The 366071-nt window shown below is 70.4% G+C and carries 330 protein-coding genes, 15 tRNA genes, 1 other RNA gene, 11 pseudogenes and 1 riboswitch (1 of these 358 only partly in view); of the genes and pseudogenes, 179 read left to right on the top strand and 178 right to left on the bottom strand.

What is annotated here, in order from left to right; all coding sequences use genetic code 11:
- Positions 1-404: 404 nt before the first annotated feature.
- On the top strand, positions 405-596 hold the full coding sequence (locus ACIBVL_RS14185) for a DUF6274 family protein (RefSeq protein ID WP_399097076.1): 192 nt from the start codon (positions 405-407) through the stop codon (positions 594-596).
- A gap of 462 nt (positions 597-1058) precedes the next feature.
- Here ACIBVL_RS14185 and bldC read toward each other — a convergent pair whose 3' ends face one another.
- A complete protein-coding gene (gene bldC, locus ACIBVL_RS14180) occupies positions 1059-1265 on the bottom strand; it encodes a developmental transcriptional regulator BldC (protein WP_003949541.1) in 207 nt (68 codons plus the stop codon).
- 598 nt (positions 1266-1863) lie between these two features.
- Positions 1864-2706 (bottom strand): hypothetical protein, encoded by an 843-nt coding sequence (locus ACIBVL_RS14175; protein ID WP_399097073.1) that lies wholly within the window; start codon positions 2704-2706, stop codon positions 1864-1866.
- 234 nt (positions 2707-2940) lie between these two features.
- Here ACIBVL_RS14175 and ACIBVL_RS14170 point away from each other — a divergent pair, with 234 nt between their 5' ends.
- On the top strand, positions 2941-4035 hold the full coding sequence (locus tag ACIBVL_RS14170) for a Leu/Phe/Val dehydrogenase (protein WP_399097070.1): 1095 nt from the start codon (positions 2941-2943) through the stop codon (positions 4033-4035).
- 310 nt (positions 4036-4345) lie between these two features.
- On the top strand, positions 4346-4603 hold the full coding sequence (locus tag ACIBVL_RS14165) for a DUF3073 domain-containing protein (RefSeq protein WP_399097067.1): 258 nt from the start codon (positions 4346-4348) through the stop codon (positions 4601-4603).
- 68 nt (positions 4604-4671) lie between these two features.
- Here ACIBVL_RS14165 and purM read toward each other — a convergent pair whose 3' ends face one another.
- The 6 genes from purM to purS form a co-directional block, all read right to left on the bottom strand.
- Positions 4672-5754, bottom strand: a complete 1083-nt coding sequence (gene purM / locus ACIBVL_RS14160; protein ID WP_399097064.1) for a phosphoribosylformylglycinamidine cyclo-ligase — start codon at positions 5752-5754, stop codon at positions 4672-4674.
- 45 nt (positions 5755-5799) lie between these two features.
- The gene (gene purF / locus ACIBVL_RS14155; RefSeq protein ID WP_399097061.1) at positions 5800-7329 is read right to left on the bottom strand and encodes an amidophosphoribosyltransferase; all 1530 of its coding nucleotides are present in this window, start codon (positions 7327-7329) and stop codon (positions 5800-5802) included.
- Between the two features lie 220 nt (positions 7330-7549).
- Entirely contained in the window at positions 7550-8347 is a 798-nt protein-coding gene (locus ACIBVL_RS14150) for a sterol carrier family protein (RefSeq protein WP_399097058.1), read from the bottom strand.
- A gap of 172 nt (positions 8348-8519) precedes the next feature.
- Entirely contained in the window at positions 8520-10778 is a 2259-nt protein-coding gene (gene purL, locus ACIBVL_RS14145; protein WP_399097055.1) for a phosphoribosylformylglycinamidine synthase subunit PurL, read from the bottom strand.
- Positions 10775-11455 carry a phosphoribosylformylglycinamidine synthase subunit PurQ gene (purQ, locus tag ACIBVL_RS14140; protein WP_399097052.1) on the bottom strand — a complete coding sequence of 227 codons (681 nt, stop codon included), beginning with the start codon at positions 11453-11455 and terminating at the stop codon, positions 10775-10777. The genes purL and purQ overlap by 4 nt, the downstream gene beginning before the upstream one ends.
- Positions 11452-11715, bottom strand: a complete 264-nt coding sequence (gene purS, locus ACIBVL_RS14135) for a phosphoribosylformylglycinamidine synthase subunit PurS (protein WP_003999970.1) — start codon at positions 11713-11715, stop codon at positions 11452-11454. The genes purQ and purS overlap by 4 nt, the downstream gene beginning before the upstream one ends.
- Before the next feature lie 309 nt (positions 11716-12024).
- Here purS and ACIBVL_RS14130 point away from each other — a divergent pair, with 309 nt between their 5' ends.
- From ACIBVL_RS14130 to ACIBVL_RS14095, 8 genes are all read left to right on the top strand, one after another.
- Positions 12025-12342, top strand: coding sequence for an Lsr2 family protein (locus ACIBVL_RS14130; RefSeq protein ID WP_399097048.1), 318 nt, complete (start codon positions 12025-12027; stop codon positions 12340-12342).
- Positions 12343-12481: 139 nt separating this feature from the next.
- A tRNA-Gly gene (locus ACIBVL_RS14125) sits at positions 12482-12553 on the top strand.
- An 80-nt stretch (positions 12554-12633) separates the two neighbouring features.
- A tRNA-Gly gene (locus ACIBVL_RS14120) sits at positions 12634-12706 on the top strand.
- Positions 12707-12861: 155 nt separating this feature from the next.
- Entirely contained in the window at positions 12862-13833 is a 972-nt protein-coding gene (locus ACIBVL_RS14115; RefSeq protein ID WP_399097045.1) for an ABC transporter ATP-binding protein, read from the top strand.
- Between the two features lie 32 nt (positions 13834-13865).
- Positions 13866-14609: an ABC transporter permease gene (locus ACIBVL_RS14110; protein ID WP_399097256.1), complete on the top strand. Its 744-nt coding sequence runs from the start codon at positions 13866-13868 to the stop codon at positions 14607-14609.
- 30 nt (positions 14610-14639) lie between these two features.
- Positions 14640-15878 (top strand): sensor histidine kinase, encoded by a 1239-nt coding sequence (locus ACIBVL_RS14105; RefSeq protein WP_399097042.1) that lies wholly within the window; start codon positions 14640-14642, stop codon positions 15876-15878.
- Positions 15875-16483 carry a response regulator gene (locus tag ACIBVL_RS14100; protein ID WP_399097039.1) on the top strand — a complete coding sequence of 203 codons (609 nt, stop codon included), beginning with the start codon at positions 15875-15877 and terminating at the stop codon, positions 16481-16483. Before ACIBVL_RS14105 ends, ACIBVL_RS14100 begins: the two co-directional genes overlap by 4 nt.
- A 23-nt stretch (positions 16484-16506) precedes the next feature.
- Positions 16507-16579 (top strand) — tRNA-Gly (locus ACIBVL_RS14095).
- Positions 16580-16625: 46 nt separating this feature from the next.
- Here ACIBVL_RS14095 and ACIBVL_RS14090 read toward each other — a convergent pair.
- The 6 genes from ACIBVL_RS14090 to ffs all read right to left on the bottom strand — a co-directional run bounded on the left by ACIBVL_RS14090 (position 16626) and on the right by ffs (position 25466).
- Entirely contained in the window at positions 16626-17525 is a 900-nt protein-coding gene (locus ACIBVL_RS14090; protein WP_399097036.1) for a phosphoribosylaminoimidazolesuccinocarboxamide synthase, read from the bottom strand.
- A 93-nt stretch (positions 17526-17618) separates the two neighbouring features.
- Entirely contained in the window at positions 17619-19124 is a 1506-nt protein-coding gene (locus ACIBVL_RS14085; RefSeq protein WP_399097033.1) for a N,N-dimethylformamidase beta subunit family domain-containing protein, read from the bottom strand.
- A gap of 196 nt (positions 19125-19320) precedes the next feature.
- Positions 19321-21192: a hypothetical protein gene (locus tag ACIBVL_RS14080; protein WP_399097253.1), complete on the bottom strand. Its 1872-nt coding sequence runs from the start codon at positions 21190-21192 to the stop codon at positions 19321-19323.
- Between the two features lie 309 nt (positions 21193-21501).
- On the bottom strand, positions 21502-22755 hold the full coding sequence (gene purD / locus ACIBVL_RS14075; protein WP_399097030.1) for a phosphoribosylamine--glycine ligase: 1254 nt from the start codon (positions 22753-22755) through the stop codon (positions 21502-21504).
- Between the two features lie 130 nt (positions 22756-22885).
- A complete protein-coding gene (locus ACIBVL_RS14070; RefSeq protein WP_399097027.1) occupies positions 22886-25240 on the bottom strand; it encodes a DNA polymerase III subunit gamma and tau in 2355 nt (784 codons plus the stop codon).
- Positions 25241-25367: 127 nt separating this feature from the next.
- An RNA gene (gene ffs / locus ACIBVL_RS14065) (signal recognition particle sRNA small type) lies at positions 25368-25466 on the bottom strand.
- A gap of 72 nt (positions 25467-25538) precedes the next feature.
- Here ffs and ACIBVL_RS14060 point away from each other — a divergent pair.
- Positions 25539-25626: transfer RNA gene (locus ACIBVL_RS14060), tRNA-Ser, on the top strand.
- 79 nt (positions 25627-25705) lie between these two features.
- Here the strand turns inward: ACIBVL_RS14060 and ACIBVL_RS14055 are convergent.
- The 10 genes and pseudogenes from ACIBVL_RS14055 to ACIBVL_RS14010 form a co-directional block, all read right to left on the bottom strand.
- Positions 25706-26944: a tyrosine-type recombinase/integrase gene (locus ACIBVL_RS14055; RefSeq protein WP_399097024.1), complete on the bottom strand. Its 1239-nt coding sequence runs from the start codon at positions 26942-26944 to the stop codon at positions 25706-25708.
- Positions 26945-26957: 13 nt separating this feature from the next.
- On the bottom strand, positions 26958-27164 hold the full coding sequence (locus tag ACIBVL_RS14050; protein WP_399097021.1) for an excisionase family DNA-binding protein: 207 nt from the start codon (positions 27162-27164) through the stop codon (positions 26958-26960).
- Entirely contained in the window at positions 27157-28353 is a 1197-nt protein-coding gene (locus tag ACIBVL_RS14045; RefSeq protein ID WP_399097250.1) for a replication initiator, read from the bottom strand. Before ACIBVL_RS14045 ends, ACIBVL_RS14050 begins: the two co-directional genes overlap by 8 nt.
- A gap of 205 nt (positions 28354-28558) precedes the next feature.
- Positions 28559-28849 (bottom strand): SpdD protein, encoded by a 291-nt coding sequence (locus tag ACIBVL_RS14040; protein WP_399097018.1) that lies wholly within the window; start codon positions 28847-28849, stop codon positions 28559-28561.
- A gap of 21 nt (positions 28850-28870) precedes the next feature.
- Positions 28871-29026, bottom strand: a complete 156-nt coding sequence (locus ACIBVL_RS14035; protein ID WP_399097016.1) for a hypothetical protein — start codon at positions 29024-29026, stop codon at positions 28871-28873.
- Between the two features lie 16 nt (positions 29027-29042).
- Entirely contained in the window at positions 29043-29222 is a 180-nt protein-coding gene (locus tag ACIBVL_RS14030) for a mobile element transfer protein (RefSeq protein WP_142265456.1), read from the bottom strand.
- A 15-nt stretch (positions 29223-29237) separates the two neighbouring features.
- On the bottom strand, positions 29238-29924 hold the full coding sequence (locus ACIBVL_RS14025) for a DUF2637 domain-containing protein (protein WP_399097012.1): 687 nt from the start codon (positions 29922-29924) through the stop codon (positions 29238-29240).
- Between the two features lie 23 nt (positions 29925-29947).
- Complete coding sequence (locus tag ACIBVL_RS14020; protein WP_399097009.1) at positions 29948-30160, bottom strand: hypothetical protein; 213 nt, start codon at positions 30158-30160, stop codon at positions 29948-29950.
- 84 nt (positions 30161-30244) lie between these two features.
- Positions 30245-31613: pseudogene (locus ACIBVL_RS14015) on the bottom strand (FtsK/SpoIIIE domain-containing protein).
- Between the two features lie 5 nt (positions 31614-31618).
- Positions 31619-31900 (bottom strand): hypothetical protein, encoded by a 282-nt coding sequence (locus tag ACIBVL_RS14010; protein ID WP_399097006.1) that lies wholly within the window; start codon positions 31898-31900, stop codon positions 31619-31621.
- A gap of 151 nt (positions 31901-32051) precedes the next feature.
- Here ACIBVL_RS14010 and ACIBVL_RS14005 point away from each other — a divergent pair, with 151 nt between their 5' ends.
- Positions 32052-32762: a hypothetical protein gene (locus tag ACIBVL_RS14005; protein ID WP_399097003.1), complete on the top strand. Its 711-nt coding sequence runs from the start codon at positions 32052-32054 to the stop codon at positions 32760-32762.
- Positions 32763-32811: 49 nt separating this feature from the next.
- On the opposite strand, the gene ACIBVL_RS14000 is transcribed toward ACIBVL_RS14005, so the two are convergent.
- The 5 genes from ACIBVL_RS14000 to ACIBVL_RS13980 all read right to left on the bottom strand — a co-directional run bounded on the left by ACIBVL_RS14000 (position 32812) and on the right by ACIBVL_RS13980 (position 37065).
- Complete coding sequence (locus ACIBVL_RS14000; protein ID WP_399097000.1) at positions 32812-33636, bottom strand: integrase; 825 nt, start codon at positions 33634-33636, stop codon at positions 32812-32814.
- Entirely contained in the window at positions 33633-34484 is an 852-nt protein-coding gene (locus tag ACIBVL_RS13995; protein WP_399096998.1) for a sigma factor-like helix-turn-helix DNA-binding protein, read from the bottom strand. Before ACIBVL_RS13995 ends, ACIBVL_RS14000 begins: the two co-directional genes overlap by 4 nt.
- A 175-nt stretch (positions 34485-34659) precedes the next feature.
- Positions 34660-35058 carry an ATP-binding protein gene (locus ACIBVL_RS13990; protein WP_399096995.1) on the bottom strand — a complete coding sequence of 133 codons (399 nt, stop codon included), beginning with the start codon at positions 35056-35058 and terminating at the stop codon, positions 34660-34662.
- Between the two features lie 92 nt (positions 35059-35150).
- A complete protein-coding gene (locus tag ACIBVL_RS13985; protein ID WP_399096992.1) occupies positions 35151-36002 on the bottom strand; it encodes a helix-turn-helix domain-containing protein in 852 nt (283 codons plus the stop codon).
- Between the two features lie 580 nt (positions 36003-36582).
- Positions 36583-37065 carry a hypothetical protein gene (locus tag ACIBVL_RS13980; protein WP_399096989.1) on the bottom strand — a complete coding sequence of 161 codons (483 nt, stop codon included), beginning with the start codon at positions 37063-37065 and terminating at the stop codon, positions 36583-36585.
- A gap of 265 nt (positions 37066-37330) precedes the next feature.
- Here ACIBVL_RS13980 and ACIBVL_RS13975 point away from each other — a divergent pair, with 265 nt between their 5' ends.
- Together ACIBVL_RS13975 and ACIBVL_RS13970 are read left to right on the top strand one after the other, a co-directional pair.
- Positions 37331-37900: a hypothetical protein gene (locus ACIBVL_RS13975; RefSeq protein WP_392816126.1), complete on the top strand. Its 570-nt coding sequence runs from the start codon at positions 37331-37333 to the stop codon at positions 37898-37900.
- 846 nt (positions 37901-38746) lie between these two features.
- A complete protein-coding gene (locus ACIBVL_RS13970) occupies positions 38747-39040 on the top strand; it encodes a hypothetical protein (protein ID WP_399096986.1) in 294 nt (97 codons plus the stop codon).
- A gap of 851 nt (positions 39041-39891) precedes the next feature.
- Here ACIBVL_RS13970 and ACIBVL_RS13965 read toward each other — a convergent pair.
- A complete protein-coding gene (locus ACIBVL_RS13965; protein WP_399096983.1) occupies positions 39892-40311 on the bottom strand; it encodes a hypothetical protein in 420 nt (139 codons plus the stop codon).
- A 435-nt stretch (positions 40312-40746) separates the two neighbouring features.
- Positions 40747-41043: pseudogene (locus ACIBVL_RS13960) on the bottom strand (tyrosine-type recombinase/integrase); the annotation flags it as partial.
- Positions 41044-41052: 9 nt separating this feature from the next.
- Here ACIBVL_RS13960 and ACIBVL_RS13955 point away from each other — a divergent pair.
- Both ACIBVL_RS13955 and ACIBVL_RS13950 read left to right on the top strand, forming a co-directional pair.
- Positions 41053-41529 (top strand): annotated as a pseudogene (locus tag ACIBVL_RS13955) (tyrosine-type recombinase/integrase); the annotation flags it as partial.
- A gap of 326 nt (positions 41530-41855) precedes the next feature.
- Positions 41856-42662, top strand: coding sequence for a hypothetical protein (locus ACIBVL_RS13950; protein WP_399096980.1), 807 nt, complete (start codon positions 41856-41858; stop codon positions 42660-42662).
- Between the two features lie 187 nt (positions 42663-42849).
- Here ACIBVL_RS13950 and ACIBVL_RS13945 read toward each other — a convergent pair whose 3' ends face one another.
- Both ACIBVL_RS13945 and ACIBVL_RS13940 read right to left on the bottom strand, forming a co-directional pair.
- Positions 42850-43311, bottom strand: coding sequence for an endonuclease domain-containing protein (locus tag ACIBVL_RS13945; protein ID WP_399096977.1), 462 nt, complete (start codon positions 43309-43311; stop codon positions 42850-42852).
- A gap of 2086 nt (positions 43312-45397) precedes the next feature.
- Positions 45398-48697: a S8 family serine peptidase gene (locus ACIBVL_RS13940; RefSeq protein ID WP_399096974.1), complete on the bottom strand. Its 3300-nt coding sequence runs from the start codon at positions 48695-48697 to the stop codon at positions 45398-45400.
- A gap of 144 nt (positions 48698-48841) precedes the next feature.
- On the opposite strand from ACIBVL_RS13940, the gene ACIBVL_RS13935 reads away from it, so the two are divergent.
- The 3 genes and pseudogenes from ACIBVL_RS13935 (at position 48842) to ACIBVL_RS13925 (ending at position 51783) form a co-directional block, all read left to right on the top strand.
- The gene (locus ACIBVL_RS13935) at positions 48842-49804 is read left to right on the top strand and encodes a LysR family transcriptional regulator (protein ID WP_399096970.1); all 963 of its coding nucleotides are present in this window, start codon (positions 48842-48844) and stop codon (positions 49802-49804) included.
- 163 nt (positions 49805-49967) lie between these two features.
- A pseudogene (locus tag ACIBVL_RS13930) lies at positions 49968-50123 on the top strand (VapC toxin family PIN domain ribonuclease); the annotation flags it as partial.
- A 238-nt stretch (positions 50124-50361) separates the two neighbouring features.
- Positions 50362-51783, top strand: coding sequence for an ATP-binding protein (locus ACIBVL_RS13925; RefSeq protein ID WP_399096967.1), 1422 nt, complete (start codon positions 50362-50364; stop codon positions 51781-51783).
- A gap of 117 nt (positions 51784-51900) precedes the next feature.
- Here ACIBVL_RS13925 and ACIBVL_RS13920 read toward each other — a convergent pair whose 3' ends face one another.
- The 10 genes from ACIBVL_RS13920 to ACIBVL_RS13875 all read right to left on the bottom strand — a co-directional run bounded on the left by ACIBVL_RS13920 (position 51901) and on the right by ACIBVL_RS13875 (position 65457).
- Positions 51901-52125 carry a hypothetical protein gene (locus ACIBVL_RS13920; protein WP_399096964.1) on the bottom strand — a complete coding sequence of 75 codons (225 nt, stop codon included), beginning with the start codon at positions 52123-52125 and terminating at the stop codon, positions 51901-51903.
- 771 nt (positions 52126-52896) lie between these two features.
- Complete coding sequence (locus ACIBVL_RS13915; RefSeq protein ID WP_399096961.1) at positions 52897-53256, bottom strand: hypothetical protein; 360 nt, start codon at positions 53254-53256, stop codon at positions 52897-52899.
- Between the two features lie 57 nt (positions 53257-53313).
- Positions 53314-54201 carry a glycine betaine ABC transporter substrate-binding protein gene (locus ACIBVL_RS13910; protein WP_399096958.1) on the bottom strand — a complete coding sequence of 296 codons (888 nt, stop codon included), beginning with the start codon at positions 54199-54201 and terminating at the stop codon, positions 53314-53316.
- Positions 54202-54223: 22 nt separating this feature from the next.
- Complete coding sequence (locus ACIBVL_RS13905) at positions 54224-54877, bottom strand: hypothetical protein (RefSeq protein ID WP_399096955.1); 654 nt, start codon at positions 54875-54877, stop codon at positions 54224-54226.
- Between the two features lie 54 nt (positions 54878-54931).
- Positions 54932-59047 carry a hypothetical protein gene (locus tag ACIBVL_RS13900; protein ID WP_399096952.1) on the bottom strand — a complete coding sequence of 1372 codons (4116 nt, stop codon included), beginning with the start codon at positions 59045-59047 and terminating at the stop codon, positions 54932-54934.
- A gap of 189 nt (positions 59048-59236) precedes the next feature.
- The gene (locus ACIBVL_RS13895) at positions 59237-61150 is read right to left on the bottom strand and encodes a copper resistance CopC/CopD family protein (RefSeq protein ID WP_399097247.1); all 1914 of its coding nucleotides are present in this window, start codon (positions 61148-61150) and stop codon (positions 59237-59239) included.
- A gap of 134 nt (positions 61151-61284) precedes the next feature.
- Positions 61285-62040, bottom strand: coding sequence for an SDR family NAD(P)-dependent oxidoreductase (locus ACIBVL_RS13890; protein WP_399096949.1), 756 nt, complete (start codon positions 62038-62040; stop codon positions 61285-61287).
- Complete coding sequence (locus ACIBVL_RS13885; RefSeq protein ID WP_399096946.1) at positions 62037-62516, bottom strand: cupin domain-containing protein; 480 nt, start codon at positions 62514-62516, stop codon at positions 62037-62039. The genes ACIBVL_RS13890 and ACIBVL_RS13885 overlap by 4 nt, the downstream gene beginning before the upstream one ends.
- 78 nt (positions 62517-62594) lie before the next feature.
- Positions 62595-63194 (bottom strand): GNAT family N-acetyltransferase, encoded by a 600-nt coding sequence (locus ACIBVL_RS13880; RefSeq protein WP_399096943.1) that lies wholly within the window; start codon positions 63192-63194, stop codon positions 62595-62597.
- Complete coding sequence (locus ACIBVL_RS13875; RefSeq protein WP_399096940.1) at positions 63187-65457, bottom strand: penicillin acylase family protein; 2271 nt, start codon at positions 65455-65457, stop codon at positions 63187-63189. The genes ACIBVL_RS13880 and ACIBVL_RS13875 overlap by 8 nt, the downstream gene beginning before the upstream one ends.
- An 89-nt stretch (positions 65458-65546) precedes the next feature.
- Between ACIBVL_RS13875 and ACIBVL_RS13870 the strand changes: the two genes are divergently transcribed.
- The 6 genes from ACIBVL_RS13870 (at position 65547) to ACIBVL_RS13845 (ending at position 69491) form a co-directional block, all read left to right on the top strand.
- Complete coding sequence (locus tag ACIBVL_RS13870) at positions 65547-66257, top strand: siderophore-interacting protein (protein ID WP_399096937.1); 711 nt, start codon at positions 65547-65549, stop codon at positions 66255-66257.
- A gap of 24 nt (positions 66258-66281) precedes the next feature.
- The gene (locus ACIBVL_RS13865) at positions 66282-66866 is read left to right on the top strand and encodes an HhH-GPD-type base excision DNA repair protein (protein ID WP_399096934.1); all 585 of its coding nucleotides are present in this window, start codon (positions 66282-66284) and stop codon (positions 66864-66866) included.
- Positions 66867-66921: 55 nt separating this feature from the next.
- Positions 66922-67587, top strand: coding sequence for an HdeD family acid-resistance protein (locus tag ACIBVL_RS13860; RefSeq protein WP_399096931.1), 666 nt, complete (start codon positions 66922-66924; stop codon positions 67585-67587).
- A gap of 77 nt (positions 67588-67664) precedes the next feature.
- The gene (locus ACIBVL_RS13855; protein ID WP_399096928.1) at positions 67665-67976 is read left to right on the top strand and encodes a hypothetical protein; all 312 of its coding nucleotides are present in this window, start codon (positions 67665-67667) and stop codon (positions 67974-67976) included.
- A 456-nt stretch (positions 67977-68432) separates the two neighbouring features.
- Entirely contained in the window at positions 68433-68729 is a 297-nt protein-coding gene (locus ACIBVL_RS13850) for a type II toxin-antitoxin system VapB family antitoxin (RefSeq protein WP_004943146.1), read from the top strand.
- A 135-nt stretch (positions 68730-68864) separates the two neighbouring features.
- A complete protein-coding gene (locus ACIBVL_RS13845; protein ID WP_399097244.1) occupies positions 68865-69491 on the top strand; it encodes a LytR C-terminal domain-containing protein in 627 nt (208 codons plus the stop codon).
- Positions 69492-69532: 41 nt separating this feature from the next.
- On the opposite strand, the gene upp is transcribed toward ACIBVL_RS13845, so the two are convergent.
- Positions 69533-70168: a uracil phosphoribosyltransferase gene (gene upp / locus ACIBVL_RS13840; RefSeq protein ID WP_399096925.1), complete on the bottom strand. Its 636-nt coding sequence runs from the start codon at positions 70166-70168 to the stop codon at positions 69533-69535.
- A gap of 154 nt (positions 70169-70322) precedes the next feature.
- Between upp and ACIBVL_RS13835 the strand changes: the two genes are divergently transcribed.
- From ACIBVL_RS13835 to ACIBVL_RS13820, 4 genes are all read left to right on the top strand, one after another.
- The gene (locus ACIBVL_RS13835) at positions 70323-70517 is read left to right on the top strand and encodes a hypothetical protein (RefSeq protein ID WP_399096922.1); all 195 of its coding nucleotides are present in this window, start codon (positions 70323-70325) and stop codon (positions 70515-70517) included.
- Between the two features lie 431 nt (positions 70518-70948).
- The gene (locus ACIBVL_RS13830) at positions 70949-71482 is read left to right on the top strand and encodes a hypothetical protein (protein ID WP_399096920.1); all 534 of its coding nucleotides are present in this window, start codon (positions 70949-70951) and stop codon (positions 71480-71482) included.
- 50 nt (positions 71483-71532) lie between these two features.
- Positions 71533-71964 carry a tRNA adenosine(34) deaminase TadA gene (tadA, locus tag ACIBVL_RS13825; RefSeq protein ID WP_399097241.1) on the top strand — a complete coding sequence of 144 codons (432 nt, stop codon included), beginning with the start codon at positions 71533-71535 and terminating at the stop codon, positions 71962-71964.
- A 57-nt stretch (positions 71965-72021) separates the two neighbouring features.
- Positions 72022-72106: transfer RNA gene (locus ACIBVL_RS13820), tRNA-Ser, on the top strand.
- On the opposite strand, the gene ACIBVL_RS13815 is transcribed toward ACIBVL_RS13820, so the two are convergent.
- Positions 72101-72355 (bottom strand): hypothetical protein, encoded by a 255-nt coding sequence (locus ACIBVL_RS13815; RefSeq protein WP_399096917.1) that lies wholly within the window; start codon positions 72353-72355, stop codon positions 72101-72103. The genes ACIBVL_RS13820 and ACIBVL_RS13815 overlap by 6 nt on opposite strands.
- A gap of 199 nt (positions 72356-72554) precedes the next feature.
- On the opposite strand from ACIBVL_RS13815, the gene ACIBVL_RS13810 reads away from it, so the two are divergent.
- From ACIBVL_RS13810 to ACIBVL_RS13790, 5 genes are all read left to right on the top strand, one after another.
- Positions 72555-72731 carry a hypothetical protein gene (locus tag ACIBVL_RS13810; RefSeq protein WP_399096914.1) on the top strand — a complete coding sequence of 59 codons (177 nt, stop codon included), beginning with the start codon at positions 72555-72557 and terminating at the stop codon, positions 72729-72731.
- A 47-nt stretch (positions 72732-72778) separates the two neighbouring features.
- On the top strand, positions 72779-73072 hold the full coding sequence (locus ACIBVL_RS13805) for a Dabb family protein (RefSeq protein ID WP_399096911.1): 294 nt from the start codon (positions 72779-72781) through the stop codon (positions 73070-73072).
- Between the two features lie 182 nt (positions 73073-73254).
- Complete coding sequence (locus ACIBVL_RS13800; protein WP_399096908.1) at positions 73255-74088, top strand: RNA polymerase sigma factor SigF; 834 nt, start codon at positions 73255-73257, stop codon at positions 74086-74088.
- Between the two features lie 391 nt (positions 74089-74479).
- On the top strand, positions 74480-75382 hold the full coding sequence (locus ACIBVL_RS13795; protein WP_399096905.1) for an RNA polymerase sigma factor SigF: 903 nt from the start codon (positions 74480-74482) through the stop codon (positions 75380-75382).
- A 53-nt stretch (positions 75383-75435) separates the two neighbouring features.
- A complete protein-coding gene (locus tag ACIBVL_RS13790; protein ID WP_399096902.1) occupies positions 75436-76176 on the top strand; it encodes a hypothetical protein in 741 nt (246 codons plus the stop codon).
- A 4-nt stretch (positions 76177-76180) separates the two neighbouring features.
- Here ACIBVL_RS13790 and ACIBVL_RS13785 read toward each other — a convergent pair whose 3' ends face one another.
- A complete protein-coding gene (locus tag ACIBVL_RS13785) occupies positions 76181-76381 on the bottom strand; it encodes a hypothetical protein (RefSeq protein WP_399096899.1) in 201 nt (66 codons plus the stop codon).
- Positions 76382-76611: 230 nt separating this feature from the next.
- Here ACIBVL_RS13785 and ACIBVL_RS13780 point away from each other — a divergent pair, with 230 nt between their 5' ends.
- The 4 genes from ACIBVL_RS13780 to ACIBVL_RS13765 all read left to right on the top strand — a co-directional run bounded on the left by ACIBVL_RS13780 (position 76612) and on the right by ACIBVL_RS13765 (position 81278).
- Positions 76612-77106, top strand: a complete 495-nt coding sequence (locus ACIBVL_RS13780; protein WP_399096896.1) for a MarR family winged helix-turn-helix transcriptional regulator — start codon at positions 76612-76614, stop codon at positions 77104-77106.
- A gap of 13 nt (positions 77107-77119) precedes the next feature.
- The gene (locus ACIBVL_RS13775) at positions 77120-79630 is read left to right on the top strand and encodes an MFS transporter (RefSeq protein ID WP_399096893.1); all 2511 of its coding nucleotides are present in this window, start codon (positions 77120-77122) and stop codon (positions 79628-79630) included.
- A 73-nt stretch (positions 79631-79703) separates the two neighbouring features.
- Positions 79704-80528 carry a YceI family protein gene (locus ACIBVL_RS13770; protein ID WP_399096890.1) on the top strand — a complete coding sequence of 275 codons (825 nt, stop codon included), beginning with the start codon at positions 79704-79706 and terminating at the stop codon, positions 80526-80528.
- Positions 80529-80804: 276 nt separating this feature from the next.
- Positions 80805-81278 (top strand): PPOX class F420-dependent oxidoreductase, encoded by a 474-nt coding sequence (locus tag ACIBVL_RS13765; protein WP_399096887.1) that lies wholly within the window; start codon positions 80805-80807, stop codon positions 81276-81278.
- Between the two features lie 42 nt (positions 81279-81320).
- Here the strand turns inward: ACIBVL_RS13765 and ACIBVL_RS13760 are convergent, their stop codons facing one another.
- From ACIBVL_RS13760 to ACIBVL_RS13725, 8 genes are all read right to left on the bottom strand, one after another.
- Complete coding sequence (locus ACIBVL_RS13760; RefSeq protein ID WP_399096884.1) at positions 81321-82082, bottom strand: TetR/AcrR family transcriptional regulator; 762 nt, start codon at positions 82080-82082, stop codon at positions 81321-81323.
- Positions 82083-82316: 234 nt separating this feature from the next.
- The gene (locus ACIBVL_RS13755) at positions 82317-83711 is read right to left on the bottom strand and encodes an MFS transporter (protein ID WP_399096881.1); all 1395 of its coding nucleotides are present in this window, start codon (positions 83709-83711) and stop codon (positions 82317-82319) included.
- A gap of 119 nt (positions 83712-83830) precedes the next feature.
- A complete protein-coding gene (locus ACIBVL_RS13750; RefSeq protein WP_399096878.1) occupies positions 83831-86020 on the bottom strand; it encodes an ArnT family glycosyltransferase in 2190 nt (729 codons plus the stop codon).
- Positions 86017-87549: a glycosyltransferase gene (locus tag ACIBVL_RS13745; RefSeq protein WP_399096875.1), complete on the bottom strand. Its 1533-nt coding sequence runs from the start codon at positions 87547-87549 to the stop codon at positions 86017-86019. Before ACIBVL_RS13745 ends, ACIBVL_RS13750 begins: the two co-directional genes overlap by 4 nt.
- Positions 87550-87563: 14 nt before the next feature.
- Positions 87564-89183: an ATP-binding protein gene (locus ACIBVL_RS13740; RefSeq protein WP_399096872.1), complete on the bottom strand. Its 1620-nt coding sequence runs from the start codon at positions 89181-89183 to the stop codon at positions 87564-87566.
- Positions 89180-89920: a response regulator transcription factor gene (locus ACIBVL_RS13735; protein WP_062701118.1), complete on the bottom strand. Its 741-nt coding sequence runs from the start codon at positions 89918-89920 to the stop codon at positions 89180-89182. Before ACIBVL_RS13735 ends, ACIBVL_RS13740 begins: the two co-directional genes overlap by 4 nt.
- Positions 89921-90068: 148 nt before the next feature.
- Positions 90069-90953 (bottom strand): DUF2797 domain-containing protein, encoded by an 885-nt coding sequence (locus ACIBVL_RS13730; protein ID WP_399096869.1) that lies wholly within the window; start codon positions 90951-90953, stop codon positions 90069-90071.
- A 102-nt stretch (positions 90954-91055) separates the two neighbouring features.
- The gene (locus tag ACIBVL_RS13725) at positions 91056-91418 is read right to left on the bottom strand and encodes an HGxxPAAW family protein (protein WP_399096866.1); all 363 of its coding nucleotides are present in this window, start codon (positions 91416-91418) and stop codon (positions 91056-91058) included.
- A gap of 172 nt (positions 91419-91590) precedes the next feature.
- Here ACIBVL_RS13725 and ACIBVL_RS13720 point away from each other — a divergent pair, with 172 nt between their 5' ends.
- Entirely contained in the window at positions 91591-92082 is a 492-nt protein-coding gene (locus tag ACIBVL_RS13720; protein WP_399096863.1) for a MarR family winged helix-turn-helix transcriptional regulator, read from the top strand.
- Between the two features lie 30 nt (positions 92083-92112).
- On the opposite strand, the gene ACIBVL_RS13715 is transcribed toward ACIBVL_RS13720, so the two are convergent.
- Entirely contained in the window at positions 92113-92661 is a 549-nt protein-coding gene (locus tag ACIBVL_RS13715) for a YciI family protein (protein WP_399096860.1), read from the bottom strand.
- An 84-nt stretch (positions 92662-92745) separates the two neighbouring features.
- Here ACIBVL_RS13715 and ACIBVL_RS13710 point away from each other — a divergent pair, with 84 nt between their 5' ends.
- The 6 genes from ACIBVL_RS13710 to ACIBVL_RS13685 all read left to right on the top strand — a co-directional run bounded on the left by ACIBVL_RS13710 (position 92746) and on the right by ACIBVL_RS13685 (position 95833).
- A complete protein-coding gene (locus ACIBVL_RS13710; protein WP_399096857.1) occupies positions 92746-93138 on the top strand; it encodes a hypothetical protein in 393 nt (130 codons plus the stop codon).
- Positions 93139-93255: 117 nt separating this feature from the next.
- Complete coding sequence (locus ACIBVL_RS13705) at positions 93256-93666, top strand: VOC family protein (RefSeq protein WP_399096854.1); 411 nt, start codon at positions 93256-93258, stop codon at positions 93664-93666.
- Positions 93667-93694: 28 nt separating this feature from the next.
- A complete protein-coding gene (locus tag ACIBVL_RS13700) occupies positions 93695-94159 on the top strand; it encodes a helix-turn-helix transcriptional regulator (protein ID WP_399096851.1) in 465 nt (154 codons plus the stop codon).
- A 56-nt stretch (positions 94160-94215) separates the two neighbouring features.
- Positions 94216-94668, top strand: a complete 453-nt coding sequence (locus ACIBVL_RS13695) for a pyridoxamine 5'-phosphate oxidase family protein (protein WP_399096848.1) — start codon at positions 94216-94218, stop codon at positions 94666-94668.
- A 52-nt stretch (positions 94669-94720) separates the two neighbouring features.
- A complete protein-coding gene (locus ACIBVL_RS13690) occupies positions 94721-95167 on the top strand; it encodes an iron chaperone (RefSeq protein ID WP_399096845.1) in 447 nt (148 codons plus the stop codon).
- 57 nt (positions 95168-95224) lie between these two features.
- Positions 95225-95833: a DJ-1/PfpI family protein gene (locus ACIBVL_RS13685; protein WP_399096842.1), complete on the top strand. Its 609-nt coding sequence runs from the start codon at positions 95225-95227 to the stop codon at positions 95831-95833.
- A gap of 206 nt (positions 95834-96039) precedes the next feature.
- On the opposite strand, the gene ACIBVL_RS13680 is transcribed toward ACIBVL_RS13685, so the two are convergent.
- Positions 96040-96951, bottom strand: coding sequence for an aldo/keto reductase (locus ACIBVL_RS13680; protein WP_399096839.1), 912 nt, complete (start codon positions 96949-96951; stop codon positions 96040-96042).
- A gap of 351 nt (positions 96952-97302) precedes the next feature.
- Positions 97303-98121 carry a hypothetical protein gene (locus tag ACIBVL_RS13675; RefSeq protein WP_399096837.1) on the bottom strand — a complete coding sequence of 273 codons (819 nt, stop codon included), beginning with the start codon at positions 98119-98121 and terminating at the stop codon, positions 97303-97305.
- A 164-nt stretch (positions 98122-98285) separates the two neighbouring features.
- Between ACIBVL_RS13675 and ACIBVL_RS13670 the strand changes: the two are divergent.
- Positions 98286-98384, top strand: a pseudogene (locus tag ACIBVL_RS13670) (IS5/IS1182 family transposase); the annotation flags it as partial.
- Between the two features lie 108 nt (positions 98385-98492).
- Here ACIBVL_RS13670 and ACIBVL_RS13665 read toward each other — a convergent pair.
- Together ACIBVL_RS13665 and ACIBVL_RS13660 are read right to left on the bottom strand one after the other, a co-directional pair.
- A complete protein-coding gene (locus tag ACIBVL_RS13665) occupies positions 98493-98789 on the bottom strand; it encodes a hypothetical protein (RefSeq protein WP_399096834.1) in 297 nt (98 codons plus the stop codon).
- A gap of 260 nt (positions 98790-99049) precedes the next feature.
- Positions 99050-99321: pseudogene (locus ACIBVL_RS13660) on the bottom strand (NUDIX hydrolase); the annotation flags it as partial.
- A 52-nt stretch (positions 99322-99373) separates the two neighbouring features.
- Here ACIBVL_RS13660 and ACIBVL_RS13655 point away from each other — a divergent pair.
- Positions 99374-99514, top strand: a pseudogene (locus ACIBVL_RS13655) (protein kinase); the annotation flags it as partial.
- 123 nt (positions 99515-99637) lie between these two features.
- Here ACIBVL_RS13655 and ACIBVL_RS13650 read toward each other — a convergent pair.
- Both ACIBVL_RS13650 and ACIBVL_RS13645 read right to left on the bottom strand, forming a co-directional pair.
- Positions 99638-99710, bottom strand: a tRNA-Arg gene (locus ACIBVL_RS13650).
- 214 nt (positions 99711-99924) lie between these two features.
- Positions 99925-100015 (bottom strand) — tRNA-Ser (locus ACIBVL_RS13645).
- A 159-nt stretch (positions 100016-100174) separates the two neighbouring features.
- On the opposite strand from ACIBVL_RS13645, the gene ACIBVL_RS13640 reads away from it, so the two are divergent.
- A complete protein-coding gene (locus tag ACIBVL_RS13640) occupies positions 100175-100693 on the top strand; it encodes an SSI family serine proteinase inhibitor (protein WP_399096831.1) in 519 nt (172 codons plus the stop codon).
- Positions 100694-101136: 443 nt separating this feature from the next.
- Positions 101137-105582, top strand: coding sequence for a PAS domain-containing protein (locus ACIBVL_RS13635; RefSeq protein WP_399096828.1), 4446 nt, complete (start codon positions 101137-101139; stop codon positions 105580-105582).
- A gap of 98 nt (positions 105583-105680) precedes the next feature.
- Here ACIBVL_RS13635 and ACIBVL_RS13630 read toward each other — a convergent pair.
- Positions 105681-106025, bottom strand: a pseudogene (locus ACIBVL_RS13630) (SDR family NAD(P)-dependent oxidoreductase); the annotation flags it as partial.
- An 86-nt stretch (positions 106026-106111) separates the two neighbouring features.
- Between ACIBVL_RS13630 and ACIBVL_RS13625 the strand changes: the two are divergent.
- Positions 106112-107002 (top strand): helix-turn-helix transcriptional regulator, encoded by an 891-nt coding sequence (locus ACIBVL_RS13625; RefSeq protein WP_399096824.1) that lies wholly within the window; start codon positions 106112-106114, stop codon positions 107000-107002.
- Between the two features lie 94 nt (positions 107003-107096).
- Here the strand turns inward: ACIBVL_RS13625 and ACIBVL_RS13620 are convergent, their stop codons facing one another.
- The 5 genes from ACIBVL_RS13620 to ACIBVL_RS13600 form a co-directional block, all read right to left on the bottom strand.
- On the bottom strand, positions 107097-108776 hold the full coding sequence (locus ACIBVL_RS13620) for a long-chain fatty acid--CoA ligase (protein ID WP_399096821.1): 1680 nt from the start codon (positions 108774-108776) through the stop codon (positions 107097-107099).
- 142 nt (positions 108777-108918) lie between these two features.
- Entirely contained in the window at positions 108919-109467 is a 549-nt protein-coding gene (locus tag ACIBVL_RS13615; protein WP_399096819.1) for a SigE family RNA polymerase sigma factor, read from the bottom strand.
- 226 nt (positions 109468-109693) lie between these two features.
- A complete protein-coding gene (locus ACIBVL_RS13610; RefSeq protein ID WP_399096816.1) occupies positions 109694-110863 on the bottom strand; it encodes a lipid-transfer protein in 1170 nt (389 codons plus the stop codon).
- Positions 110860-111252, bottom strand: coding sequence for a MaoC family dehydratase (locus tag ACIBVL_RS13605; RefSeq protein ID WP_399096813.1), 393 nt, complete (start codon positions 111250-111252; stop codon positions 110860-110862). The genes ACIBVL_RS13610 and ACIBVL_RS13605 overlap by 4 nt, the downstream gene beginning before the upstream one ends.
- On the bottom strand, positions 111249-112175 hold the full coding sequence (locus ACIBVL_RS13600) for a bifunctional MaoC family dehydratase N-terminal/OB-fold nucleic acid binding domain-containing protein (RefSeq protein WP_399096810.1): 927 nt from the start codon (positions 112173-112175) through the stop codon (positions 111249-111251). Before ACIBVL_RS13600 ends, ACIBVL_RS13605 begins: the two co-directional genes overlap by 4 nt.
- A 290-nt stretch (positions 112176-112465) precedes the next feature.
- Between ACIBVL_RS13600 and ACIBVL_RS13595 the strand changes: the two genes are divergently transcribed.
- Positions 112466-113383, top strand: a complete 918-nt coding sequence (locus ACIBVL_RS13595) for a bifunctional DNA primase/polymerase (RefSeq protein ID WP_399096806.1) — start codon at positions 112466-112468, stop codon at positions 113381-113383.
- Here the strand turns inward: ACIBVL_RS13595 and ACIBVL_RS13590 are convergent.
- Positions 113373-113993, bottom strand: a complete 621-nt coding sequence (locus ACIBVL_RS13590; protein ID WP_399096803.1) for a hypothetical protein — start codon at positions 113991-113993, stop codon at positions 113373-113375. The two genes, ACIBVL_RS13595 and ACIBVL_RS13590, sit on opposite strands and share 11 nt — an antisense overlap.
- Positions 113994-114364: 371 nt before the next feature.
- Here ACIBVL_RS13590 and ACIBVL_RS13585 point away from each other — a divergent pair, with 371 nt between their 5' ends.
- The 3 genes from ACIBVL_RS13585 (at position 114365) to ACIBVL_RS13575 (ending at position 118919) form a co-directional block, all read left to right on the top strand.
- Positions 114365-114967, top strand: a complete 603-nt coding sequence (locus ACIBVL_RS13585; protein ID WP_399096800.1) for a hypothetical protein — start codon at positions 114365-114367, stop codon at positions 114965-114967.
- A 197-nt stretch (positions 114968-115164) separates the two neighbouring features.
- The gene (locus ACIBVL_RS13580; protein ID WP_399096796.1) at positions 115165-116046 is read left to right on the top strand and encodes an SDR family oxidoreductase; all 882 of its coding nucleotides are present in this window, start codon (positions 115165-115167) and stop codon (positions 116044-116046) included.
- A gap of 833 nt (positions 116047-116879) precedes the next feature.
- Entirely contained in the window at positions 116880-118919 is a 2040-nt protein-coding gene (locus ACIBVL_RS13575; protein ID WP_399097238.1) for a TerD family protein, read from the top strand.
- 195 nt (positions 118920-119114) lie between these two features.
- Here ACIBVL_RS13575 and ACIBVL_RS13570 read toward each other — a convergent pair whose 3' ends face one another.
- Both ACIBVL_RS13570 and ACIBVL_RS13565 read right to left on the bottom strand, forming a co-directional pair.
- Positions 119115-119504, bottom strand: a complete 390-nt coding sequence (locus ACIBVL_RS13570; RefSeq protein ID WP_399096793.1) for a hypothetical protein — start codon at positions 119502-119504, stop codon at positions 119115-119117.
- A gap of 229 nt (positions 119505-119733) precedes the next feature.
- Positions 119734-120188, bottom strand: a pseudogene (locus ACIBVL_RS13565) (tyrosine-type recombinase/integrase); the annotation flags it as partial.
- Positions 120189-120299: 111 nt separating this feature from the next.
- Here ACIBVL_RS13565 and ACIBVL_RS13560 point away from each other — a divergent pair.
- Together ACIBVL_RS13560 and ACIBVL_RS13555 are read left to right on the top strand one after the other, a co-directional pair.
- A complete protein-coding gene (locus ACIBVL_RS13560; RefSeq protein ID WP_399096790.1) occupies positions 120300-120578 on the top strand; it encodes a hypothetical protein in 279 nt (92 codons plus the stop codon).
- 161 nt (positions 120579-120739) lie between these two features.
- Positions 120740-121078 carry a YciI family protein gene (locus ACIBVL_RS13555; RefSeq protein ID WP_399096787.1) on the top strand — a complete coding sequence of 113 codons (339 nt, stop codon included), beginning with the start codon at positions 120740-120742 and terminating at the stop codon, positions 121076-121078.
- Between the two features lie 138 nt (positions 121079-121216).
- On the opposite strand, the gene ACIBVL_RS13550 is transcribed toward ACIBVL_RS13555, so the two are convergent.
- From ACIBVL_RS13550 to ACIBVL_RS13540, 3 genes are all read right to left on the bottom strand, one after another.
- Positions 121217-121296: transfer RNA gene (locus ACIBVL_RS13550), tRNA-Ser, on the bottom strand.
- A 91-nt stretch (positions 121297-121387) separates the two neighbouring features.
- A complete protein-coding gene (locus ACIBVL_RS13545) occupies positions 121388-121957 on the bottom strand; it encodes a GNAT family N-acetyltransferase (RefSeq protein WP_399096784.1) in 570 nt (189 codons plus the stop codon).
- The gene (locus tag ACIBVL_RS13540; RefSeq protein WP_399096781.1) at positions 121954-122721 is read right to left on the bottom strand and encodes a GntR family transcriptional regulator; all 768 of its coding nucleotides are present in this window, start codon (positions 122719-122721) and stop codon (positions 121954-121956) included. The genes ACIBVL_RS13545 and ACIBVL_RS13540 overlap by 4 nt, the downstream gene beginning before the upstream one ends.
- A 472-nt stretch (positions 122722-123193) precedes the next feature.
- On the opposite strand from ACIBVL_RS13540, the gene ACIBVL_RS13535 reads away from it, so the two are divergent.
- The 13 genes from ACIBVL_RS13535 (at position 123194) to ACIBVL_RS13475 (ending at position 132702) form a co-directional block, all read left to right on the top strand.
- Positions 123194-123463, top strand: coding sequence for a DUF6284 family protein (locus tag ACIBVL_RS13535; RefSeq protein WP_399096778.1), 270 nt, complete (start codon positions 123194-123196; stop codon positions 123461-123463).
- Entirely contained in the window at positions 123460-124314 is an 855-nt protein-coding gene (locus ACIBVL_RS13530) for a protein spdB (protein ID WP_399096775.1), read from the top strand. Before ACIBVL_RS13535 ends, ACIBVL_RS13530 begins: the two co-directional genes overlap by 4 nt.
- Positions 124314-124661, top strand: a complete 348-nt coding sequence (locus tag ACIBVL_RS13525) for an RRQRL motif-containing zinc-binding protein (protein WP_399097235.1) — start codon at positions 124314-124316, stop codon at positions 124659-124661. Before ACIBVL_RS13530 ends, ACIBVL_RS13525 begins: the two co-directional genes overlap by 1 nt.
- Positions 124662-124663: 2 nt before the next feature.
- On the top strand, positions 124664-124981 hold the full coding sequence (locus ACIBVL_RS13520) for a hypothetical protein (protein ID WP_399096772.1): 318 nt from the start codon (positions 124664-124666) through the stop codon (positions 124979-124981).
- Between the two features lie 2 nt (positions 124982-124983).
- Positions 124984-125292, top strand: coding sequence for a hypothetical protein (locus tag ACIBVL_RS13515; RefSeq protein WP_399096769.1), 309 nt, complete (start codon positions 124984-124986; stop codon positions 125290-125292).
- A 91-nt stretch (positions 125293-125383) separates the two neighbouring features.
- The gene (locus ACIBVL_RS13510; protein WP_399096766.1) at positions 125384-127501 is read left to right on the top strand and encodes an FtsK/SpoIIIE domain-containing protein; all 2118 of its coding nucleotides are present in this window, start codon (positions 125384-125386) and stop codon (positions 127499-127501) included.
- A 204-nt stretch (positions 127502-127705) separates the two neighbouring features.
- Complete coding sequence (locus ACIBVL_RS13505) at positions 127706-128170, top strand: hypothetical protein (protein WP_399096763.1); 465 nt, start codon at positions 127706-127708, stop codon at positions 128168-128170.
- A gap of 13 nt (positions 128171-128183) precedes the next feature.
- Positions 128184-128366: a hypothetical protein gene (locus ACIBVL_RS13500; RefSeq protein WP_399096761.1), complete on the top strand. Its 183-nt coding sequence runs from the start codon at positions 128184-128186 to the stop codon at positions 128364-128366.
- 86 nt (positions 128367-128452) lie between these two features.
- Positions 128453-129358: a bifunctional DNA primase/polymerase gene (locus ACIBVL_RS13495; protein ID WP_399096758.1), complete on the top strand. Its 906-nt coding sequence runs from the start codon at positions 128453-128455 to the stop codon at positions 129356-129358.
- Positions 129355-129747, top strand: a complete 393-nt coding sequence (locus ACIBVL_RS13490; protein ID WP_399096755.1) for a hypothetical protein — start codon at positions 129355-129357, stop codon at positions 129745-129747. The genes ACIBVL_RS13495 and ACIBVL_RS13490 overlap by 4 nt, the downstream gene beginning before the upstream one ends.
- Positions 129744-130892 carry a DUF3631 domain-containing protein gene (locus ACIBVL_RS13485; protein WP_399096753.1) on the top strand — a complete coding sequence of 383 codons (1149 nt, stop codon included), beginning with the start codon at positions 129744-129746 and terminating at the stop codon, positions 130890-130892. The genes ACIBVL_RS13490 and ACIBVL_RS13485 overlap by 4 nt, the downstream gene beginning before the upstream one ends.
- 184 nt (positions 130893-131076) lie before the next feature.
- A complete protein-coding gene (locus tag ACIBVL_RS13480; protein WP_399096750.1) occupies positions 131077-131262 on the top strand; it encodes a helix-turn-helix transcriptional regulator in 186 nt (61 codons plus the stop codon).
- A gap of 63 nt (positions 131263-131325) precedes the next feature.
- Positions 131326-132702 (top strand): tyrosine-type recombinase/integrase, encoded by a 1377-nt coding sequence (locus tag ACIBVL_RS13475; protein ID WP_399096747.1) that lies wholly within the window; start codon positions 131326-131328, stop codon positions 132700-132702.
- Between the two features lie 135 nt (positions 132703-132837).
- Here ACIBVL_RS13475 and ACIBVL_RS13470 read toward each other — a convergent pair.
- Together ACIBVL_RS13470 and ACIBVL_RS13465 are read right to left on the bottom strand one after the other, a co-directional pair.
- Positions 132838-132924, bottom strand: a tRNA-Ser gene (locus tag ACIBVL_RS13470).
- A gap of 67 nt (positions 132925-132991) precedes the next feature.
- Positions 132992-134539 (bottom strand): trypsin-like peptidase domain-containing protein, encoded by a 1548-nt coding sequence (locus tag ACIBVL_RS13465; RefSeq protein ID WP_399096744.1) that lies wholly within the window; start codon positions 134537-134539, stop codon positions 132992-132994.
- A 257-nt stretch (positions 134540-134796) separates the two neighbouring features.
- Between ACIBVL_RS13465 and ACIBVL_RS13460 the strand changes: the two genes are divergently transcribed.
- From ACIBVL_RS13460 to ACIBVL_RS13450, 3 genes are all read left to right on the top strand, one after another.
- On the top strand, positions 134797-135633 hold the full coding sequence (locus tag ACIBVL_RS13460) for a glycerophosphodiester phosphodiesterase (protein WP_399096741.1): 837 nt from the start codon (positions 134797-134799) through the stop codon (positions 135631-135633).
- 248 nt (positions 135634-135881) lie between these two features.
- A complete protein-coding gene (locus tag ACIBVL_RS13455; protein WP_399096738.1) occupies positions 135882-136520 on the top strand; it encodes an ATP-binding protein in 639 nt (212 codons plus the stop codon).
- Between the two features lie 243 nt (positions 136521-136763).
- Complete coding sequence (locus ACIBVL_RS13450; RefSeq protein ID WP_399096735.1) at positions 136764-137729, top strand: DUF5926 family protein; 966 nt, start codon at positions 136764-136766, stop codon at positions 137727-137729.
- Between the two features lie 276 nt (positions 137730-138005).
- On the opposite strand, the gene ACIBVL_RS13445 is transcribed toward ACIBVL_RS13450, so the two are convergent.
- Together ACIBVL_RS13445 and ACIBVL_RS13440 are read right to left on the bottom strand one after the other, a co-directional pair.
- Positions 138006-138593 (bottom strand): hypothetical protein, encoded by a 588-nt coding sequence (locus ACIBVL_RS13445; protein WP_399096732.1) that lies wholly within the window; start codon positions 138591-138593, stop codon positions 138006-138008.
- Between the two features lie 56 nt (positions 138594-138649).
- The gene (locus ACIBVL_RS13440) at positions 138650-139315 is read right to left on the bottom strand and encodes a bifunctional DNA primase/polymerase (protein ID WP_399096729.1); all 666 of its coding nucleotides are present in this window, start codon (positions 139313-139315) and stop codon (positions 138650-138652) included.
- 513 nt (positions 139316-139828) lie between these two features.
- Here ACIBVL_RS13440 and ACIBVL_RS13435 point away from each other — a divergent pair.
- From ACIBVL_RS13435 to ACIBVL_RS13420, 4 genes are all read left to right on the top strand, one after another.
- Positions 139829-141346 (top strand): PP2C family protein-serine/threonine phosphatase, encoded by a 1518-nt coding sequence (locus tag ACIBVL_RS13435; RefSeq protein ID WP_399096726.1) that lies wholly within the window; start codon positions 139829-139831, stop codon positions 141344-141346.
- Between the two features lie 81 nt (positions 141347-141427).
- Entirely contained in the window at positions 141428-142891 is a 1464-nt protein-coding gene (locus ACIBVL_RS13430) for an aminopeptidase P family protein (protein WP_399096723.1), read from the top strand.
- A 62-nt stretch (positions 142892-142953) separates the two neighbouring features.
- Positions 142954-144327: a PLP-dependent aminotransferase family protein gene (locus tag ACIBVL_RS13425; protein ID WP_399096719.1), complete on the top strand. Its 1374-nt coding sequence runs from the start codon at positions 142954-142956 to the stop codon at positions 144325-144327.
- A gap of 67 nt (positions 144328-144394) precedes the next feature.
- A complete protein-coding gene (locus ACIBVL_RS13420) occupies positions 144395-145612 on the top strand; it encodes an MFS transporter (RefSeq protein ID WP_399096716.1) in 1218 nt (405 codons plus the stop codon).
- Here ACIBVL_RS13420 and ACIBVL_RS13415 read toward each other — a convergent pair.
- The 3 genes from ACIBVL_RS13415 to ACIBVL_RS13405 form a co-directional block, all read right to left on the bottom strand.
- Positions 145587-146420: a triphosphoribosyl-dephospho-CoA synthase gene (locus ACIBVL_RS13415; RefSeq protein ID WP_399096713.1), complete on the bottom strand. Its 834-nt coding sequence runs from the start codon at positions 146418-146420 to the stop codon at positions 145587-145589. The genes ACIBVL_RS13420 and ACIBVL_RS13415 overlap by 26 nt on opposite strands.
- A 9-nt stretch (positions 146421-146429) precedes the next feature.
- Positions 146430-147428, bottom strand: a complete 999-nt coding sequence (locus tag ACIBVL_RS13410) for an intradiol ring-cleavage dioxygenase (protein WP_399096710.1) — start codon at positions 147426-147428, stop codon at positions 146430-146432.
- A gap of 110 nt (positions 147429-147538) precedes the next feature.
- Entirely contained in the window at positions 147539-147994 is a 456-nt protein-coding gene (locus tag ACIBVL_RS13405; protein WP_399096707.1) for an ATP-binding protein, read from the bottom strand.
- A 253-nt stretch (positions 147995-148247) separates the two neighbouring features.
- Between ACIBVL_RS13405 and ACIBVL_RS13400 the strand changes: the two genes are divergently transcribed.
- From ACIBVL_RS13400 to ACIBVL_RS13360, 9 genes are all read left to right on the top strand, one after another.
- Positions 148248-149087, top strand: coding sequence for a hypothetical protein (locus tag ACIBVL_RS13400; protein ID WP_399096704.1), 840 nt, complete (start codon positions 148248-148250; stop codon positions 149085-149087).
- Between the two features lie 121 nt (positions 149088-149208).
- Entirely contained in the window at positions 149209-149952 is a 744-nt protein-coding gene (locus tag ACIBVL_RS13395) for a YcnI family protein (RefSeq protein ID WP_399096701.1), read from the top strand.
- 101 nt (positions 149953-150053) lie between these two features.
- The gene (locus ACIBVL_RS13390; RefSeq protein WP_399096698.1) at positions 150054-150707 is read left to right on the top strand and encodes an SCO family protein; all 654 of its coding nucleotides are present in this window, start codon (positions 150054-150056) and stop codon (positions 150705-150707) included.
- Positions 150704-151174, top strand: coding sequence for a copper chaperone PCu(A)C (locus ACIBVL_RS13385; RefSeq protein WP_399096695.1), 471 nt, complete (start codon positions 150704-150706; stop codon positions 151172-151174). The genes ACIBVL_RS13390 and ACIBVL_RS13385 overlap by 4 nt, the downstream gene beginning before the upstream one ends.
- Before the next feature lie 13 nt (positions 151175-151187).
- On the top strand, positions 151188-153080 hold the full coding sequence (locus ACIBVL_RS13380; RefSeq protein WP_399096692.1) for a copper resistance CopC/CopD family protein: 1893 nt from the start codon (positions 151188-151190) through the stop codon (positions 153078-153080).
- Positions 153081-153088: 8 nt separating this feature from the next.
- Complete coding sequence (gene efeB / locus ACIBVL_RS13375; RefSeq protein WP_399096688.1) at positions 153089-154381, top strand: iron uptake transporter deferrochelatase/peroxidase subunit; 1293 nt, start codon at positions 153089-153091, stop codon at positions 154379-154381.
- A 123-nt stretch (positions 154382-154504) separates the two neighbouring features.
- Positions 154505-155437 carry a prephenate dehydratase gene (pheA, locus tag ACIBVL_RS13370; protein ID WP_399096685.1) on the top strand — a complete coding sequence of 311 codons (933 nt, stop codon included), beginning with the start codon at positions 154505-154507 and terminating at the stop codon, positions 155435-155437.
- Positions 155438-155997: 560 nt separating this feature from the next.
- On the top strand, positions 155998-157275 hold the full coding sequence (gene serS / locus ACIBVL_RS13365; protein WP_399096682.1) for a serine--tRNA ligase: 1278 nt from the start codon (positions 155998-156000) through the stop codon (positions 157273-157275).
- A complete protein-coding gene (locus ACIBVL_RS13360; protein WP_399096679.1) occupies positions 157272-158090 on the top strand; it encodes an HAD family hydrolase in 819 nt (272 codons plus the stop codon). Before serS ends, ACIBVL_RS13360 begins: the two co-directional genes overlap by 4 nt.
- A gap of 69 nt (positions 158091-158159) precedes the next feature.
- Here the strand turns inward: ACIBVL_RS13360 and ACIBVL_RS13355 are convergent.
- From ACIBVL_RS13355 to ACIBVL_RS13330, 6 genes are all read right to left on the bottom strand, one after another.
- A tRNA-Ser gene (locus ACIBVL_RS13355) sits at positions 158160-158246 on the bottom strand.
- Positions 158247-158485: 239 nt separating this feature from the next.
- Positions 158486-158728 (bottom strand): hypothetical protein, encoded by a 243-nt coding sequence (locus tag ACIBVL_RS13350; protein ID WP_399096676.1) that lies wholly within the window; start codon positions 158726-158728, stop codon positions 158486-158488.
- Between the two features lie 123 nt (positions 158729-158851).
- On the bottom strand, positions 158852-159571 hold the full coding sequence (locus ACIBVL_RS13345; RefSeq protein ID WP_399096673.1) for an ABC transporter permease subunit: 720 nt from the start codon (positions 159569-159571) through the stop codon (positions 158852-158854).
- A gap of 10 nt (positions 159572-159581) precedes the next feature.
- Positions 159582-160493: an ABC transporter ATP-binding protein gene (locus tag ACIBVL_RS13340; RefSeq protein ID WP_399096670.1), complete on the bottom strand. Its 912-nt coding sequence runs from the start codon at positions 160491-160493 to the stop codon at positions 159582-159584.
- A complete protein-coding gene (locus ACIBVL_RS13335) occupies positions 160490-161398 on the bottom strand; it encodes an ABC transporter permease (RefSeq protein ID WP_399096667.1) in 909 nt (302 codons plus the stop codon). The genes ACIBVL_RS13340 and ACIBVL_RS13335 overlap by 4 nt, the downstream gene beginning before the upstream one ends.
- The gene (locus tag ACIBVL_RS13330; RefSeq protein WP_399097232.1) at positions 161388-162353 is read right to left on the bottom strand and encodes an ABC transporter ATP-binding protein; all 966 of its coding nucleotides are present in this window, start codon (positions 162351-162353) and stop codon (positions 161388-161390) included. Before ACIBVL_RS13330 ends, ACIBVL_RS13335 begins: the two co-directional genes overlap by 11 nt.
- 221 nt (positions 162354-162574) lie before the next feature.
- Here ACIBVL_RS13330 and ACIBVL_RS13325 point away from each other — a divergent pair, with 221 nt between their 5' ends.
- The 5 genes from ACIBVL_RS13325 (at position 162575) to ACIBVL_RS13305 (ending at position 167451) form a co-directional block, all read left to right on the top strand.
- Positions 162575-164335, top strand: coding sequence for an SDR family oxidoreductase (locus ACIBVL_RS13325; RefSeq protein WP_399096664.1), 1761 nt, complete (start codon positions 162575-162577; stop codon positions 164333-164335).
- A 187-nt stretch (positions 164336-164522) separates the two neighbouring features.
- Positions 164523-165071: an RNA 2'-phosphotransferase gene (locus tag ACIBVL_RS13320; RefSeq protein ID WP_399096661.1), complete on the top strand. Its 549-nt coding sequence runs from the start codon at positions 164523-164525 to the stop codon at positions 165069-165071.
- An 18-nt stretch (positions 165072-165089) separates the two neighbouring features.
- Positions 165090-165533 carry a hypothetical protein gene (locus ACIBVL_RS13315; RefSeq protein ID WP_399096659.1) on the top strand — a complete coding sequence of 148 codons (444 nt, stop codon included), beginning with the start codon at positions 165090-165092 and terminating at the stop codon, positions 165531-165533.
- 42 nt (positions 165534-165575) lie between these two features.
- Complete coding sequence (locus tag ACIBVL_RS13310) at positions 165576-166478, top strand: LLM class flavin-dependent oxidoreductase (protein ID WP_399096656.1); 903 nt, start codon at positions 165576-165578, stop codon at positions 166476-166478.
- Between the two features lie 67 nt (positions 166479-166545).
- Positions 166546-167451, top strand: coding sequence for a Cof-type HAD-IIB family hydrolase (locus ACIBVL_RS13305; protein ID WP_399096653.1), 906 nt, complete (start codon positions 166546-166548; stop codon positions 167449-167451).
- Here the strand turns inward: ACIBVL_RS13305 and ACIBVL_RS13300 are convergent.
- From ACIBVL_RS13300 to hisC, 5 genes are all read right to left on the bottom strand, one after another.
- Positions 167448-168503, bottom strand: a complete 1056-nt coding sequence (locus tag ACIBVL_RS13300; protein WP_399096650.1) for a peptidoglycan DD-metalloendopeptidase family protein — start codon at positions 168501-168503, stop codon at positions 167448-167450. The two genes, ACIBVL_RS13305 and ACIBVL_RS13300, sit on opposite strands and share 4 nt — an antisense overlap.
- 92 nt (positions 168504-168595) lie before the next feature.
- Positions 168596-172096, bottom strand: coding sequence for a thiol reductant ABC exporter subunit CydD (cydD, locus tag ACIBVL_RS13295; protein WP_399096647.1), 3501 nt, complete (start codon positions 172094-172096; stop codon positions 168596-168598).
- Positions 172097-172108: 12 nt separating this feature from the next.
- Positions 172109-173113, bottom strand: coding sequence for a cytochrome d ubiquinol oxidase subunit II (cydB, locus tag ACIBVL_RS13290; protein ID WP_399096644.1), 1005 nt, complete (start codon positions 173111-173113; stop codon positions 172109-172111).
- Between the two features lie 20 nt (positions 173114-173133).
- A complete protein-coding gene (locus ACIBVL_RS13285; protein ID WP_399096641.1) occupies positions 173134-174642 on the bottom strand; it encodes a cytochrome ubiquinol oxidase subunit I in 1509 nt (502 codons plus the stop codon).
- Between the two features lie 220 nt (positions 174643-174862).
- Entirely contained in the window at positions 174863-175942 is a 1080-nt protein-coding gene (gene hisC / locus ACIBVL_RS13280; RefSeq protein WP_399096638.1) for a histidinol-phosphate transaminase, read from the bottom strand.
- A 456-nt stretch (positions 175943-176398) separates the two neighbouring features.
- On the opposite strand from hisC, the gene ACIBVL_RS13275 reads away from it, so the two are divergent.
- The 3 genes from ACIBVL_RS13275 (at position 176399) to ACIBVL_RS13265 (ending at position 180109) form a co-directional block, all read left to right on the top strand.
- On the top strand, positions 176399-177511 hold the full coding sequence (locus tag ACIBVL_RS13275) for a LacI family DNA-binding transcriptional regulator (RefSeq protein WP_399096635.1): 1113 nt from the start codon (positions 176399-176401) through the stop codon (positions 177509-177511).
- 445 nt (positions 177512-177956) lie between these two features.
- Positions 177957-179039 (top strand): metallophosphoesterase, encoded by a 1083-nt coding sequence (locus ACIBVL_RS13270; protein ID WP_399096632.1) that lies wholly within the window; start codon positions 177957-177959, stop codon positions 179037-179039.
- Between the two features lie 191 nt (positions 179040-179230).
- Positions 179231-180109, top strand: coding sequence for a hypothetical protein (locus ACIBVL_RS13265; protein WP_399096629.1), 879 nt, complete (start codon positions 179231-179233; stop codon positions 180107-180109).
- 71 nt (positions 180110-180180) lie between these two features.
- Here ACIBVL_RS13265 and ACIBVL_RS13260 read toward each other — a convergent pair whose 3' ends face one another.
- Complete coding sequence (locus tag ACIBVL_RS13260; RefSeq protein WP_399096626.1) at positions 180181-181686, bottom strand: VWA domain-containing protein; 1506 nt, start codon at positions 181684-181686, stop codon at positions 180181-180183.
- 81 nt (positions 181687-181767) lie between these two features.
- The gene (gene thiC / locus ACIBVL_RS13255) at positions 181768-183600 is read right to left on the bottom strand and encodes a phosphomethylpyrimidine synthase ThiC (RefSeq protein WP_399096623.1); all 1833 of its coding nucleotides are present in this window, start codon (positions 183598-183600) and stop codon (positions 181768-181770) included.
- Positions 183593-183781, bottom strand: a riboswitch (TPP riboswitch). (Overlaps the previous gene by 8 nt.)
- Before the next feature lie 380 nt (positions 183782-184161).
- Between thiC and ACIBVL_RS13250 the strand changes: the two genes are divergently transcribed.
- Positions 184162-185733: a YibE/F family protein gene (locus ACIBVL_RS13250; protein ID WP_399096620.1), complete on the top strand. Its 1572-nt coding sequence runs from the start codon at positions 184162-184164 to the stop codon at positions 185731-185733.
- Between the two features lie 171 nt (positions 185734-185904).
- On the opposite strand, the gene ACIBVL_RS13245 is transcribed toward ACIBVL_RS13250, so the two are convergent.
- The 4 genes from ACIBVL_RS13245 to ACIBVL_RS13230 all read right to left on the bottom strand — a co-directional run bounded on the left by ACIBVL_RS13245 (position 185905) and on the right by ACIBVL_RS13230 (position 188258).
- Complete coding sequence (locus tag ACIBVL_RS13245) at positions 185905-186351, bottom strand: SsgA family sporulation/cell division regulator (RefSeq protein ID WP_399096617.1); 447 nt, start codon at positions 186349-186351, stop codon at positions 185905-185907.
- 100 nt (positions 186352-186451) lie between these two features.
- Positions 186452-187216 (bottom strand): IclR family transcriptional regulator, encoded by a 765-nt coding sequence (locus ACIBVL_RS13240; RefSeq protein WP_399096614.1) that lies wholly within the window; start codon positions 187214-187216, stop codon positions 186452-186454.
- Between the two features lie 357 nt (positions 187217-187573).
- Entirely contained in the window at positions 187574-187786 is a 213-nt protein-coding gene (locus ACIBVL_RS13235; protein ID WP_399096611.1) for a DUF5326 family protein, read from the bottom strand.
- Between the two features lie 154 nt (positions 187787-187940).
- Entirely contained in the window at positions 187941-188258 is a 318-nt protein-coding gene (locus ACIBVL_RS13230) for a cupin domain-containing protein (protein ID WP_399097229.1), read from the bottom strand.
- 58 nt (positions 188259-188316) lie between these two features.
- Between ACIBVL_RS13230 and ACIBVL_RS13225 the strand changes: the two genes are divergently transcribed.
- From ACIBVL_RS13225 to ACIBVL_RS13205, 5 genes are all read left to right on the top strand, one after another.
- Positions 188317-188694, top strand: a complete 378-nt coding sequence (locus tag ACIBVL_RS13225; RefSeq protein WP_399096608.1) for a phage holin family protein — start codon at positions 188317-188319, stop codon at positions 188692-188694.
- Positions 188695-188701: 7 nt separating this feature from the next.
- Positions 188702-189193: a low molecular weight protein-tyrosine-phosphatase gene (locus ACIBVL_RS13220; RefSeq protein ID WP_399096605.1), complete on the top strand. Its 492-nt coding sequence runs from the start codon at positions 188702-188704 to the stop codon at positions 189191-189193.
- A complete protein-coding gene (locus ACIBVL_RS13215) occupies positions 189190-190347 on the top strand; it encodes a cystathionine gamma-lyase (RefSeq protein WP_399096602.1) in 1158 nt (385 codons plus the stop codon). Before ACIBVL_RS13220 ends, ACIBVL_RS13215 begins: the two co-directional genes overlap by 4 nt.
- 228 nt (positions 190348-190575) lie before the next feature.
- Positions 190576-191481 carry a LysR family transcriptional regulator gene (locus ACIBVL_RS13210; RefSeq protein ID WP_399096599.1) on the top strand — a complete coding sequence of 302 codons (906 nt, stop codon included), beginning with the start codon at positions 190576-190578 and terminating at the stop codon, positions 191479-191481.
- 100 nt (positions 191482-191581) lie between these two features.
- Positions 191582-192064 carry an NUDIX domain-containing protein gene (locus ACIBVL_RS13205; RefSeq protein ID WP_399096596.1) on the top strand — a complete coding sequence of 161 codons (483 nt, stop codon included), beginning with the start codon at positions 191582-191584 and terminating at the stop codon, positions 192062-192064.
- 22 nt (positions 192065-192086) lie between these two features.
- Here the strand turns inward: ACIBVL_RS13205 and ACIBVL_RS13200 are convergent, their stop codons facing one another.
- Both ACIBVL_RS13200 and ACIBVL_RS13195 read right to left on the bottom strand, forming a co-directional pair.
- Positions 192087-193640 carry a globin domain-containing protein gene (locus ACIBVL_RS13200; protein WP_399096593.1) on the bottom strand — a complete coding sequence of 518 codons (1554 nt, stop codon included), beginning with the start codon at positions 193638-193640 and terminating at the stop codon, positions 192087-192089.
- 429 nt (positions 193641-194069) lie between these two features.
- A complete protein-coding gene (locus ACIBVL_RS13195) occupies positions 194070-194702 on the bottom strand; it encodes an HAD family hydrolase (protein ID WP_399096590.1) in 633 nt (210 codons plus the stop codon).
- Positions 194703-194917: 215 nt separating this feature from the next.
- On the opposite strand from ACIBVL_RS13195, the gene ACIBVL_RS13190 reads away from it, so the two are divergent.
- From ACIBVL_RS13190 to ACIBVL_RS13180, 3 genes are all read left to right on the top strand, one after another.
- On the top strand, positions 194918-195784 hold the full coding sequence (locus ACIBVL_RS13190) for a GNAT family N-acetyltransferase (protein ID WP_399096587.1): 867 nt from the start codon (positions 194918-194920) through the stop codon (positions 195782-195784).
- Between the two features lie 341 nt (positions 195785-196125).
- The gene (locus ACIBVL_RS13185; protein WP_399096584.1) at positions 196126-196590 is read left to right on the top strand and encodes a MarR family winged helix-turn-helix transcriptional regulator; all 465 of its coding nucleotides are present in this window, start codon (positions 196126-196128) and stop codon (positions 196588-196590) included.
- A gap of 9 nt (positions 196591-196599) precedes the next feature.
- A complete protein-coding gene (locus ACIBVL_RS13180) occupies positions 196600-197052 on the top strand; it encodes a GNAT family N-acetyltransferase (RefSeq protein ID WP_399096581.1) in 453 nt (150 codons plus the stop codon).
- A gap of 55 nt (positions 197053-197107) precedes the next feature.
- On the opposite strand, the gene ACIBVL_RS13175 is transcribed toward ACIBVL_RS13180, so the two are convergent.
- The 3 genes from ACIBVL_RS13175 to dnaB all read right to left on the bottom strand — a co-directional run bounded on the left by ACIBVL_RS13175 (position 197108) and on the right by dnaB (position 200497).
- Positions 197108-198493, bottom strand: coding sequence for a serine hydrolase domain-containing protein (locus tag ACIBVL_RS13175; protein ID WP_399096578.1), 1386 nt, complete (start codon positions 198491-198493; stop codon positions 197108-197110).
- A gap of 224 nt (positions 198494-198717) precedes the next feature.
- On the bottom strand, positions 198718-198858 hold the full coding sequence (locus ACIBVL_RS13170; protein WP_399096575.1) for a zinc-binding dehydrogenase: 141 nt from the start codon (positions 198856-198858) through the stop codon (positions 198718-198720).
- 163 nt (positions 198859-199021) lie between these two features.
- Positions 199022-200497 carry a replicative DNA helicase gene (gene dnaB, locus ACIBVL_RS13165; RefSeq protein WP_399096572.1) on the bottom strand — a complete coding sequence of 492 codons (1476 nt, stop codon included), beginning with the start codon at positions 200495-200497 and terminating at the stop codon, positions 199022-199024.
- A 460-nt stretch (positions 200498-200957) separates the two neighbouring features.
- Here dnaB and ACIBVL_RS13160 point away from each other — a divergent pair, with 460 nt between their 5' ends.
- On the top strand, positions 200958-202295 hold the full coding sequence (locus ACIBVL_RS13160; RefSeq protein ID WP_399096569.1) for an MATE family efflux transporter: 1338 nt from the start codon (positions 200958-200960) through the stop codon (positions 202293-202295).
- A gap of 172 nt (positions 202296-202467) precedes the next feature.
- On the opposite strand, the gene rplI is transcribed toward ACIBVL_RS13160, so the two are convergent.
- The 4 genes from rplI to rpsF form a co-directional block, all read right to left on the bottom strand.
- On the bottom strand, positions 202468-202914 hold the full coding sequence (gene rplI / locus ACIBVL_RS13155) for a 50S ribosomal protein L9 (RefSeq protein WP_399096566.1): 447 nt from the start codon (positions 202912-202914) through the stop codon (positions 202468-202470).
- Positions 202915-202932: 18 nt separating this feature from the next.
- Positions 202933-203169 carry a 30S ribosomal protein S18 gene (rpsR, locus tag ACIBVL_RS13150; protein ID WP_003949403.1) on the bottom strand — a complete coding sequence of 79 codons (237 nt, stop codon included), beginning with the start codon at positions 203167-203169 and terminating at the stop codon, positions 202933-202935.
- A gap of 81 nt (positions 203170-203250) precedes the next feature.
- A complete protein-coding gene (locus ACIBVL_RS13145; protein ID WP_399096563.1) occupies positions 203251-203841 on the bottom strand; it encodes a single-stranded DNA-binding protein in 591 nt (196 codons plus the stop codon).
- 80 nt (positions 203842-203921) lie between these two features.
- Positions 203922-204212 carry a 30S ribosomal protein S6 gene (rpsF, locus tag ACIBVL_RS13140; RefSeq protein WP_005482942.1) on the bottom strand — a complete coding sequence of 97 codons (291 nt, stop codon included), beginning with the start codon at positions 204210-204212 and terminating at the stop codon, positions 203922-203924.
- A 287-nt stretch (positions 204213-204499) separates the two neighbouring features.
- On the opposite strand from rpsF, the gene ACIBVL_RS13135 reads away from it, so the two are divergent.
- The 3 genes from ACIBVL_RS13135 (at position 204500) to ACIBVL_RS13125 (ending at position 207244) form a co-directional block, all read left to right on the top strand.
- Complete coding sequence (locus ACIBVL_RS13135; protein ID WP_399096560.1) at positions 204500-204814, top strand: hypothetical protein; 315 nt, start codon at positions 204500-204502, stop codon at positions 204812-204814.
- Between the two features lie 203 nt (positions 204815-205017).
- Complete coding sequence (gene femX / locus ACIBVL_RS13130; protein WP_399096557.1) at positions 205018-206139, top strand: peptidoglycan bridge formation glycyltransferase FemX; 1122 nt, start codon at positions 205018-205020, stop codon at positions 206137-206139.
- A 73-nt stretch (positions 206140-206212) separates the two neighbouring features.
- Entirely contained in the window at positions 206213-207244 is a 1032-nt protein-coding gene (locus tag ACIBVL_RS13125; RefSeq protein ID WP_399096554.1) for an alanine racemase, read from the top strand.
- A 103-nt stretch (positions 207245-207347) separates the two neighbouring features.
- On the opposite strand, the gene ACIBVL_RS13120 is transcribed toward ACIBVL_RS13125, so the two are convergent.
- Positions 207348-208847 carry a glycosyltransferase family 87 protein gene (locus tag ACIBVL_RS13120; RefSeq protein ID WP_399096551.1) on the bottom strand — a complete coding sequence of 500 codons (1500 nt, stop codon included), beginning with the start codon at positions 208845-208847 and terminating at the stop codon, positions 207348-207350.
- Positions 208848-208978: 131 nt separating this feature from the next.
- A complete protein-coding gene (locus tag ACIBVL_RS13115; protein WP_399096547.1) occupies positions 208979-211648 on the bottom strand; it encodes a transglycosylase domain-containing protein in 2670 nt (889 codons plus the stop codon).
- A gap of 362 nt (positions 211649-212010) precedes the next feature.
- On the opposite strand from ACIBVL_RS13115, the gene ACIBVL_RS13110 reads away from it, so the two are divergent.
- The 4 genes from ACIBVL_RS13110 (at position 212011) to ACIBVL_RS13095 (ending at position 215784) form a co-directional block, all read left to right on the top strand.
- On the top strand, positions 212011-212691 hold the full coding sequence (locus ACIBVL_RS13110) for a PadR family transcriptional regulator (protein ID WP_399096544.1): 681 nt from the start codon (positions 212011-212013) through the stop codon (positions 212689-212691).
- 44 nt (positions 212692-212735) lie between these two features.
- The gene (locus ACIBVL_RS13105; protein WP_399096541.1) at positions 212736-213818 is read left to right on the top strand and encodes an inositol-3-phosphate synthase; all 1083 of its coding nucleotides are present in this window, start codon (positions 212736-212738) and stop codon (positions 213816-213818) included.
- Positions 213819-213911: 93 nt separating this feature from the next.
- Positions 213912-215174, top strand: a complete 1263-nt coding sequence (locus tag ACIBVL_RS13100; protein WP_399096538.1) for an MFS transporter — start codon at positions 213912-213914, stop codon at positions 215172-215174.
- Between the two features lie 115 nt (positions 215175-215289).
- A complete protein-coding gene (locus tag ACIBVL_RS13095) occupies positions 215290-215784 on the top strand; it encodes a hypothetical protein (protein ID WP_399096535.1) in 495 nt (164 codons plus the stop codon).
- 102 nt (positions 215785-215886) lie between these two features.
- Here ACIBVL_RS13095 and ACIBVL_RS13090 read toward each other — a convergent pair whose 3' ends face one another.
- On the bottom strand, positions 215887-217329 hold the full coding sequence (locus ACIBVL_RS13090) for a CCA tRNA nucleotidyltransferase (protein WP_399096533.1): 1443 nt from the start codon (positions 217327-217329) through the stop codon (positions 215887-215889).
- Between the two features lie 258 nt (positions 217330-217587).
- Between ACIBVL_RS13090 and ACIBVL_RS13085 the strand changes: the two genes are divergently transcribed.
- The 7 genes from ACIBVL_RS13085 to trxA all read left to right on the top strand — a co-directional run bounded on the left by ACIBVL_RS13085 (position 217588) and on the right by trxA (position 227359).
- Entirely contained in the window at positions 217588-219981 is a 2394-nt protein-coding gene (locus ACIBVL_RS13085) for a DUF6049 family protein (RefSeq protein ID WP_399096530.1), read from the top strand.
- Positions 219982-220025: 44 nt separating this feature from the next.
- The gene (gene murJ / locus ACIBVL_RS13080; RefSeq protein WP_399096527.1) at positions 220026-222311 is read left to right on the top strand and encodes a murein biosynthesis integral membrane protein MurJ; all 2286 of its coding nucleotides are present in this window, start codon (positions 220026-220028) and stop codon (positions 222309-222311) included.
- Positions 222312-222448: 137 nt separating this feature from the next.
- Entirely contained in the window at positions 222449-224164 is a 1716-nt protein-coding gene (locus ACIBVL_RS13075) for a protein kinase family protein (RefSeq protein WP_399096524.1), read from the top strand.
- 26 nt (positions 224165-224190) lie between these two features.
- Positions 224191-224916, top strand: coding sequence for an RNA polymerase sigma factor SigM (gene sigM, locus ACIBVL_RS13070; RefSeq protein WP_399096521.1), 726 nt, complete (start codon positions 224191-224193; stop codon positions 224914-224916).
- Positions 224913-225848, top strand: a complete 936-nt coding sequence (locus ACIBVL_RS13065) for an anti-sigma factor family protein (RefSeq protein WP_399096518.1) — start codon at positions 224913-224915, stop codon at positions 225846-225848. Before sigM ends, ACIBVL_RS13065 begins: the two co-directional genes overlap by 4 nt.
- A 166-nt stretch (positions 225849-226014) precedes the next feature.
- Positions 226015-226983 (top strand): thioredoxin-disulfide reductase, encoded by a 969-nt coding sequence (gene trxB / locus ACIBVL_RS13060; RefSeq protein WP_399096515.1) that lies wholly within the window; start codon positions 226015-226017, stop codon positions 226981-226983.
- 43 nt (positions 226984-227026) lie between these two features.
- Positions 227027-227359: a thioredoxin gene (gene trxA / locus ACIBVL_RS13055; protein WP_399096512.1), complete on the top strand. Its 333-nt coding sequence runs from the start codon at positions 227027-227029 to the stop codon at positions 227357-227359.
- A 91-nt stretch (positions 227360-227450) separates the two neighbouring features.
- Here the strand turns inward: trxA and ACIBVL_RS13050 are convergent, their stop codons facing one another.
- The 9 genes from ACIBVL_RS13050 to rpmH all read right to left on the bottom strand — a co-directional run bounded on the left by ACIBVL_RS13050 (position 227451) and on the right by rpmH (position 234359).
- Complete coding sequence (locus tag ACIBVL_RS13050; RefSeq protein WP_399096509.1) at positions 227451-228068, bottom strand: GNAT family N-acetyltransferase; 618 nt, start codon at positions 228066-228068, stop codon at positions 227451-227453.
- A gap of 313 nt (positions 228069-228381) precedes the next feature.
- Entirely contained in the window at positions 228382-229485 is a 1104-nt protein-coding gene (locus tag ACIBVL_RS13045) for a ParB/RepB/Spo0J family partition protein (protein WP_399096506.1), read from the bottom strand.
- Positions 229482-230555, bottom strand: coding sequence for an AAA family ATPase (locus tag ACIBVL_RS13040; protein WP_399097226.1), 1074 nt, complete (start codon positions 230553-230555; stop codon positions 229482-229484). Before ACIBVL_RS13040 ends, ACIBVL_RS13045 begins: the two co-directional genes overlap by 4 nt.
- Positions 230556-230839: 284 nt before the next feature.
- Entirely contained in the window at positions 230840-231556 is a 717-nt protein-coding gene (gene rsmG, locus ACIBVL_RS13035; RefSeq protein WP_399096503.1) for a 16S rRNA (guanine(527)-N(7))-methyltransferase RsmG, read from the bottom strand.
- Between the two features lie 119 nt (positions 231557-231675).
- Complete coding sequence (locus ACIBVL_RS13030) at positions 231676-232188, bottom strand: protein jag (RefSeq protein WP_399096500.1); 513 nt, start codon at positions 232186-232188, stop codon at positions 231676-231678.
- 15 nt (positions 232189-232203) lie between these two features.
- Complete coding sequence (gene yidC / locus ACIBVL_RS13025; protein WP_399096497.1) at positions 232204-233475, bottom strand: membrane protein insertase YidC; 1272 nt, start codon at positions 233473-233475, stop codon at positions 232204-232206.
- Between the two features lie 3 nt (positions 233476-233478).
- On the bottom strand, positions 233479-233832 hold the full coding sequence (gene yidD / locus ACIBVL_RS13020; protein WP_399096494.1) for a membrane protein insertion efficiency factor YidD: 354 nt from the start codon (positions 233830-233832) through the stop codon (positions 233479-233481).
- Positions 233829-234200, bottom strand: a complete 372-nt coding sequence (gene rnpA, locus ACIBVL_RS13015) for a ribonuclease P protein component (RefSeq protein ID WP_399096491.1) — start codon at positions 234198-234200, stop codon at positions 233829-233831. Before rnpA ends, yidD begins: the two co-directional genes overlap by 4 nt.
- A gap of 21 nt (positions 234201-234221) precedes the next feature.
- Positions 234222-234359 (bottom strand): 50S ribosomal protein L34, encoded by a 138-nt coding sequence (rpmH, locus tag ACIBVL_RS13010; protein ID WP_003956500.1) that lies wholly within the window; start codon positions 234357-234359, stop codon positions 234222-234224.
- Between the two features lie 381 nt (positions 234360-234740).
- On the opposite strand from rpmH, the gene dnaA reads away from it, so the two are divergent.
- From dnaA to ACIBVL_RS12965, 9 genes are all read left to right on the top strand, one after another.
- A complete protein-coding gene (gene dnaA / locus ACIBVL_RS13005; RefSeq protein WP_399096488.1) occupies positions 234741-236684 on the top strand; it encodes a chromosomal replication initiator protein DnaA in 1944 nt (647 codons plus the stop codon).
- A gap of 901 nt (positions 236685-237585) precedes the next feature.
- Positions 237586-238716, top strand: coding sequence for a DNA polymerase III subunit beta (gene dnaN, locus ACIBVL_RS13000; RefSeq protein ID WP_399096485.1), 1131 nt, complete (start codon positions 237586-237588; stop codon positions 238714-238716).
- A 197-nt stretch (positions 238717-238913) separates the two neighbouring features.
- Positions 238914-239789 (top strand): phosphogluconate dehydrogenase (NAD(+)-dependent, decarboxylating), encoded by an 876-nt coding sequence (gnd, locus tag ACIBVL_RS12995; protein WP_399096482.1) that lies wholly within the window; start codon positions 238914-238916, stop codon positions 239787-239789.
- A gap of 41 nt (positions 239790-239830) precedes the next feature.
- Positions 239831-240955, top strand: a complete 1125-nt coding sequence (recF, locus tag ACIBVL_RS12990; RefSeq protein ID WP_399096479.1) for a DNA replication/repair protein RecF — start codon at positions 239831-239833, stop codon at positions 240953-240955.
- Positions 240952-241482: a DUF721 domain-containing protein gene (locus ACIBVL_RS12985; RefSeq protein WP_399096476.1), complete on the top strand. Its 531-nt coding sequence runs from the start codon at positions 240952-240954 to the stop codon at positions 241480-241482. Before recF ends, ACIBVL_RS12985 begins: the two co-directional genes overlap by 4 nt.
- Positions 241483-241957: 475 nt before the next feature.
- Positions 241958-244042 carry a DNA topoisomerase (ATP-hydrolyzing) subunit B gene (gene gyrB, locus ACIBVL_RS12980; RefSeq protein WP_399096473.1) on the top strand — a complete coding sequence of 695 codons (2085 nt, stop codon included), beginning with the start codon at positions 241958-241960 and terminating at the stop codon, positions 244040-244042.
- Positions 244043-244084: 42 nt separating this feature from the next.
- Positions 244085-246679 (top strand): DNA gyrase subunit A, encoded by a 2595-nt coding sequence (gene gyrA, locus ACIBVL_RS12975; RefSeq protein ID WP_399096470.1) that lies wholly within the window; start codon positions 244085-244087, stop codon positions 246677-246679.
- Between the two features lie 19 nt (positions 246680-246698).
- Positions 246699-247481 carry a DUF3566 domain-containing protein gene (locus tag ACIBVL_RS12970; protein WP_399096467.1) on the top strand — a complete coding sequence of 261 codons (783 nt, stop codon included), beginning with the start codon at positions 246699-246701 and terminating at the stop codon, positions 247479-247481.
- An 88-nt stretch (positions 247482-247569) separates the two neighbouring features.
- Positions 247570-247646: transfer RNA gene (locus ACIBVL_RS12965), tRNA-Ile, on the top strand.
- Positions 247647-247724: 78 nt separating this feature from the next.
- Here the strand turns inward: ACIBVL_RS12965 and ACIBVL_RS12960 are convergent.
- From ACIBVL_RS12960 to ACIBVL_RS12915, 10 genes and pseudogenes are all read right to left on the bottom strand, one after another.
- Positions 247725-248882: a tyrosine-type recombinase/integrase gene (locus ACIBVL_RS12960; protein WP_399096464.1), complete on the bottom strand. Its 1158-nt coding sequence runs from the start codon at positions 248880-248882 to the stop codon at positions 247725-247727.
- On the bottom strand, positions 248882-249070 hold the full coding sequence (locus ACIBVL_RS12955; RefSeq protein WP_351761975.1) for a helix-turn-helix domain-containing protein: 189 nt from the start codon (positions 249068-249070) through the stop codon (positions 248882-248884). The genes ACIBVL_RS12960 and ACIBVL_RS12955 overlap by 1 nt, the downstream gene beginning before the upstream one ends.
- Positions 249067-250369 (bottom strand): annotated as a pseudogene (locus tag ACIBVL_RS12950) (replication initiator). Before ACIBVL_RS12950 ends, ACIBVL_RS12955 begins: the two are co-directional and overlap by 4 nt.
- 159 nt (positions 250370-250528) lie before the next feature.
- On the bottom strand, positions 250529-250777 hold the full coding sequence (locus ACIBVL_RS12945; protein WP_340385349.1) for a SpdD protein: 249 nt from the start codon (positions 250775-250777) through the stop codon (positions 250529-250531).
- Positions 250778-250801: 24 nt separating this feature from the next.
- Positions 250802-250996: a hypothetical protein gene (locus ACIBVL_RS12940; RefSeq protein ID WP_399096459.1), complete on the bottom strand. Its 195-nt coding sequence runs from the start codon at positions 250994-250996 to the stop codon at positions 250802-250804.
- Positions 250997-251012: 16 nt separating this feature from the next.
- Positions 251013-251204 (bottom strand): mobile element transfer protein, encoded by a 192-nt coding sequence (locus tag ACIBVL_RS12935; protein WP_037684465.1) that lies wholly within the window; start codon positions 251202-251204, stop codon positions 251013-251015.
- 11 nt (positions 251205-251215) lie between these two features.
- Positions 251216-251842, bottom strand: a complete 627-nt coding sequence (locus ACIBVL_RS12930; protein WP_399096455.1) for a DUF2637 domain-containing protein — start codon at positions 251840-251842, stop codon at positions 251216-251218.
- A gap of 84 nt (positions 251843-251926) precedes the next feature.
- Entirely contained in the window at positions 251927-253303 is a 1377-nt protein-coding gene (locus tag ACIBVL_RS12925) for an FtsK/SpoIIIE domain-containing protein (protein ID WP_399096452.1), read from the bottom strand.
- Positions 253303-253659 carry a hypothetical protein gene (locus ACIBVL_RS12920; RefSeq protein WP_399096449.1) on the bottom strand — a complete coding sequence of 119 codons (357 nt, stop codon included), beginning with the start codon at positions 253657-253659 and terminating at the stop codon, positions 253303-253305. The genes ACIBVL_RS12925 and ACIBVL_RS12920 overlap by 1 nt, the downstream gene beginning before the upstream one ends.
- A gap of 170 nt (positions 253660-253829) precedes the next feature.
- Positions 253830-254621, bottom strand: coding sequence for a GntR family transcriptional regulator (locus tag ACIBVL_RS12915; protein WP_399096446.1), 792 nt, complete (start codon positions 254619-254621; stop codon positions 253830-253832).
- Between the two features lie 107 nt (positions 254622-254728).
- Between ACIBVL_RS12915 and ACIBVL_RS12910 the strand changes: the two genes are divergently transcribed.
- From ACIBVL_RS12910 to ACIBVL_RS12895, 4 genes are all read left to right on the top strand, one after another.
- On the top strand, positions 254729-255136 hold the full coding sequence (locus tag ACIBVL_RS12910; RefSeq protein ID WP_399097223.1) for an NUDIX hydrolase: 408 nt from the start codon (positions 254729-254731) through the stop codon (positions 255134-255136).
- A 46-nt stretch (positions 255137-255182) separates the two neighbouring features.
- On the top strand, positions 255183-255611 hold the full coding sequence (locus ACIBVL_RS12905) for an ATP-binding protein (protein WP_399096443.1): 429 nt from the start codon (positions 255183-255185) through the stop codon (positions 255609-255611).
- On the top strand, positions 255605-255979 hold the full coding sequence (locus tag ACIBVL_RS12900) for a hypothetical protein (RefSeq protein ID WP_399096440.1): 375 nt from the start codon (positions 255605-255607) through the stop codon (positions 255977-255979). The genes ACIBVL_RS12905 and ACIBVL_RS12900 overlap by 7 nt, the downstream gene beginning before the upstream one ends.
- A 506-nt stretch (positions 255980-256485) precedes the next feature.
- Positions 256486-257211 (top strand): hypothetical protein, encoded by a 726-nt coding sequence (locus tag ACIBVL_RS12895; RefSeq protein ID WP_399096437.1) that lies wholly within the window; start codon positions 256486-256488, stop codon positions 257209-257211.
- 1233 nt (positions 257212-258444) lie between these two features.
- Here the strand turns inward: ACIBVL_RS12895 and ACIBVL_RS12890 are convergent.
- Entirely contained in the window at positions 258445-258972 is a 528-nt protein-coding gene (locus tag ACIBVL_RS12890; protein WP_399096435.1) for an MSMEG_6728 family protein, read from the bottom strand.
- Positions 258973-259173: 201 nt separating this feature from the next.
- Here ACIBVL_RS12890 and ACIBVL_RS12885 point away from each other — a divergent pair, with 201 nt between their 5' ends.
- Positions 259174-259449: a hypothetical protein gene (locus ACIBVL_RS12885; protein WP_399096432.1), complete on the top strand. Its 276-nt coding sequence runs from the start codon at positions 259174-259176 to the stop codon at positions 259447-259449.
- Between the two features lie 149 nt (positions 259450-259598).
- Here ACIBVL_RS12885 and ACIBVL_RS12880 read toward each other — a convergent pair whose 3' ends face one another.
- The gene (locus ACIBVL_RS12880; protein WP_399096429.1) at positions 259599-263621 is read right to left on the bottom strand and encodes an AAA family ATPase; all 4023 of its coding nucleotides are present in this window, start codon (positions 263619-263621) and stop codon (positions 259599-259601) included.
- 664 nt (positions 263622-264285) lie between these two features.
- Between ACIBVL_RS12880 and ACIBVL_RS12875 the strand changes: the two genes are divergently transcribed.
- Positions 264286-264777 carry a hypothetical protein gene (locus ACIBVL_RS12875; RefSeq protein ID WP_399096426.1) on the top strand — a complete coding sequence of 164 codons (492 nt, stop codon included), beginning with the start codon at positions 264286-264288 and terminating at the stop codon, positions 264775-264777.
- Here ACIBVL_RS12875 and ACIBVL_RS12870 read toward each other — a convergent pair.
- From ACIBVL_RS12870 to ACIBVL_RS12860, 3 genes are all read right to left on the bottom strand, one after another.
- Positions 264759-265529 (bottom strand): glycosyltransferase family 2 protein, encoded by a 771-nt coding sequence (locus ACIBVL_RS12870; protein ID WP_399096423.1) that lies wholly within the window; start codon positions 265527-265529, stop codon positions 264759-264761. The two genes, ACIBVL_RS12875 and ACIBVL_RS12870, sit on opposite strands and share 19 nt — an antisense overlap.
- A gap of 12 nt (positions 265530-265541) precedes the next feature.
- Positions 265542-266138 carry a UTRA domain-containing protein gene (locus ACIBVL_RS12865; RefSeq protein WP_399096420.1) on the bottom strand — a complete coding sequence of 199 codons (597 nt, stop codon included), beginning with the start codon at positions 266136-266138 and terminating at the stop codon, positions 265542-265544.
- Between the two features lie 160 nt (positions 266139-266298).
- Positions 266299-266712 carry a DUF6344 domain-containing protein gene (locus tag ACIBVL_RS12860; RefSeq protein ID WP_399096417.1) on the bottom strand — a complete coding sequence of 138 codons (414 nt, stop codon included), beginning with the start codon at positions 266710-266712 and terminating at the stop codon, positions 266299-266301.
- Positions 266713-266968: 256 nt separating this feature from the next.
- Between ACIBVL_RS12860 and ACIBVL_RS12855 the strand changes: the two genes are divergently transcribed.
- Both ACIBVL_RS12855 and ACIBVL_RS12850 read left to right on the top strand, forming a co-directional pair.
- The gene (locus ACIBVL_RS12855) at positions 266969-267097 is read left to right on the top strand and encodes a DLW-39 family protein (RefSeq protein WP_003999697.1); all 129 of its coding nucleotides are present in this window, start codon (positions 266969-266971) and stop codon (positions 267095-267097) included.
- Between the two features lie 211 nt (positions 267098-267308).
- Complete coding sequence (locus tag ACIBVL_RS12850; protein ID WP_399096414.1) at positions 267309-268649, top strand: hypothetical protein; 1341 nt, start codon at positions 267309-267311, stop codon at positions 268647-268649.
- Here ACIBVL_RS12850 and ACIBVL_RS12845 read toward each other — a convergent pair.
- Complete coding sequence (locus ACIBVL_RS12845) at positions 268613-270439, bottom strand: protein kinase (protein ID WP_399096411.1); 1827 nt, start codon at positions 270437-270439, stop codon at positions 268613-268615. The two genes, ACIBVL_RS12850 and ACIBVL_RS12845, sit on opposite strands and share 37 nt — an antisense overlap.
- A gap of 253 nt (positions 270440-270692) precedes the next feature.
- Entirely contained in the window at positions 270693-271241 is a 549-nt protein-coding gene (locus ACIBVL_RS12840) for a helix-turn-helix domain-containing protein (protein WP_399096408.1), read from the bottom strand.
- A 179-nt stretch (positions 271242-271420) separates the two neighbouring features.
- On the opposite strand from ACIBVL_RS12840, the gene ACIBVL_RS12835 reads away from it, so the two are divergent.
- Positions 271421-271493 (top strand) — tRNA-Ala (locus tag ACIBVL_RS12835).
- An 824-nt stretch (positions 271494-272317) separates the two neighbouring features.
- On the opposite strand, the gene ACIBVL_RS12830 is transcribed toward ACIBVL_RS12835, so the two are convergent.
- A complete protein-coding gene (locus tag ACIBVL_RS12830; RefSeq protein WP_399096405.1) occupies positions 272318-273043 on the bottom strand; it encodes a DUF5324 family protein in 726 nt (241 codons plus the stop codon).
- Between the two features lie 232 nt (positions 273044-273275).
- Here ACIBVL_RS12830 and ACIBVL_RS12825 point away from each other — a divergent pair, with 232 nt between their 5' ends.
- Positions 273276-273803 (top strand): peptidylprolyl isomerase, encoded by a 528-nt coding sequence (locus tag ACIBVL_RS12825; RefSeq protein ID WP_399096402.1) that lies wholly within the window; start codon positions 273276-273278, stop codon positions 273801-273803.
- A gap of 166 nt (positions 273804-273969) precedes the next feature.
- Complete coding sequence (locus tag ACIBVL_RS12820; RefSeq protein WP_399096399.1) at positions 273970-274863, top strand: rhomboid family intramembrane serine protease; 894 nt, start codon at positions 273970-273972, stop codon at positions 274861-274863.
- Between the two features lie 257 nt (positions 274864-275120).
- Here ACIBVL_RS12820 and crgA read toward each other — a convergent pair whose 3' ends face one another.
- A complete protein-coding gene (gene crgA, locus ACIBVL_RS12815) occupies positions 275121-275375 on the bottom strand; it encodes a cell division protein CrgA (protein WP_093778975.1) in 255 nt (84 codons plus the stop codon).
- Between the two features lie 140 nt (positions 275376-275515).
- Here crgA and ACIBVL_RS12810 point away from each other — a divergent pair, with 140 nt between their 5' ends.
- The 6 genes from ACIBVL_RS12810 to ACIBVL_RS12785 are packed head-to-tail and all read left to right on the top strand — an operon-like array spanning position 275516 to position 279703.
- Positions 275516-276295, top strand: coding sequence for a DUF881 domain-containing protein (locus ACIBVL_RS12810; protein WP_399096395.1), 780 nt, complete (start codon positions 275516-275518; stop codon positions 276293-276295).
- A 16-nt stretch (positions 276296-276311) separates the two neighbouring features.
- Positions 276312-276986, top strand: a complete 675-nt coding sequence (locus tag ACIBVL_RS12805) for a class E sortase (protein WP_399096392.1) — start codon at positions 276312-276314, stop codon at positions 276984-276986.
- A gap of 16 nt (positions 276987-277002) precedes the next feature.
- Positions 277003-277200, top strand: a complete 198-nt coding sequence (locus ACIBVL_RS12800) for a hypothetical protein (protein ID WP_399097262.1) — start codon at positions 277003-277005, stop codon at positions 277198-277200.
- The gene (locus ACIBVL_RS12795; protein ID WP_399096389.1) at positions 277197-277835 is read left to right on the top strand and encodes an aminodeoxychorismate/anthranilate synthase component II; all 639 of its coding nucleotides are present in this window, start codon (positions 277197-277199) and stop codon (positions 277833-277835) included. Before ACIBVL_RS12800 ends, ACIBVL_RS12795 begins: the two co-directional genes overlap by 4 nt.
- Entirely contained in the window at positions 277832-278899 is a 1068-nt protein-coding gene (locus ACIBVL_RS12790; RefSeq protein WP_399096386.1) for a class E sortase, read from the top strand. The genes ACIBVL_RS12795 and ACIBVL_RS12790 overlap by 4 nt, the downstream gene beginning before the upstream one ends.
- Positions 278900-278947: 48 nt before the next feature.
- The gene (locus tag ACIBVL_RS12785) at positions 278948-279703 is read left to right on the top strand and encodes a class E sortase (RefSeq protein WP_399096383.1); all 756 of its coding nucleotides are present in this window, start codon (positions 278948-278950) and stop codon (positions 279701-279703) included.
- A 77-nt stretch (positions 279704-279780) separates the two neighbouring features.
- On the opposite strand, the gene pknB is transcribed toward ACIBVL_RS12785, so the two are convergent.
- From pknB to ACIBVL_RS12755, 6 genes are all read right to left on the bottom strand, one after another.
- Entirely contained in the window at positions 279781-281763 is a 1983-nt protein-coding gene (pknB, locus tag ACIBVL_RS12780) for a Stk1 family PASTA domain-containing Ser/Thr kinase (protein WP_399096380.1), read from the bottom strand.
- A gap of 169 nt (positions 281764-281932) precedes the next feature.
- Positions 281933-283402, bottom strand: a complete 1470-nt coding sequence (locus ACIBVL_RS12775; protein ID WP_399096377.1) for a peptidoglycan D,D-transpeptidase FtsI family protein — start codon at positions 283400-283402, stop codon at positions 281933-281935.
- Positions 283399-284838: an FtsW/RodA/SpoVE family cell cycle protein gene (locus tag ACIBVL_RS12770; protein ID WP_399096374.1), complete on the bottom strand. Its 1440-nt coding sequence runs from the start codon at positions 284836-284838 to the stop codon at positions 283399-283401. Before ACIBVL_RS12770 ends, ACIBVL_RS12775 begins: the two co-directional genes overlap by 4 nt.
- A 27-nt stretch (positions 284839-284865) precedes the next feature.
- Positions 284866-286407 (bottom strand): Stp1/IreP family PP2C-type Ser/Thr phosphatase, encoded by a 1542-nt coding sequence (locus ACIBVL_RS12765; RefSeq protein ID WP_399096370.1) that lies wholly within the window; start codon positions 286405-286407, stop codon positions 284866-284868.
- A gap of 140 nt (positions 286408-286547) precedes the next feature.
- On the bottom strand, positions 286548-287066 hold the full coding sequence (locus tag ACIBVL_RS12760; protein WP_399096366.1) for an FHA domain-containing protein: 519 nt from the start codon (positions 287064-287066) through the stop codon (positions 286548-286550).
- 10 nt (positions 287067-287076) lie between these two features.
- The gene (locus ACIBVL_RS12755) at positions 287077-287949 is read right to left on the bottom strand and encodes an FhaA domain-containing protein (protein WP_399096363.1); all 873 of its coding nucleotides are present in this window, start codon (positions 287947-287949) and stop codon (positions 287077-287079) included.
- A 430-nt stretch (positions 287950-288379) separates the two neighbouring features.
- Between ACIBVL_RS12755 and ACIBVL_RS12750 the strand changes: the two genes are divergently transcribed.
- The 4 genes from ACIBVL_RS12750 to ACIBVL_RS12735 all read left to right on the top strand — a co-directional run bounded on the left by ACIBVL_RS12750 (position 288380) and on the right by ACIBVL_RS12735 (position 291428).
- Positions 288380-288466, top strand: a tRNA-Leu gene (locus ACIBVL_RS12750).
- Positions 288467-288787: 321 nt separating this feature from the next.
- Positions 288788-290221 (top strand): DUF2252 domain-containing protein, encoded by a 1434-nt coding sequence (locus ACIBVL_RS12745; RefSeq protein ID WP_399096360.1) that lies wholly within the window; start codon positions 288788-288790, stop codon positions 290219-290221.
- A gap of 51 nt (positions 290222-290272) precedes the next feature.
- Positions 290273-291070: a J domain-containing protein gene (locus tag ACIBVL_RS12740; RefSeq protein ID WP_399096357.1), complete on the top strand. Its 798-nt coding sequence runs from the start codon at positions 290273-290275 to the stop codon at positions 291068-291070.
- 28 nt (positions 291071-291098) lie between these two features.
- Positions 291099-291428 (top strand): rhodanese-like domain-containing protein, encoded by a 330-nt coding sequence (locus tag ACIBVL_RS12735; protein ID WP_399097220.1) that lies wholly within the window; start codon positions 291099-291101, stop codon positions 291426-291428.
- Between the two features lie 5 nt (positions 291429-291433).
- Here the strand turns inward: ACIBVL_RS12735 and ACIBVL_RS12730 are convergent, their stop codons facing one another.
- The 6 genes from ACIBVL_RS12730 to paaA all read right to left on the bottom strand — a co-directional run bounded on the left by ACIBVL_RS12730 (position 291434) and on the right by paaA (position 296262).
- Positions 291434-292573 (bottom strand): acyl-CoA dehydrogenase family protein, encoded by a 1140-nt coding sequence (locus tag ACIBVL_RS12730; protein WP_399096354.1) that lies wholly within the window; start codon positions 292571-292573, stop codon positions 291434-291436.
- Between the two features lie 90 nt (positions 292574-292663).
- Positions 292664-293725, bottom strand: coding sequence for a 2Fe-2S iron-sulfur cluster-binding protein (locus tag ACIBVL_RS12725; protein WP_399096351.1), 1062 nt, complete (start codon positions 293723-293725; stop codon positions 292664-292666).
- On the bottom strand, positions 293725-294258 hold the full coding sequence (gene paaD, locus ACIBVL_RS12720; protein ID WP_399096348.1) for a 1,2-phenylacetyl-CoA epoxidase subunit PaaD: 534 nt from the start codon (positions 294256-294258) through the stop codon (positions 293725-293727). Before paaD ends, ACIBVL_RS12725 begins: the two co-directional genes overlap by 1 nt.
- Complete coding sequence (gene paaC, locus ACIBVL_RS12715; RefSeq protein WP_399096345.1) at positions 294252-294971, bottom strand: 1,2-phenylacetyl-CoA epoxidase subunit PaaC; 720 nt, start codon at positions 294969-294971, stop codon at positions 294252-294254. The genes paaD and paaC overlap by 7 nt, the downstream gene beginning before the upstream one ends.
- Positions 294968-295255, bottom strand: a complete 288-nt coding sequence (gene paaB, locus ACIBVL_RS12710; RefSeq protein WP_328781588.1) for a 1,2-phenylacetyl-CoA epoxidase subunit PaaB — start codon at positions 295253-295255, stop codon at positions 294968-294970. The genes paaC and paaB overlap by 4 nt, the downstream gene beginning before the upstream one ends.
- Positions 295252-296262, bottom strand: coding sequence for a 1,2-phenylacetyl-CoA epoxidase subunit PaaA (gene paaA / locus ACIBVL_RS12705; RefSeq protein WP_399096340.1), 1011 nt, complete (start codon positions 296260-296262; stop codon positions 295252-295254). The genes paaB and paaA overlap by 4 nt, the downstream gene beginning before the upstream one ends.
- A gap of 208 nt (positions 296263-296470) precedes the next feature.
- Between paaA and ACIBVL_RS12700 the strand changes: the two genes are divergently transcribed.
- The 3 genes from ACIBVL_RS12700 to ACIBVL_RS12690 are packed head-to-tail and all read left to right on the top strand — an operon-like array spanning position 296471 to position 299186.
- The gene (locus tag ACIBVL_RS12700) at positions 296471-297232 is read left to right on the top strand and encodes a DUF5819 family protein (RefSeq protein WP_399096337.1); all 762 of its coding nucleotides are present in this window, start codon (positions 296471-296473) and stop codon (positions 297230-297232) included.
- The gene (locus ACIBVL_RS12695; RefSeq protein WP_399096334.1) at positions 297229-298440 is read left to right on the top strand and encodes an HTTM domain-containing protein; all 1212 of its coding nucleotides are present in this window, start codon (positions 297229-297231) and stop codon (positions 298438-298440) included. Before ACIBVL_RS12700 ends, ACIBVL_RS12695 begins: the two co-directional genes overlap by 4 nt.
- Positions 298437-299186: a TrmH family RNA methyltransferase gene (locus tag ACIBVL_RS12690; protein ID WP_399096331.1), complete on the top strand. Its 750-nt coding sequence runs from the start codon at positions 298437-298439 to the stop codon at positions 299184-299186. The genes ACIBVL_RS12695 and ACIBVL_RS12690 overlap by 4 nt, the downstream gene beginning before the upstream one ends.
- 43 nt (positions 299187-299229) lie before the next feature.
- Here the strand turns inward: ACIBVL_RS12690 and paaN are convergent, their stop codons facing one another.
- Positions 299230-300924 carry a phenylacetic acid degradation protein PaaN gene (paaN, locus tag ACIBVL_RS12685; RefSeq protein WP_399096328.1) on the bottom strand — a complete coding sequence of 565 codons (1695 nt, stop codon included), beginning with the start codon at positions 300922-300924 and terminating at the stop codon, positions 299230-299232.
- A gap of 161 nt (positions 300925-301085) precedes the next feature.
- Between paaN and ACIBVL_RS12680 the strand changes: the two genes are divergently transcribed.
- Positions 301086-302600 carry a 3-hydroxyacyl-CoA dehydrogenase gene (locus ACIBVL_RS12680; protein WP_399096325.1) on the top strand — a complete coding sequence of 505 codons (1515 nt, stop codon included), beginning with the start codon at positions 301086-301088 and terminating at the stop codon, positions 302598-302600.
- A complete protein-coding gene (locus tag ACIBVL_RS12675) occupies positions 302597-303187 on the top strand; it encodes a TetR/AcrR family transcriptional regulator (RefSeq protein ID WP_399096322.1) in 591 nt (196 codons plus the stop codon). The genes ACIBVL_RS12680 and ACIBVL_RS12675 overlap by 4 nt, the downstream gene beginning before the upstream one ends.
- Positions 303188-303189: 2 nt before the next feature.
- On the opposite strand, the gene ACIBVL_RS12670 is transcribed toward ACIBVL_RS12675, so the two are convergent.
- Positions 303190-303711 carry an Lrp/AsnC family transcriptional regulator gene (locus ACIBVL_RS12670; RefSeq protein WP_399097218.1) on the bottom strand — a complete coding sequence of 174 codons (522 nt, stop codon included), beginning with the start codon at positions 303709-303711 and terminating at the stop codon, positions 303190-303192.
- Positions 303712-303900: 189 nt separating this feature from the next.
- Here ACIBVL_RS12670 and pdhA (ACIBVL_RS12665) point away from each other — a divergent pair, with 189 nt between their 5' ends.
- Genes pdhA (ACIBVL_RS12665) through ACIBVL_RS12645 form a run of 5 tightly spaced genes read left to right on the top strand, consistent with a single transcriptional unit; the run spans position 303901 to position 309768 of the window.
- The gene (gene pdhA / locus ACIBVL_RS12665) at positions 303901-305034 is read left to right on the top strand and encodes a pyruvate dehydrogenase (acetyl-transferring) E1 component subunit alpha (RefSeq protein ID WP_399096319.1); all 1134 of its coding nucleotides are present in this window, start codon (positions 303901-303903) and stop codon (positions 305032-305034) included.
- 1 nt (position 305035) lies between these two features.
- The gene (locus tag ACIBVL_RS12660) at positions 305036-306040 is read left to right on the top strand and encodes an alpha-ketoacid dehydrogenase subunit beta (protein WP_399096316.1); all 1005 of its coding nucleotides are present in this window, start codon (positions 305036-305038) and stop codon (positions 306038-306040) included.
- Complete coding sequence (locus ACIBVL_RS12655; protein ID WP_399096313.1) at positions 306040-307389, top strand: dihydrolipoamide acetyltransferase family protein; 1350 nt, start codon at positions 306040-306042, stop codon at positions 307387-307389. The genes ACIBVL_RS12660 and ACIBVL_RS12655 overlap by 1 nt, the downstream gene beginning before the upstream one ends.
- 52 nt (positions 307390-307441) lie before the next feature.
- Positions 307442-308353: an NTP transferase domain-containing protein gene (locus ACIBVL_RS12650; protein WP_399096310.1), complete on the top strand. Its 912-nt coding sequence runs from the start codon at positions 307442-307444 to the stop codon at positions 308351-308353.
- Positions 308350-309768 (top strand): molybdopterin molybdotransferase MoeA, encoded by a 1419-nt coding sequence (locus ACIBVL_RS12645; protein WP_399096307.1) that lies wholly within the window; start codon positions 308350-308352, stop codon positions 309766-309768. Before ACIBVL_RS12650 ends, ACIBVL_RS12645 begins: the two co-directional genes overlap by 4 nt.
- A gap of 54 nt (positions 309769-309822) precedes the next feature.
- Here the strand turns inward: ACIBVL_RS12645 and ACIBVL_RS12640 are convergent, their stop codons facing one another.
- A complete protein-coding gene (locus ACIBVL_RS12640; protein WP_399096304.1) occupies positions 309823-310944 on the bottom strand; it encodes a potassium channel family protein in 1122 nt (373 codons plus the stop codon).
- A 118-nt stretch (positions 310945-311062) separates the two neighbouring features.
- On the opposite strand from ACIBVL_RS12640, the pseudogene ACIBVL_RS12635 reads away from it, so the two are divergent.
- Positions 311063-311779 (top strand): annotated as a pseudogene (locus ACIBVL_RS12635) (potassium channel family protein); the annotation flags it as partial.
- 10 nt (positions 311780-311789) lie between these two features.
- Positions 311790-312770 (top strand): NAD(P)H-quinone oxidoreductase, encoded by a 981-nt coding sequence (locus ACIBVL_RS12630; RefSeq protein WP_399096301.1) that lies wholly within the window; start codon positions 311790-311792, stop codon positions 312768-312770.
- A gap of 17 nt (positions 312771-312787) precedes the next feature.
- On the opposite strand, the gene ACIBVL_RS12625 is transcribed toward ACIBVL_RS12630, so the two are convergent.
- Positions 312788-313330, bottom strand: a complete 543-nt coding sequence (locus ACIBVL_RS12625; protein WP_399096298.1) for a hypothetical protein — start codon at positions 313328-313330, stop codon at positions 312788-312790.
- Positions 313331-313546: 216 nt separating this feature from the next.
- Between ACIBVL_RS12625 and ACIBVL_RS12620 the strand changes: the two genes are divergently transcribed.
- Positions 313547-314083 carry a bacterial proteasome activator family protein gene (locus ACIBVL_RS12620; RefSeq protein ID WP_399096295.1) on the top strand — a complete coding sequence of 179 codons (537 nt, stop codon included), beginning with the start codon at positions 313547-313549 and terminating at the stop codon, positions 314081-314083.
- A gap of 119 nt (positions 314084-314202) precedes the next feature.
- Here ACIBVL_RS12620 and ACIBVL_RS12615 read toward each other — a convergent pair whose 3' ends face one another.
- Entirely contained in the window at positions 314203-315837 is a 1635-nt protein-coding gene (locus ACIBVL_RS12615) for a protein kinase (RefSeq protein ID WP_399096292.1), read from the bottom strand.
- Between the two features lie 371 nt (positions 315838-316208).
- Between ACIBVL_RS12615 and ACIBVL_RS12610 the strand changes: the two genes are divergently transcribed.
- A complete protein-coding gene (locus tag ACIBVL_RS12610) occupies positions 316209-317813 on the top strand; it encodes a protein kinase (protein WP_399097215.1) in 1605 nt (534 codons plus the stop codon).
- Between the two features lie 16 nt (positions 317814-317829).
- Here ACIBVL_RS12610 and ACIBVL_RS12605 read toward each other — a convergent pair whose 3' ends face one another.
- Positions 317830-318045 (bottom strand): hypothetical protein, encoded by a 216-nt coding sequence (locus tag ACIBVL_RS12605; protein ID WP_399096289.1) that lies wholly within the window; start codon positions 318043-318045, stop codon positions 317830-317832.
- A gap of 349 nt (positions 318046-318394) precedes the next feature.
- Here ACIBVL_RS12605 and pdhA (ACIBVL_RS12600) point away from each other — a divergent pair, with 349 nt between their 5' ends.
- From pdhA (ACIBVL_RS12600) to ACIBVL_RS12590, 3 genes are read left to right on the top strand one after another with little or no spacing between them, the layout of a single operon-like run.
- Positions 318395-319585 (top strand): pyruvate dehydrogenase (acetyl-transferring) E1 component subunit alpha, encoded by a 1191-nt coding sequence (pdhA, locus tag ACIBVL_RS12600; RefSeq protein ID WP_399096286.1) that lies wholly within the window; start codon positions 318395-318397, stop codon positions 319583-319585.
- A 1-nt stretch (position 319586) separates the two neighbouring features.
- Positions 319587-320576 carry an alpha-ketoacid dehydrogenase subunit beta gene (locus tag ACIBVL_RS12595; RefSeq protein ID WP_399096283.1) on the top strand — a complete coding sequence of 330 codons (990 nt, stop codon included), beginning with the start codon at positions 319587-319589 and terminating at the stop codon, positions 320574-320576.
- A gap of 10 nt (positions 320577-320586) precedes the next feature.
- Positions 320587-322011, top strand: a complete 1425-nt coding sequence (locus ACIBVL_RS12590) for a dihydrolipoamide acetyltransferase family protein (RefSeq protein WP_399096280.1) — start codon at positions 320587-320589, stop codon at positions 322009-322011.
- A 65-nt stretch (positions 322012-322076) separates the two neighbouring features.
- Here the strand turns inward: ACIBVL_RS12590 and ACIBVL_RS12585 are convergent, their stop codons facing one another.
- From ACIBVL_RS12585 to ACIBVL_RS12565, 5 genes are all read right to left on the bottom strand, one after another.
- On the bottom strand, positions 322077-324380 hold the full coding sequence (locus ACIBVL_RS12585; RefSeq protein WP_399096277.1) for a hypothetical protein: 2304 nt from the start codon (positions 324378-324380) through the stop codon (positions 322077-322079).
- A gap of 3 nt (positions 324381-324383) precedes the next feature.
- Positions 324384-324456: transfer RNA gene (locus ACIBVL_RS12580), tRNA-Pro, on the bottom strand.
- A 5-nt stretch (positions 324457-324461) separates the two neighbouring features.
- A tRNA-Cys gene (locus ACIBVL_RS12575) sits at positions 324462-324534 on the bottom strand.
- Between the two features lie 126 nt (positions 324535-324660).
- Entirely contained in the window at positions 324661-325974 is a 1314-nt protein-coding gene (locus ACIBVL_RS12570) for a nitrate/nitrite transporter (RefSeq protein ID WP_399096274.1), read from the bottom strand.
- Positions 325971-326657 carry a GntR family transcriptional regulator gene (locus tag ACIBVL_RS12565; RefSeq protein ID WP_399096270.1) on the bottom strand — a complete coding sequence of 229 codons (687 nt, stop codon included), beginning with the start codon at positions 326655-326657 and terminating at the stop codon, positions 325971-325973. Before ACIBVL_RS12565 ends, ACIBVL_RS12570 begins: the two co-directional genes overlap by 4 nt.
- A gap of 219 nt (positions 326658-326876) precedes the next feature.
- Between ACIBVL_RS12565 and ACIBVL_RS12560 the strand changes: the two genes are divergently transcribed.
- Positions 326877-327755 (top strand): D-alanyl-D-alanine carboxypeptidase family protein, encoded by an 879-nt coding sequence (locus ACIBVL_RS12560; protein WP_399097212.1) that lies wholly within the window; start codon positions 326877-326879, stop codon positions 327753-327755.
- A gap of 74 nt (positions 327756-327829) precedes the next feature.
- On the opposite strand, the gene ACIBVL_RS12555 is transcribed toward ACIBVL_RS12560, so the two are convergent.
- Positions 327830-328654, bottom strand: a complete 825-nt coding sequence (locus ACIBVL_RS12555; protein ID WP_399096267.1) for a maleylpyruvate isomerase family mycothiol-dependent enzyme — start codon at positions 328652-328654, stop codon at positions 327830-327832.
- A 201-nt stretch (positions 328655-328855) separates the two neighbouring features.
- On the opposite strand from ACIBVL_RS12555, the gene ACIBVL_RS12550 reads away from it, so the two are divergent.
- Positions 328856-329653 carry a carbon-nitrogen family hydrolase gene (locus ACIBVL_RS12550; protein WP_399096264.1) on the top strand — a complete coding sequence of 266 codons (798 nt, stop codon included), beginning with the start codon at positions 328856-328858 and terminating at the stop codon, positions 329651-329653.
- Positions 329654-329692: 39 nt separating this feature from the next.
- On the opposite strand, the gene ACIBVL_RS12545 is transcribed toward ACIBVL_RS12550, so the two are convergent.
- Positions 329693-330103: an SsgA family sporulation/cell division regulator gene (locus ACIBVL_RS12545; protein WP_399096261.1), complete on the bottom strand. Its 411-nt coding sequence runs from the start codon at positions 330101-330103 to the stop codon at positions 329693-329695.
- 194 nt (positions 330104-330297) lie between these two features.
- Between ACIBVL_RS12545 and ACIBVL_RS12540 the strand changes: the two genes are divergently transcribed.
- On the top strand, positions 330298-331842 hold the full coding sequence (locus ACIBVL_RS12540; RefSeq protein WP_399096258.1) for a sigma-70 family RNA polymerase sigma factor: 1545 nt from the start codon (positions 330298-330300) through the stop codon (positions 331840-331842).
- Positions 331843-332015: 173 nt separating this feature from the next.
- Here the strand turns inward: ACIBVL_RS12540 and ACIBVL_RS12535 are convergent, their stop codons facing one another.
- Positions 332016-332519: an LURP-one-related/scramblase family protein gene (locus ACIBVL_RS12535; RefSeq protein WP_399096255.1), complete on the bottom strand. Its 504-nt coding sequence runs from the start codon at positions 332517-332519 to the stop codon at positions 332016-332018.
- A gap of 248 nt (positions 332520-332767) precedes the next feature.
- Here ACIBVL_RS12535 and ACIBVL_RS12530 point away from each other — a divergent pair, with 248 nt between their 5' ends.
- Both ACIBVL_RS12530 and ACIBVL_RS12525 read left to right on the top strand, forming a co-directional pair.
- Positions 332768-332989, top strand: a complete 222-nt coding sequence (locus ACIBVL_RS12530) for a CarD family transcriptional regulator (protein WP_399097210.1) — start codon at positions 332768-332770, stop codon at positions 332987-332989.
- A 283-nt stretch (positions 332990-333272) separates the two neighbouring features.
- Entirely contained in the window at positions 333273-335093 is a 1821-nt protein-coding gene (locus ACIBVL_RS12525; RefSeq protein WP_399096252.1) for an NHL domain-containing thioredoxin family protein, read from the top strand.
- Positions 335094-335102: 9 nt separating this feature from the next.
- On the opposite strand, the gene ACIBVL_RS12520 is transcribed toward ACIBVL_RS12525, so the two are convergent.
- From ACIBVL_RS12520 to ACIBVL_RS12500, 5 genes are all read right to left on the bottom strand, one after another.
- The gene (locus ACIBVL_RS12520; protein WP_399096249.1) at positions 335103-335267 is read right to left on the bottom strand and encodes a hypothetical protein; all 165 of its coding nucleotides are present in this window, start codon (positions 335265-335267) and stop codon (positions 335103-335105) included.
- A 62-nt stretch (positions 335268-335329) separates the two neighbouring features.
- Positions 335330-336361 carry a glycosyltransferase gene (locus ACIBVL_RS12515; RefSeq protein WP_399097207.1) on the bottom strand — a complete coding sequence of 344 codons (1032 nt, stop codon included), beginning with the start codon at positions 336359-336361 and terminating at the stop codon, positions 335330-335332.
- 280 nt (positions 336362-336641) lie between these two features.
- Positions 336642-336893, bottom strand: coding sequence for a DUF6458 family protein (locus tag ACIBVL_RS12510; protein ID WP_399096246.1), 252 nt, complete (start codon positions 336891-336893; stop codon positions 336642-336644).
- A gap of 105 nt (positions 336894-336998) precedes the next feature.
- Complete coding sequence (locus tag ACIBVL_RS12505) at positions 336999-338297, bottom strand: M18 family aminopeptidase (RefSeq protein ID WP_399096243.1); 1299 nt, start codon at positions 338295-338297, stop codon at positions 336999-337001.
- A 147-nt stretch (positions 338298-338444) separates the two neighbouring features.
- Positions 338445-340271: an acyl-CoA dehydrogenase gene (locus tag ACIBVL_RS12500; protein WP_399097204.1), complete on the bottom strand. Its 1827-nt coding sequence runs from the start codon at positions 340269-340271 to the stop codon at positions 338445-338447.
- 186 nt (positions 340272-340457) lie between these two features.
- Between ACIBVL_RS12500 and ACIBVL_RS12495 the strand changes: the two genes are divergently transcribed.
- The 3 genes from ACIBVL_RS12495 (at position 340458) to ACIBVL_RS12485 (ending at position 344146) form a co-directional block, all read left to right on the top strand.
- Entirely contained in the window at positions 340458-340931 is a 474-nt protein-coding gene (locus ACIBVL_RS12495; protein WP_399096240.1) for an SseB family protein, read from the top strand.
- Between the two features lie 168 nt (positions 340932-341099).
- Positions 341100-343043, top strand: coding sequence for a YncE family protein (locus ACIBVL_RS12490; protein WP_399096237.1), 1944 nt, complete (start codon positions 341100-341102; stop codon positions 343041-343043).
- A 122-nt stretch (positions 343044-343165) separates the two neighbouring features.
- Positions 343166-344146: a pirin family protein gene (locus ACIBVL_RS12485; RefSeq protein ID WP_399096234.1), complete on the top strand. Its 981-nt coding sequence runs from the start codon at positions 343166-343168 to the stop codon at positions 344144-344146.
- 53 nt (positions 344147-344199) lie between these two features.
- Here the strand turns inward: ACIBVL_RS12485 and ACIBVL_RS12480 are convergent, their stop codons facing one another.
- On the bottom strand, positions 344200-344379 hold the full coding sequence (locus tag ACIBVL_RS12480; protein ID WP_399096231.1) for a DUF397 domain-containing protein: 180 nt from the start codon (positions 344377-344379) through the stop codon (positions 344200-344202).
- A gap of 3 nt (positions 344380-344382) precedes the next feature.
- Positions 344383-345240: a helix-turn-helix domain-containing protein gene (locus ACIBVL_RS12475; RefSeq protein ID WP_399096228.1), complete on the bottom strand. Its 858-nt coding sequence runs from the start codon at positions 345238-345240 to the stop codon at positions 344383-344385.
- A 178-nt stretch (positions 345241-345418) separates the two neighbouring features.
- Here ACIBVL_RS12475 and ACIBVL_RS12470 point away from each other — a divergent pair, with 178 nt between their 5' ends.
- On the top strand, positions 345419-345847 hold the full coding sequence (locus ACIBVL_RS12470) for an ATP-binding protein (protein WP_399096225.1): 429 nt from the start codon (positions 345419-345421) through the stop codon (positions 345845-345847).
- A gap of 260 nt (positions 345848-346107) precedes the next feature.
- On the opposite strand, the gene ACIBVL_RS12465 is transcribed toward ACIBVL_RS12470, so the two are convergent.
- On the bottom strand, positions 346108-346482 hold the full coding sequence (locus ACIBVL_RS12465; protein ID WP_399096222.1) for a hypothetical protein: 375 nt from the start codon (positions 346480-346482) through the stop codon (positions 346108-346110).
- Between the two features lie 426 nt (positions 346483-346908).
- Positions 346909-348672 carry an aspartate--tRNA ligase gene (aspS, locus tag ACIBVL_RS12460; protein ID WP_399096219.1) on the bottom strand — a complete coding sequence of 588 codons (1764 nt, stop codon included), beginning with the start codon at positions 348670-348672 and terminating at the stop codon, positions 346909-346911.
- 144 nt (positions 348673-348816) lie between these two features.
- Between aspS and ACIBVL_RS12455 the strand changes: the two genes are divergently transcribed.
- On the top strand, positions 348817-350964 hold the full coding sequence (locus ACIBVL_RS12455; RefSeq protein ID WP_399096216.1) for a SpoIIE family protein phosphatase: 2148 nt from the start codon (positions 348817-348819) through the stop codon (positions 350962-350964).
- Here the strand turns inward: ACIBVL_RS12455 and ACIBVL_RS12450 are convergent.
- Complete coding sequence (locus tag ACIBVL_RS12450) at positions 350913-351980, bottom strand: AI-2E family transporter (protein ID WP_399096213.1); 1068 nt, start codon at positions 351978-351980, stop codon at positions 350913-350915. The genes ACIBVL_RS12455 and ACIBVL_RS12450 overlap by 52 nt on opposite strands.
- A 74-nt stretch (positions 351981-352054) precedes the next feature.
- Complete coding sequence (locus tag ACIBVL_RS12445; protein ID WP_399096210.1) at positions 352055-355108, bottom strand: FG-GAP repeat domain-containing protein; 3054 nt, start codon at positions 355106-355108, stop codon at positions 352055-352057.
- A gap of 198 nt (positions 355109-355306) precedes the next feature.
- Here ACIBVL_RS12445 and ACIBVL_RS12440 point away from each other — a divergent pair, with 198 nt between their 5' ends.
- From ACIBVL_RS12440 to ACIBVL_RS12430, 3 genes are read left to right on the top strand one after another with little or no spacing between them, the layout of a single operon-like run.
- On the top strand, positions 355307-355888 hold the full coding sequence (locus tag ACIBVL_RS12440; protein WP_399096207.1) for a DUF4956 domain-containing protein: 582 nt from the start codon (positions 355307-355309) through the stop codon (positions 355886-355888).
- On the top strand, positions 355885-356676 hold the full coding sequence (locus ACIBVL_RS12435; RefSeq protein WP_399096204.1) for a VTC domain-containing protein: 792 nt from the start codon (positions 355885-355887) through the stop codon (positions 356674-356676). The genes ACIBVL_RS12440 and ACIBVL_RS12435 overlap by 4 nt, the downstream gene beginning before the upstream one ends.
- Positions 356673-358499: a carbohydrate-binding domain-containing protein gene (locus ACIBVL_RS12430; RefSeq protein WP_399096201.1), complete on the top strand. Its 1827-nt coding sequence runs from the start codon at positions 356673-356675 to the stop codon at positions 358497-358499. Before ACIBVL_RS12435 ends, ACIBVL_RS12430 begins: the two co-directional genes overlap by 4 nt.
- Before the next feature lie 38 nt (positions 358500-358537).
- Here ACIBVL_RS12430 and ACIBVL_RS12425 read toward each other — a convergent pair whose 3' ends face one another.
- Positions 358538-361000, bottom strand: a complete 2463-nt coding sequence (locus ACIBVL_RS12425) for an FG-GAP-like repeat-containing protein (protein ID WP_399096198.1) — start codon at positions 360998-361000, stop codon at positions 358538-358540.
- Positions 361001-361193: 193 nt separating this feature from the next.
- Between ACIBVL_RS12425 and ACIBVL_RS12420 the strand changes: the two genes are divergently transcribed.
- On the top strand, positions 361194-362537 hold the full coding sequence (locus ACIBVL_RS12420) for a polysaccharide lyase family 1 protein (RefSeq protein WP_399096195.1): 1344 nt from the start codon (positions 361194-361196) through the stop codon (positions 362535-362537).
- 97 nt (positions 362538-362634) lie between these two features.
- Here ACIBVL_RS12420 and ACIBVL_RS12415 read toward each other — a convergent pair whose 3' ends face one another.
- The 3 genes from ACIBVL_RS12415 to ACIBVL_RS12405 all read right to left on the bottom strand — a co-directional run.
- Complete coding sequence (locus tag ACIBVL_RS12415; protein ID WP_399096192.1) at positions 362635-363111, bottom strand: hypothetical protein; 477 nt, start codon at positions 363109-363111, stop codon at positions 362635-362637.
- An 80-nt stretch (positions 363112-363191) separates the two neighbouring features.
- Complete coding sequence (gene metG / locus ACIBVL_RS12410; RefSeq protein WP_399096189.1) at positions 363192-364910, bottom strand: methionine--tRNA ligase; 1719 nt, start codon at positions 364908-364910, stop codon at positions 363192-363194.
- 135 nt (positions 364911-365045) lie between these two features.
- Positions 365046-366071 carry the 3' portion of a VWA domain-containing protein gene (locus tag ACIBVL_RS12405; protein WP_399096186.1) on the bottom strand. Its footprint extends 756 nt past the window's final position, so 1026 of the gene's 1782 nt are visible here — the last part of the coding sequence; the start codon falls outside the window, past its right edge; its stop codon occupies positions 365046-365048.

Here is a 366071-nt window from a genome sequence, read left to right as displayed (position 1 = left end):
CACCCCGCACCCACCGCTCACCACCCCGTCAAGCCAGAGGCCGCGCCCGCGGCGCAGCCGCAGTCGGGGACAGCAAATCCCGTCAGGACCACAGTGGACTAAGGGCCCGCATCCCACCAAGGGGTGCGGGCTCTTTCCATGCCCGCACCCCACACCCCGCACCCACCGCTCACCACCCCGTCAAGCCAGAGGCCGCGCCCGCGGCGCAGCCGCAGTCGGGGACAGCAAATCCCGTCAGGACCACAGTGAGAGAAGCCCGGATCCTCGGATCCGGGCTTCTTCGTGCGCCTGCAGCCCGTGCCGACCGGTGGCCGCATACCCGCCCCCTCTCTTGACGGCGTCACATTCCCTCGGTACCCCAGAACTCAGGGCACGTTCCCGCGTGGCCCTCCTGGAGGTGGCGTATGGCGGCATCGGCTAGGCACGAGACGCGGGCGTTGCTCCGCGCGCACCTGTCGGCCGCGTCGTCGTATCGGCACCTGACCCGCCACTGTCCGATCTGCCACCGCTTGCTGCGGCTGGCGATGGACGGCGCTCCACGGGGTACACAGCCCCCCGAGGAGTCCGTGGCGGACGAGAGCCCCTCGACGGCGTGACCGGACCCGGCTGACCAACGGCGATGCCGGCGAGCGCACTTGCTTTATCGCAGCCGGGAGGGCGGCAACAAGGCCAGTGGCATGTGACGGGTGTCACGGCATAAGTTTTGGAACCCGGCCCTCTTACCGACCTCCTACAACTGGTCAATTTAATATGTGCAATTGCACCACTGGGGAGGATGTCCGCAGGGATGTCCGGAGGGTGCCCCAGGAACCCACGCACAGCCTCCCCAGAGTCCGACAGGCTCGCTCACAGAGCGACCTCATACGGCCCGCCGAGCGACCTCGAGCGGCCCCAAGCGCACAAAAAAGATCGCGCTGGACCCGGCGGAGTCCAGCGCGATCGACGACGTTCCCGATGGGCGAGGGACCTGTTGGGGCAGGACCCACGTCGCTTTGTAGCTAGGTTTCGGGCGTCCGAACAGGTTGGGGGACCTGACGTGTTGCCCGGTTATTCACTTGTCAGGCCTCGCTGCGCTGCTGCGGAATACCTGCCAGCAGGGCGCGGACCTCGGCCTCGCGGTAACGGCGGTGTCCGCCGAGCGTACGGATCGACGTGAGCTTGCCGGCCTTCGCCCACCGCGTGACCGTCTTGGGGTCGACGCGGAACATGGTGGCGACCTCAGCCGGGGTCAGCAGCGGCTCAGCATCAGGGGTGCGAGCGGTCATGAGCGGCCTCCTCGGGAGAACCGAACCTTCTCGGTTCTTTCCTCTAAATTCTGCACCTTGACCCGCGTTGCCCGAAATGGCGGACGCGAGTCGAGTCGGTTATAGGACGAACGGCTTGTCCTCGGCACTACAACTACACCATCTGTCCAGCCGCGTCGGCCAAACCGATGGAATTGCCCCCCAGGTGTTCATCGGCGACGGAAGCCGATGGACCATGCCATAGCGGACAGTCACGTCACTGTGACGATCAGTCACAGGGGCGCTCAGGAGTCACCAGACCCCCCAAAGCGTGCAATGCTGAGATTCCCCCCACCATGGAGCATAAGTAGGCGGATGGAGTCCTCCCCGGACTCCTTGTCCTATTTTGGCACGAGGAGGGGCAAGCCGCGCAAGGGCCGTGTACGTGCGGTCCGTCACCCTTACGACAAAAGCCCGGATCGGGGACCTACGTCCCGTCAGTTCCGTGAAGTGCGGTTGACCGTACGCTGTTCGACCCATTTCGGCCGTGACGCAGGTCACATTATGAAAGCGCTGTCATCTCTGTCACATCGTCAGTTCACAGAAGCCACGAGTCTGTGAACCGGCCGAGGGGGTCCCGTCAGTTGGCCGAGCGCCGGTCCCGGACCGTCCGCCACCGCTCCACGAGCCGCGCGTACGCCTCACCCGCCGCCGCCCCGTCACCGGCCCGCAGCGCCTGGATGCCCGCGGCCACGTCGGCCGCCGAGTGGTCGTCCTCCAGGTGGCCGGCCGGGAGGGTGTGGACGAGGCCGCCGTAGTCCAGTTCCACCAGCGAACGCGGATGGAACTCCTCCAGCCAGCGCCCCACGTCCAGCAGGCCGTCGATCAGGGGACCCTCGTCCATGGCCTCCTTGAGCGCCCGCAGCCCCCGGGCCACCCGGCGCCGCGCCTGCACCATCGGCGTGCGGTAGCGCAGCAGGGGCGCCACCTCGGCGGTCCCCTTCTCGTAGGTCCGCTCCTCGTCGGAGACCAGCACGAACCAGTCCATCGGCACCTGCCAGGTCGCCGAGCGGATCCAGGGGCGCGCGTCGGGATTGCGCTCCCGCCAGCGCTCGTAGTCCTTCGCCGCCTGCAGCCGTACCACCTCGGGGAGGACCGCCTCCAGGACCGGCCGGGGCAGCTCGTCGTCCAGCTCGGCCAGTGCCTGCCAGCCGCGCAGCCGGGTGCGCCACGGGCACACGTGCAGCACGCCGTCCAGCTCCAGCACGAACGCGTCGCTGCTCTCGTGCACCGGCACGGGGACCGGCGGAGTAGGCAGCAGATCGGCCAGGGAGCGGCGCAGCTCGTCCTGGTAGGAGGGGCGGTCGGGCCGGCGGGCGTAGCGCGCCCAGTGGGTGCGCTCGGGCTCCGGGAAGGCGGCCAGCGGCTCGTACACGCGCAGGTACGACGCGTAGGGAACGATCACCGAGGACACCTTGGGCACGCCTGCTCCCTCCCCCGCCACCCGGCCGGGAAACCTGATCGGCCCGCACCCGGACGCAGGGCGTACCGGCGCGGGAAAACGCTGCAAATCGTCGCATGGGTGTACTCCGGGAGGAGGTGATCCCGAGCAGTGCGCGTTCGGCGGACCGGGCAGGCTCTACGCTCGTCCCACAGGCCCCGCCACCCCTTGGGCGCCTGCGTCCGACCCGCCGCCAGTTACCCAGGAGTCACCACCGTGACCGACGTAGACAACGGCGTCCTGCACACCCTGTTCCACTCCGAACAGGGCGGTCATGAGCAAGTCGTGCTCTGCCAGGACCGTGCCAGCGGCCTCAAGGCCGTCATCGCCCTCCACTCCACCGCGCTGGGCCCCGCGCTCGGCGGTACTCGCTTCTATCCGTACGCGACCGAGGCGGAGGCCGTCGCCGACGCCCTGAACCTCGCGCGCGGGATGTCGTACAAGAACGCCATGGCCGGGCTCGACCACGGCGGCGGGAAGGCCGTGATCATCGGGGATCCCGACCTGATCAAGACCGAACAGCTGCTGCTCGCCTACGGCCGTTTCGTGGCCTCGCTCGGCGGCCGGTACGTCACCGCCTGCGACGTCGGCACGTACGTCGCCGACATGGACGTCGTGGCCCGTGAGTGCCGCTGGACGACCGGCCGGTCCCCGGAGAGCGGAGGCGCGGGCGACTCGTCCGTGCTGACCGCCTTCGGCGTCTACCAGGGCATGCGGGCCTCCGCGCAGCACCAGTGGGGCGACCCGTCGCTGCGCGGCCGCAGGGTCGGCGTCGCGGGCGTCGGCAAGGTCGGCCACCACCTGGTGGAGCACCTGCGGAACGAGGGCGCCGAGGTGGTCGTCACCGACGTGCGCGAGGACGCCGTCCGCCGCATCCTCGACCGTCACCCCCGGGGCGTCACGGCCGTCGCGGACACCGCGGCACTGATCCGGGTCGAGGGGCTCGACATCTACGCCCCGTGCGCGCTCGGCGGGGCGCTCGACGACGACTCCGTGCCCGTGCTGACGGCGAAGGTCGTGTGCGGCGCGGCCAACAACCAGCTGGCCCATCCGGGCGTCGAGAAGGACATCGCCGATCGCGGGATCCTCTACGCGCCGGACTACGTGGTGAACGCCGGCGGGGTCATCCAGGTCGCCGACGAGCTTCACGGGTTCGACTTCCAGCGGTGCAAGGCGAAGGCGGCGAAGATCTTCGACACCACGCTCGCGATCTTCGCACGTGCGAAGGAAGACGGGATTCCGCCGGCCGCGGCGGCCGACCGGATCGCCGAGCAGCGGATGCACGAGGCGGCCCAGACGCACGGATGGTGAGGTTCCGGTAAGGGGTTGTCGGGGCCTCCCCGAGGGTTTGGTCGGTACCGCCGGGTGGAAAGTTAGAGAGAACTCTCACTCTTCCCGGCGGGTCGGCCGCCAATAAGTGGTTAAAATCGCCACTGACCAGCGAGGACGGGGCGTCTCACAGGTTCTGCGCACACGCGCGTGCTACGGGCGACGTACCGTACGGGCGTGGGCTCAGGTACCGTGGGAGCCCTACGGCGGGCTCTCCGAGGAGAGACCGTTCTGGATCATGAACGCGTGTCAACCTGGGGCCAGCGAGCCCCGTCGTTGAGGGGGTCGAGCCATGGGGCGCGGCCGGGCCAAGGCCAAGCAAGCGAAGGTCGCCCGCCAGCTGAAGTACAACAGCGGCGGGACGGATCTCTCACGCCTGGCCGAAGAGCTGGGCGCATCGCCATCGAACATGCCGCCGAATGGGGAACCATTCGAGGACGATGACGATGAGCAAGACGACGACCCGTACGCACGGTACGCCGACTTGTACGGGGACGATGACGACGAGGACGAAGACTCCTCGCACCAACAACACCGTCGCGGCGCTTGACCTTGCTTTGAGCACTCACCCGGTCGGTGGCTTCGGTCACCGACCGGGTGTTGTGCTGCCTGCGGGGATCAGCTCGCGTAGTCGCCGACCAGTTCGGCTCCGGTGGTGTGCTCGCCGCGCTCGGTGATCTCGCCGGCGACCCAGGCCTCGACGCCTCGGTCGGCCAGGGTCGCCAGGGCGACGTCCGCCGACTCCTCCGGCACGACCGCGATCATGCCGACGCCCATGTTCAGGGTCTTCTCCAGCTCCAGGCGCTCGACCGAGCCGGTCCTGCCGACGAGGTCGAAGACCGGGGCCGGGGTCCAGGTGGAGCGGTCGACGATCGCGTGCAGTCCGTCGGGGATGACCCGGGCCAGGTTGGCCGCGAGTCCACCGCCGGTGATGTGCGAGAAGGCGTGCACGTCCGTCGTGCGCGTGAGAGCCAGGCAGTCCAGCGAGTAGATCTTGGTGGGCTCCAGGAGCTCCTCGCCGAGGGTGCGGCCGAAATCGTCGATCCGCGTGTCGAGGGAGAGACCCGCCTCGTTCAGCAGGACGTGCCGGACCAGCGAGTACCCGTTCGAGTGAAGGCCGGAGGCCGCCATGGCGATCACCGCATCACCCGTGCGGATACGATCCGCGCCGAGCAGCCGGTCGGCCTCCACCACGCCCGTACCGGCGCCGGCGACGTCGAAGTCGTCCTCGCCGAGCAGGCCCGGGTGTTCGGCCGTCTCACCGCCGACCAGGGCGCAGCCGGCCAGCACACAGCCTTCGGCGATCCCCTTGACGACGGCGGCGACACGCTCGGGGTGGACCTTGCCGACGCAGATGTAGTCGGTCATGAACAGCGGCTCGGCACCGCACACCACGATGTCGTCCATGACCATGGCGACCAGGTCGTGGCCGATGGTGTCGTACACGCCGAGCCGGCGCGCGATGTCGACCTTCGTGCCGACGCCGTCCGTGGCGGAGGCGAGGAGCGGGCGCTCGTAGCGCTTGAGGGCCGAGGCGTCGAAGAGGCCGGCGAAACCGCCGAGGCCGCCGAGGACCTCGGGGCGCTGGGTCTTCTTCACCCACTCCTTCATCAGCTCGACGGCGCGGTCGCCCGCTTCGATGTCGACACCCGCTGTCTTGTAGGAAGCAGCTGCGTAGCTGGCACCAGTTGTCTCAGGCATGGCTAGTGAGAACCTTCGTGTCGTACGGCAGGTGTTACGGGCCGCTTACGGGCGGCGGATCGCGTCGGCGGCGGCCGTGGCGGCCGGGCCGGCGGCCAGCTCCGTCTCCAGCAGCTGCTTGCCGAGCAGCTCGGGGTCGGGGAGCTCCATCGGGTACTCGCCGTCGAAGCAGGCGCGGCAGAGGTTCGGCTTGGCGATGGTGGTCGCCTCGATCATGCCGTCGAGGGAGATGTACGCCAGGGAGTCGGCGCCCAGGGAGGTGCCGATCTCGTCGATGGTCATGCCGTTGGCGATGAGCTCGGCGCGGGTGGCGAAGTCGATGCCGAAGAAGCAGGGCCACTTCACGGGCGGCGAGGAGATCCGGATGTGGACCTCGGCGGCCCCGGCCTCGCGGAGCATCCGCACCAGTGCCCGCTGGGTGTTGCCGCGCACGATCGAGTCGTCGACGACGACCAGGCGCTTGCCCTTGATGACTTCCTTCAGCGGGTTCAGCTTCAGACGGATGCCGAGCTGGCGGATGGTCTGCGAGGGCTGGATGAAGGTACGGCCGACGTAGGCGTTCTTCACCAGACCCGCGCCGAAGGGGATGCCCGAGGCCTCCGCGTAGCCGATGGCGGCCGGGGTGCCGGACTCCGGGGTCGCTATGACCAGGTCGGCCTCGACGGGGGCTTCCTTGGCCAGTTTCCGGCCCATCTCCACGCGGGAGAGGTACACGTTCCGGCCGGCGATGTCGGTGTCGGGGCGGGCCAGGTACACGTACTCGAAGACACAGCCCTTGGGCTTCGCGTCCGCGAATCGAGACGTACGGAGGCCGTTCTCGTCGATGGCCACGAACTCGCCCGGCTCGATCTCGCGGACGAAGCTGGCGCCGCAGATGTCGAGGGCGGCGGACTCGGAGGCGACGACCCAGCCCCGCTCGAGGCGGCCGAGGACCAGCGGGCGGATGCCCTGGGGGTCACGGCCCGCGTAGAGGGTGTGCTCGTCCATGAAGACGAGCGAGAAGGCGCCCTTGACCTGCGGGAGGATCTGGTGGGCGGCCTCTTCGATGGTCAGCGGCTTGCCGTCCTCGTCGACCTGGGCCGCGAGCAGCGCGGTGAGCAGGTCGGTGTCGTTGGTCGCCGCGACGCGCGGGGTGCGGCCGCCTTCCTGCTTGGGCAGGTCGGCGACCATCTCGGCGAGCTGGGCGGTGTTGACGAGGTTGCCGTTGTGGCCGAGCGCGATCGAGCCGTGCGCGGTGGCGCGGAACGTCGGCTGGGCGTTCTCCCACACGGAGGCACCGGTGGTCGAGTAGCGGGCGTGTCCGACCGCGATATGACCCTGGAGCGAACCGAGCGAGGTCTCGTCGAAGACCTGGGAGACGAGGCCCATGTCCTTGAAGACGAGGATCTGGGAGCCGTTGCTCACCGCGATTCCCGCGGATTCCTGGCCCCGATGCTGGAGGGCGTACAGCCCGAAGTATGTGAGCTTGGCGACCTCTTCACCGGGAGCCCAGACTCCGAAGACGCCGCAAGCGTCCTGGGGGCCCTTCTCGCCGGGGAGCAGATCATGACTGAGTCGACCGTCACCACGTGGCACACCACCGAGTGTAGGCGAGATCGACCACTGGTCCGAATTGGGGATACCTTCCAGTAACTGGATCTTCGTTGCGCCGACACACCCATGATCAACTTGTTTGGGCAGGTCAGACCGTCTATAGGCCGATCCGGCGGCGGTTCGGCACGCAACCGGGACGGGTCGGCGCGGTCGCGTTCCGTATGCATGAGTGAGGTGTCGCACATCATTCGGTGCGCCCCGGTCAGGACATCAGCGGCAGGAGCGCTCCCAGGTCGGCCCGCTCGCCGCTCGCGCTCACCTGCGCCGCCTCCACGGCCTCCTTCCAGGTCAGCCGCCCGGTCGCGAGCCGGATCCAGGTGAGCGGGTCGGTCTCGACGACGTTGGGCGGGGTGCCACGGGTGTGCCTCGGACCCTCGACGCACTGCACGACGGCGTACGGCGGGACACGCACCTCCGTGGCGCCGCCGGGGGCCCGGACGGCGAGAGCGTCGGCGAGGAGCCGGGTGGTGGCGGCGAGTGCCTGACGGTCCACGGCGACGGCGAGGCCGGGGACGGCCGCGTTGAGGTCGTCGGTGTGGACGACGAGTTCGACGGCGCGGGTGACGAGGTAGTCGGCCAACGGCAGGGCGCCCGCGTTGGTCTGCAGCAGCCGCGTCCAGGGATGGGTGTCCAGCTGCTCGACGAGGTCCCGCTCGATGTCGGCGAGGTAGAGGCCGAGGTCCGGGTGCTGCTCGGCGGCCCGCCGGGTGAAGTCGTCGATGGCCGAGGAATTGGCGGAGGCCGCGAACGGCCAGTCGAGGAGCACGGCGTCCTGCCGTGGCGGCTCCGGCAGGGCGAGGGAACGCCCGATGGCGGTGAGCGCCGTCCCGATGTGCGCGACCAGCTCCCGTACGGTCCACTCCCCGAGCCGTGTCGGCAGCGCCAGCTGCCCGGGGGTGAGGCCGGCCACCGCCTCCCGTACGTTCCCGAGCTGGGCCAGCACCGCGGCGCGGGTCCTGGCGGGGTCATAGGTACGTGTGCGCTTCTTGGCCGGAGGCATGGGCGCGAGACTAGCCGTGCTCGGGCTGCTGCCGCCCGCGCGCCCCGGGGTCTCCAGGAGACGACGGGAAGGGCGGTGGTGGGGCGGGCGGACGGCGAAGGCCCCGGCGTCCGGGGCCTTCCCCGTCGTGGCCCGGACTCCTCTGGTCGGAGGGGGCCGGGCCGGAGGCGTCCTACGCGAGCAGCGCCGGGATGGTGTCCTCGTGGGCCCTGCGCAGCTCCTCCAGGGAGAGGGCGAACTCGCCCTGGACGTCCACCGTGTCCCCGTCGACGACACCGATGCGGGTGACCGGGAGGCCCCGGGCGCCACACATGTCGTTGAAGCGGACCTCCTCCGAGCGGGGGACGGCGACGACGGCGCGGCCGGCCGACTCGGAGAGGAGGAAGGTGAAGGCGTCGAGTCCGTCCGGTACGACCAGACGCGCACCCTTCCCGCCGAGCAGCGCCGACTCCACGACCGCCTGGATCAGACCGCCGTCGGACAGGTCGTGCGCGGAGTCGATCATGCCGTCGCGGGAGGCGGAGATCAGGATCTCGGCCAGCAGGCGCTCGCGCTCCAGGTCGACCTTCGGGGGCAGGCCGCCGAGGTGGTCGTGGACGACCTGCGACCAGGCCGAGCCGCCGAACTCCTCACGGGTGTCGCCGAGGAGGTACAGCAGCTGGCCCTCCTCCTGGAAGGCGACCGGTGTGCGGCGGGCGACGTCGTCGATGACGCCGAGGACCGCGACCACCGGGGTCGGGTGGATGGCGGCCTCGCCGGTCTGGTTGTAGAGCGAGACGTTGCCGCCGGTCACCGGGGTGCCGAGCTGCAGGCAGGCGTCGGCGAGACCGCGGACGGCCTCGGCGAACTGCCACATGACGGCCGGGTCCTCGGGCGAGCCGAAGTTCAGGCAGTCGGAGACGGCGAGCGGCTTGGCGCCGGTGGTGGCGACGTTGCGGTACGCCTCGGCGAGCGCGAGCTGGGCGCCGTGGTACGGGTCGAGCTTGGCGTACCGGCCGTTGCCGTCGGTCGCGATGGCGACACCGAGGCCGGACTCCTCGTCGACGCGGATCATGCCGGAGTCCTCGGGCTGGGCGAGGACCGTGTTGCCCTGGACGAAGTGGTCGTACTGGGACGTGATCCACTTCTTCGACGCCTGGTTGGGCGAGCTCACGAGCTGGAGGACCTGGTCCTTGAGCTCCTCGCTCGTCTGCGGGCGCGGCAGCCTGTTGGCGTCGTCGGCCTGGAGGGCGTCCTGCCAGTCCGGGCGGGCGTACGGGCGCTCGTAGACCGGGCCGTCGTGCGCGACCGTGCGCGGGTCGACGTCGACGATCTTGCCGCCGTGCCAGAAGATCTCCAGGCGGTCGCCGTCGGTCACCTCACCGATGACGGTGGCGATGACGTCCCACTTGTCGCAGATCTCCAGGAAGCGGTCGACCTTCTCCGGCTCGACGACCGCGCACATGCGTTCCTGCGACTCGCTCATGAGGATTTCCTCGGGCGAGAGGGTCGAGTCGCGCAGCGGGACGTCGTCCAGGGTGACGCGCATGCCGCCGGAGCCGTTGGAGGCGAGCTCCGAGGTGGCGCAGGACAGACCGGCGGCGCCGAGGTCCTGGATGCCGACGACCAGCTTCTCCTTGAACGCCTCCAGGGTGCACTCGATGAGGAGCTTCTCCTGGAAGGGGTCGCCGACCTGCACGGCCGGGCGCTTGGACGGCTTGGCGTCGTCGAAGGTCTCGGAGGCGAGGATCGACGCGCCGCCGATGCCGTCGCCGCCCGTGCGGGCCCCGTACAGGATGACCTTGTTGCCCGCGCCGGACGCCTTCGCGAGGTGGATGTCCTCGTGCCGCATCACACCGATGGCACCGGCGTTGACCAGCGGGTTGCCCTGGTAGCAGGCGTCGAAGACGACCTCGCCGCCGATGTTCGGCAGGCCCAGGCAGTTGCCGTAGCCGCCGATGCCCGCGACGACGCCCGGCAGGACGCGCTTGGTGTCCGGGTGGTCCGCCGCACCGAAACGGAGCGGGTCCACGACCGCGACCGGCCGGGCGCCCATCGCGATGATGTCGCGGACGATGCCGCCGACACCGGTGGCCGCGCCCTGGTAGGGCTCCACGTACGACGGGTGGTTGTGCGACTCGACCTTGAAGGTCACGGCGTACCCCTGGCCGACGTCGACGACACCGGCGTTCTCGCCGATGCCGACGAGCAGCGCGTCGGACTGCGGGGCCTTCTCGCCGAATTGGCGCAGGTGCACCTTCGACGACTTGTACGAGCAGTGCTCGGACCACATGACGGAGTACATGGCGAGCTCGGCACCGGTGGGCCGGCGGCCGAGGATCTCGACGACCCTCTCGTACTCGTCCTTCTTCAGACCGAGTTCGGCCCAGGGCAGCTCGACGTCGGGGGTCGCGGCCGCGTGCTCGACCGTGTCCAGAGGCGTCCGGCTCATGCGTTGACCAGCTTCTTGAGGATCGAGGTGAAGAACGGGAGGCCGTCGGTGCGGCCCGACCCGATGAGGGGCTCGACGGCGTGCTCCGGGTGCGGCATGAGGCCTACGACGTTCCCGGCCTCGTTGGTGATGCCGGCGATGTCCCGCAGCGAGCCGTTCGGGTTGAAGTCCAGGTACCGGAAGGCGACGCGGCCCTCCGCCTCCAGCTTGTCGAGCGTGTACTCGTCGGCGACGTACCGGCCGTCCATGTTCTTCAGCGGGATGTGGATCTCCTGGCCGGCCGAGTAGTCGGTGGTCCAGGCGGTCTCCGCGTTCTCCACCCGCAGCTTCTGGTCGCGGCAGATGAAGTGGAGGTGGTCGTTGCCGAGCATCGCGCCCGGGAGGAGGTGGGCCTCGGTGAGGATCTGGAAGCCGTTGCAGATTCCGAGGACCGGGAGGCCGGCCTTCGCCTGCTCGATGAGGGGTTCCATCACCGGCGAGAAGCGCGCGATCGCTCCGGCGCGCAGATAGTCGCCGTAGGAGAAACCACCGCACAGCACCACGGCGTCGACCTGATGGAGGTCCTTGTCCTTGTGCCAGAGGGCGACCGGTTCCGCGCCCGCGAGGCGGATCGCGCGCTGAGTGTCCCGGTCGTCGAGGCTGCCCGGGAAAGTGACGACGCCAATACGAGCGGTCACTTCACGGCCTCCGCGACTTCCTCCACCTTGACGGTGAAGTCCTCGATCACGGTGTTGGCGAGGAAGGATTCCGCAAGATCGTGGATGCGGGCCAGGGCCGCCTCGTCGACCGGACCATCAACTTCCAGTTCGAATCGCTTTCCCTGACGTACGTCGGAGATGCCTTCGAAACCCAGCCGCGGCAGTGCGCGCTGCACCGCCTGGCCCTGGGGGTCGAGGATCTCCGGCTTGAGCATGACGTCGACTACGACGCGTGCCACTGGCACTCCCGGTGTGTGGTGCTGAGCAGGTTCCTTCAGACTACCCGCACAAAATTTCTACGCGGGTAGAGTTGTAGGAAGCTACGTGACAGCCGTCACGATCCGGTATCAGAGGGCGACGTTCACGAAAAGTTACGGGAAAGATCCCCGATCGGCCCCGGATACCTATTGCGCCCGGACACGCGGACAGATTTAGTCGGGCTTCACAATGCATTGCCGCGCACTGTACAAATGAATTGGAAATAGTCGAGACTCGGCACGACACCGCAGCTGAGCTGTATGTGGTGCCGGACGAAGGGACCGATATTCGTGGCGCAGAAGGTCGTGGTCACTCTCTTTGACGACATCGACGGCTCGGAAGCGGCGGAAACGATCGCCTTCGGACTCGACGGCAAGTCGTACGAGATCGACCTGAATGAAGCCAATGCCAAGAAACTGCGTAAGGCGCTCGAGCCCTACGTGGAGGCCGGCCGCAAGCGGTCGCGGTCCGGCAAGGCGTACAAGCAGACGGAGGTCGCCCCCGATCCGGCGGCCGTCCGCGCCTGGGCCCAGGCGAACAAGATGGAGGTGCCGGCGCGCGGCCGCATCCCCAAGAAGGTGTACGAGGCGTTCGCCGAGGCGCAGTGAACCGTGCCGTTCTCCGGCCGTCCCCGGGGTGCCTCAGCGGGCCCTGGGGACAACCGACTTGCGCTACCCCCCTGATGGTCGGCTAATGTCTGGAGCACGCCGCCGGGCGGGGCCGAAAAGCCCAGCTCACGGAGGCCACGCGGGTGTAGTTCAGTAGCAGAACATCCCCCTTCCAGGGGGAAGGCGCAGTGTGCGATCCCTGTCACCCGCTCTGCATCGCCGTCCCGACCACAGCCGTGGATCAGGTAGGCTGGTGCTCGCGCCGATCGGTGAAAGCCGGTCGGAGGCAATGCGGACGTAGCTCAGTTGGTAGAGCGCAACCTTGCCAAGGTTGAGGTCGCGAGTTCGAGCCTCGTCGTCCGCTCGGGAATGAGACCCCGGTCCACTGGACCGGGGTCTTTTCGTGTGCCCTGCCCCGGGTGGTCTTTGCCGCGCCCCGGAGGCGCTTCTGACATTTGTCATGGGAAGTGATGACACCTCGCACTGCCGTCGGCGCCGGTCCGCCGGGAGCCTTGAGGCATGGACACGAATGAACACGTGATTGAGGTCACCGACCTCCGGCGTGTGTACGGGGGCGGGTTCGAGGCGGTCCGTGGCATCTCCTTCCACGTCGACCGCGGTGAGATCTTCGCGCTGCTCGGTACCAACGGCGCCGGCAAGACGTCGACCGTCGAACTGCTGGAGGGCCTCGCGCGCCCCGACGGCGGTCGGATCAGGGTCCTCGGCCACGATCCCCACACCGAGCGGGCCGCCGTCCGGCCGCGCACCGGAGTGATGCTGCAGGAGGGCGGCTTCCCCTCCGAACTGACCACAGCCGAGACCGCGCGGATGTGGGCGGGCTGCGTGAGCGGCGCCCGTCCGGTCGCGGAGGCGCTGAACCTGGTCGGGCTCGCCGGACGGGCGGACGTACGGGTCAAGCAGCTGTCCGGGGGCGAGCGGCGCCGCCTCGACCTGGCCCTCGCCCTCCTCGGCGACCCCGAGGTGCTGTTCCTCGACGAGCCGACGACCGGCCTGGACGCCGAGGGCCGCCGCGACACCTGGGACCTGGTCCGCGCGCTGCGCGACTCCGGTACGACCGTGCTGCTGACCACGCATTACCTGGAGGAGGCCGAGCAGCTCGCCGACCGGCTGGCCATCCTGCACGAGGGGCGCATCGCAGCCGCCGGGACACCCGGCGAGGTGACCGCGGGCCGGCCCTCCCGGATCACCTTCGAGCTGCCCGAGGGGTACTTCGTCGGCGATCTGCCTCCGCTGGGCGAGTTGGGCGTGTGCGGTCACGAGGTCGACGGGCGCGTGGTCAGGCTGCGTACCCGGGAGTTGCAGCGGGCGGCCACCGGGCTGCTGGTGTGGGCCGAGGGGGCCGGGGTCGAACTGCGGGGGCTGGACGTGCGGTCGGCCTCGCTGGAGGAGGCGTTCCTGGGGATCGCGCGGGCGGCGTCGGGGGATTCGGAAGGCTCGCGGGGTTCGGCTGTCGAGGGGGTCGCGGCGTGAGCGGGGGGACAGTGACGACACCGACGAGCCGGATGGGGGCCCTCGCGCGGGCCGAACTGACCCTGCTGGGGCGCAGCAAGAGCACGCTCGTGGCGGCGGTGCTGGTACCGCTCGTGCTGCCGGTCAGTCTCGCGTCGGTGGTCGAGGACATGGACGTGGAGGACGTCGGTCTCACCACCGGACTGGTGCTGCTGCCCGCGGCGATCGGCTTCTCCCTGCTGTTCGGGGTGTACTCGGCGCTGGCCGCCATCTACACCGCCCGACGCGAGGAGCTGGTGCTGAAGCGGCTGCGCACGGGCGAGTTGCGGGACGCCGAGATCCTGTGCGGCTCCGCGCTGCCGGTCCTGGTGACGGGGCTGGTGCAGTCCCTGGTGCTGGTGGCGGGCTCGACGGTCCTGTTGGACATACCCGTGCCGAAGGCGCCCCATCTCGCCGTGCTGGGGCTGCTGTCGGGCCTGGTGATGTGCGCGGCGCTGGCGGCGGTCACGGCGACCGTCACCCGGACCGTGGAGAGCGCGCAGGTCACCACGATGCCGATGGTGCTGGTCTCGATGATCGGCTCCGGAGTGACCGTACCGCTGGAGCTGCTGCCCGACAGGGTCGCCTCGGTCTGCGAACTGCTGCCGCTCTCACCGGTCATCGTCCTGATCCGCGGCGGCTGGACGGGCGATCTCTCGGCCTACGAGGCCCTGGGCGCGCTGTCCACAGCGCTGGCCTGGACGGTACTGGCGGTGTTTGCTGTACGGCGATGGTTCCGGTGGGAGCCCCGGCGCTGACCAGCCGGGGGGAACGGGGGAGGCACGGGCATGCGCATGCCTGGGGGCTGGTGGCGGCGGAAGAGCACGCCGGCGAAGGTCGAGACGTACACGCGGTGGTCGTTCCACTTCTTCGCGCTGACCGAGGTGGCGGGGGTCGGGTTGCCGGCCCTCGGCGCGCTGGGACCGGGTCTCGGTGGGGCGCTGCTCGCCCTCGTGACGCTGCACGCCGCGGTCTGCATGCTGACGGTGTCCCGGGCTCTGGACTGGACCCGGGGACGGCGTGCGCAGCCCGTGCGGCTGCTGTGGTCGCTCGCCGCCCTCACCGCGGCGATCGCCGTCTCGGCCGTCGGGGTCGCCGAGCGCGGGCCGGAGCGCGACGGCGTCGCCGCGACCGCGGGCGCGGTCTTCGGAGTCGTCCTGGTCGTCGGGGCCGGCGTCATCACGCTCGGCGTGCGCGAACGACGGCGCGTGTACGCCGTCGTGGGCGGCTTCGCCGTCGGCGCGGGAGCGATCTCGTTCCCGCTGGGCGTACCCACCTCGGCCGTCGCGCTCACCATGGCGGCCGTCTTCTTCGGTTCCGGCCTGCTCGCTTTCACGGCGACCTTCTCCGTCTGGCTGCTCAACGCCGTCTACGAACTCGACGAGGCCCGCGAGACCCGGGCCCGGCTCGCCGTCGCCGAGGAGCGGCTGCGGTTCGGGCGGGACCTGCACGACGTGATGGGGCGCAACCTGGCAGTGATAGCCCTGAAGAGCGAACTGGCCGTACAACTGGCCCGGCGCGGGCGGCCGGAGGCCGTGGAGCAGATGATCGAGGTGCAGCGGATAGCGCGGGAGTCGCAGCGGGAGGTGCGGGATGTCGTACGGGGATACCGGGAGGCGGACCTGGAAGTCGAACTCGCAGGTGCGCAGGGGGTGTTGACGGCCACCGGGATCGCCTGCGAGGTGCGGGGGGAGGCCGGCGCGCTGCCCGCCGAGGTGCAGTCGGCGCTCGGGTGGGTGGTGCGTGAGACGACGACGAACGTACTGCGGCATGGGGACGCCGTGCGGTGTTCGGTGGGGCTGCGGGTGGCAGAGGGGCGGGTGGTGCTGACGGTGGAGAACGACGGGGCGGTGGCCGAGGGGACACATGGCGGCGGGTCGGGCCTGGCCGGGCTGCGGGAGCGGTTGCGGCAGGTGGACGGCACCCTCGAGGCCGGGTTCGCGGGGGCCGGGCTGTTCCGGGTGGTGGCGGAGGTGCCGCTGGTCCGGGACGACCTGGCGGCTGTCGGGCAGGGGGTCTCCTCGTGACGGTGCGGGTGCTGCTCGCCGACGACGAGCATCTGATCCGGGGTGCGCTGGCCGCACTGCTCTCCCTGGAGGACGATCTGCTGATCGTCGCCGAGGCGGCGACCGGGCCGGAGGCGCTGACGATGGCGCGGGCGCACGAACCCGACGTGGCCGTCCTGGATCTCCAGATGCCGGGGGCGGACGGTGTGAAGGTCGCCACATCCCTGCGGACGGAACTGCCTGGCTGCCGGGTGCTGATCGTCACCAGTCACGGCCGGCCGGGGCATCTGAAGCGGGCGCTTGCGGCGGGTGTGCGCGGTTTCGTCCCGAAGACGGTGAGCGCACAGCGGCTCGCGGAGATCATCCGTACCGTGCACTCCGGAAACCGCTACGTCGACCCGGAGTTGGCCGCCGACGCGATCGCCGCCGGGGATTCCCCGCTGACCTCCCGGGAGGCCGAGGTGCTCGAACTCGCCGCGGACGGAGCGCCCGTCACGGAGATCGCCGAGCGGGCCGCGCTGTCGCCCGGGACCGTACGGAACTATCTGTCGTCGGCCCTGACCAAGCTCGGGGCGGAGAACCGCCACGCGGCGGTGCGTCTCGCACGCGAGCGGGGTTGGGTATAGTTGGCCTCGCGCCACGGCGCAGTGCGGACGTAGCTCAGTTGGTAGAGCGCAACCTTGCCAAGGTTGAGGTCGCGAGTTCGAGCCTCGTCGTCCGCTCGGTGTGAAGGCCCCGGTCCACTGGACCGGGGCCTTCGTCGTGCGGTCAGCTCCAGCTGGTGCCGGTCAGACGCTCGTACGCCTCGATGTACTTGGCGCGGGTCGCGTCGACGATCTGCTCGGGCAGCGGGGGCGGGGGCTGCTCGCTCTTGCGGTCCCAGCCCGACTCGGGCGAGGTGAGCCAGTCGCGGACGAACTGCTTGTCGTACGACGGCTGGGCGCGGCCCGGCTGCCACTGGTCGGCCGGCCAGAAGCGGGAGGAGTCCGGGGTGAGGACCTCGTCGGCGACGACGAGCGTGTCACCGTCGAAGCCGAACTCGAACTTGGTGTCCGCGAGGATGATGCCGCGGTCGCGGGCGATGGACCGGGCGCGGCCGTAGATGGCGAGGGTCGCCTGGCGGAGCTGGGCGGCGGTGTCGGCGCCGACCTGGCGGGCGACCTCCTCGTAGGAGACGTTCTCGTCGTGCTCGCCGACGGCGGCCTTGGTGGCCGGGGTGAAGATCGGGCCGGGCAGTTCGCTGCCGTCGACCAGGCCCTCGGGGAGGGCGAGGCCGCAGACCGTGCGGGATTCCCTGTACTCGACGAGACCGGAGCCGGTGAGGTAGCCGCGGGCCACGCACTCGACCGGGACCATCTGCAGGGACTTGCAGACCAGGGTGCGGCCGGCCCAGTCGGCGGGGGCGCCGGGGGGCAGTTCCGTGCTGAGGACGTGGTTGGGGATCAGGTCGGCGAGCTGGTCGAACCACCACAGGGAGAGCTGGGTGAGGACGCGGCCCTTGTCGGGGATCTCGGTCGGCAGCACCCAGTCGAAGGCGGACGTACGGTCGCTGGCGACCATCACGAGATCGCCCGCCTCGTTCTGGTACAGCTCGCGCACCTTGCCGGTGTGCAGATGCACCAGGCCCGGCACCTGGAGGGGCTCGGGCTTTTCTACGAATCCGGACACGGTTCCTCCCCGTGGTTCTGTCCTGGTGGCTTGATTGTCCCGTACAACGGGATTGATCTAGGACAGAGGGTCGGGCCGGCCGGCGGGGGCGTCTCAGTCGCGCTTGCAGATGCGGTCCAGGAGATTGGCGGTGGCGCGCTGGACACGGGGGTCGACGTGGCCGGGGCGGTCCAGGGCCGGGGACCAGGCGAAGGTGCCGGAGGCGAAGACCAGGGCGCCGGAGGGGGCGCGGTAGAGAGAGGTCTCCTGGTGGCGCAGGACGCCCTCGCTGTCGGTGTACGGGGAGTGGGCGAGGAGGATGCGCTCCTCGTGGGGCGGTAACGGCGCGCGCGGGAAGTAGCGGTCGGCCTCGCCCGCGACCAGGCCGTCGATGCCCTCGCCCTCGTGGGCTCCGGTGGCCTCCCACAGCCAGTGGTCGGCGTTGCGGACGATCAGTGGATGCGGGTCGGGGACCCGGCCCGCGTACTGGATGCCGACCAGCTGCTGCTCGGCGCGGTCGATCTCCCGCCAGAGGACGGACTTGCCGGGGCCCTTGCGTTTGCGGCAGGTGAGCAGCCTGCCGGGCACTCCGGACGGGGACGGGCCCAGCTCCACCTGCCAGTACAGGGTGTTGGCTGAGAGGAAGACCAGGGAGGTGCCGCTGTCGCGGGCGAGCTCGACCGTGCGGCGCATGTTCGTCGACCAGTACTCGTCGTGGCCGGGGAAGACGAGGCCGCGGTAGCGGGTGGGGTCGACCTGGCCGACGTGCAGGTCGCGGGCCTCGGCGTAGGCGAGGTCGTAGCCGTAGCGCTCGGCCCAGCGGATGAAGTCGTAGGCGTGGCCGACGTGCAGGGGGAGGCCCGCGCCCGCGTACGGCCGGTCGAAGGAGACCGTGGTCGCGGCGTCGGACTCGCCGAGGAGACGGCCCTTCTCGTCCCAGGCGTGGTAGAGGCTGGCGCCGGTGCGGCCGTCCTCGGGGTAGAGGTTGTAGGCCTGCCAGGTGATGTCGGGCAACAGCAGGAGCAGGTCGGCGGGGTGCTGGTCGCGGACCGTGAAGGGGACGTGGGAGCGGTAGCCGTCGGCGGTGGTGAGGACGGCGACGTACGCGCCGACGTTCCAGTACGACGGGACCTGCAGGCGCCAGGAGAGCCACCAGTGGTGGCAGGAGACCGTGCGGTCGGCCGTCAGCGGCGGGGGCTGGACGATGCCGGAGAGGCGGGGGCTGGTGGTGATCTTGGCGGCGCCGTCGCCGTCGTAGTGGCCGATGCGGTAGATGTCGACGCTGAACTCCTGGGGCGGGTCGACCGTGATGTGGAAGTCGACGGCCTCGCCGGGGGCGACCGCCCCGGTGGAGGTGAAGCCCTTGATCTGCCGGCGGACGTCGTCGGCGGAGCGGGGGACGCCGGAGGCGGGGGCGGTGCGGGGGGCGGGTACCCGGGGGGCGCCCGCCTTCGGCGCGGGAGCCGGGTCGACGTACCAGGGGACGACCTGGCCGCTGTCGTCGAAGTACGTCTCGCTGCCGCGCAGCCAGGGGACGGGGCCCTGGCCGAAGGGGTCCGTCACGGCGTGCGCCAGCGCTCCCGACTCCCATCGACGGATGTGCTCCGGTGCCGGTGCCATGGTGCTCCCCTCCCTGCTGCCCCGCGCTCGACCATCTGTCCTATGTCGCACGCCCATGCCATGGGCGCTATCGGTCCCAGCACATCACATAACGCGCGCAGACAGTCACTATTCGTTGCGAATTGGCCGAAAGTGGAATCAGGGGGTCCGTTCCGGGCGGGATCGGCTCGGGCCGGGCGCCGACGCCGTTCGCGGGTCAGCCGAGCCGTACGGGCTTCTCCGGGCGTATGCCCAGCTTCACCAGCCAGGCCCGCAGCGGGGCCGCGTCGCCGTCCTCGACGAGGCTGAGGACGCGGGACCCCAGGTCGGACACCCGCTCGCCGTCGACCAGGAGGGTGGGGCCGTCGAGCCAGTCGAGGCCGGGTGTCGCGCCGACCGTGTCCATCGCGGCGCAGCACACCATCGCCGTGACATGGTCGGCGAGGAGCTCGCGGTCCGTGCGCGGGGGCTGGAGCGGGAAGAGCGGGAGCGCGCCGTCGTCCCAGAGGGGACCGTCCGGGCCGCCCTGCCCGCCGGGCACGGCAGGCGTTGCCGCGGCCTCCTCCTCCCGGGCCACCTCCGAACCGAGCCGCGCGGCGAGGGCCCTGCTGCGCGGACTGGGGGCGTGGAGCTCGTCCGGGCCGTCCTCCTCCCCCTCGGGTGGGGCGGGGGGTACGGCCTGGGGTTCGGGGGGAGGGGGTGGGTTGCGGAGACAGGTGTCCCCTGGGGAGGTGACTCCTTCCCCTGTTTCCCCCCCGTCTGTTTCGCCCCCGTCCCGCGCAAGCGCCGCGTCCCTCGGGTCTCCCTGGGCCGTCAAGTGGTCCAGTACCCGGGCCAGGGTGGGACCGACGGGGTGCGGGACGGTGGGGTGCGGGGGCGGGGGGTGGGCGGTGAGGGCGTCCAGGACGCGGTGGAGGCGGGCCGCGTCCGTGCGCCATTTGCGGTCCACGACCTCGTCCGGGTACTCCTGCCAGGCCACGGGGGACCAGTCGGGGCCGGGCTCGGCGGGGCCGCCGTGGAAGAGGCGGGCGGCGAGCAGGGAGGCGGCCTCGTCGATGGCGCCGGGCTCTTCCAGCAGGTCACAGGCGGGGCGCTCGCCGAGGCGGGAGGCGAAACCCTCGGCGAGACGGTCCCGGCGGGAGAGTTCCGTCAGCGCGGCCACGACCCCCGCGTCCAGCCGGGCGGGCCAGCGGCCCATCCGCCACGCGGGCAGGGCGACCCGGGTCAGCAGCCGGTCCCAGCCCGCGTATGCGAGGCCCACCTGTTCCTGGGCGACGATCCGCAGACCGTAGTCCACCGCCTGTGCACGCTCGGCGGCCGCCGCGGCCACGCCCCGCTCCATCTCGGCGGCATGCGCCTGGCAGCTGCGCAGCATCAGCCGGGAGGCCCAGCCGATGCCCGCGCAGACCAGTCGGACGCCGGGACAGCGCCCGCGGTCGGCGGAGACGGCCACCGCGGCGTCCAGCCCCCGCACGAAGCGCCGGGCCGCCGCTATGTCGGGGTGCGCCGAAGGGCCCGTACCGGCGACGACCGGGGCGAGGACGGCGCGCAGCTCGCCCACGCGCATCCACCACAGGAAGGGGGAGCCGATGACGAGGACGGGCGCGGTCGCCGTACGACGGTGGAGGTGCCGGCCGGAGCCCGCACCGGCTATCTCGTCACCCGCCCGGGGCGTGGGCGGTCCGTGGGCCGGATGGGTGCGGTCCTCCAGCCAGCTGTCGCAGTCCGGGGTGAGCGCTATCGCGGAGGGCGCGGGGACGTCGAGGCGGTCGGCTAGATCACGCACCAGCCGGTACAGATCGGGCGCGGCCTCCTCGGCGATACCGACGGTGGGACTCACGGCGGGGCGGGCGCGGGCGACGACCAGGCCGACGGCACCGGCGGCGAGCAGCACGACGAACGCGACCACCGAGACCACCCAGCGGGCCGTGTCCCATCCCGGGCCCAGGAGATGCCCAGCGGAACCTCCGGCGAGCAGGATCACGGCGGCGGCCGCGGGCAGCAGCGCGACGGCGAGCGCCCGGCTGCGGATGCGCAGCACGGCCAGCGCCCGGGCCCGCGCGGCCTGCGCACCCACCTCCACACCCATACCGGTCACGACGGGTTCACCCCCTCCCCCCTCTCGTGCTCCTGGCTCGCCTGCTCTTGCTCACTCCCCCACTGTGGCACCCGCCACTGACATCGCAATGCCGGTGGGCCAAGTGCCGGAAAGCTTGCGCCGCACCCTAGTTGGCACTCCGGCCCCCGTCAGCCGGATAGCTCAGCGCTCACTCGATGGAATGGCTTAGGGGAAAGGTGGATGACGATGGGCAACGATCAGGCCCCGGGTTTCAGGGAAGTCCGCGAGGGATTCCCGTGGCGCCCGGGGCCTGGAGGACGGTGGCTGTCGACGGGCGTGCTACGCGCCCGTCGCCGCCTTCGCGGCGATGTCCCGGCGGTGCTGGGAACCGTCGAGACCGATACGCGTGACGGCCCTGTAGGCCCGTTCGCGGGCCTGGGTGAGGTCGGTGCCGGTGGCGGTGACGGACAGGACGCGGCCGCCCGCGCTCACGACCGCCTCGCCGTCCCGCTTGGTCCCGGCGTGCAGGACGTACGCGTGCGGGGCGTCCTCGGCGGCCACCTCGTCGAGGCCGGTGATCGGGTCGCCGGTGCGCGGGGTGCCGGGGTAGTTGTGCGAGGCGACGACCACGGTGACGGCCGCTTCGTCACTCCAGCGCAGGGGCTCCAGATCGACGAGGTTGCCGGTCGCGGCGGCACGCAGCACACCGGCGAGCGGGGTCTTCAGCCGGGCCAGGACGACCTGTGTCTCCGGGTCGCCGAAACGGGCGTTGAACTCGATGACCCGCACACCCCGGCTGGTGATCGCGAGACCCGCGTAGAGCAGCCCGGAGAAGGGCGTGCCGCGACGGCGCATCTCGTCCACGGTGGGCTGGAGAACCGTCTCCATGACCTCGTCGACCAGCTTGGGATCGGCCCACGGCAGCGGCGAGTACGCGCCCATGCCGCCGGTGTTCGGGCCCTCGTCGCCATCGAGCGCGCGCTTGAAGTCCTGGGCGGGCTGGAGCGGGACGACCGTCACGCCGTCGGTGATCGCGAAGAGGGAGACCTCCGGACCGTCGAGGAACTCCTCGATGACCACCCGCTCGCAGGCGGCGGCGTGCGCGGTGGCGGCGGCCAGGTCGTCGGTGACGACAACGCCCTTGCCGGCGGCGAGACCGTCGTCCTTGACGACGTACGGCGCACCGAACGCGTCGAGAGCCTCGGCGACCTCCTCGGCGGTCGTGCAGACGTACGAGCGGGCGGTGGGCACCCCGGCGGCCGCCATCACGTCCTTCGCGAACGCCTTCGACCCCTCCAGCCGCGCGGCCTCCTTGGACGGCCCGAAGACCGGGATCCCGGCCTCCCGCACCGCGTCGGCGACCCCGGCCACCAGCGGCGCCTCCGGGCCTACGACGACCAGCTCGGCGTCGAGCTGCCGCGCCAGCGCGGATACGGCCCCGCCGTCCAGGGCGTCGACCTGGTGCAGCTCGGCGACCTCGGCGATGCCGGCGTTGCCGGGGGCGCAGTGCAGCGCGGTGACGGCGGGGTCGAGGGACAGTGAGCGGCACAGGGCGTGTTCGCGGGCGCCGCTGCCGATGACGAGGACGTTCACGGGGCCAGCCTAACGGGAGCCGGTGCTGTGCATTTGTGCGGGCTGCTGAAGCTCGGGAGGCCGGGTGTTCATAGGTTCCTCCGAACGGAGCCTCGTGCTGCGGCGGCCCGGCGCTCGGGGAAGCGGCCGCTTACTCGTTGGTGAACTCCTCCACCACCGTCGCCCCCAGCTCGCGCACGATCAGTTCGTGGCCGGAGAGGGCCGACTCGTTCAGGTCGGGGTCGTCGTCCTCGGGGATGTCGTCCTCGGGAGCGACCGGTTCCGGAGCGGCAGGGCGGGTCGGGGCCGGCGCGGGGGCGGCGGGGGACGGTGCCGGGGCCGAGGCGGGGGCGGATGCGGAGGGGGGCCGGGCCGGGGTGCTGGGGGCGGCGGAGGGCTGGGTGGCCGGGGCGCCGCCGCCGTAACCGCCGCCGGAGGCGCCGTACGCCGCGGGGCCGCCGGTGTTGCCGTATCCGCCCTGGGGGCCGCCGCCGAAGCCGCCGGTGGGCGCGGGTGCCGAGCCGCCGCCGGACGGGTCGACGACCGCGTCGATCTTCCACTGGACGTTGAACTGCTCCCCCAGTGCCTGCCGCAGCACCTCCTCGCTGCCGCTGCTCGCGAAGTTGTCGCGGGCACCGGCGTTGACGAATCCGAGCTGGAGCGTGGTGCCGTCGAAGCCGGCGACGTGCGCGTTCTGGCTGAGGAGGATCCAGGTGAAGCGGCGACGGTTCTTGACCGCCTCCAGGATGTTGGGCCAGAGCATGCGGGGGTCGGGGCCGCCCGCGGGGGGTGCGTAGGAGGTGGGGGCGGAGGCCGCCGGGGCAGGAGTGGCGGAGGGGGTGGGCGCGAAGGAAGAGGCCGGGGCAGAGGCGGGCGCCGATGTTGCCGGGGGACGTGCCGCTCCCCCACCCGCCGGTGTGGGCGTGGGCCAGCCGCCGGGCCGACGCCCGCTGCCCGCGGCGGTGGGTGTGGGCCAGGCGCCCGGGGCGGGGGCCGGGGTGGCTGGGGGCTGGGCAGGGGGAGCCGGGGCAGGGGGCGGCGCCGGGGCCGGGGAGGAGGGCTGCGCGGGACCGGCGTCGGCGGCTGCAGGGGCCTGCGCCGGGGGCACGGAGGGCGGAGCCTCCGCGGCGGCCGCCGCTCCTGCGCCGACGCCCACACCTACGCCCGCCCCCGGACCGGAACCCGGGCCCGGGCCCGCGGGACCAGCCCCGCCCCGCACCGCGGCCCGGGCGGCGGCGGCTCCGCCTCCGGGCGGGATGGGGGCGCCGCCGACCGCGCCGCCATGCGCCTCCGGCGCGGGCACGTACGCCATCGCGGGCATCCCCTGGGCGCCGCCCGCGGAGAAGTTCACGCCGCGCTCGATGCGGTCGAGGCGGGCCATGACGGAGCGCTCGTCGCCGTAGGCGGCGGGCAGCAGCACGCGGGCGCAGATCAGCTCGAGCTGGAGACGGGGCGAGGTGGCGCCGCGCATCTCGGTGAGCCCCTCGTTGACGAGGTCGGCGGCACGGCTGAGCTCGGCGGCGCCGAAGACGCCGGCCTGGGCCTGCATCCGCTCGATGACGTCGACCGGGGCGTCGATGAGCCCCTTCTCCGCCGCGTCCGGAACGGCGGCGAGGATCACGAGGTCCCGCAAGCGCTCCAGGAGGTCGGCGACGAACCGCCGCGGATCGTTGCCCCCCTCGATGATCCGGTCGACGACCTCGAAGGCGGCGGCCCCGTCCCCCGTGGCAAACGCTTCGACCACGGAGTCGAGCAGGGAGCCGTCGGTGTACCCGAGCAGGGACGTGGCCATGGCATACGTCACACCGGCGTCGGTCGCGCCGGCGAGCAACTGGTCCATGACGGACATCGAGTCACGCACGGATCCGGCGCCGGACCGCACGACGAGCGGGAGGACCCCGTCCTCGACGGGGATGTTCTCCTTCTGGCACACCTCACCGAGGTAGTCCCTCAGAGTCCCCGGGGGCACGAGCCGGAAGGGGTAGTGATGGGTCCGCGACCGGATGGTGCCGATGACCTTCTCGGGCTCGGTGGTGGCGAAGATGAACTTCAGATGCTCCGGAGGCTCCTCGACGACCTTGAGGAGGGCGTTGAAACCGGCCGACGTGACCATGTGGGCCTCGTCGATGATGTAGATCTTGTACCGGCTGCGGGCGGGTCCGAAGAAGGCCTTCTCCCGCAGGTCACGGGCGTCGTCCACACCACCGTGGGAAGCCGCGTCGATCTCGATGACGTCGATCGAACCCGGCCCGTTCCTCGCCAGGTCCTTGCATGACTCGCACTCGCCGCACGGGGTCGGCGTCGGCCCCTTCTCGCAGTTCAGGCAACGGGCCAGGATGCGCGCGCTGGTGGTCTTCCCGCAGCCGCGCGGCCCGCTGAACAGGTACGCGTGATTGACCCGGTTGTTCCGCAGCGCCTGCTGCAGCGGGTCAGTCACATGCTCCTGCCCGATGACCTCGGCGAACGACTCCGGGCGATAGCGGCGGTACAGCGCGAGAGACGACACGCATACGAGGTTATAGGCGCCCACCGACAACCGGCCCCCGGCAGGAAGGGGGCCGCGAACGGCCGGGGACCGACTGCGACACACCGCCACGGGCCGCGACAGCCCGCGACCGACCGGGACCGCCCGAAACGCAAGCGCCCCCCACGCACCCGCCAGAGCCGACCTACCCTTGCTGCCTTCCGGCCCTGGGGGAGTTCAGTCAGATAGCGCCGCGTGAGGGGCTGCCCAAACAGTACCCGATGCCGACGGCCGGGAACGAGTTCGCGAGCACTCCTCTCGGTCATGTAATGTTTCCGGCGGAGGATTCGCCTAGAGGCCTAGGGCGCACGCTTGGAAAGCGTGTTGGGGGCAACCCCTCACGAGTTCGAATCTCGTATCCTCCGCCAGTGCCTCACCGGGCACGATGTCGAAGGGCCCCACCGCTTGCGGTGGGGCCCTTCGTCGTTGTCCGTCTCAGTTTCCGTCTCAGTTGGCTTTCGGGAGCTCCCAGAGAGCGTCGCCGACTTGCTGCGCGACTTTCCGGAGCATGGTCCCCGTCACATGCATGTACCGAGCGCGCATCCGGGCCGCTCCCCCGGGCTCCCAACCCATGATGGAGTCGATCACGACGTCAGGGACGCCGAGGATCAAGAGGACGGTCGCGGCGGTGTGTCGAGCGTCATGGAGACGGCCGTTACGGACGCCTGCGTCCCGAAGAAGCCGCTTCCAGACGTGAAAGTCGGTGTTGGGGCTGAGCGGACCACCGACCGGCGAGGCGAAGACATACCCCTTGCCCTCCCAGTCCGCACCGGCCGCGATCCGCTCCCGCTCCTGGGCTTCCTGGTGCTGGCGGAAGATCTTGATCAGCGGATCGGGCAGGCCGATGGTGCGCCGCCCGGCTCGCGACTTGGTGGACTTGTGCTCACGGCGGGTCTGCTCGCGACTGGGGCAGTAGCCCGCCTTCCGGCCGCATGGGTTGGCAGCGCAGCCGTGCGCGTATTTGGGGCGGAGCCGGTTCTTACGGATGCGGACGTACCCCGCGTCCAGATCGACGTCTTCCCAGTGCAGGCCGAGCGCCTCACCCTGGCGGAGACCGAGCGCCAGGGCGACGACCCAGCGCGCACTGTTGCGGAGCTTGGCCGCCTCGACGAGGAGGCTCTGCACCTCCTCGATCGTGTACGGCTCGATGTCCTCCTCTTCGAGGCGGGGAGCTTTGGCGATCTCGGCCGCGTTCGTGACGGCGTGCCCGCGCCGGACGGCTTCACCGAGGGCGACCCGGATCGTCCGGTGGGCGTGGTGGGCGGTGCCGGCCGAGCTCCCGGACGCCTGCATCTTCCGGTAGAAGCGTTCGAGGTGCTCCGGCTCCAGGCGGTCGAGCTTGTGGGCGCCCAGGCCGGGGACGAGGTGAACGCGTACATCGACCTCGTACCCGTCGTACGTGTTCTCTGAGACGTACGGCTTGGCGATGTTCTCGACCCAGTGCTCAAGCCAGGCTTGGACCGTCCAGGTCTGTCCCGGCTTCCTGAGCTTCTTGTCGTCCCGGGCCCGCTCCATCTCGCGGACAGCCTTGGTGACCTCTGCCTTGGTCTTGCGTTCGATGTGGCGGCGGTCCGGCTTGCCGTCATCCCGGACGCCGACCGTCACTCGTCCGTGCCACTTGCCGTCCTTGCCCAGGTAGATCGACGAAGCGCCGTTGGGCTGACGGGTGCGGTTCTTCTCTGCCATGTCGTCTCCCCTCTCAGGCCGCGTGGGCGGGTCGGTGGCGGAGTTTGGCCACGTAGGCGGGTACGGCGTCGGCGGGGACCCTGCGGAGCCGACCGACCGTGACGGACTCGATCTCTCCGGCGAGGACGAGACGGAAGCACGTCGCACGGCCGATACGGAGCCGCCGGGCCGCCTCCTCGACGGTCAGGAGCGCCAAGGAGGGGTCGAAGGGCTCAGCCATGGGTGGGTTCTCCTTCCGTGTCGGTCGCGTCGGGTCGTCGTGAGGTGGCGAGCCAGGTTTCTGCGGCGGTCAGGCCGGTGCCGGCGAAGCGCCAGTGGGAGAGGACGAGGACGGTGTCCGGGTCGGGCAGCGAGTGACCAACTGCGGCGGCGCGTTCGCGGGTGATTGCTTCGTTGTGGTCGGCGCGTTCTTGGCGGAGGGCGCCGAGGGTGACGGAGTACGCACGGGACTTGGTGGAGAAGTGGCCGCGGAAGCCGAGCATGTGAGCCCACTTGCGCAGGCGCAGGTCTTCGAGTTCCGGCAGGGCGCCGAGGTGCCAGCAGGTGAAAATCAATTGACGGGCGTGGTCGGTGACTTCGGCGCCGATGAGGTCAGTGACGGGGTTGCGGATCGGGCGATCGAGGGTGCCGGTCGCGCTTTCGGCGCCCTTGGTGGCGTACTTGGCGATGTAGGCGGCGACAGCGCGGCTGGTCAGGTTGGTGGGGCCGGTGAAGTCGGCGGAGTGGATGGGGCGGATGTCGAGCTGTTCGCCGAAGCGGAAGGTGTAAGTGCGGCCGTCGAGGACCGGGCCGGGGGTCTCGGCGAGGCGGGCCGCCGAGCGGATCGCGTCGGTAAGGAGTTCGGTGGTCGCCCAGGCGGGTGGGGTGTCTTCTGCTCCGTCCGGGCCGTCGAGGCGGATGACGGCGTGGAAGTGGACGGCACCGCGCCGCTGGTACTCGGCGACTTTGGCGTACGAGACCTTTAGGCGGTGGCGGAGTTCTGAGCGGCCGATTCCTGCGCGGGAGGCGAGCTGTTGGCGGAGGTAGGTGGTGAAGCGGGCCCACAGGGCACCGGCGTGTGCGTTCCAGAGGACGGCGGCGCGGTAGTCGTAGCGGTTGGGGTCCAGGGGTGTTCCCAGGGCGGGGTCGTCTTCCGGGTGGTGGCGTCCGCAGCGGCAGCGACCGCTGCCGGGCCGGTTGTGGACGGGGCCGAAGGATGGGGCGGTGAAGGTCGCGAAGACGCGGGGGTGTTGGGAGACCGCCGGGCCGATCCCCTTGCCGCCGCTCAGGCCGGCCGTGACGAGGTGGAAGGTGTCTTTGCGGTAGACCTCGGCGCAGGTGGCGCACCTTGTGGCGCGGCGGTTGTTGCAGCGGATGAGGAGCTGTCCTGCGGGAAGGTCGCGGTCGGCGACCTCACCGGGCGCTCGCAGCCGCCGAGCCGTTGGATCTGGTGTGCGTAGGTGCTGAGGTCGCCGTACTGGGCGAGGGCGGCCAGTTGGCGGAGGGCTCCGGTCGAAGCCGTGGGGCGCATGTGCGGGTGTCTCCTTGGTGGGACGAGGAGTTGTCGGGCACAGGCCCCGGCTTGTCCAGGGGGCTAGACAGTGTGGGCAAGCCGGGGCTGTGGAGTTGATGAGGTCAGCGGCGGTCGCTCTTGAGGATGGAGCGGATGGTGACCGCGCAGACGGCCACGGACGCGGCGGTGATCGCGACGGCGAGGAGCATGGAGACCAGGACCGCGCCGACGACGAGCACCAGGGCGCCGCCACCGGCGACGAGGGCGAGTGTGCTGCCGGGGGTGAGCTGGACGGTCGGCCGGTTGGAGGCCAGGGCGGACGGAGCAGGGGCAACGGCCGGGACGTAGGGCGTCGGGGTGTAGACGGTCGGAGCCGGGGTGGTGTCCTGCGGGGGGTACTTCGGGGTGAACACGTGGGTGATCCCTTCTGGCGGTCAGTCGAGGAGGGTGGCGACGGCGGGGGCGAGGAAGCTGTTGGCGACGAGGTAGCCGCCGAGGAGGAGCAGGGCGACCAGCCGCCACGGCGGGCGGGCGAGCTGGATGCCGAGGACGGCGACGACGAGTACGGCGAACCAGAGCGGGACATCCATGGCGGTGATCTGCTTCTCAGGCCTTGCAGCGGTGGGTGCGTGCGGCGAGTTCGGCGGCGGCGCGGCTGTCGTACTCGGCGGAGAAGTCGCAGTTGGGTGCGGTGCAGGCGGCGAGATGGCGGTTGCGGCCGCGGGCGAGGTACGAGGCGACCTGTACGGGGCCGATGCGGCGGACGTTGCGGAAGCGCGGGTTCACGGTGGTCGTCCCTTCTCAGAGGTGGGCGGCGACGGATTGCGTCATGGACGGGGGCAGGCCGAGCCGGGTGCGGACGGTGTCGGGGTTGGCGGGGTGGCCTGTCTTGGCGCGGTGTTCCTCCGCCAGGGCCTGGACGCGGTCGACGAGTGCCGGCGGGAGAGAGATGGCGGGAGCAGGACGCGGGGCTTTGACCGGCGCGGCGGATTCCTGGGCGGGTTCGGCAGCCGTGGAAGGGGCCGGAAGCCCCTCACGCTGGGGCTCGTCGACCACAGCGGGGGCCGGGGTCGGTTCGGGGTCCGTCTCCGGCGTCGCCGATGTGTCCGAGGTGCGGGGCGTGTGAGCCAGCAGCGTTCCGCCGAAGAAGGCGACAGCGGGCCATCCGGCCACCACGACGCGGAGGAGCGGGGGAACGTCCTCCAGGTCGAGGAGTCCGGCGGTGGCGACGTTCGCGCCGAGGGAGGCGGCCAGCGCGACCAGGAACCACAGCCGCGGTCCACCGGCGGGGCGTCCGGCGCGCTGCTGTTCGCGCATCCGGCGCCAGGCCGCGACCAACAGCAGGTCGACGCTGACGGGGTAGGCCCACGCCTTCCAGCCGCCCTGTCCAGCTGCCTCCGCCAGGTCGTGGAGGTGGGAGAAGGACAGGGCGCCCGCGATGACGGCTTGGATGATCACGGCGTCTAAGCGGGCCAGGTGGGCACGCATCGGCACGTCTCCTTCCTGCGCGATCAGTCGGCGGACTTGAGTGAGTCGGCACGCTCACGGGCGAGGCGAGCCACCTCGGCGGCCTCGGCGTCGCCGGGTGTGTGGGTGGCAATGCGCTCCAGCAGGCCTGCCTTACGGGCCATGAGTGCGGCGTACTCGTCGGAGGTGCGGTTCTGACGGAGTGCGGCCAGGTCGGCGATGAGCGCGCTGACCTCGGCGATGGAGGGGCGGGACATAGGGGCGTCCTTCCGGTTTCGGGCATGGGAGGGGTAGGGACTTGGCGTGAGGCGGTCACGCCGACCGTGGGGAAGGGGGAAGGGCTACTCGGTCACCGGGCGAGCGGTGGGCACGGCAGGGGCGGGAGCGGCTGACCCTGCGGATTCGACGGCGACGGCGGGCCGGAAGGAGTCGAGGCGGGGCAGTTCCGGCGCGAGGGCGGCGGTGGCGCGGCAGATGGCCGCAGCCTCGTCAAGGGTGACGTGGGGCGAGCGGGCACGGGACCAGCCGCCGGAGGAGTCGCCGACGATCGCCACGCCGGGCCGGTCGGCGGGGATGGAGGTGGCGGCGAGGGCGGCTTCCGGGGAGATGTCGGCGAGCGCCATGTTGGCGGAGGTCTCGTCGTTGACGCGGTGGCAGACGCGGCCGGTGAGCTGGGCGCGGAGCATGGTGGCGCCCTTGCCGAGTTCGGAGCCGAAGCGCTGGCCGCAGACCTCCAGGTAGATGCCGGCCGCGCGGCCGAGCTGGGCGATGCGGATGAGCTTGGTGACCATGGCGTCACGGCGTTTCTCGTCGTCCCTGCTGGCGGCGAGGAAGAGTTCGGCGACCTCGTCGACGACGACCACGATCGGCACCGGCCGTACCTTCTCCGGCAGGCCCCATACGTCCGAGGTGAGGACCGCGTCCGGACCGGCGCCGGAGGCCAGGCCGATGAGGCGGAACCGTGCCTCCATCTCCTCCAGCAGAGCGTCAAGGAGGTCGTTCGCCCGGTCCGGGGTGTCTGCGAGCGCCGACAACCGGGGCGCGAACGGCGCCAGTTCGACACCCCATTTGCAGTCGATGCCGACGAGGACGACCGGTTGCCGTGCCAGGCCGCACAGCAGGTTACGCAGGTACACGGACTTGCCGGACTGCGTGGCGCCCAGGATCAGGTCGTGGGGCACGGCACGGAAGTCCCGTACCTGCCAGTGCCCGCCATCCCGAAGCGCCAGCGGGAGAGAGCAGACCGCCGTTCTTCTTCCACCGCCGCGGGGGCCGCACCTCCGCAAGCACATCCCAGCCGATCAGCCGCAGTTCGAGCCGCCCCGGCTTGGTCGGGCGGATGTGCACGGCGTGAGCGGCCCAGGCGTGCCGCAACCGGTCGGCCGATGCGATGAAGTCCTCCGGCGCCTGCCCAGGCGCCAGCCGCAGCCGCATCACGAGACCGGACCCGGTCGGCACCGGCAGCGACCGACGAGGCGGAACGGGCGCGGCTTCCCGCCCGATCAGCCGGGCCGTGGCCCGACGGACGGCCGAAGCCGGAACCGTCAGACCACAGGCATCCATGGTGGATCGGTAGGTAGTGACGACGCGCAGTGCGACGAGCGGATAGCCCACCAGCCACCAGAACGCCACCGGCAGGCGACGGCGAAGGACCAGCAGCGCGGCGAGGCCGACCAGGCCCAGCACCAGCATCCACACGGTGTCGGTCATGACGATCAGCCCTGTACCGGCGCGGGGGCGTCGACCATGACGGCGTCTGCCCGGTAGGCGATGCCGTGGCGCATCCGCCCGCCGAACTCGCTCTCCCAGGGCCGGGCGACGAGGCCGGACAGGATGACCGGGGCGCCCATCACCAGGCCCTCACCGATGCCCGGCTCCGGAACGGTCACCTTGATCATGTCCGAACCGCCCTGGGCGATGAACACCAGCTCCAGGACCATGAGCCGGTTGTTGGTCACCGGGTCGACGGCGATCTCTCCGGTCTGACGGTCCCGCACCTTGGTCTCGGGCAGCTTCGTAAGGTCTTGTCGCGTGCCGAGGGGCCAGGGCGACGCTTCCCCCGCGAGCGGACCGCAGGAAGGCCCTCTATCGGGCCAATCTCGTGCGGGGGTGCGCCAACATGCACTCCACCTTGGCCACCATGAATGGATGGAGCAGCCAGGTATTGACCCGCGGCACGGGGAGACGCTCGACGACGTCCAGGCCAGGATCGGAAAGCGCCTGGACGATGTCGCCAAGATCCTTGCTGGTGCCCTCGTCACAGTGGCCGGCGTCATGACTGCGCTGGGGTTGACGAGCGATGTCGTTTTCGTCGCACTCAACAATGAGTCGTGGCCTATCTTCGTGGCTGCGCTCAGCGCCATCCTCGCCATCGTTTGCAGCATCGTTGCCTTGCTCATCCATCCGACACGGCGAGGCAACGTGTGGGAGACCGTTGTCCTGGGGCTCGGTGTCATCTTCTACATGGTGGCCTTGAGCGTGGCGGTCGTCGGCGCGGCCCAGGCAGCGAGCGGTAACGGGCGTCCTACGCTGATCAATGTCAAGCTCGAAGGGCCGGAATCCGATCGAAGGCTGACCTTCGACGTCCACGCGGACGGTGTTGACCGATGGGCGAGCGTCAACGCGTACGTCACCGTAGTAGACGCAAAAATGACTCGTCTCCCCGGCTTCCCCGACCTCTACAGTGTCAGCCTCAGACCCGACAACAAGGGCGACATCGACCACCAGATCAGCATGTCGGTCGCGGCTCCACGAAATGCCTGGGGAATCGAGATCATCGCCGTGACTGTCGGCGGGAACGGGGACTGCGAAAGCCGATCGCCGCATGGCCCCACGTGCGCGGTGGTCCAGCTGTCCTAACCGTCCGAAGACAGACGTAGAAATCAGGCCCGGCAGCTCCAGAGAGTGGTCACAACGGCAGCACCCAGTGCAGGGCAGTTGCGTCATCCCGCGCCTTGCCCCGTGGCCAGCGACGACCGTCGAGGTCGCCTGCCTCAACTTCCCGTACACGCCGGATCAGTTCGTCGGGCCCGGACTCCCCGAGAATGGCCAACATGTCTGGCCAGGTGGCGAGTTCGAAGGAGTCGACGAGTCGCGTTGCGCCGTCACTGAGCAATGTCACGGACGTCAGCGAGTCCAACGGTACGGACCCAGTGAGGGCGTGTTCAGCGGCTTGCGGATCGGGGCCGGCGATCCAGAAGCCGCCCGGCCGGTTACGCAATCCTGTCAGGGCGTCGCGGTACTCAGCCAGAGCAACCGTGTGTTCGGGTGAGCCAGTGGGCAGCACGTCGACCGGTGCGCGAAGCCGCTTGCCGACCTCGTCCAACCGCCGGTCTGTGACGGCAGTTGTCTTCCCGTCCGGGTCGGCCAGCAGGAGCGTCGAGTCACCGAGTACGAGGTACTCCAAAGCTCCCGCGTTGACCCGAGCAGCAACGACCGTGCTGGTCGGACTGGCCCGATAGGTCAGGTTGCAGGTGTCCTCGTGCAGAGAGCGGACAACCCGGATCGAGTCGGCCAAGCACTCGGAGAGCGGCCGCGCGGGTTGCGCGGCAATGGTGCTCAGCAGCAGCCCGCCCAGGGTCGTGGAGAACCATGCGACGCCGTGCTTACATCCGGTCTGCGCCCCGGCCACGCTGGCCCCGTCGAGGAGGACGGCCGCGCCCGGAGCAGCGGCGGCGAAGTCCTCGTTTCCCCGTCCTGGTTCGGCCGACTGTGTGCCTAGGGCGACGTTCATGCCGTCGTCTCCTCGTCGTGCAGATAGAGAGGACAGAGCAATTCGACGGATTGCGGCTCGTCGGTCTCCGGGTCGTACTCGACGCTCACCAGCGTGGAGAAGTGACGATCGCCCACCTGTCCCCAGAGCGTGTTCAGGTCGGAGGTGAGCAGATGGACGACGCCGAGGGAGCCTGCCGTGTGAATTCCGGCGATGGCGAGCACCGAGCCGTTGCCGTCCGGGCGGGGCAGTCGGCCGAGGTAGCCGACGTCGTGCGGGCGGTACGGTTCGGTGTGCGCTCCCGCGCCGTACGACGTCCCGGTACGCCGGTCCACCAGCGCCCACGGCTCACCCTCCGGGTGCTCCCAGCTAAGCACCGGATCCTGGGCGTACAGGTCACTCATGGCCTGGGACATGTTGGGCCCGCAGACGACGACCAGGCCGTCCCGGTCGAGGTCGATCTCACCGCTCACCTGCACGTGACCGGAGCTGACGTCGAGCCCGTACGACTTGGCCAGCTCTTCGAGCCGCTTGCCGGAGTTCACGTCGGCCATGGCGACGACCGGACGCTTCTTCTCGGCGTCCCAGCGCAGCGGCGTGACGATCGTGACGGCGCCCGCGCCGAGGAACGCACCCTCGGGCGCCGGACCGGTGTGCCGGATCTGATGAATCCGCCCGCGGCTCAGACCGGCCTTCTCCGCGATCTGCGCATACGACAGCCCTTGCGCATGCAGGTCCTGGACCACGCGGCGACGAAGCCGGGCGAGCTCAGTCACCTCCTGCTGCGCTTCGGCCAACCTGGTCGTGACCTCACGCAGGAGCAGGTACGGATCATCGATCGCCATGATCCGCTGCAACTCGTCCGACATGACCAAACCTCCTAGAAGTACCCAGGAGTCTAGGGCCCTAGACGGAACGGGCGGGAGCCGCCGTCCCGAATGAACACCGATCACGTAGAACCCGGCCCGCCGCCGAGGTACACCGCGAGGACTCACCCCGCACTACCCAGAAGGCAAGCACGGCCCACCGCCTCGCAGGGAACTATCACGCGCTCACCCGCGCCAGCTCTGCCCAGATACAGCGCCCGTAGGGCCGGTCCTGCACGCCCCAGTCCTTGGCACAGGCCGTGATCAGCAGCAGCCCACGGCCACCTTCATCTACTGAGGCGTTCACGCTGCGGACCAGCGGCTCTTCGTCTCCGCCGCTGTCGATCACCTCGATGCGTACGACGTCGTCACTGAATCCGACGGTCACGCGAAACCAGCCGCCGTAACGGCCGCTCCGTGTGTGCCGGACTGCGTTCGTCGCCAACTCGCTGACGATCAGCGCGGCGTCTTCAACCGGGCCTGGTCCCTCGTCCTCAAGCAGGGCAGCGACGAAGTCGCGAGCCTCGGCCACCTTCCGGGGAAGGCCGGGAAACTGGCGGCTCCACTGTTGGGGCATGCGAATACTCCTCGTCTAGGGGGCTAGACAACACAGCGAGCAGAGTATTCCCGTACATGCCTGCGAACCAGGCATCTAGAGGAATTATTCCTCTAATGAGTGGCGAAGTCCGCCATGACACGGAACTCGTGCATGACGCGGATCAAGTGCTCTCGCATCTCGATCCCGAAGACCGCGGCTTCCTCGAAGCGGCTGAAGGTCTCCTCGTACGCGGCGACCTCTGCGGAGTCGTCCACGACCCGCTCACCCCGGAAGGTCTCGACGACAACCGACCGGTCGTCGCACAGGGTGAACCCGTGACGTGGCATGACCGGCACCGAGCGACGCCAAGGGATGATCCCGAGGCGAGCGGTGCTCAGGCTGTCGACCGCCAGGAGCCGGTCGAACTGGGCGAGCATCAGCTCCGCGCTCCCCGGCCAGGTGCGCAAGACGGCTTCCGTCAGCACGAACACTGACTCCCGGCCAGGCTCGTACAGCACGCCCTGACGCTCCACACGGGCAGCAACAGCACGACCGACCGCCTCAGGCGACGAGTTCGGTGCGCTCTCGAAGACGTGCCGGGCGTACTCGGCGGTCTGGAGCATGGCCGGCAAGACGATGCACTGGAACGAGCGGACCAGCCGAGCGGACCGCACCGCTTCGTCTAGAACTGTCCCGGCGAGGGCATTGTCGTCGGGCACCTCGATAGTCTCCGGTGCCTCTTCCACGGCGACCAGGAGTTCACGCACCTCATGGATGGTGGCGTCGTCGAGTTCGAGTGCGCGCATCAGCCGACCCAGGACGTCAGCGCTGGGAACCATCCTGCCGTTCTCCACCTTGGACACGGTTGGTTGCCCCACCCTGGCCCGCTGCGCCAACACAGCACCCGTCAGACCGGCCTCCGCACGAAGCGCCCGAAGGCGTGCCCCGAGCTCCTTCATGCGCTCTTGCCGTTCGCTCCCCATAGCCAGCGTTCTACACCACGACGGTGCCGGAACCGGGCGCGAGACCCTAGATGATCATGAACTGCCCGAGTCATGATTCAAACTTTCTCTACTGGTTCAAGCCCCGGCTGCGCTCCGCTCCGCCGGGCGCGCTTCCCGGCTCTGGCTGCGCCCGCGCTCCTGCCTTCGGCCCGCTCGGCGCTGCCGCCGCCGACGCGCGCCCACACGTGGATAGGGCCGGGTGGCCATGAGTCGATCACCGCATAGCGCGGCACCGTCAAGACGATGCCTCCGGCGGGGGATCGGCCGGCACCGGGATGGAGGGGGCGCCGTTTCCGCCCGCGGGTCCGTAGTGGCGTGCGCGGGGTGCTCCCATCCCGTCCGCCGTCGCCCCAGGCAGAGCCGAGCAGACGCGGCCCATGGCGTCCAGGTCGTTCGTACAGTGGCGCGCTCCACGTGGACGCCATGAACCACGCCTGCTCCACGGTGTGTGGGTCGACGGCGGACGGGATGGGAGCTGGGGTGAGTGGTGGGTAACGAATGGTGGTGAAAGTTCGGCTCGAAGGACGGGCGCACGAGCCCGCCCCAAGATTCCGCCGAACTAAGACCACCGCTTGATGATCTTTGCTGGACGCTCCGGGGCCGCCCACACCTGGATACGGATCTTCTCAGTGGTCTCGGAGCTCTCGTCAGAGTCGACATCGGCCTGAGCCGCCCGAGCCAAGTTGCTCCGGGACACGCGGACGCGGTTCCAGCCTCTCGGGACCTCGAACGTTGCCGCATCGGGGGCGTAGTCAGTGCAGCCCAGAACCATCAGGCGGCCCAACGACACATCGAGGCTGGCCTCAACGACGTGATCGAATTCCGAGCTGTCATCACTCGGCTCCTGAGGCAGGACGACGACAGTAACGGATACGTTGACATTGACCGACGTGCCGATGCCCAGCGCATCTGATGCAACCGCGAGGTGATCCACAATGGCCTGGTCAGTCCACGCGTCGCTTAGATCACCGTCTGAATCCGCATCGGATACGTGTATCTGGAAGTAGTCGGCGAAAAGGGTGAGCTCTGTCGTTGTCGTCATGGCGGCACAGTGCCATGCAGCACTGACAGCCGGAGATGCGGTAGCCGTCCACGGCCGCACCCTGGGCGAATCTGTCAAGTCCGCCCACGGTGGCTGACACCAACGCCTGACACCAACAGCCCCGAACAGCAGCGGTTGGCGTCGGACACCAGCGGATGGTCAGCCCAGGAGCACGGCATGTTGACCAACGTCACCAAAGCCCCATGATCGACCTGATAAGGATGAGGCCAGAGGTCCAAGTACGCGATGTCCGGGGGATGCGCGCATGACGGAGTACACGTGGCCGAACGGTGTGGGGGATCCGACGCCCGAGGACATACGACGGGCCTGGCCGGCAACCGTGACCGCGCTGCCAGTGGGCGCCGCCGTGACCGGCAAGGTCATCGGCCGACAGCCATTCGGCGTGTTCGTAGAGATCGACGGGGTGCCCGACGCGGTGGGCCTGGCGGAGATCTTCGGTTCACCGCCCGGAACCGTTCCTCCCCCACTGGGGTTCGCTATCAGTGGGAGCGTTGTCGATCACGCGGAGCGCAACTTCCAAGTCAGGCTCAGACTCGATGACTGGGGAGACGAGCGCGAGCCCCTCCCACTGGAGCCTAACGAGCGCCTTGGCGACCGCGAAGCCCTAAGCGGCTTTCTGAGGCGTCTTCGGCAGGACTATGAAGCGAGCGGCGACCAATGGGAGAACCGGACGCTGGGCAGCTTCCTGGAGGCTCTGGAAGCGTGGGTGGCCGATGCCCCAGGGTGGTACGCGAACCACGGCCAGGAGCTCCCGCCCGAGGGCGACTGGGCGTTCATGGCACGGGCCCTCAGCGCAGCGCGGTTCTACGAGTGACGCCGTGCCCCTTGCGTGCCCGATGAGGAAGCGGCCAACGGGAAACAGCGGGGAGTCTCGGCGAGCGGCCCGGGAACCCGCAGGTCAGCGTTACACCAGGTCAGGCCGGGGCCGCGTACGCGATCTTCCAAGCTGGTGCTCCAGGATCCTGAGCGCGGCGGCGCTAGCTTCGGGACAAGCAGACATACGCGCGCCGCCCCGTCTGAGACGCTGGGCAGATGCTCACTGAAGACGAAGCACGAGGGCTCGTTCTGGCGGAGCTCGCGCAGACCGAAAGAGCGACACGCCTGGAGCTCGCCATCTCCAGGGTTGAACCCGTGTCTTTCGGGTGGGTGTTCTACTGGTGCGCGCGACAGGACATCGGTCGTCCCGCCGGCTAACGGCCAACGCTCGGCGGGAACGGCCCTTTCTTGGGGGATCGGGAGCACGAGCGGCTTATCCGAGCTGCGACTAGCAGGCCCGTACCCCTACAGATCGCGGACTATGAGCGTCGGCTGCGGCGTGAGGCTCATGTCCAGAACGCGGCGGCGAAGCGTGCTGTACAGCAAGGAAGTACAGCAACCGCGGCAACCGTAGCCGTCCGCCACCAGCCTCCGACGGCCGACTGACCTGCCGAGCAGACCTCAGCGACCGCCCCGCCCGTAGTTCGCATCGAGGTGTGTCCCCAAGCCTCTCCACACCACCCGCGCGGGCATGCACATGGCGATGGCGGGAGCACGGGAAGCGCTTGATCTCGGGCCACAGCACTTGGCATGCGAGCGACATTTGGGCGAGTTAGCATGAGATTATGCTCTCGACGAGTTAATTACTGCTCAAGCGGGAAGACGGAGTCACACCATGTACATGATGCGCGAAGTCTACCAAGCTGAACGCGGGAAAGCGCCGGAGATCGTGGCGGCGTTCGAAACCCTCACCAAGGTGTTTGAAGAGGCCGGGTACACGAACCGGCGAATTTACGTCGATTACGCCGGTCCCATGGATACAGTCGTCTGCCAATGGGAATTCGATAGCCTCGACCAGTACTTCACCTTGGAGCGATCTTTCTTCGTGAATCCAGACGAGAACGCGCAGTCACTGATCGACACGTTTAACAACAACGCGGCATCCGGCTACAAGGAGATCTACGAGGTCATCCAGTAGCGGATCACCTGAGCGCCAGAAGGCACCGTCATCCGGCTGACGCCGTGGACTATCTGTGGACAGAGAAGCGCTCAGCGCTACGGCATGGGCCCATGACCCTCAAGAGCCAAGCGCCCTCCGGAGCCGTGTGCGCAGGTGCAAATTCGATCAGGCCACGCCCCTCCTTCTCCAGCGACTTTTGTGATCTTCGCGTTGGCTGCTGCCTCGTGGCCAGCCGCTAGCATCGGCCCATGACGTCACATCAGGCGAATGCCGCGTAGGTCCCCGCGCGAGCTGAGGGCCATGGTGCCCGGGCAAAGCGATGCCGCGGTGAGCACACTGCTCATCAGCGCGTGTCCTGGGCCGCCAACGTGTGCTGCCGTTCACACGTACCTCTTCGTCGACGGCCTCGACGTAGTCGCGCGCAGCGACAGCAGAATGGCCGGCCTCGATCCAAGTCGACTACTCCGCCCAGGCGGACCGCTCTATCCGACCGATATGCCATGCGCGGTGGATGTGGCAACCCAGGAGCAACCCGAGCCAGGGCCGGACAGGCTGACCATTCGGGTCCGACTCCGGGGCGAGACAGTCATCTGGTCCGACCTGATGTACCCAGGCCCCGATGACAGGCCAGTCGAGGAGGTTCGCTTCCGCCTGGAGCAGTACCTGGGCGAGGTCGGGCGGGCATACGCGGCTGTGACGGGCCATCTCAAGTCAGTAGCTCCGGACGAAGAGGTCGTGCCAGACCCGTGCCAGATCGTACGGGGAACACCGGGGAACCAGCCGACCTCGCACCATGCGCCAAGACCGCTGAGCCGCAGGTCAGCCACGGAGTAAGCCCCCAATGCCCTTAGCTTCCCAAGCTGAGGTCGCTACCTGGCAACAGATCGTTGCACAAGCTGAGTCCGGAGGCGGCGGCTCAGCCAGACATACGCAACCATGGCCAACGAGCCGCGCGCCATGAAGTCGGCCCACAATGGAAGAATTTGGGCGGCGCTGCCAGCCCCCCGGGCTCCCCACAGAAGAACGGTCGTGAGCACACTCGCCACCACCAGGACGAGCACGTAACTGACGCTGGCCGTACGGTTCCGACCAAGCCAAGTACCCAGCAGTCCCGAGGGGATCTGCACCACCACGTGGAAGCTCACGCAGCCGAACACGACAGCCAGGAAGATCATGAAAGGCGGCACGACCGCCGAAGGATCATTGGCCGGGGCTGCCCCGTAGGCGTCCAGAACCCAGACCGGTGGCACAAGGAAGGTGAGCAGCAGCAGCGCTCCGCTCAGATGCATAGCGGCGAGGTGTACTGCCGCTCGGCGGAGCACCGTCTTCGTACGCCTCGTTGTAGACGTTGACTCGCGATCTCCTGCCCTCACGATCCCCCCTCGACATCTCGTGCATGATGCCTCGCCCCGACACCGCGACACAGTACGTCGTACCACTCCTGCCACACCCACCCGTCTCACTTTCCGTCTCATTCAGCGCCGTTCACGGCCGTTCAGACGGGACCGAAGCCGGTAGCCACTCCTACGACCGACCGCCCATGAACGCAGGTGAACGCCCCCGCACGCAGCCCCACACCCCACCACCACAGTTGGAAAGCGTGTTGGGGGCAACCCCTCACGAGTTCGAATCTCGTATCCTCCGCCAGTGCCTCACCGGGCACGATGTCGAAGGGGCCTGCTGTTCGCAGCGGGCCCCTTCGACGTGTCTCAGCGCTCGTTGTCCTAGTTTTTGTCCACAGCCGGTGATTCCGGGGTTCCCCAGATCGCATCGGCGATCTTCCGGGCGACGTCCTTCAACATGACGTCGAGCACATGCAGGTACCTCGCCCGCATCCGTGCGGAGGTCCCCGGCTCCCATCCCATGATCTGGTCAATGACCCGGTCCGGGACACCGAGCAGCATGAGCACCGTGGCGGCCGTGTGCCGGGCGTCGTGAAGCCGGCCGTCCCGAACCCGTGCGTCCTCCAGTAGCCGCTTCCAGTCGTGGTAGTCCGTCTTCGGGCTCAACGGGCCACCCACGGCTACTAGGTGGCCGTTCGCGTCCACCTTGTGCCCGGTGTCGGCAAGCACCGCCTTGACCGCTTGGAGCCCGAGCACCTGGAAAGCCTGTACCGCCGGATGCAGAAGAACGGGGCCCGCAAGGCCGGCACGGCTCACCAGGCGCACCGCACCGCCCGGACCGCGCTCGGTGAGGCGGTGCGACGCGGCCACGAGGCCAAGAACGCTGCCGCTCTGGCGAAACCGCCACGAATGGAAGAGGACGAAACAGAGGTTGAGCCCTACTCCGTAGACGAGGTTCAGCGGTTGCTGCTGGAAGCCAACAAGCGCGGAACAGCGCCCGATGGATGCTCGCCCTCGCCCTCGGTCTGCGGCAGGGCGAGAAGCTCGGTCTGCGCTGGTCTGATGTCGACCTGGACAACGAGTACCTCAAGCTGCGCCGCAACCGTCTGCGTCCCAGGTACAAGCACGGGTGCCCGGAAGCCTCGCCGTGCGGTCGGGCGGCGGCGTTCGTCGTCGTAGCCGCCGGGGCCCACGGGTCACGGCCGCCGTTGCGGCGGCGGCGCAGCCACCGGGGTCGGCGCGGGAGCGGCAGCAGGGTCGGCGATCTACTTCGGCAAGGACGGCCGTTGGCACGCCCGCGTTCCGATGGGCTACAAGGACGACGGAACGCCGTACCGCCGGCACCCACCTGACGCGCCCGACGCGCAAAGAACGGAAAAGGTTCGCACCCGCCGGTTCTCCACCCTGATTTCGTGCCGTTACGACCCGAAGACGCTCGAAGTGCTGGAGAGTCGACGCGTCACCCCGCTGTATCGACACGAAGGCTGATCATGCGCGTCGCGATTGACACCCAGCCTGGTGGAGCGGCCCCCAACGAAGATTGGGCGGCCGGCACACCGACTCTCGCCGTTGTGCTGGACGGGCTCAGCACGGCGGGCCTGGACACCGGATGCCGTCACGGCGTGCCCTGGTACGTGGCGCATCTCGGCAGTCAGCTAGTCGCCGGACTGGCAGACCCGGGCACATCGCTGACAAGCGGTTTGGCGGGTGCTCTCGAACGGGTGGCGGCGTTGCATCCTGAATGCGACCTCGGCAACCCTGGAACGCCATCGGCCACGGTGGCGATCATCCGTGAGCGACAAGGTTTTCTTGACCACCTGGTGCTGGCGGACTCGCCCATCGTGTTCGAAGGTGCCCGGGGCTTCACGGTGCTCACTGACCTGCGGGTGGACGATGTCCTTCCCGAGCTACGGGCGGAAGTCGAGCGGTACGAGACCCGTACCGCGGAGCATCGGGAAGCGCTCCGCCGGCTCGTCACCGCACAGCGACAGACCCGGAACACGCCCACCGGCTATTGGGTCGCTGCTTCCAACACAGAAGCGGCAGCCCACGCCTTTGTCGGCAGCACCCCCACCGAGGACGTACGTGCCGCCGCCGTCCTCTCCGACGGCGTATCGCGCCTGGTCAGAGAGTACGGCACGGCCACCTGGTCGGAAGTCTTCACAACGCTTCGCGGCGGCGGACCACAAGAGCTGATCGCCACCGTCCGAAAGGTCGAAGCCACCGACCCGGCCGGGCGACGGTGGCCGCGCTACAAGTCCGGCGACGACGCTTCTGTTGTCTTCTGCCAGTGGTGATAGCCCTGTCGAGACTCGGATCCACCCATCTCGACCCGCCACCTGTTGTGGCTACTTCCACTGCACTGACGGCCCCCACCGTCATGAATTCTGCTCTCCTGAAAGCCACCAACGTGCCCGCTGCGCGTGGCCCGGAGATTCCGGGCCACCACTGCCCTTTCGGTCCTATACACCGCTCACTACGGGATCACTTGTCGTTGGTACCTGACTTGAGCGCACGGAGCCGCCTCATTGGCGGATTAGCTATATATCGTTCAAATTCCGGTATAGATATCGACGAGTCGGGCGGCAGTGCCTCATACCAAGCAAGGCCCCGGACATTGCAAGACTCACAAAGCAAACCTCTGACGCACCCTCCGCAAGCCTTCTCGTAGGTGCCACAGCAACTGTGGTCATGATCGATATGCCACGCCGCTAGCCCCTTGCCTTTATTGACTGACTGGGATTTGCATATGGCACAGGCGTATCCTTGAAAGTCTTCCAATTCCTTAAGCTGGTCAATCGTTATCCCGTATTTCCGCAGCCTGACAATCTGCGCATTGCAAGGCTTGCAATACGCCCGCCTAGTCCCTTTCCCTGCGGGAGAAAATTCGGATAGCGGGCACTCCTTCCCGCACGCAATACATACAAGAGCCCCCCGGGCGACCATCTCTTTGTATGCACTGGTCCCCCGCCTTGGACGCAGCCGTCGAAGCTCCTCCCCGCGCTTCCACTGCTGATAATGCCCGGTGCATAGCCCTCTGCCAATTGCAGGTTTGTCGCATTCCTCAAAATTGCATCTTGGGGCACGCTCTCGGCGTTCCTGACGGTAGCTCTGGAGTGCGTGTTTTTCGCAAAGACCGCGACTCCTATGCGGGCGGTCACATTCCGGAATTGAGCATCCGACATGCCCCCTAAACAACACGGGACGGAGTGATGAAAGCTCCCCACGGGTGCGCCACTGTTGATAATGAGCCGCACACAGGCCGCGGGTCGTGGAGGGGTTACCGCAGCCTTCGAAATAGCATTCCGGCTTCACCGGGGATACGAGCTGAGTGTAATGCTCACTGCACATACCTTTCACACTATGGGGCGCGGAGCATTCATCAATTTTACATACACCTATAGACGTGAGCGCCTTTCCGCGTCGCCGTTGTAGCATGTGTCCTTTACATAGGCCCTTCGAGTCGTGAGGCTCGACACATCCATCAAACTCGCATAGTCCGTGAGGTGATACATACCGCGCCTTCAGCGGGCGCAATTCTTTTCCTCTCCTGCGCTGCTCGGTATGTCCCGAGCACATTTCTCCAAATCTGCGCGGCTTTTCACATTTCCACTCGTCACCCGACGCCACGCATGCGGCACCAGGTTGGAGGCGAACACGTAGGGGCCTCAACGGTTCATTGCGCAATGACTGTCTATAGTGCGGCTCGCACATCCCTACAGACGACACAATCCTGTAGTATTTCGAATTTCGTGAGCAGACCCAGTCGTCGCCGGAGGCAGCACATCGCTCGACTTCGTACATCTCCACGGAAGGCATCCTAGGGCCGCAGGGAATCGCGTGAGCAGGATTACGGAAATCGGCACCAGAGTTGGGCCAACCTTGGAAAATGCAGCATCTTTACCAGTGGAGGCAAATCGGCGGGCTTACATGTGGCAGGCGAGCGCTCCCCCACCTGCGCTCCGGGACCCAGGTCGCGCTAGTCTCCTCGGTCTCGTTCAGCACTGTCCTTGTCCTGGTCTTTGTCCAGTGCGCCGACGGCCACCACCGTTCACCGCCGTACACGCACCCCGTCTGACCTGCCGCGCGAACCTCCACGAACGCCCCGAACGGCCACGCGGACAGCTGGAAGGTGGGTTGGGACTCGCGAGTTCCTCGCTGAAGCGCGTCACTACGGCCTCTTTTAGCGCCCGCTTCCAGCGTAAGAGGGGAGTTTAGTTGTCTATGGGTCCAGCGACTGCGTCGGCGAAAGGGGAGTGGCTCCTCGACTGCAACCTTCGCTGGTCAAGACGTCATCCTTGCTGATCGCGGCTATCAGGGCACACGGATACGTGCAAGGTCCCGCGCCAAGGCAGGTCGGAACTCAGAAACGCCTCGCAACGTACGTCGTTGGGTTGCCGGGGGGTGCCGGCAGCCTTTTCAGGGCCTTCTTGAAGAACATGAGTTCCTCGTGGCCTGAATCATCGCCCAGTTCTAGCTAGTACTAGCGAGGCTAGATGTCTCAACAGCCTCAGCCGCGCCCCCTGTCGTCCTCGAAGGGCGCCAGGACTACACCGGCCACGGGCACGCGGGGGACGGATCGAACCGCCTGCTCAGAAGGTCTGACAACGGCGCTCGTTGTCCTGGTCTTTGTCCAGCGCGCTGACGGCCGCCACCGTTCACCGCCGTACGCGCACCCCGCCTGACCTGCCCCGTGAACCCCCACGGACGCCCCCGTACGGCCACGCGGACAGTTGGAAAGCGTGTTGGGGGCAACCCCTCACGAGTTCGAATCTCGTATCCTCCGCAGCCGCCTGAACAGGCGAAACGAAGAGTCGGACCGCTCATTGCGGTCCGACTCTTCGGCGTGCCCTGGTTACTGTTTCGGTTGCATTTATAGGCGACATTTAGGACACGCCATCAAGCAGGGGAGACGCACGCTCACGCCCTATGGGGCGACCGGCGCAGACTGTGCGGAGCCACAGCATCTGACGGGATACCGTCCTGATGGACGCGCTGGGCTGAGCCGCCCTCCAGCAACCGCATCAGCCCCTCACCCCACCCGGTACCCTCGGATCACGCGGTACTCCACCGCTCCCCCATCCGCGAACTCCGCACTCGCCCGCAGCGACACATACCCCCCGGACACGGGCCGTCCAGGCAGCGGCATCACCCACGCGTCCCGCCCGGTCTTCGCCAAGCGCGCCTTCCGCCAGCTCTTCCCGTCGTCGTAGGACACCTCCACCGACACCGACCGCACCGCCGAAGCAGCCGCCCCCGGCTGTCGTACCAGCCGCATCGGGACGACCGGCAGCCCGCCTGTGTTGTTCTGGTCGACGACCGGCGCGAAGTCGAACGCCGAGAGGCCGAGCGCCGTCTCTCCGCCGCTCACCTCGCCCGAGCGGAAGGTCCAGGAGCCGCTGATGCTCGTACCTAGCCCGAAGCCCCCGCCTGCCGCGCTGCGTTCGGCGGAGTACTCCAGGCGGTAGGTCGCCTCGGCCGCCGGGACCGTGCCCGAGGCGTCCGTCCACGGGTAGTCCAGCTCCACGAGTTTCTGGTCGCCGTGGTAGAAGGCGACCCTGCTCGTGTCGTACGCCGAGTAGCCGGTGTGGCCGGCCTGGTCGCCTGCCATCGGGACGTTGAAGGACAGCCGGTTGCCGTCCCGGGCGACGGTCGTCGTGCGGCTGAAGCGCGGGCCGGGTACCGCCTTCTGCCACTCCGTCGTGTAGCGCTTGCCGGGCTTGTAGGTCTCGTAGTCCGTCAGGAACTGCGTCTGGAAGGTGCCGTCGGGCGCGTACTGGTTGTAGCGCGTCTCCCACATCGTGTCGTCGGCCTTGTAGTAGACGGTCCGGGGGCGACCCGGGGTGTCGAACCAGATGGCACCCGCCGACAGCGCGCTGCCGCCCTCCGGCGGGAAGCCGAAGTTGTGCGTGAACGCCCTCGACTGGCCTCCCGAGGTCACCGAGTAGTACTGGTGCTTCACCGTCGCCAGTTCGCTCTGCCGCACCACGTGGCGGAAGTTCGTCGGCAGGTGCCCCCGCTCGAACCACACCAGGACGTACTCGTACGGCGAGTCGTCGTACGTGCCCTCCGCGTTCTTCTTCGCCCAGAAGCCGCGTACGTCCGCCACCAGCGTGCCCTCGCCCGGGCCCACGTCGTCACCCAGCGCGACTGTGAACAGCTTGTCGTAGGAGTCTGCGATGGCCCGCATGCCGAAGCCCAACCCGTTGGTGAGTTCGCGGCGGAAGCCGACCGCCGCCAGGCGCAGACTCGCGTCCTTGCGCGGGAGGGTCGCCGAGACCGGTGTGGCCTTGCGCGCGTCGAGGACGATCTCGCTGTCGCCGGTCACCGTGAGGGTGGGGCGGACCAGCAGGGTCGTACTGCCGTCCGACGGTGTGACGACCGACGCGTTCACCGTGTAGCGGCCTGCCGGGAGGGCCACCGTGCCCGAGCCCGAGGGGTCGTACACGAAGCGGTAGACCGAGCCGTCGAGGCTTGTGATGTCGGTCCAGTAGCTTGCGGCCGGGTTGCCCGCGCGGTCGATGACCTTGACGTTCAGGTTGTGGGTGGGTGTGGCCTTGGTGATGGTCAGGGGTACGCGGACCGAGGTTCTGGTGGTCGTGTCCGTGCCCACCAGCGCGCCCTGGAACACCCCCGTACCGCTCTGTACGCGCGTGTCGGCCGTGACCGTCACCTCGACCGATTCGCCCGCCGGCACGGTCGCGTGCTCCGGGCTGACCGTGAACATGCCTGCCGGGGCGGGCGAGCCGTCCGGTCCGCTCACCTGCGCCGCCAGGTCCAGGTTCACCGGCTCCGTGCCGTCGTTGCGGTACGTCACCGTCCTGACGACCGGTGTGTCGTCGTCCGCCGGGGCGGCCTGGGTGCCCAGGGGCAGGGCCGTCGGTGTGGCGAGGACCGACTGGTGGACGGCTCTGGACACGTCGACCCGGCCCGCGCCCTGCGCGTTGACGTTCGCGCCGGGAGTCGCCATCGCCGATGCCATCAGTGCCGCCTTCAGCTCGGCCGCCCGCCAGTTCGGGTGCTGTCCGGCGAGCAGGGCAGCCGCTCCGGCCACGTGCGGGGTGGCCATGGAGGTGCCGGAGACGGCGGTGTAGCCGGGCTCGACCTCGATGTAGTCGCTGCCCGCGTGCGCGGCACGGGCGGCGACGATGTCCACGCCGGGTGCGGTGATCTCCGGCTTGATCGCGCCGTCCTCGCGCGGGCCCCGGCTGGAAAAGGACGCCATGACGTCCTGCTTGTCGACGGCGCCCACGGAGAGCGCGGCGTCCGCCGTGGCCGGGGAGTCGACCGAGCCGTCCGCGCCGCCGTCGTTGCCCGCGGCCACCACGAAGAGGGCGCCGGTCTTCGCCGTCAGCGTGTTCACGGCCTCTTCCAACACGTCCAGGCCGGGGGTGTCGTCACCGGCGAGGCTCATGTTGATCACCCTGGCGCGCGGGGCGGCCCACTCCATTCCGGCCAGGATCGACGACTCGGCGCAGTCGCGGTCGCTGCACACCTTCCCGACGATCAGCGAGGCCCCGGGCGCGACTCCCTTGTACTTGGCGCCGCCGCCCGCGACCGTCGACGCCACGTGCGTGCCGTGACCGACGTTGTCGTCGGCGTCGGGCGCGTCCGTGAAGTTCACGGCCTCCGTGACCCGTGCGGCCAGGTCGGGGTGCGTCGCGTCGATCCCGGTGTCGAGGACCGCGACGGTCACGCCGTGCCCGTCGTATCCCGCCTGCCACGCCGTCGGCGCACCGATCTGCGGCACACTCCGGTCCAGGGCGACCTGCCGTTTCCCGTCCAGCCACAGCTTCGCGACACCGCTCGCGGCGCGCAGTCCGGTCGTACGGCTGCCCGCGGTCACCCCTTCCCAGAAGGTGCCCGCCGTCTCCTTGCCCACGGCCACCGCCGCTCCGTCGACGGCGCGCAGGGCGCGGGTCACCCGGGCTCCGTCCGCGGCGCGCAGACTGCGGCTGCCGAGCGTCGCGTCGGTGTACGTCACGATCACGGGCAGTTCGGCCGTACTGGCGTCGTCGTACCCGGCCGCGACCAGTCCCGTCACGTCGAACAGCCGCTCGTCCACCTGTCCGCCGGTGACCAGGCGCAGTGCGTCGTTCGGTACGACGTATTGGTGGCCGTCGCGCTCGAACTGCTGGAAGCCCGTCGCCTCGCGGCCCGGTCCGGGCTCGATGGCCACACCGGCGCCCGACAGATCCACGCGGTCGCCGGTGACGAGGGTGACGCGATGGGTAGTGGCATCCTGCGGTCCGGTTCCGCGGGTCCAGGTGGGAACGGCGACGGTGTCGGATGCGGCGGAGGCCGGCGTGGCCGCCGCAACTCCCTGGACCAATAAGGCAGTTATCAGTGTGCCGGCCAGTTTTCGAGACATGCGGGACATACGACCTCCCCTGTGCCGGTGGTGACTCCGGTTGCGGTCGACTGTCCCGTCGGAGGCGATCTTCCGGATACTCCCAACGGCCCATAACATCGCGCTATGGATCTGGAGGTCCGCCACTTACGCGTCCTGAACGCGATCGCCGACGCCGGCTCCATCACCCGTGCCGCGGCGGTCCTCGGCTTCACCCAGCCCGCCCTGACCGCCCAACTCCAGCGCATCGAGCGCATGTTGGGCGGTTCGCTGTTCGTACGGGACGGCAGCGGCTCCCGGCCCACGGCGTTCGGCGCGATGGTGCTGGCGCACGCGCACGGCATCCTCACGGCACACGAGGACCTCATGCGTGACGTACGGCAGCGGGGCCCCGAGGACTCCGACCTGACCGCCCTGCGGCTCGGCTCGGTCCCCGGCCCGCTCACCGCCGTACTCGTGACCACCGCGCGGCACCTGCTCCCCCGGGCCGAGATCACCCTGCACACCTGCGACACGGAGGAGGAGCAGCTCGAACTGCTCGCCACTGGCCGACTCGACTTCGGCCTGGTCGTGGACTACCCGGAGTACGAGCTGACGTTGCGCCCCGGGCTCAGCGACGCCCTCCTCGCCGTGGACCCCGTCTTCGTGCTGATCTCCGAACGGCACCCGCTCGCCGCCCGCCCCGACATCCCTCTCTCCGCCCTCTCCGGCGAGGCCTGGTTCGTCGGAGAGAACAAGGACGTACGGATGCGGGCGCAGTTCCGGGTCGCCTGCCGACGGGCCGGGTTCGTCCCGCGCCGGGTGCAGCGGCTGAGCGCGAGCGTGGTGTTCCCGCTGGTCGGGCAGGGGCACGGGGTCGCTCTCGCGCACCCGCTGGTGACCGAGCGCGAGGGTGTCGTCGTACGGCCGCTGGCCGGGGACCCGATGGGTGTGCGGCAACGGCTGGTGTGGGCGGCCGGCAGTCCCCTCGCCGAGCATGCGCCGGTGCTGCACGACGCGCTCACGAAGGCGTACTGGGCGGAGGTGCGGCGGGCGGGGGACTACTGGGAGTGGCTGGAGGGGAGGGGTCTGCTGCCCCCGCCCCTCTGACCCTCTGGCCCCGGCGGGGTGCCGTTCGCGACGGACACCGAGGAGATCGTCGCCGGATACGCGAAGCACCTGTCGTACAGCGACGTCCGCCAGCCTCGCCGATGCCCTCGACACCGGTGCGGCCATCACGGTGGAGTACATCGCCAGGGAAGCTCTCATCAAACAGGGAATGCATCGCAGCGCGGGTGCGGTGGATCTCGCCGTCGCCGCGACGGCCGAGCTGCAAGGGCTCACCCTCCTGCACCGCGACCACGACTTGGCCTGCATCGCGGCAGTGATCGGCCAGGCTCTCCAGTGGTACGGCCCGGAGAGCGGCAAACAGGCGGGCGATGGTTGCAGTTCTGGTTGCGTTCACCTCCGTACAGCACCGTTCAGGAGCCCCACCCACCACAACCGCACCGTCCCCGTCGCCGGAGCGGCGGCCGGGGTGCCGACGAGGGCGGGGAGCGCGGCGAGCCGCTGAAGGCCCCGCCGACGCCTCCCGAACCAGTGCCGGGGCAGATGGTATCGATGGCGATAGTATCTCTGCCGATACTATCGCCATCAGGAGTTTTGCCATGCGTCGTTTCATCGGGCGGGACCGCGAGCTGAGCGTGCTCGGCAACGCCTTGCAGGGGGTTCGCGATGCCGTCGGGTCGGCGAAACCGGGGCAGTGCATCCTCATGCGGGGAAGACGACGGGTCGGCAAGTCCAGCCTCGTCGAGGAGTTCCTCCGGCGTACCGGGACGCCGTACCTCTTCTTCACCGCGGCGGGTGGCACAGCGCAGGACGAATTGTCGGAGCTGCTCGACGCCGTCGCCAGATCCACCCTGCCGGAGCGGGGACTGTTCTCGGAGGAGACCCCGGCGCAGTGGAACGCGGCATTCAGGCTGCTTGCGGAGATCCTGCCCGACGACAGCCCGAGCGTGGTCGTCATCGACGAGGTTCCGTACCTCATGGACCGTGTCGACGCCTTCGAGGGCATGCTGCAACGGGCATGGGACCGCCTGCTCAGCCGCAAGCCGGTCGTTCTCCTCCTGGTCGGGTCCGACCTGTCGATGATGGAGGCGCTGAACAGCTACGACCGCCCCTTCCACCAGCGGGGCCGCGAGATGGTCGTTGGGCCCCTGAACCCGGCCGACATCGGCGAGATGCTCGACCTGCCTCCGGCGGCCTCGTTCGACGCCGCTCTGATCACCGGCGGTCTTCCACTGATCTGCGCCGAGTGGCGGCCCGGAGCTGATGTCTGGGAGTTCCTCCGCGACTCGCTGGACAACCCGATCTCGGCGCTGCTCGTCTCCGCCGAACGCTCACTTGCGGCGGAGTTTCCTCCGCAGGCGATGAGCAGGGAGGTCCTGCGGGCCATCGGATCCGGGGAGCGAACCTTCACCAACATCGCTCGCGCGGCGGGCGGCATCGCCCACACCACTCTCACCCGAGCCACTGACGTCCTGACCGAGAAAAGGGTCGTGGCCGCCGAGCTGCCGCTCTCGCTGAGGCCGTCGAAGGAACGCCGCTACCGGGTGGCCGACCCCTACCTGCGCTTCTGGCTCGCGTTTCTGGATCCGCACATGGCGGAGATCGAGCGGATGCGGGGGGACCTCACCCTGAGCCGGATCAAGGAGCAGTGGACGAGCTGGCGGGGCCGCGCGATCGAGCCCCTGGTCCGGGAATCCCTCGCCCGCCTCCTCCCGGACGGGCCCCTGCCCGCCGCCCCGGCGATCGGCGGGTACTGGACCCGCGGCAACGACATCGAAATCGACTTGGTGGGCGCCGACCGGCAGCCGGTGGCCAAGCAGTTGCTCTTTCTCGGCTCGGTCAAGTGGCTGGAGAACTCCGCGTTCGACAGCCACGACCTGGCCGCACTGCAGAAGCACCGGGCAGCGATCACCGACGAGCCGGTACCGCTCGTGGCGGTCTCCCGCAACGGGGTCGGTTGTTCCGGCCTTCAGGCGGTGTACGGCCCCGAGGCACTGCTCGGCGCTTGGCGCAGGGCATGAGCAGGAACTGAGCTCCATTCCGCCGCAGGTCAGGACACGGCTATCGATCCCGAACCCCCCAGACGAAGACGCCCGGTGTCCGACGCGCTGCCTGCGTGAGGTTCGCCCAGCCGTGGATCAGGTGTCCGTCTCCGGGCCCCAGTGCTCCGGCCCCACGCCGCGCCAGTCGATCCATGGCGCCTCTGCGACTTCCGCCGGGTCGATCTCCAGTCCGGCTCGGCGGAGGAACTCGGTGAGGTCCACCACGTTGTGCGCCAGGCCGAGGATCTCGCCGTCCACGCGCACACGCCGGCCGCCCGAAGGCGACGGTGGATGCACGATCACACGGATCGGTCCGAACATGCCTTCAGGATCATCCGGGATGTACGGCCCCGCACTCCGGCCCGTCATTCGAGGATCCCCAGCCCGGTGTCGGGGCGGCAGCAGGCGCACGCCCCCGGTTGCGCGTCCGTCGACGCCGAGCGTGCCTCCCGCGGCCAGGCGGAGACCGCCGCTCGCTCATGAAGCCGGTCGTGTCGCACGGTCCCCGTCTCTTCCTCAGCGAGCTGTGGTTCGTTCATGTGTTCGATTCAAGCATCAAGCCGGGTACCCCGTCGATGTGACTGCAGCGATAGTTGGCCAGTCGCAGTGGTACCTGGCCCCGGAGGCGCCGTGGTGACCCGTTCGCCCCTGACGGTTCAGCCATCGGACTCGCCACGGCACCGTGCGGGGCGACGGCCGCCGGATCGACGTGCTGGTCGCGAACGTCGGGACCGCCGAAGTCGCCAGGCTCGAAGACATCACCGACGAGCACTTCGACGGGACCATATTCAGCCACCCATCAGTTGCCCGGGCAGAGGTTCGCCGAGCCGCGAGTGCGGCTCACGGCGGGCGCGGTGAGGAGTCGAGCACCACGAGACGGCCCCAGCTCCAGGTCAGTCGTCATCCGCACCCGGCGCCGACGCCGGAACAGCCGCCGGACCGGACCGGAGCATGGCCCGGTAGAGGTCGTCATGCTCGGGCGGGGCGGGCAGCGGGCCGCGGGCCGGGGCCTCGAAGTGCGACCGAGGAGAAGGCATGACGGAGGGCGGTCCCCCGCCGGGAGTGGGCTCGGCGGGGGACCGGTTTCGTGCGCTACGACAGCCGCAGCGTCGTCCGGTCGCTGTTGGTGCGCGGGACGTACGCCTGCTTCCACGTCCAGGCGGCGTCACCGCGCTTGTAGTGGAGCTCGACCGACGCGTTCTTCTTCCACCAGTAGTTCCAGCCGGTGGCGCAGGTGTGCGCGTTGGCCGTCCAGACCGGGGAGTCGTCCCAGTCGTTGAACTGGTTGTAGCCCTTCACCCAGAACCTGATCTGCACGGGGGAGTCGTTGCAGAGCTCGATCTGGGTGGCCGCGACGCCGTCGGCGTGGGCCGTCGCGGGGATCGCCAGGGTGCCGAGGACGGCACTCACGGCGAGGGCGGCCAGGGTGGCCTTGCGGCGGAGAGCGTGCATGGGAGGGGCACCGGCCTTTCGTTCAGGGGTGTGGGGTGGGGTTGGGTGGGGTGGGGTTCAGCCGAGCAGGCCCTCGGAGCGCAGCCAGTTCCTGGCGGCCCGGGCGGGGGTCTCGCCGGCGGCCACCGAGGAGGTGAGCGCGGCCAGTTGTCCCGTCGTCAGCTCGGAGTTGACACGGGCCAGCGCCTTGCGGGCGGCGAGGCCCGCGTAGGGGGCGGCGGCCAGGGGGAAGACGTGCTCGGGCGGGACGACCTCGTCGGGGTCGCTGAGGACGACCAGATGATCGCGGGCGATGACGGGGTCCGTGCCGCGCAGGACCAGGACGTCGGCGGTCGCCGATGTGTCGGCGGGGGTGAGTGTGACGCCGTAGGCCTTCTTCAGCGTGCCGGCGGTCGGGGCGTCCGGGTCGCCGGAGGCGGAACCGCCCAGGGTGAGGCGGCCGCCGGTCCCGCCGAGGTCGGTGAGGCCGCTCAGCCCGTGGCGCCGGGCGGTGGCCCGGGTGACGGCGAGGACGACACCGCGCTCGGCGGCGGCCGGCGGCAGCGCGACGATGCCCGGGGGCAGCGCCATGCTGAGCGTCGCCGCCATGTCGCCCGGCATCGTCTGGCCGCCCGGCAGCGCCCGCAGCAGGGTGCTCTCGTAGGCCGGCGCGAGGCCGATCTCGCCCTCGACCACGGCACGGGCGGTGTCGACGGGCGAGGCGTAGACGGTGGTCGCCGTCCTCACCTCGACCCCCGCGGCGGTGAGGAGTTCGCCGTAGAGGGCCGCCATGACCCGGCTCTCGGCGGAGCTGTCGGTGCCGATCACCGCCGGGCCCTGGGCGTCCGCGTACACGCTGGTCGTGCCCTGGCCGTTCGGCTCGGTCCCGCAGGCGGAGAGCGCGAGGAGCGAGCAGAGGGTGAGGGCGAGGACGAGGGCGCGCAGTGGGGGATGCAGGGATGACATCACGGGATGGACCGCCCCGCGCTCAGCGGCAGTGCGCGTTCCACTCGCCGGAAGTCATCTTCGCGTCCCTGAAGTTGACGTAACCGGCCTTGGGGTTGTCCTTGTTGAAACCGGACGACTTGTAGTTGTTGACGTACCAGATGTAGTGACCGTAGTAGCGCTTCGGGAAGTGGAGCTCGTACCAGCCCTCGGCCTGCTGCTTGGCGGTGCCGCGCTCGATCCAGCCCTTGGAGCCGGCCGGGATGTTGAGCGTGTTGCTCTCGGTGTCGGTGTGCGACACCTCCCAGGAGTGGCCGTAGCTGACCTGGACGGACGCCTCGTAGACCTTCCAGAACCCGACGGTCGCGGTGATGGCGACGCCGACCGAGTTGGTGGCGCCGGTGGTGTCCGCCCAGTCGATGCGGTGCTGGTTGGTCTGGCTGCCGCAGTTGTACGCGGTGGTGCCGACCTGGTGCTTCGGGCCGGTGTACGTCCAGTAGCTCGTCGGGTGGAACTCGCAGAGGTCGACCGACCTCGTGCCGCACTGCTCCAGCAACTGCCGGGTGGTGGGGCTGTCGGCGGCGAACGCGGACTGCGGGGCGGCCAGCGCCGTGGCGCCGAGGGTGAGGGCGGCGACCGCCCCGGCCGTGCGGGAGAAGCGCGGGGCGGAACCGTTCTTGCGACGCGCGAATTCCATCGAGAACTCCCTGGGGGAATGCGAAACGCTGGATGGGGGGTGTTTCGCCGGCCCTCATGGGGTGGGAGGGCCGGCGCGGTCACCGCCGCGCACCGCGCCATACCGGGGGGTGGATGGGCGGTGCGGCGGACCGTTCAGCGAACACACTCGGGGGTGCGGAATTGTTGAGCAATGCAGGTCAGGGGGGTAAACAACCGACGTGCGAGGGGCGCGAGCCGCCGACCGGCGGTCCGGGGCGGCGGCCCGGGTTCGCGGGGGTGCCGCATTGCCCGCCGGGGTGGAGGCCGCCCGTGTGAGAGCCGCAGGAGCGGAGGAGGCCGGTGTGGGGGCGGCCGGTGTGGGGGCGGCCGGTGTGGGGGCCACGGGAACGGGGGCCGCCGGGGAGGAGGCCGCGGGAGCGGGTGGCTGTGGGCAGAGGCGGCGGTAGGGCACCTCGGGGAGGTAGGTGTGCCATTCCGAGCGGGTGAGGGTCGTACCAGCGCGGGCGCAGAGCTGGGCGACGACCCGCGCGGGATCGATGGCGTACGTCTGGACGGGGACGTGGACGCCGCCGGCGTGCACCGATCTCCCGTCGGCGCTGAAGGCGAGCGAACTGATCGCGTCGCCGGGGGTGTTGAGGCTGCCGCCGAGGGGCTGGCGGGTCGCGGTGTCCCAGAGCCGGAGCGCGCCCGAGCCGTATCCCACGGCCAGGGTGCGGCCGTCGGGGCTGAAGGCGAGGGCGGTGACCCGGGCGCAGGGGGCGCAGTCGGCCGCGGCGGGGACCGCCGGGAGGACGGCGGCGCGGTGCCGTACCGAGGTGCCCTCCCATACGGAGACGGTGCCGAAGGCGCCGCCGGTCGCCAGATGGCTGCCGTCGGCACTGAGCGCGAGGACGGCGGGGCGGTCCCCGTCGGCGAACGGCACCTCGGCGTCCGACCCGAAGGGCAGGGCGGCGGGCCGGCCGGAGAACCCCGAGCTCAATGCCCCCTTCAGCGCCGAGGCCAGGGCGGCCGGCTCGGCGGTGCGGGTGCCGCGGGCGGTGTCCCACACCTCTCCGGCGAGCGGGCGGGTGGCCGTCGGCCGGTGGGAGACCAGCAGGTCGCGGCCGTGGGGCGTCAACGCGATCGACCGGACCGCGGAGCCGAGGCGGAGCGCGGCCCGTTGCCGGTGACCCGGCACGTCCCAGACGACGAAGGGGGCCGCGCCCCGGACGCCGTAGGCGAAGGCCTTGCCGTCGGGGCTGAACGTCATCAGGGGTCGGTCGGCCCCCGACACCCGCACCGGCGGTGGTTGGGCCACGACGTGGCCGGTGCGGGTGTCGCGCAGTTGGAAGCGGTAGCCGTCGGCGGTGCGTTCGGCGCCGGCCAGGAGGCGGCCGTCCGGGCTCAGGAGCCGCAGGGCGGCCGGTCGGGCCGGCCAGCGGGCGGTGAGCGGGGCCGTGAGGTCGAGGGAGTGGACGGTGCCGGCGGACAGATAGCGGAGGGTGGGGGTGACCGGATCCCAGGCCAGGGCGGTGACGGGCGCGTCGGTCGGCGAGCGGCGGAACACCGGGACGGGCGGGGTTTCCGGGGCGGGAGCCGTCTCCGGGTCGTAGGCCGCATCCGGGTCGTAGGCCGCATCCGGGTCGTAGGCCGCATCCGGGACCGCCGGAGCCGCCGGGTCCCCCGGAGCCGCGGGCGCCGCCGGAGCCGCCCGGGTGGGCAGGCGCCAGACGCCGACGTCCGTTCGGCCCGCTGCCGCCAGGAACGTTCCGTCGAGGGTGAAGGCCAGGTGCTGGACGTCGTCCGGGGCGGTGAGGTGGGCGAGTTGTCTTCCCGAGCCGGTGTCCCAGACGCGGATGCCGGTGTCCAGGACGGCGGCGAGGCGGTGGCCGTCCGGGCTGAAGGTCACCGTCGTGGGTGAGCAGTCGGGAGAGCCGGCCGTCCCCCATCCCCCGGGCAGCGCGCGCCGCCCGGCGGTGTCCCACAGCGTGAGCGGGTCCCCGGTCCGGCAGGCGGCCACCAGGCGGTCGTCCCCGCCGGGGATCAGCCGGGTGCCGGGAGCCGTGCCGCGCTCGAAGAGGACGTGGTCGTCGGCGAGTGAGCGCAGTTGTGTGCCGCTCCCGCCGACGACGACGTAACTGTGCCCGCCGGTCCCGAAGCCGAGGACCGGACCGGAGGCGGCCGGAAGGTAGCCGGAGGACAGCCGCCACAGGCGCTGCCCGGTGGCGTCGGCCAGGGCGAGGGTGCGGCCGTCGGGGCCGACCGCCGTGACCGGGAGGTCCGGCAGCCGTCCGGAACCGGTGCGGCGGTGGGTCGTGACGTCCCAGGCGGTCCACCGGCCGGCGCCGGCACTGAGCAGGGTGCGCCCGGAGTCGGTGAGGAAGACCGGTGTGCCGTCGCCCCGCACCGGCGCGGTGAAGGCGTCGCGTTCGGGTGCGGCCAGGGCGTCGAGCAGGGCCGCGCGGCTCTCGGGCAGCGGGGCGAGCCGCCAGGCGGCGATGCTGAGCAGGGCGCTCGTGCGGGGGTCGGTCGGCTTCGCGCGGCCCGCGAGGGCGGCGGCCTGGCGGGCGACGGCCCGGGTGTGTTCCCGCTCGGCCGTGGCGCTCTGCTCCCAGGCGGCCCGACCGGTGGTCAGCGCTCCGGCCACGACGACGGAGAGGGCGACGACCAGGCCGCGGGTCAGCCGGCGCATCCGGGCGGCGGTCCAGCGTCCCATGGCGTGGTCGACGCGGGAGGCGCTGAGGAAGGCCCGTTCCGTGGCGGTGAGATCGTCGTCGTGGCGGTCGCGGGTGAACAACGCGTCGGCCACGGCGAGCCGGACGCCCCGGTACAGGGTGCCGGGGTCTCGGTCGTGCTCCTGCCAGATCCGTGCGGCCTCGCCGAGATGGCGGTGCTGGCGCAGCCGCTCGCGGTTCTCCTCGATCCACCCCTGTAACCGGGGCCAGCCGGTGATCAGGGCCTCGTGGGCGAGTTCGACGTGCTCCTCGTCGAGGGTGACCAGCCGGGCCCGTTCCAGTCGTGGCAGCACCGTGGGCACCTCGGGGTCCGGCCACTCGCGCAAGTCCGCGCGGCGGACCGGGCGGCGGGTGTCGGGGGTGCCGTCGCCCGGGCTGACCAGGGCCAGTAAGAGCCGTCGGGCGGTCTCGGCCTGGGCCGGGGAGAGCCGTCCGTACACCTCCTCGGCCGCCGCGGCGATCGCCCCGTGGACCCCGCCGGTCGCCTCGTATCCGGCGAGCGTGAGCACGCCGCCGCGCCGGCGCCGCCAGGTCTCCCGCAGTGCGTGCGAGAGCATCGGCAGCGCGCCGGGCCGGTCGGCGACCTCCTCGACGATTCGTGCGGTGAGTTCGCGCTCCACCCTGAGGCCCGCCGCGGCGGCCGGTCTGACCACTGCTTCCCGCAATTCCGTCCGGGACATCGGCCGGACGATCAGGCTGTGGTGGCGCAGCGCCTCGGCGAGTTCGGGGTGTTCGGTGCAGCGGCCGTAGAAGTTCTGGCCCACCGCGACGATCACCCGCAGTCCGGCGGAGGCCTCCCGGGCGGCCAGGAGCCGGTCGACGAACCGCCAGCGGTCCGCCCGGTTCCGGCACAGCGTGAAGATCTCCTCCAACTGGTCTACGACGACCCACCGTTCGGGCCCGTCCCGGCCGGGGGCGAGTAACGCGTCATGGGTGGCGAAGGGCCGGGCGCCCGGGGTGATCAGCCGGAGGCGCGCGTCGCAGCCCTTCTCCCGCACCACGGTCTCCAGCCGGGGCATCAGCCCGGCCCGCAGCAGCGAGGACTTGCCGCTGCCGGACGCGCCGAGCAGCACGGCGAACCGGTGCTCCCGCACCAGCCGCAGGGTGTCCTCCACCAGCCGCTCCCGGCCGAAGAACAGCTCCCGGTCGCCGGGCTCGAACCGGGCGAGGCCCTGGTACGGCGACTCCCCCTCCCGGCCTTCGCACGCCACCGTCTCGTCGGCCGCCGCCTGCCAGCGCCGTTCCCATACGTCCGGATCGGCGCCGCAGGCCTGCGCGTAGGCGCGCACCACGGCCGAGGACGGCAGCCGCTCGCCGGAGGCGGCACGGGAGAGGGCGGTCACGGAGAAGCGGGCCCGCTGGGCCATCACACGGTACGAGGGGGAGCCGGCCTCCCCGCGCAGTGCCCGCAGCTCGTGCGCGAAGCGCTGTACGGGCCCGGCGTCCGGATCCACCGGCCGCTCAGGCCTCCCCACGCCGCCACCTCGCCTGTGCCGAAAGGAAAAGGAGGGTTCTCTGGGGCACGGGCAATCGCAGGCGCACGGGCGGTCGCTTTCACAAGGCGGCGGACGACCGGAGAGCGGGCCCCTCTCACGGAAACTTGAGGGTTAAAGTACGGGGGCGGCCCCCGCACAGCAACCGCTTCCACCCTTTCTCCACACGCCTCAGCGCTCGATGAGCACGTCCTTCGTCTCGCTCACCTGGTCGATGTCCGACACCCGGATCGTCGCCTTCATCTCCCAGGTGCCCGGGATGGGCAGGTCGAGGTCGTCGGAGGCCCAGTAGCCGCCGCGGTCGGTGACTTTGGCGTCGAGGGGGCCGATGTCCTGGCTGGGCAGCGTGAAGGACAGCCGCAGTTCGGGGATGGTGACGAAACCGCCGTCGGGGCCGTAGACCACGGCCTGCACCGAGTTGCCGCCGACCCGGCCCGGGTCGAGGGTGACCTGCACCTTGCCGCGCAGTCCGGGCTTGCCGAGGTCGAAGGGGATCGTCGTGACGGAGGCGACGGGCAGTCCGGCCGACTGCTGCGTGGTCGCCGCCTCGGCCGCCGCCCGGCCCGGCAGGGTGCCCGTCAGGATCGTCGTGAGCACGAGTACGACGACGGAGACGGCGACCTCCAGAAGCACCGACCGCCGCAGCGCACGGCTGTGGGCGGCCTCGGCGGGGGTCAGACGCCGACCGGCGGCAGGAGTGCCGGGTGGCTCGGCGGGCAGGGGCGCGCCCGTGGACTCGGAGGAGCCGCCCGCGTCCGCGAGGGAGGCGTCGCCGGCGTCCGCGCCGGAAGCGTTGCCCGGGTCCGCGCCGGAGGGGTCCGGGGAGGACTCCTTCTCGGCCGGTCGGCCGCCCACCCGCGCCGGCTCCAGCACCTTGGCTTCCTTCTCCGCGGCCGTGTCCACCGTCACCGTCTCCTTCGCCCTCTCCCTCGTCACGTTCCCCTGGCCGGTCACGGTGGCTCTCGACCACGCGCCCGCCGCCAGCAGCAGGGCCACCGCGGCCAGCTTCGCGAGCAGGATGCGTCCGTACGTCGTCCCGGTCAGCGCCGAGACCGAGCCGAGGCCGCGCCACGACTGGTAGACGCCGGTCACGACCAGGACGATCACCGCGACCCCGGCCAGCCGGGAGAAGCGGATGACCACACGCGAGGGCACGGACGCGCGGGGCAGCAGGGTGAGCAGGGCCACGAGGCCGCCCAGCCACACCGTCATCGCCAGCACGTGCAGCACCGAGGAGGTCATCGCCAGCGGCACCTGGATGCCGGCCGAGGCGTGTTCGGCGGCCGCCCAGGTCAGCGCGAGGCCCACCGCGAGGACCGCGCCCGCCGCCAGGGCCGCGCGGGACGGCTCCGGGCGCCTTCGCTGTCGTAGGAGAACGGCCGCCGCCGCGGCCACCAGCAGCAGGCGCGCCACCAGGGCCAGGCCCGGGCGGCCGTCCAGGGTGCGGGTCAGGCCGGAGGGGTCCAGGGCGTCGGCCGGGCCGGTGCCGGCCTCGTAGGGGGCGCGGAGGAAGAACAGGAACACCGTCGAGCCGGCCAGGGCCCAGCCCCCGATCAGCAGCGGCCTGCGCAGCGGGCGGGTGTCCGGCGGACGGCAGACCACGACGAAGGCCGCCGTGCCGACGAGGAGTGCCGCCGCGACGTACGCGAGGTAGCGGCCGATGTTGTAGAGCCCGTCGGTCGCCGGGTCCTCGGTGGCGTCGGACGGCAGCACCGCCATGGTCGGGGAGGCCTTGCCCACGGAGAAGGTGAAGGCGCCCGACACCGGGTGGCTGTCGGCCGACACCACCCGCCAGGCCACCGTGAAGGTGCCGGTGCCGAGCTTCTTCGGCACGGCGACCCGCACCGTGTCCGCACGGCCCTCCGCGTGCCCCGACTCGCCCAGCTTCACCCGCTGGTTGTCGGGGTCGAGGAGGCGGAAGGAGTCGTCGAGCAGGCCTACCGACTCGGTGAAGGTGAGGGTGATGCTTCGAGGGGAGGTCTTGACGACGCTTCCGTCGGCGGGATCGGTGGAGCGGAGGGCCGCGTGCGCCGAGGCCGGTCCGCCCCCGAGGAGGAGCAGGACCAGCACGGTGCCCAGCAGCACCAGCCCCTGAAGCCGCCTTCGCCCACTGCCGTGTCGTCCGCCATCGCGCCCTTCGCTCACGTCACCTGCTCCGTCTTGCCGAGACCCGAGAATCGTGTGCTCGCGGTTACGTACGCATGCACACGGCATCCGGTTCACCACGTCGGCCGCGCCGACACCCCGCCGTCCACCACCAGGTCGTGGCCGGTCACCCAGGACGCCAGCGGCGAGGCCAGGAACACACAGGCGTCGCCGACGTCCTCCGGTCGGCCCAGCCGGCCGACCGCGACCGCCTCCCGCCACCGCCGCACCCCCTCCGGCCACGCCTCGGCCAGCCCTTGACGATTGATCAGACCCGGCGAGACGGTGTTGACCCGGATGCCGTACGGCCCGTACTCCTGCGCGGCCGCACGGGCGTGCATCACGACCGCCGCCTTCGAGGCGGAGTAGTGGGCGTGGGCCGGTGCGGGCATCCGCGCCTCGACCGACGCGATGTGGGTGACGGTCCCGCCGCCCTGCCCCCGCATCACCTCCGCCGCCGCCTGCGTACAGGCGAACACGCTGGTCAGATTGGTGTCCACGACCGCCCGCCAGTCGTCCGCCGTCATCCCGGGCAGGTCCTGCACGGGCTGCACGCCCGCGTTGTTCACCAGCGCGTCCAGCCGTCCGCCGCCCCACTCGGCGGCCTCGGCGACCAGCCTGCGGCACTCGTCCTCGACGGTGAGATCGGCGCCCGGCAGGAGGACGGCCCGGTCGCCGATCTCCGCCGCGAGTGCCCCTGCCGCCGCCACCGCCGTACGGCAGTGCAGGGCCACCGCCGCACCCTCCTGCGCGAACCGCAGCGCGATGCCACGGCCGATCCCGCCGCCCGCACCCGTGATCAGGGCCACCTGGCCCGCCAGCAACGTCATGGACGGCACAGTCCCGCGATCTGTGCGGCCCGCTCCGGATAACGCGCCGTCAGCGCGTCCGCGTCCCCGTGTTCGTAATCCCCGTAGGTGAAGCCGGGGGCCATCGTGCAGCCGAAGAAGGTCCAGGCGCCCCGGGTCCGCGCGCCCATCCAGGTGTGCGCGGGGACCGTGAGCTGCGGTTGCTGCCCGCCGAGGACGTCCGGGCCGAGCACGGCCGTACGGGAGCTGCCGTCGGGGGCGAGGAGCAGCAGCTCCAGCGGGTCGCCGAGGTGGAAGTGCCAGATCTCGTCGGTGGGCAGGCGGTGCAGGGCGGAGTAGTCGTCGGCGGTGAGCAGGACGAGGATCGCGGTGCCGGCGGGGCGGCCGTCGGGTCCCTCGGCCCCCGCCCAGGTACGGCGGAACAGACCGCCCTCGCGGGGGATGGGCTCCAGCCCGTAGTGCGCGACGAGGTCTTCCGGAGTGAGCGGGGGTGTCATCCGGCGAAGGCTACGGGAGGACGGCCGGGGCGACGGGTGCGGGAGGACGGCCAGGAGACACGGCTGGAGGCGGGACGGCTACGGGAAGGCCGGGAAGGCCGCCTCGCGGCGCAGGAAGGCCAGTTGCGCCTTCTTCTCCGGCAGGTACACGTCCGGCAGGTCGATCTCCGGCAGCGTGACCAGGGGCCCGGCCTCGAAGCCCTGCCGCAGGAAGCGGGCGATCGCCTTCTCGTTGCGGACGTCCGGGTCCACCACGACCCGCCGCCGGTCCAGGCCGAGCAGCACGTACGAGGCGAAGGCCCGCATCAGCGCCGCCGACCAGCCCGGCCGGGCGCCCCGCGCCCCGGCGGCCGCGATGAGCACGTGCACGCCGATGTCTCCGGGTTCGACGTCGTAGCACTCGCTGACCCGGTCCTCGGCGGGCTCGTAGGTCTGCAGGAGCGCGACCGGGGCGCCGTCCAGCTCGACGAGGAAGGCGTGGTGGGTGTCGAGGGTGGCCATGTGGGTGTAGATCTCGGCGACCTGGTCCCGTGTCAGACCGTTCATGCCCCAGAACACGGCCCGTTCCTCTCGCACCCAGCCGTGGACGACGTCCGCGTCGCCCTCGGCGTCGAGGGGACGGATGCCGACGGTGCCGAAGCCGTCGGCGTGCTGTTCGTGGACGTACCGCTCAGACATCGCTCTCCTTCGTCAGCTGTGCCCAGTCGGTGCGGACAGGGGCCAGTTCGCCCTTGAGCCACAGGGGCAGCTGGTCGTGGTGGTGGGGGCTGTCGGGGTGGCCGGAGGCGCCGTGCGGGACGACCCACAGGCTGTTCTCGCGGCGGGCCAGGTCCCAGACGTAGCGGGCCGCCGGGCCGCGGGCGGCGAGGTCGGTCCAGCCGGGCACGGCCGTGGTGCACAGCACGCAGTCGTGGTCGCCCGAGAGGGCGGGGGCCTCGTACGAGGGGTCGGGCAGGGCCCGCCAAGGGGCGAGGCGGTGGGTGTCGCCCCAGCGGGCGGACGGCTGCCCGGCGATCTCCTCGACGGCCTCCCGGACCAGCGCCGCGCGGTCGATGCCGTACAGCTCCTCGGCGCGCAGGAGGTGTTCGAGGGCGAAGCCGACGCGCGGGAGGAGGGCCAGCCAGGGGAGGAGAACCTCGGGGTAGGCGGGCGGGGTGGTCAGGGCGGCGAAGGCCGGGTGGGCGGCGAGCCGGCGGACCAGGGCGCCGCGCAGTGCCGCGTACCGGGCGGCCTCCTCGCTGTCGGCGTCCATACGGCGGTTCCAGCGCAGGAGGCGGTGGCGGAGCGCGGCGGCCGGGGCGGTGAGGTCGTCGAGGGCCGCCAGGTGGTCGAGGAGCGGCGCGGCGGACGCGAGGTACGTGTCGGTGTGGATGGCCGGCATGTCGGACGCGGACCAGGTGTCCTTCCCGCCGAGCAGGGCGCGGATGCGGTCGGCGCGGTGCGGCGGGGCGAACTCGACGCCCAGCGGGGCGGCCGGGCCGCGCTGGTTGGCCATGACCGCGACACCGTCCGTGAGGCCGGCGCGGGGCATCTCGTGCCAGCCGGTCCACTCGTGGCCGGGCTCCCAGGCGGGCACCAGCCGAACACCGTTGGCCTCGGCCCGCACGGGCACTCGCCCCGCGACCCGGTGCAGCACACCGCCCTCGGTGTCGGCGGCCTGAACGACGTTGACCGGCTCGGCCCACACCTCGAGAGCAGCGTCCACATCGGCGACCCGGCGTGCCCGCAGCAGCGGGAGAAGCGCGCTGAAGCCCAGGTCTTCGGTGACGCGGGGTGGGTAGCGGAGAGCCAGGGCGAGGGGGATGGCGGGGGTTGCAGGGGTGGCAGGGGTGGCAGGGGACGTCGGGCTGACAGGGGGTGAGGGGACCACGGGGGGCTCGGGGACAGCGGGAGCTACGGGGACAGCAGGGGTGCCGGCGTCCTGGGGTCCCGCGGGGCGGTCACCGGCGCCCGGGTCGGTCCGCTCATCGGCCTCCGCCACCCCGCCGTCCAGCTCCTCCGGAACCACCCCGCCGTCCAGCCCCTCCGGGCCGCCCGCGATCACCGGGCCCCGGGTGGTCTCGATCACCTCGATCTCGACCGGGGTCTCCCCGGCCACCTCGACGGTCTCCGTGTGGCGGGTGGCGCGGCGCCAGACGCCGTCCGGGTCGAGGGCCTCGATGCCGGCGCCCGTGCGGCGCAGGCGTTCGCGGTAGAGGTCCTGGTAGTCGGCCATGGCGTTGGTGATGGCCCAGGCGGCCGTGCCGGTGTGGCCGAAGTGTGCGATGCCGGGGATGCCGGGCACGGCCAGCCCGACCACGTCGAACTCGTCGCAGGCGAGGCGGATCTGCTGGTAGACGCCGGGGTCCTCGATGAATCGGTGCGGATCGCCGGCGATGACCGCCTGTCCGGTGACGGTCCGGGCCCCGCTCACCAGCCAGCCGTTGCTTCCGGAGGTGCCGGGGCCGTCGGCGGCGAACAGGCCGACCGCTTCGGGACCCAGGTGCCGGACGGCCTCCTCGCGCCACAGCTTGGCGGGGAAACCGGCGAACAGGATGTGCACGGAGAGCCAGACGGCGAGCGGGGTCCAGGGCTCCCAGCGGCCGGGGGCGAGACCGACCCGGGTGAACTCGGGGGCCACGGCGGTCACCTGGAGCCCTTCGTTGACTCCGTCCACGTACGCCCGTACCCACTCGGCCGTCTCCGGGTCCTCCCGTTCCAGCCGGTCGAAGCAGCGGCGGGCGGTGTCGGCGAGGCGGACGCGGCGGGCGAAGACGTCCCAGGCCAGGGCCTGAGGGCCGAGGAACGACGCCGAGGTGCCCTGGGCGCGGTGCCGCTCGACCTCCAGCTGCCAGGCCCGGTCGCGGGCCGTGACCACGCCCTGTGCGCGGGCGAGTTCCCGCGCGTCGGCCGCGCGCAGATGCGGGACGCCCCACGCGTCTCTGTGGATCTCGGTCGTCACCCTGTGGCCCTTCTGTGGCACTCGTGAGCTTTAGGTTAGCCTTACCTAATCAATCGGTGCAGGAATCGTACGCGAGGGGTGAACAGGCCATGGCGCAGGGGCGGGGCTGGGAGGGCGCGGTCCTCAGACTGATGCGGGCGAAGGACTTCACGCTGACCGTGACCGGTGCCGAGGACGTCACCCCGCGCTTCCGCCGGCTGCGCCTCACCGACGGCGGGCTGCTCGCCGCGACCGGAGTCCACCCGACGATGTGGGTACGGCTGTGGTTCGACAACGCCGGCAAGCCGCACCAGCGGGCGTACACGCTGGTCGACCCCGATCCGGCCACCGGCACCTTCGCGCTGGAGTTCGCCCTGCACGAGGGAGCGGCGAGCGACTGGGCGCGGACGGCGAAGCCCGGCGACACCGTCGAGGCGACCGTCCAGGGCACCGGCTTCGAGCGGCCGTCCCCCGCCCCGTCCCACGTCCTCGCGATCGGCGACCCGGCCTCCCTGCCCGCGATCAACTCCCTGCTGGACTCCTTGCCCGGGGCTCCGGCGACCGTGTGGTTCGAGGGCGCGGCGGACGGACTGCCGTTCCGTACCGACCCGGCCCGGCACGAGGTACGGCACGCTCCGCGCGCGGAGCTGGTCGAGCGGGTGCGGGCCGAGCTGCCCGCCGTCCTGAGGGCCACCCCTGACCCGTACGTCTGGATCGCCTGCGACACCCGGACCACGCGCACCCTCGCCGCGTACGTCCGCAACGAGCTGGGCGTTCCCAAGAAGCGCACCCACGCGCTGGGGTACTGGCGCGCGAGCTGAGGGGCGACGCGGGATCATCGACGCATGGACGTCACCCTTCACCTCGCCCAGGACCCCGAGGCCGACGAGTTGCTCGGACGCTCTCCGCTGGCCGCGCTGACCGGCATGCTGCTGGACCAGCAGGTCCCGATGGAGTGGGCGTTCAAGGGCCCGCGCACGATCGCCGACCGCCTCGGCGCCGAGGATCTGGACGCGCACGAGATCGCCGCCCGGGACCCGGAGGCCTTCGCGGCGCTGCTCTCCGAGAAGCCGGCCGTGCACCGCTACCCGGGCTCCATGGCCAAGCGCATCCAGCAGCTGTGCCAGTACCTCGTCGAGCACTACGACGGTGACCCCGAGGCCCTCTGGAAGGACGCCGGCACCGGCAAGGAGCTGCTGAGGCGGCTGCAGGAGCTGCCCGGGTTCGGCAAGCAGAAGGCTCAGATCTTCCTGGCCCTGCTGGGCAAACAGCTCGGCGTGCGGCCGGAGGGCTGGCGGGAGGCGGCCGGGGCCTACGGCGAGCCGAAGTCCTTCCGGTCCGTCGCGGACATCACCGGCCCGGAGTCGCTGGCGAAGGTGCGGGCGCACAAGCAGGAGATGAAGGCGGCGGCGAAGGCGGCCAAGCAGTAGTTCATGTGGCCCGTCCCGGGTGGCGGGCCCGCGGGTGCCGGTTTGAGCTGGGACCATGACCGAGCCACCGACCGGTTCCCCCCGGGGCCCGGAGTACGACGACCGCAGGGTCCACGCCCACCACGTCCCGCAGCGCGCGCACGAACCCGAACCGCCGTTCGAAGGGCCCCTGCACGCCCTGTCCCGCGCCGCCTGGCAGGTCGTCCTGGTCACCGGGATCGCCTCCTCGGTCCTGGGCGTTCTGGTCCTGGTCTGGCCGGGCACCTCGCTGTTCGCGGCCGGCGTCCTCTTCGGCCTCTACCTGGTCATCAGCGGCGTCTTCCAGCTGGCCGCGGCCTTCGGCACCCACAAGGCGACCTCGCTGCGGGTGCTCGGCTTCGTCAGCGGCGCGCTGTCGCTGCTGCTGGGCCTGTTCTGCTTCCGCGGCCCGATGCAGTCGATCCTGCTGCTCGCCCTGTGGATCGGCATCGGCTGGCTGATCCGGGGCGTCACCCAGATCCTGGCCGCCGTCCACGACAGCACCGTGCCCGCCCGGGGCTGGCAGATCTTCCTCGGGATCGTCACCTTCGTCGCCGGGATCGTCCTGATCGACTCCCCCTTCGAGTCGGTCGCCGTGCTCACCCTGGTCGGCGGCATCTGGCTGGTGGCGGTCGGCGTGGTCGAGACCGTCACCGCGCTGCGCATCCGCGCCCGGGCCCGCGGGATTCCGCACACCGTGTGACGGAACCCTCCGCCGAACGGGCGTATCCGGCCCCCACCATGCTGAAACACGGGCGTGTCGCGGGGAGATGACCTCCCATGAGCACCGCACGCCGTCCCGCCCGCAGCCGCACCTTGCTGCGGGCGCTCGTGCTGCTGCTCGCCCTGCTGGTACCGGGCACCCCCGCCGAGGTCACCGCGGCGCCCGTCGCCGCCGGCGAGATCGTCGAGTTCGACACCCTCGACACGGCGCTCCGACCGGCCCCCTGCACCCCGCGCCCCGCCGCACCGCCACGCCCCGCGGCCCGCCCGGCGCCGGCGCCCGGCGAACCGGCGCAGTGGTCGCGGCCCGTGGCGCCCACACCTCCGTACGCCCTGCTCACCCTGCGCACCGTGGTCCTGCGCTGCTGACCGGCCCCCGCCTCAGGTCCGTCAGCACTTCGCAAGGAGCACAGCCATGCCCACCGACCCGTACGCGGTTCTGCGCGCCCTGCTGCGCGCGGAGGCCGCACGCACCGCACCGAAACCGCAGATGCCTCAGACGCCTCGGATGCCCCGGACGCCTCAGAGATCTCAGGTGACGCCACAGCAGCCGCAGCAGACCCCGGAGAAACGGGACCGCTGACCGCCGGCGGAGGCGGGGCCCGGTGGGTGACCACGGCCCCGCCTCCGCCAGGCCGTGTGCTCGAACACCGAATCTCCGTCCACAGCCTGTGCATACAGCTCGCGAGAACCCACCGACCCCTTTCGAGCGACTCGTCGACAAACCCACTCGCTCCCGTTTTGCCCTGTTCATCACGGCTTTTCCGGCCTCGCACTCCGCCACCATGGCTGCGCCCGGAAGGTGTGGGCCGGTAGGCTTTCCGTGTGATCTTCAAGCGCATCGGAAACGGCCGGCCGTACCCCGACCACGGCCGGGAAAGCACCCGGCAGTGGGCGGACGTCGCGCCGCGCCCGGTCCGCCTCGATCAGCTGGTGACCACCAAGCAGCAGCTCGACCTGGAAACCCTGCTCGCGGAGGACTCGACCTTCTACGGCGACCTCTTCGCGCACGTCGTGAAGTGGCAGGGCGACCTCTACCTGGAGGACGGGCTGCACCGCGCGGTGCGGGCGGCGCTCCAGCAGCGCCAGGTGCTGCACGCACGCGTGCTCGAGCTGGACTGACGCGCCCCCGCCGACGGCGGGGTTGGCCCTTTCGGGTTGTTTCTCGTCCCCCGAGCGATGTCGGATGATCGTTTATTAGTCACGACCGCCCGGGCGCACTACGCTGCGCCCATGAGCATGCTGACTCCCCCCGGCATGGGCGGCAAATACCGGATCACGGGAGACAAGTACCCCCGCATGCGCCCCCATCGGCGACGCGGCAGGCTGGTCGTCGTGGTCGTCGCCTGCGGCGCCGTGCTGGGCGTGGCGGGCTGGGGCACCCTGCAGCTCATCGACGTCTTCACCGGGGGCGGAGGGACGGCCTCCGCGGCCGGCTCCAAGGCGCCCTGCACGGTGAAGTCGGCCAAGGCGAGCCCCTCGGCCTCCGCCTCCCCGGCCGCGCTGCCGAAGCCCGCGCAGATCACCGTGAACGTCCTCAACGCCACCACCCGCAGCGGCCTCGCCAAGACCACCGCGGACCAGCTGAAGAAGCGCGGCTTCAAGATCGGCGAGGTGGGCAACGCGCCCAAGGAGTACGACAAGAAGGTCGACGGCATCGCGGTACTGCTCGGCCCCGCCTCCTCCTTGAACACCTCGCTGCCGGTCCTCGCCACCCAGCTCACCGGCGCCGAGCGGCGCACCGACGCGGCCCGCAAGGGCACCGAGGTCGACCTCGTCATCGGCACCGGCTTCAAGGCGCTCAGCAGCGAGGCGGACGCGGCCAAGGCCCTGACGGCCCTGACCGCGCCGAAGCCGACGGCCACCACGAAGAAGGGCTGCTGAGCCCCCGTAAGGACTACTCCGCGGCGTGACCCGGCAGGGGATTACTCCGCGGCGCCGTACAGCCGGTCGCCCGCGTCGCCCAGGCCCGGCACGATGTAGCCGTGCTCGTTGAGGTGGTCGTCGACGGCCGCCGTCACCACCGTCACCGGCGTGCCCGCGAGTTCGCGCTCCATGATCTCCACGCCCTCGGGGGCGGCCAGCAGCACCACCGCGGTCACGTCGTCGGCGCCGCGCCTGATCAGCTCGCGGATCGCCGCGACCAGCGTGCCGCCCGTGGCCAGCATCGGGTCCAGGACGTACACCTGACGGCCGGAGAGGTCCTCCGGCATACGCGTGGCGTACGTGGACGCCTCCAGCGTCTTCTCGTTGCGGATCATGCCCAGGAAGCCCACCTCGGCGGTCGGCAGCAGCCGGACCATGCCGTCGAGCATGCCGAGGCCGGCGCGCAGGATCGGCACGACCAGCGGGCGCGGGTGGGAGAGCTTCACACCGGTGGTCCCGGCGACCGGCGTGGTGATGTCCACCTGCTCGGTGCGCACGTCACGGGTGGCCTCGTAGGCGAGCAGGGTGACCAGTTCGTCGGCCAGACGGCGGAAGGTCGCGGAGTCCGTGCGCTGGTCGCGGAGCGTGGTGAGCTTGTGTGCGACCAGGGGGTGGTCGACGACGTGGAGACGCATGTCCACAACAGTAACCGGGCCCCACCCACCCGGCGCCCCGCCCTCGGTGGGCCTCTGCCCGGGGCGCGGCGGTCCGCGGGTCTCTGGGCCGTTCGTTGGCATCAAACCGCCCGGCAGAGGGAAAGTGGTGGAGACGGACCTGGGTGGTGAGCCTATGCCTGACCTGCCGGAGCGCGACGCGCCGCAGACGGACGCGCCACGGGAGACCCAAACAGAGCGCCGTCGGCGCCGCGACCGCTTCCTGCGCGAGCTGGCCGAGGCACGCGAACTGCGCGACCGGGTCCAGCCCCGCCGCGCCAAGTCCGCCCGCCTGCGCCGCGCCATGCGCATGCGCACATTCCGGTGGTAGGCGAACGGTCCGCCAGTGACACCACGGCACTGGGCGTGTCTTTGGGGTCGGCCCGACTCGCAGCGGCGGCGCCGGACCGACGTCGGTGAGACCCCGCGGCCCCGGGCCGATCCCAAAGACACGCCCAAGGGGACTTTCGGGGAAGATCGCCACCGTTGCGGGTGGCGGTGCGGGGTGGGCGTGCGTGGGAGCACGGGAAAGCCGCGTACGATCCGCAGTGGCCGCAACGAGTGTGCTGGTGAGTTGCGTGCGGACGTGTTCGCGGACGTGCGATCAAAACCACCGGACACAGGGAGCCGAAGACGTCCCCTGAACGCCTTGTTTCTGCCACGATTCCGAGTGGGTGGGGCTCGGAGCACAGCTCTCTCCGCCCGTAACCTCCGCCGGGGGGACCCCCAACCGGCACGCCTAAGACCAGTGGGAGAGTCACGGTGTACTTCGCCGCACTGCTCGCGCGCACCGAAGACGGGTGGGAAGCGAGCGACACAGAGCTCGACGATGTGGAAACCCTGTCGGATCTGGCCGACCTGGCCCGGGAAGCCTCTCCCGACGAGGACACGGTGCTCGTGCTCATCGAGCAGGAGGACTCGTGGTTCGGTGTCGTCCGCATCGATGGTGAGGAAGACCCTCGTATCTACGTCTCCGACGCCGCTGCCGCCGCCCGCAGTTCCTACGGCGAGCTCCTGCTCACCGACGAACTGCTCGGAAGGGAGCCGGGTGACGACGACCCGGACCTGGACGCCCTCGACCTCGACGGCACCGAGGACGGTGAGGACGATGACGACGACGAGGCCGACGGCGCCGCCGGTTCCGCCGAGGCTGTGCCGCACGGCCCGGTCGGTGACCCCGGGATCCTCGACGACCTCGGCGTCAGCGAGAAGGAGCTGAAGTCGCTGTCCGAGGACGCGCTCACCGAGATCGCCGACGCCCTGGGCGCCTCGGAGGTCCTGGAGACCGTCCGCTGACCGCAGCACAGGTGCCGTCGGACCCCGTCCGCGATCCGTGGCGGGCCGCGATGCGGCTCGCCCTGGACGAGGCGCGGCTGGCCGTCCGAGGCGGGGACGTCCCGGTCGGCGCCGTCGTGCTGGCTCCGGACGGCACGACGGTCCTCGCGGCCGGCCACAACGAACGCGAGGCAGGCGGCGATCCGACGGCCCACGCGGAGGTGCTCGCCATCCGGCGGGCGGCCGCGAAGCTCGGGGAGTGGCGGCTGACCGGCTGCACGCTCGTCGTCACGCTCGAGCCCTGCACGATGTGCGCGGGCGCGATCGTCCAGTCACGGCTGGACCGGGTCGTCTACGGCGCCCGCGACGACAAGGCGGGCGCGGCCGGCTCCCTCTGGGACGTCGTCCGCGACCGGCGCCTCAACCACCGGCCCGAGGTCGTCGAGGGCGTCCTCGCCGACGACTGCGCCGGGCTCCTCACGGAGTTCTTCCGCCCCCGCTGACGACCTCCCCGAATACCGATTTCAAACCACGCCCCCGGGTGCTGTAAGGTCTCCCTCGGTAGCGTGTCCGAGCGGCCGAAGGAGCTCGCCTCGAAAGCGAGTGTGGCGCAAGTCACCGAGGGTTCAAATCCCTCCGCTACCGCGCTTGAGCGAAGGGCTCGGTCTTCTCGATCGGGCCCTTCGTCGTGTTCGGTATCGGCTTCCTGCCCAGGTACGCCCAGGCGACGGCGGCGAGGACCGAGCCGTTGAGCAGGATGAGCAGCCACAGCAGCTTCGGCACGAACCGGACGCGGTCGGCGGGCGTGCGGATGCATTCGATCAGGGCGAACAGCCATATGGCGACCGCCAGGACCATCAGAGCGGCGACCGGCAGATCCATCATTCCCAGCATTCGTCTTCCCCCTTGCCTCGGGCCCGGCCTCGGACCGGCGTTCACCCCCTCATCGGACGAGGCCCCCCGATCGGTTCACTCGGGGGCGATCGGATTTCCCGGACGCGCCGCAGCCCCGTAAAAGCGGTACGTAAATCACACTTACGGTTACACTCGCCGCCGACAACAGGGCCCTAGCGGCACCGACAGGGGAGGCCAGGTGGCGGTGAACGCCAAGAAGATCGCCGTCTACGTACTCGTGGTCTTCGCGCTCTATGTGATCATCACGGACCCTTCCAAGGCCGCGGACTACGTCCAGATAGGCTTCGAGGGCATATCGGACGCCGCCAAGTCCATCGGCGACTTCTTCACCTGGCTCGCCAACGGGGCCCAGTAGCGACTGGCCCCGTAGCGACGGGCCCAGTCGTACGCATCGGAGTGCCCATGATCCGCCACCTGGTCCTGTTCAAGCTGAACGAGGGCGTCGAGCGCGACGACCCCCGGGTCGTGAAGGGCGAGGCGGCCTTCCGGGCGCTCGGTGACCAGATCGAGGAGCTGGCCTTCTGGGAGCTGGGCTGGAACATCAGCGAGCGGCCCATCGCCTACGACTTCGCGATCAACTCGGCGGTCGAGGACGCGGACGCCCTGAAGCGGTACCTGGAGCACCCCGCGCACCAGGCCGGCGTCGCACTGTGGCGGGAGTTCGCCACCTGGATCGTCGCCGACTACGCGTTCTAGTCCGCACCGCCGTCGGACGTCGGAGCCCTCCGCCGGAACGGCGGGGGGCTTTCATGCTCCTTATGCCCCAACTTCTCCCCCAACACGGTGTTATGGGGTGCTTGCACACAGTGCACATGTCTTGTGATGCTATGACCGCTTTTGATGGATGAGTGGACCGATGTTGGTGACCTGACGAAGAGGTGGCGTTGACGGTGTCGGCCAGTACTGCGCCGCCTCAGGAAGAGGCACCCGCCCCGAGCCCCGAGCGGCGCCGCGGCGCCGACACCCGGGCGCTCACCCAGGTGCTCTTCGCCGAGCTGAAGGAGCTGCAGCCGGGCACCCCGGAGCACAACCGGGTACGCGGGGCGCTGATCGAGGCCAACCTCCCGCTCGTGCGCTACGCGGCCGCCCGCTTCCGCTCCCGCAACGAGCCGATGGAGGACGTCGTCCAGGTCGGCACCATCGGACTGATCAACGCCATCGACCGCTTCGACCCGGACCGCGGGGTGCAGTTCCCGACCTTCGCGATGCCCACGGTCGTCGGCGAGATCAAGCGCTACTTCCGGGACAACGTCCGCACGGTCCACGTACCGCGCCGGCTGCACGAGCTGTGGGTGCAGGTCAACAGCGCCACCGAGGACCTGACGACCTCCTTCGGCCGCACCCCCACCACCGCCGAGATCGCCGAGCGGCTGCGCATCGGCGAGGACGAGGTCCTGTCCTGCATCGAGGCGGGACGGTCGTACCACGCGACCTCCCTGGAGGCCGCCCAGGAGGGCGACGGCCTGCCGGGCCTGCTGGACCGCCTGGGCTACGAGGACCCGGCCCTGGACGGCGTCGAACACCGCGACCTGGTCCGCCACCTCCTGGTCCAACTCCCCGAACGCGAACAGAGAATCCTTCTCCTGCGCTACTACAGCAATCTCACGCAGTCCCAGATCAGCGCCGAACTCGGCGTCTCCCAGATGCACGTTTCCCGGCTACTCGCGCGTAGCTTCCAGCGGCTCCGTTCCGCGAACCGGATCGAGGCATAGCGGCGGGGAGCACAAAGCCGTGCGGAGCGAAGGACCGCGGGAGCACAGCCGTATGCACGGGCGCACTCGCCCGGCGCACGCATAGGGCGCACGGCTCTGGTTACGTAATCCGATAGGGGATCGCAAGCAGGAGCGAGAAGTCACCGGTCCGAGCGAATCGCTCACCAGGGCACTTCCCGACATATCTGCGCTGAAAAAGCGTCACACCCCCTCTTTCCAGGGCCGATTCGTTACAGAGATGTCGACATGTCACTACAGCGTGTTGCCGACATGTGACATTCTGCGGGAAGCGCGTTTGCCGGGGCTTCGGCGCCGGTATTCAGGTGAAGGCTGACGTTCTCCTCGACGGGGAGCGTCCGCCGCGACCGTCCCGCGACCCAAAGGGGGTGGCATGTCCGCAGAACAGGGCAGCTCGAAGGTGCTCACGCTCACGAAGAGCGACGCCGAGCCCGTCGTGCCCGTCGAGCCCGATGTGCTCGACGACGTCACGGCACTCGAGGCCGCTCCGGCCCCGGCCCTCCCGTCCTCCGGTGCCATCGACACCCGCACCTTGTCCCGCTCCCTGTTCCTGCGACTGGCCGCACTCGACGAGAACAGCCCGGAGCGGGTCTACGTCCGGGACACCCTCATCGAGCTCAACCTCCCTCTCGTGCGCTACGCGGCGGCCCGCTTCCGCTCGCGCAACGAGCCGATGGAGGACATCGTCCAGGTCGGCACGATCGGCCTGATCAAGGCGATCGACCGCTTCGACTGCGAACGGGGCGTGGAGTTCCCGACCTTCGCGATGCCGACGGTCGTGGGTGAGATCAAGCGCTTCTTCCGCGACACCTCGTGGTCCGTACGCGTCCCGCGCCGGCTCCAGGAGCTGCGGCTGGCCCTCACCAAGGCCAGCGACGAGCTCTCCCAGAAGCTGGACCGGTCGCCGACGGTCGCCGAACTGGCCGCGGTCCTCGGCGTGTCCGAGGAGGACGTGGTCGACGGCCTGGCGGTCGGCAACGCCTACACGGCCTCGTCCCTGGACTCTCCCGCCCCGGAGGACGACGGCGGCGAGGGCTCCCTGGCCGACCGCCTCGGCTACGAGGACACGGCCCTGGAGGGCGTGGAGTACCGGGAGTCGCTGAAGCCCCTGCTCGCGAAGCTGCCGCCGCGCGAGCGCCGCATCATCATGCTGCGCTTCTTCGCCAACATGACCCAGTCCCAGATCGGCGAGGAGGTGGGCATCTCCCAGATGCACGTCTCCCGCCTGCTGACCCGGACCCTCGCCCAGCTGCGGGAGGGTCTGATCTCGGACTGACCACCGACGCCATGAGGCTTTCTTCCTGACGCTCCGTCAGCCACACTGGCGCGATGCGCGCGATACGGGAAGGGACTGAACGGTCGCCCGGCCGTCGGCGCGCCCTGTGGGGCGTGTCGGCGGCCGCCGTCGTGGTGGCGGGAGCGGCGGGGCTGCTCGGGGCGTGCGGAGGCGGGTCGCACGGCGGCGACTATGTCGCGGTCGGCGCCGCGGGTGAGGGCTCGCCGGGGGCGGGCCCGACAGGAGGCGTGCGGCTGGTGCCGCTGGACGGCCCGACCGGGGTGGACTCCCCCGGGGGCGGCGGTACTCCTGCGGGCAGATCCGAGAACGAGGAGGGTGCGGCGGCATCCAAGCCGCCGGCGGACGCGCCGGCGGGGGCCAGGCCGGACGCACCAGGGGGGTCCACCCCCACGCCGCCACGGGCCTCCGGGGGATCGACACCCGCGCCTGAGCCTTCTGCCTCTCCCCCGTCCCCCGCTCCCCCGTCCCCGGCCGTCCTGACCGCGGGCGAACCCGTCCGGGTGCCCACGGACCGGCGCTGGTGCGAGAAGGTGACGCTCGCCTTCCGCAACTCCGGCGGCGCACCGGTGCGTTCGGGCACGGTCACGTTCGGGACGCACGTCATCGACACCCTCGGCATCGACTGGGCGACGCTCGAATCGACCGAGCCGCTGCCCGCGCCGATCGCCCCCGGCGTCCGCGAGGAGAAGACCTGGACGGTCTGCGTCGACTCCTGGCGCGTCCCGCTGGGCATGCGGGTCGAGACGCGGGACGTGTCCGTCCGGTGGGAGTGAGCGGTTACTTCAGCGCCAGCCAGGCGACCGCCGCCACGATCGCCACGGCGGCGACGATGCCGATGATGAGACCGATTCGGGGGCCGGCCGGCGCGGGCGCCTGACGGGAGGCGGCCTGGGGGGCGCCCTCGTCGACGAACGCGCGGAACATCTGGGTGCTGCCGGCGGGGTCGTAGTTGCCCTGCGGGCCCTGGGTGTTAGCCATGGGCCGAGACACTAGCGAAAACGGGGGCGGCGGCCCAAGTGGGGGTCCTGTAAGGCGCCCGCGCCGGGTCACTGTCAGCGGCCTGCCCCATCAGGGGTCTCACCTGGACGTTTACTCCTGCAATACTTGCCTTTGCCAACTTTTTGCGGGTTTCACCCCGGTCTTTATTTGCCTGCAGCAACCAACTGGTTCTATGGTTGCCCTAAGCAACAAAGCAGGAAGGAGGGGTGATGGCCGCGCAGACGCAGTACGAGGAACTGGCGCGTCAGCTCAGCGCCCTGGGAGCCGTGAAGCGGGACCTCGGGCGGATCCTCCCGTTCGACTGCTCCGCCGGCTCGGCCGCTGTCCTCGCGCTCCTCGGCCGTCACGGAGACATGCGCATGAGCAACCTCTCCGAGCTGCTCGCCGTCGACATGTCGGTGACCAGCCGGCACGCCGCGCACCTGGCCGAGCGCGGCTGGATCGAACGCTCCCCCGACCCGGCGGACAAGCGCTCCCGCATCCTGCGCCTCACCCCCGAGGGCAGCGCGGTGCTCGGAGAACTCTCCCGGCGCAGCGCCGCCCTGCTGGCGGAGCGCCTGAGCGACTGGACCGACGACGAGGTGGGTGAGCTCATCCGGCTGATGAGCCGGCTGCGTGCCGACTTCGGCGACTGCCGGGCCACTCCGCACCGGCGGCCTCCACCACCTCACCTGCCTCACCAGACCACCCGTACACCCGCATAAGAGAAGGAAGTCCATGGCAACGACCACACCAGCCGGTGTGCGGGCCCACGCGAAGCACGGCGGAGGGTCCGCCGACGCCGCTCCCATGACCCATCGGCAGATCATGGAGGCGCTCTCCGGGCTGCTGCTCGGCATGTTCGTGGCGATCCTGTCGTCCACGATCGTCTCGAACGCCCTCCCGGAGATCATCGGCGACCTCGGGGGCGGCCAGTCCGCCTACACCTGGGTCGTGACCGCCACCCTGCTGGCGATGACGGCGACCACGCCCCTGTGGGGCAAGCTCGCCGACCTCTACAACAAGAAGGCGCTCGTCCAGATAGCGCTGGTCATCTATGTGCTGGGCTCGGCGGCGGCCGGCCTCTCGCAGAACCCCGGCATGCTGATCGCCTGCCGTGTCGTCCAGGGCGTCGGCGTCGGCGGTCTGTCCGCCCTCGCCCAGATCGTCATGGCCGCGATGATCTCGCCGAGGGAGCGCGGCCGCTACTCCGGCTACCTCGGCGCGACCTTCGCCGTCGCGACCGTCGGCGGTCCGCTGCTCGGCGGTGTCATCACCGACACCTCCTGGCTGGGCTGGCGCTGGTGCTTCTACGTCGGTGTGCCCTTCGCCGTCATCGCGCTGATCGTGCTGCAGAAGACCCTGCACCTGCCGGTCGTGAAGCGGGACGTGAAGGTCGACTGGGCCGGCGCGTTCTTCATCTCGGCCGCGGTCTCCCTGCTGCTGGTCTGGGTCACCTTCGCCGGTGACAAGTACGACTGGCTGTCCTGGCAGACGTACACGATGGTCGCGGGTTCGATCGCCCTCGGGCTGGTCTTCGTGCTCGTCGAGTCGAAGGCGACCGAGCCGATCATCCCGCTGCGGCTGTTCCGCAACCGCACCATCACCCTGTCGTCGATCGCCTCCATGTTCGTCGGTGTGGCGATGTTCTCCGGGACCGTGTTCTTCGCGCAGTACTTCCAGCTGGCCCGGGACAAGTCGCCGACGATGTCCGGCGTCATGACCATCCCGATGATCGGCGGGCTGTTCGTCTCCTCCACCGTCTCCGGGCAGTTCATCACCCGTACCGGAAAGTGGAAGGCCTGGCTGGTCAGCGGCGGTGTGCTCATCACGGCGGGTCTCGGGCTGCTGGGCACCGTCCGCTACGACACGGAGTACTGGAAGACCGCGGTCTTCATGGCCCTGCTGGGCCTCGGCGTCGGCATGATGATGCAGAACCTGGTGCTGTCCACGCAGAACCAGGTCGACCCCCAGGACCTCGGCTCGGCCAGCTCCACCGTCACCTTCTTCCGCTCCCTCGGCGGTGCGATGGGCGTCTCGGCGCTGGGCGCCGTCATGGCCAACCGCATCACGGACTACGCCCAGGACGGCATCGCCGGCCTCGGCCCGAAGTACGCCGCGCTGGCGTCCGGTTCCAGCTCCTCCAGCGAGATCCCGGACATGGACAAGCTGCCCGCGCCACTGCGCACGGTCATGGAGAGCGCGTACGGCCACGGCATCGCGGACGTCTTCCTGATCGCGTCCGGCCTGGCCCTGCTCGCCTTCCTGATCACGCTGTTCATCAAGGAGGTCCCGCTGCGGACCAAGGGCGCGCTGGCACAGGCGGCGGACGCGGAGCCGACCCCGGCCCAGGCGGAGGCCCCGGCCGCGGCCCCCGTCGAGGAGAAGGTCCCCAGCTGGGCGGTCACCGCCGCCACCGAGGCCGGCCCCGAGGGCACCCGGCGGCTCTCCGCCGTCGCCACCGTCGAAGCCCCCCAGGCGTCCTCGGGCGGCGTCCCGGTGCACGGCTTCGTCCGCGGCACGGAGAGCACGCCCGTCCCGCAGGCCGCCGTGACCCTGATCTCCCTGTCCGGACGGCAGCTGGGCCGGTCGGTCGCACAGGCCGACGGTGCCTACGCGCTGGACGCGCCCGGGACGGGGTCGTACGTCCTGATCGCCTCCGCGGACGGGTTCCAGCCGCAGGCGTCCACGATCGTCGTGAACGGCGAGCCGCTCGCGTACGACATCCTGCTCAGCGGGACCAGTGGGCTCAGCGGGTTCGTGCGGGCCGCCGAGTCGGGTGAGGGCGTCAAGGACGCGATGGTCGTCGTCACCGATGTGCGGGGCGATCTGCTGGCCACCGGGACCACCGGTGAGCAGGGCGAGTTCGGCTTCGCCGAGCTGGTCCCGGGCGCGGTGACGGTCGCGGTGAACGCCGCCGGGTTCCGGCCGCGGGCGCTGCCCGTGGAGATCGGCGGGACGGGCGTCACCCGGGTGGAGGTCGTGCTCGACGCGGGCGCGCAGCTGCGGGGTGTCGTACGGGCGCCGCACGGCCCGCTGGCCGACGCGCGGGTGACGCTCGTGGACGCGGCCGGGAACGTCGTCGGCACGGCGACGACCGGCACGGACGGTGCCTACGCCTTCGCGGACCTCGACGGCGGCGAGTACACGGTCATCGCGACCGGCTACCCGCCGGTGGCCACCGCGCTGACGGTCGCCGGGGCCGGCGTCGAGGGCCACGACATCGAGCTCGCCCACCCCGGCGAGTAGTCACTGCAAGGCTCCGGCCCGGTGCGGGGGTTCGTCCCGTGCCGGGCCGGTACCGGTCGAGGAGTTGGACGAGATGGGACTGACCGCCAGGATCCGTACGCGGGACGGATGGGCCGTGTCGCACGCGGTGGTCACGGTGACCGACATGACGGGCACGCAGGTGCTGCGGGCGGAGGCGGACGACGAGGGTGTCGTACGGGACGCGACGGGGCTCGCGCCCGGGCCGTACACCGTCATCGTGACGGCCGTCGGGTACGCGCCCACCGCGTCCACCGCGATCGTGACGGCGAGCGGGCGCACGGACGTCGGCACGGTGACGCTGGCCCGTCAGGGCGGCGGGACCGAATTGCCGCCGCCGGGTCCGTGGACGGTCGACCCGGCGCACTCCACCGTCGGCGCGGTCGCCCAGCACCTGGGCATCTCCAGTGTGCGCGGCCGGTTCACCGACTTCTCGGCGGCGGTCGAGATCGCCCCGGACGACGTCACCAAGTCGCGGGTGGAGGCGGTGATCCGGGCCGCCTCCATCGACACCGGCAACGGCATGCGCGACACGCATCTGCGCTCGGCGGACTTCCTGGACGTGGAGACGTATCCGGAGATCACCTACCGCTCGACCGGCCTGACGGTGGCAGGCCCGGACCGCTGGACGGTCCACGGCGACCTCACCATGCGCGGCGTCGTACGGCCCGTCGACCTGGATCTCGCCTACCTCGGCACCGGAGCCGACCCCTGGGGCGGCACCCGGGCCGCCTTCCGGGCGACGACGGGACTCCACCGCGAGGACTTCGCCATGAACTACAACCAGGTCGTCCAGGCGGGCATCGCCGCCATCGGTACGACACTGAGGGTGGAGCTGGAGGTCCAGGCGGTGCAGGGCGAGTCCCTCCCGCCGGCATAGGCACAACGGGATCAGGCAGGGCCGGCTCCCTGCTCCTAGGGCGTGGGGGGGGTGGGGGGGGGGGGGGGCGGGGGGGGGCGGGGGGGGGGGGGGGGGGGCGGCCCCCGCCCCCCGGGGGGGGGGGGGGGGGGGGGCCCCCCCCCCCCCCCCCCCGACCGTGCCCCCCCGGGTTGGGGGCGGGGGCGCCCCCCGCCCCGTGGGGGGTGTGTTTAACCCCCGGCGGCCGGGGCGGGGCCTGGCAGGCGGGACTTTCACCACACGCCCTAGGCTGACGTCATGGCACCGAACATCGCGACCAACACCGACGTCTCGCTCGACGAGTTGCTGGACTTCGTACGCCCCCGTCACCGCGCGATCCTGCTGACCCGGCGGACCGACGGCAGCCCCCAGGCGTCGCCGCTGACCTGCGGGGTCGACGACTCGGGCCGGATCGTCGTCTCCACCTACCCCGAGCGCGCCAAGACGCGCAACGCCAAGCGGGACGAACGGGTCAGCGTCCTGGTCCTGAGCGACGACTGGAACGGACCCTGGGTCCAGATCGACGGCACGGCCGAGGTCATCGACGCACCCGACTCCGTCGAGCCGCTGGTGGAGTACTACCGCAACATCGCCGGCGAGCACCCCGACTGGGACGAATACCGGGCGGCCATGCTCAAGCAGGGCAAGTCGATCATCCGCGTCACACCCGAACGCTGGGGCCCGGTGGCCACCGGCGGCTTCCCGGCTCGCCTGGTCTCCAGCGAAGGCTAGTGCTGTGACCGCGGATCGTGCCGGACAGGTCCTGACCCCGTCCTAACCCCGTTCCACCATCGCCTCGATGCCCGCGATCAGCAGGTCCAGGGCGAAGGCGAAGTCGCGGTTCATCATCTCCGCGACCGTGTCGCCGCCGCGAGCCGCCATCAGACTCTTGGACTGCTCGATGAGCTCCGCGGTCTGCGGGGCCTCCGCGACCGCGCTCATGGCGTCACGGAAGTACTCGTCCGGGGTCAGCCCCGTGTCCGCGACCCGGCTGAAGAAGTGGCCCTCGATGGTGCCGTAGCCGTACACGAACTGCAACACGGCCGAGATCGCGCCGGTGATGCCGTGCGCAGGCAGGCCGGTGCGCAGGACGACCTGCTGGACCGTGCGGGCGAAGCGCAGGGAGTGGGGGCCGATATTGAGGTAACGGCCGGCGAGCGGCGAGATCCAGGGGTGCCGTACCAGCAGCGTGCGGTACACCGTGGCCAGTGCGCGCAGCTGTTCCCGCCAGTCGGCGCCCTCGGCCGCCGGATCGGGCAGCTCCAGCCCGCCGTAGACCGCGTCGAGGGCGAGTTCGAGCAGCTCGTCCTTGGTGTCGACGTACCAGTACACGGACATCGCGGTCACATTGAGCTCGGCCGCCAGCCGCCGCATGGAGAACTTGTCCAGCCCCTCCGCGTCGAGCAGCCGCACGGTGACCGCGATGATGCGGTCGCGGTCGAGCCCGGAGGGCTGGCCTCCGCCGCGACCGCGCCGGCGTGCCTTGCCCTCCAGCCACACACTGCTGTGTGCGGCGTCCTTGGCATTCTCGGCCACGGCAAGGCACCTCCCTGAGTCTCCGGCAACCAGGACCGTCCGGCCCGATCATGCCGCAGACGCGGGGTGCGGCACTCCCAGCCGCGCAGCCGGGTCCTGGGACCGATGCTAGGGCGTCCTTCGAGAGTCCCGTCCGGCCCGAGGGGCGCGTGGCTGTGTCGAGGTGCGGCTCCGCCGCGAGTGCGACCAGCCACATCGGGCCTGCACACGCGCACCCACAGGCGCCCCTTCTCCTCAGGCGACCGAGACCCGCTCCGCCCGCCGCAGCAGCCCCGCCGCCACCATGCCCCCGCCCAGCACAGCCACGGCCCCCACCAGCTGCCCCGCTCCGAGCCCCGCCGACAACGACTTGCCCGAGGCGACGGAACTGCTGAGCACCGCCCCCAGCACGGCAACGCCCAGCCCGTTCCCGAACTCCGCCAGGGTCCCGTTGATCCCCGCGCCGACCCCCGCCTTCGCCGGCGGTATCGAACTCATGATCGCGTGCGCCATCGCCGGATTGGCGACCGCGCAGCCCACGCCGATGAGCACCAGCCCGACCGCGGTCCCGGCGTACGCGTCCCCGGTCATCGCGATCGACACCAGGCCGCCCGCCATCAGCACCATGCTCGCCAGGACCGCCACCGGCGCCCCCAGCCTCGCCGTCAGCCGGGCGGCCACCCCGGTGAAGTTGAGCAGGACGACGGTCAGCGCGAGCGGCGCGGTTCGCAGGCCCGCCTCCAGGGGGCCGTATCCGAGGACGAACTGGAGGTTCTGGGTGAGCAGGAAGAGGGCGCCGCCCATGCCGAAGGTGATCAGGACCGCCCCGCCGACCGCGCCCATGAACCGGTAGTCGCGGAAGAAGCCCAGGTCGAGCATGGGGTACGGGATCCTCGTCTCCCAGTAGGCGAACAGGGTGAGAACGACGGCCGCGACGACCGCGCTCACCAGCACCCGCGCCGACGTCCAGCCGTGCGTCGGGCCGGAGATGATCGCGAAGACCAGCGAGGCCATGCCGATGGTGGACAGGAGCGCGCCGAGCAGGTCGGGGCGGTCGCCCTGTGGGTTCTTGGACTCGGGGACCAGGGCGATCACGGCCACCAGGCCCAGCGCCGCCACCGGCAGGTTGATCAGGAAGACGGCGCCCCACCAGAAGTGATTGAGCATGAAACCGCCGATCAGCGGGCCGGTGGCGAAGCCGAGCGCGCTCACCGCGGCCCAGATGCCGATCGCCTTCGGCTGATCCTCGGCCGTGAAGATCTGCATCACCACGGCGAGGGTGGTGGTGAGCAGCAGCGCGCCGCCCACGCCCATGCCCGCACGTGCCGCGATCAGCTGCGTGGGGGTGGAGGCGAGCCCGGCCACCACCGAGCCGATGCCGAACAGGGCGAGTCCGGTGGCCAGCAGTTTCTTGCGGCCGTAGCGGTCGGCGGCGCTGCCCGCGGTGAGCAGCAGCCCGGACTGGACGAGCGAGTACGCGTTGATCATCCACTGGATGTCGGAGGTCTTGGCCCCCAGCTCACGGGTGAGGGAGGGGATCGCGACGTTCAGGATCGTGTTGTCGAGCAGCACGGTGAGCTGCGCCAGGCAGATCACACCGAGGATCAGCCAGCGTTGGCCATGGCCCTGGGGGGACGGGGGCGTCTTCATGCTGTACACCGTAGAAGGTGTCCCGTACGGCGTACAACGGAGTTGTACGCCGGCACGGGGAAGGGCGGTGGCATCAAGCCACCGCCCTTCCTCTCACCTGCGCGGTGCCGGTGTCGGCCTCAGCCGCTCGCCTTCTGCGTGAGGTCGTAGAAGGTGGCCGAACCGACCGTCACCTTCTTGAAGTTGGCCTCGACCCAGGAGGTGATCTGCGAGGACGTACCGCTGCTGCTGCCGCCCATGCCGCCGCCGGATCCGCCGCTGATGAAGTAGTGGACCTTGCCTTCCTCCACGTACTTCTGGAACTGGGCCAGCGTCGGGGACGGGTCGGTGCCGTTGAAGCCGCCGATCGCCATCACCGCGTCTCCGGTGGCGAGCTGGTAGCTGGCGGCGTTCTGGGCTCCGATCGCGGCCGCGGCCCAGGTGTACTTGTCGCTGTCGGCCTCCAGCAGCTTCTTGGCCTCGTCGGTGACGCTCGCGCCGTTCAGCAGGCCGCCGACGCCACCGCCGCCGCCCATGCCGCCGTCACCGGTCTGGCCCCCGGGGCCGCCCTGCCGGCCCTGTCCCTGGCCCTGGTTCTGGGTGTTGCCGTTGCCGTTCTGGCCCGGCATGCCGCCACCCATCTGGCCGCCGCCGGGGAAGCCGTTGGTGTTGCCGTTGCCCTGTTGGTTCTGGGTGTTGCCGTTGCCGTTCTGACCCGGCATGCCGCCGCCGAAGCCACCCCGGCCACCGCGCCCGCCCATCATGGACGCGCCCGCCGGGCCCGCCGTGACGATGGAGCCGGTGTGGCCCGTCTGCAGGGTGCTGAGGGTGTACGCGGTCGGACCGGCGAGGGAGGCCACCAGGCCGACGGAGGCCGCCGCGAGGGCGAGCTGACGGTTGATCCGGCCCGCGAAGACGAGGCCGAGCGCGGCGGCCAGGCCGCCGATCAGGACCAGCCACTTCAGCCAGGGCAGGTAGTCCGAGGTGCGGTTGAGCAGGACGTACGACCAGGAAGCCGCCGCCACGACCGAGGCCGCGAGGGTGATGGAGGCCCACAGTTCGGACCGCTTCTCCCACAGCAGGCCTGCGCCCATGCCGATCACGGCCGCCATGTAGGGGGCGAGTGCGACGGTGTAGTACTGGTGGAAGATGCCCGCCATGTAGCTGAAGACGACCATGGTGATCAGCAGCGAGCCGCCCCAGACGAGGAACAGACCGCGGGTGACCGAGGTGCGACGGAACGTGCGGGTGGCGACCAGACCGGCGACCAGCAGGATCAGCGCGGCCGGCAGCAGCCAGGAGATCTGGCCGCCGATCTCGGAGTTGAACATCCGGTCCCAGCCGGTCTCGCCCCACTGCCCGGTGCCGCCGTTGCCGCCACCGCCGACGCTGCCGGTCTCCTCGCCGTTGAGGCGGCCGAGACCGTTGTAGCCGAAGGTCAGCTCCAGGAAGGAGTTGTTCTGCGAGCCGCCGATGTACGGGCGGGAGGACGCGGGCCACAACTCGACGATCGCGACCCACCAGCCACCGGAGACGACCAGCGCCGCGGTCGCGGCCGCCAGCTGTCCGAAGCGCTTCCTCACCGACACCGGCGCGCAGACCGCGTAGACGAGCGCGAGCGGCGGCAGGATCAGGAAGGCCTGCAGGGTCTTGGCGAGGAACGCGAAGCCGATCGCGACACCGGCCCACACCAGCCACTTCGTACGGCCGTCCTCCAGCGCCCGGGCCACCAGGTAGCAGGCCACGGCCATCAGCAGGGCCAGCATCGCGTCCGGGTTGTTGAACCGGAACATCAGCGCGGCGACGGGGGTGAGCGCGAGCACGGCGCCCGCGATCAGGCCGGCCGCGGCGCTGAACCGGCGGCGCACGGAGGCGTAGACGACGGCGACCGTGCCGACGCCCATCAGCACCTCGGGGGCGAGGATCGCCCACGAGCTCAGACCGAAGATCCGGACCGACAGCGCCATCGGCCACAGGGAGGCCGGGGGCTTGTCGACGGTGATGGCGTTGCCCGCGTCCAGCGAGCCGAAGAAGAAGGCCTTCCAGCTCTGGCTGCCTGCCTGGACGGCCGCGGAGTAGAAGGAGTTGGCGTAGCCGGAGGCGCTGAGGTTGTACAGGTACAGGAGGAGGGTGGCGAGCAGCAGGCCGAGGAAGGCCGGGCGGGCCCAGCGGGGGTCCTCGGGGCGTCCGCGCCAGAGTCTGCGGTGCAGGGGCTGCTTCGGCTCACCCGACTCGGGGGCCGGGACGACCGGTCCCGGCTGCTCCGTCGTCGGGGGGGCCGTGGGGGGCGGGCCCCAGGTGGCTGCCGGTTGGTCGAGGTGGGTGGTCATCGGGCGTCCCCCGGGTCGGTGTCGTGGGGGCGCACCGACTGCATTCGCATGGTGGCGTCCCTCCAGGTGCCGTCCGCGGCTTCGCCGGCGCGGAACTGGGCCGTGGTGGTGGTGCTGGTGCTTGTGGTGCTGGTGGTGTTGTTCGGGTGGATGAGCTGGCGCTGCGGCAGCGGCGCGTACGCCGGTGCGGTGGGGTGGGCCGGATACGCCGGGTGGTGCACCGGCTGGTTCACCGGGTGGTTCACCGGGTGGTGGGAGGCGACCACGGTCGTCGTCGGGTCGTCGGCCTCCCGCCGGTCCGAGAACACCCACGCGCGGAAGAGCAGGAAGCGCAGGATCGTGGCCGCGAGGTTGGCGGCGACGAGGACCGCGAGTTCGGTGGAGTGCGCGGGGTCGGTCGTCGCCGCGTTCAGGGCGACGAGCGAGCCGCTGGTCAGCGCGAGGCCGATACCGAAGACGACCAGGCCCTGCGCCTGGTGCTTGACGGCACCGCTCCGGCCGCGGACCCCGAAGGTCAGGCGCCGGTTGGCGGCGGTGTTGGCGACCGCCGACACCAGCAGCGCGAGCGCGTTGGCGATCTGCGAACCGCCGAACTGGCGGAACGCGCTGTAGAGCAGCAGGTAGAAGAGGGTGGACAGACCGCCCACCACGCAGAATCCGACGAGCTGGCGGGCCAGGCCCTTGGGCACGTCCTGGATGTCCCGGTCGCGCGGGTCGTCGCCGAAGGGGCGGGTGAGCCGGTCCAGCGAGAGGGAGCCGGTGGCCAGGGCCTTGCCGACGCGCCAGACGCCCTTGAGGTCCTCGGTCGCCGTCTTGACGATGTGCACGGTGGAGTCCGGGTCGTCGACCCAGTCGACCGGCACCTCGTGGATCCGCAGGCCCGCCCGCTCGGCGAGCACCAGCATCTCCGTGTCGAAGAACCAGCCGGTGTCCTCCACCAGGGGCAGCAGGACCTGCGCGACGTCACGCCGGATCGCCTTGAACCCGCACTGGGCGTCCGAGAAGCGGGCCTGGAGCGAGCCGCGCAGGATCAGGTTGTAGGCGCGGCTGATGAACTCCCGCTTCGGCCCGCGCACCACGCGGGAGGAGCGGGCGAGCCGGGAGCCGATCGCCAGATCGGAGTGGCCGGAGATCAGCGGGGCGACCAGCGGCAGCAGCGCGTTGAGGTCGGTGGACAGGTCCACGTCCATGTACGCGAGGATCGGGGCGTCCGAGGCCGACCAGACGGTCCGCAGCGCACGGCCGCGGCCCTTCTGCTCGAGCCGGAAGTTCCTCACCTCCGGGATCCGCGCCTCCAGCCGCCGCGCCACCTCGGCGGTGGTGTCCGTCGACGCGTTGTCCGCGATCGTGATGCGGAAGGTGTACGGGAACGTACGCGTCAGATGGTCGTGCAGTCTCTGGACGCACGGCTGGAGGTCCTTCTCCTCGTTGTAGACGGGGATCACTACGTCCAGGACAGGCGTACCGGCTGTGGCGGCCGGGAGGTGCTCCCGCGCCGGCAGGGTGCCGGGAGAAGAGTCGGTTCGCATGCCAACGACTCTCGTCAAGCGCCCTGTTGCACCCATGTGGTGGCACTGTGGTCAAGCTGTGAGTCCAGTTGCCAGTTCGTTTCGGGGGCGGGCTGGGGGACGGCTGGGGCGAGGGCGGGCAGATGCACCGTGAAGACGGTCTGCCCGGGCACGCTGTCCACGGTCACGGCACCGCCGTGCGCGGTCGCCACGGCCTGCACGATGGCGAGGCCGAGGCCGGTGGAGCCGGTGGACCGGGAGCGCGCCGAGTCGCCTCGCGCGAACCGTTCGAAGACGTGCGGAAGCAGATCGGGCGGAATGCCCTGCCCGTTGTCCTGGACGTCCACACACAGCCACGGTCCGCGTCGCTGCACGCGTGCGGTGACGGTCGTACCGGGCGGGGTGTGCGTACGGGCGTTGGCCAGCAGATTGACGAGCACCTGCTGCAGTCGCGCCGAGTCGGCGGACACGAGCGCGGGCTCGTCGGGAAGTTCGAGACGCCATACGTGGTCGCGTCCGGCGGCCCGGGCGTCGCTGATGGTGTCGATGACCAGCGGTACGAGGTCGGTCTGCTCGAACTGCAGCGGCCGGCCCGCGTCGAGCCGGGCGAGGAGCAGCAGATCCTCGACGAGGAGGGTCATCCGGCCGGCCTCGGACTCGATACGGCCGAGGGCGTGCCTGGTGTCGGGGCCGACCTCCTCGCGTCCGCGGCGGGTGAGTTCGGCGTAGCCCCTGATGGAGGCCAGCGGGGTCCTGAGCTCGTGACTGGCGTCGGCGACGAACTGCCTGACCCGCATCTCGCTCTCCTGGCGGGCGTGCAGGGCGCCGTGGACGTGGTTCAGCATCCGGTTCAGCGCGGCACCGACCTGGCCGACCTCGGTGTGCGGGTCGGTCTCCGACTCGGGCACGCGTTCGCTGAGGTTGACCTCGCCGGTGTGCAGGGGGAGCTCGGAGACCCGGGTGGCGGTGGCGGCGACCTTGCGCAGGGGGCGGGTGGCCACGCCGACCATGACGGTCCCGGCGAGACCGGCCGCGACGAGGCCGGCGACGGTGAGGCTGATCTCGACGAGGATGAGGGTGTTGATGGTGTTGTCGACGTCCGTCGTGGGGATGCCGACGTAGTAGGCGGAGCTGTCGTTGCTCGCGTACTTGACGCGGTAGGAACCCAGGCCGGGAATCTCCACCGTGTGCATCTTGCCGTCCTGGGAGACGGAGTTGAGCGCCTTCTCCTGGGCGTCCGTGAGCTCCTTGGTGCTCAGCGAGAAGTCGTCGCTGGACTTCACGCCGCGCCTGGATTCGGTGATGCTCCGGTTCACGACCTTGGCCGCGATCGTGCTGTCCGACTGCGGGCCCCTGACGACATCGTCGAGCACGTTCGTCTGCGTCTTGCCCTGCTGGCTGGGCGTCGTGGTGCTGCCCTTGGGCTGACCGAGCGGTCCGCCGAAGCCGCGGGGTGCCACGCGCGCCGCGACCTCACCCAGCCGGCCGTTCAGCTGCCCGTACAGATGGTCCCGCAAAACCAGGGTGGTGACGGTGCCGATCACCGCGCAGACCACGGCGATCAAGGTCACGGACACGACGACGAGCCGGGTCCGCAGGGTGCGCGGCTTTCCCGCTCGTCGCTTCTGCGGACGTGGCCGTCGTCGCCCGCTCATGACGCGGCGGGCTTGATCAGGTAACCGGCCCCACGCCTGGTGTGGATCATCGGCTCACGGCCGGCGTCTATCTTGCGCCGCAGGTAGGAGATGTACAGCTCGACGACGTTGGCCTGGCCGCCGAAGTCGTACGACCACACCCGGTCCAGGATCTGCGCCTTGCTGAGCACCCGGCGCGGATTGCGCATCAGGAAGCGCAGCAGCTCGAACTCGGTGGCGGTGAGGTGGATGTTCTCCCCGGCCCGCGAGACCTCGTGGCTGTCCTCGTCGAGGGTGAGGTCACCGACGACGAGTACGGAGTCGGAGCGCCGGTCGGCGGCGCCGGACCGCCGGATGAGCCCCCGCAGCCGGGCCACGACCTCTTCGAGGCTGAACGGCTTGGTGACGTAGTCGTCGCCACCCGCGGTGAGGCCGGCGATACGGTCCTCGACGGCGTCCTTGGCGGTCAGGAACAGCACCGGAACGTCCGGCAGCTCACGCCGCAGCCGCCCCAGCACGGTCAGCCCGTCCATGTCCGGCAGCATCATGTCGAGAACGACGGCGTCGGGCCGGAACTCCCGCGCGGTCTGGATGGCACCCGTGCCGTCCCCGGCGCTGCGGATCTGCCATCCCTCGTAGCGCAGGGCCATGGACAGCAGTTCGGTGATCGACAGTTCGTCGTCCACCACAAGCACTCGGACGGGGCTCCCGTCCGGCCTCAGCAGTTCGGTGCGCCCCTGGGGCGAGGTCGTGGTCATGGGCAACACCTTGTCGGTGTCCTCTTAGAGCTCTCTTTCGACAACCTGTGATTTCCCTGAGAAACTCACAGGAGCCTCTCAGGCAATGCCTGGCAACCGCTGACGCCGAGTTGACCCCGGACGGGGCGCCGCAGGTCACGCGCCCCGCTCAGAACAGGCCGTCCTGAAGAGATCTCTCCGCCCTGAACTCCCTCACCGGGAACCGGACTTCCCCACCGCCCGCCGAGGTGACCGGAACCAGCTCCCACCCCCTCATCAACCGCGTGTCCAGCACGACCACGGCCCCTTCGCCGGTCGCCAGGTGCAGGTCGGGCCCGGCGGCCGCCACCAACTCCCCGCTCACCGCGCCCCCGGCGACGAGCTCCTTCACTTCTCCGTGGGCGGCGGGCGCCGCGTCGAGCCCGAACACCCGGAGATGGTCGACGGATCGGAAGGGCGCCCGGGTCAGGGATTCCGGCCAGCCACCCAGTTGGACGGCTCGCCCGTGCAACTCCCGGAGCTCAGCGACCCGTTCCTCCTCCTCTGTCGGCAAGGCGGCCCGCACCGCCCGCTTCTCGCCGTACGGAATCCGGTCCGGCACCCGCAGAGCCGCCCGCAACAGTTCCTCGGTCCGCCGGGCGGCCATCAGCGGTCCGCCGCCCAGCCAGCTGAAACAGACCGCCCCCTGCTCCAGCAGCCGCGCCGGCCCCCGCTCGACGGCCGTGATCCCGACCTTGACGAGCCCGGGCCCGAACCACGCCAGGTACACGTGATAGGGCCGCGGATCGTCCGCGAAGGTGTCCGCGGCGACGGAGTGCGCCCGATCCAGCCGCGCACACTCCTCACACCGCGCCCCGGTACTCCTCCCCGTCACCCGGGCGCGCACCGGACACGGACACCCGCGAGCCCCGGCACACTCCCGCACGCCCCCCTCCGCGACCCCGAAGGCCACCCGTTTCCCCCAGGCCAGCGGGCTGCGACGCCCCCCGTCCCAGACCAGCACGGGACCCTCCGCCGACCATCGGAGCCCAGCGCACTTCCATACCTGTGCCATCACTCGCGAGGGTAGGGGCTGCCACTGACAACGCCATCGACCTGCCGGAGGGGGAGTCGACGAGCACTACGAGGACTACCGAGGCCTACGGGCTTACGAGGCTTACGAGGACGCGGTCTCGGGCGCGACGTCCGTCGGCACGGCCGGCGCCGCGTCCCGCCGCCCCCGCCCCCGCCCCGCGAGCCGGCATCCGACGCACTCCGGATGACCGCCCCGGGCCCCGGTGTCCCGCACCCGCATCCCCCACTCCGCCCGCGGCCGCACCCCCGGCGGCTTGCCCCAACCCGCCAGATGCAGCGCCCAGGTGACCAGCACACTCACGGCCACGACAGCGAGCCCGCCCCCCAGCAGGGCGGGGGAGACCGCACACACGCCGACGCCTGTGACGGCGGTACCCACGGCCGCGATCCCGAAGCCGGTCCAGCCGGCGACCGTATGCCCCTCGTCGTACAGATGCCCCGCCATCCGATTCCCTCACAGTCTAAGAGATTGAGATTCTTAATCTCTTACAAGGTAAGAGAAACCGAAAGCAGATAACAAGGACCCAGCACGAACCCACTGGCCCCCTCTGAACCCGCTGCTCCCCTGGGGAGCCTCGGGAGCCACGGGGAACCGACTGAAGAGGAACCAGCCCGCGATGTCAGCCACTCCGTCCCGCCCCACGGCGACCCCCGCCCAAGCGATCTCGGCCATGGACGACCTCATCGCGGTGAGCATGATCGGCCAACAGGAGATGGCCCAGCGCCTCGGCCTGAACGTCACCGACCTGACCTGCTTCGCCTACGTCCTCCAGGCCGGCGAGGACCTCCTCACCGCGGGCGACCTCGCGACCCGCGTCCACGTCACCACGGGCGCGGTCACCGGCATCCTCAACCGCCTGGAACGCGCCGGCTACGTCACCCGCCGCGCCGACCCCCAGGACCGCCGCAGGGTCCGGGTGGCCGCCGTCCCCTCCGCCGTCGCCCGCGCGTACGCCCTCTACCAGCCGTACTACGACCGCCTGAACGCCCTCTTCGCGGACTACTCCCCCGAGGAGGTCGCGGTCCTGACGGACTGGTTCACCCGAGCGACCACACTCGCGAACGCCTACCGCGAGGAACTCCGCGAGCAGGACGGCACCCCCGGCTGACCCCCCTCCCGGTGACCCGGCCGGTCCTGACTACCGCCGCCCGCCGAACTCCCACTCGTGCACCTCGATCCCGGCGTACCACTCGGGTTCCAGCAGGGCGCGCGCCGCGTCCGGCCCTTCGGCCCGCACCAACGCCGCCGTGCCCACCCACACGGCACCGTCGTCGGACAGCAACGGCCCGTACGCGATGAGCCCGTCGCGGTCGTCCGGCACATCGAGGTCCGCGGCACGTCCCGACCCGAAGCCGAGCACCAGATACCGACCGCCACCACTGCGGCCACCGGGGAACTCCCACATGGTGCGCCCCAGCACATTGCGCCACCGCCGCAGCAGCACGTCCCGGTACACCCCGGCCTGGTGGTTGGGCTCGTCGAACGCGAACGCGCGGGCGGCGGCGGAATCCGGCAGATCCACGATGTGCACGCTGCCACTGGGCGTCTCGCCGTCCTCGGCGAAGGTCGGCCCACGGGCGATCATCTCCTTCGCGTACCGGTCCATGTAGGACCAGTGCTCCTCCATCAGCTCGCCGCGCAGCGCCATGGAACCGGCCCGATCCCGGTGGTAACAGAAGAACTCCATACCGGCAGTGTCACAGCAGGCTAGCCTCCTGTCGGCTGATTGACTGCCGGTACTGCTGTCCAGCGCACGGAATGGAGACGTCGCATGCAGATCGCGGGCGTCGAGGTGTACGTGAATCACCCGGTACTGCACCTGGGCGCGACGGACTGGCCCCCGGTCCTGGAACTGGGTGACGCGCCCGCGGCGAGCTGCGACACCCATGTCGCCGTACGCGTCCGGCCCCAGTCCGGCCTCATCCGCGTACGCCTCTTCCAGGACCACGGCGACCCGGTGTCGGCCGACCCGGCCTTCACCACCGTGTTCGACGGCCGACTCCGCCTGGACGACGGCCGCCTGGCCATCGGTGACGTCGAGGGCCACACCCGCTTCGTCCGCCGGCTCGGGGACCGGGGCACCTGGCAGGTCCGGATCGCGGTGGACACCCCGGGCCGCGACGCCCGCGCCATCGACGTGACGGTCGCCCGCACGGGCACATAGCCGGAACAGGTCGACCTCGCCTTGCCGCCGCGCCGCGGGCGAACGATCACCGCGGGCCGCCGCACCGATCAGGAATCGAGAAGCGCCGGTCACCGGGCCGCGGCTAGCGTGAAGGCCATGGACATCAGCATCCACACGACCTTCCTCCCGCATGACGACCCGGACGCCGCCCTGGCCTTCTACCGCGACACCCTCGGCTTCGAGGTCCGCAGCGACGTCGGCCAGGGCAAGATGCGCTGGATCACCGTCGGCCCCGTCGGTCGGCCCGACACATCCATCCTGCTGGCGCCGCCGGCCGCCGACCCCGGCGTCACCGAGGACGAGCGCCGCACCATCGTCGAGATGATGGCCAAGGGCACCTACGGCTGGATCCTGCTGGCCACCCACGACCTCGACGGCACCTTCGAGAAGCTGCAGGCCGGCGACGCGGAGGTCGTCCAGGAGCCGACCGAGCAGCCGTACGGCATCCGCGACTGCGCCTTCCGCGATCCCGCGGGCAATCTGATCCGCATCCAGGAACTCCGCTGACCCGTTCGTCCAAGAGAAGGGGGTTCTCATGTGTCGTCCCGCGTGGAAGCAGGCCCTCACAGCGGCCCAGCGTCTGAGCGACCTCGCGCGACTGCGGCGCGTCCGCGACCGGATCGACCGGGAGTACGCGCGGCCGCTGAACGTCGAGGCGCTCGCCCGCGGCGCGAACATGTCGGCGGGGCACCTCAGCCGCCGGTTCCGGCTCGCCTACGGCGAATCGCCGTACGCCTATCTGATGACGCGTCGCATCGAGCGCGCGATGGCGCTGCTGCGCCGTGGCGACCTCAGCGTCACCGAGGTCTGCTTCCTGGTGGGCTGCGCGTCGCTGGGCACCTTCAGCACCCGTTTCACCGAACTGGTCGGCATGCCGCCGGGCGCCTACCGCCGACAGGCGGCGGACGCCACGGCGGGGCTGCCGTCGTGCGTGGCCAAACAGATGACCAGGCCGGTCAGGAACCAGGAAGCACCGAACGCCGAGCCCCAACCAGCGTGACAAGATCGCCGGAAGTGCAACGATCCCGAAAGAAGCACGACGGATCTGGAGACAGCATGACATCCGCACCGCCACGTGGGCTCGAGGAGAGGCTGCGGGACACGCGCGCGAGACTGGAGAACGACGTCGATCTCTGGGTCGCGACGCCGGGCTCCCCGGGCGTCCATCTCATCCCGCTCTCCTACCTCTGGGACGGCTCCGCGTTCCTCATCTCGACGCCGCGCGCCTCGGTCACCGGCCGCAATCTGCTGGCGGACGGCCAGGTACGACTCGCGCTCGGGCCGACCCGCGACGTCGTCATCGTCGACGGCGCGGCCGAACCGGTGGACATCGCCGACCTCGCCCCGGAGACAGCCGACGCGTTCGCGTCCAGAACGGGCTTCGACCCCCGCCAGCTCGACGAGCCCTACCAGTACTTCCTGATCCGCCCCAGGCGCATCCAGGCCTGGCGGGAGGCGAACGAACTGCAGGGCCGCACCCTCATGCGCGCCGGCCGTTGGCTGGCCTGAACACGCTCAGAACCCCCGGACCCGCTCAGACCCCTCGGAGAGGAGACCCGCGATGAACGCGGCCGACAAGACGTACGACGGTTTCACGGACGAGGAACGGGACGCGATGAAGGAGCGCGCCAAGGAACTGAAGGCATCCGCGCGCCGCGGCACCCGCTCCTCCAAGGCCGACGGGGAGAGCGAGGTGCTCGCGAAGATCGCCGAGATGCCCGAAGCGGACCGCGCCCTCGCCGAGCGGCTCCATTCCCTCGTCAAGGCCGCCGCCCCGGCCCTGTCACCGAAGCTCTGGTACGGAATGCCCGCGTATGCCAAGGCCGGCAAGGTCGTCTGCTTCTTCCAGAGCGCCCAGAAGTTCAAGACGAGATACGCCACCCTCGGCTTCAGCGACCAGGCAGCCCTCGACGAGGACACCATGTGGCCGACCGCCTACGCCCTCACCCGGCTGACCCCGACCGACGAGGAACGGATCAGCACGCTGCTCAAGAAGGCAGTGAGCTGAGGCCTGGGCCGGCGATCCGATGCCGTACTCGAAGGAATGGTGAGGGAAGCAGTGGTGATGCAGGTAGCCGTGGTCACCTTCGACGGGTTCAACGAGCTCGACAGCTTCATCGCTGCCGCGCTGATCAACCGGTGCCGTAAGGACGGCCTGGAAGCCTTCATCACGACGCCGGCGCCGGTGGTCACGTCGATGAACGGTGTCGAGGTGACCGGCCAGCGCCCGATGGAGTTCGTGACCGAAGCCGACGTCGTGCTGATCGGCAGCGGGGTGAAGACGCGTGAGGTGGTCGCCGACGACCGGCTGGTCTCCGGCCTGCGGCTCGACCCGTCGCGACAGTTGATCGGCGCACAGTGCTCCGGCGCGCTGGTGCTGGCCCGCCTCGGCCTGCTGAACGGCATGCCCGCCTGCACGGACCTGAAGAGCCGCCCCTTTGTCGAAGCCCGTGGCATCACCGTGCTGGACAGGCCCTTCCACGCCGAGGGAAACATCGCCACGGCCGGCGGTTGCCTGTCGTCCCAGTACCTCGCCACCTGGGTGATCACCCGAACGCTCGGCGAGGACACCGCACGCGACGTCCTCGACTACGTCGCTCCGGTCGGCGAGAACCAGCAGACCGTCGACCGCGCCCTGCGCGCCGTCCACACGGGCCGGGCCGCGCTGCGCTGACAGCCACAAGACGGATCGCGCCGGCGCCGTGTGCGATTGCTTGCCGTACCGGCCGGCGCGGCTCCGGTGAGCGGGTGCGGGTGGGCCGGCCAGACCGACCTCACTCCCGTCGGCGAGGAACGCGACGCGTTCCTCACGGCCCGCCGCTCGCATCGCCGTCGCAGGACACGGTCTTGGCGGACCGCGTCGCGTGGTTGGCCCTCGGACTACGACGCGCCGCCGGTTGCCGCGAGTGCGAGGAGCGCCATCTCCTCCTCCGAGAGCCGCAGCGCACCGGCCGCGACGTTCTGCGCGAGGTGCCCGGGATCGCCGGTCCCGGGGATGGCCAGTACATGTGGCCCCTGCTGCAAGGTCCAGGCCAGACGGACCTGTGCGACGGAAACCCCGTGTGCGCGGGCGACGGCACGCACCTCCTCGCTGTCCTGGGCCGCCGGACCCGCCTCGCGCCCGGAACCGGCGATCGCGAAGAAGGGGACGAAGGCGATGCCGAGTTCGCCGCAGAGGCGCAGAAGAGCCCGTTGTTCGCTCGATGCGCCAATTCCGTAGGGGTTCTGCACGCAGACGACAGGGGCGATGGCGCGGGCCTCCGTCAATTGCTCGGAAGTGACGTGGGAGAGGCCCAGGTGCCGGATCAATCCCTCGTCACGTAGTTCGGCCAACGCGCCGAAGTGATCGCCGACCGAGCCCGTCCGCCGGCTCGGTGGCACGCGCAGGTTCACCACGTCCAGGTGGTCTCGACCGAGTTGCCGCAGGTTCTCCTCCACCTGCCCACGCAACTGCGTGGGTGTGGCCCACCACCACGCGCCCGAGGAGTCGCGGCCCGGCCAGACCTTGGTCGTGATGACAAGGTCCTCCGGGTACGGTGCCAGCGCTCGGTTGATCAGCTCGTTCGCGGAACGCGTCGCCGAGAAGTAGAACGCGGCGGTGTCGATGTGGTTCACCCCCAGCTCAACAGCTCGCCGAAGCAGGGCGATCGACTGCTCGCGGTCACGCGGTGCGCCGCGGTCGAAGGGCGCGGTACCGGTCAGACGCATCGCACCGAACCCGAGGCGGTTGACGATCAAATCACCGAGTCGCCAGGTACCAGCGGCTGCGACAGCGTTCGTTCGCTGACTCATGGAAAGGGTCTCCTCCTACGGGCTGGGGCGGGAACCGATGGTCGGGCACGCGAGGCTTCGAAGCGGTTCCACCACTGCCGGGACTCGCTTGCCCGGACATGAAAAAAAGCCTCCCCGGCGGATCGCAGTCCGCACCGAGAAGGCTCGTGTGTGTCGTCAATTCAGCATGTCAGCGAGACCTCTCACCGCCGGTTCCCGATCCGGTACCGGGCCACCGGACGTGCATGTGGACGGCGTGGGGTGTCGCGCGCCTGAGGCCAGTGGACTGGCCACTCGGCATTGGGATTGCAGGGCGCTCGGTGGTGGTCAGCACTGGTCAGTGCTGCTGCCCAGCTTCGGCTGCCCCGCATCTCACAAGAACCCGTCCCTGCTGTCGTCTTGGGGGCCACGACGCCTTTCCTGCCACTGAGCCCTTTTCTCCCTCGTGAACTCGATGAGCTGCGTTCGGAATGCGAAGGCTCCGAGAAGTGCAGTGATGGCGCCGCCGACGACAACGCCAAATGCCGCGAGGAAACCCTTCATGGATTCAAATCGGTGCGACATGGTGTCCTCAACGTGCAGGGACACTGTGATGGGTGGCGTCAGCACTGCGAGAGCGCGATCCGAGTTTCCTTGATAGGTCACAACCGTCAATAGAAGTTCGTAAACTCCGGGCTCGTTTATGGAGATCCTCCAAGCCCACCTGGCCATGTCTCCTGGCTCTGCGATAACCTGCTTCGTTTGAGCGTCGGAAAGTGACTCGATTTTTACGCTCGAGCTTCCGGATGAGAGGCTCGCACTTTGCACACCGCCGACTTGGAAGTTCCGCCGCTGCGGAGGGGGCCATGGCGTTGCCTGAGCATGATCCGGGGGCCAGGTCGATGACTCGTTTTCACCTATCGCGGTCAATTCGACTTCGTATGCGAAGGAGTCTCCCACCTTCGCAACGACGTCGGTCCCGTAGGTGAGTTCACCGCTGAACAGCTTTTTGCGGTCGTCCACAATACTTGCCTGAAATTCCGCTTGGCCGTCGCCATCGGGGCCCACCGTCGCAGGCGAGCAACTGGCACCGAACGGGATGATCGCCACAATGGCGACGAGGATGAATAGGAGCGCTCCACATCCAGAGATCGCACAGCCATTCTCAACTTGCTCAGAACGTCTGACTCCAGGACGCCTCTGCTCCCCCATGAATCCCCCCGAAGGCTTCCGGCAGCCCGAACACTGTACGACCACCGTCCCGCGACGAGTGATTCTCCCGCGGCGGACAGCTCTGCGCCAGAGTTCCAGCGCATAGGCGTGTCCGACGAGTCGCAGTGCTCTATGCCGGCTTGCCCCCGACCATGGGGAGCTCGGCCGACCGCGCCTACTCGTCCCGGGCCACGCGCGAGCACCTGCGAAGCCGCGGGATCAGAGCTGTGATCCCCCACCGAACCGGGCGAGGTGGTCCTCGGGCAGCCAGTCGCGCAGCTCAGAGGGCTGCAGGGTGCAGCAGCACTTGCTCTCGATCGCATGGTCCAAACGGCCTGTACAGCAAGGGTTGGCGACAGCCTCCTTGAGAATCAGGTGCCGGAGTTGTCGACGAACCCCACGACATCGAGATACTCGATTTTGAGCGGGACACCATACATCCCCGTCACCTTGTCGACGATCTCCTCCGTGAAGAAGGCGCGGCCTTTCTCCTCGTCATCCCACAGGTAGAAGTTCCTTGCCTGAACGCCGTCTTCGTCGAGCATGAAGCTCTTGAAGCGAAGGCCGGCCATACCTTCGAACGGTCCTCGGAGTTCACCGGCAATCCTTGCGACAGTTGAACGATCGAACTTGTCGGTCTGCGTGAAAGTCACGAGCACGCCGATCATCGGGCCTCCTATCGATCAAGTGATGCTATCGGCGGATCCTAGTACACGCGGCCAGGAAATTCTGTTCCTCATGCCGCGAGTCGGAGATGCGGCTCACGGTCGGCAATGCGGGCCAGGAACGCGTCGAGCTTTGCATGGTGAACGCCTGCTCGAGCGGGCGGGTGATTCGGCGGTGCAAGGACACCTGCCTTCCCCCGCGCCCCGGCGGCCGGGCAACAGCCCTGCCTTCCCGAGCGATTGCCGATCCGGAAGAAACGGCCCAGATCCTCCGCCTGGACGAATCGCAACCCCGTGGATTCGTGAGGGATCGCCAGTTGTCCGCCGATCACTCGGGCGGTGAGACAGACATTGAAGGTTCGACGCACTTGTCGGTCATCTCCGTGCCGCCGCCAGGCAGCGCCCAGAGATGCTTGTCTCGTCGGCGCTGCAGAAGAAAGCGTCCCTCGTCGTCAGTGGCCACCGCGGACGCCGCGACGACCAAGCTGTTGGGCTTGGGGGCGTCTGGATCGCCGTAGTACTCGGTGCGTGCCATGGTCATCTTCTCGGTCTGGCGTCGCCGTCGCCCACACCGCAGTGCTCCGCTCATGCCCAACGCGCAACGCCTGGCCGTCAACCGGCGGGGCTCCACGGTGTGGGAGGTTTTCAGCCCTCGGGGCCACAACGCCGTGAAGCTCGGCTATCCGGTGGAGGCCACAGCCGACTGGCCCGCACAGCCCTGGACCGCACCGACTGTGGAAACCCTCCCGTTCCGTGGCTGTCTCGTCCACTACGAGGCCCCGGAGATCGCCCGCAGCGTACGCCCCTGAAACGCCGAAGGCCCCGGAGTGATCCGGAGCCTTCGACCTGTGTGCACTCGGCAGGATTCGAACCTGCAACCTTCTGATCCGTAGTCAGATGCTCTATCCGTTAAGCTACGAGTGCTTGTTATTCGGTTTTTCTGGCCTTCGCTCCCGGCCCTTCCGGCCCGCTCGCGGCGACAGGAAGAACATTACATGACTGCCGCCGTCATGTGAAATCCGTTTGCCATACCCCTTGTGACCTGCGGAAATGGCTCCAGAGGCCGCTCGGGCGGTCGCCCGGAACGGGGAACGACGAAGCCCCGGGCCGTGAACGGACCGGGGCTTCGGTGATCGAGCGGAGGCGGAGGGATTTGAACCCTCGATGGGCTTTAAGACCCAAACCGCATTAGCAGTGCGGCGCCATAGACCGGACTAGGCGACGCCTCCAGCACATCCCTCTCGCGTGTGTGCGAGTGGGTGCGTGCAGATGATGACACAGTCGAGCGTGCTGTCACCAATCGACGTCCACGGTACTAGGCACTCCGGCCACAGAGCAAAGGGCTTCCCGGTGCGGAACGTCGCCCGCGGCATCGCGTTAGTCGGGTCATGTCGCAGGTCACCCAGTCCAGAACCGCTCGCCGACTCGGCGCCGCCTTCGCCGTCGCCGTCGCCGCTCTCTGCACCGCGCTCCCCACTCCCGGCTTCGCCGCCCCCGCCCGAGACGTCCTCGCGCCCCCGCCCCTGCGGGAGGAGGACCAGGCCGGCGGAGATCATCTCGTCGTCACCGTCCGACGGGCGGGTGGACGGGTGGATGGGACGTTCGAGGTGTGGTGTCATCCCGGTGGCGGCACTCACCCGAACGTGTCGGGGGCGTGTCGGGCGGTGGACCGGAGGACCCGGTGGGGGCGGGACGCCTTCGCGCCGGCGCCGAGCGGCGGGGTGTGCACCCTGCGGTACGGGGGACCGGCCACCGCCCATGTCACCGGCCGCTGGGCCGGGCGGCCCGTCGACGCGACGTACGCCCGCAGCGACGGGTGCGAGATCGAGCGGTGGGATCGGATGGTTCCGCTGCTGCCGGATCTTCGGCCGGACCTTCGCCCCGCCGCGACGCCGCAGGGCGTCTGAGGCCGCCGCACCGCAGGGGCCGGGGCCGCCACCTCACCGCAGGGGTCCGGGGCCGCCGCACCGTGGAGACGTCTGTAGCCGCCACGCCGCAGGGGCTCGGGCCGCGACGCCGTAGAGGGCTGGGGCCGCCTCCGCAGAGGCCCGCGACCGCGACGCCGCGGCGCGTCCCGGGCGGTCGACCGGGTTCCGGTAGGAGGCCGGGCTCCCGGCACGGGGGCTTCGCGCACAGGCGCCGCACGGCGGATTCACCCGTCTCGTAAAACTCCCGCGAAGGTCATGCGTACGGTCACACGTTCTGTGTCACTTCGTGGTGCGACCTCCCTCTCATCCGGGGCCTTTCGGCGGACCCCAGCCCTTAGACTCCCTCGCGTGACACGCTGCGGGCCGGTTGGCAAGATGGCCCGAGCGGTCGGCAAGGTGCGGTAACAGGGAGGAAGCGACTCGTGAGCAGCAGGCCATCCCGAGGCGCTGCTCGCCTCGCAGCCATACTCGACGCGCTCCCCGACGCGTTGGTCCTGGTCAACGCCAATGGGACAGTCGTCAACGCGAACACCATCGCGCTCGAGGCCTTCGAGACTCCGGGTACGGCTCTGGTGGGGCGAGGGCTGCTCGATCTGTTGCCGCAGTTCGACTCGAAGCTGATTCCGGGGTCGATGCGGCGGCCCGACCACATGGATCCGCGGGGGCGGACCAAGCCCACCCGGATGGTCGCCCGGCGGACCGACGGGTCCGAGTTCCCCGTCGAGGTGACCAGCGCGAACCTCGAGAACGGCCAGCAGGCCTACGACGGGTACGGCTACGGCGCCGACGAGCTGCTGATGCTCGTCGTACGGGATCTGACCGGGACCGTCGACACCGAGGCCGAGCTGGCGCGCTCGCAGCGGCAGACCGAGATGATTCTGCGGGCCGCGTCCGAGGGGGTCGTGGGGACCGACACCGACGGGCGGATCGTGCTCGTCAACCCGGCCGCCGCCCAGATACTGGGTTACCGGGCCAGTGACCTCGGCGGCAAGGAGCTGCACACCCTCGTCGTGCACTCGCGCGCCGACGGCTCGCCCTTCCCGTACGACGAGTCGCCGCTCGCCGACACCCTGCGCTCCGGACGCAAGCACCGGGTGCGCGGGCAGGTGCTGTGGTCGAAGGGCGGCGAGAAGGTCTCCGTCGACCTGACCACCGCTCCCGTCCGGGACGGTGACCAGCTCGTCGGTGCCGTGATGACCTTCACCGACCGGCGGCCGTACGACGCGCTCGCCGAGGAGAAGGAAGCCGTCGAGAAGCGGCACGAGGACGAGCTGGAGCGGCTCTCCGAGGAGCACGCCTCCGACCTCACGGCGCTGCGCCAGCAGCACGTCACCGAGCTCGAGGAGCTGCGCGAGCAGCACACGGAGGAGGTCGCCGCCGCCGAGGAGCGCTACGCGGCCCTCGGCGAGCGGGAGAAGGACCGTTACGACGCGCTCGCCGGCCGGTACGACCAGCTGCTCACCCTTCTCGGGACGTCCCTGCGCGGGCCCCTGGACGAGCTGCGCCGTGAGCTGGCCGCGCTCGCCGCGGACGACGCCGGGCAGCTGTGGCCCGAGGCCAACCAGGTGCTGCACCACCTGTCCGCCGGCTACTCGCGCATCACCACCCTCATCGACAACGTCCTCGGCTACCAGCGGCTCGACACCGGCACCGAGGCGATCATCCGTACGAAGGTGATGCTCGACGCCGTCGTCGCCGCCGGTGTCGACGGGGCCGTGGAGCTGATCGGGCCGGGGCGGGTGCAGTTCGCCGTGCACGCGCCGCCCATCGAGGCCGAGGTCGACGCACGGCTCCTCGCGACCGCGCTCGCCCATCTCGTCGCCGACGTCGCGGGCGTCGACGCCACCGGCAACGCGCCCGTCTCCGCGGGCGGGTACATGGACAACACCGTGGTTGTCGCTGCCGCCCAGCGTGGGGAGGTCGTGCGGATCGAGGTGCGCGGGCCGTACGCCGGCGGAGACCCGGTGCACGAGCCGATCGTGCGCGGGATCGTGCGCGCCCACGGGGGCGTCCTGCAGACGCACGAGGTGCCGGGCATGAGCGGCAGTGCCTACGTCCTTGAAGTCCCCCTCGGGGGTGGGGCGGGGGCCGTCGCCCCTCCGGCGCCCGCCGCGCTGCCGGCCGTACCGAGCACCCCGGACGGCGGTGAGGGCGCCGAGCAGGCTCCCGGCCGTCGACGGGCCCGCCGGTCCTCCGTGGACGCCTTCCTGGAAGGTGAGGTCCCGGGCGCGGCGGAGGGCTCAGAGGCGGAGAGCTCCGCTCCCACCGGGCGACGGCGCCGGCGCGGCCCGGCCGCCGACGGGACACCGGGCGAGATGCCGGAGGTGGCCGAAGAGAGCCCCGGCGGCACCGGGCGACGGCGGGGACGTCCCGCGGAGGACGCGGGTGCCGGCGCCGGCGTGGCCGAGGGTGCCGTCGTGACCGCCGCCGAGCATGCGGCGGGGACCGCGGCCGTGGGGACCGGACTGGGCGGCACGGTTCCGCCGCAGGGCGTCCCCGCGCCGCCCGGCGGACGGCGTGCCCGGCGCGCCGGCGACGGGCAGCAGAACGCCCTGTCCCCCGCCCCTCCCGACGGCGGACAGCAGAACGCCCTGCCGCCCGCCCTGCCCGCGGTCGCCGGGGCGCCCGCCGAGGACGGGCAGCCCACCGGGCGCCGTCGGCGTGCGCTGGCCGCCGCGTCCGAGCGCGCCGCCGCGCAGGAGGCGGGGCCCCGCACGGTGTTCGCCCTGCCGCCGGCGGAGGCGGACCGGACGGCGGACGCCACGGGCGTGCCCGGGCAGGCGGAGGAAGTCGGGCCCGCCCCGGCCCCCGTTCCCGCCCCGGCTCCCGTTCCCGGTCAGGCTCCGGCGGCCCAGATTCCCGCCCAGGGCTCGTCCGAGGACGCACTGATCGACCACGGTCGGCACGACGCCGTCCCGCACGACCAGGCCGACGACCACACCCCGCCCCAGCCGCACCCCACCACCGCGCCCACCGGGCGCCGCCGCCGGGCCGTGGGCCAGCCGACGGAGGCGGCGGGCGCGGGGATGCCAGGAGTGCCGGGAATGCCCGGAATGCCGGGAGGTGTTCCGGCGCCAGGCGCGGGGGCCGCCGCGGCCGTTCCCGCCCAGGCTCAGATTCCGGGGCAGGCGCTCCCTCAGGCCGCCCAGGCTCAGGCACAGGTGCCGGCCCAGGCTCAGGACATCGCCGGGCAGCCGGCACCGGCCCATGGTGTGCAGCCCGGCGCCGCTCAGCCCGTCCCCGGCCAGCCGATCACCCCCCAGCAGGCCCTCGCTCAGCCGACCCCCGGTCAGCCCGTCCCGGCCCAGCCGATCCCCTCGCAGGCAGCCCCCGCCCAGCCGGTCCCGCCCCAGGCCCAGCCGGTCCCGCAGGGCCGGCCCGCGAACGCCACCCCCGCGCAGGGCCGGCCGCTCCCCGCCGAAGCCGTCCCCGGCCCCGCCCCGGCCGCCGTACCGAAACAGGCCGCCCCCACCCCCACCCCCAGCACGGGCACCCCCCTCCCGCCCGAAGCCCCCACGCCTCACGCGGCCCCCGTCGCGCAGCCCCTGCCCGCCGAGGCCGCGCCTCCGCTCCCCGTGGACCCGAACTCGACGCAGGGCCGGGCGATCAGTGTGCGGACGCTGGGTCAGGGTGTCCCCTTCACCCGGCAGGCCGCGCAGGTGCAGCAGGCCCAGTCCGCCGCGCAGGCCACGGCCACGCCCACCCCGCACACGCCGGGCGGTTCCGGCCGGCGCCGCAAGCTGGGCACGCCCCCCGACCCGGCCGCCCGCCCGGAGCAGACGGCTCGTCAGCACCCGTCGGCGGAGCAGCCCGTCGCGGGCCAGGCATCCTTGCCCCCGCAACCCTCGCCGACGGCTCAGTCGCTGCCCCCGCAGCCTTCCCTCTCGGGTCAGGCACCGCCGCCGCAGTCCTCCCTCGCGGGTCAGGCGCCGCCGCAGCCCTCGCCCGCCGCTCAGGCGCTGCCGCCGCAGCCGTCCCTCGCCGGTCAGTCACGGCTCGCTCCGGGAGCCACCGAGGGTGCCGGGCGGTCGTACGCGATCGGAGCGCCGGACGAGAACGCCGCCGAGGGGCCCGAGCCGCTGGACGGTCCCGGTGGCGCCGTCGAGGTGGCGGATCCGCCGCGGCCGATGCCGATGGACGACGAGCTGCCGCCGGAGCCGTTGGACAACCCGCGTCGGCTGCTGGTGTGGCCCGCGCCCGATGTGAGCACCCAGCAGGCGCTCAGCGACCGTGGCTACCGGCCCGTCATCGTGCACTCGCGTGAAGAGGTCGACGCGCAGATCGCCGCCTTCCCGGCCGCGCTGTTCGTGGACCCGCTGACCGGGCCGATCACCCGTACCGCGCTGCAGTCGCTGCGGCAGGCGGCCGTCGCCGCGGAGGTTCCGGTCCTCGTCACGGCCGGGCTCGGACAGGCGACGCGCGAGGCGGCGTACGGCGCCGACCCCGCCGTACTGCTGAAGGCCCTGGCGCCCCGGGACAGTGAGCAGCATCCGCCGCGGGTGCTGCTCATCGAGGAGCACGCGGAGATCGCGCTGGCGCTGACCGCGACGCTGGAGCGGCGTGGGATGCAGGTGGCGCGGGCGGCGAGCGACGCGGACGCCGTGACGCTCGCGGGGCAGCTGCGGCCGAACCTGGTGGTGATGGATCTGATGCAGGTCCACCGGCGACAGGCGGGCATCCTGGACTGGCTGCGGGCGAACGGCCAGCTCAACCGCACCCCGCTGGTCGTCTACACCGCCGCCGTCGACCAGGCGGACCTGCCGCGTCTCGCGTCGGGGGAGACGGTGCTCTTCCTCGCCGAGCGGTCCACCAGTGCCGAGGTGCAGAGCAGGATCGTGGACCTGCTGTCCCGCATCGGCACCAATTAGGCCCCGGCTGGCGCTGGGCTGGAGCACGACCGGCTTCGTGCACGAGTCGTGACGTCAGCTGTGCACGGGTTGGGAGAGGCACCGTCGACGTACCACGCCTCGCCCGGCGTGGTGTCGAGCGGGCCGGGCTGCTGGAGCGCCGCGCCGTTGTTGAAGGCGCCGTCGAGCCGTCCGTGCAGCTCCTCGACGCGGTCGACCGCCGCGCGGATGCTCGCACGGTCGGCGAGGTCCAGGGTGACGGCGTCGGCGACGCCTCCGTCGGCGCGGACCTCGGTGACGATGCGGTCGAGGGCGGGTGCGCTGCGGGCGGCGAGCACGACGGCGGCGCCCTCGGAGGCGAAGAGCCGGGCCGCGGCCGCCCCGATGCCGCGGCTGGCGCCGGTGATGAACACGACCTTGCCGGTGAGCAGGCCGACGGGCGAGATGTCGATGTCGTTCGTCATGACGACAGCGTGAGACCCGCCTCCAGGCCGGATACAGGCACAGGCGGTACCAGGATCCGCCGCCGCGCGGCGTGCAGACTTGGGTCATGGACAAACAGGAACTCGGGGCGTTCCTCCGCAGCCGTCGCGAGCGGCTGCGGCCGGAGGACGTCGGCCTTCCCTCCGGACCGCGACGCCGGACACCGGGTCTGCGCCGTGAGGAGGCCGCGGTCCTCGCGCACATCTCCACGGAGTACTACGTCCGGCTCGAGCAGGGCAGGGCGCCGCGGCCCTCGGGCGAGGTCCTGGCCGGGATCGCGGGTGCGCTGCGGCTCACCGACGCCGAGTCCGACCACCTCCACGTCCTCGCGGGCACCGCGCCGACCCGGGCCCGGCTGCACCGGCGCGACGTCCGCCCAAGCATCCGCGCGCTCCTCGAGCGGCTTCCGCAGACGGCCGCTCTGGTCGTGTCCGCCGCGTTCGAGGTGCTCGCCTGGAACGACCTCGCGGCCGCGCTCATGGAGGACTTCGCCGGGCTCGCCCCCGAGGACCGCAATCTCGCGCGCCGGGCATTCCTCGGGCCGACGCGGCCCGGCACGACGCTGTACGGGGTCTCGGACGCGGCCGAGTTCCGGCACCACGTCGTCATGGAGCTCCGCGCCACCCTCGCCCGCTACCCGACGGATACCGCGGTGACCGGCCTCGTCGACGAGCTCCGCGACGCCAGCCCCGACTTCGCCCGGCTCTGGGAGCGGCACGACGTACAGGCCGCGGCGATGCTCACGAAGACCTTCCGCCATCCGGTCGTCGGGGACATCACCGTCGACTGCGACACGCTCACGCTCACGGACCGCGACCAGCACCTCGTGCTCTACAGCGCGCCGCCGGGATCCCCTGCCGCCGAGGCCCTGGCTCTGCTGAACGTCCTGGGAGCCGAGGCTGCTCCAACCGCCGCCACACCACGGCCGTACGGCGGTGATCAGGCCCTACGACGGTGAAGACGGCGTACGCCGGGCAGGTGCCGCGAGGTGACCTGCCCGGCGTACTCAGGTGAACGGTACTCAGAGCGACGGCGCCCGGAGCGGACCGTCCTCAGAGCTGCGTGACCTCCAGCGAGCCCTCCGCGTACTGCCTGCGCAGCACCTTCTTGTCGAACTTGCCCACGCTGGTCTTCGGGACCGCCTCCACGATCGTCCAGCGCTCCGGGAGCTGCCACTTGGCGATCTTCCCCTCCTCGGCGAGGAAGGCGCGCAGGGTCTCGAAGTCGGCGGCGGCGCCCTCCTTGAGGACGACCGTGGCCAGCGGGCGCTCGCCCCACCTGTCGTCGGGGACGGCGACGACGGCTGCCTCGGCGACGTCCGGGTGGGACATCAGCGCGTTCTCCAGCTCGACCGAGGAGATCCACTCGCCGCCGGACTTGATGACGTCCTTGGCGCGGTCGGTGAGGGTGAGGAAGCCGTTGGGGGAGATGGTGCCGACGTCACCCGTCTTCAGCCAGCCGTCCTCGCTGAACTTGTCGGCGGGGCGGAGGGGTTCGGCGTCGGGGCCGTTGTAGTAGGCGCCGGCGATCCAGGGGCCGCGCACCTCCAGTTCACCGGCCGACTCGCCGTCCCAGGGGAGGCGTTCGCCGCCGGGGCCGGTGAGGCGGGCCTCGACGCCTGCCGGGAAGCGGCCCTGGGTGAGGCGGTAGGCGAACTCCTCGTCCGTGCCGACGACCTGGGCCGGCGGGCGGGCGATGGTGCCGAGCGGGGAGGTCTCGGTCATGCCCCAGGCGTGGCAGACGCGCATGCCCAGGTCGTCGAAGGCCGACATCAGGGAGGGCGGGCAGGCGGAGCCGCCGATGGTGACCTGGGTGAGGGAGCTGACGTCTCGCGGCTTGGCGGTCAGCTCGGCGAGGAGGCCCTGCCAGATGGTGGGGACGGCGGCCGCGTGGGTCGGCTTCTCGGACTCGATCATCTCGGCGAGCGGGGCGGGCTGCAGGAAGCGGTCCGGCATCAGCATGTTCACGCCGGTCATGAAGGTGGCGTGCGGCAGGCCCCAGGCGTTGACGTGGAACTGGGGGACCACGATCAGTGAGGTGTCCTGGTCGGTGAGCCCCATCGACTGGGCCATGTTGACCTGCATGGAGTGCAGGTAGATGGAGCGGTGGCTGTAGACCACGCCCTTGGGGTCGCCGGTGGTGCCGGAGGTGTAGCACATGGCGGCGGCGGCGCGTTCGTCCAGCTCGGGCCAGTCGTAGTCGGTGGGCTTTCCGGCGATCAGGTCCTCGTACTCGTGGATCTGCGGGCGGGCGTCCGCGAGGAGGGAGCGGTCGCCGGGGCCGGAGACGATCACGTGCTCGACCGTCTTCAGGTGCGGGAGCAAGGGCGCGAGCAGCGGGAGCAGGGAGCCGTTGACGATGACGACCCGGTCGGCCGCGTGGGCGACGATCCAGACCAGTTGCTCGGCGGGGAGGCGGAGGTTGAGGGTGTGCAGGACCGCGCCCATGGACGGAATCGCGAAGTATGCCTCGACGTGCTCGGAGTTGTTCCACATGAGAGTGGCCGTGCGCTCGCCGCCCTCGACTCCGAGGTCCTCGCGCAGGGCGTGGGCCAACTGGGCCGCGCGGGCGCCGATCTCGGCGAAGGAACGGCGGTGCGGCTCGCCCTCGCCCGTCCAGGTGGTCACCCGCGACGAACCGTGGATCGTCGTCCCATGGGTCAGGATCCTCGAGATCAGCAGCGGTACGTCCTGCATGGTGCTCAGCACGGCGTCCTCCCAGAGCGGCGTCATTGCCTGCGCGGTGTCAACGGTTGGCCTGATTCTGCGCACATACCGCGCGGTATGTCACTAGGGAGAGCCGATCGATTGTCACTGGGGGGAGACGATCGATCGGACGGCGGCGACGCCACGGTCGGAGCAGGACCTCCCGCCGCTATCGGACAAGCCCCAGCTCAGCGTCTTCCCGCAGCTTGCCCAGGGCCCGGGAGACCGCCGACTTCACCGTGCCCACGGAGACGCCGAGCACGTCGGCCGTCTGGGCCTCGCTGAGGTCCTCGTAGTACCTGAGGACTACCATCGCCCGCTGCCGGTCGGGCAGCTTCATGATCGCCCGCCACATCGCGTCGTGCAGCGCCTGCCGCTCGGCCTGGTCGTCCTCGCCGAGCGCCGGCTCCGGCTCCGGCAGCTCGTCGCAGACGTACTCGTCGACCTTGCGTTTGCGCCACTGCGAGGTGCGCGTGTTCACCAGGGCGCGGCGGACATAGCCGTCGAGCGCCCGGTGGTCCTCGATCCGCTCCCATGCGACGTACGTCTTGGTGAGCGCGGTCTGCAGCAGGTCCTCGGCGTCACTCTGGTTCGCCGTCAGCGACCGGGCGGTACGCAGCAGCACCGGCTGACGGGCTCTGACGTACGACGCGAAGGACGGGTACGGAGAAGGCCGCCTCATGCCGTTCGAAGCGCTGGTGCAGACGGGTGTGGTCATGGCTCCACGCTAGAAGCGGACCACCGTCGGGCGGATCGCCCGCAGGTCCCGAAGGCGGGTCCGCCTCAGGTTGTAGGGGTGGTGCCGGCTCCACCTCCTGAAGGTGGACGAGAGGAGGGCGACTACTACGGGACGCCCCCTGGGGGACACCGGAGGAGCTCCGCCGGGCGCCGGAGGAGTTCCGCCCGGGCGCCGGACGGATTTCAGCCGGGACGCCGGACGGATTTCAGCCGTCGGCGGTCAGGACCAGGCCGGAGGTCGGCACGCCCGTCCCCGCCGTCACGAGGGTCCGCCGCGCGTCCGGCACCTGGTTGACGGAGGTGCCGCGCAGTTGCCGTACGGCTTCCGCGATGCCGTTCATCCCGTGGAGGTACGCCTCCCCGAGCTGCCCGCCGTGGGTGTTGAGCGTCAGCCGGTCCGCCGCGACGAAGGCGGCCGCCTCGCCGGGGGCGCAGAAGCCGAACTCCTCCAGCTGCATCAGCACGAACGGCGTGAAGTGGTCGTACACGATCCCCACGTCGATGTCGGCGGGCGCGAGCCCGGAGGTGCGCCAGAGCTGGCGGGCGACCACGGCCATCTCGGGCAGGCCGGTCAGGTCGTCGCGGTAGAAGCTGGTCATCTGCTCCTGGGACCGCCCGGCGCCCTGCGCGGCCGCCGCCACCACGGCGGGCGGATGCGGCAGGTCGCGGGCCCGCTCCACCGAGGTGACGACGAGCGCCTGGCCGCCGTCCGTCTCCTGGCAGCAGTCCAGCAGCCTGAGCGGCTCGGCGATCCAGCGGGAGCCCGCGTGGTCGGCGAGGGTGATCGGGCGGTCGTGGAAGTACGCCGCCGGGTTCGCCGCCGCGTGCCGGCGGGCCGTGACCGCGACCGGCCCGAAGGCCTCCTCCGGGGTGAGCCCGTAGGTGTGCAGGTACCGCTGCGCCGCCATCGCCACCCAGGAGGCCGGGGTGAGCAGCCCGAAGGGGAGGGACCAGCCGAGCGCGGTCCCTTCGGCCGTGGGTTCGCGGTGGGTGACCCCCGAGCCGAAGCGGCGGCCCGAACGCTCGTTGAAGGCGCGGTAGCAGACCACCACCTCGGCCACCCCCGAGGCGATCGCGAGCGCCGCCTGCTGCACGGTCGCGCAGGCCGCCCCGCCGCCGTAGTGGATCCGGGAGAAGAAGGACAGCTCCCCCATCCCGCAGGCCTGCGCCACGGTGATCTCCGGGCTGGTGTCCATCGTGAACGTCACCAGACCGTCGACGTCGGCGGGCGTGAGCCCCGCGTCGTCGAGCGCCGCCCGGACCGCCTCCGCCGCCAGCCGCAGCTCGCTGCGCCCGGAGTCCTTGGAGAACTCCGTGGCCCCGATCCCCGCGATCGCGGCCCGTCCTCCGAGGTCGTCACGCGTGCGTACGCTCACGTCGTCCTCCTCACCGTGACGGTGACCGTTCCGCTGACGTGCCGGCCGATGCCGTTGTCGCCGGTGATCCGCACCACGGCCGTGTCCCCGTCCCGGACCTCTTCGACCACCCCCCGCAACACCATGGTGTCGCCGGGGTAGTTGGGCGCCCCGAGCCGGATGGCGACCTTGCGGAGCACCGCCGTGGAGCCGAAGTGGTCGGTGACGTAGCGGCCGACCAGGCCGTTGGTGGTGAGGATGTTCATGAAGATGTCCGGGGAGCCCTTGGCGCGGGCCGCCTCCGGGTCGTGGTGCACCTCCTGGTAGTCGCGCGAGGCCAGCGCGCCCGCGACGATCAGGGTCCGGGTCACCTCGATCTCGAGCGGCGGCAGCACTTCCCCCGCCTTCACCCCGTCACCCCCCGGAACACCGGCAGTGTCAACTCGTCGTCGTACCGCCGGAACTCGAGCCGCACCGGCATCCCGATCCGCACCTTGTCGTACGGCACCCCGACCACGTTGCTCACCATCCGGACCCCCTCGGCGAGTTCGATCAGCCCGACCGCGTACGGCCCCGCCGCGTCAGCGGGCTGATCGGATTCCGTGAAGGCCGGGAAGGGCGGGTGGTGCATGACGACGTACGAGAAGACGCTCCCCTCGCCCCTCGCCTCGACGGTGTCCCACTCCGGACTGCCGCAGGCATGACAGCCGGGCAGCCACGGGAAGCGGAGGGTGGCGCAGGCGGTGCAGCGCTGGAGGAGGAGACGGTGGTCGCGTACGCCCTCCCAGAAGCCGGCGTTGTCGCGGTTGACGACGGGCCGGGGGCGGCGCTCCCGCGGCTTGGGCGGGCGGCGGGCGGGGGCGTACTTGAGGATGCGGAAGCGGTGGGTGCCGACGAGGTCGGGGCCGGACCTGACGTCGGTCCGGGTGGTGACGAAGTACCCGGTGCCCAGCTTGGTGGTCTTCCGCTCCGACACCGACTCGATCACCGTGTCGAAGGTGACCTCGTCGCCGGGGCGCAGAGGGCGGCCGTACTCCTGCTCGCAGTCGGTGGCGACGACCGCCGTGCAGCCCGCCTCGTCGAGCAGGGCGAGCAGTTCCTCGTAGGGCCGGGCGCGGCCGGCGTGGCCGCCGAGGCCGCCCATGGTCCACGCCTGGAGCATGGTGGGCGGGGCGATCGCGTCGGGCCCCGTGTAGGCGGGGTTGCCGTCGCCCATGGCCTCGCACCAGTGCCGGATCATGGGCGCGTTGACGGGGTCCCGGCCGGTGCCGGAGACGGCGGCGGGACGGCCTTCGTAGGCCTTCAGGCGTGGGTGGAGCCCGTCGTCGTCCACGGATCGTCGCTCCCTTCGGGACAGCTGCCGCGACAGGTTTCTGACTGTCCGTCAGATAGCGGGAGCTGTCAAGGTCACACGGACACGCCTGCGGTGAAGGGTTACGGCGGCGCTCCGGCGACGTTCCGACAGCTTTGGCCGCTTTGGCTGCTCTGGTCGCCTTCGTCGTCTTGATCTCCTTCGTCGCCTGGCCGCTTTTCTCGCCCATCACCCCGGCTCGGCGCGTCGCACGGCTCCGAGCCGGGGGAGACCCTCTTCCCATTTTCGAACACCAGTACGACACTGGAGGCATGGCCACCACCGACCGGCACAGCACCCGGAACCCGGACCGGCCCCCGGACCGCCACCCCCGGCAGGCCTCCACGCTGGCCCTCGCCCACGCCCTGTCGGCCGCCGAACGCGGCCTCGCCGTCCTTCCCCTGTCGCGGACGAAACTCCCCGCCCTGCGCTCCCCGCACCGTCCCGAGGACCCCCCGTGCCACGGCACATGCGGCCGCTTCGGCCACGGTGTGTACGACGCCTCCACCGACCCCGCCCGCATCCGCGAACTCTTCGCCGCCGCCCCGTGGGCCACCGGCTACGGCATCGCCTGCGGCCTGCCCCCGCACCACCTCATCGGCGTCGACCTGGACACCAAGTCGGACACGGACTCCACCGGCGCCCTACGCGAACTGGCCCTGCGCCACCTCTTCACCATCCCGCCCACGATCGTCGTCCGCACCCCCTCCGGCGGCCGCCACCTCTGGCTCACCGGCCCACCGGACGTCGTCGTCCCCAACTCCGCGGGCCGTCTCGCCCCCGGCATCGACATCCGGGGCGCCGGCGGCTACCTCGTCGGCCCCGGCTCCCGCACCGCCCACGGCGTCTACGCCACGGCGCCCGGCACGGCCCACCTCGCACCGGCCCCCTGCCCCCGTCCCCTCCTGCGCCTGCTGCTGCCCCCGCCCCGCACGCCGGGGCCGGGAGCGAGGGCTGGGGCCGGGCCGGGTGGCGCGCACGGCCGGGGCCTGGTCCAGTTCGTCCTCGCGGCCCACGAGGGCCAGCGCAACACCCGGCTGTTCTGGGCGGCCTGCCGCGCCTACGAGGACGGCATCGGCGAGGCACTCGCCGACGCGCTCGTCGCGGCCGCGATCCGCACCGGGCTGACGGAACGCGAGGCCCGCTCGACGATCGCGTCGGCGGCCCGCATGGCCCGCCCTACGGCGTGAAGACCTGCTCCAGCCGGTGGATGGCACCGTCGTCACCGGTCTCGTACCGGAACACCAGGCCGGAGTCGGGGTGCGCGTCGACCCAGTCGATCAGCTCCTGCACACCGATGCGCTGGTTCTCGGTGCTGTCCGTGATCGGCGTGACGGCGGTGACGTACGCCGCCTGGTCCATGGCCCAGCGGCTCTCCTCGCCGGTGACGACGAAGGGCGCCCCGTCCGTGTCCTTCCCCGGGCAGCCCCAGACACCGTGCTGAATGACCAGGTTCACCTTGTCGGTGATGCCGTCGATCTCCTCGACGCGGTAGAGCGCGAGCTCGTCGGGGTCCACCTCGTCGGGGGTGGGGGGTTTGTCTGCGCAGGTGGGGGTGGTGGGGGCTGAGGCGGCCTTGGCGGGTGCGGTGGTGGCGGGCGCGGCGGTGACGCCGGGTCCGGCGGGCTTGGCGGGGGCACCGGTGCCGGCGGAGGGGGAGGGGGAGGCGTGGGTCGGCGAAGCCGCGGTGGTGGCCTCCGCCGCCGCGTCGGACGCGCCCCCCTCGCACCCGGTGAGCACGGCGGTCAGCGTGACGGCCGCCAGCGCGACGACGACGGGTCTGAGTCGATTGGCCTTCATGTGGGACATCCCCCCTGGTCACGGCGCGACCCAGGCGGCCACACCCCGGAGCGGGACGCTAACAACGACCCTTCTCACCCGACACCCCAGCAAGCCCTTACGTCACACAGCCGAGACAAAGCCGTGGCTCAGTGAGGACGGTGGTGACGAGACTTGCGACGGCGCTGGTTCGGCAGGCCCGTCGGGCACACGGGCGAGGGTCCCGAAGCGACCGAGGCGATGACTCGCGTGTCACTGGAGGCACTGCGCTCCTTCCGGGGGCGGCTGCCCGCCCCGCGGTTGCTCGACGTCGAGGAGTTGCGCTCGGTGAAAGCCCCGGTCCGCTGCTGAATCAGGTGCCGACATGGCCACCTTCGCGTTAGCGTGCGCCGGTGATCAGTGAAGAGGGAACGCGTCTGGGCGCGGAGGCTGCACGTCGCCTGGCACAAACAGGTCTCTACGAGTTCGAGCCGGGACTGACGGACTCCGAGTTCGCGCGCATCGAGCGCGAGCACGGCTTCGAGTTCGCGGACGATCACCGTGCGTTCCTTGCAGCCGGCCTTCCGGTCAATGTTCCGCCCGAGGAGGGGCAGACCTGGTCCAAGCCTTGGCCGGAGTGGCGCAGCGAGGACCCTGCCGGGTTGCGCGAGCGGCTCAACTGGCCGGTCGAGGGAGTCCTGTTCGACGTCGAGAACAACAGGTTCTGGTACGAGGCCTGGGGTGAACGTCCGTCCGATGCCGTGGCCGCCCTGGCCACAGCTCGGCTCCGTCTTGCAGATGTGCCGATGCTCGTACCGGTGTATGGCCACCGATACCTTCCCGCCGGCCGAGGGAGTTTCGGACATCCGGTGCTCTCGATGTGGCAGACCGACGTCATCTATTACGGGCTGGACCTGGTCGACTACATGCACCGGGAGTTCGACGAGGCGCGCGGCGACGTCGAGGAGGGGTGGAACCCGAGAGCGACGGTCCCCTTCTGGCGGGACCTTCTCTGACCCGGGGGCTCGTGGACGACAACGAGTGCCCTCAGCTTGGGAAGCTCGGGTCTTCTGGGGCGACTCCCCTGTCGTTCCCTCAGGATCTGGCACGCGAACGGCACCGCGGTCGCCTCGCGCCGGGGGTAGGCGATACCAGGACCCGACCCAACGGCGAGCCGGCCCATCACCGCTTCCCTCCGCTACCTTGGGCGACCATGAGGGTCCTGGTTATCGGTGGCAGTGGCTATCTCGGAACCGAACTGGTCCGCCAGGCCATCGCGGCGGGGCACGAAACGGCCGCGACGTTCGCCTCCCAACCCGGCAGGTCCTCGGGTGCCGCCTGGCATCGGCTCGACGTGCGGGACCCTGTGCGTGTCGCCAGGTTGATTGCCGACGTCGCCCCCTCGGTCGTCATCAACGCGTCCAGCGGCCTGTCCGACTGGGCGGTCACCGCCGACGGCGCGGTCCGCGTGGCGCTGGCTGCCGCCGAGCAAGGCTGCCGTCTGGCCCACGTCTCCAGCGACGCGGTGTTCTCCGGCGCGCACGTCCGCTACGACGAGAGCAGCCTGCCGGACCCGGTCACCCCCTATGGCGCCGCAAAGGCCGCCGCTGAGACGGCGGTGCGACTGCTGATGCCGGGTGCCGTCGTCGCTCGTACCTCGCTGATCCTCGGACGCGGGCAGTCCGGGCACGAACGCACGGTGCATGATCTGGCGGCCGGCACCCGCGACGGGGTCCTGTTCACCGACGACATCCGCTGCCCCGTACATGTCGAAGACCTGGCCGCTGCCCTCTGGGAGATTGTCGCGCAGCCCGACGCGGCCGGGGTGTTCCACCTCGCCGGGACGGATGCCCTGAGCCGTTACGACCTCGGTGTGCTCATCGCCCGGCATCAGGGACTTGATGGTGCGCAGCTTCCCGCCGGGCGACGAGCCGACACCAACCTGCTCGGAGCCCTCGACGTTCGCCTCGACAGCCGCGCAACGCAGCAGCGGTTGCGAACGAGGCTCCGCGGCGCCCACGAGTTCCTCCGCGCAGACGGCCGCAGCACCCGAAATTCCGGGGTAGGCGCAGCCCAGGGACCGGAGAGCGGCTGAGGCCAGGCCGCAGCGCTGATAGCACTCGTAGGAGTGAGACGACTCCACCCAGCCGATCTCGCAGAGATCGCAGACCACGTACTCGACCTCGAAAGCCAGGTCGGCTCAGAAGTAGGCCGCTCGGATGCGCCATCCTCTCCGCTCGTAGTAGCCGGCAGGAGGGTCGACCCAAGGCCTCGGCGGGATCGGCGGCCGGGTCCAAGTGGTAGGACTCTGAGATGCCCATCGGCGGAGCCGGTCGCGTCAGGTCGGTGTGTCAGGCCACTCTCGTGCCCAATGCGCTTCGTCAGCGAGCGGTGCCAGGGCACGGATCGCGGTTTCCTTCTCCACCATGCGGCTCTCCTCCCGGGCTGGGTGCCGTGGGTCAAAGGCCGGTCACGCGGGACTGGCGTGCCCCACTGGCGTGTGACAGCTTCGCGTAGCCCCACACACTTTCCAACTGTGGTGGTGGTCCAGCGTGGCTCATGCCGGGGCGTTCACCTGCGTTCATGGGCGGTTGACTGTCGGTGCCGGGACGGCTTCGGGTCTCGTCTGAACGACCGCGAACGCAGGTGAATGAGACGGAAAGTGAGACGGCGGGACTATGTCAGCAGGTCCGTGAATGTTCCTTGATCCACTTCTGGCGCGCGTGCCCTCAGTCGGGATGACGGGGCTTGTGGTGCCGCTCTGTCGACTCTTGGTTCTCGCCGCTTGTTGTCTCCGGGACGCTCCCCCGGTCTCGTTATCGGGTACTACAGTCTCTCGTTGTGCCGTACGTCACATGATGGCGGTGCGGGGTTGGTGGCCTGGGCGAAGGTGGTCAAGTGCCCAAGTTGCGAGATCTGGGGGGCTTCATGCACGAGATGGTCAAGGGCTCGAACGTGGCGTTGGCAGCCCTGAGTGAGAACGCCGGTTCGGTGATCGTGAGCTTGAGCTGGGTCAGCCCGACCGGTGAAGGCGATGCGGACGTGTCCGTCCTGCTGCTGGATGCGCACGGCAAGGTGCGCAGTGACAGTGACTTCTACTTCTACAACAACCCGGTTGCCGCTGACGGCAGTGTGCAACTGCTGGGGAAGACGCCGACGGAGAGCGGTGATGAGGACCGGATCAGTTTCGACCTGACCGCGGTCCCGTCCGGCATCGACCGGATCGTCGTGGCGGCGAGCCGCTACGAGGGGGCTGGCTTCGGGGAGTTGGAAGACCTGAGGGTGACATTGGCCGACGGGGGCGGGGAGAGCCTCGTCAGGTTCGCCATCGATGACGCCGGCACGGTGAGCGCGATCATCTTCGGCGAGTTGTACCGGCGTGGGGAAGAGTGGAAGTTCCGGGCTGTCGGACAGGGCTACGACACCGGGCTGGCTGGCCTGGCTACGGACTTCGGTGTCGACATCGATGATGACGCGGGCGCAGAGGAAGCGCTGAAGGACGCAGAGAGCAGCGAGCAGGCTGATACGGCGGCTCCGGCTCCGGCCTCTGAGCAGGAACCACAGGTAACGCCAGGCCTTGTTCCGGCTCCCCGTCCGCCTGGCGACGAGGTAGGGCCGAAGAAGGCGGCACGGCCTCGCACCGCGAAGAAGAAGGTCACCGTGCCCGCGGTGTCCAGGAAGTCTCTGGCGGACAATGACTCTTGGAAGCAGGCGAGGCTATTTCCGGTTTCGGTGCTCAAGAGCGACCGAGACCGGGAAATGCGCGCTACGTCGGTACTGCTGTCAGTGATGGCGCAGGTGCCGGAGTTCGGCCGGAGACTCACGGCGGCGTTCGGAGCACCGGCGGGCCGCATGGAGACGTTCACTGAGGTCTCACTGCCGCACGGCGATACACCGCGACGCCCCGACGGGGTGATCCGGGTCGAGCGGGCCGGCAAACTGTGGACCGCGCTGGTGGAGACCAAGACCAACGGCAACGGCCTCAAGCCCGAGCAGGTGCAGGCATACGTGGACATCGCCGCACGCCGTGGCTACGAGGCCGTGGTCACGCTGTCGAACGATGTCGCGCTGGAAGGCAGCCCGCTCGTCGACGTCAAGATCGACGGTCGGCGCAAGCACAAGGTTGCTCTCTGGCACCTGTCCTGGGCCGAAGTCGCCCACCAGGCACAAATGTTGATCAGGCACGAGGGCGTCGGAGACAAGACGCATGCCTGGCTGCTCCAGGAACTGCTGTACTACCTGCGCCATGAGAACTCCGGCTGCCACGGCTTCCAGAACATGGGGTCGGCCTGGGTTCCCGTACGCAACGGTATCGACGACGAGACTCTGTGCCAGGGCGACTCGCGCGCCCTTGACGTGGTCGAGAGCTGGGAGCGGCTCGTTCGCCAGATCTGCCTCAGCCTCGGTGGCGAACTCGGACAGAAGGTACTGCCCGTCCAGCGCGCCAAGCGTGGAGCCGATCCGAAAGCCCGCCGCAGCCGCCTGGCCGATCAGCTCTGCCTCACTGGCAGACTTCAGGCTGAGCTCCGGATCGAGGGCGCACCCGGAATTCTGGCGATCAGTGCCGACCTACGCACGGCCAGGCTCCGCACCTCCATCGAGATCCCCGCACCCGAGCAGGGCTACCCACTGACCTGGGCCAAACGCCTCATCCGCCGCCTGGCCGATGCCCCGGCAGACCTCCACATCGAAACCCTGGTCGACGGAGAGACCGGCGGGCCACGGGGGACGCTGGAACGGCTCCGCCCGGAGCCGGCGGACATGCTCCCGAAGAACAACGACACCCAGATCACCGGCTTCCGCCTGTCCCTGCTCAAAGGCATGGGGAGCAGCCGAGGGAACGCCGAATCCAGCTTCATCCGCAGCGTCGACGACGCTGTGCACCGCTTCTACACCACCGTAGTAGTCCACCTGGACCGTCAGACGCCCCGGCAAGCATCGTTGAAGGAACGTGCCGGAACGGGATGACGCCCGACCGTGGCCAGCCTGCCCGCGGCCACGGCTCGTGGGCAGGCTGGCCACGGGGCTCGTGCCAATTTCAAGATCTCTAGTTGGTGCGGCGGGCGGTTCGCTCCGCCGCAGGTCAGACGGGTACGAGCCCCCGGCGGAGCCGTCGTCGTCCGCGCCGCCCGCCACGTGCCCCAGGCTCGTGACCGTGCCCCCTCAACCACCAGTCAGAACGGGAACAATCACTGCTGCGACAGCCGACAGCAGGCCGCCTACAGCGAGAGCGCCATTGAACTTCTCCTTGGCCGTTGGAAAAACGGAGCGGCTCACGTCCCCGACCTTGCTGCGCAGGACGATCATCTTGAGCTTCTGCCACCGGTGCTGGCGTTTCGAGCACCCCATCAGCACGCCATAGGCGTTGTTACGGCAGTAGGTCCGCCCGTCTCGGTTGACCGCTCCGCACCAGACTGGCACCTGGAAGGCGGCATAGGCCGAGACGGCAACCGATAGAGCCACGATCACCGGGAACGCCCATTGCTGGCTCCAAGCAACGACCAAAGCCGCGGCCACCATGTAACCCCAGTACAGACGCACCACTTTCCCCATGGACACGCAGCGTAGCGACGCATATGCACATCGCATAGATGTGAATTGGTCACGCGCCTATGCGAGTCAGGCATCGTGGGCGATCAGGAAGCAGAGGGCACCAAATGACGATCATGTACCGCACAGAGCGATGCCCCGGACCGTACTGCTGGCCAGGGGCATCACAACTGCAGACATCTCACCGCGGCTTGTGCGCTTCGGGAGGGTCATTCCCTTCTTGCCCGCCGAGCTATGCGTCGGCCGCTTCGGCGACCTGGTCATCACGACCGGCGAGCGGCCGGGCGTAGTGCCGGGTCGTGACGCTCGCGTTCGAGTGGCCGAGTCGGTGAGCGGCGGTCGTCACGCCATACCGGTCGGCGACCCAGTCCCGTGCAAGGCGCGCAGATCATGCGGGGTCACGTCGGTCAGCCCGGCCGCCGACACGGCAGGGTCCAAGTACGCCTTGCGGCAATGGTGTAGCGCAGGGGCTTCCCCGCGGGCGTGGTGAACAGGAGCGCGTCATCCCCGCCGGGCAGGGTCTCCAGGTGCCGACCGAGCCGCTTCACGAGCGCCAATGCGAAGCACCCTCTTCTGATGCGACTTCGGCGTGTCTAACACCAAGGTGCCGTTTGCTTCGGCCAGGTTTTCGTCGACCAGGACAAAGCCGCCGGACACGTCAACATCCACGCGCCGCGTCCCGGCCGCCATCGCCCTCGCCCGCCACCGTGGATGTCCTGTGGGCCCTCCACCCTAAAATGGGCCAACGGGCCCCGCCACCGGCGATAGTCTGCGGACCCATCCCAGACAGGCGGTCCAATGAGCTTCGACGCAGAACGATCAGCGCGCATCGCAGCCATGCAGGAAACCGCCCGGCCCGTCTGGGAGGCGACCGGCGACAGTGACGCACTCCAGCAGTTCCTCAAAGACAACGGGTGCCACGGCGTGGAAGCCGTGTTCGTGACCATGGGACTCTTGAACTGCGATCTTGCCGGAGCTCAGCGAGCCTTCTTCAACGCCCCATGCCGCGACGCCGACCGCCGGTTCCACAACCACGCCCTGTACCTGCTCGAAGAGGCCGCCGACACCGACGCCTGACAACACCGGCGACAAACAGAGCCCCTTGAATCGGCCATTAAGACTCCGCCGACCTCTCGTAAAACCGGGCGAGACGACCGATGAGAACCTGACACGCAGTCCGTCTAACCGGGAGCAGCGACGAGGCGGCCGGGTGGCCGCTGAACAAGGAGGCGAACTCGATGGCGCGGTACCTGATCTCGTTCGACGACGGATCGATGAACTTCCCCGAGGAGGACTTCCCGGCGGTCGGCGAGGCATCCCACCGGGTGGTCCAGGAGGCCAAGGACGCAGGTGTCTGGATCTTCGGTGCCGGAGTGGACCGTCAGCAGGCGAGCATCGTGGCCACCGACGGCACGGTCACGGACGGACCGTTCCCCGAGACCAAGGCGGTCGTCGGCGGCTTCTCGATCATCGAGGTCCCGTCGCGCGAGGACGCGCTGATGTGGGCTGCGAAGATCGCCGAGGCGTGCCGGTGCGCACAGGAGGTGCGCGAGATCATGTACGACCCGGAGAGCTGAGCCACCGATCCGGACCAAAAGGTCGTGCCCCATCCGTGCCCGACCCACCGGGGAACTGCGGTGAGCAAGGGTGCCAAGCGGGCACCTCGCAATACGACGGCCCCTGACCAAATGACCTGGTCAGGGGCCGTTCGCCTGCGGAGACGGTGGGATTTGAACCCACGGTGACATCGCTGCCACGACGGTTTTCAAGACCATCCGGCTTCACTCAGCCATCCACGCTCTGACCTGCGTCTACGACACATTGCGCCCTGCTGGTCGAGCGATGTTGGCCAGAGGATGGCCACAGGGGTGCAGGGCGGGAGTTCCTCAGGCTGCGAACGGGAGTCGCTCCGGGGCGGGCGTACGGTCCGTGAATCCGTGGTCTGCCGGCCGTGCGGCTCGCTGCGCAAGCCACCCGGAGACACGTGGTCCGCCGTTCACCGCACTGCCCTCCCGGACTGTGCGGACGTACGTGAAGCCCTGGGCGAGGTAGTACCGCTGGAGTGCCTCGTTCGTCGTCCACGCGTCCAGCCGAACCCACTGGGCGCCCGCCCGGTACGCTCGTTCGCCTGCCCAGTCGAGCAACCGGCCGCCGAGGTTCTGTCCGGCGTACTCCCGCGCGACAGTGAGCTTGTTGACGAACATCGCCGGTTCGGCCAGTTCCTCGTCAGCCCACAACCCGTCCTCGGCGTCCGGAGTCAGGGTGATGGTGCCGGCAGTGGTGTGCCCGTCGCGGAGCATGAACACGGTGCCCGCTTCGATCGTGGCCAGCAGCTTGTCAGCCGGGTACGGACGGCTCCACTGATCAGATCCGAGACCGCGCAGCCAAGCTGCGGCCTCCTCACGGAAGGCCAACAGCTTGGATACGTCGTGCGGCTCTGCGGGGGTGATGATCACGTGTCTTCGCTCCGGGCGGCTAGGTTGCCGATCTCGTAGTTCATCCGGTTCAGGTCGCCCCGGAACGTCGTGATGGTGCACCGGATGGGACGGTCCGCCGAGTAACCCGTTCGCGTCCAGAGCATCACCGGAACACCCGCTCCGATCTCCAAGAGCCGCGCCTCCTCCGGGGTGGGCATTCGGGCCGCGATCTCGTCGAAGTACCCAACCTGCTCAATGCCTTGAGCAGCCAGGTACCGCGTTGTGCCCTCTTCGATGTCTCCAGGCTCAGCAAGTCGCGGCGACGCGTCGACCAGCCACGACGGATAGTAGGTGGCCTGCGTGGACCAAGGAACGTCGTCCACGTAGCGATGACAAAACCGCAATACCGTCTTCGTACTCGGTTCAATCTTGAGGCGCTCAGCGATTTCCTGCGACGCCGGCAGCATCTCGACACGAAACGTCTGGTGCGGTCGCCGCCCCGCGTTCGTCACGTCCGTGTTGTACGCATCGCCGTTCTGCGGGAACGTCAGGTTCTCGAAGCGAGACGCGTTGAGTTCGAACACCTCGTGCGACTTGACCTCGTAGCCAAGTCCCTGACTGGACGAGATCAACCCCTCACTGACCAGCAGACTCAGGCCATTGCGGATGGTGTTCCGGGACGCGTCGAAACGCTGCTGTAGGTCGTTCTCCGAAGGCAACCGCGATCCAGGCGCGTGGGTGCCGTTGACGATCTCGCGGCGCAGGATGTCGGCCACCTGCCGGTACTTCGGCTGCTGCTTCATGACCCCATCATGACGCACTCGCGCAACTTGTTGGTACATGCAGCCCCTAACCCCTTGACGCATCACTGTCCGTCGGTGCAGCATCACTGCATCAGCTTGTACCAACAAGCTGAGCAGGTGGTGCAACACCTCCAAGTGTGCCTGCCTGCCCTGACTACGCCCGGAGGAAAGCCCCAGCTCAGGCAGGGGTGAGTACGAAGGCAGCGTCTGTTCTTTGACAACTCCACACAGGGAACTGCCGGTAACCCGTGGTCCGCCTGCCCGAAGGGGTCGGAAACAAGGCGGAGAAGACCGGCGTGCCCCGTACGGCAACCCGACCGGTTCGAGTCCGGTCCGGGGCACTTCGGCCGCTGCTCAGCGGCCGCTACCGCGCATGCCGCGCGGACTTTGTCAGCCAACGGCGCGCACCCCCGGAGTAGCCGCTCCGGGGGTGCTGTCCGGGCCGTTTCACCTGCTAGGGAGACCACGACCCATGGAACACATCGTCACTGTTCAGGACGTTGTTACCGCGTTCGCCGACTGGATCGAGCCGACGGACGCGGAGCTGGACGCGATTGAGCAGGAGTCCTCGCTGATCCTGGCGGAGGTCGTCTTGCTGGACGCGCAGATCAAGGCCATGGACCACCCCGTGAACGAGGTGGACTCGCGGCGCATCCGCCGGGCCCGCAACCGGGTGCTCGCCGCTCGCCGCGATCTGACCAACCGCACGGCCGGCGCGATCGTGCCCGGCGGTGCGGCGTGAAGGCCAAGACCGTACTGCCCGCCGTCGCCATGACGGCCGTATCGATGGTGCTCACCCTCGCCGTGGTGGTGATGTGGCTGGGCACCGCGATGCCGTGGATCGTCGCCCTGGTCGTCGGACTCGGCATCGACGGGGGATGGCTCGCCACCCTCGCCTACGAGCGCCGCCTTGCCGCGCAGGGTGACCACAGCCCGACCGTGACCGCTGTGGGCTGGTTCTTCGGCATGGTCGCCACGGGCGTGCTGGTCGCTCACGCCCTGCTGGCGGAGGAGTCCGCCGGCGCGTGGCTTGCCGTGGCGTGGCTCCCGGTCGCCGCGAAGGCTCTGTGGCTGGTCCACGGACTGTGGGAACGCACCGCTCTCACCCCCGGTGCCCTCGGTGCCATCCGGGGCATCCAGCAGGAGGCCCGCGACGAAGCGGCCGTGGCCCGCGCCCGGCTGCGCGCCGAAGCGGCCACCGAGGAGACGCGGCTGACGGCCGTGACGCAGGCCGGTGCCCGCGTCGCACGCGTCCAGGCCAAGACCGCTGCCACCCTCGCCGGGGCGTGGTCGGAGCTGGAGACGGCGCGGCGGGGCGAGGACACCGGCAGGGCGCTGACCAGCGTGACGGCCCGCGTCACGCCCGACGTCACACCCACATGGGAGCTGCCCGTGTGGGGGCCGACAGAGCCCGTTCCCGCGCTGGAGGCGGGCCCCGCGCTCACAGACGCTCAGCTTGACGCGCTGGTGGACGAGATCCGGCACAGCGAGACCCCCGCTCTGTCCTACCGCGAAATGGCAGTCCGCTTCCGCACCTCTGGGCACTCCGCCTCTGAGGTCCGCCTGCGGGCCGCGTGGAAGCGCGTCGTCTGATGGGGGCGCTGCCGGTCTACCGGTGGCGCCTCGCCCCGGACGGCTACGCCACCCGCCGACAGCTCCGGGCGCGCGGCCTGCGCCCCGGCGGTCAGGACGTGGCCGCACAGCTCGAACGGCCGCGCCGCCGCCGGCCGCCGCTGGTGGCCTACCTCTACCGGGTCGACCTGGCCAAGCCGGTACGGCCCATGACCCCCGCGCGGTGGGCGGCTCTGGCCAAGGCCAACACTGCCCGCCGCACCTGCCCGCACTGCCGATGCGATGCCGGATACGTCATCCCGCCGTCGCTCGGCACGTGCGTGCCCTGCGCCTACCCCGAACCCTCCGACTCCTTGAGGAGTGCCTGACCATGGGCAAGCCCGACACCCGCAGCATCGACCGCGAGATAGCCAAGACGAACCGCAAGCTGGAAGCGGTCCGCCGGGGCGAGATGTGGGCCCTGAACAGCAGCGAGCGGCGCGCCGTCCTCGGTGCGCTCGCCGGGGGCTCGTACCGGGTCCTGCGCGGCAGGAGCACGACCCGGCAGGAGAACCGGCTGGAGTCCGTCTCGGAGCAGGCGGTCACCCGGCTGACGGCCGAGATCACCGCGCTGCACATCGAGCGTCAGCGCATCGTGCGCGAGTACGCCGCCGCCAAGGCAGCGAAGAAGTCCTCCGGGTGGTGGTGAGCATGCCGCCCACCGGCCGCCGTTGCCCCGCCGCGCACCCGGAAGACCCCACGCCCTGTGTCGGCCCGGTCGCGGTGACCGTGCTGGACCGCTTCAACGCGGGCGCGGACGGCTGTGAGCATCACGGCGCCCGCCTGCTCGCCTCCCTCGACGGTGGACGCGTCTACGCCCTCCCGCACGCCGCCCCCGGTACCGCCATCCGCGTGTTCAAGGCGGCCGACGGTATCCGCCCGTTCTGCTGGCTCGACGGCCCCCGCACCGAGCCATCCCAGCTCAGCCACGCAGAGAACCGCGCCCGCCGCGCCCGCTGAACCCTCGCCCGCCCCGCCCGCCCCGATTGCCGGGCGGGGCGCCCCCACTCGACTTCCCGCCCCCTCCGGGGCAGTCAGGAGTGCTCCCGCCATGGGTGACACCATCGTCCACCTGCACAAGAACACCGACCCGTCCCCCCAATCCGCCACCGTGACCACCCTGACCGTGGTCCCCGACCCCGCCCCGTCGGCGCCCGTGCCGCTGTGGGTCCGCTCCGGGCGCGCCATAAGGCAGGCGGTCACGCACGAGAACACCAAGACGGCCGCCCGCGCCGTCGCCCGGCACGGCCTGTACGTCGTCGGTGGGGCGAGGATCGTGGGCCGCCGCACGTGGGATGGCAAGACCGCCGCCCGCTACGAGCGGTTCATGCGAGCGGCTGAAGCCGCGGGGAACATGGACGCGGCGATGGAGTGGGAGGAGCGGGCCCAGCGCTACCGCGACGCCCGCCACCGCCGCCGCATGGACCTGCTCCACTCCCCGGTCGACGCGGCCAAGGGCGCCCTGGTCACCACCGGCATGGGCATCGGCTCTCTCGTCGCTCTCGGGGTCGTCATGGCCATCGCCACGAAGGACGTGACGGACGTCGTCACCCCGCTCATGGCCACCGTGGACTTCATCAACCTGCTCATGACGATCGTTCAGGTGGTGTGGGGGCCGGCCGTGTCCCTCGGGCCATTCCTCGCCCTGCTTGCGCTGTGGGCGGTCGGCAGCAAGCAGCAGGCCGCCCCGGCATGGGTCATGCCGGACCGGGTCCGCAACGGTGAGGGTGAGCCGATCACCCCGTCCATCGTGGTCAAGGCCCTGCGCGACCTCGGTATCCCGGCCATGCGCAACGCCATCAAGGAAATGGGGGACGCCGGCGCGTCCATGCTCTCCCCCATCGTGATCGCTGGATGCGGGGTGGAAGTCGACGTCACCCTCCCGTCCGGGGTGTCCACGAACGAGATCCAGCAGCGTCGCCGCAAGCTCGCTGAGAACCTGTCCCGGCACGAGCACGAGGTGTTCATCACCATCCCCACCGCCGCCCGCACGGTGCGGCTGTGGGTCGCCGACTCCGGAGCGCTCGACGAGCCGATCGGCCCGTCGCCGCTGGTCACCGACGAGACCCTGACCGGCGACTACGCCAAGGGCCGCGCCCCGTGGGGTCAGGACCTGCGCGGGGACGCCGCATCCATCAGCCTGTATCAGCGGCACTTCCTGATCACGGGTCTGTCCAACCAGGGCAAGACCGCCGCGCTGCGTGCGCTCGCGCTGTGGCTGGCGCTGGACCGGTCGGTGCAGTTCCTGATGGGTGACCTCAAGGGCGCCGGCGACTGGGCCATGTTCGACGGACTGGCCACCGTGCTCATCCAGGGCCCCACTGATGAGCACGTGATCGAGGTGACCGAAATGGTGGAGAGCGCGGTCGACGAGATGAACCGCCGCCTCCAGGCCCCGCCCGGAACGCAGTTCCCGCCGCTGATCGTGCTGGTCGACGAGGCGCAGGTGGCGTTCATGTGCCCGGCCGTGGACGACGAGAAGCGCCCCTACGGCGGGTCCAAGGCCAAGTCCCGGTACTTCACCGCCGTCCGCAAGATCCACAACCAGGGCCGTGCGGTCAACGTGCTGATGTGGCAGGGAACCCAGGACCCCACCGACCAGAACCTCCCCAAGCTCGTCCGCGAGGGTGCCCACACGCGTGCGTCGCTCGCCCTGGGCACCGAGTCGCAGGCCCGCATGGCGCTGGGGGACAAGGCCGTCGACGGCGGGGCGGCCCCGAACCTGCTGCGCCCCGGCCTGGACAAGGGAACCGTGGTCGTCGCCTCCGACGGCATTGAGATCCCTGCCGGGCAGGCGTCCATCACGGTCCGCACGCACTACATCAGCACCGACGACGCGCACGCGATCGCCGACCGGGCGAAGGCGCTGCGTGACGGGGTCACCACCCTGCACGCCATCGAGCGGGGCGCCGAGCGTGACCCGCTCGCCGACATCGCCGCCGCCCTCGGTGACGCGGCGCGGGTGCCGACCACCGACGTCCTCAAGCGGCTCGCCGCGCTGAACGAGGACGCCTACGGCACCTGGACGAACGGCGACCTCAAGCGCGTCCTGGACGCCCACGGCGCGGAGCCCTACAAGTCCGACGGCCGCATGGTCGTCGCCCGTGACCGCGTCCTGCGCGCACTCGCCAACCGCGACGGCGACGGTTCCGCTTCCGCCGCCGAATAGAGGGAAGCGCACCCTCCCCGAGCCAGGGAGGCAGGGAGAACTCCCTGAAAGGCTCCCTGACCCGCCTCCCTGGCCCTGACCTGCGCGAATGATCAGTCAGGGAGTCAGGGAGGCCCGCAGGTCAGCACCCCCAAAACCCCCTCCACCCGCCACCCCTCAGGGGGTGGTTCCGCCTCCCTGAACCGTCACCGGAAGGGATTCCGCATGTACCCCGAACACACCGACCACGCGCCCGCCTTACGGGCCCCGGAAGTCCACCAGCCCACCCCCATCACCCCCGCCGTGCCGTACCCGGCGTCGCTCATTCCCGTCCAGCCGCATGCCGTGCCGACGGTTGCGAGCGTTGTCCTCCCGGACGGCCGTGTCGTCACCGGCTACGCCATCCCCACCGCGCAGCCCGAACCCATCGTCACCAAGCCGGCCGTCTCGCGTGCGGCGGTGAACGTCGCCCTCGGAGGCGTCGGATTCCTCGCCGTCTGCGGCGGACTGCTGCTGCTCACCACGTTCATCACCGCACTGACCGCGCTCATCACCCAGCTCATCACCCTTGCCGCCGTCATCTTCGGCGGATGGATCGCCGTACAGGTCTTCAGCGCGAACCGCCATGGCGCGGGGACGACGGTCAACATCCACAAAGCCATCTTCAAGCGCAACCACTTCCACGGCTGACAAAGGAGCCGACATGCCCACGCCTTCAGTCAGCACGTTCACTGAGACCGCCGCTCTGTACGCCGTGCTCTGCGAGGACGACACGGAGGCCCGCCGCATCGTGCTCGACATGTTCCCCGCCGAACGAGCCAAGTTCGCTGAGCAGCTCGACACCCTCCGCGCGATGCTCACCGACCGCTTCGGCAACGACCTGTAGCTACGCCAAGGGCGACCCCCCATTCCGCCAAGAACCGGGGTCGCCCTTGTCACCCAGCACCCTCAACAGGACTGGAGACATCCAGCATGACCCATGACGCCCGTTCCATGCTGCTACGCGCAGCGCTGGACGCCGCCGAACGTGGCTGGCACGTCTTCCCCCTGCGCCCCGGCACCAAGCGCCCCGCCCTGCACGGGGAAGCGTCCTGCCCCGGCACGGGCCCCTGCGCGAGCGGTCATCTGAAGTGGGAGCAACGCGCCACGACCGACCCCGACCGCATCTGCGGCACCTGGACGCGCGGACCGTTCAATGTCGGCATCGCCACCGGGCCCTCCCGGCTGCTGGTCGTCGACCTGGACGTGCCCAAGGACAAGGGCAGTTCGGACGCGCCTGACGGCGCGGCAATCTTTCGAGCGCTCTGCGAGCGCGCCGGCCACGCCGTCCCCGCCACCTACCGCACCCGGACCGCGAGCGGCGGCGAACACCTGTACTTCACCGCCCCGACCGGCCTCCGTCTGACCAACACGGCAGGAACCATCGCCCCGTTGGTCGACACCCGCGCATGGGGCGGCTACGTCGTCGCCGCCGGATCCCACACCCCCACCGGAGCCTACGAAGCTCTCTGCGGCCCTGAGACGGCCCCTCTACCCGTCTGGCTCCAAAGCATCCTGCGACCGACCCCCAAGCCGTCTCAGACCCCCTCAGAGGCCGTTACGGGGCAATCCCGTCGATATGCGGATGTAGCACTCGCCAACGAGACGCGGAACGTCACTACGGCTCAAGTCGGGGCGCGGGAAGGGACGTTGTTCCGTGCGGCGCGCGCCCTGGGCCGGTTCGTCGCGTGGGGCGACCTCCCCCGGCACGTGGTCGAGCAGGCTCTTCAGGAGGCGGGAGAGGCGGCCGGCCTCACCGTGTCCGAGTGCCGCTCCACCCTCCGCAGCGCCCTCAACTGGTCCATCACCCACAACCAGCGCAGCGGGAGGGCTGCATGAGCACGCCTCCCCTCCCCTCCCTGAAGAGCATCACCCCCAACCCGACCGGTCCGAACGCCGCTCCACAGTCTGTGGACACACCGGCCGTGGGCGCGCCGAAGGTCGCCGCCCGCAAGGGCGTCCTAGCTGCTGTTGGCACTGACCCGACACCCGACCGACCCGGGATCCGGATCTATGCCCCGCCGGTCTACCGCCACCCCAACGACGGCGCCCGCTGGTCCAAGCGCTACGGCGACACCCCCACCGCCGCCTACGCCTGCCCCTGCGGCCACACCGCAACCGCCACCGGCCAACAAGCCGTGGCCAACCTGGTCACCGACTACGCCGCACACAAGCACTTCTGCACCGGCACCCCCGCCACGCTCCTCGAACGGAGGACCGCCGCATGACCGAGCCCACCATCGACGGCGCCGCCCTGCTCCACGAGGTGGAAGCCTTCCACCGCCGCTTCAACGTCTTCCCCACCGAAGCGGCCTACGTCGCCGTGGCGCTGTGGGACGCCCACGCCCACCTGCTCGACTGCTTCGACTCCACCCCCCGTCTGGCGTTCCTGTCCCCGGAACCGGGGTCGGGGAAGTCGCGGGCGCTGGAGATCGTGGAAACCCTCGTGCCGCAGCCCATGACCGCCGTCAATGCCTCCGCTGCCGCCCTGTTCCGGTCGGTGTCCAACCCCAACGGCCGGCCGACGATCCTGTTCGACGAGATTGACACGATCTTCGGCCCGAAGGCGGGGGACAACGAGGAACTGCGTGGCTTCCTGAACGCCGGGCACCGCCGGACCGGGGTCACCTACCGGTGCATCGGCGACGGCGGCAACCAGACCGTTCAGGCGTTCCCGTCGTACGCCGGGGTCGCGGTTGCGGGACTCGGCAACCTGCCCGACACGATCATGACCCGGTCTGTGGTCATCCGCATGCGCCGCCGGGCCCGCAACGAGCACATCGAACCCTTCCGGGCCCGTGTCCATGAGGCCGAGGGACACAGGCTGCGTGACCGGCTGGCCCAGTGGGCGGAGCAGGCCCGGGGGTTCGTCATGGGTGCCTGGCCTGACATGCCTGACGGGGTCACCGACCGGCCGGCGGACGTGTGGGAACCCCTGCTCGCCATCGCTGACGCGGCTGGCGACGACTGGCCCGAGAGGGCCCGCGCCGCGTGCGTGACACTGGTGACCGCCTCCAAGGCCAACGACAAGGGCAGTCTGGGGATCCGGCTGCTGACCGACCTGCGTGACCACGTCATGGTCGGCATCGACCGCCTTCCCACCATCGCGATCCTGGACCGGCTCAACGCCCTGGATGACGCCCCATGGGCCGACCTGCACGGTAAGCCGCTCGACAACCGGCGGCTGTCACGGATGCTCGCCGAGTACATGACGGGCGAGAACGAGCCCATCGCCTCCCGCAACATCAAGACCGCCGGGAGCGTCCTCAAGGGCTACTACGCCGCAGATCTCCGGGACGCGTGGGCCCGCTACTGCCCCCCACCCCCGGAAAGTCCGCTACCTCCGCTACCCGGCACGGAAAACCTGGCCTGACCAGCACTAACGCGGTAGCGGCTACTGGCCTGGGTTGCCGCTACCGCGCCGCTACCCATCCGCTACCGCTACCCCTTCCCGCTACCTCCCACAGGGCTCTGACCTGCGAGGTAGCGGCGGTAGCGGAAGTAGCGGACTTCCCAGAAGGCCCCTGGACGCCTCTCCCCAAGAAGGAGTCATTGCCTTGGCTGGCACCGAGAAGCTCAAGCTCGCCGAAGTCCTCAAAGAGATCAAGATGAGCCGCGCCGCGTTCTACCGCATGCGCGCCCGTGGCAAGGCCCCGAAGCTCATCAAGCTGTCCAACGGACAGCTCCGGTGCCGCCGCAGCGACTTGGACGCATGGTGGGCCGAGCACGAGATCGCAGCCTGACCATTGACCGACCGAAGGGGACCCCGCCGTATGGCGGGGTCCCCTTCCCCGTGAAGGAGCACAATGCACAGCTACAACGTGCGCATTTGGAGCGTCCGGAGGCGGCCGAGTAAGGCTGCTCCGTTCCAACTCCGATGGCAGGTCGACGGAACGGAGTATCAGGAGAAGTTCACGACCAAGACGCTCGCCGACGCCCGCCGCGCGGAGCTGCTGACCGCAGCCCGCAAGGGCGAGCCATTCGACACCGAGACCGGACTTCCGGTGTCGGAGGTGCGCGAGCGGAACCGTACGAGCTGGTACGCCCACGCCCGCTCACACGCGGCGCGGAAGTGGCCGACTGCGGCGGCGAAGCACCGTGCAAGCATCGCGGAGAGCCTGACCATTGCCACGATGGCTCTGTGCCCGACGGGGAAGGGACGCCCGGCGGACGACGTCTTGCGCCGTGCGCTCTACCAGTGGGGATTCAACGCAGGGCGCCACGACCAGGAACCGCCGGAAGCGGAAGCCAAGGCCTTGGCATGGGCGGAGCGCAACGCGCCGGCCGTGGTCGACCTGGACAGTGCGAAGCGCGTACGCATCGTGCTGGAGCACTTGGCCAAGCGGCAGGACGGCAAGCCGGCCGCCGCCAACACGTTCCGGCGCCGCCGCGCGGTGCTGAGCAACTGCCTGCGCCTCGCCGTGGAACACGAGCTGCTGCCTGGCAACCCCCTGCACCGCGTGCACTGGGAGACCCCCAAGGCGGTAGAAGAGCTGGATGTGCGCAGCGTCGCCACACCGGCGCAAGCGCGGGCACTGCTGGACGCGGTCCGCGCTCAGGGCCCGCGCGGCGCCCACCTGGTCGCGTTCTTCGCGTGCATGTACTACGCGGCTATGCGCCCTGAGGAGGTGTCCATGCTGAGCGCCGAACAGTGCGACCTTCCCGAGGAAGGCTGGGGGCGGCTCATGCTTGCCGGCGCCCGGCCGCAGGTCGGATCGGCCTGGACGGACGACGGCAAGCCGTACGAGGAAAGGCAGCTCAAGCACCGGGCCCGCCGCGCGGTCCGACCGGTGCCCATCCCCCCGGTACTGGTCGCCATCCTGCGCGCTCACCTCGAAGAGTTCGGGACCACGACCGAGGGACGGCTGTTCAGCGCCGTACGGGGCGGGCCGGTCCGGTCGCAGGAGTACGGCGCGGTGTGGAAAGAGGCTCGAAGGAAGGCGCTCACCGCTGCGCAGGTAGCCTCTCCACTGGCCGCCATCCCGTACGACCTGCGGCACGCCTGTGTGTCGTTCTGGCTCCGCTCCGGGGTGAGCCTCGCCGAAACTGCCCGCCGTGCCGGGCAGAGCGTTGCCGTACTCCAGCGCTACTACGCCAAGGTTCTGGACGGCGAGGAAGCGAGGATGAACGCCCTGATCGAGCAGGGGTTGGCGGAGCAGGAGAGCGGGTCCGAAGGGCCGTAAATCCTGGCCGCAGGTTGGCCGCACGCGCTGGTCAGAGGTGGGATACCGCCGAATCAGGGTGAGACAAGGTCACGCAGAAGGGGTGCCGCTCCGGAGAGTGGCACCCCTTCTGACCTGCAACGCTTCTTACCTGCGCGGAGACGGTGGGATTTGAACCCACGGTGACATCGCTGCCACGACGGTTTTCAAGACCGTTCCCTTAGGCCGCTCGGGCACGTCTCCCCGCGCCGTCGGTCGATGATCGGCGGCGCGGGGACAAGAGTAACGGGTGGGCGCGGGCGTGTGGGGGTCAGTTGTCGCCCGTGCGGGAGCCCAGGGTGAGTTCGACGGTGTGGGTCTTGCCGTCGCGCTCGTAGGTGATCGTGACCTTGTCGCCGGGCTGGTGGGTCCAGATCTCGCCGATCAGGGTGGGGCCGGAGTCGATCACCGAGTCGTCGAGCTTGGTGATGACGTCTCCGGGCTTGAGGCCGGCCTTGTCGGCGGGGCCGCCCGACTCGACCGCGGAGGAGCCCTGTTCGGTGATCTTCGCGCCGTTCGTGGAGTCCTCCAGGGAGACGGACGCGCCGATCTTGGCGTACACCGGCTTGCCGGTCTTGATCAGCTGCTGGGCGACGTACTTGGCCTGGTTGATCGGGATGGCGAAGCCGAGGCCGATCGAGCCGGACTGGGAGGTGCCGCCCAGGCCGCCGCTGCCGGTGGACTGGATCGCGGAGTTGATGCCGATCACATTGCCCTGGGCGTCGAGGAGCGGTCCGCCGGAGTTGCCGGGGTTGATCGACGCGTCGGTCTGCAGGGCGCTCATGTAGGAGGAGGAGCTGCCGCTGCCGTCCGAGGAGGCCACCGGGCGGTTCTTCGCGCTGATGATGCCCGTCGTGACCGTGTTGGAGAGGCCGAAGGGGGCGCCGATCGCGATCGTCGAGTCGCCCACCGCCACCTTGTCCGAGTCGCCCAGGGTGAGCGGCTTGAGGTCCGAGGGGGCGCTCTTGAGCTTGATGACGGCCACGTCGTAGCCCTGGGCGTGGCCGACGACCTCGGCGTCGTACTTCTTGCCGTCGGGGAAGGTGGCCGTCAGCTTGCCGCCGTCGACCGCGTCCGCGACGACGTGGTTGTTGGTGACGATGTGGCCCTGGGTGTCGAAGACGAAGCCGGTGCCGGTGCCGCCCTCGCCGCTGCTGGACTCGGCCTGGATGGTGACCGTGCTGGGCAGGGCCCCGCGGGCGACCGCCGCGACGGTGCCGGCGGCCCGCTTGACGTCGCCTCCGCCGACGGAGGCGGAGACGGTGGTCGAGCCGTTGTTGTCGTCGTTCTTCGCGAGGGTGTAGCCGAGGCCGCCGCCCAGGCCGCCCGCGACCAGCGCGGCGACGATGACCGCCGCGACGAGCCCGCCGCGGCCGCGGCCCTGCTTGGGAGCGGGCTGCTGGTACGAGGCGCCCCAGCCGGTCCCCCCGGCGGCTCCCGCGTCGCCGTACGCGTGCGTGCCCGCGGCGGCGCCCCCGTCGGCGTAGAGGGGGGTGGTCGGCGGGTTCTGCCAGCCGTCGGGTGCGGCGGCGGCCGGGCCTCCGGCCTGAGGAGCGGTCGGGGCGGGCCAGTCGCCCTCCGCCGCGGCCGGGGCCCCGTGCGGGGCGGTGGGCGGCGGCCAGTCGCCGACCGGAGCGGCCGGGGACGCGGGCGGGGTCTGCGGCAGAGGGGTGGTGTGCGCGCCGGCGTCGGGCGCGGGTGCCTCGTGGGCGGGTGCCTCGGGGGCGGTGGCCGAGGGAGACTCCACCGGCACGGGGGGTGCGGACGGCGCCGGGGGAACCGGGGTGCCCTCGTTGGTGCCCTCGTTCTCGGTGTTCACAGCTTCTCTCCTCGATCCACGGCTGTTGTCGTCGGTCGCACTAGGTCACGCCTGTTCACGCTTGTCGTCGACCCCGCGCGGCGGTAGCTGTGCGTGTGCTTTTGTACTGCTCAGCTTTTCCCACGGGCCGTCAGAGCACCATAAGCGGTGCCTGTGGGTTCATGGCCATCCTTTATAAGGGACTTTTGGTGCAGTACGTGCGCATCCGCGGAACATCTCAGACTGTTCTCAGATGGCAGCGGTGGCACCATGACGCGGTGACCCACGCACGGCAGCACCACATTCAAGTCGTCGCTCACCGCGGGGCCTCCGAGGAGGCCCCCGAGCACACCCTGGCCGCGTACAAGAAAGCGATCGAGGACGGTGCGGACGCCCTCGAGTGCGATGTACGGCTGACTGCGGACGGGCATCTCGTCTGCGTGCACGACAGACGTGTCAACCGTACGTCCAACGGGCGCGGTGCCGTCTCCGCCCTGGAGCTCGCCGATCTCGCGGCGCTGGACTTCGGCTCCTGGAAGACGCGGGAGGCGCGCGAGGCCTGGCAGGCGCGCGTGGAGGACCCCGACTGGGAGGTCCGGCCGGAGGACCGCGAGGAGACGTCCGTACTGACTCTGGAGCGGCTGCTGGAGCTGGTCTCCGACGCGGGGCGCCGGGTGGAACTGGCCATCGAGACCAAGCATCCGACGCGTTGGGCGGGGCAGGTGGAGGAGCGGCTGCTGACGCTCCTGAAGCGGTTCGGTCTGGACTCGCCGGCCTCGGCGGCCGAGTCGCCGGTGCGGATCATGAGCTTCTCGGCGCGTTCGCTGCATCGCGTGCACGTGGCGGCGCCGACGCTGCCGACGGTCTATCTGATGCAGTTCGGCTCGCCCCGGCTGCGCGACGGGCGGCTGCCCGTCGGGGTCGGGATCGCGGGGCCGTCGATCAGGATCCTGCGCAACCACCCGACCTATGTGGAGCGCCTGAAGCGCAACGGCCATCGCGTGCACGTGTGGACGGTGAACGAACCGGAGGACGTCGACCTCTGCGCCCGGCTGGGCGTCGACGCGATCATCACCAATCGCCCGCGCGCGGTGCTGGACCGACTGGGGCGGTAGACGGCAGGCACAGAAAAGCGGGCAGGAGCGGAAAAACGGCGACCACAGAGCAAACGGCGACCACAAAGCCGCACGGACGGACGTGCCGCGGATCACCCCACAGGCCCCTCACACCTCACACATACCTCACGTCCCCTTGACCCCACGCCAACCCTCCCGCATCCTCCAAATCGGCCACTCCGTCGAATTTCAGCCATGCGCTTACAGGGAGTGCTCCGGCGCGTTCGCTCCGCGTTCGATCGTGGCGAATGCGTCTGGGTCCATGGATTGGCCGGTTTCCGGTACAGGCCAATGGGGCATCCACACCGTGGCGTGGGGCGAAGGAGGTCTCGGGGGTGGCGTTGGTGGTGGCACAGGAGGTGCCCACGTCGTCGAGCATGGCCGTACCCCATGGCCCTGCGGGCGTGGGGGAGGCGAGACACCGCATGCGCGATCAGTTGCGCAGAGGCGGGGTGTCGGAAGCGGTCGTCGACGATGCCGTACTGATCCTTTCCGAACTTTTGAGCAATGCGTGCAAGCACGGCAGGCCCTTGGGCGACGCCTTGGCCGGAGACGGTGACGTCCGGGCCGCGTGGCGCGTCGAGCCGGGCGGCCGGCTGGTCGTCGAGGTGACCGACGGCGGCGGTCCGACCCGCCCGGCACCGGCCACCCCCTCCGTCACCGCGCACGGCGGCCGCGGGCTGAACATCATCAGCGCCCTCGCCGACGACTGGGGCGTCCGGGACGACGCCTGCGGCGAGGTGACGGTGTGGGTGCTCGTCCACGCGGACGTGTACGACCCCGACGCCGGCCGCCGTCGCGACGACTTCGCCTCCCGGGTCGCGGCCCCATCGGTGTCCTCGATGCCGGGACTGAGCTTCGCGGACGCGTTCGACGACATGGACTGACCCACCGGTTCGAAGGCGAGGGGGACTTGGGCGGTCTCAACCCGGGGGACGCTGTCCGACCGAACGCCTCGCGCGACGCAGCCCCCTCACGTCGGAACCCCACTCATCGCCGGCGCCCCCTCACCCGACCGGGGTGCCCGGCGCTCCACAAGGACACCCGTTGTCCACAGGTTCCCGTGGTCGCGCGTACGAACGGCTAGGCTCCCGCCCGTACCAGACGAGCCGTACCCGGGAGACACCCAGATGGCCAAGAAGCGACCCCAGACGAAGGCCGGCCGGCCGCAGCTCACCGAAGGGGAGATCCCGGTCGTCGGCGCCAGGGAGCCCTGCCCCTGCGGCAGCGGCCGCCGCTACAAGGCCTGCCACGGCCGGGCCGCCGCGCATGCCGTGACCGAGTTGGTGCAGCGCCCCTTCGACGGCCTGCCGGGCGAGTGCGACTGGGTGGCGCTGCGCGAGCTGGTGCCGGCCGCCACGGTCGAGCTGACGCTGAAGGACGGTCTGCCCGAGGGCGTCCCGTCGGTCACGCTCGCCACGGTCCTGCCGATGGCCTGGCCCGCCCTGCGCCGCGACGACGGTTCGGTGCTGCTCGGCCTGCAGAACGACACGCCGTCCGGCGACATCAGCCGGGACCTGGCGGACACCCTGCAGCGGGCCCTGGAGGCCAAGCCGGGTACTCCGGTGCAGGCCCGCCGTGCCCCGGCGGACGGTCCGCGAATGCAGGATCTGCTCGACCCCGAAGGCGTGTTCGAGCCAGTTGTGCACGACGGTTTCGAGTTCTGGGTGCCGGACCCGGAGAACGCCACGCCGGAGGTGTCCGCCTCCCTGGAGCGGGCCAACGCGGCGGCGATCCCGACCGTGAAGCTGACCGGTGTGGACGCCGCCTACTGGTGCGAGACACCGGACAAGAACCATCTGCGCTGGGTCATGCCGCACCCGGAGGAGCGGCTTCTGGACGCTCTCGCGCGGCTGCACGCGGCGGGCGGTTCCAGCCTCGGGGAGGGCACGCGTCTGGTGGGCTCGTTCCGGGCGCACGGCCTGACGGTGCCGGTCTGGGACCTGCCGAGCGGGGTCTCGGCGGACGACGTGGAGAAGCCGGCCGCCGAGTTCGCGGAGCGTCTTGCGACCGCTCTGGCCTCGGACGCCCCGCTCACCGCCGACGAGCGTCGCGCCCGCGGCGGGCTCACCAACCGCCAGGTGACGCTCAGCTGAGACACGGGCGCGGAACAGGATCGGCTGACCGACCGGCCGGCCGATCCGGCCCGGCGGATTGCGTGACTCCGCTCACAACTCCCGTCCGCACAAGGTGAGTCGGCGCCAGAAACCGCCGATCAGCGGATGTCCGAAAGCCCGATGAAAACACGAGATCGAATTTGCTTGGAGCCGATCTCTTGTTACCGTTCCAATTGCCCGGTTGCTGGTGCATCCCCCGTCGCCAGCAACCGGGTCTTCTCATGCCCGGGCAACCCGGCGGACCAGGGCCGTATGTCAACTGCCGCCGTTGGTAGCGGAGTTGCTCCCGGAGCGCAGCAGCAGCGGTCCCGCACCGGGCGCCCCGGTGAAGGTCGAGAACTCGGCGATCGCGGTGTACGCGCCCAGTCCCCCCCGGGTCCGCTCACGGGGCGTCTCACAGGTTCCCGGCTCGTCCTCGGCGCCCACGGCGCAGCGCATCTGCACCGTGCGCTCCCCCGGCCCCATGAGGCTCAGGACGGCGCCCAGGGCGCGTCCGGTGGCGTTGCGGTAGTAGGTGCGCGCCCAGGTGTCCTCGCCCTGGGTCAGCACACAGGTCTGCGCCTCGGCGCCTTCGGGGGAGGTGAGCCCGGGACCGCAGCGGGCGGCGGTGGCGAGGCCGAGGCCGAGCAGCTGCGGGGAGGCGGAGGGGACGGCGTGGGGCGCCTTGGGGTCCGTACCGTCGCCATTGCCGTGGCCGTCGCCATTGCCGTGGCCGTCGGCCGGCATCAGAGAGTCCACGACAGAGCGCCCTTCGTCTCCGACGGGCCCTGCGGACGCCATGGCCAGGGGCAGGGCGACCGCGCCGGCCACGGCTCCGCCCAGGGCGAGGAGACGAAGGTTCATGCAACGGAAGATAAGGGGCGAACGCCGGTGTCCCAGCCGGCGCGCGCCCGACACCCTTACAACTCGGGCGCGCTCACACCCGTACGAGTGAGGGCCTCGACGGCGGCGTCCACCACGGCCTCGACGTCGGGCACCCAGGGGGAGGCCGAGCCCGGCAGCGGGGCGCGTTCCCACCGGATGTCGCCGCGGCCGGTCTCGGAGGGGGGCAGGGCGAGGTAGCCGCCCTCGCCGTGGAAGCGCAGGGAGCCGGGGACGAAGTCCTTGGCGTACAGCAGTTCGCCCAACTGCTCCATGGAGTACGGCCGTACGAGGATCGCCCAGCGGGTGGGCGAGGCGACCACCGGGCCGAGCCGCATGCCCTGGCGGTCCAGCGCCACGAGCGCGCGGGAGGCCGCGAGGGCGGGGAGGCTGACCGCGCAGGGCGCCTGGCCCCCGGTGGCCAGGATGATCGGCGAGGCCGGCCGGTTGGCCCACCACCAGCGCACCATGCGGGCGTCGGTGGTGGCCGCGAGGAGGCCGGGGTCGAAGGGATGAGCGCCGGGCATCGCGCACTCCGGGTCGGGGCAGCCGCAGCGGGAGGTGCTCCGCTGATCGGCCGTCGCTCCCGGGAGGACGGGCCACTGCCATTCCGTCGCGAAGGTCAGGGCCGAGTCGATCAACTCAGGCCCCTTGTCGCTGGACTGGGACAGAAGCCTGCGTCGCTTTCCGAGGATCTCGCGCATGAGCGCTCGTTCCTTTCCGTTGCACCGCTGGCAACACCGTGGGCCACATCACATAATGTGTCGATCACTTCACTGTGCGTACCTGTTGGCGCATCACACCCCTGTCCGTGACAAGGGGAACCCCTGGGGCCGAGTACTGGTCGCTTCCGCGGCCACTCCGCCGACTTGCGTCCATCAAAAGGCTGGGCGTGGCGTGGGGTGGCGAAGTCTGGCGTTTTGCCGCCCGCCGTATTTCTCTCCGCCTCCGCCACGGGAGGATGGGGCACGGTCGTCGGTGGCTATGACGCCCGGGTCGGTCACCAGGTTCCGGGTGGCTCCCGACGACCTCTGGTCCTTACCGAGTACGTACCCATCACGACCGCTGTGACGCTCCGTGGAGCAAGCCCAGTCGACCGCAAACAACCGTAACCCGAGTTAGTTTTAAGCCATTTTTGTTATTGCACAAGGGGGTCGGAAGAACCGCGCCCGATTCCCCCCAAAGGCCCCACGGACACCACTAATCCCAGCAGGACAATGCTGGACATCCCCTCACGAGTGCGTGTACATGTGGAGACACTGCTAGCGGCGCAGATTGACATGGGGGTTTGCGATGCTTTTGAGCAATACGCTCCGGTCCGAGAGCCGGATGCCATGAACGCCCCTCACGCTCCGAAAGTGGCTGGAATCGATTCATCAGTTCCCTCGCCCGCACACACTGTCGCGCCCGCGCCCGTCTCCCCGGGCACCCCGTCGGTCGCCGCGGCCACCTCAGGCCCGGGAGCCCTGCTGACCGACCGGCTCGCCGGCTGGGTCTCGGACCTCACGACCCTGCACGAACTGACCGAACGCCTGGCCCGCACGGGCACCCTGTCCGACGCCCTGACCGAACTGCTGCGCGCCGGAGCCACCCTGGTGGGCGCCCGGCGCGGTCTCGTGGTGCTGGAACCGGCCGACGGTCTCGGCCCGGACAGCACGATCGGCCTCGGCCTCGGACGCGCGGATCTCGGCCACATCGAGACCGTGCCGCGCAGCGCCATCTCCTACGGTCGCATCCTGGACGGGCTGCCCGGCGGCGAGGGCGAGATCGCCGAGCCCGACCTGTTCGCCGGGGACGGCATGGACCCCCGCCACCGCGAGGTCGCCGCCCGTCTCGGCTATGCCGCCAGCTACGCGCTGCCCCTGGTCGCCGAAGGCGCCGAGGGCCGCCTGGGCGCGGCCGTCTGGCTGTACGACGAACCCGCCGAGCCGGGTGAACGCCGGCGGCACCTGGTCGGCCTGTACGTCCGCACCGCCGCCGAGCATCTGACCCGGCTGCTGGAGGTCGAGCGCACCCGCGCGTCCATGACGACGATGGCCGAGGAACTGCTGCCGTCCCGGCTGCCGAGGGTGGCCGGCGTCCAGCTGGCCGCCCGGCACCGTACCGGCCCGCGCGGGGGCGGCGACTGGTACGACGCCCTGCCGCTGCCGGACGCGGCCCTCGGTCTCGCGGTCGGGTCGGTCACCGGGTCCGGGCCGAGCGCGATCGCCGCGATGGGACGACTGCGCGCCAGCCTGCGGGCGTACGCCGTGATGGAGGGCGAGGACCCGGTCGCCGTCCTGTCCGACCTGGAGCTGCTGCTGCGGCTGACCGAGCCCGCCCGCTCCGCGACCGCCCTGTTCGCCTACTGCGAGCCCGCCCTGCGCAAGATCACACTGGCCGGTGCCGGACACTGCCCGCCGCTGCTGCTGGGCGAGCGGCGCACCGAGTTCGTGGAGACCTCCGTCTCCGCGCCGCTGGGCATGCTGGCCTGCTGGGAGGCCCCGAGCGTGGAGCTGGAGCCCGAGCCCGGCGAGACGGTTCTGCTCTACACCGACGGCCTGCTGCACCGCACCGGCGACCCCGTCGACCGCGCCTTCGCCCGCCTGCACGCGGCCGCCGCCGGGGTGCCGCGGCCGCTGCGCCAGGATCCCGGCGCGATCGCCGACCACGTGCTGCGCACGGTCCTGCCGGACGGGCTGGCCGAGCAGGACAGCGAGGAGGACGTGGCACTGCTGGCGGCGCGGTTCGAGTGACCCACGACGACAGGACTTCTCCCCTGGGCCCCCTTACGTACGACCGTACGATGGAGGGGGTCCAGTTCCGTATCGAGGAGGATGACCGTGGCCGACGAGCTCCCGGAGACCCCGGAAGAGAGCGCAGAAGAGCCGATCAAGCAGCGCAAGAACGGCCTGTACCCGGGCGTGTCCGACGAGCTGGCCGAGAACATGAAGTCCGGCTGGGCCGACACGGAGCTGCGTGACCTGGAGCCGATCGCCCAGGCCGCCGAGACCGCCGCCCGCCGTGCCGCGCTCTCCGCGCGCTTCCCGGGCGAGCGTCTGGTGATCCCCGCGGGCAATCTGAAGACCCGCTCGAACGACACCGACTACCCCTTCCGGGCGTCGGTCGAGTACGCGTACCTCACCGGCAACCAGACCGAGGACGGCGTCCTCGTCCTGGAGCCCAGGGGCGAGGGCCATCAGGCGACGATCTACCTCCTCCCGCGCTCCGACCGCGAGAACGGCGAGTTCTGGCTCTCCGGCCAGGGCGAGCTGTGGGTCGGCCGCCGCCACTCCCTCACCGAGGCGGAGAAGCTGTACGGCGTCCCCGCCGCCGATGTGCGCGAGCTGGCGGACAAGCTGCGCGAGGCCGCCGGCCCGGTGCGCGTCGTGCGCGGGTACGACGCCGGTATCGAGGCGGCCCTGACCGACAAGGTCACCGCCGAGCGCGACGCCGAGCTGCGCGTCTTCCTCTCCGAGGCCCGGCTGGTCAAGGACGAGTTCGAGATCGGGGAGCTGCAGAAGGCCGTCGACTCGACCGTGCGCGGCTTCGAGGACGTGGTCAAGGTCCTCGACAAGGCGGAGGCCACCTCCGAGCGTTACATCGAGGGCACGTTCTTCCTCCGCGCACGGGTGGAGGGCAACGACGTCGGCTACGGCACCATCGCCGCCGCCGGCCCGCACGCCTGCACCCTGCACTGGGTGCGCAACGACGGCCCGGTCCGCTCCGGCGACCTGCTCCTGCTGGACGCGGGCGTCGAGACGCACACGTACTACACCGCGGACGTCACGCGCACGCTGCCGATCAGCGGCCGCTTCTCGGAGATCCAGAAGAAGATCTACGACGCGGTGTACGAGGCCCAGGAGGCCGGGATCGCGGCGGTCAAGCCGGGCGGCAAGTACCGCGACTTCCACGACGCCGCCCAGCGCGTGCTCGCCGAGAAGCTCGTCGAGTGGGGTCTGGTCGAGGGGCCGGTGGAGCGGGTGCTGGAGCTGGGTCTGCAGCGCCGCTGGACGCTGCACGGCACCGGTCACATGCTCGGCATGGACGTCCACGACTGCGCCGCCGCGCGCGTGGAGTCGTACGTCGACGGCACGCTGGAGCCCGGCATGGTGCTCACGGTCGAGCCGGGGCTGTACTTCCAGGCCGACGACCTGACCGTGCCGGAGGAGTACCGGGGCATCGGCGTCCGGATCGAGGACGACATCCTGGTGACGGCGGACGGCAACAGGAATCTGTCGGACGGGCTGCCGCGCCGTTCCGACGAGGTCGAGGCGTGGATGGCTTCGCTCAAGGGCTGAGATCGCGGTTGATGGCCGGGTACTGGTAGGTGCCCGGCCATTCACATGTTCAGGGGGACTTCGTGAACGATTTCTGGGCCGGGTTCGGTGTCGACCTGCATCTCGAACCCGACACCGGTGAAGGGCGGCGGGTCGGGCTCGAGCGGGCGCTCAGGGGCGCGGTGCGGGAAGGGCGGCTGGCGCCCGGCACGCGGCTGCCCGCCACCCGGCGTCTCGCGGTCGAGACCGGGATCTCGCGGAACACGGTCAAGGCGGCGTACGACCAGCTCGTCGCCGAGGGCTACCTCACCGCCCGCCAGGGGTCCGGTACCCGGGTCGCCTCGCTGCCCTCCGCCGGCAGCGCGCCGCCGGAGGCCGCGGCACGCGCGCGTGAGCCGCGTTTCGACCTGCGGCCCGGCAGCCCGGACGTCGGCGCGTTCCCCGCGGCGGCCTGGCTGCGGGCGCTGCGCCGCGCCATCGCGACCGCGCCCTCACTGGCGTACGACTACGGCGATCCGCGCGGCCGTATCGAGCTGCGGACGGCGTTGTCGGGGTATCTGGGGCGGGCGCGGGGAGTGGTCGCGCCGCCGGAGCGGATCATGATCACCTCTGGATACGTGCAGGGGCTCGTGCTGCTCACCCGCGTGCTGGACGGCGCCGAGGTCGCGATGGAGGACCCGGGGCTGCCGTTCCACCGGGAGGTCGTGCGGCGCAACGGCGGGAGCGTCGTGCCCGTGGGCGTGGACGAGCAGGGGGTGCGCGTCGGGGAGCTCGGGGGCGCTCGGGCGGTGGTGGTCACGCCGGCGCACCAGTATCCGACCGGAGTGACCCTGCACCCCGAGCGGCGGCGGGCGCTGACGGACTGGGCACGCGCGCGTGAGGGGCTGATCGTGGAGGACGACTACGACGGGGAGTTCCGCTACGACCGGCAGCCCGTCGGCGCGCTCCAGGGCATGGCACCCGGGCAGGTCGTCTACCTGGGCACCGCCTCCAAGACGCTCGGGCCCGCGCTGCGGCTCGGCTGGATGGTGCTGCCGCCGCACCTGGTGGACGCGGTCGCCGACGCCAAGCTGCACAGCGACCACCAGACCGAGTCCATCGGACAGCTGGCCCTCACCGAACTGATCGACAGCCACGCCTACGACCGTCACGTACGCGCGTGCCGCCTCCGTTACCGGCGTCGCCGCGACCTGCTCCTCGACCGGCTCGGCACGCGCCGGGGCGTGCGCGGGATCGCGGCCGGGCTGCACGCGCTGGTCGAGGTCGGCGACGAGACGGGGGTGCTGGCGCGCGCGGAGGCGGAAGGGCTGGCGGTCGGGCGCCTCGGGGAGCACTGGCACGACCCCGGCGCGGCCGGTGAGCGTGCGCAGGGGCTGGTCATCGGCTACGGGACGCCCCGCGAGCGGGTGTACCCGGACGCCCTGGAGGTGCTGGCGAAGGTGCTGGACGGGAGCTGATTGGACCACCCAGACGGCCTCGGATTGGTGCTGCCGACCAATCCACCGCGCCCCTACCGTCGGCGGTATGACGAAGCCTCCGCCAGGACGCCTGCTCGCCCTCGCCCAGTTGGGCAACTCGGTCGGGGACGGCGCCTACTACACGACGTCGGCCCTGTACTTCACACAGGTCGTCGGCCTCTCCCCCGCGCGCGTGGGGCTCGGGCTGACCGTCGGGTGGGCGGTCGGCTCGCTGGCCGGGGTACCGCTGGGGCGGCTCGCGGACCGGTGCGGGGCGCGCGGTACGGCGGTGCTGCTGGCGCTGGCGACCGGGCTCGCGGTGGCGGCCTTCACCGTCGTCCGCGCCTTCGTGCCGTTCGTGCTGGTGGCGTGCGGATACGCGGCCGCGCAGTCGGGGCTGGCGGCGGCGCGGCAGGCGCTGCTGGCGGGGCTGGTGCCCGCCGGGGAGCGCACGGGGCTGCTCGCGCGCCTGCAGTCGACGCTGAACGCGGGGCTCGCGGTGGGCGCGGGGCTCGGCGGGCTCGCGTTGCACGCCGGGACGCCCGGGGCGTACGCCGGGGTGTTCGCGGTGGACGCGGTGAGTTTCGCGGTGTGCGCGCTGCTGCTGGCCGGGCTGCCTCGCGTGGCACCTTCCGTACGGGTACGCGGGCGTGCCGACCTGGGGGTCCTGCGCGACCGGCCCTACGCGGTCGTGGCGCTGCTCAACACCGTGCTGCTGCTGCGGATGCCGTTGCTGAGTCTGGTGCTGCCGCTGTGGATCACCGAGCGGACGGGGGCGCCGGCCTGGCTGGTGTCCGCGCTGTTCGTGCTGAACACGGCCGTGGTGACGGTGTTCCAGGTGCGGGCGGCGCGTGGGGTGACCGGGCTGCGGAGCGCCACCCGGGCGGTCCGCCGGGCGGGGTGGGTGATGTGCGCGGCGTGCGCCGTGTTCGCGCTGTCCGCGGGGGCGTCGGCATGGGTGGCGGCGGGGGTGCTGGTGGTGGGAGCGGTGTTGCAGGTGATCGCGGAGATGGGGCAGTCGGCCGGTTCCTGGCAGCTCTCCTTCGATCTGGCCCCGGCCGAGCGGGTCGGCGAGTACCAGGGCCTGTTCGGCACCGGCGTCACGGTGGCCCGCACCCTGGGCCCGCTGGTGCTGACCTGGCTGCTGGTGGAGTGGGGCCCGCCGGGCTGGCTGCTGCTGGGCGCGGCGATGGTGGGGGCGTCGTACGCGATGGGGCCGGCGGCGCGCCGGGCCGCCGTCGGCCGCTCGCCCGAGGGGGTCAGGCGGCCCGTACCGGTGAACTGACCGGCAGGGAGTCCACGAACAGGGCGCCTGCCAGCAGGCCCGCGCTGCCTCTGGGGCTCCACGCGCGTGCGTGCAGGTCGGTGTCGAAGGCGGTGAGGGCCTCGCGGCCCGCCTCCGTCGCCGTGCCGCCCGCCTCCAGGACGCCGCGGGCGCCCGCCTGTACGTGACGCAGGCCCAGGGGGCCGGTCGTGTGCAGGAGTTCGGTGTCCTGGAGGGTGGACATGACGGTGAGCAGGGCGTCCAGCTGTGCCTCGGCCTCGCCCGCGCCGGCGGAGCGTGCCTTGGCGAGGGCGTCCAGGGCCCGCCGTATGTGCGGGAATCCGGCCCGGGCCTCGCCGCGGGCGCCTGCCGCGCCGTACTTGACCGAGACAGTGGAGCCGCGGGACGGCCGCCGCGGGGCGCCCCGGTCGGGGTGCGCGGCGATCCGTTTGGCGGTCGCGGTGATCTCGGTGCCCCGCGCCCGGGGGTTGAGCGCGGCCGCCGCGACCAGCAGGCCCAGCGTCCACAGGGCGCCCCGGTGTCCGCCGCCGGCCAGGCCCACCGAGTGCTCGGCGCACCTCCCGATCGCACCCAGCTCCGCGCGGAGCCGGGGCGTGGGTTCGCCGGTGCGGCGGGCGGCGGCGGCCATCGACGCGAGGCCCGGCGCGAGCGCCTTGGCCGACCAGCGCAGCCCGCGGTGGTCCCTGCGGGTGACACGGGCATCCAGGTCACGGGGGTCGGGCAGGCCCGGCTTGGGAGCGAGGGCCAGCTGACCGGTCAGCGCGGCCACGGCGGCCTGCGCGAGCACGTCGTCCTCACGGCGGGTCACATCCGTACCCTACGAGGACGCGGAGGCCGACGGGGCGTCGCTCGGCGGAGTGCCCGTCGGGGCGTCGCTCGGGGGAGTGCCCGTCGGGGCGTCGCTCGGGGGAGTGCCCGTCGGGGCGTCGCTCGGGGGTGTGCCTCCGCCGTCGCCGCCACCGCTGCCCGCGCCGGTGTTCTCGGCGTCCGGGTCGATGGCCAGGGAGAGGAAGCCCTTGTAGCCCTTGGACGGGTCCTTCTTGTGCACAGCCTTGAGGGTCAGCAGGCCGCTGGAGGCGCCGCCGCCGTCGTAGACCATGTCGTTGTCGAGGGTGGTGTAGCTGCCGGAGTGCTTGGAGTAGGGCTCGAGGGTGAAGATCTCCTCGGCGATGCCGTCGTCGAAGAAGAGCTGGCCGGTGTAGTTGACCTTGCCGCCCTCGTACGTGCCGTCCTCCTTCTCGCCGCCGGTGTGCACCTTGACGTGGATGTGGCAGGTGCGCGGGGTGTACCAGCCGGGGAAGATCGTCTCGAACTTGACGACCCCGTTGGCGTTGGCGATCTGGTAGCCGCGCAGGTAGGTGTTGTCGTCGGCGGTGGAACCGTCCTCGCTCTCGGCCGGGGCCGAACCGCCGGGGTTGGCGGTGGTGTAGCCGGAGTAGTAGCCCCAGGCGTCGCAGTGCCAGATCTCGACGGCAGCGCCGGGGACCGGGGTGCAGCCGTCGGTGGCGTCGACGACCGTCAGGCGCAGGGTCAGCGGTACGCCGCTCTTGCCCTCGGTGATGTCCTTGCGCACCAGGGCACCATCGAGGTAGTACGGCCCTTCCGTCACGCTGGACATGAGCGTCAGGCACGCGCTGCTGGCCGAGGTGGCGTCCGCGGTCGCCTCACCGTCCGTGGTGGTGTCGCTGTCCGTGGTGGTGTCGGCGAACGCCGACTGGTACCCGGCCGCGGCGAGCCCGCCGGCCGCGACCGTGCCGCCGGTCACCACGAGGGCGCGCCGCCTCGTGATGCCGGTGTCTTTGTGGTTTCCCGTCATGGGCAGAAGTTAGGAACGCCGCCCATCAGCGGGCTGAAGGAACGCTGAGAGGAGCCTGTGAGTGCTGAGGAACCTCAAGTTCCCTGCCGGTCGGCGCATCTGAAGATCCGTCATACGGCCATCAGCGGAGCGTCCTTGCGCCATTTGAGGATCTTGTCGAAGCTGACCACCGCTCCGCCGCGTCCCGGCTTGTTGCCGATGTGGACGTGGTCGGCGAGCTCCTGGATGAGGAAGAGGCCCCGGCCCTGCTCGGCGTCGGAGCTCATGCGCACCGGTGCGGGGGCGGGGCGGTCGCCGCTGAAGCCCGGGCCCGAGTCCGCGACCTCGATACGGCACTTCTCGCCGTCGAGGTAGGCGGTGACCCGGTACGCCTCCGAACAGCCGCCGTGCGCGGTGTCCCCGCCGTGCTCGACGGCGTTGGCACAGGCCTCGCTCAACGCTACGGAGAGGTCGTAACTGACGTCGGGATCGACGCCGGCCGTCTCCATGGTGCCGAGCAGCAGACGGCGGGCGAGCGGAACGCTCGCGGCTTCGCGCCGCAGATGGAGTGACCACCAGATGCTCATGCTCCAGCCTCCTGGCCGCGGCTCGACATACCGATACGTATTGCCGCTCGGACGCGTATGTAAGCGCGAATTCCGCGTGATGCCGCCCATATGGGGGATGCACAGACAGAGAGAATCGGTGTATGTGGGGCACAGGGGGCGTCAGTCGTACCAGTCTTCCCAGAAGATGATCTTCCATGTCGTAGGGAGTCGTACCGCATCTTGCGGACCTGCCGCATGGCGGCCATGAGTCCAGTGCGATGATGAGGCCGCCATGACTGCCCCCCACGGTGAGCGCTGCGGACGCGATCTACGACTGTTGCGGGCCGCGGTTTTCGCCGCGGTCTGCGTCGTGCTGGCCGCCGCCGGGCACACCATGGCCTCCTGCGCCACGGTTCCGCTGTGGACCCTGGGCGCCGGTTTCCTGGGCGCCCTCGCGGTCGTGGTGCCGCTCGCCGGGCGCGAACGCTCGCTGCCGGGCGTCGTGGCGCTGCTCGCCGTCGGACAGAGCGTGCTGCACACGCTGTTCGGGCTCGGGCAGCACACCGCTTCCGCGTCCACGGCGACCACCGCGATGTCCGCGTCGGACGCCGCGCTCGTCGCGCGGGCGGCCCGGCTGGTCTGCGGGGCCACGGCGGCGGCGATCAGTCCCGCCCATGCCCGGAAGATCCTCGTCGACGCTCGGCTCTACAGCGGCACCTCCGGCCCGGACATGAGCGGCATGAGCGGCATGGGTTCCATGCGCCATTCCGCCGACGCCCTGTCCGCCTCCGGCTCGTCGACGGCGCTGCTGCCGTCCCTGCCCATGCTGCTCGGCCATGTCCTCGCGGCGCTCGCCGCGGGATGGCTGCTGCGGCGCGGTGACGCGGCCCTGCGACGGCTGATCCACCTGTCGGCGCACGGCGTCGCCGAGGGAGCTCTCGTACGGTCGCTGCGCGGGGCGCTCACGCTGGTGCGCGCCCTGCTCGCAGGGCTCCCCGACGCGCCGGAAACGGACCCACGCGCCCCGCGCACCGCCCTCCTCGCGCCCCCGAAGCCCCGTACCACCGCACTCCAGCACACGGTGATCAGGCGCGGCCCGCCGACCGGGGCCGAACTCGTCCTCGCTGCCTGACGCGACACGTCCAGCACTCCTGTGGAGGGTGGCCGCTGTCGTGCGGCACGCGCGCGTGCGCCTGTTGCGGCGCCCGCCTCTCTCACCGTCAGACCTCACTCGGAGTGGAGTGCTCTCCGCCATGAAGGCTTCTCGTATCGCCGCCGCCGCCGCTGTCGCCGGTTCCGCCGTCCTCGTACTGTCCTCGCCCGCTTTCGCGCACGTCAGCGTGCAGCCGGACGGCACGGCTGCGAAGGGCGGCTACGCCCTGGTCAACTTCCGTGTCCCCAACGAGCGCGACGAAGCCTCGACCACCAAGCTCGAGGTCACCTTCCCGGCCGATCACCCGCTGGCCTCCGTGATGCCGGAGAAGATCGACGGCTGGAAGATCACCGTCACCAAGAGCAAGCTCGACAAACCGCTCGAGGTGCACGGCCAGAAGATCGGCGAGGCCGTCTCCAAGGTCACCTGGACCGCCGACGGCAAGGGGATCGAGCCCGGCTACGTCCAGCGGTTCCCGGTCTCCATGGGCGCGCTGCCCGACGACGCCGACGAACTCGTCTTCAAGGCGGTCCAGACATACTCCAACAAGGAGGTCGTGCGCTGGATCGAGGTGCAGGAGGACGGCGCGGAGGAGCCGGAGAACCCGGCGCCCGTGCTCGCCCTGTCCGCCGCCTCCGAAGGCGACCACCACGGCGGCACGACGGCCGAGGACGCCTCGGACGAGTCCTCCGACGACGTCGAGGCGGCCGCCTCGACGACCGAGGCCTCCGACGGCACCGACACCACCGCCCGCGTCCTCGGCGTGGTCGGCATCGTCGTCGGCGCCGCCGGAGTGGCGTACGGGGTGCTCGCCGGCCGTCGCCGGACGACGACCGAGGCCTGACCTCCGACGCCTGACGCCTGACGCCTGATCGACCGTGTCGTGCACCGGGGTCGCCACGACCCCGGTGCACGCCGGAGTTCACACATCTGGGACATTTCTCTATGCGCAAGAAGACGTTCGCCGCGGCCGCGCTGCTCGCCGCCGCCACCCTCACCCTCTCCGCGTGCGGCAGCGGGGACGGTGGCGACAACTCCGTCGCCGCCGTCTCCGAGGAGAACGGCAAGCAGCAGGCCGCGACCGTGCTGGACCAGCCCTTCACCAAGCCGGACCTGGTCCTCACCGACACCCGGGGCAAGTCCTACGACCTCCGCAAGGAGACCGACGGCCACCCCACGCTGATCTACTTCGGGTACACCAACTGCCCGGACATCTGCCCGCTGACGATGAGCAACATCGCCGTGGCCAAGAAGCAGTTGCCCAAGGCGGACCAGGACGAGCTGCGCGTGGTGTTCGTCACCACCGACCCCGACCGGGACACCCCGGCCGCGCTCGGCAAGTGGCTCAAGGGCATCGACCCCCAGGTCGTCGGCCTCACCGGCAAGTTCGCCACCATCCAGGCCGCCGCCCGCGGCGTCGGCATCTCCGTCGAGGCACCGCACAAGGACAAGAACGGCAAGATCGTCTCCACCCACGGCACCCAGGTCATCGCCTTCTCGCCGAAGACGAACGGCGGGTATCTGCTGTACGACGAGGACACCACGGTCGACGACTACACCAAGGACCTGCCGAAGATCATCAAGGGGCAGAACCCGTGAGCCCGGTGACCCGCGCGAGGCACCTCGCCGTGCGAATCGCCCTCGTCACCGGGGCGCTGCTGCCGGCGGGCTGCGGCTGGGGCTCGGACGGCAAGGCAGAATTGTCCGTCGAGTCCGCCTACATACCGCAGCCGGTCTCGGACACCATGGCCGCGGGCTTCCTCACCATCGTCAACAAGGGCGGCGCCAAGGACGAGCTGACGTCCGTCACCAGTGCCGTCGCGGGCAGCGTCACCCTCCACGAGACCGTCGGGTCGTCGATGGAGGAGGTCACCTCCCTCGAGGTCCCCGCGCACGGTCAACTCGTGTTCAAGAGCGGCGGCAACCACCTGATGTTCGAGAAGCTGAAGAGCAAGCCGGTGCGGGGCGAGAAGGTCGCCGTCGAACTGCACTTCGCCGAGTCCGGCACGGTCGAGGTCGAGATTCCGGTGGAGTCCGCCACGTACAACCCGAAGACCGGCCACTGAGGGAGGGACCACCTTGACGCAGACCATCACCCCCCGCGTCCGGATGCTCGTGCTGCTGTTCCTGGCGGTCACCGGCGCGCTCCTGGCCGGAGCCGGACCGGCCTCCGCGCACGCCGCGCTGACCGGCAGCGACCCCGCGCAGGGGGTGGTGGTCGACAAGGCGCCCACCCAGGTGACGCTGACCTTCTCCGAGACCGTCTCGATGAACGACGACTCGCTGCGCGTCCTCGACCCCAAGGGCGCCCGTGTCGACAGCGGCAAACCGTCCAACACGAGCGGCACGTCGTACGCGGTGCAGTTGCACTCGGGGCTGCCCGACGGCACGTACACCGTGACCTACCAAGTGGTGTCCGCCGACAGCCATCCCGTCGCCGGTGCCTACACCTTCTCCGTCGGCTCCCCCTCCAAGACCAGCGTCTCGGTGTCCGACCAGACGGCCGGGGGCGGGGTGGTCGGCGGCCTCTACGGCTTCGGCCGGTACCTGTCGTACGCCGGGTTCATCGTGATGGTCGGCGCGGCCGCCTTCGTCCTGGCCTGCTGGCAGCGCGGCACCGGGGTACGGGCGCTGCAGCGGCTCGTGGTCGCCGGCTGGGTCGCGATGACCGCCGCCACGCTGTTCCTGCTGCTTCTGCGCGGCTCCTACACCGGCTCGGGGAAGCTCGGCGACATCTTCGACCTGGAACTGCTCGGTCAGGTCCTGCAGACCAAGACGGGCGCGGCGCTCGTCTCCCGGCTGCTGCTGCTCGCCGCGGCCGCACTGTTCATCGCCGTCCTCTTCGGCGCCTACGACAAGCGGGAGGACGAGGAGAAGCGGGACCTGACCTTCGGGCTCGCGATCGGCGGGACCGTCGTGGCCGCCGGGCTCGCCGCCAGCTGGGCCATGGCCGAGCACGCCTCGACCGGACTGCAGCCGGGCGTCGCGATGCCCGTCGACGTCGTCCACCTGCTGGCCGTGGCCGCCTGGCTGGGCGGGCTCGCCGCACTCCTCGTCGCCCTCTACCGCGCTCCCGTGGACCGGCCCGTCGAGGCCGACGCCGTCCACCGGTTCTCCCAGGTCGCCTTCGGCAGCGTCATCGCGCTGATCGCGACCGGCGTCTACCAGTCCTGGCGCCAGCTCGGCTCCTGGTCCGCCTTCACCGAGACCGGCTACGGCCGGCTGCTCCTCGTCAAGATCGGCCTGGTGGCCCTTCTCGTCGGTATCGCGTGGATCTCCCGGCGGTGGACGGCACGGCTGGCGGACACCACGGTCACCGCGGAAGACGTCGAGAGGAAGCAGCCCGCCAAGGAGCACGTGACCGCTCCCGCGGGCGCCGGTGACTCCGAGCGTGCCGCCCAGCTCGCCCGGCAGCAGGCCGCCGTGGACGCCGCCCGTGAGAAGCGGCTGCGGGACGGTGACCCGAACCGCTTCGGCCTGCGTCGCTCGGTGCTCGCCGAGGCGGGCGTGGCCGTCGTGCTCCTCGCCGTCACCACCGCCCTCACCTCGACCGAGCCGGGCCGTACGGAGCTGGAGGCCGCCAGGGCCACCTCCGCCTCGGCCTCGGCCTCCTCGTCCGACGCCACTTCGGGCGCCCTGACCCTGGACATGTCCTTCGACACCGGCGGCGCCGACGGCAAGGGCGTCGTCAGCATCGACCTCGACCCCGCCCGCAGCGGGGCCAACGAGATGCATGTCTATGTGACCCGGCCCAACGGCCGCGCCTTCGACGTCCCCGAGGTCAAGGTCGCCCTCACCCTCGAAGCCAAGGACATCGGGCCGCTGCCCGTCGCGCCCGACCACATCGCCACCGGCCACTGGGCGGCGACCGGAGTGCAGATCCCCATGGCCGGCGAATGGAAGATCGCCGTGACCGTGCGGACCTCCGACATCGACCAGGTGACCGTCTCCAAGAACGCGCAGATCGGCTGACCCGCACCATGCCCGACCAGTCCCTTCCCGAGGCCCCCACCCCCGCCGTCGCCCCTGCGGAGCCCCCGTCCCCCGAGGGCCTGACGACTCTGACCCGGCGGAAGCTGCTCGGCACCGCCGGGGCGACCGGGCTCGTCCTCGGCGCGGCGGGCGCGGCCGCGGGTTATGCGGCAGCGCCGGCACAGGCGACCCCGCTGTCCTCGATCGGCGCCGGGCAGGCGCGGTTTCACGTGAAACATCAGCCCGGCATCACCCAGGGCCTCCAGGCGCGCGGCCATCTCATCGCCTTCGACCTCGCGGCCGGGGCCGGCCGCAAGGAGGCCGCCGCGCTGCTGCGCCGCTGGTCGGAGACGGCCCGCCGGCTGATGGCGGGCGAGGCCGCCCCGAACGACGACACGGACATCGCCCGCGACGCCGGCCCCTCGTCGCTGACGATCACTTTCGGCTTCGGCAACAGCTTCTTCACCCGCACCGGCCTGGAGAAACAGCGACCGGTCGCCCTGGATCCGCTGCCCGACTTCTCCTCCGACCACCTCGACAAGGCCCGCAGCAACGGCGATCTGTGGGTGCAGATCGGTGCGAACGACGCCCTGGTCGCCTTCCACGCCCTGCGCGCGATCCAGAAGGACACGGGCAGCGCGGCCAAGGTCCGCTGGCAGATGAACGGCTTCAACCGCACTCCGGGCGCCACGGCCCATCCCATGACGGCCCGCAACCTGATGGGCCAGATGGACGGCACCCGCAACCCCAAGCCGGCCGACTCCGACTTCGACCAGCGGATCTTCGTCCCGGAGTCCGGTTCGAAGGACCCCGCGTGGATGGCGAACGGCTCCTACGCCGTCGTACGCCGTATCCGGATGCTCCTCGACGACTGGGAGAAGCTGTCGCTCAAGGCCCAGGAGCAGGTCATCGGACGCCGTAAGTCCAATGGGGCGCCGCTGTCCGGCGGCGACGAGACGACCGCGATGGACCTGGAGAAGACGGACGCGAACGGCGACCTGGTCGTCCCGATCAATGCGCACGCCCGCATCACCCGTCCCGACCAGAACGGCGGCGCGGCGATGCTGCGGCGCCCCTTCTCCTACCACGACGGCATCGACGCGGACGGCACTCCGGACGCGGGCCTGCTGTTCGTCTGCTGGCAGGCGGACCCGCTGCGCGGCTTCGTCACCGTGCAGCGCAAGCTGGACCGCGGAGACGCCCTGTCGAAGTACATCCGCCACGAGTCCAGTGGCCTCTTCGCGGTACCGGGCGGTGCGGCGGAGGGGGAGTACGTGGGGCAGGCGCTGCTCGAGGGGTGAGGCAGGCCCGGTCTCCTGCGGTCCGGTCCATCCACTTCGTCCGGGGTTACGCGGATTCATACCTGCGAGGGGCAGTCATGAAACGCGTGGGCTGCGCTTCGCAAGGGCCATTAGGGTGAGGTCATGCCAGCGAGCTATGCGTATCTCGGCCCCGAGGGCACCTTCACGGAGGTCGCCCTGCGCACGCTTCCGGAGACCGCCACCCGGCAGCTGATCCCCTATGTATCCGTGCAGTCCGCGCTCGACGCGGTGCGCGGCGGCGAGGCCGAGGCCGCGTTCGTGCCGATCGAGAACTCCGTCGAGGGCGGCATCACCACCACGCTTGACGAGCTGGTCGCGGGCGCGCCCCTGATGATCTACCGCGAGGTGCTGCTGTCGATCACCTTCGCGCTGCTGGTGCGGCCCGGCACCGAGCTGTCGGACATCAAGACGGTCTCCGCGCACCCGGCCGCGCAGCCGCAGGTGCGCAACTGGCTGAAGGCGAATCTCCCGGACGCCACCTGGGAGTCGGCCGCCTCGAACGCGGACGCCGCCCGGCTGGTCCAGGAGGGCCGCTACGACGCCGCCTTCGCCGGCGAGTTCGCGGCCGCCCGGTACGGCCTCACGGCCCTGGAGACCGGGATCCACGACGCCGAGAACGCCCAGACCCGGTTCGTGCTGGTGGGTCGGCCCGCTCGTCCCGCGGCGCCGACGGGCGCGGACAAGACGTCGATCGTGCTGTGGCAGCGCGACGACCACCCCGGAGGTCTGCGTGATCTGCTGGGCGAGTTCGCCACCCGCGGTATCAACCTCATGCTGCTGCAGTCCCGGCCGACCGGGACCGGCATCGGCAACTACTGCTTCTGCATCGATGCCGAGGGCCATATCTCCGACCGCCGGGTGGCGGACGCGCTGGCGGGTCTGAAGCGGATCTGCCGCGACGTACGGTTCCTCGGCTCGTACCCCCGCGCGGACGTGTCCGTGGCGGAGGTTCCGGCGCCCCTGACCGGGACCTCGGACGGGGAGTTCGCGGCGGCGGCGGACTGGGTGGCCCGCTGTCAGGACGGCCGGTTCTAAGCCGCTGCCGGGCGGGTCCAGGCTGGTCCTACCTGCATATCTGCGTTATCCACAGAAGTTATCCACAGGCCACCTTCTCGACCTGGGGACAAGTCGACACCGAAGCACCACTCAGTCGACAAATCGGCCTACGGCCCCCACAGGCGACTGGCAGCCCGTACGTCACCCTTCGTCCACCCGTTTCCTTGGATCAATCCTTTGAGTGACCCTTTTCCACCCGAAAGTGGGCGCGAGAGGGGTTTGGGCAAGGAATTCGCCGCACGTACGACGAGTCGTGGAGTGATCAATTCACCTGTCCACAGACCTTTCACACACCCTGTGGATAACTCACCCGGGGTGTGGGTTCCTGTGGACAACCCCGCGCCCAAGTCCGGCTCCGCACAAGGAATTCGAGTCAATGCGACGCCCGTCACATGCCCCGTCCCAGGGGGTGAGACGCTTTTCCTTGACACGTTGGGCAATTACCTCACGACGGAACGTAAGCCCCGATTCGAACGCGCGCGGCCCGGTTCCGCATAGTGAGTCGTGAGCCGCAACCGCGCACCGGTAGCCTTGACCGCGTGATTGACCTTCGCCTGCTCCGTGAGGACCCCGACCGTGTGCGCGCGTCCCAGCGCGCCCGTGGAGAGGACGTCGCGCTCGTCGACGCTCTCCTGTCTGCCGACGAGCGGCGCAGGTCGTCCGGCGTCCGCTTCGACGAGCTGCGTGCCGAGCAGAAGTCGCTCGGCAAGCTGATCCCCAAGGCCGCCGGGGACGAGAAGGCCGAGCTGCTGAAGAAGGCGAGCCAGCTGGCCGCCGATGTCAAGGTGGCCGACGCCGAGCGCGACGCCGCCGACACCGAGACCCAGGAGCTCCTGCAGCAGCTGGGCAACCTCGTGCACCCGGACGTGCCCGTGGGCGGCGAGGAGGACTTCGTCACCCTCGAGACCCACGGCACGATCCGCGACTTCGGCGCCGAGGGCTTCACGCCCAGGGACCACCTGGAGCTCGGCCAGCTCCTCGGCGCGATCGACGTCGAACGCGGCGCCAAGGTCTCCGGCTCCCGCTTCTACTTCCTGACCGGCGTCGGCGCCCTGCTGGAGCTGGCCCTGGTCAACGCGGCGATCGCGCAGGCCACGGCGGCCGGCTTCATCCCGATGCTGACCCCGGCCCTGGTCCGCCCCCAGTCGATGGCGGGCACCGGCTTCCTCGGCCAGGCGGCCCAGGACGTCTACCACCTCGACAAGGACGACCTGTACCTGGTCGGCACCTCCGAGGTCCCCCTCGCCGCCTACCACATGGACGAGATCATCGACGCCGAGCGCCTGCCGCTGCGGTACGCCGGCTTCTCCCCGTGCTTCCGCCGCGAGGCCGGCTCGCACGGCAAGGACACCAAGGGCATCTTCCGCGTCCACCAGTTCGACAAGGTCGAGATGTTCTCCTACGTCCACCCCGACGACTCGGAGGCCGAGCACCAGCGGCTGCTGGAGTGGGAGAAGCAGTGGCTGACCTCGCTGGAGCTGCCCTTCCGCGTCATCGACGTGGCCACCGGTGACCTCGGCGCATCGGCCGCCCGCAAGTTCGACTGCGAGGCGTGGATCCCGACGCAGGACAAGTACCGCGAGCTGACCTCGACCTCGGACTGCACCGAGTTCCAGTCCCGCAGGCTGTCGATCCGTCTCCGCGAGGGCAAGCAGGTCCGACCGCTGGCGACGCTCAACGGCACGCTCTGCGCGGTGCCGCGCACGATCGTGGCGATCCTGGAGAACCACCAGCAGGCCGACGGTTCCGTGCGCGTGCCCGAGGTGCTGCGCCCGTATCTCGGTGGCCGGGAGGTCCTGGAGCCGGTCGCCAAGTGAGCGCCGCGTCTCCCTCCGGGGGGTTCCCCTACAAGCTGATCGCGACCGACCTCGACGGAACGCTCCTGCGCTCCGACGAGTCGGTCTCGCAGCGCACCCGTGAAGCGCTCGCCGCGGCCACCGCGGCGGGCGCCGCGCACATCGTCGTCACCGGCCGCGGGGTCCCCTGGACCCGGCACATCCTCGACGACCTCGGCTACCAGGGCCTCGTGGTCTGCGGCCAGGGCGCGCAGGTGTACGACGTCGGCGAGCAGCGCCTGCTGACCTCGGTGACCCTGGACCGGCAGCTGGCCGGGGTGGCCCTGGCGAAGATCGAGGCGGAGGTCGGCCCGCTGTATCTGGCGGCGAGCAGGGACGGCCTGGACGGCGAGGTGCTGGTCGGCCCCGGCTACACGCTCACCGGCAGACTGCCCTCCACCCCTTTCACGGACGCGTCCGACCTCTGGACCGCCCCGCTGAACAAGATCTACATACAGCATCCGACGCTGACGGACGACGAGCTGGCGGAAGCCTCCCGCCGGGCCGCGGGCGGCTTCGTGACCGTCGCGATGGCGGGCGAGGGCATCGTGGAACTGCTCCCCCTCGGCCTCTCCAAGGCCACCGGCCTCTCCCTGGCGGCCCGCCGCCTGGGCGTGAAGGCAACCGACACGATCGCCTTCGGCGACATGCCCAACGACATCCCGATGTTCGCCTGGGCAGCCCGGGGCGTGGCCATGGCCAACGCCCACGAGGACCTGAAGACGGTCGCCGACGAGGTGACGTCCTCGAACGAGGAGGACGGAATCGCGGTGGTGGTGGAGCGACTGCTGGGCTAGTAGGCCATGTTGCGAAGGTTCCCGTCGTCCCGGCCGACAACCCGGCCAGGCCCCGGTGACAACGTCTTGCGGAGGATGCACGGATCGAACGTGCGCGGGGTGTGACCCCCGACCACGGTTTAGCAAACCGGTGCCTTGCCACTCGGCCAATCCTCCGGGTGGGCGGCCCACGCGAGAGCGACATCGCGTGCTCGAAGCGGCCGCCCCGGGCAGCTCCCCGTGCGACATGGGCTCCACGGAGGGGTAACTACTCCGAAGCCCGCCGCCGGCTGCCCTGTCGGGAGCTGGACGTACTGCCGTGCATGGGCATCGCCCCGCTCCTCTCCCAGCGTGTGGTGAACGACAACCACTGTGCCCGGGGGAGGAGTTGGGCGCCACCGAATAAAACGCCGCCGCTACCGGCGGCGCCACCTGCGGCGACGGGCCTTGCTGAAGAACCATCCGGCGGGCGGCTCGTCGGAGCGCCAGGGCTGCGGCTCGGGCTCCTCCGCCCGCCAGCGGGCGGTGAGCATCCTGGCCCGGGCGGACGGTTCGGACGTCTCGGCGGCCCGGATGAAGTCCTCGTCCAGGACGAGGTCGTCCCAGGCCTCGTCACCGGCCCGTCCGCGACCGTCGCTGACCGGTATGTCGTCCGCCATCCCCGTCCTCCTAGCCGTATCCGCTTTGCCCAGTGTGCCCGGACGGGAGTGAAGTCCCCGTCAAGACCGGTCTCCCTCGGGGCAGTCGCCGCCCGGGCGCCGGGAGGCGCCCGGAAGCCCCGCCTACTCCTCACCCGCCAGCGTCAGCGACCGCAGCTTCTGCCCCGCGTACCAGGTGGCCAGGACGGTCACCGCGACCAGGAACACCGTCGCCGTCGTCAGTCCGACGTCCGAGGTGACCAGGTCCCCGCCGGCCACCTTGTGGGCGACGGCCAGCGACCACTGCTGCACGCTGAGCGTGCGCGCTCCCGGCACCAGGGAGCCGAACAGCGCCTCCCAGACCAGCGCGTAGACGAGCCCGAAGACCACCGCGTGCCGGGACACCGTGCCCAGCAGCAGGAAGAGCGCCGCGTAGGCGATGGAGGAGACCAGGGCCGCGACCGTGTAGGCCACCGCGATCTGCTGGCCGTTGCCGTTGAGGATGAATCCGGCGATCAGCGTCGGCAGCGCCGAGAACACCATCGTGACCGCTATCGCCACGATCAGCTTGGTGAAGATGATCGTCGGCCGCTTCAGCGGCTTGGACAGCAGGTACACCACGGAGCCGTCGTCGATCTCCGGGCCGATCGCGCCGGTGCCGGCGATGACACCGATGATCGGCACCATCGTGGCCAGCGCGAGCCCGCCCAGCAGGTCGGAGGCGGTCTGGTCGTCAGCGCCGGCCAGGGCGCGCACGACCAGGGAGATCGCGACAAGCAGCAGGGGCAGGGCGCCCAGGATGAGGGCCCGACGGCGGCCGAGCAGGGCCCGGTAGGTGAGCCGGGCGACTGTGGGGTCATACATCGTGGGCCTCCTACGCCGCGACCAGATACGAGAAGACGGACTCGAGGGACTCGTCGGACGGCGAGACCGTCAGCAGCCGGATGCCGTGGTCCTTCGCGACCCTCGGCAGCAGGGCGGTGAAGCGGCCGAAGTCGACGGCCTGGATGCGCAGCGCGCCCTCGGCCAGGTCCACTTCGATGCCGGAGGTCGACGGGTCGGCGATCAGCGCGGCCGCGAGGGCGCGGTCGTCGCTGGAGCGCACCAGGTAGCGGTGCGGGCGGTCGGTCATCAGACGGCGGATCTTGCGGAAGTCACCGCTGGCCGCGTGCCGTCCGGCGACGACCACCTCGATGTGCCAGGCGAGCTGCTCGACCTCTTCGAGGATGTGGGAGGAGAACAGCACGGTGCGGCCCTCGTCGCCCATGCGCCGCAGCAGATCCATGAGCTGCATGCGCTGACGCGGGTCCATGCCGTTGAAGGGCTCGTCGAGCAGGAGCAGCGACGGCTCGTGGACGAGGGCGCTCGCCATCTTCACGCGCTGCCGCATGCCCTTGGAGTAGGTCGCGATCTTGCGGTCCTGGGCGTACTCCATCTCGACCGTGGCCAGGGCCCGTTGGGCGGCCTTGTCCCCGAGGCCGTGCAGTTCGGCGTTGGCGACGACGAATTCGCGGCCGGTGAGGAAGTCGTACATCGCCTCGCGCTCGGGGACGATGCCGATGTGCTTGTAGATCGCCTCGTTGCGCCAGACCTGCTGTCCGTCGAGGGTGACCGTGCCGGTGGAGGGAGCCAGGAAGCCGCCCATCATGTTGATCAGGGTGGACTTTCCGGCGCCGTTGGGGCCGAGCAGACCGGTGACGCCGGGGCCGATGGTCATGGTGATGTCGTTGACGGCGACCACGTTGCCGAACCAGCGGGAGACGTGGTCGATGGAGAGCGTGGTCACAGGCCCACCTTCCGGTAGCGGCGCGTCAGGAGTCCGTAGGCGGCGGCGATCAGGCCGAGCACGACGAGGATGTACACCACGCCCTCCCCGTTGGACGGGCCTATGCCGCCGGGGAACGCCGAGTCGGCGCCGAGGAACGCGGACTGCACTCCGTCGATGAGCGTGACCGGCGAGAACAGGCCGATCCACGGGATCGCGCTGCTGCTGTTCTGGGCCTCGGCGATGGCCTGGAGCGTGGAGACGGCGCCGTAGGAGATGGTCAGGACGGCGATGACGGCCGCGATGCCGAAGCCCCGGCGGGGGGTCACCGAGGCGATGACCAGGCCGATGCCGGCGAAGAGCAGTGAGAGCAGTGCCACGGAGACGAGTCCCTGAGCGAATCCCTTGGTCTGGTCGGCGAAGTCGAGCTTGGCCAGTAGCGCGCCGACGTAGAGCACGAGCAGGGGGGCGGCGGTGAGGATGAACAGCGCGGAGGCCAGCGCCGCGTACTTGGCGCGTACGTAGTCCGCGGTCTCGATGGGCCGCGAGAAGTACAGCGGGACGGTCTTGAAGCGCAGGTCGCGGGAGACGGACTGGGGCGCCTGCGAGGCGACGTACAGGCTGATGACGGCCTGCATGACGATCGCGTAGCGCGTGTAGTCCAGGGGCAGCTCCTTGGCCTTCGTGGCGACGGCGACGGCGACCATGATGGCCGCGGGCACGCACATCACCACGAACAGCAGCATCGGCAGCACCTTGGACTTCACCGAGCGGCCGAGGCCGTAGGCGCCGCGCAGGGACTGCGAGTACAGGGAGCGGCGGGCGTAGGCGCGGCCGAGGCGGGGGCCGTCGTAGCTGCGGTAGCCGATGTTGTGGATGCGGGTCTGGTCGCCCGAGGGGGCGGTGACCGGGTGCTCAACTGCCATGGCCGACAGCCTCCTTCCGCTGCTCGTCGCTGTCCTTGAAGACCTCGGAGATGTGGTGCCGGCGCTGTTCCATGCGGACCAGGCCGAGGCCGAGGTCGGCGACCACGTCCCGGACGACGTCGTACGTCTCCTCGCCCTGCGCGGTCAGCAGCAGGATGTGGCCGGCGCCCGGCAGGCCGCTGCCGGAGTCCAGGACGTCCAGCCCGCGCGCGTGGAGCGCCTCGCGGACCGCACGGGTGCCGTCCGGGTGGGTGTCGGTGTCGGTGACCTCGATCGCCAGGGTGGTCGTGGTCTGGGTGAAGTCGGTGGTGGAGCTGGAGCGCAGAAGCTTGCCGCCGTCGACGACCACGACGTGGTCGCAGGTGCGCTCCAGTTCGCCCAGGAGGTGGGAGGTGACCAGGACCGAGATGCCGAAGTCGGTGTGGATGCGGCGGATCAGGCCGAGCATCTCGTCGCGGCCGACCGGGTCGAGGCCGTTGGTCGGCTCGTCGAGGAAGACCAGCTGCGGGTCGTGCACCAGGGCCTGGGCAAGCTTGACGCGCTGCTTCATGCCCGTGGAGTAGCCGCCTATGGGGCGGTAGCGCTCCTCGTACAGCCCGACGTGGCGCAGGGTGTCCGCGGTGCGCTCGCGGGCGGCGGTGGGCGGCAGGCCGGACATGCGGGCCATGTGCACGACGAACTCGGTGGCCGAGACGTCGGGCGGCAGGCAGTCGTGTTCCGGCATGTAGCCCACCCGCTCGCGGATGGCGGCACCCTTGGAGGCCACGTCGAGGCCGAGCACCTCGGCGCGGCCCTCCGTGGCGGGCGAGAGACCCAGCAGGATCTTGATGAGCGTGGACTTGCCGGCGCCGTTGGCACCGACGAGTCCGGTCACACCGGGTCCGATGTCCACGGACAGCCGGTCGAGCGCGGTCACCCTGGGGAACCGCTTGCTCAGGCTTTCGGTCGCGATCACAGTCACAACATCGAATGTAGTGACGCACGCCACGGAAATCGTCAGACCTCAGAGCCGTCTTCGCATCAGACCTCAGATGTACGGGCCCGTAGGGGATGCCATGCCTGAGAGTTACGGGAGGGCTCCGCTCCGGGGCCGCATCCACCCTATTGACGCTTTCTCTAACAAGTGCCAGATTCTGCGGAGTCGGATTACGGACACGTACCGCAGTCGGAGGGCGAGTGACGACTCTGGAGGGCGCGCGCGAGCGGTGGGTGCGCACCGGGGGGATGGAGCTGTGCGTGGCCGAGCTGGGGGATCCCGGGCGGCCGACGGTCGTGCTGGTGCACGGCTACCCGGACAGCAAGGAGGTGTGGTCGGAGGTCGCGGTCCGGCTGGCCGACCGCTTCCACGTGGTGCTGTACGACGTGCGGGGCCACGGCCGTTCCACCGCGCCGAAGCCGCTGCGGGGCGGGTTCACCCTGGAGAAGCTGACGGACGACTTCCTGGCGGTCGCGGACGCGGTCAGCCCGGACCGGCCGGTGCACCTGGTGGGGCACGACTGGGGTTCGGTGCAGTCCTGGGAGTTCGTCACCGTCGAGCGGACCAAGGGCCGGATCGCGTCCTTCACATCGATGTCCGGTCCGTCCCTCGACCACCTCGGCCACTGGATCAACAACCGTCTGAGCAGGCCGACTCCGCGGCGGGTCGGTCAACTCCTCGGCCAGGGAGCCAAATCCTGGTACGTCTACTTGCTGCACACGCCCGCCCTGCCCGAACTCGCCTGGCACGGCCCGCTCGGCAAGCGCTGGCCGGACCTGCTGCGGCGGATCGAGAAGGTGACCGGCGACGGCTATCCGACGCCCTCGCTGCCGTCGGACGCGGCCAACGGCGCCTGGCTGTACCGGGACAACGTACGGATCCGACTGCGCCGCCCACGCCCCGACGCGCACGCCCACGTGCCCGTGCAGCTCATCACACCCGTGGGCGACAGGTTCCTGTCGGAGCGGCTCGGCGACGAACTGGAGGATTGGGTCCCGGAGTTGACCCGGCGCACGCTCGCCGCCAAGCACTGGATTCCGCGCACGCGTCCCGACCGGCTCGCCTCCTGGATCACGGAGTTCGTCACGTCGATCGAGGACAGCGGACGGCCGCGGCCAACGGCCACCGGGCACTACGCGGACCTTTTCGGCGGGCAGTTGGTGCTGGTCACCGGCGCGGGCAGCGGTATCGGACGGGCCACGGCGCTCGCGTTCGCCGAGGCGGGGGCACGAGTGATCGCCGTCGACCGGGACGCGGAGGGCGCGGCCCGCACCGCGGAGCGGGCCCGGCTGATCGGCGCGCCCGAGGCCTGGGCCGAGACCGTGGACGTCTCCGACGAACAGGAGATGGAGAAACTCGCCGCGAAGGTGCACGCCGAGCACGGGGTGTTGGACGTGCTGGTGAACAACGCCGGTATCGGGCTGTCCGGTTCGTTCTTCGACACGACGTCGGACGACTGGCGCCGGGTCCTGGACGTGAACCTGTGGGGAGTCATCCACGGGTGCCGGCTCTTCGGACGGCGGATGGCCGAGCGAGGCCAGGGCGGCCACATCGTCAACACCGCTTCCGCGGCTGCCTTTCTGCCCTCCCGGGCGCTGCCCGCTTACAGCACCTCCAAGGCGGCCGTCCTGATGCTGAGCGAGTGCCTGCGGGCCGAACTGGCCGGTCGGGACATCGGTGTTACGGCGATCTGCCCCGGCCTGGTGAACACCAACATCACCGCCACGGCGTCCTTCGTGGGCGTCGACGCGGTGGAGGAGAAGCGTCGCCAGGAGCGCTCCACGCGCGCCTACGGGGTGCGCAACTATCCGCCGGAGAAGGTGGCCCGGGCCATTCTGCGTGCCGTGGCCCGCAACGAGGCGGTCGTGCCGGTGACGCCGGAGGCGCGCGGAGCCCGTGCTCTGTCGCGTTTCGCACCAAAGGCGTTGCGGGCGGTCGCCCGGCTGCGACCGCCGTTGTGAGGAGACTTGGGAAGCTTCCCCTCAAGTCAGCCTCCTGACAGGCGCCCTTGGGGAAAGCCCTGGGAGACACAGCCCTGTTGTCCACAGAAACGCCAACTTCCCTGTGGATAACTGTTGTTGGTTGTGGATCAAACCTCGGGCGTAAAAGAAAATGCGTGATCCACGTCTCTCCCGTCATCCTGAGAGGATGGACGAAAGACGCACCGTGAAGGTGTCGAAGTACCTCTCGAAACACCTCCGCCATCAGCCCGAGCGCATCGGACTCACCCTCGACGAGGCCGGCTGGGTCGAGATCGACGAGCTGATCGCGGCATGCGCCGCGCACGGTTTCCGCTTCACCCGGGACGAGCTGGACCACGTCGTCGCCGCCAACGACAAGAAGCGCTTCGCCATCGAAGGCACCCGGATCCGCGCCAGCCAGGGTCACAGCATCGATGTCGACCTCGGGCTGCCCCCGGCGACCCCACCGCCGTACCTCTACCACGGCACCGTGGCCCGCTCCGTGGACGCGATCCGCGCCGAGGGACTGCGGCCCATGAACCGGCATGATGTGCACCTCTCGGCGGACCGGGAGACCGCCACCCGTGTAGGCGCCCGCCGGGGCCGCCCGGTCGTCCTCTCCGTGGACGCCGGAGCCATGCACCGCGACGGCCATGTCTTCCATGTCAGTGCCAACGGGGTGTGGCTGACGAAGGCGGTACCGCCGCGATACCTGGGGTTCCCCGAGAAGCACTGACCCTGCATGATCGGTGGTATGGACCACCTCCCCACCACCGAAGCCGCCGTCACCGCCCTCCGCGCGATCGCCGACGCGTACGCCCTCGAGATCGAGGTAACCCACGACATCGGCGCCGACCGGACTTCCCGCCGCACCGCTGCGGGCGTCGGCGTCACCGCCGACCCGGACGGCTCGCTGCCCCACGAGGCCTACGTCGAGCTGGGCGGCCGCCCCCAGGTGAGCGTGCGGCTCTACCCTGACGACGACGCCCTGATCACCGTCGACGGCGTGGAATGCCCCGACGTGGACCGAGACGACGTCCCCGCTTTCCTCCACGCACTCTACGAGGGACGCGCCTGGGTCAAGGCGCGCCGCTTCCCTCCGGGCAACACGCTGATGGTGCCGCTGCCGGGTGACCGGGTGCACAAGGAGTTCATCCTGGTCGGCCTCAGCCCGTGGCTGGCCGGACGCGCACGGTGACCGTTTCACGTGAAACACGGTGAGGCGCATACGCTCGACGACATGAGTCTGCGCCTGAGCACCGTGATCCTCCCGTACCGCCGCTGGAACGAAGGGGGTCGTTCGGCCTGGACCCGTGCGGAGCAGCTCGGCTTCCACACCGCCTACACCTACGACCATCTGTCCTGGCGCAGCTTCCGCGACGGACCCTGGTTCGGTGCGATCCCGACACTCACCGCCGCCGCGGCCGTCACCGACCAGCTGCGCCTGGGCACCCTGGTGACCTCGCCGAACTTCCGGCACCCGGTGACCCTCGCCAAGGACCTGATCTCCCTGGACGACGTCTCCGGCGGCCGGGTGACCCTGGGCATCGGCGCGGGCGGCACCGGCTTCGACGCCACCGCCCTCGGTCAGGAGCCATGGACCCCGCGTGAGCGGGCCGACCGGTTCGCCGAGTTCGTGCCCCTGCTCGACCGGCTGCTCACGGAGGACTCCGTGTCGTACGAGGGCGACCATTACTCGGCGCACGAGGCGCGCAACATCCCCGGCTGTGTCCAGCGGCCCCGGCTGCCCTTCGCCGTCGCGGCGACCGGACCCCGCGGACTGCGGCTCGCCGCCCGCCACGGGCAGGCGTGGGTGACCACCGGAGACCCCAAGCTGTACGAGAACGGCACCCCTGAACAGTCGGTTCAGGCCATTCGAGGTCAGGTCGAGAAGCTCACCGACGTCTGTGCCGCCCAGGGGCGGAACGTGAACGAGCTCGACAGGATCCTGCTCACCGGGTTCACCCCCGATCGCGGCCGTCCGCTGGAGTCCCTGGACGCCTTCGTCGACTTCGCGGGCCGCCACCAAGACCTCGGCTTCACGGAGTTGGTGATCCACTGGCCCATCCCTGACTCCGACTTCGCCGCGGACGAGAAGGTCTTCGAACAGATCGCCATGGAGGCAGTGGCCCAACTCGGCTGACAGCACCAGCCATGAGGGACACCCCCGTGCGTCATGTGTGCGGACTCTCGCCCGACCGTGCGGGCATATGCGCGAGAATGACCCGGTGACCTCAGCGACTCGACAGCCCGAGACCCCGGCCGCCGCTCTCCCGCCCCGGCTGATCGCCACCGATCTGGACGGCACTCTGCTGCGCGACGACAAGTCGGTGTCACCTCGCACGGTCGCCGCCCTCGCGGCCGCCGAGGAGGCAGGCATCGAGGTCTTCTTCGTCACCGGCCGCCCGGCCCGCTGGATGGACGTCGTCAGCGAACACGTTCACGGGCACGGCCTGGCGATCTGCGGCAACGGCGCCGCCGTGGTCGATCTGCACGGCGGCCCCGGCTCCCACCGGTTCGTGAAGGTGCGCGAACTCGAGCGGGAGAACGCGTTGGACGCCGTACGGCTGCTGCGCGACGCGGCGCCCGGCACGATGTACGCGATCGAGCAGACCTACGGCTTCTACCAGGAGCCTGAGTACCCGAAGATGCACATGGAGGTCCCCGACGACCTCGCGTCCGCCGAGGAACTGCTGGCCCCCGACGGCCCCGGTTCAGCCGAGCCGGTGCTGAAGATCCTCGCCTTCCACCCCACGCTCGACCCCGACGCCTTCCTCACCCTGGCACGCCTGGCCATCGGTGAGCGCGCCAACGTCACCCGGTCCAGCCCCAGCGCCCTGCTGGAGATCAGCGGTCCCGACGTCTCCAAGGCCAGCACGCTGGCCCTGTGCTGCGCGGAGCGCGGTATCTCGCACGAGGAGGTCGTCGCGTTCGGGGACATGCCCAACGACGTCGAGATGCTGACCTGGGCGGGACGGTCGTACGCGATGGGCAACGCGCACCCGGACGTGATCGCCGCGGCCTCGGGGCAGACGGTCGCCAACAACGAGGACGGGGTCGCCGTCGTCATCGAGCGGCTGATCGCCGAGCGGCGCCGGCCCGAAGGTCTGTCCTAGGCGACGGGCACCCCGCGTGCCGCCAGCCACGGCACCGGATCGACCGCCGACCCCGGCTCCGGAGTGACCCGAACCTCGAAGTGCAGATGCGGACCGGTGGAGTTGCCGGATGTGCCCGACTGGCCGATCCACTGCCCGGGCGTCACGCTGTCGCCCTGGTCGACCGTGACAGCCGCGAGATGGGCGTACTGGGTGCAGTAGCCGTCGGCGTGCTGGAGCACGATCTCCATGCCGAACGCGCCCCCGCACGACACCCGCACCACACGCCCCGCGGCGACCGCCCGCACGGGCGTCCCGATCGGCACCGCGAAGTCCTGTCCGGTGTGCCGGTTCGCCCAGCGCTCGCCACCGCTGCCGAAGCCCGCCGACAGGGTGTACGTCTCGACGGGCGTGACCCAGTCACCCGTGATCTGCGGCCGCGGCTGGTCGAGCCGCACGGCACCCTGGCACGCGCCCGCGGCGACCGCGGCGTCCGCCTGCCCCTGCAACTGCCACCGCGCCTCTTCGAGCTTGTCCTCGATGTCCCGCTTCAACGCGGCGAGTTCGGCCTTGCGCCGCTCGACCGCCTGCCAGGCCTCTACGGCCCTCGCCTCGTCGGCGGCCAGCCGCGCCTCGGCCCTGCGGCTCCTGCCGATCGCGTTGTCCACGACCAGATTCGCCTTCGAGAAAAGGTGCTGACCGCGCATCAGCTCGTCCGGGCTGCCCGCCAACATCATCTGGGCCGCGACCGGCAGTCCGCCCCCGCCCCGGTACTGGGCACGGGCGATACGGCCCAGGTCCTCCCGCAGCACGGCGATCTCCTGGCGTTCGCGGCCCAGCAGTTCCTCCAGCCGCAGGACCTCGCCCTGCTGCGCCTCCGCCTCACGCCGGCCCGCCTCGTACTGGCGGGTGGCCACCGCCGCGTCGTCGTTCAGCCGCAGCACCTGGGTGCCGAGCCCCTCGCCGGTGCCGTCGCCGGGCTCCCCGTCCGCGGACGTGGGCCGGGCCGCGAGCACCGCGGCCCCACAGAGCAGGACCGCGACGAGCCGGGTACGGCGGCGAAATGAGCGCATGTCAGCGATCGTGGCGGACAGCGCGGCATCGGTGCCTGTTGGAGTCGTACGCCTGGGGGACACCTCTCCCCTGACGGGTCAACAGAGACGGATCACCGCGCTCCCACGAGCAGTTCCGCCGCCGCCTCCCGCTCGACCATCCTCCGCAAAGGACCGTCCACCACGGCCAGTTCCCCATACGTTCCGCGCTGCACGACCCGGCCCCCGTCCAGGACGATCACCTCGTCCACCGACTCCAGCCCGGCCAGCCGGTGGGTGATGAGCAGGGTCGTACGGCCCTCGGTGGCGGCCAGCAGGTCCTCGGTGAGCGCGTCGGCGGTCGGCAGGTCGAGGTGTTCGGCGGGCTCGTCGAGCACCAGCACCGGGAAGTCGGCGAGGAGCGCGCGGGCCAGCGCGAGCCGCTGCCTCTGCCCCCCGGAGAGCCGCGCCCCGTGTTCCCCGACGAGCGTGTCCAGCCCGTCGGGCAGTTCGTCCGCCCACTCCAGCAGCCGGGCCCGCGCCAGCGCGTCCCGCAGCTCGTCCTCGCTCGCGCCCTTCCGCGCCAGCAGCAGGTTCTCCCGCACCGAACTGTCGAAGAGGTGCGCATCCTGCGCGCACAGCCCGACGAGCCGCCGTACGTCGTCGCCGTCCAGGGCCCGGACGTCCACCCCGCCCAGCGTGTACGAGCCTGCTCCCGCGTCCAGGAAGCGCAGCAGCACCTGGGCGAGCGTCGTCTTGCCGGAGCCCGACGGCCCCACGACGGCGATCCTGCGCCCCTCGGTCAGGGTCAGGTCGACCGCGGCGAGCGCGTCCCGGTCCTGCCCGGTGTACCGGGCGGTCAGACCCGTGAGGACGAGCGGGAACGGTGACGCGGGCGCCTGCCGGGGCCGCTCCGGCTCGCGCACCGGCTCGGGGGAGTCCAGGACTTCGTACACCCGCTCCGCGCTCCTGCGCACCCGCCGGCGGTACCGCACGGCCAGGGGAAGCCCCAGGACGGCCTCGAAGGCGGCCAGCGGGGTGAGGACGACCACGGCCATGACCACGCCGTCCAGTCGCCCGGCGGCGACCGCCTGGGCACCCACGAGGGCGGCGGCCGCGACGGTCAGCCCCGAGACGAGCGCCGTGAGCCCGTCGCCGAGCGCCGTGGCCGTGGCGGCCCGGGAGGCGATCCGGGTGAGTACGCCGTCGGCCTCGCGAACCCCGGCGGTACGGGCGGGCAGGGCGCCCGCGACGGTCAGTTCGGCGGTGCCGGTGAGCAGGTCGGCCGTGCGGGTGGCGAGCACCCCGCGGGCAGGAGCGAGCCGGTGCTCGGCCCGGCGCGCCACCGTGCCGGTGACCAGCGGGACACCGACCCCGGCCGCCAGCAGCCCGCCCGCGAGCACGGTCCCGGCCTCCGGCAGCAGCCAGGCCGTGAACGCCACCGACCCGGCGGAGACGACGACGGCGGCACCGGCGGGCAGCAGCCAGCGCAGCCAGTAGTCCTGCAGGGCGTCCACATCGGCGACCAGCCGCGTCAGCAGGTCGCCCCGGCGGGTCGTCCGCAGCCCCGCGGGCGCCAGCCGCTCCAGACGCCGGAAGACCGCGACCCGGGTGTCGGCCAGCATCCGCAGCACGGCGTCGTGCGACACGAGCCGCTCCGCGTACCGGAACACCGCCCGCCCGATGCCGAAGGTGCGGGTCGCCGTCACCGCCACCATCAGGTACAGCACCGGCGGCTGCTGCGAGGCCCGCGAGATCAGCCATCCGGAGGTGGCCATCAGCCCGACGGCGCTGCCGAGGGCGAGACTGCCGAGCACCAGCGCGAGGGCGAGCCGGCCACGGCGGGCGCCGGCCATGCCGCGGACCCGGGCGAGGATGCCGCCGCTGTTCCCGGTCGCTGCGGAGGTGCCGCCGACGGCCTCCTCCAGCGGGTCGGGAGTGTCCCGTCGTGCGGCCGCCACGAGCCGCTCCTTCTCGACACCGGCCTGCTGCGGCCCCCGGTCCGCCAGGTCCAGCCGCACCACCCGGTCCGCCACACCCAACAGCGCCGGCCGGTGCACCACCAGCAGCACCGTCCGCCCTGCCGCCAGCCGCCGTACGGCCGACACGACCTCCGCCTCGGTCTCCCCGTCGAGCGCGGCCGTCGGCTCGTCGAGCAGCAGCACGGGCCGGTCCGCGAGGAACGCCCGGGCCAGCGCGAGCCGCTGCCGCTGCCCCGCCGACAGCCCGGTGCCGTCCTCGCCCAGCAGGGTGCCCAGCCCCTCGGGCAGCGCGTCCACGAAGTCCAGCGCCCCAGCGTCCGCCAACGCCCGCCGCACGGCGGCCTCGTCGGCGTCGGGACGCGCCAGCCGTACGTTCTCGGCGATCGTCCCGGCGTACAGGTGCGGGCGCTGCGGCACCCACGCGATCCGGGACCGCCACTGGTCCAGGTCGGCGTCGGCGAGGTCGACTCCCCCGACCCGCACCCGGCCCTCGGCCGGCCGCACAAAACCCAGCAGGGCGTGCAGCAGGGTCGACTTGCCCACGCCGCTCGGGCCCACGAGCGCGACGGTCTCCCCCGGTTCGACGGTGAACGACACCTCGGAGACGGCATCGGCGGAGCGGCCGGGGTAGCGGACCGTCACGCCCTCGACGGACAGGCCGCCGGTCTGCGGCACAGCCGCCGTGCCGGACGCCGGCACCGGCGTCTCCAGAACGGCGAAGATCTCCTCGGCCGCCGCTAGCCCCTCGGCTGCCGCGTGGTACTGCGCCCCGACCTGCCGCAGCGGCAGATACGCCTCGGGCGCGAGCACGAGGATGACCAGACCGATGTAGAGGTCCATCTCGCCGTGCACCAGCCGCATGCCGATGGTCACGGCGACCAGGGCCACCGAGAGGGTCGACAGCAGCTCCAGCGCGAACGACGAGATGAAGGCGATCCGCAGCGTCCGCATGGTCGCCCGGCGGTACTCACCGGTGATGCGCCGGATCGACTCGGCCTGCGCCTTGGCCCGCCCGAACACCTTCAGCGTGGGCAGGCCGGCGACGACGTCCAGGAAGTGCCCGGAGAGCCGGGACAGCAGCCGCCACTGACGGTCCATCCGCGCCTGCGTGGCCCAGCCGATCAGCACCATGAAGACCGGGATCAGGGGGAGGGTGGCGACGATGATGGCCGCCGACACCCAGTCCTCGGTGCCGATCCGCGCCAGCACCGCGACCGGCACGACCACCGCGAGCCCCAGCTGGGGGAGGTAGCGGGAGAAGTAGTCGTCCAGCGCGTCGACGCCCCGGGTCGCCAGGGCGACCAGCGAACCGGTGCGTTGCCCCATGAGCCAGCCCGGTCCCAGTGCGGTGGCTCGCTCCAGGAGCCGCCCCCGCAGCTCCGACTTGACCGCCGCGCTCGCCCGGTGGGCGGCGAGTTCGGTGAGCCAGGAGACAAGGGCCCGCCCGACCGCGACCCCCACCAGCAACAGCAGGGGAGTGCGAAGGCCGGCCGCCGGGAGCCCGTGCTGGAACGCGCCGACCACCACCTCGGCGATGAGCATCGCCTGGGCGATGACCAGCGCTGCTCCGACGGTGCCCAGGCCGACCACCGCCACCATGAAGAGGCGGGTGGCGCGGGCATGGCGGAGCAGACGCGGATCGATTGGTTTCACGTGAAACACACCTCAGTGCACGGTTTCAGCGATGTGCTGGGTTCCGATGCGCTTACGGAACACCCAGTAGGTCCAACCCTGGTAGAGCAGGACGATCGGCGTGGCGATACCGGCACACCAGGTCATGATCTTCAGGGTGTACGGGCTCGACGAGGCGTTGGTCACCGTGAGGCTCCAGTCCGCGTCGAGCGTGGACGGCATGACGTTCGGGAAGAGCGTCAGGAAGAGCATCGCCACGGCCGCCACGATGGTGAGGCCGGAGAGGGCGAACGACCAGCCCTCGCGCCCCGCCTGGTTGGCGACGAGCGCCGCCACCAGGGCGGCCACCGCCACGACCAGCGCGACCAGGCTCTTGGCGTCACCGCTGTCGACCTGTGTCCACAGCAGGAAGACCAGGGCGAGGACGGCGGTGACCAGACCCACTTGGGCCGCCAGCTTTCGCGCCCGCTCCCGGATCTCACCGACGGTCTTGAGGGCCGTGAACACCGCACCGTGGAAGGTGAAGAGCGTCAGGGTCACCAGGCCGCCGAGCAGCGCGTACGGGTTGAGCAGGTCCCAGAAGCCGCCGACGTACTCGAAGTTCCGGTCGATCTTCACGCCCCGCACGATGTTGCCGAAGGCCACACCCCACAGGAACGCAGGGAGGAGCGAGGTCCAGAAGATCGCGGTCTCCCAGTTGCGCTGCCAGTTCTCCTCGGGCCGCTTGGCCCGGTACTCGAAGGCGACGCCCCGCACGATCAGGCAGACCAGGATGAGCAGCAGGGGCAGATAGAAGCCGGAGAAGAGCGTGGCGTACCACTCCGGGAAGGCCGCGAAGGTCGCACCGCCCGCGGTGAGCAGCCACACCTCGTTGCCGTCCCAGACGGGACCGATGGTGTTGATCAGCACCCGCCGCTCGGGCCGGTCGCGGGCGAGCAGTTTGGTGAGGATGCCGACCCCGAAGTCGAACCCCTCCAGGAAGAAGTAGCCGGTCCACAGGACGGCGATCAGGACGAACCAGACGTCGTGCAGTTCCATGACTGTGCAGCTCCCTCGGCCTAGTAGGAGAAGGCCATCGGCTTGTCGGCGTCACGGGAGTCGCCGCCGATCTTCGTGGGCGGGTTGAGGTCGGCCTCGGTGAGTTCGGGCGGCCCGGCCTTCACGTACTTCACCAGCAGCTTGACCTCGACGACGGCGAGGACGGCGTACAGGGCCGTGAAGACGATCATCGAGGTGAGGACCTCGGCCTGGGAGACACCGGGGGAGACCGCGTCGCGGGTCTGCAGGACGCCGTAGACGACCCAGGGCTGGCGGCCCATCTCGGTGAAGATCCAGCCCCAGGAGTTGGCGATCAGGGGGAAGCCCAGGGTCCAGATCGCCACCAGCCAGTACAGCCTGGAGAGCTTGGGGCTGAGGGCCTTGTTCCTGAACAGGACCAGGTGGGGCACCTCGTCGTCGCCGACCCGCAGGTGCTGCGGCAGCATGAACTTCTTGCGGGTGAGCCAGAGTCCGGCGAGGCCGATGGCGAAGGACGCCATACCGAAGCCGATCATCCAGCGGAAGCCCCAGAAGGTGACGGGGATGTTGGGCCGGTAGTCGCCGGGGCCGTACTTCTCCTGCTCGGCCTTGTTCACGTCGTTGATGCCGGGGACGTACGAGGTGAGGTCGTCGTTGGCGAGGAACGACAGCAGGCCGGGGATCTCGATGGCCACGGAGTTGTGGCCCTTCTCGACATCGCCGTAGGCGAAGATCGAGAACGGTGCGGAGTCCTGACCGTCCCACAGGGCCTCGGCGGCGGCCATCTTCATCGGCTGCTGCTTGAACATCACCTTGCCGAGGACGTCACCGCTGATCGCGGTGAGCAGGCCGGCGATGACCACGGTGACCAGGCCCAGCCGCAGCGAGGTCTTCATCACAGCGATGTGCTTCTTGCGGAACAGGTGGAAGGCGGCGATGCCGACCATGAAGGCGCCACCGGTCAGGAAGGCCGCCGACATCGTGTGGAAGACCTGGCTGAGGGCGGTGTTCTGGGTGAGCACGGCCCAGAAGTCGGTGAGTTCGGCCCGGCCCTTCTCCTTGTTGATCCGGTAGCCGACCGGGTGCTGCATCCACGAGTTGGCGGCGAGGATGAAGTAGGCCGACAGGATCGTGCCGATCGAGACCATCCAGATGCAGGCCAGGTGGATCTTCTTCGGCAGCTTGTCCCAGCCGAAGATCCACAGGCCGATGAAGGTGGACTCGAAGAAGAAGGCGATCAGGGCCTCGAAGGCCAGCGGGGCGCCGAAGATGTCGCCGACGAAACGCGAGTAGTCGGACCAGTTCATGCCGAACTGGAACTCCTGCACGATGCCGGTGACGACGCCCATCGCGATGTTGATCAGGAAGAGTTTGCCCCAGAACTTGGTCGCCCTGAGGTACTTCTCCTTCTCCGTGCGCACCCAGGCGGTCTGCAGTCCCGCGGTGAGGGCCGCGAGAGAGATCGTCAGGGGGACGAACAGGAAGTGGTAGACGGTCGTGATGCCGAATTGCCAGCGCGCCAGAGTCTCCGGCGCCAAAGCCAGGTCCACGTTGCCGCTCCTTACCTCACAGGCTGGTGGAACACGCGCTTGTGAAAGCGTTCACATTCACAAGCAAGTATGACGCATGCCCGTTCGATCCAGGAGAGGCGGGGGGTCCCTCGTTACGGACCAAGGGTCCCCGGCAAGCGTGGACCGGTCGGCCCATGGTGCGCGAAGGGCGCCTCGGTTCCACGTGAAACCAAGGCGCCCCGCAGCTCGCGACCGCCGCTCACCACTCCTTGCGGAAGTCTTCCGCCGCCTTCAGGAAGATGTCGTTCGCCTCGGCCTCGCCGACCGTCACCCGCACACCCTCACCCGGGAACGGCCGGATCACGACCCCGTGTTGCTCGCACGCCGCCGCGAACGCGGTCGTCCGCTCCCCCAGCCGCAGCCACACGAAGTTTGCCTGGGTCTCCGGCACCGTCCAGCCCTGGGCGCGCAGCCCGTCGACCACCCGCGTGCGCTCGCAGACCAGCGAGCCGACCCGGCCGAACAGCTCGTCCTCGGCACGCAGCGAGGCGATCGCCGCCTCCTGTGCGAGTTGGCTCACACCGAACGGCACCGCCGTCTTGCGCAGCGCCTCCGCCACCGGCTCGTGGGCGATCGCGAAGCCGACCCGGAGGCCGGCGAGACCGTACGCCTTCGAGAACGTCCGCAGGACGCAGACGTTCGGCCGGCTCCGGTACAGCTCCACGCCGTCCGGCACTTGCGGGTCGCGGATGAACTCCCGGTAGGCCTCGTCGAGCACCACCAGCACATCGCTCGGCACCCGGTCGAGGAACCGCTCCAGCTCGGCCCGCCGTACGACCGTGCCGGTCGGGTTGTTGGGGTTGCAGACGAAGATCAGCCGGGTGCGGTCCGTGATCGCGTCGGCCATGGCGTCCAGGTCGTGCACGTCTCCCGGTGTCAGCGGCACCTGCACCGCCGTGGCGCCGCTGATCTGCGTGATGATCGGGTAGGCCTCGAAGGAGCGCCAGGCGTAGATCACCTCGTCGCCGGGGCCCGCGGTCGACTGGACCAACTGCTGGGCGACACCGACCGAGCCGGTGCCGGTGGCGATGTGGGAGGCGGGCACGCCGAAACACTGGGAGAGCTCGTCCACCAGGGCCGTGCACGCCAGGTCCGGGTAGCGGTTGAAGTTCGCGGCGGCAGCGGTCACCACCTCCATCACCCCGGGAAGCGGGGGGTAGGGGTTCTCGTTGGAGGACAGCTTGTAGGCCACGGGACCGCCGGCCGCGGCAGGCTTGCCCGGCTTGTAGGTGGGAATCCCCTCCAGCTCGGCACGCAGCTTGGGGCTCGTCTCGCTCACCGCAGTCCTCCTCGTGACCACCACCGGCTCCCGGCTTCAATACTGCTCACCTTATGAGGATTCGGGGCGGGTGCGAACAGGCGTGGAGGCACCTCGTGGAAGCCCTCTCGACGGCCAATGAACGGGCCCCGGGTCCGGTGCGGGTGGATTTCCGTGATCTCTACGGACGAAGACGCACGAAGGCGTACACGTCAGGGGGCGCGTCATACATATATCTATGCGCCGGTGGCTCACGCCGTGGCGCGCATCCCTCGTGCAGGTGAGTTGAGACCTCTTCGAGACATCGGCGCCTTGGCAGGCTCATGCGTGCCCACACATCACGTCCTGCAATACGATCCACCAACTTCCTTTGTTTCCAAGGTAATTGACCCCATCAGACCTTGCAGAAACGTGCCTGTCAACGCGTGCATATGCGTCCGCCCTACCCCGCCGAATGAGCCCTACTATCGGCTCGCCATGACAGCAGCAGGGAAGCACCAGGTGAGCCGCGCGGAAACCTCACGCCGAGGCAACCGGCCGGGCCGGGCGGGCATCAGGGACGTGGCCGCCGCCGCCGGAGTGTCCATCACGACCGTCTCCGACGCCCTCAACGGCAAGGGCAGGCTCCCCGACGCCACCCGACGCCATGTCCGTGAGGTCGCCGACCGACTGGGCTACCGCCCCTCGGCCGCGGCCCGAACCCTCCGTACCGGCAAGTCCGGCCTCATCGGTCTGACCGTGACGACCTACGGGGATGAACCTTTCACCTTCACCGAGTTCGCGTACTTCGCGGAGATGGCGCGTGCCGCCACCTCCGCCGCGCTCGCCCGCGGCTACGCCCTCGTCATCCTCCCCGCGACCTCGCGTCACGACGTGTGGTCGAACGTCGCCCTGGACGGCACGGTCGTCATCGACCCGTCCGACCAGGATCCGGTGGTCAGCGAGCTCGTCCGGCAGGGATTACCGGTCGTCTCCGACGGCCGTCCGGTCGGCGAGCTGCCGGTCACCGCGTGGGTCGACAACGACCACGAGGCCGCCGTACTCGACATCCTCGACCATCTGGCCGACGCCGGCGCCCGCCGGATCGGCCTGCTGACGGGGACCACGACGGACACGTACACGCATCTGTCCACGTCCGCGTATCTGCGCTGGTGCGAGCGTGTCGGCCAGGATCCGGTCTACGAGGCCTACCCCGCCCACGACCCGTGCGCGGGCGCCATCGCCGCCGACCGGCTGCTGGCCCGCCCGGACCGGCCCGACGCGGTCTACGGCCTGTTCGATCCCAACGGCACCGATCTTCTGGCCGCCGCCCGCCGCTACGGGCTGCGGGTGCCGGAGGATCTGCTGCTGGTGTGCTGCAGCGAGTCCACCGTGTACGCCAGCACCGAGCCGCCCATCACCACGCTCTCGTTGAAGCCGCGCCGCATCGGGACGGCCGTGGTCCAGCTCCTGATCGACGCGATCGAGAGCGTGGACTCCGACCGGCCGGTCGAACAGGTGATACCGACGGAACTGATCGTCCGTACCTCTTCTCAGCGACGTCCGCCCCGGACGACGGTGAGTCCGCCCCGGGCACCGGAGAAGGGGTAGGGGGAGCGGCCCGGCCGGGCTGAGGCCGGGGCAGCGCTGCGGGTGCGCCCGCAGCCGTCCCGCGTCTGCGGCGCGCACTCGCCGCGCCGTCCGCCGACCGCCGTGCGACTGCCCGGTCTCCCGCCGTCCGGCCGCTCCGGCGTGCCCGGGAAAACCGTTCCTGCGCGCCGCGCGGCACCGCCCCTGTGCCTTGCGCGACACTGTCCCTGCGCCCCACGCCCAGGAGGAGGCGCGTGTGAGTGGGGTGTGCGCGGGGTGTGAGTGGACTGCCGAAGACCGGCCCAATCGGGGCGAAAGCCGCGATGAACTGGAGCCTTGCTCCGATTCAGCACCCCTGGGTCATCACACGGCCCGATCCGCATTCCTATGATGGGCCCACGGCACCGCGGGCCGCTGCGACCAGGCAGCCCGAAGGGTGCATGCGGCGCGATGGTGGAGGGGTCTGATGACTCAGGGGGCCGGTCAGGGACCCGAGGCGGAGCGGACGGCGACGTTGCGCGACTTCCGGGTGCCCGCGTACGTCCACGAGACCGGTCCGTACGACCACAGCGCGCATCCGGGCAATGCCGCGCCGCCGCTCGAGGATCCCCTGGAGCATCCGGACGGTTATACGCCGACGCAGCGCGATCTGCCGGTCATCAACCGGGGCGACACCCTTCAGGTGGCCGTCGACCCGGCGCCGGCCCCCGATCCGCTGCCCACGACCGGCCCCGGGCCGCTCTTCGTCGTCGGCGACGTGCACGGCTACCTCGACGAACTCGTGGCCGCGCTGCAGGAGAAGGGCCTCGTCGACGCGGCGGGCCAATGGTGCGCGGGCACCTCCCGACTGTGGTTCCTCGGCGACTTCACCGACCGCGGTCCGGACGGCATCGGCGTCATCGACCTCGTCATGCGGCTGTCCGCCGAGGCCGCCGCGGCCGGCGGCTACTGCAAGGCCCTCATGGGCAACCACGAGCTGCTGCTACTCGGCGCCAAGCGCTTCGGCGACACCCCCGTCAACTCCGGCGCGGGCACCGCCACCTTCCAGGCGGCCTGGCTGCTCAACGGCGGCCAGAAGCACGACATGGACCGCCTCCAGGACCACCACCTGCAGTGGATGGCCCGTCTCGACGCCGTCGAGGAGGTCGACGGTCATCTGCTCGTCCACTCCGACACCACCGCCTACCTCGACTACGGCGACTCGATCGAGGCGGTCAACGACACCGTCCGCGAGACGATCACGCGCAACGACGCGGACGAGGTGTGGGATCTGTTCCGCAAGTTCACCAAGCGCTTCTCCTTCCGCGACGAGGGCGGCGCCGACGCCGTCCGCTCCCTGCTCGATACGTACGGCGGCACCCGCATCGTTCACGGCCACAGCCCGATCCCGTACCTGATGGGCGAGGTCGGCTCCGAGGAGGACGAGGACAACGGCGGCCCGCATGTCGAGGGACCGCACGTGTACGCCGACGGGCTGGCCATCGCGATGGACGGCGGCGTGACGATGGCCGGGAAGCTGCTGGTCCAGCAACTTCCCCTCGACGATTAGGCGTTCCGGGGCAGGCCGGCGGCCCCATGGACCCGTCGGCGACACCGCGGGCCAGGGGCCAATTTCAGCAAACCCCCTGTCACCGCATGCCGTCGCCGCTCTACCATCGCCTTATCCGTAGCAGGCTCCCCTCCGTTTCTGCCCGACGGCTCGTTGGCATGCGAGCCCCAAGCCCTACGGAGCATCGGGGGATGCACATGAACAGCGTTCCGCAGCACCTGCACAGTGAGGACCGCCAGGAGTACGAGCGGATCCTCGACGAGGCGCTGCGCTCCGCACCACACCACCCGGAACTGGCCGCTGTCGGACAGCGGCTCAACCCCGAACAGCTGCGCACCATGGCGCTCAACGCCTCCGCGCTCATCACGGCGGCCGCGGCGACCGAGTACCAGCACTATGTGAAGGTCCGCGAGGAACTGCGCCACCCCGCGCCGTCCACCCCCTCGTCCCCGCACGATTCCGGCTCGGCAGAGCCGGGCGCGGGCGCGATGGGGCTCGCCACCACCGTGGGGGAGGCGGCCCAGGCCGCCGAGGCCGCCGGGGCGGGCGCCGTCGCCGTCGCCGCCGTACTCACCCCCGTGCTCGCCGGAACCGCCGCGGTGCTCTTCCTGCTCGTCGGCTACTGCCTCAAGGCGATCGAACCCGATCAGGCGGCCGCCCAGGCGATGCTGAACGTCGGATGGGCGTTCGGGGCCATCGCCGCGGCCGCGATTCTCGTCGCCACCATCGGGCTGCTGCTCACCGCCCTGCGCAACCGTCCGTCCCTGGAGGCCGGGCCGTACGGCGAGCTGAGCGACGAGGTCGCCCGGGCGAAGGAGGCCTGGCGGGAGGCCCTGTTGGAGCGCGGCATCCTGCCGTTCCTGCGGGAGGCCCTCGCCGACCACGGGCCGACCTCCGAACTGCGCCCCGAACCGGCCCCGCCGGCCCCCACCGGCCGCCTTCCGAAGATCGGGTACGACCGTCCGGGCTTCACCAGCCCCGACGACGGCCCCGCCGGCCCCCGCCCGAGCTTCAGCAGCCCGGACTACACGAGCCCGGACTTCGGCGGCCCGGACCACCAGCCGGAATAGGCCCTCGGCTTGCGCCTCCCGAACGCCCTGGAACGAGGGAGCGCAAGCCGTTCGGCAGGCGCCTGCACGGGTCAGAGAATGCCTGCCCCAGCGGCCGCCGTGATCCAGGACGGGAACTCGGACAGCAGCCGGTCGTAGAGTTCCTGGTCCGGGAGGGTGCTGATGTCGTCCACGGCGAAGAAGCCCACGTTGTCGACGCGCCGGCCGGGGAGCGTGTCGAACCGTTCCAGGACGCCGTAGTGGGACCGGCCGAGGCCGACGAACTGCCAGAAGATCGGCTCCTCGACCGCCGCCCGCAGCTCCTGCTCGATAGCCGCATCGCGGTAGACGCCTCCGTCGGAGAAGAACAGCACCAGGGTGGGCGCGGTCGCGGGATGGTCCCGCACAAACGCCCTGACCTCGGCGATCGCCTTCTGCTCCTCGTTCTGGATGCCGACCGTCCGCATGTCCACCTGGCCGGATTCCAGCCCCTTCCGTGGCTTCTTGCCGCGCCGGAACAAGCTGATCTCGCCCACACGCACATGCAGCCGCAGCCACTCGGGGAGTTCGCCGAGGCGGAGGTCGGGCAGACGTGCGGGGTTGCTGGCGAACGTCCAGGCCTGCATCTCGCCGTCGTCGTCGAGCTGCGCGGCCACCGCGGCCATGCGCTCCACCACGTCGGCCACGACACCGCGCGAGTACAGGAACGCCATGGAGCCGGAGGCGTCCAGGACGAGGACGACCCGTGCGCGAATCCCCGCGGCTCCCCGCTTGCTCAGGCTGACGGCGACCTGCTCCTTGCGCAGGGACAGCCGCTTGCGCATGTCCACGGGAAGCCGCTCCTCCCCTTTGATCAGGCGTGGGCCGGTGGGCGGCGGGACAGCCGCGGGCGGGGGCGGCGGGAAGGCCGCGGGCGGGGCCGGCGGTACCGCGCCCGGCTGAGGTGGCGGCGCAGCGCCGGTCCGAGACGGTGGGAAGTCCATGGCCCGGGACGGCGGGGCAGACGCGTCGGAGGACGGCGGTGCGGCCGCACCCGGGGTGGGCGGCGCGGTCGCGTCGGGTGGCTCCTCGTCGACGGTGATGCCGAAGTCCGTGGCGAGTCCCGCGAGTCCGGAGGCGTACCCCTGTCCGACCGCACGGAACTTCCAGCGTCCCTCGCGCAGATACAGCTCGCCGCCGATGAACGCCGTCTCCGTCTCCGCCCGCATCTCGAAGCGCGCCAGTTCGGACCGCCCGTCCGGGCCGAGCAGCCGAAGCGTCAGTCCGGCCACCTGCCCGAAGGTGCCGCCGTCGGCCGACGCGCACAGCACCACCCGCTCGACGGCGCTCTCCAGCGAGCCCAGGTCCACCTGGACGGTGTCGGTCATGACGCCGTCGGCCCTCTGCTTGCCGAGGTGGGTCACCGCGCCGGACGCATGACACGGCTGGTTGTAGAAGACGAAGTCACCGTCGTCACGCACCCGTCCGGCGGCGGTCAGCAGCAGGGCCGAGGCGTCGACGTCCGGTCCTGCGGCCCCCTCGGACCAGCTGAGTTCCGCACGAACGACGGGCGAGTCGACCGGCAGATTGGCACCTTTGCTCATGGATCGCGCAGTCATGAGCCCAGTCAAGCACCGACGCCCTCGCCTTCGGCCCCAGGACGCCGGGCCTGACTGCTCCCCGTCACCTACCGGGGCGCATCAGTTGGTGATGGGCAGATACACCCGGTTGCCACTCGCCGCGAACTCCTTCGACTTCTGGGCCATGCCCTCCTCGATCTCCTCCCGGCTCCCACCGTGTGCGCGGCGGATGTCCTGAGAGATCTTCATGGAGCAGAACTTCGGCCCGCACATCGAGCAGAAGTGAGCCGTCTTGGCCGGCTCGGCCGGCAGCGTCTCGTCATGGAACTCCCTTGCCGTGTCCGGGTCGAGAGCGAGGTTGAACTGGTCCTCCCAGCGGAACTCGAAGCGGGCGTCGGACAGCGCGTCGTCCCATTCCTGCGCCCCGGGGTGCCCCTTGGCGAGGTCGGCAGCGTGGGCGGCGATCTTGTAGGTGATGACACCGGTCTTGACGTCGTCACGATTGGGCAGGCCCAGGTGCTCCTTGGGCGTGACATAGCAGAGCATGGCCGTGCCCCACCAGGCGATCATCGCGGCACCGATGCCGGAGGTGATGTGGTCGTACGCCGGCGCGACGTCCGTCGTCAGCGGGCCGAGCGTATAGAACGGAGCTTCATCGCAGATCTCCTGCTGAAGGTCGATGTTCTCCTTGATCTTGTGCATCGGGACGTGTCCCGGGCCCTCGATCATGGTCTGTACGTTGAAACGCTTGGCGATCGTGTTGAGTTCCCCGAGCGTGCGCAACTCCGCGAACTGCGCCTCGTCGTTGGCGTCCGCGATCGAGCCCGGCCGGAGGCCGTCGCCCAGCGAGTACGTGACGTCGTAGGCGGCGAGGATCTCGCAGAGTTCCTCGAAGTTCTCGTACAGGAACGACTCCTTGTGGTGCGCGAGGCACCAGGCCGCCATGATCGAGCCGCCGCGCGAGACGATGCCGGTCTTGCGGCGCGCGGTGAGCGGGACGAACGGGAGGCGCACGCCCGCGTGAACCGTCATGTAGTCCACACCCTGCTCGGCCTGCTCGATGACGGTGTCCTTGTAGATCTCCCAGGTCAGTTCCTCGGCCCTGCCGTCGACCTTCTCCAGCGCCTGGTACAGCGGCACCGTGCCGATGGGGACGGGGGAGTTGCGCAGCACCCACTCACGGGTGGTGTGGATGTTGCGGCCGGTGGACAGGTCCATGACCGTGTCGGCGCCCCAACGGGTCGCCCAGGTCATCTTCTCGACCTCCTCCTCGATGGAGGAGGTCACCGCCGAGTTGCCGATGTTGGCGTTGACCTTCACCAGGAACCGCTTGCCGATGATCATCGGCTCGATCTCCGGGTGGTTGACGTTGGCCGGCAGCACCGCGCGTCCCGCCGCGATCTCCTCGCGGACCACCTCAGGAGAAACGTTCTCCCTGAGAGCCACGAATTCCATCTCGGGCGTGATCTCCCCCCGACGCGCATACGCCAGCTGGGTGACCGCCTTGCCGTCCCGGCCGCGGCGCGGCAGACGCGGCCGTCCCGGGAACACCGCGTCGAGGTTGCGCAGTCCGCCGCGCGGCGAGGTGTGCTTGATGCCGTCGTCCTCGGGACGGGCGGGACGACCCGCGTACTCCTCGGTGTCACCGCGGGCGATGATCCAGTTCTCGCGCAGCGGCGCCAGGCCCCTGCGTACGTCGGTGTCGACGAGCGCATCGGTATACGGGCCGGAGGTGTCGTACAGGGTGACCGACTGCCCGTTGGTGAGGTGCACCTGGCGAACCGGCACACGCAGGTCGGGGCGGGTGCCCTCGATGTACCCCTTGTGCCAGCCGATGGACTTCCCGGCCTTCTCACTGGTCGCGTCGGCCGTGTTTGCGTCGGCCGTGTCGGCCGCCTCATCGCTGGCCGCGTTCTGCGTGAAGGCAGGCGTGCGTGCGTCCTTGTTGGTCATGAGACCTACTCCCTACGCCGGCATTACCCGGTAACAGGTTCGGCGGTCGACGCAGCGGCTACCGTCTGCCGACGTTCCATGTGAAACATCACTAAGTCAAGTGACGTTCCACGTGAAACATCGCAAAGACGGAGGTCAGCGCCCTCTCAGCCCGGTGCTCCGAGCTCCCGCGTGTGCAAAGGTGGCTCCACGCTAGCGTCATTTGTGGCGCGGTGAACAGTGGGCCTCCGTCGTTCTTGCGATGATCGGGCGGTGACCACGACACACCAGCCCCCGTACCCGCCATCCGAGCCGCCCCGCAGGCCCGGGGTCGGCGGCGGCCCCGGAAACGGCCCTGGAAGCGGTAGTGGGCACGGCCCTGGGCAAGGCCCTGCGCACAGTCCTGGGCAAGGCCCTGCGCACAGTCCTGGGCAAGGCCCTGTGAACGGCCCCCGAAGCGGTCCCGCTCAAGGACGCGGGGGGGACCGCGATTTCAACAGCGCAGACAGCCGCGGGCACGACAACCCACGGGGCTATGGGCCGGGCCGCCCGCCCGGTGCGGGATATGGCCCTGGTTCCGCGGTGGGGCCGGGGCATGGTGGAGTCCCTGGCGGGCCGGGCCACGGCCCTGGTGACGGACACAACGGAGGCCACGGGCACGGTCCCGGTGACGGGCACGGCGGGGGCCACGGGCACGGTCCCGGTGACGGGCACGGCGGGGGCCACGGGCACGGTCCCGGTGACGGGCACAACGGAGGCCACGGGCACGGCGATGGTCGTGGTGGCGGGGACGGTCCCGGTTCCGGTGGTGGGCACGGGCATACGCACGGGCACAGCCACAGTCACGGCCCGGCCGCCCCCGTCTCCAAGCATCTCCGCAAGGTCATCGCGGCGATCCTCATCCCGTTCGCCGCGGCCGTGCTGGTCGGGCTGGTGGTGCTGTGGCCGGGTGGGGCCCCCTCGCACGAGCGCACCGGGGTCGGCTTCGACCGGCAGACCCAGCAGGCCACGGTCACCAAAGTCGTGAGCGTGAGCTGCCAGTCGGTGAACGCCTCCGCCGACGCCCCGACCGGCGACACCTCCACAGCCGAGGGCTCCACCGCCGAGCAAGAGGCGAACGGCACCTGCAAGAAGGCCACGATCCGCGTGGACACCGGCGACGACAAGGGCCGGACGTTCACCGAGATCGTCCAGCCCGACCAGTCGCGGCAGTTGCACGAGGGCGAGAAGGTCGTGGTCGCCTACGAGCCCTCGGCGCCGAAGGACCTGCAGTACTCGGTCACCGACGTCAACCGCCGTGTTCCCATGACGGTGCTGGCCGTCATCTTCGCCGTCGCCGTCGTGGTCGTCGGACGGCTGCGGGGCGTCATGGCGCTGGTGGCGCTCGCCGCCAGCTTCCTGATCCTGAACTTCTTCATCCTGCCCGCGATCCTGCAGGGCTCGAACCCGCTGCTCGTGGCCGTGGTGGGGTCGAGCGCCATCATGCTGATCGCCCTGTATCTGTGCCACGGTCTCTCGGCCTGTACGTCCGTCGCCGTACTCGGCACCCTCATCTCACTGTTGCTGATCGGCTTCCTCGGCTCCTGGTTCATCGACTGGGCCGCGCTCACGGGCAACACGGACGACAACACCGGCCTGATCCACGGCCTGTACCCGTCGATCGACATGAGTGGCCTACTGCTCGCCGGCATCATCATCGGCTCCCTCGGCGTCCTCGACGACGTGACGGTCACCCAGACGTCCGCGGTCTGGGAGCTGCACGAGGCCAATCCCGCGATGGGCTGGCGCGGGCTGTACCGGGCCGGCATCCGTATCGGCCGCGACCACATCGCGTCCGTGGTGAACACGCTCGTCCTCGCCTACGCCGGTGCCGCGCTGCCGCTGCTGCTGCTCTTCTCGATCGCGCAGAGCAGCGTCGGCACGGTCGCCAACAGCGAGCTGGTCGCCGAGGAGATCGTGCGCACGCTGGTGGGCTCGATCGGTCTGGTGGCGTCGGTGCCGGTCACCACCGCCCTCGCGGCCCTGGTGGTCGCGGCCGACCGCCCGGAACCGGGAACGGCGGCCGCGGCGGTGCCGGAGCCCGTTCCGTCGGGAGCAGCGGCAGCAGGCACGGCCGCGTCCCGGGGCGGCCGGGGCAGGCGACGCAAGCGCTGAGGCGGCGGGACGCCGGGGCAGGCGACGCAAGCGCTGAGGCGGCGGGACGCCGGGGCAGGCGACGCGCGCCTGCGGAAGCCCCGGAGGCGTCCGCAGCCCCGCAGGAGAAGCGTTTTTGCGCGGCCCCACCCCCGTGGCGAAGCGTTCCGCCACCCCTTGCCGCTGGTGGGCTCAACCGGCGCTCTGTTCCTCCGCCAGGATCCGGTCCAGCGCCTCGTCGAGATGCGCGTCGAAGTCGGCGAGCGCACCCTCCTGGCCCAGGGGGACCAGTTTGTCCGTGCGGTCGAGGAAAGCCACCAAGGGGGCCGCGGAGGACCGGAAAAGGGCTTGGTCACCGCCCACTTGAAGCCGGATGAGCACCTCACCGAGCACCTCGGGGTCCACGGGCGAAACCCGTACGTCCCCCTCGCCGCACGGCCTGCCCACTCCATCGATGAGCAACTCGCGCCCGAAGGCCCAGGTCACCGGCGCGTCCCCGGGAAGATGAAAGGTGAGCCTCACGGCATAGGGATCGCGCGACTCATAGCCCAGCTCCACCGGGATGCGGAACGAAAGCTCCTCGGACACAAGAAAGCTCATCATCACTTCTGCCTGAACTGCCTGTACGGACTCGCACATCGAGTTACCCCGTCATTTGCCGTCGAATGGCCGGTAATCAACCCCTGACACTGCACCGCATCTTGCTGAACGTGCACAACAGATCACAAGGAGTTAGTTTTCAAATGCTGATACAGAGCCCGATCGACCCCAGCTTCCGCCCGATTTCGCTCTGCAGCTGTCGCGCCGCGAGGAGCAGCCGGTCGGCCTGACGGGCGGGCAGGGAGATGGCCATCGTCCCCACGGTGGCGCCCAGGGTGATCGGGATGGCGGCACACACGGTGCCCAGTGCGTATTCCTGCCGCTCCACGACCGGTTCCATGCGCCCAATACGCTCCAAACGCCCCAGAAGGGTGTGATTGTCGCGCACCGTGTACCGGGTGACGGGCTGCACCGGGTAGCGGTCCAGGTGGTCGCGGCGGGCGTCCTCGTCCAGCTGGGACAGCAAGCACTGGCCGATGGCATGGGCGTGGCCGGTCTCGCGGAAGTCGGCCCACTCCTCCACCGCCGGGTTGCCCGGGGTGTCGGAGACGCACATGACCTCGATCTCACCGTCGTGGTACCGGGCGTAGTACACGGGAACACCGATTGAATCGCGCCACTGGGCGAGGGTGTCGGCGACCGTGCTGCGACGTTTCTGCGCCGCCCCGCTGCTGCCCAGCCGCTCGGCCGCCTCGCCGAGGAAGAACAGCCCCTTCTCCCGGCGCAGATAGCCCTCGTACACCAAGGTGCGCAGCAGGTGGTAGGCGGTGGGGAGTGCGAGGCCGGTCTCGCGGGCCAGTTGTTTGGCCGGAGCTCCGTGCTCGTGCTCGGCGACGGACTCCAGCAGGCGCATGGCGCGCTGTACGGAGCCGATGAGCGTGGCGGCCGAGTGCGGCTGCGGCACCGCAGAAGGAGTCCTCGCGGACTGGGCTGGCCGCGTGGCCGAATGGGGCTGCTCGGGGAGGGCCGTGCTCGGCGGGCGCTGGAGCGGAGGCGCCGAGGAACGCGGCCGCGTGGGGGGTGCTTGCGGTTCCAGGGATGCGGTGTTGGCCAGAGGCAAGGAGGGTCACTCCCGAAGCGCGAGAGGGCGGCCCGTGCGGGGAACACGGGGAGGGGGGTGTACGCCGCTCGCGGGGTTCGCCCCCGCGACGAGTTCCGGACTTTAACCGTCCACCACCGCCTGCGTTCCGGCCCTCCGGGAAACTTCCCCCGGCCGAGGGAACCGGTGATTCCTGTTACCGCTCACCGGCCCCCGGGCCGCTCACCAGTCGCTGCGCGAGGAGGAACCCGCCATGAACTTCCTTACGACGTAGATCAGTCCGCCGACCAACGCCACGAAGATCAGCACCTTGAACAGCAGCCAGACCACGAAGCCGATCACACTGGCTATCAGACCGCCGAACACGACCAGGGCGATGACCGGCACCGCCACCCACTTCACCCACCACGGCAGTCCCGCGAAGATCTCTCGCATCGCCTCGTCCTTGTCCTCATCCGTCCGGAACTCCTGTGAGTCCGAATGCTGTCGATGTCCTGCCGTCGATGCTAGGTCCGCACGGGGTGCCTGCGGGGGCCTGGAGCCCCTTGTCCTCCCCTGATCGATCCCCTAGGGAATCAGGGGTGCCGCGTCACGCCTCGGGGGGAGAGAACACCACCAGGACCCGCAGGTCCTCGCTGATGTGATGGAACTTGTGGGCGACGCCGGCCGGCACGTACACCACGCTGCCGCGCGCGACCTGGGTGGTCTCCAGGCCGACGGTGATGGAGGCGCGGCCGCTCACCACGAAGTACACCTCGTCCTGGTTGTGCGGATTCTGTGGATCATGTTCCCCGGCATCGAGCGCGTACAGTCCGACGGACATGTTCCGCTCCCGTAGAAACTGCAGGTAGGCGCCATCGTTGGCGGATCGCTCCGCCTCGAGTTCGTCCAGCCGGAATGCCTTCATCTTCTTGGTCCGCCCTCGCCCGGTGCCCGTTGCCGATCTCTCTGCCACGATCAGACACATGAAGAATTTCGTAGTCAAGACGATCGCCAACGCGGGTGCCCTGGCGGTCGCCGTCTGGCTGCTCGACAAGATCACTCTGACCGGTGACAGCACGGGCAAGAAGATCGGCACCCTGATAGTCGTAGCCCTGCTCTTCGGTCTGGTGAACTTCCTGGTCAAGCCGGTCGTGAAGGTACTGACCTTCCCGCTGTTCATCCTGACGCTCGGTCTGATCACCCTGGTGGTGAACGCCCTGATGCTGATGCTGACCTCGTGGCTGGCCGACAAGCTCGACGTGAGCTTCCACGTCGAGGGCTTCTGGACCGCGGTCCTGGGCGGCCTGATCATCTCCGTCGTCTCCTGGGCCCTCAACGTCGTCCTGCCCGACGGGGACTGAGCCCGCGATGACCTACCGGGTCTGTTTCGTCTGCACCGGCAACATCTGCCGCTCGCCGATAGCCGAGGCGGTTTTCCGCGCGCGCGTGGCGGAGGCCGGTCTCGACGGGCTGGTCGAGGTCGACAGTGCCGGCACCGGCGACTGGCACGAGGGCGAGGGCGCCGACCCGCGCGCCCTCTCCGTCCTGGAGGAGCACGGTTATCCGCTCGATCACACTGCACGAATGTTCGATCCTTCCTGGTTCGCCCGCCTCGACCTCGTGATCGCCCTGGATGCCGGCCACCTCAAGGCCCTGCGCCGTCTCGCGCCCATCGGGGAGGACGCCCAGAAGGTACGGCTGCTGCGGTCCTACGATCCCTCCGCACAGAGCGACCTCGACGTCCCCGACCCCTACTACGGCGGCCGGGGGGACTTCGAGGAGTGCCTTGAGATGGTGGAGGCGGCGAGCAACGGTCTGCTGGCCGCCGTGAGTGAGGATCTGGAAGGACGGGTGTCATGAGCGACTCGGCAGCGGCCGAGGGCCTCCCCGGGGCCGCCGGTGAGGGCACACGCGCGGTGCGGGCCGGGCTGCCCGAGCCGGTGAAGTACGAACCGACCCTTCCGGGCCCCGTGTTCGCCGCGCACTACCACCTGCCGGGCGAGCCCACGGGCCCGTACACCTACGGCCGTGACGAAAACCCGACCTGGACCCATCTGGAGCGCGCCATCGGCGCACTGGAGGCGCCGGGGCAGTACGGCGTCGAGACCCTCGTCTTCGCCTCCGGCATGGCCGCCGCCTCGGCGCTGCTCTTCTCCCAACTGCGTTCCGGGGACACCGTCGTCCTGCCCAGCGACGGCTACCAGGCGCTGCCCCTGGTCCGCGCCCAGCTGGAGGCGTACGGCATAGAGGTGCGTACGGCACCCACGGGCGGCGATGCCCAGCTGGACGCACTCGACGGCGCCCGGCTGCTGTGGATCGAGTCGCCGTCGAATCCCGGGCTCGACGTGTGCGACATCAGGCGGCTCGTCGAGGCCGCGCACGAGCGGGGCGCCCTCGTGGCCGTCGACAACACGCTCGCGACACCGCTCGGGCAGCGTCCGCTGGCACTCGGCGCCGACTTCTCCGTGGCCAGCGGCACCAAGCAGCTCACGGGGCACGGCGACGTCCTCCTCGGTTACGTCACCGGGCGGGCCGGCGAACCCATGACCGCCGTACGGCGCTGGCGGAAGATCGTCGGGGCGATTCCCGGGCCCATGGAGGCCTGGCTGGCGCACCGGTCGATCGCCACACTGCAGTTGCGCGTCGACCGGCAGGCCGCCGGCGCGCTGGCCGTCGCCGAGGCGCTGCGGGGCAGGCCCGAGGTGACCGGGCTGCGGTACCCCGGACTGCCCGACGACCCCGCCCACAAGGTCGCCTCCCGGCAGATGCGGCGCTACGGCTGCGTGGTCTCGTTCACGCTGCCCACGCGCGCGCGTGCCGAGCGTTTCCTGGAGGCGCTGCGGCTCGTGGACGACGCGACGAGCTTCGGAGGGGTGCGTTCCACCGCCGAGCGGCGCGGGCGCTGGGGCGGCGACGCGGTGCCGGAGGGATTCATCCGGCTGTCGGTGGGTGCCGAGGATTCGGAGGATCTGGTGGCAGATGTGCTGCGGGCGCTGGAGGAGTCGGCGCGATGACCTGTTTACGGACGCCCGGGCGGCGCTCCACCACGTGCGACGGACGGTCCGAGCCTCCCCCCTCGTGGCTCGGACCGTCCTCGGTTCCGCGCGCGAAGAACCGCGCGACCAAGGCTAATTGACTCTGTGTCAGTGTCCAATCACAGTAGCGACAGAGACCTATCGACATATTTATAGTTGGGCCTGCCCCTGAGACGGGAGAAAGACAGGGGAAAGGGAGGACGCTCCATGGATCTGGCCTTGCTGCGCACCTTCGTCACCGTGCACCGGGCCGGCTCCTTCACCCGCGCCGCCGCGCTGCTGGGCCTGTCCCAGCCGGCCGTCACCTCCCAGATCCGCACGCTGGAACGGCAGCTGGGACGCCCTCTGTTCCTGCGCCAGGCCCGCGGTGTGACGCCGACGACCATCGGCGACGAGCTCGCCCACAAGGCCGCCCCGCACCTGGACGCCCTGGTGGAGATCACCGAGACCGGCCTCGACGACGAGTCCTCCTTACGGTCCCTGTACCTCGCCGGACCTCCCGAGTTCACCGCCGAACGGGCGCTCCCGGCCCTTACCGAGCTGACCGGTGACGACGGTCAGGCACTTGCCCTGCGCGTCTCCTTCGGCAACGCCGAGGAGGTTCTGGAGGGCCTGGCAGCCGGCCACCACGACCTGGCCATCAGCACGGCCCGTCCGCGCGGTGCCCTGCTCACGGCCACCCCGCTGTGCGACGAGGAGCACGTCCTGGTCGCCGCCCCGGAGTGGGCGGAGCGGATCGACACCGGGAAGCTGCGCCGTAAGGGCGCCCCCGCGCTGGAGAACCTTCCCGTTGTCGAGGTGCACGAGTCGCTGCCCCTCGTCTCCCGCTATTGGGCCTCCGTCTTCGACTCCCGCCCCGCCGCCTCCGGCACCGTCATCGTTCCCGACCTCCGGGCGGTCCTCGCATGCGCCGTCGCGGGCGCCGGGCTCGCGGTCCTGCCCCGCTATCTGTGCGCGGCCGCTCTGGAGCGCGGTGACGTCGTCGCGCCGTACGAGCCGGCGGTGCCGCCACTGCGGACGTACGTCCTGGTGGCACGTACCGGCACGCTCGCGATGCCGCAGGTCGCACGCGCCCATGAGTGGCTGTTGGGGGCGGCTGCCGAGTGGTGCTGAGGGGGCTTCCGCCACGACTTCACCCCAGCGTCACGGGGTGCGCTCGGTTGGTGACGTTTCGCGATGTTTCACGTGGAACATGCGGGGCCACATTTCTCCCATGACCGTCCGACCTGTGGTCAAGCGCACCGCCCGCGCCGTTCTCCTCGACGGCGACGACCTGATCCTGATCAAGCGCACCAAGCCCGGTGTCGACCCCTACTGGGTCACGCCCGGTGGTGGCGTCGAGCCGGATGACGCGACCGTCGTCGACGCCCTGCACCGCGAGGTCCACGAGGAGCTCGGCGCGAAGATCACCGATGTGGTTCCCTGCTTCGTCGACACCGTCGAGCACATCGGCGAGGACGGTGGCGCGACCGGCGTGAAAGTGCAGCACTTCTTCGTCTGCCGTCTGGAGTCCATGGACCTTGCCCAGCGGCACGGCCCCGAGATCGACGAGCCCGCAGGCGAATACGAGATCGTCTGGGTGCCGTTCACCCGGGTGGGCATCGCCTCCGTCCATCTCGTACCGCTGTCGCTGCGGCACTATCTGGACGGCAACATCGAGGGTGTACGGGCCATGCACGCTCCCGACCTGGGGTGAAGCACCAGGGGAGTCTCCGGCGTCAGCTTCCGGCTGCCACGAGTTCCTCGACCGAGTCATGCCGTATGCGCTCGGCGGGGATGCCCACACCACGCAGGGCGTCCACCCCGCTGCGGATCATGCCGGGCGGCCCGGAGACATAGGCGTCGTACCCGGTCCAGGGGCCGAAGGTCCGTATGGCGTCGGGCAGCTGGAGCAGGCCGTGCCGGTCGACCACGGGGTGGACCTGCAGCCACGAGTGGGTCTGCTGGAGCCTGAGCATCGTGTCGATGTCGTACAGGTCATGGTCGTTGCGGGCGCCGTAGAACACCTCGACAGGACGCCGTACGCCGTGCTCGGCGACATCCTCGACCAGGGCCCTGATGGGGGCTATGCCGGTGCCGCCGCCCAGACAGAGCAGGCCGCTGTCCCGGGTGTGGTCGACGGTCATCGAGCCGGCCGGAGGACCGAGCCGTATGACATCGCCGGGCCGAGCGCGGTGGACCAGGGCGTTGGAGACCCAGCCGGCCGGGACGGCCTTCACGTGGAACACGAGCAGTCCGTCGGAGCGGGGTGCGGACGCGAAGGAGTAGTGCCGCCATATCCTCGGCCACCACGGTGTCTCCAGGCTCGCGTACTGCCCGGCGAGGAAGGGGTAGGGCTGGTCGGGGCGGAGGGTGAGGACGGCGACGTCCGGGGTTCTGAGCTCATGGGAGACGATCTCCGCGTGCCACCAGGCCGGGGCGCGCTGTTCGTCCGCGGCCGCCGCGTCGATCATGACCTGGGAGATCGTCGTGTACGTCCGGACCCAGGCCGCTTCCGTCTCGGCGTCCCACACGGCGTCGGCGTACTTGCTCAGCGCACCGATGAGGCACTCCCCGACGGCCGGGTAGTGCTCGGCCCGGGTGCCGTACTTGCGGTGGCCGCGTCCGAGGTTCTTCAGGTAGTCGACGAGGACGGGGGTGTTGTCGATGTGCTCGGCGGCGGTCAGCAGGGCCTTGAGCAGCCGGTCGCGCTGGGCGTCCATCGCCGGCGGGAACAGCGGGCGAAGGCCGGGGTGGCGGACGAAGAGCAGGGCGTAGAAGTACGAGGTGACCTTGTCGGCCGCGGGGGCCACCTCGGCCATGGTCCGGCGGATGAGGATGGCGTCCGGGGAGGCGTCCGGGACGGGAGCGGGCCGCTGGACGGGGACCAGGGGATCGGCGAGCAAGGCCCCTGTGACCGCGGAGTGAGGGGCTTCGGCGGGCGCTGACAGGTGAAGGTCGGCCGGGGCGGGCCGCTGCGGAGGCCCGTCGGCTCGGGAGCTCGCCGGAGCGGGGACGGGCGCGTGCGTCTGGACGGGTATCCGGGGCTCGGCAGGGGGCTCTTCCGAGTCCGCTGGTATGCGCGGTCCCGAGTCCTTGGGAGCGCTCTGAGGCGAGTCGCCGTCGTCGGCGGGCGTGCCACGGCCCACGGGGCGCAGCGCGGCCAGGCGGCGGCCGTCCGATGCTCCCTGCTCGCCTCCGGCAGCCGGCTCCGGCTGCTTGCGCGGCGTGAACCATCCGTCCCCGCCGCCGGACGTGCCGTTGTCGGCCGACTTGGTGGTCGGAGCGTCCATGGTGTGCCTCGCCTCGAACATCTTTCGGTCGGTCTGCGCACTTCCTGGATCGGAAGGTGCCTGCTTCCCCCGCAGACGGCTTGCTTTTCCGTTCGGTTCCGCGATCAGGACAGCCGACGGTCCACCCGTGTTTCCGCTGCGCACGAACGTATGAGGCGAGAGAGCCACCTGGTCCGCAGCACTCTCACCGCAGCATCCCATCCCCCGGGATGCCCCGGCCGCACACCCGGAAATGCGGGTCTTCGATCACTCCGTCCCGTTAGGCTGCATTGCCCTGCTCTCGGCTCGCCTGGAATGTGTGCGCCGGATCCCCTGCGCCTCGTTCCGTAAGCGAACCGGAGTCGACCATACCGGCCGCTGTCGGCCGCACAAGTCCCCCCTTCCCTCTCTGGGGACACCACCCGGGGTGCGAACCATTGATTCCCTCAACTAGCGGGCGTGGCACACCAATTCATAGGCATCCCACAGATCCTTCCCCGTGTAGGAATGGGTCGCGACGCTCGCCAGATGGTGGTCGGCATTGACCGCCACGGAGACGGGTACGACCCCGAACAAGTCTTTGTCGGAGAGCGAGTCGCCGTAGGCCACGCAGTCGTCCCGCGTCACTCCGAACTCCGCGCACATCCGGTCGGCGATCACCACCTTCGCCGCCGCGCTGAGTACTCCCGCCGGATCCACGGGCTCGGTGAACGGGAGGGCGGGAAAACGGGACCCGAAGGCCGCATGAGCGCCCCAGGCCGTGAGCTTTTCCACGAAGAAGGAGGGCGAGAGCGAGACGACGGCGCAGTACTCCCCTCTGCTGCTGATCTCCGCCCAGACCTCACGGATGCGTGCCAGCCACGGCGCCCCCTCGAAGGCCGCTGTCACATGCTCCTCGGTGAGCCGCGTCCACAGCGCATGCACCTGACTCGCGTACTCCGGCGGTCCGATCCGCCCTGCGGAGATCGCCTGCTCCAACGCCACCGTCTCGGCCACCAGGCCGAGTTGACGTGAGATCTCGAGTGGCGCGGAGGTTCCGTGCAGCAGTGTGCCGTCGAGGTCGAAGAGATGAAGTCTCGCCATGGGCCGAGGCTAACCGGGCGTAGTGCCGGCAACCTGCCCTTGGGGCAACGGGTCAGCGGTGAGCCGCCGTTTCACGTGAAACAGCCGCCTGTTTCACGTGAAACATCCCCCCGCTGTCCGCGCCTCGTGCGGTTGACAACGGCATGGCCAAAAGCGCCTACGTCTCCCGGGAAACAGGTGGACGCCAGGGGTGCCTGTCGGACAGCCTGACCTGCGTGCCGACTCCTTCGCCCGCCGCTCTGCCCATCCGCCGCCTGACGCTTCGCGATCTCACCGCCTGCGCCGACTTGTCCGAGGACCGGGGGTGGCCGCGCGAGGAGCACAAGTGGGGCCTGCTCCTCTCCGCCGGGAAGGGGTACGGCATCGACGACCCCGCCGGGGGCCTGATCAGCGCCTGCGTCGTCACCGAATACGGCCCGTACGACCGTCCCGCCCTGGGAGCCATCGGGATGGTCCTGGTCGCGGAGCGGCACGCTCGACAGGGCGTCGGCCGTCGGCTGATGCGGCACATCGTCTCCGCGATGGGCACGACCCCGTTGACCCTGCACGCGACACCGAACGGCCGTCCGCTGTACGAGGAGCTCGGCTTCAAGGCCACGGGCAGGGCCGAGATGGTGTGCGGACACTTCACCCCGGACGGCACACCGTCGGACATCGTCACCCGTGCGGCGACGGCCGAGGATCTGACCACGATCCTGCGGCTCGACGAGGAGGTGTTCGGCACCGATCGTACGCATGTGATCACCCGGCTGCCCGCCTTCGCCGACCAGCTGCGGGTCGCCGAGGACGACGGCCGGATCATCGGCTACGCGGCCGCCTGGCCCAACATGGCCACCCATGTCGTGGGTCCCCTCATCGCCCGGGACACGGAAACAGCGAAAGCGCTGCTGGCCTCCCTCGCCTCCCACACGGACCGGCCGCTGCGGACCGACATCGACGTACGGCACGAGGAGCTGCTGGCGTGGGTGAAGGCAAGGGGCCTGGAGTCCGTCACCTTCAACACCGTCATGACCTATGGCATCGCGGCGCTGCCCGGTGACTGGGGCCGAAGGTTCGCTCCGTTGACGGTGGCGGCCGGCTGAGGCATGTGGATGCCACCACGCCGGTTCACTGGTGACAGCCGCCCTCCGCTCGGCGGGTGAGCCACCGGCGACGACCCTGCCGGGGTGCTGTCGCGGCGTTCCCGCGCGGAGGACATGATGGCGAGGACCCGGCGGGCCAGGACGACAACCAGGGCGCCCAGAGAGACGTACAGCATGGACATCAGGGCTCGGTCGGCGTACCGGCCGCCGACGAGGTGGCCGCTCACGATGCCGCGCAACCTGCGTACGCATAGTTGCGGGCGCGGGATACATGCAACAGGCGACTATTGCGGGGTTGCTCTATCCTGGCCTCAGCCGCTCCGGGACGGAGGAGAACGCCCATGACCGCGACGGACCCCGCGCTCACCGCCCTAGCCCAGGGCTGGTGCGCTCTCTCCCTCCTGCACGGGAGGATCGAGGCCCACATCGAGCGCGCGCTGCAGGCCCGGCACGACCTGAGCGTGCGCGAATACTCCCTGCTCGACGTGCTCAGCCGACAGCACGACGGCGACGGGGGGCATCTGCAGATGAAGCAGGTCGCCGACGCGGTCGTCCTCAGCCAGAGCGCCACCACGCGGCTGGTCACCCGGCTCGAGGACCGCGGCCTCCTGGAGCGCTACCTGTGCCCGACCGACCGCCGTGGCATCTACACGGACGTCACCGAGGCAGGTCGCACACTGCTTGCCGAAGCCCGTCCCACCAACGACGCCGCTCTGCGCGAGGCCCTGGACGAGGCAGCGAAGAACCCGGAAATGGCGCCCTTCGTCCGCGTCGTGGAATCCGTCAAGGCACCGGCCGCCGCCTAGGGTGCGGGTATGGGAGATCTCGAGATACGAGCCGCCGTCGCCTCCGACCTCCCCGCGATCGTCGGGATGCTCGCGGACGACCCTCTGGGCGCCCAGCGGGAGTCGCCCGATGACCTGGCGCCGTATCTGGCCGCCCTGGAGCGGCTCAGCGCCGACCCGAACCAGCGCGTGATCGTCGCCGTTCGGGAAGGCCGTGTCGTCGGCACCCTCCAGCTGACGATCATTCCCGGACTGTCCCGGCGTGGTGCTACGCGGTCCGTCATCGAGGGCGTGCGGGTGCATGCCGACGAGCGCGGCAGTGGGCTGGGAACCCGGTTCATCGAGTGGGCGATCGAAGAATCACGGCGCGCGAACTGCCAACTGGTGCAGCTGACGTCCGACAAGAGCCGTACGGACGCCCACCGCTTCTACGAGCGGCTGGGCTTCGAGGCCTCGCACGAAGGCTTCAAGCTCCAGCTCTGAACACGGGGAGCGCTCTGTTTCACGTGAAACAGAGCGCTCCTCCCCCGGACAACCGTCAGCTGATCCCCCGCCACCCCTCCGGGTCCACCCCTCCGGGCACAGCCGCCTCCTCGTCGTACGGCTGCCGCGTGAAAACGAACGACCCGAGATCCAGGTGGTCCACGGTCCCGTTCGGCCGCCGTACGGCCCGCAGGAGCTCTCCTGCGAAGTAGCCCTGTAGGCCCGTCCACGTACCGTCCCCGTTCGCCCGGAACCGTGAGCGGCGACCGCCACCGGACAACGGCATCAGGGAAAGGAAGCCGTCGGCCGTCACTCGCAGAGCGAAGGGGTTGGTTCCCCAGTACCACGGGCCGGCCAGCTCCAGTACAGACCGGTCGACTTGACGCATCGGACGCCACGGCTCGGGGATCCGAGGCTCGGACTCCGCAACGATGCGAACGAGATCCCCCGCCACCTGGGTCACGAAGGGGCCGGAGGTGCAGTTGGCGAGCACCACCGCGGCGACATCGTCCTCCACGCCGATGAAGAGGGCCGCCAGGAATCCCGGCACAGAGCCGCCGTGGCCCACGAGCAGTCGGCCGTCCCGACGCAGGACCTGCATGCCAAGTCCGTAGGTCGTGCCGTCGACCACATCGGCCGACTCGGCCGGCGCCGCGGGCGTCCGCATCTCCCGCAGGGTCTCCGCGCTCAGCACCCGGTCGTCGCCCCGGACCAGGAAGGCGGCGAACCGCGCGAGGTCTCCGGTCGTGGACCAGAGCTGTCCCGCCGGGGCCATCGGCCCGTAGTCCTCAAGGGGCTCCGGCTGCATCGCGTCGGCCCAGGGATGCACCGCCCATCCGCCTGCCGCCGGGTTCTGCGCTTGGACACTCGTGCGGTCCAGGCCCAAGGGTTCGAGCACTTCACGCCGGAGAACCTGCTCCCACGGCGCACCGCGCAACTCCTCGACGAGGGCGCCCAGAACGGCGTAGCCGGGGTTCGAGTAATGGTGACGGCGGCCTGCCGGATGCAGGGCGGTCCGGCCGCTGAGGACATCGGCAAGCTCGGGCCTCAGCGAGCCCGGGGTCCGCTCCCACCAGGGGCCGGGTGTCTCGGCAGCCAACCCACCTGTGTGAGCGAGGAGTTGCGCGATCGTTGCCTCGCCCGCTTTCGTGCCGGGCAGGTGCTTCTCCAGCGGGTCCTCGAGGTCGAGTACTCCTTCGTCGCGCAGCCGCAGCACGAGAACGGCGGTGAAGGTCTTGGTGATCGAGCCGATCCGGTACTGCACGTTCTCGTCCGGCGCGTGCCCGTCGACCGAGGTCCGCGCCCCGTGCCACACGGCCCGTCCGTCCCGTACGACTGCGGCGACGAGTGAGGGGGCACGTCCGTCGGCCTGGGCCACGGCGATCCGGTGCAACAGCGCACGCCGGGTGCCGGGGAGCAGCGCTTCCTGAGGTGTCGTCATGGGCTCAGTCCATCCGCCCGCGCGGCCGTCGTCGAGTGCGTTTCGCCCAGGGCGCGTGTAGGGTCTCGCCGCCCGTGACCTAGCGAGATGCTGTGACCTGCGGCTTCTCTGGTTGTCTCATGGCTTGGCCGATGAGTTCTGTCTCGCCGTCGTGTCATTTTCCTCTGCGGGGGGCCTCACGGCTGCATCGGCCATGCCTTTCTCGGTGCGGCTCAGCGTCACCGTCAGGGCAGCAGGACGACCTTGCCGAGGTTGGCACGGGCTTCGATGATCTCGTGCGCTCGTGCCGCGTCAGCCAGCGGGATTTGGGCATGGACGACCGGCCCGAAGCGTTCGAGTCGCTGCCGGGCATTTGGGCTGGTCAAGGCGTCACGCAGGATGGCGGGGGCATCTGCAGCCTGCTCGGGGGTGCGCAGGACGGACAATCAGCTGACCTGCGGTGTCTCACAACCCGCTGCACAAGTGCGGTCGATATGAAGCGGGTCGTGAGATTGTGCAGCCGGATCTGAGATCCCACAGGGCGCGGGATCAGGTCTGTGCCATGTCCACGAACCGCGAGTAGTGGCCCTGGAAGGCGACGGTGATGGTGGCCGTCGGACCGTTACGGTGCTTGCCCACGATGATGTCCGCCTCGCCCGCGCGCGGCGACTCCTTCTCGTAGGCGTCCTCGCGGTGCAGCAGGATCACCATGTCGGCGTCCTGCTCGATGGAGCCGGACTCACGCAGGTCGGACACCATGGGCTTCTTGTCCGTGCGCTGCTCGGGACCACGGTTGAGCTGCGAGAGCGCGATCACCGGCACCTCCAGCTCCTTGGCCAGGAGCTTGAGGTTACGGGACATGTCCGAGACCTCCTGCTGGCGGCTCTCGGAACGCTTGGAACCGCCGGACTGCATCAGCTGCAGATAGTCGATGATCACGAGCTTGATGTCGTTGCGCTGCTTCAGCCTGCGGCACTTCGCTCGGATCTCCATCATCGACAGGTTCGGGGAGTCGTCGATGAAGAGCGGCGCGGACGACACCTCGGGCATCCGGCGCGCCAGGCGGGTCCAGTCCTCGTCCGTCATGGTGCCGGAGCGCATGTGGTGCAGGGCGACACGGGCCTCGGCGGACAGCAGACGCATCGCGATCTCGTTGCGGCCCATTTCCAGGGAGAAGATGACGCTCGGCAGGTTGTGCTTGATCGAGGCGGCCCGGGCGAAGTCGAGCGCGAGGGTGGACTTGCCCATGGCGGGACGCGCGGCGATGACGATCATCTGGCCGGGGTGCAGGCCGTTGGTGAGCGAGTCGAGGTCGGTGAAGCCGGTGGGCACTCCGGTCATCTCGCCGCTGCGCGAGCCGATCGCCTCGATCTCGTCGAGGGCACCCTCCATGATGTCGCCGAGAGGGAGATAGTCCTCGCTGGTGCGCTGCTCGGTGACCGCGTAGATCTCCGCCTGGGCACGGTTGACGATCTCGTCGACGTCGTCGTCGGCCGCGTATCCCATCTGGGTGATGCGGGTCCCCGCCTCGACCAGGCGGCGCAGGACCGCCCGCTCGTGCACGATCTCGGCGTAGTACTCGGCGTTGGCCGCCGTCGGCACCGTCTGCACCAGGGTGTGCAGATACGATGCGCCGCCGACCTTGTTGATCTCGCCGCGCTTGGTGAGCTCGGCGGCGATCGTGATGGGGTCGGCCGGTTCACCTTTGGCGTAGACGTCGAGGATCGCCTGGTAGATCGTCTCGTGCGCAGGCTTGTAGAAGTCGTGGCCCTTGAGGATCTCCACGACGTCGGCGATGGCGTCCTTGGACAGGAGCATGCCGCCGAGAACGGACTGTTCGGCGTCCAGGTCCTGCGGGGGTACGCGCTCGAAAGCGGTGCCACCTTCCCACGCGCCACTGTCGCGACCCCGGTCGTGCTGTTCGTCGCGGCCGCGGCCACCGTCGCCGCGCCGGCGGGCGGAGGGCAGACGATCACTGGGCCCACTGTCGGCCCACGGGTCGTCCAAGGGCTCGGAAATGCTCACCGAGCCACCTCCTCCCGTCCGCCGAGCGGACCTCGCCGTGCCCTCAATTACTACGGCACGGCACTGACAATTGAGAGGCCCAACTCCGGTTCGTGCGCGTCGGTTTTGTGAGGGTTCCACGGGCCGTCGGACGGAGCGGGCGCCGGACCACGGTAGGCCCGCGGGCACCGTCAGCCAATCTGGTTATCCACAGGCCATGTGGACGACGGCCCCGATGCTGTGGACAACTCCGCAAAACCTGTGCACGAGCCGGTGGACAGCCCTGTGAACAAGCCCTCGTCTTTTCCTGTCGACCGGCTCTGACCTGCAACTTTCCGATCCACTGGCTGTGCAGAAGAAAAACTTCCCCAGTCAGCCCAAGATCCTCTCGAACTGGGGGCGGGACGACACGCAACGCAACCACAAGTAAGGGTCAGTGCACGATTGCATCTCTTACCTGTGGACATTTACATTGGTGGCCATGACACAGGCTTCCGCGCCCCCGAAGTCAACCCTGCGACAACACGATCGAGAGATCGTCGCGCTGGCCGTCCCGGCCTTCGGGGCGCTCGTCGCCGAGCCCCTCTTCGTCCTGGCCGACAGTGCCATCGTCGGCCACCTCGGCACCGCCCAGCTCGCCGGCCTCGGCATCGCCTCCGCCCTGCTGACGACGGCGGTCAGCGTCTTCGTCTTCCTCGCCTACGCCACCACGGCCGCCGTCGCCCGCCGTGTGGGAGCGGGCGACCTCCCGGCGGCCATCCGCCAGGGCATGGACGGCATCTGGCTGGCCCTGCTGCTCGGCGCCGTCGTGGTCACCGCCGTCCTGTCCACGGCCCCGGCCCTCGTGGAACTCTTCGGCGCCTCGGACACCGCCGCGCCCTACGCGACCACCTATCTGCGTATCTCGGTGCTCGGCATCCCCGCCATGCTCGTCGTACTCGCCGCGACCGGAGTACTGCGCGGACTCCAGGACACCAGGACGCCTCTGTATGTGGCCGTCGCCGGTTTCGTCGCCAACGCCGCCCTGAACGCCGGACTGGTCTACGGCGCAGACCTCGGGATCGCGGGTTCCGCCTGGGGCACGGTCATCGCCCAGTGCGGCATGGCCGCGGTCTATCTCGCCGTGGTGATCCGAGGAGCCCGCCGCCACGGTGCCTCTCTGCGGCCCGACGCCGCCGGGATCAGGGCGTCCGCCCAGGCGGGCGTCCCGCTGCTGGTCCGTACGCTGTCCCTGCGGGCGATCCTGATGATCGCCACGGCCGTCGCAGCCCGCCTCGGGGACGCCGATATCGCGGCGCACCAGATCGCCCTGTCCCTATGGAGCCTCCTCGCCTTCGCTCTCGACGCCATCGCCATCGCGGGACAGGCCATCATCGGCCGGTTCCTCGGCGCCGGCGATGCGCGGGGCGCCCGCGAGGCCTGCCGCCGCATGGTGCAGTGGGGCGTCGTCGTGGGGCTTGTGCTCGGATTGTTGGTCATCGCCGCCCGGCCCGTGTTCCTGCCGCTGTTCACGACCGACTCCGGGGTGAAGGGCGCCGCGCTGCCCGCCCTGCTCGTGGTGGCGCTGTCCCAGCCGATCTGCGGAATTGTCTTCGTCCTGGACGGCGTGCTGATGGGCGCGGGAGACGGACCGTATCTCGCCTGGGCGATGGTACTCACCCTCGCAGTCTTCACTCCTGTGGCGCTGCTCGTGCCCGCACTCGGCGGTGGACTCACCGCGCTCTGGGGAGCAATGACGCTGATGATGACGGTCCGCATGCTGACGCTCTGGCTGCGCACCCGCTCGGGCCGTTGGATCGTCACCGGGGCGACCCGCTGACCGTTTCACGTGAAACTCCGGTTCAGACGTCCAGTGGGAACGCTGTTTCACGTGAAACCCGTCCCCCCGCTCCTGAGCCCGCTCCCGAGCATGAAGAAGGGGCCGCACCCCAGCGGGTGCGGCCCCTTCTCAGACTGTTCAGACGAGGCTGTTCAGCCGAACGACGCGGCGATCAGGCCGCGACGACCTCGATGTTGACCTTGGCGGCAACCTCGGGGTGCAGACGCACGGACGTCTCGTGGGCGCCCAGCGTCTTGATCGGCGTGCCGAGCTCGATGCGGCGCTTGTCGACCTCGGGGCCACCGGCAGCCTTGATCGCGGAAGCGATGTCGGCCGGGGTGACGGAACCGAAGAGACGACCGGCGTCGCCGGAGCGGACGGCCAGGCGGACCTTGACACCCTCGAGCTGGGCCTTCACGGAGTTGGCCTGCTCGATGGTCTGGATCTCGTGGATCTTGCGAGCGCGACGGATCTGCTCGACGTCCTTCTCGCCACCCTTGGTCCAGCGGATGGCGAACTTCCGCGGGATCAGGTAGTTGCGAGCGTAACCGTCCTTGACGTCGACGACGTCGCCCGCGGCACCGAGGCCGGAGACCTCGTGGGTGAGGATGATCTTCATGTGTCGGTCACCCTTCCCTTAGCGCGCGGTGGACGTGTAGGGCAGCAGCGCCATCTCACGGCTGTTCTTGACGGCCGTGGCGACGTCACGCTGGTGCTGCGTGCAGTTGCCGGTCACGCGGCGGGCACGGATCTTGCCGCGGTCGGAAATGAACTTCCGCAGCATGTTCGTGTCCTTGTAGTCCACGTACGTGACCTTGTCCTTGCAGAAAGCGCAGACCTTCTTCTTAGGCTTGCGCACAGGCGGCTTCGCCATGGTGTTTCTCCTGTGTGATCAAGAAGTTGGGATACGACCCGCCCTCGACCTGTTCAAGCCCGGACACCCGGGCCGGAAGGTCTAGAAGGGGGGCTCGTCCGAGTAGCCGCCGCCGCTGCCGCCGCCGGAGTTTCCACCCCAGCCGCCGCCGCCCTGGTTGCCACCGGCGGGAGCGCCGGTCGCCCACGGGTCGTCGGCAGGAGCGCCGCCGCCCTGCTGACCGCCGCCGGGGCCGCCGCCCCAGCCGCCGCCGGCCTGGCCGCCGCCACCGCCGCCGAAGCCGCCCTGACCACCGCGTCCGCCGCCGCCGGTGGTCTTGGTGACCTTGGCCGTGGCGTTGCGCAGGCTGGGACCGACTTCCTCGACGTCCAGCTCGTAGACCGTGCGCTTGACACCCTCACGGTCCTCGTAGGACCGCTGCTTCAGCCGGCCCTGCACGACGACGCGCATGCCTCGCTGGAGCGACTCCGCGACGTTCTCCGCCGCCTGGCGCCAGACCGAGCAGGTCAGGAAGAGGCTTTCGCCGTCCTTCCACTCGTTGGTCTGGCGGTCGAAGGTGCGGGGGGTGGACGCGACACGGAACTTCGCGACCGCCGCACCCGAGGGGGTGAAGCGCAGCTCGGGGTCGTCGACAAGATTGCCGACGACCGTGATGACGGTCTCGCCTGCCATGGGGAACCTCTCGGCGGGTTTGCTGCTGGTGGCTGCTTGTGCTGCTACTCAGAGTCCCGAGATCGGCTGAGCTGGAGAGCTCAGTGGGTCTCGGGGCGGAGGACCTTGGTCCGGAGGACCGACTCGTTCAGGTTCATCTGGCGGTCGAGCTCCTTGACGACCGCAGGCTCGGCCTGCAGGTCGATGACCGAGTAGATGCCCTCGGGCTTCTTCTTGATCTCGTACGAGAGACGACGACGGCCCCAGGTGTCGACCTTCTCGACCTTGCCGTTGCCCTCACGGACGACGGAGAGGAAGTTCTCGATCAGGGGGGCGACGGCGCGCTCCTCCAGATCGGGGTCGAGGATGACCATCACCTCGTAGTGACGCATGTGGAACCCACCTCCTTTGGACTCAGCGGCCACGGTCGTTCCGTGGCAGGAGGGTTGTGATGCGTACGCAACGGTATCGGCCGCCACTGACAATCGGGGGTCGCCTTGCGACGTCCCCGCGTTGACCTGGGCGGAGTTCCTGGCTGTGCCTGGGCAGACACCGGTGCGGAGGGTACAGACTACCCGCACACCGGCTTCCGGTTGAAATCCGGCCGGGGGGACCGCCAATCTGTACACATCGGGTGTGTATGGCGCTACGTTGCGCCGCCTTCCGCAGGAGGTGCCCTATGGCACAGGCATTGCGACCCAACACCGGAGTCGGTTCCCTCTTCGCCACCGACGGCAAGTCCCACCCAGTCCAGGACACGCTGATGGCCGTGACCCTGGTACTCGGAGTGGTGTCCTTCGTCACGGCGCAATTCGACAACCTGCATCTGATCAGTTCCTGGACCGGTCTGGTGGGGATCATGACCGGCGCCTACGGCCAGTGGATCTCCGAGACCACCCGTGAGCGCTTCGGTCTGATCCTGGGCCTCGGTGCCTGCGGGGTCGGCTTCTTCCTCGGCATGGCGCACGGCGGTCTCTTCGGCGGACTGTGGTGACCTGACCGTTCCCGGTCCGGCACCACCGGCACCGAGAGACACGTAGGACACCTACGGACCCTGACGTAACGCCCCGGCCGCCAACTGGCCGGGGTGAAGGTGCCGTACGCCCAGACGGGCCCGGCGTACGGCGCAGTAGGCTTCGGCCCGAGAGCCGGAGCCCCTGTACCCATGGGGACACACCAGCCCGAGGAGCGCCCCGAATGAGCCTGACCCTGAGGACGATCAGCCGCGAGCAGCATCTGGCGTACATCCAGAGCCTGCCGTCGGCGAGCCACATGCAGGTTCCGGCCTGGGCTGACGTCAAGGCGGAGTGGCGTTCGGAAAACCTCGGCTGGTTCGACGAGCGGACCGGCGAACTGGTCGGCGTGGGCCTGGTCCTCTACCGCCAGCTGCCCAAGATCAAGCGCTATCTGGCCTATCTGCCCGAGGGCCCGGTCATCAACTGGTACGCGCCGAATCTGACCGAGTGGCTGGAACCGATGCTGGCCCACCTCAAGCAGCAGGGCGCGTTCTCGGTGAAGATGGGCCCGCCGGTGATCATCCGGCGCTGGGAGGCCACGTCCATCAAGGCGGGCATCCAGAACCCGGACGTGAAGCGGCTGCGCGACATCGAGGCCGACTTCATCGAACCGCGTGCCTTCGAGGTGGCCGACAAGCTGCGCCGCATGGGCTGGCAGCAGGGTGAGGACGGCGGCGCCGGCTTCGGCGACGTCCAGCCGCGCTACGTCTACCAGGTGCCTCTGGCGAACCGTTCCCTTGAAGAGGTCCACAAGAACTTCAACCAGCTGTGGCGCCGGAACATCAAGAAGGCCGAGAAGGCCGGGGTCGAGGTCGTCCAGGGCGGCTACCACGACCTCGAGGAGTGGCAGCGGCTGTACGAGATCACGGCCGTGCGCGACCACTTCCGGCCGCGCCCGCTGTCCTACTTCCAGCGCATGTGGACGGCCCTCAACACCGAGGACCCCAACCGCATGCGGCTGTACTTCGCCCGTCACAACGGAGTGAACCTGTCGGCGGCGACCATGCTGATCGTCGGTGGGCACGTCTGGTACTCCTACGGTGCCTCCGACAACATCGGCCGTGAGTTCCGGCCGTCGAACGCGATGCAGTGGCGGATGCTGCGCGATGCCTACGCGCTCGGCGCGACCGTCTACGACCTGCGCGGCATCTCCGACTCGCTGGACGAGACCGACCACCTCTTCGGCCTGATCCAGTTCAAGGTGGGCACGGGCGGTCAGGCCGCCGAGTACCTCGGCGAGTGGGACTTCCCGCTGAACAAGCTGCTCCACAAGGCGCTCGACATCTACATGTCGCGCCGCTGACGTCACGTTCCGTCCTTCCACACCTCTGACGCACCTCCCTCACCCAGCCACGAGAAAGGTCCCAGGTCCGGCCATGGCGCTCACGCTCTACGTCGACACCGCGCGCTGGCGGGCGCACCACAAGCACGTGCAGGAGCAGTTCCCGGGGCTCGTCCCGGTATGCAAGGGCAACGGCTACGGCTTCGGGCACGAGCGGCTGGCGGAGGAGGCCACCCGGCTGGGCTCGGACATCCTCGCCGTCGGCACGACGTACGAGGCGGCGCGCATCAAGGACTTCTTCGGCGGTGACCTGCTGGTGCTGACGCCGTACCGGCGCGGCGAGGAGCCCGTTCCGCTGCCGGACCGGGTCGTGCGCTCGGTGTCGTCGGTGGACGGCGTGTACGGCCTCGTGGGTGCGCGGGTGGTCATCGAGGTGATGTCGTCGATGAAGCGCCACGGCATCAGCGAGCAGGAGCTGCCGCAGTTGCACGCCGCGATCGAGAACGTCCGGCTGGAGGGCTTCGCCATCCATCTGCCGCTGGACCGCACCGACGGCTCCGACGCCGTCGAGGAGGTCATCGGCTGGATGGACCGGCTGCGCGCGGCCCGGCTGCCGCTGCACACCATGTTCGTCAGCCATCTCAAGGCGGACGAACTCGCCCGGCTGCAGCAGCAGTTCCCGCAGACCCGCTTCCGCGCCCGGATCGGCACACGGCTGTGGCTGGGGGACCACGAGGCCACCGAGTACCGCGGCGCCGTCCTGGACGTCACACGCGTGGCCAAGGGCGACCGCTTCGGCTACCGCCAGCAGAAGGCGGCCTCCGACGGCTTCCTGGTCGTCGTGGCGGGCGGTACGTCGCACGGGGTGGGTCTGGAGGCCCCCAAGGCGATGCACGGCGTCATGCCGCGCGCCAAGGGCGTCGCCCGGGCCGGCCTCGCCACGGTGAACCGGAACCTCTCGCCGTTCGTCTGGGGCGGCAAGCAGCGCTGGTTCGCCGAGCCGCCGCACATGCAGGTGTCCATCCTGTTCGTCCCCGCGGACGCGCCGGAGCCCACGGTAGGCGACGAGCTGGTCGCCCATCTGCGGCACACCACCACCCAGTTCGACCGCCTCATGGACCGCTGAGCGACGCGACACAGCGACGGAAAAGGCCGTACCCGGAATCTCCGCGTACGGCCTTTTCCCTGTCCGGTCCGGCTCTGCTACGGCCGGAGAGCACCCTGTTCGCTCACGGCGAACGGTCGATGGTGGGCTGGGTGCCCCACTCCACCTGCGGCCCCTCGAAGGGGGAGGCGTGCCGGGGAGGATGAGCCGCGGAGCCCAGGACGAAGACGTCCTCGGCTCCGTCGAGCACACCGCCCGAGGGGTCGTCGTCGCCGGCCTGGCGCACCACGTCCCGCTCCGGCAACAGGATGTCGCGCACGACCACGGCGCACAGGTAGAGCGTCCCCACCAGGTGCGCGCCGATGGCCCAGTGGTAGCCGTCGGTCGGCAGCCCCTTCTGGGCGTCTCCGCTGGTCGTGTACGCGAGGTACATCCAGATCCCCAGGAAGTACACGACCTCGCAGGCCTGCCAGATCAGGAAGTCCCGCCACTTGGGCCGGGCCAGCACGGCCAGCGGCACCAGCCACAGGACGTACTGCGGCGAGTAGACCTTGTTGGTGACGATGAAGGCCGCCACCACCAGGAAGGCCAGCTGTGCGAAGCGGGGGCGGCGCGGCGCGGTCAGGGTCAGCCAGGCGATGCCCAGGAAGCACACCACCACCAGGAGCGTGGCGAGGGTGTTGACGCTGTCGGTCGTGAGGGGGTCGCTGGAGTTCTGGGCCAGGATCAGCCAGAAGGACCCGAAGTCGACGCCCCGCTCCTGGCTGAATCGGTAGAACTTCGACCACCCTTCGAAGGCGAACATCATCACCGGCAGGTTCACCACCAGCCAGGCGACGGCAGCGCCTCCGAGGGCCTTGCCGTACTCCCGCCACTTCCCCGCGCGCCAGCAGAGCAGGAGCAGCGGCCCGAGCAGGAAGACGGGATAGAGCTTGGCGGCCGTGGCGAGCCCCAGCAGCACGCCGAAGGCGAGGGAGCGTCCCCGCGACCACATCATCATCGCCGCGGCCGTCAGGGCGACGGCCAGCAGGTCCCAGTTGATGGTGGCGGTCAGCGCGAAGGCGGGCGCCAGGGCGACCAGCAGGCCGTCCCAGGGGCGCCGGGCGTGCGTACGGCTCACACAGACGGCGATGACGGCCGCACAGGCCATCAGCATCCCGGCATTGACCATCCAGTACCACTGCTCCTGGTGCTGGATGCTGCCGCTGCCCGGGGTGAGCCAGGCGGCGACCTCCATGAACACACCGGTGAGCACCGGGTACTCGAGGTAATCCATGTCGCCGGGGAGCTTGTCGAAGTACGGCACCAGCCCGTCGGCGAAGCCGCGTCCCTGGTAGAGGTGCGGGATGTCCGAGTAGCAGGCGTGGGTGTACTGGGTGCTGGCGCCGAAGAACCAGCCCCCGTTGTAGCAGGGCGCCTTCTGGATCAGTCCTAGGGCGAACATCCCGATCGCCACGAGCGCGACGACCCGCACGGGAGTCCACCAGGACGTCCCGAGCAGGGCCCGTCGTCCGAGGGGGCCGCCGATCAGCTCGCTGCCGGCCTCGGCCACCTTGTCGTACCTGGTCGGCCGTACCGTCTCCGGCTCGTGCACGCGCGCTGGCGTCGATTCTGCACTGGGCATGGGCCACATCCTGCCGTACGAAGTGAGGAAAAAGCCGAGAGCCGCCCCACCTGGCGCGGTGGGGCGGCTCTCGTTTCACGTGAAACGTCCAGATGTTTCACGTGAAACGCCCGTCCGGGGCGATTGCGCGGCTAGCCGCCTGAACCCCCGAAAAGGCCTCCGTTCTGGTTGCCTCTCGAGCTGGTGTCTGTCTCCGTAGCCGTCGGTGTCGGGCTCGAATCGCCCGTGCCACCGTCCGAGCCACCGTTGCTTGTGCCGCCGTTGTTGTTACAGAAGAAGCCGTTGCAGGTGCCCGTCGGCGTGGGCGAGGGCTCGGTCTCCGTCTGCGTAGGCGTGGGGGACGGCGACGGCTCGGTCTCCTCGGTCTCGGTCACCGTGGGAGTCGGCGACGGCGACGGTTCGGCGTTGACGACCTCACCGATCGGCTCGGGCTCCGGGAAGTCCTTCGCCGGCGTGCCCTCCAGAGCCTCGGCCATGTAGTCGTGCCAGATCTGCGCCGGGAACGAGGCACCGTGGATCTTCTCCTCGCCACCCGTTCCGAACATCTTCAGGAACGTCCGGTTCTTGTTCTTCTCGTTGTCGTCCAGCCGGAACATGCTGATCGCGGTCGACAACTGCGGGGTGTAGCCCACGAACCAGGCCGACTTGTTGCCGTCGGTGGTACCGGTCTTGCCGGCCACGTCACGGCCGGGCAGCTGCGCGTTGGTACCGGTGCCCTTCTCGACCACGGTCTTCAGCACGTCCGTGACGTTGTCGGCGACCTTCGAGGTGAAGGCCTGGTTCGTCACGTTCTTGTGCGTGAAGATCTGGCCCTCCTCGCTCGTGACCTTCTCGACGGAGTACGGGTCGTGCTGCTTGCCGCTGGCGGCGAAGGTCGCGTAGGCGCCCGCCATGCGGATCGCGCTCGGGTCGGAGATACCGATCGAGAACGAGGGGAAGGTGGTGCCGGTGAGGCTGCCCTCCCGCAGACCCGCGCTGACGGCGGCGTCCTTCACCTTGTCCAGGCCGACGTCCATGCCGAGCTGCACGAAGGCGGAGTTCACCGACTCGCGCATCGCCTCGCGCAGGTCGATGTCGTAGTCGGGCGGAGAGCCGTACGAGGCGTTGCCGTCATTGGTCTGCAGCCACTCCTCGCCCTTCTCGTTCTTCCAGACCGTCCTGTTGTAGTCCTGGATCTTGAGCTTGTTCTTGCCGCTGAACAGGCTCTTCGGGGAAACGATGGTGCGCTCGTCCTGTGCCTGCGACGACCCCAGATCAGGGTCGCGCACGCCCCAGGTCATCGCGGCCGCCAGCACGAAGGGCTTGAAGGTCGAACCGACCTGGGCACCGGTTTCGTCGGCGTTGTCGGTGAAGTGCTTGGTGGCGTCCTCACCGCCGTAGATGGCCCGGATGGCACCGGTGTCCGGTTCCACGGACGCCCCGCCGAACTGGACGTGCGTGTCCGTCTTCGGGCGCTCCTTCGGCTTGATCTTTTCCTTCTGGACCTTCTTCACCGACGCCTCGAGCTCCTGGACCTTGTTCCTGTCGAAGGTCGTGTAGATCGAGTAGCCGCCCTGCTGCAGCAGGTTCTGGGTGATCCCGGTCTCCTTGCTGTGGGTGACCAGGTAGCCGTTGGCGAGGTCGACGAGGTAGCCGACCTGTCCCTTCAGGTCGGTGTTCGACCGGGGGTTCTTCACTGCGGGAAGCTTGGTGTACTTGGCCCGGGTCTGGGCGTCGAGATGGCCGTACTCGACCATCTTGTCGAGGGTGTCCTGCATCTGGAGCAGGGCCCGCTTGCTGTTCTTTTCGGGCGTGGCACCGACCGGGTCGATGGAGGTCGCACCCGCGGGGTCGTAGTACGTGGCGCCCTTCAGCATGGCGGCCAGGAACGCGCACTCACCCGGGTTGAGCTTGATGGCGTCCTTGTCGAAGTAGGCGCGGGCGGCGGCCTGGATCCCGTACGCGTTGCGGCCGTAGTACGCGGAGTTCAGGTAGCCGGCCATGATCGTGTCCTTGTCGACCTCGGCGCCCACCTTTATCGACACGAAGATCTCCTTGAACTTGCGGGAGATCGTCTGCGACTGGTCGTTCAGCATCGCGTTCTTGACGTACTGCTGGGTGATGGTCGAACCACCCTGCGTCTGACCGCCCCGGGCCATGTTGAACACTGCTCGGGCGATGCCTCTGGGGTCGATGCCGCTGTCGTCGTAGAAGGTCTTGTTCTCCTGTGAGATCACCGCCCAGCGCATCTCCTGGGGGATCTGCGAGAGGGAGATGTTCTGACGGTTCGTCTCTCCACCGGTGGCCACCATCTGGGTGCCGTCTTTCCAGTAGTAGACGTTGTTCTGGGCCGTGGCCGTCTGGTCGACGTCCGGCACGCCCACCATGGCGTAGCCGATGCCCGCCACGGCCACCAGGCTGCCGATGAAGCCGACGAACAGACCGGCGACGAGCTTCCAGGACGGCATCCAGCGCTGCCAGCCGTATTTGTCGGCGCGCGGATAGTCGATCAGGCGCTTCCTGCCGGGCACGGTGCCTCTGCCCCTGCCGGGCCCCGTCGGGCCACCGCGGCGGCCCCCTGCGGGCTCGGCCGCTCTGCGCCGCCCGCCTGAGTTTCTCTGGGCAGCGCGTCGGGCCTCGGCGCGGCCGGTGTACGACTGCTCCTCGCTCTCCGACCCGTGGCCCAACCCATAGTCGGAAGGAGATCCGGTGGCGCCTCGCGGTGCCGCGCGGCGGCCGGAGGACTGACCGGAAGGGCCGCGTCGGGCCGCGGCACGTCCGCCTCCCTGCGGCTGCGGCGGTTTGCGACGGTGCTCGCTCATCGAACGATTACTCCTAGGGCAGGCGCATCCGTGCGCGCCTGGAAAGGGCGGCTGGTTTCCTGTCCCCCCGAAGTACGGATGCGGTCGGTCGCGCATTCACCCGTACGGCACCGGAGACCTCGACGCCCCCCGGCGTCCCATGGGTCCCGGTGGTGTGCATGGCGCACAGACTACGCACCGTCAAAACCCGCCCGCCCCCGAGGTTCATCCCAAATCAGGCAACTTGCCTGCAACGAAACGGTGATGTGATCCCGTTCACCATCTCCACACTTGTCGCATCCGGAAGGCCGTTCTATCGTCTTGATGTATCGAGTCGATACATCAGAGCGAGATAAGCGAGCCACGGACGAGGGGAGGCGACGATGAGCCGGCGCTCCGGCATCCTCGAGTTCGCCGTACTCGGCCTGCTCCGCGAATCCCCGATGCACGGCTATGAGCTGCGCAAACGACTCAATACGTCACTGGGGGTGTTCCGTGCCTTCAGCTACGGGACGCTGTACCCCTGCCTCAAGACGCTGGTCGCCAACGGCTGGTTGATCGAGGAACCGGGGAACACTCCCGAGGACGCCCTCGCCGCACCACTCGCAGGGCGTCGCGCCAAGATCGTCTACCGGTTGACGGCGGAAGGTAAGGAACACTTCGAGGACCTGCTCTCGCAGACGGGCCCCGACGCGTACGAGGACGAGCACTTCGCCGCCCGTTTCGCCTTCTTCGGGCAGACCTCGCGCGACGTCCGTATGCGAGTCCTCGAAGGCCGCCGCAGCCGGCTGGAGGAGCGCCTGGAGAAAATGCGCGCCTCCTTGGCGCGCACCCGGGAGCGCCTCGACGACTACACGCTTGAGCTCCAGCGCCACGGGATGGAGTCCGTGGAGCGCGAAGTGCGCTGGCTGAACGAGCTCATCGAGAGCGAGCGGGCCGGACGGGACCTGAAGGGTTCCGCTTCCGGGGGGTCCGCTCAGCAGAACACATCTGGAGCGTCGGGCGTCCTGCCCCGTCCCGGGGACACCCCCGGGACGGATACGCCCGACGACACCACCACGTGAGCGCTCATCCAGGGCCTCACTCGTACACACAGGGAGCAACCGGAATGGGTTCGGTTCGCGTAGCCGTCGTCGGCGTGGGCAACTGCGCCGCGTCGCTGGTACAGGGCGTCGAGTACTACAAGGACGCCGACCCGGCGTCCAAGGTCCCGGGCCTGATGCACGTCCAGTTCGGCGACTACCACGTCCGTGACGTCGAGTTCGTCGCCGCGTTCGACGTGGACGCCAAGAAGGTCGGCCTCGACCTGGCGGACGCCATCGGCGCGTCCGAGAACAACACCATCAAGATCTGCGACGTGCCCACCACCGGCGTCACCGTGCAGCGCGGTCACACCCTCGACGGCCTCGGCAAGTACTACCGCCAGACCATCGAGGAGTCCGACGCCGAGCCCGTCGACGTCGTCCAGATCCTCAAGGACAAGCAGGTCGACGTCCTCGTCTGCTACCTGCCCGTCGGCTCCGAGGACGCGGCGAAGTTCTACGCCCAGGCCGCCATCGACGCCAAGGTCGCCTTCGTCAACGCCCTCCCGGTCTTCATCGCCGGCACCAAGGAGTGGGCGGACAAGTTCACCGAGGCGGGCGTCCCGATCGTCGGCGACGACATCAAGTCCCAGGTCGGCGCCACCATCACGCACCGCGTCATGGCGAAGCTGTTCGAGGACCGCGGCGTCGTCCTGGACCGCACGATGCAGCTGAACGTCGGCGGCAACATGGACTTCAAGAACATGCTCGAGCGCGAGCGCCTGGAGTCCAAGAAGATCTCCAAGACGCAGGCCGTCACCTCCCAGATCCCCGACCGGGACCTCGGCGAGAAGAACGTCCACATCGGCCCGTCCGACTACGTCGCCTGGCTCGACGACCGCAAGTGGGCCTACGTCCGCCTCGAGGGCCGCGCCTTCGGTGACGTCCCGCTGAACCTGGAGTACAAGCTCGAGGTCTGGGACTCCCCGAACTCCGCTGGTGTCATCATCGACGCCCTGCGCGCCGCGAAGATCGCCAAGGACCGCGGCATCGGCGGCCCGATCCTGTCGGCCTCCAGCTACTTCATGAAGTCCCCGCCGGTCCAGTACTTCGACGACGAGGCCCGTGAGAACGTCGAGAAGTTCATCCGCGGTGAGGTCGAGCGCTAGCTCCACGCCCCACTGAAATTCGCTCCTGCCAGGGCTGAGAAGGTCCCCGGGTCACCCGACCCGGGGACCTTCCCCATATGTGAGGCTGTGCCCATGGCCGTCGTCCGTGATCTGCGCGTCCTGCTGCGCTTCGGCACCTTCCGGCGCCTGCTCGCCGTACGGCTGCTCTCCCAGTGCGCCGACGGCGTCTACCAGGTCGCGCTCGCCGCCTACGTCGTCTTCTCGCCGGAGAAACAGACCTCGGCCGGCGCGATCGCGTCCGCGATGGCCGTCCTGCTGCTGCCCTACTCCCTCGTCGGCCCCTTCGCGGGCGTCCTCCTCGACCGCTGGCGCCGGCGCCAGGTCCTCCTCTACGGCAATCTGCTGCGGGCCCTGCTGGCATCCGTGACGGCCGTCCTGATGCTCAGTCACGTCCCCGACTGGCTCTTCTACGTCTCCGCGCTGTGCGTCACCGCCGTCAACCGCTTCGTCCTCGCGGGCCTGTCGGCGGCCCTGCCCCGGGTGGTCGACGCCGAACGTCTGGTGCTGGCCAACTCCCTCTCACCGACCGCCGGAACGCTGGCCGCGGTCGCGGGCGGCGGTCTGGCCTTCGTCGTCCGGCTGGCGATCGCGGACACCGATGCCGCGGTGGTCCTGCTGGGCAGCGCGCTATACCTGTGCGCCGCGCTCATGTCGCTGACCATGGCCGCGGATCTGCTCGGGCCCGAGCGTGCACAGGTCCGGGCCGGTTTGGTCACCGCCCTCGGAGGCACCGCCCACGGACTCTCCTCCGGCGTACGCCACCTGACCCAGCCCAAGCGCAGAGAGGCCGCGTGGGCGCTCGGCTCGATCACGCTGATGCGCTTCTGCTACGGGGCCCTGACAGTCATGGTGCTGATGCTCTGCCGGTACGCCTGGTCGTCCGACCCCGACCAGGGGCTGGCCCTGCTCGGCCTCGCCGTGGGCATCTCGGGTGCGGGCTTCTTCCTCGCCGCCGTGGTCACCCCATCGGCAGCCGGACGACTGGGCCCCGGCCGCTGGATCGTCGTCTGCTCCGCGGCGGCCGCCGTCCTGGAGCTCACCCTGATGCTCCCGTTCACCCAAGCCACCACGTTCATCGCGGCCTTCGTCCTGGGACTGGTCACCCAGGGCGCGAAGATCGCCACCGACACCATCGTGCAGTCCTCGGTGGAGGACGGCTTCCGCGGCCGAATCTTCTCCGTTTACGACGTCCTCTTCAACGTCGCCTTCGTCGGCGCCGCCGGAGTCGCCGCCCTGATGCTGCCGCCTGACGGTCGCTCAGCGGCGCTGGTGGTAACGGTCGCCGTTATCTACGGAGCAATTGCTGGGGCTTTGGCCCGATTCGAACGCCGGTAAGGGTCACATCAAAGACACAGAATTCGCCTGGAGTGAGGGACTGTCAGTGGTGGCCTGTACTTTACGTGGGTCTTATTTCGCGCCACGCGCACCACGTTCTAGGGGGACCCCCAGCATGACCACTCCGCCGCCTCCACAGGGTCAGAACCCGTACGCCCAGACGCCCACCGGCCCCGTCGCGCAGCAGCCCGGTCAGCCGGGAGTCCCGGCGCAGCAGCCGTACGCTCCGTTCCCGAACCAGGGCGGCGCCCCGGTTCCTCCGCCCGCCCCGGCCGGCAAGCCCAAGAGCAAGAAGGCCATACGCATCATCGGCGTCATTGTCGTCGCCGTCATCGTGGGTCTCCTCAAGTTCGGCGCGGGCTGGTTCCTGACGCGCGACGACGCGGAGACGACGTCGGTGGGCTCGTGCATGCACAACGAGGGCACGGACTCGAGCCCGGACCTCAATGAGGTCGGCTGCTCCGACAGCAAGGCCCAGTACAAGGTCGTCCAGAAGTTCGACGGCTCCAGCGACGACAGCAAGTGCGAGGCCGTCACGGAGGCGACGATCTCCTACGTCCAGTACGGCGGCGGCCACGACGTGGTGCTCTGCCTGAAGGAAGTCAAGTAGCAGCACAGCACATGCGCGAGGGCCGGTGTTTCACGTGAAACACCGGCCCTCGCGCATGACCGGGGTCATGTTTCACGTGAAACATGACCCCTTTCAACGACCTCAGCTCTGTTCGGCCCACCACTCCTTGAGGGCCGCCACCGCCGCGTCGTACCCCATCGGCCCGTTCTCCAGGCGAAGCTCCAGCAGGTGCTTGTACGCATTGCCGATGACCGGGCCGGGGCCGACGCCCAGGATCTCCATGATCTGGTTGCCGTCGAGGTCGGGGCGGATGGCGTCGAGCTCCTCCTGCTCCTTGAGCTGAGCGATGCGCTCCTCCAGACCGTCGTACGCCCGCGACAGCGCGGCCGCCTTGCGCTTGTTTCGGGTCGTGCAGTCGGAGCGGGTCAGCTTGTGGAGGCGCTCCAGGAGCGGTCCCGCGTCCCGGACGTAACGGCGGACGGCGGAGTCGGTCCACTCTCCGGTGCCGTAGCCATGGAAGCGCAGGTGGAGCTCGACGAGGCGGGAGACGTCCTTCACCAGGTCGTTGGAGTACTTCAGCGCTGTCATGCGCTTCTTCGTCATCTTGGCCCCGACCACCTCGTGGTGGTGGAACGAGACCCTGCCGTCCTTCTCGAAGCGTCGGGTGCGCGGCTTGCCGATGTCATGGAGCAGCGCGGCGAGCCTGAGGGTCAGGTCGGGGCCGTTCTCCTCCAGCGCCATCGCCTGCTCCAGAACGATCAGTGTGTGGTCGTAGACGTCCTTGTGCCGGTGGTGCTCGTCGCTCTCCAGCCGCAGGGCGGGCAGCTCCGGCAGGACATGGTCGGCGAGGCCGGTGTCGACCAGCAGGCTCAGGCCCTTGCGCGGGTGCGCGGAGAGGATGAGCTTGTTCAGCTCGTCCCGTACGCGTTCCGCTGAGACGATCTCAAGGCGCTCTGACATGTCCTTCATCGCGGTGACGACCTCGGGGGCGACCTCGAAGTCGAGCTGGGCGGCGAAGCGGGCGGCGCGCATCATCCGCAGCGGGTCGTCCGAGAAGGACTCCTCGGGCGTGCCCGGGGTGCGCAGAACCCGGGCCGCGAGGTCGTCGAGGCCTCCGTGCGGGTCGATGAACTCCTTCTGCGGAAGCGCCACGGCCATCGCGTTCACGGTGAAGTCACGCCGGACGAGGTCCTGCTCGATGGAGTCGCCGTACGACACCTCGGGCTTGCGCGAGGTGCGGTCGTACGCCTCGGAGCGGTACGTCGTCACCTCGACCAGGTAGCCGTCCTTCTGGGCGCCGACCGTGCCGAAGGCGATGCCGACCTCCCACACCGCGTCCGCCCACGGCCGCACGATCTTCAGGACGTCCTCGGGGCGGGCGTCCGTCGTGAAGTCCAGATCGTTGCCGAGCCGGCCGAGCAGCGCGTCCCGGACCGAGCCGCCGACCAGGGCGAGTGAGAACCCGGCCTCCTGGAAGCGGCGGGCGAGGTCGTCGGCGACAGGCGCTACCCGCAGCAGTTCGCTCAGCGCGCGGTGCTGCACCTGGCTCAGGGCACTGGGGGTTTCTTCGTTGGCGTTCGGCACAACAGAAAAGGGTACGTGGCCCGACGGGCCCCGGGCGCCCGGATTACGGCCGGCGGACACCTCGGGCGATAGCCGCTGAAGATCAGTGTTAGAGCTTTTTCACAGCCACTCCGCCTGATACGCATATATAGAGGACAGTACGGCGGCCTCTCCTGATCTTGTGGAGCGGTCCGCGGCACTTCCCCTCGGCGCGCATCGTTACCATGCGTGGACGCACATTCCGACGACCACTGACGACGACGAGGGACGGGCGAACGCGTGGCCGAGGCGGCAGACTTCCCGGGGATGAGTCCCTCACCTGCCCGCCGGTGGCTGCGGCGCACCGGAGCACTGCTCGCCGGGGCGCCCCTGCTGGCCGGTCTGCTCCAGTTGCCCATGCTCCCCGCGCACGCCGACACCCCGGCAGCCGCCAAGGAAGCCGCCACCACGGGCACGGTCGCCGTCGCCGTCGACTCCCTCAGCCCCGCCGTCCCCACCGACGGTGACACCGTCACCGTCTCCGGCACGGTCACCAACAAGGGCAAGCAGGCCGTCACCGACGCCCACGTCGGCCTCCAGGTGGGGTCCGCGCTGACCACCCGCTCGGCGATCGACGCCGCCGCCAAGGACGCGAACGGCCTCTCGGGCAGCTCCGGCTCCGAGGTGGGCGGCAAGTACGTCGCCGAGTTCTCCGAGCTCACGCCGGGCGTCGCCGAGCACTTCAGCATCTCCGTACCGGTCGACGAGCTGGACCTCGGCGACGACGGCGTCTACCCGCTGGGTGTCTCCCTGTCCGGTGAGACGTCCGCGCAGCCCTGGGAGCAGGTGCTGGGCATCCAGCGGACCTTCCTGCCCTGGCAGCCGGACGAGGCGGACACGGCGACGAAGACGACGGTGCTGTGGCCGCTGGTCTCCACCGTCCACATGACGGCGGAGACCGGTTCGAACGCGCAGCAGACACCTGTCTTCCTCAACGACGACCTGGCCGAGGAGATCGCCCCCGGCGGCCGCCTCGAGCAGCTCCTGAGCCTCGGCAAGGAACTCGACGTCACCTGGGTGATCGACCCGGACCTGCTGGCGTCCGTCGACGCCATGACCGGCAGCTACCGGGTCCGTGCCGACGGCGACACCACCACCGCCGGCACACACCAGGCGGTCGCCAAGCAGTGGCTCGCCGAGCTGCAGCAGGCGGTGGCCGACCGGGAGGTCGTCGCCCTGCCCTTCGCCGACCCGGACCTGGCCTCCCTCGCCCACAACGGCACCGGCGTGACCAGCTCCCTGAGCCAGCTCAAGGCGGCCACCGATGTCGCCGCCACCACGGTGGAGACGGTGCTCCACGTGACGCCGAGCACCGACTTCGCCTGGCCGGTGGACGGCGCGGTCGACCGGTCGATCGTGAAGGTGGCCACCTCCGCCGGCGCCGACAAGGTGATCGCGCGCAGCGACAGCCTGGCGGAGAACGGCGGCCTGTCCTACACCCCTTCTGCCGCCCGGCCCATCGGCGGTGGCACCACGGCGGTGGTCGCGGACGCGCGCCTGTCGAAGACGTTCCAGGGCGACCTGACGAAAGCGTCCGCGTCCACACTCGCGGTGCAGCAGTTCCTCGCGCAGAGCCTTGAGGTGAACCTCCAGACGCACAAGCAGCGCAGCATCGTCGTCGCCCCGCAGCGCATGCCGACCGCGAGCCAGGCCCAGGCGTTGGCGCAGGCGGTCTCCGCGCTCCAGGGCGGCAACTGGTCGCAGTCCCAGGACCTCACGGCGGCCGCCAAGGCCAAGCCCGACAGCGGTGCCACCACGAAGGTGCCGTCGAGGTCGGCGTACCCCTCCTCACTGCGCAAGCAGGAGCTGCAGCGGTCGGCCTTCGAGCAGACCGCGGCCACCCAGGACACGCTCGACAACTTCAAGGTGATCCTCACCGACAAGTCCCGGGTGGTGACCCCCTTCGGGCGGGCCACCAACCGTGAGATGTCCACGTCGTGGCGGGGCCTGTCCACCGCGGCGAGCACCTTCCGCCAGGGCGTGCAGTCCTATCTCGACACCCTCACCGACCAGGTCAAGCTGATCGACAAGTCGGACACCAAGCTCTCCGGGCGCAGTGCCACGATCCCCGTGACCGTGCAGAACAACCTGGTGCAGGGCGTCGACCACCTGATCCTGCGGCTCACCTCGGCCAACGACACCCGTCTGGAGATCGGCGGAGACGTCTACGCGCAGGAAGCCATCGAGGTCTCCGGCGGTCACAGCACGACGGTGAAGTTCACCACGTCCGCCAACGTGAACGGCCAGACCAGGGTGATCGCCCAGCTGTACACCGAGGACGGCCAGAAGTACGGCGGCGAGGTCGTCTTCGACGTGAAGGTCACCGAGATCACGGCCACCGTGATGCTGGTCATCGGCGGCGGTGTGCTGCTGCTCGTGCTGGCAGGCTTCCGCATGTACACCCAGCGCAAGCGGGCCGCGGCCCGGGAGGCCGAGGAGGCCGGCGCCGAGGAGACCGCCGAGACCGGGGCCGACGACGGTCCGGAAAACCCCGCGGGCTCCGCGGACCGTACCGAGGAAGAGTCGGGTGCCCGGTCCGGGGCAGACGACCCGCAGCAGGCGAGTGACGGGACACCGGACACCGCAGCGGAAAGCACCGACCCCTCGGGGACGGGTGAGAGAGTGGACCGTTGAGGATGTCGTGGCCGGTGGGCCCGGGACGATGAGGTGGGGTAACCATGAACGCGCCGTACGAGGGTGACCGCGGCCAGGCCGCGGGCAGCTCGGGTCACCCCGAGGGCCCGCCGCCCGAGCACGGCCAGGTGCCGCCGCAGCACCCCGCGGACATGTACCTCCAGGACGCCTACGACCAGGACCCCTACCGTTCCCAGGACCTCACCGCGCAGGACCCGGTCGCCGAGGCGCTCTACGACCGCGCCGCGCACCCCCCGCCACCCTCGGGCCCGTACCAGCCGCAGCAGCCGCTCTACGGCCGCCCCGAGCCCTCCCCGTACGCCCCCGACCCGAACGTGTGGGCCCAGACCCCGGCGCCCGAGCCGGAGGGCCCGAGCCAGTACCTGCCGTACGGCGACGATCCGCGCACGACCCGGTTCGTGGGCGTGGACGACCTGGTGTCCCACTCCGGCGAGCAGCAGGACCGGCCCGACGCCTTCGCGCACCTCTTCAAGGACCAGCAGCAGAGCGGCACCCGTCCGCCGGCCGGCCCCCCGGCGGTGCCCGGCCCGGCCGCCGCGCCCAGGGGTCAGGGGCCCACGCAGCAGTACCAGGCCGCCCCGGCGTCCGCGCCGCCCGCGGACGACCACACCATGAACCTCGGCACCACACCCGCCGCACCGGCCCCCGATCCGGTTCCCGCCCCGCCCGCGAAGAAGGGCGGCAAGGCGGCCGGTCTGCTGAAGTCCAGCGCCGTGATGGCCGCGGGCACGATGGTCTCCCGACTCACCGGCTTCGTCCGCTCCGCGCTGATCGTCTCCGCGCTCGGCGTCGGCCTCCTCGGCGACACCTTCCAGGTCGCCTACCAACTGCCGACGATGATCTACATCCTGACCGTCGGCGGCGGCCTCAACTCCGTCTTCGTGCCGCAGCTCGTGCGCGCCATGAAAGAGGACGAGGACGGCGGCGAGGCCTACGCCAACCGTCTCCTGACGCTGGTGATGGTGGCGCTCGGCGTACTCACCGTCGGCGCGATCGCCGGTGCCCCCCTGCTGATCCGCGCCCTGTCCGACCCGGTCGCCAGCGACCCGGCGGCCAACGAGGTCGCCATCACCTTCGTCCGCTACTTCCTGCCCTCGATCTTCTTCATGGGTGTCCACGTCGTGATGGGCCAGATCCTCAACGCCCGCGGCAAGTTCGGCGCGATGATGTGGACGCCGGTCCTGAACAACATCGTCATCATCGTGACGCTGGGCATGTTCATCTGGGTCTACGGCACCGCCGCCGACTCGGGCATGAAGGTCACGTCCATCCCGCCGGAGGGCCAGCGGCTCCTCGGCATCGGCGTCCTTCTCGGCCTGGTCGTGCAGGCCCTGGCGATGATCCCCTACCTGCGGGAGACGGGCTTCCGGCTGCGGCTGCGCTTCGACTGGCGGGGCCACGGCCTCGGCAAGGCCGTGACGCTCGCCAAGTGGACGTTCCTGTTCGTCCTCGCCAACCAGGCCGGCGCGATCGTCGTCTCCCAGCTGTCCACCGCCGCCGGCAAGGACTCGCCCGTCGACGGCACCGGCTTCGCCGCCTACGCCAACGCACAGCTGATCTGGGGCCTGCCGCAGGCCATCATCACCGTCTCCCTGATGGCCGCCCTGCTGCCGCGGATCTCGCGCTCGGCGGCCGAGGGCGACGGCGGCGCGGTCCGCGACGACATCTCCCAGGGACTGCGTACCACGGCCGTCGCCATCGTGCCGATCGCCTTCGGGTTCCTCGCCCTCGGCATCCCGATGTGCACCCTGATCTTCGGCTCCTCCGGCACCAGCGAGGCCACCAACATGGGCTTCATGCTGATGGCCTTCGGCCTCGGTCTGATCCCCTACTCCGTGCAGTACGTCGTCCTGAGGGCCTTCTACGCCTACGAGGACACCCGGACGCCCTTCTACAACACCGTCATCGTGGCCGCGGTCAACGCGGGTGCCTCGGCGGCCTGCTACTTCGTGCTTCCGGCCCGCTGGGCCGTGGTCGGCATGGCCGCCGCCTACGGCCTGGCCTACGCGATCGGTGTCGGCGTCGCCTGGAACCGGCTGCGCAAGCGGCTCGGCGGCGACCTCGACGGCGCCCACGTCCTGCGCACGTACGCCAGACTGTGCATCGCCTCCGTGCCGGCGGCGCTGATCAGTGGCGCGGCCTGCTACGGCATCGCAGACACCCTGGGCCAGGGCGTCCTCGGCTCCTTCGCCGCGCTGCTGGCCGGAGGCGTCCTTCTGCTCGGCATCTTCTTCGTCGCCGCCCGCCGCATGCGCATCGAGGAGCTCAACTCCCTCGTCGGCATGGTCCGCGGACGCCTGGGCCGCTGAACGAGGGGGTACGCGCACAACCATCGTTGTCCGCCGCGTGTCGTGCATAGCGGCGGACTGTGGGCACAATTGGATCCGGCGTCGGACGGCGCGCACGAGGTCGGCGGCGCGCATGGGATGGGGAGGCAGGAACGACGGTGGCGGAACGGAGCACAGCTGCCGTCGACGTGGCAGACAACAGCGGCGACGAGCCGCTGGCCGCACAGGCGGACCAGTCCACGGCCGACGGGGTGGCCAAGAACCGGGAGCGGGACACGGACAGCGACGAGGCACAGGGGAGTGGCGGGACGGAACATCCCGGGAAGGCCTCACCGCCTGAACTGCACAGCGGCCACAAGCTCGCCAGACGCTACCGTCTCGAGGAGTGCGTCACCCGTCTGGACGGTTTCAGCAGTTGGCGTGCGGTCGATGAGAAACTCCGCCGTGCCGTGGGCGTCCACGTCCTGCCGGCGGACCACACACGCGCCCGTTCGGTGCTGGCCGCGGCCCGCTCCTCGGCGCTGCTCGGCGACCCCCGGTTCGTTCAGGTCCTGGACGCCGTCGAGGAGAACGACCTCGTCTACGTCGTCCACGAGTGGCTGCCCGACGCCACCGAACTGACCACGCTGCTCGCGGCCGGGCCACTGGAACCGCACGACGCGTACCAGATGGTCAGCCAGATCGCGTCCGCGATGGCCGCCGCGCACCGCGAGGGCCTGTCGCACCTGCGGCTGAACCCCAGCGCCGTGCTGCGCGCCTCCACGGGCCAGTGGCGCATCCGGGGCCTCGCGGTCAACGCCGCCCTGCGCGGCATCACCTCCGACACCCCGCAGCGCACCGACACCGAGGCGATCGGCGCCCTGCTGTACGCGGCGCTCACCCAGCGCTGGCCGTACGAGAACGACGCCCACGGACTGGCCGGGCTGCCCAAGGACGTCGGTCTGATCGCCCCCGACCAGGTCCGCGCCGGCGTCCACCGGGGCCTGTCCGAGCTCGCCATGCGCGCGCTCGTCAACGACGGGGCGACCGCCTCCCGGCACGAGGCCGCGTGCACCACTCCCGAGGAGCTGGTGAAGGCGATCGGCGAGATGCCCCGCATCCGCCCGCCGGAGCCCGCGTTCACCGCGCCGCCGGAGTACCAGCGCACGACGTACCAGCAGGGCACCTACGGCCGCCCGGCACCCCACCCGGGTGCCACCCAGCCGGTGCCCACCCCGCCGCCCCCGCTGCAGAGCCGCACCGGCCGGGCCCTGAAGTGGGCGGTGTCCGCACTCCTCATCGCCGCGCTCGGCCTGGGCAGCTGGCAGCTCGCGGACGCCCTGATGGACCGGGGCAAGTCCGAGGACACGGACCAGACACAGACGACGGACGAGGGCGACAAGAACAGCGCGGCGCCCAAGCCCGTCAAGACGCTGAAGATTCAGGACGCCGCCGAGTACTACCCCGACGGCAAGGCCCAGCACGCCAACGACGTGAAGCTCACCTATGACGGGGACAGCTCCACGTACTGGCGGTCCTATTCGTTCGACGCCGGGCCGGTGCTCGCCCCCTACAAGGAGGGCGTGGGCATCGTCTACGACCTGGGTTCCGAACAGAGCCTCTCGGCCGCTTCGATAGGGCTGCACTACGGCGGCCGCTACACGGCAGCCACCCTGTACGCGGCCGACTCGCTCTCGTCGTCGGCATCCCTCGCCTCCATGACGAAGATCGCCACTGCCCAGACCAACGGCCAGGAACTGAAGATCTCGGCCAAGAACCCGGTCAAGACGCGGTACGTTCTCGTGTGGATCACGGCGGTGCCGTACTCGGGGCAGGACCAGTACAGCGGCGCCGGCTACAAGCAGGCCATCACGGACGTGAAGTTCACGGGCTGACGTCTCACCGGAGGGGGAGGGGGTCCATGGCTGAAGGCGCCGGATATGACGGAGTGAGCGACCAGGACCTCCTCGCTCGCCACGTCGAGGGCGACTCGGACGCCTTCGGTGAGCTTGTACGGCGCCACCGGGACCGGCTCTGGGCCGTGGCCCTGCGGACGCTGGGAGACCGCGAGGAGGCCGCTGACGCCGTTCAGGACGCCCTTGTGTCGGCCTACCGTGCGGCCCACACCTTCCGCGGCCAGTCCGCCGTCACGACGTGGCTGCACCGCATCACCGTGAACGCCTGCCTGGACCGGGCCCGCAAGGCGGCCTCCCGCAAGACCTCGCCGGTCGACGACACGGAACGGCTGGAACAACTCCTGGAGCCGCACGAGTCCGCCTCGGCCCCCGCCGAACGCAACGATCTGCATCGCCAGCTCCTCGAAGCGCTCGGCACCCTTCCGCCCGACCAACGGGCCGCACTCGTCCTGGTGGACATGCAGGGCTACCCCGTCGCCGAGGCCGCCCGCGTGCTCGATGTGCCGACCGGGACGGTGAAGAGCCGCTGTGCCCGTGGCAGAGCCCGACTCCTGCCCCTGCTCACCCATCTACGGCCGGAACGCACCGGCGACGCGAAGGAAAGCGGCGGGGTACGGAACCGGGCGCAGGGGGCATCCGTCCCACCGGCAGCGGAACCTCGCGACGGGGGACCGGACAACGCCGGGACAGGCGATTCAGCTGCTGTGAAGGGCGGAGGTGGGCGAGCGTGACATCGACGACGGACACGACCGGGCACCCGGACGTCGCGGAGATCTCCGACCTCACCGAGGGCCTGCTCACCCCTTCCCGGAGCGCCGATGTGCGCCGGCATCTCGACAGCTGCGATCTCTGCGCCGAGGTCCACGCCTCGCTCGAGGAGATCCGCGGTCTTCTGGGCACGCTCCCCGGTCCGCCACGGATGCCGGACGACGTCGCCCACCGCATCGATGCGGCCCTCACCACCGAAGCCCTCCTGAGCGCCACCGCCTCAGGGAACGAGCCCACCTCGAAGGCCCCGGAGTCCCCGCAGGCGTCTCCCGTGCTCGCTGGCGACCCCGACGCCGACGCACCCGGTGTTTCACGTGAAACACCGACAGCAATACACCGGCCCTCGGGACACGCCCGTACCGCCACTACCGGCCCGGGCCGCAAGGACGGCAAGGGGCGCAAGCGGGGCGGGCGCCGCAGGGTCGCCGTCCTGGGCGCCGTCTTCGGTGCCGCCGCCCTGGGGCTCGGTGGCGTCCTGGTGTCCTCGCTGACGGACAGTGGAGGACCCGGCACCTCAGCGCACGGGCAGTCCACCGCCGCCGACACGTTCTCCCAGGGCACCCTGGAGGAGCAGGTCGGGGTCCTCCTCGACAAGGCGCAGGGTTCCAAGGCACCGAACAGCATGGGTATCAACGGTGACACGGCCAGCCCCAGGCCCAGGGTCTTCCAGCAGCCCACGGTCCCCCCCTGTGTCCAGAAGGGCATCGGCCGCAGCGACGCCGCCCTCGCCACCGAGGAGGGCAGGTACCAGGGGACGGACGCTCTGCTCGTCCTGCTGCCGGATGCCTCCGACAGCACCAAGGTCGACGCCTATCTCATGGACCGGACCTGTGTCGGGCACCCGTCGGCAGGCGCGGCCAAGATCCTTCTGAAGAACTCCTACACGCGTCATTGACAGTCCACCTGCGGCTCCGTCCCCGGCGGCTCCTCCCGCGGGGACGTCCCTCCGTGTGCCCGGACACACCGGGAATGCATGCCCCTTAGGATCCGTTGGGTGGGGTGAGAGTTCAGAGCAGCTCCCACCGGTCGAACGACGCAGACCAGAGACGAGGAACAAAGCCGTGAGCGACGTCCGTAACGTGATCATCATCGGCTCCGGGCCCGCCGGCTACACCGCCGCGCTCTACACGGCGCGCGCGTCGTTGAAGCCGCTGGTGTTCGAAGGTGCCGTCACCGCGGGCGGTGCGCTCATGAACACCACCGAGGTGGAGAACTTCCCCGGCTTCCAGGACGGCATCATGGGCCCCGAGCTCATGGACAACATGCGCGCCCAGGCCGAGCGCTTCGGCGCCGAGCTCGTCCCGGACGACATCGTCTCCGTCGACCTCACCGGTGAGATCAAGACCGTCACGGACACCGCGGGCACGGTCCACCGTGCGAAGGCCGTCATCGTCGCCACCGGCTCCCAGCACCGCAAGCTCGGCCTGCCGAACGAGGACGCCCTCTCCGGCCGCGGTGTCTCCTGGTGTGCCACCTGTGACGGGTTCTTCTTCAAGGACCAGGACATCGCCGTGATCGGCGGTGGCGACACCGCGATGGAGGAAGCCACCTTCCTCTCCCGCTTCGCCAAGTCCGTCACCATCGTCCACCGCCGGGACACCCTGCGCGCCTCCAAGGCGATGCAGGAGCGCGCCTTCGCCGACCCGAAGATCAAGTTCATCTGGGACAGCGAGGTCGCGGAGATCCAGGGCGACCCGAAGCTGGCCGGCCTGCAGCTGCGCAACCTCAAGACCGGCGAGCTCTCCGACCTGGCGGTCACCGGCCTGTTCATCGCGATCGGCCACGACCCGCGCACCGAGCTCTTCAAGGGCCAGCTCGACCTGGACGAGGAGGGCTACCTGAAGGTGGCCGCGCCCTCCACCCGGACGAACGTGACCGGTGTCTTCGCCGCCGGTGATGTGGTCGACCACACCTACCGCCAGGCGATCACCGCGGCCGGTACCGGCTGTTCCTCCGCTCTGGACGCCGAGCGCTACCTCGCCGCCCTCGCGGACGAGGAGCAGGCCGAGCCCGAGAAGACCTCTGTCTGATCCCCCTCCCGCCCCACCGCACAAGGAATTTAAGGAGCCCCCTGTGGCCGGCACCCTGAAGAATGTGACCGACGCCGACTTCGATGAGGTCGTCCTCAAGAGCGACAAGCCCGTTCTGGTGGACTTCTGGGCCGAGTGGTGCGGCCCGTGCCGCCAGATCGCTCCCTCCCTCGAGGCCATCGCGGCGGAGCACGGCGACAAGATCGAGATCGTCAAGCTCAACATCGACGAGAACCCGGGCACGGCAGCCAAGTACGGTGTCATGTCGATCCCGACGCTGAACGTCTACCAGGGCGGCGAGGTCGCCAAGACCATCGTCGGCGCCAAGCCGAAGGCAGCGCTCGTCCGCGACCTGGAGACCTTCATCGCGGAGTGACACGTTGAGCCGGTCGCTCCGGCGGCAATGTTTCACGTGAAACACGAATGGGCTGGCCCGAACGGGCTGGCCCAATCGTGTTTCTGGCCCCCTACAGCGGTCGCAGCGCCGGCTCCTTCTGCACGGCTCCCAGCAGCCGGTCCAGCGCCATCTCCACGTCTTCCTTCCAGGAGAGCGTGGTCCGCAGCTCCAGCCTCAGCCGAGGGTGGCTGGGATGGGGCCGGACCGTCTTGAAGCCCACCGCCAGCAGGTGATCGGCCGGGAGCATGCAGCCGGGTTCCTTCCAGCGGGCGTCGCCGAAAGCCTCGATCGCCTTGAAGCCGCGCCGCAACAGATCCTTCGCGACCGTCTGCACCATCACCCGGCCCAGCCCCTGCCCCTGATACCCCGGCATGATGAACGCGGTCATCAGCTGCACCGCGTCCGGTGACACAGGGCTTGTGGGGAACGCCGTCGAACGCGGCACATAGGCCGGCGGCGCGTAGAGGACGAACCCGACGGGGACGTCGTCGACGTAGACGACCCGGCCGCACGATCCCCAGTCCAGCAGGACAGCCGAGATCCAGGACTCCTTCTCCAGCGCCGCCGTACCCGCCTTCAGCGCGGCTTCACCACTGACGGGGTCGAGTTCCCAGAAGACGCACGAGCGACAGCGCTTGGGAAGGTCCTGAAGGTTGTCCAGCGTGAGCGGTACAAGCCGACGCCCCATGAAGGCTGTTCCTCGCTTCCTTCGCCCGCAGCATCGCGAGCGGCTGTCAGAGCGCTGCGTTCCCTGAGCAGACTGCCGACGAAACCGCCGACCGCGCCCAGCCCCAACCCCGCGCTCACCAGTCCGGTCCGGCTCATCGTTCGCATGGCCCTCGCCCTCCCACTCCGAGGTGCTGCCTGGTGGATGCGCCATAACCCATCGCATCGTATCCACGATGCGATTCCCCTCGATACCGGCTGAATGCAAAGAGCGAGCCGTGTTCCGGACACACCGGACACGGCTCGCTCAGACGGTCGCATGGCCGACGTACGGCTCAGTCTTCCGCTTCCTCGGAGTCGCCCTCCTCGCCGAGTCCCTTCTGCAGGGCGAACCCCTCGCCAGGAGCAAGGGTGCCGAGGATCCGCTCCAGGTCCTCCACGGAGGCGAACTCGACGGTGATCTTGCCCTTCTTCTGCCCCAGGTCGACCTTCACCCGCGTCTCGAAGCGGTCCGAGAGCCGGGTGGCGAGCTCGGACAGCGCCGGAGAGACCAGGGCACCCGCGCGCGGCTTCCTGGCGCGCTGCGCGGTCTGCGGCCGGGAACCCATGAGGGTCACGATCTCCTCGACACTCCGCACCGACAGCCCCTCGGCCACGATCCGGTGGGCCAGCCGCTCCTGCTCCTCCGAGTCCTCCACGGAGAGCAGCGCCCGGGCATGACCGGCGGAGAGCACCCCTGCCGCCACCCGGTTCTGGACCGCCGGCGAGAGCTTCAGCAGACGCAGTGTGTTGGAGACCTGCGGGCGGGACCGGCCGATCCGGTCCGCCAGCTGGTCGTGCGTGCAGTGGAAGTCCTTCAGCAGCTGGTCGTAGGCCATGGCCTCTTCCAGCGGGTTCAGCTGCGCCCGGTGGAGGTTCTCCAGCAGAGCGTCCAGGAGCAGCTTCTCGTCGTCCGTGGCCCGCACGATCGCCGGGATCGCCTCCAGGCCCGCCACACCGCAGGCCCGCCAGCGCCGCTCACCCATGATGAGCTCATAGCGCTCCGGCCCTACTTCCCGCACGACGACCGGCTGGAGGAGGCCCACCTCCTTGATGGAGGTGACGAGTTCTTCCAGCGCGTACTCGTCAAAGATCTCTCGCGGCTGGCGCGGGTTCGGCGTGATCGCGTCGAGAGGGATCTCCGCGAAGTACGCGCCGATGGGCGGGGCGGGCGTCTCCGCCACGGCATACGCCGACGGCTCCTCTGTTTCACGTGAAACATTCGGAAGCGTGGCCACCTTTGCCGCGGCCACTCCGCGGTCGGAGGCAGGCCCCGGGACAGCCGCTGCGGACGCGGAGCCCGCGCCTCCCACTGCGGTCTGCGCCGGCGTCTTCTCTGTCGGGGCGGCAGGGATCAGTGCGGCGAGACCACGGCCCAACCCCCTCCGTCGCTCATTCACTGGGTCCCCTCCACCATGCTCGGGTTGTTCTGGGCGCCGATATGGGCGTGGGTGGCGTCATAGCTGATGCCCACACCCTTCAGCGCGATCTCTCGTGCCGCCTCAAGATAGGAGAGGGCGCCGCTAGATCCTGGATCGTACGTCAACACCGTCTGCCCGTAGCTCGGCGCCTCCGAGATACGGACCGAGCGAGGAATGCTCGTCCTGAGCACCTCGTCGCCGAAGTGGGTACGCACCTCCTCGGCGACCTGCGACGCCAGACGCGTCCGGCCGTCGTACATGGTGAGCAGGATGGTCGACACATGCAGGGTGGGGTTCAGGTGCCCACGCACCAGGTCGACGTTGCGCAGCAGCTGGCCCAGACCCTCCAGCGCGTAGTACTCGCACTGGATCGGGATGAGGACCTCCGCACCGGCCACCAGCGCGTTGACCGTCAGCAGGCCGAGCGAGGGCGGGCAGTCGATGAGGATGTAGTCCAGCGGCTGTTCGTAGGCCTGGATGGCCCGCTGCAGTCGGCTCTCTCGTGCCACCAGGGACACCAGCTCGATCTCCGCACCGGCGAGATCGATCGTGGCAGGGGCGCAGAAGAGGCCTTCGACATCCGGGACCGGCTGAACGACTTCCGCAAGCGGGCGGCTCTCGACCAACACGTCATAGATGGACGGGACCTCGGCGTGATGGTCGATGCCCAGGGCAGTGGACGCGTTGCCCTGGGGGTCGAGGTCGACCACCAGCACGCGACCGCCGTGCAGGGCCAGGGAAGCGGCAAGGTTGACGGTCGTCGTCGTCTTGCCCACCCCGCCCTTCTGGTTGGCGACCACGATGATCCGGGTCTGCTCAGGGCGTGGCAGGCCCTCGCCGGCGCGGCCCAGTGCCTCCACCGCCAGTTGGGCAGCACGACCGATCGGAGTGTCGTCCATCGGGGGCGGTGTTTCACGTGAAACATCCTCCCCAAAGGACTCGGTACGGGGACCGGGGACCGGATCGGCCATCGGTCCCGCGATGTTGGCGTCGGACCGCAAGGATTCACTCTCCTCGACTTCAAGCTCGCAATGAACAGAGCCTGCCATGTCTTCGGGGTCGCGAACCAGTGAGGCCTGGGGTTCTGTGGAGAAATCCACCTCTGTGGACAACTCCCGTCCCTTATCGAGTGAACCGAGCGGCTTACGGTCGCGGGGTTCGGCTGCGGCGCGGCCGCGGCTGATGATGCCGTGGAGCAGTGAGCGACGTTTCACGTGAAACACGATGCACAGCGCTCGCGGCCGAACTGTCGCGACACTCCGTCAGGCGTATGCCGGGCAGCTTGTGTGGAGTACGCCTCACCGTCATGACGCCTACTCCAGCCCCTGGGGCCTCAGCGCCGCCGACGCGCCCGCCCCGTCCGGGCCGCCTTCGCCCGCTTGGCGGCGAACCGCACACCGCCGGGGCTCTCCCCCACCTCGACCCGCACCACCGTGGAGAGCGGATCGACGATGTTCTCACCGACCTGGAGGATCGAGGTGCCGACGGCGCCCAGCTTGCTCAGGGCGGTGGCCGCGCTCTTCAGTTCCTCCTCCGCGGTGTCACCCTTGAGGGCGAGCATCTCCCCGTAGGGACGCAGCAGGGGGATGCCCCAGGCGGCCAGACGGTCCAGGGGCGCCACGGCACGGGCGGTCACCACATGGACGGGCTGGAGCTTTCCCATGACCTCCTCGGCACGGCCGCGAACCACGGTCACATGGTCCAGGCCGAGGAGTTCGACGACCTCGGTCAGGAAGTTCGTACGCCGCAGCAGCGGCTCCAGAAGGGTGATCTTCAGATCCTCGCGGACAAGCGCGAGGGGAATGCCGGGCAGTCCGGCGCCCGAGCCGACATCACACACGGTCACGCCCTCGGGCACGACCTCGGAGAGCACCGCGCAGTTCAGGATGTGCCTCTCCCACAGGCGGGGCACCTCACGCGGGCCGATGAGGCCGCGCTGCACGCCGGCCTCGGCCAGGAGCTCGGCATACCGGACCGCATCCGCGAAGCGATCACCGAATACCTCGCGTGCCACTTCAGGCGCAGGGGGGAGCTCCGCTGCCTCCGTCACGGGGACCGTCCTTCCGTACCGCATCGACGCCATCGGCGCCGACCACCAGAACTACCAGGCTGACAAGAACCGGCCCCGTCTGCGCAACAGACGGGGCCGGGAGAGATGTACGTACCGAATCAGTTGGGGAGTACGACGACGAAGCGCTGCGGCTCCTCGCCCTCGGATTCGCTGCGCAGGCCCGCGGCCTTGACCGCGTCGTGGACGACCTTGCGCTCGAAGGGCGTCATCGGCTTCAGCTTCACGGGCTCGCCGCTGTTCTTGGCGTCGGCCGCGGCCTTGGCGCCCAGCTCGGAGAGCTCGGTGCGCTTCTTGGCGCGGTAGCCCGCGATGTCCAGCATCAGCCGACTGCGGTCGCCGGTCTCCCGGTGCACGGCCAGGCGCGTCAGCTCCTGCAGTGCCTCCAGCACCTCGCCGTCCCGGCCGACAAGCTTCTGCAGGTCACGGGTGCCCGTGTCGCTGATGATCGACACAGAGGCGCGGTCGGCTTCGACGTCCATGTCGATGTCGCCGTCGAGATCGGCGATGTCCAGCAGACCCTCGAGGTAGTCCGCCGCGATCTCGCCCTCCTGCTCCAGGCGGGTCAGGGTGTCTGCACCCTCGGCGGCGGCGGAGGTGGTGCCTTCCGTCACGGGATGGGCTCCTTCTTACTTCTTGGAGGGGGACTTGGGGCGCTGCGGGCCACCCTTGCGCTGCCCGGACTGCGCCTTGCTGCGGCCAGTGGAGCCGGCCTTGGGAGCGGCCGGCTGGGCGGCGCCGGAGGGCTTGGCGTCCTCGGGCTCGTCGGACTTGCTCAGCGAGATGGTCTCGCCTGCCGCCTTGGGGCCGCCGGACTGGCGCTTCGACTTCGTCTGCCGCTTGGGCTGCTGCCGCTTGGCGGCGGCCGAGGTCGTGGTCGTACCGTCCTCGGTCTCCACGACGGTCTGGGCGTCGCTCTTCACCACGCTGCCGTCCGCCTGGGCCGCGAGGCCCGCCTTGGTCAGACCGTTGATGAACTTGCGCTCGGCCTCGTTGCGGTCGCGGCCCTTGGCGACGATCGCCTTGATGATGGTCTTCTCGCTGCGGCGGCGGGTCTTGCCGTGGTGCGTGACGTGCTTGTGGAGGCGCTCCAGGTACGCGGCCTGGGCCTTGGAACCCGGGGTCGGGTTGTTGTGGATGACGTACATCTGCTGGCCCATGGTCCACACGTTGGTGGTCAGCCAGTAGACGAGGACACCGACGGGGAAGTTGATGCCGAAGACGGCGAACATCACGGGGAAGACGTACATCAGCATCTTCTGCTGCTGCATGAACGGGGTCTTCACCGACGTGTCGACGTTCTTCGTCATCAGCTGGCGCTGGGTGAAGAACTGCGAGGCCGACATCAGGACGATCATGACGGCGGTGACAACGCGGACATCGGTGAGCGAGGCGCCGAGGGCCTGCACCTCCGCGGCGCTGTTGGTGAACTTGGCGGCCAGCGGAGCGCCGAAGATGTGCGCGTTCCGCGCGCTCTCGAGCAGCTGGTCGTTGATGACGCCGATCTTGTCGCCCGACGCGATGCCGTCGAGCACGTGGTAGAGGGCGAAGAAGAACGGGGACTGCGCCAGGATGGGAAGGCACGAGGAGAGCGGGTTGGTGCCCGTCTCCTTGTACAGCTTCATCATCTCTTCGGACTGGCGCTGCTTGTCGTTCTTGTAGCGCTCCTGGATCTTCTTCATCTCGGGCTGCAGCGTCTGCATGGCCCGCGTGGCCTTGATCTGCTTCACGAAGAGCGGGATCAGGCAGATGCGGATCAGAATCACCAGGGACACGATCGACAGGCCCCAGGCCCACCCGGTGTCAGGGCCGAAGATCTTGCCGTACACCGTGTGGAACTGGACGATGACCCAGGAAACGGGTGTCGTGATGAAGCTGAAGAGGCTGGCAATCGTGTCCACTAATCATGCTCCTTGGGCATGGGACGAGGTCTCTGCGGCCGGGCTCGAAGAAGAATTCTCCTCGCCGGCCGTTGAGGCGGCGGAGGTCCCGCCCCTGCGTGCACGCCAGGCGTCGCGCAGCATTTCGTGCCACCGCGGGCGTTTCCGCGGCGGGACATGGTCCACACCGCCCAGCGACCACGGGTTGCACCGCAGGATGCGCCAGGCGGTGAGTGCCGTTCCCTTGATCGCGCCGTGCCGGTCGATGGCCGTGTAGCCGTAGTGGGAACACGACGGGTAGTACTTGCACACCGGCCCGAGCAGCGGACTGATCGTCCACTGGTACAGCTTGATCAGGGCCAGCAGCGGGTACTTCATCGCGCGCCCCCTCCCACCAACCGTTGAAGGGCGGCATCAAGGTCTTGGGCCAGCTGTGCGTGGTCGGCGTCGCCCGCGCCGGGCAGCGCCCGTACGACTACCAGGCTACCGGGGGGCAACAGGACGACTCGATCGCGCATCAGGTGACGAAGTCTGCGCTTCACCTGGTTGCGTACGACCGCGCCGCCCACGGCTTTGCTCACGACGAAACCCGCACGCGTCGGGGGAGCGCTCTCCCCAGGCGCGTGCGGGTCCGTGGCACCGCTTCGAAGGTGGACGACGAGCGTCGGGCGTCCGGCCCGGCGCCCTCGTCGTACCGCGGTCGCGAAGTCCTCGCGCCGCCTCAGCCGGTTCTCGGTGGGCAGCACGACGGCATGACCTGACCGGGATCAGGCGGACAGACGGGCGCGACCCTTGCTGCGGCGGGACGCGAGAATCGCGCGGCCGGCACGGGTGCGCATACGCAGCCGGAAGCCGTGGGTCTTGGCGCGACGACGGTTGTTCGGCTGGAAGGTGCGCTTGCTCACTCGGGGGCTCCAGAAATCAAATCGGTGTGGCGGGTGCCGTCCTGGCTGTCACCGTGCGCCCACGAGTAGCTCTCGTTACGCCCGAGTGCACCGCTTCCCGATCACCTGACGCGATCTGTGCCCATCGGAGGCAGGCGGCAGCAGCCATCGACAACTCGACCTGGTTACGGTACGCGCGGCTGCGCCATCCGGTCAAACCAGGGGTCACCGGGAGACACTATCCACAGCCTGGGGACAACAACTTGAACCGCACCCGCCGCCCTGACTACCGTGACTGGACTCCGATTCGTTCCTTTGTCCCCTGTTGTTGGCTCCCCCCGAGCCGAATCCCGACCCGTCCCGCAACCACACGTTCGTGGGACCCACGAGAGAGCGTGCCCTGTGGCTGATGTACCTGCCGATCTTGCCGCAGTGTGGCCACGAGTACTGGAGCATCTCCTCGGGGAAGGTCGTACCCAAGGGGTCGAAGCGAAGGACGAGCGCTGGATCCGGCGCTGTCAGCCGCTCGCGCTGGTCGCCGACACCGCCCTGCTCGCCGTGCCGAACGAATTCGCGAAGGGCGTACTGGAAGGCCGGCTCGCCCCGATCGTCAGCGAGACCCTGAGCCGCGAGTGCGGCCGTCCGATCCGCATCGCGATCACCGTCGACGACTCCGTCGGCGAGCCCCCGGCCCCGTCGGCCCGCCCCGCCCAGCAGCAGCCGCGCTACGAGGAGCCCGAACTGCCGTCCGGCCAGTACGACGGGCCGTACGAGGAGCCCAAGGGCCGCTACGACATCACGTACGACAACACCTACGAGGGCTACGGCCGGCACCGCGCCGAACAGCCCCCGGGACCCTCCGGCGAGAACCCCCGCGGGGAGCAGCTGCCGATCGCGCGGCCCGCGTACCCGTCGGAGTACCAGCGGCCCGAGCCCGGCGCCTGGCCGCGGCCGCAGCAGGACGAGTACAGCTGGCAGCAGCAGCGGCTCGGCTTCCCCGAGCGCGACCCGTACGCCTCTCCGTCGCAGGACTCCTACGGCCCTCCCGCCAAGGACCCGTACGCCTCTCCGTCCCAGGACTCCTACGACCAGGACTCCTACGGCCGGCCGGCACAGGACTACCGGCCGCAGCCGATGGAGCGGCCGTCGTACGACTCCTCGCCGTACGAGCAGAAGCGGCCCGACTACGACCAGCGTGAGGCGGGCCGGCGCGAGCTGCCCGAGCCGCCGGCCGGTTCCGGTCCGCCACAGCGCCCCGGTGGGCCCGGGTCACCGGCCGGGCCGTCGCCGTCGCCGGGCGGGCCCGGTGAGCCGACCGCGCGGCTGAACCCGAAGTACCTCTTCGACACGTTCGTCATCGGCGCCTCCAACCGCTTCGCGCACGCGGCCGCGGTCGCCGTGGCCGAGGCGCCCGCGAAGGCCTACAACCCGCTCTTCATCTACGGCGAGTCGGGGCTCGGCAAGACCCACCTGCTGCACGCGATCGGACACTACGCGCGGAGCCTCTACCCCGGCACGCGTGTGCGGTACGTCAGTTCGGAGGAGTTCACCAACGAGTTCATCAACTCCATCCGTGACGGCAAGGGCGACAGCTTCCGCAAGCGGTACCGCGAGATGGACATCCTGCTCGTCGACGACATCCAGTTCCTGGCGGACAAGGAGTCGACCCAGGAGGAGTTCTTCCACACCTTCAACACGCTCCACAACGCCAACAAGCAGATCGTGCTGTCCTCCGACCGGCCGCCCAAGCAGCTGGTGACGCTGGAGGACCGGCTGCGGAACCGTTTCGAGTGGGGTCTGATCACCGACGTCCAGCCGCCGGAACTGGAGACGCGGATCGCGATCCTGCGCAAGAAGGCGGTGCAGGAACAGCTCAACGCCCCGCCGGAGGTGCTGGAGTTCATCGCCTCCCGGATCTCGCGCAACATCCGTGAGCTGGAGGGCGCGCTGATCCGGGTGACGGCGTTCGCGTCGCTCAACCGGCAGCCCGTGGACCTCGGTCTGACGGAGATCGTCCTGAAGGACCTCATCCCCGGCGGTGAGGACTCGGCGCCCGAGATCACCTCGACGGCCATCATGAGCGCGACCGCCGACTACTTCGGTCTCACCGTCGAGGACCTGTGCGGCACCTCACGGGGGCGCGCGCTGGTGACGGCCCGCCAGATCGCGATGTACCTCTGCCGCGAGCTGACGGACCTCTCCCTGCCGAAGATCGGCGCGCTGTTCGGCGGCCGCGACCACACGACGGTCATGCACGCGGACCGCAAGATCCGCAACCTCATGGCCGAGCGCCGCTCCATCTACAACCAGGTGACGGAGCTGACCAACCGCATCAAGGCCGGCTGACAGCCGTACGAGCGCGCCGAGGGCGCCCCGGGAACAGTTCCCGGGGCGCCCTTTGCGTGTGGCGCAGGCGCACCGGAGGAGGGGCAGCCGCAGCCGCCGAGGGGCTCCCCGTCATCCGCTGTTCGAATAGGCGCCGGGTTACGGCCGCTCTCCACAGATTCGATGACTTTTTGCCGTCCACACCCTGGGGACCGGGAAGTTGTCCAGACTGTATCCACAGGTGGGCCTGTTGAAGGACGATCGGACCAGGTCAACAGGTTGTGGATTCGTGGACGAAGGATCTCCACAGGCTGTGGACAGAGAAATGATCCACAGGCTGTGCACGAAGTTGTCCACCGGCTACCCACAGGACATCGCCGGTTGTCCCCAGCGATCGGCCGCTTCTCCACATCTCTGTCCACTGTTCGGCAACGCGACGCGCGTTCTCACCGGGTCGAGTGAAAGGCGTCACACGAAGCTGCCGAGTCGGCCTGTGGGAAAGGTCGGCAAAGCTGGGGACGAAGCTGGGGAGAACTCGGCCCTCCCTGTGCACGGAGTGTGCAGAACTTTCTGTTCTCCACAGAAGACCCCGGTTGTCCACCGCCTCCACCCACAGGGCCGGTGGATAAAATCTCGCCTCTGACCTGGGAAGACGAGGTTATCCACGGTATCCACAGGCCCTACTACTACTGACAACTAGAGAGAGCGAGAAATCCGTTTCGAAGGGGGTCCTGTGCACAACTCGCTCTTCGGCGCCCGACTGCCCCTCGTCACGACTTGACCCCGAGAGGCACCTACTGTCAGTGCGGTGCGTCAGACTGGTCCCCGGTGGTCCTTCCCTCCCCAGGGAGCGATCACACCGAGACCAGACGACGAAGCCAGGCAGGCCGAGAAGCGCCGGCAACAGCAGGAGGCGGCAAGAGTGAAGATCCGGGTGGAACGCGACGTACTCGCGGAGGCAGTGGCCTGGGCGGCACGCAGCCTCCCGGCCCGTCCGCCGGCGCCTGTCCTCGCCGGCCTGCTGCTGAAGGCCGAGGACGGCGCCCTCAGCCTCTCCAGCTTCGACTACGAGGTCTCCGCGCGCGTGTCCGTGGAGGCCGAGGTCGAGGAGGAGGGCACGGTCCTCGTCTCCGGCCGCCTGCTGGCCGACATCTGCCGCGCCCTCCCCAACCGCCCGGTGGAGATTTCCACAGACGGTGTACGGGCGACCGTGGTCTGCGGCTCCTCCCGGTTCACCCTCCACACACTGCCTGTGGAGGAGTACCCGTCCCTGCCCCAGATGCCGAACGCGACGGGCACGGTCCCCGGCGAAGTCTTCGCCTCCGCCGCCGCCCAGGTCGCGATCGCGGCGGGCCGTGACGACACGCTGCCCGTCCTCACCGGTGTGCGCATCGAGATCGAGGGCGACACGGTCACGCTGGCCTCCACCGACCGCTACCGCTTCGCGGTCCGCGAGTTCCTGTGGAAGCCGGAGAACCCGGACGCCTCCGCGGTCGCCCTGGTGCCCGCCAAGACGCTCCTGGACACGGCCAAGGCGCTCACCAGCGGCGACAGCGTCATCCTGGCGCTGTCCGGCTCCGGCGGGGGCGAGGGCCTGATCGGTTTCGAGGGTGCCGGGCGCCGTACGACCACCCGCCTCCTCGAAGGCGACCTGCCGAAGTACCGCACGCTCTTCCCGACCGAGTTCAACTCCGTCGCCGTGATCGAGACCGCCCCCTTCGTGGAGGCCGTCAAGCGTGTGGCCCTGGTCGCCGAGCGCAACACCCCGGTGCGGCTCAGCTTCGAGCAGGGCGTGCTCATCCTGGAGGCCGGCTCCAGCGACGACGCACAGGCTGTGGAAAGGGTCGACGCACAGCTGGAGGGCGACGACATCTCGATCGCCTTCAACCCGACCTTCCTGCTGGACGGTCTGAGCGCCATCGACTCCCCGGTCGCCCAGCTGTCCTTCACGACGTCCACGAAGCCCGCGCTGCTCAGCGGCAAGCCGGCTGTGGACGCCGAGGCGGACGAGGCCTACAAGTACCTGATCATGCCGGTGCGGCTGAGCGGCTGAGCGGCCGAGCTGCCTGAAGTTGTCCACAGGCCGTGGAGGAACGGCTCCCGGCCTGTGGGTGAAACCGCAGGTGGACGCGCGGATGGGCGCTACGTCTGAGCGCGTATGCCCACAGGTGTGCGTGAGGGTCCGGGTTTAGGCTCGGACATGGGTACGAAGGTGCCCCACACGCCACACAGCGACCTAAGGAACAACTGATGGAGCTCGGTCTCGTCGGCCTCGGCAAGATGGGCGGCAACATGCGCGAGCGGATCCGCCGCGCGGGCCACACCGTCGTCGGATACGACCGCAACCCGGATCTCGCGGATGTCCACAGCCTCGAAGAACTTGTGGGCAAGCTCGCGGGCCCCCGCGTGGTCTGGGTGATGGTCCCGGCCGGTGCCCCCACCCAGTCGACGATCGACGAGCTGGCCGAGCTGCTGGAGCCGGGCGACGTAGTCGTGGACGGCGGCAACTCCCGCTGGACGGACGACGAGAAGCACGCGGAGGAGCTGGCCGCCAAGGGCATCGGCTTCGTCGACTGCGGGGTCTCCGGCGGCGTCTGGGGCCTGGAGAACGGCTATGCGCTGATGTACGGCGGCGACGCGGAGAACGTCGCCAAGGTGCAGCCGGTCTTCGACGCGCTCAAGCCCGAGGGCGACTTCGGCTCGGTGCACGCCGGCAAGGTCGGCGCCGGCCACTTCGCCAAGATGGTCCACAACGGCATCGAGTACGCCATGATGCAGGCCTACGCCGAGGGCTGGGAGCTCCTGGAGAAGGTCGACTCCGTGACGGACGTGCGTGAGGTCTTCCGCTCCTGGCAGGAGGGCACCGTCATCCGGTCCTGGCTGCTCGACCTGGCGGTCAACGCCCTCGACGAGGACGAGCACCTCGACAAGCTGAAGGGTTACGCACAGGACTCCGGCGAGGGCCGCTGGACCGTGGAGGCCGCCATCGACAACGCCGTGCCGCTGCCCGCGATCACGGCCTCGCTGTTCGCGCGGTTCGCCTCCCGCCAGGAGGACTCGCCGCAGATGAAGATGATCGCGGCGCTGCGCAACCAGTTCGGCGGCCACGCGGTCGAGAAGAAGTAACCAGTCACCTACTGAACGCTGGGGGAGGTCGGCGAACGACCATGCACGTCACGCATCTGTCGCTGGCCGACTTCCGCTCGTACGCACGGGTCGAGGTCCCGCTCGACCCGGGCGTCACCGCCTTCGTCGGCCCCAACGGGCAGGGCAAGACGAACCTCGTCGAAGCCGTCGGCTATCTCGCCACCCTCGGCAGCCACCGGGTCGCCTCCGACGCACCCCTGGTCCGCATGGGCGCCGACCGCGCGATCATCAGGGCGCAGGTCCGGCAGGGCGAGCGGCAGCAGCTGGTCGAGCTGGAGCTGAACCCCGGCAAGGCCAACCGCGCCCGTATCAACCGTTCCTCCCAGGTCAGACCCCGGGACGTGCTGGGCATCGTACGGACCGTGCTGTTCGCCCCCGAGGACCTCACGCTCGTCAAGGGCGACCCCGGGGAGCGGCGGCGGTTCCTGGACGAGCTGATCACCGCGCGCTCCCCGCGGATGGCGGGGGTGCGGTCCGACTACGAGCGGGTGCTCAAGCAGCGCAACACCCTGTTGAAGTCGGCCGCGCTCGCGCGTCGGCACGGCGGGCGGAGGGGGGCTGACCTGTCCACGCTCGACGTATGGGACCAGCACCTCGCGCGCGCGGGCGCCGAACTTCTCGCGCAGCGGCTCGATCTGGTCGCCGCGATCCAGCCGCTCGCCGACAAGGCGTACGAGCAGCTGGCGCCGGGCGGCGGACCGGTCGCGCTGGAATACAAGCCGTCCGCGCCCGGCGAGGCCCACACGCGCGAGGATCTGTACGTGCAGCTGATGGCCGCTCTCGCGGACGCCCGTAAGCAGGAGGTCGAGCGGGGCGTCACGCTCGTGGGCCCTCACCGGGACGATGTGCTGCTCAAACTCGGCCAGCTGCCCGCCAAGGGGTACGCCTCCCACGGCGAGTCCTGGTCGTACGCGCTGGCGCTGCGGCTGGCCTCCTACGACCTGCTGCGGGCCGAGGGCAATGAGCCCGTGCTGGTCCTCGACGACGTCTTCGCCGAGCTGGACGCCCGCCGGCGGGAGCGGCTGGCCGAGCTGGTCGCGCCCGGGGAGCAGGTGCTGGTGACGGCAGCGGTCGACGACGACGTACCGGATGTGCTCAGCGGCGCGCGGTACGCCGTGTCGGACGGGACGGTGGTACGCGCATGAGCGAGCAGGAGCCGAAGAAGGTGCCCGAGCCGTCCGGCGTCGACCTCGCGCGTGTGGCGCTGCGCGCGGCGCGTGAGCAGGCACGCGCACGTGGGGACGCGGCCCAGCAGAAGAGGCAGGCGCGGCGTGGTGGCGGTCTGCGCTCCGGCGCGCGGGCGGACGGTCGCGACCCGATGGCGCTGGGCGCGGCGATCAACCGGCTGCTCACCGAGCGCGGCTGGGAGGCGCCGGCCGCGGTGGGCGGGGTGATGGGCCGCTGGCCGGAAATCGTCGGTGCGGACGTGGCCAAGCACTGTGTACCGGAGCGCTACGACGAGGACGAGCGGGTACTGGTGGTGCGCTGCGACTCCACGGCCTGGGCGACGAACCTGCGGCTGCTCGCGCCGACCCTGGTGGCGCGGCTCAACGAGGACCTCGGGCACGGCCGGGTGAAGTTGATCAAGGTGCAGGGTCCCGGGGGGCCGCCCCGACGGTACGGCCCGTTGAGGGCCCCCGGGAGCCAGGGACCCGGCGACACCTACGGGTGATCTGCGTCACGTACGACGGTCGGGGCTGTCTCCCCATGCCGCAGCGGCCGTCGTCTCCTCTGCCCGCGGGCGGCCCTCGGAGGCTCTCCGGGCGATCTCCGCACGCCCCGGGCGGCTCCCGTCCAGAGCCTCCTCACCGGCCACGAACGGCCCGCACACGGTTGCGAATTCCGACCTGACTCCCCGGTAGCCAAGGGTTGACACCCGGAAGCGCTGAGTGCCTCCGTGAGCCTCTTGGAGCCCCCTTCCGTATATCGGGACCCGTCGGAGACCGGTTGAGGGCGGCACATCCGGACTCAGGTACCGGCAAACCCCCATCAGTGTCAGTGCTACCGGTAGACTGGAAGCCAATCCCGCCCCAAACGTGGGGACCGCCCGGGAAAAGCTGAGCAACGCTGATCAAGGCTTACCAACGCAACATGCCGCAGCCGCTCCGGCACCCTCCCCCGGAGGGGGACCCCCAGGAGCCTGGCTCGTGCTGTGCCAGAAAGGGCGCTTCGTGGCCGATTCCGGCAACCCCAACGAGAACATCCCGTCCACCGACGCCGGCGCGAACGGCGGGGCCAACACCTCGAACGGCGAGGTCACCGCCTCGTACGACGCCAGCGCCATCACCGTCCTCGAGGGCCTGGACGCGGTCCGCAAGCGCCCCGGTATGTACATCGGCTCCACAGGCGAGCGTGGTCTGCACCACCTCGTCTACGAGGTCGTCGACAACTCGGTCGACGAGGCGCTGGCCGGCCACGCGGACACGATCGACGTGACGATCCTGGCCGACGGCGGCGTCCGTGTCGTCGACAACGGCCGTGGCATCCCGGTCGGCATCGTCCCGTCCGAGGGCAAGCCGGCCGTCGAGGTCGTGCTGACCGTGCTGCACGCGGGCGGCAAGTTCGGCGGCGGCGGCTACGCGGTCTCCGGCGGTCTGCACGGCGTGGGTGTGTCCGTCGTGAACGCCCTGTCGTCCAAGGTCGCCGTCGAGGTGCGGACCGACGGTCACCGCTGGACGCAGGACTACAAGATGGGCGTCCCCACGGCGCCGCTCGCCAAGCACGAGGCCATCGAGGAGACCGGTACCTCGGTCACCTTCTGGGCCGACGGCGACATCTTCGAGACCACGGAGTACTCCTTCGAGACGCTGTCGCGGCGCTTCCAGGAGATGGCGTTCCTCAACAAGGGTTTGACGATCAAACTCACCGACGAGCGCGAGTCGGCGAAGGCCACGACCGGGGCGGACGAGGCGGGCGCCGACGTCAAGGACGAGGTCAAGACCGTCACGTACCACTACGAGGGCGGCATCGTCGACTTCGTGAAGTACCTCAACTCCCGCAAGGGCGACGTGGTGCACCCGACGGTGATCGACCTCGAGGCCGAGGACAAGGAGCGCAGCCTCTCCCTCGAAGTCGCGATGCAGTGGAACAGCGGTTACAGCGAGGGCGTGTACTCCTTCGCCAACATCATCCACACGCACGAGGGCGGTACGCACGAGGAGGGCTTCCGCGCGGCGCTGACCAACCTGGTCAACAAGTACGCGCGCGACAAGAAGCTGCTGCGCGAGAAGGACGACAACCTCACGGGTGACGACATCCGCGAGGGTCTGACCGCCATCATCTCGGTCAAGCTGAGCGAGCCCCAGTTCGAGGGCCAGACCAAGACCAAGCTGGGCAACACGGAGGCGAAGACCTTCGTCCAGAAGGCGGTCTACGAGCACCTCCAGGACTGGCTGGACCGCAACCCGGTCGAGGCGGCCGACATCGTCCGCAAGGGCATCCAGGCGGCCACCGCGCGCGTGGCGGCCCGCAAGGCCCGGGATCTGACACGCCGTAAGGGCCTGCTGGAGTCGGCGTCCCTGCCGGGCAAGCTCTCCGACTGCCAGTCGAACGACCCCACCAAGTGCGAGATCTTCATCGTCGAGGGTGACTCCGCCGGCGGCTCGGCCAAGTCCGGCCGCAACCCGCAGTACCAGGCGATCCTCCCGATCCGCGGCAAGATCCTCAACGTGGAGAAGGCACGGATCGACAAGATCCTGCAGAACCAGGAGATCCAGGCGCTGATCTCGGCCTTCGGCACCGGTGTGCACGAGGACTTCGACATCGAGAAGCTCCGCTATCACAAGATCATCCTGATGGCGGACGCCGACGTCGACGGCCAGCACATCAGCACCCTGTTGCTGACCTTCCTGTTCCGCTTCATGCGGCCGCTGGTCGAGGCCGGGCACGTGTACCTCTCCCGCCCCCCGCTCTACAAGATCAAGTGGGGCCGGGACGACATCGAGTACGCGTACTCCGACCGCGAGCGCGACGCGCTGATCGAGATGGGCCGTCAGCGCGGCAAGCGGGTGCGCGAGGACTCGATCCAGCGCTTCAAGGGTCTCGGCGAGATGAACGCCGAGGAACTGCGCGTCACCACGATGGACCAGGAGCACCGCGTCCTCGGCCAGGTCACCCTCGACGACGCCGCCCAGGCCGACGACCTGTTCTCGGTCCTCATGGGCGAGGACGTCGAGGCGCGCCGCGCCTTCATCCAGCGCAACGCCAAGGACGTCCGCTTCCTCGACATCTGAGTCGGTCTCAGCTGACCGCACCGGAAAGGATCCTCACCAGCAATGACCGACGAGAACACTCCCGTCACCCCTCAAGAGGGCGGCGACATCGCCATGCGCATCGAGCCCGTCGGGCTCGAGACGGAGATGCAGCGCTCGTACCTCGACTACGCGATGTCCGTCATCGTCTCGCGTGCGCTGCCGGACGTCCGGGACGGCCTCAAGCCCGTCCACCGCCGGGTGCTGTACGCGATGTACGACGGCGGCTACCGCCCCGAGCGCGGCTTCTACAAGTGCGCCCGCGTCGTCGGCGACGTCATGGGCAACTACCACCCGCACGGCGACAGTTCCATCTACGACGCGCTGGTCCGCCTCGCGCAGCCCTGGTCGATGCGCATGCCGCTCGTCGACTCCAACGGCAACTTCGGCTCCCCGGGCAACGACCCGGCGGCGGCCATGCGGTACACCGAGTGCAAGATGGCGCCGCTGTCGATGGAGATGGTGCGTGACATCGACGAGGAGACCGTCGACTTCACGGACAACTACGACGGCCGCTCCCAGGAGCCGACCGTCCTGCCCGCGCGCTTCCCGAACCTGCTGATCAACGGCTCGGCCGGTATCGCCGTCGGCATGGCGACCAACATCCCGTCGCACAACCTGCGCGAGGTCGCGGCCGGCGCCCAGTGGTACCTGGAGAACCCGGAGGCCTCGCACGAGGAGCTCCTGGACGCCCTCATCGAGCGCATCAAGGGCCCCGACTTCCCGACCGGCGCGCTCGTCGTGGGCCGCAAGGGCATCGAGGAGGCGTACCGCACGGGCCGCGGCTCGATCACCATGCGTGCGGTCGTCGAGGTCGAGGAGATCCAGAACCGCCAGTGCCTGGTGGTGACGGAGCTGCCGTACCAGGTGAACCCCGACAACCTCGCGCAGAAGATCGCCGACCTGGTGAAGGACGGCAAGATCGGCGGCATCGCGGACGTCCGCGACGAGACCAGCTCCCGTACGGGGCAGCGTCTCGTCATCGTGCTGAAGAGGGACGCGGTCGCCAAGGTCGTCCTGAACAACCTCTACAAGCACACGGACCTGCAGACGAACTTCGGCGCCAACATGCTGGCGCTGGTCGACGGCGTCCCGCGCACCCTCTCGCTGGACGCGTTCATCCGCCACTGGGTGACGCACCAGATCGAGGTCATCGTCCGCCGTACGCGCTTCCGGCTGCGCAAGGCCGAGGAGCGGGCGCACATCCTGCGCGGCCTGCTGAAGGCCCTGGACGCCATCGACGAGGTCATCGCGCTGATCCGGCGCAGCGACACCGTCGACATCGCGCGCACGGGCCTGATGGAGCTGCTGGAGATCGACGAGATCCAGGCCAACGCGATCCTCGAGATGCAGCTGCGCCGGCTCGCCGCCCTGGAGCGCCGGAAGATCGTCCAGGAGCACGACGAGCTCCAGGCGAAGATCAACGAGTACAACGAGATCCTGGCCTCGCCGGTCCGCCAGCGCGGCATCGTCAGCGCGGAACTCGCCGCGATCGTCGAGAAGTACGGCGACGACCGCAAGACGATGCTGGTGCCCTACGACGGCGACATGTCCATCGAGGACCTGATCGCCGAGGAGGACATCGTCGTCACCGTCACGCGCGGCGGCTACGTCAAGCGCACCAAGGCGGACGACTACCGCGCCCAGAAGCGCGGCGGCAAGGGCGTACGCGGCGCGAAGCTGAAGGAAGACGACATCGTCGACCACTTCTTCGTCTCCACCACGCACCACTGGCTGCTGTTCTTCACCAACAAGGGCCGGGTGTACCGGGCGAAGGCCTACGAGCTTCCGGACGCCGGCCGGGACGCGCGCGGCCAGCACGTCGCGAACCTGCTCGCCTTCCAGCCGGACGAGGCGATCGCCGAGATCCTCGCCATCCGCGACTACGAGGCGGCGCCGTACCTGGTGCTCGCCACGAAGGGCGGCTTGGTGAAGAAGACGCCGCTGAAGGATTACGATTCGCCCCGCTCCGGCGGTGTGATCGCCATCAACCTCCGTGAGACGGAGGACGGTTCAGACGACGAACTGATCGGTGCCGAACTCGTCTCGGCCGACGACGATCTGCTGCTGATCAGCAAGAAGGCGCAGTCGATCCGTTTCACGGCCACGGACGAAACCCTTCGGCCCATGGGCCGTGCCACCTCGGGTGTCAAGGGCATGAGCTTCCGCGAGGGAGACCAGCTCCTCTCGATGAATGTTGTTCGAACGGGTACGTTCGTGTTCACTGCCACAGACGGCGGGTACGCGAAGCGGACCGCTGTCGACGAGTACCGCGTCCAGGGTCGCGGAGGCCTCGGTATCAAGGCCGCCAAGATCGTGGAGGACCGCGGTTCGCTCGTCGGCGCGCTGGTGGTCGAGGAGACCGACGAGATCCTCGCCATCACGCTGTCGGGCGGTGTGATTCGTACGCGAGTCAACGAGATCAGGGAGACGGGCCGTGACACCATGGGCGTCCAACTGATCAACCTGGGCAAGCGCGATGCCGTCGTGGGTATCGCACGTAACGCCGAGGCGGGGCGCGAGGCGGAAGAGGTCGACGGCGGGGACGCCGTGGACGAGACCGTCGAAGGCGCCGCGACCATCGGCACGGACGAGGGTGAGGCGCCCTCGGCCGAGTAGGCACGAGGAGTGAGTCATCGTGAGCGGAGCCACGGGCGCCGGTACGTCTGCCGGCACGGACAAGAACGGCGGCGGCCGTGGCTCCGCCGCGCCGGAGGGGGACGCGCGCACGACCGGCGCGCGGGGCGCGGAAGGGCCGGTGGCGGACACCCACACGACCCAGCTGAAGGCGATCAAGCCGTCGGCGGCCGACTCCTCCTCGCCCGAAACGCAAGGATCCAAGGGATCCCAGGGGGGAACCGTGACGGACACCCGAGGCGGTCAGCAGGCCCAGCAGCCTGCCTCACCGCTGCCCGGCGAACGGCAGCCGCAGCAGCCCGCCGGGCCGTACCACCCGCCGCAGGCCTACCCGTCACAGCCAGCGGCGGCCGCCACCTCCACCGCTGCCGTACGGCGTCCTCGCACCGGTGCCGGCGTGCGGACCGTGCCGCGGGTGCGCAAGGCGCGGCTGCGGGTGGCGAAGGCGGACCCCTGGTCGGTGATGAAGGTCAGCTTCCTGCTGTCGATCGCCCTGGGCATCTGCACGATCGTCGCGGCGGCGGTCCTGTGGATGGTCATGGACGCGATGGGCGTCTTCTCGACGGTGGGCGGCACCATCTCCGAAGCGACCGGCTCCAACGAGTCGAACGGCTTCGACCTGCAGTCCTTCCTCTCCCTCCCCCACGTCCTGATGTTCACGTCGATCATCGCGGTCATCGACGTGGTCCTCGCGACGGCCCTCGCGACGCTCGGCGCGTTCATCTACAACCTCTCCGCGGGCTTCGTCGGCGGCGTCGAGCTCACGCTCGCCGAGGACGAGTGAGCTGCACCGACTATCGATTTTGGGACTGCCCCGGTCGTGCGCTAATCTTCAGGAGTCAGCGCGCGGGACACACACCGCAGAGCGCGGCGGGGCTATAGCTCAGTTGGTTAGAGCGCATCCCTGATAAGGATGAGGCCACAGGTTCAAATCCTGTTAGCCCCACCAGCGAAAAGACCCCCGGACCATCGGTCCGGGGGTCTTTTGACACCCAGGGTTGACACCAACGGGGGCGGACGGCTGCGGTCAGCCGATCAACGGGTCTTCGAGCAGCTCTGCGAGCATCGTCACGGCTTCCCGCTCACTGTCCCCCACGACGTGCGTGTACACGTCCATGGTCATGCTGATCTGGCTGTGGCGGAGGATCGCCTGAGCGACCTTGGGATGCACCTTCAGGAAGGCGAGCAGGGTGCCGCAGGTGTGCCGGGCGAGCCGGACGGTGATCCGGCGGACGCCGGCGCGCTTGACGAGGCGATCGAAGGTCCGGGAGAAGCCGGTGGGGTCGATCATGCCGCCGTGCTCTGAGGAGAAGATCAGGTCGTGGTCTTCGGGCTGGTGCCAGTGGTCACCGGCGATCTTCCTTTCTAGTTCCTGGAGCTCCCGGCGCTCCTCCAGGGCGCGGGCGCAGAACTCGGGGAGGGGGAGCACGGCCTGTGAGGATTCGGTCTTGAGGTCTTTGAGGACCAGGCCCACGCCCTTCTCCCGCTGTACCTGCTTGACCGGGGTGAACCGGCCGTTTTCGAAGTCGATGTCCTGCCAGCGCAGGCCGAGGACCTCACTACGGCGCAGGCCGAGGACGAGCACCAGGACGCAGGCCGCGTAGAGGCGGTGCGCCCGGGTCGAGCGGAGGAACGTGATCGCTTCCCGTGCGCTCCACGCCGTGCCCTTGTCCTTGGCGACCTTGGGCATGTCGACCAGGAGCGCCACGTTGCGCGTGAGCAGCTCTTCGCGCATGGCCCGGTTGAGGGCGTTACGGAGGACGCGCAGCACCTCGAACCGGGTGGCCGCGCCTACCTCCTCCCGCCTCAGCGTGGCCATGAGAGCGCGGAGCTGTGCGGGCGTCAGCTTGGTGAGCGGCTTCTTGCCGAGGTGGGGCAGCAGGTAGAGCCGGACCTTGGACTCGTACTTGGCGTACGTGTTGTGCTCCCGTTCCGGCTTGACGATGTGCTCCAGCCAGTACGGCAGCCACTCGCCGAGCGTCCAGCTGCGCGAGGGCACCGGGATGCCGTTGCGCTCCTGGTCCTGGAGCTTGCCGAGCTTCTCGTTCGCGTCATCCCAGGTGGAGCCGTAGACGGTCTTGCGGACGCGGTTGCCGTCGGTGTCGGTGACGTACGCGCGGCCCATGTAGCGGCCGTCCTTGCGCTTGGTGATGGTTCCCCCGCCGTTGGGACGCCTCTTGGCCATCAGGCGGCCTCTCCCATCTGGTGGCGGACGAAGTCGCGTACGGCGTCGTCCGGGATACGGCGGCATCCGTCGACCTTGATGGAGACCAGGCGCCGGGTGCGGATGAGGTCGTAGACCTTGGTGCGGCCGACCTTGAGCCGGGTCATGACCTCCGGAACGGTGAGCAGTTCAGGGGCGGCGGTGGTCAAGCTGCGGCTCCTTCCGTGGGGGAGATGGTGGGTTGCGCGGTCGTCGGCTGCGCGTCGCCGTGGAGGCTGGCGGAGAGCCAGGCTTCGGCGTCGGAGAGGCCGGTGCCGGCGAAGGCCCAGTGGGCGAGGACGTACGTCGTTTCGGGCGTGGTGGCTGCTCCTGTCTGGGCGCGCTGCCATTCGGCGCGGGCGTCGCGGAGGGCGCCTAGGGTGGTGGAGTAGCGGCGGGATTTGGTGGAGAAGTGGCCGCGGAAGCCGAGCATGTGAGCCCAGGCCCGCAGACGGAGGTGTTCCAGTTCCTTGCGGGCGCCGAGGGTCCAGGCGGTTCGGATGAGGCGGCGGGCGTGGTCGCTGATGTCGAGCTGGGCGAGTTCGGCGGCGAACTTCAGGGGGCGGTCGAGAGCTCCCGTGGCCGTCTCTGCGCCCTTGGTGGCGTACTTGGCGATGTACGCCGCTACGGCGCGCTCGGTCAGCTCCTGGCCGTCGTTGAAGTCGGCGGAGCGGATCGTGCGGACGTCGAGTTCGCGGCCAAAGGTGAAGGTGTGGGTGCGGCCATCGAGGGTCGGGCCGTCGACCCGGACCTTGGATGCGGCGGCGGTGATTGCGTCGGTGAGCAGCTCGGCGGTGGCCCAGGCCGGGGGCGGAGTGTCTCCGCCGCCGGGGCCGTCGAGGCGGATCACGGCGTGAAAATGGACGGCTCCACGCTTCTGGTACTCGGCGACCTTGGCGAGAGGACACGCGGGCGTGGTCGCGGAGACGCCGTTGTGGGAGGCCCGCGCGCTTGGCGACCTCCCGACGAAGGTGGATGGAGAAGCGCCGCCAGAGGAGGCCAGCGTGAGCGTTCCAGAGGACGGCCGCCGCGTAGTCGTAGGTGTCCGGGTTGAGCGGGGTGCCGAGTGTCTCGTCCTCCTGGGCGTGGTGGGTGCCGCAGCGGCAGGGGCGGCCGGTGGACGGGCGGTTGTGGACGGGGCCGAAGCTGGGGGCGGTGAAGGTGGCGAAGACGCGGGGGTGGGTGGCGACGTGTTCGGGGGTGCCCTTGCCGCCCCGCAGGCCAGCGGTGATCAGTTGGAAGGTGTCTCGGCGGTAGATCTCGGAGCAGGCCGGGCAGCGGGTGGTGCGGCGGTTGTTGCAGCGGACGAGGAGTTGGCCGGCCGGGAGGGTGGTCGAGTCGAGGTGCTGGAGGATACGGCCGATCTCACCGGTGGCGGTGTCGACGTCGTACTCGGTGCGGTGGCCGTCCAGGCGGATCGGGTGGGTGCAGCCGCCCAGCCCGGAGAGCTGCCGGAGGATACCGGGCAGTGAGCCGTCTGAGGCGAGCTTGCTGAGTTCGGGCAGTGGGGGCGGGGTGGGGCAGGCGAAGATGGCGATCTCCTTCTGACGGGCACTGGTCGGGAGGGGCGGCCGCCGGGGCGGTGGATGCTTGGGCGTGTCATGCCGCCCCGGAGGCCGGACCGCTGGTCAGCGACGGTGGTGGTCGCGGAGCAGGGAGCGCAGGACCACGGCGGCGACGGCCACGGAGATGGCCGTGACGGCGACGGCAGCCAGGAGCGCGGTCAGGACGACTCCGCCGACGAGGACGGCCGCGACGGTCTTCTGATCGATGGAGACCGACGGGAGCGCGGGACGCCGAGCTGGGGCCGGGTCGGTGGGCGCGTGGGTGTGGGTGGGCTGCGGGGTGGGGTTGTCCGGGTACTTGGGCAAGAACACGGCTGCGATCTCCTGTCTACTCGTCTAGATGTGTTGGCCGTTTATGACGGTCACGCCGGACCGCATGCCGGACTCGATGACGGGGGCGAGGAAGGTGTGCGAGAGCCAGAAGCCGAAGAGGGCGATGAGCACGACGATCCAGGTACGGACGCCGAGGTACTTGACGGCCGCCCAGGCGAAGAAGCCGAGGACGACGACGAGGGGGAGGTTGAGGGTCACGGGGTGCAGGGTCCTTTCAGCGGACGGGGCAGCGGTGGGTGCGGGCGGCCAGTTCGGCGGCGGCGCGGCTGTCGTAGTCGGCGGAGAAGTTGCAGCGCGGGGCGGTGCAGGCGGCGGTGTGCTTCTCGCGGCCGCGGTGGTCGTAGGCGGTGCCGACCTGGACGGGGCCGATGCGGGTGACGTTGCGGAAGCGGCGGTTCGCGGGCATCGGGCTTCCTTTCAGAGGTGGGCGGCGATTGCTTCTGCCATGGGTGCCGGGACGCCGAGGCGGGCCCGGAGGGTCGGGGTGTCGATCGGGGAACCGGTGCGGGTGCGGTGCTCGGTGGCGACCTTGCGGGCGTGGTCGATGAGGGCGGCCGGGACCGGGACGGGCGGGGGCTCCTGGGGTGCCTCAATGGCGGGCAGGTCAGGGGCGGGCGGCTCAGGTGTGGGTTCGGGGTCGTCCACCTGGTCCTCGATGACTTCGGCGGCCGGGGCCGTCTGGGGTGTCGAGTGGGCGAGGAGGGTGCCGCCGAGGAAGGCGACGGCGGGCCAGCCTGCGACGAGGATGCGGAGCCAGGCCGGTACGTCGGCGAGGTCGAGGAGGCCGGCGGTGGCGACGTTCGCGCCGAGGGAGGCGGTGATGGCGATGACGAACCAGCACCAGGCCGCCGTCTTTCCTGTGCCGGAGCGCAGTCGACGCCAGGCGGCGACGAGCAGCAGGTCAACCGAGACGGGGTAGGCCCAGGCTTTCCAGCCGTCTTGTCCGGCGGCCATTGCGATGTCGTGGATGTGGGCGAAGGACAGCGCGGCGGCGATGAGCGCCTGTACGAGCACCGCGTCGAGGCGGGCCAGTTGGGCGCGCATGATGGCGGCTCCTTCCGGTTGGTGGCATGGGAGGGGTAGGGACGTGGCGCGAGGTGGTCACGCCGACCGGGGAGGGCAGGGGTGTCAGTCGGTCAAGGGGCGCGGCTGGACGGCCGGAACGGGGGCCTCAACGGTCCGTACGGGTATGGCGGGCCGGAAGGGCTTCAGCGCGGACAGGTCGGGCACCAGGTGGGCCGTCTCCTGGCAGATGTCGGCGGCGTCGCCGAGGGAAAGGTACGGGGTGCGGATGCGGGACCAGCCGCCGGAGGTGTCCCCTGCGACCGCGAGGCCGGGCAGCTCAGGGGCGATGGCGCAGGCGGCCAAGACCGCTTCCGGGGCGATGTCGCCCAAGGCCATCTTGGCGGAGGCTTCGTCGTTGACGCGGTGGCAGACGCGGCCGGTGAGCTGGGCCCGGAGCATGGTGGCGCCCTTGCCGAGTTCGGCGCCGAAGCGCTGCCCGCAGACTTCGAGGTAGATGCCGGCCGCGCGACCGAGCTGAGCGAGGCGGATGAGCTGAGTGACCATCTCGTCGCGCCGTTCCTCGTCCTTCTTCGTTGCCACGAGGAAGAGTTCGGCCACCTCGTCCACGAACAGGACGACGGGCACGGGCCGCTCGCTCTCGGGCAGGCCCCAGATGTCCGAGGTGATCTCCTCGTCCGGGGTGCTGGGGGCGATGCCCTGCCGGGCTTTGATCAGGTCGTATCGGTCCTCCATCTCTTTGACCAGCACCGGCAGCAGCTCCGCGACTTCATCCGGCTCCGTGGCGAGGGCGGACAGGCGCGGGGCGAACGGGGTCAGCTCGACACCGCGCTTGCAGTCGAAGCCGACCAGGGCGACGTTCTGACGGGCGAGCCCGGAAACGAGATGCCGCAGGTACATGGACTTCCCCGACAGCGTCGCGCCGAGGGTGAGTTGGTGAGGCACGGCCCGATAGTCGCGTACGAAGGGCATGGCGTCCTCCCGCAGCGCGACCGGCACCTTGAGGAGCCCGGCATCGGTCTTGCGAGGCATCCGCACCTTGCGCAGGACGTCGAAGCCGACGAGCCGCAGTTCGACGACACCAGGTTTGACGGTGGTGACGTAGACGGCGTGGACGCCCCAGGCGTGCCGCAGCCGTTCGGCCGATGCGGCGAAGTCGGCGGGTTCCTGTCCCGGAGCGAGGCGGAGCCGCAGCCGCAGCCCGGTTGAGGTGGGCCGGATGATGCCCCGCCGGGGCGGTACGGGTCGTACCTCGCGTCGGGTGGTGGCCTTGACCGCGAGGACGCGCAGTCGAGACGGGGCCACGGTCAGGCCGCAGGCTTCCATGACCGAGGCGTACGAGCTGAGCAGCCGGACGGTGGATATCGGACCGCCGACCGCCGACCAGTACAGGGCCGGGTGGTTGGCCCGGGTGTAGGCGGCCCCACCGCCGAGCGCGGCGAGGGGACCACCCACCTCCAGGAGCGTCGTCAGGTCGGTCATCAGGCCGTGGCCCCCATGGCGGCCGGGAAGGCGGCCGGGGTGACGGCAGCGGCGCGGAAGGCGATGCCGTGACGCTGCTGCCCGTTGAAAACGGACTCCCACGGCCGGGCGACGAGGCCCGGCAGCGAGACCGGAGCACCGAGGTTCAGCCCCTCGGAGACACCGCCCTCAGGGACGGTGACCTTGATCAGCGATGACTCCCCGTCCTCGATGTAGACGACGCCGATAGTCATCAGCGCCTCACCGCTCACGGCGTCCTTGGCGATCTCGCCGGTCTGCCGGTCGCGGACCTTCGGCTCGGGGGCCTCCGTCAGCAGGATCGTCGCGGCGGAGGTCTCAACACGGATGCTACGCAAGGCTGCGTTCCCATCTACTCGTCTATACAAGATGCGATCTGAGAGCCCGATCTCTCGGGCTCACGACGATTACCTTGCCACACAACTTGCCCACTCGTCTATACGAGTATGCCTGTTGGGGTGTACGAGTTCGGAGAAGCGTCCCCCGGGCCCCACCACCCCTCACCCACTCACGTGGCCGGGAGCTGGTACGACAGCACGTACGCATCCGCCGCCATGACCGTGTCGCAGACCTCCACAGGCCGCCCCTCCGTGTCGAAGGCGGTCCGGATCAGGTGAATGACGGGCACGCCGGCCGCCAGGTGGAGCGTCTTGACCTCGGCGGGCGAGGGCATCCGGGCGCGAATCTCCTCTTCGAAGCGGTCGAGGCGGTGGCCCAGCTCTTCGAGACGGGCGTAGATGCCGCCGGGGCCGGGGTTGGGTTCGGCGATCTGCGTTCCGCGTGCGATGTCGAGCGGCAGGTAGGAGGTCGCGAACTCGACCGGCCGCCCGTCGAGGAGGTACCGGCGCCGCCGGGCGAGGACCCGCCGCACGGACCCGAGCCGGGTGGAGACGTCCTGACTGGCCTTTTCTTCCTTCACCTCAAGACTGTCGACCTGTGGGTGACTGCCAGCCGCGTCCGCCTCCACGATGAACGCGGACTTCCCCTGTTCACGGTGCCGTCGGGCGAACCGGTCGGACGCGAGGCGCCGCACGGGCGGGCGTGGTCGGACGAAGACGCCCTTGCCGTGCTCGGCGTGCACCAGGCCCTCGCCCTGGAGGACGGAGAAGGAGTTGCGGACGGTCATCCGGGATACCCCGTAGTGGTCCACCAGCTCAGCCTCTGAAGGCAGCTTTTCGCCCTCCCGGAACCGTCCACGGTCGATGGCTTCGCGCAGTTGGTCGGCGATCTGCCGGAAGACCGCACGATCGCTCGTGGGGTCGAGATCACCGAGGAGGCCCGAAGGAAGAGAAGGGCTCACGTGTACTCCTTTAGATATCTAGACGAGCTGGCGAGTGTTGTTGCTACGGTGGAGAGCCTAGCCATCCGAGAGGGCCGAGGAACGTGAGCACAGAACGCCCGCACTCCGTGAGCGTGGCCGGGGTCGTCGTCGACGACCAGGGCCGGGCCCTCCTGATCCAGCGCCGGGACAACGGCAAGTGGGAGCCTCCGGGCGGTGTCCTCGAACGCGAGGAGACCATCCCCGAAGCCCTCCAGCGCGAGGTCCTCGAAGAGACCGGCGTCAAAATCGCCCTTCCCGCGACCCTCACCGGCGTCTACAAGAACATGACGGGCCTGATCGTCTCGCTGGTCTTCCGCTGCGAGGCGGCCGACGGCACGCTCACGACCGGCGACGAGACCCGCGCACTGCGCTGGGTGACCCGTGAAGAAGTCTCCGAACTCGCCGACGAGGCGTACGCGATCCGCGTCACCGACGCTTTGGACGCGGCGTCCCCGCCGGCCATCCGCGCCCACGACGGCGTGAAACTCGTCTAGCCCGAACCCGCTGCACATGGCGGCCTACCAGCATGAAGGAACTTGTATGCACGAGTATACGAGTACAGCGCGAGTCTGGGGACTGTCTTGCCCAGGTTTCCCGGAAGAGGTCAGCCGGGCCCGCCGCTGGACCCGTGACATCCTGCGCGGCTCCCCTTTCGCCGAAGACGCCGAGCTGATCGTGAGCGAGCTGAGCGCGAACGCGATCCTCCACACGGCCAGCGGCCGGGACCAGGGCAGCTTTCACCTGGCCCTCGCGGTATCTGCCCAGGTGGTCGCGGTATCGGTGACGGACGACGGAGGCACGGGCACGGCCCCGAAGATCGAGCACCAGGACCACGACGCAGAGGGCGGCCGCGGACTCGGCATGGTCAGCTCGATCGCTCACCGGGTCGTCGTCCAAGACAGCGAGGCCGGCCACACGGTCACCGCGGAGCTCTTCACGAACGTACGACGAGGAGGGCACCTGTGCTGAGGACGACGACCGGCCCCGGTTTCTGGTGCGAGTGCTGGACACAGAACCTGGATGGGCGACAAGCACCGGCGCTCTTTGGGTCCTACGACGCGTACTCCGCTGTGGAGGCGAACAACTGGGTGGCGACGATCCTCCGCACCATTTCGCCGGCACTCGATGCAGCGGCCAGCGCGGAAGCATGGGAACGGCTCTACGACCACCGTATCGACACCCGTCGAGCACTCCTCCGCCGTGAACCCTGGACCGTGTCCATCGCACACGTCAGCACGCGCATCACCTGGACGGTCCGACCAGTGCTCTTCCTGCCGCTCGCCTACCGCCAGAGCGCAGAACTCCCCCTGTGTGCCTACGCCTTCAAACCCTCATAACCTGAGCGGCTGTCAAACATTTGCCGGGACCGGATAAGGCCTCAGACACCCGACTGCGTTACAACTTTCTCTACTGGTTCAAGCACCCGTCGTCGCTTCGCTCCTCCGGGCGGGCGGGGGCCGCCGTCCGCGCCCGCGCTCATGTCTCCGCCCCGCTCGGCACGGCCGACGACCCCCGCCCGCCCAAGAAGCAGGCACACAAGAGCGTGAGGTCAGAACACGTTGTGGCTGGGGCGGTCGGCTCCACGACTTTAGCCAGCCACTTTGGCGCGAGCCTCTAAGATCATGGCCCCAACGTCGTGCTTTACCGGGCAGGTCCACAGACTGCCCGACGCGCCGGAAGCTTACGGGGCCATGATCACTCGCGCCAAAGCAGCTCCCGGCCAAAGTCGCTCCGCCGACCTCGTAGTCACACCTCGGCGAAGACCGGCTGCGAAAACCAGGTGAACTGGGCCAGCGCGTAGCACCTACTGGCCTGTTCGCCCTCCCCAACCAGGTGGTGGAAGATGACCCAGACTCGTCACGAGAAGCCCGTGAACAGCATCCGAATCGTCTCGCCATACAACGGCGACTTCGCACTCGTGGCGCACATCTCCTGGTCGGAGGGCGACCCAAGTCTCTACATCCGGCCGTACTTTGAAGAGGGCTGGAAGGCCAGAGCAGTCATATTCGATGCTCCGCCGAACGCTTCCACCACCGTGACACAGCAGTATCAGTGCGAAGTCGATCCGGGTGAAGCCAAGCTCTCTTTGCACTACTCCGGCCAATGCCACGTGTACTACGGCAAGGGAAAGACGAATCGAACTCCGCCGGTCTACGGTCCCAAGCTGAACGATGCAGCAGGCGGGCACATCGCCAGCATCAACTGTTTCGACCTCCACGGCCTGCCCCTGCTGGGAGGGCCGCCGCGTCAAACCGGACCGGAGCTGGACGTGGTTGCGCCCGCACCTGGGCAAGGCACAGCGCAGCTGAAGGTCTCCTTGCATGCGAGTTCGGACGAGCAAGCCATGCAGAACTTTCCGCTGTGGTTGACCTTGAAGCGACCGGTGATGCCCGACCCTTTGTACGTTGCGCTCCAGTCAAGATCGGAGCAGGGGCCGATGAAGCCGATTCGCGGGGTGCAGGTGGTGGGTGGGTGGGGCCCGGGCGCCCAGCACGATGCCCCGATTCGGACTCTGGCTCTCTGGACAGGACCGGATAACCCGGAAGCGCCGTACGAACCCGCCGAGTGATCGTTCCCCAGGCCGTCCGGCGCCTTCGACGCCAACCCAACGACGATCGCTGCCGCGACGGTTTTCAAGATCGAATACGGCTGACTGGCCCCTGAGATTCCATCGACTCACCGACGCCCTGCGCGGGTAACTGCGCGGCAACACAGTTGAATTGGCCACGGATACTCAAGGTGCGAGCTGAGCGTTTCACTCGTACTGTCGACGTGACGGGATAGTCGGAATCACTGTTCGCAGGTGAGCACTATGGCTTCAGTGACCTATGGGGGTCGGGACCAACGGCAACCTTGGACCCGTGTAATCGTGTGGTCCTTGGGGGTCACCGTACTGTCACTGATTGTTGTCTGTTGGTCGCTGATCACCGGCGACGGCGACAAGACGGCGTCCCGTATCTTTGGAGGAGTAGAGTTCCTATTGGCCGGGATCGTGATCATGATCGGTGGAGGCGTAGATCTTCTGACAAGCGAGGTTCATCGTCGCCCTCATGCTCGCGCGATCACGTTGGGCGCGGTATTGGTGCTGGGAATTCCATGCATCGGTTTCAGTGAACGGCTGAGCGCTCTTGGTGATCAAACCCCGTCCGCCACTTACGTGGGCATAACCATTGGGCTATTCGTTGCTGTCGTTTCTTGTGGTACTTATTCAGTCTGGCTAGCTGCAGGTGGGTAGATCATGTCGCTTACGCTGATCGTCATATTCGCTGGAGCGGGAACTCTCCTGCTTGGCGTCGGGGTGTTCGTGGGATGGCGCGAAGGGCGCCAGATGAGCGCCGTCGCACACGGGGCGACAGCGCTACTACAGCAGGTAGCTGTCAGTCCGCCCGTTCATACAGCTGGCATGGGCTCTACGGGAGAAGCCCGGTCCACCGTGGCGGCAGCCCGGGAACGGACGACCCTCGCGAATACCCGTCGCACGCGCCAGCCCGTGGGCATCTACAAGGGCCGTTTCGGCGGTGGGCCGAAGCGCCGTTAGCTCACGACGCCGCCTGAGGGTGAGGCACACCCGCCGGGTGCCGGGGCGCGCCATCGACCGATTGATCAGGTGGGCAACCGGTGGCTTCAAGAAAGTAGATCTGTCAAGTCTGCTCGTGGCGACTGACACCAATAGCTGACACCAACAGCCCCGGACAGCGGCGGTCAGCGCCGAACCTCCGCGACCGATCAGCCGAGGGGCACGGCCGGTTGACCAACGTCGCCGACACCCCATGACCGACCTGATAAGGATGAGGCCACAGGTTCAAATCCTGTTAGCCCCACCAGCGAGAAGACCCCCGGACCATCGGTCCGGGGGTCTTTTGGCACGTGTGCGGTCCGAGGTCGGCCAGATGTAGGGCAGGTCGTCCGGTACGTCGGGGAAGAGCGGGGTGTAGGTGGCCGGGTCCTTGCGGAGGAGGGCCGATCGGTGGCTGCGGTGGAAGGGGGCGTCGCCGAGCCAGGGCGGCAGGTCGTCGGCGTTCGCCAGGGACGCCTGGTCGCGGACCGGGGCGCCGGGGCGGAAGGCTCGCAGATCGGCGACGAGGGTGGCCGCGCAGGTGTCCCGGTGGCCCAGCTCACGCCACACCGTGCAGATCTCCAGGCCGTAGCGGACCAGCGCTTCCTCGTAGCCGGCCCACATGCGTACCGCCGGATGACGGCGCCATCCGTACCCCGGGACGATGAGTCCGCGAAGGACCTGCAGGGCCTCGACCCGCTGTTTGCCGAGTCGGCGAGGGTCCAGGGCCTGCGCGGAGGCCCTGAAGTCGGGATAGGGCAGGAAGGTCTGCATGCTGTCGTTCCTGTGGCGCGCGTGGGGCTCGGCGGGAGCGGCTCCCGTACGTGAGTACGCGAGTACCACGTTTCCGCGTGCACCCCACACCCTGTTGAATGGACAAGTTAATAAAATGAGGCATTTTGGGTGAAATGGGGTGTTCTTTCTGGGATGGGGCACTCCCAGCTATAGGCAGCGCCTCACGAACGGGAGAACCCCATGATCATCAAGAAGATGCACGAGATGGGCGTCCGCAGCGAGCACGCCTACATCGCCGCCTTCACCTCGATCGGCCTCACCGTCGCCGCGTGGATGACGAGCCTCAAAGTCGAACCCGGCACCGGGCTCGACCGCGCCGACCGGTGGGGACTGTTCGTGGGTGAATGGGCTCCCACTTTCTTCGGCCTCGGCCTCGCCCTGTCCCACTACGAGCAGCAGGACGGCACCCTCACGGCCAGCGTCCACGAGTTCAGGCAGCGCCAGGAAGCCAGCTGAGAAGGCGGCCCGGGCAGGAAAAGGCCCGGTCGCTGGCGACGGGGGATGCACCAGCGACCGGGCTTGGGCCAAGGCTAACAAGGGTGATTGATCAGTGGGGGGCGACTGGTCGGGCGGAGTAGGGAGTTGTGATCGGGATCACTCCGAGACTAGGTGGTGCACGGAGGATCGTACGAGAGGCGGGGGAGGTACTCGTTCCACTTCTGCGGGGTGAGGACGTTCTGGGTGGTGGAGCAGATGTGGGTGATCGCCTGGTCGACGTCGAGGTTCCACAGGCGGACGGTGTCGGCGCCGCTGGAGACGCCCAGCATGCGGGTGTGGGGGCTGAAGGAGAGGAAATTGCCGGTCTTGGCGTTGGGGCTCATCGACTGGCCGATGGGGGAGGCGTCGGAGGGGACGCCGACGTTCCACAGGCGGACCGTGTTGTCGTTGCCGCCGGAGGCCAGTGTCCTGCCGTCCTCGTTGAACGTCAGGGAGACCACCGCCTCGGTGTGACCGGTGAGGGGGGAGCCGAGGGGGGTGGCCCCGGCGGGGTCGGTGATGTCCCAGAGGCGGACCGTGTCGTCGTCGCTGCCCGACGCCAGCGTCTTGCCGTCGGGGCTGTAGGCGAGTGCGTTGACCGGCCCCAGGTGGCCCTTGAGGGGACTGCCCAGGCGGGTCGTACGGCTCGGGTCGGTCACGTTCCACAGGCGGATGGTGCCGTCGGCGCTGCCGGACGCCAGCGTCTTGCCGCCGGGGCTGAAGACGAGGGAGTTGACATAGCCCTTGTGGCCCGTGAGGGGGGTGCCGTACGGGGTGACGCGGGAGGGGTCGCCCACGTTCCACAGCTGGATGGTGCGGTCGTTGTAGCCGGTCGCCAGGATGCGTCCGTCCGGGCTGTAGGCGAGCGCGTCGGGGCCGGTGAAGCGGGTGCGCAGGGTGATCGGCGGGCCGTGGGAGACCGGACGGGACGGGTCGGTGACGTTCCACAGGTGGACCGCCCGGTTGCCGGTCAGTACCGCGAGGGTGCGGCCGTCGGGGGAGAAGACCAGGGAACGGTAGCCGCCGTCAGCGGCCATGAACGGTTCGCCCAGCGGTTCGGGCCGGTCGGGGGTCTGGACGTTCCACAGGCGGACCCGGCCGTCGCGGGCGGCCGTGGCGAGCAGCCGGCCGTCCGGGCGGAACGCCCCGGTGCGGCCGATCATGTCCGAGGTGGGGACCGACCACAGGCGGACCTTGTTGTCGCCGCTGCCGGTGGCGAGGGTGGTGCCGTCGGGGCTGAAGCCCAGCGCGTACATCTCGCCGCTGCTGCCCGCGAGGGGCTCGCCGACCTGTGACGGGTACGCCGGGTCGCTGACGTTCCACAGGATCGCCGTGCTGTCGGCGCTGGCGGCGGCGAGCATCGAGCCGTCGGCGTTGAACGACACCGACCAGACCGGGCCGGTGTGGCCGGTGAGCGGGGCGCCGAGGGCGGCCGCGTGCCCGGGGTCGGTCACGTTCCACAGACGTACGGTGTCGTCCGCGCTGCCGGAGGCCAGCGTCCTGCCGTCGGGGCTGAAGGCGAGGGAGTGGACGGTGCCGTCGTGGCCCGTGAGCGGGGCGCCGACCCGGACCGGATGCCGCGGGTCGGCCGTGTTCCAGAGGCGGACCGTGTTGTCGTCGCCGCCGGAGGCCAGCGTCCTGCCGTCGGGGCTGAAGGCCACGGACCGTACGGCGGCGCTGTGTCCGGTGAGGGTGGCCAGGGCCCCGGGGGCACTGGGACGCGCCACGTTCCACAGGCGGACCTTGCCGTCCTCGTTGGCGGTGGCCAGGGTCCTGCCGTCCGGGCTGAAGGCGGCCAGGTAGACCGTTCCGCCGCCGCGGGCCTTCAGGGGATCGGCGAGCGCGCGGGGGGCGGCCGGGTTCCGGACGTCCCACAGGCGGACCGTGCCGTCGTCGCCCGCGCTCGCCAGCACCGTTCCGTCCGGGCTGAAGACGGCCGTGCTCACCCAGCTGGTGTGACCGGTGAGGGGCTTGCCCAGCGGCTCGGGGTGCGAGCGGTCCGCCACGTTCCACAGGCGGATCGTGCGGTCGTAGCTGGCGGTGGCCAGGGTCTTGCCGTCCGGGCTGAACGAGGTGAGATAGACGGCGCCGGTGTGTCCGAGGAGCGGGGTGGCCAGCGGGGCGTTGACGATCGAGATCAGCCGGTTGCGCGCCCCCTCGTCACCGGGGCGCAGCCGGTGGGCGACCAGGTCGAGCTGGGCGGACAGCGAGGGGTCGGCGTACTGCACCCGGTCGGCCTCGGCGACCACTTGTTCGAACACGGCGTCGTTGCGCTGCTGCCACGCGACCACCGCCGCGCCGACCGCCACTATCGCCAGCACGACCAGCGCCGACACCGCCGCCCGGCTGATCAGGACGGTGCGCCGGCGCAGCCGGACCGAGGCGGCCAGGAAGTCCACCGCGCTGCGAGTGAGGAAGGTGTCGCCGGCGGACTTGGCCCAGGTGTGGGCCTGTTCGAGGCGGGAGCCCCGGTAGAGGAGCGAGGAGTCGCGGTGGGAGCCCTCCCAGGCCCGGCCGTCCTCCTCCAGGCGCTGGCGCAGCAGATGGTCGCTGCGGTCCTCGTCGATCCACTCGCGCAGCCGCGGCCACGCGGTCAGCAGCGCCTCGTGGGTGATCTCCACGGACTCCGCGTCCAGCGTCACCAGCCGGGCGCGCACCAGCGCCTCCAGGGAGTCCTCGGTCGCGCCGGGGTCCGTCGACTCATCCGCGAGCTGACGGCGGTTGCCCCGTCTGCGGGTGGCCTGGGTGTCCTCGCCGAGCCGGACCAGCCTCAGCAGCAGCAGACGGGCGGCCGTGCGCGCGGCCGGGTCGAGGCCGGACCAGGCGCGCTCGGCGGTCGCGGCCACGGCGCCCTGGATGCCGCCGGCCGCGCGGTAGCCGGCCAGGGTCAGCCGGCCGGCCTTGCGGCGCTGCCAGGTGGCGAGCAGGGCGTGGGAGAGCAGCGGCAGGACGCCGGCGTCGTGGGCGCCGCGCGGGCCGTCGGCGCTGACCTCCCGCACGATCAGCTCCGCGAGACCGGGCTCGAGTTCCAGACCGACGGCCTTGGCGGGACCGGTGACCGCCTCGCGCAGCTCCGCCGTGGTCAGCGGGCCGAGGACCATGTGCCGGTGCTGGAGGGCGTCGGCCAGTTCGGGGTGGGCGAGGCACTGCTCGTAGAAGTCGGCGCGGACACCGAGGACGACGAGCACGGGGGCCCGCTCCCCCGGGCCGCCGGGGGTGGCGGCGGCGTGCAGCAGCTGCACGAAGGCGCGGCGGCCGGCCTCGTCGGCGCAGAGGGTGAAGGTCTCCTCGAACTGGTCCACGATGACGACGGCCTGCGCGGGTCCGGGCGTCTCACGGCGTGCCCAGGCGCTGACGGCCTCCCGCACGGCGTGAGTGAACTCGGGCGACCCCGGGCCGGGGTGGTCGGAGGTTCTCTTCGTGAGGGGTGCGAGCTCGGGAATCCGGTCGGCCAGCTCACCGAGCGGATCGGCGCCCGGCACCAGATGGAGCACGTCCCGTGGTGGGTCGTCCTCGTCACCGAGCGCGCCCGCGCGCAGCGCGGGCACCAGGCCGGCGCTCAGCAGGGAGGACTTGCCCGCGCCCGAGGCGCCCACCAGCATCACCGGGCCGCCCGTGCGCCGGGCCGCGCGCAACTGGGCGACCAGGGCGTCGGTGCTGCGCTCCCGGCCGAAGAACCAGCGGGCGTCCTGCTGACGGTAGGAGGCCAGGCCCCGGTAGGGGCACACGCTCCCGGGGACGGCGGCGGCCTCTGCCGGGGACTGGTCCTTCTCGGTCTCCTCGGCGGGCGCGGCGGCCTCCCCGGCCGCGACCGGGTCGGCCAGGGCGCGCTCCCAGAGGCGCTGCCACTGGGTCATGTCGTAGAGGCCGGGGGAGACCGGGGCGGGCCTGGCACGCCGGGCGTCGGGTATCAGGACGTGCAGGACGGCGGCGAGGGCGGCGAACTGGGCGGGCACGTTCCTGGCCCGGCGCCAGTCGCTGATCCGCTGGGCGGACACCCGGACCGGACGCCCCCGCTCGTCGACCCGCTGCAGTCGGACGACCGCCTCGGAGACGCGCTTGAGCGGCGGGTTGCCGGCCTCCTTGTACAGCAGCGCGAGGCGTTCCGCGAAGGCTGTGCGTGCCCCTGAGTCGAAACTCAAGGTCTCCACCCCTTACTTCCCCCACACCGTGAATCCGGACCGGAAAACTCACTCTATATGGCTGACCTGCGGTAACGCCGTAGACCGGATGTCGGGCCCCTCCTCGCGGCGAGCCGCAACTGGCAGGATCCCAGGGCGTGGCCCGACGTCACCCGCACCGTTCGGCAGCGGTCCGCACGAGGGGAGGGACCGGTGCCGAACGGTGTGGCGTGCGCGATGGTGTGTGCAGTGCGCACCGGTCACTTTCCGCTCCTCGGCTCCCGAACCGGGTTGAGCTACCCCGGGCCGGCGGCCCTCACGCTCTGATCCACTTTCGGGGCCACTTCCCGATCATCTTTGGCTGAGACTCGAGCCCCCCGTGCGCATGCCGCGCGGACGACCACGTCGTCGAGCCGCCGGCCACGAGCGGATCAAGGACATGGGGCGGGATCCTCCGCCCGGATGAACTTCCGGTCCCATCGCTGATGTCGTGGGCCCTTGAACTTCCGGTTCATCGCTCATGCCGTGGCCCTCGGCGGCCTTCCGCGGGGGCTGAAGGAGCAGGCGGACAAGGCGGAGGGCCGGGCGGGGGCGGCGATCGCGCCGGTACAGGAGTGCCTCGCGCTCTGGTTAGCTGACGGTCCGTCAGCTATGGTCGCCCTGCCGTGTGGCCACGGAAGGGAAGGTGAGCGCCATGGAGACCCGACAGACCCGTCCCCAGAGCCCGCAGCCGCCGGGGGCTCCCCGCTGGGTCGCGATGTTCTACGACCCCCTCTCGGCGTCCTGGCGGATCGCCGCCGAATCGCCCGACCGCGGCCCCGTGCTGTACGCGATGGGCGAGATGACGCAGGTCAAACGGGCGCGGGGCGAGGAGGCGACGGTTGCCCTGTGGGGCCCGAAGGACGGGGAGTGGCACCGCTACGACTCCTCCCCCGCTCCCGTGCCCGACACCCCGGAGCCCACCCCGGCCCCCGCCCGTCCCGCCGGGCCGACGAAACTCGCCGAACGCATGGAGGATCGCCGGCACCAGGTCCTCATGGCGGGCCTGAGCAAGGCCGGCCTCTACGACCTCACACCGGACGACGTGACGGCCGTACAGGCCCTCGTGGACCGGGCGGACGAGACGACCCTGCGCAGGGTCGCCCACTGGATGGCCGTAGCCGCGGGTCAGCCCGCGGCCGGGTAGTTCCAGCGGAAGGAGGCCAGAGACCGCGCCCTGGCCTCCACGACCGCCATCCGCGCCTCCCGCTCGGCGGGGTCGACGTGCGAGGCCTGGCCCGTGGCCTGCCCCTGCCACTTGCGGTACAGCAGGCCCACCTCCGGGGTGAACCAGCCGCGGCTCACCGCGTTCAGCGCGAGCAGCAGACCGGTGTCCTCGGACGCGGGCAGCGCCATCCAGCCGCCGAGGGCCGTCAGCAGCTCCCGGCGGACGAACAGGGACGCCGGGTGGATCTGGGCGAGGTAGCCGTTGGCCGCCCAGTGGTCGAGCACGGCTCCCCGCTCGATCGGCCCGCCCTCGGGATCGCCCGGGAAGCCGACGGTGGAGCCGTCGGGGAGCAGGTCCAGGACCCGGGAGGTCGCCCAGCCGAGACCGGGCTCGTCCTCGAGGGCGGCCAGGTCACGGGCGAGGGCGCCGGGCGTGAGCCGGTCGTCGGCGTCCAGGACCTTCACGTACGCGCCCCCGGAGTGCGCCAGCGCGATGGTCCGGGCGACTCCCGGCCCGCCGGGGCGTCCCTGGCGGAAGGTGACCCGGGCGTCGTCGGGGACGTGGGGGACGACGGCGTCCGTGGTGCCGTCCTCCTGGATCACCCAGTGCCACTCCCACCCCTCGGGCAGCTCCTGTGCGCGTAAGGAGCTCCAGGCCTCCGGCAGATACCGGGCCGAGGGGGCGTGCACAGCGGTGACGACGAGGATGCGCCGGTTCACTGCGGCGTTCACCACCTTTCCGACTCACCACCTTTCCAGGCGGGTGGTGAACAGCAGTTCCGTACGGTCGGCGGGCAGCGTCACGTCGGCGATGTTCACCACGCGGTCATTGATGTCGTACGACGTCTTGCGCAGCAGGATCACCGGCGCGCCGGACGCAAGGGCCAGGTCCCGGGCCTCGGCTGGGGTGGGTGTGCGGGCGGTGAGGCGTTCCTCCACGCGGTCCAGCTCGATGCCGACGGTGTGCAGCTGGCTCTGGGTTCCGCCGGGCCACGGCTCGTTCGTCTCGTCCAGCAGCTCGGGGTTGGCGGCGATCATCTCGCGGACGAGATAGGAGACGACGAGCGAGAAGGGCGCGTTCTCGGCGCCGTACCGGGTCCGGTAGCGGCGCTCCAGGAGCACGGTGCCGGCCGGGACACCGAAGGCCTCCGCCAGCGGACAGGGCGCGGCAAGCTCGCGGTACTCCGCGTGAAAGACCAGGTCGGCGGGGTGCAGACCGGTGTCGTGCTCGGTCGCTCCGCTCATGGCACGCACCGCCCCGGGCGCACGGGCCCGGTCCTTCTCCCACTGGTGCCGTCCGTTGTCGCGGACGACGGGGGTCCGATCGCAGTCCTGGGGCACCGCCTCAGGTTATGCGCCGGCGGGTGCTCGCACCGTGCGGTGGCGGGCGCGCGCGGCGAAGGCCCGGTCGCTCCGAGGAGTCGCCGGGCCTGCATCGTGCGGGCTGTGCGCAAGTCGCCGTTACGTCGTGTGCTGCGGGGTGGGATGGTCCGTCCGGGTCTCAGCGCTGCAGCGGGATGGAGGGTTCGGCCGGTTCCGCGAGGTCACAGGGGAGGGTGGAGTGCTCGGCCGCTTCCGCTTCCGCTTCGCTGAGGGGACGGTGGCGGCAGCTGGGGGACTTGCCGTGGGCCTCGGCCCGGATCCGCTGTTTCATCGTGGGGGGCAGGGACCGCGCGTGGAACCAGTCCCACGGGGAGGCCGATGGCCGGGTCGTGGTCGGTGGGATGCCGGTGGTGGCGGCGGGGCGCTCGCTTCCGGAGGCCTCGCTTCCGGTGTGCGTCGGCCCGGTCTGCGTCGGTCCGGCCTGCGCCGTGGCGGTCGTCGCGGTCGAGGCGACGAAGCCGAGCGCGGTGCACAGCGCGAGGAAGGCGGTGACGAGGGCGGTCCACAGCTTCTTGACCCGGTTCTCGGACAAATCCCCTCACTTTCAGGTTGGGCGATTTGCGGACTTTCCTCATGATGTGTACGGGGGTCGCGAAGTGGGGGACCGACGCACGCGGCGTGGCGATGTTCCGATGAACACCACCCGGACGGGTGTACGGGCGACGACGGGTTACTGGGCCGCCGAAGACGGGAGTTGGGATGCCGACGCAGGTCACCGATCGATATCGGTCGGTGTGTATAGTCGGGCGCCAGAGGTCCCCTACGTCAACGAAAGACGAGGTCGCGCGGTGAAGAAGCTTCTCCTGGTCGCACTGGCCGCCATCGGCGGGCTCCTCGTGTACCGCCAGATCCAGGCGGATCGCGCCGAGCAGGATCTGTGGACGGAGGCGACTGACTCCGTGCCCACGGGTTCGTGAGTACCGACACCAGAGACTGAGATCGGTTCAGACCCCGGCCGCCGCAGCGGTCGGGGTTTTGTGTTGGGGCCCCGGGTTTCTCCGGTTGCGCGGGTGCCGGTTCGCGTATAGAGGCGGGCGTTTCGGACGCTCGTACGGATTGCGGGGGTGCAGGACCGGGCCGCGGGGCAGGATGGGCCCCGTTCGGACCAAGGCGAGGGGGCGGATTCTGATGGCCCGGCGGGCGGGGCGATCGGGGCGGGCGGCGGCTGGGCTGCGCGCCCTGGTGATGGGCGCACTTCTGTGGGGGACGCTGCCGGCGTCCGGCGCCGTCGCCGCGCCGGACGTCCCGTCGTACGCCTTCGCCGACGACGTCCGCGACGCCTCCGCGGCGACGGGTACCTCCGGGGCCGTACTCCTGGAGCCCGGAGCGACGTACAAGAGCACCCTGCCGGGCGGCGAGAAGGCCTACTACCGCCTCGCACTCGACGCCAGGTCGACCACGTACGTCGCCGTCACCGCGGTCCCCCGCCCCGGCACCACGCCCGCCGTCGGCGACGGCGTCAGCGTCTCCCTGCAGGACGCCGACGGCGGAAACTGCTCCTCCTACGACTCCGCGACGATCGGCGCCGCCAGGAGCCCGCAGCCGGTGACCGCCTGGGCCGCGCGGGAGATCCGGCAGGGAATGGGGCTGTGCCAGAAGGCCGGCACCTACTACGTGGTCGTCGAGCGGACGGACACGGGCACCGACACGAGTGACGACCCCTGGGAACTGGAGCTGGCGCCCGTCTCCGAGCCGCCGCTCATGACGGGCGGCGCCACGAGCGGGCCCGGGACATGGGACTCCGCGACCCCCGCGCCACCCGCCGGGGAGCCGGTCCCGCGCCCCGGCGGCACGGGCTTCACCGCCGCGACCGCCGTCGACCAGGGCGTCTGGCGCGACCAGATGGTCCCCGGCGAGACCGTCTTCTACAAGGTGCCCGTCGACTGGGGGCAGCAGGTGTACGCCGAGGCCGGGGTGGCCAGTGGTGGGGCGGGCAAGGACTCCGCGACGGCGTACGTGGTCGACGCGCTGGAGCTGACCCTCTACAACCCGGTGCGCGCCAAGGTCGAGGCCCGGGGCATCGGCTACGGCGGCAGCCAGAAAACGGCCTCCCTGGATCCCGTCCCGCCCGTCCGGTACGCCAACCGGTACGCCCCCGCCGATCCGGTGAACAGCCTGCGCTTCGCCGGCTCCTACTACCTCGTCGTCCACCTCGCCGCCCAGCTGGCCGACCAGTTCGGCGACGGCCCCTACGAGGTGACCCTGCGCGTCCGGCTCGGCGGAACCGCGCAGTCCGGGCCCGGGTACGCGGGGCGGCCGGTGCCGAGCGGGATCTTCGGCGCCGACGCGCAGGGCGCCGGGGCCGGGGGATCGACGGCGACCGGGGACGATCCCGTGATGAGGGCGGTCGCGGTGGCCGGCATCGGCACCGGCAGCGCGCTGCTCCTGTTCCTCGGCACCTGGACCCTCGCCGCCCGCCGCAGGGCCTCCGCTCAGATCCGCGCCAACGCCCAGAACCCCACGGCGTAACAGGCCAGCGCGAGCAGCAGCAGGGGCACCGTGACCTTCACGGGCGGCCCCGGCCGACCCTTGCGCAGGGCACGGTGGCCGCGCCGGTGCGGGGCCGGCGCCGCCGGGCCCTGGGCGGTGTAGGAGGCGGTGGAGGGATCGTCGCGGTGCTGGTGGCGGGAGGGGAGCGGGAAGTACGGCGCCGGCGTGGGTGTGGGTGTGGCGGTGACCGTCGGCAGCGGGGGTGGCAGGTGGAAGCTGCCGGTGTCCGACATCGAGGGGGTCGGCGTCGGGGTCGGCGTGGGGGGATGCGGCAAGGAGTGGGAGTCGCTCGGTACGGAGTACGGCCCGTGATGGCGGGCGGTCTGCGGTACGGCGGGGTGCGCGCCCGGGAAACCCCCGGCGTCGGCGGCCGACGGGAAGGAGCCGGTGCCGGGCCTGGCGGAAGGCGGGGACGTGGCCGGAGGGGCCGGGTGGGGAGTGCCGCCCGGGCGGCCGGGCAGGGAGCCCGTGGCCGGGCGGGCCTGATCCGGGGCCGCGCCGGGCTGTCCGGGCGGGGAATCCGTGCCCGGAGGGGCCGGGGCGGGGGGTGTGTTCGGCCGGGCGGGCAGGGACTTCCGGCTGGGCCGGGCCGCGGTGGGCGGTGTGTCCGGCTGGGCGGGCGGGCGGCCCGGGCCGGCCGAGCCGGGGTGGGCCGTCGGGGGAGGCAAGCGCGGCGGGGCGGGTGGGGTGCCGGTGACGGGGTGAGCCGGGTGGGGAGCAGGGCTCGGAGGGGCCGTACCCGCAGGGGCGGGGGTGGGTGGCGTAACCGGGTGGCCGGAGCCGGGAGTTGTGCCCGGGGGGACGGGCGCGGGTCTCGTACCGGGGCCGTCGGAACCATGAGGTGTGCCCGGCCGGCCATGTCCGGGAAGGGTGCTCGGGCGGGGTGGTTTGACGGGGCCCTCGGGGCCGAAGCCCTTGGGAAGGGGGCCGAGTTGGTCGAAGATCTCGATCAGCTCGTCGTCCGGGCCGGGCGCGGGGAGGAGTTCGGCGGCTTCCGCCAGCGCCTTGCGCGCCCCCGTCGCCGTACGGAACCGGGCCTGCGGGTCGGGCTGCAGCAGGGTGGCCACGACCTGCCAGAGCGGCTCGGGAACGCCCTTGGGAGCGCGGGGAGTTCCGTGCTCGGCGAAGTACTGGACGAGCGCCTTGGCGTTCGGTTTGGCGCCTTCGAGGAGGTACAGCGCGACCAGGCCGACGGCGAACAGGTCGGCGGGGAAGTCGGGTTCGGCGCCCATCATCTGCTCGGGGGCCAGGTAACCGGGCGTCCCCACCACGAGGTTGGTCTCGGTCAGGCGCGGCTCGCCCAGCCGCATCGCGATGCCGAAGTCGGACAGGCGAAGGCGGGGGCGGGCGGTTCCGGTGGCTTCCAGGAGCACGTTCGCGGGCTTGATGTCCCGGTGCACGACGCCGTCCCCGTGCACCGCCGCGAGCCCGGACAGGAGTTGGTCGAGCAGGGTGCAGACGAACGCGGGCGGCACTGGGCCGTAGTCACCGACTAGGTGGACGAGTGAACCGCCGGCCACCAGATCCATGGTGAACAGGACCTTGTCGTCGTCGGCTGCCCAGCTGGCGGGTGCGAGCACATGCGGGTGATCGATGCGCAGCGCCTGCTCGCGGACGAACCGCAGCAGGGAGTGGGCGTCGCTCTGCTGGAGCACCTTGGCGGCCACGTAACGGCGGCGGCGGTGGTCCCAGGCGCGCCAGACGGCGCCGACGCCTCCGCGCCCGATCGGGTCGGCCAGTTCGTACCGTCCGGCGAAGACCTCACCCATGGCAGTGCGTTGCTCCTCCCCCTCAGGTGTCCCTCCTACCCCTCGCTACCCCCCGCGACGAGCGATACGACCCCCGTGTCCCCCGGTTCCCCTGGGAAAGTCCCCCGACTCCCCCGGGTGAGCCCCCGTGCCCGCGTGTATGTCCCCCGTGCCCCCGTATGCGCGGTGTGTCCTACCGCCTGTCCTGCTGTCCGTCCCGCCGTTCAGGCCGTCCGTCCGGCGCCGAACCCCCTTCGGTGTCCGGACCGAGGGCTCAGTTCTGGTGGGACTGGTAGTGCGTGACGGCGTCCGAGGTACGGCCGGCGCCGTACACCCGGAGGAACTCTGCCAGTTCCGGGTGGCTCGGGGCGAGGGTGTCGGCGGCATCGATGATGTCGCCGGCGGCGGCCACCGAGCGCAGCAGCGACTGGATCTCGCGGACCACCCGCTTGACCGTGGGCGCTCCCGAACTGCTCGTCGTGGCGGTGGTGTTGCTGAGCACGGAGCCCCCTTGCGACTGCTTGATCTCGTCCATCCGCTCGGTCGCCTCGGCGGCGCTGACGCTGCCGTCCGCGACCTGTCCCGCCAACTCCTGGAGCAGCTGTACCCGCTGCACCACGGCCGGGTTGCCGATCTTCGCCCGCTGACCGCTCATCAGCTGGGACAGCATCGGTGCGGACAGTCCCAGTACCCCCGCGAGACGAGCCTGGTTGAGGCCAAGATCGTCGATGAGCTTACGGAAGAGCGCCCCCAGTGGCTCCCCGTACCAGTTCCGCTGAAGTTCCCGCGCTCTCGCGGTCGCTTCCTGCTGTGCGGCGTCCATTGCGTCTCCCCATCGCTTCCCCAAAACATCCACGGTTCGCTGTAGCGAACCACGTCGAGCATCTTACGGAGAGTGGTCATGGACGGGGACCCCCAATCTTTTTGCGAGATACCCCCGGTGACCCGGTACTCTGGTCTGCGACGCCCGTCGGTACGAGTTCCCGGCCGGACGTCCCTTCCGGGGCCTTAGCTCAGTTGGTAGAGCGCTGTCTTTGCATGGCAGATGTCAGGGGTTCGACTCCCCTAGGCTCCACATCCGGAAAGCCCCTCTGACCTGTGGAAACACGGGACAGGGGGGCTTTTTCGGCGAGCTGACGGGCAGCAGCGGCCGACCGGCCGGGCCCATATCGGTGCCCAGGAGGACACCGGAGCCCGGACCGCCGCACAGAGCCCGCACAGGACCGCCGTCCCCGCGAGCATGCCGAAGCCCGACCAGCCGGGGGATCACTGGCCGGGGCGGTCCGTGCGGTCCGAGAACTTGTCGGGACTCGTCCCCTCCCGGTCTCGTCCGGGGGTCGGGCCGACCGGATCGGTCGGCGTGGTCGGTGCGGTCGGCGGGCCGGCCTGGTCGGCGGTCGGTGGGGCCGGCTGCCGACGGGGCCCCCGAACCGCCTCGTGCGGTCCGGGACCTGGCCGGTGGGCGGTTGGCGGAACTCGTCGACGACACGGCCGTCCGCGCGGAAGACCACGTGGTCCGCGTACGCGGCCGGCCGCCGGGTCATGGGTGCCCGTCACGATCATCTGCCCCAATTGCCGGACGAGTTGTCCCGGTAGGGCCAGGACCGCGGCCGCCGTGCGGGTGTTGGGGTTGCCCGTCTGCCCGCCCGGGAAAATGATCTCTGGGCGGCCGGCACGCGGGCGCGGGCGAACCGTCGCTGCTGTCCCCGGGGTCTGCTGGGCCGTCAGCCAGGAGTGGGCCAGGAGCGGGCCAGGAGCGGGTCCGGGGATTCGCTCTCCTCCAGCCGCCGGCAGGGGACGGGAGGCCTCAGCGTGCCGGGCGTCCGCAGGCGCGCACGGCGAAGGGGCGGGAGACGTGGACGTCTCCCGCCCAGGTGCGCGATGTGGGCGGTGGGTCGGTCAGCCGTGGTCGTCGTCGCGCTTCGACGCCTCGTCCGCGGCCTGCTTCGCCTGCACCTCGGGGTCCAGGACGGAGGTGTCACCGCTGCCGTCCACCGAGGTCAGACCGCTCGCGGGTACCTCGGTGGCCGCCGGCGGTTCGACCAGCCAGTCGGGGTTGGCCTGCTTGTCCCACCACTTCCAGGCCGCGAAGGCGCCGCCGGCGACCACGCCGAGCACGGCGAGGGCCCTGCCGAGCCTCCCGGCACGCTCCCGCCGCCGGTGCTTGCGCGCGAGTTTCTGGATCTCCTTGGGTGTCACCTGGCCGCGCAGGGCGGCCAGCGCGGCGGCGCCACGGGCGGCGGCCTCGTCCTTCACCGGCCCGGCCACCGCCATCGCCTGGTCGATCCTCGGCCGGGAGAACTCGGCGGCCTGCCGTGAGTACTCCGCGGCCTGGCGTGCGGCCAGGCGGGCCCGGGCGGCCGCCTCGTGCGCGGCCAGGTCGACCTTCGGCGGCACATGTGTCCGGGCCTGTTCCAGCCGGGGCGCCACATGGGCGCCGTACTGGGCTCGGGCCTGGTCGGCGGCCAGCGACACCTTGGGCGCTAGGCGTACACGGGCCTCTTGGGCATATTGCGCGGCCCTCTCCTTGGCCGTGTCGGCGTAGGGCGCCACCACTTCCGCGGCGTGCAGCACGCTGTCCTTCGCCGAGCCGGTCGCGGCGCGCACGCTGTCGATGCGGGTCACGGGTTCCTCCTCCTCGGTGGCGTACGGTAATTCGACTGTCCACCCTTTTCCGGATCATGCCTCCCGGCGGCCGTTGCGGCATGTGCGGGCGTGCATACGGGTGCCGGGCTCGTGCAATAGGGGATGAATACGGGCAACAGGACCTCGTCGTCGACAATGCCACGGATCGGCGCCGCCCGCTCCCGTCCGTGCGAGGATCGGGGCATCACACGAGCACAACGGAAGGCAGATCGTGGCCGAGCAGCTCTACGCCACCCTGAGGACGACCAGGGGCGACATCGAGATCCGGCTCTTCCGGGACTTCGCCCCCAAGACGGTCGACAACTTCGTCGATCTCGCCACCGGCACGCGCGAGTGGGTGCACCCCGCCACCGGCGAGCGGTCCACGACGCCCCTCTACGACGGCACGGTCTTCCACCGGGTGATGAGCGGCTTCATGATCCAGGGCGGTGACCCGCTGGGCAACGGCACCGGGGATCCCGGCTACCAGTTCCCCGACGAGTTCCACCCGGAGCTGCGCTTCGACCGTCCGTACCTGCTGGCCATGGCCAACGCCGGCCCGGGCACCAACGGCTCCCAGTTCTTCATCACCGTCTCCCCGACGGCCTGGCTGAACCGCAAGCACACCATTTTCGGCGAGGTCGTCGACAAGGCGAGCCAGAAGGTCGTGGATGACATCGCGGCCACCGAGACCAACGCGCGCACCAACCGCCCCGTCACCGACATCGTCATCGAGTCGGTCCTGGTGGAAAGGCGCTAGCTAGGTGTATTGACCCGCAGCGTTGTTCACAGGGCTGATCGGTGGCCGGCCGCCGAGTGCGTTGTGCTGACCGGACAGGTTGGTGACGCGGCAGGAACCATTTGCCCCCCTCGTCCGTAAGTATGAGCAGGGCGGAGTGCCGCATGACGACGACCTAGGGGAGCCCATGGACCAGGCGCCAGGCAGCCGGCCGGACGACACCCACAGCGGCCTGCCCTCCTGCTACCGGCACCCCGGCCGGGAGACCGGCATCCGCTGCACCCGCTGCGAGCGGCCCATCTGCCCCGAGTGCATGGTCAGCGCCTCCGTCGGCTTCCAGTGCCCCACCTGCGTGCGCGAGGGTTCCGGCACCGGACATCCCCCGGCGGCGTCCCGGCCGCGCACCCTCGCCGGTGGCTCGGTCGCGGACGATCCCCGCCTGGTCACCAAGATCCTGATCGGCCTGTGCCTCGCCGCCTTCCTGGTCCAGCTCTCCGTCGGCGACAGCTTCACGGACAGATTCGAGCTGCTCGGCCGGGCGCGCGTCCCCGGCTTCTGGGATGTGCAGGGCATCGCTGAGGGCCAGTGGTACCGGCTGCTGACCCCGATGTTCCTGCACGGCAGCTATATCCACATCCTCTTCAACATGCTCAGCCTCTGGTGGCTCGGCGGCCCCCTCGAACAGGCCCTCGGCCGCGCCCGCTATCTGGCGCTCTACTTCGTCTCCGGTCTGGCGGGCAGCGCGCTGACCTACCTCCTCGCCGAACCGAACCAGCCGTCCCTCGGCGCCTCCGGCGCCATCTTCGGCCTCTTCGGCGCCACCGCCGTCCTGATGCGCCGGATGCGCTACGACATGCGGCCGATCATCGTCCTGCTGGTGATCAACCTGATCTTCACCTTCGGGTGGAGCGGCATCGCCTGGGAGGCCCACATCGGCGGCCTGGTGGCGGGTGTGATCCTCGGATACGGCATGGTCCACGCCCCCCGCGGACACCGCGCCCTGGTCCAGTACGGGACCTGTGCGCTGGTGCTGGTGGCCGTGGTCGTGTTGACCCTCCTGAGGACCGCCCAGCTCACCTGAGCGCGCTGTTGTCCACAGTGGGTGGCGAATCTTGTGCACAACGTGCGGGGACATCGAAGCCCCCTGTGCTGGGCCTGCGTTTGTGCAGGTCAGACAGGGGGCAAACGAGTTTTCGAAGGGTGGTGACTGCCGGTAGTTACGTCATACCGGTGTCAACCTCCAGCGAGTTATCCACAGATCGTCGTTTCTTTTCCCCACTCTGTGGAAAGTGACCTCGGGCCTGTGGATAACTCAGCGAACAGCCCTGGGGAGAGCCGCTACTTCCACTGCGTGGAGACGCCGAACCCGGCCGCGATGAACCCGAAGCCGACGACGATGTTCCAGTTGTCCAGCTTGTCGATGGGCAGCGAACCGTCGGTCACGTAGAAGACGACGATCCAGGCCAGCCCGATCAGGAACATGGCCAGCATCACGGGCGCGACCCAGGCACGGTTGGTCAGCTTGATCGCGGTCGCCTGCTTCGCCGGCGGCGGCGTGTAGTCGGCCTTCTTGCGGATACGTGACTTCGGCACGAGGGTCTCTCCTGTCGATGCGCTGCGTGGCCGCGCAGGTACTGGGTCGGGCTCGGGGGATACGTACTAGGGGACTGAGGGACTCCCCCGGGCGTCCGTTAGCGTAGTGCTTCTACGGCGCCGAAGGAGATAAGGGTACGTTGAGCAATTCTGCCGACTCCCCCGGGACGGGTACAACGCCCCGTTTCCGTCCCCGCTGGCGTCCCGTGCGCGCACTCACCGCGGGTGTCTTCGCCCTCGCCGGACTCCTCTTCATCACCAGCTTCAACACGGCCAAGGGCACCAACATCCGCACCGACGCCTCCCTGCTGAAGCTCTCCGACCTCATCCAGGAGCACAGCCGCAAGAACGGCGAGCTCGACGAGTCCAACGCGAGTCTGCGCGCCGACGTGGAGGCGCTCGCCGAGGCCGACGACGGCAGCTCGAGCGCGGACGACGAGAAGCTCGCCGGCCTGGAGAAGAACGCGGGCACCCAGAAGCTCAAGGGCAAGGCCGTCACCGTCACCCTCAACGACGCTCCGCCGAACGCCACGGCCAAGCTCCCCGGCTACCCCGCCCCGCAGCCCGACTACCTCGTCATCCACCAGCAGGACCTCCAGGCCGTGGTGAACGCCCTGTGGAAGGGCGGCGCCGAGGGCATCAAGGTCATGGACCAGCGGCTGATCTCCACCAGCGCCGTGCGCTGCGTCGGCAACACCCTGATCCTCCAGGGCCGCGTCTACTCACCGCCGTACAAGATCCAGGCGGTCGGGGACCCGGAGAAGCTCCAGAAGGCGCTCGCGGACTCGCCGGCGATCCAGAACTACATGGTCTACGTGAACGTCTACGGCCTCGGCTGGAAAGTCACCGAGGACGGGACGGTGACTCTGCCGGGCTACTCGGGCACAGTGGATCTGCACTACGCGAAGCCTGTGGAGTAGCTGCCGGGGGGCGCCGGTGTCGGTCAGGGTGATCGTCAGGACGTTCAGCGAGCTGTGCATCACCGTCGGAGCCATCATCGTGCTCTTCGTCGCCTACGTCCTGTTCTGGACCGGCGTCCGGGCCGACCGGGCCATGGGCGACCAGATCGACGACCTGCGCGACCAGTGGTCCCGGCAGCAGACCCCGTCGGCGAGTACGCCCCCGTCGCCGAAGCCGTACAGCAGCGGAAAGCCCTTCGCGGTGATGTACATCCCGCGCCTTGGTTTCACGTGGAACAAGCCGGTCCTCGAAGGAACGGCCACCGGCACCCTGAAGAAGGGGCTCGGGCACTACGCCGGGACGGCCCGGCTCGGGCAGACCGGGAACTTCTCCGTCGCGGGTCATCGGCGGACGTACGGCGACCCTTTCAAGGACTTTCCCGAGCTCAGGCGGGGGGACGCGGTGGTGCTGACGGACGGGACCACCTGGTTCACGTATCGGATCGACAAAGGGCCCTACAAAACCGTTCCCTCGGACGTCGAGGTGATCGACGCTGTGCCACGTAAGTCGGGGTATACGCGTCCGGGCCGGTATCTGACGCTGACCACGTGCGATCCGGAATGGGGGCACAGTCACCGGCTGATCGTCTGGGCGCACCTGGACTCCACACAGCCTGTGGAGGCAGGCGAACCGAAGGCCCTGCGCCGTTAGTCTGGTGGCGTACGGCGTGAGTCTGGTGCCGTGGTGCGACGGAAGGGACGGCATGTACGGCTGGATCTGGCGGCATCTGCCGGGAAACGCGTGGGTGAAGGCGCTGATCTCGATCATGCTGGTCGTGGCCGTGGTGTACGCGCTCTTCCAGTACGTCTTCCCGTGGGCCGAACCGCTGCTTCCCTTCAACGATGTGACGGTGGACAACCAGTGAGCGCGCGCATTCTCGTCGTGGACAACTACGACAGCTTCGTCTTCAACCTGGTCCAGTACCTGTACCAACTGGGCGCCGAGTGCGAGGTCCTGCGCAACGACGAGGTCTCCGCCGCCCACGCCCAGGACGGCTTCGACGGCGTCCTGCTGTCGCCGGGCCCCGGCACGCCCGAGGAGGCCGGCGTCTGCGTCGAGATGGTCCGCCACTGCGCGGCCACCGGCGTCCCCGTCTTCGGTGTCTGCCTGGGCATGCAGTCGATGCAGGTGGCGTACGGCGGTGTCGTGAACCGCGCGCCCGAACTCCTGCACGGAAAGACCTCGCCGGTGGCACACGAGGGCAAGGGAGTCTTCGCCGGCCTGCCGACCCCCTTCACGGCGACCCGGTACCACTCCCTGGCCGCCGAGCCGGCCACCGTCCCGGCCGAGCTGGAGGTCACGGCCCGCACCCACGACGGGATCATCATGGGCCTGCGCCACCGCGACCTGCCGGTCGAGGGCGTGCAGTTCCACCCGGAGTCGGTGCTGACCGAGCACGGCCACCGGATGCTGGCCAACTGGCTGGTGGAGTGCGGCGACCAGGGCGCGGTGGCGAGGTCGGCGGGGCTCGCCCCGGTGGTGGGCAGGGCCACGGCGTGACCGCGCTGCGCCCCGAGCGTGAGGACTCGTACGGCACCGCGCCGTACGAGTCCTTCGGCGGTGACGCATACGGCGACGAGCGGCATGGCGGGGAGCGGTACCTGCCGCCCGTCGACGAGGAGACGGTGGCGCTGCGGATACCGGAACCGCCGCCGGCCACGTTCGACAGCGAGCTCCTGTCCGCCTCTGACGCCACGGCAGCCTCTCCCGGCACCCGAACCACTTCGGGTGGCCGAGCGGCCCGCAGAAAGGCCGCCAAGGGCCGTCATGGGCGCCACGGCGGCGCGGTCGCGGCGTCCTCCGACGCCTCCGGCCCGTCCTCCCCCGCGGCCTCGCAGGACGAGCGGCCGCTGTCGCGGGTGGAGGCCCGTCGGCAGGCGAAGGCGCGCAAGCCGAGCGCGGCCGTGGTCGCCAGCCGGGCGGTCGGCGAGGTCTTCATCACCACGGGCGTGCTGATGCTGCTGTTCGTCAGCTACCAGCTGTGGTGGACGAACGTGCGGGCACACGCGCAGGCCAGCAAGGAGGCGCACAGCCTTCAGGACGACTGGGCGAACGGCAAGCGCAACCCGGGCACCTTCTCCCCCGGGCAGGGCTTCGCGATCCTGCACATCCCCAGGCTGGACGTCGTGGTCCCGATAGCCGAGGGCGTCAGCAACAAGAAGGTGCTCGACAAGGGCATGGTCGGGCACTACGGCGAGGGCACGCTGAAGACTGCCATGCCCGAGGACAAGACCGGCAACTTCGGGCTCGCGGGGCACCGCAACACGCACGGAGAACCGTTCCGGTACATCAACAAGCTCCAGAAGGGCGACGACATCGTCGTGGAGACGCAGGACGAGTACTTCGTCTACAAGATGACGTCCTCGCTGCCGGTCACCTCGCCGAGCAACGTCAGCGTCCTCGACGCCGTGCCGCCGCAGTCCGGGTTCACCGGACCCGGCCGGTACATCACCCTCACCACCTGCACGCCTGAGTTCACCAGCAAGTACCGGCTGATCGTCTGGGGCAAGATGGTCGAGGAACGGCCGCGCAGCAAGGGCAAGCCGGACGCGCTCGTCCAGTAAGAGCCCTGGGCCTGTGCAGAGGGCGTAGAGGGCTTCGAGTAGGGGCAGATGCACGTGGCAGCGACCACCGACGACACCGAGCACGCACAGGACACGAACGCGCCTTCGCGGGCGCCGCGCCGCGGAGGCGGGAAGATCGCCTTCGCGGTCAGTGTCTTCGGTGAACTTCTCATCACGGCCGGGCTGGTGCTCGGCCTGTTCGTCGTCTACTCCCTGTGGTGGACCAACGTCATCGCCGACCGGCACGCCGACCGGCAGGCCGACAAGGTGCGCGACAACTGGTCCCAGGGGGACACCGGGCCCGGCGCCCTCGACACCAAGGAGGGCATCGGCTTCCTGCACGTGCCGGCCATGAGGAACGGCGAGGTCCTGGTCGAGAAGGGCACCTCGACGAAGATCCTCAACGAGGGCGTGGCCGGTTACTACACCGACCCCGCCAAGGCCACGCTCCCCACCAGCGGCAAGACCGGCAACTTCACCCTGGCCGCGCACCGGGACGGCCACGGCGCGAAGTTCCACAACATCGACAAGCTGAAGAAGGGCGACCCGATCGTCTTCGAGACGCGGGACGACTGGTACGTCTACAAGGTCTACGCCATCCTTCCCGAGACCTCGAAGTACAACGTCGAGGTCCTGGCCGCGGTCCCCAAGGAGTCCGGCAAGAAGAAGGCCGGCCACTACATCACGCTCACCACCTGCACGCCGGTGTACACCTCGCGCTACCGGTACGTGGTCTGGGGCGAGCTGGAGCGGGTGGTGAAGGTGGACGCGGACCGGACGCCGCCGAAGGAACTGCGCGACTGACACGACCGCGAACGCGATCAGGGCCCGGTACTCGTCCGAGTACCGGGCCCTGATCGTCGACCCTGCGGGGCCGGCGGCTAGCCGCCGGTCTGTCCGAAGGTCCCGCCGTTGTTGCCGCCGTTGTCGTTGCCGCTCTTGAAGGCGATCAGGTTGACCGTGGTGCCCCTGTTCACCGTGCTGCCGGGGCTCGGGTCCGAAGCGATGACCTGGGCGTCGTCGTCCGAGGAACCGGAGATGTTGCCCACCGTCAGGCCCGCGTCCTGCAGCGCCTTCTTGGCGTCCCTCACCGTCATGCCCTGAAGGTTGGACGGCACCTGGGTCTGGCTGCTCTTGCCGACCTGGATGGTGATCGTGGAGCCCTTGTCGACCTGGGAGCCGATGGACGGGCTCGTCGAGATGACCTTGCCGACCTGGTTCTGGTCCTGGGTGTCGACCTCGACGCAGTTGCCGGTCAGGTTGTTCTGCTGCATCTGGGCCTTGGCGCCGTCACAGGTCTGGCCGGAGACGTCGGGGACGGTCGACTTCGCCTCGGCCTTGGCGATGGTGAGGGTGATCTCGGTGCCCTTCTCCACCTCCTCGCCGAGCTTCGGGTCCTGGTCGAGGACCGTGCCGGCCTCCTCGTTGGAGACCTCCTCCTTGGTCTTCACCGTGAAGCCGTACTTGTCGTCCTCGAGGATCTGCTGGGCCTCGTCGAGGGTCTTGCCGAGCACACTCGGCACGGCCACCTTCGGCGCGCCCGTCGACACGACGAGGTTGATCGCGGTGTTCTTCTTGACCTGAGTCCTGGCCACCGGATCCGTCTTGCAGATCTTGCCCTTGGGCTGGGCTTCGCAGGCCTCCTGCGTGACCGTCCCGACCTTGAGGTCGACGTTGGTCAGCTGCTGTTTCGCGTCCGCTTCGGTCTGGCCGACCAGGCTGGGCACGGGCACGTTCTCGTTGCTCACACCGTCACCGCTGAACACGTACTTCCCGATCAGGATCGCGCCCACCAGCACCAGGACCGCCGCCACCACCAGCAGGATCGTCGAGGTGTTCGACTTCTTCTGGCGGCGCCGGTCGGGACGGTCGTCGTAGCCGCCGTAGCCGTAGCCGCCGTCGTCCGGGTTCATGGGCGGCAGCATCGACGTGGCGCCGGCGTCCGCGGAGCGCAGGGCCGTGGTCGCCTGGTCGTCGCCGTAGCCGTATCCGACCGAGCCCATCGCCGCGGTGGCCGCGACCGGCTGGCCGTCGAGGCAGGCCTCGATGTCGGCGCGCATCTCGTCCGCGGACTGGTAGCGGTAGTTCGGGTCCTTGACCAGTGCCTTCAGGACGATCGCGTCCATCTCCGGCGTGATCTCGGGGTCGAAGATGCTCGGGGCCTGCGGCTCCTCGCGGACGTGCTGGTAGGCCACCGCCACCGGGGAGTCCCCCACGAACGGCGGGCGGACCGTCAGCAGCTCGTAGAGCAGACAGCCGGTGGAGTACAGGTCGGACCGCGCGTCCACCTGCTCGCCCTTCGCCTGCTCCGGGGAGAGGTACTGGGCGGTGCCGATGACCGCTGCCGTCTGGGTCATCGTCATACCGGAGTCGCCCATCGCACGGGCGATACCGAAGTCCATCACCTTGACCTGGCCGTTGCGCGTCAGCATGACGTTCGCCGGCTTGATGTCGCGGTGCACGATGCCGCTTCTGTGCGCGTACTCCAGGCCCTGGAGGATGCCGATGGTCATTTCCATCGCCCGCTCGGGCAGGAGTTTGCGGCCGCTGTGCAGCAGCTCACGGAGCGTGGAGCCGTCCACGTACTCCATCACGATGTACGGGATCGAGACCCCGTCGATGTAGTCCTCGCCCGTGTCGTAGACCGCGACGATCGCGGGGTGGTTGAGCGAGGCGGCCGACTGGGCCTCCCGGCGGAACCGGGCCTGGAAGGAAGGGTCGCGCGCGAGGTCCGCGCGCAGCGTCTTCACCGCCACGGTGCGGCCGAGGCGGGTGTCATGCGCGAGGTAGACCTCCGCCATGCCACCACGACCGAGCACATGGCCCAGCTCGTACCGGCCGCCGAGGCGACGCGGCTCTTCCATAGCTACCTACCAGCCCTCTCCGTCGGTCCCGACCGGCACACGTGTGCGGTCGGAGGCTGCCGTCCGGGCATACCGTACCCGGACGGCGCTGTGTGACCTGGCCAAGCCCGTCACCCGATGCAGGACCGGTATCGCAACGTGCACCGATGTGTAGGCGACGTGATGGGGGTCACTTCTTGCTGTCGATGACTGCCTTCATCACGTCCCTTGCGATCGGACCGGCGAGACCACCACCGGTGATGTCCTCGCGGTTGGCCGCGCCGTCCTCGACGACGACCGCGACAGCCACCGGCGCGCTGCCGTCGGACAGCTTCGCGTACGAGATGAACCAGGCGTACGGCTTCTCGCTGTTGTTGAGGCCGTGCTGGGCGGTACCGGTCTTGCCGCCGACGGTGACGCCGGAGATCTTGGCCTTGCCACCGGTGCCCTGCGGGTCGTTGACGACCGTCTCCATCATGTCCTGGAGCTTCTGCGCGGTCTCCGCGGAGACCGCCTGCGACAGCTCCTGCGGCTCGGTCGTCTCCAGGGTGTCCAGGTTCGGGGCCTTGAGCTCGTCGACCATGTATGGCCTCATCAGCTTGCCGTCGTTGGCGACCGCCGAGGCGACCATGGCCATCTGGAGCGGGGTGGCGCGGTTGGAGGCCTGGCCGATGCCGTCCTGGGCGTTCTGCGGCGGGTTGTCCTTGGGGTAGACCGACTCGGCGGCCCGCACCGGGGTGTCCAGCTCGGTCTCGTTGTAGCCGAACTTCTCCGCCTGCTCGATCATCTTCTCGTTGCCGACGTTGTCGGCCATCTTCGCGAAGACGGTGTTGCAGGACACCATGAGCGCGTACCGCAGGGAGGCGTTCTCACAGCCGCCGTGCTCGTTGGTCAGCTTGCTGCTGGACTGCGGCAGTTGGTACGGGTCCGGGGTCTTGGTCTTGTCGTCGATCCCGGAGACCTCGCCGTTCTCCAGCGCCGCCGCGGCCGTGACCACCTTGAACGTGGAGCCCGGCGGGTAGGTCTCGCGCAGCGCGCGGTTGAGCATCGGGTCGTCGGGGTTGTTCTTCTTCTGGACCGCGCTCCACGCCTCCTGGTCCTTGTCGGAGGACCCGGCGAACTTCGAGGGGTCGTACGACGGCGTGGAGACCAGGGCCAGGATCTTGCCGGTGGACGGCTCGATCGCGGCGACCGCGCCCTTCTTGCTGCCGAGGCCCTCGTACGCGGCCTTCTGCGCGGCGGCGTTGAGGGTGGTGACGACGCTGCCGCCCTCCTTCTCCTTGCCCGTGATCATGTCCAGGGTGTTGCGGAAGAAGAGCCGGTCGTCGTTGCCGCTGAGGATGCCGTCCTCGAGCTTCTCCAGCTGGTTGGCGCCGAAGGCCTGCGAGGAGAAGCCGGTGACGGGCGCCCACATGGCGCCGTTGGTCCAGGTGCGCTTGTACTTGTAGTCGCCGCTGGTCTCCACCGAGCCGGTGATGGCCTTGCCGTCGACGATGATGTCTCCGCGCGGGGTGGAGTAGCGCGTGATGTTGACGCGGCGGTTCTTGGTGTCGCTGGCGAGGCTGTCCGCCTTGACGTACTGCAGGTAGTTGTCGCGCAGCAGCAGCGTGAGAACCAGAAGGCCGCAGAAGATCGCGATCCGGCGCAGGGGCTTGTTCATGACGGGCGGACCACCTGGGTCATCTCGGCGTCGGGGTTGCTGGCGGGTGCGGGCGCCGGGCGGCGCGCGGTGTCGCTGATTCTGATCAGGATGCCGATCAGCGCCCAGTTGGCGATGACCGAGGAACCGCCGTACGCGAGGAACGGCATCGTCATACCGGTGAGCGGGATGAGGCCCATCACACCGCCGGCCACGACGAAGACCTGGAGCGCGAAGGCACCGGATAGGCCGATGGCGAGCAGTTTGCCGAAGGGGTCGCGGGCGGCGAGGGCGGTGCGCACACCGCGCTCGACGATCAGGCCGTACAGCAGCAGCAGCGCCATGATGCCGGCCAGGCCCAGCTCCTCGCCGAAGGTGGCGAGGATGAAGTCGGAGTTGGCGGCGAACTTGATCAGCTCGGAGTGGCCCTGGCCCCAGCCGGTGCCCAGGGTGCCGCCGGAGCCGAACGCCCACAGGGCCTGCATGGCCTGCTCGGAGTGGCCGATGACGCCCTGCTGGGAGAGCTTGTACTCGCCCATCGGGTCGAGCCAGGCCTGGACACGCTGTTGGACGTGGCTCTCGAACTGGGCCACGCCGACCGCGCCGACGGCGGACATCAGCAGACCGAAGACGATCCAGCTGGTCCGCTCGGTGGCGACGTACAGCATGATGACGAACATTCCGAAGAACAGCAGCGAGGTGCCGAGGTCCGTCTCGAAGACCAGGATCAGGATCGAGATGATCCAGACGACGATGATCGGGCCGAGGTCGCGGCCGCGCGGCAGGTACAGGCCGAGGACGCGGCGGCTGGCCAGGGCGAGCGCGTCGCGCTTCACCATCAGATAGCCGGCGAAGAAGATCGCCAGCACGATCTTGGCGAACTCGCCGGGCTGGATGGAGAAGCCGGCGACCGAGATCCAGATCTTCGCGCCGTAGATGTTCTGGCCGAGGCCGGGGACGAGCGGGAGCAGCAGCAGGAAGATCGCGCCGACCATGGAGATGTAGGTGTAGCGCTGCAGGACGCGGTGGTCCTTGAGGAAGATCAGCACCACGATGAAGAGGGCGATGCCCATCGCCGTGTACAGCAGCTGGCGGGGCGCGGCGGTGCCGGCCTGCTCGGCCTGCTGCAGGTACTTCGACTGGTCCAGCCGCCAGATGGCGACCAGCCCGAGTCCGTTGAGCAGCGTGGCCAACGGCAGCAGCAGCGGGTCGGCGTACGGGGCGAACTTGCGTACGACGAGATGGGCGACCCCGGCCAGCAGGCCGAGGCCCAGCCCGTAGCTCAGCAGGCCGGCCGGCACCTGGTCGTTGATCGCCAGGCCCACGTTGGCGTAGGCGAAGACCGGGATGACGACGGCGAACACCAGGAGCGCGAGCTCGGTGTTGCGTCTGCTCGGTGTGCCGATCGAGCCGATCGTGGACGTGTGATGTGTCGGCGAATTGGTAGTGCTGCTCATGGCGTGACAGGGCCTCTCACGGCTTGCCTACTGCTCACCGCACCGCGAGACGACCTTCTGCTCTTCCTCCGAGAGAGTGGGGCCGGGGCTGGGGCTGGCGGTCGCGGACGGGGACGGGGACGACGCACCCGAGGACTGGCTCGGGTTCGGGGTCGGGCTCGGTGATGCCTTGGACGTGAGGGACACGGGAGTGGTTCCCGTGGCGCCGGCGGCCTGGCCGGAGCCGGTCTTGGAACTGGCCGTGGTCTTGGGGGCGTCGGACTGCGCCTGCTTCTTGCACGCGGACGCCTGCACGGACAGCTCGTCGATCTTCTTCTGGGCGCTGCTCAGGCTGTCCTCGGGGATGGTGGCCTGAACCTGCTTCTGCTGGTACTGCGGGAGGTACTTGAGTTCGATCTCGGGGTGGTCCTTCTCCACCTTCGAGAGCGAGACCCAGGCCAGGTCCTGGCTGATGCCCCGGTACAGCGCGAGGTGCTCGCCGTTGGTGCCGACGTAGTACTGCGTCTGCGTCCAGCGCCAGCCGCCGTAGAGGCCGCCGCCGATGAGCGCGAGGGTGAGGGCGGTGTAGAAGGATCTCTTCAGCCACCTGCGGCCCTTGCGCGGCTTGACGAAGTCCTCGTCGGTGTAGTCGGCGAAGCCGCCCGTGGGGATGAAACCGGTCACGTCGCCGGAGCCGGGCGGGCCGAACTCGCCCCCGCCGTTGGCATGGCGCCGGCGGCCGAGGCTGGAGGCACGGCCGGCCGGGGTTTGCATGATGCCGTTGTCGTGCAGCTGGTGCTGGTTCTCGGCGACGGCGCCGACCACGACCGGGGTGTCGGAGAGCTGTCCGGCGAGGGTGTCGCCGGTGTCCAGGTCGAGGACGTCGGCGACGATCACGGTGATGTTGTCCGGGCCGCCGCCGCGCAGCGCGAGCTGGATGAGCTCCTGCACGGTCTCCTGCGGGCCCTGGTAGCTGGCGAGGGTGTCCTCGAGGGTCTGGTGGGAGACCACGCCGGAGAGGCCGTCGGAGCAGATCAGGTAGCGGTCGCCGGCCCGGACCTCGCGGATCGACAGGTCGGGCTCGACATGCTCGCCGCTGCCCAGGGCCCGCATCAGCAGGGAGCGCTGGGGGTGGGTGGTGGCCTCTTCCTCGGTGATGCGGCCCTCGTCGACCAGGCGCTGCACCCAGGTGTGGTCCTGCGTGATCTGGGTCAGTACGCCGTCCCGGAGCAGGTAGGCGCGCGAGTCGCCGACGTGCACCAGACCGAGGCGCTGGCCCGTCCACAGCAGGGCGGTCAGGGTGGTCCCCATGCCCTCGAGCTGGGGGTCCTCCTCGACCAGGGAACGCAGCTGGTCGTTGGCGCGCTGGACGGCGGTGCCGAGCGAGGTGAGCACGTCGGAGCCGGGGACGTCGTCGTCGAGGGCGACGATGGTGGAGATGGCCTCGGAGGAGGCGACCTCACCGGCGGCGGCGCCGCCCATGCCGTCGGCGATGGCGAGCAGGCGGGGACCGGCGTACCCGGAGTCCTCGTTGCCCTCCCGGATCATGCCCTTGTGCGATCCGGCGGCGAAACGCAGTGACAGACTCATGCGCACCTCGCCCGTCGGCCCCGGGTACAGCCGGTCGTGTCGAGCCACACTGCCCACCCTCCGGTCGGGAGCGCGCCGGGGGCCAGGGTGCCGGCCGCCGTGGCGTGCTCGCTCCGCTCGCACTCAGTCATGATGTAGCACTACTTCCGCAGCTCGATGACGGTCTTGCCGATGCGGATCGGCGCGCCCAGCGGGATCGGTGTCGGGGTCGTCAGCCGCGTTCGGTCGAGGTACGTGCCGTTGGTGGAGCCCAGGTCCTCGACGATCCACTGGCCGTCGCGGTCCGGGTAGATCCTGGCATGGCGGCTGGAGGCGTAGTCGTCGTCCAGCACGATCGTGCTGTCGTGCGCGCGGCCCAGGGTGATGGTCTGGCCCTGCAGCGCGACGGTCGTGCCGGTGAGGGTGCCCTCGGACACGACGAGCTTGGTCGGGGCGTTACGGCCCCGGCGGCCGCCGGACGCGGCGGGCTGCTGGCGCTGCTGCGGGGGCGCCTGCTGGCGCTGCGCCTGCTGCGGTCGTCCGGCTTCCCGGCGGGCGCCGCGCTGAGTGACGCGCGTTCCGAACAGGTCGCTGCGGATGACCTGCACGGCCACGATCACGAACAGCCACAGTACGGCCAGGAAACCCAGCCGCATGACCGTGAGGGTCAGCTCTGACATTGCCCCCGCTTCACCCTTCGGCTTGCCTATAGATAACGGTGGTACTGCCCACGACGATCCGCGAGCCGTCGCGGAGCGTAGCGCGGGTGGTGTGCTGCCCGTCCACCACGATGCCGTTGGTGGAGCCGAGATCCTGGATCGTCGAGGGCGAACCGGTCCGGATCTCGCAGTGCCGGCGGGAGACGCCGGGGTCGTCGATCCGTACATCGGCCTCGGTGGAGCGGCCCAGCACGAGGGTGTTGCGGGAGATCTGGTGGCGGGCGCCGTTGATCTCGATCCAGTGGCGGGTGCGCGACCCGGGCGCCGGAGCCCCCGCGAGGCCGCCGCCCGCCGCGGCGGGGCGCTGGGCGCCTGCCGCGGGCGGGTAGCCGTAGCCCCCTGGGCGGCCGCCTGCGCCGGGCGGCGGCGCGGCGGGCATGGGGGGCGCGGAGACGCCGGCGGGCGGGTAGCCGTAGCCGCCGGGACGCTGGCCGCCGCCGCCCGCGGGCGCGGGGGCCTGCTGGCTGCTGGAGGAGGCGAGCGTACGGCTGCGCACCCGGTACAGGCCGGTGTCGAGGTCTTCCGCCTTCTCCAGGTTGACCTTGATCGGCCCCATGAACGTGTAGCGCTGCTGCTTGGCGTAGTCGCGCACCATGCCGGCGAGCTCGTCGCCGAGCTGGCCCGAGTAGGGGCTGAGACGCTCGTAGTCCGGGGTGCTCAGCTCCACGATGAAGTCATTGGGTACGACGGTCCGGTCGCGGTTCCAGATCGTCGCGTTGTTGTCGCACTCGCGCTGGAGCGCTCCGGCGATCTCCACGGGCTGGACCTCGGACTTGAAGACCTTGGCGAAGGTGCCGTTGACCAGACCCTCGAGACGCTGCTCGAACTTCTTCAGGACTCCCATGGGGCACCTCCTCCGTCGTGACCTTCGTCCCGTGTCCTGCTGCTTGCGCTGCTCACCTGGTACTGCTTACTGATCGTATCCACGCGCCGGTGAATCGGCTGGTTCCCCCTGTCGGCCCCGTCGACGCGGTGTCGACGCCTCGTCCGTACCTGATTCCGTACCTGTTCGCTGCCCAGGATCGTAGAGGCGGCCGACGACCAGTGTCCCGCACCCGACTGTGGACCTGGCCCGGCTCCGGGGGAGACGGCCGCCTTAGGTACGAGGTTGATACGTGAACTAGTCACCGCCGAGACGTAAGAGGTTGCCCACGCCCTCTCCCGTGACCTCTGCCCCGGATAAGGGATGTGAACGCACCCTGCCCAGCGTGCTAATGTTCTGCGTGTCGGAAGGCGCCGGGCCCAAGGCCCACAAGCCCGAGGACACACCCAATGCGCGGGTGGCGGAATAGGCAGACGCGCTGGATTCAGGTTCCAGTGCCCGCAAGGGCGTGGGGGTTCAACTCCCCCCTCGCGCACCAGCTGGAAGCCCCCCAGGTCTCGGACCTGGGGGGCTTTCGCGTGTCCAGGGACGGGTGGCGGGCGCTCACGATCACCTACGAGATGCTCACCGTGTGTGAGGAACGTCTCAGGTCTGGGTTCCGTGCATCGACCAGGAGCCTGGGAGGGCTGGTTCCACGGTTTCACGTGAAACGTGCGCGGCGGCGCCGAGCCGGTGGGGTTCCCGGGGAATTGTCCACAGGCTCCGAGTTGTCCACAGGGGCTGACGCGGTGAGGCCGTCGGGCTGTACGGTCGGCTGGAATTGATCGGCGCGGGTGTATGTGCGGGGGAGGCGGTCGTCGTGACCGAGGCCGAGGCTGGGGCAGTGCCGGGCGGGGCGCGCAGGCTGCCTGGGGTGCGGGGATTCGCCGAGTGGGCCGGCACGGGAGGGGAATCGGTCGCGCCGAAGGAGCGGGGCAGGGCGCTGCGCGACCGGGTGCCGAGGGCGGCGCACGCGGGGTTCGATCCGGACACCTCCCGCCCGGACGCGGTGACGGCGGTCGAGGAGTCGAACCAGGGCCGTATCCCGGAACTGACGCCGATACGGGTCGGCCGGATGGCGGCCACCCCGTTCGCGTTCCTGCGCGGCTCGGCGGGCCTCATGGCCCATGATCTCGCGCGTACCGCCATGACCCGCATCCGCGCCCAGATCTGCGGTGACGCCCATGCGGCGAACTTCGGTCTGTACGGCGACGCCCGCGGCGGTCTGGTCATCGACCTGAACGACTTCGACGAGACGGTCGACGGCCCCTGGGAGTGGGACCTCAAGCGGCTCGCCGCCTCGCTGGTGCTCGCGGGCCGGGAGGCCGGCGCGGACGAGGACACCTGCCGCAAGGCGGCCCACGACGCGGCGGGCGCCTACCGGCGCACCATGCGTCTGCTGGCCAAGATCCCGGTGCTGGACGCGTGGAACGCGATCGCCGACGAGGAGCTCGTCTCCCACACCGACGCCCATGATCTGGTGGGCACGCTGGAGCGGGTCTCGGAGAAGGCGCGGGCCAACACCAGCGGACGATTCGCGGCGAAGTCGACCGTGCCCACCGAGGACGGCGGGCGCCGCTTCATCGACGCCCCGCCGGTGCTGCGCCGGGTCACCGACGCGGAGGCCGCGGCCGTGACCCTGTCCCTGGAGTCCTACCTGGCCACCCTCTCCGAGGACCGGCTCCCCCTGCTGGCCCGGCACGCGGTGCACGACGTCGCCTTCCGGGTCGTCGGCACGGGCAGTGTGGGCACCCGCTCGTACGTCGTCCTGCTCCTCGACCACCGGGGCGAACCGCTGATCCTCCAGGTCAAGGAGGCCCGGGCCTCAGCCCTGGTGCCGCACCTGCTGACGGCCGGCTTCGAGACGCCGTCCGTCGACCACGAGGGCCGCCGGGTGGTGCTGGGACAGAAGCGGATGCAGGTCGTCAGTGACATCCTGCTGGGCTGGACGACGGTCGAGGGCCGCCCCTTCCAGGTACGGCAGTTCCGCAACCGCAAGGGCAGTGTCGACCCGGCCGCGCTCGCCGCCGACCAGATCGACGACTACGGCCGTATGACCGGCGCCCTCCTGGCCCGCGCCCACTCCCACAGCGCCGACCCGCGCCTGATCGCCGGCTACTGCGGCAAGAACGAGGAACTCGACGAGGCGATCGCCACCTTCGCCGTCACCTACGCCGACCGCACGGAGGCGGACCACACGGCCCTGGTGACGGCGGTACGGGCGGGGCGGATCGCGGCGGAGACGGGCGTGTGAGAGGGGTGTCGGCTCAGGGGTCGTGGCCTGGACGTGGCCTAGGCTGGTCGGGTGACGACCCCCGAAACTGAGCAGTCGCGGCCCGAAGAGCGGCTGGAACAGGCCGTGCGGGCCGCTGAGCAGGCGTTGATCGAGTTCGAGATCGCGGTGGAGACCTTCCGCGTCGAGGTCGAGAACTTCTCGCGGCTCCACCACCAGAAACTCGGTCCGATGTACGCCCGGCTCGACGAGCTGGACGCGCAGATAGCCGAGGCAAGGGCCGCCCGCACCGGCGATCCCGAGGACCTGCAGAAGGCCCAGGAGGCGCGGGCCCGGGTGCTGCCGATGCCGGGGGTCGAGGAACTGTTCCACGGCTGGATGAACGCGGAGGGGCTCTTCCCGGAAGCCGTGGCGATGCTCACGGACCAGTCGGTGCGGCCCCCGGAGCGGGTACGGCCCAGTGAGGAGGCCCGCAAGCTCTACCGCGAGCTGGCCCGCAAGGCCCACCCCGACCTGGCGCAGGAGGACGGCGAGCGGGCGCGGCGCGAGGAGTTCATCACCCGTGTCAACGCCGCCTACGCCCGCGGCGACGAGGTCCTGCTCAGGGAGCTGGCCGAGGAGTGGGCGGCCGGCCCGGCGCCCGCCGAGCGGCGCCCGACGCCCAGCGAGGAGCTCTACGCCCGCCTGGAGTGGCTGGCCGAGCGCAAGGAACTGCTCGCGCTCGTCGCGCGGAACCTGGAGGAGAGCGCCATCGGCTCCATGCTCCGGATGGCCCCGGACGACCCCGACCGCCTCCTGGACGAGATCGCCGAGCAGCTGCTGGCCGATGTCGCCCGGAAGGAAGCGGAGCTGGCCCAGCTGGTCGGGTAGCGTCGGGGGCATGATGTTCGGATCCAGTGTGCCCACGGTCGGGGTCGGCGACCTCAAGGACGGCGACTTCCTGGTGGACGTCCGGGAGGACGAGGAGTGGCGGGCGGGGCATGCCGCGGCGGCCCTGCACATTCCCATGAGCGAGTTCGTCGCCCGCTACGGCGAGCTGACCGAGGCGGCCCCGCAGGACGGACGGGTCCATGTGATCTGCCGCTCCGGCGGCCGTTCGGCCCAGGTGACCATGTACCTCGTCCAGCAGGGCATCGACGCCGCGAACGTCGACGGCGGTATGCAGCAGTGGGAGGCCGCGGGCCGTCCCGTCGTGAAGGACGACGGGCAGCCCGGTTCCGTCGTGTAGGCGGCTCAGACCCCGAGGGGATGGGCGGCCAGCAGGTCGCCCAGGGCCTCCTCGTGCGCCGCCGCCGGCCCGAGCGACAGCTCCAGGTGCTTGGCCCAGGCGTGGTACCGGTGCAGCGGGTAGTCGACGTCGGCGCCGAAGCCTCCGTGCAGATGCTGTGCGGTCTGCACGATCCGCCGTACGCCCTCCGAGGCCCAGATCTTGGCCACGGCGACATCGCCGGAGGCGGGGAGCGCCCCCGATGCCCCGGAGGCGATCCGCCACGCCGCCTGCCACAGCGTGACCTCCATCGCACGCAGGTCGATGTAGCGATCGGCGGCCTGTACGGCGACGGCCTGGAAGCTGGCGATCGGATGCCCGAACTGCTCTCGTTTGCTCGCGTAGTCGCTGGTCATCCCCAGGACACGGTCGCCCAGACCGAGCGCCAGCGCACATGTCCCGGTGGCCAGCAGCGCCCGCAGCCACTCCCAGGCGCCGTCGGCGGTGATGACGTACGCGGAGGGGATCCGGGCCGACTCCAGTCGCAGTTCGCCGAGCCGCTCGCCGGTGGTGGAGACCTGCTCGGCGAGTACGGCCCCTTCCTGCCCGCGCGCGACCAGCACGAGGACGCTCCGGTCGTCCCCGGTACGCGCCGGTACGACGACGAAGTCCGCCTCGTACGCCCAGGGCACTGCCGTCTGCGCCCCGTCCACCACCCACGCGTCGCCGTCCTGCCGGGCGGTCACCGCGAGTTCGGCCGCGTCATGGCCGGTGCGGCCGCTCGCGGCGACGGTCAGCACGAGCTCGCCCCGCCCGGCCGGCGCGAGCAGCGCGGACCTCGCCTCCGGCCCGCCGTAGGCCTGGACGGCCGCGGCGGCGGCGCTGCTCTCCAGCAGCGGTACCCGTGCCAGCACCTTCCCCGCCTCCCGCAGCACCAGGCACAGCGCGACGGCGTCCAGGCCGGCCCCGCCGGACTCCTCGTCGAGGAGCAGGCTCAGCAGGTCCGCCGCGGCGAGCCTGGCCCACAGGGCCCGGTCGAGGTCGTCGGCGACGGGGCGGCCCCTGGTCAGCGCGGGACTCGGGACGCCGTCGGGCGCGACCCCGGCGAACACCCCCCGTGCCGCCTCGGCCGCCGCCTGCTGCTCCTCGGTGAAGGTGAAGTCCACGGCCTGTCCTCCCGACGGGTCAGCTGATCTGACGGGTCGTCAAGATAGAACAGGTTCTAGAAGAAGGGAACCGCTCGAAGCCGGGACGTCTCACCGGTCGAAGTCCACCTCCACCGCCTCCGTCAGCGGATGCGACTGGCACGCCAGGACGTATCCGGCCTCCGTCTCCTCCGGCTCCAGCGCGAAGTTGCGGTCCATGCGCACCTCGCCGGAGACCAGGAAGGCCCGGCAGGTCCCGCACACCCCGCCCTTGCAGGCGTAGGGCGCGTCGGGCCGGTTGCGCAACACCGTGTCCAGGACGGACTCCCCGTCCCGCACCGGCCAGCTGCCGCCCCGGCCGTCGAGGCGGGCGGTCACCGTGCTGTGGGCGGGAGCCGCCGCGGGGGTCGGGTGCGCCGCGCTGTCCACGTGGAAGATCTCCTCGTGGATCCGGGAGCGGGCGACCCCCAGTCCCCGCAGTGCCCGCTCCGCGCCCTGCACCAGCCCGAACGGCCCGCACAGGAACCATCCCGCCACCTCGGCCACCGGCAGCAGCGCCGGCAGCAGCCCGGTCAGCCGCTCCCGGTCCAGCCGCCCGGACGGCAGTCCCGCCTGCTGTTCCTCCCGTGAGAGCACGGTGACCAGTTGCAGCCGCTCGGGATACCGGTCCTTGAGGTCGGCGACCTCCTCCAGGAACATCGTCGACGCGGCCGTACGGTCGCCGCGTATCAGGCAGAACCGGGCGCCGGGCTCGCGCGCCAGCAGGGTGGAGACGATCGACAGCACCGGTGTGATGCCGCTGCCGCCGACGATCGCCGCGTACAGACCGGGCGCGGGGTCGAGTGTGAAGCGGCCGGCGGGTGTCATCACCTCCAGCTCGTCACCGATGTCGATCTCCTTCAGCGCATAGGTCGAGAAGGCCCCGCCCTCCACCAGCCGCACGCCCACCCGCAGCGTGCGCGGCCCCTCGCCGGCGGGGTCGGGCGCGGGCGAGCAGATCGAGTAGGTCCGCCGGATCTCGGTGCCGTCGGCCACGCGCCGCAGGGCGAGGTGCTGGCCGGGCGCGTGCCGGTACTCCTCCCGCAGTCCCTCGGGAACGGTGAACGTGAGGGCGACGGAGTCGTCGGTGAGCCGGTCCACCGCGGCCACCGGGAGCGGGTGGAAGCGGGCCATCACAACTCCTTGAAGTGGTCGAAGGGTTCACGGCAGGCCAGGCAGCGGCGCAGTGCCTTGCAGGCGGTGGAGGAGAACCGGCTGAGCAACTCGGTGTCGGCGGAGCCGCAGTGCGGACAGCGCACCGGGTCGGCGGGGTCCGAAGCCTGGAGGGTGCGGGTCGGGCCGAGCCGCAGCGCCACGGGTCCCGGGTCGCGCACCGGACGCGGCGGCGCTATGCCGAACTCCCGGAGTTTGCGGCGCCCTTCGGCGGTGATGTCGTCGGTCGACCAGGCCGGCTTGAGCACGGTGCGGACCGTGACCTCCCGCATGCCGTGCGCGCGCAGGGCCCGCTCGATGTCCAGGGACATCGCCTCGACGGCCGGGCAGCCGGTGTACGTCGGGGTCAGCTCGACCTCGACCGTGTCCGCGTCGCGCAGGCGCACCGCGCGCAGGACGCCCAGCTCCTGGAGGGTGAGCACCGGCAGTTCGGGGTCGGGGACCGCACCGGCGATCCCGAGGAGCTCCGCCTCCAGCGCGGTGGCCGTCACCATGACGCCCCCGGGTGGCTGCGGTGCAGATGCTGCATCTCGGCGAGCATCGGCCCGAACGACTCGGTGTGCACGCCCTGGCGGCCGGCGCCGGCCGACCAGGCCCCGGACCGCGGGCCTTCGGGGAGCGTCAGGCCGGCCCGGCTCAGCACGTCCCCGACCGACTCCAGCCAGGTCGTCCCGATCCCGGCCAGGTCGACGTCCAGCCCGTCCACGGGGTGGAACATCTCCCCGGTGAACCGCCACAGGGCCGCGCACGCGCGGCGCATCCGCTCCTGGCTCGCCTCCGTGCCGTCGCCGAGGCGCAGGGTCCACTGCTCGGCGTGGTCGCGGTGGTAGGCGACCTCCTTGACGGCCTTCGCGGCGAGGCCGGCGAACGGGCCGTCGCCCGCGGCCAGTTCGGCGTACAGCAGGTGCTGGTAGGTCGAGAAGTACAGCTGGCGGGCGATGGTGTGGGCGAAGTCGCCGTTGGGCTGCTCGACCAACTGGAGGTTGCGGAAGGCGCGTTCCTCGCGGAGATAGGCCAGCTCGTCCTCGTCGCCGGCCATCGACAACAGGACGCGTGCCTGGCCCAAAAGGTCCAGCGCGATGTTGGCGAGGGCGACCTCCTCCTCCAGCACGGGCGCGTGGCCCATCCACTCACCGAGGCGGTGGGAGAGCACCAGGGCGTCGTCGCCGAGGGCGAGCGCGGCCGTCGTGGAGACTGTCGTCGTCACAGGTGCTTCACCCCTTCCGGGATCTCGTAGAACGTCGGGTGCCGGTAGGGCTTGTCGGCGGACGGATCGAAGAACGGGTCCTTCTCGTCCGGCGAGGAGGCCGTGACCGCCGAGGACGGCACCACCCAGATGCTGACGCCTTCGCCGCGCCGGGTGTACAGGTCGCGGGCGTTGCGCAGGGCCAACTCCGCGTCCGGCGCGTGCAGGCTGCCGGCGTGGGTGTGGGAGAGGCCGCGCCGGGAGCGCACGAAGACCTCCCACAGCGGCCAGTCGGTGTTCGTCATGCCTGTGCCACGCCCTTCTCGCCGGTGTGCTTCGCCGCGTGGGCCGCGGCCGCCTCCCGCACCCAGGCGCCCTCGTCGTGGGCCCGCCTGCGCTGGGACATGCGCTGTTCGTTGCAGGGCCCGTTGCCCTTGAGGACCTCTTGGAACTCCGTCCAGTCGATCGGGCCGAAGTCGTGGTGCCCCCGCTCCTCGTTCCACCGCAGGTCCGGGTCGGGAAGCGTGAGGCCGAGGGACTCCGCCTGGGGGACGCAGATGTCGACGAAGCGCTGGCGCAGCTCGTCGTTGGAGTGGCGCTTGATCTTCCAGGCCGTCGACTGCGCCGAGTGCGCCGACTCGTCGTCGGGCGGGCCGAACATCATCAGCGACGGCCACCACCAGCGGTCCACCGCGTCCTGGGCCATCGCGTGCTGCTCGGGCGTGCCCTTGCTGAGGGCCAGCAGCAGCTCGTATCCCTGGCGCTGGTGGAAGGACTCCTCCTTGCAGATGCGGACCATCGCGCGTGCGTACGGCCCGTAGGAGCAGCGGCACAGGGGGACCTGGTTGGTGATCGCGGCGCCGTCCACGAGCCAGCCGATCGCACCGACGTCCGCCCAGGTCAGGGTCGGGTAGTTGAAGATCGAGGAGTATTTCTGGCGGCCGGTGTGCAGCTTGTCCAGCAGTTCGTCGCGGCCGACGCCGAGGGTTTCGGCAGCGCTGTACAGGTAGAGCCCGTGGCCGGCCTCGTCCTGGACCTTGGCCATCAGGATGGCCTTGCGGCGCAGCGAGGGCGCGCGCGTGATCCAGTTGGCCTCCGGCTGCATGCCGATGATCTCGGAGTGGGCGTGCTGGGCGATCTGCCGCACCAGCGTCGCGCGGTAGGCGTCGGGCATCCAGTCGCGGGGCTCGATGCGCTCGTCCGCGGCCACGGCGGCGTCGAACACGCGCTGGTACGCCTCGTCGCCGCCCGGGGCGCTTCCTTCGGCGTGCGGCTGGGTGCGGGCCGGCTGCTGCGCGGCTGCTGTCGCCATGCGGTCCCCCTTGATCGCTTCCTGTTGCTCCCGACCGATCGTTCGGTCCGTGCGATTCCATGGTGGGACGGCCGTCGTAAGGTGTCAACCGCTGTGGATAACCTCCGGGCGGGGAGGGGCTGCGCCGCACGGGTGGGGCTGAGTACCGTTCGCGAGTGCGCGACGCAGCGGCAACGGGAAGTCGACCGGAATCGGGGAACGGGGCGGAATGGACGCGTACGACGGAGGGTCTGACGCCCGGCGGGGGCCGAGGACGCCAGAGCAGGCGGAGGCTGAGACTCCGCTCACGACCGCTGCCCCTCCTCCCGAACTCCCCGAGCCCCGCACCGGAGTGGCCGCCCTCTCCCCGCGCTACCAAATAGGCGCCGCCCTCGCGCTCGCCGTCGTGGCGGTCGCCGTCTGTGTGCACCTGGGGATGGTGTTCCTGCACGTCGCGCCGTCGAACACGGTCACCAAGGCGCACGGTCAGGCGGTCGACGACTGGGTCTACCCGGAGTTCGAGCAGAACTGGAAGCTGTTCGCGCCGAACCCGCTGCAGCAGAACATCGCCATCCAGGTCCGCGCCCAGATCCGCACCCCCGACGGCGACACGCGCACCACCGGCTGGTACGACCTGTCCGCGCAGGACGGCCGGGACATCGACCACAACCTGCTGCCCAGCCACACCGAGCAGAACGAGCTGCGCCGCGCCTGGGACTTCTTCACCGCCTCGCACGGCACCGACAACCGCCCGGTCGGACTGCGCGGCGCCCTCTCCGAGACCTATCTGCGCCGGATCGTGGAGCTGCGGCTGGCACGCGGCGGCGCGGCCGGCGCCGACGGCCTTCTCGAACGGGTCCAGGTCCGCTCCAGCACCACCAATGTGACCCCGCCGAAGTGGAGCAGCGAGAAGGTGTCGTCGACGCCGGTGTACCGGGTGCTGCCCTGGTGGTCCGTGCCGGACGCCGAGGCCGAGGGAGGCATGCGGTGAACCGCTTCACGCTGTCGGTGTCCGCCGCCATCGCGCGGGCCACCGAGTCGGCGCACGGCCCGTACCAGAGCGCCGTGGTCCGTATCGGCTTCAGCGCGACCTGGCTGCTGTTCCTGCTGCGCGAGCTGCCCCACCGCGATGAGCTCTACGGCCCCGACAGTCCCTGGGGCTGGATCCTGGCCCGGCAGCTGATCGGCAGCAACGACGCGTTCACGGCCCTGATGTGGTCGGACGGGCGGGTCTGGTTCGAGGTCGTGTACGCGCTCGCCGTGCTCGCGAGCCTCCTGCTGCTGGTGGGCTGGCGCACGCGCACCATGTCGGTGCTGTTCATGGTCGGCGTGCTCTCGCTGCAGAACCGCAGTGTCTTCATGGGGGACGGCGGCGACAACGTCCTGCACCTGATGTCGATCTACCTGGTGTTCACGCGCTGCGGTCAGGTGTGGTCGGTGGACGCCCGCCGGGCCCGCCGCGCGCAGGAGGCACACGCGCGCGGGGAGTGGACCGGCGACCGGGTCGGTCCCGCCCTGTGGCTGGTCTCCGGGTTCGTGCTGACCACCGTGACGGTGGCCGGCCGCTTCCACAGCGGCTGGCTGATCCCGGCGCTCCTGTGGGCGGTGTGGGCCGCACAGGCGCTGTGGTGGGTCGTGGGCCGCCGTGCGCGGTCCGCGGAGCCCCGGATCCTGCTCGACGTGATCGCCAACATCCTGCACAACGGCGCCCTGCTCGTGATCATGGCCGAGGCCTGTCTGATCTACGCGACGGCCGGCTGGTACAAGATCCAGGGCTCGCGCTGGCAGGACGGCACCGCCGTGTACTACCCGCTGCAGCTGGACTACTTCTCCCCCTGGCCGGCGCTCGGCGACCTGCTCTCCGCCAGCGGCACGATGGTGATGCTGGTGACGTACGGGACCGTCATCGTGCAGGTCGCCTTCCCGTTCACGCTGTTCAACCGGCGGGTGAAGAACGTGCTGCTGGTGGCGATGATGACCGAGCACGCGGTGATCGCCGTGCTGCTCGGACTGCCGTTCTTCTCGCTGGCGATGATCGCGACGGACGCGGTCTTCCTGCCGGCCTCGTTCCTGCGCCGGCTGGGCGGCTGGGCGGCACGCGCGCGCGTGCTGCTGTTCTCGCGCGACGGCGGTGGGCCGGTGCCGGAGCAGCGGGCACCGGAGAACCCCGAACCACGCCACGTAGGCTCCCCGTCATGACCGACCCCGTGAGCGCCTGGCACCGCCTGGCCGACTCCCACGTCCTGCTCGACGGCTTCCACGCCCTCAAGCACGCCGTGCGCTTCGGGGCCGAGGTGCCGGTCGCGGTCACCGCCGACCGGGAGGCGGCGCTCGCCCTCGCCGACGAGCTCGCCCCCGACGTACGCGGGACGCTGGACGCCCTGCTGGCGGAGGTCCCGGAGACGACGTACGCCTCGCTCGTGCCGCGTCCGCATCCCACGGCCCTGGCCGCCCTCGCCGTACGGCCCTCCCGCGAGGCCCAGCTGGCGAAGCTGGCGCACACGCCCCGCACCGCGCCCGTCGTGGTCCTCGACAACCCGCGCAACCTGGGCAACGCGGGGGCGGTGATCCGGCTGGCCGCCGGCTTCGGGGCGACCGGGGTGGTCACCACCGGCACGCTCGACCCCTGGCATCCGACCGTGGTGCGCGGCGGGGCGGGCCTGCACTTCGCGACCGCCGTGGAGCGGCTGACCGTGGCGGACCTGCCCGGCGGGCCGGTGTTCGCCCTGGACCCGGAGGGCGACGACCTGCGGGGCGTCAAGCTCCCGGACGACGCCCTCCTTGCCTTCGGCTCGGAACGCAGCGGCCTCTCCGCCGACCTGCGCGCGCGTGCCGACCACCTGCTGTCCCTGCCGATGCGCCCCCAGGTCTCCAGCTACAACCTCGCGACGAGTGTGGCGATGACGCTGTACCACTGGAGCGCGACCGGGGGCCTGTCCGGCTAAGGGCTCCGAACAGGGGTGTCTCGGACGGAACACCCCCTTGGGGCTATGCGTCCCGCCGCACCTCCACCACCCGGAACCGGTTCGCGACGAACGCCCCGTCGCACAGCGCGGCGTTCGCCGCCGGGTTGCCACCGGAGCCGTGGAAGTCGGAGAAGGCGGCCGTCTGGTTGACGTACACCCCGCCGGTGAGGTTGAGGGACAGCTGGGCGGCCTCCTCCAGGCAGACCTCCTCCACCTCGCGCTCGACCTCGGCGTCCGTCGTGTACGCGCCGACCGTCATCGCCCCCTTCTCGCGCACCGTGCGCCGCAGCAGAGCCAGGGCGTCGGCGGCGGAGTCGACGGCGACGGCGAAGGAGACCGGGCCGAAGCACTCGCTCATGTAGGCGGCCTCGTCGTCCGGCTTGGCACCGTCCAGCTTCACGATCACGGGGGTGCGCACGACCGCGCCCGGGAACTCCGGGTTGGTCACCTCGCGGGAGGCGAGGGCGACCTCGCCGAGGCCGGCGGCGGCCTCCAGGCGGGCCTTGACGTCCGGGTTGACGATGGCGCCCAGCAGGGCGTTGGCGCGGGCGTCGTCGCCGAGCAGGCCGTCGACGGCGCGGGCGAGGTCGGCGACCACCTCGTCGTAGGTCCTCGGCCCCTCGTCGGTGCGGATGCCGTCACGGGGGATCAGCAGGTTCTGCGGGGTGGTGCACATCTGGCCGCTGTAGAGGGACAGGGAGAACGCCAGGTTGGCGAGCATGCCCTTGTAGTTCGCGGTCGACTCCACGAGCACGGTGTTGACGCCGGCCTTCTCGGTGTAGACCTGCGCCTGGCGGGCGTTGGCCTCCAGCCAGTCGCCGAAGGACGTCGAGCCCGTGTAGTCGATGATCTTGATGTCGGGGTGGGTCGCGAGGGTCTTGGCGATGCCCTCGCCCGGCCGCTCGGCGGCCAGCGCGACGAGGTTCGGGTCGAAGCCGGCGGCGGCGAGCACCTCGCGGGCGACCTGGACGGTCAGGGCGAGCGGCAGCACCGCGCGGGGGTGGGGCTTGACCAGGACCGCGTTGCCGGTGGCCAGGGACGCGAACAGGCCCGGGTAGCCGTTCCACGTCGGGAAGGTGTTGCAGCCGATCAGCAGGGCGGTGCCGCGCGGGACCGGCGTGAAGGTCTTGGTCATCCTGAGCGGGTCGCGCTTGCCCTGCGGCTTGGCCCACCCCGCCGTGCCAGGCGTGCGGACCTGCTCCGCGTACGCGTACGCCACCGCCTCCAGGCCGCGGTCCTGGGCGTGCGGGCCGCCCGCCTGGAACGCCATCATGAATGCCTGGCCGGAGGTGTGCATGACCGCGTGCGCGAACTCGTGCGTCCGGTCGCCGATCCGCTTGAGGATCTCCACACAGACCACCGCTCGGACCTCCGCGCCCGCGTCCCGCCAGGAGCGCTGTCCGGCCCGCATGGCGGGCAGCAGCACGTCCGTGTCCGCGTGCGGGTACGTCACGCCGAGCTCGATGCCGTAGGGGGACACCTCGCCGCCCACCCAGTCGTCCGTACCGGGCTGGCCGAGGTCGAGGCGGGTGTTCAGGACGGCGTCGAAGGCGGCCTTGCCGGCCGCCGCGTCCAGGCTGCCGTTCTCCCCGTAGGCCTTGGGGTGCTCCGGGTGCGGGGACCAGTACGCGCGGGTGCGGATCGCTTCCAGCGCCTGATCGAGGGTCGGCCGGTGCTGGGCGAGCAGATCGGCGGCGGTCAGTTCGGCGGCGGCCATGCGAGACCAACTCCTCGTCTTGAGAACTCTCCGTCGAGCTCATGACGTGACGGAAAAACCTGGGCGGGAACAGCCAGTCAGAGCTAGAGTAACCGAACGATCGGTCGGGACAAGGGGGCCTGCCGCATCTGTGGAAAACCCCGTGCGGGAGGATCGCGCACATGACAGCACTCGACCTCAGCAGCCCCGTGGCCGTCGTCGGCACCGGCACCATGGGCCAGGGCATCGCCCAGGTCGCGCTGGTCGCGGGCCACCCCGTACGCCTGTACGACGCCGTCCCCGGCCGGGCCCGGGAAGCGGCCGCCGCGATCGGCGCCCGGCTCGACCGGCTCGTGGACAAGAACCGTCTCGCCGCCTCCGACCGGGACATCGCGCGCGCCCGTCTGGCGGCCGCCGAGAGCCTCGCCGACCTCGCGGACTGCGCACTGGTCGTGGAGGCCGTCCTGGAGCAGCTGGACGTCAAACAGGAGCTCTTGCGCCAACTGGAGGACGTGGTCGGCGAGGACTGTCTGCTCGCCACCAACACCTCGTCCCTGTCGGTGACGGCCATCGGCGGCGCCCTGCGCAACCCGGGCCGTTTCGTGGGACTGCACTTCTTCAACCCCGCGCCGCTGCTGCCGCTGGTCGAGGTGGTCTCCGGCTACGCCACCGACGTCACGTCGGCCACGCGCGCGTACGAGACCGCACGCTCCTGGGGCAAGACGCCGGTCGCCTGCGCCGACACCCCCGGGTTCATCGTCAACCGCATCGCGCGGCCCTTCTACGCCGAGGCGTTCGCCGTCTACGAGGCGCAGGGCGCCGACCCGGCCACCATCGACGCCGTCCTGCGCGAGTCCGGAGGCTTCCGGATGGGCGCGTTCGAGCTGACCGACCTGATCGGACAGGACGTCAACGAGTCGGTGACGCACTCCGTGTGGCAGTCCTTCTTCCAGGACGTGCGCTTCACGCCCTCGCTCGCCCAGCGCCGCCTGGTCGAGTCCGGCCGTCTGGGCCGCAAGACCGGTCAGGGCTGGTACGACTACCGGGACGAGGGGGAGCGCGCCGAGCCGCACACCGCCGAGAAGCATCAGGCGCCCGCCTACGTCGTCGCCGAGGGCGACCTGGGCCCCGCGTCCGAGGTGCTGGCACTGATCCGCGAGGCGGGCATCCAGGTCCGCGAGGACGAGGAGGACCACGGCACCCGGCTGGTGCTGCCCGGCGGCGGCCAGCTCGCCCTCGCCGACGGCCAGACCTCCGTCGAGTTCCGTGACGTCGTCTACTTCGACCTCGCCGTCGACTACCGCAAGGCCACCCGCGTCGCCCTGTCCGCCTCCCAGGACACCTCCTCGCAGACCCTGTCCGAGGCGATCGGCCTGTTCCAGGCGCTCGGCAAGGACGTCAGCGTCATCGGCGACGTCCCCGGCATGATCGTCGCCCGCACCGTCGCCCGGATCGTCGACCTCGCGCACGACGCCGTCGCCAAGGGCGTCGCCACCGAGGAGGACATCGACACCGCGATGCGCCTCGGCGTGAACTATCCCCTCGGCCCCTTCGAGTGGAGCCGCCGCCTGGGCCGCATGTGGGCGTTCTCCCTCCTGGACGACCTGCACGACCGCGACCCCTCCGGCCGCTACGCGCCGTCCCTCGCGCTCTACCGGCACTCCTTCGCCACCGAGAAGCGGGAGGGCGCCTCGTGACCACCGCCAAGCGCGACACGTACACCCCGGAGACCCTGCTCTCCGTCGCCGTCCAGGTCTTCATCGAGCGCGGCTACGACGGCACCTCCATGGAGCACCTCTCCCGGGCGGCCGGCATCTCCAAGTCGTCGATCTACCACCACGTCACCGGCAAGGAGGAACTGCTGCGCCGGGCCGTCAGCCGCGCCCTGGACGGCCTGTTCGGGATCCTCGAGGAGGAGCGGGCGCGCGAGGGAGTCGCCGCCGAACGTCTGGAGTACGTCCTGCGGCGCATGGTCGAGGTGCTCATCACCGAGCTGCCCTACGTGACGCTGTTGCTGCGCGTGCGCGGCAACACCGAGACCGAGCGATGGGCCCTGGAACGGCGCCGCGAGTTCGACCACCGGGTCGCCGCCCTGCTCAAGGCGGCGGCCGCCGACGGCAGCGTGCGCTGCGACGTCGAGGTGCGCCTCGCGACCCGACTGGTCTTCGGGATGATCAACTCGATCGTCGAGTGGTACCGGCCGGACGGCCGCGGGATGGGCGAACGGGAAGTGTCCGAAGCGGTGGTGCGGCTGGTGTTCACAGGGCTGCGCTACGAGAGCTGACCTCAGCCCTGCGGCTCCAGATCCTCCTCCTCGAACACCAGCAGCGTGCGGGTGCTGAGCACCTCGGGGATGGCCTGGAGCCGGGTCAGCACCACCTCGCGCAGCGCCCGGTTGTCGGGCGTGTGCACCAGGAGCAGGACGTCGAAATCGCCCCCGACGAGGGCGATGTGAGAGGCACCCGGCAGCTGTCTGAGCTGCTCGCGCACCGTGCGCCAGGAGTTCTGCACGATTTTCAGCGTGATGTACGCACTCGTCCCCTGTCCCGCCCGCTCATGGTTCACCCGGGCGCCGAAGCCGCGGATCACGCCGTCCTCGACGAGCCGGTTGATCCGCGCGTAGGCGTTGGCGCGCGAGACGTGCACCCGCTCGGCGACCGACCGTATCGACGCGCGCCCGTCCGCCTGGAGCATCTGCAGGATGTCCCGGTCGATCGCGTCGAGCGGGCGCGGCGGCGGCAGCGCGGCACCGCTCTCGGGCCGTTCGGGCAACGGCGGCGCGGCAGTGCCTTCCGGGCCCTCGGCCATTTGTTCAGGTGCCACGTGCCCCCGCCTCTCCGCCATGGACGCACTGCGTCCATCTCAGGCTGTGGAGAACCGTTTGTCCACAGCCTGAGGGGGGCTGTAGCCAAAATGTGCCGGCGACCGAACAATCGGTAGGTGAGGCGGGTCACAGCCGACGCGCCTTCCGAGCCGCTCCCACGAGGAGGTGCCGTCATGACGGTCATGGAGCAGCGGGGAGCCTACCGGCCCACCCCGCCGCCCGCCTGGCAGCCCCGCACCGACCCCGCGCCGCTGCTGCCCGACGCGGAGCCGTACCGCGTTCTCGGCACCGAGAACGCCGCGCAGGCCGACCCGGAGCTGCTGCGGCGGCTGTACACCCAGCTGGTGCACGGCCGCCGGTACAACACCCAGGCCACCGCCCTGACCAAGCAGGGGCGGCTCGCCGTCTATCCCTCCAGCACCGGCCAGGAGGCCTGCGAGGTCGCCGCCGCGCTGGCCCTTCAGGACCGCGACTGGCTCTTCCCCAGCTACCGCGACACCCTCGCGGTCGTCGCCCGCGGCGTGGACCCCGTGGAGGCCCTGACCCTGCTGCGCGGCGACTGGCACACCGGCTACGACCCGTACGAGCACCGAGTGGCCCCGCTGTGCACCCCGCTCGCCACCCAGCTCCCGCACGCCGTGGGCCTCGCGCACGCCGCCCGCCTCAAGGGCGACGACGTGGTCGCGCTCGCGATGGTCGGCGACGGCGGCACCAGCGAGGGCGATTTCCACGAGGCGCTGAACTTCGCCGCCGTCTGGCAGGCCCCGGTGGTCTTCCTGGTCCAGAACAACGGCTTCGCGATCTCCGTGCCGCTCGCCAAGCAGACCGCCGCCCCCTCCCTGGCCCACAAGGCCGTCGGATACGGCATGCCGGGCCGCCTGGTCGACGGCAACGACGCCGCCGCCGTGCACGAGGTCCTCACCGACGCCGTACGCCGCGCGCGCGAGGGCGGCGGGCCGACCCTGGTCGAGGCCGTGACGTACCGCGTCGAGGCGCACACCAACGCCGACGACGCCACCCGCTACCGCGGTGACGCCGAGGTCGAGACATGGCGCGAGCACGACCCGATCCTGCTGCTGGAACGCGAGCTCACCGCGCGCGGGCTGCTCGACGAGAACGGCAGGCAGGCCGCGCGGGACACCGCCGAGGCGATGGCCGCCGACCTGCGCGCCCGCATGAACCAGGACCCGGTCCTCGACCCCATGGACCTGTTCGCCGACGTGTACGCCGAGGACACCCCCCAGCTGCGCGAGCAGCGGGCACTCCTGCGGGCCGAGCTCGACGCGGAGCGGGAAGGCGCGCACTGACATGACGACCGTCGCCCTCAAGCCCGCCACCATGGCCCAGGCGCTCACCCGCGCGCTCCGCGACGCGATGACCGCCGACCCGTCCGTGCACGTCCTGGGCGAGGACGTGGGCACGCTGGGCGGTGTCTTCCGCGTCACCGACGGACTCGCCGAGGAGTTCGGCGAGGACCGCTGCACCGACACCCCGCTCGCCGAGGCGGGCATCCTCGGCACCGCCGTCGGGATGGCCATGTACGGCCTGCGCCCGGTCGTCGAGATGCAGTTCGACGCGTTCGCCTACCCGGCGTTCGAACAGCTCATCAGCCATGTCGCCCGGATGCGCAACCGCACCCGCGGCCGTATGCCCCTGCCGATCACCGTCCGCGTCCCCTACGGCGGCGGCATCGGCGGCGTCGAGCACCACAGCGACTCCTCCGAGGCCTACTACACGGCGACTCCGGGGCTCCATGTCGTCACGCCCGCGACCGTCGCCGACGCGTACGGCCTGCTGCGCGCCGCCATCGCCTCGGACGACCCGGTGGTGTTCCTCGAACCCAAACGCCTGTACTGGTCCAAGGACTCCTGGAACCCGGAGCACCCGACGGACGTGGAACCGATCGGCCGAGCGGTCGTGCGCCGCCCCGGCCGCAGCGCCACCCTCATCACCTACGGCCCCTCGGTGCCCGTCTGCCTCGAAGCCGCCGAGGCCGCCCGCGCCGAGGGCTGGGACCTCGAGGTCGTCGACCTGCGCTCCCTGGTGCCCTTCGACGACGAGACGGTCGCCGCCTCCGTACGACGTACCGGGCGCGCGGTCGTCGTCCACGAGTCGGGTTCCTTCGGCGGCCCGGGCGGGGAGATCGCGGCCCGGGTCACGGAGCGCTGTTTCCACCACCTGGAGGCACCGGTGCTGAGGGTCGCCGGCTTCGACATCCCCTACCCGCCGCCGATGCTGGAGCGCCACCACCTGCCCGGCGTCGACCGCATCCTGGACGCCGTGGCGCGCCTGCAGTGGGAGGCCGAGAACTGATGGCACAGGTGCTGGAGTTCAAGCTGCCCGACCTCGGCGAGGGGCTCACCGAGGCGGAGATCGTGCGCTGGCTGGTCCAGGTCGGCGACGTGGTCGCCGTCGACCAGCCGGTCGTCGAGGTTGAGACGGCCAAGGCGATGGTCGAGGTGCCCTGCCCCTACGGCGGTGTGGTCACCGCCCGGTTCGGCGAGGAGGGCACCGAACTGCCCGTCGGCGCCCCGCTGATCACGGTCGCCGTCGGCGCGCCCGCCTCCGGTGGTGAGGCCCGGGGGTCGGGCAACGTCCTGGTCGGATACGGCACGTCGGAGGCACCCGCGCGACGCAGGCGGGTACGGCCGGCCGGCCCGGCGCCGGCTGCTCCCGCGCCGCCCGCGGCTCCGGCCGCTCCTGTCGGAGCAGGGGTGGCGGGCGGGCCGAGTGGTCTTCTGCCGTCGCCCGACCGCCCGGCCGGGGACCGCGGGCCGGCCGAGGGTCCCGTGCCGGTGATCTCCCCGCTGGTGCGCCGACTCGCCCGGGAGAACGGGCTGGACCTGCGGGAGCTCACGGGCTCCGGACCCGACGGACTGATCCTGCGGTCGGACGTGGAGCAGGCGCTGCGCACGACGGCCGCCCCCGAGCCCGCACCCCCCACCCCGGCCGCAGCCGCCCCCGCCCTCACCGGCGGCCACCGCATCCCCCTCAAGGGCGTCCGGGGCGCCGTCGCCGACAAGCTGTCGCGCAGCCGCCGGGAGATCCCCGACGCGACCTGCTGGGTGGACGCCGACGCGACCGAACTGATGCGCGCCCGCACCGCCATGAACGCCACCGGCGGGCCGAAAATCTCCCTCCTCGCCCTCCTGGCCCGTATCTGCACCGCCGCCCTGGCCCGGTTCCCGGAGCTCAACTCCACCGTCGACGTGGAGGCGAGGGAGGTCGTCCGGCTGGACCGGGTGCACCTGGGCTTCGCCGCACAGACCGAGCGGGGGCTCGTCGTGCCCGTGGTCCGTGACGCGCACGCCCGGGACGCCGAGGGGCTCACCGCGGAATTCGCCCGGCTCACCGAGGCGGCCCGGGCCGGGCGCCTCACCCCCGGCGAGCTGACCGGCGGCACCTTCACGCTGAACAACTACGGAGTCTTCGGCGTCGACGGCTCCACGCCGATCATCAACCACCCCGAGGCGGCCATGCTCGGCGTCGGCCGGATCGTCCCGAAGCCCTGGGTGTACGGGGGTGAGCTGGCGGTCCGCCAGGTCGTCCAGCTCTCGCTCACCTTCGACCACCGGGTGTGCGACGGCGGCACCGCCGGAGGCTTCCTCCGCCACGTCGCCGACTGCGTGGAACAGCCGGCGGTGCTGCTGCGCACGCTGTGACGGCGGGCGCTCCCGCATTTGCTGTGCCGTGGACGGCCCGCATACTCAGGGGATGACCCGGAACGAGCCGCCCGTCGAGTACGACGCCGTCGTGCTCGCCGGCGGCGGCGCCCGGCGCCTCGGCGGCGCCGACAAGCCCGGCGTCCGGGTCGGCGGACGGGCGCTGCTCGACCGGGTCCTCGCCGCCTGCGCCGAGGCACACACCACCGTCGTCGTCGCCGATCCCCGGCCCACCGCACGCCCCGTGCGCTGGGCGCGCGAGGACCCGCCGGGCGCGGGTCCCGTCGCCGCGCTCGACGCCGGACTGCGCCGGACCACGGCCGACGACGTCCTCGTCCTCTCCGCCGACCTGCCCTTCCTCTCGGCCGGCACCGTACGGCGGCTGCTGGACGCCCTGCGCGTCGACGGGGCCGCCGAAGGCGCGCTGCTCACCGACGCCGACGGCCGAGACCAGCCGCTCGTCGCCGCGTACCGCACGGCCGCCCTGCGCCGTGAACTGGCGCTGCTCACCACGACCCACGGCGGCCTCACGGGGCTGCCCCTGCGCCGGCTGACCGCCGGACTCGACCTCACCCGCGTCCCCGACCCGGTCGCGTCCTTCGACTGCGACACCTGGGACGACATCGCCACCGCAAGGGCACGTATCAGGGAGCATTACCACGTGTTGGATGAATGGATTTCCGCAGTCAAGGACGAGCTGGGCATCGACCTCGAGGTCGACACCGGCGTCCTCCTCGACCTCGCCCGGGACGCCGCCCACGGGGTGGCCCGCCCCGCCGCCCCACTGACCACCTTCCTGGTCGGCTACGCGGCCGCACAGGCCGAGGGAGGCCCGGAAGCCGTCGCCGAGGCCGCCCGCAAGGCCGCCGCCCTCGCGCTGCGCTGGGCGCGGGAGGCGGAACAGGACGGAGCCGACCAGGCTGCCGCCACCGAGCCCGGCGACACCGGACCGGACGCCGGATGACCCCCCGCGGCACCCGGGAGAGCCGGGACGCGGATCTCGAGGCCGAGGAACTCGACGTCGAGGAGGTGCTCGCCCTCGTGAACGACAGCAAGGGCCCCGCCCGCCCGGCCGGCGCCCCCACGCCCGGGACCGGGCCGGGGGCCGCGCAGCCCGAGGACCACGGCAACCGCCCCGCTCACGGCCCGCGCGCCCCCGAGGGCCGTCACGGCCACCGGGCCACCCCCTGGCCCCAGGCCCGCGCGATCGCCGCCCGCGCCGCCCGGCCGCACGCCGCCCGCCGCGCCCATGTCTCCGTGCCTCTCGACGACGCCCTCGGTCTCGTCCTCGCCGCTCCTCTGAGCGCCCTCACCGACCTGCCCTCCTTCGACACCTCCGCCATGGACGGCTGGGCGGTCGCGGGCCCCGGCCCCTGGCACGTCCGGGACGAGGGCGTGCTGGCCGGGAGCGCCGCGCCCGCGCCCCTCACCGACGGCGAGGCCGCCCGCATCGCCACCGGCGCCCGTATCCCCCCGGACACCACCGCGGTACTGCGCAGCGAGCACGGCCGCACCGACGCCCAGGGCCGGCTGCACCCCACCCGCGAGATGAGCCACGGCCAGGACATCCGCCCCCGTGGCCAGGAGTGCCGTCGCGGCGATCAGTTGCTGCCCGCCGGCGCGGTGGTGACCCCGGCGGTGCTCGGTCTCGCCGCGGCCGCCGGGTACGACACGCTCGCCGCCGTACCGCGCCCCCGGGCCGAGGTGTTCGTCCTGGGCGATGAACTGCTCACCGAGGGCCGCCCGCACGACGGTCTCATCCGGGACGCGCTCGGCCCGATGCTGCCGCCGTGGCTGCGCGCCCTGGGCGCCGAGGTCACGGCCGTACGCCGGCTCGGCGACGACGCGGAGGCCCTCCACCGGGCCATCACGACGTCGGCCGCCGATCTGATCGTCACCACCGGGGGCACCGCCGCCGGCCCCGTCGACCACGTCCACCCCGTGCTGCGCCGCATCGGCGCCGAACTCCTCGTCGACGGCGTCCAGGTGCGCCCCGGCCACCCCATGCTGCTGGCCCGCACCAGGGACGACCAGCACCTCGTCGGCCTGCCCGGCAACCCCCTGGCGGCCGTCTCCGGCCTCCTCACGCTCGCCGAGCCCCTGCTGCGCACTCTGGCCGCCCGCCCGGCCCCGGAGCCGTATGCGCTGCCCCTGAAGGAAGGGGCGCACGGGCACCCGTACGACACCCGGCTGGTCCCCGTGGTGCTGCGGGGCGACCATGCCACGCCGCTGCACTACAACGGTCCGGCCATGCTGCGGGGCGTCGCGGCGGCTGACGCCCTCGCCGTCGTACCCCCGGGCGGTGCCCGGGCGGATCAGGAGGCGGAAGTCCTCGACCTGCCGTGGGCGACGGCCGGGGTCGACACCTGTTTCACGTGAAACAGCCGGCCGCCGCCGCGCGGGAGGCGGCCGCCCGTTTCACGTGAAACGTCGTCACGTCTGATCGGGCGCCGGGGCCGTCGCGCGACGGACCGTGATCACGTGGTCCCCCTCCTGGAGACGGGTGAGCCGGGGGTCGGCGTAGTCGAGCAGTTCCCCGCCCCGGACGACCGCCACGACCAGGTCAGCGGAACTGCGTGGCGACTGTCCCGCCTCCTTCTCGGTGACGGGACGTTCGACGAGGTCCAGGCCGCTGCCGAGGGTCATCAGGTCCTCCAGGGTCCTGGCCACGGTCGGGCTGACCATGGAGACGCCGAGCAGCCGGCCGGCCGAGGAGGAGCTGGTGACCACGGTGTCCGCACCGGACTGCCGGAGCAGCGGCACGTTCTCGTCCTCCCGGGCGGCGACGGCGATCGTGGCGCGCCGGTTCAGCTGGCGGGCCGTCAGGGTGACCAGGGCGGCCGTGTCGTCCCGCTGGGGAGCGACGATCACCCGGGAGGCGTGCTGGACCTCGGCCCGCCGCAGCACCTCGCTGCTGGTGGCGTCGCCGGTCACCGCCACCAGCCCGTCGTCGCCGGCCATGCCGGCCGCCTTGTGCTGGGCGTCCACGACCACGATCCGGTCCTTGGTGATGCCCTGCCCGACGAGCGTCTCCACCGCGTGCCGGCCCTTCGTGCCGTATCCGACGATCACGACGTGACCCCGCGTCCGCATGCGCCAACGGTGGATGCGGACCTGCTGGCGGGTGCGCTCGGTGAGCACCTCCAGGGTCGTGCCGACCAGGATGATCAGGAACAGCACGCGCAGCGGGGTGATGACGAGGATGTTGACCAGCCGGGCGGTGTCGCTGACGGGAGTGATGTCGCCGTAACCGGTGGTGGAAAGCGTGACGGTGGCGTAGTAGGCGGCGTCGAGGAAGTCGACCGAGCCGTCGGAGTTGTCGTGGTAGCCGTCGTGGTCGGCGTAGACGATCAGCGTGGTCAGGGCCAGCACCAGCAGGCCGAGGGCCAGGCGGCGCAGCACCTGCTGCAGCGGCGGCGCGCCGACGCTCACCGGCATCGTGATGGAGCGCCCCGCCTCGGCGTCGTCCCTGGCCTCCGTACGCGAGCGGTACCAGAGGGACCTGAAGAGGGAGAGCCTCACCGGGCCGGTGGACTGTCGTTCCTGGTCCTTCATCGCGCGCCCCCTGTGGCCGTGATCCGATCGATGGGCACCATGGTTCCCGGCGGGTCCGTGCCCGTCATGGAGCAACACGTTCCAAGACCCCCCGTCTGTTCCTGCCCCGGAGGTCCTCTTGCGCGACCACATCGTCGTCGTCGGCTTCGGTACGAAGGGGCGGTCCGCGATCCGGACCGTCTGCACGTCGGGGCTGCGCAAGGACCAGGTCGTGGTGATCGACCCCAGCGCGAAGGTGATCGACGCGGCCACGGCCGAGGGCTACGAGGGCGTGGTCGGGGACGCCACCCGCAGTGACGTGCTGCGGCGGGCCGAGGTGCAGCGGGCGGGGCGGATCATCATCGCCACCCAGCGCGACGACACGGCCGTCCTCGTGGCGCTGACGGCCCGCCAGCTCAACCCCGGCGCGAAGATCGTGGCCGCGGTGCGCGAGGAGGAGAACGCGCCGCTGCTCAAGCAGTCCGGCGCCGACGAGGTCATCACCAGCGCCGGAGCGGCCGGCCGGCTGCTGGGACTGTCCGTGCTCAGCCCCTGGGCGGGCCTGGTCATGGAGGACCTCATACAGCAGGGCAGCGGCCTGGACCTGGCCGAGCGGACCGTCACCAAGGCGGAGGTGGGCCGCGGCCCGCGCGAGACGGCCGACCTGGTGGTCAGCGTCGTCCGCGGACACCGGGTCCTCCCTTACGACGACCCCGCCATCGGCGTACTGGAGCCGACGGACCGCCTGATCACGATCGTGCGCGTGGACGAGTCCGGCACGACGCGGGCAGCAAGCGGGGCCGCCGTCCCGCCGCTGCCTCCCGCACCCCGCACGGACGGGAACGCCGAGCGGTAGCGTCGCCCTCATGCATGCGATCACGATTCCCGAACCTGGTGGTCCTGAGGCGCTGGTGTGGGACGAGGTCCCCGATCCCGTACCCGGCGAGGGCGAGGTCCTGGTCGAGGTGGCGGCCAGCGCCGTCAACCGCGCCGACCTCCTGCAACGGCAGGGCTTCTACGAGCCGCCGCCCGGCGCCTCCCCCTATCCCGGCCTGGAGTGCTCCGGGCGGATCGCCGCGCTCGGTCCCGGCGTCTCCGGCTGGGCCGTCGGCGACGAGGTGTGCGCGCTGCTCGCGGGCGGCGGTTACGCCGAGCAGGTCGCCGTCCCGGCCGGCCAGCTGCTGCCCGCGCCCGAGGGCATCGACCTGACGCGGGCCGCCGCGCTCCCCGAGGTGACCTGCACGGTCTGGTCGAACGTCTTCATGATCGCCCATCTGCGCCCCGGTGAGACGCTGCTCGTGCACGGCGGCTCCAGCGGCATCGGCACCATGGCGATCCAGCTCGCCAAGTCCGTCGGCGCGAGGGTCGCGGTCACCGCGGGCACCAAGGAGAAGCTGGACCACTGCGCCGAGCTGGGCGCGGACATTCTGATCAACTACCGGGAGCAGGACTTCGTCGCCGAGCTGAAGGAGGCCACCGGCGGCGCCGGCGCGGACGTCATCCTCGACAACATGGGCGCCAAGTACCTGGACCGCAACATCCGGAGCCTCGCGGTCAACGGACGGCTCGCGATCATCGGCATGCAGGGCGGAATCAAGGGCGAGCTGAACATCGGCGTGCTGCTCGGCAAGCGCGCCGCCATCAGCGCGACCTCGCTGCGCGCCCGTCCGCTGGGGGAGAAGGCGGCCATCGTGGCGGCCGTACGCGAACACGTCTGGCCGCTGATCGCGGACGGTCATGTCCGGCCCGTCGTCGACCGCGAGGTCCCGATGAGCGACGCGGCCGCCGCTCACCGGGTCGTCGAGGACAGCGGCCATGTCGGCAAGGTGCTGCTGGTCACGCCGTAGAGAGCCGTGCGGGGCGCTCAGGAGCGGCGCAGTCGCAGGGCGGCGAGACCGAGGGCCAGGCCGAGTCCGATGAGGACCAGCCCGCTGCCCAGCGGGAGGATCCGCAGCACGGGCTCCTCGGCCCGCTCCCCCTGTGCGGCGGCCCGGCCCACGCCGTCCTGCGGCGCCTCGGAGCCCACCGGCGCGACGGCGCCGTCCCCCGGCGACTCCGTCACGGCGTCGGCGTCGGCGTCGGGTTCGGGTTCGGCAGAGGCGTCGGACTCGTCCGGGCTGTCCACGGTCCCGTCCTCGTCCGCGCCCTCCTCCTGGCCCGCGTCCTCGTCCTCCACCTCGTCCTCCACTTCGTCCTCCGCCTCGTCCTCGTCCGCCCGTCCGGGACGTGCCCGCCCCTCACCGGCCCGGCTCCCGGCCCGGTCGGGTTCGGGGGAGGAGGGGGCCGGGGTGGCCGACGCCGAGACGACGCCGTACGTCGACGCGGTCCCGTACGCGTACCCGCCTGCGGGCAGCACGAGGACCGCTCCCACCCCCACCGCGCACAACCCCCGCCGCCATGGAGTCACGCCCGTGACCCCCTCCCGGTGTCAGTGGCCAAGGAATGCCAAGGAATGGCTAGGAATGAGGCCATAAGCCTCGCATTCCGGAGATCACGCCGCATTCCGGGCTGTTCCGAACGGGTGTCGGCCGTCTCGGCGCGCCCGGGCCCGGCGGAAACGGTGGATCACCCTCCGAGGGGGGCACCACGGTGATGAAGTGGACCGGTGCGAGAGAATGGCGGCATGGAGATGCCGAGGAACGAAAGATCGTCGGAGAACGCCCAGAAGATCCTGGTCGTGGGCCAGGACGGCATGGCACTCGGCGCCGACGATGACTCCCGCGAGATCCCGGTGACGGAGCAGGTCGAGCAGCCGGCGAAGGTCATGCGCATCGGCAGCATGATCAAACAGCTGCTGGAGGAGGTGCGCGCGGCTCCCCTGGACGAGGCGAGCCGGGCCCGGCTCAAGGAGATCCACGCCAGCTCGGTGAAGGAGCTGGAGGACGGCCTGGCGCCGGAGCTCGTGGAGGAACTCGAGCGGCTCTCCCTGCCGTTCAACGAGGACTCCACCCCGAGCGACGCGGAACTGCGCATCGCGCAGGCACAGTTGGTCGGCTGGCTGGAGGGCCTCTTCCACGGCATCCAGACCACCCTGTTCGCCCAGCAGATGGCCGCCCGCGCGCAGTTGGAGCAGATGCGCCGCGCGCTGCCGCCGGGTATGAGTGTCGAAGGCGCCGACGAGCCGCGCGCGGGCGGCCGTTCGGGCGGGCCGTACCTGTAGGTACAGCGCCCCTGCCGGTAAGCAAGCGCACTGTCAGAGCCGTAGACGACCAAGGGCCCGGCCGAGAAGCCGGGCCCTTCTTTCTGGGGGCCGTTCCCAGGGCGTTCCGTGTGCCGTTCTCAGGAGGCCGGGTTGCCCGTCGACACGCTCAGCTCGATCTCCGGCATGTCCTTCGGGTCGACGTCCGTCCCGGCGGACGGGAACTGGTCCATGACCGCGCCGTCGCCGTAGGTGTTCTCGTCCACGTACTTGATCTTCATCTTCCAGCCCGCGGCCTGGAAGCAGGACTTGACCGACTCGATGTACTTGAACTTGAAGTCGGGCACCCGGACCTTGTCCGGGTCGTTGTACGACTCGTCCGGCTCCGAGCACTCGGTCGACTCGATCGTCTTGGACGTGTCCGGACCGCGATAGCCCACTGATCTCGTGGCCGTCGGGGAGGCGCTGGAGCCGCCGCTGCCGCCGTTGTCACTGCCCTCGTCGAGCGCGAGGCTCGTCAGGAGCGCGCCCACCGCCACCACCGCGACCAGGGCCGAACCGATGACCACCGGCTTGTTGCCCTTGCTCCCGCCGCCCGAGGGCGCCGGGGTGGAGGGCCGCGGGGAGAGGTTGTACGCCGGCGGCGTGGGCGGCCCCTGCTGGTGGCCGTAGGCCGGGGCGGGCGTCTGGTAGCCGCCCTGCTGCGGGTAGCCGTACGACTGGGCGGGGGTGGGGGCGCCGTAGGGGTTCGGGCCCGGGGCCGGCTGGTACGGCGTCTGGACGTTGCCCACCGGCGGCTGGGGGGTGTGCTGCCCGACCGGCGGGAACACGGCGGAGCCGACGCCCGCGCCGCTCTGCGTGGGGGTGCCCGGGACGATGCTCGGCGGGGCCGGCTGGAAGGAGGCGGCGACGCGCAGGCACTCGTCGCGCATGGCGACAGCGGTCGGGAAGCGCTCGTTCGGGTTCTTCTTCAGCGCGCGGGCGACGAGCGCGTCCACGGCGGGCGGCAGCGACCGGTTGATCGAGGAGGGCGCCACCGGCTCCTCCTGCACATGCGCGTACGCGATCGCCAGCGGCGAGTCCGCGTCGAACGGCAACCGCCCGGTGACCAGTTGGAACAACATGATGCCGACCGAGTACAGGTCGGAGCGGGCGTCCACGCCACGGCCGAGGGCCTGCTCGGGCGAGAGGTACTGCGGGGTGCCGACGACCATGCCGGTCTGTGTCATCGACGTCACACCGGACTGCATCGCCCGCGCGATGCCGAAGTCCATCACCTTGACGACCCCGCGCTTGGTCATCATCACGTTGCCGGGCTTGATGTCGCGGTGGACCAGTCCCATCTCGTGACTGATCTCCAGTGCGGCCAGCACGTCCGCGGTGATCTTCAGTGCCTTGTCGGCGGGCATCGCGCCCTGTCGGCGTACGTCCTCGTCGAGCACCGAGCCGAGCGGGCGGCCCTCGACGTACTCCATGACGATGTACGGCGTCGTCAGGCCGCCCACCTCGTCCTCGCCGGTGTCGAAGACCGAGACGATGTTGGTGTGCGTGAGCTTGGCCACTGCCTGGGCCTCGCGGCGGAAGCGCTCGCGGAAGGCCTGCTCGCGGCCCAGTTCGGTGTGGAGCGTCTTGATCGCCACCTGGCGGTCCAGCACGGAGTCGTACGCGAGGTGCACCGAGGCCATGCCGCCCTGGCCGAGCAAGTCGCGCAGCTGATAGCGGCCGCCGGCGATGGCCCGCGCCGCGTGCCCGCCCTGTGCGCCGTCCTGGCTCATGTTCCGCGTCCCCCGTTGGCCCTCAGGCGCCGTTGTCCGTCGCCGGCCGTCTTCGCCGCCGTTGACTGCCCTTGATCGAAAGTGCTATTCCCGGCCAAGTCTGCCGCAGGGCACTGACACGTCAAGCTCGGTGCCCGTTCCGTGACCCTACGAGAAAGAAGCGTCGCGCAAGCGTTACAGGTGCTGTACGGCCGGTACACGGAATTTGCACGGCGGTAGGCACGACAGGTTTGATGACCGGTCCGTCTCGGACCGGCGGCGGAGCTCGGCAGGGGCTCATCCAGGACCGGAGGCTTGCGCGGAGGCTGTAGCGTGGCCGACGGAGACCGTAACAACACCGCGCGCACCGCGGGCAGAAACGACGGCGAGGACTGATGGCACAGCAGCGCGCTCAGGGCCCGTCCGACCCCGAGGCGACTGGCGGCGGTATGTCAGACGCGCCGGAGAACTGGGGCAACGGCGGGCTGGTCGGCGACGGCAGGTACCGGTTGACCCGGAGACTCGGCCGGGGCGGTATGGCCGAGGTGTTCGCGGCCGAGGACGTGCGCCTCGGACGCACCGTCGCGGTCAAGTTGCTGCGCGCCGACCTCGCCGAGGACCCGGTGTCCAAGGCCCGCTTCACGCGCGAGGCCCAGTCGGTGGCCGGCCTCAACCACCACGCGATCGTCGCCGTGTACGACTCCGGCGAGGACTTCGTGGGCGGCCAGAGCGTGCCGTACATCGTGATGGAGATCGTCGAGGGGCGCACGATTCGCGACCTGCTCCTCAACGCCGAGGCGCCGGGCCCCGAGCAGGCCCTGATCATCACCTCCGGTGTGCTGGAGGCGCTCGCCTACTCGCACCAGCACGGCATCGTGCACCGCGACATCAAGCCGGCGAACGTGATCATCACGCACAACGGCGCGGTCAAGGTGATGGACTTCGGCATCGCGCGCGCCCTGCACGGCGCGTCCACGACGATGACGCAGACCGGCATGGTCATGGGCACCCCGCAGTACCTCTCCCCGGAGCAGGCGCTCGGCAAGGCGGTCGACCACCGCTCCGACCTGTACGCGACGGGCTGCCTCCTCTACGAACTGCTCGCGCTGCGGCCCCCGTTCACCGGCGAGACGCCGCTGTCGGTGGTCTACCAGCACGTTCAGGACATTCCGGTGCCGCCGTCGCAGACCTCGGGCGGCGAGTGCCCGCCGGAACTCGACGGTCTCGTCATGCGCTCCCTCGCCAAGGAACCCGACGACCGGTTCCAGACGGCCGAGGAGATGCGCGGACTCGTCCAGTACGCGCTGCAGATGCTGTACGACCAGGGCGGCCACACCGGCACCTGGAACACCGGCCCGGTCGCCCTGCCCGACGGCCGGGGCACGGCCGCGAGCCCCTACGCGGGCACCGCGGTGATGCCCCAGCACGACGGCTCCAGCACCTCGCAGATCCCCCAGCCGATCCTGCCCACGGGCTACGGCAACAGCGACGACGGCGGCTTCGAGGGGCACGGCAACAAGGGCAGCGGCCGCGGCAAACTGTGGATCCTGGCCGTCCTCGCGGTGATCGCGATCGCCGCCGGTGTCGCGCTCGCGCTGAACAACAAGGGCACGGGCAGCGGCGACGCCGACACCACCAAGTCGCCGAGCGCCTCGCAGTCCGCGACCAAGGAAGACTCCAGCGAGTCGCCGACCGACGAGGCGTCCGAGGAGTCCTCGGACGACACCTCGGACGACAGCACCGGTTCGGGCTCCGGCTCGGGCTACTCGCAGCCGTCCTCCCCCTCGTACAGCAGCCCGTCGTACACGCCTTCCGAGACGGCCACCAGCGAGCCCTCGAACGAGGAGACGGACCCGCAGACCTCGAACGAGCCGACGGGCGGGGAGACGAACACGGGCGACCCGGGGACGGCGGACGGCGGGAACGGCGAGACCGAGGGGACCACCAGCGGCACGAACCAGGGCAGCACCAGCCTCGGCGCGGGCCTCGGCGGCTGACCGACGCTTCCGTCGGTCACCGTCCACCCACCTCGGTCCGCGCCTCGGTCCGCGTCGTGATCCGCCTCGATCCGCCTAGATCCGCCTCGGGGCGCAAGAAGAAGATCGCGGTGGCGCGTACGGCTCCTCCGCGCGGGCCTGCACGCCGCTCCAGCAGGACGCGCCGTTCCAGGTGGCGTGGCCGGGCGAGTTCGTCGGGGTCGGCGGGGCGGTGCACAGGCGCGAGCGGCATGGCTGGAATCCGACTCCGCCATCCCGGTCGCCCTACGCCATCCGTGGGCTCTTCCCGTGACCTGGGTCACCGAGATAACGTGCCGTTGTTCCGGCCGCCTGCAAGGCTGTGACCAGGAAGAGTTCCCGATTTCGCGATTTACTTGGAAATCCAAGCAAAAACGCAGGTCAGGAGGGGTTTCACAGAAATGTGGAGCACTGGGTAACGTGCCTGTTGCAGGGCGCTCGCCGGGGCACCTGTCACGCCTGTGCCCGACACGGCCGCACCCACCCTGTGCGTCCGCGGGGGCGCGGGTGAGCCGCACTGGCACCCGGCGAACCCGGGTAGCCGGACCGACGGAGGAGCACACGTGACCGTGGAGAGCACTGCCGCGCGCAAACCGCGACGCAGCGCCGGAACCAAGAGCACGGCCGGCAAGCGCACGACCGCAAGGAACGCGCCAGGCACCGAGCCGCAGCTCGTACAACTGCTGACGCCCGAGGGCGAGCGCGTCAAGAACGCGGAGAACGCGGCGTACGACAAGTACGTCGCCGACGTCACCCCCGAAGAGCTCCGCGGCCTGTACCGCGACATGGTGCTCACCCGCCGCTTCGACGCCGAGGCCACCTCCCTGCAGCGCCAGGGCGAGCTGGGCCTGTGGGCGTCGCTGCTCGGGCAGGAGGCCGCCCAGATCGGCTCCGGCCGGGCGCTGCGCGACGACGACTACGTCTTCCCGACCTACCGCGAGCACGGCGTCGCCTGGTGCCGCGGGGTCGACCCGACCAACCTGCTCGGCATGTTCCGCGGGGTGAACAACGGCGGCTGGGACCCCAACGGCAACAACTTCCACCTCTACACGATCGTCATCGGCTCCCAGACGCTGCACGCGACCGGGTACGCGATGGGCATCGCCAAGGACGGCGCCGACTCCGCGGTGATCGCCTACTTCGGCGACGGCGCGAGCAGCCAGGGCGACGTGGCCGAGTCGTTCACCTTCTCCGCCGTCTACAACGCGCCGGTGGTGTTCTTCTGCCAGAACAACCAGTGGGCGATCTCCGAGCCGACCGAGAAGCAGACCCGTGTGCCGCTCTACCAGCGCGCGCAGGGCTTCGGCTTCCCGGGCGTCCGCGTCGACGGCAACGACGTGCTGGCCTGCCTCGCGGTCACCCGCTGGGCCCTGGAGCGGGCCCGCAACGGCGAGGGCCCCACCCTCGTCGAGGCGTACACCTACCGGATGGGCGCCCACACCACCTCCGACGACCCGACGAAGTACCGGGCCGACGAGGAGCGCGAGGCCTGGGAGGCGAAGGACCCGATCCTGCGCCTCCGCCGCCACCTGGAGACCTCAAACCACACGGACGAGGGATTCTTCGCGGAACTCGAGACCGAGAGCGAGGCGTTGGGCAGGCGAGTGCGCGAAGCGGTCCGTGCCATGCCGGACCCGGACCACTTCGCCATCTTCGAGAACGTGTACGCGGACGGGCACGCGCTCGTCGACGAGGAGCGTGCCCAGTTCGCCGCCTACCAGGCGTCGTTCGCGGACGAAGACGGGGGTAAGTGAGATGGCCGACACCACTGTGAGGACCATGGCCCTGGCCAAGGCGATCAACGAGTCGCTGCGCCGAGCCCTGGAGGCGGACCCCAAGGTCGTCATCATGGGCGAGGACGTCGGCAAGCTCGGCGGCGTGTTCCGGGTGACGGACGGCCTGCAGAAGGACTTCGGCGAGAGCCGCGTCATCGACACCCCGCTGGCCGAGTCGGGCATCGTCGGCACGGCGATCGGCCTGGCCCTGCGCGGTTACCGCCCCGTGGTGGAGATCCAGTTCGACGGTTTCGTCTTCCCGGCCTACGACCAGATCGTCACCCAGCTCGCGAAGATGCACGCCCGCTCCCTGGGCAAGGTCAAGATGCCGGTCGTCGTCCGCATCCCGTACGGCGGTGGCATCGGCGCGGTCGAGCACCACTCGGAGTCCCCGGAAGCCCTCTTCGCACACGTCTCGGGCCTCAAGATCGTCACCCCCTCCAACGCGTCGGACGCGTACTGGATGATGCAGCAGGCCATCCAGAGCGACGACCCGGTGATCTTCTTCGAGCCGAAGCGCCGCTACTGGGACAAGGGTGAGGTCAACACCGAGGCCATCCCCGGCCCGCTGCACAGGGCCCAGGTGGTCCGCGAGGGCACCGACCTGACCCTCGCCGCCTACGGACCGATGGTGAAGCTCTGCCTGGAGGTCGCCGCCGCGGCCGCCGAGGAGGGCAGGAACCTTGAGGTCCTGGACCTGCGCTCGGTCTCCCCGCTGGACTTCGACTCCATCCAGACGTCGGTCGAGAAGACCCGCCGCCTGGTCGTCGTCCACGAGGCCCCGGTGTTCTTCGGCTCCGGCGCGGAGATCGCCGCCCGGATCACCGAGCGCTGCTTCTACCATCTGGAGGCCCCGGTGCTCCGGGTCGGCGGCTACCACGCCCCCTACCCGCCGGCGCGCCTGGAGGAGGAGTACCTGCCGGGTCTGGACCGGGTGCTCGACGCCGTCGACCGTGCCCTGGCGTACTGAGGAGAGGGTCGTGACGACGATGACGGAAGCGTCCGTACGCGAGTTCAAGATGCCGGACGTGGGCGAGGGCCTCACCGAGGCCGAGATCCTCAAGTGGTACGTCCAGCCCGGCGACACGGTCACCGACGGCCAGGTGGTGTGCGAGGTCGAGACGGCCAAGGCCGCCGTGGAACTCCCCATCCCCTACGACGGTGTGGTCCGCGACCTCCACTTCCCCGAGGGCACCACGGTGGACGTGGGCACGCCGATCATCGCGGTGGACGTGACGGGCGGCGCGGCCCCGGCCGAGTCACCGGCTCCCGCGGCGGCCACCCCGGCCCCGGCCGCGGCGGCCACCGGGGCCCCCGAGAAGAAGCCGGAGGGTTCCGGCCGTCAGCCGGTGCTCGTCGGCTACGGCGTGGCCGCCTCCTCCACTAAGCGCCGTCCCCGCAAGGGGCCCGTGATCCCCGTCCAGGAGCCCGCGGCGGCAGCCGTCCAGACGGAGCTGAACGGCCACGGCAGCGCCCCGGCCGTCAAGGAGCGCCCGCTGGCGAAGCCGCCGGTGCGCAAGCTGGCCAAGGACCTGGGCGTCGACCTCGCCACGGTCGTCCCGACCGGCCCGGACGGCATCATCACGCGGGAGGACGTCCACGCGGCGGCGGCCCCGACCGAGGCCCCCGCGCCCGAGCCGGTGACGCAGGCCCCGGTCCAGGTCACGACCCCCGCGCCGGCGCCGGTCCCGTCGTACGACACGGCACGCGAGACCCGTATCCCGGTCAAGGGTGTCCGCAAGGCGACGGCGGCGGCGATGGTCGGCTCGGCGTTCACGGCGCCGCATGTCACCGAGTTCGTGACAGTGGATGTCACCCGCACGCTGAAGCTCGTCGATGAGCTGAAGCAGGACAAGGACATGCAGGGCCTGCGGGTCGGCCCGCTGCTGCTGATCGCCAAGGCCCTGCTGGTCGCGATCAGGCGGAACCCGGAGATCAACGCCTCCTGGGACGAGGCCGCACAGGAGATCGTGGTCAAGCACTACGTCAACCTGGGCATCGCGGCGGCTACCCCCCGCGGTCTCCTGGTCCCGAACATCAAGGACGCGCACGCGAAGACGCTGCCGCAGCTGGCCGAGTCACTCGGCGAGCTGATCTCCACGGCACGTGAGGGCAGGACGTCCCCGGCCGCCATGCAGGGCGGCACGGTGACGATCACCAACGTCGGTGTCTTCGGCGTGGACACCGGCACCCCCATCCTGAACCCCGGCGAGTCCGCGATCCTCGCGGTCGGCGCGATCCGGCTCCAGCCATGGGTCCACAAGGGCAAGGTGAAGCCCCGCCAGGTGACGACCCTGGCACTCTCCTTCGACCACCGTCTGGTGGACGGGGAGCTGGGCTCGAAGGTGCTGGCGGACGTGGCGGCGATCCTCGAACAGCCGAAGCGGCTGATCACCTGGGCGTGAGCAGACGCCGGCCGTCAGCCGTCGGGAGCCGAGCGCCCGGAGTGGGCGCGCGGCTCCGGGCGCGGTCAGCTCCGCCGCGGCTCGTGCCGTAGCCAGTGGCCGTCGGTGCTCCAGCCGAGCAGCAGGCGGCCGGTGCCGTCGTCGGCCCGGCCGCCCTCGGCGACCTGCCGCAGGCCGGTCAGCGCGGGGGCGAGGCGCGCGGCGACATGGGCCGGGTGGCGGGACGCCTCCTCGGACAGCCAGGTGAGAGTCCGGGCCTGTTCCCGCTCGGCACACAGGGACAGGTGGAACACCATCTGCCGCCAGGCGTAGGCCACGTCCTTGATCGTGCTCAGCGGCCGCGGATCGCCGTGGACGCGGCCGGTCAGCCGGCACACGACGACGAAGCAGCGGCGGGCCAGATCCTCCCATCCCGCGGCCGGGGCGATACCCACGCGGTGGACCAGGGTGGCCAGGTTGTGCGTGGTGAGGATCTGCGCCTGTTCGATCACCTTGCCGTTCCCGGCCACCGACCAGGAGGACCGCTTCCGCGAACCGGCCCCGGCCCGCGCCACGCACAGCTTCGCGAACCCCGGTGAGGTCCGCTGCCGAAGCGCCTGCGCCGCCGACTCCTCGATCGCCATGTTCCGCACGGCCCGGTAGTCGACGGCGTAGTAGCGCTCGTAGAGCGAGCCACCACCGAGCAGGTCCGCCGCGATCCGTGCCGCGGTGAGGAACTTCGGGCTGAACGTGCCCATGAAGATGTCGGCGGCGAGCTCCTCCACGAAGGGCGCTCCGAGGTCGGCCTGGCGGGCGAGCACGGACAGTTCGCGGACCAGCGGGTTCGGCAGGATCGTGGCGGGGAACGCCTGCACGGCGAGCTCGCCCAGCTGCCGCAGCGCTACGGCCGACACCTCGCCCGCCCCGCCCTCGGCACGCTGTCCGGCCACGGCCCGTACCCACGGCAGCTCCTCCATCCGCACCTGCGACTGGAGGTTGAGCAGCAGCAGCGAACGGCGGCCCGCGAACGCGCGGTGGTTCGCGGCCGCGAGGGTGCGCAGGGCGCGGTCCGGGTAGGCCTGGGCGGTGGTGGCGGCGACCAGCTGCGGGACGAGCTCGGCCAGTACCTCCGCCGAGGGCACCACACCGCGCTCCACCAGCGTGGGCAGCGGAGCGCTCAGCGCGGCCTCGACAGGCCTGCGGACGGCGGCCGGGACCACCGCGCCCACGGGCAGCCCGGTCTCCCGGGCCTCGCCCTCGGTCACCGGGACGAGCAGCGGCTCGACCTCGGCCACGCCCGTCTCCTGCTCCAGCACCGCCAGCCGTCCCAGCACCAGCTGGGCCAGCGCGTGGTGCGAGGGCAGGGCCGCCTGCCCTGCCTGCTCCCGGCGCAGAGCCGTGTGCCGTGCGGAACCGGGCAGTCCGCGCCGCCGCACCATCGAGGTGACGGCATGCCGCAGCAGCCCGAGCCGGCGCGCGTCCGGTCCCCGTCCGGCCACCGTCTCCTCCAGCGCACCTCGCAGGATCGCCAGGTTCTGCTTGGGGTCGAGGTGCTTGGTGCAGTACGTGTGCCGGCGCGCGAGCTCGCGGTAACGGCTCAGCAGCGCCGCGCCCCGCACGTACCAGCCGGCGTGCGTGGCGCGCGCCGGGACCCGGACGGTTCCCTCGTCGTCGGCCGTCTCCAGCCAGTGCGTGAGGAGTTCGTCGCCGAAGGGCTGCCACACGGCCAGCGCCTCCCGCTGCGTCTCCACGGCCCTGCTGGGCCGGCGCCGCAGCAGGGTGTCGCCGGCCTCGCCGACGGTCACCCGGTGCACCGACGCCGCGTCGGGCGCGGGGTGGCCGGCCGGCCGAGGGGTGAACCGCAGCCGCCCGGCGAAGGGGGCCAGTTCCGCCACGAGTTCGAGTGCCGCGTCGGTCTCACCGGCCCGGACCAGCCAGGCCACGGTGAGCAGGGCGGCCTCCTCGGGCACGGTCACCTCGTAGCGTCCGCTGTCCAGAAGACCGTGGAGCCGGCCGAGCCCGTCCTCCGACAGCCAGTACGCGAACAGCGCCCGCCGCTCCGGCGGCACCCCGGCGAGGCGCGCCGCCTCCGCCTCGTACTCCGTCAGGGGACCCCCGGCGCTGGGCTCCCCGGTGGCGAAGCCGCCCCGCAGGACCTCGGGTGTCACCCAGGCCGGAAGTCCCGAGACGGGTGTGCGGGAGCCGATCGTCAACAGGCCCTCCGCCATGCCGGCCAGGACGGCCCGCCAGGAGCGGCCCCGCTCCCCGGCCCGGTGGCGGGTGTCGGGGTCGTGGTGGGTGAGCGCGGTCCTGAGCGCCTTGGCCAGTTGGCCGGACGCGTAGCCCGGGTCGGCCTGTGCGAGGTGCTGCTGGTCAGCGTCGTCGTTCATAAGCCGACGTGGCGGGTGCCGCCCCCGCTCCCTCCGGGTCCCGAGCCCGGTGCTCTCACTGTTGAGCTACACGCCGATGAGCCGACGTGGCGGGTTCCGCCCCCGCGCCCTCCGGGTTTGCAGCCCGGCGCTCCGACTCCTGAGCCACACGTCGATGGCGCCAGACGGTAGTTGCCGGACAGGCGGGCGGACAACCGGATTTAGAGCTCCGAACAACGGTGGAGCCCGGCCCGCGAGCTGATCGGACTCCACTGCTGTTCGGAGCTCTTACCCCGGCTGCCTACGCCGGTACGTGCACCGTCTCCACCCGGCTGGCCACCAGCCGCTCCCGCTCCCGTCGGGCCGCCCGCGTGCGCAGGCGCAGGATCTGGCTGACGCCGAGCGCCTGGAGGACGAACACCGCCGAGAAGGCGATCGTGTAGTCGCCGCCGGTCGCGTCCAGCAGCACGCCGACCGCGAACAGGGTCGTCATGGACGCCACGAAGCCGCCCATGTTGGTGATGCCGGAGGCCGTGCCCTGGCGCTCGGGCGGGTTCGCGGGGCGGGCGAAGTCGAAGCCGAGCATGGAGGCGGGGCCACAGGCGCCCAGGACCGTGCAGAGGACGACGAGGAGCCACATCGGTGCGTGGTCGGCGGGGTACGCCAGGGTCGCCGCCCACATGAACGCCGTCGCGCCCACCGTGCCCAGCGCCAGCGGGAGCCGCGCCCCGTGGTGCCGGGCGACGATCTGGCCGTAGACCAGGCCCACGACCATGTTGGACAGGACCACCAGGGTCAGCAGTTCGCCCGCCGCCGCCCGGGACAGGCCCTGGGCCTCCACGAGGAACGGCAGGCCCCACAGGAGCAGGAACACCATCGCCGGGAACTGGGTGGTGAAGTGCACCCACAGACCCAGCTTCGTCCCCGGCTCCCGCCAGGACGCGGCGATCTGGCGGCGGACGTACGCGGCGCCCCGGTGCGGGAAGGGCGCCGGCTCATGGCCCTCGGGGTGGTCCTTCAGGAAGAGGACGAGGAGGACCAGCACCACGACCCCCGCCCCCGCGCTGCCCGCGAAGGCCGCCGTCCAGCCGATCCCGTGCAGCAGCCGGGCCAGCAGGAGGGTGGAGACCAGGTTGCCCGCCATCCCCGCCAGGCCGGCCAGCTGGGCCACCATGGGGCCCCGGCGCGCCGGGAACCAGCGGGTGCCGAGGCGCAGCACGCTGATGAACGTCATCGCGTCCCCGCAGCCGAGCAGTGCCCGGGAGGCGAGGGCCATGCCGTACGACGGGGAGAAGGCGAAACCGAGCTGGCCGGTGGTGAAGAGGACGACGCCGATCGTCAGCATCCGCTTGGTGCCGAGGCGGTCCACCAGCAGGCCGACCGGAATCTGCATGCCCGCGTAGACCAGGAGCTGCAGGATCGAGAAGGTCGACAGGGCCGAGGCGTTCACGTGGAAGCGGTCGGCCGCGTCGAGGCCGGCGACCCCCAGCGACGTACGGAAGATGACGGCGACGAAGTAGACGGAGACGCCGATCCCCCAGACAGCTGCCGCACGGCGCCCGCCGGGCGGGTCACCCGGAAGGGTGGACTTCGTACCGGGACGGGTGCGGCTCATCGGACCTCACCCCGCGCCAGATGCGAGAACCAGCCGACGTGCCGGTGGACGATTCCCACGGCCGCCTCGGCGTCACCCGCGCGCAGCGCCTCCAGGATCTCCTCGTGCTCGGTGAGCGTCTTCGCGACGCGGTCGGGGTGGGAGTGCAGTACGGCGACGCCCATGCGCAGCTGGCGGTCGCGGAGTTGGTCGTAGAGCCGGGAGAGGATCTCGTTGCCTCCGCTGCGGACGATCTCCGCGTGGAAGCAGCGGTCCGTCACGGCCGCCGCCGCCAGGTCGCCCGCCGCCGCCTGCTCCTTCTGCCGCGCGAGCAGTTCCTCCAGGCGCTCGATCAGACCGGCCGGCGCGGGGACGGCCTTGCGCGCCGCGTGCTCCTCGACCAGCAGCCGGGTTTCCACCACGTCCGCGATCTCCTGCGCGGAGACCGGCAGGACCAGCGCGCCCTTCTTCGGGTAGAGCTTGATCAGGCCCTCCACCTCCAGACGGAGGAGCGCCTCGCGTACGGGAGTACGGGAGACGCCGACCGCCTCGGCCAGCTCGCCCTCGGTGAGGAGGGTGCCGCCCTCGTAACGGCGGTCCAGGACGCCCTGCTTGACGTGGGCGTAGACGCGGTCGGCGGCGGGCGGCTGCTTGAGGGAGGCGGGGTTGGGGGCGGGAGCGGTCGGGGTCGAGGTGGACGACATGACCACAGGATAGATACAACACGTACGCATCGCACGGATGTCCAGCATTCGGAAGGGAACCACGGGTCGTCAGAATGTCGTCCCAGCAAGCGCACAACCTTCTGTGCTACTTACGTGTCACACACGTGCGGCCCCACCAACTTTCCCCATGCAACTCGGCCGCACTCAGGGGCATTCGACTTAATCGGGGTATTTCAGTTGATAACCGCCACCAAGGGCATCCGAGTTCGCAGAGCCGCCGCCGTGGTCTTCACGGCCAGTGCAGTGCTCGCCGGAGGAGTCCTCACCGCGGCTCCCGCTCAGGCTGTCACCACGCCCACCATCACGGCCAAGGGCGCTTACCTGATGAACAGCACGACGGGTAAGACGCTCTACAGCAAGTCCGCCGACATCAAGAGGCTCACCGCCTCCACCACGAAGGCCATGACCGCGAAGGTCGTGCTCTCGCAGGCAAATCTGAACCTGGACGCCAAGGTCACGATCAAGAAGGCGTACAGCGACTACATCGTGGCGAACGGCGCTTCGTCCGCCCGTCTGATCGTGGGTGACAAGGTCACCGTTCGTCAGCTCCTCTACGGGATGATGCTGCAGTCCGGCTGCGACGCGGCGATGGCCCTCGCCGACAAGTTCGGCTCCGGCACGACCGTCGCGGCCCGCACGAAGAACTTCATCGCCAAGATGAACACCATGGCGAAGAGCCTGGGCATGACGAACACGAAGTTCGACTCGTTCGACGGCATCAGCAAGGGCGCCAACGCCTCGACGCCGCGCGACCTGACGCTGCTCGCCCGCAGCGCGATGAAGAACTCCACGTTCAAGGCGGTCGTGAAGACGAAGTCGTACACGGCGAAGACGATCACCAAGACCGGTTCCACCCGCACCATGGGTGCCTGGACCAACACCAACACGCTGCTCGGCTGGAACGGCACGCTGGGTGTGAAGACGGGTTCCGGTACGGAGGCCAAGTACTGCCTCATCTTCGCCGCCACCCTCAACGGGGAGTCGGTGATGGGTACCGTCCTCACGGCCCCCGACGCGGCGAGCCGCACGGCGGACGTGAAGAAGCTCATCACCTACGGCTACGCGAAGATCAGCTGACCTGCGCACGCCACCTTCGAACGGGCCCGTCGTGATCCCCACGGCGGGCCCGTTCCGTCGCACCCGCTCGCGGACTACTTGGTGACCGCGAAGTTGCGCAGGATGGCCGCGGTCAGCGCGGGCTCCCCCTCCGCCTTCACCCGGTCGGCGACCGCCTCCGGGGTGACCCGGCCGCAGGCCAGCCGGACGTACGTCTCCCAGTCGAGGGAGAAGGAGGCGGCGGGGCCGAGCGCGGGGACCGTCTCCAGGGTGCCGCGGCCCTGGATGTCGACGCGGATGGTGCGCAGGAACTCGATCGGGCCGTTCACATCGATGACGACCGCGGAGCTGCGCGGGGCGTCGGCGCGTTCGGCGACGACCGACGGCAGCTCGGCGAGGAGGACGTCCCGGGCGATGTGCGCGCCGGGGGAGTCGAGGTTCCCCGGCCGGCCGAGTGCGGCGCGCAGGTCCTGTTCGTGCACCCACACGTTGAACGCGTGGTTGCGCATGGACTCCTCCAGCGTGAGCTCCGTGCCGAGGGGCCCGCGCACGGTCGTCTGGGGCTGGCGCGACTCGTTGCGCAGCTGACGGTTGCGGCGGATGATCATCAGCTCCAGCTCGGACGTCATCTCCGGCGCGGTGTGGTGGCGGCGGACGTCGACCTGCATCTCCATGTACCGCTGGAGGTCGGTGGTGACGTGGAAGAGATCGCGCGGGAGTGAGTGGATCGGGCGCGGATCGCCGTACATCTCACTGTCGAGGCCGATGACGTGGGAGACCACATCGCGGACCGACCAGCCGGGGCACGGGGTCCGCCAGTTCCACTCGCCCTCCACAAGCGGCTGCACCAGCTCGGATATCGCTTCGATGGAGTGGGTCCAGGCGTCGGCGTAGGGCTGGAGGGTGGGATGCAGACTCACGGAACGGGACCCCTCGGCGGTCGGTACACGGGCGGTGGTGGCGGCGGGTGGCGGCGTTGCCAGCGGGAGGCGGTGACGGTCGGCGGCTGTCGGCGGATGTCGTGAAACGCTAAGTTACGCTGCTGCGAGGCACCCCGGCAGTGCTTTCGTGTGACGATCGTAGGCCCGTGTCGACGACTCGAATGCCAGGACGGTGGTAGTGTGCGCGCCTCTCTGATCCAGATCGCCGTAGAAGAGGGTGAATCGGTCGAATCGCGGCGGGGGCGGGTCGCCTCGCTGGTGCGGGAGCAGGCCGGTGCCGCGGATCTCGTGGTGCTGCCGGAGCTGTGGACGACCGGGGCGTTCGCCTACGAGGAGTTCGGCAGCGAGGCCGAGCCGCTGGAGGGCCCGACCTACGAGGCGATGTCCAAGGCCGCGAGCGACGCGGGCGTGTGGCTGCACGCGGGCTCGATCCCGGAGCGTGACCCTGACGGCCCTCTCTACAACACCTCTCTCGTCTTCTCCCCCTCCGGTGAGCCGGCCGCCGCCTACCGCAAGATCCACCGCTTCGGCTTCGACAAGGGCGAGGCCGTGCTGATGGGCGCGGGCCGCGACCTCGTGACGGTCCGTCTCCCCGGGACGACCCTCGGCCTGGCCACCTGCTACGACCTCCGTTTCCCCGAACTGTTCCGCGGGCTCGTCGACGCCGGCGCCGAGACCCTCGTCGTCCCCGCGGGCTGGCCGGAGCGCCGCAGGGCGCACTGGACGCTGCTGGCCCAGGCGCGGGCGGTCGAGAACCAGGCGTTCGTGCTCGCGTGCGGAACGGCCGGGACGCACGCCGGGGTTCCGCAGGCGGGTCACTCGATCGTGGTGGATCCGTGGGGCGAGGTCCTCGCCGAGGCCGGCCCCGGCGAGCAGGTCCTCACCGTCGACTTCGACCCGGCGAAGGTCGCCACGACCCGAGAGCAGTTCCCGGCTCTGAAGGACCGGGTGCTCGGGCTGACGACTCCTCGGCGCTGACCTGCCCTTCTTCCGCCTCCGCAGCACCAGGTCTGCCGGTCACACGCCGTCGAGGAGCGCCGCCACGTCCCTGTCCAGGACGCGACCCCGCAGTTCCTCGCCCGCCTCGATCACGGTGTACGACCGCAGCAGGAAGCGGTGGAGCGTGGCCGAGCCGAACCGCAGCATGGTCACTCCCTGCGGCGCGTGGAGTTCCACGATCGTGTCGGACGGGCCGCACGGCCAGATGTGCACGCTGCCCATCCCGGACGGGGCGACCAGCCCCTCCGCCAGCAGGGTGCGGGCGAAGACCCAGGTGGCCCGTTCGCCGTCGAGCGTGACGCAGGCCGGGAACACGAAATGGACGGCGAGCGGGTCGTCGGACGTGTAGCGCAGGGTGACGGGGACCGCGATCTCCTGGGCGCGAGTGATCAGGCGGGCCCCTGTGGGCTGTTCCACGGTGATGTACACGGTCGGTCTCCGGAGTTCGGTGTGCTTGACGTGCCTCTCGACCGTGTGGAGGGGGTCCGGATTACGCGAGACGGGACGGCACTTGATGTGACCTGTCTCACGTTGCGCGAGGGTCGCAACTGTAGTTGAAAGTTTTGTCATCTAGGCTGACAAACCCATCTCCCCCCTTCGCGGGCAACTGGAGCGTTGCTGTCATGACCGAAGGTTCCACCGCTGCTTACGCCCGGATCTACGAGGAGCAGCAGCCCCGTCTCGTCGCGTACGCGCGTTCGCTCACCAGGAACGCCTGGACCGCCGAGGACCTCGTCGCCGAGGCGCACTTCCGGGTCTGGCGCAGGCTGTCGGCGGGGCACGAGATCGACAACGTGCCCGCGTACCTCAGGACGACGGTGCGGCATCTCGCGATCGCCGCGGGGAGCGCCCCCCGTGAGACGCCCCGGGATCCGCAGACCGACGAGGTGCCCGCGGGGACCGACGCGCACCGGGACGACCCGGCCGACCAGGTGTCCTCCGTCGACCTGCTGATGCGGGTGCTGAGCCAGTTGCCCGAGCGATGGGTGAAGGCGCTGTGGCTCGCCGAGGCGGAGGGCCAGCCGCTGGCGTCGATCGGGCCGCAGCTCGGCACCAAGCAGGGCGCGACGGCCGTACTGCTGCACCGCGCCCGTGAGGGCATGCGGCAGGCCTACCTCAGCACCCAGACCGGCGTCCCGGACGACCCCGCCTGCCAGGTGTATTGCGCCCGCATGCCCGCTTATGTGCGCGGCGCGGCCACGGCACGCCAGTCCGAGCGGCTGCTCGGCCATGTCGACACCTGCGACGACTGCCGCGCACGGCTCGCCGCCCTGATGAGCGCCAACAACCGGCTGCCCGCGCTCGTCGGCCCGGCCCTGCTGGTGTTCGCGCTGGGGGGAGCGGGTCGTTTCCTGGTGCCGTTGCTCGCCGGGTCGGCGGGCTCCACGGGCGTGGCGGCCGCGGCGGGCGGACCCGGGGGCGCGGTGCTGCACGGGGTGCGGCATGCCGTGCCCGGGGCCTCGAAGACCTCGGTCGCGATCTCCGGCGCGGCGGGGGTCGCCGTGGCGGGTGTCGTCGCCGTGTGCATAGCCCTCGGCTCGGTGGACGCCGGGCCCGGCACGTCGGCCGCGCCGAGCAAGGGGCCGGTGGTGGCCGAGGCGCCGGTGGCGGACGTCCCGGTGGGGCGGGAGCCGGTGACGCGGGACAGGGAGGCGCGCGATCCGGCCGTGGCGGCTCCGGTCGTACGGCGTCCGGGGGCGGCGGACGTGGTACCGGTCACGCGGGGAGCGTCCGCGCAGGAGACACCCGACGGCGGCCGATCCGAAACGTCCGGTGGGGACACGGCCGACACCCCGGCCGGCACATCGACCGACGAATCCGCCGAGGAGCCGGCCGCCGACCCGTCGCCGCGGCAGAAGCCGCCGGCCGACGACACCACGCCTCCCCCGGCCGAACCCGATCCGGGAGACGCCCCTCCGCCCCCCGTCGCCCCCGCCGAGCCCGGCGGTTCGGACCAGGATCCGCGGTCGCCGGGCCACGGGACCCAGGAACCGGAGACTCCTGCTCCCCCGGCATCCGACCCCGTCGACGAGGAGGCACCTCCGGCGGGCGGCTGCACGGACTCGGACGACAACGGCGGCTCTCGCCACCACCATCACCACCACGACCACCACGACCGCGAGGCCTCCCGGACGACCCGTTCCGCCCCGACGTCCCAGTCGTCCTAGGGCGTGTTTCGAAAGTCCCGTCTGGCCCGCGACGCCTGGCACGGCGCCTCGCCCCGTTGTCGGGATCGCCCGCGTACGCCCGGTACGCGGACGACCCTCCGCCTTGCGATGCACCGCACCAGACGCCGCGGGCCCCGCCCTCCGGGCGGACGACGCTACTTTCGAAACACGCCCTAGTCGTCGCGATCGTTCCGCTCCTTGTCCGCCAGGTGGATCACGCACACCGCCACCGCGATCAGCAGCGCCGGGTCCGCGTCCTCCCGTACGACGTCGACGCCGTACGTCTCCCGCACGTGAAGCCAACGCCGGGAGACGACGGCGAGCAGTTCACCGTCGTACTCGACCGCGAACTCCCGGTCGAGGATCTTCCCGCTGACGTCCAGCTCCGTGCTGCCGTCCGCCAGGGACACCCGGTAGTGGTTGCGCAGCAGCGACAGCCGCTTGCGCCGGACGGTGGCCAGCGGCTCGCCGTCCCGTTCGATCACCATCGTGTCGCGCAGGGCGAACATCCTCTGGTGGATGTCGATCAGGACCCGCCCCTGCGTGTCCTTCAGCTCGAAGGTGTCCCGCAGCCGGATCGCCTTGCCGTCGACGAGGTACACCTTGTTGCCGCGGTCGTCCTCGATCCAGTAGTCGTCACCGAGGGCCAGGAGCCGGTCGCGTACGAGGAATCTCATACCGGTACCGCTTCCCCGGCCGAGGAGATCCTTCCCGAGGGGGCGGGAAACCATGACGAGACGGATGACCCGATTGTGCGCTATGTGTGAACTGTGGAACGGCTCACGTGTCCGGACGCCACCACGTCACCGTCGCCCCCAAACGCCTTCGTGACGCCGACGGGCGGGGGCCGGTCCGCGCGCATCGCCGAACAACGGAGGTGGACGGCCGTCGCGAACGGAAGCCCGCAGGCGCATACTGGCGAGCAATGACAAAATCAGCTGCACCCAAGCGTCATCTGCCCACGAGCCCTTTCAAGGCCCCGATCCCGCCGCCCCTCAAACAATTCGCCGTGGGAGACCAGGTCACCCACGACATGCACGGCCTCGGCCGAGTGATCGGCATCGAGGAGGGGATCGCGGCTCTTGTGGACTTCGGTTCCACCCAAGAGCGGATCCTGAGTCCGTACGCCAAGATGAGCAAGCTGTAGGACCGCTGTGCCCGGCCACGGCACGCCAGGTGCCTGGACGGCCCTGTACCGAATGGGAGACCTCTCATCGAACTGACCTCGCTGTTCTCCGCTCCGCAAGGGGCGCCGCGCTCCGCGACCGCAGCATCGCCGCCCCCGACGACGAACCCCTTCCAGGCCCCGGACTTCGGGGAGGACGAGGCCTTCCTGATCGAGGACGCGCAAGCATCCGCACCGGACGCGGGCACGGCTCCACGCGATGCGAGGCGTCAGCGATCCAGGTGACGATGGCACCCTGGAGCCCATGAGCGCTCCCACCCCCCGCCGTGTCCGTGTCCGTGCCCCCGAGCTGATCGGCAAGGGTGGCTGGGTGAACACGGGCGGGCGGCGGTACACCCTCGCTGACCTGCGGGGGCGTATTGTCGTGCTGGATTTCTGGACCTTCTGCTGCATCAACTGTCTGCATGTTCTCGACGAACTGCGCGAGCTGGAGGAGAAGCACCGGGACACGGTCGTCGTCATCGGGGTGCACTCGCCGAAGTTCGTGCACGAGGCCGAGCATCGGGCTGTCGTCGACGCGGTGGAGCGGTACGGGGTGGAGCATCCCGTGCTCGACGACCCCGAGCTCGGGACCTGGAAGCAGTACGCCGTGCGTGCCTGGCCGACACTGGTCGTCATCGACCCCGAGGGGTACGTCGTCGCACAGCACTCCGGTGAGGGGCATGTGCACGCCATCGAGCGGCTGGTGGCGGAGCTGGAGGCCGAACACGGGGCGAAGGGGACGCTGCGGCGCGGCGACGGGCCGTACGTGGCACCGGAGCCGGAGCCGACCGCCCTGCGCTTCCCCGGGAAGGCCGTGGTCCTGCCAGGCGGGACCTTCCTCGTCAGCGACACCACCCGGCATCAGCTGGTGGAGCTCGCCGCCGACGGGGAGAGTGTCGTCCGGCGGATCGGGTCCGGTCTGCGCGGCTTCGCCGACGGCGGGGCCGGGACGGCGGCCTTCAACGAGCCTCAGGGGCTCGCGCTGCTCGACGAGTCGGCCGTGGTCGTCGCGGACACCGTCAATCACGCCCTGCGGCGACTCGACCTCGCCTCGGGCGATGTGACGACCCTCGCGGGGACCGGGAAGCAGTGGATGCAGGGGGACCCCACGTCCGGCCCGGGAGGGGAGATCAACCTCTCGTCCCCCTGGGACGTGGCGTTGTTCGGCGGCAGGATCTGGATCGCCATGGCCGGCGTCCACCAGCTGTGGGCCTACGATCCGGCCGAGGGGACGGTCGCCGTCGCCGCCGGAACCACCAACGAAGGGCTCGTCGACGGACCGGTCGCCGAGGCGTGGTTCGCGCAGCCGTCGGGGCTGGCCGCGACTCCCGACCGGCTGTGGCTCGCCGACTCCGAGACGTCCGCGTTGCGGTGGGTGGACCGGGAGGGGGTCGTCCGCACGGCCGTGGGCAGCGGGCTGTTCGACTTCGGGCACCGTGACGGGGCCGCCGGGCAGGCCCTTCTCCAGCACCCGCTGGGCGTCACCGTCCTGCCCGACGGCTCGGTCGCCGTCAGCGACACCTACAACCACGCCCTGCGCCGCTACGACCCCGCGACCGGCGAGGTCACCACCCTCGCCACCGACCTGAGGGAGCCCAGCGACGCCGTCCTCGTCGGCGACGACATCGTGGTGGTGGAGTCGGCCGGGCACCGGCTGACCCGGCTGCGGCTGCCGGAGGAGGCGGTGCGGGTCCAGGCCGTCGCGCATCGCACCCGGCGGGCGGCGACGGAGGTCGCCCCGGGGGCGGTCCGGTTGGACGTCGTCTTCCAGCCACCGGCCGGGCAGAAGCTCGACACGCGGTACGGTCCGGCCAGTCGGCTGCTCGTCTCCGCCACCCCGCCCGAGCTGCTGCTGAAGGGGGAGGGCGCGGACAGCGACCTCACTCGCGAGCTGGAGCTGAACCCGTCGGTCACGGAAGGCGTCCTGCACGTCTCCGCGACGGCGGCGAGCTGCGACGACGATCCGGCGAACGCATACCCGGCCTGCCACGTCCACCGGCAGGACTGGGGCGTCCCGGTCCGCCTCACCAGGGGCGGGGCGGACCGGCTGCCGTTGGTCCTTGCCGGGATGGATCCCGAGTAGGTCCGGCGGTCAGCGGCGGCGCGGGCGCGGGGCCAGCTTGAACAGGGCCACGCCCGCGGCCACCAGGGTGGTGGCGGTGACCATCAGCGCCATGCTGTTCATCCACAGGCCGGTGGCGGCCAGCGTGGCGCCTCCGGCGCCCGTGGTGCCGGCGCCTATGACTCGTCCGTACATCGTGCTTCTCCTAGAGGGGGTGCTGGTGGGGGGCGGTTCGGGATGGGCCCGGGGCAAGGGGCCTAGGTGGCCACCCACTTCTCCTCGCTGCGGCGCAACAGCCCCCACAGCGAGGTGAAGTAGACGGCGTGCTGGAAGAGGTCGTAGAGCATCTCCGGGACCATCAGCGCCGCGACCAGTACGGCCCTAGGGCCCGCGCGGCGTACGGAGACGGTCTTCTCGACCACGAAGAGCAGGCCGATCGCCGTCCAGAACGGCGAGAAGCCGGGCCAGCCGTACAGCGTGGTGTACGTGACCATGTAGGTGAGGTAGACCAGGAAGGACAGCGCGCCGAAGCCCATCAGGAACTGCTGGACGAAGTAGCGGGCGGTGACCCGGGTCCAGCCGTAGTCGCGCAGGTTCTCCAGGGCGCCGCGCTGCCAGCGCAGCCGCTGGTGCCACAGCTTGCCCAGGGTGGGCATGATCTCGGTGGTGACCGCGCAGCCGGCCGGGGACATGGCCCGGTAGCCGAGGGTCTTGACCGCCTTGGTCATCTCGTCGTCCTCGGTGAGGGAGGCGAGGCTGTAGTACCCGGTGCCGCCGCCGATGACACCGGCGCGGCGGGCGGCGCGCACCTCGCGCAGGACGCGGGCGCGGAACATGGTGCCGGTGCCGGTGAGGACCTGGGCCTTGCCGCCGGTGCGCTCCAGTTCCCAGGCGTAGCGGTGGAACTCCATGCGCTGGAGCAGACCGAGGAGACCGCCGCCCTCCTCGCCGTAGAAGACGCCGCCGACGGCGCCGACCCTGCGGTTGAAGGTGGCGAGGGCGGTCTCGGCGAACCAGGGGTCCAGGACGGTGTCGGCGTCCTGGACGAGGAGCAGGTCGCGGTCGTCGAGGTGGGGGATCATCCAGGCGATGGCCTGGTTGAGGGCGCCGGCCTTCTTGTGCGTGTTGCCCTGTGTGTGGAAGACCTGGGCGCCGTGGGCGGCGGCGACCTCGGCGGTGTCGTCGGTGCAGTTGTCGCAGACCACGACGACGAGGTCCGGACGCCGGGTCTGGTCGCGCAGGCCGTCGATGGCGGCGCCGACGCGGTCCGCCTCGTTGTGGGCGGGGATGAGGACGGCGAGGCGCGGGCGGACAGCGGGTTTCTCGGGGGCCGCGTGGGCCCGGCGGGCGGCGTGCCGACGGGCGCGGTGCGGCCGGGGGGCATGGGGTACCGCGAGGTCGAGCACGGTGAGCCCCCCGGGTGCTGGTGGTACCGGCCCGGCGTCTCCACCCCCCGGGCCTCAAGCCCCGAGTGTTCATGATATTCGCACAAGCCCACAAGGCACCCCGTATTACGGAATGCTCAAGATGTCCCCATCTGTCGGCCCGTCAGCTCCGCCGTACGTGGCGTCAGACGCCGTACCCGTCGCTGTAGCCGTCCCCGTGACGGTGCCGGTCGTTCTCGACCACCGTCGTGGTGGGCGGTGGCACGACCACGCGCCGACGCCGGGCGATGCTGCTGAACGTCGTCACGCCGATCAGGCCGACGATCATCAGGATGACTCCGACCAGGTCGAGGTTGACGCCCTGCATGTCCCAGTCGGTCGCGAACGTGAGGATGGCTCCCACGGCGATGAGGATGATGCACCCGCCGAGGCCCATGAGTGTCGCCTCCCTGTCCGGTGACCGGTGGTTCCGGTCACGACGGAAACCGGGTACCCGGAGTGTCAACTCCCATGCGCCTTCGGCGCGTCCCCCGGACAGGCCCTATCCCTCCAGAAACGCCACCAGCGCGTTCGCCAGCAGATACGGGTCGGCGTCGCCGCACAACTCCCGCGCGCTGTGCATCGACAGGATCGCCACACCGATGTCGACGGTGCGGATGCCGTGCCGGGCCGCGGTGATGGGGCCGATGGTCGTGCCGCACGGCATGGAGTTGTTGGAGACGAAGGACTGGAAGGGGACGTTCGCCTTCTCGCAGGCGGCGGCGAACACCGCGCGGCCCGTACCGTCCGTGGCGTAGCGGTTGTTGACGTTGACCTTGAGGATCGGGCCGCCGTTGACACGCGGGTGGTGCGTCGGGTCGTGCCGCTCCGCGTAGTTGGGGTGGACGGCGTGGCCCGTGTCGGAGGACAGACACACCGTGCCCGCGAAGGCCCGCGCCCGGTCCTCGTACGATCCACCGCGCGCGAACACCGAACGCTCCAGCACACTGCCCAGCAGCGGCCCGTCGGCGCCGGTGTCGGACTGGGAGCCGTTCTCCTCGTGGTCGAAGGCGGCGAGCACCGGGATGTACGGCAGCCCCGCGCCCCCGGTCGCCACCGCCACCAGCGCCGCCGTACCGGCGTGCACGGACAGCAGGTTGTCCATGCGCGGACCGGCCACCAGCTCCTGGTCGCGGCCGAGGTAGGCGGGCGGCTCCACGGAGTGCGTCATCAGGTCCCAGCCGGTGACCTCGCCCGCCGGGATCCCCGACTCCTCCTCCAGGAAGGCGATCAGGTCGCCGTCGCGCACGTCGCTGCCGAGGCCCCACACGGGCTGCAGATGCCGCTGCTTGTCGAGCTTGAGGCCGTCGCTGTTGACCGCGCGGTCGAGGTGGATGGCGAGCTGGGGGACGCGCAGGAGCGGGCGGCCGACGTCGACCAGGCGCGTGGAGCCGTCCCGCAGGGTCAGCCGGCCCGCGAGGCCCAGGTCGCGGTCGAGCCAGGAGTTCAGCAGCGGTCCGCCGTAGATCTCCACGGCGACCTGGCGCCAGCCCTGGGCGCCGGTGTCGGGCAGCGGCTTGACGCGCAGGTTAGGCGAGTCGGTGTGCGCGCCGACGATCCGGAAGGGGGTGTGCGGCGCGGCGCCCTCGGGGACGTACCAGGCCACGATCGCGCCCCCGCGCAGCACGTACTTGCCGCCGCTCGTCCCGTCCCAGGCGTCCGTCTCGGCGACCTGCCGGAAGCCGGCCTTCTCCAGCCGCTCGGCGGCGTTGGCCACGGCGTGGTACGGCGACGGGCTCACCGTGAGGAAGGACATGAGGTCGTCGGTGTGGCCGCGGTCGAAGCGGGCGGGTGCGCTCATGGGGTTCACCTTAACGACGTACGAAGGCCCGCTCCCGGTCGCGGGAACGGGCCCTCGTGAGGACGGTGTGGAGGGGCCGGTGGGGGGCCGGGCCGCATTTCTAGCATGCCGCGCCGGGAGCCGGGCCAGTCACCGTCGCGGGACGGGTCAGAACGCGGCCTCGTCCAGTTCCATCAGGTCGAGCTCCACGCCCTCGGCGATCTTGCGGGCCAGGGTGACGCCGGGCAGGACGTTGGCCGCGAAGAACTTCGCCGCCGCGATCTTGCCGGTGTAGAAGGCCTTGTCCTTGGCGGATGCCGTCTCCAGCTTCTCGGCGGCGATCGCGGCGCCCTTGAGCAGCAGGTATCCGACGATCACGTCACCGGAGGCGAGCAGCAGGCGGGTGGTGTTCAGGCCCACCTTGTAGATGTTCTTGACGTCCTGCTCGGTGGCGGCGAGGTCGGTCAGCATCAGGCCGACGATGGCCTCCAGCTCGACGGCGGCCTTGGCGAGGTGCTCGCGGGCGCCCGCCAGCTCCTCGCCGCCCGTCCCGAGCGCCAGGAACTTCTTGATGTCCTCGGCGAGGGAGTTCAGCGCCGCGCCCTGGTTGCGGACGATCTTCCGGAAGAAGAAGTCCTGGCCCTGGATGGCGGTGGTGCCCTCGTACAGGGTGTCGATCTTGGCGTCGCGGATGTACTGCTCGATCGGGTACTCCTGCAGGAAGCCGGAGCCGCCGAAGGTCTGCAGCGACTGGGCGAGCTGCTCGTAGCCCTTCTCCGAGCCGTAGCCCTTGACGATCGGCAGAAGCAGGTCGTTCAGCGCGTGCTCGGCCTTGGCGTCCTCGCCGGTGGCCTCCTTCACGGCGATCGCGTCCTGGATCGAGGCCGTGTAGAGGACGAGGGCGCGCATGCCCTCCGCGTACGCCTTCTGCGTGATCAGCGAGCGGCGCACGTCGGGGTGGTGGGTGATGGTGACCTTGGGCGCGGTCTTGTCCATGAAGTTGGCCAGGTCGGGGCCCTGGACGCGCTCCTTGGCGTACTCCAGCGCGTTGAGGTAGCCCGTCGACAGCGTGGAGATCGCCTTCGTGCCGACCATCATCCGCGCGAACTCGATGATCCGGAACATCTGGCGGATGCCGTCGTGCTTGTCGCCGATCAGCCAGCCCTTGGCGGGGTGCTGGTCGCCGAAGGTCATCTCGCACGTGTTGGAGGCCTTGAGGCCCATCTTGTGCTCGACGTTCGTGGCGTAGACGCCGTTGCGCTCGCCCAGCTCGCCGGTCTCGAAGTCGAAGAGGTACTTCGGGACGAGGAAGAGGGACAGGCCCTTGGTGCCGGGACCGGCGCCCTCCGGCCGCGCGAGGACGTAGTGGAGGATGTTCTCCTCCATGTCGTGCTCACCGGACGTGATGAAGCGCTTGACGCCCTCGATGTGCCAGGAGCCGTCCTCCTGCCGGACCGCCTTGGTGCGGCCGGCGCCGACGTCCGAGCCGGCGTCCGGCTCGGTGAGGACCATGGTGGAGCCCCAGGTCCGCTCCACGGCGATCTGCGCGATCTTCTTCTGTACGTCGTTGCCCTCGTCGTAGAGGATCCCGGCGAACGCCGGGCCGGAGGAGTACATCCACACGGCCGGGTTCGAGCCGAGGATCAGCTCCGCGTACGACCAGATCAGAGAGGGCGGGGCGGTGGTGCCGCCGATCGCCTCGGGCAGGCCGAGACGCCAGTACTCCGACTCCATGAAGGCCTTGTAGCTCTTCTTGAAGGACGCGGGGACCGGTGCCGTGTTGGTGGCGGGGTCGAAGACCGGGGGGTTGCGGTCGGCGTCGGCGAAGGACTCCGCCAGCTCGTTCTCCGCGAGCCGGGTCAGCTCCTCGAGGATGCTCTTCGCGGTATCGGTGTCCATCTCCTCGAACGGGCCGGTGCCGTACAGCTTGTCGCGTCCCAGTACTTCGAAGAGGTTGAACTCGATGTCGCGGAGATTCGACTTGTAGTGCCCCATGGCGACGGCTCCGTAGAGAGATCGGCGAGGCACTTGGATCCTCGCGCCAGTTCACTTACCAACTAGTAGCTCTCGATGATGCTACCCGTCGGTAATAAGTCGCAACCCCGAACCGGTAATCTGTGACAGGTCACACCGGCCCCCGTCCCGCCCCACGGACCGGGCGCCCTCGGTACGCTTGCGCCCATGTACGGATACGGCCAGCACATGGATGGCGGAGCTGCTCAGCAGCAGTACGCCCCGCCGCAGCAGCCGATGGCCGGCGGGTACGGTCAGCAGGCGCCCCTGTACCCCGAGCCGTCCCCGCCCTCCCTCGCGGACGCGGTCCGTGCCTTCACCACCGGGCAGATGGCCGCCGAGGACTTCCAGCAGGTCTTCGCGACCTCCAAGGTCTACTGTCCGCGCGGCGACAACCCCGGCTTCCTCGCGCTGCACAACACCCAGCAGCCGGTGATCCCGATGTTCTCCTCGCTCAAGGAGCTGCGCCGGTACGCCGGCAAGGAGTCCAAGTACTTCGTCATCACCGGCGCCGAGGTGATCGACCTGCTGCCCACCGGCTACGGCTTCGTCCTCGACATGGAGGGCGAGCACCGGATGGTCTTCGACGCCAAGGCGGTCGAGCAGATGGTCGAGTTCGCGATGCGCAGGATGTACGGCTGAGCAGGCCGGGCCGCCCGAAAACCCGCTCCCCGGTTGTCACAGGCATGCCATAGGGTTGCCCCAGGCAGCCGCGCCCCGCACGCAACCGCTTCCAGTGGTCGCGTCCGGGCGCCGCGCGGCGCTCTCATCACCCGGCAACCCCGGGTTTTCCTGTGGGGGTTCATCACTGTGCGTACGCGCAGCACTTCGGCCGCGACGGCGCTCGCGGTCCTGTTCAGCTCGGTCGCGCTGAGCGTCGCGGCGGCGGGGACCGCCGCGGCCCAGCCGGCGACGCTCACCCAGCCTGTCGGTCTCGTCGCGGACGGCGCCCTTCAGCGCGTCTTCGTCGCGGACCAGGCCAACGGACGGATCCTGGCCACCGACTACAGCGGCACCCTGGTCGACGTGAACGTCGGCTTCGGCCGCCCCAGCGACCTCGCGCTCTCGGGCGACGGTCTCACCCTGTACGCGGTCCTGCCGACGACCCACGAGATCGTGGCCGTCGACGCGGCCACCCTGGAGGTCAAGACCCGCTACGACCTCGGCACCGGCGTCGACCCGCGCGAGGCCGCCTTCTCGGGCGGGCGCCTGTGGTTCTCGTACCGGACGTCGGACGCGAGCGGCTTCCACGGCAATCTGGGCGTCATCGACCCCGCCGCCACCGACGCGGCCGCCGCCGTGACCCTCGGACAGCTCCCGGAGGCCGTCGCCCCCTACTACAACGCGGCCGTCCTCGACGCGGACCCGGCCGTGCCGGGTCTGCTCTCCTTCACCGACAGCGGCGACAGCCCGGGCGCGACGAACGTGCTCGACGTCTCCGGCGCCACCGTGCAGGTGGTCGCCAAGGGCGACGGAGGCTCCTACTACAGCGATGTCGACCTCGTGCCCGGCGCCTCCGAGGTGCTCGTCGGCGGCGACCGGAAGCTGTCGTACGCGAACGGCGGCTTCACCGCCGCCGGGCAGCTCGCGGACGTCGGCTGGACGGCCGACGTCTCGCCGAGCGGTCTGATCGCCCAGGTCTGGGACCAGCACGTCTCCGTCTACAAGCCGGGCACCACCCAGCCGGTGCGCCGCTTCGACGCCGGCAACTCCGGCATGGGCGAGGTGACCTGGTCGCCGGACTCCTCGCGGCTGTTCGCCCTGACCGGCACGGACGGCACGTACACCCTCAAGGCGTTCACCGGCCCGGCGCTCAACGTGCCGACCCTCACCGTCAACGCCCCGACCTCCGCCACCCGCGCCAAGAAGCTCACCGTCACCGGCAAACTCTCGGCCACGGTCCCGCTGCCCACCGGCGCCAAGCTCGCGGTCACCCGCACCGACCTGGACAGCCCGAGCGGCAAGGCGCTCGCGGCCGTCACGGTCAAGGCGGACGGCACGTACTCCTTCACGGACACCCCGCCGGCCGGCGGCACGGTCACCTACAAGGTCACCTACGCGGGCGACGCCGAGCACACCGCCGTCTCCGCCTCCGACAAGGTCGCGGTCTCCCGCGCCGCGACCAGCCTGAGCCTGAACAACAACGGCAAGCTGTACAACTACGGCGCCGACGTGAAGTTCACGGCACACCTCGGGACGACCTACAAGAACCGCACGGTCGAGATCTGGGCGGACCCGTACGGCGGTGACAAGCCGAAGAAGCTGATCAAGAAGGGCACGGTCAACTCCAGCGGGAACATCGCCGCGTGGGTCGACATGACCCGTGACACCACCGTCACCGCGGTCTTCGCGGGCGACGCCCGCTACAAGCCGAGGACCGTGAAGGTCACGGCCTACGCCCGGGTCAAGATCTCCACCGCCGTCTCCAAGCACTACAAGACGGGCAAGATCGGCTCGACCTCGTACTACTGGTTCCACAAGAACACCGACCCGCTGATCACCACGACCATGACCTACTACCCGGGGCGCCAGCAGCGCTTCGACCTGCAGGTCTACTACCAGGGTTCGTGGTACCCGTCCGACCCGTACTACTTCCCGGTCGGTTCGAACGGGAAGTCGGCGGTGTCGCTGGAGGCCGCGGGCGAGGCCGGCTGGAAGGTGCGCGTTCGCTCGGTGTACGTCAACGGCACGTCCGGTGACAACGTGAACTCGACGACGTACGGCGCGTGGAAGTACCTGTACTTCAGCAACTGATCCTCCGTTCGGAGGACGGCATGGCCCGGAGGGAATGTCCTCCGGGCCTTCGTCGTTATGGGTGGCAGAAAGTTCAATGCTCAACTAAACTGGGACGCACGTCGCCCAAGGAGGTAGGGACCATGCCTGCAGTGACCGTCGAGAACCCGCTGACGCTGCCGCGCGTCGCCACGCCTGCCGAGGCCCTGTCCCGGCCCGTGCTCGGCGTCACCACCGCGCCGAGCGGTTTCGAGGGCGAGGGCTTCCCGGTGCGCCGGGCGTTCGCGGGGATCCACTACCGCCACCTCGACCCGTTCATCATGATGGACCAGATGGGCGAGGTGGAGTACGCGCCGGGAGAGCCCAAGGGAACCCCCTGGCACCCCCACCGCGGCTTCGAGACCGTCACCTACATCATCGACGGCATCTTCGACCACCAGGACAGCCAGGGCGGCGGCGGCACCATCACCAACGGCGACACCCAGTGGATGACGGCCGGCTCGGGCCTCCTCCACATCGAGGCGCCGCCGGAGCACCTGGTCATGTCCGGCGGTCTCTTCCACGGCCTGCAGCTGTGGGTGAACCTCCCGGCCAAGGACAAGATGATGGCGCCGCGCTACCAGGACATCCGCGGCGGCAGCGTCCAGCTCCTGTCGACCCCGGACGGCGGCGCGCTCCTGCGGGTCATCGCGGGCGAACTGGACGGTCACGCGGGCCCCGGCATCACCCACACCCCCATCACGATGATCCACGCGACGCTCGCCCCCGGCGCGGAGCTCACCCTGCCCTGGCGGGAGGACTTCAACGGCCTGGCGTACGTCCTGGCGGGCCGCGGTTCGGTCGGCGCGGAACGCCGCCCGATCCACCTGGGCCAGACGGCGGTCTTCGGCGCGGGCTCCTCGCTGACCGTCCGCGCGGACGAGAAGCAGGACTCCCACACCCCGGACATGGAGGTCGTCCTCCTCGGCGGACAGCCGATCCGCGAACCCATGGTCCACTACGGCCCGTTCGTCATGAACACCAAGGACGAGCTGATGCAGGCCTTCGAGGACTTCCAGAAGGGCCGGCTGGGGACGATCCCGGCGGTGCACGGAATGACGGAGGCCGGGCCGGAAGAGGCGTAACGGTCACACGCAAGGGCCCCTCCTCACGGAGGGGCCCTTCTGTGTCTCCGCCTTCATGGCCGGGGGGCGCGCAGGCGTTGCAGGAGGGCGGTGAGGGCTACGGGCGGAAGGCGGATCATCCGGGTGGGGTCGTCGCTTTCGCGGAGGAGCAGCTCGTTGTCGGCGCGGGCCAGTTCGACGCACTCATTGCCCTCGGCGCCGCCGGAGTACGTGGACTTCTGCCACTGGGTCATGTCCTACAACTCCTTCATCATGCGGTGGATGAAGTCCCGCGACTGAGGGATGTCGAGGGATGCCGACTCCACCTTACGGAAGAGTGTTCGCATGGAGTGGAGTTGAGCGGCAGCATCGAGGAAGGCCGAGCCGTACGGGGTGTCCCGCTGGACAGTGTCCAGTGCGGGTACGCGACCACCGGCGTATACCAACGATGAGCTCGCTCCACCGAATCCGTCGACGTCGAACGGAATGACCCGCAGCGCGACGTTCGGTCGCTCCGACTCCCGCAGCAGGTGTTCGAGTTGGGCGCGGGCGACGCGTCGGTCGGCCACGCGGGTGCGCAGCACAGGTTCGTGCAGGATCGCTTCGTACGGCACGGCACGGGAAAGGACCTGCTGGCGGCGCATGCGGTACGTGACCCTCAACTTCTGCTCGCTGGCGGGGAGTTCTGGCACCCAGTAGCCGAACACCGCACGCGCGTAGTCCTCCGTCTGGAGGAGGCCCGGTACGTGGGCGGTCGCGATCACTTGAAGGCACCGGGCGTGGTGCTCCAGTTCCGCCAGGTCCAGGAAGGTGGGGCCGAGTGCTTCCCGGTATTCCTCCCACCACCCCCGTGTTCGGTCGGTCGCGATCTCCACGAGGGCGTCGATCAACGCGGTGTCAGTACAGGCATATTGAGTCGCCATCCTCCGCAGACGCGCCTCGCTCACCCCGGTGACGCCCGACTCGATCTGGCTCATCGTCACCGCGACCGTGCCCAGAGCATCGGCCGCTTGACGTGCCGTCATGCCAGACGCTTCCCGCAGTCGCCGCAACTCGCGCCCCAACCGTTGCTGCCTGGCCGTGGGTTGCTTCCTTGGCACCTGCACCTCCGCCATCACCACATTGGGTGACCAGACTACGACAAAGGGTTGCAGGACACTAACCTTAGTCTCTACCGTCAGTGACGCGCCGCGCACCCTGCGAAACCGGAACCGGAAGCGCACCGCCCCGTCATGCCATGACGGCGGCGACGGAGCCACTGGACCCGCCTCCCCCATCGACCAGGAGTCAGCCATGCCCGATTCCGAAGTAAGCCCCGCCGTCTGGGAGTACATCCTCTACATCCCCAACGATCCACGAGCCGTCCGCATCTGCCGGCAGACCCTTCGTGCCGTCCTCGCCGCCCACGGCTTCCCCGACCTCACCGAGGACGCTGAACTCCTGGCGACCGAGTTGGTCACGAACGCCGTGCGGCACACGAAGGGCCCCGCCGCCATAAAGCTCCGCGCGGAACACCGCACCCTCCGTATCGGCGTCTGGGACAACGACCCCACGCCGCCCCGCCCGTCCCGCGACACCCCGTGGGAGACGGAGACGGGTCGGGGCCTCGCTCTTGTACGGGACTGGGCCGAGCGGTGGGGCTGGGTTCAGCAGCCGGACCACAAGAACATCGTCGGAGGCGGCAAATACATCTGGTGCGACCTGATCAGCGCCGCGGCGTGAACGCAATCTGTCAGTTCCTGGAGATCAGCCTGGAGGTACGAGGCCTCGCGATCTCCGAGGACGTCCGTGAGCGCATCCTCTCCTGCACCGATGCATCGCCAGGTGACGTAGCGAAGGCGTGTTCCGGGTGCTGGAGAAACGGCAGATTCACGTGACCGACAGCGACTGTCTGCGCATCGCGCAGTGCAGCGACCCCGATATGCAGGTCCACTGGCTGAAGACCGCGATTCTGTGCGACAGCGTCCAAGACCTGTTCCGGCCTAACGGGACGTAGTCGCGAGGGCCGGGTCCAGGCCCAGGCCCGCTCGGGCCGTTCGCAGGTGGTCCAGGCCCTCCCTCGCCAACCGGGTCACCTCCGCGTACTCCGCCGCCGTACGGGCCGTTGCCAGGCGGGTCCGGGCCTCGCGGTGGCATTCCGCCGCCCTCGTCAGCGCGCGGGCAGTTTCCTCCCCCGCGCTCGACCAGGTCCGCGCGTCCGGCGGGACCAGGCCGCCCGTCAGGCGGACGAGGGCGTGGTTGGCCTCCGCTTCCGCGTCCAGGCCGGACGGGGGACGGCCCCGCCGGGCCCGCCGGGCCGTGATCCCGGCCACCGAGCCGACGATCAGCAGCACCGAGAGTGTGATGGCGAATGTCATGGCCCCTTTTCCTCCCTTGCCCCGCCGAACCTCGTCGGCTTCCTCCTCCATGAGACGGCAGGGCGCTGTGATCACCCATCGGGATTCCTGTGTGGTGCCGGTGAGGTTTCCAAGGGGGTGGACGAGAGGGGTGAACCGGTCAAGCGGGGCAGGGAGGGGGACTCTGAGGGTCAGCTCGCCGAGGTGGTCGGAGATGCGCTCGGCCGCGGCGGGGCGGCGGGAACGTGCCGTCGGAGGAGCCGCTGCGGTGAGGACCGCGCGCTACCTGAGCGCGGCCATGGAGATCCGCTCGGCCACCGGGTTCCTTTCGCACTCCCCGCGAAAGGGGCCGGAAAACGACGTACGGGCCGGGTCAGCAGTGAAGGGGCCGGAAAACCGCGGTGGTTTCCGGCCCCTTCACCACAGGGACCCGCTGTCGGCGGAGCCTTACTTGGGCTGCGGCTTGCGCACCGTGAGGTGCAGCTCCCTCAGCCGGGCCTCCTCCAGCTCCGTCGGCGCGCCCATCATCAGGTCCTGGGCGTTGCCGTTGAGCGGGAACGCGATCGTCTCGCGGATGTTCGGCTCGTCCGCGAGGAGCATGACGATGCGGTCGACGCCGGGCGCGATGCCACCGTGCGGCGGGGCGCCGAAGCGGAAGGCGCGCAGCATGCCGGCGAACTTGTCCTCGACGGTCTCCCGGTCGTAGCCCGCGATCTCGAACGCCTTGAGCATGATCTCCGGCTCGTGGTTCCGGATCGCGCCGGAGGACAGCTCGACGCCGTTGCAGACGATGTCGTACTGCCAGCCCAGGATGTCCAGCGGGTCCTGGGTCTCCAGGGCCTCGAGGCCGCCCTGGGGCATGGAGAACGGGTTGTGCGAGAAGTCGATGGCGCCCGTGTCCTCGTCCTTCTCGTACATCGGGAAGTCGACGATCCAGCAGAACCGGAAGACGCCCTCCTCGAAGTGACCGGCCCGCTTGGCGGCCTCGACCCGCACCGCGCCCATGATCTTCGAGACCTCGTCGAACTCGCCCGCGCCGAAGAACACCGCGTGGCCGGCCGACAGCGACAGGCGCTTGGTCAGCTCGGCGACGTTCTCCTCGGTGAGGAACTTCGCGATCGGGCCGGTCAGCGAGCCGTCCTCGGCCACGCGCACCCAGGCCAGGCCCTTGGCGCCCAGCGAGATCGCGTACTCACCGAGCTGGTCGAAGAACTTGCGGGGCTGGTCCTGGACGGCCGGGACGGGGAGCGCCCGCACGTGCTTGCCGGCGAAGGCCTTGAACTCGGAGCCCTCGAAGACGTCGGTGATGTCGACGAGCTCCAGCTGGGCCCGCAGGTCCGGCTTGTCGGAGCCGTACTTCAGCATCGCCTCGCGGAAGGGGATGCGGGGGAAGGGGGACGTCACATGACGGCCGCCGCCGAACTCCTCGAAGAGCTCGGTCATCAGCTTCTCGACCGGCTGGAAGACGTCCTCCTGCTCGACGAACGACATCTCGATGTCGAGCTGGTAGAACTCGCCCGGCGAACGGTCCGCGCGCGCGTCCTCGTCCCGGAAGCAGGGCGCGATCTGGAAGTACCGGTCGAAGCCCGAGATCATCAGCAGCTGCTTGAACTGCTGAGGGGCCTGGGGCAGGGCGTAGAACTTGCCCGGGTTCAGGCGCGACGGGACGACGAAGTCGCGGGCGCCCTCGGGAGAGGTGGCCGACAGGATCGGCGTCGCCATCTCGTTGAAGCCCAGCGCCGTCATCTTGTGCCGGATCGCCGAGATGACCGCCGTGCGCAGCATGATGTTGCGGTGCATGCGCTCGCGGCGCAGGTCCAGGAAGCGGTACTCCAGGCGCCGCTCCTCGTTGACCCCGTCCTCGGTGTTGATCGTGAAGGGCAGCGGCTGGGCGGCGCCGAGCAGCTCGACCTCGCCGACCTCGACCTCGACCTCACCGGTCGGCAGCTCCGCGTTGACGTTCTCCGTGCCGCGCGAGACGACCTTGCCGTCGACACGGACCGTCGACTCCTTGGTCAGCTTGTCCAGCGCCTCGTACGCCGGCGTGCCGGGGCGGGCGACGAGCTGCGTGATGCCGTAGTGATCGCGCAGATCGATGAAGAGGATGCCGCCCAGGTCGCGCCGATTGTGCAGCCAGCCACTCAGCCGGACGTCGGTGCCGACGTCAGAGGAGCGGAGCTCGCCGCAGGTGTGGGACCTGTACCGATGCATCGTCGTTCATCCAGTCTTCGCGGATCGGGGGCGTGTTTCACGTGAAACAACCCCCAGGGTACCGGGCAGTCACTGATCACCTCCCCTCAATACCGGTCCGGTGATCAGTGGCACTTCTCGTTCCAGTCTTCTTAAAGTGGGGCAATGCGCGCTGGCGAGTCTTTGCCCGCCGTGGGGGAGGTCCTCGCCTCCCTCGCGACCGGCCTGTGGCACTGGAGCACAGCCACCGGGCTGGTCACGGTCGACGCCGAGGCCGCCCGGCTGCTCGGGCTGCCCCCCGAGGAGACGGTCCTCACCGAGGCCCAGACCCGGGCCCGGCTGCACCCCGTCGACTGGAACGAGATCACCGGAGTGGTGCAGCTCGCCGTCGCCGAGGGCACCCTCGCCGAGGTGCGGGTCCGGATCATGGACGACCAGGGGCGGGTGGTCCGGGTGGCCCGCAGCCGCTCCAAGCCGTCGTTCGACCAGGTGAAGCGGGCGTACGAGCTGATCGGCACCCTCCAGGAGGTCACCGAGCCCCGGCCGGGCACCCCCGCCGGGCGCACCACGGTCACCGGTGACTGGCGGCGCTCACGGGAGGCGTTCCTGCTGGACGCGGGCCGGGCGCTGGCCGAGGCGCGGTCCACGGAGGAGGTGCTGCGGGTCGCGGCGGGCCTGGCGATGCCGGGGTTCTCACCGGACGGGCTCGCCGTCTTCGGCGTCGACGGCGACCGGCTGACGATCATCGGCCACCATGGGCAGCAGTCCGGTGACGAAGGCCCCTTCACCCATATGCCGGTGGAGACGGACTACCCGGCCGCGGAGGTCGTGCGCACCGGCCGGGCCGTCTATCTCTCCTCGCCCCAGCGGTACAAGGAGCGCTACCCGCTCACCTGGCCGCTGGCCGCGCACTTCGGCCGGGAGTCGTGGGCGTTCCTGCCGCTGACGGTGGCCGGGCGGACGATGGGCGCCTGGATGGCCGCCTTCACCCACCCGGTGGCGTTCACCCCGGACGAGCGGTCCGTGCTCACCACGGTCGCCCGCATGCTGGCCCAGGCACTCACCCGCGCGGGCGCCGCGGAGACCCAGCGCGAGCTGACCGACGGCCTGCAGCGCTCCATGCTGCCCACGCTCGGCCCCGAGATACCGGGCATGACCCTGGCCGCCCGCTACATACCGACCGGCGGCGGGCTCCAGGTCGGCGGCGACTGGTACGACATGATCCCGCTGCCCACGGGCAGGTTCGCGCTGGTCATGGGGGACGTCCAGGGGCACGACGTGCGGGCGGCGGGGCTGATGGGCCAGCTGCGGATAGCGCTGCGCGCGTACGCCGCCGAGGGCCACCGCCCCGACGCCGTGCTCTCCCGTGCCTCCGTCTTCCTCCACGGCGTCAACCAGGACGGGGACGGCACGGACCCGCGCTTCGCGACCTGCCTGTATGCGGAGCTCGACCCGGTGACCGGCGTTCTGGAGACGGCGCGGGCCGGGCACCTCGACCCGGCGGTGCGCATGGCCGACGGCACGGTCATGGTCCGCGCGACCGCCGGCGGGCTGCCGCTGGGCATCGACCCGGACGCCGACTACCCCATCACCCGGCTCGCCCTGGAACCCGGCGAGACGCTGATGCTGTGCACCGACGGCCTGCTGGAGACCGGCGGCCACGACCTCGACACGGGGTGGCGGCGGCTCCGCGGGATTCTGGAAGGTCAGGAGGGAGACCTGGAGGAACTGGCCGACGCGCTCGTCCAGGCCGTGCACGGCCCGCCCTCCCACCACACCCGCGGCCCGCTCGCCGACCGCCGAGGGGACGACATCGCGCTCCTGCTGCTGTGCCGCCATGGCGGTGAGAGCGGCGGCCCGGTCGCCGCCGCACCGGTACGGACGCCCGTCCGGCGCACGATGCTGACGGTCGCGCAGGCCGAGCCCGAGCGGATCGCCGTGGGCCGCCAGCAGCTGCGCGAGCTGCTGCACGACTGGCCGAGCGAGGACCAGGTCGACTCGGCGGTGCTGCTCGTCTCCGAGACGCTCACGAACGTCCTCGTCCACACGGACGCCGACGCGCTGCTGGTCGCCGAGGTCACCGGGACGCCCGGCGAACGGCGTATGCGCGTCGAGGTCACCGACAGCGGCGACGACCTGCCCCACAAACGCCGCCCCGGCGAGCTGGCCTCCTCCGGGCGCGGCCTGGTCCTCATCGAACTGCTCGCGGACAGCTGGGGGGTGGCGCCGCGGGGCGAGGGCAAGAGCATCTGGTTCGAGCTCTACGAATCCGGGCCGTCGGGGCCGTCGGGAGACGGCCCGGGGGTGCCGTAGCGCGTCCGCAGCTCGTGCAGGACCCCGAAGCCCGCCGCCGTCAACGGTACGGCGAGCAGCATGCCGAGGACGCCGGCCACGGACGCCCCCGCGGTGATGGCGAGCATCACGGCCGCCGGGTGCATCTGCACGGTCCGGCTCTGGATCGCCGGCTGGAGCACATGCCCCTCCAGCACCTGCACGGCGAGTACGACCCCCAGCGCCCACAGCGCGACGACGACCCCCCGGTCGGCGAGCGCGACGAGCACGGCGACCGCCCCGGAGATGAAGGCGCCGAGGTAGGGGATGTAGGCGCCGACGAAGACGAGCGCGCCGAGCCCCACAGCCCCCGGCACGTCGAGGACGAGCAGTCCCACGGTGATGCACACGGCGTCGATGAAGGCGATGAGGGTGGTCCCCCGCATGAAGCCCTCCACCGCCGCGAAGGCCCGCCGCCCCATCGCCTCCAGCGTGTCCGCGGTGCCGTGCGGGGCGACGGAGCGCAGGGTTTCGGCCGCCCGGTGGGAGTCCCGCAGGAAGAAGAAGACGAGCAGCAGGGCGAGGACGGCCATGGCGATGGTCTCCCCGACGACACTGACCCCGCTGATCACATTGGAGGCCGCCGTCCCGCCGAACTTCGTCAGCAGCTCCCTGGCGTGGGAGGCCAGGTCGTCCAGCGAGGTCCCGGCCGCCCCGAAGTGGTCGGCGACGCTCTGCGCCGCGTCCTTCAGCGCGGCGACGATCTGGTCCCCGGTGTCGATCAGCGCGGCGACGACGATGTACACCGCCCCGCCGACCACCGCGACGACGGCGACGCAGGTCACCGCCGCCGCCGTCGACCGCGGCACCCGCGCCTTCACCAACCGCCCGTACAGCGGCCGCAGCAGCGCGGTCCCGAGCAGCGCGAGCAGCACCGGCGTCACCGCCGCGCGAAAGGTGGCGCAGAGCCGGATCCCGACGTACGCCACCCCCGCGCCGAGCAGGATCACCGCACACCAGGCGGCGAACCGGCGGACGGGCTCGGGCAGCAGCTGCACACCACCAGCGGATCATGCCCCGGCCGGGTTGTCCTGCGCGGACACCCCGGCCGGGTGACGCACCTGAGGGGGAATCAGGAGAGGGAGGTGTACCCGCCCCAGCCCGACCCGAGCAGCGTCCGCGACCCGAACGAGCCCTTGCCGTCGCCGTACTGCCGGTACAGCCTGCCGCCGGTGTCCCGGGAGACGAGGTCGGCCCGGCCGTCGCGGTTGATGTCACCGACGCCGACGACGGCGTTGTAGGAGGCGCCCCAGGCGGCGAACAGCTTCACGCGCGCGGAGAAGGTGCCCTTGCCGGTGCCGAGGTACCGGTAGAGGGTGTTCGCCTTGTCCTGTGCCAGCAGGTCACCGATGCCGTCCCCGTTGAGGTCCCCGGCGCCCACGATCCTCCTGTACGTCTTCAGGTTGTCGTACAGCTTCACGCGGGAGGACAGCTTGCCGGTGCTCGTGCCCTTGTGGAGGTACACCGTGCCGGTGGAGGAAGCGCGGGTGATCAGGTCGGGGCGGCCGTCACCGGTGACGTCACCGGGCGAGGTGAGGACGTCGTACTGGTTCCAGCCGCCGGTGGCGAGGGTGGTGTACGCCGTCGACGGCTTGACCGCCGAGTTGCAGCCCGGCTTGTACAGGCGCAGGGCGCCGCTGCTCAACCGGACCAGGACGTCGTTGCAGCGGTCGCCGCTGAGGTCGCCGAAGGGGACGGCCGTGATGGTTCTGGGCCAGCCGGTGCCGGTGATCTTTTCCGAGAACTTGCCGCTGCCCGTGCCCCGGTGGACGGTCAGGCTGCCCGAGGTGGTGAGGGTGAGCAGGTCGCCGATGCCGTCGGGGCCGTCGATGCTGCCGTAGTCGTGGCGGACCGGGGAGCCCTTGTGGATGAAGCCGGTGCCGCCGGCCACCGTGGCGGCCGTGGTGGTGCCCAGGCCGGTCGCCCTCAGGGTCCACGTGTAGGCCCCGTTGGGGAAGCGGACGCCGGCCGGGGTCAGGCCGTTCCACTGGGCGTCCACGTGCGCAGTGGCGGCGCCGCCGGTGATCGTGCGGGTGGCCCTGCCGGTCGGGCCGCTCTGCACCGAGGTGAAGGTCAGGGACCAGGCGGTGGCTGGGCGGGACAGCAGCCAGGTGGCGCTCCAGAAGTTCGCGGCGCCCAAGGGGGCCAGGTATTCGTTGATCTCCGTCCTGAACGCGGTCGGCGCCGAAGGGGGCACGCCGGTCGTGGCGACGTGCGTGCGCTCGTACGAGTCGAACCAGGCGACCAGGCCCGTGTACTCGTCCACCGTCCAGCGGTAGCGGCGGTCGGTGTCCTGGCCGGTGTCCGGGATGCCGGAGGCAAGGGTGCGGGTGGTCCCGGTGGCCGCCTCGGTGAGAACCAGTTCGTCGGTGGTGTGGTCGTGGCGGACGGTGAAGCCGTCCCCCAGCAGGACATCGCCCGGGGTGACCGCGACCGATGTCCCCGCCTTGGTGTCGTAGACGCCCGCCGAGGCCGTGCCGCACGCCCAGTACAGCCAGCGGCCCGCCGCCTGCAGCTCGGTCGGGACACAGCCGGCGCCGGGGAGGGGGACCGTGGCGAGGGTCTTCGCCGCGGTGAGGCTGTAGGAGGTGACCTGGCCGGTGGCGGAGGTGGCGCTCCAGAGGGTGGAGCCGTTCAGGGCGGCGGCGCGGACGCTCCGCTTCAACTGCTGGCCCTGGTCCAGCTCCCAGACGTACTGAGCGGGCGAGGTGCCGCCGGACTGGTAAACCACGTAGTCGTCCGAGACGTCGACGATCTTGCCGCCGGAGGTGCCGAACTCGACCGGGTTGGAGGAGCCGGTGGCCCTGATCCTGTCGAGCTTCTGGTCGGTCCCGCTGGTGTACGTGGTGAGGTACACGTCGTTCGGTTCGAAGCCCGTGTTGCCCCAGAGGGGGACGCAGGTCACGCCGGTGTACGGGCAGGCGGCGCTGATCTTGGCGCTGTCGGTGCCGGCCGAGGACTGCAGGGCGCTACCGCCGTCGGTGGTGAGGACGCGGACGGAACTGGCGCCGCCGCTCTCCACCACGCGCAGGGCGCCCCTGCTGAGGGCGAGCCCCGTCTTGGCGTTTTCCACGGCCGGAGTCCGGGCCACCTGGGTGAGGGTGGGCGTACCGTCCTCGGCGTCCGGGCCGACGCGCTGCAGCCACCAGTCGTCGGCGCCCGTGCCGCCGCTGACCAGCGCGTTGTCGCCGGGGGCGGGCAGCGCGTAGGCGCCGGAGGCCGCCAGCAGGACCTCGGAGGAGCCGTCGGTGAGCGACACCGCCGCCAGTTTGGTCCCGGAGACGGAGCCGGCGTCCAGAGGCAGCAGCAGGCGGTCCCCGGTGAGGACGGGGGCGCCGTCCGGCTCGCCGAGGTATGGCAGGTCGTAGGTCTGCTCCTCGGCGGCCGGGTCCGTCCGTGACTTGAGGTGCAGGTCGCCGTTGTCGGCGTCGTACCAGCCGATCCGGTCGTCGCTCATCACGGCGTACCCGCCGTAGGCGACTTCCCCGAAGGCCCCGGTCTCGACGGCGGTGTCGACGTCGACGTAGGAGATCGCGGTGCCGTCCTTGACCAGCACGCCGTGCGCGTCGGCGGCGGCCACCGTGTTGTCCTGGATGGTGAACGCGTCACCGGTGACCGTCCGCTCGCGGCGCTCCCCGCCCGGGAAGTCGATGAGGGTGCGGCCGGTGACGACCGTCTCGCCGGCGAGCGCACGGTAGTAGTAGGCCGAGGTGACCGTGGAGGTCGTCCGCGTCGCCGGGTCCCACAGGGTGACGGACTTGCTCGACAGCGCCGTCGGCAGGGCGACGAGATCGCCGTCGGAGCCGTACCAGGCCGTGCGGCACGCGTTGGTCACGGCGGCGCAGGGCGAGGTCGGGGTGTAGACGCCGTCCGCGGTCGACACGGTGACGGTGGCGCCGGTGGTGTAGTCCGTCCACAGCAGCCCGGCGACCCCGCTCTGCCGGTGCAGATAACCGCTCTCCCCGGCGACGAGCGGGCGTTCGGTGCGCGGCTCGGTGGAGGCCGGGTCGGTGAGTGTGATCTCGGCGGTGCCGGTGGTGGTGCCGGTAGCACCGGCGGTGCCCCCGCCGACGGCGGTGACGGCGGTCGCGACGGCGACCGCGAGTGCGGAGACGGCGGCGCTCACGCCTGCCGTCCTCCGGGCGTGTCTGCCCACGTACTGGTCCCTCCCCACGAGGGCCCCCTGCCCCCGCCCAAGTGAACGGACTTTAGCAGGGCTTTTCCGTCCCTTTGCCGGGGGGATCCCCGTTCTTTCCCCGTACTTCTCAACGTCGCTTAAGGGAGACCAAAGGCGGTTCACAGACGGTGCCCCGATCGTCGTGCCATGGGCACCCAACCGCTCCTCGCCGTCACGGACCTGGCCGCCATCTCCGTCCTGGCCTTCGCCGTCTACTTCCCCCGCCACCACCGCAGGGACCTGGTCACCGCGTTCCTCGGGATCAACGTCGGGGTGCTCGCCGTGGCGATGACGCTGAGTCAGGCGGCCGTGGGAATCGGGCTCGGGATGGGCCTGTTCGGGGTGTTGTCGATCATCCGGCTGCGGTCGTACGAGATCGCGCAGCACGAGATCGCCTACTACTTCGCGGCCCTCGCGATCGGCCTGCTCAACGGCATCCCCGAGGAGACGTCCGTCCTGCCCGTCGCCCTGACGGCCCTGCTCGTCGGCACGCTCTACGTCGCCGACCACCCCCGCCTCTACGCCCGGCACCGCACCCGCAGCCTCCGCCTGGACACGGCGCACACCGACGAGGCCGCCCTGCGCGCCCACCTCGAAGTGCTGCTCGGCGGGCGGGTGGTGAACCTGTCGGTCAAGGGCGTCGACCTCGTCAACGACACCACCCAGGTCGAGGTCCGGTACGTGGTCGGCACCGAGGTGCCGGCGCCGCGGAGCGGGGTCCCGGCGTGACCGCGCTCGACTCCCTCGGCACGGCCGTCGGCGCCCTGCGTCCCGTCGGCCTCGACGAACTCGTCGCCCGTGCCGAGCTGTTGACCCGCCTGGACCGCAAGTACGTCCTGCCGCTCGCCGACCTGCCCTTCCTGCTCGGCGGCCTCGACACGGACGTACGCGTCCTGGAGATCGACGGGGAACGGGCCTTCGGCTACCGGTCCCTCTACTACGACACCCCGCGGCTCGACGCCTACCTGGGTGCCGCCCGCGGCCGTCGGCGACGCTTCAAGGTGCGGGTGCGCAGCTATCTCGACTCGGGGCTCGACTTCCTGGAGGTCAAGACGCGAGGGCCGCGCGGGACCACGGTCAAGCGGCGGATCCCGTACGACGGTGACGGCCGCCTTCTCGGCACCGGCGCCCGCGCCTTCGTCGACGGCGTCCTCGCCTCCGCCCGCATCGACTCCCGCGGCTTCCGCTTCGGGCCGGCGCTGACGACGACGTACCGCCGTACGACCCTGCTCCTGCCCGCCGACGGCAGCCGGCTGACCGTCGACACCGGTCTGGTCTGGGCCCTGCCCGACGGCTCCCGGGCGCTGGGCGTCCCCGATCGGGCCGTCGTCGAGACGAAGGCCGGACGGGCCGGGTCCGGGGCCGACCGGCTGCTGTGGTCGCTGGGCCACCGGCCCTGCACGGTCTCCAAGTACGGCACCGGCCTCGCCGCCCTGCGCCCCGAACTCCCCGCCCACCGCTGGCTGCCGGTCCTGCGCCGCCACGTCCCCACCGCACTCGACGGGAGCCCCGCATGAGCATCGGAAGAACGGTACGGCGGAAGCTGGCCGCCGCCCTCACCTCCATCGCCCTGGCCTCGGCGGCGCTGGCCGGATGCTCCTCGGACAGCTCGGAGGAGACGGCCGGCGGCTCGGAGTCGGCCGGTTCCGGTTCCGCCGTGGAGGGCGCCCAGAGCGCCGCCACCGTCCTCGCCGCCGACAAGAAGGCCCATGACGCCGACACGGATGAGGACACCTCCGACGCCGTGACCATCGAGCTGGACGGCGACTCGGCGTCCGTGGACGGGAAGGGGGCCGAGGCCGACGGGGCGACCGTGACCATCACCTCCGGCGGCACCTACCGGATCGGCGGCACGCTCACCGACGGACAGGTCGTCGTCGACGCGCCCGACACGGACGTGAAGCTCGTCCTCGACGGGGCGCGGATCTCCAGCTCCTCGGGTGCGGCCGTCGCGGCCACCGCCGTGGACGAGCTCGTCGTCGTCCTCGCCGACGGCAGTACGAACACCCTCTCCGACGCGGACTCGTACACCGACTCCTCCGCCGACGCGGGGGACGTGAACGCGGCGCTCTTCAGCGCCGGTGACCTGACCGTCGGGGGCGCCGGCTCGCTCACCGTGAAGGGGAACGGCAACGACGGGATCGCGAGCAAGGACGGGCTGGTCATCGCCTCCGGGACGGTGAACGTCACCGCCGCCGACGACGGCATCCGGGGCAAGGACTATCTGGTCGTCCAGGACGGCGAGGTCACCGTCACGGCCGGTGGCGACGGACTCAAGGCCGACAACGAGGAGGACGCGGACTCCGGGTACGTGTCCCTCGCGGGCGGTGCGGTCGACGTCACCGCCGAGGGCGACGGTGTCGACGCGGCGACCGACCTCGTCGTCACGGGCGGGCGGCTGACCGTCGGCAGCGGGGGCGGGAGCGGCACCCAGCCTTCCGACGAGGTGTCCGCGAAGGGACTGAAGGCCGGGGTCATCGGTGTGCTGGAGGGCGGCACGGTCGCGGTCGACGCCTCCGACGACGCCGTGCACAGCGACGGCGCCGTCCACTTCGCCGGGGCCACGGTGACCGCCGCGAGCGGGGGCGACGGGGTGCACGCGGAAGGGGACCTCGTCGTCGACAAGGGCACGGTGAAGGTCACGAAGGCGCAGGAGGGCCTGGAGGGCTTCGACATCGTCGTCGGCGGCGGCTCGGTGTCGATCGTCTCCAGCGACGACGGCGTCAACGCCTCCGGCGGCACCGGGAGCTCGCAGCAGGGCAGGGGCGGTGGCGGTGGAGAGAGCGTCGGCGACTACAAGCTGACCGTCACCGGCGGCACCCTGCTCGTCGACGCCGAGGGCGACGGTCTGGACTCCAACGGCACCGCCGAGATCACCGGCGGCACGATCGTCGTCAACGGCCCTCAGCAGGGCGGCAACGGCGCTCTCGACGTCAACGGAGGTTTCACCGTCGGCGGCGGCACGCTGCTCGCGGCGGGCAGCGCGGGCATGGCCGTCGCACCCGACGAGGAGTCCGGGCAGGGCTGGCTGTCGGCGACCCTCGACTCCTCCGTCCCCGCCGGCACGACCCTGCACGTGGTCGACGCCGACGGCGAGGTCGTCGCCACCTATGTCACGGCCAAGCAGATCCAGAGCGTCGTCTACTCCTCCTCCGCGATCGAGTCCGGCGAGGAGTACCGGATCTACTCCGGCGGCACGGCGCCGGCCGCCGACGGCACGGGCGGCCTCGCCGCGAAGGCCGGCACGCTCGGCTCGGCGGAGAAGATCGCGACGGTCACGGCCGGGGAGGCGCCGGAGGGCGGCGGGTTCGGCGGCGGACCGGGCGGGGACCGTGGCTGACCCACGGCCCCGCCCCGTCCGGGCCTGACCGGTGACCGTCAGAAGAGCGCCTTGTAGCGGCTGTAGCCACCGCCGATCTTGACGCGGCTGCCGTAGGACCCCTTGCCGTTGCCCAGCTGGCGGTAGAGGTTGCCCGCGGTGTCGCGCGCCAGCAGGTCGGCCTTGCCGTCGCGGTTGATGTCGCCGACGCCGACGACCGCGTTGTACGAGGAGCCCCAGACGGCGAAGATCTTGGCCCGTGCGGAGAAGGTGCCGTCGCCCTTGCCGTAGTACCGGTACAGGTTGTTCGCCTTGTCCTGGGCGACCAGGTCGCCGATGCCGTCGCCGTTGAGGTCCCCGGCGCCCACGACCTGCTTGTACGTCTTCCAGTTGTCGTACAGCTTCACGCGCGCCGACAGGCCGGCGGTGCTCGTGCCCTTGTAGAGGTACACCGCTCCGGTCGAGGCGTTGCGGGCGATCAGGTCGGGGCGGCCGTCCTTGGTGACGTCACCGGGGTAGGTGAGGACGTCGTACTGCTTCCAGCCCGTCGTGGAGATCGTCTTGTACGTCGTCGACGGCTTCGGCGCGGTCCCGCAGGCCGGCCGGTACGCGCGCAGGGCGTCGCCGACGCGGACGAGGACGTCGTTGCAGCGGTCGCCGTTCAGGTCGCCGAAGGGCACCGCCTTGATGCTCGTCGGCCAGCCCGTGGCCGCCGCACCCGTCTCGAGCTGGCCGGTGCCGTCGCCGAGGGCCCACTCGATCCGGCCCGTGGAGTCCAGGTGAAGCAGGTCGCCGAGGCCGTCCGGGGTGACCTCGTGGCCGCCGAAGTCACGGAAGGCCGGGCTGCCGCCGGTCACCGTCACGGTGCCGGTCCCGAGCGTCGACGAGGTGCCGGATCCCCACTGGACGGCCTTCAGCGTCCAGGTGAGCCGGCCGTTGACGGCGATCGCGCCGGTGGTGGTGCGGCCGTTCCAGACCGGGGCGAGGGTCGTGGAGCCGGTCGCGGGGGCGGCGCCGCTCAGGGTGCGCACGGTCCTGCCCGCGGTGTCCGTGAGGGTGAGCGTCCAGGAGGCGACGGCGGAGTTCGTCGTCCAGGCCGGCTTCCAGGCGGCGCTGGAGGAGGTGGTGCCCTTGAGCGGCACGACGGCCGGGACCGTCCTGTCCGTCACCGTGAGGGCGGGCCAGGCGGTGCGGGAGGCGAACACCTCCGTGTCGGCCGAGACGCCGGACGCCGGCCCCCACACCGCGGTGGCGCTGCCGGCGGCGTCCGCCACGATCTCGCCGCGCACCGACTTGCCCCCGCCCACCCGGCGGGCGGACGTCCACTCGCCGTCGGCCAGGGTGGCCTCCCAGAGGGAGGTGGTCTGCTGGTCGGCGTCGAGCTCCGGCCACAGCACATGGACCGAGCCGTCCGGGGCGACGGAGGCGTCGGAGGAGGGCTGCACGACCCCGTGGGACAGGATCTTCGGCGCCGACCACGCGCCGGTGGAGCTGTCGTACGTGGTGGTCTTCACGTTCTCGGCGCCCGTGGCCCGGTCGAACCAGACGAGGGTGATGTCGCCGTCGGGGCCGACCAGCGGCTCCGGAACGTCGCCGGGATCGCCGACGGCGGTGGCGGCGGTCTGCGGCTCGCTCCACGCGGTGGCCGCGTCGGGGCGCCGCATGGTCTGGAAGGTGCCGTTCATGTCCTGGTACACCAGACGGACCGAGCCGTCCGGGGCGGAGGCCAGGGTGGGCAGCTCCCTGGAAGCGGTGATCTCCTGCGGGGTCGGCCAGGCGGTGGCGTCGGCCGGCTTGGCGTTCGTCATCACCCGGTAGGACAGGGTGTTCACATTCATCCAGTACGAGACGACGAGTCCGCCCTGCCCGTCGTAGGCGATCTGCGGCTTCCCGACGGTCCCGTAGCCGACACCCGCGTAGGTGGCCGCGTTGCTGACCTGCGCCGGTGTGGACCAGCTGCCCTCCCCGACGAGGGTGGCGGCGTACGCCTCGCTCCTGCCGGACCTCCACACGCGCTGGGTCCACACGGCGGCGAGCGTTCCGCCGGGCCCCACGGCGAGGTCGGGGTACTCGAACGCCGTGCTCTCGTTCGTGGAGATCACCGCGGGCTGCGACCAGGCGGACCGGTCGGCGCCCAGGGTGGCGGAGGCGACGTGCGAGGTGGTGGTCCACAGCGCCGCGACCGATCCGTCCGGGCGTGCCGCGAGACGCGCCTCGCCGACGACGTCCGCGACCGCGACCTGCTTGCTCCAGGTGTTGCTGTTCGCGGGACGCGTGGCCGAGTAGAGGTAGCCGGTGTTGTTCTGGGTCCAGACGGCCACGGTGGTGCCGTCCTTGGTGACGACGACGTCCTGGAGCTCGGACTTGTAGGTGTGGAGCGTCACCGGGCTCGTCCACGGCGGCAGTACGGTCGCCGCGGCGGCCGGAGCGGCCGGGAGCGCGGTGCCCGCCAGGACGAGCGAGACGGTGACGAGTGCGGTGGCCGCGGCACGACGGCGCGGCGACATGGCAGATCTGCCCATATGAATGGATTCCCCTCCCCGTAGGGGCGTGCGCCCCCCGACGGGCACCCTAAGCGGCTGGTGAGGAAATCGTGAAGGCGTTTGATCGTGGGACGGAGACGGTGGCGAAAAAAATTCTCGGGACGCGGCAACTCTTCACAGTCCGGCGCCCACTGACAGGTCGTAAGCCCGTTCCTCCCCGTAAGGATCCCCCGTGGCAGCTCCCTCCCACCGCCGGTCCCTCCGCACCCGCCGCACCCTCGTCGTCTCCGCCGCCGTGGTCGCGGCCGGCGTCGGCGCCGGTGTCGTCGTGATGAACGCGAACGCCGGGGCCGTGGACCTGTACCACCAGACGCTCGCCGCGAAGGACGGCTGGGCCTCCTCCGGCACGGGTACGACCGGTGGCACCAAGGCCGACGCCGCCCACACCTTCACCGTCTCCACCCGCGCCCAGCTCGTGAAGGCGCTGGGCTCGGCCACCGACACCACCCCCCGGATCATCAAGGTCAAGGGCACCATCGACGCCAACACCGACGACTCGGGCAAGAAGCTGACCTGCGCCGACTACTCGTCGGGCACGGGGTACAGCCTGTCGGCGTACCTGAAGGCGTACGACCCCGCCACCTACGGCACCTCCAAGCTGCCCTCCGGCACCCAGGAGAAGGCCCGCGCCGCCGCCCAGACCAAGCAGGCGAAGAACATCGTCTTCAAGGTGCCCGCCAACACCACCCTCGTGGGCGTGCCGGGCAGCAACGCCGGCATCTCCGGCGGCATGCTCCAGATCCAGAACGTGGACAACGTCATCGTCCGCAACCTGACCTTCGCCGCCACCGAGGACTGCTTCCCGCAGTGGGACCCGACCGACGGCGACGACGGCAACTGGAACTCCAACTACGACTCGGTCACCCTGCGCGGCGCCACCCATGTGTGGGCCGACCACAACACGTTCACCGACGCGGCGCACTTCGACAGCGCCAACCCCAAGTACTTCGGCCGTGAGTACCAGATCCACGACGGCGAACTCGACATCACCAAGAGCTCCGACCTGGTGACCGTCTCCCGCAACCAGTTCACCAACCACGACAAGACCATGCTGATCGGCAGCAGCGACAGCGAGCCCTCCGGCAAGCTGCGCGTCTCGATCCACCACAACATCTGGAAGGGCATCGTCCAGCGCGCCCCGCTCACCCGGGTCGGCCAGGTGCACATCTACAACAACTACTACGACGTCACGGCCCTCAACGGCTACGCGGTGCAGTACAGCATCAACTCCCGCGCCAAGGCCCAGGTCGTCGCCGAGAACAACTACTGGAAGGTCCCGTCGAGCGTGAAGGTCGCCAAGCTCCTCAGCGGCGACGGCACCGGCGCGGTCAAGGGCTCCGGCAACCTCGTCAACGGCACGGCGACCGACCTCGTCGCCGCCTACAACGCCGCCTCCTCCAAGGACCTGAAGACCACGGTCAACTGGACCCCGACCCTGACGGCGGGCCTGGAGTCCTCGGCGAAGAACCTGCCGGCCTCGCTGGCCACGACGACGGGCGCGTGCCTGCTCAAGTAGCACACAAGACACGCGAGGGCCGGGAGACCACGAGCCCCCGGCCCTCGCGTCCCACCTCGGCGGGTGCCTGGCTGCCGGGCGGGCTGCCGCGGCCGGGTCAGGTGTCGTACGTGCCGTCCCAGGGTTCGGCGAAGCCGAGGCGGTCCGGGTAGAGCTCGGCCCAGGGGCCGTCCTCGTCCTCCCGGAGCACCAGGCCGAACAGGACACCTTCGAAGGTGACCCGGAAGGGGCGGATGGCGATGTCCGTGTAGGAGCGGCCCGGGAGGCTGCGCAGCAGGTGGGCCAGGCGGATGCGGGCCTGGGTGAGGATCGAGTCCTCGCCGTGCGGGTTGCGCGTCTGCTGGGCCCAGGTGCCGGCGCACCAGATGTCCGAATCGCGGTAGTGGCCGTCGGCGTCGAAGGTGTGCAGCACCGTGTAGAGGCGTTTGTGCTCCTCCCAGCCCTCGTCGAGCCGGAAGCCCTCGGGGAAGGCGTACGTGACCGACGCGAGGAACTGACCGTGCGCGTACCGGCCGATGGACTCCGTGCGGTGCCTCGGTGCGTAGCCGATCGGAATGACGTCGGGGACTGCCATGGCGGAAACCATAAGGCTTGGCGAGAAACGGGTGGGGCCCGGGATACGGAATCCCGGGCCCCACTTCGTGCGTACGTCCCTTACGCGGCCGGCTCGCCGCCGAAGCGCTCCTTGTATGCGGCCAGGTCGTCGTCCGTCAGCTTGGCGAAGAGGACCGGCGGAACGGTGAAGGGGGTGCCCGCGGGGACGGAGGCGAGGGCCTTCGCCTCGTCCGCCGTGATCCAGGTCGCCGTGTCGGTGGTCAGGGCGAAGGCCTCGCGCATGGTCTTCGCCGTCGTCGGGATGAAGGGCTCCGACACCACCGCGTACAGGTGGATCAGGTTCATCGCCGTACGCAGGGTGAGGGCCGCGCCGTCCTTGTCCGTCTTGATCTCCAGCCAGGGGGCCTTCTCCTCCAGGTAGGAGTTGCCCGCGGACCACAGGGCGCGCAGGGCGGCGGCCGCCTTGCGGAACTGGAGCGACTCCATCTGCGCCTCGTACTCGGCCAGCAGTTCCGCGATCTGCTCGCCGAGCCTGGCCTCAGCCTCCCCGGGCTCGCTGCCCCCCGGGACCTCCTCGCCGAAGCGCTTCTTGGAGAAGGACAGGACACGGTTGACGAAGTTGCCGAGGGTGTCGGCGAGGTCCTTGTTCACCGTGGCCGTGAAGTGCTCCCAGGTGAAGGAGGAGTCGTCGGACTCGGGCGCGTTGGCGATGAGGAAGTAACGCCAGTAGTCGGCCGGGAGGATGTCGAGGGCCTGGTCGGTGAAGACGCCCCGCTTCTGCGAGGTCGAGAACTTCCCGCCGTAGTACGTCAGCCAGTTGAAGGCCTTGACGTAGTCGACCTTCTTCCACGGCTCGCGCACGCCGAGCTCGGTGGCCGGGAACATCACCGTGTGGAAGGGCACGTTGTCCTTGGCCATGAACTCGGTGTAGCGGACGGTGTCGTCGGCCTCGTACCACCAGGACTTCCAGTCCCGGTTCTCCGGGGCGAGGTCCGACCACTCCTTCGTCGCGCCGATGTACTCGATCGGCGCGTCGAACCAGACGTAGAAGACCTTGCCCTCGGCGGCAAGCTCCGGCCAGGTGTCGGACGGGACGGGGACGCCCCAGTCCAGGTCGCGGGTGATGGCGCGGTCGTGCAGGCCCTCGTTCAGCCACTTGCGGGCGATGGAGGAGGCCAGCTGCGGCCAGTCGTCCTCGTGGCGGGAGACCCACTCCTCGACCTCGTGCTGCAGCTTGGACTGGAGGAGGAAGAGGTGCTTGGTCTCACGGACCTCGAGGTCCGTGGAGCCGGAGATCGCCGAGCGGGGGTTGATGAGGTCCGTCGGATCGAGGACGCGGGTGCAGTTCTCGCACTGGTCGCCGCGGGCCTTGTCGTAGCCGCAGTGGGGGCAGGTGCCCTCGACATAGCGGTCCGGGAGGAAACGGCCGTCGGCGGGGGAGTACACCTGGCGGATCGCCCGCTCCTCGATGAAGCCGTTCTCGTTGAGGCGGCGGGCGAAGTGCTGGGTGATCTCGACGTTCTGGGGGCTGGAGCTCCGGCCGAAGTAGTCGAAGGCGAGTGCGAAGCCGTCGTAGACCGCCTTCTGCGCGTCGTGCGCCTGCGCGCAGAAGTCCGCGACGGGGATGCCCTGCTCCTTCGCGGCCAGCTCGGCGGGGGTGCCGTGCTCGTCCGTCGCGCAGATGTAGAGGACGTCGTGGCCGCGCTGCCGGAGGTAGCGGGAGTACACGTCCGCCGGGAGCATGGACCCCACCATGTTGCCCAGGTGCTTGATTCCGTTGATGTACGGAAGGGCGCTGGTGATGAGGTGTCGAGCCATCGGGGGCTGCTCCCAGGTCGGTCGGTTTTGCGAGTCTTGGGGTCCTGAAAATCGTAGCCGAGATGGGTGGGCCGCCCGCCTCCCGTTTTTCGGGGTGGGAAGCGGGCGGCCCTGTGCCGGTTCGATTACCTTGGGTTACGGCCGCCAGTCGGCCAGGACGCCCTCGTAGAGCTCCTGGTCCGTGAGCTCGCGGGGGGTGGGGCCCGCGTGGAAGAAGGCCGTGTTGGCGGTCTTCAGCTTGCGGAGGTAGTCGAAGGCCTTGTTGTCGTGCTCACCGAAGGCGACGAAGGAGAAGAACACGGAGGGGTGGTTCTTCCCGGCCTCGGTGAGGGACTGGGTGGCGGGGGTCTTGGCGTCGGGGGCGCCGTCGGTCTGGAAGACGACGAGGGCGGGCGACGTGGACGTGCCGTGGTGGTTCACGACGGCTTCGACCGCGGCGTGGTAGCTGGTACGGCCCATGCGGCCGAGGCCGGCGTGCAGCTCGTCGATCCTGTCCTCGGGGTCGGTGAGGGTCAGGTCGGCGGTGCCGTCCAGTTCCGTCGAGAAGAAGACGACGTGGACCTTGGCCTCGGGGTCCAGGTGGGCCGCGAGGGCGAGGGTCTGGTCGGCGAGGGCCTGGGCGGAACCGTCCTTGTAGTACGGCCGCATGGACGCGGAGCGGTCGAGTACCAGGTACACGGACGCCTTCGTACCGGTCAGGCCCGCCTTCTCCAGGGCGACGCCGGCGGTGCGGTAGGCGGTGACCAGGTGGGGGGCGTCGGCCTGGACGCGCTCCTCGGCCTCGCCGTCGGCGTCCGCGGCGGCCACGGGCACCGCGGCCTCGGCCTCGGCCTCCTCCGTCGCGGGGGCTTCCGCGGCCGGCTCGGCCTCGGCCTGCGGCTCCTCCTCGGGGGCTTCGGCGACTGCGACGGGCTCGGCCTCCGGAGCGGTCTCCGGCTCGTCGGCCGGGGCCTCGGTGGCCGTGACGGCCTCGGGCTCGGGCTCCGGCTCGGCCGGAGTGCCGGCCTCGGCGTCCGCCTCCGGCTCGTCCGCGGCCACCTCGGCGGCAGCGGGCTCAGCCTCGGTGGTCGCTTCCGCGGGGGTCTCCTCCGGCTCCGCGGGGGTCTCCGCGGGCGCCTCCGGCTCGTCCGCGGCCACCTCGGCGGCAGCGGGCTCAGCCTC

Origin of the sequence: Streptomyces sp. NPDC049687, from assembly GCF_044465285.1 — a bacterium.
In the GTDB taxonomy this organism is placed as follows: domain Bacteria; phylum Actinomycetota; class Actinomycetes; order Streptomycetales; family Streptomycetaceae; genus Streptomyces.
This window is presented reverse-complemented; position numbering and strand designations above follow the sequence as displayed.

Coding starts and splice junctions, on each gene's coding strand:
- ACIBVL_RS14185 (WP_399097076.1), top strand. CDS start 405: ATGGCGGCATCGGCTAGGCACGAGACGCGGGCGTTGCTCCGCGCGCAC.
- bldC (WP_003949541.1), bottom strand. CDS start 1,265: ATGACCGCTCGCACCCCTGATGCTGAGCCGCTGCTGACCCCGGCTGAG.
- ACIBVL_RS14165 (WP_399097067.1), top strand. CDS start 4,346: ATGGGGCGCGGCCGGGCCAAGGCCAAGCAAGCGAAGGTCGCCCGCCAG.
- purM (WP_399097064.1), bottom strand. CDS start 5,754: ATGCCTGAGACAACTGGTGCCAGCTACGCAGCTGCTTCCTACAAGACA.
- ACIBVL_RS14150 (WP_399097058.1), bottom strand. CDS start 8,347: ATGCCTCCGGCCAAGAAGCGCACACGTACCTATGACCCCGCCAGGACC.
- purL (WP_399097055.1), bottom strand. CDS start 10,778: ATGAGCCGGACGCCTCTGGACACGGTCGAGCACGCGGCCGCGACCCCC.
- ACIBVL_RS14115 (WP_399097045.1), top strand. CDS start 12,862: ATGGACACGAATGAACACGTGATTGAGGTCACCGACCTCCGGCGTGTG.
- ACIBVL_RS14110 (WP_399097256.1), top strand. CDS start 13,866: ATGGGGGCCCTCGCGCGGGCCGAACTGACCCTGCTGGGGCGCAGCAAG.
- ACIBVL_RS14105 (WP_399097042.1), top strand. CDS start 14,640: ATGCGCATGCCTGGGGGCTGGTGGCGGCGGAAGAGCACGCCGGCGAAG.
- ACIBVL_RS14085 (WP_399097033.1), bottom strand. CDS start 19,124: ATGGCACCGGCACCGGAGCACATCCGTCGATGGGAGTCGGGAGCGCTG.
- ACIBVL_RS14080 (WP_399097253.1), bottom strand. CDS start 21,192: ATGGGTGTGGAGGTGGGTGCGCAGGCCGCGCGGGCCCGGGCGCTGGCC.
- ACIBVL_RS14055 (WP_399097024.1), bottom strand. CDS start 26,944: ATGGCAGAGAAGAACCGCACCCGTCAGCCCAACGGCGCTTCGTCGATC.
- ACIBVL_RS14050 (WP_399097021.1), bottom strand. CDS start 27,164: ATGGCTGAGCCCTTCGACCCCTCCTTGGCGCTCCTGACCGTCGAGGAG.
- ACIBVL_RS14035 (WP_399097016.1), bottom strand. CDS start 29,026: ATGGATGTCCCGCTCTGGTTCGCCGTACTCGTCGTCGCCGTCCTCGGC.
- ACIBVL_RS14025 (WP_399097012.1), bottom strand. CDS start 29,924: ATGCGTGCCCACCTGGCCCGCTTAGACGCCGTGATCATCCAAGCCGTC.
- ACIBVL_RS14020 (WP_399097009.1), bottom strand. CDS start 30,160: ATGTCCCGCCCCTCCATCGCCGAGGTCAGCGCGCTCATCGCCGACCTG.
- ACIBVL_RS14005 (WP_399097003.1), top strand. CDS start 32,052: ATGGAGCAGCCAGGTATTGACCCGCGGCACGGGGAGACGCTCGACGAC.
- ACIBVL_RS14000 (WP_399097000.1), bottom strand. CDS start 33,636: ATGAACGTCGCCCTAGGCACACAGTCGGCCGAACCAGGACGGGGAAAC.
- ACIBVL_RS13995 (WP_399096998.1), bottom strand. CDS start 34,484: ATGTCGGACGAGTTGCAGCGGATCATGGCGATCGATGATCCGTACCTG.
- ACIBVL_RS13990 (WP_399096995.1), bottom strand. CDS start 35,058: ATGCCCCAACAGTGGAGCCGCCAGTTTCCCGGCCTTCCCCGGAAGGTG.
- ACIBVL_RS13985 (WP_399096992.1), bottom strand. CDS start 36,002: ATGGGGAGCGAACGGCAAGAGCGCATGAAGGAGCTCGGGGCACGCCTT.
- ACIBVL_RS13980 (WP_399096989.1), bottom strand. CDS start 37,065: ATGACGACAACGACAGAGCTCACCCTTTTCGCCGACTACTTCCAGATA.
- ACIBVL_RS13975 (WP_392816126.1), top strand. CDS start 37,331: ATGACGGAGTACACGTGGCCGAACGGTGTGGGGGATCCGACGCCCGAG.
- ACIBVL_RS13970 (WP_399096986.1), top strand. CDS start 38,747: ATGCGCGAAGTCTACCAAGCTGAACGCGGGAAAGCGCCGGAGATCGTG.
- ACIBVL_RS13965 (WP_399096983.1), bottom strand. CDS start 40,311: ATGCATCTGAGCGGAGCGCTGCTGCTGCTCACCTTCCTTGTGCCACCG.
- ACIBVL_RS13950 (WP_399096980.1), top strand. CDS start 41,856: ATGCGCGTCGCGATTGACACCCAGCCTGGTGGAGCGGCCCCCAACGAA.
- ACIBVL_RS13945 (WP_399096977.1), bottom strand. CDS start 43,311: ATGGTCGCCCGGGGGGCTCTTGTATGTATTGCGTGCGGGAAGGAGTGC.
- ACIBVL_RS13935 (WP_399096970.1), top strand. CDS start 48,842: ATGGATCTGGAGGTCCGCCACTTACGCGTCCTGAACGCGATCGCCGAC.
- ACIBVL_RS13925 (WP_399096967.1), top strand. CDS start 50,362: ATGCGTCGTTTCATCGGGCGGGACCGCGAGCTGAGCGTGCTCGGCAAC.
- ACIBVL_RS13920 (WP_399096964.1), bottom strand. CDS start 52,125: ATGTTCGGACCGATCCGTGTGATCGTGCATCCACCGTCGCCTTCGGGC.
- ACIBVL_RS13915 (WP_399096961.1), bottom strand. CDS start 53,256: ATGCACGCTCTCCGCCGCAAGGCCACCCTGGCCGCCCTCGCCGTGAGT.
- ACIBVL_RS13910 (WP_399096958.1), bottom strand. CDS start 54,201: ATGTCATCCCTGCATCCCCCACTGCGCGCCCTCGTCCTCGCCCTCACC.
- ACIBVL_RS13905 (WP_399096955.1), bottom strand. CDS start 54,877: ATGGAATTCGCGCGTCGCAAGAACGGTTCCGCCCCGCGCTTCTCCCGC.
- ACIBVL_RS13890 (WP_399096949.1), bottom strand. CDS start 62,040: ATGACGTTGCTGGCGGGCCAGGTGGCCCTGATCACGGGTGCGGGCGGC.
- ACIBVL_RS13885 (WP_399096946.1), bottom strand. CDS start 62,516: ATGACACCCCCGCTCACTCCGGAAGACCTCGTCGCGCACTACGGGCTG.
- ACIBVL_RS13880 (WP_399096943.1), bottom strand. CDS start 63,194: ATGTCTGAGCGGTACGTCCACGAACAGCACGCCGACGGCTTCGGCACC.
- ACIBVL_RS13870 (WP_399096937.1), top strand. CDS start 65,547: ATGGCGCAGGGGCGGGGCTGGGAGGGCGCGGTCCTCAGACTGATGCGG.
- ACIBVL_RS13865 (WP_399096934.1), top strand. CDS start 66,282: ATGGACGTCACCCTTCACCTCGCCCAGGACCCCGAGGCCGACGAGTTG.
- ACIBVL_RS13860 (WP_399096931.1), top strand. CDS start 66,922: ATGACCGAGCCACCGACCGGTTCCCCCCGGGGCCCGGAGTACGACGAC.
- ACIBVL_RS13855 (WP_399096928.1), top strand. CDS start 67,665: ATGAGCACCGCACGCCGTCCCGCCCGCAGCCGCACCTTGCTGCGGGCG.
- ACIBVL_RS13845 (WP_399097244.1), top strand. CDS start 68,865: ATGGGCGGCAAATACCGGATCACGGGAGACAAGTACCCCCGCATGCGC.
- upp (WP_399096925.1), bottom strand. CDS start 70,168: ATGCGTCTCCACGTCGTCGACCACCCCCTGGTCGCACACAAGCTCACC.
- ACIBVL_RS13835 (WP_399096922.1), top strand. CDS start 70,323: ATGCCTGACCTGCCGGAGCGCGACGCGCCGCAGACGGACGCGCCACGG.
- tadA (WP_399097241.1), top strand. CDS start 71,533: ATGCGGCTCGCCCTGGACGAGGCGCGGCTGGCCGTCCGAGGCGGGGAC.
- ACIBVL_RS13815 (WP_399096917.1), bottom strand. CDS start 72,355: ATGCTGGGAATGATGGATCTGCCGGTCGCCGCTCTGATGGTCCTGGCG.
- ACIBVL_RS13805 (WP_399096911.1), top strand. CDS start 72,779: ATGATCCGCCACCTGGTCCTGTTCAAGCTGAACGAGGGCGTCGAGCGC.
- ACIBVL_RS13795 (WP_399096905.1), top strand. CDS start 74,480: ATGTCCGCAGAACAGGGCAGCTCGAAGGTGCTCACGCTCACGAAGAGC.
- ACIBVL_RS13790 (WP_399096902.1), top strand. CDS start 75,436: ATGCGCGCGATACGGGAAGGGACTGAACGGTCGCCCGGCCGTCGGCGC.
- ACIBVL_RS13785 (WP_399096899.1), bottom strand. CDS start 76,381: ATGGCTAACACCCAGGGCCCGCAGGGCAACTACGACCCCGCCGGCAGC.
- ACIBVL_RS13780 (WP_399096896.1), top strand. CDS start 76,612: ATGGCCGCGCAGACGCAGTACGAGGAACTGGCGCGTCAGCTCAGCGCC.
- ACIBVL_RS13775 (WP_399096893.1), top strand. CDS start 77,120: ATGGCAACGACCACACCAGCCGGTGTGCGGGCCCACGCGAAGCACGGC.
- ACIBVL_RS13770 (WP_399096890.1), top strand. CDS start 79,704: ATGGGACTGACCGCCAGGATCCGTACGCGGGACGGATGGGCCGTGTCG.
- ACIBVL_RS13765 (WP_399096887.1), top strand. CDS start 80,805: ATGGCACCGAACATCGCGACCAACACCGACGTCTCGCTCGACGAGTTG.
- ACIBVL_RS13755 (WP_399096881.1), bottom strand. CDS start 83,711: ATGAAGACGCCCCCGTCCCCCCAGGGCCATGGCCAACGCTGGCTGATC.
- ACIBVL_RS13750 (WP_399096878.1), bottom strand. CDS start 86,020: ATGACCACCCACCTCGACCAACCGGCAGCCACCTGGGGCCCGCCCCCC.
- ACIBVL_RS13745 (WP_399096875.1), bottom strand. CDS start 87,549: ATGCGAACCGACTCTTCTCCCGGCACCCTGCCGGCGCGGGAGCACCTC.
- ACIBVL_RS13740 (WP_399096872.1), bottom strand. CDS start 89,183: ATGAGCGGGCGACGACGGCCACGTCCGCAGAAGCGACGAGCGGGAAAG.
- ACIBVL_RS13735 (WP_062701118.1), bottom strand. CDS start 89,920: ATGACCACGACCTCGCCCCAGGGGCGCACCGAACTGCTGAGGCCGGAC.
- ACIBVL_RS13730 (WP_399096869.1), bottom strand. CDS start 90,953: ATGGCACAGGTATGGAAGTGCGCTGGGCTCCGATGGTCGGCGGAGGGT.
- ACIBVL_RS13725 (WP_399096866.1), bottom strand. CDS start 91,418: ATGGCGGGGCATCTGTACGACGAGGGGCATACGGTCGCCGGCTGGACC.
- ACIBVL_RS13720 (WP_399096863.1), top strand. CDS start 91,591: ATGTCAGCCACTCCGTCCCGCCCCACGGCGACCCCCGCCCAAGCGATC.
- ACIBVL_RS13715 (WP_399096860.1), bottom strand. CDS start 92,661: ATGGAGTTCTTCTGTTACCACCGGGATCGGGCCGGTTCCATGGCGCTG.
- ACIBVL_RS13710 (WP_399096857.1), top strand. CDS start 92,746: ATGCAGATCGCGGGCGTCGAGGTGTACGTGAATCACCCGGTACTGCAC.
- ACIBVL_RS13705 (WP_399096854.1), top strand. CDS start 93,256: ATGGACATCAGCATCCACACGACCTTCCTCCCGCATGACGACCCGGAC.
- ACIBVL_RS13700 (WP_399096851.1), top strand. CDS start 93,695: ATGTGTCGTCCCGCGTGGAAGCAGGCCCTCACAGCGGCCCAGCGTCTG.
- ACIBVL_RS13695 (WP_399096848.1), top strand. CDS start 94,216: ATGACATCCGCACCGCCACGTGGGCTCGAGGAGAGGCTGCGGGACACG.
- ACIBVL_RS13690 (WP_399096845.1), top strand. CDS start 94,721: ATGAACGCGGCCGACAAGACGTACGACGGTTTCACGGACGAGGAACGG.
- ACIBVL_RS13685 (WP_399096842.1), top strand. CDS start 95,225: ATGCAGGTAGCCGTGGTCACCTTCGACGGGTTCAACGAGCTCGACAGC.
- ACIBVL_RS13680 (WP_399096839.1), bottom strand. CDS start 96,951: ATGAGTCAGCGAACGAACGCTGTCGCAGCCGCTGGTACCTGGCGACTC.
- ACIBVL_RS13675 (WP_399096837.1), bottom strand. CDS start 98,121: ATGGGGGAGCAGAGGCGTCCTGGAGTCAGACGTTCTGAGCAAGTTGAG.
- ACIBVL_RS13665 (WP_399096834.1), bottom strand. CDS start 98,789: ATGATCGGCGTGCTCGTGACTTTCACGCAGACCGACAAGTTCGATCGT.
- ACIBVL_RS13640 (WP_399096831.1), top strand. CDS start 100,175: ATGTCGCAGGTCACCCAGTCCAGAACCGCTCGCCGACTCGGCGCCGCC.
- ACIBVL_RS13625 (WP_399096824.1), top strand. CDS start 106,112: ATGGACAAACAGGAACTCGGGGCGTTCCTCCGCAGCCGTCGCGAGCGG.
- ACIBVL_RS13620 (WP_399096821.1), bottom strand. CDS start 108,776: ATGACGCCGCTCTGGGAGGACGCCGTGCTGAGCACCATGCAGGACGTA.
- ACIBVL_RS13615 (WP_399096819.1), bottom strand. CDS start 109,467: ATGACCACACCCGTCTGCACCAGCGCTTCGAACGGCATGAGGCGGCCT.
- ACIBVL_RS13595 (WP_399096806.1), top strand. CDS start 112,466: ATGGCCACCACCGACCGGCACAGCACCCGGAACCCGGACCGGCCCCCG.
- ACIBVL_RS13590 (WP_399096803.1), bottom strand. CDS start 113,993: ATGAAGGCCAATCGACTCAGACCCGTCGTCGTCGCGCTGGCGGCCGTC.
- ACIBVL_RS13580 (WP_399096796.1), top strand. CDS start 115,165: ATGAGGGTCCTGGTTATCGGTGGCAGTGGCTATCTCGGAACCGAACTG.
- ACIBVL_RS13575 (WP_399097238.1), top strand. CDS start 116,880: ATGCACGAGATGGTCAAGGGCTCGAACGTGGCGTTGGCAGCCCTGAGT.
- ACIBVL_RS13570 (WP_399096793.1), bottom strand. CDS start 119,504: ATGGGGAAAGTGGTGCGTCTGTACTGGGGTTACATGGTGGCCGCGGCT.
- ACIBVL_RS13560 (WP_399096790.1), top strand. CDS start 120,300: ATGAGCTTCGACGCAGAACGATCAGCGCGCATCGCAGCCATGCAGGAA.
- ACIBVL_RS13555 (WP_399096787.1), top strand. CDS start 120,740: ATGGCGCGGTACCTGATCTCGTTCGACGACGGATCGATGAACTTCCCC.
- ACIBVL_RS13540 (WP_399096781.1), bottom strand. CDS start 122,721: ATGAAGCAGCAGCCGAAGTACCGGCAGGTGGCCGACATCCTGCGCCGC.
- ACIBVL_RS13535 (WP_399096778.1), top strand. CDS start 123,194: ATGGAACACATCGTCACTGTTCAGGACGTTGTTACCGCGTTCGCCGAC.
- ACIBVL_RS13525 (WP_399097235.1), top strand. CDS start 124,314: ATGGGGGCGCTGCCGGTCTACCGGTGGCGCCTCGCCCCGGACGGCTAC.
- ACIBVL_RS13520 (WP_399096772.1), top strand. CDS start 124,664: ATGGGCAAGCCCGACACCCGCAGCATCGACCGCGAGATAGCCAAGACG.
- ACIBVL_RS13515 (WP_399096769.1), top strand. CDS start 124,984: ATGCCGCCCACCGGCCGCCGTTGCCCCGCCGCGCACCCGGAAGACCCC.
- ACIBVL_RS13510 (WP_399096766.1), top strand. CDS start 125,384: ATGGGTGACACCATCGTCCACCTGCACAAGAACACCGACCCGTCCCCC.
- ACIBVL_RS13505 (WP_399096763.1), top strand. CDS start 127,706: ATGTACCCCGAACACACCGACCACGCGCCCGCCTTACGGGCCCCGGAA.
- ACIBVL_RS13500 (WP_399096761.1), top strand. CDS start 128,184: ATGCCCACGCCTTCAGTCAGCACGTTCACTGAGACCGCCGCTCTGTAC.
- ACIBVL_RS13495 (WP_399096758.1), top strand. CDS start 128,453: ATGACCCATGACGCCCGTTCCATGCTGCTACGCGCAGCGCTGGACGCC.
- ACIBVL_RS13490 (WP_399096755.1), top strand. CDS start 129,355: ATGAGCACGCCTCCCCTCCCCTCCCTGAAGAGCATCACCCCCAACCCG.
- ACIBVL_RS13485 (WP_399096753.1), top strand. CDS start 129,744: ATGACCGAGCCCACCATCGACGGCGCCGCCCTGCTCCACGAGGTGGAA.
- ACIBVL_RS13475 (WP_399096747.1), top strand. CDS start 131,326: ATGCACAGCTACAACGTGCGCATTTGGAGCGTCCGGAGGCGGCCGAGT.
- ACIBVL_RS13455 (WP_399096738.1), top strand. CDS start 135,882: ATGCGTCTGGGTCCATGGATTGGCCGGTTTCCGGTACAGGCCAATGGG.
- ACIBVL_RS13450 (WP_399096735.1), top strand. CDS start 136,764: ATGGCCAAGAAGCGACCCCAGACGAAGGCCGGCCGGCCGCAGCTCACC.
- ACIBVL_RS13445 (WP_399096732.1), bottom strand. CDS start 138,593: ATGAACCTTCGTCTCCTCGCCCTGGGCGGAGCCGTGGCCGGCGCGGTC.
- ACIBVL_RS13440 (WP_399096729.1), bottom strand. CDS start 139,315: ATGCGCGAGATCCTCGGAAAGCGACGCAGGCTTCTGTCCCAGTCCAGC.
- ACIBVL_RS13435 (WP_399096726.1), top strand. CDS start 139,829: ATGCTGGACATCCCCTCACGAGTGCGTGTACATGTGGAGACACTGCTA.
- ACIBVL_RS13430 (WP_399096723.1), top strand. CDS start 141,428: ATGACCGTGGCCGACGAGCTCCCGGAGACCCCGGAAGAGAGCGCAGAA.
- ACIBVL_RS13420 (WP_399096716.1), top strand. CDS start 144,395: ATGACGAAGCCTCCGCCAGGACGCCTGCTCGCCCTCGCCCAGTTGGGC.
- ACIBVL_RS13410 (WP_399096710.1), bottom strand. CDS start 147,428: ATGACGGGAAACCACAAAGACACCGGCATCACGAGGCGGCGCGCCCTC.
- ACIBVL_RS13405 (WP_399096707.1), bottom strand. CDS start 147,994: ATGAGCATCTGGTGGTCACTCCATCTGCGGCGCGAAGCCGCGAGCGTT.
- ACIBVL_RS13400 (WP_399096704.1), top strand. CDS start 148,248: ATGACTGCCCCCCACGGTGAGCGCTGCGGACGCGATCTACGACTGTTG.
- ACIBVL_RS13395 (WP_399096701.1), top strand. CDS start 149,209: ATGAAGGCTTCTCGTATCGCCGCCGCCGCCGCTGTCGCCGGTTCCGCC.
- ACIBVL_RS13390 (WP_399096698.1), top strand. CDS start 150,054: ATGCGCAAGAAGACGTTCGCCGCGGCCGCGCTGCTCGCCGCCGCCACC.
- efeB (WP_399096688.1), top strand. CDS start 153,089: ATGCCCGACCAGTCCCTTCCCGAGGCCCCCACCCCCGCCGTCGCCCCT.
- pheA (WP_399096685.1), top strand. CDS start 154,505: ATGCCAGCGAGCTATGCGTATCTCGGCCCCGAGGGCACCTTCACGGAG.
- ACIBVL_RS13350 (WP_399096676.1), bottom strand. CDS start 158,728: ATGGCGGACGACATACCGGTCAGCGACGGTCGCGGACGGGCCGGTGAC.
- ACIBVL_RS13345 (WP_399096673.1), bottom strand. CDS start 159,571: ATGTATGACCCCACAGTCGCCCGGCTCACCTACCGGGCCCTGCTCGGC.
- ACIBVL_RS13335 (WP_399096667.1), bottom strand. CDS start 161,398: ATGGCAGTTGAGCACCCGGTCACCGCCCCCTCGGGCGACCAGACCCGC.
- ACIBVL_RS13320 (WP_399096661.1), top strand. CDS start 164,523: ATGGACGAAAGACGCACCGTGAAGGTGTCGAAGTACCTCTCGAAACAC.
- ACIBVL_RS13315 (WP_399096659.1), top strand. CDS start 165,090: ATGGACCACCTCCCCACCACCGAAGCCGCCGTCACCGCCCTCCGCGCG.
- ACIBVL_RS13310 (WP_399096656.1), top strand. CDS start 165,576: ATGAGTCTGCGCCTGAGCACCGTGATCCTCCCGTACCGCCGCTGGAAC.
- ACIBVL_RS13305 (WP_399096653.1), top strand. CDS start 166,546: ATGCGCGAGAATGACCCGGTGACCTCAGCGACTCGACAGCCCGAGACC.
- ACIBVL_RS13300 (WP_399096650.1), bottom strand. CDS start 168,503: ATGCGCTCATTTCGCCGCCGTACCCGGCTCGTCGCGGTCCTGCTCTGT.
- cydB (WP_399096644.1), bottom strand. CDS start 173,113: ATGGAACTGCACGACGTCTGGTTCGTCCTGATCGCCGTCCTGTGGACC.
- ACIBVL_RS13275 (WP_399096635.1), top strand. CDS start 176,399: ATGACAGCAGCAGGGAAGCACCAGGTGAGCCGCGCGGAAACCTCACGC.
- ACIBVL_RS13270 (WP_399096632.1), top strand. CDS start 177,957: ATGACTCAGGGGGCCGGTCAGGGACCCGAGGCGGAGCGGACGGCGACG.
- ACIBVL_RS13265 (WP_399096629.1), top strand. CDS start 179,231: ATGCACATGAACAGCGTTCCGCAGCACCTGCACAGTGAGGACCGCCAG.
- ACIBVL_RS13260 (WP_399096626.1), bottom strand. CDS start 181,686: ATGACTGCGCGATCCATGAGCAAAGGTGCCAATCTGCCGGTCGACTCG.
- thiC (WP_399096623.1), bottom strand. CDS start 183,600: ATGACCAACAAGGACGCACGCACGCCTGCCTTCACGCAGAACGCGGCC.
- ACIBVL_RS13245 (WP_399096617.1), bottom strand. CDS start 186,351: ATGTGCGAGTCCGTACAGGCAGTTCAGGCAGAAGTGATGATGAGCTTT.
- ACIBVL_RS13235 (WP_399096611.1), bottom strand. CDS start 187,786: ATGCGAGAGATCTTCGCGGGACTGCCGTGGTGGGTGAAGTGGGTGGCG.
- ACIBVL_RS13230 (WP_399097229.1), bottom strand. CDS start 188,258: ATGAAGGCATTCCGGCTGGACGAACTCGAGGCGGAGCGATCCGCCAAC.
- ACIBVL_RS13225 (WP_399096608.1), top strand. CDS start 188,317: ATGAAGAATTTCGTAGTCAAGACGATCGCCAACGCGGGTGCCCTGGCG.
- ACIBVL_RS13220 (WP_399096605.1), top strand. CDS start 188,702: ATGACCTACCGGGTCTGTTTCGTCTGCACCGGCAACATCTGCCGCTCG.
- ACIBVL_RS13215 (WP_399096602.1), top strand. CDS start 189,190: ATGAGCGACTCGGCAGCGGCCGAGGGCCTCCCCGGGGCCGCCGGTGAG.
- ACIBVL_RS13210 (WP_399096599.1), top strand. CDS start 190,576: ATGGATCTGGCCTTGCTGCGCACCTTCGTCACCGTGCACCGGGCCGGC.
- ACIBVL_RS13205 (WP_399096596.1), top strand. CDS start 191,582: ATGACCGTCCGACCTGTGGTCAAGCGCACCGCCCGCGCCGTTCTCCTC.
- ACIBVL_RS13200 (WP_399096593.1), bottom strand. CDS start 193,640: ATGGACGCTCCGACCACCAAGTCGGCCGACAACGGCACGTCCGGCGGC.
- ACIBVL_RS13195 (WP_399096590.1), bottom strand. CDS start 194,702: ATGGCGAGACTTCATCTCTTCGACCTCGACGGCACACTGCTGCACGGA.
- ACIBVL_RS13185 (WP_399096584.1), top strand. CDS start 196,126: ATGACCGCGACGGACCCCGCGCTCACCGCCCTAGCCCAGGGCTGGTGC.
- ACIBVL_RS13180 (WP_399096581.1), top strand. CDS start 196,600: ATGGGAGATCTCGAGATACGAGCCGCCGTCGCCTCCGACCTCCCCGCG.
- ACIBVL_RS13175 (WP_399096578.1), bottom strand. CDS start 198,493: ATGACGACACCTCAGGAAGCGCTGCTCCCCGGCACCCGGCGTGCGCTG.
- ACIBVL_RS13160 (WP_399096569.1), top strand. CDS start 200,958: ATGACACAGGCTTCCGCGCCCCCGAAGTCAACCCTGCGACAACACGAT.
- rplI (WP_399096566.1), bottom strand. CDS start 202,914: ATGAAGATCATCCTCACCCACGAGGTCTCCGGCCTCGGTGCCGCGGGC.
- rpsR (WP_003949403.1), bottom strand. CDS start 203,169: ATGGCGAAGCCGCCTGTGCGCAAGCCTAAGAAGAAGGTCTGCGCTTTC.
- ACIBVL_RS13145 (WP_399096563.1), bottom strand. CDS start 203,841: ATGGCAGGCGAGACCGTCATCACGGTCGTCGGCAATCTTGTCGACGAC.
- rpsF (WP_005482942.1), bottom strand. CDS start 204,212: ATGCGTCACTACGAGGTGATGGTCATCCTCGACCCCGATCTGGAGGAG.
- ACIBVL_RS13135 (WP_399096560.1), top strand. CDS start 204,500: ATGGCACAGGCATTGCGACCCAACACCGGAGTCGGTTCCCTCTTCGCC.
- femX (WP_399096557.1), top strand. CDS start 205,018: ATGAGCCTGACCCTGAGGACGATCAGCCGCGAGCAGCATCTGGCGTAC.
- ACIBVL_RS13125 (WP_399096554.1), top strand. CDS start 206,213: ATGGCGCTCACGCTCTACGTCGACACCGCGCGCTGGCGGGCGCACCAC.
- ACIBVL_RS13120 (WP_399096551.1), bottom strand. CDS start 208,847: ATGCCCAGTGCAGAATCGACGCCAGCGCGCGTGCACGAGCCGGAGACG.
- ACIBVL_RS13115 (WP_399096547.1), bottom strand. CDS start 211,648: ATGAGCGAGCACCGTCGCAAACCGCCGCAGCCGCAGGGAGGCGGACGT.
- ACIBVL_RS13110 (WP_399096544.1), top strand. CDS start 212,011: ATGAGCCGGCGCTCCGGCATCCTCGAGTTCGCCGTACTCGGCCTGCTC.
- ACIBVL_RS13105 (WP_399096541.1), top strand. CDS start 212,736: ATGGGTTCGGTTCGCGTAGCCGTCGTCGGCGTGGGCAACTGCGCCGCG.
- ACIBVL_RS13100 (WP_399096538.1), top strand. CDS start 213,912: ATGGCCGTCGTCCGTGATCTGCGCGTCCTGCTGCGCTTCGGCACCTTC.
- ACIBVL_RS13095 (WP_399096535.1), top strand. CDS start 215,290: ATGACCACTCCGCCGCCTCCACAGGGTCAGAACCCGTACGCCCAGACG.
- murJ (WP_399096527.1), top strand. CDS start 220,026: ATGAACGCGCCGTACGAGGGTGACCGCGGCCAGGCCGCGGGCAGCTCG.
- sigM (WP_399096521.1), top strand. CDS start 224,191: ATGGCTGAAGGCGCCGGATATGACGGAGTGAGCGACCAGGACCTCCTC.
- ACIBVL_RS13050 (WP_399096509.1), bottom strand. CDS start 228,068: ATGGGGCGTCGGCTTGTACCGCTCACGCTGGACAACCTTCAGGACCTT.
- ACIBVL_RS13040 (WP_399097226.1), bottom strand. CDS start 230,555: ATGGCAGGCTCTGTTCATTGCGAGCTTGAAGTCGAGGAGAGTGAATCC.
- yidD (WP_399096494.1), bottom strand. CDS start 233,832: ATGAAGTACCCGCTGCTGGCCCTGATCAAGCTGTACCAGTGGACGATC.
- gnd (WP_399096482.1), top strand. CDS start 238,914: ATGGAGCTCGGTCTCGTCGGCCTCGGCAAGATGGGCGGCAACATGCGC.
- recF (WP_399096479.1), top strand. CDS start 239,831: ATGCACGTCACGCATCTGTCGCTGGCCGACTTCCGCTCGTACGCACGG.
- ACIBVL_RS12985 (WP_399096476.1), top strand. CDS start 240,952: ATGAGCGAGCAGGAGCCGAAGAAGGTGCCCGAGCCGTCCGGCGTCGAC.
- gyrA (WP_399096470.1), top strand. CDS start 244,085: ATGACCGACGAGAACACTCCCGTCACCCCTCAAGAGGGCGGCGACATC.
- ACIBVL_RS12960 (WP_399096464.1), bottom strand. CDS start 248,882: ATGGCCAAGAGGCGTCCCAACGGCGGGGGAACCATCACCAAGCGCAAG.
- ACIBVL_RS12935 (WP_037684465.1), bottom strand. CDS start 251,204: ATGCCCGCGAACCGCCGCTTCCGCAACGTCACCCGCATCGGCCCCGTC.
- ACIBVL_RS12930 (WP_399096455.1), bottom strand. CDS start 251,842: ATGCGCGCCCAACTGGCCCGCCTCGACGCGGTGCTCGTACAGGCGCTC.
- ACIBVL_RS12925 (WP_399096452.1), bottom strand. CDS start 253,303: ATGACCGACCTGACGACGCTCCTGGAGGTGGGTGGTCCCCTCGCCGCG.
- ACIBVL_RS12905 (WP_399096443.1), top strand. CDS start 255,183: ATGCACGAGTATACGAGTACAGCGCGAGTCTGGGGACTGTCTTGCCCA.
- ACIBVL_RS12895 (WP_399096437.1), top strand. CDS start 256,486: ATGACCCAGACTCGTCACGAGAAGCCCGTGAACAGCATCCGAATCGTC.
- ACIBVL_RS12890 (WP_399096435.1), bottom strand. CDS start 258,972: ATGCAGACCTTCCTGCCCTATCCCGACTTCAGGGCCTCCGCGCAGGCC.
- ACIBVL_RS12885 (WP_399096432.1), top strand. CDS start 259,174: ATGATCATCAAGAAGATGCACGAGATGGGCGTCCGCAGCGAGCACGCC.
- ACIBVL_RS12875 (WP_399096426.1), top strand. CDS start 264,286: ATGGAGACCCGACAGACCCGTCCCCAGAGCCCGCAGCCGCCGGGGGCT.
- ACIBVL_RS12850 (WP_399096414.1), top strand. CDS start 267,309: ATGGCCCGGCGGGCGGGGCGATCGGGGCGGGCGGCGGCTGGGCTGCGC.
- ACIBVL_RS12845 (WP_399096411.1), bottom strand. CDS start 270,439: ATGGGTGAGGTCTTCGCCGGACGGTACGAACTGGCCGACCCGATCGGG.
- ACIBVL_RS12840 (WP_399096408.1), bottom strand. CDS start 271,241: ATGGACGCCGCACAGCAGGAAGCGACCGCGAGAGCGCGGGAACTTCAG.
- ACIBVL_RS12820 (WP_399096399.1), top strand. CDS start 273,970: ATGGACCAGGCGCCAGGCAGCCGGCCGGACGACACCCACAGCGGCCTG.
- ACIBVL_RS12785 (WP_399096383.1), top strand. CDS start 278,948: ATGCACGTGGCAGCGACCACCGACGACACCGAGCACGCACAGGACACG.
- pknB (WP_399096380.1), bottom strand. CDS start 281,763: ATGGAAGAGCCGCGTCGCCTCGGCGGCCGGTACGAGCTGGGCCATGTG.
- ACIBVL_RS12775 (WP_399096377.1), bottom strand. CDS start 283,402: ATGAACAAGCCCCTGCGCCGGATCGCGATCTTCTGCGGCCTTCTGGTT.
- ACIBVL_RS12770 (WP_399096374.1), bottom strand. CDS start 284,838: ATGAGCAGCACTACCAATTCGCCGACACATCACACGTCCACGATCGGC.
- ACIBVL_RS12765 (WP_399096370.1), bottom strand. CDS start 286,407: ATGAGTCTGTCACTGCGTTTCGCCGCCGGATCGCACAAGGGCATGATC.
- ACIBVL_RS12760 (WP_399096366.1), bottom strand. CDS start 287,066: ATGTCAGAGCTGACCCTCACGGTCATGCGGCTGGGTTTCCTGGCCGTA.
- ACIBVL_RS12755 (WP_399096363.1), bottom strand. CDS start 287,949: ATGGGAGTCCTGAAGAAGTTCGAGCAGCGTCTCGAGGGTCTGGTCAAC.
- ACIBVL_RS12725 (WP_399096351.1), bottom strand. CDS start 293,725: ATGGCCCGCTTCCACCCGCTCCCGGTGGCCGCGGTGGACCGGCTCACC.
- paaD (WP_399096348.1), bottom strand. CDS start 294,258: ATGGTGACGGCCACCGCGCTGGAGGCGGAGCTCCTCGGGATCGCCGGT.
- paaB (WP_328781588.1), bottom strand. CDS start 295,255: ATGACGAACACCGACTGGCCGCTGTGGGAGGTCTTCGTGCGCTCCCGG.
- paaA (WP_399096340.1), bottom strand. CDS start 296,262: ATGGCGACAGCAGCCGCGCAGCAGCCGGCCCGCACCCAGCCGCACGCC.
- ACIBVL_RS12700 (WP_399096337.1), top strand. CDS start 296,471: ATGGACGCGTACGACGGAGGGTCTGACGCCCGGCGGGGGCCGAGGACG.
- ACIBVL_RS12690 (WP_399096331.1), top strand. CDS start 298,437: ATGACCGACCCCGTGAGCGCCTGGCACCGCCTGGCCGACTCCCACGTC.
- paaN (WP_399096328.1), bottom strand. CDS start 300,924: ATGGCCGCCGCCGAACTGACCGCCGCCGATCTGCTCGCCCAGCACCGG.
- ACIBVL_RS12680 (WP_399096325.1), top strand. CDS start 301,086: ATGACAGCACTCGACCTCAGCAGCCCCGTGGCCGTCGTCGGCACCGGC.
- ACIBVL_RS12670 (WP_399097218.1), bottom strand. CDS start 303,711: ATGGCCGAGGGCCCGGAAGGCACTGCCGCGCCGCCGTTGCCCGAACGG.
- pdhA (WP_399096319.1), top strand. CDS start 303,901: ATGACGGTCATGGAGCAGCGGGGAGCCTACCGGCCCACCCCGCCGCCC.
- ACIBVL_RS12660 (WP_399096316.1), top strand. CDS start 305,036: ATGACGACCGTCGCCCTCAAGCCCGCCACCATGGCCCAGGCGCTCACC.
- ACIBVL_RS12655 (WP_399096313.1), top strand. CDS start 306,040: ATGGCACAGGTGCTGGAGTTCAAGCTGCCCGACCTCGGCGAGGGGCTC.
- ACIBVL_RS12650 (WP_399096310.1), top strand. CDS start 307,442: ATGACCCGGAACGAGCCGCCCGTCGAGTACGACGCCGTCGTGCTCGCC.
- ACIBVL_RS12645 (WP_399096307.1), top strand. CDS start 308,350: ATGACCCCCCGCGGCACCCGGGAGAGCCGGGACGCGGATCTCGAGGCC.
- ACIBVL_RS12640 (WP_399096304.1), bottom strand. CDS start 310,944: ATGAAGGACCAGGAACGACAGTCCACCGGCCCGGTGAGGCTCTCCCTC.
- ACIBVL_RS12630 (WP_399096301.1), top strand. CDS start 311,790: ATGCATGCGATCACGATTCCCGAACCTGGTGGTCCTGAGGCGCTGGTG.
- ACIBVL_RS12620 (WP_399096295.1), top strand. CDS start 313,547: ATGGAGATGCCGAGGAACGAAAGATCGTCGGAGAACGCCCAGAAGATC.
- ACIBVL_RS12615 (WP_399096292.1), bottom strand. CDS start 315,837: ATGAGCCAGGACGGCGCACAGGGCGGGCACGCGGCGCGGGCCATCGCC.
- ACIBVL_RS12605 (WP_399096289.1), bottom strand. CDS start 318,045: ATGCCGCTCGCGCCTGTGCACCGCCCCGCCGACCCCGACGAACTCGCC.
- ACIBVL_RS12595 (WP_399096283.1), top strand. CDS start 319,587: ATGGCCGACACCACTGTGAGGACCATGGCCCTGGCCAAGGCGATCAAC.
- ACIBVL_RS12585 (WP_399096277.1), bottom strand. CDS start 324,380: ATGAACGACGACGCTGACCAGCAGCACCTCGCACAGGCCGACCCGGGC.
- ACIBVL_RS12570 (WP_399096274.1), bottom strand. CDS start 325,974: ATGAGCCGCACCCGTCCCGGTACGAAGTCCACCCTTCCGGGTGACCCG.
- ACIBVL_RS12565 (WP_399096270.1), bottom strand. CDS start 326,657: ATGTCGTCCACCTCGACCCCGACCGCTCCCGCCCCCAACCCCGCCTCC.
- ACIBVL_RS12540 (WP_399096258.1), top strand. CDS start 330,298: ATGACCGAAGGTTCCACCGCTGCTTACGCCCGGATCTACGAGGAGCAG.
- ACIBVL_RS12535 (WP_399096255.1), bottom strand. CDS start 332,519: ATGAGATTCCTCGTACGCGACCGGCTCCTGGCCCTCGGTGACGACTAC.
- ACIBVL_RS12530 (WP_399097210.1), top strand. CDS start 332,768: ATGACAAAATCAGCTGCACCCAAGCGTCATCTGCCCACGAGCCCTTTC.
- ACIBVL_RS12525 (WP_399096252.1), top strand. CDS start 333,273: ATGAGCGCTCCCACCCCCCGCCGTGTCCGTGTCCGTGCCCCCGAGCTG.
- ACIBVL_RS12520 (WP_399096249.1), bottom strand. CDS start 335,267: ATGTACGGACGAGTCATAGGCGCCGGCACCACGGGCGCCGGAGGCGCC.
- ACIBVL_RS12510 (WP_399096246.1), bottom strand. CDS start 336,893: ATGGGCCTCGGCGGGTGCATCATCCTCATCGCCGTGGGAGCCATCCTC.
- ACIBVL_RS12505 (WP_399096243.1), bottom strand. CDS start 338,297: ATGAGCGCACCCGCCCGCTTCGACCGCGGCCACACCGACGACCTCATG.
- ACIBVL_RS12500 (WP_399097204.1), bottom strand. CDS start 340,271: ATGGGGCACTACAAGTCGAATCTCCGCGACATCGAGTTCAACCTCTTC.
- ACIBVL_RS12495 (WP_399096240.1), top strand. CDS start 340,458: ATGTACGGATACGGCCAGCACATGGATGGCGGAGCTGCTCAGCAGCAG.
- ACIBVL_RS12485 (WP_399096234.1), top strand. CDS start 343,166: ATGCCTGCAGTGACCGTCGAGAACCCGCTGACGCTGCCGCGCGTCGCC.
- ACIBVL_RS12480 (WP_399096231.1), bottom strand. CDS start 344,379: ATGACCCAGTGGCAGAAGTCCACGTACTCCGGCGGCGCCGAGGGCAAT.
- ACIBVL_RS12475 (WP_399096228.1), bottom strand. CDS start 345,240: ATGGCGGAGGTGCAGGTGCCAAGGAAGCAACCCACGGCCAGGCAGCAA.
- ACIBVL_RS12470 (WP_399096225.1), top strand. CDS start 345,419: ATGCCCGATTCCGAAGTAAGCCCCGCCGTCTGGGAGTACATCCTCTAC.
- ACIBVL_RS12465 (WP_399096222.1), bottom strand. CDS start 346,482: ATGACATTCGCCATCACACTCTCGGTGCTGCTGATCGTCGGCTCGGTG.
- aspS (WP_399096219.1), bottom strand. CDS start 348,672: ATGCATCGGTACAGGTCCCACACCTGCGGCGAGCTCCGCTCCTCTGAC.
- ACIBVL_RS12455 (WP_399096216.1), top strand. CDS start 348,817: ATGCGCGCTGGCGAGTCTTTGCCCGCCGTGGGGGAGGTCCTCGCCTCC.
- ACIBVL_RS12440 (WP_399096207.1), top strand. CDS start 355,307: ATGGGCACCCAACCGCTCCTCGCCGTCACGGACCTGGCCGCCATCTCC.
- ACIBVL_RS12430 (WP_399096201.1), top strand. CDS start 356,673: ATGAGCATCGGAAGAACGGTACGGCGGAAGCTGGCCGCCGCCCTCACC.
- ACIBVL_RS12425 (WP_399096198.1), bottom strand. CDS start 361,000: ATGGGCAGATCTGCCATGTCGCCGCGCCGTCGTGCCGCGGCCACCGCA.
- ACIBVL_RS12415 (WP_399096192.1), bottom strand. CDS start 363,111: ATGGCAGTCCCCGACGTCATTCCGATCGGCTACGCACCGAGGCACCGC.
- metG (WP_399096189.1), bottom strand. CDS start 364,910: ATGGCTCGACACCTCATCACCAGCGCCCTTCCGTACATCAACGGAATC.